The organism is Azorhizobium oxalatiphilum, from assembly GCF_014635325.1.
GTDB classification, from domain to species: domain Bacteria; phylum Pseudomonadota; class Alphaproteobacteria; order Rhizobiales; family Xanthobacteraceae; genus Azorhizobium; species Azorhizobium oxalatiphilum.
In genome coordinates this window covers 168,576-544,658 of record NZ_BMCT01000003.1, presented here as the reverse complement: position 1 = coordinate 544,658, position 376,083 = coordinate 168,576, and the positions used below count along the sequence as shown (strand labels likewise).

Here is a 376,083-nt window from a genome sequence, read left to right as displayed (position 1 = left end):
GACGGCCTATGAATCACGCAAAACCCGTCTTGGGAATCCTTCTCAAACGCCCTCTAAGCTTGAGCCTTATGTGTCGGCGTGGATTGGGCTGCGGCCCAAGCATAGGTCATCGCGTTCTCTTAACGCAGTGAGTCGATTAGATCCCGATAAAGGGCCTTGTGCCTCGCAAATATGTCGATTAGTCTCGACATATGGAATCAGAACAAGCCATTCTCGCCTTCGCGGCGCTCGCTCAATCGACCCGGCTCGACGTCTTCCGGCTGTTAATCGAGCACGAGCCGGAGGGCCTGCCGGCTGGCGATATCGCACGTCACATGGCCGTGCCCCACAATACCATGTCGACGCATCTCGCCGTCCTGACGCGCGCCGGACTGATTGAAGCCGAGCGGCACAGTCGCTCGATCATCTACCGGGCGAAGCTCGACGCCGTGCGGGAGTTGGCCGGCTACCTCGTGAAAGATTGCTGCGGCGGGCGGCCTGAGATTTGCGCGCCCTTGATCGCCGACCTGACGCCCTGCTGCACCCCCCGAAATGGAGCCATCAAGGAGGCCGCCCATGACTGACCGCGTTTACAACGTTCTCTTCCTTTGCACCGGCAATTCGGCACGCTCGATCCTCGCCGAGAGCATTCTCAATAAGGAAGGTGGCGGTCGTTTCCGTGCTTTCTCAGCCGGCAGCCAGCCGAAGGGGACCGTCAATCCCTTCGCGCTGAAGGTGCTGGAGAGCTTCGACTATCCGGCCAAAGGCTTTCGCTCGAAGGCTTGGGACGAGTTCGCAACCGCTGACGCGCCGGTGATGGATTTCGTGTTCACCGTTTGCGACAACGCCGCAGGTGAAGCATGCCCCGTGTGGCCGGGCCAGCCGATGACCGCCCATTGGGGAATCGAGGACCCCGCCGCCGTCGAAGGCACGGATATCCAGAAGCAGGCCGCCTTTGTCGCTGCTCTGCGTTATCTCAGGAATCGGATTTCGGTTTTCGCGGCCTTGCCGGTAGCCAGCCTCGACAAGACCTCGCTCAGGGCAAAGCTCACCGAAATCGGCCAATCCGAAGGGGCAACCTCGCCCCGCCACAGTGCGGCGTGAGGTCGATCATGGATGTCATCATCTATCACAACCCCGACTGCGGCACCTCGCGCAACACGCTCGCGCTGATCCGCAATGCCGGCGTCGAGCCGCACGTCATCGAATATCTCAAGACACCGCCGTCGCGCACGATGCTGGTCCAGCTCATCACGCGGATGGGGATTTCCACGCGCGACCTACTGCGGGAAAAGGGCTCCCCGTATGCCGAACTCGGTCTTGGCGATCTCGGCTTGACGGATGACGAGCTTCTCGACGCGATGCTGGCGCATCCGATCTTGATCAATCGTCCGATCGTCGTGACGCCGAAGAGCGTGAAGCTCTGCCGGCCGTCCGAAGAAGTGCTCGACTTACTGCCAGCGCAACGGGGCGAATTCATCAAGGAAGACGGCGAGCGCGTTATCGACGAGCACGGCCGCCGCGTCGCGACGGCGTGAGGAAGAACCATGTCCACATTTGAACGCTATCTGACCCTCTGGGTCGCCCTCTGCATCGTCGTCGGCATAGCGCTCGGGCACATCATGCCCGGCGCGTTTCAGGTGATCGGGGCTGCTGAGATCGCCAAGGTCAATCTGCCCGTCGCCGTGCTGATCTGGCTGATGGTTATCCCGATGCTGCTGAAGATCGATTTCGCCGCACTCGGCGAAGTCGGCCGGCATTGGCGCGGCATCGGCGTCACCCTGTTCATCAATTGGGCGATCAAGCCGTTCTCGATGGCGCTGCTTGGCTGGCTGTTCATCGGCTACCTGTTCCGGCCGCACCTGCCGGCCGACCAGATCGATAGCTACATCGCCGGCCTCATAATCCTTGCCGCCGCGCCCTGCACCGCAATGGTGTTCGTCTGGTCGAACCTGACCAAGGGCGAACCGCATTTCACGCTGAGCCAGGTGGCCCTTAACGACGCCATCATGGTCGTGGCCTTTGCGCCGATCGTCGGCTTGCTGCTCGGGCTCTCCGCAATCACCGTGCCATGGGGCACGCTCGTCCTGTCGGTCGTGCTGTATATCGTCATTCCGGTGATCATTGCGCAGCTTCTCCGGCGCCGACTGTTGGCGACCGGCGGACAAGTCGCGCTCGACCGGCTGCTGGGCAAGCTCGGCCCGGTCTCACTTGTCGCGCTGCTGGCGACGCTGGTCCTGCTGTTCGGTTTCCAGGGCGAACAGATCATCGCACAGCCGCTGGTGATCGCGCTTCTCGCGGTGCCGATCCTGATCCAGGTCTATTTCAACGCTGGGCTGGCCTATATCCTCAATCGCGTTGCCGGTGAGCAGCATTGTGTCGCCGGGCCATCGGCGCTGATCGGCGCGTCGAATTTCTTCGAGCTGGCGGTTGCCGCCGCCATCAGCCTGTTCGGCTTCCACTCAGGAGCTGCGCTCGCGACCGTCGTCGGCGTGCTGATTGAAGTCCCGGTGATGCTCACCGTCGTCTGGATCGTGAACAGATCCAAGGGCTGGTACGAGCGCGGCGACAAGGTCGCGGCGATTGCCGAGGCCCACCGTTGATGCCGAACGATCTTGCCAATGTTGTTGTCGATAGCCTCGACGCGCCGACCATCGACCGGCTGCGCGCGACGCCCTCGACGCATCCAGCGCGCATCCTGCTGCTCTATGGATCGCTGCGCGAACGCTCCTATAGCCGGTTCCTGACGCTGGAGGCCGAACGTCTGCTCAAGCACTTCGGCGCGGAAACCCGCATCTTTGATCCGCATGGGCTGCCGCTGCCCGATGGAGCCGCGACCGACCATCCGAAGGTGCAAGAACTGCGTGAACTGTCCTTGTGGTCCGAGGGACAGGTCTGGACCAGCCCGGAACGGCATGGCGCCATGAGCGGCGTGATGAAGGCGCAGATCGACTGGATACCGCTCTCGGTCGGCGCGGTGCGGCCGACTCAGGGCCGGACACTGGCCGTCATGCAGGTCTCCGGCGGCTCGCAGAGCTTCAACGCGGTCAACCAGCTTCGGGTGCTCGGCCGCTGGATGCGTATGGTGACGATCCCTAACCAGTCTTCCGTCGCGAAGGCCTACGAGGAGTTCGATGAGGCGGGGCGGATGAGGCCGTCCTCCTATTACGATCGCGTGGTCGACGTGATGGAGGAACTGGTCAAGTTCACGCTGCTGACCCGCGACGTCTCGCATTATCTCACCGACCGCTATAGCGAGCGCAAGGAAGCCGCCGAGAAGCTGTCCGAGCGGGTGAAGCTCTCTGCGATCTGACACAAAGGCTATTTCAACGATCGTCGAAATAGCCTTTGACCTTTCGCCTGCAAGGCGATAGCTTATTTCCATGAACATCGAACAAGCAGCAAAACAGCTAGAAGCCCTCGGCAATCCGACGCGGCTTCAGGTTTATCGAACGCTCGTGCGGGCCGGCGATAGCGGGTTGCCCGTGGGCAGCCTGCAGGAGAAGCTTGGGATCGCCGCCTCGACGCTCTCGCATCACCTGCACCGATTGATCCTGACCGGCTTGGTGACGCAGGAGCGTCAGGCGACCACGTTGATCTGCCGCGCCAACTATCCGGCCATGGACAGCCTTGTCGGCTTCCTCGTGGACGAATGCTGTGTCGATGCACCTTGTGCCGTGGGCGAAGGAGAGGCTGCCGCCTGATTTGTATTTTTTGCCCTTTTATTTCGATAATCCCGGAAGGATGGAATATGACAAAGCAAGCTCTGGAATCCCTCCCGATAGCCGTGATAGGCGGCGGACCGGTCGGTCTGGCCGCCGCAGCGCACCTCGTCGCGCGGGGCATGCCGATCAAAGTCTATGAAGCCGGGGATGTCGTCGGTGCCAATCTGCGCGACTGGGGCCATGTTCGCGTCTTCACGCCCTGGCGCTACTGCGTCGATCCCGCAGCGACGAAGCTGCTCGAACGCCAAGGGTGGCACCTGCCGGAACCTGATATCTTCCCAACCGGCGGCGAGATCGTAACCAACTACCTGGAACCACTCGCCTCGACGCCCGAACTTTTGGGCGTGATCGAAACCGGCGCTCGCGTCGTTGCGATCTCCCGGCTCGGTCTCGACAAGGTCGTCAGCCGCGGACGCGAGGAAAAGCCTTTCGTCCTGTCGATAAAGACGGCGACGGGATCTCGTCGCGACCTCGCCCGCGCCGTCATCGACGCCTCCGGCACATGGACGAACCCCAACCCGCTTGGCGCCAGCGGTTTGTCGGCCAACGGAGAGGCTGAGTTCGGCGACCGGATCGCGTACGGTATTCCCGATGTCGTCGGGCGGCATCGAAATATTTATGCAGGACGCACCACGCTGGTGGTCGGCGCGGGTCACTCTGCTGCCAACGCCCTACTTGATCTCACGCGCCTCGCGGAGACCGAACTCACGACAAAGGCCATATGGGCAACCCGCAGCACCAATCTCATCCGGATCTATGGCGGAGGCGACGCCGATCAGTTGCCGGCGCGCGGCGAGCTTGGCGCCGAAACGAGGGAACTGGTTGAAAGCGGTCGCGTGCCGCTCGTTTCGGGTTTCGCGATCCTTGGCCTGCGCGAGGAAGGCGGTCGGATCATCGTCGAAGGTGAGACGGCCGAGGGGCCGAAGACGATTGGACCCGTCGACCGGATCATCGCGGCAACCGGCCAGCGGCCGGACCTTTCGATGACACGCGAACTGCGGCTCGATCTCGATCCGTGGCTTGAAAGCACCAAAGCGCTCGGGCCGCTGATCGACCCGAACGAACATTCCTGCGGTTCGGTGCCGCCGCACGGACATCGCGAACTCGCGCATGTTGAGCAGGGCTTCTACACCGTCGGCATCAAAAGCTATGGCCGCGCACCTACCTTCCTCCTGTTGACGGGCTATGAGCAGGTCCGCTCGATCGCTGCCGCCCTCGCAGGCGATTTGGCGGCGGCCGACAATGTTGAGCTTGTGCTCCCGGAGACGGGTGTCTGCACCACGACATTCTCCGTGGAAGGCAGCGAGACCGCGGGTTGCTGCGGCGGTCCGGCACCAAGCAGCGTCGATGCCTGTTGCGTGGCGGATGCCGTCGCCAAGGACGAAGGGAAATCGGGTTGCGGCTGTGGGGTCGCGGCGTGAGCGCTTTGGCCACTGAAGCACTTTCATCGAATGACGGGGCACCTGCTCTGCGCACCATCATTCCCGTCCTCGGCGTAACGCAGATCCTCGCTTGGGGCTCGTCCTATTATCTGCTCGCGGTGCTCGCGACGCCGATCGCCGGCGATACGGGCTGGCCTCTGGCATGGGTTGTCGGCGGACTGTCGCTCGGCCTGCTGGTCGCCGGCGTCATCTCGCCCCGTGTTGGGGACAGCATCCAACGCCTCGGTGGTCGTCTTGTCCTGGCGACAAGCGCTGTCTTCCTCGCCCTTGGACTGATCGGCCTAGCGCTTTCGCCAAATCTGCCGCTTTACATCGCCTCTTGGCTTGTGCTCGGCGTCGGGATGGGCGCCGGCCTATACGATGCTGCATTCGCCACGCTTGGTCGGCTCTATGGCCAGCGTGCCCGCACAGCCATCACGACACTGACCCTGTTCGGCGGTTTCGCCAGCACGATTTGCTGGCCGCTCTCCGCGTACTTCGTTTCCGAATTCGGCTGGCGGATCACCTGCCTGATCTATGCTGGCATCCATCTAGCAGTTCTGTTGCCGCTCTATGTCTTCGCGCTTCCAAGGGAGCCGAGAAAGAACATAGCACCCGTGATAGACGAGGATCGCGAAACCAGCATCGATCTGCCGGTGCCTCCAGGATCGAAGTTGCTGTTCGCATTGATTGCGCTCGTCATCATGATCAGCTCAATGATTTCCGCGCTGCTCTCCGTCCATCTGCTGACTATCTTGCAGGCGCGTGACATCGCACTCGCCGCGGCGGTGGCGCTCGGCGCAATCGTCGGGCCGGCGCAAGTCGGAGCACGAACGATTGAAATGCTGATCAGCCGGTTCCACCATCCGATCTGGACCAAGTTCGCCTCCACGGTCTGCGTCGCGATCGGCGTCGGGCTACTCTGGCTGGGACTGCCGATCGTGGCGGCGGCGCTCATATTCTACGGCGCCGGCATCGGCATCGAGTCGATCGCCCGCGGCACGCTGCCGCTCGCGGTATTCGGGGAGCGGCACTATCCCGCGATCATGGGTCGGATCGCCATGCCGAGCCTCATTGGGCAGGCCGCTTCGCCGTCGGTGGGAGCCATGCTGATTGATGGACTCGGAGCGAACGGAATGCTTGCCACGCTCTTCGCCGTCTCACTTGTCAATGTGGTGCTGGTAATCATTCTTTTCGGAGTAATACAGCACCGAACGTCTGCAGAGCACCTTTGAAGGCTGTCCAGTGTTCGCAGTCCGAATACCCCATCTATAATAGTCGTTCTTGGTAGCGTATTCCAGTCGGAAGTGCTTATTTGCCCTCTGTCAGGCCGCCGACATCGCAACTGATTCGGTCGCAGCAAAGCCGAGGCCCCGGCCTTCCGGTCGGGGCCTCGCGCGGGGCCTCAGTCGCCCCGGCGCCCGTTGGGACGGGACCAGATGAGCGAGAGGGTCTCGCCTTCCTCGTCGTCGAAGAGGTTAGCGTAGATCGGGGCGTTGAAGCTGGGGTCGTCGAGCTTCAGGCCCAGATAGGCGCGCCCTTCGTTGGAGGTCTTGGACCAGGCGGCGCCGATCTCGGCGCGGCCGACGAACACGCGGTGGCTGGGGGCGTTCTCGCCGGTGGCGCGAGCCTCGGGGACGATGCGGACATTCTTGGTCTGGACGCTGAGGGTGACGATTTCGCCGGTGAACTCGTTGTTGCCGGTCTTCTTGAAGGTGCCGATGGTCGCCATGGTAGTTCTCCTTGAACGCTGTTCCGAGCCGCACCATTGCGGCCTCGATGGCGATCGAGAGGCCGGAGGCGATTGACGGCGCACCCCGCAGGGGCCTGACAGCAAAGGAGAGGCTTTCTTGCCTCGCGAGGAATGACGGCGCAGCCGGCAGGGGAAGAAAGTTTCGACGCCGCTGTTGCGGCATAGGCGATCGAGGCGCAGCCGACCTTCGGCCAGATCAGCCCATTGAAGAGGCCGTTTTGGAGCGGTCGACATGACAGAGACGCATCACAGGAGAACGTGGCGACCATACCGAACCGATGGACCCGTAGCGACGCCTGGTACCGCGGGGAAACCCAGCTCCGCCAGACGCTACGTTCCGCCGATTCCTGCCCGTCGCCTACGAGATCGCCCCCTCCCGGCACTCGCACCGTCTGCGCGCTGTCACGGCATTGCCCCCGGCACCGTCACCGGTGGCATGGCACGTCAGTTGGGTTAGCCGTCGATCCGGTCAGCGCGATTGCAAACGAGCCTGGCGACGTGGAAGGCGCGACCGCTAAGACATCAATTGACCATCCCGCCGCCGCCTGCACCGATGTCAGGTTTGCACGAAGGTCTGCCCGGTTGGCCCGGGTGTGGCCGTGGCTGTCACCCGGATCAGCGCCGTGACGCCCACGGCGATTGCGCCGATGACTGAGAAGATGAGCTGCCAGATGTCGGAGGGCATGGTGTGTTTCACGATGCCATGCGTCGCGTGGTAGCCGGCGAGCGCCGCGGGCGCGACGAAGGCGAGTGCGATCGCGAGCCGTATCCAGAGCGGACGGATGAAGGCGAGCAGGAACTGGCCGAGGCCGAGCGTCACTGCGGCGGCGGCGAGGCCGACGAGGATCGCTCCGAGCCAACCAGCGCCGCTGCTATAGGCCCAAGTCCCGGCGCTGACGCCCGCGAAGAACGGCAGCGCGAAGACAGCTAGTGTGAATAGAAGCCAGCACAGGACGCCGATCGCCGCGATGCCGGAGAGGATGCCGATGAAGACCATAGTGGTGTTCTCCGTGAGATAAAGGTCTGACGGTCGCGCCACCACCACCACCACGGCGCATTGATAGTATAGCCGAAGAGAAGGCAGGGCGGGAGCGGAAATCCCGTGGGACTTCCGCTTGCGGCCCTGTCGCCTTGCCCGCGATTAGCGGGCGAAGGGGTCGATCTCGTGAACGATGGCGGCGGCTTCGCCGTCATATTCGCCAGCGGGCATGACGCCCATGGTGCCGTCCCCGGCCTGGAAGATGACGATCGAGACCATGAGGGTGGCGGCGAGGCTGAAGGCGAAGGCGTGAGCTTGATTGAGGGACATATGACCGGCTCCTGTCTTGGAGGCGGGAGACCATCTCCCGCGCGACAGGCGCCCGATGTGTCCGGCCGATGGCCGCAATCACCGCGAAGGCGAAGCTGGAGCGGCGGCACGCTTTGCGTAGTCCGACCCTTTACGGGTTGATGGAGACAGGCCAGCGGCTGGACCAAGGATTAGCGCAATGGAAGCGGGGGATGGTTTCTCGCTTCGACCGAGTGCTAGGATCGCCCCACAGCAATTCACTGCGTTGGATTCGAGCCGTGTCCTGGTCGTCCGCGTCGGAAGGCAGGAGGGCGCAAGCAAACGATGGCAGCCGGATTTCACATACCAGACGGCAACGACGCCCTTCGAGATGATCTTCCGGCAGTGGTCGAACTGATCGAGCGTACGGCCCGGTGGGTGAATCCGGAGACTTTCCGGCGTCTGCCGGTATGGGCGCCGCATACGGCTCGCGGCCGGCCTCTCTATGACGCTGCGTGGTCGCGCCGGTACACGAACACGAAAAAGGCGACCAAGATCACCGCTGAGAAGTTCGAGGGCAATGTCGCCGCGCTCAATGCACTCGTGGCGGCTCTGGGCGTCGCGGCGCCGAAGCCGAAGAACTGGACCGTGTGTCACATCTGGGGATACGACGATCCCTCGTTCGCTCAGCAAAGCAGCGTCGTCCAGGATCTGCGCTACTTCTCCTGCGTCGCCAATATGGTGTGGCTGCCGACCCCGCTCAAAGGCTTCACGGACACGATGCCTGAAATCAAGGCGATGCTGCGAGTGTGCGCTTTCCACCTTTACGGCTGGGCTTGCGAGCATCCGTCGGTTGCCGAGCAATATGAGAAGGTCAAGAACGGCTGGATTCCCGAAGGCTATCCGAAGAGTTGGCCTTGTCCGGAGCGCCCTGGACTGCTTCCGCCGGGTACAGCGCCGTTCGGGGAGCGGATCGAGCGCGAGATTGCCAAGCGGAAGGGCAAGCTGAAGGCTGACCTCACGAATGCGGCCTTTCTCCATTATCCGAAGGAGGAAGTGCTCGCGGTGCTGGAGTTCTGGGGCGTCGACCTGGGGTGACGGCGCTCACGCGCCGCCTCCCTTCGGGCGAAAGTCGAAGACCGGGACGCCGAGCTTTCTGGCCTTGTCGGCAAGGTTGTCCTGGATGCCGGTGCCGGGGAAGACGATGACCCCGATCGGCAGGACGTCGAGCATCTGATCGTTGCGCTTGAACGGCGCGGCCTTGGCATGTTTCGTCCAGTCGGGGGCGAAACCTACCTGTGGCACCTTGCGGGCGTCGGCCCATTTGGCCGCGATCTTCTCGGCGCCCTTCGGCGACTTGCCGTGCAACAGCACCATGTCTGGGTGCTTGGCGTGAACCTGATCGAGCTTGGCCCAGATCAGGCGGTGATCGTCGAAGTCGAGCCCGCCGGTGAAGGCGATCTTTGGACCGGCGGGGAGCAGCACCTCGTTGTCGGCCCGCTTCCTGGCGGCGAGAAAGTCCCGGCTGTCGATCATCGCCGAGGTCAGGTTGCGGTGATTGACCATCGATCCGGAGCGCGGTCGCCAGTTCGACCCGGTGTGGCGCTCATAGTGCTCGGCGGCCTGGTCGCGCATCAGCTCGAAGGCGTTGCGGCGTTCGATCATGGTCTGGCCCTCGGCCGTCAGGCGTTCCAGTTCGACGGCCTTCACTTCGCTGCCGTCCTGTTCGCGCTGGCCGCGGCGCTGCGCCTGTTCATTGTCGTCCAACTCGCGCTCGATCCGTTCGTTGGCCCGGTGGAAGAGGTTGACGGTCGACCAGAGGAGATCGTCGAGGTCGGGCTCTAGGCGGGTGTCCTCCAGGGTGGCGATCAGGGCGTCGAAGATGTCGGCGATGGCGCCTGCGACATGGTCGCCCTCCGGAAGTGGTCGGGGATCGGGTTCATCCGTGAAGGGACGGTAGCCGTAAAGCTGGAGTTCGCTGAGGACATGGTCCGTGGGAGAAGAGGCGTGGTGCGGTTCGTAGTCATCGTGCTCGCTCATGGGATGCTCCGTCGGTTCGACCGCGACCCTCGCGGCCTTCATGGCGACGAAAGCCGGCGGGCGGGCCGGACCTGCATCCGCAGTGAAGCGGAGGGCCGGAGCACAGCGGAGGATGACGAAGGCGGGCTATTTTGCCTCGCGATGGAAAGCGGCTCTCGGCCGCGCCGGAAAATAGTCCGCCGCAGGCATTGCGGGTCCGGGCCGTTTGCTGGCCGATCGCCCTCTCGAAGGCCGGGGCGCGGTTCTCCCCGACCTGGGGATCATCCGCGCGATGCCGACGACGGCGCTACCCGCCGCCTACACCTCATCTCGGCCTATGCCACCAGTGCCATGAAGCGTGCGACGTCCTGCGGCGCGATCTGCACCCGTGCCGCTGCCCGGAGGCTATCCAGACCTGCCAGGCGGAGATCCTCGTTGAAGTCGCCCAGTATTGGAGACACCGCGACCGCCTCGATCCCGGCCGCGTTCGCCCTTTCGATTAATGTCGCCATCGCGCCGTCGCCGGCCGGATCATTGTCGCGGGCGATGTAGAGCCGGCGTAGCGTGTCGGGGAAGAGGATAGCCGAGAGATGTGCCGCCGAGAGCGCCGCCGCCATCGGCATGGTGGGCAGCGCCATCCTGAGCGACAGCATCGTCTCGATGCCTTCGCCCGCCGCCATCACTTCGCCCGCCACACCGAAGCGAACGGCATGCCCGAGAAGGTCGCCTATCGCCCGTCTCGGCGTGTCGATCGGGGCCTTGTCCGAGCCGTCAGGTGCGAGCCAGGTGCGATGCGCGCCGGTCTGATGCCCGTCGAGATCGGTGACCGATGCGATCATCGCTGGCCAGGTCTCGGTCGGGGAGTGCTCGTCGGGCCGGTAGTAGCAGCGGGGGTGGAAACGCAGGCTTCCGGTTCCGTGTAAATCCGTAATGCCGCGTGTGCGGAGATACGTCTTTACGAGCGTGCCCAAAATCGGCTGCGCCATGCCAAACAGCCGACGTGCCGCTTCCGGTGATCCGGTCGGCGCCGGTGACGTGCGTTCGCCACCATGCGGACGGTCCGGTTCGGGATGCGGCATGGACAGGAAGGTGCGGGCCTCATCGGCGACGTCCTTGAAGTCGATCAAGCCGCAGGTCTCGCGGATGACGTCGAGCAGGTCGCCATGCTCGCCGGTGGCGGCGTCGGTCCATTTACCGGCCGCGCCCTTGCCGGTTTCGCCGCCCTTCAGCCGCACGAACATCGAGCGGCCGGGCGTGTTGTGCACATCGCCGACCAGCCAATAGCGGCCCTCCCGATGACCGGCAGAGAGGTAGTGGCGGCACACCGCCTCGGCCTGCCGGCCGAGACGGATCGCCAATTCGGAGGCATCGTGCCGTGCCATCACGCCGCCTCCCGCTCGCCAACGCGCTCGATCGGATAGCGCTCCAGCACCTTGGTCAGGATCGCAGCGCCGGTCGTATCGGTCGGCACGAACATCCGCAGCTTCCACGAGATGATCTCGTGAAACAGCCCATAGGCGCGCAGGCAATCACGCATGGCGTCGGTAAAACCCGACAGCTCGATGCGGTTGGCGCCCATGACCCGGACGCGGCGAAATTGAAGACCCTCGGTCAGTTCGAGGATGGTCTTGCCATCCATCAGCGCCATGAAGGCGTCGTCCGCTGTCAGGGTCGATGTGCCGGTGGCGAGCGCGCCGGCTACCCATGCAGGGGAGACACGGCGGCCAACGATGCGCTCGCCGTCGTCGGTCTGGAGTCGATAGACCCGTGTCGACTCGTTCGGCAGCCGCTTCCAGATCGGCAGCAATAGGCCGCTGACGACATGGATGGTGCTTTCGGCATACTCCGGCACCTCGGCTACCTCGGCGTTCCATGCCGCGGTGAAGCCCGCCCGGTCCGCGTCGACCCAATGGGTCTCATCCATCATCTTGATGGGGATGTTGTGCGCCTCCATCGGTCGGATCAACCGCACGCGCCGTTCGATCTCGCCATCGTCCAGCATGATGCTGGTGGTCGGGATCTGCACGGCGGCGCGGCCCGAACGCTCGTTGACCAGCAGCTTCGCGCCCGGATCATCGAGATGGTCGAGCGCCTCGGCCAGCGTCACGGGACGGTTGCGCCTGCGCTGGGTGATGGTCAGCAGCCTGGCTTCGGCCCCGGTGCCCGGATGGACATGGATGGTTCGGCGGTCGGTGACGATGAAGCTCTCGGCCTGCAATGTCTCTAGCCCGACGTCATAGCTACCCGAGGCGATGGCGCCTTCGATCTTGGCGTTCAACAGCCGCTCGAACGCGGTGAACAGGACACCCTGAAGGTCGATGGTCAGTGCCAACAGCCTGTTCAGGAAGGTGGTGATCGGCGGCAGTTCGTCCTTGATGCCGGTGGAATCCATCAGCGAGAGGCCGGTGGCGTCCTCGAACATCTGGAGCGAGCAGCCGTCGACCTTGCCGCGCACCAGCAGCAGGTAGAGCTGCCGCAGGGCGTCGCGGGCGTAGTGCGATTCCAGATTATCCTCGGGCCGGAACAGGCCCTGGCCGCCAGTCTGGCGCTGGCCGCGCGTGATTGCGCCGAGTGTGTCGAGGCGGCGGGCGATGGTCGACAGGAAGCGCTTTTCGGCCTTCACATCGGTCGAGATCGGCCGGAACAGCGGCGGCTGCGCCTGGTTGGTCCGGTTGGTGCGGCCCAGGCCCTGAATGGCGGCGTCGGCTTTCCACCCCGGCTCCAGCAGATAGTGGACGCGCAGCCGCTGGTTCCGCGCCGACAGATCGGCGTGGTAGCTGCGCCCGGTGCCGCCGGCGTCGGAGAAGATCAGGATACGCTTCTGATCATCCATGAACGCTTGAGTCTCGGCGAGATTGGCCGGTCCGGCGCGGTTCTCCACGGCAAGGCGGTCGATGCCGCCGGGGCTGGTCTTGCGGACGATGCGGCGCGAGCGTCCGGTTACCTCCGCCACGATATCGGTCCCGAAGCGCTGGATGATCTGGTCGAGCGCGCCGGGGACCGGCGGCAGCGAGGCGAGCCTCTCGATCAGACGGTCGCGGCGGGCGACGGCGTCGCGGCTCTCGACGGGTTGACCGTCGCGAAACACGGGACGCGACGACAGATTGCCCTCGCTGTCGGTGAAGGGCTCATAGAGCTGCACCGGGAAGGAATGAGCGAGATAATCCAGAACGTATTCGCGAGGGGTGATATCCACCCGGACGTCGTTCCATTCCTCGGTCGGGATCTCCGCGAGGCGGCGCTCCATCAGGGCTTCGCCGGTCGACACGATCTGGATCACGGCGGCATGGCCGTCGACCAGGTCCTGCTCGATCGAGCGGATCAGGGTCGGCGTCTTCATGCTGGTGAGGAGATGACCGAAGAAGCGCTGTTTGGCGGATTCGAAGGCCGAGCGGGCGGCGGACTTGGCCTGCCGGTTCAGCGTGCCCCCGCTGCCATCAGGGCCGCCGGTGATGTTGGCGGCCTGCATTGCGGCGTCGAGATTGTTATGGATGACGGCGAATGCCCCGGCATAGGCGTCATAGATGCGCGCCTGCTCAGGGGTTAGCTGGTGCTCGACCAGTTCGTATTCGACGCCGTCATAGGAGAGCGACCGGGCCGTGTAGAGGCCAAGGGAGCGGAGGTCGCGGGCCAGAACCTCCATCGCCGCGACGCCGCCGTCCTCGATCGCCTCGACGAATTCGGCGCGGGTCGAGAAGGGGAAGTCCTCGCCGCCCCAGAGACCGAGCCGTTGGGCATAGGCAAGATTGTGGACGGTGGTCGCGCCGGTCGCCGAGACATAGACGATGCGCGCGTTGGGCAGGGCATGCTGGAGCCGGAGGCCCGCACGGCCCTGCTGCGAGGCGGCGACGTCGCCGCGTTCTCCCTTGCCGCCTGCGGCGTTCTGCATGGCGTGGCTCTCGTCGAAAATGATCACTCCATCGAAGTCGGAGCCCAACCATTCGACGATCTGCTTGACGCGGGAAAGCTTCCCGCCCCGGTCGTCGGACCGTAGCGTGGCATAGGTGGTGAATAGGACGGCTTCCGAGAGCGTGATGTCCTTGCCCTGCGGAAAGCGCGACAGCGGCGTGACCAGCAGGCGCTCCATGCCGAGGGCCGACCAGTCGCGCTGGGCGTCCTCCAGCAGTTTGTCGGATTTGGAGATCCACACCGCCTTGCGGCGGCCCTGCATCCAGTTGTCGAGGATGATGCCAGCCGACTGGCGACCCTTGCCCGCGCCAGTGCCGTCGCCAAGCATGAAGCCCCGGCGGAAGCGCACGGCGTTCGGCGCATCGTCGCTCGCGGCCGAGACGACGTCGAAGGTTTCGTCGAGGGTCCACGACCCGGCGAGGAAGTCGGCATGCGCCTCGCCGGCGTAGATGACGGTTTCCAGCTGGGCGTCAGAGAGCAGGCCATCCGGGACGATGTTTGCAGGCAGCCAGGGCCGGTAGCTCGGCCTGGGTGGCGCGACCGACGCCATCGCGACGGATTGCACAAGCTTGGTCGGATGGGCCTGCGCCCCGGGAATACGGATCGCCTGCAATCCATATTCTTCATAGATCGCGTCGGTGATCCGGCCGTCTTCGGCGGGTGTCCATTCCATGGTTTCATAGGCGAGTTCGACGCCTTCCGGCTCGATGGACGCGGGCGTGGCGGGCGCGGCAGTGGTACGGGCGCGGTATCCGCGAATGGTGCGGGGCGACGCGGCGGACGCCGAGGTTTTCACTGGCGGCAGGGTTGAAGTCGGACGCGGCGGAACCTGTGTCTCGATCCAGCCGAGCAGCGTGGAGACGTCGGGTGCGATACCTGGCGAAGGGGGAAATGCCGAACGATCGTCGGCCGACAGCTTGTCGATGACCGTCAGCCGCGTGTCGATGGTCGTGCCGTGCTTGGCATAGACCGAGCCGTCCACGGCGGCGGTGAAGACGACGCGGCCACGCTCCTGAAGCCGGACGAAGGCCGCTGCCCAAGCCGGGTGGTCGGGGCTGAAGTTGGCGCCGGTGATCGCCACCAGCCGCCCGCCATCGGCGAGCCGGGCGAGTGCTGAAGCGACATGGCGATAGGCGGCGTCGACCATGCGACCGGAGACGTTCGCCATGACGGAGAATGGCGGGTTCATCAGCACGACTGTGGGGGTGGCGTCCGGCGCGAGGTGATCGTCGATCTGGGCCGCGTCGAAGCGCGTGACGGCAACGTCCGGAAACAGCGCAGCGAGCAGATCGGCGCGGGTTTTGGCCAGCTCGTTAAGGAGGAGCGTTCCGCCTGATATCTCGGACAGGATGGCGAGCAGGCCGGTGCCAGCCGACGGCTCCAGCACGATGTCGCCAGCAGCAATGGAGGCGGCCGCCACAGCGGCAAGTCCGAGTGGCACCGGCGTCGAGAACTGCTGGAGCGCCTGCGATTCCTCCGAGCGCCGGGTATGCGTCGGCAGGAGCCCGGCGATCTTTGAAAGAGCGGAGAAACGTGCAGCCGGAGATGCGGCTTTGCGGAAAAGCGCCTTTCCGTATTTACGTAGGAAGAGGACTGTCGCGGCCTCGCAGGCCTCATAGGCCGCCTTCCAGTCCCAGGCGCCGCTGGTGTCGGATGCGCCGAAGGCTGTTTCCATCGCTGCACGAAGGATCGCGGCATCGACGCGCTGGCCGCGTTCGAGATGATCGAGAAGCTGTAGCGCGACCGCGAGGATCGGAGACGCACGGGTGACAGGCGCAGCCGGAAGGGCCGCGGGAGACAGAATGTTCATGGGAGGAACCTCGGGAGAGCAGAAGGGACAAGCCCGGCGGCGCTCTCTCTCGACCGCCCGGACTCGACCCGTCCCGACCGTCCTCTTCCTCTCGTCCGCCGACATAAAAAACGCCCGACCGTGAGGCCGGGCGCGCGCATGGTCGGGAATCATCGCACAGCTCCCTCAGCTAGCCACCGGCCGGTGCTGATCCACTCGATCGTGCGGCCGGTGGAGAGATCGAGCAGATGGGCACCGCCGGAAAAACCGTCAACGACAGGGTCCGAGGCAATGCCGGCCCATTGAAAGCCCCAGGTGCCGGAGAGCGCGAACGCCTCGGCGCAGCGGGTGACGAAGGTGACCAGCAATTGCGGATCGGCGGTTCCGGGGTCGCGAAGCCAGAGGCGTGTCGCGCCATGCTCGGGCGTGAGCGAGAGCAGGAAGGGTTCGGCGGACGGGTCCTCGCGACCGTTCTCGGCCATCAGCGCGGTGTAGATGTCGAACGCCTGCACGACATTTGCGACCGAGCCGACGTCGAGCAGGCAGGAGAAGCGGGTGAGATATTCGGCCATATCAGGCTCCTGAAACGAAAAGAGCCCGGCGCTGGCCCGGGCTCTGAGTGGATGGGATGGAAGGTGCGGAGCGGCCGAAGCCGCCCCGCGAGCCGTTCATTCGGCAGCGATGAGGTGACGCTCGTCGTCTTCGCCATCGGCCCGCGATTCCAAGTCATCGTCGGCGCTGAGGAAGTCAGGTAGTTCGGCCCCGTCGGCTTCTCCGCCGCCGTCCACTTCCGATGCTGGATCGCCGTCGACACCGGCAATTCGAAGCGGCTCGGGTAGCCAGCCGCTATCGGCCAGGAGACGCTCGGCCTCCTTGGCCATGTCGCCCTTTTTCAGATGACCGATAAGCTCGGCCGCCCGTTCGCCGGCGCCTTCGCGGACGGCTTCGAGGATGCGCGGCTTGGTGACACGGTTGAGGTAGTTGCCGAAGGTCGGGCGCCAGCCGGCCTCCACCATGTCGAGCCCGGTCGCCCGCGTCAGCCGGTCGGCCTGCGCGAGCCTCATATCGAGCGTATGCTGCGACACGCCGCCCGCGCTGTGCGGGTTCGGCCGCTCACAGAGCGCGTTGACCCCATAGCTGACGCAATGCGCCAGTAGCGCCATGCGGCTGGCATCGTCGAGACCAGCGAGCCAGTCCCAGAGGGCGGCGTCGTCCTTCGGGATGTCGGCGGCCCAGGCGTCGTGACGCTCCTGCACAGCCCGCGCGGAGGGGCTGTCCTTCAGCGTCTCGTCCTGAACGGGGAAGAAGATATGCTTCACCCCCGCTTCCATGGCGCCCGTGTACATGCGGGTCATGAAGTTGTCCGAGACCAGCTTGTGGAGAAGCGCCGTCATGGCGATGTGCGGATTCTCCGCCACCGCGTTGCGCAGCGCGAGGGTGCGGTAGGCGGTCAGCTCGACGATGAGGCGTTCGGGCAACGGCTTGATGCTGTCGTCCTCATCGTCCTCTTCCGGTTCCACAGACCGGCCGCCGATAGTGATGACGGCGCGCTGCACCGAGGGGCTCGCGGTGCCATCGGATTTGATGTCCGTCTCCGAGCCTTCCTCACCATCGGTCCGGACTTGAGGCACATCCTCGGGCCGGACGAAGCCGCGATCGACCGAAAGCGATCCGTCGGCGTCGATGCTGACGAAGACGCCGGCGATGGCGATGTCGGCCGGGTCGAAGTGCTCCGGGCGATCGTCGAACGCGGCCAGAGCCGTCTCGATCTCGCCCATACGCTCGTCGACCTCATCGGGCAGCTCGTCGGCGTCCTGATATTCCGCTTCGAGCTTGGCCTGCTCGGCGGTGAGCGCATCAATGGTCGCCTGTTCCTCGGCCGACAGATCGATCGGCGCGCCGGAGACCTCGTGCAGGCCGCGTACCGCGTCGTAGGGGAAGCTGACCGCGACCTCGATCCACTTCCAGCCTTCGGCGGCGATCGCCTCGGCCTCGGCCTTCAGTTTCTCGGCGACGAGGCGATCGAGAAGCCCCACGTCCTGCAGCCAGCCGCCATCGTCGGCCTGGAACAGGTCGCGCATGATCACGCCGCCAGCGGCCTCATAGGTGTCGATTCCAAGGAAGACGGCGCGCTTGTCTGAGGCGCGCACCGTGGTCTCGGTCAGCATGCGCCGGATCTGATAGGGCTCCTTCGACCAGGCGTCCTTGATCGCGTCCCAGACCTGGGTCTGACGCTCGTGGTCGCCGGACACGGTGAAGGCCATGAGCTGCTCCAGCGTCATGCCATCGTCGGCATAGACGTCGTGCAGCGCGGGCGACACGGTTGCGAGGCGCAGCCGCTGTTTGACCACGTTGACGGACACGAAGAACGCTGCGGCGATCTCCTCCTCGGTCATGCCCTTGGTCAGCATGTCGTGGAAGGCGCGAAACTGATCGAGCGGATGGAGCGGCGCGCGCTCGATGTTCTCGGCGAGCGACACCTCCTCGGGGAGGATGGCGCCGTCGCGATCGCGGACCACGCAGGGGACGGGCGCGACCTTGGCGAGACGCTTCTGCTTCACCAGCAGTTCGAGCGCCTGGAAGCGGCGACCGCCGGCGGGCACCTCAAACATGCCGGTCTCCATGCCCTCGGCGTCAACGACGGGAAAGACGCTGAGACTCTGGATCAGACCGCGACGAGCGATCGAGGCCGCGAGGTCCTCGATCGAGACGCCGGCCTTCACGCGCCGGACGTTGGACTGGCTGAGCACCAGCTTGTTGAAGGGGATGTCGCGCGAGGACGACAGGATGATCTTATGAACGGCAGTAGCCATCGGGATTTACTCCGCGACGGGCGGCCGAGAAACTCTCTCTCAACCTCCAACCCGTCACGAAGCGAAGCGCCGCCCTCTTCCTCTATAGGGGGCAGCGCCACGGACCGGCAAACCAGAAAGGCACGGAAGCGCAAAGCCGGAGACACGGAAAACCGCATCCCCGGCTTCGCGGAAATCAGGCAGCTCGATCGAGCAGCTTCTTGGCCTTGCCCTCCATGTCGAGGCGGGCGTCCTGATGCGGCTTGTCGCGTGCGACGGCAGTGATGCCCTGCACGAAGTCGAAGATGGACTCCGGCGGGCGGCCTTCCTCGGCCAGAACCCTGTCGATGATCTTGCCGGTCTCGGCCTTGGAGAACCCGCGTCGGCGCAGGAAGTCGGTGCGGTCTTCGTCGGTTCTGGCGACGATCCGCTCGCGCGCCGCCTTGATGCCGTTGACGAACGGCAGGGGCGAGGAGTTTGCGAAGTTCAGCAGCGCCGGGGCCGCCTCGTGCGCGAAGCGATTGGCGGCATATTTGCTGTGGCGGATGGTGATTTCCTCGAAAGCCTCCACCCCCCACAAATTGCGATTCTGGCAGACCGCGCGCAGATAGAAGCTCGCCATGCCGAGCGTCTTGGCGCCGACCTCGGAATTCCAGCAATAGAAGCCCCGGAAATAGAGATCGGGCGCGCCGTCCGGCAGTCGGCCGGCCTCGATCGGATTCAGGTCGTCGACCAGGAACAGGAAGACGTCCCGGTCGGAGGCATAGAGCGTGGTCGTATCCTTGGTGATGTCGACGCGCGGATTGTAGATCCCGGTCGACCAGTCGAGCACGCCCGGGACCTTCCAGCGTGTGTCGCCTGTGCCGTTGCCGGCGATGCGCTGCACCGCCTCTACCAGTTCGTGATCGTAGATGCGGCCATAGTCCGGGCCAGTGACGGCGCGCAGTTCGACACGGCCAGTATCGGTTTCGAGCGTCTTGATCTGCTCGGCCCGATTGGAGGTCAGGCCATATTGCAGGTTGATGCCAGCGAGGGCGGCCGGGAGCTGGCGCAGATAGGCTGCGGGCGCTCCGACCAGGCTGGCGAGTTGTCCGAAGGACCAGTGCGTCGGCGCGACTGGCGTGTCCGTGCCCGGCAGGATGAGGGCCAGCCGCTCCGGGTCGTTGCGGTTCGCCTCGACATGGATGAGCGCACTCTCCACCACCCGCGTCCGGCTGCGTTCGGTGCGGTCGCGGGCAGTGCGGGCCAACTCGGACAGAGACAGGTAGCGCTCGTCGGCCGGACGTGAGAACCACTCTGACGAGACGCGGCCGACCCGCTCGCCACGGCCGACATCGACCTTGTAACCGCCGCTGGTGTCACGGCGCGCATCGAGGACCTGCATATTCATGGGACCAATCTCCATGACGGGCGCCGGAGACCTCTTCTCCAACCTTCAACCCGTCACGGGAAACAAGTCCACTCTCTCACTCTCAGCGGGGCGTTGCGGGGCAGCCGCCCTGCAGAAGGGGTGGGTCGAGACCAGCGGGCTCGGGCGCAGGGGAAGGCTTTCCCCTCCCGGTGCGGATGTACAAGGTGACCTGTTGAGCAGTCGTCGCTGTTGGCTCAGGGGTCCGTTTGAGGCGAACGCGTTTCGTAGAGCGGCAGCCTCTTCTACCTGGCACCTTTCTTCATCCACGCAGAATGATACAATTCCTCGGATAAGAGTTCCTTTGCTCCGAGTTTTCGTATCGTGCCATCATCCATGTCCCAACGCCAGATTGCCTATACCGTGCTGACCGCGCGCGGAATGTCGCGCCTGGCAGAGCTGCGCGAGGCGGGCGTAACAGCCGCCACCATGAGCCGCATGGAACGTGACGGCGAGGTGCTTCGACTCGCGCGCGGGCTCTATCAGCTTTCCGACGCGCCCCTCGACATCCACCACAGTCTTGCAGAGGTCGCCAAGCGAGCCCCCAAGGGCGTGGTTTGCCTCGTTTCGGCCCTGGCGTTCCACGGGCTGACCGATCAACTGCCGAGGCAGGTTTGGCTCGCCGTGGGGCAGAAGGACTGGACCCCGAGACCCGAAGGCACGCCCATTCGGCTGGTGCGTTTCACAGATCGTCTCCTGACGGAGGGGGTTGAGACCCACCCCGTCGAGAGGGTGCCCGTGAAGGTTTTCGGTGTCGCAAAGACGATTGCCGATTGCTTCCGATATCGGAACAAGATCGGCCTGTCCGTGGCGATCGAAGGCCTGCAGGAAGCGCTGCGTCAGCGCAAGACGACGCCAAGCGAGATTGCCAGCCAGGCCGAGCGAGGATCGGTCGCCACGGTCATTCCGCCCTATCTCGAGGCACTGACCGCCAATGGCTAAGGAAATCGAGAATATCGGCGCCTCAGATCACGCGCGCCTGTCGCAGGTCGCCGAAACGAGGCGACGGCGACCCGGCGGTCACGGACTGGAACTGGTGTGTTTGGATTTAATTGGTCATATATGATTAGTTATCTCGCATATTGTGTCATATATGGATGATTGAGATGGGTTCCCCCAAGGCAAAACCAGCACTGGAACGGCTAGGCCAGGATATCCGCAACGCGCGTCTGCGGCGTGGCATCACAGTGGCGGATCTCGCCGCGCGGGCGGGGTCCTCACCGAGTTCCATCGCTCGCCTTGAACGGGGTGATCCGGGTGTCGCGATCGGAACGCTTGCCGACGTTCTCGTTGTGCTGGGCCTTCTGGAGCGTCTCGCCGACATGATTGATATCCGCAAGGACGATCTGGGGCTGGCGCTGGCAGCGGAGCACAGACCGCGCCGGGGCCGCTCCTTCGCGGCAAGGCTGAGAAAGCAGAAGGCTCAGACGGAGGAAAAGCATGATCGGCAGGACGTTGTGGACCCTGACGGGGTTTCCTTCTGATGGCCGATTTCATCGCCCAAGTCGCGCTTGTGTCAGACGTTACGCTAACCCCGACACTTCCCTCCCACTTTACGCAAATTGTGTAGTGCGGTCGGTACAAACAACATCGAGACATACGATTATGGATGAGCACAATCGAAAGGCGGCCGCTGCTTCCTTGTTAAAAGACATGGAGGCTACAGCAGCGCGGATGCGCGAGCTAATCGTCGCCATGCCCCCACATGATCTGCTCGGCTACGTTTACGCTCAGCACATAATGAAGGCGATGGTAGACCAAAGCGCCACCGAGGGGCGACGCGAAGCGGACGGCCCAAATGACCTTATTAACGAAAACCAGTTCCTGCTGGAGTACGTGCACGCGGTGCTCGCATCAGACGCTGCACCTGCTGACGTGACATTCGATGAAGGCCGATGCGCCGAGCTATTTGAACTTGGCCGCAAGCTGCGAGAGCAGGCGATGTTTTTCGCCATGGCCACGTCCGCCGATACCAAGGACGGTGTCTTTGGCCCGGATACGGCCGACATTGAATTCCGCGCGAAATCCACTTGGGTCATGCTACGCGGGAACCGCTACCAAGTTTTGGAAGGCGAGTTCTACCGCTATGTTTTGATGCCTCACGATGATGTTTTGAAAGAAGTGTACGGCGTCGGTGCCGCCGATATCGCGGACGGCTTCCAGGCCATGGCGGACGCCACGCGTTCTGGACATGCCGACGCTGTCACGGAGATGATAAAGCAGTTTGAGGCGGCTCAGGCCTTTGCTGCGGCGCAGGATAAGCCTCTGGAAGACGTTATGGAGGCATGGGTTGCGGCCAATGCAGAACAATCGAAAGCCGCCGGGCGGGCGATGGATGACATGTTTCGGGGCGGTATCGCCAATGTTAGCCGTCACACGACACTACCCTCGACACTGTTGGCGGATTTGGCGTACCGGCGCGGAGAAGAAACTGAGTTCTTCGCAGCGGGCGATTTTTCGGGAACACCATACCGAACCCTGCCTGCCAGGAAGAAGCCCTTAGTACAGCTGGGATCAGACTACTACGCCGTCGACCCGTGTTTCACCCGCGACGCGGGGTATCGTGCGCTTCTCTACCACCTCCTGCAGCGAAAGCCAGACTACAAGAAAACCTTTGAGGATCGGCAAAAGAAGATGAGCGAAGCTGCCTTCGCGGACATTGTGGCCGCCCAGCTTCCAGGTGCCACGGTTTTTCAAGAGGTCTATTATAAGGACCCTGCCAGCAAGCAGTGGTCCGAAAACGACACCCTCATCCTAATCGATGACGTGCTGTTCCTGATTGAAGCCAAGGCCGGAGCGGCCGCTACGATCGCATCGCCGGCGCTTGATTTCGGCCGCCACGCCCAGTCCGTGCAGGACTTGGTACTCAAAGCGTACAAGCAATGTGAGCGCTTCTTCAATTATCTGAATTCGGAGGATGAAGTGCCGCTCTACCACTTGGCGGACGGCAAATACGAAGAGTGCGGCCGTGTTCGCCGCTCCGACTACCGCGTGATGGTGCCGATCGGGCTGACGGTCGAATCGTTCTCGCCTTTTTCCACATACTGCAAAGAGCTGCCGCAGGTTGAGCCGTTACTTGGAAGGCATGCCTTCGTTTCATTGTCCATCGACGACCTATTCGTGCTCAAGCGTCTTCTGCCCACACCGGGCGAGTTCGTCCACTACATGGAGGTGCGGCAGGCCGTGGCAGGAATGCGCCGGGCTCATCTCTTTGACGAGTTCGACCATCTCGGCGCGTACCTGAAGAAGAACCGGTTCGATCAGGACATTGCCGAGCAGCTAAAAGGCGGCAAGGTGAGCATGCTTATCTGGGACGGCATGAGCGACATCGTCGACAGGAGCTTCGAGGGTGAAGACTGGGAAAGCAGACCGTTTCCGACGCAGGACTTCCCGGAGGAGGTGCTGAAGCTACTTGAGGCGCTCGATGCTACCCGAGCATGCGGGTGGCTTTCGGCGGAGAGCCATATCCGTGACTTTGGAGAGGAAGGCCGGAGTAATCTGGCCAAGATGCTGTCCGACTTGCGTCAAACCCTGAACCAGCATCCCGCTCGCTACTTTATTTTGGCCGGGGACGATGAGCCGCTCTTCGTTTGGCTTCAAAAACACGACCACCAAATTGACTGGACCAGGGTGAATGACAAGGCCAGTGCGGCTGCGTTGGCCGTCAAGGCTTCTAGCGTCATCGGCGTCGTCGCAGAGGTTAGTGCCGACGGAACCTACCACCGGGCGCAGTCTTTCGCGGTCCACGTACCAACAGAGCCAACGGCAGAAAACGCCCACATTTAGGAGGACGCCACGCGAATGGCCCAACCCGCGCGGGCAGTAAACCTCAGCCAGCCGAGAGGTGTCGCCCCACCTGTGAAGACTAAAAAACTTGGGCGGAATGATCCGTGTCCATGCGGTAGTGGCGCAAAGTACAAGAAATGTCATGGCCGCTAGAAGCAGTCCTAACAATAGAAATTGGTAGATTTCCGAGGAAAGGCGGCTTTTTAGAAGCGTGAATATTTTGAGAGTCGTGGAGGCCTATAGCGTAGACGTCGTTCTCTGTTTCGTCGGATTCGGCCCGCAAGGACCGCCGATTGCCCTCCACAGCACGACATGGCCGCAGCTCACCGCATCGTCGCCAAGCGGCATGGCATACCGGCGATTCCACGCTATTACCCGATACTTCGTCTGTCTGAAGTGGGGAGCCGCCCGCGTCATTCCGACTGCGGATCGGCGCTGCTATCGGTGACAGCATCAATCAGCGTCTCGTAAGATGATGGGCCCCGGATCGTAAGCCCGTGTGCTCGATCGAATGTGCCAAGCGTCTTGCTCCAGTATTTAGCGGCGAGCGTCAGATAGTGAACGTCCGGGCCAAGTGCCTCGCTGGTCGGACGACGATGATGCCGGTGCAGTGGATTGCCACACTCCCTGAGATCGTAACGTGCAACATGGTGCCACATCGAATGCGCGCAGGCGCTGAACGGAGTGTAAACATAGTTGTAAAAATCAACGCAGTTGGCCTCTTCAGCCATTTGACGAACCGACAGGCTCGACCATTTTCCTAGGTCAACATCGAGCAACCAGCCGATCCGCTGATTGTCGATCCACCTCTCGCCGGCTTCCAGCATGGCCGCCTCTTGCGGCGTCGGCTCGCGAGTTCCGATCTGCGCGCGGCGATGCTCGAGTTCGAGTTTAGCCTGACCTAATCCAAAGAGAACGAACTTCCGGCAGCGCTCGACTGGATCTAGCAACAGCCACGCGATGTTGATGTAAGCGTCGGCCATGGCGCGTAGCAGGATCGGCGCGCTATGCCCGGTCCATAGTGCGGGCGCGCGCGCAACGTCCTTGGAGAGCGTCGCCTGTCGTGCGAGCATGCCGCCGATCACTTCGTGGACGTGGATCTGAGAAAAGTTCGGAGGCCATGCCTCTAGGCGCGCCGTGAGTTCGTAATCGACGTCCGTACAATAGCTCTCTATGAGCGGCCAAATTTCTAGGCCTTCTTCATCCTCGCCATCAGCCTCCTGCTGAGCCATCTCAATCCTCGCACTGTTCGAGTTCCAAACCACGGTTCCAGAAAGCGGTCGGCCAATCGGTCCCCGACGCCATCATGTCGGCGTCACCGAACATCTGATTGAGGGTCGCGCGGATCGACGCGGCGATCCGCTGTGACTGCTCGGTTTCGGGGTAGTCTTCGATCCGGGGAAAGTCAGCGAGCGCGAGGCCCGCCGAGACTTTGAGCCGTTCAGCATCGAATGCGAGCCAAGTTGCGGTCGCCTGAACCATGATAGCGCACGTCGATGATCGATCGAATAACACGCCAACCAGTGCTTTGAGCACGCCGAGATCCTGTAACCAGCGTTCTTCCGTAGCCGCTTGCGTCAGTTCGCGCATGGGGTGGTCGGGATAGTGGGCGTGGAGCGGCGCGAGCGGTCCGCACAGGTCGTCCCGGTAAGACCGGCCTTCCACGATGCTCGAAAGTACGCCTCCTGGTAAAGAGGCGAACTTGCCGGCTGCTGCCCAAATCGTGCGGTCACGCGTTGGATCGCCTGCACGCAAATCGCGCGTAAAGGCGGTTATGATCTCAACGCCGCGACGAGGACCCCAGGCTTCCTGCACGAGGGCAATCCACAGGAGTTCTGGAATCATCATGTTGATCCAAGACACTTCTTGCATTGGTCCGAATGCGTTGTTGAACGGACTCACTAGTTTCGATTTGATGCGCCTGTGATCGTCAAGCACTGGAGTCCGTTTATTCTCGCTCATAAGTTCCCCTGTGCGCCGTTAATCCCCGCCGTTTCTACGCGATAGCCCGACGTTTTAGCGTATGCGACGGTGAAATATCTAGATGGATTGCTCGTGATCGACTGTGTTGTCGGTATCGGACCATTCGGCGAACGCCGCCGGCAGGGTTCCGGCCACTGAAAGCGGAAGAATACTGTCTCGGACCCGCTGCGTGTACCCGCCCATGGTGACACCGCCCCTTATTTAAGAGCGCTTACCTTAGCTCATTTCCTATTTAAGCCAATGGCCTATTGCTTAAATAAGGCTGCGACATCATACTCAGCTCATGTCCGAACCCGCGCCCAATCTCCGGCTAGGCCGCTTTGTCGAAACGCCCGCTGCGGGCGAGATGGTGCGCGCCTTCGTGCCGCCGCCGTTGCCGCCAGAGCCGTCGATCGACGTGCTGGCCCTGCTGGAACGGCTGAGCCTGGCGGAGCGAGCGTTGGGCCGTCTGGACGGCATTACCATGCTGCTCCCGCGTCAGGAACTGTTCCTCTACATGTATGTGAGGAAGGAAGCGGTCCTCTCGTCCCAGATCGAGGGCACACAATCGACCCTTTCGGACCTGCTTCGCTTCGAGACTGAGGCGCAAGCCGGTCAGCCGATCGACGATATCCGCGAAGTCTCGAACTACGTCGACGCTATGATGTACGGGCTGGAGCGGCTGGAAGACCTGCCGCTGTCGCTGCGCCTGATCCGTGAGATGCACGCGCGCCTGCTGCAAAGCGGACGCGGCGGCACGAAAAGCCCCGGCGAGTTCCGGCGTTCGCAGAACTGGATCGGTGGGACACGCCCCGGCAATGCGCTCTTCGTGCCGCCGCCGCCGACGGAGATGGATGCCTGTCTCGATGCCCTGGAGCGCTTCATGCACGAGGAAGGCTCGCGACTGCCCGCTCTGATCAAGGCAGGCCTGCTGCACGTCCAGTTCGAGACCATCCACCCGTTCCTCGACGGCAACGGCAGGATCGGCCGATTGCTGGTCACGCTGTATCTCTGCGTCAACGGCGTGCTGCGCAAGCCGCTGCTCTATCTGAGCCTCTATCTCAAAACCCATCGCGCCGACTATTACCGCCTGCTTCAGGAGGTGCGCGAACATGGCGCGTGGGAAGCCTGGCTCGACTTCTTTCTCACGGGCGTCGCGGATACCGCCAATCAGGCGTTCGATGCGGCCAGCCGGATCGTCGAATTGTTTAAGGAAGATCGCGAGTGCATCACGGTGGAGAGCGACCGGGCCGGCTCGGCGTTGCGCATCCACGATCTGTTTCAGCAGAATCCTTATCTGACGGCCAACCAGCTCGTTCAGCAGACAGGCCTCTCGGCCCCCACGGTCAATGCGGCGCTCGCCGATCTGGAGCGGTTTGGCATCGTCGAGGAAGTCACGGGCCGCAAGCGCGGGCGCGTTTTCAGTTACCGGGGGTATCTCGCTATTCTGAGCGAGGGCACCGACCCGCTTCCTGCTGCGGACTGACGGCAACGCGAGATATTTTGAAAGAGCAAACGTGACAGAAAAACTCGAAGTCTATCAAGACATGGCCATCCATGGCCCCATCGCGAAGCTGCCCGAATTGCGCGACGCGCTCATCACGGCGGCTGTCGATCCCTGGCGAGTGGATCTGGAACGGTCGGCGGAGGTGGCGCGTAACGCTGTAACCTCGGAGGACGTCGTCCTTTTTCGTCGAGATGCTGGCCAAGACCATCCGGCCGCCGGCCTGACCCTGTGGGGGACCGAGGACGGATATTATGTCCCGAACATCGTCCCCTTGGAGATGGGGAGCCTCACCTTCGCCCAATACAATGCCGTGCTCACGGATTTTATTGCGCGCATCGCTGCGCCGGTTACGGCTCAATTCGGCTTCACCATCTCGACGACGGAACCTCGACAAACACTCGATGACTGGTTGTCTCCGGACGCTGCACTAAAACTCAAGCGTTTCTCCGGCGCGGCCAATAAGTCGACGGGAGCGAGCCATCCTTCGGATGAACGTCGCTGGTTCGATTTTCTTGTCGCTGTGCATCGCAGCGGCGACAAGCCCGGCGCTGATCGATTGGCGCGTTGGCTACATGAAGTGGACGGTTGGGACGAGAACTCCGCTCACAATCTAGCAGGTGATTTTGAGACCGCCATCGCTCTTCTTGCCTACTACGACGAGCACTGAGCCGGATGGACGCACACGCGAGTGCATCAGCGGGCGTTCCGGTGCTGTGCATCGACACATGCTCCATTCTGGACGTCATGCGTGATCCGACACGCGAGACGGCGAAACCGCACGATCGGCAGGCATCCATCGATCTCGTGGCGGCGGCGGAATCGGGTCGTCTTATATGCCTTATGGCGGAACAGGTAGCGATCGAGTTTTCCGTTCACGACGAGCCTGTCCAGGATGAGGCTGAGCGCAATCTCAGGAGGGTTCGGGAGCAAGTCGAGCGCATCAACAAGCTATCCGCCGTCTTCGGCGCTCCAGGCAACGTCAACCTTACGCATCTTGACGATCATGTCGGGCGTGCAAGGGCGGTTGTCGGGCGTTGGCTCGCCAAGCTCGGCAATGTCACGCCCAGCCCTGTTGTCCCCGCCAAAGCATTTGCTCGGGTCAACGCGGGCATCGCTCCCGCGAGACGCGGCAAGGAGTCCTCCAAAGATTGCCTGGTGTATGAAACTTATCTTGAGGCCGTATCAGCTTTGCGGGGCGCTGGGGTGACTACGCCGATCGTCTTTCTGTCGTCGAATACCAATGAGTATTTGACCGAAAGCAAGGTTTTGAAGCCCGACATCGCGGCGGAATTTGGCACGATCAACCTTGGCTATGCGCCCAATATGAGTGCGGCCAAATACGCGCTCGGTCTGTAAGGACATCGGCTTGAGCGTATCAGCATCGAAACATAATCTTGTACTCGAACTTTTCGTCCGCACGGCTGACGAAAACTATGTCACCGCGCGCTGGTGTGCGATCAATCAACTCAACACAGACTTTCTTTGGCTTTCGGTTCATGCGCTTGAGAAATACCTCAAAGCCGTGCTTCTGCTCAACGGCGGCTCGTCCAGGCGAAGCGCTTCCGACCAGAAGCCCTACAGCCACGACATCGTTCGGCTGTACGCGGATGTGAAAACTCTGGCGGGCGCGTTGCTGCCAGACAATCTCGTCAAGCCCGCCGATCTCGACATCTATCACTGGTCCGACCGAACGCCCGAGCAGTTCATGGAACACCTGCTCCGTAATGGGAACGCCGACAATCGCTACCTGATCTATGGCTACGTCACCCGCAGTCAGGATCTGCACATGCTGGACACGATGGTGTTTGCCATTCGGCGTCTTATCTGCCCGCTGGACGAACGTTGGCTGCCGAGCCGGGAGCCGGAAGCACCGACATTTACGAATCGCGAACTGCTCGTCCGTCAGCCACAATACTACGGGCGACTTTTCATGCCGCTGGACGATCTGATCGGCGCTCGTGAGGAATCGCCGAAACGCGCTGCGGCGTTAAATCTCAACATGGCGTTCGCGCCAGATGACTATCAACACGAACCGCTCCGGTCTGGCAGTTCGTCACGCAATCCCGTCATCATACGCCGCATTCTCGATCCATTGGAGAGCGAAGATCCCCGGTGGGCAGCGGAAGGCGTCGAGATTGCCCGCTGGTTCCTCGCCAACGTACAGGTGCCGAAAGGGAAGCCGGGCGATCCCGGCGTCACGGAACAGATTTTGGCCGCCATAGAGGCGGCCCGGGCTAAACACGGCATCCCTTGACTGTTGTTTGATGGTCCTGCTCAGGCAAGCGGGCGCAGGCGGCGGCGAACCTCGTCCGCATGGGGCGCAAGTTGCTCGATGCAAAGCCGGTAGATAAACCAGCAGGCGTAGATCGCATCCCGTCCGCCAAATACCCACTGATGCAGCAGCCCGTGCGCCATTCTATGGCGAAGCGTCGGCCCAGCCTGATGGTCGAACATGTTTTCGATCTCGAACACGACAGCATCGCCAATGAGGTCTTCAAGCGGTTTGCGCCATTCACCCGACGGATCGAGCAGCGTGGAAAGCGTTGCGCTCGATTGCGTCAGATCGGATTTCAGACGCGTCGTGTCCACATCCGCCGCGTTCAGCACATAGCGCAGCGAATTTTCGAGTTGCGGCACAAGAAGATGTGCCGCCTCGATAAAATCACCGTTGAAGAAGTGGGCGAAGCCACGGCCAAAGAATGCTTCGTGGTGCGGCGGCACGAACGGGCTCATCGCCGCAAGCGTCGTCAGCACCCGCTCATCCGGGGCATGATCGAAAACGATCTGATAGCGGCCCGGCTCGATCTGTCCTGCCACAACCAGTCCACGCCTCATCTGCTCATGCTGGATGATCTGGACCCGAATGTTCGCCTCGTTGGGGGGACTCGCGAACCCGCCGGCAGGTGGCGTTCGCGAGGCGGGCTTGAAGGTCTCATCGTAGATCACCGAGGCGAATAGGCTGCCAAAGGGAGATCGTCCGATGGATTTTTCTGCCTCCCGGCGAAGATCCGCGACGGCGGGTGAGCGGCTTTGTACGGCGTAGATGAGAAGAGCATCCGCCAATTCCTTGCCGCCCAATTGCGCCTTGGTCCCCTCGATAATCTCAGAAATGTCGGTCGACGACGAAATCGGCGCCATAAAATCAGCGATGTCACCCTGCTTGCGCACCAAACGTGCTTGCAGGTCAGCGCGTCTGGCATTCGTGCCTCGAACTCGTCGCAACGTCGCAATCGCCTGCTCAAGCCAATGGGTCTCATGCATGGGACTCTTGGTCATCCGGTCGGCTGTTTCGACGAGACGCTCTGCAACTTGAACCAGTGCCCGATCGGCATCGTTTTTTCGGTCCGCACGCACATAGGCGCGAGCGGTCAGACGCCAAAGTTGTTCGGGACCGTCTGCGTCGCCCGCAGCGGCCCTGGAGACGGCAAACGCTTCCGCCGCTTTCGCAAGGCTTGCGGCCCTCGTCGTCTTGAAGTCCAGTTCCAGATCGCTCGCCCGCACGAAAACGAACACGTCTTCCCGCTTCAACGCCCGTTGCCGGACCTTCTTGGCGAGTGAGATGAGATCATCTGTTCGCCCGCCACCCCAGCCGATCTGCCGTTGCAGGACGCAAGCACGGCGCAGCAGGTCGAGCGCGCGAGGGTCGCTTGCCTCATTTCGGCGGCTTCGCATCTCGGCCTTGCCAGCCAAGATGCGGCTGACGCACTCAATGTAACCGTCAATCGCCAATCGGGCGGCATCGTGTTGTTTGGCGTTTACCCATGCAAGATCGGCCAGCCGTGCCTTGAGGGCCGGGTGACCGACTTGGGCCGCCAGCTCGCCGAATACCAGCGACTACTTGCCTCGATATGTGAGGGGCGTTGGAGTTGATCCCGCAGCCCACGCCATCAGCGGGGTGAACGGCTTCAAGGGCTCGCCCGCCTGTAGACCCATCGTACAAACACCGCCCAGAAGATTGTAGACGGCTGCCATCTCTCCATCGCCAGCCAACTCGGCCGCGTCACGCGCCGTGGAATAGTGTCGCCACAGTACAGAGCAGTCGACCGAACGCTCGCCAGAGATCGGCATCTCCGGGTCGGCCGATAGAATGTCCGCGAGCACGATCAGGGAGGGTTCTGGTTTCTGTTGGGTCTGGGACGCGTCGGCCATTGATGTAAAACTCGATTGAAGTTTCAGTTATCCTTGCATGGTCGAGACCTGTGACGCGATGGTTCTGGCTCGGCGTGCGTATCATTGCGGCATTAGAGGGCTATAGACGTCGTGCTCATAATCGTTGGGCACGGACCGCCAGCCCGCCGGTTGCCCGCTATAGCCCGACACTTCGCCGTCGCACCTGAATCTGACCAAAACCATCCGGTCAACCGAGCAACACCTCAATTTCCTTCGCATCAACCAATGTCGTGATTTCCGAATAGAGATCTACCTGCTGGCCAGGTGCGGAAATCGAGATGACCAGCGCGTAACGCGCCTTATCGGCTACGCGCTTCTGCCCAACATGCGACTTCCACCAACCGCCGACGGGGTAAACGGCAATAGCATCGTGCCCGGCGAGGTCGATCGCTCGTCCGCGCCAGAGATCGCAATGGAGGGAGCCCGCCTGGATCGCCTTTGGACCGAGCAGCCAGCAGCTCGTCTCGCCGTCGGCTTCCGTGCCATCCTTCGCCTGGCTCGCGGAAATTCGGCTGCGGAATCGGGCGCTCGTCTCGGTGCGCTTCTTCATATCGAAGCGCAGACCAAAGGAACGATAGGTGTCCGGGCGGGTGGCGGCTTTTCCGGTTAGGTTGGGCTCGATGAAATAGGACAATGTCACCTTCATCGTGACGATCTCGTTCTCGAGCTGCTCCAGAGCCGTCTTGGGCCAAGGGAGATCATAGAAATGCATCTCATTGAATACGCCGGTTCGGCCGTCCGCGCCTATCGCAAAAGGCTGAAGCTCTGCCTGCGCAACAAGCGTAGCATCGTTGCGCGCTGAGAGGACCGCGCGGCCGATTTCCGGCACGCCATATCCAAACTCGCGAAGCATCGCCTGCTTCTTCGCTTTGGTGGCAGCCTTGCCCGTTTTCCAGTGCGCGCCTGTGCCGATGAACTTCTTTCGGATCGGCTCGGGCCAGCGCGCTGAGTCGACGATGAGCGCGCGATGCGTTTCCGGCCAGAGGTCGGGCCGAGCCGCCTGCAGCCGACCGACGAAATTACCCGCCATGCCCGCGGCGGCGCTGGTCGCCCAGAACGGGACCAAAGGCTCGCCCGCCACATCTGACCCCGCAGATAGAAGGGACACGGACGGGTCCCAGCCGCAGAAGCCCGCGGCGTCAGACATCATGTTGCCCGCCTCGAACAGCACCTCCGGCTTGATCGGGGTCAGGTCGTCGGGAAGCGACTGAGAGCCACGGCTGAACGGGCTGCGATGATTGGCGGGGACCGCCGCCTGCAACACGGGAGGCGGCGCCGGCGGCTGCTCCTTGCGCGTGAAGCCACCGATGGTGAGTGCGTTCCAGCTTTGCGACGGATCTTCCAACGGTTGAGAGGGCAGAACGTCCACAGCCATCCCGCCGGAGACGTTTCCGGTGGCGACGACCATCAGGCGCTTCGGTCGTTCGAATGCCGCAACTTTGTCATCAGCCTCGCCAGGCATCGCCCCGGCGATGATCTGATCCAGCGCACCGCTCCAAGTCGACGGTCGGCTGGGCGGGAAGTCTGTCGCGGAGGTCGCGATGCAGAAACTGCGCAGTGCGTCCGGCCGCTCGATCTCGACCGCACTGACCGCGCCTTGCGTGACGACCCCATAGCTGGGTGGCTTGGTCGGCGGGAATCCGTGCGGTGGCAACAGTTTCATGGATTCCGCACCGTGTGTCAGCGTGACCGGACGCGCGTCGTTCATCAAGGATTCGAGATCGCCATATAGGACGAGGCCTGCCAGCGGCGTGCCGTGACCGCCGTTCGGCTGATGGTCGTCGGCGCCCCAAGCCGCATCATAGGCCCACGCGCCACGCAGGCCGGGAGCGATCAGGGGATGGGCGGCGGCGACGCCCGTGTCGAGCATGCAAACCACTGGGGCATCGTTCGCGGGCGCCGAGACCCTCTGCGACAATTCGACAACCCAATCGTGCTGACCCAGCCCCGTCTCTCCACGATCGAGAAACGGTTCGATCGTTCCTGTCGCGCGCCTGATTTCAGTGATGGCGCCCGGTACGCGCGTCGCGAAGAGTGCAACCGTTGCGGCAGTGCCGTGCAGAAACAGGACGGTCGTGTCGGGGAAGATCAGGCGGTCGTCATGAACCTCAATATTCACATTGCGCGCCGCGTTGACGAGGCGATCTGCCAAGGCCACAGGCTGGCGAACCCACAGCTCCCACCAAACGATGTCCGGCGTGGCCAGGTCCACCGCGCCCGTGAACAATGACCCGGTGTCGATCGCCCGGACCTCCTCGACGACCTCGAAGCGCTCGACATCAGGCCGTCGTTGATTACCCGGATCGCGGCCATATTCACTGATACGGCCTTGCAGAAAGGCTCGCGCATCATCCGGCACAAACAGCAATGCGCTCTCCGTGCGGTCGTCGTTCCGTTCGGAACGGAGCACCACAACGTCCTGCGTAGGAAACTCAAGCGCTGTTGGAACCTTGACCGCCTTGGTCCGGGAGTCCTCGGCTGGCGGCAGCGTCGTGATCTCGACGATCGTGCCGGATTTCAGGCCCTGAACGGCGAGACGCGGGTCGTCGGCCGGCAGTGGAACATCGCCGAGCGCAGTGGCGAGTTGATCCAGCAGAAGTGCGGCGTGCGCAGCATAGTTGCCGCGAAGCGGTTTTCGTTCCTGATTGCGTGATGGGAAAGTGTAAGCTGCCGTCTCACGGAAAACGTCGATCGGTATGTGCTGACGGTTTCTCGTGTCGAAATTATCTGGCTCCGCCATAAGTCCTTGCTCGTTTGTTCGATTTCCAGTCTATCCGTTGGCGGAGCCTGCCTAACGGCTGGATGGACGACGGAACTTACCTTTTAATGTTTGTCGGTTCTCCAAAGCGCGTTGTAGCGCTTCAGGCGAGGCCTTCGACGCCCCTTCAAGGATAGCGTCCTTCACGACGGCATCTGCGGCACGAACCAATTCGCCCTGGCTGAGCCCCTCCAGTGCCGTTTCGAGTGCAGGCCACGCCTTTGCGGCGAATTTGAATTTGCCAAGGCGGCGCTCAACGATCGCGCGGGCGGCCGCGACGTCCGGCAGCGTGTATTCGATCACCTCATCGAAGCGCCGCGCCAGCGCTTCATCCAGGATCTCGACGTGGTTCGTCGCCGCCAGCACGAGGCTGTCGGTCGAGTTTGGCTCTTCCATAAAGGCCAGGACCGAGTTCAACACCCGGCGGATCTCGCCGACATCGTTCGGGTCGCCTCGGCGAGCGCCGATCGCGTCGAACTCGTCGAGTAGATAGACACCGCGTGTTTGCGCGATTTGATCAAACAGCAGTCGCATCTTGCCGGCTGTCTCGCCGAAAAAGCGGCTGAACAAGGCTTCGAGACGCACAGTGAAGAGCGGCAGGCGCAATTCCCCGGCAAGCGCCGAGGCGGTCATGGTCTTACCTGTGCCGGGCAGACCGACGAGCAGCATGTGTGTCGCCGGCGTCTGGCCGTGTTCGCGCAAGGTTGCGCGTTCCTGTTGCTGGCGAACGATCCGCCCAAGCCGTGCGGCGATGTCGTCCGACAGCACCATGCTTGACAGCGTGACCTTGGGATAGGCGCTCTCGACGAGACCTTGCAATTCGCCCCGTGGCCGAGCCAGCGGAATCGGCGTCTGCCCGCCAGCGGGCTTTCCGACATGGCGCTGGTCTCTAGCCTTCTGGACGAGGCGCTTCAGCTTTTCGGCATCATCGGCCCGACCTTGACGGGCTTCCTGTGCGGCGATCTGCAAGGCGATCGACAGAAGCTGATCTTCATCTCCGTCGATATGCGAGTTGAGGAGCGCGAGAATTTGCTTGGTAGACATGCTCGCCTCCTTTCTTCGATTCGGCCTCGCTATACTTTTATATGCTTTAGATGCCACGGGCGATCATCGGCTCGAGATGACGGTATCTCAGAAGTCTCCCAAAAGCCACCGTTTCCTGTGGTTCTCCGGCGCTCAGGATCGTCAGGGACACTGCTGGGTTTGTCCGATACACGCCTATCAGACGTATGGCGATCGGCACCAGCCACACTGATTGCTCGATATAGCCACCGATACCTACCCGATTGCCGCCAATGCGATGCAGTTTGAGAGTTTCCGACCACCAACGAAAAGGCGATGGCCGAAAAGCGTCCGGAGCGAGATAATCGCCTGCTGCTAGCTCAACTGCCCACGCGGGCGGCATAGACCCGGCGTGCCGGCTGTTCGAGCCGGCCCAAGCCGACATATTTGGTGCGTAGCGAGGTACAGTAGTCGCGCGCAGAGAACCACGCGGAATCAACGAGCACGCCTTCCGGGAGGAGGCGCTCAAGCTGCTTTAGCTTTCCCACGCTTTGCTCGCTCATGGTGGCGCCAGTTTGAAAATTTATCGGTTAGCGTCACATCGGTTAGCAAATGTGGCATTTGGCAAACCCGCGGTCTTCGCCTTGATACAAATCCTCGGAGTCTGATGGCTGAAGACTGCGGTTTAGTATCAGCAGCCAGAGAGGTCTAGTCCGTCTCGGCCCCCTTAGTCGGCAAGGCCAACCCGCCGTCGCAGCGATATAGGATCGAGGTGGGTGTATTGATTTCGCCGATTTTGACGGTACTTTACGGGAGCAAAAGATTCGAGGTCTGAGGTCTACGCCTCACCGCGAAACGGTCGATAGATACCGATAGTTCACAGAATTTTTTCTGCGCTAAAATTGCCTAAAAAACCCGCAAAATCAAAAGGATAGATTTTTGACGGCCTGCGCCTCGGCGCTGGCGGCCAAAGAAAATATTTTCTACAATAAAATCAATCGCTTATTGTCGAAAAAATATTAGAGTGGGAGTGACGGGTCGTAGATACGGCGGCATTCGGCGGGGAACGGCGAGGTGCGCGAGAAGGGCCAGGCGATAGATGCTGATAGTCGCTAACGACGCAGATCGCCATAGTGGATGCCAATAGCAGGTCAGGCTCGAAGCCTCGCCGCGTCCTTTGACGGTGGGCGGCCGAACTGCCGGGCGTATTCCCGGCTGAACTGCGTCGGACTCTCGTAACCCACCCCGAACGCGACTGATGTGGCGTTGCCTTCTCCGGCAATGAGGAGGGAGCGCGCATGCAGCAACCGCACGTGCTTCTGATACTGGAGCGGACTGAGAGCGGTCACAGCCTTGAAGTGCCGGTGGAATGCAGAGACACTGAGTGCTGCCATCTCCGCCAGAGCCTCGACGCGTAGCGGCCTGGCGAAGTTTTCCCTGATCCATTGAATGGTGACGCCGATCCGGGAGAGAGCAGTATCGGGCGTCGCGATGTCGCGCAGCATCCAGCCGAGCGGCCCTTGCAGAACCCGGAAGAGGATTTCGCGCTCATAGGCTGGAGCAAGAGCGGCGACCTCGTCCGGGCGTTCCATCAGGCGCAGCATGCGAAGCCAGGCATCGAGCAGTTCCGGTGTCACAGGCGCGACCGAGAAGCCGGGGCTATAGAGTTCGCCTCCGGCAGGTTTGGGCAGATCCGCCAGCAGGTTCGCCACGATCGCCTGCTCCAGCGTCAGGCTGATGGCGAGATAGGGATCTCCATCACCGGAAGCGTGCACTGAACCAACCGCCGGCAGATCGACCGACATGACGAAGTATGTCGCGGGATCATAGCGAAAAGTCCGGTCGCCGACCGTCATGGTCTTCCAGCCTGTCAGGATCAGATTGACCATGGGATCGTAGACGGCGGCAAGCTGATGTTCGGGAATGTCGCCCTGCACCATGGCGACGCGCGGAATACCCGTCTCCGTGCGGCGGTTCTCCGCCCGTGACGCCAATTGCCTGAGTTCTTGAAGCTGTGTGTCCATGAAGTTGTTGTTTCACACCGACGGCGCGGATTCAACGGAAAAGCAGAAATAGGCAAGACTCGAAGAGGATCGTGAGAGCGACCCCCGGGCACCCCGGCTATCACTTGGTCATCCAATCGAAAGGAGCACCAAATGAGCATCGTCATCATTACCGGCGGAAGCCGCGGCCTCGGCGCCAGCATCGCAGTTCAGTGTGCCAGGCGCGGCATGGGCGTCATCCTCACCTACAACAATAACAGCCAAGCCGCCAAGCAGGTCGTCGCTACAATCGAAGCTGACGGCGGCAAGGCTGTCGCCCTTGAGCTTGATGTCAGCAACAGTGCGAGTTTTCTGGCGTTTCGCGACGCCGTCACTGAAGCTCTGGCAAAGACCTGGGGCGCCCAGACCTTCGATTTCCTCGTCAACAATGCCGGTTATGGGCTCTACAGCCCGATCGCAACCGTAACAGAAGACGAGTTCGATGGCCTGTTCCGTGTTCATCTCAAAGGTCCGTTCTTCCTCACGCAGGCACTGCTTCGCCTGATGGCCGACGGCGGCCACATCGTGAACGTGACAAGCGCGACCAGCCGCGTGGCAACCGCAGGCGTTGCACCCTATGCCTCCTTCAAGGGCGGGCTAGAAGTGCTGACCCGGTACATGGCCAAGGAGTTCGGCGAACGTCGCATCCGGGCTAACTCGATCGCTCCGGGGCCGATCCGCACCGAACTCGGCGGAGGCCTTACCGAAGAATTCGAGGCCATGCTCGCCGGTCAGACCGCGCTCGGTCGCGTCGGCGAACCGGACGATGTCGGCTGCATGGTCGCCAGCCTGCTGTCAGACGACAACCGCTGGCTCAACGCCCAGAACATCGAAGTTGCTGGCGGTTACATCATCTGAGGAGGTTTACATGCTCGATCATATCTTTCTGACGGTGAGCGATACTGCTCGCTCGATCGCTTTTTACGAGAGAGTGCTCCCGATCCTTGGAATTACAGCCCGTCATGACTATGACGGCAGCCAGGGCCCGGCAGGGCATCCCGACCTCAAGGGTTTTGGCGCCAACGGCCGGATGTTCTTCTGGCTGAGGCAGGGCACGGCTGCACCCCGCGCCGTGCATGTCGGCTTTGTCGCGGATTCCGAGACAATCGTGAACGTTGCCCATGCCGAGGCGCTGGCGGCCGGAGCGAGCGAGATCCACGCGCCGGGGCCACAGCTTCACTACGATCCCCGCTATTATGCGGCGCAGGTCAGGGACCCGGATGGCTACAGCCTCGAATTCGTTTTCAAGAGCTGGCAGCACGGGGAATTGATGCGATGACAGCCAGAACACTGCGTGAAACGGCAGACGTGCTGATCGCCACCACCAATGCCTTCGATGCCGATACGGCCTTGACCCTGTTCACGCCCGATGCGGTAATCGACGACCCATCGACGGGTCACCGTTTCGACGGTAATGCCGGTATCCGCGATTACATCGAGCGGTACTTCGTCGGCTATCAGACGGTGACCCGCTTCCTCTCGATCGCAACGATCAGCGAGAGCCGCGCCCGGGTCCGCGTCGATTTCACCGGAGATTTCGGACACGAAATCGGTCTTCTCGACATCTCCGTTGACGCCGACGGGCTAATCACGCGCATCGACGCCGATCTCGAATAATCACAGAAATAGAAGAACCCCATGAATACTCTCATGATCTATGGAGCCACCGGCTACACCGGTGGAATGGCAGCGGAACATGCCGCGTCTGCCGGACTGAACCTCGTTCTTGCAGGCCGCGAGCAAAACCGGGCGAGGCTTGAAGCGCTGGCCGGCCGTCTCGGAGCGACCGTCAGGATTATTCCGCTGGACGATCCCGATGCCGTCGTTGCCAACCTCGCAGGCGTCTGCGTTATGCTCAACGCCGCAGGTCCCTTCGCAAACACGGCCGAGCCGCTGATGTCCGCCGCGATCCGTGCCGGGGTCCACTATCTCGACTTCTCGGCCGAACTCGACACATACCGCGAAGCTTTGGCCCTCGACGCCCGAGCCCGTGCGGCCGGAGTCATGCTTCTCCCGGGAAGCGGTGGCAGCGTGGCGATGCTGGGAAGTCTCGCCGGACATGCCGTTGCGCGCATCAGGAATGCACGCAAGATCAGTATTGCGCTTCACGTGGCAGGAGCGATGTCGAGGGGGTCTGCCACCAGCGCGAGCCAGAATATCGCTTCGGCGACACTTCACCTCGTTGACGGTGAACTCGTGACGCGCAGCCCGCAACAGGTGCGCGACTTCGATTTTGGCTTCGGGCCGCGATCGTCCTTTCCCGTGACGCTGCCCGACCTCGTGACGATCCATCAGGCGACTGGCGTTGCCGACATCGAAACCTTCGTCCACGTCACCGCAGGCGCATTTCCGACAGAGCATCTCAAGGATCTGCCGGCCGGCCCCAGCGTCGAAGAGCGTGAAGCGAGCCGCTATCATGCGGTCGTCGAAGTCACCGGCGCGGACGGGACGGTCGTGCGCTCGATGCTCGACACGGTGAACGGATACACCTTCACCGCCATGGCCGCCGTAGAAGCGGCCCGACGCGTTCTCGGCGGTGAAGTTCAGCCCGGCTTCCAGACGCCTGCGAGTTTGTTCGGCAATGGCTTTGCCGAAACCATTGCCGATACGCGGATCATCGATCTTTAGCCGAGATCGCAGAGATTTTGGTCTGTTTGGCGAAGCTTCAAGCCCTCTGGCAGACGGCTTCGATATTGTTGCCATCGGGATCCAGGACATAGGCCGCGTAGTAGTTTTCATGATAGCGCTCCCGGATTCCGGGAGCGCCATTGTCGGTTCCGCCACTGGCGAGTGCTGCGGCATGAAACGCATCGACCGTTGCCCTGTCATCAGCGGTAAAGGCGATATGGATCGGAAGCTTTGCTCCATTCTCCTGGTGAATCCATAGGCTCGGATAACCATTCTTCCCGAAGCCGTGTCGCGCGCCGCCATGGGCCGTGCGGGACGGATCGATGCTGATGACCAGCGATAAACCGAGCGGTGCCAGCACCGCATCGTAAAATTGCCGCGACCACTCCGCGTCCCCGACGGGGAACTCGATATGATTGATGATATCCGTAGGCATGATCATCGCTCCTCTCAGGCTTGTGACGCGCCGCCATCGGCGAACAGTTCGACGCCGTTGACGTAACTGGCGGCATCGCTGGCCAGGAAAGCGGCGACCTCCGCGATTTCCTCAGGCTCGCCGATGCGACCGATCGGACTCTTGTTCTTGAGGAAGGCCATGCCTTCTTCCGCATGCTCGCCAAAAGCATCCCGCAGCGCTTGCGTGTTCGTCGGCCCCGGACTGACGATATTGATACGGATGCCGGTGCCCTTGAGGTCGCTGACCCAACTGCGGACGAGATTGCGCACCGCCGCCTTGGTGGCCCCATAGATGCTCATCGTCGGGCCGGGATCGATGGAGGCCGTGGAGCCGACAATGACAATGGATGAACCCGGCTGCATGAGCGGCAATGCGCCCTGCACAGTGAAGACGATGCCCTTGACGTTCGTGTCGAACTGCTGGTCATAGGCCGCCTCGGTGATCTTCCCCAATGGGGCGTGAACACCACCGCCGGCATTGGCGACGAGGGTGTGGATCGAGCCGAACTTCGACCGGATCTCGGTGAACAGCCCCTCCAGTCCGGCAGTGCTGGAAACATCGGCAACGATGCCGACAGCGTCGCCGCCGAGTTCTTCGACTGCGCGATCCAGCGCATCACGTCGGCGCCCGGTAATGATGACCCGCATGCCCTGCGCCGCCATCTTTTGCGCGATGGCAAAGCCGATCCCGCTGCTGCCGCCAGTTACAACGGAAACTTTGCTTTTATCCAAGGTGTTCACTGTATTGCTCCTTTTATAGCTCGACGCTTCACCACGGCTGGCGGCCTTGGCTCCCGAAGAAGCCGCCGGTCGGACCGTCCTTGTCGACCAGGGCCATCCTGATCGCTGTTTCGGCGCCTTCATCGGGAGTCAAAGATCCCGTGTTGCCATTGAGATCGGTCCGCACATTACCGGGCTCGACCGCATTGATCTTGATCCCGAACGGCTCAAACTCCTTGGCGAAGGAGACCGTCACGGCGTTGAGCGCGACCTTCGATGACGTATAGGCGAGAAGGTTGACGGACGAGAATAGCGAGGTCGGATCGGTGATGAGGGTTAGCGAACCCAGACCACTGCTCATGTTCACTATCCTTGCGTCGTCCGCCTCTTTTAGAAGAGGGGCGAAGGCCTGCGTCACCCGGATGGGACCGAAGAGGTTCACCTCGTAAGTGGCCTTTACGTCATCCAGGCTCATCGCGCTCGGCGGGGTCTGAAGGTCGAGTACGATCCCCGCGTTATTCACGAGGACGTCGAGTGCGTCGATCTCCTGTCCGACACTTTCGGCCGCGCGACAAACGCTCGCGTCGTCGGCCACGTCGATTTGGACAAACCGAACGTCGAACCCTTCACCTCGTAGAGTTTGCACCGCGTCTTCGCCTCGGGAACGGTCGCGTGCGCCCATCCAGACCGATAGCCCCGCCGAGGCGAGCCCTTTGGCGATGGCAAGTCCGAGGCCCTTGTTCGCGCCGGTCACCAGCGCTTGTCGCTTTCGGATCATCGCCGCCTCACTCCGCCGGGGTTTCGGCCGCGGCAGCGACGTGCTTGCTAAGGTCGCCGAACAGGCGAGGTTCGATTTCGCGCGATGCGAAGCGCCATGCCCCGTCGTGAAGCTCGAAGGCATCGATGTACCGGCCGGTCACGATCGGTTGCAACGGCAGGCCCGGCAATTCCTGATGCACGGTGAAGTAGCATATCGAACGGGCGGCCGTGGTGGATTCGATGTCGATGAGGACGTTTGAGACCGAGTGCCAGGTTCGTGGCGTGTCATCGACATGGTACTGGAGGTTGGTCCGCAGAAACTCCGCGATGCTGTCACGTCCTTCCACTATCGTACCGGCGATGTTGAACTTGGCGGCCGCCAGAAGCTCGGCATTTGCATCGACCTTCCCGTAGTCGAGGTTGTGGGCATATACTGAAAGCAGGCGGCGAACCTCACTTTCGATGACGAGTTTGTCGATGGCGCTCGAGGGGGTGGCATTGGTGGACATGGGTCTTCCTTTCTTGATGATTTCGATATGAAGCTCACAGTCGCTGAGATGCCATCGGTGCCGCCGGCCGGGGGGGGGTAGGCCGACGGCACGCCAGGCTATGATCGCGAGGGGCGAGCGCGATTACGGCAGCCCGGTTGATTGCGACAGGCGAGGATGGCCGATCAGACCTGCGAAGCGCCCCCGTCGGCGAACAGTTCGATGCCATTGATGTAGCTGGCAGCATCGCTGCCGAGGAACGCGACCGCACGTGCAATCTCTTCGGGACGACCGATACGGCCGATCGTGCTCCGATCGGCTAGGTAGGCCAGCGCCTCATCGGCCTGATCGCCGAGAAAGGAACGCAGAGAAGCGGTGTCCACTGGGCCTGGGCTTACGATGTTGATGCGAACCCCCGATCCCTTGATCTCCGTCACCCAGCCACGCACCATCGCGCGCAGCGCCGCTTTGGTGCCACCGTAGACGCTGAGGCCCGGACCGGGTTGGATTGAAGACGTCGATCCAATGATGACGATCGCCCCGCCTTCGCTCATTAGAGACAGCGCCTTCTGGACGGAAAAGGTCACGCCCTTGACGTTGCCGTCAAACGCCCGATCGAAATGTTCTTCGGTGATCGAGGCGAGCGGGACGATTTCCCCGGCGCCCGCACTGGCGACCAACAGATCAAGGCGACCATGCGTGTCCTTCACATGAGCGTAGAGCCGATCGAGGTCGGCAAGGTTGGATATCTCCGCCTGGACGCCCTCGGCATTGCTGCCCAGCGTCTCCACCGCGGCGCTGAGCTTTTCCACGTTGCGGCCGGTGATGACGACCTTCGCACCCTGTGATGCGAGTTCCTGCGCGATGGCGAGGCCGATCCCGGATGTCCCGCCCGTAACGACGGCGACCTTTTGTGAAAATGACATGATGGCTCCTGAGCGGCGATTGTATATAGTGGTCACTATAAACCATCGCTCCACCATCTGGCAAGGACTATATATCGACCGCTACAAACGCGACGCGTGTCAGGCTTGAGGTTTGATATAGGAATCGCTATATCGGAGGCATGAAAAGCAGCACCGTTCCACCTCCTGCCCCTCGACAGAGACGACCGGCTTTCGACCGCGAGAAGGGGGTCGAAATTGCCAAGGCGTTGTTCCACGCGCGCGGCTACGATGCGGTGAGTATTGCCGATCTGACGCAGGCGCTGGAAATCAACCCGCCGAGCCTCTATGCGGCGTATGGCAGCAAGCTCGCGTTATTCGAGCGCACACTGCGGTCGTACCGGTCGACGGATTTCCTGCAAATCGAGAAAATCCTGCGAGCCGGCAGGCCCCCAGCAGAGGCGCTGACGGACCTTATGATGGCTGCCGCTCGTCATTACACAAGGAATCGCGACAAGCGCGGATGCATGATTACCGAGGCCGTACAGGCCGACGACGAGCAGGCGTGCGCGCTGGCCGGAGAATTGGCGAGGGAGCCTAGGGAACAGATCCGAAACTATATCGCCGCCCACGCGCCGAAGTCCGAGGTCGATCGCATCACCGACTATCTATTGCTGAACTTACGCGGCCTGTCGGCCTATGCCCGTCTTGGCTACAGCCAAAAGAAGCTGATCGATTGTTCGCGAACCGCTGGACGCGCCCTTGAGGGGGAATTTGGCGAAGAAGGATAGTTCCGAAGAGGTCTCTGATGGCAGTTGACGGTACTTTTTGGTCGCGTTTGTGATCTGCACATCGGAGCTGGAATGGTCCGCAAATGGCCGATAGGAGGCGATAGTTCACAGAATTTTTTTCTTCCGAACGCTCAAAAAAACATTAAACAACTCAATAGCTTAACATTTTGACGGGTCCGCTTGCGGTACTGAAAGTAAAAAAAGAGATTTCCTCGAATAAAATCAATCACTTATGACGGAAAAAATATTAGAGTGGGAATGATCCCCCTCGGTCAGTGACCGTCTAGAGCGGCGTACCCAGAAAGTCCTCCTCCTCGCCGCCGCAGGCGCGGTGGAGGGCGAGGGCGTTGGACCATTTCGCCAGCTCCCCCGGGTCTGCCGGGCGGTGGGTGATCGTCCCCTCCCCCGCCTCGGCCAGCAGATAGCCGCGCCCGTTGCGCAGGAAGCGTTGCAGGGCCTTCATGTCGGTGGGACGCACCACGCAGCGCGGTGCCTCGTCGATCAGGATGGTCGTGGGCAGCATGGCGTCTCTCCGGGATGCGGTTCGCGAGAAGACGCGCCGGGCCAGCCCGCCGCATCCAGCTCTTTAGGCGAGACCGTTTTGCCATCCGGATCGCGATGCAATCCAGACCGAACGGGCTCGCGCCGCCGAATGGCGGACAATCTGTTCTCCCCGGCTCAGGCGGGCGGTCCCGCCTCCTCCTTGGCCGCGCCGCCCTTGCGGCGCTCGGTCTTTGCCTGCGCATAGGCGCCCGCATTCTTCAGCACCGCCGGGGAAACGCCCTCCACATATTGCGCGATGAAGGTCTGCGTGCGGGCAAACGCCTGCTCGCGTGCGCCAACGTGCAAGGTGGCCCGGTCACGGCTGGTGAAGCCGTGGGTGGCACCCGCATAGGAAAAGGCGCTCACATCCGGCCGCAGATCGCGGAAGGGCTGCACCAGCGTCGCGGGCAGCAGCGGATCGCTGGCGCCGAAATGCAGCAGGGTCGGCACCCGGCGCTTCTCGGCGCCGGACTGAAGGACGCCCAGCGGGCAGAAGCCCACCACGCAAGCCGCCCCGCGCAGGCGATTGGCCGCCTCATAGGCGAGCCCCCCGCCCCATGAGAAGCCGATCACGGCCACCTTGCCGGCGGGGCTCGCCGCTTCCACCGCGGCCTGGATGTCATTGAGCGCCGGCTCACGGCCGATCTGCTCGATGAGGGCGAGGCCACGGGCAAAGCCCTCCTCGTCATAGGAGAGGACCGTACCGGGCGCGGCGCGATCGAACAGCGCGGGCGCGAGCGTGAGATATCCCTGTGCCGCCAGATCGTCGGCGGTCCGGATCATATCCGGCGTGAGGCCGAACATGTCATGCACGATGACGACGGCTCCCTTCGGGGCCTCGGCCGGTTCGGCCTGATAGGCGGAAAGCGTGTGACCATCAGCTGCGGTGAGGTTCATCATGGCACTCTCGCGCGGGACGCCGGCCTGCGGGCGGCAGGCCTGGGGTGAAGCGGTCCCACAGTCCTGCGATGCAGATAGAGTGCCAGACGGCCGCACTGGAACCTGATCGCTGAATCAGCCTTCCGAAACCTGTTCCAATATTGAGTATCCGCTCAGAGCAGGCCCAATTCCAGCTTCACGTCCTCGGTCATCTTCGATGAATCCCACGGCGGATCGAACACCAGCCGGACGGTGGCGACGTCGATCTGCGGCACCGTCAGCACTGCCCGCTGCACCATGCTCACCAGTTCGCCCGCCACCGGGCATCCCGGCGCGGTCAGCGTCATGTCGAGCTCGACCCCGAAGGGCGGCAGCAGGTTGATGCGGTAGATCAGGCCAAGATCATAGATATTCACGGGAATTTCGGGGTCGTGCACGGTGCGCAGGGCCTCGATGATCTCGGCCGTCACCGCCGCCTCATCCCAGGGCGCCGGCACGGTATCGCCCGCGTCCGCTTCCTCCTCCAGATCTTCCTCGATGATGCCGGACAGGTCGTCCTCCAGCAGGGCCCCGCCCTCGTCCGCCATATGCGCGCCCCCGACGTACGGCTCCGCATCCATCCCGCGCGCTGCATCGTTCACGGCCATGCCTCGCCTCCTCTGGCTGGCGCCCCCGCGCGCAATCCGGACACGGCGCGGGACGCCCGGCAGACCATGCAAACCCGACGCCACACGGACATTTCCGCTGGAATTCCCGCGACAACGTCGGATGAACCCCATCCCGATACCTAAACCTCTGTCGCATGTGCGACACCCGACAGAACCGCCCGCAGCCAAACCGACGCCGCCCCTGCCCGCACAAGGGCCGCGCGGGCTCAAGCCGGCTGGTTCGCCGCTTGCAAGGAGCATGCGGAACAGCGGGAGCAACCCCCATGGCCATGGACGGTACGGAAATCGAGCGCCTCATCCGGGAAGCCTTTCCCGGCGGGCATGTGGTGATCGTGGATCTGGCCGGTGACGGCGATCATTTCGCCGCCCGCATCACCGCAGAGCAGTTTCGCGGCCTCAGCCGCGTGCGCCAGCACCAGATGGTCTACGACGCCCTGAAGGGCCGCATGGGCGGGGAGTTGCACGCGCTCGCCCTCGAAACCCTGGTTCCGCCTGCCCCACTCCCCGCCTGATATCACGACCCGAGAAGGAAGACCCCATGTCCACCGCAGAGCGCATCACCAGCCTCATTACCCAGAACGACGTCATGCTCTTCATGAAGGGCACCCCGGCCATGCCGCGCTGCGGCTTTTCCGGCGCGGTGGTGCAGACCTTCAATGCCCTTGGCGTGCCCTACGCCAGCCTCGACGTGCTGGAGGATCCCTTCATCCGCGAAGGCATCAAGGAATTCAGCAACTGGCCGACCATCCCGCAGGTGTTCGTGAAAGGCGAATTCATCGGCGGCTGCGACATCGTGCGGGAGATGGCGCAGAGCGGCGAGCTTTCCGCCTTGCTGGCCGAGAAGGGCATCGCCCTCAAGGCTGCCTGAAACGCGCCTTCAAAGTGTGGGAGCCGATCCGGCTCCGGCGCGCCACGCCTCGAAGCCGCCGTCCAGGCTGTAGACCTCCAGAAAGCCGAAGTCGGAGAAGATCTGCGCATAATCCTGGCTCGCATTGCCATGATAGCAATAGATCAGCACCGGCCGGTCCTTGGGGGTCTCGGCCACGGCGGCGGAGAGCGTGCCGGTGGACAGGCGCGCCGCGCCCGCCAGATGACCAGCCGCATAAGCGCCCATGTCCCGCGTGTCGAAGACGGCGAGTTCGCCCCGCTCCAGCAGATCCTGCGCCTCAGGCACCCCGATGCGCCGGAAGGGAAAGCGCACTCTCATGACGTCACCTCCCCGGCCAGCACGGCAGCGGGGGCCGGGCACGGCGCATGCCGGTGGCTGCAGCCCTGCGGCAGCTCGGCCGTCTGGCCGGTGAGGCTGTGACCAACAAGCCCCTGCACCAGCGGCCCGTCGAAGCCGGCGCAGCGCGCGCCTTCCACCTCGATCAGCGGCCGGCGGATGAAGAGCGGCTCCTCCACCATGAGCGCCAGCGCCTGCGGCCCGCTGAACGTCCTGGGATCAACAGCGCCCGACTTGATGCCGGGCGCTGCCGGATTGAACCAGGACGGCACCGGCAGGCCCCGGAAGAACGCTTCCAGCCGCTCCACCGTCCACGGCTCGGTCAGCAGGCTGCGCGCCTCGACCGCGTGGCCAGCCGCCTCAAGCAGGCGCTTCTGGCGGGCGTTGGTGCCACACCCCGGCTTCTCATAGAACACCACCTTGGCCATGGCGTTCAGCCCAGCATGCCGAGCTGGATCAGCGGGGCTGCGCCACCGCGACCGAGGATGGTGTCCACCTTCTTGCGCACCGCCTCCAGGGTCAGCGGCTTCACCACCGCGCCATGGGCTCCGGCCTTGAGCCCCTCCACCGCGATCGCTTCCTCCGCCTTGCTGCACACGATGAGGATGCGCACGCCCGGAAAGGCGGCGTTGATCTCGGCCACGATCCCCGGCCCGCGCGCGGCGATGAAGGAGACGCCCAGCATCAGCACATCCGGCTTCAGCCAGTCGCCGCCCTTCTCGAAGGCTTCTTCGAGGGTCGCCAGTTCGTGCGCCTCGATCTCGTCATGCAGCATGAACTGCAGGGCAGCGCGGGTGATCTCATCCTCGTCCACCACGAATACGCGCCGCTGGTCCACGGCCTTCGACGTCTCGACACCAATCTGCATGGCGGCCTCGCTGGGATGGGGCAGCCCGGACCAGTCCGGGGTTCCCCATTGAGCCGCTGCAAAATCCGTTCCGCCCGCGCGCATGAGGCCCGCGAGCGCCCGCAGAAAGGCGCGCAGCGGGCAGCCGCGCACGCCGCAGCATGTTTCCTTTCATACAGGCTGCGACTGTCTGTCAGGTTCGAGACACCCGATGAAGGGTCCGGCCGCCTGCAAAAACCGGCTGCATTTTCAAACCATTACAAGAAATAATCCGGCTGGCACGCTCGTTGCTGAGGTTATTCAGCACGGCGAGTGAGGGCTGGGCGCACGCAGACGCGACGACGAGCGATGTGCTCCTTCCCGTAACCGGCGAGCCTGTTCGAAGCGAAGATGCCAGGCCCCCCAGCCTGGCGGTCATTGGCAACGGTTCGAAGGAATTTCCAAATGTCGTCACTGAGACAGATCGCGTTTTATGGCAAGGGGGGTATCGGCAAGTCCACCACCTCCCAGAACACCCTGGCGGCTCTGGCCGAGATGGGTCATCGCATCCTCATCGTGGGCTGCGATCCCAAGGCCGACTCCACCCGTCTGATCCTTCACGCCAAGGCCCAGGACACCATCCTCTCGCTCGCCGCGTCCGCCGGCAGCGTCGAGGACCTGGAGCTGGAAGAGGTGATGAAGATCGGCTACCGCGATATCCGCTGCGTGGAGTCCGGTGGTCCTGAGCCGGGCGTCGGCTGCGCCGGCCGCGGCGTCATCACCTCCATCAACTTCCTGGAGGAGAACGGCGCCTACGAAGACATCGACTATGTGTCCTACGACGTGCTCGGCGACGTGGTGTGCGGCGGTTTCGCCATGCCCATCCGCGAGAACAAGGCGCAGGAAATCTACATCGTCATGTCCGGCGAGATGATGGCCATGTATGCGGCCAACAACATCTCCAAGGGCATTCTCAAGTACGCCAATTCCGGCGGCGTGCGCCTGGGCGGGCTGGTCTGCAACGAGCGCCAGACCGACAAGGAGCTCGAGCTGGCGGAAGCGCTGGCCAAGAAGCTCGGCACCCAGCTCATCTACTTCGTGCCGCGCGACAACATCGTGCAGCATGCCGAGCTGCGCCGCATGACCGTGATCGAGTATGCGCCGGAAAGCCAGCAGGCTGCCCACTATCGCAACCTCGCCCAGAAGGTGCATGCCAACCGTGGCAACGGCATCATCCCGACGCCCATCACCATGGACGAGCTGGAAGACATGCTGATGGAGCACGGCATCATGAAGGCCGTGGACGAGACCCAGGTCGGCAAGACCGCCGCCGAACTCGCCACCGCCTGATCGGCCGCTCAACGAACGCGCCGGGCCACAACGGCCCGGCGCACCTCCCGGCCCTCCCGGCCGGGCAACAGCGCACAGCCGGACGCGCACAGAACCGGCCATCAGGGAGCGGCCCAGACAAGCGAGGAGCATCTGCCACGGTTTCGGCGGGCGGATCGCGCGCGGCGCGGACATTCCCCCGGACAGCAGTTGGAGACTGGCGTGAGCATCCCTGGCGTGTTTCCCCTTTTCCTCCAGCCGAACGGCCCCCTGCCGGCGGCACGCGCAACGCGCGGGGAAACGGACGCCGCCGCCATCTATCGCCGTCTCACCGGCTGCGATCCCATCACCGCCCTCATCGGCGACGACACCCAATTCGACCGCCACGTGCTCGCCTCCATCCTGGCGCTCGCCGCCTCCGAGGGCGGCAGCGTGGCGCGCCATGCCGGCCTTTCAGTCCCGGCGCTGGCCGCTCTCCTGCACCGCCATTTTCCTCTGGCGGGCAACCTCGGCCCCCGCTGGCACACGGCCGCCGGGCCGGAGGATGACGAGGCCGCCATGGTGCGGGATCTCCTCCTCTCGCGCCGCGCGCCCACCGGCGAGACCGGCGTCTGGCTGGCCGGCATGGTGGCCCGGCGGGCCATGGAGCCGAACCATCTGTGGGAGGATCTCGGCCTCAGGCAACGCGCCGAGCTGACCCGCCTGATGGGCCGTCATTTCACGCCGCTGGCCAAGACCAACATCAACAACATGCGCTGGAAGCGCTTCCTCTACCGGGCGCTGTGCGAGGACGACGGCTTCGTCATGTGCTCCACGCCGGTCTGCACCCAATGCGCGGATTTCGATCTCTGCTTCGGCGACGAGAGCGGCGAAAGCCGCATGGCCGAGCGGCGCCGCGCGCTGGAGCGCGCGACCCCATCCCTTTCCCCTTCCTGATCTGCGGCGGATGACACCATGCACGCTCCCCTTTCTCCCGAACAGGCCGGCCTCGACATGGAGCAGGAGCTGCGCCTCGTGTGGCGGCGGCTGAAACAGGACGACACGCCCTGGCTGGACTGCTGCGCCATGCTGCGCCGGCACCGGCTGCGCCCCACCCGCCAGCGGGTGGTGCTGGCGCGCCTCCTGTTCGCCAAGGGGCACCGGCATGTGACCGCCGCCTCGCTGCATGACGAGGCCATGCAGGCCCGCATCCCCATGTCGCTGGCCACCGTTTACAACACGCTCAACAACTTCACCGAGGCCGGTCTGCTGCGGCGGATCACCATTACCTCGACCATCTCCTTCTTCGACACCAACACCAGCCACCACCATCACTTCTTCATCGAGAGCGAGCAGGCGCTGCACGACATCGCGCCCGATGATGTGCATATCGCGCAGCTGCCGCAGATCCCCGACGACGCAAGCGTGGAAGGCGTGGACGTGGTGGTGCGGCTGCGCCGGACGCCGACCGGGCGCGTGCGCCGCTGATCGGATCGCAGGACAGCAACCAACCGACCGGAGGCCATGATGAGCACCCCTTCCTCCCCCGGCATCCTCGCGGAGCTCAGCCGCGCGGACAGCGCCGAGACCTTCTTCACATTGCTTGGCGTCGATTATGATCCCAAAGTGGTCAATGTCATGCGCCTGCACATCCTGCGGCGCATGGGCCAGTATCTGGCCAGCGAGGACTTTTCCGGCCAGCCGGAAGAGGCCGTCAGGCAACGCTGCAGCAGCGTGCTGGCGCAGGCCTATGCGGATTTCCTCGCCTCCTCGCCGCTGGAGGAGCGGGTGTTCAAGGTGCTGAAGGACGCGGTCGCGCCGCCCAAGCCGCGCACGCTCATCTCCCTTACCCCGCTGGAGTGAGGCAGGCAGTCTCTCCACGAAGGGCGGCGCGGCACATGAGGCCCCGCCGCCTTTTTCATGTGTGCGACATGCCATCCCCACCGTCGGGCAACACGCATTCCGCACATTCGCGTCCGGTCTCACCAAGGCCCTGTCGCATTCCCGACGCCCTATCCCGACGCGGCTGTCGCGCTGGCCGGAACAGATCGGCACGAACCTTGATAATATATTGAAGTAACACGTAATTTTATGAATGATCGCAGTTGGTACGGCGCTTGCTGTTTCTCCCTCAGGACCCGTCACGACTTTCGGGCACGGACTTTCGGGAGTGAACGCAATGCATATCGTCGTCTGCATCAAGCAGGTGCCGGACTCGGCGCAGATCCGCGTCCATCCCGTGACCAACACCATCATGCGCCAGGGCGTGCCCACGATCATCAATCCGTATGATCTGTTCGCGCTGGAAGCCGCGCTGGCCCTGCGCGACCAGCACGGCGGCGAAGTGACGGTGCTGACCATGGGCCCGCCCTCGGCGGCGGACAGCCTGCGCAAGGCGCTGACCTTCGGCGCCGACCGCGCCGTGCTGCTCACCGACCGCTTCTTCGCCGGCGCCGACACGCTGGCCACCAGCTATGCGCTGGCCACCGCCATCCGCCAGATCGGCGAGACCTTCGGCGCGCCGGACGTCGTCTTCACCGGCAAGCAGACCATCGACGGCGACACCGCGCAGGTCGGCCCCGGCATCGCCAAGCGGCTGAACCTGCTGCAACTCACCTATGTGGCGAAGATCTCCGGGATCGACCTCACTGGCCGCACCATCACCGCCGAGCGGCGCTCGGAGGGCGGGGTGCAGATCCTCCAGACCCGCCTGCCCTGCCTCGTGACCATGCTGGAAGGCACCAACGAGATCCGCCGTGGCGGCATGGCCGATGCCCTGCGCGCGGCGCGCGCCGAGATCGTCACCTGGAGTGCGAAGGACGCCGGCGTGGAGGACATCTCCAAATGCGGCCTGCGCGGCTCGCCCACCATCGTGAAGCGCGTGTTCGCGCCCTCGGCGCGGGCCGAGAAAGCGGTGCTGGTGGACTTTTCCGAGCGCGCGCCCGCCGACGCGCTGATCGCCGACCTTTTCAAGCGCCAGCCCAAGCTCGAGGACGAGCTGTCCACGCTGGCGCGCGGCTACTGACGGACAGACGAGGGAGCACGTCATGAGCGAACCCACAAAAGCACCCGCAGCGTCTGGCGGCAGCCGGGCTTCCACCAAGAAGGAGCTGCCGGAGCACTTCAAGTCCTACAAGCACGTCTGGGTGTTCATCGAGCAGGAGCGCGGCCAGGTCCACCCCGTGTCGTGGGAGCTGATGGGCGCCGGCCGCAAGCTCGCCGACAAGCTGAAGGTGGAGCTTGCCGCCGTGGTCATCGGCCCCGAGGGCGAGGCCACCCAGCATGCCGCCACTGAGGCCTTCTGCTATGGTGCCGACCTTGCCTATGTGGTGGCTGATCCGCTGCTCACGGACTATCGCAACGAGGCCTACACCAAGGCGCTCACCGATGTGGTGAACACCTATCAGCCGGAGATCCTGCTGCTGGGCGCCACCACGCTCGGCCGCGATCTGGCCGGCTCGGTGGCGACCACGCTGCTCACCGGCCTCACCGCCGACTGCACGGAGCTGGATGTGGACGCGGACGGCTCGCTGGCCGCCACCCGCCCCACCTTCGGCGGCTCCCTGCTCTGCACCATCTACACGCTGAACTTCCGGCCGCAGATGGCCACCGTCCGCCCGCGCGTGATGCCCATGCCGGACCGGGTGGAAAAGATCGCCGGCCGCATCATCACCCATCCGCTGGGCATGATCGAGGACGATATCGTCACCAAGGTGCTGTCCTTCCTGCCGGATCGCGACAGCAACAAGTCCAACCTCGCCTATGCGGACGTGGTGGTGGCCGGCGGCCTCGGCCTCGGCTCGCCGGAGAATTTCCAGCTGGTGCGCCAGCTCGCCAGCGTCATCGGCGCCGAGTTCGGCTGCTCCCGCCCGCTGGTGCAGAAGGGCTGGGTCTCCTCCGACCGCCAGATCGGCCAGACCGGCAAGACCATCCGCCCCAAGCTCTATATCGCCGCCGGCATTTCGGGGGCCATCCAGCATCGCGTGGGCGTGGAGGGGGCGGACCTGATCGTCGCCATCAACACCGACAAGAACGCTCCCATTTTCGACTTCGCGCACATGGGCATCGTCACCGACGCCATCCGGCTGCTGCCGGCTTTGACGGAGGCGTTCCGCGCCCGCCTGTCGCCCCACTCGCGCGACCGCATCGCCAGCTGAGGACCGAGCCATGATCGAGGAAAAATTCGACGCCATCGTCGTCGGTGCGGGCATGGCCGGCAATGCCGCCGCCCTCACTCTGGCCCAGCGCGGCCTCAACGTGCTGCAACTGGAGCGCGGGGAATATTCCGGCTCCAAGAACGTGCAGGGCGCCATTCTCTATGCCGATATGCTGGAGAAGCTGATCCCCGATTTCCGCGACGAGGCGCCCCTTGAGCGCCACCTCGTGGAACAGCGTTTCTGGATGATGGACGACAATTCCCATGTGGGCCTGCACTATCGCTCGGAGGCCTTCAACGAGGAGCGGGCCAACCGCTACACCATCATCCGCGCCCAGTTCGACAAGTGGTTCTCCTCCAAGGTGAAGGAGGCCGGTGCCACCGTGCTGTGCGAGACCACGGCGACGGAGCTGGTGCAGAACGACAAGGGCAAGGTGATCGGCGTGCGCACCGACCGCACCGGTGGCCTGATCCATGCCGACGTGGTGGTGCTGGCCGAGGGCGTCAACGGCCTGCTCGGCACCCGCGCCGAACTGCGCACCCGGCCCAAGCCGGAGAATGTGGCGCTGGCGGTGAAGGAAATGCACTTCCTGCCGCGCGAGGCTATTGAGTCCCGCTTCAATCTGAAGGGTGACGAGGGCGTGGTCATCGAGGCCGCCGGCACCATCTCGCGCGGCATGACCGGCATGGGCTTCATCTATGCCAACAAGGAATGCGTCTCGCTGGGCATCGGCTGTCTGGTGTCGGACTTCCAGAAGACCGGCGAGACGCCCTATGGCCTGCTGGAGCGCTTCAAGAGCCATCCTTCCGTCGCGCCGCTGATCGAGGACTCGGAAGTGAAGGAATATGCGGCGCACCTCATTCCCGAGGGCGGCTACAAGGCGATCCCGAAGCTTTATGGCGACGGCTGGGTGGTGGTGGGTGATGCGGCGCAGCTCAACAACACCATCCATCGCGAGGGCTCCAACCTCGCCATGACCTCGGGCCGCATCGCCGCCGAGGCCATCTTCCAGGTGAAATCCCGCAAGGACGAGATGAGCGCGAAGAACCTCTCGCTCTACAAGACCATGCTGGACGAGAGCTTCGTCATGAAGGACCTGAAGAAGTACAAGGACATGCCCGGCCTCATGCATGTCAACTCGCAGAACTTCTTCCTCACCTATCCGCAGCTGGTGTCCAAGGCCATGCAGAGCTTCGTGCGCGTGGACGGCACACCGAAGGCGGAGAAGGAGAGGAAGTCCATGCGCGCCTTCGTGGAGGCCCGGTCCTGGGTCGGCCTGTTCGGCGATGCCTTCCGGCTCGCCCGCGCCTGGCGCTGACACTGTCCCTGTTGCGTACCCCACCCGCCGCGTGATGCGGCAACCGGAATGCCAACGCCGGCCCCGCGCCGGCCTCAGGTCAGGAGAAGGACAATGAGCGACCCCTCGGTCCGCGTCGAAGACAAGCTCTTCTACAATCGCTATCTGGTGGATGCCGGCCGCGCCCACATCAAGGTGAAGCCGCACACCACGCCGCCCGCCGCGCTGCTGAACATGCTGACGCTGTGCCCCGCCCGCTGCTACGAGCTGAACGAGGCAGGCCAGGTGGAAGTCACGGTGGACGGCTGCGTGGAATGCGGCACCTGCCGCATCGTGGCCGAGCCGAGCGGCGCCATCGAATGGACCTATCCGCGCGGCGGCTACGGCGTGCTGTTCAAGTTCGGCTGAGCCCGCACGGCCGAGCGCAGGATCGGGTCAGGATGAATCCATCCGGCCCGTGGAGCCCAATCCGAGAAAGCTGGAGACCGCCCGTGTCCGACATCGAGACCCTGAAGGCCGAGATCAAGAAGCTGTCGTCCAAGTCGGTCGGCGCGAAGATGAACCTGCACGATCTGTCCGAGGATCTGCCCATCAACTGGCAGAGCATCCTCGAGGTGGCGCAGGAGACCTACGACACGTTCAAGGCGCTGGAAGAGGCGCGCGGCAAGCTGAAGGCGCTGGAAGCCGCCACCGCCTGAGAGCCGATGCCGGGCGGCTGCCCCACCGCTCCCCGGCTTCGGTCCCGGGCGCGCCCGCACTGGCAGTGCCACGCGGTTTCCGCCGCTCCGGCGTTCCGGATGGCACGCCGGCGGCGCGCGGACCCGCGCCTGGAGCATGTCCGGCTTTGATTGCTCCGCAATCCAAGCCGCAAGACATTCTCTATCAAAGACATTCTCTATCAAAGACCTGGAGCGTTCGATGACAGCCGGTAGGTGAAGCTCAGCGGCAGGTTGTCGTCCAGCCATTGCAGCAGGCGGTTGCGCTCCTGGGCTGCGAAGGGGCTCGGGGTCAGAACCTCCAGCAGGAAGGGCGTCTGCGTCCGGTTGACCTGTACGCGCGGGCAGACCGAGCGCAGCAGATCCCGCAATTCCGACAAGGTGCCCGGCTGGACGGACGAGAAGGGATCCAGCGTCGCGCCCTGATGCTCCCAGACCCTGCGCTCCAGCGCCGCCCTGCCAGTCATGGAGGTGACGACGCGCTGCGTTCCGTCACGCACGGGGCCAGTCTCGATCAGCCCGCCCAGCCTCAGGCGCGAGACGCGCCGCGCCTCGGGCGCGCCGATGCGCACGTCCACGAACGTTCCCGGCTGGGCGACTTCCAGAAGCTGGAAATCCTCATCATCCAGTTGCAAAACCATGGCTCCCCCTCCGGCGGGGCAACACCGGGCCGCAGGAAAAAGCGCGCGGCCCAAGACAAGAAAACGAACGGGAAAACCCGCGACACATCAGGAAAAGCCGTCATCCGCAAATGTCCGGAGGACGGCTGTGCCGGGCAGGCACTGATCCCATTATAACCTTTGCCGTATGCGTCAACTACAACCGCTGTTTGTCTTCGCATATTATGCAGAAGCTACCGATACGAAGCTCATTGCAGGTATTTTGATAACGGCACAGTGCCAGCGACCGGATATTATTCCAGATAGCTTGCTAACCTCAGGTCGAGGCGGAGCCGAACCGCGGCCCGGCTACCTCCGCATCGGGACGGATGGGGATTGCTCATGCGCGAAGCCCTGCGGCCCGCTGTCGATTCGACGACACGCCCGCAGTTCAGGCTGCGATGGTTCAGGTCTGGGCCGCGAGGCCCTCTCCATCACCGCGCGGGAGCCGGACCGGCTCGGACCGATTCAATCCGAACCGGCCGCCTCCGAGGCGCCGAGCAGCTTTCACCCGCATAAAAATTCGCGTGACCGACCAAAGTCGGATGCCGGCGATCGGCATCATGGTGCGACGCAGCATTCTCGATTCATGGCCTGCGATCAAACACCGCCCAGATAGAGATCCCCGATCAAAACGCCCATGGGCGCGGCCTTCCCAAGGGGGACGCATCTACCGTCGCGCGAAAGAAACCCTTTTGCGGAGCCGAAAACGGCCGCCGTTCAACGGTCGCTACAATAGAAATGTTCTATCGCAACATCCCACAGCTCGCTTGATCAGCGTTTTTTGTATGCCAGATTGATTGGAACGATCACAAGGAACCCGCTTCAAGCGGGACTAGGGAAGGACCGCCGATGGCCGGCTACGAACCTTGGAGCGAAATCCGCGCTCAGGAGATCATCACCGCGCACCGGCATATGGATGGCGCCACCATGCCCATCCTCCACGCCGTGCAGGAGGCCTTCGGTTTTGTGCCGGATCTGGTCGTGCCCCTGATCGCGGAAAACCTGAACCTGTCGCGCGCCGAGGTTCATGGCGTCGTCACCTTCTACCATGACTTCCGCCGCGAGCCCGCCGGCCGCCACGTCATCAAGCTGTGCGCCGCCGAGGCCTGCCAGTCCATGGGCGCGGACAAGCTCACCCGCTATGCCGAGGAGCGCCTCGGCATCGAGATGGGCGAGACCTCGGCCGACGGCCGGGTGACGCTGGAGCCCATCTACTGCCTCGGCCTGTGCGCCTGCGCCCCCTCGGCCATGATCGACGGCCGCCTCGTCGGCCGCCTCGACGAAGAGACCATCGACGAACTGGTGGCGGAGACCAACCGATGAGCACCCGCCTCTACGTTCCCAACGACGCCACCGCCATCGCCTGCGGCGCCGACCGCGTGGCGCGCAAGCTGAACGACGCCCTCGCCGCGCGCGGCCAGAGCATGGACATCGTGCGCAACGGCTCGCGCGGCCTGTTCTGGCTGGAGCCGCTGGTGGAAATCGACACCCCCGCCGGCCGTGTCGGCTACGGCCCGGTGAAACCCTCCGACGTGGACAGCCTCGTCGAAGCGGGCCTGTTCGAGGGCAAGACCGACCACCCGCTCTGCGTGGGGCTGGTGGAGGAAATCCCCTACCTCAAGAAGCAGACCCGCCTGACGTTCGCACGTTGCGGCATCATCGATCCCCTGTCCTTGATCGAGTACAAAAATCTCGGCGGATATCGCGGCCTTGCCAAGGCCATCGAGATCGGCCCCTCCGCCACCGTGGAGCAGGTGTTCGAGAGCGGCCTGCGCGGTCGCGGCGGCGCCGGCTTCCCCACCGGCATCAAGTGGCGCACGGTCGCCGCCGCCCCCGCCGACCAGCGCTACATCGTCTGCAACGCGGATGAGGGCGACAGCGGCACCTTCGCCGACCGCCTGATCATGGAGGCGGACCCCTTCTGCCTCATCGAGGGCATGACCATTGCCGGCCTCGCGGTGGGCGCCACCAAGGGCTTCGTCTACTGCCGCTCGGAATATCCCCTCTCGCTGGAGGTGATGAACAAGGCCATCGAGATCGCCCGCGCCAACGGCCTGCTGGGCAAGAATGTCCTTGGCTCGCAGTATGACTTCGACATGGAAATGCGCATGGGCGCGGGCGCCTATGTGTGCGGCGAGGAAACCGCGCTGCTGGACAGCCTGGAAGGCAAGCGCGGCGTGGTGCGCGCCAAGCCGCCGCTGCCCGCGCACAAGGGTCTGTTCGGCCAGCCCACCGTCATCAACAATCTGATCTCGCTGGCCACCGTGCCGGTGATCCTCGACAAGGGCGGCGCCTTTTATCGCGACTTCGGCATGGGGCGTTCGCGCGGCACCATGCCGATCCAGATCGCCGGCAACGTGAAGTATGGCGGCATCTTCGAGACCGCCTTCGGCATCTCGCTCGGTGAGCTGGTGAACGACATCGGCGGCGGCACCGCCTCCGGCCGTCCGGTACGCGCGGTGCAGGCGGGCGGCCCGCTCGGCGCCTACCTGCCGGTGCACCAGTTCGACACGCCGTTCGATTACGAGGCCTTCGCGGCCAAGGACGCACTCATCGGCCACGGCGGCATCGTGGTGTTCGACGACACGGTGGACATGGCCCACATGGCCCGCTTCGCCATGGAGTTCTGTTCGCACGAGAGCTGCGGCAAGTGCACCCCGTGCCGCATCGGCTCCACCCGTGGTGTCGAGACCCTGGACAAGATCATCGCCGGCACCAAGCGGGACGCGAACCTCGCGATCCTGACCGACCTTTGCCAGACCATGAAGCTGGGCTCGCTCTGCGCTCTGGGCGGCTTCACGCCCTATCCCGTGCTCAGCGCCCTCACCCATTTCCCGGAAGACTTCGGCGCCACGCCGAAGCTGCCCGTAGCCGCAGAATAAGGAGAGACACCATGTCCCTCGTGCATGAGATCGACTACGGCACGCCGGCTTCCAAATCCGAGAAGCTGGTCACGCTCACCATCGACGGCATGAAGGTGCAGGTGCCGGAAGGCACCTCCATCATGCGTGCGGCGATGGAAGTGGGGAACCAGATCCCCAAGCTGTGCGCCACCGACATGCTGGACGCCTTCGGCTCCTGCCGGCTCTGCCTGATCGAGATCGAAGGCCGCAACGGCACCCCCGCCTCCTGCACTACGCCGGTGGCGGAAGGCATCGTGGTGAAGACCCAGACCGAGCGGCTGAAGCAGATCCGCCGTGGCGTCATGGAGCTCTACATCTCCGACCATCCGCTGGACTGCCTGACCTGCTCCGCCAACGGCGACTGCGAGTTGCAGGACATGGCCGGCGTCGTGGGCCTGCGCGAAGTGCGCTACGGCTACGAGGGCGAGAACCACATCAAGATGGGGAAGGACGAGTCCAACCCCTACTTCACCTATGAAAAGTCGAAGTGCATCGTCTGCAACCGCTGCGTCCGCGCCTGCGAGGAAGTGCAGGGCACGTTCGCGCTGACCATCTCCGGCCGCGGCTTCGGCTCGCGCGTCTCGCCGGGCATGGACGAGGAGTTCCTCTCCTCCGAGTGCGTCTCCTGCGGCGCCTGCGTGCAGGCCTGCCCGACCGCGACGCTCAACGAAAAGGCCATGTACGACATCGGCACGCCCGAGCATTCGCTGGTGACGACCTGCGCCTATTGCGGCGTGGGCTGCACCTTCAAGGCGGAAATGCGCGGCGACGAGCTGGTGCGCATGGTGCCCTACAAGGACGGCAAGGCGAACCGTGGCCATAGCTGCGTGAAGGGCCGCTTCGCCTATGGCTATGCGACCCACAAGGACCGCATCCTGAAGCCCATGATCCGCTCCTCCATCCACGAGCCGTGGAAGGAAGTGAGCTATGAGGAGGCGATCGCCTACGCCGCCTCCGAGTTCAAGCGCATCCAGGAGAAGTACGGCCGCCGCGCGGTGGGTGGCATCACCTCCTCGCGCTGCACGAACGAGGAAACCTACCTCGTCCAGAAGCTGATCCGTGGCGCCTTCGGCAACAACAATGTCGATACCTGCGCCCGTGTCTGCCACTCGCCCACCGGCTACGGTCTCTCGCAGACCTACGGCACCTCGGCGGGCACGCAGGACTTCGACTCGGTCGAAGAGAGCGACGTCATCCTCGTCATCGGCGCCAACCCGACGGACGGCCACCCGGTGTTCGGCTCGCGCATGAAGAAGCGCCTGCGCGAGGGTGCCAAGCTCATCGTCATCGACCCGCGCAAGATCGACCTCGTGCGCACCCCGCACGTGCAGGCGGACTACCACCTGCCGCTGCGCCCCGGCACCAACGTCGCCATGGTCACGGCGATCGCCCATGTGATCGTCACCGAGGGCCTCGTGCACGAGGACTTCGTGCGCGACTATTGCGACTGGGACGAGTTCCAGGAGTGGGCCGAGTTCGTGGCCGAGGAGCGCCACAGCCCCGAGGCCATCCAGCAGTATACCGGCGTTGATCCGGCGCTGGTGCGCGGCGCGGCCCGGCTCTATGCCAAGGGCGGCAACGGCGCCATCTATTACGGCCTCGGCGTCACCGAGCATTCGCAGGGCTCCACCACCGTCATCGGCATCGCCAACCTCGCCATGGCCACCGGCAACATCGGCCGCAACGGCGTGGGCGTGAACCCGCTGCGCGGCCAGAACAACGTGCAGGGCTCGTGCGACATGGGCTCGTTCCCGCACGAACTGCCGGGCTATCGCCATGTGGCGGAAGATGACACCCGCGTGCTGTTCGAGCGTGACTGGGGGGTGAAGCTGGACGACGAGCCCGGCCTGCGCATCCCCAACATGTTCGACGCGGCCGTCGATGGCACCTTCAAGGGCATGTATGTGCAGGGCGAGGACATCCTCCAGTCCGACCCCGACACCCGCCATGTCTCCGCCGGCCTCGGCGCGCTGGAATGCCTCGTGGTGCAGGACCTGTTCCTGAACGAGACCGCCAACTACGCCCACGTCTTCCTGCCGGGCTGCTCCTTCCTGGAGAAGGACGGCACCTTCACCAATGCCGAGCGCCGCATCCAGCGCGTGCGCAAGCTGATGGCCCCGAAGAACGGCTATGCTGACTGGGAAGTCACCATCATGCTGGCCGAAGCCCTCGGCTATAAGATGGACTACCAGCACCCGAGCGAGATCATGGACGAGATCGCCCGGTTGACCCCCACCTTCACGGGCGTCTCCTACGCCAAGCTGGAGGAGGCCGGCTCCGTGCAGTGGCCCTGCAACGAGAAGGCGCCGGAAGGCACGCCGGTCATGCATATCGGCGGCTTCGTGCGCGGCAAGGGCAAGTTCATGCTCACCGAGTATGTGCCCACCGACGAACGCACCGGCCCGCGTTTCCCGCTGCTGCTCACCACGGGCCGCATCCTCAGCCAGTACAATGTGGGCGCCCAGACCCGGCGCACCGAGAACGTGGCCTGGCATCCCGAGGACGTGCTGGAGATCCACCCGCACGATGCGGAGACGCGCGGCATCCGCGATGGCGACTATGTGCGCCTCGACAGCCGCGCCGGCTCCACCTCGCTGAAGGCGGTGATCTCCGAGCGCATGCCCACCGGCGTGGTCTACACCACGTTCCACCACCCGGTGACGCAGGCCAACGTGATCACCACCGATTATTCGGACTGGGCCACCAACTGCCCCGAATACAAGGTGACGGCGGTTCAGATCTCGCCCTCCAACGGGCCGAGCCCGTGGCAGGAGAATTACGAGGCCTTCTCCCGCCAGAGCCGCCGCATCGCCGAAGCCGCCGAGTAAGATGGCCGCCGGGTTCCCTTCCCGCGCAACGCACCCCCTCTCCCGCTTGCGGGGGAGGGTTGGGGAGGGGGCATGGCGCGCGGTTCCGGTTTCCCGACCGGATGCCGGCAGAGAGGGCATTACCCCCCTCCCTACCCTCCCCCGCACGGGGCGAGGGTTCTCCCGTCCAATGGCCACCCCGCGCTTGCACTCCGGCGTCATCGGCCCAATCTGTGGGGCTCCCCCTTCTGCCGGGATGCCGCCCCATGCCTGACACCGCTCCCCTCCCCAAGATCCCGGACATGCCGGAGCCCGTCCGCCGCGTGACCCGCGACGTGTGGCGCGAAGGCGAAGTGACGTCCGGTGAACGGGCGGTTCCGGAAGAGACGCCCGTCGCCCTCACCTATAACGGCACCACCCATGCGGTGATGATGGCGAGCCCTCTCGACATCGAGGCTTTCGCACTGGGCTTCTCGCTCTCGGAAGGCATCATCCGCTCCGCCGCCGACATCCTGTCCCTCGACGTGATCGCGGTGGAGGACGGCATCGAGGCGCGCATGTGGATCGCCGAGGAGCGCATGGCCATGCTCGGCGCCCGGCGGCGCTATCTCGCCGGCCCCACCGGCTGCGGCCTGTGCGGCGTGGAGAGCCTCGCCGAAGCCATCAAGCCCGCCGCGCAGGTGGAAGGCCAGCTCACCGTGGAGGCCACCGCGCTGCTGGACGCCATGTCGGCTCTGGCCCCTGCGCAGACGCTCAACCACGCCACCCGCGCGGTGCATGCGGCCGGCTATTTCGAGCCCGGCCGGGGCATACTGGCGGTGGCCGAGGATGTGGGCCGCCACAACGCCCTCGACAAGCTCATCGGCAAGGTGGCGCAGCTCAAGGCGGAGCCGGCCAAGGGTCTGTTGCTGCTCACCAGCCGCGTCTCCATCGAGATGGTGCAGAAGGCCGCCGTGCTCGGCGTGCCGGTGATCGCCGCCGTCTCCGCCCCGACCTCGCTCGCCATCCGCACGGCAGAGCGCGCGGGCATCACCCTTGCCGCCATCGTCCGCAGCGATGGCTTCGAAGTCTTTACCCATGAAGGCCGCATCGACCTCGGCCCCAAAAAACCGCGAGAGAAACGCCAAGCCCATGTCGCATAGCCAGACCCACGGGGAAGCCCACGACGCCGCCCACGGCGACGACGCGCACTCCCACACCAGCACCGACGACCGGCTGGTCTATATGGCCAACCAGATCGCCACCTTCTTCGGCTCGCAGAAGCATGATGCCGCCGTGGCCGGCACCCGCGATCACATCGCCAAATTCTGGGATCCGCGCATGCGCGCGCGCATCGCCGAACTGCTCGTCTCCGGCGGCGAAGGCCTGAAGCCCATTGCCCGCGAGGCGCTGGAAGGGCTCGCCCGCAAGCAGTGAAGCCGACAGCTCATGCACTCCGGCGTCCTTGCGCCGGACGGCGTGGCGCTCCACTCTCCCGCCGGCTGCGGCGGGAGATGTTTTATGACCACGATCAGGCTCGATCCGGCGATCCCGGTTCTGCGCATCTATGACATCGCGAAAGCCAGGGAATTCTATCTGGATTTCCTCGGCTTCACGCTGGACTGGGAACACCGCTACGCGCCCGACCTGCCGCTTTACATGCAGGTCTCCCGCGATGGCGTGAAGCTGCATCTCAGCGAGCATTATGGCGACGGCACGCCGGGCTCCGTGGTCTATATCCGGGGCACCGGCATCGCCGCACTCGCGGCCGAGCTGAATGCGAAGCAGGCCCGCTTCGCCCGCCCCTCCCCCACCGACACAGCCCCCAAGATCACTGATCCTTTCGGCAACGTGCTGCGCTTCGACGACGCCTCCAATCACGCCTAGCTGACCCACGCTGCGCGCTTGCCCGCACGCCGCCGTCGTGTAGCGTGCGGACGCCGTTCGAGGAGCGAAATGCCGATGCCGACGCAGTTCAAGGGCCTGTCCGCTTTCCCCATCACGCCTGCCGATCCCAAAGGCCGCGTGGACACAGCCGCCGTGGAAAAGCTGGTCGGGCGCCTCGCGGCGGCAAAAGTGGATTCCATCGGCCTGCTCGGCAGCACCGGCACCTATGCCTATCTCTCCCGCGCCGAGCGCCGCCGGGCGCTGGATGCAGCGCTTCCGGTTGCCGGTGACGTGCCCGTTCTCGTGGGCGTCGGCGCGCTGCGCACGGACGAAGCCGTGAAGCTGGCGCAGGACGCCAAGGCGGCAGGCGCCGCCGCCGGGCTGCTGGCCGCCGTCTCCTACACGCCGCTCACCGAGGACGAGGTGTATGAGCACTTCGTGACCGTGCAGCGGGAAAGCGGCCTGCCGCTCTGCATCTATGACAATCCCGGCACCACCCATTTCCGCTTCACACCCGAACTGGTCCGCCGTCTCAGCCGCCATGAGGGTATCGTGGGCGTCAAAAGCCCGAGCCCCGAGGCGCCGGGTGGCACCGCGCATCTGGCCGCCCTGCGGGCCGTGGTGCCGGAGGGCTTCCCGCTCGGCTACAGCGGCGACTGGAACGTCACCGAGGTGCTGATCGCCGGCGGCGATGCGTGGTTCAGCGTGATGGGCGGCCTGTTCCCCCACACCGCCCTTGCGCTCACCCGCGCCGCCCAAGGCGGCGATGCCACAGAGGCGCGGGCGCTGAATGCCCGGCTGGAGCCGCTGTGGGCGCTGTTCCGAGAGCTTTCCAGCCTGCGCGTGATGTATGCGGCGGCGGGCATCCTCGGCCTCACGCAAGCCGAACCGCCCCGCCCCATCCTGCCGCTCGGCGAGAGCGCCCGTGCGCGCGTGGCCGAGACGCTGAAGGCGCTGAATCTCTCCTGAGATTGCCTCAGGCGGTGAGGTGCTCGATCAGGATCGCGAGGCCGAGCCCGAACAGGGCAACGCCCGCGACACCTTCCGCCCAGCGCCCGAAGCGCGTGCCGATGAGCCGGCCCACCAGCATGCCGCCCGACGACATGAGGAAGGTGGCAAGGCCAATGGCCAACGCGATGACGATGATGTTCACGTTCAGGAATGCCAGCGACACGCCGATCGCCATGGCATCGAGGCTGGTACCCACGGCGGTGGCGATCAGCACGGTGAAGGAGCGGCCGGTCTCGGCCTCCTCGTCATCCGCCTTCCAAAGCGCCTGATAGAGCATGTGCAGGCCGACGCCGCCGAGCAGTGCGAAAGCGATCCAGTGATCAACAGCCTCGACGAAGCCCGAGGCCGCCACACCCAGCGCCCAGCCGATGAGCGGCGTGATGGCCTCCACGATGCCGAAGACGGCACCCGTGCGTAGCGCCTCCGTCATGCGCGGGCGGCCGAGCGCGGCGCCGCGTCCCACGGAGACGGCGAAGGCATCCACGGACATGCTGACGGCGAGCACGGCGATGGCGAAAGGCGACATGACTGAAATCCGAACGGAGAGGACACCGGGCGCACGACGCCCGTCCGCACGGATCGCCTGCCACCACGGTCTTGCCGGGCCGGATCCTGTCCGGCTGACCGCGCCACGCGCGAGCCGGATAACCAGCCTGAGCGCGAGCCTGTTGACACGGTCCCGCTTGCGCGGTGGCTACTCCCCGATGCGCTTCGGGTACAGGCGCCTAGAACGAATGTCAAATCATATCAATGACTTGAATGAGTATGACAATCATTAGCAACTAGTGTGGACAACCCCTGTCGTCAGCCGTCACCTGTTCACACCACATCAGCCGGTGCCAGCACGCAGGGCATGGTGCCGGCCTCGATCTGGATGGCCGCATGGCCGATGCCGAACCGCTCCTTCAGGGCGAGGCAGGTGGCATTCAGGAAGGCATCATCCAGCCCCTGCCCCGGCCGCACCAGATGCACGGTGAGCGCCACCTCGGTGGTGGAAAGGCCCCAGATGTGCAGGTCATGCACGCCGCTCACGCCGTCGAGACCGGCCAGATAGGCCTCCACCTTGTCGCGGTCCACGTTGCGCGGCACGGCATCGAGCACGAGATCCACGCTGTCGCGGAACAGGCCCCAGGTGCCGACGACGATGGCGACCGAGATCAGCAAACTCACCGCCGGGTCCAGCCACAGCCAGCCGGTGAGCGCGATCACGCCGGCCGCGATCACCACGCCCAGCGAGATGGCGGCATCGGCGATGAGATGCACGAAGGCACCGCGCACGTTCAGGTCTTCCTTGCGGCCGGCCATGAACAGCAGGGCAGTGCCGAAGTTCACGCCGATGCCGATCAGCGCCACCACCATCACCACGCCGGTCTGCACCGGCGCGGGATCATCGAAGCGCGAGATGGCTTCCACCACGATGCCGCCGGTGCCCACCAGCAGGATGATGGCATTGGCCAGCGCGGCAAGGATGGAGGTGCGGCCATAGCCGAAGGTGCGTCGTGCCGTCGGCGTGCGCCGGGCGAGCCAGGCGGCGGCACCCGCCAGCAGCAGACCGAGCACGTCGGAGAGATTGTGGCCGGCATCCGCCATCAGGGCGAGCGAGCCGGAGAACCAGCCGAAGGCCGCCTCCACCACCACGAAGGCGAAGTTCACCGAGGCGCCGATGGCGAAGGCCCGGAGCGAGGCCGGCATGGCGTGGCTGTGGCCCGCATGGCCGCCATGGTCATGTCCGTGGCCATGTTCGTGGTCATGTCCGTGACCATCACCCGCAGGAACATGCCCGGAATGGTCGTGTCCAGCGTGACCATCCGCGTTCACGGCGTGATCATGGCCTGCATGTCCGTGCGTGCCGTCCGAACTTCCCCGCTCGCCGCTCATGTCGCCGCTCTCCCGCTTGCCGTCGGCAAGGATACCGGAAATCGAGGTAGCGTGGTCCGATGGCAGGTGCGTGACGGGATCAGCGCAGGAAATCGAGCACCGCTGCGGAAAACGTCTCCGGCTGCTCCACCACCGAGAGATGGCCGCCGGGCAGGCGCACCAGCTTTGCCCCGGGAATGCCCGCCGCCACCGCCTCGCCCCAGACCGGCGGGGTGGAGCGGTCGTCGTCGGAGACGATCACCAGCGTCGGCGTGGTGATGCGGGCAAGGTCGGCCCGGAAATCCATATCCCGCATGGCGCAGCTCGTAGCGGCATAGCCAACCGCAGGGGTCGCCACGATCTGCGCGCGGATCTTCGCCACCTCGTCCGGCATGCGGGCGCGCACGTCGGCGGAGAACCAGCTCTCGATCACCGCATCGGCCACCGGCTCGGTGCCGGTGCGGCGCACGGCCTTGATGCGCGCCTCCCAGATGCGCGGCGGGCCGGCATAGGCGGTGGTGTTGGAGAGCACGAGGCGCTTCAGGCGGCGCGGGGCATGGATCGCCATCCACTGCCCCACCATGCCGCCCAGCGACAGGCCGCAGAAGTCCACGGCGCCGAGCTTCAGCCCGTCCAGAAGATTGATGAGGTCGCGGCCGAGATCGCCCATGCCGTGCACGGCATCGGGGGCGGTGGAGCCGCCATGGCCCCGGAAATCGAAGCGGATGACGCGGAAGCGCTGCGAGAGCGCGGGCACCACCCGGTCGAACAGCTCCAGCGTGGTGCCGAGCGAATGGCCGAGCACCAGCGGCGGTGCGCTGTCGGGGCCATCAATGCGGAAGTGGAAGCGCTCGCCGGCGATTTCGAGGACGGACACGGCACAAGCCTCGGGTGGATAATGTATGCCACACCCATGTATCCCCTCGTCCCGGCGGAGGGAAGGCCCATTCAGCCAACAGGCCGGGCCTCATGGCGCCCCGGAGGTGCCCCAGAACGCAAACGGCCCCACCGGATTGGCGGGGCCGCACATTGCTCAGTCCAGATCGGTGTCCAGAATGGCCATCTGGAAGTTGTAGGAGAGCTCGTCGTCTTCCTCGTCCTTGAACAGGACGCCGATGAACTCGTCGCCGAGATACACCTCAGCGGAATCCTTCTTCTTCGGGCGACCGGTCACTTTGATCTGCGGGTTGCCGAACAGCGTGCGGAGATAGCGCTGGACGCGTTCGAGCTCGGTTTTTTCCAATGGTCATCCTCCAGATGGCACGGCGCGCCGCGCGGGCAGCCGCAAGTAACGTCCGCGCGCAGCGGTCGGTTCAGGGGTGTGGCGGGAGATCAGATATCCGCGCCGGCGAAAATGGTGCTGTCGAACATCTGGTCCATGGCCCGGCTGGGCTCGGCACAGCCGGCGGTGCCCACCACCTTGGCTGGCACGCCCGCAACCGTTGTGGCCGGCGGCACCGGATGCAGAACGACGGAGCCGGCGGCGATACGCGCGCAATGGCCCACTTCGATATTGCCCAGAACCTTGGCACCGGCGCCGATCAGCACGCCGCGCCGGATCTTGGGATGGCGGTCGCCCCGCTCCTTGCCGGTGCCGCCGAGGGTGACGCCCTGAAGGATGGAGACGTCATCCTCGATCACGGCGGTAGCGCCGACCACGAGGCCGGTGGCGTGGTCGAGGAAGATGCCGCGCCCCATGGGTACGGCGGGATGGATATCCACGGTCAGCACGGAGGACACGCGGCTCTGGAGATAGAGCGCAGCGTCACGCTGGCCGTTCTCCCACAGCCAGTGCGAGAGCCGATGCGACTGAAGGGCATGGAAACCCTTGAAATAGAGCACCGGCTCCATGGTGCGCGTGGTCGCGGGATCGCGGTCCACCACGGCCATGATGTCGGCGCGCAGGGCCTCGGCGATCCGGGGGTCGGCCTCCACCGCCTCGTGATAGGCAGCGCGGATCACGCCTGCCGGCAAATCGGGATGGTCGAGCCGCGCAGCAATGCGCTCGGCGATCACCGCCTCGAGGCTCAGTTGGCCGAGGATGGCGCCCTTGAAGAAGCCCGCGAGCATGGGCTCGCGCGCGGCGGCTTCTTCCGCTTCCTTGCGCAGGCGCGCCCACACCGGATCCACCAGCTCGGGCCGCCTGTCATTCGCAGGCTTCGCCTGAAGGTTGTGCTGCAGCATCGCTGCCTCCCAGAACGTCGTTCGCCCTTGTTCTAACACACTGCGGCTCCGGAGGTCAGGCCACGGCTCATGCCCTGCGCTCATGCCCCCTCGGCGAAGAAATCGAGCACGCCCTGCTTGAACACCTTGTCGCCTACCGCCGGGTTGTGGTCGCGGTTGGGAATGTCCAGCGCGCGCCCGTTCGGCAGCAGGGCCGCCAGCGCATGGGCATCGCCCGCAATGAGGTCGCGCGTGCCCACGGCCACCAGCACCGGCTGCCGGATGGTCGCGACATCTTCGCGCGCAAGGCTCTGGCGCGAACCGCGGATGCAGGCGGCCAGCGCCTTGCGATCCGCCCCGTTCTTGTCGGCGAAGTCACGGAACATGCGGCCCATGGGGTCGGTCACATCCTCCAGCGACGGCGCTTCCAGTGCATCGGCGATGCTCTGCGGCAGACCGACGCCATCCACCAGATGGATGCCGAGCCCACCCAGCACGGCCTTGCGCACCACGTCCGGATGACTGAGCGCCAGCTGGGACGTGACCCGCGCGCCCATGGAATAGCCGATCACATCCGCCTGCGGGATGCCCAGCGTCTGGAGCAGGGTGAACGCGTCCTCGGCCATCAGCCTGGTGTGATACTCGGCCGGGTCATAAAGCTTGGCCGAGGCACCGTGGCCGCGATGATCGAAGGCGATCACCCGCCGCCCGGCGTCCGTCAGGGTCTTGAACCAGCCGGGATAGACCCAGTTGATCTCCTTGGTGGAGGCAAAGCCGTGGATGAGCAGGACAGGCGCGCCCTGCCCCTCGTCCAGATAGGCAAGCTCCAGACCATCGGAGATGAAGGTGGGCATAAGGGAAATCCTCGGCGGGCGGCGCGAATGAGCGGCGAACCTAGTGCCGGAGACCGCGCGAGGGAAGCGGGTGCCTGAAGATACCCTCAGCCGCTGTGGACTGCGGTGAGCCGCCCCACCGCCACCCGCCGCCGACGCTTGCGCCGCCACAAGGGCCGCAGAAGCGCCACCACCAGCGCGTTGAAGGTCCAGATGGCGCCCAGCAGCCAGAGTGTCGCCCCCATGCCCCACCAGATGAGGGAGAGGAATGCTCCCGTTATGGCGAAGGCGCCCCGCCCGAAGCTCTTCAGCAGCGCCAGCGTCTGCGGCCCCTTGGCCTCGGCAAGACGGGCCATGCGCCCCATGTCTGCCGAACCGTCGGCAATGCGCAGGCCCTCCATGGTGGCCTTGGTACCGGCCTTGGCCTCGATGGTGCCGGCGTCGGCCAGCAGCCGGCCGAGATCGCGCACCTTGTCGGTGCGCACCACGCTTTTCAGAGCGGCACCATCCAGAGCGGCGATCCGATCCGGTACGCGGCGCAAGGCGGCGAAGTCCACGCTCTCGCGCACGGCGCGGGTGAGCGTCGCGCCCATGGCAGCGGACAGACGGCCGCCACGCCGTGCTGCCTTCACCAGCGAGACGCCTGCCTTCACCGGCGCCCCGCCGCCCACCGTGGCATAGGTGCCGGCAGTGAGCGCGAGGCCGACCGTGGACAGGCCAAGGATGAGTTCGTCCGCCTCCTCGCCCCGGGCCAGATTCCAGCCCTCGCGGGAGGCATCGCGGATGTCGCCCCACACCATGAAGTCGCCCAGCGCCGCCCCGGCAAAGCCCGGCAGGTCTTCCGGCTGGCCGGTCAGGAAGCCGGCGCCGAAGCTGCGCATCTGGGCGTAGGTGGAATGGGCGGCGGCTTCCGCCGCGCGGACACGCGTGGTGAGGTCGTCCGGCAAGAGGATGCGCCGGGCTTCAGCCACGGCCAGCCAGGAGGCGGCGAGATCCGCATCCTTCGCTGCCAGCGCGGCCTCGGTCTCCCGTTGCACGACGACAGGGTCGAGCTGGTCCAACGCCAGATCGGCGAGTGCGGGGGATTATCGCGCGCCGTCACCAGCCGCACGCCTGTCTTGGCCGCAGGCACCACCCACGGCAGGGCGCCCACGAACGTGGCAAGCAGACCGAACAACGCGATGATGCGGACCATGGTGGCGCAACACTCCAGGCCCCCCAAGCCTGTCGCCCGACCTTGCCCGGCCATTGCGGCGACCTTGGGATAAACGAAACGGGGCGGCACATGGTGCCGCCCCGTTCCTTCAAGCCTGCGGGAGGCCGGACCGTCAGTGTCCGGCGCTGCCCTTCTTCTTCTGGGCGCGGCGGGTCATCATGTTGAGACCCTCCACCGCCGCCGAGAAGGCCATGGCGGCATAGACATAGCCCTTGGGCACATGCGCCCCGAAGCCTTCCGCGATCAGCACCATGCCGATCATGATGAGGAAGCCCAGCGCCAGCATGACCACGGTCGGGTTGGCCTCGATGAACTTCGCCAGCGGATCGGCGGCCAGCAGCATGGTGAGCACGGCCACGATGACGGCGATCACCATGATCGGGATGTGCTCGGTCATGCCCACGGCGGTGATGATGCTGTCGATGGAGAACACGAGGTCCAGCAGCAGGATCTGCACGATGGCCGACGAGAAGGTCAGGCCCACCGTGGTGGCGCCCTTGTCCAGCAGATCATCATCCGAATGCGTGGTGTCCACGCTGTGATGGATCTCCTTCGTCGCCTTCCAGACCAGGAAGAGGCCGCCGGCGATCAGGATCATGTCGCGCCACGAGAACGGGTGGCCGAAGGCGGAAAACACCGGCTCGGTGAGCTGAACGATGATCGCCACCGTGGACAGCAGGCCGAGGCGCAGGATCAGCGCGAGGCCGATACCGATGCGGCGGCCGCGCGAGCGCTGATGCTCGGGCAGCTTGTTGGTGAGGATGGAGATGAAGATGAGGTTGTCGATGCCAAGGACCACTTCCATGGCAATCAGGGTGATGAGGGCGATCCACACGGCGGGATCGGAGGCCAGTTGAACCAGATAGTCCATCGGTCTCTCATGTCGGGGACGCAACGGGCGGGAGCGTCCCGAGAGGGGGATACGTGCGGAGCGCACGCAAGCGGAGACACACGCACAGATTGCCGTTCAGTCGCACACCCTAACGGGCACGCGTCTGTTGCAACAAGCCAGCGATGTCGGGGAAAACGCCGCGATTGCGGCTCGAACGGCGCTCCGGCGCACCGAAGCCGCCCGTGCTGGGCACGGGCGGCGTAAGGGTCTTACTTGGGCGCGATCACTGGATCGCGGAGAGCTTCCACGGCTGGCCGCGCAGGCGGATGAAGGTCCACACCTCGGTGCTTTCGCCGAGTTCGTCCGTGGAGCCGTCAGCCAGCGCGCCGGTCTGGCGGTCGCGCATGGTGTCGCGGGCCTGGTAGCGGATCGCCACCGTGGCATATTCGAACTGGCCTTCGCGCCAGGCTTCCGCGAGGTCGCCCTGCAGCAGCTTCACGTCGTTGACCTGGTTGCGCACGCCACGCTCCGCATTGTCGCGGAACTCCTGCTCGAAGTAGCCGAGCATCTCGGGCGTCACCAGTTCGCCGAGGCGGTTGCGGTCCTCACGGCTATAGGCAGCCTGCACCTCGGACAGAGTGCGCTCGAAGGCCTCGAAATCGGCCGGCTTGATGCCGATATCGTCCTTGCGCTCTGCCGGCTGCTGCGGGGCGCTCTGCGCACCGCCGAGGCCGGCCATGCCGCCGCCGAGGGCGCTGCCGCCGCTCTGGGCGTCACGGGCATAGGTGTTGCCACCCATGGGATTGCCGCCCATGGGATTGCCACCCATACCGTTGCGGTTCATGGGGTTGCCGCCGAAGCCAGCACCCGCACCCGCCGGCTGCTGACGCCGGCTGGCGAAGAAGCGCATGGCCAGATAGATGGCGCCGCCGATGAGGGCCACCTGCAGCAGCAGGCCGAGCATGCCCGACAAGCCGCCGAGGCCGCCGCCGAACAGCATGCCTACGAGGCCACCGATCAGCAGACCGCGCATGAGCGCGCCGCCGAAGCCGGAGCCGAACATGCCGGAGCGCGCGCCCTGCGCGGCAGCGGCGGACGGCGCCGTCTGGTTATAAGGTGTGGCCGACCGCTGGATCGGCTGGGAGGCGGTGGGCGAGGTGGGGGTGGCGGCCGGCGCCTGATAGGTGCGCGAACCGCGGCTGCCCATGCTGCCGCCCTTGCGCGCGTCAGCGTAGTCCACTGCCGGCAACGTCATGGCGACACCCAGTGCCACGATGGCGGCGATCCGTGACAGACGCTTGAAAACGCTCATCTTTCCCCTCTTCCGCGCGGAAACGCGCACCGCATGCCCTAACGGCATGCGCACGGGATATAAGAACGGATGCCTGCGTTTGTCAGGGGGTGCGACACGCTTTCAGTCGCTTTTTCGTGATCACGACGTTGTTAGGTGCAGTGCGACATGGCCGACCGCACCGGCGCGCCTCCAGTAGAGCACTCCCTTGGTAAGGGAGAGGTCGTGCGTTCACACCGGATCCGCCCCCAGTGCGTCGATGGCGGCGCGGGCCACCTCCATGTCCTGCGCGCCCGTGCCGGACCCGACACCCACGCCACCCACGCACAGCCCGCCGAACAGGATCGGCATGCCGCCTTCCAGATTGGTGAGCCGGCCACCGCTGGCGATGGCAAGCTTCACTTCCAGTTCCGGCTGCAGGCGGGAGGTGGGCTGGCTGTGCGAGGCGGCGCTGATGGCCTTGGACAGCGCGGTCTCCCGCGACAGCAGCTTGGCGCCATCCATGCGCAGGAAGGCGAGCAGATTGCCGCTCTCATCCACGATGGCGATGTTCTGCGGCACGCCGAGCGCCTCGGCCTTGGCCACCGCCGCATTGAGCGCCACCAGCGCACCCGCATGGGTCAACTTCGGCGCGGATCGGGTGAAGAAGGCCATGATCTGATCTCCATGCCACTACATGCACGCGGAACGATAAACACCGCATGCATTATTACATACATATGTTTGATTTTAAATATGAATTTACTTGCAATCGCAGAAACCATAAAAGATCATACGCTCAGTAAAATCCGAATACGAGGACAAGACGTGACCTATTCCATCGCGGCCCGCTGTTCGAGAACCGGTGCTTTCGGCATCGCCATCACCTCGTCCAGCATCTGCGTTGCCAGCCGCTGCGCCTGGGTGGGGCCGCTCGGCCTCGTGACCACGCAGAATGTCACCGATCCCGCGCTCGGCCCAGCCGGCCTCGCGCTGCTGCGGCAGGGCCTCGGCGCCCGCGCGGTGCTCGATGCCATCCTTCCCGGCACAGCCGACCCTGCCTATCGGCAGGCCAGCGTCATCGATCGCTACGGGCAGGTGGCGTGGCATTCGGGAGCTCAGGCGCTGCCGCTGGCGGCGGAGGCCATCGGCCCGTCCTGCCTCGCGCTCGGCAACCTGCTCGCCGATGAAGGCGTGCCGCAAGCCATGCTGGATGCCTTCCTCGGCTGCCCCGACGAGCCTCTGGCCGAGCGCCTCATGCGCGGCCTGGAAGCCGGGCTCGCGGCGGGCGGGGAGACGGGCGACGAGCATGCGGCGGGCCTCCATGTGGCGCAGGTCTATGACTGGCCGGTGGTGGATCTCAGGGTGGACTGGCACGAGGATCCCATCGGCGAACTGCGCAAGGTGTGGGATCTCTACGCCCCGCAGCAGGCAGCCTATGAAAGTCGCGCCCGCACCCCGGCCGAGGCGCCGGCCTTCTGAGGCCCTCGGGCCGGAGGCGCTCAGGCGGCCTCCGGCGGAAAGGCGACCGCATCGCCCGTGGGCGTGACGCCGACCGCCTGCCCCACAGGCCAGCGGTGCGGCGCCTGCGTGCCCGGCACGCGTACCAGCAGGCGACCACCGGTCGTCGCCGGGCTGTCCACCAGCACATCCACATGCGAGCCCTGATAGACATGGGCGGCGATGGTGCCGGGAAACCCGCTGCCCTTCTCGCCGATGGCAAGCGCATCGGGGCGCACGAACAGGTCGACGGCAGCGCCCGGGGCAAGCCCATCCACGGTGCCGGCCGGCACCTCCACCCGCACCGCGCCCACCATGACGCTCGCCCGATCATCCAGCCGCCGCTCAAGCTTCGCCGGCAACACGTTCACGTCGCCCACGAAGGAGGCGACGAAGCGATCGGTCGGGCGGCGGTAGATCTCGTCCGGCGTACCCACCTGCCGGATGCGGCCCGCCGACATGACGGCGATGCGATCCGACATGGACAGGGCCTCGCTCTGGTCGTGGGTTACGAAGATGGTGGTGACGCCCAATGAGCGCTGGATCTCCTTGATCTCCACCTGCATGGCGCCGCGTAGATTCTTGTCGAGCGCGGAGAACGGCTCATCCAGCAACAGGAGCTTGGGCCGGATGACGAGGGCGCGGGCAAGCGCCACGCGCTGCTGCTGGCCGCCGGACAGTTCCTTCGGCTTGCGATGGCCAAAATCGGAGAGCTTCACCAGCGCCAGCATGTCGGCCACGCGGCTCGCAATCTCGCGCTTGGGCACGCCGCGCGCGGCAAGGCCATAGCCCACGTTCTTCTCCACGCTCATGTGCGGGAAGAGCGCGTAATTCTGGAACACCACGCCGATCTCGCGCGCATAAGGCGGCGTCTCGGTCATGAGCTGGCCGTCCACGAAGATCTCGCCGCCATTGGCCTCAAGGAAGCCGGCCAGAAGGTTCAGCAGCGTGGTCTTGCCACAGCCGGAGGGGCCGAGCAGGGTCATGAAGCTGCCCTGCTCTATCTTGAGCCACGCCTCATGAAGCGCGGTAAAGGCGCCGAATTTCTTCGTCACCCCGTCGATCTGCACGCCGACGCGGGCGGATGTGGCGGCGGGGGCTTCAGTCCCCGTATGGAGGCGTTCAGCGGCCATGCTCAACGTTCAGCACCTTTCCGAGCCCCAGGAAGCGATTGGCGATGGTGAGGAGAAGCGCCGTCACGACGATGTAGACCACGGACAGCGCGGCCAGCGTCGGATCGGCATATTCGCGGACGTAATTGTACATGGCCACCGGCAGGGTCTGGGTGGCCTGCGCGGTCACGAACAGCGAGGCGGTGAACTCGTTGAAGGAGAGGATGGCCGCGAACAGCCAGCCGGAGACAAGGCCGGGCAACAGCAGCGGCAGCGTGATCGTGAACAGTGTTCGGCCGGGCCTTGCACCAAGGCTCGCCGCCGCCAGCTCCAGCCGGGCATCGAGATTGCGCAGCGAGACATAGACCGAGCGCATCACGAAGGGCAGCACCAGCACAACGTGCGTGACCACCACCACGGCAAATCCGCGCGCCGCATGGATCTGCGCCGCAAGGATCAGGAAGCCGAGGCCGATGGTGAAATGGGGGATCACGAGCGGCGAGGTAAGGATGGCCTCCATCGCCTTCTTGCCCCGGAACTCGTAGCGGTCGAGCACGAAGGCGAAGCCCGTGCCCACCACCAGCGCGATTGTGGACGCAAAAGCGGTGACGATGAGCCCGTTGCGAAAACCGCTGGAGAAATCCGAATAGCTGAAGGCGCGCGCGAACCAGCGGGTGGAGAAGCCGGTCGGCGGAAAATTCATGATCGCCTTGTCATTGAAGGCGGACATCGTGACCACCACCGCCGGCAGCAGGATGAAGGCCACCACGAGGCCGACGGCGATCTTGCCGGCAAGGCCCAGCAGGCGATGGGAGAGCGGCCTGCGCATCAGTGAGCCCCCATCCTTTCCAGCGGCGACAACGCCGCCTTGGCGAGCGCCAGTACCGCGAAGGTGAGCGCAAGACCAGTGACGGACAGCGCCGCCGCGAAGGGGAAATTGAAGGAGGCGAAGCCCAGCTGATAGATGAGCGTGGAGACCATGGGCACCCGTCCGCCGCCGATCATCTGCGGGGTGGCGAAGGCGGAGAAGGTCCAGGCAAACGCCGTCGTCACGCCCGCCACGATGCCCGGCATGGAAAGCGGCAGCGTCACGGTCAGGAAAACGCGTACCGGCCCGGCGCCGAGGCTGGTGGCGGCCTTCTCATAGGCCGCGTCGATATGGGAGAGGGCGGCCGCCAGCATGATGGTCATGATCGGCAGCGTCACATGCACCAAGGCGATCACCACGCCGGTGGTGGTGAACATGAGCTGGATCGGCCGTTCGATGAGACCGAGGCCGCGCAGCACGGAATTGATGAAGCCGGAATTGCCCAGCACGATGATCCACGAATAGGTGCGCACCACCTCGCCCAGGAACATGGGGGTGAGCGCCGTGATCAGCAGGAAGGATTTCAGCGTCACGGAGCGCGAGCGCACGATGGCATAGGCCAGCGGATAGGCCACCACCAGCGTCACCAGCGCCGTGATGAGGCAGATCCACACCGTCTGGAGGAAGACGCCGGCATAGAGCGGGCGCAGCAGCGCCTCGAAATTGGCGAGCGTCAGCCCGCCCGGTTCCATGGAGCCCGGCACGAAGGCGCGGAAAGCATATTGCAGGATGGCCGCCAGCGCCCCCACCAGCGCCAGCGCGGCGAGCGCGGCCGGGGAGACGAACAGGGCAAGGAAGGGCCGTGTCTTCATTCGCTGGGGGCGCCTGAGAGAAGGAAGCATCGGAAGCGGAAGACCGGCGCCGTGTCCGGGCGGGACGGCGGCGCCGGTGATGATCACCTGAACGCTTATGCGTTCATGCGCGGATCACTTGCCCATCATGTTCTCGGCGAACCACTTGCGCCATTCGGCGGTCTTCTCGGCGCGCAGCTTGGGGTCGATGAGGATCTGCTTGCCCCACTGGTCGGCGGTGGTCAGCACACCGGGCAGCTTGGCGGTCTCGGCATCCACCTTGGCATTGGTGACGGTGGGCGAGCCCTTCTTCAGCTTGGCCACCTCGCCCTGCACGGCGGGATCGAGCGCCATGTTGATGAACTTGTAGGCCAGCTCCTGCTTCTTGGAGCCGGACATGATGCCGACCGTATCCACGCCCAGCACGCCGCCCTCCTTCGGGGTGGCCACCGTGATCGGAACGCCCTGCCCGATCATGTAATAGGCGTTCATGGACAGCATCACCTGCACCGGGGTCTCGCCGGTGGCGATGAGCTGCTGGGAGTTGGCGTCGTTGGTGTAATAGGCCTTGAAATTGGGCTTCAGCTCGAGAAGCTTCTTCTCGCCCTTCTGCCAGTCCGCCGCCGAACCGCCCGACAGCAGCGCCGCCACCGTGATGATGTGGCTGGGATCGAAATCCGGAGCCGCGAGAGAATCCTTCAGCTTCGGATTCCAAAGGTCCGCCCAGCTGTCGAACTTGATGTCCTTGGGGGTGAGATCGGCGCGGTAGCCGATGGTGTAGACATAGCCCCAGGTGCCCAGATGATAGGGGCTGACCTTGGCCTCCTTCACCAGATTGGCGGCATTGGGGATCTTGGCCTCGTCCAGCTTCTCGAACAGATTGTCGGCCACATAGAGGAAGCCGACGTGCGAGGTGGTGAAGGTGATGTCGCTCTCGGGCGAGCCCTTGGCGAGCTTGGCCTTGTTCAGGCGATCAATCGTACCGCCGGTGATGTATTCCACCTCGACACCGGTCTCGGCGGTGAATTTCTTGCCCACAGTATCGGCGATGAGGTCGCGGAAGCTGCCACCCCAGGTGCTCACCACCAGCTTCTCGGCGGCGCTGGCCGGGGACGACAGCAGGGCCGCCACCACCGCACCCACGGCAATCAACGAGGTCTTCATGTCCCGTTCTCCTCTGGAGCCGCCTTGCTGGCGAACTTTAATGACGTAGAGATAAGCAGAACGTCACCTTGCAGTGCAAGATGAATGTCGCATCAGGTGAAGACATTTTAATTCTTATTCTTGTTACAACGCAGAATTTGCCCCGGAGCACGCGCTCCGAGGCGAATAAACACAAGACGGAGACAGGCGCGTTTCAGGCGCGCTCGGCGGGGATTTCCGCGATGATGTCGATCTCCATCAGATATTCCGGCTTGGCGAGCCCTTGCACGATGATGCCGGTGGACACCGGATAGACGCCCTTCAGCCACTTGCCGACCACCCGATACACCGGCTCGCGATAGGCGCGGTCGGTGATGTAGATGACGATCTTCACCACGTCCTCAAGCTTCGCGCCCGCTTCCTCCAGCAGGATTTTCGCGCAGCTCATGGCATTCTCGCTCTGCGCGGCGGCATCCCCGATGCCGACGATGGAACCGTCCAGCGCCATGGCCGTCTGGCCACGCACATAGACGGTGTTGCCGGCGCGCACCGCCATGCACACGTCATTGTCGAGATTCTGCTCGGGGTAGGCTTCCTTGGTGTTGAACGGGCGAATGCGGGTATGGGTCGGCACGGGTCTTCCCCTCGAAGAATGAACGAACAAAGCTCAGGCGACATGAAGGCGCCGGTAGGCGCGATTGGCATAGATCAGCGGCTCAGCAATGGCGCCTTCGGCAGAGGCGATGGCCACCACCTCGCCGGCGATGATGCGATGGGTGCCGAAATCGAAGGTCGCCGCCACACGGCAGTCGAAGGTCATCAGCGCACCACGCAACGCCGGAGCGCCGGTGACGAGCGCATCCCATTCGGCACAGCCGAACTTATCCGCCCTGAAGGCCGGCACCTGCCCGGCGAAGGCATCCGACACCCCGTGCTGGCCATGGGCGAGCACATTGGCGGCGAAAACCCCGTTCTCCAGCAGCGCCGGCAGCGCGCTGGAGGCGCCATGGACGCAGAACACCACCGAAGGCGGCTCCATGGACAAGGAGGAGAGCGAGGACACGGTGAGCCCCGCCAGGCCCGCCGGGCCATCGGTGGCGATGACCGCCACGCTGGAGGCCATGTTGCGCATGGCCTCCTTGAACAAGGCGGGGTCGAGCGGGCTCATTTCGGCGCACCCGTCACGGCGTCGGAGAGGCCGGCGGTCTTGCGCACAAAGTCGAGCGGGCCGGAAAAGTCGAAGCTCTTGTAGACCGCCGCGAGATGGTTGAAGTGCGGCGCCTGCGCGAACTGCACGAAGGCGAGGCGATGGCCCGCATAGTCCGACGACACCAGATCGCGGGCGAAGGCCAGCAGCTTGCGGCGGTCTTCCGACTGCCAGTTGTCGTTCAGCGTGTAGAACTTCTTCAGCCAGTCGCCGGTGCCCTCGGAAGCGAAGGACGCCGCGCTCGGGGTCACGCAGATCTGGCCGCCGATCAGCTCGCGGGTGGCGTGCATCATGGCGGGGAGCTGCGAGCAGGCCAGCACGCGACCGGCATAGAGCAGCGACTGGTTCGGCATCAGCAGGCCCGCCGGGCTCTTCTCGGCCAGCGCGATGGAAGCGGTGAGGTGGGCGTTGATGCCCTCGCGATAGACCGCAAGGTCCGCCAGCTTCTCCTGCACCGACTGCAGCTTGTCGAGGCCGGTCTGCCTGGCGTTCCAGAGCGCCGCGCCGATCATCATGTCGGCGTTGTAGAGCAGGCGCAGCACATAAGGGAACGCCGAGTAGCGGTGCAGTGTGCCGCGCACGAACTGGGCCGCGCGGGTGTAGCGATAGAAGAAGACGTCCTCCCAGGGGATGAGCACGTCGTCGAACACCACCAGCGTATCCACCTCGTCATAGGCATTGGCGAGGGGATAGTCGCGCGGGTCCGTGCGGCCGGCAAAGCCTGCACGGCAGATGTGCTTCACGCCCGGCGCGCCCATCTTCACGATGCAGCCCAGCGCGTAGTCGCTTTCCTTCTCGTCCGTCCAGGCGCCCACGGTCGGCTTCAGATAGGCCTGATCGGCATAGGCGGCGGCGGTCTCGTATTTGGCGCCGCGGATGATGATGCCCGCGTCCGTCTCCTTGGTGACGTGGACCATCATGTCCGGGTCACGTTCGGAGATGTGCCGGGAGCGGTCGCCCTTCGGGTCGGTGTTGGCGGAGACGTGGAAGGGGTCTTCCTCCACCACGCGCTTGATGTGGTTGTCGATGTTGGAGGCGAAGCGCGGGTCGATCTCGGCCAGCATGTCGCGGCCGTCCTGCAACGACCACATCTCGCCGATGGTCTCGTCTCCCACGCGGGTGACGACGCCGCCCACATCCTTCAGCAGGATGTCCACGCCCTTCCACTTGTCGTGCCAGTCCTGCTGGGTGGTGGGCGGACGATGGAAGACGGAATGGACCGCATTGTCCTCCACATAGGTCAGCGCCTCCTTGTGCGCTTCCTCATGATGGAGGTCGTACATGCGCGCCTTGATGTCGACGATCGGCTTGAAGGCGGGATGGGTGGTGACATCGGTGACGCGCTCGCCATCGAGCCAGATTTCACGCCCGTCTCGAATACCGTCCTTGTAGGCGGCGCCGGTCCTGATCATCTCGCGCATGCTCCCAAACTGGTCATGCTCAATCTTGTGGCAGGCGGATAAATCGGTAAAATATTTAAAACCAGGGGACAAGATCGGATTTGTTGATGCAGGTCAAAGCGCACCGCCCAGCGCCCGCCAGAATGTTTGGTTCATCAGAGATTTTGGCCTGCGGCTTCGCCTTCCTCCGCGCGGGAGGCCGGTCGTGAATCTGTCGTTCCGCGCCCTGCGCTACGTGGTGGCCACCGCAGACAGCGGCAATGTCACCGAGGCCGCTCGTCGCCTCAACGTCTCCCAACCCTCGGTTTCCGCCGCCATCGCCCAGAGCGAGGCGGAGGTGGGCACGCCTTTGTTCGTGCGCCACCACGCCCGTGGCATGACGCTGACCGCCGCCGGCCAGCGCTATGTGAACGAGGCCCGCCATCTGCTCGCCCATGCCCGCGACTTCTCCCAGAGCGCCAAGGCTCTGGGCGAAAGCCTGAAGGGCGAGATCTCGCTCGGCTGCTTCCTCACCCTCGCCCCCCGCTTCATGCCGGCCTTGCTCGCCGCTTTCGCGGAAGCCCAGCCCGGCATCACCGTGCGGCTGGAGGAAGGCGACCAGCAGGAGATCATCGAGGGCGTCCTGTCAGGCCGCATCGAGCTTGCGGTGTCCTATGGCTATGCGGTGCCGGAAGAAGTGGTGGGCGAGCGGCTCATCGACCTGCCGCCTCTGCTGGTGGTGAGCGCGGACCACCCGCTCGCCGGCCGCGACGCGGTCTCGCTGGCGGAGGTGGCCGACGAGCCTTTCCTGCTCTACGACCTGCCGCATTCGCGCGACTATTTCTTCTCGCTGTTCGCCGCCTGCTCCCTTGAGCCGCGCATCGCCTTCCGCTCTCGCTCCTATGAGCTGATCCGGGGCCTCGTGGGCCAGAAGCGCGGCTACACCATCCATAATGCGGCCCCGCGCACCACGGTGGCCTATGACGGCTCGCAGGTGGCCGTCATCCCCTTCTCGGATGCGCTGCCGCCCACGCGCGTGATGCGGCTCAGTCTCCGCCGCCAGGCGCTGCGCCCGGCGGTGGAGGTGTTCGCGGCGTTCCTCACCGAAGCCTTTTCGGAGGCCGGCCTGTTCGCGCCCGGCTCAATAGCCCCGGCCGGGATCCACGCGGTTCAGCACCGGTTCGCCTGAGCGGATGCGGCGGATGTTCTCCGCGATCTGCGCCGCCGCCGACTTCGGCAAGGCGATGGAGGCGAGATGCGGCGTGATGAGCACGTTATCCATCGCCCACAGCGGACTATCCTCGGACAAGGGCTCCACCTCGAACACATCGAGCGAGGCTTCCGAGATGTGGCCGGACTGAAGGGCGGCGATCAGCGCCTGCTCGTCCACGATGGGGCCGCGCGCCACGTTCACGAACTTGGCGCCCTTGGGCAGCATGGCGAGGCGCTCGGCATTGATGATGTGCCTGGTTTCCGGTGTCAGCGGCAGCATCACCACCAGAATGTCGGTGGTGGCGAGGAAGCCGGGCAGTGCGTCCATGCCGTGATGGCAGTCGATGCCGGGCAGCGACTTCGGCGTGCGCGACCAGCCCTGCACCGGATAGCCGAAGCGCGAAATCTCATGCGCCGCCGTGGCGCCCAGCTCGCCGAGGCCGAGCACGCCCACGCGGATATGCTCCGGCGTGGTGGGGTGGATGTAGCGCCAGCGGCCTTCCTTCTGGATGCGCTCGAAGGGGACGATGTCCCGCGCATGGCGCAGCACGCACATGAGCACGAAGCCCGCCATCATCTTCGACATTTCGGGGTCGGAGAGGCGGGTGATGGGCACGTCGGGCAGATCGGTGCGCGAGACCAGTGCATCCACGCCGGCGCCGAGATTGACCACCAGCTTGAGGTTCACGAACGGCTTGAAGAAGTCCTGCGGCGGCTTCCACACCACGGCGTACTGCACATCCTCCGGCGGGCACGGCGCGCCTTCCTTGGAAGCGATATGCATGTCGAGGCCAGGCAGCTTCTCACCAATAGCGGCCACCCAGTCCTCGGCCACATCGGCGGGGCTGTAGAAAACGAGAGACTCTTTCAACGCATCACCCTCTGCTTCGTTCGTCTGCCAGCTTCTTGGCGGCAGTGATGGCCAGTTCATAGCCGAGCGCGCCCAGGCCCGCCACGATTCCGCTGGCCGCCTTGGACACATACGAATGATGACGGAAGGGCTCGCGCTTGTAGATGTTGCTCATGTGGGTCTCGATGATCGGCCCCTCATAGGCGAGCAGCGCATCGAGGATGGCGATGGAGGTGTAGGTGAGCCCAGCCGCATTGATGACGATGGCATCCGCCTTGCCCCGCGCCTCCTGGATCCAGTCCACGATCACGCCTTCATGGTTGGACTGGCGGAAATCCAGATCGACGCCGAGCGTCCCGGCATGCGCCTCGCAGCGGGCCTGAAGCTGCGGAAAGCTCTCGCGGCCGTAGGTGCCGGAGGGGTCGAGGCCATAGAGATTGGCGTTGGGGCCGTTGATGAAGAAGATGGTGGCCAATGGGCTCTCCGTAAGGGCGGATCGGGAGGAACGCGCCAGAATGGGGTGCCCCCTCCCTCGAAGCCAATCGGAAACGGCAATGGACAGGATCGGCTTTTCCGATCCCCCGCCCCACCCCGCCGCTGCACAAGCTTCGGACAAGTGAGACCTGCGAAGGCTGTGGACTGAAATAGTCCGCGCGGGATTTTGCGCGCAGCCCGGACGTGCCGAGGGGGGAGCCATGAGCAAGCATCAATCTGCGGCGGCCTTTCGGGGCAAGCCCGGCGGCACCCCGTCGAAGGGCGCCGCCGATGCCCAGCGCGCTTTGGCCCTGCATCAGGCCGGCGATTTCGCCGCTGCCGCGCCACTCTATGCCGCCGCGCTCAACCGCGACCCGTCCAACGGGGCCGTGCACTATCTGCACGCCCTGTGCCTCAAGCAGCTCTCCCGCCTGCCCGAGGCCCGCGAGGCCATCCAGAAAGCGGCCAAGCTCCGCCCCTCGGATGCGAACATCCTGGCCGATCTCGGCACCATCCTCGCCCAGACGGGCGATAGCGAGGCCGCCCGCGCAGCCTTCGGGCGCGCGCTGAAGCTCCAGCCGGATCACAAGGCCGCCCAGCTCGGACTCGGCCGTCTGGCCGCCAGCAATGGCGATCTCGACGACCTGCGCCGCTTGCTGGCCGAGCAGCCGCAGAATGGCGAGGCTGCACTGGCGCTCGGCTGCGCCCTGCTCGCCGCTGGCGAAGAGCCGGACGTGGCAGCGCGGGAGTGGGTGCAGGCCTTCCAGCGCGGGACGCTGACCGCCGAGGCCATGGGCATAGCCGGCGTGCGCGCCTTCGAAGGCGGCCGCGACCGCGAGGCCATGGCGCTCCTGAAGATCGCCGCCACCCTCAAGCCCGACGTGCCGGCCCTGCACGCCAATCTCGGCCTGCTGCTGCTGGACAAGCGCCGCCACCGGGACGCCATAGACGCCCTCAACCGGGCCCTGAAGCTGGACCCCAACCATACCGGCGCGCTGATCAATCTCGGCGGCGTCCATCTGGACGCCAAGAAATATGCCGAGGCCATCCCCTGTTTCCGCCGCGCCATCGCGGTGGAGCCGGACAATGTGGTGGCACGCCTCGGCCTCGCCAACGCCAGCCGCCAGATCTGCCAGTGGCGCGACACCGAAGCGGAGGAGGCCGAGCTGGGCCACGCCCTCGCCCGCACGGGCGCACGCACCGGCCCCTTCCTGCTGCTCTCCATGCACCTGACCGCGCAGGACAATCTGCGCGCCGCCCGCGTGTGGGCCAAGGGCGTGCGCATGGAAGACAAGGACAAGCTGCCGCCCGCGCCGCCCGCCGAGCCCGGCCGGCGCATCCGCGTGGGCTATCTCTCCAGCGACTTCTATGCCCACGCCACGGCCTTCCTCGCCGTGGAGATGCTGGAGCGGCATGACCGCGCCACCTTCGAGATCTTCGGCTATTCCCATGGCCCCGACGACAAGTCGGCCATGCGCCAGCGCGTCATCGACGCCTTCGACCATTTCGTGGAAGTGGGCGACATGACGAGCCCCGAAGCCGCCCGGCGCATCCGCGAAGACGGCATCGACATCCTCGTAGACCTGAAGGGCTTCACCCAGGGCAGCCGCACCGAGATCATGGCGCTGCGTCCGGCACCCGTGCAGGTGAACTTCCTCGGCTATCCCGGCTCCATGGGTGCCGACTTCATCGACTACATCATCGGCGACAAAGTGGTGACGCCGCTCGCCGCCGCCGCCGATTACGACGAGAAGATCGTCCAGCTGCCGGGCGCCTACCAGCCCAACGACGGCCGCCGCGCCATCTCGGCCCACATCCCCTCACGGGCCGAATGCGGCCTGCCGGAAGAGGGGTTCGTCTTCTGCTGCTTCAACAATACCTACAAGATCACCCCCGCCGTCTTCGACGTGTGGATGCGTCTTCTCGACGCCGTGCCCGGCTCGGTCCTGTGGCTGTTCGAGGCCAATCCAGCGGCGCGTGACAACCTCACGTATCATGCGGCGAGCCTTGGCCTTGATCCCGAGCGCATCATCTTCGCGCCCAAAATGGAGCTGGCCGACCACCTCGCCCGCCATGCCCATGCGGACCTGTTCCTCGACACCCTGCCCTACAATGCCCACACCACGGCGAGCGATGCCCTTTGGGCCGGCGTGCCGGTGGTGACATGCGCGGGCGAAACGTTCGCCAGCCGGGTGGCCGCCAGCCTGCTCACCGCCGTGGGTCTACCGGAGTTGGTGACGGATAACCTTGCCGATTACGAGGCCCTCGCCCTCGCGCTCGCCGGCGATCCCGAGCGCCTCGCGCTTCTCAAGGCGAAGCTGATCGCTGCCCGCGCCACCGCCCCGCTGTTCGATGCGGCGCATTTCACCGCAGGCATCGAGGCCGCCTATCGGCGCATGCATGAACTGCGCAGCACCGGACGGGCGCCCGAGCCCATCGTGGTCTGAAGACGTCATGCCGGCCCCATCAGGGCCGGCATCTTACGAGAAGATCACCTTTCGGAAGCGGGCCAGCGCGAAGGCGAAATAGGCCGCGCCGATGATCGCGATCTTGCCGATCTCCGGCCAGACGATGCCAAGACCCGCCCCGCGATAAAGCACGCCCTGCGAGAAGGCGACGAAGTGCGGTGTCGGGCTGAAGATCTGCATGATCCATTGCAGCCAGACCGGCATGCTCTCCATGGGCGTCGTCGCACCCGACAGCAGCTGCGTGACCACGAACACGGGGATGGCCAGAAGCCCGAACTGACCCATGGTGGTCGCCAGCGTGCCGAGCAGGATGCCGAGCGCGGCGACGGAGAAGGCATAAATCGCCGTACCCATCACGAACAGCAGCAGCGAACCGGCGACCGGCACCCCAAGCAGCCATTCCACGACGAGCACCAGCGACGCCACCGCCGCGACCAGAATGACCAGCGCGTTCGCTGTCATCTTGGCGAGCATGATCTCGACGGGGGTCACGGGCATCACCAGCAGATGCTCCACCGTGCCCTGCTCGCGCTCGCGGATAAGTGCCGCGCCGGTGAGGATGATGGTCAGCAGCGTGACGCTGTTAAGGATCTGCATCACCGAGCTGAACCAGCCGGACTCCAGATTGGGATTGAACTGCGCCCGTACCACCAGATTGATCGGCAGGGCGGAGGTCGTCTCCCGCCCCGCCTGCCGGTTGGCGATCTCCTGAGCGATGATCTGCTGGATGTAGACGGAGCCGTTGCCGGCCTGCGTCATGGCCGTGGCATCCACGTTGAGCTGGAGGGACGTCGGCCGTCCCGCCAGCAGATCGGCCTGGAATTGCGGCGGGATCTCCAGCACGAAGACCAGACGGCCCGCATCCATCTCCGCATCGATCTCATTGGCGGCGATGGGCCGCGAGACCTTGAACAGCGGCGGGCCGAAGGCATCGCGTAGCGCCCGGGAAAATTCCGAGTGGTCCTCGTCCACGATGCCGATGGTGAGGTCGCGCGCTTCCAGCTTCACGCCCGTCGCAACCGTGTAGACGGTAAAGGAGAAAGTGTAGAAAACCAGCACCAGCATGATCGGATCGGCGCGCAGGCTCCGCAGCTCCTTCACCACGAGGCGCGCGATGTTCTGCAGGTGCGTGACGAGCGCTGTCATCTCAGGCCTCCTGCTTGCGCAAGGCGAACTGCGCCAGAACGAGGAACAGCAGGAAGAAGACCGCCAGCATCACCAGATTGGGCCACAGCGCGTCGAACCCCAGCCCCTTGGTGAAGACCCCGACGCTGACCGGCTGATACCAGGCCGGCGGCAGGCTCATGCCGAGGATGCGGCCGCCGCCCGAGAGCGACGCCACCGGCACCATGAGGCCGGAGAAATTGATGGCCGGGATGATGGACAGGATGGCGGTGGCGAACACCGCCGCCACCTGCGTCCGCGTGAAGCTGGAGACGAGTTGGCCGAAGCCGGTGGTGGCCGAGACATAGAGCAGCGTCGCCACCACCAGCACGAAGGCCGAGCCCTTGATCGGCACCTGGAAGATGAACAGCGCCATCAGCACCAGCATCACGAAGCTGGCCATGGCGATGGCGATATAGGGCAATTGCTTGCCGAACAGGAATTCGAAGCGGCTGATCGGTGTCGAGCGGAAATTGGCGATGGAGCCGGTTTCCTTCTCGCGCACCACGCCTATGGCCGACATGATTGCGGGGATCAGGATGAGCATCAGCATGATGACGCTCGGCACCATGGCATTGGCGCTCTTGAAGTCCTGATTGTAGCGGAAGCGGGTTTCGATGGTGACTGCATCTGCCGCATGGCTGGAGGCGGCACGGGAGGCAGCGAACTCCTGCGCATATTGCGTCGCCAGCCCCGTGACGTAGCCGCGCGTGGTCTCGGCCCGGAACGGCATGGCGCCATCCAGCCAGATCGACAGCTCGGGTACGCGCCCGCTCATCAGGTCGCGGCCGAACGAGGGCGGGATCTCGATGGCGAGCTGAAGCTCGCCGCTCCGCAGGCGCTCATCCAGCTCGGCAGGCGAACGAATGGGCGCGCGCTCATCGAAATAGCGCGAGCTTGAAAAAGCTTCGACCAGTTGCCGGCTCTCAGCCGTATTGTCCTGATCGTAGACGGCGAACGTCAGGTTTTCCACGTCGAAGGAGACGCCGAAGCCGAAGGCCAGCATCAGCAGCAGGGGCCCGAAAAAGGCGAAGCTGAGCCGGATCGGATCGCGCAGCAGCTCCATGGTCTCGCGCCGGGTGCAGGCCCACAGCCGCCGCGGATCGAAACGGCGGGCGGGCGGCGCGGGCCGCACCGGCTCGGCAACCACCGCCGCGGGCGCCTCGGGCGCATCCGTGATACCGGAAGCCTCCTTCAGATAGGCGACGAAAGCCTCCTCCAGCGTGCCGGCGCCACGCGCCTCCACCAGTTCCTGCGGCGTGCCCACCGCCAGCACCTTGCCCGCATGCATGAAGGAGATGCGGTCGCAGCGCTCCGCCTCGTTCATGAAGTGCGTGGACAGGAAGATGGTGACGCCGTCGTCGCGCGAGAGGTCGATCAGGGTGCGCCAGAAGGCATCGCGCGCGATGGGATCCACACCCGAGGTCGGCTCGTCCAGGATCAGCATGGCCGGCCGATGCAGGACCGCGACGGCAAGCTGGAGCCGCTGCCGGATGCCCAGCGGCAGGCTGTCCGGCCGCTCGTCGGCCACATCCTTCAGATCGAACCGTGCCAGCAGTTCCGCGATCCGGTCCGGGATTTCGGCCGCCGGCAGATGGTAAAGCTCGGCATGCAGCACGAGGTTCTGGCGCACCGTCAGCTCGCTATAGAGCGAGAAGGCCTGCGACATGTAGCCGACGTTGCGGCGCGTCTCCATGTCGTCGGCAGCCAGCGTCTGGCCGAACAGTTTCGCGGTGCCCTCGCTCGCCGGCAGCAGGCCGGTCAGCATCTTCATGGTGGTGGACTTGCCGCAGCCGTTCGACCCCAGGAAGCCGAAGATCTCGCCACGGCCGATGCGGAAGCTGACATGATCGACAGCAACGAATTTGCCGAAGCGGCGGGTGAGGCCCTCGGCCTCGATGGCCGGGGTCGCATCGGCGCTTTCGGTCCGGGGCCGGAGCACCACCTCGCGATGCTGGGCGCGCTTGGCCTCGGGCAGGAGCGCGACGAAGGCGGCTTCCAGCGTGTCCTGTCCGGCGCGGGCGCGCAGCTCGGCGGGCGTGCCGGTGGCGATGGCCTTGCCGTCATCCATGGCCACCAGCCAGTCGAAGCGCTCCGCCTCCTCCATGTAAGCGGTCGCCACGATGACGCTCATGCCGGGGCGACGGGCACGGATGGTGTCGATCAGATCCCAGAACTGCCCGCGCGACAAAGGATCGACGCCGGTGGTCGGCTCGTCGAGGATCAGCAGGTCGGGATCATGGATCAGCGCGCAGCACAAACTGAGCTTCTGCTTCATACCGCCTGACAATTTGGCGGCGGGGCGGTCCTCGAACGGGCAGAGCCCCGTGGCGCCGAGCAGTTCGTCGATGCGGCTGCGCCGCTCGGCGGCGTCCTGCCCGAACAGGCGGCCGTGGAAGTCGATGTTCTCGAACACCGAGAGCGTCGGATAGAGATTGCGGCCGAGCCCTTGCGGCATATAGGCGATGCGCCCGCGCCGCGCCTCCCGCTCCGATGCGATGCCGAGATCGCCGCCGAGCGCGAAGACACGCCCCTGCTGGATCATCCGCACACCTGCGATCAGGGCCAGCAGAGTGGACTTGCCGACGCCGTCCGGGCCGATCACGCCGATCATGCGGCCGGCCGGAATGTCGAGCGTCAGGTCGTCGAGGGCGGCCACGCGGCCATAGCGGTGGGTGACGCCCTCGACGCGCGCCGCGCGTTCGAGGCGCGCGTCAGACGCGTCCTGCGTCATGGCAGCTTCACGTCGAGCGTTGCGGGCCATTTGGCGGTGGAGGACGTGCGCACGAAACCGAGGCCGCGGACGCCCGTCTTCACCCGCCGGTGGTATTTGGCGAGCACGTCGCGATCGACCTGAAGCTTGACGCGGAACACCAGCTTCTCGCGCTCGTCGGCGGTCTCGACGGTCTTGGGCGTGAACTGCGCATCGGCGGCCACGAAGCTGACGGTGGCCGGGATGACATATTGCGGCACCGGATCGAGAATGATCCGCGCCTCATCACCCAGCGCCAGCAGGCCCGCCTGCGCCGCCGGCAGGTAGATCGTCATATAGACATCGGACAGATCGAGAATGGTGATGACGCGGGTGCCCGCCGAGACCACCTCGCCAGCACGTGCGAGCTGATATTGCACGCGCCCGCTGCGCGGCGCGACCAGCACCAGATCCACCAGGATCGCCCTGACCTGCTCGGCGTCCGCCTCCGAGGCATGAATGGCGAACTGGGCCTGCGCGCGCTGGGCCTCGGCCGCCTTCAAAGCGGCATCGGCGGCATCCGCCTTGGCGGTGCGCTGGTCATCGATCTGCTTGCTGATATAGCCCTTCGCCACCAGTTCCTTGCCGCGATCGGCATCGGTGCGGGCAAGGAGCTGATCGCTCTTGCGCTGGGCGATCAGCGCCTCGGCTTCCGCCAGCGCCTGACGGGCTTTGAGCACCTGCGCCTGCGCGGCGCGCAACTGAGCCTCGTATTCCGGCGAGGAGATGCGGGCGACCACTTGCCCCGCGGTGACTTCATCCCCCTCCTTGACCGTGACCTCGGACAGCCGTCCGGCATACTTCGAAGAGACATCCACCTGCGTGGCTTCGATGCGGCCGTTGGTCTTGATGATGCCCTCGGGCATCGTATCGCCACGCAGGCGCTCGATCAGCACCTTCAGGCGGGATTGCGCGTGCGCCGGGACCCCTGTCATCAGCAGGGCCATGGACAATGCGGCAACAACCAACCGAAACAATCGCATGAAGCATCTCCAACGACGGCGACAGCCCTGAGCCTGCGTCACCGGGCTCGATCTGTCGAATGCCTGTGAAGGCTCGAAAGCACTGATCAGATGATGGGTGCTTTGTCTTTGTCATGCCTCATGTTTCATGACGATGCGGGTTTCTACCTCCCCCGGATGCGATCAGCGCCTCGCGGCTGTTGCGGGCCTCCCGCGCAATTGCCTGCGCACCGCCCGCTCGGGCGTAACCGCAGGAAGGCGCGATCGGCGCGCGAGAGCCCGCTCCAGCTTGCAGGGTTGCTCTAATCCGTGGCCGGCGGCATGCCGATGCGGCCCAGAGCCGGTAGCTTGAGGGCCGGGCGGCGCAGGTCGAGGCCCGCCACGGCGCCCAATATGTTCACCTCGATGCCCTCGAGCCAGCCTAGCGTCAGGCCGGCATAGCCCCCCAGGGTCATGCGAAGCCCGGTGCCCGAGGGCGTAAGCCCGACCCATCGCCCGTCCACGGGAAAATCCTTGCCGATGGCCGTGGGTGGCAGCACCGCCCGCGATTCAGGCAGCGCCGCCATGACACTGGCAACGAAACTGTTGGAGTTCGGGCCCGGCCATGCCGCGTAATCGCCGGAGCGGCGCGGCCCATACGCCCGGATGGCCGTCCGCAGCTGCGGGATGAGACGGGCGGCCTCGTCCCCATCGACGGCGAACACCAGTTCCGGCGCCTGCCCGAACCAGCGCCCGTCCGCCTCAAAGCCATTGACCCGGATCGGATTACCCCACGCGGTGTAGTCGTAGCGCTCGTAGCTCGTGGCACCGGCATCCTTGAGCACGATCCAGCTATGGACCGCAAAGATGCCGCGCCACCGGACGGTACGGGCGGCGAAAACGCGGATCGTGGCCGGCTGATGCTGTGCTGCGGCCGGCAGCAGGCCGGCGCTGCTCCGGTCGGCCGCGCGCCAGTTTTCCGGAGCATCTCCGCCCAGCCACAAGGCCACAGCCAAAGCGATGGGCATCAGATAGAGGACGACAAAGCCGACAAAGGCGATTTTCAGCGCGCGCTTCAAACAGATCCCTGCGAGGAATGCCAACCGGGCCAAGAGACGGTGGCACTGAAAATAGCGGCAGCGGGGCCGGCAGGGGGATCACAGTTCGGAGATGGGAGCGATGTCCAGGATCGCGCTTAGTCACTTTGCGGCAAGTCACTGAAGCGACTGGCGCACCCGGCACGATTCGAACGTGCGACCTTTGCCTTCGGAGGGCTTGGCTGAAAGTTTCACCGCGTTTCCGCGAGTTCCCATATAACATTGAAATTATATGATTTTTCTCCAGAAGCGTGATGCTCAGCGCCGTGCGAGATACCGCTGGTTTCCCCACTTTTTCGCCTTCGGTGGCGACTCGGTGGCGACTCTGGATTAAGGTGCAGCGATGCCGACCATGAAGATCACCCGCCGCTCGATCACCGCGATCAAGCCCGCTGAAAAAACCATCACCTACTACGACGACGCCCTGCCCGGCTTCGGGCTGAAGGTGCTGCCATCGGGCGTGCAGTCATGGATCTGCGAGTACAGGCCTGGAGCGGGTGGACGCGGTGTCGCGAAGCGCCGGGTTGTTCTCGGTAGCGTGTCGGTCTTGTCGCCCGAGCAGGCGCGCGACGCAGCACAGACCCTCCTCGCACGGGTCCGTCTGGGCGACGACCCATCCGCCGACAGGGCAGCCGAGCGTGCTGACATCACCGTTGCCGATCTCTGCGACCGATACCTCGCTGAAGGTTGCGACTTGAAGAAGGTAAGCACGATCACCACCGACCGCAGCCGAATTGAGCGGCATATAAAGCCCTTGCTCGGTCATCGGAGGGTTCGAGAGGTGCAGCGCCTTGACATAGAGCGGTTCATGCGAGACGTGGCGGCGGGAAAGACGGCGCGTGACGTGAAGACCGGCAAGCAGGGACGTTCGATCGTCACCGGCGGCAAGGGCGCAGCCACCCGCACCGTTCGCCTTCTAGGCGGCATTTTCACGTGGGCTATCGCGCAGAAACTCCGGCCGGACAACCCCACCGTCGGCGTTCAAAAATTCCCCGACGCCAGTGGTGAGCGGTATCTCACCAGCGAGGAGTTTGGCCGACTCGGTGAGGCGATCGAGGAGGCCGAGACTTCCGGCATCCCGTTCCGGCAGTCTAGCTCCAAGCACGCAGCGAAGTCAGGTGTATCGCGGATCGACGCTCACGCGGCATCGGCCATCAGGCTGCTAGTGTTCACCGGCTGCCGTGTGTCGGAAATCCTCAACTTGCGCTGGGCAGAGTGCGACCTCGAGCGCGGCCTGTTGTTCCTTCCGGACTCGAAGACCGGCCGCAAGACGATCGTCTTGTCCGATGCAGCGAGCGCGGTGCTCGCAGAAGTGCCCAAGCTGGGTGTCTATGTGATCGCTGGCGAGACGGCCGGCCTGCCTGATGAGCGGCCTCGGCGCGACCTGAAACGACCCTGGGCCCTCCTCTGCCGCCGAGCTGGTCTCGAGGGTGTCCGCTTGCACGACCTGCGCCATAGCCATGCCAGCATCGGCGCTGGCGCCGGGATGGGCCTTCCGATCATCGGAAAGCTGCTCGGGCATGCCGACCCGGCAACGACGGCAAAGTATGCCCACCTCGATGCCGATCCCGTCCGTCGAGCGGCGAATGAGATCGGTAGCCGCATCGCCGCCGCGATGAAGCGCGCCTGAAGAAACACGTGCATGGCTCGTGCTGGATGGCAACGCCAAGTCGTGCCTTTTTGCTTCTTGTCGCGGATTGTCTCTTTGAGCCGCGGTGGTCGCGGTCATGGAGGAACGCATGAACATCCGAGTTGCCGACGCCGCCAAGCACCTTGGCATGTCTGTTTCGACCCTTAACAAGCTCAGGTGCTATGGCGGTGGGCCTGCCTTCTTCAAGCTGGGGCGCACCGTCGTGTATTCCCCCGCGGACCTCGATGCTTGGCTCGCGGAGCGGAAGCGCACCAGCACGTGGGGGGCGGCCAACGATAATACGGTAGGCGTGCGGGAGGCCGCGTGATGGTCAGCGCATTGACCGATGACGAGCTCATCGCGCGGTGGGTGTCGTACGATACCTCAGGATGGACAATTGAAGAGCATGACCTCCGCCGGGCCGCAGTAAAACGACGCGAAGAAACTGCGCTGGGCCACTATAGGCTCGCCACGGATGGCAAAGGCGCGCCCGGTCGCGTGTCACGCCTCGATATCCATGAGATCTACATCAGTCCCCAACGTCGTCCGATAGATGAGGCGCGTGTATCGGACCTCATGCGGTCGATTGAGCGAGTGGAGTTGCTTCACCTGCCGGTTGTGGTGTTGCGCGACGGTGTCTTGTTTGATGACGAGGAAGTTGATGGCGCTCCGGTCCTCGTGGCCGGCCGCCATCGGCTTGAGGCTTGGCGCCGGTTAGGCCACCTTCGGATCAATGCGGTGACGGTGACCGCAGACAACATCGAAGCCGAGCTCATCGAGATCAGCGAGAACCTCCACCGCGCCGAGCTGACCGCGCTTCAGCGCGACGAGCAGATTGCCCGCTGGATCGAACTGACCGCAGCGAAGCCGGAGGCTGACGAGGTTCCGCGTCAGCTTGACGCAAAACCGAAGGGAGGTCGTCCCGAGGGCGGCACCCGCGCTGCCGCACGTGAGCTAGGGTTGTCTGAAGCGGACGCCCGCCGCGCCACGAAGGTCGCCTCCCTCTCCGACGAGGCGAAGGCTACGGCGCGTGAGGTCGGCCTGGATGACAACAGGACCGCCCTTCTTGCAGCTGCCAAGGAGGCAGAGCCGGAGCGACAGGTGGTCAAGATCAAGGAGTGGAATGCTGCTCGTGAGCTAGCCGCTGCGAAGGCTGCGGTTGCGAAGAAGCAAGAGAAGGCAGCGGACGCCGTGACAGAGGAGATCGCAATCGCCGACTTCTACTTCGCCTGGTCCTCAATCCCTCTACATCGTCGAGAAGGGGTGCTGGCTGAGATCGGCGCCCGCCTCGTCGCATCGCAGGGTGCGGCGTGAACAATTCTGGTGAGGGCCGAATACGCCCTCCACGCCACGCCTCGGATCCGTGGTTGGCCCTAGAACAGCTTCCGAAAGCGGTGCGAACTGCGTTGGCGAACGCAGATTACAATTGGCATCCGGGATGGATCGCTGGGGCCGCTCCAGCTGCCGCTATCGCAGAGATTCGGCGCGCCGACCTTGATGAACACAGGTTCGTGGCTCGTCGCGAGCGGCGAGCGGTCCATTACCGCGGCGGCATCGCCCGTCCGTAGCACCGGCGCCGCGCGCTCCGGCCTTCCCTTCCACTTCTAGGAGGTCCCATGCGGATCATCGCTGCACGTCCGTGCTTCACGGACGAACGGACGGTTGCGACCGTCGACGTGGCATTTGACGACCATCTCAAACTCTACGGCATCACCATCCGTCGGGCTCCGGACGGCAGCCTGCGTGCCTGGCCGCCGAAGACCGGCAGCAACGCCGCCGCCAGCATCTCGGCAGATCTCGCGCGTTCGATCATCAAGGCGGCAATGCCGCTGGTGGGCGGTGCCAATGAGCGTCACTGAACGTGCGTCCGATCCGCTTTCGGATCTGCGCCACCACCTCATCGACAACGGCTACACGCCGATTCCCGTTCGCGGGAAGCGCCCCGTCATCTCAGGCTGGTCCAGCATGCAGCCTGACCACCAGCAGGTGGAGCATCTCGTGCGTGCCAACCCCGACCACACCAACACCGGCGTGCTGACCGGCGAGGTAGTGGCGATCGACGTCGACGTTCTGGACGAAGACACTGCAACCCAGATTGAGGCGCTGGTGCTGGGGCTGCCTGGAGGCGACCGTGCGCTTCGCCGTGTGGGCCGTGCACCGAAGGCGCTGTTCCTCTTCCGGGCGACGGAGCCGCGCGAGAAGCGTGTCACGGAGAAGTACCACGTAGCAGGCGAAGTGGCGCAGGTCGAAGTCCTGGGTACCGGCCAGCAGTTTGTGGCGTACGGCATCCATCCCGAGACGGGCGCGCCGTATAGCTGGACCACGGCCAGCCCGCTTGATGTGGCGCTCGCCGACCTTCCCCCGATCTCCCCGGAGGACGTAGACCATTTGATTCTGCAGGCGACCGAACTGCTGGCCGAGGTGGGCACGCCGCTCAAGTCACCGCCGGAGCGCCGGGAGCGCGCCGAAGCCGGAGCCTCTTCGTTCTGGCGCGAGGTGAACTGCGCGGCGCTTGAGCGTCCCGAACAGTGGGTGCTGGACCTGTTCCCCGCAGCACGGCACGAGTCTGCCACAGGCGCGTGGCGCGTCAGCTCCTCACAGCTTGGGCGGGGCCTGGAGGAGGACATTTCCATCCACTCCAGCGGCATCCGCGACTTCGGCGTCGAGCGGCCCCGCACGGCCATCGACCTGGTGTCGGAATGGGGAGGCGCTCCCACGCCTGCCGAAGCCGCTCTGTGGCTTTGCGATAGGCTGGCACTGGATCCCGAGACTTTGGGATGGCGGACCCGCACTGTGCCGTCGATCAGCTACACCACGGCAGCACCTCCGGTCGCTGCCAACGACAACCACCCCACGGGTCCGGAGCTGGTCTCCTCCGGCGATTTCGTGCGGGGATTCGTGCCACCGGACTATGCTGTGGACGGCATCATCCAGACGGGCTTCCTGTATTCCCTGACGGGGCAGACCGGCTCCGGCAAGACCGCTGCCGCTCTGCTGCTGGCGGCATGCATTGCACTAGGCCGCGACTTCGCCGGCAGGGAGACAAAGCAGGCGCGTGTGTTCTACTTCGCCGGTGAGAACCCCGACGACGTGACCATGAGGTGGATCGGCCTGTGCCACGCGCTCGGGCTCGATGCCGACGACCTGGATGTCCACTTCATCCGGGGCGTGTTCTCTGTGACCAACTTCCTGGATCACATCCGCACCGAGGCCGAGCGGCTCGGAGGCGTGGGGCTTATCATCATCGACACCACCGCCGCCTACTTCACCGGCACCGATGAGAACAACAACGTCGAGATGGGCGCCTACGCGCGCCAGTTGCGGGAGCTCGCCAAGCTGCGCTGGAGGCCGGCGGTCCTCGCAGCCAGCCATCCGGTGAAGAACGCCGCAGCCGACAACCTCCAGCCGCGCGGTGGCGGCGCCTTCCTGAACGAGGTGGACGGCAACCTCACGCTGGCCAAGCGTGGGGAGACGTCCGCGATGCACTGGCAGGGGAAGCACCGGGGGCCAGACTTCGCGCCGCTGACGTTCGACATGCGCGCCATCGAGGCGCCGACCCTGGTGGACAGCCGGGGACGGCCTATTCCCACCGTCATGGCAGTTCCGGTGGGGGACGACGAGGTGACCCAGCGTGCAGATGCAGCCAGTCAGGATGATGAGCGCATGCTGATCGCTATCCGGCAGGATGGGAGCCGTTCGCTGCGGGAGCAGGCCGAGTTCCTCGGCTGGACCACGGCCGACGGTGAAGGCAACAAGAAGCGCGCACAGTCCTCCACGGACCGCCTCAAGCGGATGAACTTCGTGGTCCACGAGCTGCAGCAGTGGCGGCTGACCAAGAGGGGAGAGGAAGCCGCGACCGAAGCCGCAGGGCGTATCGCTGAGCGTGAAAGGAGCGCCAAGTGCGCCGAGACCCTGATAGCGGGCACGCACCGGCGGCGTGGTCGTACCGGGCGTCGTACCGAGCCCCATACTACGGTCACAGGCGATGAAATTACGTAGATATTACATGCGTTTGAAATGCGTACCGGGCTTGAAGCGTACAAGTTAAAAACCAAAGTACTTGGCCGAGAGGGGGACCTCGTCCCTCTCCGGCCAATGGTCGAGAAAATATCGTACCGTACCTCCCCTCTCTCTAGGGGGGTGAATTTCGGTACGGGAAAGCTTTTTGTCAATACATGACAACGACTTGGGCCCGCACCGAAGTCCAAGAGCGGCTGGTACGGTGCAGGCCCGAAGGGAACGCCCAACAGCTGGACCGCGGCGCCCAACCAATATCAATTGATTTATCGCTCATCAAACGCTGCAGCATGCCGCTGCGGCCGCATTGGAGGAAGATCGATGTCAGCAGAGCTTATCGTTGAATGCCTGCGGCGGTATCGCACCCACCGCGCAGCCAAGACCACTGGGGCATTCAGGGTCATAGCCGTCCACGAACTCGCCTCAGCCACCGTCGCGGGCAATGTCGACCACCTTCTCAAGGATCCCGTTCGCTCTGCGCTGATGGGGGAGGTCAGAGACGTGGGCTGGAGATATTCGCGAAACACGGGACGGAGGGCATGAGCACGGTCGCGCAAGAGGTCGAGAAGCTGATGTCGGAGGCGCCTGCCTTTGCCGGCTCCACGCTCGACAAGTGGTGGTACGACATCGGAAACGGTAAGGACGACTGGATTGCCTGACGAGGATTCACTCCACATATGGTGGATGCGTCCCGCGGAAGGTCAGGGATAGGCCGCCTTTATGGCGGCCATCCGCTCCTTGATGCCCGCGAGGACCTTCAGACACATACCTTGCAGCAACCTAATGTCTTCATGACCCATCTCATGCGTCGGATTCTGGTAGATGTCAGAGTGAGCACTCGATCTCCAGGGCCGGACCTTGTAGCTTTCCCCGTCTGAATGAGCGTATATCTTGTTCCGAAGCCACTTCATTCGGCCATGAATTGCCATTTCGGCCTCATTGAATTCACGCAAAAGCTCTTCCGGAAAGTGCATCATCTTACCATGCATCCGGCTTTTGATCACGGCGCGCCCATAGGACGCAACCATTGCGGCAACAAACGCCGACTGCTGAAGGTAAATGCTTCCCCGGCTCCAGGGTTTTGCCTTCCAACCCTTCTTAAGTATGAAGGCACCGAACTCGTAACAAGAATCCAAGTCCTGCAGCGATGCATTGAGCTTTTGGTATAGCGAGTTGTCAGACGGGCTTAGGATTATCTCTCGACTCTCGTCCATCGCCCGCCCCGTCTCCACCATCATCGCCGCCAGGTTGGCAGCAGCAAGATCGTAACGGGATGCCGCAGCCTGCGCTATGGGCGGGGGGCCTCAAAGTCCAGAGCCTCCTGCCCGAAGACCGGCGGGAGATCTTCCTAAACGCACGTGCACGCGAGGGCTGGGGATGACGGGGACAGCGAAGGAAACGACCCAAGACACTACTGAAAACGATTATGATAGGAAAGAATGAGCGGGTGGATCCGAAATGAAACTCCTTCAAGATATTATCGATCAGGCCGTGGATGGGAATGCACCAATTGGAGAGATCCTAAGGCGCTGCTTGGTTCTCGAGCGCAAGATAAATAACGAAAAGTTCAAGCAGTGGATTAATTGGGAGCTCGATGGCTACCCTGCCGAAGAGGAACCGCCTTCATATCGAAAATTTAATTGCGTGAATAAGGGGCTTTTCGTCGGCATGACGGTCAAAATGGCCAATCAGCCGATTCCGATGCACATTTTGAGTGCCGCTGACCGGAAAGAACTGCAGACGGTAGAGCTGCGCCAACCTGTGGCATCATATGCTTCATTTCCGCGCGACAACGGCGACGCACAGATCCTGTGGGCACAATCTCTAGTAGCGAAATATCAAGATAAATTCTTCCAGGGCGGGGATCCTGTCTTGAATCGCGCTTGGCAGGAGATTCCCGGCTCCGTTCTTGTGGGGCTGGTTGAGCAAGTTCGTACGCGTGTTCTGAGATTTGCGCTCGATATTAATTCTGAGGTGGGCGCAGATAGCGACATCGGTGCAGTGACGCGGCCGACGATTGAGCGTTCGGTAGTCAATAACTTCTATGGTGGGAACAACATAGTCGCAGAGCACGCGGAAAACTTCGCGGTCATCAACGCGACTCAGGTGAATGAAGGAAATCTTGAGCAGCTAGAGAACGCTTTGGCCAAACTGGGGCTTGAGCGAGCCGCGATCGAAGACATGAAGACAGCGATGTCGGAGGATGCCGTTGATGGCAAACCTACACTTGGTCAGAGAACGCTTAAGTGGGCCACAGATGGGGCAACCTATGTAGCCAAAGAAGGTTTGAAGGTGGGGGTGGAAGTGGCCAAGGCTGAGGTCAAGCGATGGCTGCTTCAATACACGGGATGGGGCGCCTAGTACCACCGCCGGCTCCGCGGTTGTGCATCAGTGGAAAGCACCGCAATCTCACGGCTGGACACCCTCGCCGCAACACCCACATGGCGCCTTCATCACCTCTGTAGACAGCAGCCCGTGCCTGCCCCCAACCGCCCCGACCATGAGGGCGGCGCTCCACCTATTGTTGCGTGAGGCCCTCCATGCCTATTTCCCAGCCTACCCAGGTTCCCAGCACCGCGCCCGCTGCCATCCTGGCAAACGACAACACCCCTTGGACTGCCGAGCTGCGTGCTGCGAGCGCCGCTGTGGCCGCGCCGATCCGGAAGCGCATTGCCGCTGCCCAGACCGCAGAGAAGCAGCGCGTGGCCGCCTCTGCCAGACGCGTTCACTCTCCCGCCAATGACAACGACCCGGTGGGGCGCCATGAGTGGTCCTGCCGCGATCGCCTGGCGGCTCGCAAGCTCATGAGGCACCCTGAGGACAAAGACGCCGCACTTCGCGCCCTGTGCCGCCTCCAGGGAGATTTGGACGCCATGTCCACAGGCTCCAGTGACTGGGCGGTGGCCGCCACCCTGCCGTCTTGACCGGGGGGAGGGGTCGCCGCTCGGCCTGCGCGGACGGGACCGAAGGACGCCCGACGCTCGTGCGCGTGCCGAATTGAAGCAATCAGATTCCTGACTGCGGCCCTCACCGGCGAGGGGCCTCCGAAATCTGAATTGGGGTGAATTGCGAGCTGGGGGGCACGGGTTGTACCCAGCCGCGAGCCGAAGTCGCCCCCCGGCCTCGACCGTCAACCGGCCCGGCCGAATGTCTGAGTGCCTTTCTCGAAGCGTCCCGGTTGGCAGCACGGCCCGGTCTTCCAACCGGAGCCGGGTGCTTCCAACCGGCACGGGGTATAAGGGGTTGGAAGCGGTTGGAAGCCTGTCGGAAGCTCAGTCGGAAGGGTCGATCTGCTCAGCCGTGATGACGAGCCTCTGCCGCTCCTTCGACGGCGGGCCCTCCATCACAACCTTGATGTCGTCCTTCCGATTTAGGCGACTGGACGCACGTCACAAAATTACATTACAAAACACTCCCCCTAAGGGTGGAGGTGTTTTCTGTAATTCTGTAACGTTGTGGCGCCCTACCCCGTTTGGGAATTACAGTTACGGAATTACATTTTTGGAATCTGTAACTGTAATTGGCGACTTTCCGCGATCGAGAGGCCGGCCGAGGAGAGATCCTGGGGCGCCCCTCTCGTAGGGTGGGGTGGGTCAAAAGTCTGGAGCTCTGGGAGCGACGCACCGGCGGGGGACCACCGCGCACGCATCCGCAATTGAAAAGTTGAGTCTGCCCTACACCCCATCCGCCTTGCGCGTTTGCGCCGCTGGCTGCTCAGCGAGCTGTCCAGGGGCTCCAGCGGCGCCTACATCGGGCCGGGGGCAAGTACCAGCCCGGGAAGTGGTCCGGCGCCGAACAGAGACGACACCATTCGACAGAAACAAGGCCAACAATGCCGTCGGTCGCGAGATCTGCGGTTGGCGGCCGCAGGCGTCCCGGTGATGGGCGAGTTCATCACGCTGCAGCATGTGATGTTCGTCATCACCGTGTTCGGCGCAGTGTAGCATCCATACCGCACTACCCGAGTTGGCCCTTCTGAACGTCTCCAACGAGTCAATCTTGGATAGTCGGCAACGGCTGCATTGCGCCGGAAACGGATCTTGCCAAGCGCGTGTCTAAACTCCGGTATGGAGCGCGAAGGAGACGTAGCGACGGCGGCCGACGGGAGACGGCTATTCCACCCTAATCGGAGGTCCGCCGTTTATGGGTTCACGACCGAGTTGCGCCTCATCTGAGCGGCCCGACATTAAAAATCTGAACTCGGCGATTGATGGGGTTTTCGGAGTTCTTGCTGTCCAGCAGCGCCTCTTCGCCGAGGCCCACTGCCTCCAGACGCGCCGGATTGACATTGAATGTGGTGGTCAGCGCCTCCATCACGGCATCCGCCCGCTCCTGGCTGAGCTTCAGATTGGTCTGGCGCGTACCAGTGGTGTCGGTGTTTCCCGTGATGATGAACTTGTAGCCCAGGAGCACCGGATTATGCAGGGCATCAGCGACGGAGCCGATGGTGGCATAACTTTCAGGAAGGATGATCGCAGAGTTCAACTTGAACTGAATCTGTACGTTGATCTGAGCCAGCTTATCCAGCTGGATCGCCAAAGGCGGGCGCTGCGAGGCAGGCCCGGAATGCATGGTCGCGCGATCCAGGGCCGCCTGTCGCAGGCTGGCGGCGGTCACCGCAGGAGCGTCCTGGGTCAGATTCTGAAGTCCTTGGACGATCTGTGCATTGGACAGATCCGTCTGCGCGCTGGCGCCGCCGCCGATCGCCGTCAGGCACAGGACGAGTGCCGCGAGAGAGGCGCCACGGACTGCAAACCACGTCATCGGAATGATCCTTCCTGTTCGGGTTCGGCGGCTCAACGCCAACCAGCATCGGTTATGGTCTGATTGCACGGCTTGCTCACCGCCTTGGAGGCTTCCACAAGACAGGAGATGAGATTGCCGTCACCGGGCACGATGCCCTGGCAAAAGCGTGCTGCATCCGCATTGCACAGCTTGAAGATGGCTTGCTGCGCCATCGCTCGCTTGGCGAGAGATGCCTTTACAGCCACGAAGTCGGTCTTGCACTTGGCGGCCACCTTGCCGGCATTGGTATCGAGACAACCGATGAGCTTTCCGCTGCCGAGATTGACGGTCCCGCAGTATTTCCTGATGTCGGGACCACAGCTTTTTGCCAGGAGCGCACCGGCTTCCCGGTAGCTCATGGTCTGGGCCTGTGCGCTCGTGCTGGCGAGAGCCAGGGCCCCCGCTACCGCAATCCAACTGTGCATCTTCATCCGACCCTCCGGTTTGCTCGCTACGGATTTCATCGTGAGACCCACATCATCGCCACCAGCACCGGCCCCCAGGCCGTAAGCAGGATGTTTCCCACCGCATAGGGCACCGTGTAGCCCAGCGCCGGGTAGCTGCTTTGAGCCTTGTCCTGAACAGCGCGAAGGGCCGCAGTGATCGTTCCTGCGCCCGCGCAGGTGCCCAGCACGATCAGGGGGTTCATGCGCAGCACGTAACGACCGAACAGAATGCCGACGGTGTGGGGCAGCAGCGCCGATGTGAGGCCCACCAGTATCAAGCTCGGTCCGGTCTTCTCCAGGCCCGCCATGAAACCGGGACCTGCCCCGATGCCCACGATGCTGATGAACATGCACAGGCCGAGAGTATCGAAGATCCAGACCGCAGCTTCCGGTATGCGGCCGAAGACGGGATAGACACTGCGAAGCCAGCCGAAAACCAACCCCATCACGAGCGCCCCTCCGCTCACGGTGAGCGTGATGGGTACGCCTGCGACGACCACCGAGAGCAGGCCCAGAAGGCCCCCGAGGAAGATGCCCACGCCGACGAAGATCATGTCGGTCGCCGCAGTCGGCCGGTCCGCATAGCCTATGGCTTGTGCCGCGCGCTCGACGTCTGGTACCGCGCCGATCAGAGTCATGACGTCGCCCCGGTCCAGGCGGGTCTGCCGCGCAACCGGTATTTCCAGGCCCGCGCGACGCAGCTTTGCAAGGAAGACGCCGCGGGCGAAATCCCTTCCGGCGAGGTCCTCGATTGTCCGTCCGGCGACTTCCGTCTTCGTGACGATGACGTCCAGCGTTGCCACGGGCAGATCCAGCAGCCCCGGATCGCTGACTTCCGGCCCCATGGCATCGGCGCGTGCCGTATGAGACTCGTGCCTTCCGATGAGTGCGATGACGTCTCCTTCTCTCAGCACCACACCGGGAGCCGCGTCCATGATCTCGTCGCCTCGGCGTAGCCGCATGACATAAACCCTGGCGGGAGATGCCATGGCCTCCACCTCGGCAATGGTCCTTCCGAACACGCGCGCGTCGGTCAGGCGATAGGCCCGTACGTCGAAAGGACGGGCAGCGGAGAGAAGACCGTCGGGAACCCGCTCCTTCTCCGCCCCTGATTGCCGGACCCGTGCGGCCTCGACCAACAGGTCCGCGCCCATCAGCCTGGGACCGATTGTCGGGATGAACCAGACCAGCGCGGCTGTCCCGATCAGATACGTCACGGCATAGGCAACGGGGATGTTGTTGAGCAGACGTGTGCGCTCCTCAAGCGGGAGATCGAGACGACCGATTGCATCGCCGGCCGTACCGATCACCGTGGATTCCGAGAATGCGCCTGCGAGCAGTCCGGCGGCGGTGCCGATGTCGTAGCCGAGCAGCTTTGCGGCGATGAACGAGGTCAGGAGACAGGAGACGCAGATGACCACGGTGAGGACCAGTTGCGGCATCGCATCGCCCTTCAGCCCTCGGAAGAACTGAGGGCCAACCTTATAGCCGGTCGTGAACAGGAAGAGGTTGAAGAAGACGCCCTTCACCACGCCCGGGACGCGGATGTCCAGTTGGCCGATGACGACGCCGGCCAGCAGCGACCCGACCACGATACCGAGGCTGAAGCTCCCGAAACGGATGCGGCCGATCAGGAAGCCAAGCGCGACGGCCAGAAAGATCGCGAGTTCCGGGTTCTCGCGTAATGCCCAGGTGACATAGTCCATGGTTCCGCCCCCTCCTGCGACGGGTTGGCCCGCCGCAGGACTTGTTGGCTGTCCGTGGTGTTATTGCGCGAGGACCATCGCGAAGTAGCCGAAGATGGTCAGCAGGACGCCCGAGACGGCGTAAGCCACCGGGAAGCCGATCCAGGGCACGTTGCTCTGTATCTCCACCGCCGCCTCGCGGCAGGGGCCGGAATGGCTGCGCGCGCCGGCGACACCGCCCATGAGCACCGCCGGGTTCATCTTGAACACGTGATAGCCGATCGCCCACACGATCACAGGCGGGATGGAGCAGGCGATGAAGCCCACGATGAAGATCTTGAGCGCAATGACGCCGGTGAGCTGCGCCAGCAGTGAGTTGCCCGCATTGATGCCAACGATGGCAACGAACACCACCAGCCCCAGGTCCTCGAGGATGTTCCGCGCCGCGTTCGGCGTGTTGCCGAAGAAGCGAAGGCGGGATGCCAGTGAGGAGATGATGACGCCCGAGACCAGCAGCCCGCCGGCATTGCCCAGGCCCACGGAGGCGCCGAAGGCCGGGAACTGGATGGCACCGATCAGGAAGCCCAGGATCATGCCCACGGAGAGCGTGAACAGGTCTGTTGCGGTGCTGGGGCGCACCACGCGGCCGAACAGCGCCCCCACATGGCTGACCGCGCTCTTCAGGCCGACCAGCGTGACGATGTCCATGCGTTGGAGCTTGGTGTTGGTGCCGATCGGAATGGGCACGCCGGCCCGCTCCAACTTCACCACCTGCACCTGATTGACGTCGGGAAGGCGGCGCATCTCCTGCTGCGTGAGCTTGAGCACCTCCTTGTTGGTGACCAGCACTTCTGCCTGATCCAGCGGAACATCCAGCGCGAGCCTGTCGGACACTTCCGGACCGATAAGCCCCATCTTCTCCGTCATGGTCTCGCGACGACCGCCGAGGGCGATGATATCGCCGCTACGCAAGACGAGATCGTCTGACAGTTCCTCTCGGTGACCGCCCCTCACCACGTTCACCACCCGATACTCGGGATTGCTCGAGAGCAGCGAGCCCACGGTCTTTCCGGACCATTCGGGGTTTTCCAGCCGGTAGGCACGGACTGCTCCGGGCATCCAGGCGGACAGGGTCGGCGCATCGCCGCTGGCGACGCCGTGCTCCGTCTCATACTGCTGCGCCGCCTTGCGCGCATCCACACCCCACCAGCCAGGCAGATATTTAGTGATGAGGATGATGCCCACGGTGCCCCAGATGTAGGTGATGCCGTAGGACAGCGCGATCATGGAGGAGACCTGCTGGGGCGAGGAGCCCGGCGGCAGCGCGATGACGCCCGAGTTCACCGCCTCCTCCGCTGAACCGATGGCCGCCGACATGGTCTGCGATCCCGCGAGCATGCCGCCCGCCGCGCCGGCCGGCAGGTCGAACAGCTTGGCCCCCACAACCACCAGCACGAGGCCGATTACGCAGCTCACCACCGCGAGGCCGGTGAACTTCAGGCCATCGCCACCGAGGCTGTTGACGAAGGACGGGCCGACACGCAACCCGACGCCATACATGAACAGGTAATAGAACATGGATTTTGTGAAGTTGTTGAGCTCCAGCTTAGCCCCGTAGCTCGACGCCCAGACCGACAGGCCGCAGCCGATGATGATGGCGGACGCCACCATGCCGAGGCCGTATCCGCCGATGCTCTGGCGGCCCAGCCAGACCGCGAAGCCGACGGTGAAGAACAGCAGGATGTAGGGGTTCGCGGCTAGGAAGTGGAAGAATGCGGACATCGCGTCGCCCCTCTCAGTTAACCGGATTGCCGAGGACGTCGGCCCGCAGCAGCTTCAGCCCGCGCGCCGCCTCGTAGCCGTGGATCTCCTTCACATCGAGCTTGCGCATGAAGTCGATGGTCTCACGCGTGAGCACCTGCCCGGGGACCATGATCGGGAAGCCCGGCGGGTAGGGAATGACGAAGTTGGCGGACACGAGGTCCGGGCCGCTCTCCAGCCGGGAGTCGATCTCCGGGCTCGCCAGCCGCACATATTCACAGCCGGCCTCGTCATAGGCGCCGTAGAAGGCGGTGCGCATATCGCCCTCGCCTGTCATCTCGCCGGCATTGCCGCGGAAGGCGTCGTGGAAGCGGCTGAAGTTGGGCAGGTCAGGCACGTCCTCCATGAGCGACTTCACCCGGGCGTCGAACGCCTCCCGCACGCCGCCCCCGCCGCTGCGCAGCCGCGCGTCGATCTCGGACGCGATCTCCACCAGCACGCGTACCAGATGGGCGATGTCGCTGCGGGTGTTGTTGATGTTCGACTGGAACAGTACGGAGTTGCGCGAGGTCTTGTTGACCTGGATGTTGTAGCGATTGGCGAGGATGCCCTTGAACTGCGTGCCGTCGAAGCCGGCGGTGCCGCACACCAGCGTCATGCGGGTGGGATCGAGGTAGAATTCATCCTCACGCATGGCCTTGGCGATGTTGCCCCAGGTCACGCCGGGCGACAGGAAATCGGTGAAGCCGGACGGCCGGAACTCGGCCGGAATAAGCTCGTCGGCCCCCAGGATCCGGAAGTAGCGGGAAATGAGGGGATGCCTGTTGACCGCAGTGCGGATCTTCAGGGCGATGGAGATGGCATTCATCACCAGCCCGTAGCCTTCCAGCTCCATCTGCCGCCGGGCCACGTCGAGGCTGGCGATCAGCTGCTGGTTGGGGCTGGTGGAGGCGTGGGTGAAGACCGCCTCGTGGAACTGGCTTTCCACATGCGCGAAGTCCACGTCGTGGACGAGCACCATGGACCCCTGCCGGATCGCCGACATGGACTTGTGGGTAGAGTTGGTCTGGTACACCCGCAGCCGGATCTTGCGCGGATCGGGCACCAGCCGGGTTTCCAGCAGAAGATCGGTGGACGGCGCCTCGCCCAGCTCCGCCTGTTGCTGCTCATAGGCCGCAACCGCCTCGTCGGAGGCCATCCACTCCTCGATGGCGGCCGCCGCGCCCATGGCCGTGCGCGGGCGTAGGAACGGCGACCAGTGGGCGAATCCGGACCATGCCTCGTCCCACAGGAAGATGAGGTCCGGCTTGATGGCCAGGCATTCCTCCATCACCCGCCGGGTGTTGTACATGTGCCCGTCGAAAGTGCAGTTGGTCAGGTCCAGCAGGCGCAGCCTGTCCAGACGTCCCTCGTCCCGCAGCGCCAGCATGGCGCGCTTGATCTCGGCCAGCGGCACCGCGCCGTACATCGAATAGCGGGTCAGCGGAAACGCCTCGACATAGAGCGGCTGCCCGCCGCTGAGCACCATGCCGTAATGGTGCGACTTGTGGCAGTTGCGATCCACGATGGCGATGTCGCCCGGCTTGATCAGGGCTTGCACCACCATCTTGTTGCTGGTGGAAGTGCCATTGGTGACGAAGAAGACGTGATCTGCACCAAAGGCCCTGGCCGCATATTCCTGCGCCTTCTTGATGTTGCCGGTGGGCTCCAGCAGGCTGTCCAGCCCGCCGGTGGTGGCGCTGCTCTCCGCCAGGAACAGGTTGATGCCGTAGAACTCTCCCATGTCGCTGATCCAGTCGGACGCGAACACCGACTTGCCGCGCGCGATGGGCAGCGCATGGAAGGTGCCCACCGGCCTCTGGGCATAACGCTTCAGATTGTCGAAGAAGGGCGTCTCGTAGCGCGCGGCGATGCCTTCGAGAATGGCCAGATGCAGCTCCAGCGGCTCCTCCACCGCATAGAAGATGCGGCGGGCGTAGTTGCCGCCTTCCTGCCCCGCCAGTGCCTCGATGTTCCGGTCCGACAGCACATAGAGGTCCAGCTCCGGACGGATAGTCTTGAGCACCCGTGACAGGTCGATGCCGGAGGCCAGGCCGCCGGCATATTTCAGGATCGGATCGAGCAGCGAGCGCAGCACCGGCGCATCGTGGCGCGAGCGATAAGCCATGTCGTCGGTGGTCACCACCGCCGCGATGCGCGGATTGACGATGGCCGCGCACACCGCATCCTCGAAGGAGCCGACGAACACGGCGTCGTATTCGAACAGGTCCTCGCGTCGGCGGAGCTGCCGGATCTCCTCGCTCATGGCGCCCCACCGGGAGGGCGGCTGGGCGGTGACGAACAGGGTCTCGAACGACGGGCGCCGGCGCGCCCCGCCGACCAGCGAAACGGGCAGCAGGTCCTCGAACGCTTCGGAGTCGGTGCCACTAGTCCCCATGCTGTCAGCATGTTCGTGGCGGGTAACGATGGCCTCGGAAATCCGCCGGATCAGGTTCGCCGTGGCCCGCGCATCCCCGGAAGCGATGGTCTGGTCCAGCCGCGCCATGACCGCTGTACCGGGAAAGGCATGGAATTCCTCGATGATCTTCACTTCGGCCAGGGATGCCTGCACATCCGCCGCGCCGGATTCTCCGCGATGCCAGCTCTCGGCTGCGTTCAGCGCACCGCGCCAATGGTCGGCTCGGGCCGAATGCAGAATGAAAAAGGCGTCGATCTGCACGGGTGCCGTTTCCGTCATAATCGTCTCCGGAAGCAGGAACTGACGGGCGCAGTGTCCCGCGCATCCAGTGAGGCCTGGACTACGCGCACGAAACGCCAAAGGCGCGGCCTGAGACGGCACGCCATGGAATGATCACAGGATCACAATTGGCTTTGCCGCCGGCCGTAGGCAAGGATGGCCTTGGGCCAAGCTGTCTGCTTGATCTTTCGCGACAATCCAGACTTAATTTGCTGATCCAGTGATTTGTCGCATATTGCAAAGCGCACGGCAGAAATGAGGGGCCTAATCGTCCTTCCGGTTCGTCCGGGCTTTTGCCATCCGTCTCATGGATGCCTTCTTACATCTTCCGGACAAGCGCATGGCAGCGGCCATTGTCGGTTTACAGCTCGCACTGCGCGTCGCGATATCTGCGGCGATTACGCTGCCGATCGCCAAGGCGCTCCATTTCGAGCAGCCGGTCTATGCTTTCGTGGCAGCGGTGATCGTCACCGACCTGTCCCCGAAGATCTCACGCCATCTCGGTTTGATACGGATTGCGGCGACCCTCGTCGGGGCGGCCATTGGCATGGCGCTCAGCCTAGCCTTCGGAGCAGGGCTTTATACCGTGGGCGTGGGCGTGTTCGCTTCCATGGTGATGTGTCAGCTATTGAACGTAGCGGACGGTGCCAAGGTGGCAGGCTATATCGCCGGCCTTATCCTGTTTGACCATTTGGGCGATGCGTGGACCTACGCCATGGACCGGATCTTGGAGACGCTGCTCGGTGTTTTCGTCGCCTGGGGGGTGAGCCTCGTGCCCAAACTCGTCAATTACGATCGCGTCGATCCCGCGCCCTGATGTCTGCTCTAACGCGCGCCCGCGCACTGCGGCATCGACGCGTCGAGCTGCGTCTCGGATGCGCGGTCATGCGCGGAGCGGCGCCCGGCGCGCCAGCTCGAAGGGGATACGCCGGCCCACCTCGTGAAGGCGCGGGTGAGAACCGAGATGTCCGCATAGCCCAGCGTCAGGGCCAATTGGGTCAGCTCCATATCCGTGTCCTGTAACAGGCGCTTGGCCGTGCCGAAGCGCACTCCATCGGCTATGGTCCGAAAACTCACTTGCGACAACTCGAGCTGGCGCTGCATGGTACGGCTGCACATGCCGAGCTTTTGCGCGACGCGCTCTGCCGAGCCGTCTTCGCCATGGAAAAGGCACAGCGCTAGCTCCTCGCCCACGCGGCGGGTGAGTAGGGTCCCCTCACGTCTTGCGGAAGCAACCGCGCAGGCGGATCTCCATTCGCCGAAGCCGGCATCGAAATGAATGGTGGCGAAGGCCGCATTGAAGCTGAGGGCACAATCGAAGGCCCGCCTGTAGGGTCGGCAGTCGCGTGGCGGGCGCCGCGGCAGTTCCACCAGCTCCGGACGCCAGTTCGGCCCGCCCAATGCCTTGAGCAGGCGGGCCATGAGCACCAACTCCCAGTCGGCGATCACGGCGGCGCTCTCCATCCCCTGATCCATGGCCACATATCCGGCCTTGGGCGTGGTGCTCCCCGCCGACGAGAACATCGCTCCATGAGAGGAAAGGTTGACCTGCTCGCGAAAGTCATTCCGGCTTGCCGCGAGATCGGCGGCCCAGGTGGTGAAGCGGTCCGCACGCGTCGGCAGGCTCCAAGCCTGTGCAAGCAGCAATCCGAGGTGATCGCACCCCGCAAACGCGGCCGCAGCAGAAACCAGGGTTGGAAGGCTTACGTATCGCTCTTGAACAGCCCGGAGATTGATCGCCCCACCGTCCGCGTGCAGCGAGCCGACGAAGCTCGGCACCGCGATCCGCAACTGGCCAAGGACAGTGGCGAGACCTTCAAGCGAAATCGGCGAGCTCCAATCCTCGCCTCTCGATGCCCCTGTGGTGCAAGTGGTCATGCGCCCCTCCCGTTTGGAGCATGTCCGGCCTCAACCCTCGTCCCCCCATTTCGGGTCGAGGGCGCAGCGCTATCGTCCTCTATTCACGCCATAAAGCGGCGTTATCCTGTTTCAATGGACCTTCGGCTGGGATGGGGCAGATCCCGTGCCGGAAGCCATCTCCTCCGGTTGCTTGGGGCGAGAGCCCGGCCTCAATCGCTCCCGCAGGCTCTGGAACAGCACATACAGCGGCGGGATAACGAAGATGCCGAGGAAGGAGGCGAGGATCATGCCTCCGAAAACCGGCGTTCCCACATTCTGCCGAGCGATCTGCGAGGCACCCGTCGCCACCACCAGCGGATAGAGGCCGAGGATGAAGGCCAGCGAGGTCATCATCACCGGCCGGAAGCGCAAGCGCGATCCTTCGGTCGCCGCGGTGAGCAACGGTACCCCACGCTCCCGCTGCTCCTTGGCGAACTCCACGATCAGGATGCCGTTCTTGGCGGCGAGGCCGATCAGAACGATCATGCCGATCTGCCCGTAGAGATCGAGCGTGAGGCCCGCCACGAGGATGGCCGCGTATGAGCCAAGCATGCCCACCGTGACCGACAGCAGCACGGGAATGGGGATCGACCAGCTTTCGTACAGCGCCACGAGGAACAGGAAGGCGAACAGCACGGCGAAGGCGAGGATGATGCTGGTCTTGCCCTCCGCGCGCTTCTCCTGGAAGGACGTATCGGTCCACGCCCCCGCATAGCCGGCGGGAAGGGTCGCTTGCGCCACCGCATCCATGGCCGCGAGCGCCTGCCCGGAGGACACACCCGGCGCCGGGGAGCCTTGCACGGTCACCGCCCGCTTGTTGTTGTAGCGGATCAGCGCCGGCGGCCCCACGTCCACCTTCACCTCCAGAATGGACCGCAGGGGGATCATCTTGCCTTCGGCGTTGCGGACATTGATGCGGTAGATGTCGTCGATGCTCTTGCGGTCGTCCGCCTCGGCCTGCACCTGCACCTGCCAGGTGCGGCCGAACAGGTTCATATCGTTGACATAGAGCCCGCCCAGCGACGCCTGGAGCGCCTGGAAGACGTCGCTCAGCGACACGCCGAGCACCTGCACCTTCTCGCGGTCGATATCGAGAATGATGGAAGGATTGGTGGCCGTGTAAGTGCTGAACACACGCGCCAGGCTGGCATCCTGATTGGCGGCGACGAGCAGACCGCGCAGCACCTGCGCCATCGCTTTGGGATCACCGCTGCTCAGGTCCTGAAGCACGAAGGCGAAGCCGCCGCCGGTGCCGAGGCCGACGATGGGCGGGGGCGCGATGGGAACCACCGTTCCGCCGGGGATCTGCCGCATCCGCTCGCCCAGCCGAGCGATCACGGAGGATGCGCCGAGGGCGCCGTCCTTGCGCTCCGCGAACGGCTTCAGAGTGACCACGATGAAGGCGGCATTCGACTGGGAGTAATTGTCGATGAAGTTCAGGCCGATCACCGAGGTGTAGTCGGCCACGGCCGCCTCGTCCCGCAGCATGCCTTCCGCGCGCTTGATCACCTCGCTGGTGCGGGCCACCGACGAGCCGCCGGGAAGCTGAACCACCACGAAGAAGGCGCCCTGGTCATCCTCCGGCAGGAAGCCGGTGGGGGTGGCCTTGGCGAGCGCATAGATGCCGCCGCTGGCCACCGCGACCGCCACCAGGCTAAGCACGGAAAAGCGCACGAGCCGCGCCACCGCCGCGCCATAGCTGTCGCGCACATGGTCGATGCCGCGCATGACGTAGCCGATGGGGCCTTTCTTCGGGCCGTGGGCACCCCGTTTCAGCAGCACACCGCACAGCGCGGGCGAGAGGGTCAGGGCGTTGATGGCGGACAGGAACATGCCCACCGCCACCGTGACCGCGAACTGGCGGAACAGCTCGCCCGAGATGCCCGGGATGAAGGCCACCGGGACGAACACCGACAGCAGCACCAGCGTGATGGCGATGATGGGCGCGGTGATCTCGGCCATCGCCTTCTTGGTCGCCTCGGCGGGCGTCAGATCGGGATGCTCCTCCATCACTCGCTCGACATTCTCCACCACGACGATGGCATCATCGACGACGATGCCGATGGACAGCACCAGCGCGAGCAGGGAGACGGTGTTGGCGGAATAGCCTATGGCGTTGAGGACGATGAATGTGCCGATGAGGCTGACCGGGACGGCCAGCGTGGGAATGAGCGTCGCCCGGAAGCTGCCGAGGAAGAGATAGACGACGATCACCACGAGGATGAACGCCTCCACCAGCGTCTTGCGGACCTCATGGATGGTCTCGGTCACGAAGACGGTGGGGTCGTAGGTGACCTTCCAGGCCAGATCATCGGGGAAGGCCTTCGCCAGCGCATCCATGCGCGCCCGCACGGCGTTGATGGTGGTGATGGCGTTGGCGCCCGGCGCCTGATAGAGCGCCAGCACGGCCGCTGGTCCGCCGTTGAATGCCGTCTCCCGGTCGAGATTGGCCGCCCCCAGCTCAAGCCGTGCCACGTCGCCGAGGCGCAGCACCGAGCCGTCAGGATTGGTCCGCAGGACGATCTTCTCGAATTCCTCGATAGAAGTTAGGCGTCCCTTGGTCCGCAGGTTGAGCTGGAGCTGCTGGTCGTCCGAGATCGGCCGCGCGCCGACACGCCCCACCGCCGCCTGCACGTTCTGGGCCCGGATCGCCGCTGCGATGTCGCCCGTGGTCAGGCCGAGGCCGGTCAGGCGATCGGTGTGGATCCAGGCGCGGACGGCATAGTCCTGCGGCCCCCACAGGGAGGCATCGCCGACGCCGGGTATGCTCTTGATGTCATCGAGAATGTTGATGGTGACATAATTGGAGATGAACAGGGGATCGAGGGTCGCCTTGGGCGAATAGATCGCCAGCACGCCGAGCAAAGCCGAGGACTTCTTCTTAACGGTGACGCCCTGCCGCTGGACATCCTCCGGTAGCTTGGACAGCGCCACCTGGACGCGGTTGTTCATGTTGACGGTGTTGATGTCTGGATCAGTGCCCAGCTCGAAGGAGCCAACCAGCGTGTAGCTGCCGTCGTCGCCGCTGACGCTCTTCATGTACATCAGCTTGTCCACGCCCACGACCTGCGCCTCGATGGGCTGGGCAATGGTGGCATCCACCACGTCGGCAGAGGCGCCGGGATAGGTGGTGGTCACCGATACCTGGGGCGGGATGATGTCCGGGTACTGGGCGAGCGGAATGGCGAACAGCGACAGGGCGCCGGCGATCACAGTCACCACCGCGATGACCACCGCGAGGCGCGGACGGTCCACAAAGAGGGCCGAGAACATGGCTCAGCCTCCGTTGATCAGGCCGGCCGCACGCGGGCTCGCCTGCACGGCGGCGCCCGGACGCAGGCTCTGGAAGCCGTCCACGACGACTTGCTCCCCGGCCTTCAGGCCACTGGCGACTACCACGAGACTGCCTTGCGCCCCACCCGTCTTCACCCGGCGGACCACGGCCTTACCGTCCTCCACCACGAAGACATAGAGACCTGCCTGATCGGCGATGAGGGACGCCTGAGGAATGAGGATGCGCTCCTCCGGCTTGGCTGTCTGCAAGGTGACGCGCACCAGTTGGCCGTCGGTCAGGATGCCCTTCGGGTTCGGGATGTCCGCACGCAGGATCAGGGTGTCCGTGGTCTTGTCCACGCTGACGTCCACGAAGCTGATGCGTCCAACCAGGTCGTAGGTGGAGCCATCGCTGAACCTCACGCCGACTTCGAGATTTTTCAGATCGCCGGTACGCCCGTCCTTCTGGGCTTGCAGATAGTCCCGCTGGCTGACCGGGAAGGTCACATACATGGGGTCCTGGCTGACGATGACCGTGAGGACACCGCTCTCCGGCCCGACGATGTGGCCCTTGGTTACGGCGGAACGGCCGATGCGGCCCGAGATTGGGGCAGTGATGTCGGTGTAACCGAGGTTGATCCTGGCGGTCTCGACATCCGCCTCACCGGAAAGGACGGCGCCGGTGGACTGGGCCTCAGCTGCGATCGCCTGGTCCTTGGCGACCGCAGTGCCCGCGTTCCGGGCCAGGAGTTCCTCGGCGCGCTCGCGCTGGATCTTGGCCAGCGTCAGAGCAGCCTTGCTGCGCTCGAGCTCGCCTTCTGCCTGCTGCACGGCAGCACCGAACAGCGGCTTCTCGATCTGATAAAGCGGGGCGCCCGCCCGCACCGTCTCGCCGTCGCGAAACAATACGGCCTCCAGCATGCCTTTCACCCGCGCACGGATCTCGACACGCTCGGGCGCCTCCACCCGTCCGACGAATTCGAGACTGGGGGTCACTGGCCGCAGCTCCGCGGCCATCACCGTCACAGGCACGGATGGCACCTCCGCAACGACGGCTGTTCCGGAGGTCAATAAATAGCCGCCGACAACCATCGCCGCGCACGCAAACGGAAATTTACGCATGCTTCGGAATCCCATCTGCACAGGTCAGAATGCCGATCGGTCTCGAAAAAGGAAGGACGCGGGCCTGCGGCCATGTCCGCCGCTGGACGCAACCCAAAGCCCCCCGCGGCACGCGCCATCCGGAAAGGCGCCTACCTGGACGGCCACCAACCAAGACCACCCGAACTTAATACAAACCGTCAGGAAACAGCGCGAATACAATACATATTGCATTCCATAGCATGATATACATAGCCGACACTGCGGCCACGCCCTTCTGGATCACACATACGCTAGCTACATGCCGCTACGCAATCAAGTGCCTAAGGTGAAGCTCAAGCCGCATGTGAAGTCACTCCGCCGCAAGCACACGTGATCGGATGCTCAGGTATTGATTTTAAAATTATTATTTATTATCAATTATATGAACCATCTGCCATGGCGATGGCCTGACGCTGCACTCGCATTGAAAAAGTGGCCCGCGCTTGGGAAATGTGGCCAATTTTTTCTCAGCCTCGTCGCCGTCCCCCCCGGCACCGGCGGCTGAGGCCCATACGCCTTATTGCAGTAATGGCAATTTTTTGACTCCTATTTACTTCGATCTCGATGTGTCCATCATGGGCATGGGAGGCTGGCATTGAACGCCCCTCCGGCAAGGATGGGCGGAAGAAGAACTCCGACATGCGAGAACATTCGTTTCTTCACGTGGCGCGGTGCCTCATGTGTGTCGTAGGCCTGCTCATCCCGTTCGCGTCGGCACGGGCGCAAGCGCCGCAACAAGCCCAACAGCAGGCGCCGCAGCCAGCCCCGCAGAATGCCAGAAAGCCGGAGGTGAGCCCCTCCTCGACATTCAGTCGCGAGGAACTGCGAAAGCTGCTCGCCCCCTATGCCCTCTACCCGGACGAACTGCTGGCACAGCTACTCCCGGCGACTGCCTATCCCATCGAGATCGTGCAGGTCTCGCGCTGGCTGGAGAAGAACCGCGCGGCAGCCGCCGCCGGAAACTTTTCGGCGCTGGATGCGCAGGGCTGGGACCCCGCCGTCAAGGCCCTCGCCCGCTTCCCGGACGTGATCGCAAAGCTCAATGCCGATCTGGACGCCACCAGCGACATCGGCGACGCATTCGTTAACCAGCCGAAGGATGTGGCGGACACGATCCAGAGCCTGCGCGCTCAGGCGAAGGGTTCCGGTGCCCTGCAAACAACGCCGCAGCAGACGGTGATCGTCGAGAAGCAGGGCGACACCGACTATATCGTCATCGAGTCCGCTGAGCCGGGCGTGATCTATGTTCCCACCTACGACCCCACCGTCGTCTATGCCCCGCCGGTTGCGGGCTGGGGCTCGAACTTTCTCGCCTTCGGCGCCGGCGTCATCGTCGGCGGCATCCTCGACAATGCCTGGGACTGGAATCGTGGCTGGGTCTATCCGCCCCGCTGGCCGGGCTATCCTGGCTATCGGCCCGGCGGTGGCAACATCAACATCGGCAACGACATCAATATCGGCAACGGCAACCGGCCATGGCGCCCCGACCCAGGCCGCTACCGGCCGGGACAAGGCACCAAACCGGGTCTTGTGGGCCCCGGCGGTCCGGGCCGCGGCAACGGCCTTCCACCCTCCGCCCAGCAACGTCCGGCAGCAGGCGGAGACAGGCCGGGTGCCGGTGCCGGCCGTGGCCCCGACCGGGGACAGGCGGGACGTCCGACACAGCCCTCGCGCCCACCCGGCCAGGGCGAAGCGCGCCGGCCCAGCAAGCCCGCCGGCAACGTCCAGCGGCCAGCCCGACCGGCCCAGCCCCATCCGACCGCTTTCAGCGGTGCGCGATCCGGCCCCTCAGCCGCACACTATTCGAACCGGGGCCATATGAGCAGGCAATCAATCTCGCGGCCATCAGCAGGCATGGGGCGCGGAGGCGGTGGCGGCGGACGCCGGCGATAGCGGAGAGCGACATGAACACGAGATGGGTGTCCGGCATATCCGCTGTCTTGTTGTCCCTCCTATCAGGGGCAACGGCTCTGGCCCAGCAGACCTTCCCCAGCCCGGATGCGGCGGCGACGGCATTGGTCGAGGCTGCGCGTCATCCCGGCGAGGACCGCCTCGACAAGATCTTCGGGCCAGGCGCCCGCGATCTGGTGCTGTCCGGCGACGCCGCGGTGGATACGAAGCGACTGGACGATTTCCTTGCACTGGCCGCCAAGGGGACCACTGTGCTCGACGGCCCGAACGCCACCCGCGTCCTCGCTTTCGGGCCGCAAAACTGGCCGTTTCCGGTTCCGCTCAAGCAGGCATCCGGGCAATGGACGTTCGATCTGGCAGCGGGCCGCGACGAGATCATCGCCCGCGCCATCGGACGCAACGAGACCATCGCCATCGGCGCATGCGGCGATTTCGTAGCAGCACAGAGGGAGTATTTCAGCTCCACCCATGATGGAGATCCGATCCCGCAATATGCCCGCCGCTTCATCAGCACGCCGGGCATGCAGGACGGGCTTTACTGGCAACCCGTCTCGTCCGCCGATCGAAGCCCGCTCGGCGACCGCATCGCCGATGCCGGCATCGACGCGTCTGCTCCATCCGAGCGTCCACGACCCTATAATGGCTACGTCTACCGCATTCTCACGCGGCAGGGGCCGGCCGCGCCGGGGGGCGCCATCGACTACATGGTCGGCGACAGGCTGCTCGCGGGCTTCGCCATGCTGGCCTATCCGGCGCGCTGGCAGGAGACGGGCGTCATGACCTTCCTGTGCAGCCAGAACGGCAGCGTCTACGAGGCCAATCTCGGGCCGAAGACGGAGAAGCTGGCATCGCAGATCCGGAGCTTCAATCCCAAAGGCTGGCGACGCGTGGGAGAGGATTTTTAAGGCACGAAACGTGCTCTTTTCCCCGCGAATATCCACGAGGCCACTGAGGCATGCTGAGCCAAGCCTCAGTGGCAGGTCCAATACAGGAGGCGCATGATGTCTGCCGCTGTGGCCCCTTCCGAAGCGCATGAAGCCCTTGATGACGAGGCCTTCATGTCCGCCGAAGACCTCCAGAAATATATGGACCAGATCAGCCTGGCAAAGGCATCCCGGCGCTCAGATGCGCTCGATGGTGTGGAGGCGGCGCGCCAGGAACTGGTCAAGACGCTGTCCGAGCCGGTGGACCTGACACCGGATCGGATCGCCGAGTTGAAGCGAACGCTGGCCCACAAGATGAGGAGCGCGGCGGAGCGTGGACAAAACGAAATCATGGTCATGCGCTTCCCCAATGCGCTCTGCACCGATCATGGCAGGACAATCAACAATTCCGCCGAGAACTGGCCGGAGAGCCTGACAGGCCGCCCCTGCCAGGCCTACGAATTCTGGCGCGAGCATTTGCAACCCGCCGGTTTCAGGCTGAAGGCCATGATCATCGAATGGCCCAACGGAATGCCGGGAGACGTCGGCTTCTTCCTCAGTTGGTCCTGATGGGGGCGACCATGTCGAAACATGCCAAGTCAGAGCGAGCGAATGCGCCCGAATCCAGCAAGCGGATGAAGCGGCGTGCTTATGAAGCGAAACTGCGCGAACTGCATGGCGAGCTGGTTAAGGTGCAGGAATGGGCTAAAGAACAAGGCGCCAAGATCTGCATCGTGTTCGAAGGACGGGACGGTGCCGGAAAGGGCGGGGTCATCAAGTCGATAACGGAGCGGGTCAGTCCGCGGGTATTCCGCGTCATGGCGCTTCCGCCACCGACGGAGCGCGAGAAATCGCAGATGATCCTCCAGCGTTACGTCACGCACCTTCCGGCGGCCGGAGAAATCGTGATCTTCGACCGCAGCTGGTACAACAGGGCCGGGGTTGAGCGGGTGATGGGACTGTGTACCGACGAGCAGGCCAGTCGCTTTCTTGCCACGGTGCCGGGCGTGGAGCAGGCGATCATCGACTCCGGCGTGATCCTTCTCAAATACTGGCTGGAAGTAAGCCCGGAGGAGCAGACCAGACGTATTGAGCAGCCGATCGAGGACCCGCGAAAGATCTGGAAGCTGTCGCCGATGGATCTGGAATCCTATTCGCGCTGGTACGATTATTCCCGCGCGCGCGATGCGATGTTTGCCGCCACCGATAGCGACGTCGCGCCATGGTACGTAGCCTATTCAGACGACAAGCGCCGGACGCGCCTCGCCATCATCAGTCACATCCTCTCGCAGATTCCGTACAAGGAAATCGAGCGGAAGAAGGTGACGTTGCCCAAGCGGCAGAACGCGGACGGCTACGTCGAGCCCCCGTATGCCAGGCATCTCGTTCCAGGCCTTTCCGCTTCAGCGACGGCTTGAGAAGGGTCGCACTTCCAGATGAGTGGCCGCCAGGTTTGATCTGCGTTCCAGTAGAGTCATGAAGGAGAGGAAACCATGGGCGGCAGGTGGGGTCTGTGCCAGGGCTTTGTCGGCTTCCGCCTCGAATGGTTGCGCAGCGACGCCATGGCCGGCCTTGCCGTGGCAGCGGTTTCCATACCCAGCGCCATCGCCTATCCGGCCATAGCGGGGCTGCCTCCCGAGGTCGGCATTTACGCCAGCATGGCCGCTCTCGTCGGCTATGCCGTTTTCGGGCCGTCCCGGCAGCTCATGATGGGGCCGGATGCCGCCACCATGACGGTGGTGGCAGCCGTCCTCGCCACGCTGCCGCTGGCGACCACGGGGGACCGGGTCATGGCGGCCGCGCTGCTGGCTGTGGGCGTCGGGATTCTCTGTATTCTCGCGAGCGTGCTGCGGCTCGGTATTCTGGCAGCCTTTCTCTCGCGTCCCATTCTTGTCGGCTTCATCAGCGGCGTTGCCCTCTCCATCCTCATCGGCCAGATCAACCGCTTCACCGGCCTTTCGGTGGATACCGGAAGCCTGACATCAGCCCTTGTCGGACTTGCCCGCAACATGGGAGCTGTCCACTGGCCGTCCGTCATCCTCGGCGTGGCCATGTTCGTGCTGCTTCAGGTCCTGTCGGCATGGCGCTCGCCTGTGCCGGGGCCGGTGGTCGTTGTCGTCGCGGCGACACTGCTTTCGGCGTTGCTGGACTTCAGGGGCCTGGGCATCAAGGTGGTGGGCGAGATCCCCACGGGGCTGCCGCATATCTCGCTTCCGATACCCGATGGCCTGCCGCTCCTGGAACTGGCCCAAGGGGTCGCAGCCATCTGGCTGGTGAGTTTCGGCGCAGGCATCGTCACCGCCCGCAGCTTCGGCACCCTCGGCGGCTTCAGGGTGGATATGAACAAGGAGCTGATCGGCTTCGGGGCGTCGAACATCGCCGCGGGATGCTTCGGCGGCTTCCCGGTGTCCGTTTCGGATTCCCGCACCGCCATCAACATGTCGGTCGAAGGCCGCTCCCAGGCCAGCGGCCTTTTCGCCGCCGCAGCGCTGGGGGCGACGCTGATCTATCTCAACGATGCGGTTCGCCTGCTGCCGGCCCCGGCTCTGGGCGCGATCCTGGCTGCGGCGGCCGTCTCCCTGATCGATCTCAAGGGGCTGCGCGAGATATGGCGGATCAATCGGGTGGAGTTCGCCTTTGCCTTAATTGGTCTTTGGGGCGCCGTCAGTCTCGGCGTCCTGAGAGGCGTCGTCATCGCCGTCTTCGCAACCTTGGCCTATGTGCTGTTGCAGGAGATGCGGCCCCGCGATGCCATACTTGGACGCATCCCTGGCCGCGCAGGCTTCTTCAAGCTGCACAGGCGACCGGACGCGAAGGCCATACCTGAACTCGCAGTGCATATCGTGCAGGGCAACCTGCTCTTCTTCAACGTCGAATACGTGCAGGAGCGGCTGGAGGCTGCGGCGTGCAGCCTGCCCCCCTCCACGAGCTGGTTCATTCTCGATGCCAGCGCCATCACCCAGATCGACTCCACCGCAGCCGCCATGCTCAAGGACGTTTGCCTGTTGTTCGCGGCACGCGGCATGGCGCTCGGTATTGCCGAGCTTCATCACGAGCCAATGATGATTTTGAAACGGGCCGGGGTCGTCACGCTCATCGGCGATGACATGCTGTTCGATGACCTTGAGGACGTTATTCCGGCGTTCGAAGAGCGCGTACTCGGCGCTGACGGCCGCCTCTAACAGCAACGCGGTGACGCGTTCAACGTCCACTCCGAAATCCGTACCGGCCGTTCAGGCACGCAGTTGGTAAAGTCTGATTCTGGCGCATCCCCGCCCCAAACCGGTAATTCGCCGTCACCGCAGAAAACTACTGCTTCTGGCGCATCTGAACCCTGTCCTCCAGAGCACTAGTGGGCATTGGCTCGGCACGCCCGCCGCCCCCCGTTGGTTTCACAGGCGGGACGACAAACACGAGACCCGGCCTCTGCTGCCTACATGGAATGCCTCGATCGGCCCGACCGCGAGGTGATATTGGCCTAAGCCCCGCAACAGCCAAATACGCATGTGGAACACCCGTCAGAACTTCCAGCTGAAGCTGCGTTGGACAATGTTGTTGGTGTCTCGGTCGCAGAGCTGGCCCGTACGAGGCCCCCGCCGAGCGCCCAGCAGTGTATTGGGGCACACAAGCTAGCGCACCACATGCGCAGCCTCCCGGTCTTCTTGCGTGCCTCCGGGCAGTCTCGAAGGCCCGCGCCGTCAGGCAAGGAAGAGCGAGTCACCACGCGCTACCGCCCAGAGGTACCGATTCCAGCCGGCCACCCAACGGCCACTCCCCATTGCCGGCCTGCTGGCTGGAGTGCCCTCGCCTGCCCCGCCGGCGGGCGAGGGTTCGAATCTCTGAGTGTCCTGCCGATGCCGAATGTTTCCACACAGGGTGGCGACTCGGTGGCGACTCAGAGCTTTCGCCTGAGCCATCAACTTCAGCTAAGTGTTTGATTTAACTGGCGCACCCGGCACGATTCGAACGTGCGACCTTTGCCTTCGGAGGGCAACGCTCTATCCAGCTGAGCTACGGGTGCAGCGGGCATGGCCGAAGCCAAGCCAAGCTGTTCATAAGGCATGTCGGGCCGGGCGGCAACCGGCAGACAACAGACGCGGAACTGTCCACAGGCAGACGCCTCACAGGCCGATCACCCGCATCCGTCCGCGCGGTCGGGAGATTGCCGGGCGGCTTGGCCCGGCAATCGAGGGATCAAAGACCGCTGGGTGCCCGAGACGCCAGGATCTCGCGCTTGCCGGCATGGTTGGCCGGGCCGACGATGCCTTCCTGCTCCATGCGCTCCATCAGGCTGGCCGCCTTGTTGTAGCCGATCTGGAGACGGCGCTGGATGTAGGAGGTGGACGCCTTGCGGTCACGCAGCACCACCGCGATGGCCTGCTCATAGTGATCGCCACCGCCCTCCTCGGCCATGGCGGACTTGTCGAACACCGCGCCGGCATCCTCCTCGGCCGCGACCTCATCTTCCTCATCGGACGTCACGGCGTCGAGATATTCGGGGCGGCCCTGCGTCTTCAGATGGGCCACCACCTTCTCCACCTCGTGGTCGGAGACGAAGGGGCCATGCACGCGGGTGATGCGTCCGCCGCCGGCCATATAGAGCATGTCGCCCTGGCCCAGCAGTTGCTCGGCGCCCATTTCGCCGAGGATGGTGCGGCTGTCGATCTTCGAAGTCACCTGGAAGGAGATACGGGTGGGGAAATTGGCCTTGATGGTGCCGGTGATCACGTCCACCGACGGGCGCTGGGTGGCCATCACCAGATGGATGCCGGCGGCGCGGGCCATCTGGGCGAGGCGCTGGATGGCGCCCTCGATCTCCTTGCCGGCCACCATCATCAGGTCGGCCATCTCGTCGACGATGATGACGATGTAAGGCAGCGGGGTGAGGTCCATGACCTCCTCCTCGCTCACCATCTCGCCGGTCTCCTTGTCGAAGCCGCGCTCGACGATGCGGGTGATCACCTCGCCATTGGCGGCGGCTTCAGTCACGCGGGCGTTGAAGCCGTCGATGTTGCGCACAGCGAGGCGGCTCATCTTGCGGTAGCGGTCCTCCATCTCGCGCACCGCCCACTTCAGGGCCGTGATCGCCTTCTTGGGGTCCGTCACCACCGGGGTGAGCAGGTGCGGAATACCCTCATACACGGAGAGTTCCAGCATCTTCGGGTCGATCATGATCAGCCGGCAGGCTTCCGGCGCATGCCGGTAGAGCAGCGACAGGATCATGGTGTTGATGGCCACCGACTTGCCGGAGCCCGTGGTGCCCGCCACCAGCAGATGCGGCATGCGGGCGAGATCCGCGATCACCGGCTCACCGCCGATGGTCTTGCCAAGGCAGAGGCCGAGCTTGGCTCGCGCCTCGCCGAAGCCGTGGTCGGCCAGCAGTTCGCGCAGCCACACCGTCTCACGCACCCGGTTGGGCAGCTCGATGCCGATGACGTTGCGACCCTCCACCACCGCCACGCGAGCCGAGATGGCGCTCATGGAGCGGGCGATATCGGCGGACAGGCCGATGACGCGGGACGACTTGGTACCGGGAGCCGGCTCCAGCTCATAGAGCGTCACCACCGGTCCGGGATTGGCATCGATGATCTCACCGCGCACGCCGAAGTCGCGCAGGGTCTGCTGCAGGGTCTGGCTATTCTGCTCGAGGAATTCTTCCGACAGATCGAACGGCGGCTCCACCACGGGCGGCTCGGCCAGCAGTTCCAGCGACGGCAGTTCGTAGCCCTCCGATGCGAACATCACCTGCGCCGCCTCGGGCCGCTCCTCGACGACGGGTGCGGGCGCATCTTCCTCGACCGGGTCCTGTTCCGCGACGGAGACGACGTCGCCGAGGATATCAGCCTCGGGCTCCTGCGCCGGCTCCTGCTCCTGCTCTTCCACGCCCGCCTCGGCCGGGGGCTGCGGCGCGGCGGGAGCGGTGGCGCCGATGGTCACGCTCTGCTGGTAGAGCGGCCAGCCGAAACCGGAAATGGTGAAGATGCCCTGCGAAGACAATGCGGACGAACCAGCCGGCTCTTCATCCTTCTGGAGGATGGGCTCGGGATTGGCGTCCTCGGCTGCCGCCGGTTCCTCGACCACGGGTTCGGGCTCGGGCGGGAGAAGATCCTGCTCAATTGCGGGCTCGGGAAGGGCGATCCTGCCGATGACCACCAGCCGCGCCAGCGCATGCAGGCGCGGCGGAACGTCGGCGAGAAGATCGGCATCCGCTATCGGGACGTCCTGCGTGGAGGGGGCAGCTTCCGCGCTCATGAGCTCGGGCTGAGCATCCGTCTCCACCGGCACGTCATCGGCCGATTGCGATACATCATTCATCCGGATCTCGGCGGAGGGGACATCCGAAGATGCAGCCACCTGCGCGGTCGCAGCCTCCTCCATCGCCACATCCGCCACTGCCATATCCTCGCTCGTCATCTCTTCCATCGCGCCGGCCTGCGGCATCATTTCCGGGACGGCAAGCCCTGCCTCCGTCTCGACCTGTTCATCCTGCTCCTGCGGATAGACGGCCGCCTGATCGACGGTCTCGTCCTCCACCGGCATGAACGACCAGTGGCGGCTGGCGAAGGCGAAATCATCGCTGCCCTCGGCCTCCGCAGTCACCGGATCGTGTTCGATCGCCGCCTCGTCCACATCGTGTGCACGATCATCGGCTTCGGCATCCACCGCCCCATCCTCCTCGGGATGATGGCGCCGCAGCAGGTGATCCGGCGTGCGGGTGAAACGGGTGTTCTCGTCGATGGTGAACGGCACCAGCCAGCTGGGGACGAGCTCGCTGGCGATCCATGGCGTCACCGTCAACGCTGCCCCGCCCGTCGGCTGCACATGAAGGCGGTGCGGCGCGGGATAGGACAGACCACGGTCGTCGCTGGCCAGCGGACCTGTGGAAAAGCGGGGATAGGTCGGCTTCGGGGGCGTATTCGAAGAAGGCATGTGCATCCGGAACCCAGCAGGCCGTTCGCGGGAACGGCTGGTTCTGCAAGGTTTAGCGCGCGTGCGTTAAAAGGAGGTTTGGACCGTGAGGATGACGTATCGGAAGATGCGTCCCCTCCCCCGCATGCCCCCGCCTCGCCGGAACTGCGGGGTCGCCCCGGCCATCAGCCCAGGTCGTGGCGACGCGCCTCCGGCCCCTCCCTCCCCGCCGCGCGAACCGGATAGCCCGATCGCCGCGGCCGGCAAACAGATCCGTCCTGCGGCATGCCGAGCGTCTGCTCATTCCCTGCGGCGAAGTCGAAAATGGATGGCATGCAAAGCGCAATCCGCGATCCTGTTTCCGACCGCCGGGAGACAGCCGTGCGGATGAGAACAAACTGCTAACTTCGGGCTCATTACACCGGGACATATTGACCGTGTTGTCACTACGCAGGTTTGGAGGTAAAATTAAGTCAAGCTGGCTTCAAGTAGAGGTCGGCAATCAAGAGGACCAGCCCTTGGCCACACGTAAATCTTCCCCCTCCCGCTCCGCAGCACGCGCCGCTGCTCCCGCGAAGAAGGCCGCTGCCCCCAAGGCTGCCGCCTCCAAGGCCTCCAAGGCCAAAGGTGCGGCTGCTCAGGAAGCCGCACGCAGCCGTCTGGCGCCGCAGGTGCGCCACCGCATGATCCTGGATGCCGCCGTGCAGTTCTTCGCCGAGAAGGGCTTCGAGGCGCAGACCCGCGACCTCGCCTCCCGCCTCGGCATTTCGCAGGGGCTCATCTTCCGCTACTTCGCCACCAAGCAGGCGCTGGTGGAAGCGGTCTATGAGGACGTCTTCGTCCAGCGCTGGTCGAAGGACTGGGAAGCCCGCCTCAAGGATCGCGCCATCCCGCTGAAGGAGCGCCTCGAGGGCTTCTACAACGCCTATCTGAAGGCGGCGGACGAAAGCCACTGGATCCGCGTCGCGCTCTATGCCGGCCTCGCCGGCACCGACGTCGCCATCCGCTACATGGACACCCATGCCAACCGCCTGCTCAAGATCCTGCAGAAGGAACTGCGCGCGGAACGCGGCCTGCCGGATCGCGCCGCCGTGGATCCCATTGATCGCGAGCTCGCCTGGCATCTGCACTCCACCTTCCTCTACATGCTGGTGCGCAAGCACATCCACCGCCTGCCGGTGATGGATGAGACCCCGGCGTTCGTGGCGCTGGTGGTCGGCTCCGTGCTCGCGGGCCTCGATGCCGCCGCCAAGGCCGCCGCCGCCGCGCCGGTCGTCGCCCCCGTCGTCGCCGAACTGGCCGCGCCCGCAGCCGCCGAGCCGGTGGAAGCCGTGAAGCCGCAGCCGCGTGCTGCCAAGACCAAGGTCGCCCCCAAGGCTGCCCCCGCTCCGGCCGCCAAGACCAAGGCTGCCGCGAAGGGCGCCGCCGCGTCCACCGCCGTCAGCACGAAGCCGAAGGCCGCTGCCAAGGCGCCGGCCGCCAAGGCTGCCCCTGCGGTGAAGGCGCCGGCCAAGGCCGCGAAGGCGGCAGCAAAGCCGGCAGCGGCTCCCGCCGCCAAGGCCGCGCCCGCCAAGAGCCCCGCCAAGCCGGCGAAGGCCCCTGCCAAGAGCGCCGCGGCCAAGCCCGTGGCCGCAAAGGCTGCGACCGCCAAGACGGCAACCGCCAAGAGCGCTGCCCCCGCCAAGGTCGCGGAGCCCGCGCCTGCGAAGGCTCCGGCCAAGGCCAAGGCAACCGCCAAGCCGGCCGCGAAGCCTGCTACGCCCGCAAAGGGCAAGGCCAAGCCGGCTGCTGCTCCCGCCGCCGCGCTGCCGCCTGCACGCGGCCGCCGCAAGCGTTGAAGCCTGCACACATACAGGCCATCATCTGACATGCCGGGCGCCGCAAGCGCCCGGCATGTTCGTTTTCAGCGGATGATCAGGAGAACAGGCTTGTCGCTCACGCTCTACGAACTCGCCGGCGCCGATGCCGAGCTGCGTTTCAGTCCACACTGCTGGAAGACGCGCATGGCGCTGGCGCACAAGGGCCTCGCAGCCGAGCGCCTGCCGTGGCGCTTCTCGGAAAAGGCGAACATCGCCTTCTCCGGCCAGGGGTTCGTGCCCGTGCTGGTGGATGACGAAACCGTCCTCTCGGACTCCTGGCGCATCGCGACCTATCTGGAAGATCGATACCCCGATCGGCCTTCCCTGTTCGGCAGTGCGCAGGGGCGCAGCTTCGCCCGCTTCTGCAACAGCTGGGCGGACAGCACGCAGGTGCTGCCGCTGCGCATGATCCTCACCTACGACATTTTCACTCTGGTGCACGAGAACGACCGGGCCTATTTCCGCACCTCGCGCGAAACCCGCTTCAATCGCAAACTGGAAGAGTTCGGCACCGAGACGGAAAAGCACGTTACCGATTTCCGGGCCGGCCTGGCGCCCGCGCGCGCCGTGCTGAGCGAGCAGCCCTTCCTGTGCGGCGAAGCCCCCACCTATGCCGACTATTGCCTGTTCGGCATGTTCATGTGGGCCCGCTGCATCAAGAAGATCGAGCTGCTGGAAACCGATGATCCGGTCCATGCGTGGCGTGAGCGCCTGCTCGATCTGTTCGACGGGCTGGCTCGCAAGGCACCCGCCATGGGCGCGGACGCCGCTTCCTGATCTTCATGCGGACACTGATGATGCTGCTCAGGGCGGCGTCGTCAGTTCCTGCGCCTCCGCCTGTCCCGACGCCTTGCCATACAGACAGGCGAAGGTCGCCTTCTGGTTCTTCATGTGCGGCTGCGGCCAACGGCCGGACACCAGCACGAGAACACGATCGGAAAAATCCGTGGGCGCGCCAAGTGCCCGTGCCTCCTTCAGGCCGCTGGCCTTCAGGCAAGCCGCCTTCGCCTTGCCGAACAGCTCCGCCCAGGCATCCGGGCTGGAAGCGGACGCCGGAAAGGCTGCGAGACACAGGCCCGCGGCCCGCAGAAGGGCCGTTGAGCGCGAGCTTTTGCGTGACCCATACGTCATCATGCGCGGGCATCCTCCAGGATCATGCGGGCCCCCTTCTCGCCGATCATGATGGTCGGCGAATTGGTGTTGCCCGAGGTTATGGTCGGCATGACGGACGCGTCCACCACCCGCAGCCCCTCGATGCCGTAGACTTTCAGCCGGCCATCGACCACCGCCAGCGGATCGGTCGCAAGGCCCATCTTCGCCGTGCCGACGGGATGGAAGATGGTGGTGCCCACATCGCCTGCCGCCCTGGCGAGCGCGGCCTCATCATCATTCGATATGGTCGGGCCGGGCAGCAGTTCTTCGGGGTGGTATGGGCTGAGCGCCGGCTGAGCGGCGAGGCGTCGGGCGACGCGGATGGAATCCGCCGCCACCTGCCGGTCCTCCTCCGTGGTGAGATAGTGGGGGCGGATTTCCGGCGGCGCCAGCGGATCGGCGCTCTTCAGCCGGATGGTGCCGCGTGAGGTCGGGCGCAGGTTGCACACGCTCATGGTGAAGGCCGGAAAGCGATGCAGCGGATCCCCAAACTTGTCGAGCGAGAGCGGCTGGACATGGAACTCGATGTTCGCCCTCTCCTGCCCCGGATCGGAGCGCGTGAAGATGCCAAGCTGCGAGGGCGCCATGGTGAGCGGTCCGCGCCGGAACAGCGCATATTCCAGCCCCATGCCGATCCGGCCCGGCAGAGAGTGATAGCGCTGGTTCAGCGTGCCGATGCCCTGCACCTTGTAGACGAGCCGCAATTGCAGATGGTCCTGCAGGTTCGCGCCCACGCCCGGCTTGTCCAGAACCACATCGATGCCCTTGGCCTTCAGATGCTCCGCCGGGCCGATACCGGACAGCATGAGCAGCTGGGGCGAGCCGAGCGCGCCTGCCGCCAGCACCACCTCGCGGCGTGCCCGCAGCGTACGCTGGCCCTCGTTGCCGCGCAGCACGATGCCGGTGGCGCGGCCCGCCTCCACCATCACCCGCTCCACATGGCCCGTGGTCACGAGATCGAGGTTGGGTCTGTTGAGCACGGGCTTCAGAAAGCCGCGCGCCGCGCTCCAGCGCAGGCCACGTTTCTGGTTCACGTGGAAATAGCAGGCTCCCTCATTGTCGCCCGTGTTGAAGTCGTCGATGGAAGCGATGCCCGCCTGTCCCGCCGCCGCGCGCACCACATCCAGCAGTGGCCAGGTGATGCGGGGAAACTCCACATGCCATTCGCCGCCCTTGCCGTGATGGGCGTTGGGGCCAAGGAAATGATCCTCGTGGCTCTTGAACAGCGGCTCCACCTCATCCCAGCCCCAGCCGGCGAGCCCCAATTGCCGCCAGTGATCATAATCCGCCGCCTGCCCGCGCATGTAGATCATGGCGTTGATGGCCGAGGAGCCGCCGATGGCCTTGCCGCGCGGATAGGAGAGCGCCCGGCCGTTCAGTCCGGCTTCGGGCTCGGTCTTGAAGCACCAGTCCGCGCGCGGATTGCCGATGGCGAACAGATAACCGACAGGAATGTGGAACCAGATCCAGTCGTCCTTGCCGCCGGCCTCCACCACCGCCACCCGCACATTCGGGTCGGCGGACAGCCGATTGGCGAGCACGCAGCCGGCGGATCCCGCGCCGACGATCACATAGTCATAGGTCTCACCTGCAGCGGTGGCCTGAGGCATACCGTTTCCTCCTTGAACCGACCTATCCGGACTTGACGCCCGCGTTGCCGCGACTTTGGCCGCAGTGCCCCGCCGGGGCAAGGCCACACTGTCGCGCGGTCATGCGCACCACAGCGCATGTATCGGGCAACGGGCTCAGGGCGCCGGGAGATGACGGACGGATTGATGAAAGCGGCACATGAGAGCAATCGGTCGCAAAGGATTGCCCAAGCCGACGCTTGGGCGTATTGAGTGAGTCAATCCGGTTCGGGCAGGGACTGGGCAAACTAAGGCCCACGACTTTGCATACCTGCTCCCCCGAAGCTTTCGCTCCCCCACAAGCCCGCTTTCGCGAATCGCATTCACAGCCATAGGCGCGAGCTGAATATTGCGGGACGTTGATCAGGCGCTCTGTTGGCCGCCCTTGCGAGGCCGCCTGCGCTGCGACCATCCGCTCCGTAATTTTGATCGAAATTGCGCATCGCGATCAAAAGCAAGAGCAATCAATCAAGGTGACACTTGTACATCAATCCACAGGCACCCACCAAACATGACAACCAGACGACATTAACTCGTAAAATTCTGCGACATTTACTACACGCCATTAGCCATGAGATGATTGTAATCACACGAAATGGCACTCACACGATCTCGTTACTTGCGACGCATGATGCGAGTCCATATCTCGAAAACGCGCAGGCAGCATGCTGACCTGCCGAAGTCGATCCAGCCGATCCGGTGGCCGGGCACAGTCGCCTGCGCAGCACCGCCGCAGGCACCCGCACCGCATGTGGTGTGTGAGCAAGACCCGGCGCGGACGCTGACCTGCCCCCCGCGTCCGCGCCGGGCTCTTCACGTGAAGCCCTGCAACCGCAGAAGCACCGCACAACCAAAATATAAATTGCAGAATCAGTAGTCGGACAAAGACTTGTCGTTCGTCGCACTGCCATGGCGATGGAAAGTTACTGAGCATCGCAGCGCAGACTGTGGCACAAAAGTCGCACACACTCTTGATTGGACTTACCATCAATTGACACCCGGAAAGCGATCCATCTATGGTCCGCCGCGTCAAGTGAACAATAGTGTTTTCTTGGCTGGTGAAGCGAGGGGGGCACCCCAGTCACTTGACGTTGCGTTGGCCCATTCGGGCCAGAGCGATGGGGCTGGGGTCGGGATCAGGCGATGGTGGGGCAGGCACCTTCGCTGCGAGCAGGCTCCCTCCGAAGACCATTTGGAGGTCACTTTGAACATCGTAAAGAGTGCTCTGCTCGGCAGTGTTGCGGGGCTCACCGCCATTGCCGGCGCCCATGCTGCCGACCTGCCCGTGAAGGCCAAGGCCGTTGAATATGTGCGGGTTTGCTCCGCCTACGGCGCGGGCTTCTACTACATCCCCGGCACCGACACCTGCCTGAAGATCGACGGCTTCGCCCGCTTCGACACCTATCTGAACTCCACCGGCACCTTCAATCCGGCCATCTCGTCCGGCACTGGCGCCGGCTTCAACGGCCCGGGCGCCGGCAGCGCCGCCTTCCCCTATCGCGACGATGACGATGCGTCCTACCTGACGCGCGTTCGCGCCGTCATGGGCATGGATGCGCGCACGCAGACCGACTACGGCACCCTGCGCTCCTACATCCGCTTCGGCATGAACTGGGAATCCCAGACGGGCGCCGGTTCGGGCTCCGGCATCGGCATGTATTTCGAGCGCGCCTTCATCCAGTTCGCGGGCTTCACCTTCGGCTACAGCCAGTCGTTCTTCGACACCGGCATCAGCTATGCCTACACCACGCTGTATGCCGGCTCGAACCAGCTGACCTCGGCCCTCGCCTACACCGCGCAGTTCGGCAACGGCTTCTCGGCGACTATCGCCCTCGAAGACGCTGCCAACCGCATCACCGGCGTGCAGGCGACGTCCGCCGGCGTGTTCAGCACCACCGGTGGCCTTGGCTACAGCAACTACCAGTCCGGCCAGGAAATCCCGGACATCGTCGGCAACATCCGCATCGATCAGGCCTGGGGCTCGGCGCAGTTCTCCGCGGCTGCGCATCAGGTGGGCGCGCTCACCCCGATCGGCACCGCCACCGGCACCTCGTTCCTCGGCCAGAACTCGGACGACACCTGGGGCTGGGCTCTGGGCGGCGCAGTCGAGATCAAGCTGCCGATGATCGCCAAGGGCGACAGCCTGTACATCCAGGCCAACTATGCTGACGGCGCCCTGAGCTATGTCGGCCTGTCGGGCACCAACCAGGGCCGCGCCACCGGCCTCGGCCGCGTCGACCTCGGCTCCTCGCTCCTGACCTCCGGCGGCGCCTATTACCCGCTGTCGGACGCCACGTGGAACGCCAACACGCTGTCCTACAGCACCACCACCGCCTGGGCGATCCAGGCTCAGTATCGTCACTTCTGGACCCCCGGCGTCCGCTCGTCGGTGTTCGGTGGTTACGTGGACGTCAGCGTGTCGGACAACACCGTCGGCGCCGAGGACGTGAGCCTGTGGCAGGTCGGCGCCAACACCATCTGGTCGCCGGTGAAGAACCTCGACCTCGGCCTCGAAGTCCTCTACTCGAAGGTCGATGGTGACGTGCCGCTCAACAACTACGCCACCAACGGCACGGGCAGCGCGACCGCTCTGGTCGGCGGTTCCACCGACGTGTGGTCGGGCGGTTTCCGCGCCCAGCGCAGCTTCTGATCCTTTCGGGATCACAGGTTCGGAGAACCCCGGCGGGCAACCGCCGGGGTTTTTCTTTGCCCGCACGCCCCCCTGCCCTCTCCACCGGTTCAGGCGGCTACCCCCCCCTGAACCGAACGCGCGGAAGAGGGCGGCGCAGCCGGATCAGGCCTGCCCAGCTCAGGTCTTTCGTTCGTTTTTGCAATTCATTCGCAATTGCATTGACAGACATTGCGCCTTTATCCATTCTCATTCCAAGCTTCCACGTGGATGAGTGCAGAATGCTGGATCAGTTGAGGAAACCGTCCGATGGCTGGCGTCGCCCGCGTGGCGAGCCGGCGCTTTCGGATGTCCACGGAAGCATCAAGGTCAGCCATCGCAGCCGCATCGGCCGCCTGTTCGCGTTCCTTGGTCCCGGCTATCTCGTCGCCACCGGCTACATGGACCCCGGCAACTGGGCGACCTCGCTCGCCGGCGGCTCCCGCTTCGGCTACGCGCTGCTGTTCGTGGCGCTGCTCTCCAATGTCATCGCCATTCTGCTCCAGGCACTATGCTCGCGCCTCGGCGTCGCGAGCGGGCGCGATCTGGCGCAGGCCTGCCGCGACAGCTTCCCCAAGCCTGTCGCCTTCGTGCTCTGGATCCTCGCGGAGCTGGCCATCTGCGCCACCGATCTGGCGGAGGTGATCGGCACCGCCATCGGCCTCAACCTGCTGTTCGGCATCCCGCTGGAACTCGGCGTGATCATCACCGCGCTGGATGTGTTCCTTATTCTCGGCCTGCAGAAGCTGGGCTTCCGTTTCGTGGAAGCGCTCATCATGGCCCTGCTGGCGGTGATCGCGGCCTGCTTCTTCGTGCAGATCGCGATGGCTGATCCGGACTGGGGCGCGGTGATCCGCGGCTTTGCCCCCACGACGGAGATCGTGACCAATCCCGACATGCTCTATCTCGCGCTCGGCATCCTCGGCGCGACGGTCATGCCGCATAATCTCTATCTGCACTCCGCCATCGTGCAGACGCGCAGGCACGACCCCTCGGAGGAAGGCGTGCGCGAGGCTATCCGCTTCGCCACCTGGGACTCCACCTTCGCGCTGATGTTCGCGCTCACCATCAACGCCTCCATCCTCATCCTCGCCGCCGCCGCCTTCCACGGCACCGGCTCGGGCGAGGTGGCGGAGCTGGGCAAGGCGCACGAACTGCTCAATCCGCTGCTGGGCTCCTCGCTGGCGCCCACCCTGTTCGCCATCGCGCTGCTGTGCTGCGGCCTGAACTCCACCGTCACCGCCACCATTGCCGGACAGGCGGTGATGGAGGGGTTCATCGAGTTGAGGATCCAGCCCTGGCTGCGGCGGCTGCTGACCCGCGCCATCGCCATCGTCCCGGCGGCGATCGTCACCATCGCCTATGGCGAGTCGGGGGCCTCCACGCTGCTGATCCTCAGTCAGGTGGTGCTATCGCTGCAACTGCCCTTCGCCATCGTGCCGCTCGTCATGTTCACGGCGGACAGGCGCAAGATGGGCGTGCATGTGGCCCCACGCTGGCAGACGGTGCTGGCTGCCGCCGCAGGCCTGCTCATCATCGCGCTCAACATGAAGCTGCTGGTGGACTTCGCCCTCGGCTGACCCAGACCTTCGGCAGAGGCGGTCAGCCCACCCGGGCAACCGCCTCTGCTTCGTCCTGCAAAGCGGTGATCAGGTTCAGGAACCGCTCGCCCTGCACCAGCACATGCGCCCTGAGGCGCTCGGCGGCGAGATCCCCATCGCCCTTCAGCAAGGCGTCCAGAATGGCCTCGTGCTCGGCGAAGGAGGCGTCCATCCGCCGGGGCACACGGAGCTGCAGGCGCCGATAGGGCTGGAGCAGGCGCTGGTGGCGCTGGGCTTCGCCGGCCAGCACGCGATTGCCCGTCGCCGCATAGATGGCGGCATGGAAGCGGGCATTTTCCGCATAATAGGTCTCGCGGTCCTCCGCCGCGACAGCGGCGGCGCAGCCCGCATGGCTCTGCTCGATGGCGGCTCGATCTTCCGGCGTCATGCGCCGGGCGGCGAGGCGGCCGCAGGCGGCCTCGATCTCCGCCATCAACTCGAAGCTCTCGATGAGCGCGCGCGGGCCGAGCAAAGCCACGAAGGCACCCCGGCGCGGGCGGATCTCCACCATTCCCGAGGCGGCCAGCTGGATCAAAGCCTCGCGGATCGGCGTTCTCGATACGTCAAAGCGCTCGGCAAGGCTCACCTCGTCGAGCCGCTGACCGGGCTTGAGCCGGCCAGAGACGATATCGTCCTCAAGGGCTTCCCGCAGCCGGGGAGTGGCCTCGCCGCGCACCGAACGCCTCCAAATGCAATTCCTATAATCTTGCATACATGATGATTGACAACGGATGCAAGTCGTCGCCTCATAGGAGGCAGCAGGCTGGGCGGGCGGCGTGCTAGACTGGATGCGAGGCCAAAGGGACTGCGTGACGGGCTCCTTGCTGCCCGTCCTTGCGTCCCGGCTCCCGGCCCGCAACCGAGAGGACAGGCGTACATGACGTCCAACAGTTCCTTTTTCGGCGATCTTCTTGCGACCATCGCGGACCGCGGCCGTGCCCTGCTGGACCGATCCGGCCGCACCAATGGCGCCACCCGTGCCGCCACGCTGGTGGACCGTTGCCAGGAACTGCTCTCAGGCCGGGGCGAGGCCTCCGGGGTCGCGCTCGCCGCTGAAATCCTCTCCCGCTATGCCCAGATGAAGACCGGCGAGCGCATCGCCTTCTTTGAAAGCCTGCTGGCCACCTTCGGGCCCGACACGACCCGGCTGGAAAAGGCCATGGCCGCCTATGCGGCCAAGCCGAGCGACGCCTCCATTGCCGAAATCCACGCCGCCAGCGAGCCGCGCCGGCAGCAATTGTTCCGCCGGCTCAACATGGCACCCGGTGCCACCGCCGATCTCGTCCACATGCGCGAGCATCTCATGGACGCCATGGAGCGCCGCAAGGAGCTGGCGCCGGTGGACAATGACTTCAGCCACCTGTTCTCCTCCTGGTTCAACCGGGGCTTTCTGGTGCTGCGCCGGATCGACTGGTCCACGCCCGCCAACGTGCTGGAGAAGATCATCCGCTACGAGGCGGTGCACGCCATCCGCGACTGGAACGATCTGCGCGCCCGCGTGGACAGCCCGGACCGGCATTGCTACGCCTTCTTCCACCCCGCGCTGGTGGATGAGCCGCTGATCTTCGTGGAAGTGGCCCTCATGCGCGAGACGCCCGGCGCCATCGCCCCCATCCTCGACCAGACGCGCGATCCCATCGTGCCCGGCACCGCCACCACGGCGGTCTTCTATTCCATCTCCAACTGCCAGCGTGGGCTTGCCGGCGTGAGCTTCGGCCACTTCCTCATCAAGCAGGTGGTGGAGGAGATTTCCCGCGAAATCCCCTCGCTCACCACCTTCGTGACGCTCTCGCCCGTGCCCGCCTTCCGCAAATGGCTGGATGCCGAGCGCAAGTCGGAGAATTCCGCCGTGCTCACCTCCGCCGACCGCGAGCTGCTGGCCCTGCTCGATGCTCCCGACTGGGTGGAGCAGGATGCGGTGCGGGCGGAACTGGCAACGCTCATGAACAGCCTCGCCGCCCATTATTTCCTGATCGCCAGGACATCGAAGGGCAAGCCCATCGACCCCGTGGCCCGCTTCCATCTCGGCAATGGCGCCCGGCTGGAGCGGCTCAACCCCATGGGCGACCTCTCCCCCAAGGGCATCGCCCAGGCCTATGGGACGATGGTCAATTATCGCTATGTGATCGCCGATATCGAGAAGAACCACGAGACCTTCGCCGTGAAGGGCGAGGTGGTGGCGAGCCCGGCGGTGAAGAAACTCCTGCGCGGCGAATCCGCCCCGCGTGCTCTGGTGCCCACATCATGACGACCACAAACCATTTCTTCGCCGCCATCCGCGCAGCCATGCCGGACCTCGGCAAGCCGCTCGCGATCCATCCCAATGGCGAGGTGGCGACCTATGCCGATGCCCTCGCCCTGTCCGCCCGCCTCGCCAATGTGCTGGTGGCCCGCGGCGTGAAGCCGGGCGACCGGGTGGCCGTGCAGGTGGAGAAATCCTGGACCGCCTTCGTGCTCTATATGGCGGCGCTGCGGGCGGGTGCTGTCTATCTGCCGCTCAATACGGCCTATACGCTCTCCGAGCTGGAATATTTCCTCTCTGACGCCGAGCCCACCGTGGTGGTGGTGCGCCCCGAAGTGGCGAACGATGTGCGCACGCTCGCCGCAAAGCTCGGCGTGCCGCACGTGGAGACGCTGGGTAGCGACGGCAGGGGCTCGATCACGGAAGCGGCGGAAAGCGCCGGCGAGACCTTCGAGGACGTGCCGCGCGCGGCGGATGATCTGGCCGGGATCCTCTACACCTCCGGCACCACGGGCCGCGCCAAGGGCGCCATGCTCACCCACGACAACCTGCTCTCGAACGCGGTGACGTTGCGCGATTACTGGCGCTTCACCGCGGACGACGTGCTGATCCACGCGCTGCCGATCTTCCATACCCATGGTCTGTTCGTGGCCGGCGACATCATCCTGATGTCGGGCGCCAGCATGATCTTCTGCCCGAAGTTCGATGCCGCCGAAGTGCTGCGCCTGATGCCGAAGGCCAGCACGCTCATGGGCGTGCCCACCTTCTACACCCGCCTCATCGACATGCCCGGCCTCACCCGCGAGGCCACCGCGCACATGCGCCTGTTCGTCTCCGGCTCCGCGCCGCTGCTGGCCGAGACCCATCGCGCCTTCGAGGAGAAGACCGGCAAGGCCATTCTTGAGCGCTACGGCATGACCGAAACCGGCATGAACACCTCCAACCCCTATGACGGCGACCGCATCGCCGGCACCGTGGGCTTCCCGCTGCCGGACGTGAGCGTGCGCATCGCAGATCCGGCCACCGGAGCGGTGCTGGGCGCGGACGAGATCGGCTCCATCGAGGTGAAGGGGCCGAACGTCTTCAAAGGCTACTGGAAGCTGCCGGAAAAGACCGCCTCCGAATTCCACGACGGCTATTTCATCACCGGCGACCTCGGCAAGATCGATGCGCGCGGCTATGTCCATATCGTCGGGCGCGGCAAGGATCTGGTGATCACCGGCGGTTTCAACGTCTATCCGAAGGAAGTGGAAGGCGAGATCGACGCCATCCCCGGCGTGCTGGAAAGCGCCGTCATCGGCCTGCAGCACAAGGATTTCGGCGAGGGCGTCACGGCGGTGATCGTCCGCACGCCCGGCTCCACCCTCACCGAGGCGCAGGTGCATGCGGCCCTCGACGGTAAGCTCGCCAAGTTCAAGCTGCCGAAGAAGGTCTATTTCGTGGACGAGCTGCCGCGCAACACCATGGGCAAGGTGCAGAAGAATATCTTGCGCGACACCTACAAGGACACCTACCGCTCCGTGGCCTGAGGACATTTTGCGCCCAATGGGCGAAAAGCGCCCGAACAACAGTTGATCTGTTGACCAATAATGACGTTAAGTCATTTGAATCAGACCTTGTAAGACCTGCGTTCGAGTGAACACGCTCCGGCCACAGACCCCTTAAAAATCGGGGCGGTCGGGAGGAAACGCCAAGCATCCCGGCCCGCTTTGCGCGCGGCCGCAAGGAGGACATATCCATGCTTATTTCCCGTCGCCATGTGCTCGCCGGAGCCATCGCCGCCCCCGCCGTGATCTCGTTCTCGCGGCTGGCCAACGCGGCCACCACGCTCAAGATCTCGCACCAGTTCCCCTCCTCCAGCGGCGATGAAGGCGACTTCCGCGACCGTCTGGTGCGCAAGTTCGCCGCCGAGGTGGAAAAGCGCTCCAACGGTGAACTGAAATTCGAGATCTATCCCGGCTCATCGCTGATGAAGACCAATGCGCAGTTCTCCGCCATGCGGAAGGGCGCGCTGGATATGTCGCTTTATCCCATCTCCTATGCCGGCGGCGAGGCGCCGGAGTGCAACATCGGCCTCATGCCCTGCCTCGTCTCCTCCTATGCGCAGGGCCTCGCCTGGAAGACCAAACCGGTGGGCGAGGAATTCGCCACCTATCTCGACGGCAAGGGCATCAAGATCATCACCTGGGTCTGGCAGGCGGGTGGCGCGGCGAGCCGCGAGCGGCCGCTAGTCACGCCCGCCGACGCCAAGGGCATGAAGATCCGCGGCGGCTCGCGCGAGATGGACCTGATGTTGCAGGCCGCCGGCGCCGCCGTGCTCAACCTGCCGTCCAACGAGCTTTATGTGGCCATGCAGACCGGCGCCTGCGATGCCGGCATCACCTCCTCCACCAGCCTCATCTCCTTCCGGCTGGAGGAACTATCCAAGAATCTCGCCACCGGCAAGGGCAAGTCCTACTGGTTCATGCTTGAGCCGCTGCTCATGTCGAAGACCATCTTCGACAAGCTGCCCAAGGCGCAGCAGGACCTCATCACCACGGTGGGCGCCGAAATGGAGCCCTTCGGCCTCAAGGGCGCGCAGGAGGACGACGTGAAGGTGGCGGAGGTCTTCTCCAAGGCCGGTGCCAAGGTCTCGGATCTCGATGATGCCGTGATCGAGCAGTGGCGGACCATCGCCCGCGACACCGCCTGGAAGGACTATGCCGGCAAGACTGCCCTCTCCGCCAAGCTGCTGAAGCTGGCCGAAGAGGTCCAGGCATGAGCGCCCATGGCTTTGAAATGCCGGGCGCCGCCACCGCGTCGCCGGAGGCGCGCGCCGTCTCCGCCGCGCAGGCGGTGCATCCGGTGCTCGGGGCGCTGCAGATGGCGCTTGCCGGGGTCAACAAGGCGATCGTGATCCTCGCCTCGCTGGCCCTCATCGCGGCGAGCGTGATCCTGTCCTACAGCGTGGTGGTACGCTTCGTGTTCCACGCCCCCACCTACTGGCAGGACGAGGCCGCCGTCTTCCTGCTGGTGGGCGCCACCTTCATGACCGCCGCCTGGGTGCAGGGGCGGCGCGGGCATGTGGCCATCGAGGCGCTGACCGCCTTGTTGTCGCCCCGGGTCAATGCCGCGCGGCTGATCCTGGTGGATTTCGCCAGTTTCCTCTTCTGTGCCTTCTTCTCCTGGAAGTCCTTCACGCTGCTGCACGAAGCATGGGAGGACGGGCACATCTCCTCCTCCACCTGGGGCCCGCCCATGTGGATTCCCTATTCCCTGATGAGCATCGGAATGACGCTGCTCACGGTGCAGATCGCGTTGCAGCTCGCCTGCGCGTTGGCCGGAGGGCGCAAGTCATGAGCACGCTGGTCCTCGGCCTGATGTATGGCGGGGCAACTCTCGCCACCATGTTCATCGGCATCCCCATCGCCTTCGCGCTGGGCGCCGTCGCCGTGCTGTTCATGTTCGGCTTCATGCCCAGCGCCTCTCTCGATACGGTGACGCAGAACGTCTATGAGGAGATGGCTTCCATCACCCTCCTCTCCATTCCGCTCTTCATCCTGAAGGGCGCCGCCATCGGCAAGTCGAAGGCGGGACAGGACCTCTATTCGGCCCTGCATGCCTGGATGCACCGCATCCCTGGCGGCCTTGGCATCGCCAACGTGTTCGCCTGCGCCCTGTTCGCGGCCATGGCCGGCTCCTCGCCCGCCACCTGCTCGGCCATCGGCTCTGCGGGCATTCCGGAGATGCGCAAGCGCGGCTATTCCGGCGCGTTTGCGGCCGGCATCATCGCCGCCGGCGGCACGCTCGGCATCCTGCTGCCGCCGTCCATCACCATGATCCTCTATGCGGTGGCTGCCGAGCAGTCGCTGGGACGCCTGTTCCTCGCCGGCCTCGGGCCGGGCCTGCTGCTGGTCATCCTGTTCGCAGGCTATGCCATGGTGCGCTTCCGGCAGGAATACCGCACCGCCAAGGCCGCCTACGAGCGCACGGGCGTGCACTCGCAGATCCTGCACGAGGATAACCTCACCATGCGGGACCGTTTCGCGGCTTTGCCCCGCGTGCTGCCCTTCGTGGTGCTGCTCACGGGCGTCATGGTAGCGCTCTATGGCGGCTATGCCACGCCCTCGGAGACGGCGGGTCTCGGCGGCATTCTTGCGCTGCTGCTCATCGCGCTGATCTATGGCGTGTGGAAGCCCACGGACCTCGCACCCATCCTCACCTCCACTTTGCGCGAATCCACCATGCTGATGCTCATCATCGGCATGTCCCTGCTCTATTCCTACGTGATGAGCTATCTGCACATCAGCCAGGCGGCGGCGCAGGCCATCGTGGGCCTCCAGCTGTCCAAATGGCTGCTGTTGGCCACCATCCTCGGCCTCGTGATTGTGCTCGGCTTCTTCCTGCCGCCGGTCTCCATCATCCTGATGACCGCGCCCATCATCCTGCCGCCACTGCGCGCGGCGGGCTTCGACCTGATCTGGTTCGGCGTGGTGATGACCATCGTCATGGAGATGGGGCTGATCCATCCGCCAGTGGGATTGAACATCTTCGTCATCAAGAACATCGCCCCCGACATCCCACTGAAGGATGTGATCTGGGGAACGGTGCCCTTCGTGCTGCTGATGTTCCTGGCCGTGATCCTGCTCTGCCTGTTCCCGCAGATCGCCACCGGCCTGCCCGATCTCGTCATGGGCAAGGGGCGCTAGAGCATGTCCGGCTTTGATTGCTCCGCAATCCAAGCCGAAAGACATCCTCTATCAAAGAGTTGGAGCGTTTCAGTGTTTCCATGAAACACTGAAACGCTCTAAGGCAAGAGGCGCTTAGCTTGAGGAGAGCACCGGTCTCTCAGGAGGCCGGCGCTTCCGCTTGCGAGCGCTCCACCGGGATCACATCCACGCCGACGGCGAGGATCTGCGTGCCCGAGGACACCACCACGCCATCCACCGGCGACACGTCCGCATAGTCGCGTCCGATCGCGAGGATCACATGGTCCTCGCCGGCCGGGATCGCATTGGTGGGGTCGAGACCGATCCAGCCCGCGCTATCTCCGCACCACACTTCCACCCAGGCATGGGTGGCGTCCGCGCCTTCGAGCCGGGGCGTGCCTTCCGGCGGTACGGTGCGCAGATAGCCGGACACGTAGCGCACGGGCACGCCCACGCCCCGCAGCCCGGCGATCATCACATGGGCAAAGTCCTGGCACACGCCGCTGCGCGCCGCGAAAGCCTCGGCCGGCAGCGTGGTGACGGTGGTGGCGCCGGGCTTGTAGGTGAATTCGTCATGGATGCGGTGCATCACCTCGAGCGCCGCCGCCAGGATGGGCCGATCCTCCGCGCAGGAGGCCTCGGCCCATTCGGTCACGGCAAGGTCCAGCGGCACGCTGCGGCTGGCGAACATCCCGTGCACCGGGGAGGCCGGTCCTAGTTCTGTGCTGGCGAGCGCCACCGCGCGGACCTCTGCGATCGTCGGGGTGAGCATGGGCTCAGGCAGCGGCCCCACGATCACCTCCACTCGGCTGCGGGTGGAAATCTCCAGCCGGTCGTGCGCGGCGTCGATCACCATCCAGGCTACGCCATTGCCGAAGAAGTCCCGTCCCCGCTCGATCTCGCTCGGACGCGGCGAGATGTCGAGCATGTGGGCGATGACATGCTGATGCCCCTTGCGATCCACCGGCGAGAGCCGCAGCACCTGCCGATTGGCCCGCACGGGGGCGGCATAGGTGTAGCTGGTGGTCTGGCGAATGTCGTAGAGCATCGCGCCGCCTTCAGAGCCATTCCCGCACAAGCGCGCAGCGCCTTGGCGAAAAGAGTTGCGAAAAAATCATTCAGGTGGCCGCAGGCCAGGAGACGTTCTCCTCCGGCCCCTGGATGAAATAGTGCTGACCGATCTCGTCCGACAGTTTCAGCAGGTCAGCCTCCAGCACGTCGAAATGCACAAGTTCGAATGTCTCGGCGGTGCGGGCGATGAGATCGGACTGGATGCGCGCCACGAGGCGTTCCGCCAGCGAGGGCGGAGCATCCGGATCCCGGCCGGGCAGGACACGCAGATGATCCACGATGCGCTGGACCTGGAACATCAGCGAGCGCGGATTGTCCGGATCCAGCAGCACGAGGTCCAGCACCGGACCGCGCGCCTCCATGATCATATAGCGGGTGCGGTAGGTGATCTGGCTGTCGGTCAGCTGTAGCAGCACGTTGAGCGCACCGCGCGGCGCATCCGGCTCGGCAAAGGCACGGGCGAAGCGCAGGATGGCGATGGAGCGCTCGATGCGGCGGCCGATCTCCAGAAAGCGCCAGCCCGCCAGCCGGTTCATGTTCTCGCTAGCAAGGCCCGAGAAGGCGGCGATGATGCGCAGCGCCGCATCGGCCCGTTCGTAGACATCGGCCTCGGAGGCGGCATTGGGCACCGGCGCCGTCAGGCACCCCTCCAGATCCAGCAGCGCCCGCCAGCCGTCCGGCGAAAAGCGGTCGCGGATGACGGAGGCGGAGGCCCGCGCGCTACGCACGAGTTGCGGCAGGGCACCGGGCAGGTCCATGCGGGTCAGCGCCGCGATGGCATAACGGGTGGGGTTGGCACGGGCGAGATCGCGCGGGATCGCCCCCCATGTGGAGAGCATGCCGAGCACGCGGGCGACGAGTGGCGCGGAGGAGGATGGCTCCACCTCGGAGAGGCGTCCGACCAGTGCCCGCACAACGCGCAAGGTGGCCTCCGAGCGCTCCAGATAGCGCCCCAGCCAGAACAGATTGTCCGCTGCACGGCTCGGCAGCGTGCCGGAGGAGCGGCGGATACGCACGCTCTCCGGGCTGGGCATCAGGGTAGCGGAGGACACCGCACCATCGGAGAGCACCCACACGTCGGCCGAGCGATCGCCGCGCTGCATGGAAAAGGCGCGGGCGTCGAGGCTCTCCGAGATGCGGCAGAAGCCGCCGGGCATCACCTCCCAGCCATCCTCCGTGGCGGCGAGGAAGACGCGCAGGGTGAAGGGGCGCGGCACAAGACGATCACCGTTCCACACCGGCATGGTGGAGACGCAGGCGATATCCTGCGCCACCAGATCCTCGCCGCGCCGGGCAATCAGCGCCATGACCCGCTTGCGCTGCGCGGGCGAAAGGTCGGCGCCCACCGCCGAAAAGCGGCGCGGCAGACCGGGAATGAGCGTGCCGAAAGCCGAGGTGAGCACGAGATCGTCGAGATGGGCCAGCACATCGGCCCGCTCCGCCTCCTGCCCACACCACCACGTGCCCACGTGCGGCAGGGCCAACGGATGACCAAGCAGGCTTTCGGCGAGACGCGGCAGAAAGGCCATCAGGGCCGGCGATTCAACGAGGCCGGCACCGAGCGCATTGGCCAGCGCCACGCTGCCCTGGCGCACCGCCTCCACGAGGCCCGGCACGCCAAGGCGGGAATGGGCGTTCAGCTCCAGCGGATCGCCGAAATCCGCATCAAGGCGGCGCAGCAGAACGTCGAGCCGCTTCAGCCCGGCCACGGTGCGCACGTGCACCGCATCGCCGCGCACGGTCAGGTCCTCGCCCTCCACCAGCAGGAAGCCGAGATAGCGGGCGAGCAGGGCATGCTCGAAATAGGTCTCGTTCAGTGAGCCGGGGGTGAGCAGGCCCACCCTGCCCTCGCCCGTGGAATCGAGCTTCAGAAGCGAGGCACGGAACGTCTGGAAGAAGGACGCGAGCCGCTCCATGCGCAGCGTCTGGGAGACGTCCGGCAGGGCGCGGGTCACGGCAAGGCGGTTCTCCAATGCATAGCCGACGCCGGATGGCGCCTGCGTGCGGTCGGCAAGGACCCACCAGCGCCCATCGGGGCCGCGCCCCACGTCCGCCGCATAGAAGCGCAGGAACCGTCCGCCCCGCGGCGTCACCCCCACCAGCGGCCGCAGGAACTCCGGGCTTCCGGCCACGGCGGCGGCCGGCAGGGCGCCGTTGGTGACGAGTGTGCCCGGCCCGTAGAGATCGGCGAGCAACGCTTCCAGAAGCTCGGCCCTCTCCACCAGCCCGGCGGCGAGTTCGGCAAAGTCGGATTTTTCCAGCAGCAGCGGCACATGGCTGAGCGACCACGGCCGCTCGCCACCACCCACGTCGTCATAGACCCGGTAGAAGACGCCGGATTCGCGCAGGTAACGATCCGCGGACGAGAAGCGGCGGCGCAGTTCCTCCGGGCCAAGCTGGGCGAGTTCGGACAGGAAGGGCACCCAATGGGCGCGCGGAAGCCCGTCGGCATCCATCATCTCGTCGCGGACGCCCGGCAAGGTCTCGTAACCGCCGAGAACGCTCTCGACGGCGGCCTGCTCAAACTCGATGCTTCGGGTCTCCGCGCCGGACACCGCCCCTCCTCACATTCGCTCCGCCCATCCCGCCAGTCGCTCAGGCAGGGATCAGGCCTATTGGACGACAGGCCGCTTGCCTGAGGCTGCGGAGATCACCGCCATGCCGATCCCCCCGGACCGGCACGGCCAATCTGTAAACCTCCACCACAGCGCACAGCTGCAGCACATCACGGCAGAGCTTCCTACGATGCGGCGGCGGCAAAGGATCATGCCATGCGGGCCCGCGCAAGGGCAGCCGCCCGAAAGGCGGTCCGCCGGGCATGCCCCGGCGGCCGGGTTGCCGCACCTACACGCCGATGGGCCGCCGCAGGTCGAGCGTCGTCGGGAACTCGTCGGGCGCTGTCTCCGCCGCCACATGGACGGCGCCGGGCGTATGGCCGTGATCCTGGAAGCGGGCGAGGCGGCGGGCTTCCGCCTCGTAGGAATTGACAGGGAAGGTCTCGTAATTGCGACCCGCCGGATGCGCCACATGGTAGACGCAGCCACCGCGCGAGCGGCCATTCCACGTATCCACCAGATCGAACACCAGCGGCGTGTGCACGGGGATGGTGGGGTGCAGGCCCTCCGGCGGCTGCCACGCCTTGTAGCGCACGCCCGCCACGAAGGTGCCGTTGCGCCCGGTGGGGGTGAGCGGCACCGGGCGGCCGTTGCAGGTGAGCACGAAGCGGCCGGGCACGAAGCCCTCCACCTTCACCTGCACGCGTTCCACGGAGGAATCCACGTAACGGACGGTGCCACCGATGGCCCCTTCCTCGCCCAGCACGTGCCAGGGCTCCAGCGCCTGGCGCACCTCGATGTCCACGCCCGCCCGCTGCACCTTTCCGAACGCGGGGAAACGGAACTCGAACTGCGCGCGGAACCACAGTGGGTCGAAGTCGTAACCGGCGTCCTTCAGATCGGCCAGCACGTCCTCGAAATCCGCCCAGCAATAATGTGGCAGCATGTAGCGGTCGTTCAGCGCGGTACCGAAGCGCACGCAGCCGCCCTGAAGCGGCTTGCGCCAGAACATGGCGATGAGCGCGCGCAGCAGCAGTTGCTGGGCCAGGCTCATGCGCCAGTCCGGCGGCATCTCGAAACAGCGGAACTCCACCAGCCCGAGGCGACCGGTGGGGCCGTCCGGCGAATAGAGCTTGTCGATGGAGATTTCCGTGCGGTGGGTGTTGCCCGTCACGTCCATCAGCATGTTGCGCAGCAGGCGGTCCACCAGCCACGGCGGCGGTGCATCGCCACCCGGCAGCGGGAACTTGGAGAGCGCGATCTCCAGTTCGTAGAGGCTGTCGTGGCGAGCCTCGTCGATGCGCGGATGCTGCGAGGTGGGGCCGATGAACAGGCCGGAGAACAGATAGGACAGCGAGGGATGCCGCTGCCAGAACAAGATCAGGCTCTTGAGCAGGTCCGGTCGGCGCAGGAACGGGCTGTCCGCAGGTGTGGAGCCGCCCACCACCACATGGTTGCCACCGCCGGTGCCGGAATGGCGGCCGTCGATCATGAACTTCTCGGTGCCGAGGCGGGCGAGACGCGCTTCCTCATAGACCGCGCGGGTCACATCCACGCAGCCCGCCCACGTGGCGGAGGGGTGGATGTTCACCTCGATCACGCCCGGATCGGGCGCGACGCGGATCACGTCCAGCCGGGGGTCGAACGGCGGCGGATAGCCTTCCAGATGCACCGGCGTCTTCAGCTCGGCCGCCACGGCTTCGATGGCCGCGACCAGTTCCAGATAAGCTTCCAGCTCCTCCAGCGGAGGCAGGAACACGCACAGCCGCCCGTCGCGCGCCTCGACCGCCAGCGCGGTCCGCACATGGAAGGGGCCGATGCCGGGAATGGAGGCCAGATAGCTCTTGGCGGTGCGGCGGGCGCGCTCGGCGGCGGGAATGACACCGCCCTGGCCCTGGCGCCGATAGCCCTGAGCCATCTCGTCCGGATCCGGCAGCGGATCGCGGATTTCCAGCGGGTCGGCCGGCAGGGTGTGCGGGTACACGGTGGGGGGAAGGAAGGCCAGCGAACTGAGCGGGATACGGAAGCCCACCGGGCTGTCGCCGGGCACGAGGAACAGGTGGTCGCGCCGGAAATTCCATCGCTCGCTCAGCCAGCCGCTGCCGCCGTCCGGCCCCCGCACATGGGAGAGCGGCAGCACATGGCCGGTGGCAATCCCCAGCCCCTTCGCGAAGGCGCGGGCCATGGCGTTGCGGGCGACGGGATCCTCGATGCGCGGATCACCCGGTTCGAGATTTTCCGGAAGGTTAGCTTCCTTCAGGATGAATTGCGCCACGTCCTCATAGGCTGGCAGCACGAAGTCCGTCGGCAGGCCCAGCCGCTCGGCCAGCGCGCGGCTGAAGCGCTCGCCATCGGCGGCGCCAGCGCCATAGTCCACGGCTTCCTCGGCGATCAGGCCGATGTTGTTCCAGATCGGCTTGCCGTCCTTGCGCCAGAACAGGCCGAAGGACCAGCGCGGCAGGCTCTCGCCCGGATACCACTTGCCCTGCGCATAATGCAGCAGGCCGCCGGGGGCGAAACGCGCATGCAGCCGCCGGATCAGATCGTCGGAACGCACCCGCTTCATCGGCCCCATGGCGGCCGTGTTCCACTCGGCGTCCTGATAGTCGTCGATGGAGACGAAGGTCGGCTCGCCGCCCATGGTGAGGCGGACATCATTGGCGAGCAGGTCCGCGTCCACCTTCGCGCCCAGCTCATTGAGGGCGGCCCAGCTCTCGTCGGAAAACGGCAGGGTGACGCGCGGCGCCTCCGCGATGCGCGTCACCCGCATGTCGAAGTCGAACTCAACCTCCGCCGGCTCGACGAGGCCGGTGATGGGCGCGGCCGAGCGATAATGCGGCGTGCAGGCGAGCGGGATATGCCCCTCGCCACACAACAGGCCGGAGGTGGCATCAAGGCCGATCCAGCCGGCGCCGGGCAGATAGACTTCCGCCCAGGCGTGCAGATCGGTGAAGTCCACTTCCGTGCCGGAGGGGCCGTCCAGCGACTTCACGTCGGGGCGGAGCTGGATCAGGTAGCCGGAGACGAAACGGGCGGCGAGACCTAGGCGGCGCAGCACCTGCACCAGCAGCCAGCCGGAATCGCGGCAGGAGCCGAGCGCGCTGGACAGCGTCTCGTCCGGCGTCTGCACGCCGGGCTCCATGCGGATGACGTAGCCCACGTCGCTCTGCACCTGCTGGTTCAGCTCCACGAGGAAATCGACGGTCCGCCGCTTCTCCCGCGAAATGCCGGCCACAAAGGCATCCAGCAGCGGGCCGGAATCGTCCAGCTCCAGATAGGGCGTCAGTTCGGCCTTCACCTCGGGCGTATAGGTGAAGGGGAAGTGCTCGGCTTCCTCCTCGATGAAGAAATCGAACGGATTGACGATGGCGAGGTCCGCCAGCAGATCGACCTCGATCTTGAACTGCGTGGTTCGCTCCGGGAAGACAAGGCGCGCCTGCCAGTTGCCGAACGGATCCTGCTGCCAGTTGATGAAATGCTCGGCCGGCGAGACCTTCAGTGCATAAGCGGGAATGATGGTGCGGGTATGCGGCGCCGGGCGCAGGCGAATGATCTGCGGCCCAAGGGCCACCGGCTTGTCGTAATTGTAACTGGTAACATGATGCAATTTCGCAAGAATGGCCATCAGCAATCACCAAGGTCGGGCGGGCAGCGTCCGCCCGAGGTTAAACAAGGGGTTGCAACCGAGAAAGCTCGACTTTGTGGCGGCGGATGCCACTTTGGAATGCAGAGCGACGGGCCACCGGCCCGTCGCGAGACCAATTCAGGCCGAGGCGGGAGCCTCGCCGGACGGCGCCGGCCCCTTGTCGCCACCGGGCGGCGGCGCGCCATGGCCTGACGCACCATGGGCCGGCGGCGCCTTCTTGAAGAAGCGTTCCTCGAAGCGCTGGAGCACCGTGTAGAAGGACGGCACGAACAGCACCGCAAGGCAGGTGGAGGCCAGCATGCCCGAGACCACGGCGATGCCGATGGACTTGCGCGAGTTGGCGCCAGCCCCCGTCGCGAACACCAGCGGCAGCACGCCGAGGATGAAGGCGAAGGACGTCATCAGGATGGGACGGAAGCGCAGGCGTGCCGCCTCCACCGCCGCCGCGCTGATATCCATGCCTTCCGCCCGCTTCTCGCGAGCATATTCCACGATCAGGATGGCGTTCTTGGAGGCCAGCGCGATCAGCAGCACGAGGCCGATCTGGGTATAGAGGTTGTTCGCCACCCCCAGCCCCAATAGCGCGCCCACCGTGCCCAGCAGCGCCAGCGGCACCGCGAGGATGACGGAGAGCGGCTGGATCCAGCTCTCATACTGGCCGGCGAGCACCATGTAGACGAGCAGAATGGCCAGCGCAAAGACGTAGTACATCTGCGAGCCCACCTGCTTCTCCTGATAGGACATGGCCGTCCAGGAGAAGCCCATGCCCGGCGGCAGGGTGGCCTTGGCGATCTGCTCCATCAGATCCAGCGCCTGACCGGAGGAGAAGCCCGGCGCATTGCCGCCGACGATGGTGGCAGTCGGGTAGACGTTATAGAGCGAGATCAGCGGCGCGCCCGGAACCACCTTCACATCGATGAGGGTGCCGATCGGAACCATGGTTCCGTTGCCGGCCTTCACCTTCAGGTTGCTCAGGTCTTCCGGACGCACGCGATACTGCGGCTCGGCCTGCGCATAGACCTGGAACACATTGCCGAACTTGTTGATCTGCGTGATGTAGGTGGAGCCCACATAAGCGGAGATGGTGTCGAACACCTGCCCCACCGTGATGCCCAGCGTCTCCGCCTTGATGCGGTTGACCTCCACGTTCAGCTGCGGCGAGCTGGTGCGGAACGAGGTGCCCAGATGCGACAGGCCGGACTGGGCCTGTCCGCGCTCAATCATGGTCTGCGTCACCTTCTGCAGCAGCTCATAGTCGAAGTTACCGTCGCGGATCTGCGGCTGCATGGTGAAGCCGGAGGCATTGCCGATGCCCTGGATGGCGGGCGGCACCAGCACGAGGATGCTCGCCTCCTCCACCTTGCCCATGTCGGCATTGAAGCGGTTGTAGAGCGACAGGAGATCCTGTCCCTTCTCCTTGGTGCGAACGTCCCATGGGGTGAGCGTCACATAGAGCACGCCGGCGCTCGACAGCGAGGCATTGTTGTCCAGCGCCGAGATGCCGGTGATGCCGATGACCGAGGCCACGCCCGGGATCTTCTTGGTGATCTCGCTCACCCTCGAAACGACCGCCGTCGTCCGCTCCGTCGAGGCGCCGTCCGGCAGCTGAACCGCCAGCACGAAATAGCCCTGATCCTCGATGGGCAGGAAGGACGTCGGAATGCGGGTCAGGCCATAGCCGGCGACACCGATCAGGATCAGCGCCACCACGGCCATCAGGCCCGAGCGATGCACCATGCGGTTCATGAGGCCCGCGTACCAGTGCTCCGCCCGGTCATAGACGGCATTGAAGCCGCGATAGAAGACGTTGCGCTTCTCCGGCGGGGTCGGCGGGCGCAGCCAGAGCGCGCACTGGGTCGGCTTCAGGGTCGCGGCATTGATGGCCGAGATCAGCGCCGTGGCGGCGATCACCAGCGCGAACTGCTTGAACATCTCGCCGGTGAGGCCCGGAATGAAGGAGGCCGGCAGGAACACGGACATCAGCACCAGCGTGATGCCGATAACCGGACCGAACAGCTCGTCCATGGCCTTCTCGGCCGCCTCGCGGCCGGGCATCCCCTCCTCGATATGTCGCGCCACGCCCTCCACGATGACGATGGCATCGTCCACCACGATGCCGATGGCGAGGATCAGGGCGAACAGGGTCGACAGATTGATGGTGAAACCCATGGCCGCCATGGCGGCGAAGGCGCCGATGATGGTCACGGGCACCGTGGTCGCCGGCACCAGTGTGGCCCGCCAGTCCTGCAGGAAGACGATGATCACCACCAGCACGAGGAGGCCGGCCTCGATCAGCGTCTTGTAGACCTCGTCGATGGAGGCCGTGACGAAATCGGTGGTGTTGAAGGGAATCTCATAGGAGACGCCCTGGGGGAAACTGCCCTTCAGCTCCTCCATCTTGTCCTTGACGCTCGCAGCCACCTGAAGCGCGTTGGCGCTCGGCAGCTGGAAGATGGCGATGCCGGCCGCCGGCTTGCCATCCAGCGAGAAGGACTTGCTGTAGCTCTGTGCGCCCAGCTCCACCCGGCCCACGTCGCGCACCCGCAGGATGCGCCCGCCGTCCTCGTTGTTCACCTTGACGATGATGTTCTCATAGTCGGGCACGTCGTTGAGGCGGCCCTGGATGTTCACCGTATATTGGAAGCTGGTGTTGGCAGGAGCCGGCGGCATGCCGGTCTGGCCGGCCGTCACTTCCTGGCTCTGGGCCTTGATGGCGTTGATGACATCATTCGGGGTCAGGCCGAACGTCTGCAGCTTGTCCGGATCGAGCCAGACGCGCATGGCGTACTCACCGGCACCGAACACCAGCACGTTGCCGATGCCCGGCAGTCGGGCCAGCTCGTTCTGGATGTTGATGATGGCGTAGTTGGACAGATAGAGGCCGTCGTACTTGCCGTCGGGCGAGGTCAGCGCCACGAATTCGAGGATCGACGTGCCCTTCTGCAGCACCGTCACGCCCTGCTGCTGCACCGAGGACGGCAGCGAGGCCAGCGCGATGGAGACGCGGTTCTGCACCAGCACCTGCGCCATGTTCGGATCGGTGCCAATGGCGAAAGTGACCACCAGCGTGTAGGTGCCGTCGCTGGCGGACCAGGACTGCATGTAGATCATGCCCTCGACGCCGTTCACCTGCTGCTCGATGGGCAGGGCGACCGTGTCCACCAGCGTCTTCGCGCTGGCGCCGGGATAGTTGACGCTCACCGTCACAGTGGGCGGCACGATGTTGGGATATTGGGCCACCGGCAGGCGCAGCAGACACACCAGGCCGATGAGGACGAAGAACAGCGCCAGCACGTTCGCCAGAACCGGCCGCTCGATGAAAAAGCGCGAAATCATGATCGCCGCCTGTGTATGAGGGGCCGGATGCTCAGTTCTTGGGCGCCAGCGCCGCAGGCGCCTCGGCTTTCTTCTGGTCCGCCGCCATGGCGCCCTGCTGCACCGTCACCTTGGAGCCGGGAATGGCACGCTGCATGCCATTGATGACGACCTGATCGCCCTTGGCGAGGCCGCCGGTCAGGGCCCTGAGGCCCTGCCCCTGAACCTGTCCCAGCGTCACGTTCTGCTGCTTGACCACGTTGTCGGCCCCGACCACCAGCACATAGCTGCCGCTCTGGTTCGTGCCGATGGCTGCATCCTGCACCAACACGGTATCAGCCGCCGGGCCGAGCGGCAGGCGGATGCGAGCAAACAGGCCGGGAATGAGAGCGAGGTTGTCGTTGTTGAAGATGCCACGCACGGACAGCGTGCCGGTATTGGCGTCCACCTGCGGCGCCACGTAATCGAGGTGGCCCTTGTGCGGATAGCCCTCTTCATCCTGAAGGCCGACCTCGACGGGAATGTTGGCGAGGTCCGCCTGCACGGAGCGCAGGGTCTTGCCCTGCTTGGCAAGGCCTTCCTTGATGCGCAGAACCTGCGTCTCGGAGACCGAGAACCACACATAGATGGGGTTCACCTCGACGATGGTGGCGAGCTTGGTGGGGCTGCCGTAGCCCACCAGCGCACCCACGTCCTGGAGATGCGCCGTCACCACGCCGTTGAAGGGCGCCCGCACCTCGGTATAGCCGAGGTTGATCTTGGCGAGCTCGACGCTGGCCTGCGCGTTCTGCACGTCCGCCACCGCACCGTCGCGCTTGGCGCGCGCCTGATCGAGGGTGGCCTGCGATGAGAAGTCCTGCTTGGCAAGCTGGCTCTGGCGATTGTACTCGGCCTCGGCCTGCACCTGCGCCGCCTGCTTGGCCGCCAGCGTCGCCTGCGCCTGATCGAGATCGGCCTTGTACTGATCCTGCTCAATGACGAAGAGCAGGTCGCCCTTCTTCACCGGCGCACCATCCTTGTAGTTGATGCTGGTGAGGAAGCCCTGAACGCGGGCGTTCAGGTCCACGGTGTTGATGGAGGCGGTGTTGCCGGTGAGCTCAAGGTAGCGCGTCACCGGCTGGAAGAGAGCGGGTGCGACCGTCACGGTGGGCGGCGGGGGCGCGACATATTCGTTCTTCTCGCTGCAGGCAGCGACAGCAAGAACGGCCAAAACGGCACATCCCGCACGCAATCCGCGCACGGCCCGCCCCTTGCCCTGCCGGCCCTCGAACCGCACGAACTCCATCATCACCCATCCCCCGGCATGCAACCATGCGGATACTAAGCAGTGGGCGCCGCGCCTGTCCATGCAAGGCCAACCGAACCCATTCACATGAAAAGGGCTTTCCGTAACGGTGAGATGTCGCCTGTCCCGAGGCGGCAAAAAGTTACCAGACCCCGCTCCGCCCAACGGAAAGCGCGCCGATGGGCATTTCCCACCCCTCCTTGCATTGACAAGCCGGCAACCCGTTCATAAGTCTCCCCTCGACGTGTCAGGCGGCTCGTCGCGGTGTTTTTTGGGCTCAGTGTGGCCTAATCGCCGCAGCCGCTGCCGGGACTATCCAGCGGACTTGCTGACGCTTTCTTGCGTCGATGAGGGCGCCCCATACCCGGAGGGTCCGGCGGCCGTCTCCGCCCTCCGCTGCACGAAGACGGCACGGAATGAGACGCGACACATGCTTGGTGGACTCGCCCGCAAGATTTTCGGCTCCGCGAACGATCGCCGGGTGCGCGGTTATCGGCCCACCGTGGACGCGATCAACAAGCTGGAACCCGAGCTTGAAAAGCTCACGGACCAGCAGCTGCGTGAACGCACCCTGACGTTCCGTCAGCAGATCGCCGAAGGCAAGAGCCTTGACGACCTGCTTGTGCCCGCCTTCGCCACGGTGCGCGAGGCGGCCAAGCGCGTCATGGGCATGCGCCACTTCGACGTGCAGCTCATCGGCGGCATGGTGCTGCATGATGCCGGCATCGCCGAGATGCGCACCGGCGAAGGCAAGACCCTTGTGGCCACGCTCGCCGTCTATCTCAACGCGCTCGCCGGCAAGGGCGTGCACGTGGTGACGGTGAACGACTATCTCGCCAAGCGCGACGCCGAATGGATGGCCCGCATCTACGGCTTCCTCGGCCTGACCACGGGCATCATCGTCCATGGCCTCGACGACGACCAGCGCCGGGCGGCCTACGAGAGCGACGTTACCTACGCCACCAACAACGAGCTGGGCTTCGACTATCTGCGCGACAACATGAAGTATGAGCGCGCCCAGATGGTGCAGCGCCCGCACTTCTTCGCCATCGTCGACGAGGTGGACTCGATCCTTGTGGACGAGGCCCGCACGCCGCTCATCATCTCCGGCCCGCTCGACGACCGCTCGGATTTCTACAACACCATCGACACCTTCATCCCGCACCTGAACAAGGGCGACTATGAGGTGGACGAGAAGCAGCGCACCGTCGCCATGACCGAAGCCGGCATGGAGAAGATGGAGCAGACGCTGCGGGATGCCGGCCTGCTGAAGGCCGAGTCCCTCTACGACATCGAGAACGTCTCGGTGGTCCACCACGTCAATCAGGCGCTGCGCGCGCACACCCTGTTCCAGCGGGACAAGGACTACATCGTGCGCAACGACGAAGTGGTGATCATTGACGAGTTCACCGGCCGCATGATGCCGGGCCGCCGTTATTCGGAAGGCCTGCATCAGGCGCTGGAGGCCAAGGAACACGTCACCGTCCAGCCCGAGAATCAGACGCTGGCGTCCATCACCTTCCAGAACTATTTCCGCCTCTACGAGCGGCTGGGCGGCATGACCGGCACCGCCGCCACCGAGGCGGCCGAGTTCGCCGACATCTACAAGCTGGACGTGGTGGAAGTGCCCACCAACCGCAAGGTCCAGCGCATCGATGACGATGACGAGGTCTACCGGACCAACCACGAGAAGTTCGACGCCATCGTCAAGCTGATCGAGGAATGCGCGGCGCGCCAGCAGCCCGTGCTGGTGGGCACCACCTCCATCGAGAAGTCCGAGCTTCTGGCCGAGCGCCTGAAGCAGGCGGGCATGAAGCAGAAGGACTTCTCCGACCGCGAGGCCTTCACCGCCGGTTCGGACGGCCGCAGCTTCGCAGTGCTGAACGCCCGCTACCACGAGCAGGAAGCCTTCATCGTGGCGCAGGCCGGCGTGCCGGGCGCGGTGACGATCGCCACCAACATGGCCGGCCGCGGCACCGACATCCAGCTCGGCGGCAATGCCGAGATGCGCTTCGCCGAGGAACTGGGCGACATGCCCGCCGGGCCCGAGCGGGAAGCCGCCGAACACAGGATCCGCGAGGAAATCTCGGCTCTGAAGCAGAAGGCGCTGGATGCCGGCGGCCTCTATGTGCTCGGCACCGAGCGCCACGAAAGCCGCCGCATCGACAACCAGCTGCGCGGCCGCTCCGGCCGTCAGGGCGACCCCGGCCATTCCAAGTTCTTCCTGTCGCTGGAAGACGACCTCATGCGCATCTTCGGGTCCGATCGGCTCGAAGGCATGCTGAAGCGCCTCGGCCTGAAGGAAGGCGAGGCGATCATCCATCCCTGGATCAACCGGGCTCTGGAGAAGGCGCAGCAGAAGGTCGAGGCGCGCAACTACGACATGCGCAAGAACGTCCTCAAGTATGACGACGTGCTCAACGACCAGCGCAAGGTGGTGTTCGAGCAGCGCGTCGAGCTGATGAATGACGAAGACGTGGCCGAGACCGTCGCGGACATGCGCCACGACGTGATCACCGATCTTGTGGCCAAGTACATTCCCGTCAATGCCTATCCCGAGCAGTGGGACGTGAAGGGGCTTGATGCCGCCGTGCGCGAGGTGCTGACCCTCGACCTGCCCGTCGAAGACTGGGCGAAGGAAGAAGGCATCGCCGGGCCGGAAGTCACCGAGCGCATCATCCAGAAGGCCGACGAGTGGATGGCCGCCAAGAGCGCCCAGTACGGCCCCGAGCTGATGCGCTATGTGGAGAAGTCGGTCCTGCTGCAGACGCTGGATCACCTGTGGCGCGAGCACATCGCGCTCCTGGATCACCTGCGTCAGGTCATCGGCCTGCGCGGCTACGGCCAGCGTGATCCGTTGAACGAGTACAAGTCCGAAGCCTTCCAGCTGTTCGCATCCATGCTGGGCCGCCTGCGCGAGATCGTCACCTCGCAGCTGATGCGGGTGGAGATCGTCTCTACGCCGCAGCCCGCCGAGTTGCCGCCCATGGAGGCCCATCACCTGGACCCCAGCACCGGCGAGGACGAGTTCTCGACCAGCGGCGCAGCTATCGGCGGCCGTCCGGAGATGACGCTGGCGAGCGACGTGACCGTTGCAGCGGCTGATCGCGACCCGAACGATCCCTCCACCTGGGGCAAGGTCGGCCGCAACGAGCTGTGCCCCTGCGGCACCGGCAAGAAGTTCAAGCACTGCCACGGCCGCTTCGCCTGAGGCGACGGCAGGCTCGGAAATCGAAAGGCCCCGGACGGTGACGTCCGGGGCCTTTCTCATTTGGAAGCGCCTTATGCGCCGTCCATGATGAACTCCAGCGACTGGCGCTCATGCAGGCGGCGATAGATGCCGCCGTCCAGCCGCAGCAACTCATCGGGCGTGCCCTGTTCCGCGATCCGCCCATGGTCGAACACCAGCAGGCGATCAAGCGTGCGCACCGTGGACAGGCGATGGGCGATCACCAATGTGGTGCGCCCCTCCATGAGCCGCTCCATGGCCTCCTGGATCTGGGCCTCCGACTCCGAATCGAGGCTTGAGGTGGCCTCGTCCAGAATCAGGATCGGCGCATCGGCCAGGAAGGCACGGGCGATGGCGACCCGCTGACGCTCGCCGCCCGAGAGCTTCACGCCCCGCTCGCCCACCAGCGTGCCGTAGCCGCGCGGCAGGCGGGCGATGAAGCCTTCCGCATTGGCGAGCCGGGCCGCGCGCTCGATCTCCGCGCGGCTGGCTTCGGGCCGGGCATAGGCGATGTTCTCCGCCAGCGTGCGATGGAACAGGATCGGCTCCTGCTGCACCACCGCGATCTGCCGGCGCAGGCTGGCCTGCGTCACGTCGCGCACATCCTGCCCATCCACCGTCACACGGCCATCGGTCACGTCGTACAGCCGCTGGATCAGCTTCACGAACGTCGTCTTGCCCGAGCCGGACGGCCCCACGAGGCCCACCCGCTGGCCTGCCGGAATGGTCACGGAGAGATCGTCATAGAGCGCCGTCGCATGGCCGGCATAATGGAAGCGCACCTGATCGAACGTGATCCGGCCCGCCTCCACTTGAGCCGTCACGGCCGAGGGACGGTCGGCAATGGCAATCTCCGTGTCATGGATCTCCGCCAGTTCCTGCATGTCGTTGACCGAACGCTGCATGTTGTGGACGTGGAACCCCACATCGCGCAGATAGCCGTGCACCACGAAATAGGTGGTGAGCATATAGGCCACCTCGCCCGGCGTTGCCCGTCCCTGCCACCACAGCAGCAGGCCCGTGCCGATGATGGCCGTGCGCAGCAGCAGCAAGGCGAACAACTGTGCCGTGCCGCTCCATGTGGCCGCCATCCAGGTGCGCCGTGTCCGGGTGTTCCACTTGCGGAGCACGCCGGCGAGGCGGGTTTCCTCGCGCGTCTCCGCACCAAACCCCTTCACCACCGCATTGCAGCCGATGGCATCCGCCAGCGTGCCACCGACGCGCGTATCCCACGCATTCGAGAGGCGCGCGGCCGGCGCCACATAGGACACCGACAGCGCAACGGTCATGCCGACGAAGGCGACCGCGCCCACGCCGACCACGAGGCCCAGCACCGGCCAGTTCAACGACAGCATCACCGCCGAGCCGACGAGCACGGTCAGCGATGGCAGCAGCGCCACCAGCAGCGTGTCGTTGAGCAGGTCGAGCGACCACATGCCGCGCGAGATCTTCCGCACGGTGGAGCCAGCAAAGGAATTGGCGTGCCAGTCGGACGAGAAGCGCTGCACGCGGGCGAACGCCTCCTGCGCGATGGCCGACATCATGGTGAGCGTCAGCCGCACGATGCCGACGAAGGCCAGATGGCGCAGCACCACCATGCCGACGCCCAGCAGGAGGATGGCGACAAAGGCTTCCACCGCCACGCCCCGGGCGGCAAGGCGTGCGGCCTCCCCCGCCCCTTCCGCGCCGGTGAGCGCGTCCACGAGACGGCCGACGAACAGAGGCACCAGCACCTCGCACAGCGTCGAGAGGCTGATGGTGGAAACGATGGCAAGAACCACGCCCGGCTGCAGACGCCAGTGCCCCCACAGGAAGCGGAAGACCAGACGGAAGACGCCGGAACGCTTTTTGTCACGCAGAAGCGACATGATGATGCCCGGCGGCGCACGCGCGCACCGGCCCTGAAAAGACGGAATGAGGATCAGCAGCCGCTGGGCTGCCCGGAATGCGCTGAAGCTGATGCAGCGATCCGCCCGAGGTGCGCCGGTTCAGCGCGATGGACGGATTGAGGCCGGCGTCGGACGTGCGACCCGGCTAATTCCCCCGCGGGGGCGTGACAGAAACCATCGGCCCCTCCTTGGCGGGTTGTTGGGGGCGTTCTCCTAGACCCGCGCTCGCCTCAAGGTCAAGCATGGTCTTGCGATCGACCAGCCAGCGACAGGCATGCCTTGCCACCGGGCAGGTCAGCGCATTCGGCCTCAACCCGCTGACTGGAAACGCAAAAGCCCGGCGTGCAGGACACGCCGGGCTGGCAGATCACGTTTGCGCTGTGCGACAACCGGGCTATTGCCCGAAGCCACCCGGCGAGACGATGGGCGCCGCGCCCATGAGGATCGAAGCCTCGCTGGCGCCGGTATCGGCCGAAGCCGCTCCGGATGCGCCGACCGATTGTGCCGGTCGCAAGCCACCAGCCGCCGGACGGGAGGTGGGAGCAAGCGGCGCAGACTGCGCACCGCCCATGCCGACCATCCGCCCGTAGGACGGGGTACCGCTTTCCACCGTCGCCACCCGGGTATCCGTTGCGGGCGCCGCCACCGGCGTGCCGGCTGCGGCTTCGGGCGCGCCCGGACGGGCGGCCAGCGTGGTGGGACGGGGCGCCGCCGGAACCGGCAGGCCAGCAGCCGCCAGTTCCTCGTCGGAACGGGGCGGACGCACATTGGCCGGGTTGAAATTGGGCACGGAGCCGCCGCCATAGGCCATGCGCGGGCCGGTGCTTTCCTCGCCCTTCAGCTTGGCGAGGAAGATCGGGTTCATGCCGCCGTCGCGATTGGTGCGGATCGGCGCCACCGGCGTATGCGGGGCAAGGGCAGCCATGCGCGCATCGTCTGCACGCGTCTTGGCGCTCACCGCGCCGGCGATGGACTGCGGCACGCTATAGCTCGGGCAGGCCGCCGAGGGATTGAAGGACTGGCCCAGCGCGGGCTGGGCGTCGAACACATATTGCCGGCCGCAGACATCCACCTTGGGCTCCTGCCGCGTCACCTCGAAGTGGTCATAGCCCTGCTTCAGGTTGCGCCAGAACGGCATGTTCGGATTGTTGCGATGGCGGGCCATGTTTTCCGCCGTCATGTGGAACGGCATGGCCTGGATCTGGAACGAGCGCTGGCCGCCAGAGAAGGACTCACGCGCCAGCGCATAGATTTCCGCGATCTGTTCGTCGGTCATGGCGTAGCAGCCGGCCGACGAGCAATCGCCGTGGATCATCAGGAACTCGCCGGTGCGGCCATACGACTTGTCGAAGGCGTTCGGGAAGCCCGTATTGATCGAGAGATAATAGCTGGAGTTCGGGTTCATCAGGCCGGGGGTGATCTGATAGAAGCCCTCGGGCGCCTGACGGTCGCCGATCTTCACCTTGGGGCCGAGCTCACCCGACCAGCGGCAGATGGGATAGGTCTTCAGCAGCGCGTAGCTGCCGTCGGTCTTGGTCTTCCAGACCTCCAGCTCCGCCTCTTCCTTGAACACGCGGATCAGGATCGGGCTCTTCGGCGCCATCTCCTTCTCGGAGATGAGCGACACCATCTGCGGCGACAGCGGCTGGTTGGCCTTGGCGTTCACGTCCGGCCCCGAGCCATTGCAGGCGGCCAGAGCGAGCGAGGCCGACACCGCCAGAGCGGCCAGACCGGCGCGGGAGAAGATCTGAAGCGGACGGCTCAACACGGAACTCCTGGGTCCGATCCGGGCGCGGTGAGCGAGAAGCTAGGCGGTTCTTGACCTCTGCCTCTACCCCTGCCGCGGCCTTACCGCAAGACGGCAAAAGCGCGTAGCCTTTGCCCCTGACACGACAGGTGCCATGGGGCCGGGCAATTAAGGCCAAGATGGGTACGAACCCTTGCGCCGGGCTGTCCGGAGGCGGTTTTGACACCGCCTTCTCAAGTTATGGTTTACAGAGTGCGACCAATGGCGATGAACTTCGCCCGCCGCGCCTTGCGCACGCCGTTGGCATCCAGACCCGCCAGCGAGGCCAGAGATTCGGCGATGGCATTGCCGGCCGCCTCGATGGCCGCCTTGGGATCGCGATGGGCGCCGCCCACCGGCTCGCGCACGATGCTGTCCACAACGCCGAACTTCACCAGATCCTGCGCGGTGATCTTCATATTGGTGGCCGCCTCCTGCGCCTTGGCGGTATCCCGCCACAGGATAGAGGCCGCGCCTTCCGGCGAAATCACGCTGTAGATGGCATGCTCCATCATCAGCACCTTGTTGGCGGCGGCGATGGCGATGGCGCCACCGGAGCCGCCCTCGCCGATCACCAGCGCCACATTGGGCACGCCCATGGCAAGGCACGCGTCGGTGGAACGGGCGATGGCCTCGGCCTGTCCGCGCTCCTCGGCACCGATGCCGGGATAGGCGCCGGCGGTATCCACCAGCGAGATCAGGGGCAGGCCGAAGCGGTCGGCCAGTTCCATGATGCGCACGGCCTTGCGGTAGCCCTCGGGGCGCGCCATGCCGAAATTGTGACGGATGCGGGTCTCCGTGGTGGAGCCCTTCTCCTGCCCGAGCACGCAGACCGCTTCACCGCGGAATCGCGCGAAACCGCCGATGAGCGCTTCATCCTCGCCATACTTGCGGTCGCCCGCCAGCGGCGTGAAATCAGTGAACAGGCCCTTGGCGAAGTCGCCGAAATGCGGCCGCGCGGGATGGCGCGCCACCAGCGTCTTCTGCCAGGGCGTCAAGGCGGAATAGAGCTGAGTCAGAGCCTCGGCGGCCTTGGCTTCGAGGCGCTGCACGTCGTCGGCGATGCTCACGCCGTCGTCCGAAGACGAAAGAGCGCGCAGTTCTTCCACCTTCGCCTCGAGCTCGGCCACCGGCTTCTCGAAGTCCAAATAGCTACGCATGCACGCCCATCGGTTCTGAAGTGACATCCTGCGCCCCGGCCTTCGGGGCGCGCGGAAACTCCCTCCTGCGGAGCGCGGAGTCAAGCCGCGCCACCCTTCCCATAGGAGAGAGCGCAACTCTCATGTGGGGTGCGGCGTTGTCAGAATTGAGACCAAGGGAGAGATCCATCATGTCGCAGAACGCGAAAACCGCCCCCCGGAAGGCCCCCGAGGACAAAGACCCGGCGCACAAGCCCGGCAAACCGCCGGCGGCAGGCCCCCATGCCAAGCCGGAGCTGACCGACAGCTCCAAGACTCCCGGCAGCGGCACCCTACCCGATCCAGAGCGCCCGCACGACGGAGATGCGACCTCCGGCTGAGCCCCGGGCGGCGGGATTCGCGGTTCGCGGGACGGCGCGGGGATCACGATGAGGCAAGCGTGCGGGGTCATTGCCGCAATCCACCTTGTTCCCGCCCCCCCTCCCCGGCTATTGCTGCACAGCGATACATGCTTCGCTGTGTCCACTGCCGGATATGCGGCGGGTGGCCAACGGCGATCCCACACGAGGTTCCCTGCCCCCATGCGCGCCCTTCTCGATGTCATCCTGATCGTGCTGCAGCTCTATGTGTGGGTTCTCATCATCAACGCGGTGCTGTCGTGGCTGATCGCGTTCAATGTGGTGAACCCGTACAATCAGGTCGTCCGCAGCATTTCGGAGATCGTCTACCGGCTGACCGAGCCTCTGCTCGCCCCCATTCGCCGGTTCCTGCCCTCCTTCGGCGGCCTCGACCTCTCGCCCATGGTCCTGATTCTGCTGATCATCTTCCTTCAGCAGTTCATCGGCTACTACATCTACCCCAACGTCTTCTGAGCCGGTGGCGTTCTGGCGCGCGGCCCCGGATGGCCTTGAGGTCAGCGTGCGCGCGACCCCCAAGGGCGGGCGCGACGCGCTGGATGGCTGCGTGACCCTGTCCGACGGACGGGAAGTGCTGAAGATCCGGGTCCGGGTCGCCCCCGAGGACGGGGCGGCCACCGCTGCCGTTGGCAAGGTGCTGGCCGCTTCGGCCGGCCTTCCGCCCTCTGCCGTGCGCCTTCTCTCGGGCGCCACCGCGCGGCTGAAGGTGTTTCACCTCAAGGGCGACACGGAACACCTGAAAGCCTTACTCGAAGAAGCCGCCCGCCGGTCCTGACCGTTCCTGGCCGAAACACCCCAGCCGAAACGCAAGCGGCCCGCCGAAGCGGGCCGCGGGAAAGGGGCGCCTGACCGCCCCGTTCCAATAGCAGGCCCTCAGGCCACCTTGCGTTCGGGCGTCTGCTCGCCAAGGCTCCACGGCGCGGGCGTGTGGCGGGTGTCCACCATCTTGTTGTCCACGCCGTTCTCGTCGAGGAAGGTCTTCTGTTCGCGATAGGTCATCGCCCAGGCGCGATTGAACTTGTTGAACAGGCCCTGGTCCCAATAATCCTCAAGCTGGAACTCCTTCTTGGAGAACACGTCATAGCTGGGGATCTGGTAGGTCTCGGCGAACTCCACCGTGCGGCTGTCGTAGGTGAAGTAGATGGACGGCGTGCCGTTGGAGAGGGCCATCAGATTGCCGTGCAGGCGATAGCCCAGCACGAGATCCTTCTGCTGCACCAGCGACTCATAATCCGCCACCACGTCCGAATAGAACAGACGCTCACGGTGGAGCTTCTCGATCTCATCGTCCCAGTACCATTCGGAGACCCACTTGTTCGCCTTGAGGGCGGTGATGGCCTCCTCGCGCTGCTCGGCGGTGCCGAACACGATCTTCTTCTCCTCGACCTCGCCCTGCGCCATCAGGACCACGTCCCAACGGTTGGCGCATTCCTTCACCAGATCGCGGTGGAAGGTCAGATAGCGCTTGATGTCTTGCGCATAGGCCGGGGACACCTCGCGGCGGCAGGTGATGCCCACCTGCTTCACGCTCTCCAGCGGGGGAAGCTGGATGTTGAGGTTCGGGTCGTTGCGGCGGAACGCCGTCGGGCAGCCGACGATGCGGATGTTGCGGATGCCGATGTCCCACAGCACCTGCGCCGAATGGGCGCCACGCACGCCGATGGAGGCAGACGAGTCCGCCATCATGTGCAGGACGGTCTTGGTCTCCTCGGAGAGCTCCATCTCGCCCTTCACCGGGGCCTGCGCGCCGATGCCATAGGCGATCACCGGCAGCTTGAGGCGCTTCAGCACCTCGATGGTGTTCTGCCACTTCATGTGGTTGTGGACATAGTTCGAGCCGCGCAGGAACACGTAGTCGTATTCCTCACGGAGGCGATCGATGTCCTCCATCTTCGGATTGGCGATGGGCAGCACGCCCAGCTTGTCGAAGTTCATCAGCTTCAGCGATGAATCGAAGACGAAGGCGTCGCCGATGTTGTGATAGTGGTCGATGCTCCGCTGAACATCCTTGTAATTGTACCAGCGGACGCAATCGTGGTCGTAGACTTCTCCCGACGGGATCATAACGAGTACGCGGGCCATTCGTGCCTCCCTCTGGGTACTGAAGCTCAGCTTCAGGCGGTGCGCGCGACGGCCGCCGGGGCCGCAACGCTGGGAACGTTCGGGCGCGACTGCGAGCGCAGGCGCCGGTAAAGATCGACATGCGTGCGGGCGAAATCGGTGTAGCTATCCGGCTTGCGGATGCCGCCCCGCAGTTTCTCCCACAAGGTGTTGTCGGTGAGCGCCTCGGTAAGGCGGTCGGCGAGGTCTTCCGCGCTCCCGGCGCGGAAGTGCAGGCCATCGACGCCATCGCGGATCTTCTCCGCCATGCCGCCGATGTTCGAGGAGATGATCGGGCGGCCGTGATAGAAGGCCTCCTGGATCACCACCGGCGAATTCTCCCACCACACGGACGGCATGATCATCCAGTCAACGGAGCGCATCAGGCGCGGCATCTCGATGTTCTGGTAGGAGCCGTAGAAGCGCACGCGATCACCGGCCTTCTCGACCAGCGCGGCGATCTTGTTCTGATAGGCCTGCGGCTGACGCTCCAGATTGCCGCCGAAGATCATCATGCGGGCGTCCTCGCCCCACACGCTCTCCGGCACGCGGCCCACCGCATCCAGCAGCACGTCCGCTCCCTTGTAGGGCGTCATCTGGCCGAAATAGGCGAAGCTGCCACGGCGTTTGGATACGCCTTTCAGCAGCCGGGGCGGTGCGGCTTCCGCAATATCGAGGCCGTTCTCGATCACCGACATCTTGTCGCCGTCCAGCCCCCAGTCGATGAAGCGCTTGGCGAGGAAGTGGCTCGGCGAGACGTAGTGGTCTGCCAGCTCCAGCATGGCCTGCACGAACCGCTCGCGCTGCAGGAAGCGCGCGGGCGAGATGTCCGGAAAGCAGCCGTGGCAATCGGTGGGCGATGAGCGCTGGCACAGTTTCATGCCGGCCGTCTTCACCATCTGGCCGTGGTGGTGGCAGATGGACAGGAATTCGTGGAACGTCACCACGATGCGCGTGTCCGGCAGCGCATCGCGCACCGCGAACAGCATCTCCAGTCCGAGGCCCAGGATGTGGTGGAAGTGCACCACATCCGGCTTCACGTCGGAGACGTAGCGCAGGAAATCGCGCCGGATGTCGTCCGTGTTGCGGTTCGACAGCAGGAAGTGGTCGTAATCATCCGCGTGATAGAGGATCTCGTCATCTCTCTGGCGCAGGCTCATGAGCGCGGAGGCGCCATGGCGCGGAACGGGATGGCCCACCCGTGCCAGATAGCGCGAATTGACGCCCGAAATTGCGTTCAGCCCCTTGTGCAGATTGTGCGAGGCGACTTCCGCGCCCCCCAGCGAATAGCTCGGGTGGGCGTGGGAGACCACCAGCACCTTCAGATCGTCGGCGCCGCCCCCGGTCGCCACCGGCGTGCCGGATACAGGCTGGGACGGATTGGGCTGTGCATTCATGGTCATCAGCTCCGCATGTTCGCGACTGCGAGGGACCAGCGCCGGTCGAACGCCCAGCGATCGACGCGGCGGACCAGGCCGTGCCAGGTGGCCGCTGCCGCACCGGGCGGCCCCCCGCTGGTCTCGTCGGCGCACACCATTTCCACCTCCGGCACCCACACGGACGGCGTGCCGCCCAGCCGGAGCTTGAGCGCCAGATCAAGACGTTTCTCGGCAATGCCCAGATAGCCTCGCGTGAACCCCTCCACGCTTTCGAAGGCAGCGCGCGGCAGCATGCAGCATTCCGCCGTGCCGGCCGTAACCTCCATGGGCTCGGCCCCGTTCACCGCCGAACGCGGATAGCCCACGAGGCGGTCGTTGAGCCCGCGCGCGGTCCCTTCGCCGTCGAGCATGGTGCCCGCCCAGCGGATGGAATCGTCCTCGAACAGCAGGGTCGGCGACACCAGGCACTTGCCGCCCCGCGCCCGATAGGCGCGCTCCAGACGCGGCAGCCATCCGGTGCCGCGCGGCAGCACATGGGCGCAGAGCAGGACCAGATGTTCCGCCGTGGTGGCCTTCACGCCCGCTTCCAGCGCATCGCAGACATCCTCGGCGCCCTCGGCCCGCACGAGGCGCAGCTTGAGGCCGTAGAAGTCGCCCAGCCGCCGCACTTCGCCGGCCACATCGTCGAAGCCATCCTCGCGCACCGCCACCACGATCGGCATGGCACGGGTGGCGGGTTCAAGGGCCAGCAGCGCGAGCAGAACGCCCACCTGGGCCGCGCCGTCATCCACGCCGACGATGAGGGCGGTGGATTCCGAGCCGTCGAACACCGGATCATCGCCCATCACGCGGCCGGCGGCCGGGCGGCGCTCCATGGATTGCAGCATGGGGCCCAGCTGGCGCTCCACCACATGGGCGGCCACCGCCGAGCGGGCCTCCACCGCACCGGAAAGTCGCGCGAGAACCTGACGCGGGGTGGCGCGGGTCAGCGGCAGGGGCCGATAGGCCGGACCACTATCGAGCTGAAGCTCAAGATAGGCCGCATCGCGCACCTGAGTAGCAACGCGCGGCAGGAAGGCCAGGAAGCCGTGGCTGTGCCGGTTGGGATCCAGCGCGCCGAACAGCGGGTCGGACAGGAAGGCATTGGTGACGTCGGGGCGTGGCTGGCGCGTCCAGCCCTCGTCGATGCGGCCGCCGGTGCGGCCCACCTTCAGCGAGACGCCGCGCACATGGTCCTCGCAATCCACGAGCCAGCCGGACACCAGCACGCCGCCGCCATCCACCATCAGCGCGAAGTCGATGCCGAGACGCACCGGCAGGCGCAGATCGCTCACCGTATCCCGGCCGTCGAAGCGGTTGGCGGCATCCTTCAGCTTGGCGAGCACATCGGTGGGCGCGGTGAGGCGCGGCAGCACGGCGCGTACATGGGCCGGCACGTCGCGCGGCTCCAGCAGGACGCGGCGCTCATAGACCGCCACCGCCCGCCAGCCATCGCGAGACCGGAACAGGATCTTCTGCAGCTTGGACGTATCGGGCCTGTCCGGCCCGCACATGATGCCGGCGAAGCCGCGGCTGCGGCCGGCCAGATCCTCACGGGGGAAGGAAGCGCTGTCCAGCTCCGCCAGCACTGGCTCGGCGCCGATAGCGAGCACGCGGGCGCGGCCGGGCACGAGATCGGCGGTCCAGCCCTGAAGGAACAGATCACCATCCTCGTCCGAACCCATCACCTCGACGAAGCCGTCGGGCCGGGCCACGGCCTGCGCCATGGCGGCCACCGCCCTGAGGCGGCGCGCGGTGGTCTTGCCCACCAGAAGCGCTTCCACGATGCCGTCCACCACGATGGAGGCGGAGGGGCCCGCATCCTCCGCCACCGCCTGCAAGGCAGCTTCCAGCGACACCGGCCGGCGGGCGAAGGCATAGCGCTTGGGATGACCGGGACTACGGAACACGATGGAGGACAGCCGGCCACGGCCCAGAGCCGCGAGGGACACGAGCGCGCAGAAGCCCGAACGCAGCTCCGGGGGTGCATCGGGCCGCCGCCAGCTCACAGCAGCGGCCTGCGTCGCCGCGCTGGGATCGCCATTCAGCAGGGCCTGGACGCTGCCCGGCAGCTCTCCCATGCCCGCGATCAGCGCGAGCCCTTCGTCCACCACGGCGACGATGGCGGTCTCGCCGTCAAGCGGCAGGCCAAGAGTCTCGGCGGCACGGTCGGTCGGGGGGCGGTGGGGCGTGTGGCTGTCAGGCATGCGCGTCCTCAGATCTTCAGGCCGAGCGCAAGGGCGAGGCCGATGCCGGTGCCGATCAGAACCGCCAGGGCAAAGAATTGCGGCTTGATCTCGTTGCGCCCCTGCGCCGCGAGCGTCTCCAGCCGCTTGTCAAAACCGGCCAGTGCCGTGTCGAAGCGGGTGAGGAAGATTTCCATCTGATCGAGCCGCTGGTTGAGATCGCCCTGTCCGCCGCGCACGGTGTCGAGGGCTTCCTCCAGCGCGGTCTCCTTGTCGGAGAGCGCATCGAGGCGGGTCGCGGCCTCCTTCAGCAGCACGCCCGTATCCCGCTGCCCGAGCTGCAACTGGCGCTGGGCGGCAACGAGCAGATCCAGCCGGTCGAGCACCTTCGCCATGGGGGCGGCGACGGCGGCCTCGGCGGCCTTCTCATCTGCGGAGGGGCGGCGCAGCACCAGCTCGGCCGCCGGGTTCACCGACACCGCGATGACGGTGAGGCGCTCCGGCGATTGGAGGGCCTGCTGCGGCAGGTCGATGGCGAAGGCGTGATGGCCGTCACCAATGCCGTTGCGGCGCAGATCGACACGCGGCTTGTCGGCGATGCCCGACGCCACTTCCACGGCGTCCAGCAGGATGCGCACCAGCAGACGCGAGTCCGGCCTGTTGCGATCCCAGACCCAGCCGAACAGTTGACCATTGTCCACCGCATCCATGCGGCCTGCGAGCGCGGCCTCTGCCGGAACCGGCGGAGCGGCGGGCGCAGCAACCGGAGCCGGCTTCACCGCCGGCTTGGCGGCTGCGGCCGGGGCGCCGGCAGCAGGCTTGCGCGCGGCGGGTGCCGAGGACGCATCATTGGCGGGGATGGGGCGTGTCGTGACTTCGGCGAGCGGCATGCGGCCTCCTTCACGCTGCGACGGTGGACGGGGCAACGCCTGTCGAGGTGGAAGACAGCGTTGATCCCGTATTCATCAGGTTCAGATAGCGGCCGGCGACCGCGTCGATGGATGGCGGCGGCGCGGTGGCGGCGGACAGGCGGCGCCACAGGCCGGGATCCTCCGCACAGCGGCGCATGACGCCAGCCAGATCCGCCGCATCGCCGGGCAGGACGTGCAGGCCATCCACGCCATCGCGCACGGCTTCGCCCATGCCGCCGATGCCGCTGGTGATGACCGGGCGTCGGTGCATCTGCGCCTCCTGGATCACCAGCGGGGCGTTCTCCCACCAGATGGAGGGCATCACCACCCAGTCCACGGCGGCCATCAGGCGTCCCACATCCTCGCGCTCATAGGCCCCCATGCGCAGCACATGGGAATCCGTCTCGGCGAACATCTGGTCGATCTCGGCCGTGAAGGCGTCGCTCTGGTAGAGCGCCGCGCCATGGACGCGCAGCTCGAAGTCGAGCCCGCTGCCGATCAGCCGGCGGGAGGCATCCAGCAGCACCTTCATTCCCTTCCAGGGATTGATGTTGCCGAAATAGCCGAAGGACGAGCGCCTGCCCTCGTGCGGCGTGCGGAAGGGCGCCGGGGTCGCCAGCGGGCGGCCGTTCTGGATCACCTCGATCTTCGCCGGATCGATGCCCCACTTGATGTAACGCTCCATGAGGAAGCGGCTCGGGGCCACGAACTTGTCGACGTAGGCGAAGTGCGTCTTGAGGTGATGCTCGCGCAGCAGGAAGCGGTCCACCGGAATGTCCGGGAAGCAGCGATGGCAGGCATCGGGGCTGGACGACATGCAGCGCTGGCCGCTGCCGGTCTGTGCCATCAGGCCGTCATGGGCGCAGATGGAATAATAATCGTGCAGCGTCATCACGATGCGGCACTTGGGCAGGATGCGCTTCACCAGCGCCGGGAACTCCGCCCCGATCAGCAGCAGATGATGCAGATGCACCACATCCGGCCGGAAGTCCTGCAACAGCGCGGTGAGATCCGGCACCACGCCATAAAGGTCGATCTGGCTCATGCTGAAACGGTCGAAATGACCGGACCACAGGAGCACCTCGTCGCTCGCCGTGCCGATGGTCTGGAACGACGTGCCCGGATGGGCGTCGCGATGCAGACGGTTCACGGCGCCGAGGAACATCGCCTTGTTGCCGGCCCGCTGATAGGCCTTGAACAGATCGTGGGCGAAAATCTCGGTCCCGCCGGGATGCAGGTCGGGATGATTATGGGCGACGACGAGGATGCGTTCACTCATGCCTTGCCTCCGCGCTTCATGGCGACGAACACGTCCTGATAGTGATCGGCCTCCACGCCGCGCCAATGGCCGAGACTCTTCAGCGCAATGTCGAAGCCGGCCGAGCGCAGCAGATGATCGATGAAGCCGTCGTCGAAGCCCACCGCCGCCAGCGGCGCATCCTGATTGGCGAACCAGCACGGGCCGTTGCCGGACCGCTTGAAGCCGAGGCGGGTATCGCGCTTCTCCGCCTTGATGGCGGTCTCATCCAGCACGAAGGCCGTGAGGAACAGCCGGCCGCTCGGCGCCAGAACGCGGGAGATCTCGCGGATATAGGTCTCAAGCTCGTCCGCCGGCAGATGGGTGGCGACCGACACCATGAGCGAGAAGTCGAAGGCGCCGTCCGGGAACGGCATCTGCAACTCGGCGCCCGGCACCACGCCGCCGGGATTATAGAGCGCGTGCGCAACATCCAGCCGCTGGAAGCGGAAGCGCGGATAGGCCGGGGTAATGGTCGTGGTGCACCACATCACGCCTTCCAGCACCGGGTCGAAGCCCTCGTAGCTGCCCCGCTCCGGGTGCAGGAACTGGGTGAGCGGCACCGCCATGCGGCCGATGCCGCTGCCCACGTCCAGCACCCGATGGCTGCGGCGCAGCCCGCCGAGCGTCACGAAATGGCGCAGGAATTCCGAGCCGATGGCGCGATAGTCGCCATCGCCCACGAAGATGCTGTCCGCCGGCGGCTGCGGCAGGAAACGGTTCTGGGAGATGTGCTCCAGCAGCCATTCCGTCTGCGCCGGCAGGCGGGGGGAAATTTCGGCTTCAAGCTGCTTCAAGGCGTGCATGTTCATGCTGCGCTCCCGGTCTGCGAGGCGGCAGCCATCAGCGCGCCCATGGTGTCACCCCAGCGCTGGCCGTGGAGCCAGGCGTTATAAGCGGAAGCCGTGCCGCGCCCGTGGTCCGGGCTCACCTTCATGGAGCGCCGCTCCAGATGATAAAGCTCGGCCTGGGGCACGTAGCGCACGTCCAGATCCTTCGCCCGCACCTTCAGGCACAGGTCGCTGTCCTCGTAATCGCCGATCACATAGTCCTCGGTGAAGCCGCCGACGTCCTCATAGACGGAGCGGCGCATCAGCAGGCAGGCGCCGGTGACAGCCGGCACCGAGCGGGCGACGCCAGCAGCGGGATAATCGCGCGGCATGCCCTTGTGAAAGTGGTGGTTGAGCCACTGTCCGCGCATGCCCTTCATGAAATACATGCCCGCATGCTGCAGCGAGCCGTCGCCGAACAGCAGCTTGGGGCCCACCGCGCCGACACCGTCCTCTTCCAGCGCGGCGCACAGCGGCGCCAGCCAGCCGGGCGCGATGGGGATGACATCGGAATTGACCTGCGCCACCACCTCGCCGCGCGCCTCGCGGGCGCCGGCATTGCTGGCGGCGGCAAAGCCGGCGTTGCGCGCCATCACCACAAGCACCAGCGGCAGATCGTAGAGAAGGTGAAGCCCGCGCAGGAGGTGTTCCACGCCGTCCGCCTGCTCGGGCGAATCCAGCACATAGATCACTTCCGCATGCGCCCTGAGCGCACGATCGGCGGCAAAGGCGCCGATCTGGAAGCGCAGGAAATCCAGCACCCGATAGAGCGGCACCACGATGGAGACATCGGGTTCCTTCACCCGCTCACCGATGGTGATCACGCGCGGCGCATCGAGCTCGGCCAGAAGATCTTTCTGGATCGCCGCGAGCGCGGGCGCTAGGCAGCCGGAGAGAACCTCCGGGGTCAGGAACTGAGGCGGCACCGCCTTGAGCGCGCGGGAGCGCTTTTCAGAGAGATCCACCGGCTGGGGCGGCGGAATGAGGATCTGTCGCTCGCCCGACTTCAGATTAAGCGCGAAGCGCGGCTGGAGCAGCGGCAGGGAACCTTCGGTCAGCGCAACGAAGCCCTTGACCGGCACGGCCTCCTCACCCTGCCCGACGACACCGGGAAAGTCATGGCGGATGCCGTGCAACGGGATGGCCGTTTCGCCGTCCATGAGATCGATGCCCTCGATCATGGACAAGGGGTCGCGCACCCAGCCGCCCGCCAGCAGGCCGGCGGAGGTGGAGAGCGCGAGATCAAGCTCGGCGGAGGGCAGATGCGAACCGCCCGACAGGGCACGCGGCTGCAACGGCGCCTGGAGCTGAAGTTCCAGCGCGGCGGCGCGGGCCGCCGGAGACCCCTTTGCGGCCAGGCCCAGCGCATATTCCCGGAGCACCGGATCGGGCTTGCCCTGCGCCCGCCACCAGCGGGCCAGAGACCCAAGGCCGGCCGGCCATTCCAGGCGACGCACGGCCATCCATTTCGGGCCGGTCAGCAGGATCAGCGTCTCGCCCATGTCGTCGGCGCCTTCCAGCGCCAGATAGAAGCGCCGCTGCCCCCGCGCATCGGCCGAACCGATTCTGGGCGCGGAGGTGATGCGCGAGAAGCGCTCGGGCGAAATCAGATGCAACGCGGTGGGCGCGGCCGAGCCGGGCGGCAGGCCGCCCTCCACCAGAGCCGTTTTGCCGTCAAGCCGCGCCACGGCACGCACCACGGCGGCCTTGCCGGCGCAGACGCGGGTGATGTTGTAGACGAAGCGATTGAAGGAGCGGCTCGACCGCAGCCGGAAGATGCTCGCCCAGGTCTCCATGACGGTCGTCACCAGCGACACACGCGCCGCCGGGGTAAGGCCATTGAGCAACTGCTCCGCCTGGGCGACAGGCATGTCCTCCGCCGGATCGACGGTGACATCCACGCTCTGGCCGACCACGCCGGCGAACAGCGAGAGCGACTGGGCTTCGGCCGGCTTGCGGAACGCGAACAGCAGGCGCGTGCCGCCATCCTCGCGCTGCAGGCGCAACGCGCCGAGCGGTGCAAGGGCAGGACCGGACGCCGGCTCCAGCCGGGCAGAACTCCACACCCGCGAACTGGCATCCCACATGAGGAGAAGCACACCGCCGGACAGCGCGAAGACCTGGGGCCCATCAGCCACTGCGGGCGCGGGACCGATCACAACAGGTGTAAAGACTTCGCGGGCAGGCTCGAGCATGGGCCGTCACCTCAATGAAATATCGGAGCAACGCACGCGACATCGGTCGCACGCGGGGGGAAGAACCGGCCGGCCGGGAGGGGGAGGCCGGCCGATTCCTCGCATTGGCGCAGGGCGCGAGCCCTGCGCGCTTCAGCACGCGTGATCAGTGCACGGTGAAGAAGGACGTCGGATTGTCCTGAACGTCGTCCACGCTCACGCCGTGAAGCGTGATGGTGTCGCCATTGCCGAGGTCGATAACCGTGTTACCGCCCACGTCAGTGGCACGGGACGCGACATCTTCCGCGGAGGTGATGTCGGTGCCGTTGATGCCCTTGGCGATGTCCAGCATGTCGGTGCCGGCCTGGAAGTCCAGGATCACATCGCTGCCGCCGCCGCCGTTGAAGACGAAGACGTCGTGACCGGCGCCGCCGAGCATCAGATCATCGCCGGCACCGCCTTCGATGAGATCATCGCCTGCGCCGCCGGAGAGGAAGTCATTGCCGGCACCGCCGAGCAGGACGTCATCGCCGTCACCGCCGAGCAGATTGTCGTCACCGACACCGCCATCGAGATAGTCATTGCCGGCGCCACCGGACAGCGTGTCGCTGCCCTCACCGCCGAACAGCTGGTCGTCACCTGCACCGCCGAACAGGGTGTCATCACCCGCTTCGCCGAACAGGCTGTCAGATCCGTCTTCACCGAAGACCAAGTCGTGCCCTTCACCGGCGAACACGGTGTCGTCGCCGCCATGGGCGAAGATCGCGTCGTGGAACCGGCTTCCGAGAAGCGCATCGTCGTAGGCGCTTCCTTCAATGGTCGCCATGGCTGTCTCCGTCGTTCCGGAACGGCTCCACCACACCCATCCCCCGGGGAAGAGGACATGAGGGCCATGATGGCGTTCCGGCATAGGTTTCAGAGACGGTTTACGCAGGATCGGCGCACTTGCCCGATCTGGTTCCGCCCCCATGGGGAACGCGTTGTTCGCGTTCGAGGATGACGCAACTGCAAAACGAAATACCAACAGTTCCGACGCAACGCATCATACGCAACGAGAGGTCAGCCCGGAAGGGGAAAACAAGATTTCTTTGAGGTTTATTATAGTCTTAGACTGCGCCAATTCAGACTAACAAGGAACATATTGAATCATGAGTCGGATCAAAATGATTCAATATTCAAATTACTTTCCCGAATAAAAGGCCAGGGCGGCAAATATTACCGCCCCGGCCATTGCAGTGCATCAATTCTCGCGGAAGGCGCGATTGAAGCTCTCTGTGACCGGCTCGAACAGATAGTCGATGGCCCGGCGGGGCTTCTTCAGCACCAGCAATTCCGCCGGCATGCCGGGATAGAGCGCCACCTTGGGATGATTGGCCAGCTGTGCCTGATCGATCTCCGCGCGGATCACGTAATAGGTGTTCTGCGTCTGGGGATCGATGGTCTGATCCGCCGCCACGTAAGTGAGCTTTCCTTCAAGAGGGGCGAGCACGCGGTGATCGTAGGCCGTCAGGCGAACCTGCGTTTTGCCGCCCACGCGCACGGAAGCGATCTCGCGCGTGCCGAGCTTCCCCTCCACCACCATGGGCTCCTTCTCGGGCACCACGTCCATGATTGCCTGTCCGGCGGGTATGGCGCCGCCGGGCGTGCGCATCTGAATGTTCACCACCGCGCCATCCTGGGGCGAGCGCACGGTGAGGCGGTCCATAATATCCTTGGCCGAGGTGATCTGGCTCTCCACCTCGTTGAGCATGAGCTGCGCCTCCTGCAGCTGCGTGGCGACATCGCTCTGCCAGTCCAGGTCGATGCTGGCCAGCGTTGCTTCCGCGCTGGCCTTGGCCTGCTCGGATTTCGCTGTCTGGGCCTGATAATTGCCCGCCTGCCCGACCAGTTCGGACATGCGCGCCTCCTGCTCCAGCAGCTGCGCCTTGCCGACGAAACCCTTCTGCGCCAGCTCCTTCATGCCGGCGAGACGCTGGCCGATGAACTCGCGCTGCTTCTGGCTGGCGTCGATGAGCGCGGTGAGAGACTGCTGCTCGGCCACGCGCTGCTCGATCTCCTTGCGCTGGATCGTCACCTTGCCGAGATAGGCATCCCTGCGCCGCTGGAAGAGGCGCTGTTCCGCCGCAAGCACATCGACGGCGATGGGATTCTTGGGATCGAGCACGAGCGTCGGATAATCGACCTTCTCGGCCCCGCTCTGCTCGGCCCGCAGGCGCGCCAGCTTCGCCATGAGCCCCACACGCTTGCCCAGGAACTGCTCGAGATCCGAGCGGGCGCGCGTGTCGTCCAGCTGCGCCACGGGCTGGCCCTCTTTTACGAGGTCGCCTTCCTGCACGAGCAGGCGCTTGAGGATGCCACCTTCAAGGTGGCTCACGGTCTTCTTCTTCGAATCCACGACCACCGTGCCAGTGACCACCGAGGCGGAGTCGAGATCGGCCGAAAAAGCCCAGCCGAGAAAGCCGCCGAAGCCCAGCACCACGGCCAGCGTGCCGGCGATCACCGGTTTGCGCAGGCTGGCGGCGGTGTCGATCTGCTCACGCTCCAGCACCTGGTACCAGGCTTCGCCACCGGAGGTGTTCTCGGGCGGCAGGATCTCCGCACGCCGGGCCGCCGCGCGGCTCAGCTTCTCGCGCTTCTCAGGCGAGGTGGGGCGGATCAGTTCGCCGGTCTCGGTCATGCGGCATCTCCTGTTCCGGCGCGTTTACGCGGTGGCGCGAGGGTCGCGACGATGGAGGTCCGGTCGCCGAACTGGGCGATGCGGCCGTCCTGCAGCACCAGCAGCTTGTCAGCGCATTCCATGATCGCCGGGCGATGGGCGATGACGACCACGATGGTGCCATCGTCCCGCAAGGCACGCATGGCCCGCATCAGGGCCGCCTCGCCCTCGGCATCGAGATTGGCGTTGGGCTCATCCAGCACCAGCAGGCGCGGGCGGCCATAGACGGCACGCGCCAGCGCGATGCGCTGCTTCTGCCCGCCGGACAGCGTGAAGCGCCCATCTCCCACCGGCGTATCATAGCCGAGCGGCAGGCGGCCGATCATCTCATGGACGCCGGCAAGACGCGCCGCCTCGATGACGAGGCGCGGATCCGCCTCGCGCATGCGGGCGATGTTCTCGCGGATGGTGCCGTCCAGCAGCGAAACCGACTGCGGCAGATAGCCGGTCATGTGGCCGAAGGAACCGCGCTCCCACAGATAGACATTGTGGCCGTCCAGATAGATGCCGCCCGCCGTGGGCTTGGCGGCCCCCACCATCAGGCGGGCCAAGGTGGACTTGCCGGCCGCCGAGGGGCCGACCACGCCGAGGATCGTGCCCGGCTCCACCGTGAAGCCGATGCCCTTGATGACCGGCAGGTCGCGGCCGGGGGGCACATAGATCAGCCCGTCCACTTCCAGCGGCCCCTCGCACGGCGGGGTGGGGATGGAGTCGCGGCTCGACTGGTGGCTTTCCAGAAGCTCGCGGATACGGTTCCAGGCAGAGGAAGCGGCGATCCACGATTTCCAGTTGTCGGTCAGGCTGTCGAACGGCGCCAGCAGGCGGCTCATGACGATGGTGGCGCCGATCATGGAGCCCGGCGACGCGGTGCCGTCGATCACCAGCGAGGCGCCCAGCGACAGGGCCGCGATCTGCATGAACAGGCGCAGCACGCGCGTGGTCGTGTGCATGCCGCGGCCACGGGCATTGGCGAGGTTGGAGAGGTCCGCCGCATGCACCTGGTCGGAGCGCCAGCGCCGTGCGAGGGCCGGCAGCATGCCCATCGCCTCGATGGCTTCCGAATGGCGCAGCGTACCGCTGATGCGCGAGATGTTCTCGATATGCGCCTGATTGGCCTCCTTGGTCATCTGGCGGGTGAACATGTCCGACAGCAGACCGAGCGCCACGAGAATGCCGGCGGAGACCACCGCCAGGATTCCGTAATAGGGATGCAGGGCGAACAGCACCACCAGATAGATCGGGCACCACATCCCCTCCAATGGCGCCACGACGGCGCTTGAGGTGAGGAAGGTGCGCAGGTCCGCCAGATCGCGCAGCACCTGCGAGGCCTTCACCGCCCCGCCGGCCACGGAAGCGGACAGCGCAGCCTCCAGCGTGGGCAGGTTCAGCCGCCGCACCAGCGTCCCGGCCATGGCCTGGAAGGTCAGCGCGCGGATAAACTCGAGGATGCCGTAGAGTAGTAGTCCTCCGCCAGCAAGAATCGCCAGCATCGCCAGCGTGTCGTAACTGCGTGAATTAATCACGCGATCATGCACCTGAAGCATGAACAGGGGGACAGTCAGCTGAAGCAGCGTGATGAAGCCGCTCAAGGCAGCGGCATAGGTCAGGCCCGCGACGAACGTGCGCCGGCCATCCTTGATCAATGTCTGCATGTCGGACTGCTGAACAGCCATGCGCAACCCACCTTCCTACCGGCGGCCTGAAGATTATTGGCCAAAACTAGAAACATCTTCAAATCTGCGATGATTTTCCCTATCATCGCCTCATTACGTCGTACCTTCGAGACGTTACCGTCACTCTTCATAGCATAATGGAGAGATGATGGCATGAACGATAAATGAACGACATATGAACCATCAATGAATAGCCAACGGTAACGTTGGAACATCGATCGGAACGGGAGGTTAGTTCGAAATTCAGGATAAATTCGAACGAGAGGCGACCTGATGACTCAGAAGATTGAGCAGACCTTGGTTGAGGATACGCGGACAGAGTTCGCAGTGCGTTGGAGCGAGCTGATCCCCGCGAGCTTCCCGGAGCCCGTATCAGGTGAGCAGTCAGAGCCCGAGGTGGCGGAGGTACAGATACCCACCCCCTCAGAAACCATTACCCATCTTGAACTCGTTCGCGTCATCGAGCGGGTTCATCGGCGTTATTGCGATCTCCTGCGGGTGGAACTCACCCGGCTGGGCATCGACGACATCAGTCCCGCGCAGGTCATGCTTCTGCTGACCATCGGCGACGAGGAACTGTCCGTCCGGGATCTGCTGGAACGTGGGCACTATCTGGGGTCCAACGCGTCCTACAACCTGAAACAGCTCCTCGAAGCAAACTACATCCTGCGCACGGCATCCGCCCGTGACCGCCGCTCCGCCCGGCTCCGGCTGGACGCAAAGGGGCGGCATCTGTGCGAGATGATCCGCGGGGTGGACGAAAATTATCACCGCCAGGTGGCCCGCGATGCCGATGAGGAGCGGGAGCTGTGCATCGCCTATGCGATGCTGCGCCGGATGGAGTTCGTCTGGACCAACGCCCTGCGTTACGGCACCGCCGCCTGAGCCCGGGCCCGCCCCGTCATGGGCGGGCCCCGCATGATTCCCCAAATCCCAAGCATGCGGCTCATCTGAAGGATCGAATGCGCATCGTCTTCATTCATCGTCGCGGACCCGGACAGTTCGTGCATCTGGCACCCGCCCTCGCCCATGAGGGCTGGGAGGTGACGCTCATCTGCGAAACCACCGATCAGGCCCTGCCGGGCGTGCGCACCGTGCGCCACCGTGCCGAGCTCGCCCCCCATGGCCGGCTGGACGCCACCCCACACCTTGCAACACCGGAACAGCATGTCCGCATCGGATACCGCGTGGCCGACACGCTGGCGGCACTGACGCGCCTCGATGGCCCGCCGGACATCGTCTATGGCCATATGGGCTGGGGCGGTCTCATCTTCGCTAAGGACGTGCTGCCCTCGACGCCACTCATCGGCTATTGCGAATATTACCATCGCGCGGAAGGCGGCGATGCCGGTTTCGACCCGGACCTCCCCGTGCCCCCGGATGACCGCCAGCGCCTGCGGCTGCGGAACAGCGCGCAGTTGCTCACGCTGGATGCGCTGGACGGCGGCGTCAGCCCGACGCAATGGCAGAAGAGCCGGTACCCCGGCGCCTATCAGTCCCGCATCGCCACCTGCCATGACGGCATCGACGTGCGCACCTTCCGGCCCGAGCCCCGCGCCCGCTTTCGCCTACCGGACGGCACCATCCTCGCGCCCGGCGATCCGGTCATCACCTATGCCGCGCGGGATCTGGAACCCTATCGGGGCTTCCCCCAATTCATGCGCGCCGCGGCGCGGGTCGCGCGGCTGCGCCCGGACGTCCGCTTCGTGGTGGCGGGCAGCGACGGCATCAGCTACGGACGCCCGCCGGCGGAAGGCGGGCGCTGGCGCGATGTGATGATGGCGGAGACCGGCATGGATCCCGCCCGCATCTCCTTCGTCGGCAAGCTGCCGCACGCCTCGCTCATGCGGCTGTTCCAGGTCTCGGCCGCGCACGTCTATCTGTCCTATCCCTTCGTGCTGTCCTGGTCGGTTCTGGAAGCCATGGCCTGCGGCGCGCTCGTCATCGGCTCGGCCACCGCGCCGGTGGAGGAGGTGGTGCGCGACGGCGTCAACGGCCTGCTCACGCCCTTTTTCGACACCGACGCCCTCACCGGGCGGATGATGGAAGCGCTGGACGGCGGACCCGGGCTCGCCGCTCTGCGCCAGAACGCGCGGCGCACCATTGTCGAGCGCTATGCGCTGGACCGTTGCCTCAACCGCCAGCAGGCCCTCATCGGCAGCCTGCTGGGACGCCGGATGACACAGGCGCCCCTGCGCACGGCGGGGGCGGCCTGATCGGCCGCCTCCCAATCGCGACGATATTGGCACGAATTCCAAAGTAATTTTTTAATATTGCGCAACGCAATACTCCGGCACATGATGCCGTTGCTGCGATTATCGCGCGCCGAATTCTAGTTTTCGGCACCGCACTGCCATCATTATTACCCAATCCATGCGCGATCCTGCGCGCAATGCGACCTTGCGAACGCGATGTGCCCCTGACACGCGAGAAGGAGACTTCCATGCCCGCACCCACGTCCCACACCCCGGCCCGCCGTCCCCGCATCGGCGTCCTCATGCCCGCCGGCAAGGTGATGGACCATGACCGGGTGGTCACGCACACCTATGGCGACCCCGAGAAGGCCACCAAGCTGTTCACCAACATCGGTGACTGCTTCGTGTTTGAATCCTCCCTGCGCATCCTCGATTACGCCGATGTCCAGCCCATCTATGCGGGCGAGAACACCGTGCCGACGGACGCCTATGTGGAGAAGCTGAACCAGCTGGATTTCCTGTTCCTGCGCGGTTCCAACTACATCAATACCAACGGCAAGTGGGACAACATCACGGCGCTGCTGGAGCGCACCAAGGTGCCGGTCATGGCCTTCGGCATCGGCGTGCAGACGCCCGACAATTCCGAGGACTATGTGAACGAATCCACCAAGCGCTTCCTGCAGCTGGTGGCCGACCGTTCCACCTCCATCGCCATTCGCGGCCAGCTGTCGCAGAAGGCGCTGAAGTCCATCGGCATCAGCAAGACCCGCATCATCGGCTGCCCCACGGTGTTCCGTCACCGCAAGCCGACCATCAGCATCAACCGCGTGGAAAGCGGCGCCATCCAGGATCTGGGCTTCACGCTCCGCCGCAAGACCCACGGCAGCCAGACCTTGCAGCGCTACATGCTCCGCACGCTGGCCGAGCAGTACAAGACCCGCATCTTCTGCGCCGGTGAGCTGGAAGAGAAGCAGATCTACTACGCCAATCGCGGCGCGCTGGAGAATTCCGCCGACGTTCTCGATACCGCCATCAAGGGCCTGACCGCCGAGAACTGGTTCTATGGTCCCACCGACCCGCTCATCAACATGTACAAGTCCAGCCTCGCCGTCTTCGAGGCGGTACAGGACTTCGAAGCGGGCCTGAAGGAGATGGATGCCGTCACCGGCTTCCGCCTGCACGGCAACCTGCTGGCGCTCGCCAACAGCGTGCCGGCGCTCTACGTCACCTACGACACCCGCACCCGCGAGTTCGTGCAGACGCTGGGCATTCCCTCCATCGATATCCGCCAGATGGACCGCTTCTCCTTCCAGCGCGCCTGGGACAATGCGGACTTCGGCACGTTCGAGAAGGCCTACGCCTTGCGCTTCAAGGAGCTGAAAGCCTTCCTCGACGAGAACGGCATGAGCCATCGCCTGGAGCGCCCGGCGCCGAAGCTTGTGGCGGCGGAATGAGGGCGCGCGCCGCGTGACGGTTTTCACCCCGACTGAAGCCCGCTTCGGCTGGCGGCCCCGTGCCGCCAGCTGCAAGCGGGCGCTCGCCCTTTCTCTTGCCCTGCTGCTGGCACCGGTCGCGGCTTCGGCGATCGAGCTTCAGGTGGCGGGACGGGAGAGCATCCTGTTCGACCAGCGCACGCAGGCGTGCGACGCCAACGATCTGCCCGACGCACCCGCCCGCGCCTTCCGGAATGCGGAAGGGCAGATGGTGCTGTTCGCGCCCAATTTCCGCAATCGCGCCCTCGTCGGCCCGGACATCCGGCATCTGGCCCGCGACTGCGCCGTGCGCTTCGCCGCCAAGGGGGCGAGCGATCCCAATCTGCTGGATGACCGCACCTGGCTGCACGGCTTCTATACGAAGGACGGCACCAATGTGTTCGCCTTCGCCAGCGCCAGCTTCATCCCCTACCGCCACAAGGAGCGCTGCAACGCCGGCTCCGAACGCACCGCCTGCTGGCGCAACGGCGTCGCGGCGCTCGTGTCGCATGACGGCGGCAAGACCTTCACCGACAGCGCGCCGCCGCCGGCCCATGTGCTGATGCCGCCGGTGCCCTACAGCCCCGACCAGAAAAACCCTGCCGGCTTCATCTCCGCCACCAACATCGTCACCTACAAGGGCGATCTCTATTCCATCGTCTGGCGGCGCGATGCGGAGGCGCGGCGCTCGCGCAACTGTCTCGTGCGCGCCAAAGACGGAAATGTGGACCGCTGGGAGGTGTGGATCGGCGACAGCTTTGCGCCGCTGGCGGAACGCACGCCGCAGGGCTGGAAGGTGGAGCGGACCGACTGCGCCGCCGTGGGTCAGGGCCTGCCATCCATCCGCGGGCTGGTGTTCCACCCCGCCAGCGGCACCTTCATCGCCGTGTTCCAGATGCAGCCGCGCGGCAAGCAGCAGGGCGAGTCGGGCTTCTACACCGCCACCTCGAAGGACATGGTGCAATGGTCCGAGCCCAAACTGCTCAGCGCCCAGCCCTTGCGCGATGGGCTTGAGGATGCGGGCACCTTCAACGGCTATCCCGCCCTCATCGACGGCCAGAGCCCGGACCGCAACTTCGGCAGCGTGGGCGATACGGCGGACCTCGTGTTCGTGCGCCTGCTCCCCGATCCGAAGACCAAGCGCACCCGCCAGCTCATCGCCTTGCCGCTCAGGATCACGCCCTGAGCGGCGGGCGCCCGCTTGGGCCTATTGCACGAACTCCTGCCGCATGGGCGTGAAGACGTCGATCAGCACGCCCGGCTCGATGCAGATGGCCCCGTGGTGAATGCCGGACGGCACATAGAAACTGTCCCCGGCCTTCAGGCGCGAGGTCTTGCCGTCGATGGTGATGTCGAACACACCGCTCTCGACGCTCGTCACCTGCACATGCGGATGGCTGTGCGGCACGCCGCCGGGGCCGGGCTGCTTGAAGATGACCCGCACCATCATGATCTCGTCATTGTAGGTGAGGATCTGGCGGCTCACGATCTCGTCGATCACCTCCAGCTCGGTCTTGTCGACGAATGCGAACACGTCGCCCTTCTGGGCCATGGCGTCTCTCCCTGATCGCGGCGCCGGGCCCCCTCCCCTCCCGACGCCGCAGCTGTTGGTTCATGCTCTTCTAGCGAGCGAGCCAGCCGCCATCCACGGGCAGGACGATGCCGTGCACATAGTCGGAGGCCGGCGCGGCGAGGAACACCGCCGCCCCGCCCAGCTCCGACGGCTGGCCCCAGTGCCCCGCCGGGATACGGCCGAGGATCGCCGCCGACCGTTCCGGATCAGCGCGCAGGGCCGAAGTGTTGTTGGTGACGAAATAGCCGGGCGCGATGGCATTCACATTGATGCCCTTGGACGCCCATTCGCAGGCCAGCAGCTTGGTCAGCCCCGCCAGCCCGCTCTTGCTGGCGGTGTAGGACGGAATGCGGATGCCGCCCTGGAAAGACAGCAGCGAGGCGATGTTGATCACCTTGCCGCCCTTGCCGTCGGGGAGCATCTGCCGCGCCACCGCCTGCGTGAGGAAGAAGGTGTTCTTCAAATTCACGTCCATCACCGCATCCCAGTCGGCTTCGGTGAAGTCGATGGCGTCGGCGCGGCGGATGATGCCGGCATTGTTGACGAGGATGTCGATACGCCCGCCGGCGCCCGCCTCCTCCATGACGCGGGCGATGGGCTCAAGCGTCGCGAGATCGGCCCGCACCTCGGTGAAGGTGGCGCCCGCCTTGCGCACGAGGTCGCCGGTCTCGTCCATGGCCGAGCGGCCGACCGCAATGATGCCCGCGCCGGCCTGCGCCAGCGAGACGGCGATGGCCTGACCGAGGCCGGTGTTGGCGCCAGTGACGAGGGCGCGCTTGCCGGAAAGATCGAAGGGATTGGCCATCACGCTCACCGCAGCTGGTCCATGGCCACCATGTCCATGTCCGTATAGTCGATATTGTCGCCGCCCATGCCCCAGATGAAGGTATAGGCTCGCGTGCCGACGCCGGAATGGATGGACCACGGCGGAGAGAGAATGGCCTGTCCGTCCGCCACCACGAGGTGACGCGTCTGGTCCGGCTCGCCCATCAGGTGGATCACACGGGCATCCGCCGCCAGATCGAAGTAGAGATAGACCTCCGAGCGCCGGTCATGGACGTGGCACGGCATGGTGTTCCACATGTTGCCGGCGTCGAGCTGCGTCATGCCCATCACCAGCTGGCAGGACTGCACCACGTCGGGGTGGATCATCTGGTAGATGCTGCGCTTGTTGGCGGTGGCCTGATCGCCCAGATCCATCTTCTTGGCCTCGGCGATCCGCACCACCTTGGTCTCGTAGCGGTGATGGGCCGGGGTGGAGAGCAGATAGAATTTCGCCGGATGGTCCGGGCTGTCGGACGAGAAGTGCACGTCCTTAGAGCCCTGCGCCACATAGAGCGCATCGCGATGGCCGAGCACATAGGTGGTGCCGTCCACCTCCACCTTGCCGGGGCCGCCGATGTTGAACACGCCCAGCTCACGCCGGTCGAGGAAGTTCGGCGAGCCGATGGTGGCCTTGTCGCTCTCCAGCTTCAGCGGCACGCTCTGGGGCGTGGCGCCGCCGATCACGAAACGCTCGATATGGCTGTAGGTGAGCAGCACCTTGCCGGGCTCGAACAGGCGCTCGATGAGGAAATGACGGCGCAGTTCCTCGGTGTCATAGCGGCGCACCGCCTCGGGATGGCTCACCTGGCGCACGTCGATCATCATGATGGAAACCTCACGGAACACGCGATGAAGTCCGGCTTTGCGGACATCGGGGCCGGGAGGCGGCCCCATGAAGGAAGATAAAGCCGCGCCGACACAAGGCCGGCGCGGCTTCGCCTCTGATCAGTCTAGCGGAACAGGGACGGAAGCCAGAGCGAGACCGCAGGTACATAGCTGACCAGCAGCAGCACCGCGATACTCGCCCCGAAGAAGGGCCAGATGGTCTTCATGGCCTCGCCGATGGAGATCTTGCCCACCGCGCAGCCCACGAACAGCACCGAACCCACCGGCGGCGTGTTGAGGCCGATGCCGGCGTTCAGGATCAGGATGATGCCGAACTGGATCGGGTCGATGCCGAAGGCCTTGATCAGCGGCAGGAAGATGGGCGTGCAGATGATGATCATGGGCGCCATGTCCATGAACGTGCCCAGCACCAGCAGCAGGATGTTGATCAGCAGCAGGATCACATACTTGTTCGACGAGATGGCCTGCATCAGCTCGATGGTGGCCGCCGGCACCTGCAGGAAGGCCATCAGCCAGCCGAAGGCACCCGCCGTGCCGATGACCAGCAGCACCATGGCGGTGGTGCGCACCGCCCCCAGCACGGCGTGGACGAACGCATTCCAGTCCAGCCCGCGATAGACCAGCAGGGTGATGAGCAGGGAATAGATCACCGCGATGCAGGAGCTTTCCGTCGCCGTGAACACGCCCGAGCGCACGCCGCCGAAGATGATGGCGATGAGCACGATGCCCGGCGACGCAGACACGATCGACCGCAGCACCGCATACCAGCCGGGGAAGACGCCGGACGGATAGCCGCGACGGCGGGCCACCACATAAGCGGTGATCATGAGCGCGACGGCCAGCAGCAGGCCGGGCACGATGCCGGCGGTGAACAGATCGGCGATGGAGATGGTCCCGCCCGCCGCCAGCGAATAGATGATCATGTTGTGCGAGGGTGGCACCAGCAGCGCGATGATGGCCGCGTTCACGGTCACATTCACCGCGAAGTCCCGCGAATAGCCGTGCTTGGCCATCTGGGGGATCATGATGCCGCCGATGGCCGAGGCATCCGCCACCGCCGAGCCGGACACGCCGCCGAACAGGAAGGAGGCCACCACGTTCACCTGTCCGAGACCGCCGCGCAGGTGGCCGAACAGGGACGCCGCCATGCCGATGAGCCGGTCGGCGATGCCGCCGCGCATCATCAGATCGCCGGCGAAGATGAAGAACGGGATCGCCAGCATGGCGAAGGCGTTCATGTTGGAATTGATCTGCTGGAACACCACCATGGGCGGCAGGTCCAGATAGAGCACGGTCGCCACCGACGCGATGCCGAGGCAGAAGGCGACGGGCGTGCCCAGCAGCAGCAGGCCGCAGAAGACGCCGAAGAGAATGGTCATGGCCATGGCGAGGTTTCCGGCGTTCAGTCGGTGGAATGCTCGGCGCCGAGCGGCACGGGCGCGGGCAGCGGCTTGACGATGTCCTGAAGCAGCTTCTCGAACGAGAACAACGCGATGAGCGCGCCACCGCCGGCCAGCGGCAGGTAGTCCACGCCCTGCGGCAGGTCGATGCCCGCCATCTTGGCGGACCACGTCTCCATGGCGAGATCCCAGCCGTAATAGGCCATGGCGGCGCCGAAGGCCGTCACCAGCACATGGGTGAGCAGCTCCATGCCCCGCCGCACCGGCGGGGAGGCGTAGTGCAGGCCAATCTCGAAACCGAGATGGTCGCCCTCGCGCACGCCCACCGCCGCGCCGAGCAGGATGAACCAGCTCATGAGCAGCAGGGAGAACGGCTCGGTCCAGCTCGGGGAGTCGTTCAGCACATAGCGCCCGACCACCTGCCAGAACACGGCACCGGTCATGACGACGAGCCCGATGCCCGAGATGATGAGGGCCGTGCGGGAAAGCCACCGCACCACATGGTGAAGGGCAAGCAAAGCGGGCATCGCTCCCATGGCGGCGGGCCTTTGCGACGGATGGTCGGATGTATGAGCGGTCATGCGGGCAGCCTTGGGCGCAGTGTGGCGCGGGATACGCAACGCAGGGACTGGCCGGGTTTCTCACCCGGCCCTGAAGCTCCGGTGGAGCAAGGCAGGCCCGCGCGGGATGGCGCGCGGGCCGCGCGCCTCAGGCGTTGGTCGCCTTGATGCGGGACACGAGGTCCTTCATCTTCTCGGTGGTGACGAACTTGTCGTAGACCGGCTTCATCGCGTCGATGAAGGGCTGCTTGTCCACCTCGTTGATCAGGGCACCGCCCTTGATCACCTTCTCCTTGGCGTCCGTGTCGCGCTTGGCCCACAGCTCGCGCATCTTGATGGTGGCGGCCTTGCCGGCCTCGCGGAACAGCGCCTGATCATCCTTGGAGAGCTTGTCCCAGGAGCGCTTGGACATGCAGAACACTTCCGGCGCCATGGAATGCTCGGTGAGCGAGAAATACTTCGCCACCTCGTAATGCTTCACGGACTCATAGGACGGATAATTGTTCTCCGCCCCATCCACGAGGCCGGTCTGCAGGCCCGAATAGAGTTCGCCGAAGGGCATCGGCGTCGCATTGGCGCCCAGCGCATTGATGAGGGCGATGAACAGATCCGACTGCTGCACGCGGATCTTCATGCCCTTCATGTCGGCCAGGGTCTTGATGGGGCGCTTGGAATTGTACATGGAGCGCGCGCCGCTATCGAAGAAGCCGAGCACGATCAAACCGTGCGGCTCGAACGCCTTGGCGATCTCCTCGCCGATGGGGCCGTCCACCACGCCATACATGTGCTGCACGGAGCGGAACAGGAAGGGCAGGCCCAGCACCGCCGTCTCGGGGATGAGATTGTTGAACGGCGCGGTGTTGACGCGGTTGAGATCGATCACCCCGAAGCGGGTCTGCTCGATGGTGTCCTTCTCCTGGCCGAGCTGGCCGGAATTGAACACCTGCACCTTGATGCGGTTATTGGTCTTCTCGCCAAGAACCTGTCCGAAATACTTCACCGCCTCGACGGTGGGATAGCCATCCGGATGGATGTCGGCGGAACGGAGCGTCACGCTCTGGGCATAGGCCCGGGTGAGCGGAGCAGCGGCGAGCGCGGCGGTCAGCGCGAGCGCATGACGGCGAGTCAGCATGGGCGTTCTCCCGGAATGATCTGTTTGATCTGTTTTGGGCCCGACATGTCGGCCAAAGGCAGGGTTCGTCCGTACCAAGGCCGAGAAACAAGCAGACTGTCGTCTTGTATGGTAGTATGGTTCTGCTGGCAACTAGGAGAATAGTCGTGGACGCCATCACATCGCCGCCGTCTGGTTCGGCGGCGCAGCGCATCGAGGCGGAGTTGCGGCGCGCCATCATTTCCATGGCGCACCCGCCCGGCTCGCGCCTGTCGGAGCAGGACATCGCCGCCACGTACGGCGTCTCCCGCCAGCCGGTGCGCGAGGCGCTGATCGGCCTTGCCCGCACGCGGCTGGTGGAAATCCTGCCCCAGCGCGGCACGGTGGTGGTGAAGATCTCCACCCGGAAGATGATGGAAGGCCGCTTCGTGCGCGAAGCCATCGAGACCGCCGTGGCGCGGCGGGCGGCGGAAAGCTTCGACCCGGCGGCGCGGGTGCGCATCGACGACCTTCTCGACCTCCAGCAGAAGGTGGCCCAGCGCAACGACCACACCGCCTTCCAGCGCTATGACGAGTTGTTCCACATCGCGCTGGCCGAGGGCGCGGGCTGCGCCATGGCGTGGCAGGCGGTGAGCGACATCAAGGCCCATATGGACCGCGCCTGCCACCTCACCCTCACCAATGCCGAGACCATGCTGGAACTGGTGGAGCAGCACCGCGCCATCATGGCTGCGGTGGACGCCTGCAATCCGGCGGCGGCGGCGGAGGCCATGCATTGCCACCTGCGGGAAATCCTGCGCGCGCTGCCAAAGGTGGAAGCCGAGCATCCGGACCTGTTCGAGTGAGGCCATGTCTGCCGGGCTGCCCATGATGCCTCACATCACCGCGCCGATTTGCCAGGGCACGAACTCGGCATCGCCATAGCCCAGCGCCTCGGACTTGGTGGGGGCGCCCGACGCGGTATTGAGGATGGTGTCGAAGATCTCCTGCCCCTTGACCTCCAGCGACACGCCGTCGAGGACATCGCCGCAATTGATGTCCATGTCCTCTTCCATCCGGCGATAGATGTCGGAATTGGTGGCGAGCTTGAGGGAGGGCGTGGGTTTGCAGCCGAAGGCGGAGCCGCGTCCGGTGGTGAAGCAGATGATGTTGGCCCCGCCCGCCACCTGCCCGGTGGCCGCCACGGGGTCGTAGCCGGGCGTATCCATGTAGACGAAGCCATGCTCCGTCACCGGCTCGGCATATTCATAGACCGCACGCAATGTGGACTGCCCGCCCTTGGCGGCAGCGCCCAACGACTTCTCCAGAATGGTGGTGAGGCCGCCCGCCTTGTTACCCGGAGAGGGATTGTTGTTCATCTCCCCCGCATTGCGGGCGGTGTAGTCCTCCCACCATCTGATGCGGTCCACCAGCTTCTCGCCCACGGCCCGGTTGGCGGCGCGGCGGGTCAGCAGATGTTCGGCGCCGAAGATTTCGGGCGTCTCGGAGAGAATGGAGGTGCCGCCATTCCTCACCAGCAGGTCCGACGCTACGCCCAGCGCCGGATTGGCGGTGAGCGCGCTGTAGCCGTCCGAACCGCCGCATTGCAGGGCCAGCACCAGCTCGGAGGCGGGCCGCGTCTCGCGCTCAAGCGCAGCGGCGGCGGGCAGCATGTCCTTCAGAACACTGGTGATGTGCTCCACCGTCCGGCGCGTGCCGCCCTCCTCCTGAATGGTGAGGGTGCGGAAACTGTCCGTCTCGTCCACGCCATAGTCGGACTTGAAACGGGCAATCTGGAACATCTCGCAGCCCAGCCCCACCATCACCACGGCAGCGAAATTGGGATGGGTGGCATAGCCCCACAGGGTGCGGCTGAGGATGTCATAACCCTCGCCCTTGCCCGCCATGCCGCAGCCGGTGCCGTGGATGATGGGCACGATGCCATCGATGCCCGGAAACTGCTCCAGCAGTCCCGAGCGCTCCACGGCCTGCGCCGCGAAGCGGGCTACGGAGGCGGAGCAGTTCACGCTGGTGAGAATGCCCAGATAGTTGCGCGTGCCCGTGCGACCGTTGGACCGGCGATAGCCCTGGAAGGTGGCGCGCTCGGCCTCCGGCAAGAGGCCATCGTCCCGCGCATCCACGGCGAAGGCATAATCGCGGGCAAAATCGTGCAGCACCACATTGTGCTCATGCACATGCGCGCCGGGGGCGATGGGACCGGCGGCAAAACCGATGATCTGGCCGAACTTCAGGATCGGCGCGCCCTCAAGGATGGGCGCCAGCGCGAACTTGTGGCCACGCGGGATGCGTTCCGCAAGGACAACACCACCGGCCCGAACGCCGGGGCTGAGCGCATCCAGCGCCACCGCCACATTGTCCGCTGCCGAGAGGTGCAGCACGCGCGGCGCCACGCCGGACGGCGCTTCCGCTTTCGTGCCCTCGCGCACCGGAACATTCATTGGCGAAACCTCCCGCGCCGGATCCCGTCGCCGGTCCGTCGCGCCTTGCGGCTGCAACGGCCAGCGCTCCTGCCGGCTGCGCCATCGTTGACGCTCTTGATATGCTAATATATTAGCATTCCAGTGACTGGCAACTGGTTTTGCTTGGCACAGGAGTTCGGAGGACAGGTGACGCTGGAGCGCAATAACGGACGCTGGGGGATGGGCACCGAAAGCTTCGGGCTGCCCCAGAAGGTGCGCGCCATTCCGGCCTCCGCCCGCATCCACGCGCTGCTGCGCGAGCAGATCATCGGCATGGAGATCGCCCCCGGCACCGCCTTGCAGGAGAAGCAGATCGCGCTCTCCTGCGGGGTCAGCCGCACCCCGGTGCGCGAGGCCATCCTGAAGCTGGCCGACGAGCGGCTGGTGGACATCTTCCCCCAGCACGGCACCTTCGTCTCGCGCATCTCCGTGCCCGCCATGCGCGATGCCATGGTGATCCGGCAGGCGCTGGAAGGGGCTGCCGTGCGCGGGGCGGCAGCCATTGCCGATGAGGCCGGAATCGTGCGCCTGCAACGGCTTCTGGCCGAACAGAAGGCCACCCACGATGCCGGCCACCTCGCCGCCTTCCATGCCACTGACGAAGCCTTCCATCAGGCCATCGCCGAGATTGCCGGCCATCCCAATCTGTGGCGCGTGGTGCGGCAGGAGAAGGCGCAGGTGGACCGCTGCCGCATCCTCTCACTGCCGGCCGCCGACCGCCGCCTGCTGGTGATCGCCGACCATGCGGCCATTGTGGAGGGCATCGCCGCCCACGATCCCGATGCGGCGGAGGCGGCCATGCGCCACCATCTGGGCGCGGTGATGCCGGTGGTCTCGCTCATGGTGGAGCGCCACCCCGGCTATTTCGAGGGGCTGGAGGCAGCGCCCGAAATCAAGGCGGCCCCGCCCGCCAACGGCGCGAAAAGCGCCGCGAAAACAACGACAAAGACAAAGACGTCCCGGGAAAGGAAACGCTAGCGCCATGGCGAGCAACGCCCTCATCCACCCCGACCGCCTGTTCCCCGCCGACCCCAGCGTGCGCGCGGTGGCGCGTCGGCTGTATGAGGCGGTGGCCGGCCTGCCCATCGTCTCGCCCCATGGCCATACCGACCCGCGCTGGTATGCGGAAAACGAACCCTTCCCCGATCCCGCGCGGCTGTTCGTGGTGCCGGACCACTACATTTTCCGCATGCTCTACAGCCAGGGCATCCCGTTGGAAAAGCTTGGTGTTCCGCGCCGGGACGGCGGCGCCACGGAGCAGGACGGGCGGGCCATCTGGCGGCTGTTCGCGGCCAATTATCACCTCTTCCGGGGCACCCCGACCCGCTCATGGATGGACCATGCCTTCGCCACCCTGTTCGGCCTTGAGGAGCGTCTTTCCGCCGCCAATGCGGATGCCATTTACGACCTGATCTCGGACCGGCTGAAGACCGAGGAATTCAGGCCCCGTGCGCTGTTCGAGCGTTTCAACATCGAGGTCATCGCCACCACCGAGAGCCCGCTGGACGAGCTCAAATGGCACGGCATGATCCGCGACAGCGGCTGGACCGGGCGTGTGGTCACGGCCTATCGGCCCGACCCGGTGGTGGACCCGGATTTCGAAGGGTTCCGCGGCAATCTGGAGCGCTTCGGCGAACTGACCGGCGAGGACACTTTTTCATGGACCGGCTATCTCGCCGCCCATCGCAAAAGACGCCAGTTTTTCAAGAGCTTCGGCGCCACCTCCACGGATCACGGCCACCCCAGTGCCAGCACCATGGACCTATCCTTTGCCGAAGCCGAAGCGCTGTTCGCGCGGGTGGCGGGGGGCAATCAGGTGTCGGCGGAGGATGCCGAACTCTTCCGCGCCCAGATGCTCACCGAGATGGCGGCCATGTCGGTGGAGGACGGGCTGGTGATGCAAATCCACCCCGGCTCGGTGCGCAACCACAATGGCGGCATCCTCAAACGCCATGGGCGCGACATGGGCGCGGACATCCCGTCCCGCACCGATTATGTCCATGCGCTCAAGCCCTTGCTGGATCGCTTCGGCAATGCGCCGGGGCTCACCATCGTGCTCTTCACGCTGGATGAGACCAGCTATTCCCGCGAACTGGCCCCCCTTGCCGGCCACTATCCGGTGCTGCGGCTCGGCCCCGCCTGGTGGTTCTTCGACAGCCCGGAAGGCATGAAGCGCTATCGCGAGCTGACCACCGAAACGGCGGGCTTTTACAACACCGTAGGCTTCAACGACGACACCCGCGCCTTCCCCTCCATCCCCGCCCGGCACGACGTGGCGCGGCGTGTGGATTGCGCCTATCTGGCGGAACTCGTGACCAGCCATCGGATCGAGGAGGAGGAGGCGCACGAACTGGCGCACGACCTCGCCTACAGCCTCGCCAAGAAAGCCTACAAGCTCTGAGGGGAGGCCCGTCATGCGTCTCTCGCTCAGTAGCCTGAACGGGCTGCCTGCCGATGTCCGGCGGCCCGCGTACGATGTGGCCAATGCCGAAATTGGCGTGGTGCATCTTGGGGTTGGCGCGTTCCATCGTGCCCATCAGGCGGTCTATCTGGACGACTGCCTCGGCCTCGGTGCGACCGGCTGGGCGGTGTGCGGGGCGAGCCTGCGCTCGCCCGACACGTCGCAGGCCCTCGACCCGCAGGACGGGCTCTATACGCTGGCGACCCGCTCGGGGAGCGGTGATGAGCTGCGGATCATCGGATCGCTGCGCCGCCTTCTGGTCGCGCCCAGCAACCCCAAGGCTTTGCTCGATGCGATGAGCGATCCGGGGGTGCGCATCGTCACCCTCACCGTGACCGAGAAGGGCTATTGCCACGACCCGGCCACGGGCACGCTGGACGAGGCCCATCCGGACATCGTCGCGGACCTTGCAAACCCTTCTGCCCCAAGGACTGCGCCCGGCTATCTGGTGGAAGCGCTGGCCCGCCGCAAAGCGGCCGGGACGCCGCCATTCACCGTGCTCTGCTGCGACAATCTTCCCTCCAATGGCGCCACCGTGGCGCGGGTGGTGGGCCACCTCGCCAGCCTGCGCGACCCCGATCTCGGGCGCTGGGTGGAGGGGGAAGTCGCCTTCCCCAGCACCATGGTGGACCGCATTGTCCCCGCCACCACGGACGCCGACAAGGCCATGGTTTCCAGCAGGTTGGGCGTGGATGACCACTGGCCGGTGATGACCGAGCCGTTCAGCCAGTGGGTGATCGAGGACCGCTTTCCCACCGGCCGGCCACCGCTGGAGGACGTGGGGGCAGAGCTGGTCAAGGATGTGCGGCCCTATGAGGACATGAAGCTGCGCCTGCTCAACGGCAGCCACTCCACGCTGGCCTATCTCGGCTATCTCGCGGGGCATGAGACCATCGCCGGCACCATGGCCGAGAGCGCCTTCCAGCTTCTGGTTGAACGCCTGCAGGATCAGGAGGTTACGCCCACCGTCCCGGCCCCGCCGGGGGCGGATCTTGCCGCCTACAAGCGCGCTCTGCGGGCGCGTTTCGCCAATCCGGCGCTGCGCCACCGGACATGGCAGATCGCCATGGATGGGTCGCAGAAGCTGCCCCAGCGCCTGCTCGCGCCCATCCGCGACCGGCTGGCCGCGGGGGCGCCCATTGCGCTCCTCAGCCTCGGGGTCGCGGGCTGGATGCGCTATGTGTCCGGCACCGATGAACACGGCCAAGCCATTGATGTGCGGGATCCTTTGGCGGAACGCTTCCGGCAGGTGGCACACACGGCCGGCCCCGATGCGGAGCGGCTGGCGGACGGGCTCCTGGCCATCCGCGAGGTGTTCGGCACCGACCTTCCGGCCGATCCCCGTTTCACCGGGGCGGTGAAGGCGGCGCTTGCCGGGCTCTACCGGGAGGGGGCGGCGGCTACCGTCCGGCGGGCGGTAGCGGGCTGAGCTGCGCCTCATCAGGGGCCGCGCCACACTGTCGCCTCATGGCACACGGGATGGTCAGGGATAGAACATCATGGCCACGGATGGCCACGGTTTGTCCCTTGCGGGCGGCAGTTGGCCGAAGGGCCTCGCCGCCCGTTCCGAACACTGGCGTACGGACCTCCCCGCACAAAGCCCTTGAGACGTGACAGCGCCACATGGCACAGGAATGGAACGGAACATGGCACATGCCATGGTCCAGATCGCCCCCGCCCCGCCTGTGTCGCAGGACAATCGTGAGCTATTGATAAGCAGTGGACATTGTCCATAGCGGACCATGATCATCGCAGATCCGCTTCGCGCGGATCGCTGTCGATTGCAGGCCATAGACCAGTTCGCCGCCCCTCCCGGGGCACCGTTCCCGCCTCAAGGAGAAAACGCCATGACCACGCCCGTCCCCGCGACCACCCTCCCCGTCTTCCCCGATCTCAAGGGCAAGGCGGTGCTGATCACCGGCGCTTCCACCGGCATCGGGGCGGCAGCGGCGGAAGGCTTCGCCCGCTCGGGCGCGCGCGTGGCGGTGCATTACAACGCCAGCCGCGAGAAGGCCGAGGCGGTGGCGGCCCGCATCACCGCTGCCGGCGGCGAGGCGGTGCTGGTGGCGGGCGACGTCACCGAGCCCGACGCCCCCGCCCGCATCATCGCCGAGACGGTGCAGGCTTTCGGCCGGCTGGATGTGCTGATCAACAATGCCGGCGGCCTTGTTGAGCGCGTGCCCATCACCGACTATTCGGAGGCCTTCGTCGCCCGCGTGCTGGAACTGAACGTGACGCAGGTCATCGCCTTCATGCGCGAGGGCGTGAAGCAGATGAAGGCGCAGGGTACCGGCGAGATCGGCAGCGGGCTCACCGGCACCGGCAGCGTCGGCACGGCGGGCGCCATCATCAACGTCTCCTCCATCGCCGCGCGCAATGGCGGCGGCGGCGGTGCCGTGCTCTATGCGGCGGCGAAGGGCTTCATCTCCACCGCCACCAAGGGCTGGGCCAAGGAACTCGCGGCAAGCGGCATCCGCGTCAATGCGGTGTCGCCCGGCGTCATCGCCACGCCCTTCCACGAGCGCTATTCCACGGCTCAACAGATGGCCGCCATGCAGGCCACCATCCCCATGGACCGCATCGGCACGCCGCAGGACTGCGTGGGCGCCTTCCTCTTCCTCGCCTCCGAGGCGGCCGGCGGCTATGTCACCGGACAGATCCTCGAGGTGAACGGCGGGCAGTACATGCCTTAAGGCTTCGCCCGGAACGTCCGCGTTTTCCTGCCCCTCCCCCGCCAGCGGGAGAGGGCGCAGGCTGCGCGAGCGCGGGATGCCACGCGCCAGATCCGGACGGGCAAGCCCGTTCGCTGCCCGGCGTGCAAAAGGTTGCACCGCAAGAACCCCGCTGCACCGCCCGCCACACAACGACCGTCACAAAACACCCGCTCCCCTTGCCTGCCAAACTGGATGCAACCTCCGGGCAAGATCGCCCCGGCAGGCTGCGTCCGGCCCGGATTATTGTTCCGGCCGGCACGTCGCCTTTTGGGCGCTCTGCCGGCGGGCGAATGTAATGCCGGCACCCGGATCGTCCCGATCCGGGTGTGAAGGCGTCGTCGCCAGGCGAGGGAAAGGGAGAGCCCTCATGTGGGGATTGCGGGAGCGTAAGGATCGTTCATCTGACAAGACCGGCACCAAGGCCGGCACCACCGCCGAGACGACGACAGCTACAGCGGCCAGCCACGACGCCCCGCTGAACGGCAGCGCGCTCAACGGCACGCCCCTGAACGGCCTCGGCCTGCCGGCCGGGCACCAGCAGGACGAGGGCGAGCTGATCCAGCTGCTGGAAGCCGACATCCGCCGCGCCGAAGGCAAGCTGGCCCATGCTGGCGCCTCCATGCGCGCGGCCGCAGCCGCCGGCGTGCGCGACGTGGACCGCATCCGCAGGGATAGCGAGGACATGACCGCCGAGACCGCCTCGGCCAAGGAAAATGCCGCCGGCCTTGCTCGCGCCATCGGCGCCTTCGCCGAGACCGCCACCGAGATCGGCCGTCAGGCCCAGGCTTCCGGCCGCCTTGCCGGCGAGGCCGAGACCGCCAACCGCGACGTCACCAGCGCCACGAAGGATCTGCAGGTGGCCATCGGCCAGATCCAGGCAGTGGTGGCGCTCATCGCCGACATTGCCGGCCAGACCAATCTGCTCGCGCTGAACGCCTCCATCGAGGCCGCCCGCGCCGGCACCGCCGGGGCCGGCTTCGCCGTGGTGGCGAGCGAGGTGAAGGCGCTGGCGAGCGAAACCCAGAAGGCGACCAAGGAAATTTCCAGCAAGATCGAACGGCTGGATGCGGCCGCAAAAGCCTCCAGCGCCGCTGTTGCGCGGGTGAGCAGCACCATCGCCGAGATCAGCCCCGTGGCGGCGCGCGTCGCCGATGCTGTGGCCGGGCAAGTGGCCGCCATGAACGGCATCGGCCGCAATGCGGCGGATGTGGAGCGCTTCGCCCAGCACGTGGCGGATCGCGCCCAGTCCATCCAGTCGGCCAGCGATGCCGCGGCCCAGACCGGGGCCGAGATCGAGCGCTCCACCGGGGCGGTGGCCAGCGGCGTGGAGGAGATGGCCCGCCATCTGCTCAGCGTGCTGCGCCAGACCTCCATGGGCGACCGTCGCCGCTTCGAGCGCTGGCCGGTGGAACTGTCCGGCACCGTGCGCTACGGCGGCCGGCACGTGCCGGTGAAGACGCTGGACCTCTCCATGGGCGGCGCCCTGCTGGCGGCCACCGATCCGGTGCTGTCCGCCGGCACGCGGCTCGATCTGGATCTGCCCGGCATCGGCCCGGTGCCCGGCCGCGTGGCGGCGGTCAGCACGCTCGGCTGCCATGTGGCCTTCATGCAGGCCGACCATGCGGGCGTCAAAGCGCGGCTGACCTCCATCGCCGCCGAGGCGAGCGAGGCCATCACCCGCGCCATGACAGGCGCCGAGGCGGTGCGCAGGACACTGGAGGCGGCCATTGCCGCCGGCCGCATCGCCACCGACCAGTTGTTCGACACCGTCTATCGCCCGCTGCCCGAGACCTCGCCGGAGCAGGTGGAGAACCGCGCCTTGCCGTTCCTGGAGCATGCCCTGCCGCCGGTGCAGGAGCCGATGCTGGCCGAGGACCGGCGACTGGTGTTCTGCGTGGCGGTGGACATCAACGGCTATCTGCCGGTGCACAACGCCCAATATGCCAAGCCGCAGCGGAAGGGCGACCCGGCGTGGAACAATGCCAACAGCCGCAACCGCCGGATCTTCGACGACCGCGCGGGGCTTCTGGCGGCGCGCAACACCAAGCCCTATCTGGTTCAGGTCTATGCCCGGCAGATGGGCGACAGCGTGGTGATGATGCGCGAAGTGGACGCCCCCATCTTCGTCAACGGCCGCCACTGGGGCGCGTTCCGGACGTGTTACCGGATGTGAGGCGTGCTGCCCCGCGACGACCGCGCAGCCTTGTGCGGGAAGGCGCGGGCGCCTATTGTAGTTCCCTGTAGTCACGCCGCGTGCGCGCATTGCGCGGCGGACGGCATCGCCTGCCGGCAGGCGATGCCGTACGGCCGGGAAACTGCGGGAGGAAACCATGGACGAGATGCAGCTCCGGGCCGCCAAGGCCCAGCTCTCCCACGTCATCGACCGGGCGGTTGCCGGCGAGGCCGTTGCCATTACCCGCAACGGCAGGCGCGAGGCCGTCGTCCTGTCATGGGAGGCCTATGACCGGCTGGCCAAGGCCGTCCCCTCCTTCGGCTGGCTGCTCACGCACCCGCCCGCAAGCATCGACCTCTACGAGCGAGATACGTCACCCGCGCGCGACATCGAGCTTTGAATGACCGGGCACGAGCCTCAGGGCTATCTGCTCGACACTGACGTCATCTCCCATTTCACGCCCGGCCGCGCCCTGCCCGCCGGCACGCCTGCGGACCTGCCCGGCTGGTTCGCGCACCAGTCCGAGCGGCTCTGGCTTTCCGGCATATCGCTGGCGGAGATCCGGGCGGGCATCGAACGCGCACGGCATACGGGACAGCCGGCCAAGGCCGCCATGCTGGATGGCTGGATCGCCTCCCTCATTCTCGCCTATGGCGCCCGCATTCTGGCGCTGGATATCGCAGCAGCCCATCACACGGGCCTGCTGATCGACCGCGCAAGACGCGGCGGCCTCCCGGCCGGCTTTGCCGATCTCGCCATTGCCGGAACGGCGGCGGCTCATGGCCTCACGGTGCTGACCCGCAATGTGCGCCATTATGCGCCGCTCGGGGTGGCGTTTCACAACCCGTTCGAGAGCCTCCCGACCTAAGGACGGCGCGTTCGGAACCGCGTTGAGCACCTGCTCGCCGGGGACATCGTCCGGCCGGGCTCTCGACACGGCCTCCCTCTTCCCCGATCCTGAGCTGAGGCTTGAGCGATCGGGAGACAGGCGCGTGCGTATCACAAGGCTCGACGGCGCGGCGGCGGTGGCCGCCATTCCCGCTCTGAGCGACATTCTGCTGGATTGCGTGGCAGGCGGGGCCTCGGTGAGCTTCATGCAGGACATGACGCGGGCCGAGGCGGAGGCCTTCTGGCGCCGCATCGCGGACGATGTGGCGCAGGGTGGCCGGGCGCTGCTGGTGGCCGAGCAGGACGGACGTGCGCTGGGCACGGTGCAGGTCATCCTCGACACGCCGCCCAACCAGCCGCACCGGGGCGAGATCGCCAAGATGCTGGTGCACCGCGACGGGCGGCAGCAGGGGATGGGCGCAGCCCTCATGCGCGCCGCCGAGGACACCGCGCGGCAGGAGGGGCGCACGCTGTTGACCCTCGACACAGTACCGGACGAGGCCGGCTTCCGGCTCTACGCCCGGTTGGGCTGGAGCAGCGCCGGCGTGGTGCCCGGCTATGCGCTGTGGCCGGACGGGCGGCCGTGCGACACGCTCTACATGTGGAAGCAGTTGTCTTAAGCGTTCCGCCCGCTCCCCCCTTGCGGATCGCTGAACGCGCCCCATCTATCTCCCAACAGCCACGTGTGGCAGCCGCCCCGGGGACACGCGCACCGCAACGTTCGCGTCTTGTAAAATGTCCCCTCGCAAGGTCCGCGCAATGCTGGGCCTTTAGGTCTGATGACAGGGCGGTTGGCGGAATTCGGACGGATGTACTCCGGTTCCGCCACGCTTTCGGATGGCGTCCCGACCCATCGAGCCGCGTGCAGCCTGAGCGCTGCCGGTTCGGTCCTCCGCCTCTCCCCATCGGGAAGACGCGGAAGCGGGATTGCCGCCCGTTCACACGATCGGCGCGGCGGGAGACGGACGGATGTAATCCGATCCCGCCCGCGCCCTCGGCTGCCCCTTTTCCTTTTTGCCTGAGCCGCCGATTGGCTGAGCCGCCAATCCCGCGGCCCGTCGTCGTTGCCGGGGCCTCTCATCCCCGTGCGCAGGCATCCGCGACCTCGCGCCGCACCTGACACCGCCCAGTTCCTGCTGACGCTCTCGTGATCGCGCGCGAATGGCGCAGGCCCGCCATTTTGCCGGCGCGGGATCGACGGGCGAGGCCGCACAGCCGGATTATTTCGCCCCGCACGCCTCCAAAAAACCAAACCGCCTCCCCATCTTGTCCGAACGGCAGCGGGGATGTCTCCGCACGCCGCCAATTTGGAGAAGGAGACGATGAACCGCCTGATGACCATTTTCCGCGCCGTGGCTGCCCTTGTGGTCGCCGCCGTGGTGGCCGTACTGGTGTTCACCGTGCTTGGCAGCCTGCTGATGGCCGCCGGCATCGTCATTGCCGTCATGGTTGTGGGCGGCGGGCTGTATCTCCTGGTCTTCGGCCCCAAGGCCAACGTGCGCCGCTCCGGCCGCTACGAGGTCATCGACCTCACCGCCACCGACATCACCCCGCCGCGCAACCGCCGCGAGCCCTGATTTCGCAAGGGCCGGGGATCGCAGGCACGGGAGCTGCCGGGCATCACTGCCCGGCTAGCCAAGCGTAAGCTCAGCCATAAAGTTGGGCCACCAAGACTTGCCCCCCGCCGCCCGGCCTTGCTAGAAAGGCCCGGTGCAAAGGAGCCCGGCCGTGCCGGGGCAACAGGTTTCATGCCGGACGACGACGACAGTAGCAGCGACAGTCCCCGCCACCGAGCCGGGCTGGCACCTGCCTTGCCGTGCCAGCGAACCTCCCCCCTTCCGCATCATCGCAGTCTTTCGTGCCGGCGTCTTCGCCCGCGCCTGCGCGCTTGCGCGCGCCGGCTCCGGAGCGTGCGCATCGACGCGCCGGCACGCCTGACGCGTTCCCGTTTCCGTTCCCGTTCCCCTTCCCCTACCCCTTCCCCACGCCGCAGCCTCCTCATGACCCGCCCCGCCACCCGGCCGGGGCGCGCCCGAGAGCACGTCCGGACTGGATTGCAACGCAATCCCGGCCGGGAAACGGGCTCTCGTCATGCTCTAGCGCGCCCGACCGCCTGACAGGACAGCACCAATGGAATTCCTCGCGGATCCGAATATCTGGATCGGCCTCGTCACCCTCATCGTGCTCGAGGTGGTGCTGGGCATCGACAACCTCGTGTTCATCGCCATCCTGGTGGACAAGCTGCCGCCCCACCAGCGCAACCGGGCCCGCATCATCGGCCTGTCGCTGGCGCTGGGCATGCGCGTGCTGCTGCTGTTCTCGGTGTCCTGGCTGGTGCAGCTCACCAAGCCCCTGTTCAGCCTCGGCGGATGGGACTTCTCCGGTCGCGACCTGATCCTCATCGTCGGCGGCGCCTTCCTACTGGCCAAGGGCACAATGGAGCTGCACGAGCGGCTGGAAGGCGAGCACAAAACCGAAGAGAAGAACCCCGTCCATGCGGTGTTCTGGCAGGTGATCGCGCAGATCATCGTGCTCGATGCCGTGTTCTCGCTCGATAGCGTGATCACCGCGGTGGGCATGGTCAGCCAGCTGTGGGTGATGATCACCGCCGTCTGCGTGGCCATGGCGCTGATGATGCTGGCGTCGAAGCCGCTCATGGCCTTCGTGTCGCGCCACCCCACCGTGGTCATTCTCTGCCTCGGCTTCCTGCTGATGATCGGCTTCAGCCTGGTGGTGGAGGGCCTCGGCTATCACATCCCCAAGGGCTATCTGTACGCGGCCATCGCCTTCTCCATCCTCATCGAGGCGGCCAATCAGGTGGGCCGCCACAATCGCGAGAAGAGCTTCACCACCAACGATCTGCGCGCCCGCACCTCGGAAGCGGTGCTGCGCCTGCTCGGCGGACGGCGCGGCGAGGACAGCCTCGGCGACACCGTGGACGTGATCGGCGACCAGGTGGCGCAGGGCGCCGTGTTCGATCCGCAGGAGAAGGAGATGATCCGCGGCGTTCTCGATCTCGGCGAGCGCCCGGTGTCCTCCATCATGTCGCCGCGCAACGAGGTGGAATGGCTCGATCTCGACGACGATCCCGAAACCCTGCGCGCGGAAATCCGCAAGCTCAGCCACGGCCGCGTGGTGCTGGCGCGCGGACGGGTGGACGATTTCGTCGCCGTGGCGGTGGTGAAGGAACTGCTCAACGCCCTCATCGCGGGCAAGGACATCGACTGGGCCAAGGTCTCGCGCCAGCCGGTGATCGTGCATGAGAACACCAACGTGCTCAAGGTGATGGAACTGCTGCGCTCCTCCCCCGTGCAGATGGCCATGATCGTGGACGAACACGGCTCGCTGGAGGGCGTGGCCACCCCCACCGACATACTGGAAGCCATCGCCGGCGAGTTCCCCGATCTCGACGAGGAAGCCGCCGCCTTGCTGCGGCAGGAGGACGGCTCCTGGCTGGTGGACGGCTTCATCGACATCCGCCAGCTCTCCGGCGCCATCGACCGCGATCTGGTGGACGAGGCCCACCGCTTCTCCACGCTGGGCGGCTACATCCTCACCGAGCTGGGCCACCTGCCGGTGGCGGGCGAGGCGTTCGAGGCCGACGGGCTGAAGTTCGAGGTGCTGTCGCTGGACAAGCGCAGCGTCGGCAAGGTGCGCATCGCCCCGCTGGCCAGCGCGGCCTGAGCCCCCTTCGCAGCATCACCGAAGACGGTATAGTCGCGCCGCCGCGAGGAGCGGTGGCGCGACTTTAAGGGGACGCCTTCTCAAGAAGCATGGCGCGTCGGCGCCAGCACGAGGGGGACTGCGTTGCCCGATCTGACGTCCGTGGTCGAAGACATCGCCGCCGACCTGTCCACCCGCGTGGAGCGCGGACAGGTGGCCAGCTACATTCCCATGCTGGCGCAGGTACCCATCGGCCAGTTCGGCATCGCCGTCACCACCGCCGAGGGCGAGACCATCACCGCCGGCGATGCGGCAGTGCCCTTCTCCATCCAGAGCATCTCCAAGGTCTTCACGCTGACGCTGGCGCTGGGCAAGATCGGCGATGAACTCTGGGCGCGGGTGGGCAAGGAGCCCTCCGGCAACGCCTTCAATTCCATCGTTCAGCTGGAAGCCGAGCGTGGCATTCCGCGCAATCCCTTCATCAATGCGGGGGCCATCGTGGTGGCCGACGCCATGCTGGCCGGCGCGCAGCCGCGCGAGGCGCTGGGCGCCATCCTGCGCTTCCTGCGCTTCGTGGCCGATGACGAGACCATCACCATCGACGAGGCGGTGGCGCGCTCGGAGAAGGAAACCGGTTTCCGCAACACCGCGCTCGCCAATTACATGCGGGCGTTCGGCGTGATCCAGCACAATGTTGAACATGCGCTGGGCGTCTATTTTCACCAGTGCGCCATCGCCATGACCTGTCGCCAGTTGGCCATGGCGGGGCGCTACCTGGCCTTCTCCGGCCGCCTCTCGCCCTCGGGGCCGCGGGTGGTGGCGGCGGAGCGGGCGCGGCGGATTGCCGCGCTCATGCTTACGTGTGGTCACTATGATGGGTCTGGCGATTTCGCGTTCCGGGTCGGTCTGCCCGGCAAGAGCGGGGTGGGCGGCGGCATCCTGGCCATCGCGCCGGGCAAGGCGTCCGTCTCCGTCTGGTCTCCGGGGCTCGACCGGCACGGCAATTCGGTGCTCGGTTCCCTGGCCCTGGAGCGGCTCGCCAAGGCCATGCGCTGGTCGGTATTCGCCGGCTGAACCATGCCGGGAGCGGCCCACCGGCTACAACCCGGAACGCAAGGTCCGGACAAGCCAATTGCCCCACTTTCTGAAAACTTACCTCCGCAGTGGCGTCCGGCCTCGGCCGGCGTCATCCGTCACGGTTGACCAGGGCCGGATCGGGCCGGGTTTCTTCCCCCCGATCCTTCACTCCGCCTTCACGGCGGACGCCCCCTCTGGCAGCCGCGCCGGACAACGAAAGGGGACGACAGGGGAGACGCGAGCGCCATGACAGGACGGCGGAGGACAGATTGAAGCGCGCGATCAGGGTTTCCAGACGCCTCGGATTGCTGGTGGCATTGGCCGCCATAGCGATTCTGGGCGCGGTCGGAATCACTCTGTACCAATCCTATGAGGACGCCAGCGCCGCCGCCTCGCGCATGGCGCACAACACGCTCCTGTTCATGGAGCGTGAAGTGCTCGACATGTTCGGCGACATCGACGCCGAGCTGCGCGGACTGGACGACGCCTTCGCGCAGCCCGCCATCCGTGCATTGCCGCCCGCCGATCTCGAACGCCTGTTCCGCCAGCGCTCCACCGGCGGGCTCGCCCTCGCCGACGCCGAGGGCGCGGTGGAATTCTCCGCCTCCAACGATTTCCCCCGCGCCGCCAATGTTGCGGGCCGCGCCCTCTTCACCAGCCAGCGCGCCGCACCGGGCAAGGGCCTCTATGTGACGCGTCCCTTCGCCGGTGCAGACGGCAAGGTGGCGGTCGCGGTCAGCCGCGCGCGCCTCGACGCCGACGGCGGCTTCGTCGGCATCTCCATTGGCGTGCTGCCGCTGTCCGCGCTGCATGAGATCATGGCCGCGGCCCAGCTCGGCAGCGACGGCAAGATCAGCCTCTATCGCAACGACGGCATCCTGCTGGCCCGCACCGCCTTTCCTGGCACCACCGGCGCCGATCTGATCATGCCGGTCAGCGGCCCCAACGGCATGCCGCCCACTCCCGATCCGCTCGCCCGCCACTTCCGTCAGGCCTCCGGCAGCTTCGATGCCATCGGACCGGTGGACGGCCTCGACCGCAGATATGTCTATACCGAGGTACCCAACCTGCCCTTGGTGGTGTCGGTGTCCCTCAGCATGCGAGAGATCTACGAAAGCTGGAGCGCGCGGGCAGCCTATCTCGCGGTGGTGACGGGCCTGTCCTGCGTGGCGATCGTGACGCTGACCCTGCTGTTCCGCCGGGAACTGCTCCGCCGGGCGCGCGCGGAAGGCCAGCTGGCCGAGCTGGCCACCGTGGACAGCCTGACCGGCATCGCCAACCGGCGCCGGTTCGACGAGCGCCTGTCGCAGGAATGGCGCCGCTCCGGCCGCACCGGCCATCCCATCGGCCTCGTCATGATCGACGTGGACAACTTCAAGGCGTTCAACGACAAGCACGGCCACTGGCTGGGCGACGATCTGCTGATCCATATCGCCGGCGCCATTTCCGGCGCCCTTCGTCGCCCCGGCGACATGGTGGCCCGCTATGGCGGCGAGGAATTCGCCATCATCCTGCCGGAGACGCCGCAGGAAGGCGTGCAGCGCATCGCCGAGCATGTGCGCAAGGCGGTGGCCGCCACCGGCATCGAGGACGCCACCGGCCGCGTGGTCGGCACCACCGCCAGCCTCGGCGCCACCTCCATGAAGCCCCCGCCGGGGGCCGATCTCGCCCAACTGGTGCAGCTGGCCGACGCCGCGCTCTACCGGGCCAAGAAGGGCGGCCGCAACACCGTGATCATGGCGCCCACCGCCGATGATCAAAGACCCGTGGCGGAGGCATCCTGAGCATGCCGACGAACACGCAGGCACAGACGCGCAGACGGGATAGCCGGGCGAACAGCTCGGCTCCCCTCGTCACGCCCATTTCTGTCCTGCTGACGTTGCTCGCCACGCTGCTGATCATGGGCATCACCTCCACCTCCTGGGAGTTCATCTTCCAGGAGAAGCTGCTGCCCAGCTTCGGCTTCTCCCTCGGCGGCGGCGCGTCCGACGCCATGGGCCGCTGGCGCTTCATCTTCACCGCCGTCATCTTCGCCACCCTCAGCCAGATCGGCCCGGCGCTGCTGCTGTTCCGCCTCATGCGGCGGCTCGACAAGGCGCGGGTGCAGGTGATCAAGGCCCGCGAGGAGGCCGAGGCGCTGGCCCGGCACGACCCGCTGACCGGCCTCGCCAACCGCCGCATCATGCGCGAGACCCTGCGCAAGCGCCTGAACGCCGCCGGCGCCTCGGGCCAGCAGACCGCGCTGCTGATGATCGACATCGACCGCTTCCGCGCGGTCTCGAACCTGCACGGCCATCAGGTGTCCGATCTGGTGCTGGTGGAGGTGGCCCAGCGCATCAAGGCCAGTTTGCCGACGGACACGGTGATCGCGCGCCTGGGCGGCGAGGAATTCGTGGCCGTGCTGTCCCGCCCGGCCACCACCGAGGCGCTGGGCAAGATGGCCCATCAGGTCATCCTCAAGCTCTCCGCGCCCTACCAGATGAACGGGCTCGACGCCCGGCTCGGCGCCACCATCGGCATCGCCGTCTCGCCCGACAACGGCACCGACGAGCATGAGCTGATGCGCTCGGCCGAAGCCGCGCTCTATCGCGCCAAGGCCAATCCGGGCACCTACCGCTTCTTCGAGCACGCCATGGACCGCGAGCTGAAGCAGACGCTGCGCCTCCAGCGCGACCTGCATGCGGCCATCGCCTCCGGCGCCATCGTGCCCTTCTACCAGCCCCTCGTGCGCCTCTCCGACGGGCAGGTGGCGGGCTTCGAGGTGCTGGCGCGCTGGAACCACCCGATCCGCGGCCACATCGCGCCCGACGCCTTCATTCCGGTGGCCGAGGAAGCCGGCCTCATCGGCCAGCTCACCACGCTGATCCTGCGGCAGGCGTGCCTCGACGCCTCGAAGTGGCCGCAGCACCTGAAGCTGTCGGTGAACCTCTCGCCGGTGCAACTGAAGGACACGTCCCTGCCCGACCAGATCTTCCGCACCCTGCGCTCGGCGGGCTTCCCGACCCAGCGGCTGGAGGTGGAGATCACCGAGAGCGGCCTCGTCAACGACGTGAACACCGCCAAGACCATCCTCTCCACCTTCCGCACCTCGGGCATCGACGTGGCGCTGGACGATTTCGGCACTGGCTATTCCAGCCTGCAGAACCTGCGCAGCTTCCCCGTGACCAAGCTGAAGATCGACAAGTCCTTCGTGCGGGCCATGAAGACCGATCCGCAGTCCAAGAGCCTCGTGGTGGGCATCCTCGCCATGAGCCGCTCGCTGGGCATCCTGACCACGGCGGAAGGCATCGAGGAGGCGTCCGAGGGCGTGTGGCTGCAATCCATCGGCTGCGACTACGGCCAGGGCTATTGCTACGCCAAGCCCATGCGCGGCGACGAGGTTCCGGCCTATCTGGGCGGCGCCAAGGCTGCGTGAGTGTCCGTCCCGAGCGGGCCGGTACCGGCAACGCCCTTGCCGGAGCGGGTTCACCGTCCTTCAGGATAAGAGAGCGATCCCGGAGCCTGTCCGCCCTCGGAGCGCGGGCGCGAAGGGCACCTCGCAGCGGCGGCCATCCCGCGTGATGCCCAACGGCGCCGGGCAGCACCAGCCCGCTGCCGAAGCTCAGAATGACAAGACAGGTTCCCGCCGCGACCTGTATCCATGGCCAGCGCCAGCCCGCCTCCGGATTGGCAAGCCCGTGCCCCGCGAGGCCCGTCATGCGCTTCAGGCACGCACGGCCTGAGCAGGCACTCATGTGGACTGCCGGACGGCTGCGGCCTTCAGGAGGTGGGCCCCGACATCCGGCGCCCTTCCCGTTTCACGGCATCCGCCGCACTGCTCGCTTCACGGCATCCGCCGCATGGCGCGGCGCTGGCCCTCGGCCGGGCCGCAATCCTCGAAGCCGAGGCGCTGGTAGAAGGGAATGGCGCGCGAGCCCACCAGAACCACCAGCGTAACCGGGCGCCGCCCCGCCGCCGCAATGACACCGCGCAGCAGGGCGCTGCCGATGCCGCGATCCTGCAGGCGATCGCGCACGGCGATGTCGATCACATGCGCCCGTTCCGCCTCGAAGCTGACCGCGAGCCGGCCCGCCGGCTTGCCGTTGCGCTCCAGAATGAGGAAATCCGCCTGCGGGAACACCCGCGCATAATGGGCGAACTGCAAGCGGAACTGGTCATCGAGGAAAGCGTCTTTCAGCGCCTCGGGCCAGGGCGTGCGCATCATCTCTTCCCACCGCCCCTCACCGAACAGCACGCGCAGGAAGGGCTTGTCCTCCAGCTCCTGCGGCCGCAGGGCGAAGCCGTCCGGCAGGCTCGCCGCCACGGCCATGCCGTCCGGCGACAGGACATTGGTGGGGCAACAGGCGTTCATGTCGTCATGTGCCTTGCCGTGTCCGGCGGGCGCGGCGCGCGGGCATGCACGCCTCACTCCCGGCCATACCATACGCCCTTATGGCAAATGCAGGCATTGAGGATTTGATAGGGCTGTATGTTGTCATGGGGCAAGACGCCTCCGTTGGCGGCGCCCCCCGCCACGCTGACCGCCGATGGATGAAGGCTGATGTCCGGCGTACCGTCGTGGCTGAAGGCCGGCAGGACGTCATTGTTCGAAAACGCGATGGAGCCCGGCACGCTGAGGGCGCTCGGCGCGCTGCTCTTCTGGTTGAAATTCTTCGTGCCTCCCGGCCGGATCATCTGGTGGGTATGCGATGGCGGGTGGGTGGCGTCGAGCGTCGCCGTTGGGGCGCCGGAAATGCCACCCAGCCGCCCCATGGTAGCGCTGCCGGGGCTAAACCCCACCGCGGCGTAGCCGCGCAGGTCCGGAACCGCGAAGTTCGACGTGCCATCGCCGCCGTATCTGAAACCGATGACCGAGTAGAGCAGCGTATAATCGCGAACGGACAGCAACCGCCCGTCGCAGGGGACCCAGTAGATGTCGGCATAGCCAAAAGCGAACCAGCGGACCTCCCCGATGATGAGGCTGTTCCCCACATCGGTCGTGTCAATACCGTCATCCTCGTTCACAGCCATTCCATGCTCCTGCCTGCTGCGCGCACCGGGATCGCCTCGCCCGTCAGGTGGCTTGCGGCATGAGGCCGCCCGAGATGCAGATGATGTAGTTCAGCGCCATCGCCGGCATGAGATTGTCATGGCCGGGCCCCTGCGCCGCGCTGCCGATGGACAGGGTCGAGAACTCGGCATCGCCGACGCCCTCGTCCATGGTGTTGTAGACATGGGCCTCCGACACCGTGCTGCCCAGCATCACATTGTCTTCGGTGGGGGTGGCCAGACTGGCCGGCGTGGTGGTCGCCGCGAGCCGATGGGTGTGGGCGGGCAGATGCGTCGCCTCCAGGATGACGGTCTCCGCGCCACCGCTCTGGCCGAGCGCATAAGCCTCGGTGCCCGGCCGCTGCCCTCTGCCGATGGGCAGCCTGCCCCGCATGTCCGGCAAGGCGAACGTGGTCCTGCCGTCGCCGCCATAATAGGAGCCGACCAGACCATAGAGCGCTTCATTGCCTTTTGTGGGAAGCACCTGCCCGTTGCAGAGGGCCCAGCCCTTGGGGGCGTAATCGCCGGCGGTGAGGCGGATTTCGCCCAGATATGGATTCATTCACAAACTCCTTCCTCTAGAGAATGTCCGGCTTTGATTGCTTCGCAATCCAAGACGAAAGACATTCTCTATCCATGAGTTGGAGTGTTTCTGTGTGTCCATGAAACACGGAAACGCTCCAGCCTCCCGCGGCGGCCGAAGCCGGAAGGCCCGGCACCATCCCACGCCCGGTTTTCAGGGCCGCACGGGAAAGACGCCGCCAAAAGCGATAAGGTAGTTCAGCACCACATAGGGCTGCATATTGGTGTGCCCCGTGCCGTCGCCGGTGGACCTCAGGCAGCCCTCGTAGATGGGCACGATCCCGGCGGGCGTGGCGGGCGCGGCATAGAGCGGGACGTTGGGCGTGTTCGCCGGCGCCGGCGGGCTCGTGGTCGCCGGGGGCGCCGCATAGAAATTTCCCCCCACGCCGCCCTCGGTCGCCACCTTGCTGGAGACCAGCCAGGGATGGGTGTGGGACGGGATCTGATCCAGGGCGAGGGCCACCGTCTCGGTGCCGCCCGATTTGCTGAGTTCGGTCACGTCGCGCATGTTCACCGGCGTCCGTCCGCGCAGATCCGGCAGGCCGAACGTCTTGTCGCCGTCACCGCCGTACATGGACCCCAGCAAGGAGAACAGCGCCTTGTAATCAGCGACCGCCACGATCCGCCCATCGCAGGGCAGCCAGCCGGCCGGTATGATCGGGAACACCGCCAGCCGGATTTCACCCACATAGCAATTCATGACCTCTCCCTCGCCCGCCTTTCCCCGCAACCACCGGACATTCCCCCGGCAGCGCAAACGCCCTACGGCCGGACGGGAAAGACGCCGCTGGTGCAGATGAAGGCGTTGAGGACCTGGAAGGGCTGCATGTTGTCATGCGCGGCGCCGCCGCCCACCATGCTGACCGCCTCGAAATGCAGCGAGGTGTTTGGCGCGCCGGACTTGTCGAGGGCCGGAATAGTGCTGTTGTTCGAAATCGCCATGGAGCCCGGCGAGGAGGTGGAGGTCGGGCCGCTGAACTTCTGATTGAAATTCTTGCTGCCGCCCGGCCGGACCATCTGGTGGGTGTGGTTGGGCATGGTGCCGTAGGTCAGCGTCGTGTTCTCGGAGCCGATCTGCTTGCCCTGCGGCATGGGATAGATGCCGCTCCGCATATCCGCGCCGGGAATGGCCAGGCCTTTGAGGCTCGGCAGCTTGAAGGTGACATTGGTCTTGCCGCCATAGGTGTTGCCGATGACCGCATAAAGGGCCTGATTGGCGACAACCTGCACTTCCCTGCCGTCGCACGGCATCCAGTCGATGATCTCGAAATTGAAAGCGAACCAGCGGATCTCGCCGACGAAAGCGTCCATCTTCCTCTCCTCCGCCCGTCAGGCATGTGTCTTGCGTTGCAGAAAATGATCCCGTGCTCGTCTTGCGCGTCTGCTCACCCGAAATCCGGGTAAATGCCCCCCAGGCAGATAATGTAGGTCATGGGCATGCAGGGCATGATGTTCTCATGAGCCGCACCCGCCCCGGCCCCATCGATCGACAGCGGGGAGAAGGCGGCATCGCCCGTTCCCGGCTTGGTGAGGTCGTTATAGGTGTGAATGGTGGCATTGGTCGTCGCCAGCATCGCCGACGGCCCCGGCACGGTGGAAATGGCCGGCTCGGTGGTGGCCGAGATCGCATGGGTGTGCGGCGGCAGGTGCTTGGTTTGGAGCGCCACGAGGGAATTGCCGCCGCTGGTGGCGTGGGCATAGGCGGGGTTATTGGGCCGCTGCCCCATGTCAACGGGCAGGCGGCCCCGCAGATCCGGCAAAGCGAACGTGGATACACCGTTTCCGCCGAAGGCGGTGCCGATCAGCGAGTACAGCACCTGATAGGTGCCGATCGACAGCAGACTTCCGTCGCAGATGTGCCAGCCCTCGGGCGCGAAGGTAAACGAGGTGGGGCGGATTTCACCGCAGTAGGCATTCGACATGGACGGCTCCTGATTTCGGTCGGATGACAGCCAGGCGATCCGGTCGGCAAACGGCTTGCGATCCCGATATCTTTAGCTGACCATCTGATCAGCCTGCTTCAATCCGACCCGGCCCAGTCTTGCAACGATGGAGAACGCTCTCAGGCCTGGATCGCAGCGCAATCGAAGCCGGACATGTTCTAGGGACGCGGGGGGTAGTAACCCACGGTGCAGATGATGTATTGCAGCACCAGATAGGGCTGCATGTTGTCATGCGCCTCCCCGGAACCTGTGGGCTTGAGGCACTGGTCGGACATGACCGTCTTGCCACCTCCCGGCGGGGCATAGAGATTGCTCTGCGGCGCCGCCGTCGGCGCGGCATACCAGGCATCGGCGACCCCGCCCGTGGTGGCGGGCGAGGTGGAGACCAGCCAGGAATGGGTGTGGGCCGGGATCTGGCTCTCCTTGAGCACCACCGTGTCGGACCCGCCCGTGGTGCCGAGGGCATGGGTTCCCGACGGGGCGATGGGCACGCGGCCGCGCAGGTCCGGCAGGGCGAAGTCGGTGGTGCCGTTGCCGCCATAGGTGGTGCTGAGCAGCGCGAAGAGCGCCGAATACTGGGTGATCTTCAGCAGCCGCCCGTCGCACGGCATCCACTCCTTGGGCGTCCGCGCGAAGGCCACCAGACGGACTTCTCCGAGATATGCTTCCATCCGCTCCCCCTGCCTGTCTATGTGTTACCGGCACCTGAGCGTTAGCGGCACCTGCATGTCGTCGGTACAAGTGTCCCGGCGACACAAGTGCCCCATCCACACAAGCGCCCCGTCCACACAAGCACCCCGGCGATGCCCACGCCCCGCCCGCTCTGCCGGCCGCACGCAACGCACGACGGAGCAGCCGGGCACGGCACAGATGATCATGTGATCATCCGACGGGCGCGACACAGGGCATCCACGGCGCACCCGCGCGCGGTATCGTTCCGGCCATCCGGCATCGAACCGCTTGCGCAGGCGCGGCGGACGCGCCTCTCCCGGCACCGGCGACGTGTGGCCACCGGCTTCCGGAAGCATCAACAATCAAGACAACCCGGGATCTGTCCCGAGGGGTGAGCATGCAGAACGTGCAGAACCCGTTCAAAGAAGTGTTCGGCTTCGCCCGGCGAAGCACCAGATTCGCAATGTTGCTGAACGCTATCGCCCTACCTCATCTTGCGCAAGAGCATCAGCGCAGGATTTGTTCAGCCCTACATTTGAGCTTCGATGAACAGCTGATCGACAAAGGCAAAGGCCACGCTTCGGGCGCACGGCCGGGCCGCGCCGGCCCCCTGTTCGGCGGGCCATGCCCCTCTTCGGGTCGTGTTCAGGTGCTCGCCCGGATCGGGGGCGCGCCCATGCATTCCTGTCCGCGCCCACGTACCGACTGTTACTCTATGCTGATTCCATGATCACTTTTTGACACGCCCGCTCCCCACCCGCGCAAGACGGCTTCCCAGCGCGGCGGGAGTATGCTTGATCATCAGTCCCACTGGCGAAAGTGCACGCCGCCAGATATGGGTTGTATATTTTTATATATCATATTCATGGTTGCATCTATCTCAACAGGCCGCCACACGTTTCCGGCGGCGCAGCCCACGGGCGCGAACGCGCTCCTGACGGGCGGAGGGGGGTCTCATGAGCGATCCGCAATGGATCTTCGAGAACCAGTTCTATCTGGATAACGGCCAATGGCTGTCGATCCGCGAGCGCATGCTGCAGGTGGGCGTGCCCGCCGTCAGCGTCGCCTATGTGGGCGACAACCAGACACTCTGGCGCGCCGCCTATTTCCTGCCCGAGCCGGGCATGGGGCAAGCCATCTATCCCGATACGCCCTTCCAGGCCGCCTCCCTCAGCAAGCCGCACGCCGCCATCGGCGTGCAGGTGCTGTTCGCGCAGGACGGGCTCGATCTCTCGAGCCCCGTCATCGCGCACACCAGCTGGACGCCGCCCTGCCGCAGCTGCGCCACCCTCGACTGGTCAGCGGACGTGACCGTGCTGGAAACCCTCCAGCACAAGGGCGGCTTCATCGGCCGGGGCAACACCTATCCGCTGGATGCCTGCGCCAACTTCACCCCCGATGGCGGCGGCTTCGCCGGCTATGAGAATACGCCCGGCGTCCAGCTGCCCACGCTGGCCGAAATTCTGGCCGGCGCCCCGCCGGCCAATTCCCCGCCCATCGAGCTGACCGTCCCGCCCGGCACCTTCCATTATTCCGGCATGGGCTATGTGGTGATGATGCGCATGATGGAGGACATGACCGACACGCCGTTCGATGACTGGATGCGCGAGAACGTGCTGCTGCCCATGGGCATGTCCGGCTCCACCTACGCGCTGGGGCCGCCCGACTGGCTGCCCGCCGCCGCCGATGGGCAGGTCTCGCTGATGCAGTCCATTCCGGGCCTGCGCAATCTCTATCCGGAATCCGCCGCCGCCGGCCTCTACACCACCGCCGGCGATCTCTGCCAGACCGTCATCATGCTCAACAGCAAGGGCACGGTGGGCGGCCGGCAGATCCTCAGCACGGCGCAGGCCACCGCCATGCTGGAACAGCAGATCGGCATCTTCACCGCCGGCAATCCGGACGACAAGGGCTATATCTTCGATCACCTGGGCGAGAATTACGGCTTCACCGCCTACATGTGCGGCTATCCGAACCAGCAGGCCGGCTGGGCGGCGATGGTGAACCTGAACAATGCGGGCGACTTCTGCACCGAGGTGAGCAACGCGCTGATCCGCGCCTATTCCATCGACACCACACGCAGCTGAGGCTTGTGCACCCCCGCTTTACCTCTCGACTCCAGGCGTGAGCTTTGCAAGATTTCGCCTGGGGGATGGGGGAAAGCATGAGTCTCAGCGTACAGCAGCAAATCCTGATCGAGCAGCGCGTCACCAATGAAGCCAAGTCCACGGGCGTGGCCTATCTGCTCTGGTTCTTCCTCGGCGGGCTCGGCGCGCACCGCTTCTATCTCGGCCGCACCGGCAGCGCCGTCGCGCAGCTGGTGCTGTGCCTCATCGGCTGGATCACGGTAGCGATCGCCGTCGGCTTCTTCATCCTCGCCGGGCTCTATATCTGGGTGCTGGTGGATGCCTTCCTGATCCCCGGCATGATCCAGGGCCAGAAGGACGGCGTGCGCCAGCGCCTGACCATGGAAGCCATGCTGGCCAGCGGCGCCGCGCAGTCCGAGCGCCAGATCGCCGCGCCGCCACCGCTGATCAACTGATCACCCGGACATCCTGATACCCGCGGATGCCGCAGGCCGGTGCTCCGGCTGGCCTGCCGCCGGGCGCAGGTGAGTGCTGATCGCAGGCTCAGGACAGGCAGGGCGCCTCTTCGGGCAGGCCCGAGGTCACGCGCAGCAGCGTCTCCGCGGAGCTGAGCCCGGCCTCGGCGAATTCCCGCTGGTGCGGCTCCGTATGGCTCAGGGCGAGGATGGCCTCGCACTCCGTCTTCAGTTCGCCGGCCAGCGCGCGGATGGAGTGCAGCAGCTCCACCGTATCCGCGCCCGATCCCTCGAGGATGCGTGCCAGCGGCAGGCGGCTGAGCTTTGCGAAGTTCACGGCGATGACGTCGGCCGACATGAATGCCCCTTTCCTGCAGGCCACGCATGGAGCGTGATCGGCCCGGATGCCATCTCATCCGCACCGCAGCCCCCCTGCCGGGCCGTGCTGGAGAATGCCTTGCGGCTCTGCATGCGGAGTACCGCGCGCCGGACAAGCTCTACCGAAGGACGGGAGCGACGGCGTTGATCGACATCAGCTTTCTGCCACGGGTCCATCGGACGCCCAGCCGCGCCCGGAAGGGCACCGGTGCCGGACGGGGCGCGATTTCCTGTCCGGCTCCGGAGCGCTGCCGTGCTGCATGGACACACGAAAGCGCTGAGCCCCCTGATAGGGAACATCTCCGGTTTGGGTCCCCGGGCCATCCAGACCGGGCGATCCCGCACCCCATTGGAAAGGATGCCATCTACGCGGATGCAGGCCTTCGGGATCTGACGGGACTGCATGTTGTCATGGGCCTCATTGCCGCCCACGGCGCTCACCGCATCCAGATGTGGCGGCCGGTTCGGCGCGCCGGCCCGCAGCAGGCCGTCCCGTTCGGAATTGTCCTACAGCGCGATGGCGCCCGTGCCCGCCGGAGGCGACACGCTGCGCGCCTGTCAGGCGAGATCGTTCTCGCCCACCGGCGAAGGGGCATCGCCAATGCCGCCGCCCTGCCGCTCCTTCGGCTCCGCCGCCGTGCGGCGCTCCGTCCGCCGCCAGCCGGCGACGGGGGCCTCCGATGCGCCGCGCTTCAGCTTGCCCGGCCCATCCCGCGCCGGCAGGCGATCCGGTGGCGGCGTGCGGTCCGGTTCGATCTTCCTGGATGCGTCGGTCTTGCGTGCGTGGGGCATGGCGTCTCTCCTCTGGAGGCCTGCCTGTTGTGGGGCCTTGCGAAGGAAACGACCGCCGCAGGAGAATGTTGCATGTGCGCGCCGCGCCCACGGACTGGCAGCTTCGCGGGCATGCGCGCCAGACGCACGGCCGGCTGTCCGCAATCGCGCGACATCTCATGACTGGTGCGGGTCGATGTGCGATGGGCCGATGTTTCACCATCGGCCCGGCGGCCGACCTTGCCGGCAACGCATGGAAAAACCCCGCGCCGCCGCCGGAACGATGAGAGTGCCGGCATGGCATCGGGAGGAATGACAGCCGGACCGCGCGCTGCTGACGAGGTCAGTTCGTGCGCGCAGCGGCCCGGCCGGGGCCAGCAGAGGGGATGCGGGCCCGAGGCTTAAACGCACCAGCGCCGGAAATCGGCTCAGCTGACGGAGAGCGTCGCGGCACAGGCCTGTTTCAGGGCGGGATCAGTGCGTGGCACGCGCCCCGGCCAAGGCTCTGGAAGAGGGGAGATACGCGGCCGGCGCAATCCGTGACCTCGCCCGTTGATCACCGTGTCCGCTCGATTGCAACCTCGCGCCCCGGTAGCTGGAGTGAGATGATGACCCTAGAATTAGAGCGTTCGAGGAAGGCAGAAATTGCACGCCTGAAGGCTGACTTGAATATGGATCCGGCATTGAGGACCCGGTTCAGCGGGGCCACTCTCAGCAGCGCCGAAGAGGCTGTCAGCTTCCTTCAATCCTCAGGGTACCAGATCAGCGCATCCGATCTGACCGCAGATGTGCCGGCGAGGCCTGTGCCTCTGGACGACAAGGCGCTCGACGCCGTCGCGGGCGGCTTTTTCGGCTACCCGGCCGGCTTAATAGGGCAGCTGGTACGCTGATCGGCATCAGCAGCCCTGCTCTCCCGAGAGCGTGGCTGGAGTGTTGATGGAGAATGGTGTTCGGCTTGGATTGCGGAACAATCAAAGCCGAGCATGCTGTAGGCGATGGCGCGCCACTATCCAGCGGACGCGTCTCCCACGACGCGTCCAGGCGACGGCTCGCCGGGAACGGCATGCGAACACGCGATGCGAAGTCCGGAGCGCGAACGTCATCTGCAAACCGGATGACAAATCCGGCAGACCGTTCCGTCTTCTTTTATCGGGAAACACCAGCTAACCCATTGGAGGGAAAGTGGTGGGCGCACTAGGGCTCGAACCTAGGACCCGCTGATTAAGAGTCAGCTGCTCTACCAACTGAGCTATGCGCCCGCCGGGGAACGTTGTGTGTTCCCGTCTGGGAGCGCCCATGTAGCAAACACCCCCACGCGTGTCCAGCACCCCCCTCAGGAAAATGCGAAAGGCCGCGATTGGCTGTGGACAAGATGGCCGGCAAAGCAGTCGCCGCCCCCGCAGCACCGGCGGAAAAGCCCCGCCCGCAAACGAAAATCCCACGTTCCCAAACGAAAAATCCCTCCCCCCAAAAGAAAAACCGCCGGCGGGAGGCCCCGCCGGCGGCTGGAAACGTCGGGTGTCCCGAAAGGACGGCCTATTCCTTGAAGGCCTCCTCGCGACCTTTCTGCACCGAGGGCAGCAGCACCACCACCAGCGCGATGGCCGCCAGCAGCAGCAGGATGGCCGAGATCGGCCGGGTCACGAACACCATGGGATCGCCACGCGAGATCAGCATGGCCCGGCGCAGATATTCCTCCAGCATCGGGCCGATGACGAAGCCCAGCAGGAGCGGCGCCGGCTCGCAGTCCAGCTTCACCAGCGCGTAGCCGAGGATGCCGAACAGGGCCATGGTGTAGACGTCGAACGTGTTGTTGTTCACGCTGTACACGCCGATGCAGCAGAAGGCGATGATCGCCGGATACATGACGTGGTAGGGCACCGTGAGGAGCCGCACCCACAGCCCGATCAGCGGCAGGTTCAGCAGCACCAGCATGAAGTTGCCGACCCACATGGAGGCAATGACGCCCCAGAACAGGTCGGGCTTGTCCGTGACCACGTTCGGCCCCGGCGTGATGCCCTGGATGATGAGGGCGCCGATCATCAGCGCCATCACCGGGTTGGAGGGAATGCCCAGCGTGAGCATGGGAATGAAGGAGGTCTGCGCGCCGGCATTGTTGGCGCTCTCCGGCCCCGCCACGCCCTCGATGGCGCCCTTGCCGAAGCGGCGGGGCGTCTTCGAGATCTTCTTCTCGACGGAATAGGCGGCGAAGGACGACAGCATGGCGCCGCCGCCCGGCAGGATGCCGAGGAAGGAGCCGAGGACGGTGCCACGCACCACCGGACCGATGATGGCCTTGAAGTCCTCCTTGGAGAGCATCAGCCCCTTCACCTTGGCGGCCACCAGCGTGCGGTTGTGCTCATCCTCCAGGTTACGGATGATCTCCGAGAGGCCGAACATGCCCATGGCCAGCGCCACGAAGTCGAAGCCGTCAGCCAGTTCGTCCACGTTGAAGGTGAGGCGCGGCACGCCGGTGTAGATGTCCTGCCCCGAGAGGCCGAGCAGCAGGCCCAGCACGATCATGGCCAGCGCTTTGACCACCGAGCCCGAGGCCAAAGTCACCGAGGCGACGAGGCCGAGCACCATCAGGGCGAAATATTCCGGCGGACCGAACTTCAGCGCCAGCTCCGCCAGCGGCGGGGCGAACAGGGCCAGCAGGAAGGTGGCCACCGTGCCGGCGAAGAAGGAGCCGAGCGCGGCGGTGGCCAGCGCCGTGCCCGCCTTGCCCTGCTTGGCCATCTGGTGGCCGTCGATGGCTGTCACCACCGATGAGGATTCACCCGGCAGGTTGATGAGGATGGCGGTGGTGGAGCCGCCATATTGTGCGCCGTAATAGATGCCCGCCAGCATGATGAGGGCGGAGACCGGCGGCAGCCCGAAGGTGATGGGCAGCAGCATGGCGATGGTGGCGATGGGACCGAGGCCCGGCAGCACGCCGATCAGCGTGCCGAGCAGCGCCCCGGCGAAGCAATAGAACAGGTTCTGGAACGAGAGGGCGACGGAGAAGCCGAGGCCGAGATTGTCGAGAAGTTCCATCAATCCCTCCTCAGTAGCCGCCGAGCCACGGGCCGAGCAGCGGCAGCGGCAGGCCCAGGCCGAGAATGAACACGCCCCAGCAGAACACGACCATGACGGCGGTGATGGCGAGGGCGGTGAGCGGGCGGAACAGCGTGCTCGCCAGCGTCGAGGCGAAGACGGTGATGGCGAGCGTGGGCAGGAAGCCCAGCGGCCGCATGGCAAAGCCGAAGAACAGGGTCGCGCCGACGAGGATCACGAGCGCCCGCCACGCAAAGCCGGAGGGCGCCTCGCCGGGATAGCGCAGGCCGTTGATCAGCACGATCAGGCCGAGCAGGCCCATGACGACGGAGAGCACGAGCGGGAAATAGCCCGGCCCCATGCGCATGGCGCTGCCGATGGTGAGTTCCCGGGACTGCCACGCGAACAGCAGCGCTATGGCGATGAACAGCAGGCCCGAAATGACGTCCTTAGGATTGCGTACGAAACCCATGTCTACCCGTTCCCCGTTTCTCGGTTCTCGTTCTCGTTTTCGTGCTCGTTCTCGTGCCCGTTTTCAGGAGCTGCCGCAGCGAAACCTGCCGCAACAAGCCTTTACGCAAGACGCCGTGCCCCGCGCCGCGCTTGAGGCGCGGGGCGAGGCACGGTCGGTTCGAGAATGGATGGAGGCTCAGTCGGCGTAGACGCCGGCGGCCTCGATCACTGGCTTCCACTTGGCCACTTCGTCCGTGAGGAACTGCTTGTGGAACTCGGGGCTGCGGCGGTTCTTCGCCTCAGGCTCGGTGCCGAGATCGGCGAAGCGGGAGGCCACCTTGGGGTCATCCAGAGCCACGCCGAGCGCCTGATTGAGCTTGGCGACCACGTCCGCCGGGGTGCCCTTCGGCGCATAGAGGCCGTGCCAGATCGTGACCTCGAAATCCTTCAGCCCGCTCGCCTGCAGGGTGGGCAGGTCGGGCAGCGAGGGCACCTTGTCCTTGGTGGTGACTGCATAGGCCTTCACCTTGCCGCCCTTGATCTGGCCGGTGGTGTTGGTGGTCTGGTCGCACATCAGGTCGATCTGGCCGCCCACGAGGTCGTTCATGGCCGGGCCCGTGCCCTGATAGGGAACGGTGGTGAGCGGGGTGCCGGTCGCGGCCATGAACAGCATGCCGCACAGATGCGAGGCCGAGCCCACGCCGGCATTGCCGTACGTGACCTTCTCCTTGTTCGCCTTCACATAGGTGATGACGTCGGCGATGGTCTTGGGCTCGAAGCCGGGCTTGGCGATCAGCGTCATCGGCACCGGCGTGATGAGGCCGGCGGTCTCGAAGTCCGTCACCTTGTAGGGCAGCTTGCGATAGAGGCTGGGCGCGGTGGCCTGGCCGATATGGTGCAGCAGCAGGGTGTAGCCATCGGGCGTGGCCTTGGCCACCTGCCCGGCGCCGCGCGTGCCGCCGGCCCCGCCCACATTCTCGACGATGACCTGCTGGCCGAGCGTCTTGGTCATGGATTCAGCAACGAGGCGCGCCACCGTATCCGTGGGTCCACCAGCGGCGAACGGCACGATCACCGTAATGGGCCGGCTGGGAAAGGTCTGCGCATGAGCCCCGGCAGATGCCAGCGCGATCCCGACAACGACGACCGGGACGGCGGCAATGCCGCGGAACACGGCGCAGGCCGCACGGGTGGCTTTGGCGAACATCGTTTCCTCCTCTGTTCCCCTGTCGGGGAGATTCGTTGGCTCCCTTGGCGGGGAGAGGCCTCATTTCCCCAGCGGCAGGAAAACCTTCCGCAGGATGGGCCGGGTGGCGATTGGTTACGCCTTACTGACTGTTGAAAGGCGCGGCGAAGATTCCGTCAAGTCCTCCTTTCGTTAGGGCAGACCTTGCGGCACTGCGGCATAGCCATTCCAGCACCCGCGCGGGGTTGCGGGCGGCTGCCCCGCAATTGCCACGCAACCGCCGCGCGTATGGCATCAATGCCTTGTGCTGCCTTGATTTTTCCCGCATCGCGTCACGGAACCGGGGCTTGATCCAGACCGTTTCTGCAACCGGAATGGAGGCGATGCTCAATGACGGTGAAAAGCGAACTCAAAAGACCGGCAAAACTGCTGGTCGCGGGGATGGCCGCGAGCTTCCTGATCGGCGGCATGCTCGCTCCCGCGCAGGCCCAGCCGGCCCAGCGCCCGCCCGGCCAAAACGCCGGCGCGCAGCAGCGCGTGGACATCAATGTCTTCTACCAGCCGCTGGCCGAGCACGGCACGTGGGTGTCCCATCCCACCTACCAGTATGTGTGGGTGCCGGCGGGGCTCGATGCCTCCTGGCGGCCCTATCAGGATGGCCGCTGGATCTGGACCGAGGACGGCTGGTACTGGGATTCGGCCGAGCCCTTCGCCTGGGCCACCTATCATTACGGCCGCTGGGGTTATGATCCCGATCTCGGCTGGTTCTGGGTGCCCGGCGATACCTGGGCGCCGGCCTGGGTGGAATGGCGGCGCGGCGGCGGCCGCACCGGCTGGGCGCCGGTGGCCCCGGATGCGCCGGGCTATGCCTATGGCGCGCCCAAGCGCTACGGCGTCTCGGTGGCGGAAAGCTGGGTCTATGTGGAGGACGAGTATCTGGCCGCGCCGGATCTCGCCACCCGCGTGCTGCCCATCGCCGGGCTCGCCGCGTGGCTCGGCAGCAATCCCCGCCCCTATCAGCCGGTCTATGGCAATGGCCGCGTGGTGACGCGCTTCGTGCCGCCGAACGATTTCGGCGGGCCGGTGGCGCGCGAGGTGACGACCCGCCGCCTCGTCTATGTGGACGGCTATGCTCAGGAGTTCGACGACCGCGACGGCGCCCGCCTCGGTATCTACCGGCCGTATATCGGCCGGCCGAACAAGATTCCGCCGCCGCCCCGTTATGCCCGCGACGTGCCGCCCGACCGGCGCGTGGTCATCCGGCAATATGTGGGGCCGGAGGCCGTGGGCATCCTCGCCCCCTCGGCGGCGCTCCTCGGCGTGCTCAATCCGGACCAGCGCCGCGCCTTGCGCGATGCCCGCTTCCGGGGCGACGAGGGCGTCTATCGCCGCGATCTCGACCGCTATCGCAACGACCGCCAGCAGCAGTTGCAGCAGCAATGGCAGCAGTCCGAGCGCGACCGCGACGCCTATGAGCGCGGACGCCTCGATGCCGCCCGCCAGAATGAGCGGCAGCAGCGGCAGATCATGGACCAGCGCCAGCAGCGGGCGCAGGACGTGATGCAGCAGATCGAGCGTCAGCGGCCCAATGCCCTGCCCCCGGCCCTGCCGCAGGCGCCCAATGCCCCCGGCGGTCGCCAGTTGCCGGGCGCGGCGCCGGTCGGTGCTCCTGGCATGCCGCCGGGCATGCAGCCCGTTGCGCCCGCGCCGGGTGCCGCGCCGGGTGCGCCGCCCGCAGGTGCGCCCGGCCAGCCGCCGCTGGCGCCCAACGCGCCGCGTCCGCCCGCCGGTGCCCCGCCGGCCGCAGCCCCGGCCGCACCGCCTCCGGCTGCCGCACCGAACGCCCCGCCTCCGGCCCCCAACGCGCCACGTCCGGCGCCGGATGCCCCACGCCCGCCGGCCACGCCGCCCGCTGCGGCTCCGAGTACGCCGCCGGCCGCAGCGCCTGCCCCGGCGCCGAGCGCACCGCGTCCGGCTCCCGATGCGCCGCGTCCGCAGTCGGCACCGCCGCCGAGCGCACCTCCGGCTGCCGCGCCCACCGCCCCGGCACAGCGCCAGTCCGCGCCGGAAGCGCCGGCCGCCCGTCCGGCACCTGCGCCGAGCGCACCGGCCACGCCGCCGCCCGCGCAACGCCAGCCGGCCCCGGAGGCTCCCGCCGCTCGCCCGGCGCCCGCCCCCAGCGCACCGCCGCCCAGCGCTGCGCCGCCGGCCCAGCGCGAGGCACCCGCCGCCCGGCCTCCGGCTGCGGCGCCGGAGCGTCCGCCGCAGGCAGCCCCGCCCGCCGCACGTCCCTCCGGCCCGCCGCCCGGCGCGGGTGGCCCGCAGGGCGGACCTCCCGGCGGCGGCCGCCCCGAGGGTGCCCGTCCCGAAGGTGCCCGTCCGCAGGGCGGACAGGGTGGCCCCGGCGGGCGTGGTGGACCCGGCCAGCCGGACCAGCCCGGCCAGCAGTGATCACCTGCTCAGGAATGGAAGGGGCCGGCATGATGCCGGCCCCTTCTGTCTTTGGTCCACATTCAGGCGGCGGGCGCCGGAACCAGCCCGTGGCGCAGCATGATGGCCTTCATCCGGGCGGGATCGGGCGCACCGGCCGCCAATAGGGCCGCCAGTTCACGAAAATAGCCGGGGCCGAGCACGCCGGGCGTCAACACGCACAGGCACGAAGTGGCCGCCTGCGTATCGTTGCGAAAGGCGTGGACCACGCCGCGCGGGATGAACACGCTGTCCCCCGGCCCGATGTCGATGTCGCGCCCGCCGACCACGAAGGTCGTCACGCCCGCGAGACCATAAATGGTCTCCTCCCAGCTCTCGTGATGGTGCGCCACCGGCATGCGCGCATTGGGCTGCACTGTCATCTCGAACATGTCGAGACAGCCGCCGGTCTGGTCGCCGCTCTGGAGAAAACGCAGCTCCAGCCCGCCGAGCGTGATGATCTCAACCATGTGTCCGTCCCCCTCTTCGCACGCCGGCGCGCGCAGCGGACCCGCCCGGCCGTGCAGGGCGGGAAGCCTCCCACGGCCACGCATGGTTCGCCAGTGGCGTGCCGCCGGGAGGGATGCCGGCCGCACGACAGGCAGCCCGGCCTTGGCGGCAGGACTGCCGCATGCAGCGATCCATTGCCCGCCAACGGCTTCTCTGCCACACTCGGTGCCGCCCGTCGGGGTCGCTCATCCCGAAGGTCCAGCCCTACCGTCCTTTCATCCAGCCACGCCCCCGGCCTCCGTTTTCCGGACCCCGGCCGCGTTTCTGGTTTTCGCTTGATCGCCAGGCCGCCCATGTCCGTCCACGCCACCCCGCGCCAGCGGGCCTATCTCGTCTGCGCTATCCTGATGTCCACCTTCATGGTGGCGGTGGAATCCACCATCGTGGCGACCGCCATGCCCAGCATCGTCGGCCGTTTCGGCGGGTTCGATCATTACAGCTGGGTGTTCTCCTCCTTCCTGCTGGCGCAGACCTCCACCACCGTCATCTACGGCAAGCTCGCCGACATCTTCGGCCGCAAGCCGGTGCTGATCGCCGGCATCGCGCTGTTCCTCGTCGGCTCGCTGCTCTGCGGCCTCGCATGGTCCATGACCGCGCTGGTGGCCTTCCGCCTGCTGCAGGGCATCGGCGCGGGCGCGATCCAGCCCATCACCATCACGCTGGTGGGCGATCTCTACCGGCTGGAGGAGCGCGGCAAGGTGCAGGGCCTCGTCGCCACCGTCTGGGCCGCCTCCGCCGTGGTGGGGCCGCTGGTGGGCGGGGTGCTGGTGGACTATGTGTCGTGGGTCTGGGTGTTCTGGATGAACCTGCCCATCGGCCTCTTCGCCATGGCCGGCTTCTGGCTGTTCCTGCGCGAGCAGGTGGAGCCCCGGCAAAGCCCCATCGACTATCTCGGCGCCGCTCTGCTCTCCGTCGCCATCGGCGCGCTGCTGATCCTGATCAGCGAGACCGACGGTTCGGCCGGACAGATCGGACTTGCCGGCGCCGTGTTCCTGTTGAGCAGCCTTGCCTTCGTCTGGCAGGAGCGGCGGGCGCGCGAGCCCATCGTCTCCTTCGCTTTGTGGCGCCGCAAGCTGCTGGCCGCCTGCAACCTCACCGCCTTGCTTGCGGGCGTGCTGCTGATCGGCCTCACCGCCTTGCTGCCGCTGCACGTGCAGGGCGTGCTCGGCCGCTCGCCCATCGTGGCCGGACTGGCGCTGACCATGCTGACGCTGGGCTGGCCGCTGGCGGTGGCGCTCTCCCCGCGCCTGTTCCGCGCCTTCGGCGTGCGCAACGCCTTGCGCTACGTGAGCCTCATGCTGCCCATCGGTGCCGGCCTGATGCTGCTGCTGGGGCCGGGCGCCTCCCCGGTGCTGGCGGGGTTCGCCTCGTTTCTGGTGGGCATCGGCATGGGCATCGCCAGCTTCACCTGCATCGTGCTCATTCAGGAGAGCGTGGAATGGTCCATGCGCGGCAGCGCGACGGCCTCCAACATCTTCGCCCGCAGCCTCGGCTGCGTGCTGGGCGCGACCGTCGCGGGCGCCATCCTGAACATCGGCCTTGCCCGCTATGCCGCGCCCGACGTGGCCGAGCGCCTGCACGCGGTGCTGAACCAGCCGGCGGGCCTTGCCGGCCTTGCCGCCGATCCCGCCGCCGTTCTGGTGTTCGATCAGGCGCTGCATCTGGCCTTCACCGGCCTGTTCGTGGTGGCGCTGATCACGGCGGCTGCCACCTGGTTCATCCCGGCGGATCTGTCCGCACGGGGCCGGCCGGCCGAGGCGTCACCGGCGCTGGGGGAATAGGCCGACCGAGATGCCGCAGCCCCTTTCCCCTGCAAACGCAGGGGAAGCTCATAGGAAGGCTGGACAGGCGCTCTCCCTTCCACGGAACGTGCCCTCTCCCCCCCTTGCGGGGGAGAGTTGGAGAGGGGGGTAACGCGGCTGCGTCTGGCAGCGACCTTCTGACGGGCGTGTTCACTTGCCTGATCTCACTCTTGCGGAGAAGGCACTACCCCCTCCCCACCCCTCCCCCGCAAGGGGGGAAGGAGCGTGTCGCGCCCACCGTTGCGGCACGCCGGACATCCAGCGGAGGAAGCCTTCCTCGCGCTCCACGAAAAAGGCCCGTGGCGGGAGCGCCACGGGCCTTTCGTGTTTCAGGACGTGAGGCTGCGGATCAGCCCGCAGCAGCCTGCGCATTCAGCGAGGTGCGCTTCAGGCTCAGCTTGTTGAGCGCGCCCACATAAGCGCGGGCCGAGGCCACCAGCGTGTCGGGATCGGCCGAGCGGGCCGTGACCGCCTTGCCGTCCTCTTCCAGACGCACGGAGACTTCCGCCTGCGCATCCGTGCCCTCGGTCACGGCATGCACCTGATAGAGCTCCAGCTTGGCGGTGTGCGGCACCAGCGCCTTGATGGCGTTGAAGGTGGCGTCCACCGGGCCGTTGCCCTCGGCTTCCTCGGTGCGGATCACGCCGTCCACTTCCATGCGCATGGTGGCGCGCTGCGGGCCGCGGGTGCCGGCGATGACGGACAGCGAGATCAGCTTCATGCGCTCATGCGCGGAAGCGATCCCCTGATCAACGAGCGCCTCGATGTCTTCGTCGTAGATCACCTTCTTGCGGTCGGCCAGATCCTTGAAGCGGGTGAAGGCGTCGTTGAGCGCATTCTCACCCAGCTCGTAGCCCAGCGCCTTCAGCTTGTCGCGGAAGGCGGCGCGGCCGGAGTGCTTGCCCATCACCAGCGAGGTCTTGTTCACGCCCACGCTCTCGGGGGTCATGATCTCGTAGGTGGTGTTGTTCTTCAGCATGCCGTCCTGATGGATGCCGCTCTCATGGGCGAAGGCGTTCCGGCCCACGATGGCCTTGTTGTACTGCACCGGGAAGGACGTCACCGCCGACACCAGCTTGGAGGCGCGCGTCAGCATGCGGCTCTCGATATTGGTCTGGTAGGGCAGCGCGTCGCGGCGCACGATCAGCGCCATGGCCACCTCTTCCAGCGCCGCATTGCCGGCGCGCTCGCCGATGCCGTTGATGGTGCACTCGATCTGGCGGGCGCCGCCTTCCACGCCGGCCAGCGAGTTGGCGACCGCCAGGCCCAGGTCGTTATGGCAGTGCACGGAGAAGATCGCCTTGTCGGCGTTCGGTACCTTCTCCCGCATGGTGCGGAACATGTGCCGGTATTCGTCCGGCGTGGCATAGCCCACGGTGTCGGGCAGGTTGATGGTGGTGGCGCCGGCCTTGATGGCGGCTTCCACGCAGCGGGCCAGATAATCCAGCGGCGTGCGCGTGGCGTCCATGCCGGACCATTCCACGTCTTCCACCAGATTGCGGGCCTGCGTCACCGTGGCGGTGATGATCTCCAGCACCTCTTCCTGCGTCTTGCGCATCTGGTGCTCCAGATGGATCGGCGAGGTGGAGACGAAGGTGTGGATGCGGCCGCGCTTGGCATGGCGCACCGCCTCGCCGGCGCGGGCGATGTCGGCGGGGATGGCGCGGGCGAGGCCGGCCACCGTGGCGCGCTGCATGCGCCGCGCGATCTCGGCCACGGACTCGAAATCGCCGATGGAGGCGATGGGGAAGCCGGCCTCGATGACGTCCACGCCCATTTCATCCAGCAGGGTGGCGACTTCCAGCTTCTCTTCCAGCGTCATGGAGGCGCCGGGGCACTGCTCGCCGTCACGCAGGGTGGTGTCGAAGATGATGACGCGGTCGGAAGCGTTATTGGCGTTGGCAGCGTTGGTCATTGGCTCGTTTCCTTAAGAGGTCCGGGCCGTCTCGATCCATCATTTGGGAGAGCGGGCCTCGGGATGTTGCTCTCGGCGTTCGAAGCATCCCCTGAGTGCCCAGGCGCGTGCGCCCGTCCGGCCCTCAGGGGCGGCTAAGGAGAAGAAGCGCGCGCAGAACAAGAGCGTTGCCCGGATTGATCGCAATCCGGGGGGCGGTACCAGCATGGATCGTCGAATGGGACGACACGGGTTGCGGCTCGCTCACCAATTAGGCTCTTGGACCTCGCTCATAGCCGTAAATGTGGTCAGCGCGCAAGCATGACATTGCCCCCGCCTTATCGGAAGCCATCGGAGCACCCTGCCACCTCCACTCGCAAGGGCTTGAAAACAGGCCCTCTTTTCCGTGATGATGCGGCCGTTGCGCCCGCCCCTTCCTTGTCCGGTCAGGAGCCGCCCCGCCTTGGATTTTCTCAAACGCTTCGCCACAGGCTTTCTCGGCGAGACGCTGATGACGCTGGGCATTCTGGCCTTCCTGCTCTCGGGGGCCATCGGCCGCGATCCGTGGGATGCCAATACGTTCATCCGCCTCGCCATCGCGCTCGCCTTGTTCATCGGCGGCGGCCTGCTCAGCGGCCGCGCCCTTGCCCGGCGCAGGCGCGCGCCGAAGCGCACACCGGGGCGCTGACCGGCATGAGCCTTCTGCGCGGTGCGCTGAACACCTTCCTCGACATTGCCGGCGGCATGCTCGGCCACGCGCTGGTGCTGCTGGCGCTGTTGGTGCTGGGCGGGGTGCTGTTCTTCGGATGGGAGGACTGGACGCTGGTCAACCTCTCCATCATCGCCGCCACGCTCGGCGTGCTGGCACTGGGCTGCGCGCTGGTCTGGCGCAGCATGCGCTAGAGCCGGACGTGCTCTGAGCAGGCCGGCTTATTCGACCTCGATATCCTTGTTCGACGTGACGAGCCGCACGCCCGCGCCGCTCACCTGATCCAGCGCCTGATCGGACAAGGACTGCGCGCCCGCCGCATCCAGCAGCGCCCTGAAGGCCGGAAGCAGCTCCTCCGCCTCGGCAAGGGTGACGGAGTGGTCCCGCGCATCGGCATAGGCCGTCAGCGCCGCGCCATCCACCAGGGCCGCGCGCAATTCGGCAGCCCGCACGGGGTCAGTGGCAATGCCTTCCACATAAGCGGTCAGGGATCCGGCGCTCATGAACGCTACCTCCATACCTTGATAAGGGGAGCGTAGCGTTTCGGGGGCCTGCTGCCAATCCGTGGCGGCTCGGGTCCCCCGCCCGCCCCGTCCCGCGACGATCCTGCCATGGGGGAGGTGTTCAAGCGGCGCGGAACATGCTCTAAGCTGCGGCGAAATTTGGACCCGCGAAGAGAGTGGCCATGGCGGATACAGGCATTCCCCACTTCAGCAACGATCTCGGCCTCAGCGTCATTGAAGTGGGCGCGCATGAGTTCATGTGCATCGGCGCCAAGCCGCCGTTCGACCATCCGCACATTTTCATCGATCTCGGCTCCGATCCCGAGGCGGTGTGCTCCTATTGCTCCACGCTCTATCGCTTCAACCCGGCCCTCAAGCACGGCACCGCGAAGCCGGAAGAGGCCCTGTGGGTGGAAAAGCCGGCGGCCTGACAGTGTCTGATCCTGCTTCTCAAGCCGCCGCCGCCTCAGGCGCGGCGCGTGATCCCGCCAGTTCCAGCGCGCTGATCGTCGGTGCCGGCATCGGCGGCCTCGCCGCAGGCATCACCCTGCGCCGTCTCGGGCTGAAGGTGAGCATCTGGGAACAGGCCGAGGCGCTGGCCGAGGTCGGTGCCGGCCTCCAGCTCAGCCCCAACGCCACCCGCTACCTGCGCGATCTCGGCCTGCTGGACGCCATCGAGAAGGTGGCGGTGGTCCCGCGCGCGCTCGACGTCCGCGACGGCCGCACCTTCGACAGCCTCGCGCATTGCGAATACGGCCCCGAGGCCGCCCGGCACGGCGCGCCCTTCCTCGTCATCCACCGCGCCGACCTGCTGGACGTGCTGGCGGCGGCGGCAAGGGACGCGGGCTGCGACATCCGCCTCAACACCCGCCTCCAAAGCCTTGAGCCGCACGGCACCGGCATGCGCGCCGTGGCGGCGGAAGGCGACAGCCTGATCGCCCAGGAAGCCGACGTGGTGATCGGCGCCGACGGCGTGCGCTCCGTGGTGCGCGAGCATCTGGGGCTCGGCGTGCGGCCGGTGTTCGCCCGCCGCGTGGCCTATCGCGCCACCATTCCGCTGCGTTCGGACACCTCGCCCGACGTGCGCCTGTTCCTCGGTCCCGACGCCCATCTCGTCACCTATCCGGTGAAGGCGGGCACGGCGGTGAACGTGGTGGCCATCGTGCGGCAGGACAAGCCGGTGTCGCGCTGGAGCGAGCCGGGCGACGCGTCCAAGGTGCACAAGGCCTTCGCCGGCTGGGCTCCCGAGGTGCGTGCGCTGCTGGAGGATGCCCCCGCCTTCCTGTGCTGGGGCCTTTACGATCTCGACCCGCTGCCGCGCTGGAGCCAGGGGCGGGTGACGCTGCTGGGCGATGCCGCCCACGCCATGCTGCCCTTCCTGGCGCAGGGCGCGGCGCAGGCCATCGAGGATGCCGCCGTGCTGGCGCAGGTACTGGGGCGCGAGGGCATCTCGCCGGACGCGCTCAGCCAGTACGAGGCGATCCGCCGGCCGCGCACCGCCCGCATCCAGCTGGGCGCGCGGCGCAATGCCGGCATCTATCACATGAAGGGGCTGGGCCGTTTCGCCCGCAACATGGTGATCAAGGCCACCGGCCCCAGCCTGCTGTCGCGACACGACTGGATCTACGGCGGCTGAGGCGGCACCGGGCCTTGTGCCCGGCCGCCTCTTCTAGAGCGTTTCATTGTTTCATGGAAACACTGAAACACTCCAACTTATTGATAGAGAATGTTTTTCGGCTTGGATTGCGGAGCAATCCAAGCCGAACATGCTCTAGACGGCTCTTCTGTGCAGGGCCGGCCGCTCGGCCTCCGCGATGAGGCTTTCGGCGAAAGCGTACAGCTCCATGTCGTAGCGATTGTGCGCGGCCACGGCCGCGCGCAGCTCCGGCGAGATCTCGCGCGCGGCGGGCCGGCCGGGGGTGACGTTCAGCGTGCCCAGCCTCACCCCCGCCATCTGCGGAAACACCTGCCCGAGACGCACACTGTCCGCATCGAGCCTTTCCTGACGGCCGATCCACACGCAGCGCGCCAGAACCTCCTTGGCCCGCGCCAGCGCCGCGTCCATGTCCACATCCGTGTTCAGCACGTGATCACCCAGCTGGCGCACCTGACGGTTGAAGATGTTGCGGAACGTGACGGCGCGATCGGCCGCGAAGAAGTCTTCCACGCCGAGGGCATGGGCGGCGGCCACATCGGCATGGTCCGTGTTGGGGAAGACCCGCGCGTAATAATACCAGGACAGGCAGCGGTCCACGGGATCGCGCAGAACGGTGAAGAGACGCGCATCGGGAAAGAAGCGCTCGACGTCGGTGATGCTGATGTGACCGGCCACCACAGCCCGTGGCGCCATCGCCGCCGCCATCTCCGGCGTCATCACGCTCGCGTCGAACGAATCCGTCACCTGATCTTCGCCAAAGCCCGCCCGCAGAGCCGCACGAAAGCTTGTCCCCGCCGTTTTCGGCAGGTGAAGGAAGACCGTCGCAACCAAAATGCAACCCACATGGAACGCTATTCACGTTGACCATGCGGACCGGCTGCATCTAAGTCAATAGCCAGCAATATAAGCTTAAGCTTTGGCGTAAAAAGAAAATTCCCTTTGGGAAGGTCTTTTCAGCCCTCCGGAGGCTGCTCCAGCCGTGGCAGCACCGCCCGCAGCGCGGCGCGATCGAACGGGCGGCCGGTCCAGCCCAGATAGCCATCGGGCCGCACCAGAAAGGCCGAGCCCGGCGCGGCGCGATAGGCCTCGGCGAAGCCGCCCGCCGCATCATGCACCAGCGTCAGCCCCAGCGGCTGGGGCAGCTGGGGCGTGGCGAGGTGCCCCAGCAGCGGCACATGCTCCAGCGCGCCCTGCGTCGTCACCGCCACCACCCTCAGCGGCAGGCCCACCGTGCTGAGCACCCGCGCATCGGCCTCCAGCGTCGCCAGAACGCCGGGGTCCGGCGCGATCATGACGATCAGCACATGGGCAGTGCCGCGCGTGAGATCGAACAGGCGCAGCGGAAAGCCGAGGCCGTGGCGCGTGAGCCCCTGCACATCGGGGGCCCGATCCCCCGCCACCGGCGCCCCGGCCGGCGGAGCGCCGCCGATATCGTTGACATCGGCGTGCAGGAACCCCGCCGTGCCGCGATAGCTCAGCAGGATCTGCGTATCGGCGAGGCGGTTCGGCGGCGTGCGGCGGCGGCCGAGATTGATGCTCTCCTCCGTGGTGCGGGCGATCACGTCGCGCGCCACCGGCCGCCGCTCGGCCTCATAGCTGTCCAGCAGCGCGGGCGCCGCCCCGTGGCGCAGCACGAGGCCGAGCTTCCAGGCGAGGTTGTAGGCATCCTGAATGCCGGTATTCATGCCCTGCCCACCGGTGGGCGGATGGATATGGGCCGCATCCCCGGCCAGAAAGGCACGGCCCACCCGATAATTGGCGGCCAGCCGCATGGAGATGCGGAAGCGCGAGGACCAGCGCAGGTCCGAAAGCTTCGGCGGCTTGGCCATCACGCGATCCGCCACCGTCTGCAACGCCGCCAGCGAAACGCCGGGCTGCTCGGCCTGAATGCCGTGACTGACGCCGTCCGCGCTGCCTGCCGCATCCTCCGGCAGCGGCTCGGCCAGCATGGAGACGCGATAGCGGCCACGCTCCGGCAGCGGAATGGCGATGAACATGTCCGGCGGGGCGTCGTCATGCAGCTCCATGGCGCGCAAAGCGAAGCCGCGCGGCAGGTCGGCCTCCGGCGGCCATTCGGCATGCACGTCGCCCAGCGTGAAGGGATAGGGGAAGGCCTCGCCCTCGAAGGCGACGTTCAGCGCCCGGCGCACCGCGCTATGGGCGCCGTCGCAGCCCACCACATAAGCGAAACGGCCGGTGCGCGTGGTGCCGTCCGGCCCGGCGAGGTTCACGTCCACCGCCTCCCGGCCCATGGTGAGGGAGGTGAAGGCGACGCCGCGCTCCACGTTCACCCCGAGCGAGGCCAGATGGGCGCCGAGGATGCGTTCGGTCTCCGGCTGCGGGAGGCCGAGGCCGGCATAGGGCAGATCGGAGAGTTCCACGCGGTGGACGCGGCTCACCGCGTCCTTCACCTCCACCCGCAGCCCATCCAGCCACAGGCCGGCGTCGATCATGGGGCGGGCGATCCCCATGTCCTCATAGACTTCCAGCGTGCGCGGGGTGATGCCGATGGCCCGGCAGTAAGGAAACGGTGCGGCCGCCTTGTCGATGATCCGCACCCGCGCCCCGTGGCGGACCAGTTCCGCCGCCATGACGAGCCCCACCGGCCCGGCCCCGACCACCAGCACGTCGGCATCCAGCTGCGCCATGGCCCCCTCCGCTCCCGTTACCGTACCGCCCGGGGGCCAGTCTGGACGCGAAGGCAGGCGCAGGGCAACACGCGGCGCAACAGGGGCGACGTATCACTAAGGAGAAGGGGCGGCCTCTCAGCCCCAGGCGGCGAGCAGTCCGCGTGCTTCGGCGGCGGGATCGGCGGCGCGCATCACCCCGCCCATGACCGCCACGCCGGACACGCCGCTCTTGTGACAGATGCGCATGGCCTCCGCGTCGATACCGCCCAGAGCGAGCACCGGCAGCAAGGTGGAGCGGGCAAAGCGGGCGAGGCCGTCATGGCCGAGCGCCGGCCCGTAGCCGGGCTTGGAGGCGGTCGCGAAGGCCGGAGCGGCGATGAGGTAATTGGCCTCGGGCGGGGCCGCCCGCACCTCGGCCTCGGAATGGATGGACAGGCCTACCAGCGCCCCCGGCCCCAGCAGCGCGCGGGCCTCGCGGGCATCCGAGCCGCTGGCCAGATGCACGCCATCCACCCCCGCCTCGGCCGCCAGAGCGGGCGTGCCGTGCAGGGTGAGGCGCGCGCCATGGGTGCGGGCGATGGGCAGGAGACGGCGCACCAGCGCCAGTTGCTCGGCCTCGGGCAGATCCTTCTCCCGCACGCTCGCCCAGCGCAGACCCGCACCGAAGGCGGCATCGAGAATGGACGCAAGGTCGCCGCGCGCCTGGGCGCGGTCGGTGATGAGCAGGATGGGCGGAGAAGGCAGCATAAGCGGACTTTGCGGGCAGAGGTGGACGAAATGCGGGTGCATGCCCCGTAACTCCCCCGAAAGTGGTGATAGATCGCTAGCAACATACCTACAAGCCAAGATGCTACCAAGATGGAAGCTCCCGCGCGCCCTGCATTCGCGGCGCCCGACATGGAAGTCTTCCAGGCTTCGCACGGCCGCTGATTCACCGATCAGCGAAACGGGTGCCGAAAGGTCATTGCGCGTGACGCGTGTGGCGATGCGCGCGCGTCCGCGCCTCGCCCGCTTGCCGCCTATGCCAAGCATGGAAGGTATCCATGCACACACGGGAAGGTAATGATCCACCAAAATCACATGTCATGGCGAGATGAACAGCATTTCGGCTTGCCATTGCAGACGTCCGCTACCTTCCTTGCCCAGCTTAGGCGCGCGCCGGATCGCCCAATCCGATACGTACCGGCTCGAACATCTTGACGGAGCACCCGCTTTACAGGCCACCCGGCCATCTTCGGGCCGCCCCTGCGAAGGAGACCTGCCTCATGCCCGTGCCCGAGTGGCTCGACACGCTCTGGGATCGCGTCGTGAACTTCCGCACCGACCGCGAGATCGACCGCGAGAACCAGCGGCTCATGCGCAAGTACAATTTCGGCATCCTGCCCATTTCCGAGGAACTGGGCGCCCATGCCGAGGTGGCCGGGCGGGTGAGCGCTCTGGGCGATGCCGGCCACATCTATGAGATCGAGCCGCTCTATGAGGAGGCCCGCCGCGCCGACATCGTTCTGCCCGGCGCATTCCTGCTGCACGAGATGCTGCTGCAGCGCCTGATGCCCGCGAACCTTCAGGACCGCAACAGCGTCGCCGGCAAGCTCGCCCCCTTCCGCGCCGCGTGGGAGGGGCACCCCACGCCGTTCACCGCCGCCCTCTATGCCCTGACCCTGCATGAGGCCGCCTATGCGGCGCGCGGCACCGACCTGCCCGACACCGTCAGCGACCAGCAGTGGGCGGACATGCAGCGCCACCTGACCATGGCCCGGCAGGTGCTGGACGCAACGCCCGACACCACCGGCACCTGCCAGCTCTGGCACCGGGCCAATTACGACCTTGCCCTCGAAGAGGGACTGGATTTCAACGCCTATCAGGCGCGCTTCGAGGCCGCCTGGGCGCTCGACCGCTTCAACCTGCAACTGTGCGAGAACCACGCCATCCGCGTGATGCCGCGCTGGATGGGGCGCGATGCCCATGACGTGGAGAGCTTCGCCCGCCGCGCCATGGCGATGACGGAAACGCGCTACGGCGCCGGCGCCTATGCCATGATCTATCACGGCCAGTGCGAGATGGGCCATCACGAGCTGGAGGACAGCCTGTGCGAGCCCGCGCTGGCGCAGCAGGGGTTCGAGGACCTGATCGCCCGCTACGGCGGCCAGAGCCTCTACAACCGCCATGCGGGCTTCTCCGACTGGGTGGGCGACCATGCCACCGTGAACCGCCTGTTCTCGGGCCCGCTCAGGACCATCGTGCCGCAGATCTGGTCCGGCGCGGACGACGACGAACGGGTGACGGACGCCCTCGACACCTTCTCGCTGGCCCGCGACATGCTGGATCTGGACGAGGACGAAGAGGTGCCGCGCCGCGCGGCGGGATGAGCGCGGGATCAGTTTTCTGAGGGTGAGAAGCCCCGGCGGAAGCCGGGGCTTTTTTGTTGCGCCCGAGGGGAGCTCTGGCGCGGGAAAGCGACGGAGGGTGGGGAAAAATTGCGGCGGGGTGGAGCTTTTGAAGCGGCGGGTGCCGCGCGTCGATCTTCTACCGAACGAAATATCGCCGGCTCAAGTTCTCGCACCCGAACTGCCGATCGCCGAACAAAACGCCCCCTGCAACAAGAGAGCCAGCTCGATCTTGACGGGTGGCAATAACCACCATATACAATCACTGATTGGTTTTTATTTTATTGTTCACAGCCGGCTTGACCTTTGCGTCTCGGAGATTGGGATGATGCGTCGCTCAATCGGCGTTGTATTTTCCGTTCTGGCGACGTGCCCTGTATTGGCAATCGGTCTTTTACTTTCGACATATCCATCGACGGCGCAGCCTGCGGGGATGAGCGATCGTTGCACCAGCCTCTATCTGAAATATCAAGGCAACCCTGCGCCCAAGGCCTTCGCCAAGGGCCGAACGCGCGGTTGCGGCTGGGATAAAGGGACAACGCTTGAGGATGCGCGCAAGCGCGCGCTCGGCTTCTGCAACGCATACGGCGGCGACGACTGCCGCATCGTCGAATTCGTAAAGTAGAACAAAATGCATGCGCCCAAGCGGGAAGATATTCATGGCAAAGACAGCTTTGAAAGCAGCCGCCCTGATGTCGGCGGTCCTGATGTCGGAGGGTCAGGCGGCAGGCGCCTTTTCGGCCTCCTTCAGCTGGAACGGCATTCCAGCGTGCAGCGGCACATCGCCAGCTTTCACCATACGTGGCGCGCCCAACGGCACTGCGCGTCTCCGCTTCGCCATGCGCGACTATGACGCCCCCAACTACAACCACGGCGGGGCGACCGTCGCCTATGACGGCAAGGGCAAGGTCGCGCAAGGCGCGATCGGCTATACCGGCCCCTGCCCGCCGCCGGGGAGCGTGCATCGTTACATCTGGTCCATCGAGGCGCTCGATGCCTCCGGCCAGGTGCTCGCCAGGACCGAAACGGAAGGCCGCTTCCCCCTGCGCTGAACGCCCCCTCCAGCTGAATGCTTGATCATCTGCGCATATGAGCAGCGGGAAGGAGACGATGCCTGCAAGGGCGAAAGTCCAAGGAGCATACAGTCATCGGGGACGGTGCATCGCTGGACGCACATTCAGCTCGGACAGCTTCCCGGAAGCGGACATGAAAGCCCAGCGGAAACTCAGCCAACTGCCGACCGACCAGCTCGTCGCCCTCTTCGTCGAACTCTCCTTGGAGATGAAGCGAGCAGACGACTGGATGGAGAACGGCGCATATAACCGCGCGCACAAGAAGCTACGCGACGTGAGGGCGGAATTGAAGACGCGGCCGGGCGACGGACGCCATGCACTCCTGCCGCTGCTGGCACACCCGAACATACAGGTCCGGCTCGATGCGGCGCTCGCGACGCTGGCGCTCTCTCCGGAGGCGGAAGCCGCGCTGCGTGGGATCGCACCGCTCGGCACGGCCTCTCAACCCTTCACTGCACGAGACATATTGAAGGCGCTGGACGACGGCTCCTACAAGCCGACATGAGGCCTGCGTCCCTGATCCCGTCGTTCGCCCGCTCCGCCCAACGAAAAAAGCCCCGGCGGATGCCGGGGCTTTTTTGCGTCTCGCAAGAGTCTCTCACCGTCCCCGCCGGGATGAGCGCAGGATCATGAAGGTCGCAGCCCGCAGGTTGCGTCCTTCCCCCTCCCCAGCCCTCTCTCGCAGCTAAGAGAGGGAGCCTGTTGCGTCAGCCGCTGAGGATCGCCCGCCATCCGTTCCGCGGCACGCACCCTCTCCCCCCTTGCGGGGGAGAGTTGGAGAGGGGGGTAACGCGGCTGCGTCTGTCGGGCGCCCGGAGCCTCGATGGCGCGGGATCGGAAAGGGCATTACCCCCCTCCCCAGCCCTCCCCCGTAAGGGGGGAGGGGGCTGCCCCGCCCATCATAGATGACACGCCCACCGTCTTAAGCAAGCGCTCAGAAGAACGCCTGGATGCCGGTGATCGCGCGGCCCATGATCAGCGCATGGATGTCGTGCGTGCCCTCGTAGGTGTTCACCGTCTCAAGGTTCGCCGCATGGCGGATGACGTGGAACTCGGCCGAGATGCCGTTGCCGCCGTGCATGTCGCGGGCAATGCGGGCGATGTCCAGCGCCTTCCCGCAATTGTTGCGCTTGATGTAGGAGATGGTCTCCGGCGCCAGCTGGCCCTCGTCGAACAGCCGCCCTGCGCGCAGGCACGCCTGCAGGCCGAAGGCGATGTCGGTGGACATGTCCGCCAGCTTCTTCTGCACCAGCTGGGTGGCGGCCAGAGGCCGGCCGAACTGCTGGCGATCCAGCGTGTACTGGCGAGCGGCGTGGAAGCAGGCTTCCGCCGCACCCAGCACGCCCCAGCCGATGCCGTAGCGGGCGCGGTTGAGGCAGCCGAACGGGCCCTTCAGCCCCGCCACGTTGGGCAGCAGGTTCTCTTCCGGGATCTCCGCATTGTCGAGCACGATCTCGCCGGTGATGGAGGCGCGCAGCGACAGCTTCTTCTCGATCTTGGGGGTGGAGAAACCCTTGGTCCCGCGCTCAACAAGGAAGCCGCGGATGGCGTCCCCATGGGCGGCGGACTTGGCCCACACCACCGCCACGTCGGCGATGGGCGAGTTGGTGATCCACATCTTGGCGCCGTTCAGGCGATAGCCGCCGTCGATCTTCTCGGCGCGGGTGCGCATGCCGGCGGGGTCGGAGCCGGCGTCCGGCTCGGTCAGGCCGAAGCAGCCCACCCACTCGCCGGTGGCGAGCTTGGGCAGGAATTTCTTGCGCTGGCTCTCGTCGCCATAGGCATAGATGGGATGCATGACGAGGGAGGACTGCACGCTCATGGCCGAGCGGTAGCCGCTGTCCACGCGCTCCACCTCGCGGGCGGCGAGCCCATAGGCCACGTAGCCGAGGCCGGCGCCGCCATATTCCTCGGGGATGGTGGAGCCGAGCAGGCCCAGCGCGCCCATCTCGCTCATGATCTCGCGGTCGAAGCGCTCATCCAGATAGGCCGAGGTCACGCGCGGCAGGAGCTTCTCCTGCGCATAGTCGCGCGCGGTGTCGCGCACCATCCGCTCGTCCTCGGTGAGCTGGTCCTCGAAGCGGAAGGGATCGTCCCAGTTGAACTCCGCCTTCGGCGCGCCGGCGGCGCCGGCCTTGGCTGCTTCACCCATCATCATCTCCCTCTCTGGCCCGGTCTGCGCGACCTTCGGGCTTGTCCTTGCAGCACCCATCCCGGCGGGGCTGGTGTCTCCCCAGGGGCGGCGATGCGGGATCATGGCATTTTGTTTGTCTACCAACAATCTCCCGGAACATCCCCGTTCACCGCTTCCGCGATGCGGCGGCGGGTGGCGGGGGTGGTGTCGGCCGGCAGCGCATGAAGCGGGCAGGCGGCGACTTCGGCGATCTCATAGGTCGGCCCCGGCAGGGGGTTCAGCTGCACGTCGCCGGCCCGGTAACAGGCCACATAGTCCCGCCCGCCCACGGCGGCGTTGAAGAAGAAGCCGTGCAGGGTCAAGGGGCCGGTGATCTCGGCGCGGGTTTCCTCGCGCAGTTCGCGGCGGGCAGCTTCCTCGGCGCTCTCGCCAATGTCCACGCCGCCGCCGGGCAGATGCCAGCCGGGCGCATAGGTATGGCGCACCAGCAGCACACGGTCTTCGCTGTCGATGGCGATCACACGCACCCCCAGCGTCATGCCATGGCGCACGCGGCGCACGAGGGGGGCGAGGGGCATCAAGGGTCGAAGCAGCCACATGGCCGCCATTTGGGCTGTGCCGGGCGTCCGGCGCAAGGGGGCGCGCTCGCCCCCTGCCCTCACACCCCCTGCCCTCACGCCGCCGGCCCTTACGCCACCTTCGGCGCGTACTCGGCCTCGATCTCCAGCGCCCGCAGCAGGGCCGGGCGGGTGGCGCAGCGCGCGACATAAGCGGTGAAGGCCGGGCGCGGCTCCAGCACCTTGAAGACGTCGATGAACAGGCGCAGGTCCGTGGCCAGCAGCGTGTCGGCGGCGGTGAAGCGCTCGCCCGCGATGTAGGGATGCGCGGTGAGGCGCGCCTCCAGCACCGAGAGCACCGTCTCCGTGCTGCCCCAGCCGGCCTGCATGGGGGACAGTTCGATGCCCTTCATCTTCTGCAGCAGCGCCGGCTCGATGCAGGTGGCGGCGAAGAACAGCCAGTGCAGGAAGGTCGCCCGGTCATGATCGCCCACGGCGGGCGCAAGCCCGGCCTCGGGGAAGCGATCGGCCACATAGAGGGCGATGGCGCCGCTCTCGGCCATGGGCACGCCCCGGTCTTCCAGCGCCGGCACCTTGCCCATGGGATTGACCGCGCGCAGCGCCGAACCCTCCGGTGCCCCTTCGGCCAGATCCACCTGCACGAGATCGTAGGGCGCGCCGGTCTCCTCCACCAGCCAGAGGGAGCGGAACGCACGGCTGTGGGGAGCCCAGAAGAGTTTCACGGCGGCTTTCCTCCTTGAAGGCGGAACCATGGGGGCAGGATGGAGCCGGACGCGCAGACGCCCGACCCGCGGCGGGATCCGGTGAAAACCGCCGTCCTAATGCCACCGGAGGCTGGAGCGTGGCTGGCACCGGCCGGCCCTGCCCCACTCAGTCCGTCAGGAGAAGAACATGAGCGGGACGTCCTCGCAAACCGCGGTGTCGGAGGGGCACGCCTCCTCCGGCCCCGCTTTGCGGCACAGGCAGAAGGGCGGAACCGCATCGTCGGCGGTGTCGCGGGCGGGGGTTTCGGGATCGGAGGGAAGCGGCCGCAGGCCGTCCCGGAGCGGGGGACGCGAAGGCATGGGCAATTCTCCAGACCGGAGAAGCCGAGGGCGGGAAAGCCTGCGGACAGGACCGGCCGAACAAGGGACGCTGCGCGGCAGCGAGTACGTTCCAAATTAATTGCACACAAGACGATTACGCGCAATGCCGGAAATCCGCGCCGGCCGGCATCCCGCCCCCGCTGCCGAGCCCCCCGGATGCGTCAGCACTCCTGCCCCATCCTATAAGTAACGCTATATCATATCAATCAACAATTACAAATAGTTCATTAGCATTCAGCTTTGGCTGGGCGTATCCATTTTCTCGCGGGGCAAATAAAGCCTCAGACAAAATTAGACGATATATCATATCGGAGGCAGAAAATGGCTATCTACATCAACTATGATGGCATCCAGGGCGAAGCCACCCAGCAGGACCACAAGAAGTGGATCGATGTGTTGTCCATGTCCTGGGGCGTCGGGCGCGGCATTTCCACCACGTCCGGCTCGACCAACAACCGGGAAGCCTCCGAGCCGAGCATCAGCGAGGTGTCCATCGTCAAGATGTTCGACGCCTCCTCGCCCAAGCTGTTCACCGAGAGCTGCACCGGCAATGCCGGCAAGACGGTGAAGATCGACCTCGTCACCACCGGCAGCCCCGGCGTCACCTATTGCACCTATACGCTGACCAATGCGCTGATCTCGTCCTATTCGGTGTCGAGCGGCGGCGACCGGCCCACGGAATCGATCTCGATCAGCTTCACCAAGCTCGAGTTCAAATTCACGCCCTACGACGACAAGAACAAGGCCGGCACGCCGGTCACGGTCTCCTACGACCTCGCCACCACCAAGAGCTCGTGATCTTCCGTCGGGGCGCACCCGCCTCCGGACGACCTTTGGGAAGATAAACCGGCGGCTCCGCTTCAGCGGGCCGCCGGTCCCGCCTCAGGCCCCGTCCGGCATTTACGCGCTGTGCAATCCACCCCGATCGTGTTTAAAGCCTTACCTCCCTCCGCATCCTGCCCGGCGTCTTCCCATGCCGGGCGGCGGGATATTTTGTCCCGTCCGGGGTGCCCTCGCCCGCGTGCCGCTCCGGCGCGCGGCATGTCCACGCCGCCACCATGTCCACGCCGCCACACGCGGCGCCCCGCCTTCCGCGTAAGTGTCCCAGCAGGTGCTCTCATGAACATCAAGGAATTCTCGGACCTCATCGAGGAGACCGTCCGCAAGGCCGGCGGCGCGCAGACGCTGTCCACCTGCATCTCGAAGCCCTCCACCGGGCTGATGCAGCAGTTCGGCCCGCTCACCGACAAGGTGATGAAGGACAAGGCCGCCCAGAAGGCGCGCGCGCTCTATCTGCAGTTCAAGGACGAGCAGCAGTTCGCCGACGCGCTCGCCACGCTCGCCACCGTCGTGGACAACATGCCGAGCAAGGTCAGCAACGGCGCCATCGAGGCCATGAGCGCCCTGCACTATCAGAAGGACAAGTTCGCCAGCAATCTGGACACCGTCCTGAGGGGGGTGAAGGAGCCCTCCGGCGGCATGCGCGGGGTCATCCTGGCCGCCATGGACACCGCCGTCACCATGGGCCTCGCCTTCGTGCCGGTGGCCGGCCCCTTCCTGGTGCCGCTGAGCCAGGGGCTGGCCAATGCGCTGGCCTATGGCTGCTCGACCGCGATCCAGAAGGGCACGGGCAACGACAATCTGCTGGTCTATCTGAGCGATCCGAGCGTGGACAAGGAGAGCGCGCTGGGCCAGCTCGCCTCGCAGAAGGGCCTCGTCAGCCTGCTGGTCACGGCGGTGGAACTGGCCATCAAGCGCAACGAGCGCATCCTGCTGTCGAGCCCCGACGCGCTCAACGGCCGCTCCTTCGCCAATCTGCTGTTCGGCCGCGTGCAGACCCAGAACCAGAACGTCAGCTTCAACATCAACACGCTGGAGCAGAACGGCCTGCGCCTGCCCGACGTGCTGAACACCGGCGACGACCGGACAAAATACTATCTGGATGAAAAGAAGACGCTGGAGCAGTTCAAGGACAAGACCAGCGAGATGTTCGTCGCCTTCGAGCAGCTGATCCTGCAGGTGATGTCGGCGGGCATCAAGAAGTCGTTCGAGCCGGCCACCCGGCCGCTGGCGGATCTCAACCTCACCGAAGGGCGCAAGATCGCTTTGCTGCTGCTCGGCTATTACTACGCGAAGAACTGGGGTTACGACAAAGCCGGCGACATCCAGCAGACCAAGACCTCGCTGCAGCAGGCGCAGAACAAAGACCAGCAGTTGCAGACCGAGCTTCGCGATCTGCAGGAGGCCTCGCCTCAGGCGCCACAGGGCGTGGAGGGGATCGAGCGCGACCAGTATTATATCCGGTACCAGCAGGCGCTGCTGGAACTGCCCAACACGCGGGGCAAGATCCAGAGCAATGCGCAGACCATCTCGAACCTGCAGCAGAAGCTGCAGCAGCTGAACGCGCCGGGCAAACTCGCACCGCTGAAGACCTACTGGTCCCAGCAGCAGTCGAACGGCTCCACCAATGCGCAGGACCCCTATCAGCTCAGCAGTCACGCCACCTATGAGAAGGCGACCGGCAGCCTGAAGAAGTCCACCTTCATGGGTAGTGCCTTCTCCAACACCGACATGTCGCTGGACAAGCTGCCGCAGATCCGGATGCAGGCCGGCGAATATCTGGAAGCGCTGAAGGACGCGCTGACCTCCGACATCGCCACCACCATGAACAAGGGCAACAGCGGCCGGCTGGACGACAAGGAGATGCAGGAGATGTGGAAGGTCTACATCGCCTGCAGCCTGATCCTCAACGAGGTGATGCGCGAGGCCAAGGTGCAGGAGAACAGCACCTTCCCGCGGTTCACATCGCCCAAGAGCGCCGTCAACATCGACGACCGCTACATCAAGATGCTGGAGGAGACCGGCTTCATCGAGCGCTACACCGGCACGTTCGGCCGGGTGTCGAAGGAGAAGAAGCAGCAGCTCGCCGCCACCAACCGGCTGCGCTGGAGCTGGAGCGCCAGCAACACGGAGCGGGCCATGGTGGTGGCCTTCGCCACCGTGGTGGTGTTCTCCATGGACATCGGCAAGATTTCCATGGGCTTTACCAGCTGGAAGGCCACCAAGACCGCGCTGGGCGAGGTCTGCAACAAGATCTCGCTGGCCGCCATTAGTTGATAGCCGCAGGAGAGTTGCGGTCGGACCGGCCTTCAGCTCGGGTCACGAATGCAGCAAAGGAACCGTCATCCCCGGGCTTGACCCGGGGATCCACGTGGAGCCGCTAAGTGGATGGTGGACTTTCTTGCAAACGGCGGGGGCAGACCCCGGGCTTGGTGCCGGCCTCTGTCGGCCCGACGTGGATGCCCGGGTCAAGCCCGGGCATGACGATCTACTGCTTCAGCGCCGTTGAGCGCGGAATGTCGTCGGCCCTAAAACAGTGAGGCATCAAAGCTTGTCATACCCCCGCCTGTTCCGGAGTTGGATGCTTCCAACTTCGGGCCGGGCGCGGGGCCAATTGTCGTCCGCGATGAATTGCCAGATTTCGATGGCATCGCGCAGGAAAGCGCCGGAGCGCCTGATTTCAAGCGCCACGGGAGCCGGCTTTTAAGGCGGCCTTCCGGCGCCGGGCCTCCGCTTTCACGTCCGCCACATCCCACGGCTCAAACGGTCCTTCGAGCCCGGCGTCGATATCCTTGCGCAGCCCTTCCAGCCTGGCCTGCTGGACGGCCTCCCGCTGCTCGAGCAGCCGCAGACCGTCACGCACCACCTCACTGGCGTTGGCATAGCGTCCGCTGTCCAGCAGTCGCTTCACGAGGCCCTCGAAATGCGGCCCCAGACTGTAGCTCGATGCCATGATCGGGTGCTCCTCGTATCAACTATTATCATCCAGTGATACTTTTCACCATCTGTTCCGCTTATCAAAGAGCGCACGCCCGGGGGCGCAGTTCGCACCTGCAAAAACAGTTGGGTGCAATTTAATTGCGGCGGGTGTATAAGGCCCTGGCGTACTCAGTACGACGGCAGGCGTGGCCGCTTCGCGCCGAGGTTGGTACCCATGTCCGCCCGCTCGCATTCCGCCACTTCAGGTTCCGCCAGTTCGCCCTCCGGCCCCGCCGGCTCCGGCTTCTGCCTGGACGATCTGCTCTGCTTCGCGGTCTATTCCGCCGAGCACGCCTTCACCCGCGCCTATCGTCCGCTGCTCAAGGCGCTGGACGTGACCTATCCGCAATATCTCATCCTCGTGCTGCTGTGGCGCAAGGACGGGCAGAGCGTGAAGGCGCTGGGCGAGCAGCTGCATCTGGATTCCGGCACCCTCACCCCGCTGCTGAAGCGCCTCGAAGTCGCGGGCATTGTGCGCCGGGCGCGCAATCCCGCCGACGAGCGGGTGGTGAACATCTTCCTCACCGACGCCGGCCGGGCGCTGGAGGCCAATGCGCAGGAGGTGCTGCGCGCCATGGGCAGCGCCATCGGCCTGTGCGAGGCGGACGCGGTAGAACTGCGCGAGAAGATGATCGCTTTGCGCGACCGGCTCAACGCCGCCGTGGAGTGAAGCGCGGGCGCGCACTGCGGCAGAAGGAACCGCGACGCGCACGCCACATTGCCCGCCCCGGCGAAACGTGGCACAGCCGGGACCGCGCCGATGGATGCCTTGCGGTTTGGATGCCCTGCGGTTTTGAAGCCCTGCGGTTTTTCTTGCCGTTCCGCCCACCGGGCGCAATAATCGGTCCTTGACGGCCTGGGGTGCCGCGCGTCACGCGCGGCTGAGATCATACCCATCGAACCTGTCTGGGTCATGCCAGCGTAGGGAGAAGCCGATGAGCGAGAGCTTGTCGTCACACGTTTCCAGTAGTTCCACCAAGAGCGCTCGTCCGCACGTCGCCATCGTCGGCGCGGGCGTGATGGGCCTGTCCATCGGTTGGCGGCTCGCCGCCGCCGGCTGCGCGGTGGACATTTTCGAGCAGGGCACCTCCGGCCTTGGCGCCAGCCATGCGGCGGCGGGCATGCTCGCCGCCTGCGCCGAGGCCGAGCCCGGCGAGGACGGCCTGCTGGTGCTCAATCGCGAGAGCCAGCGCCTGTGGCCCTCCTTCGCGGCGGAGCTTGAAGCCGCCTCCGGCATGGCGGTGGATCTGCGCACCGAAGGCACCATCGTGCTGGCGCTGAACGCCGACGATGGCGCGCGCCTGCGCCATCTGCTCGCCCTCCAGCAGGCATTCGGCCTGCCGGTGGAATGGCTCAACGGCGCCGAAGTACGCCGCCGCGAGCCGCATCTCACCTCCAAGCTCGCGGGCGCCGTGTCCTGCCCCGAGGACCATCAGGTGGACAACCGCAAGGTGGCCGCCGCGCTGAAGATCGCGGCGCTGGCCGCCGGTGCCCGCCTGCACGAGGACGCACCCGTGGAGCGGGTGGAGGTCAGCGACGGCCGCGCCCGCGCGGTGATCGTGAAGGGTGAGCGGCACGGTGCGGACCTCGTGGTGCTGGCGGCGGGCGCGTGGTCGCGCGGCGTCGACATCACCCCGGCCGCCCCGCTGCCGGTGCGGCCCATCAAGGGCCAGATGCTCTCCGTGGCCATGGACCCGGCCGCGCCCATCCTCAACCACGTGATCTGGGCGCCGGGCACCTATCTCGTGCCGCGCAGGGATGGCCGCCTCATCGTGGGCGCCACCGTGGAGGAGCGCGGCTTCAACACCGACCTCACCGCCGGCGGCCAGCTGGCGCTGCTCACCCATGCGTGGCGGGCGCTGCCCACCATCGAGGAACTGCCGATCCTGGAGCAATGGGTCGGCTTCCGTCCCGGCAGCCGCGACGATGCGCCCATTCTCGGGCCGAGCGCGGAGGTGGACGGCCTGATCTTCGCCACCGGCCACCACCGCAACGGCATATTGCTGCTGCCGGTGACGGCGGACGCCATCTCCCGCCTGATCCTTGAAGGCGAGACGGCGGATGTGATCGCCCCCTTCACCGCCGGCCGCTTCGCGCGGCGCGCGGCGGCGGAATAGAAGCCGAACATAAAGGACGTGCCGGCGTTGACCTGATGAACGCCGGCACGCAAATAACAACGACGGATGTGGGAAGGAACGGACAGGTGAGCCAGTCTGCCGCGGCAGAGGTCGCGATGAAGGAACTGAAGGTCAACGGCAAGGACGAGCGCTTCGCGGTTGCGACCGTGGCGGAGCTGCTGGGTGCCGTGGGCCTCGACGCGACCCAGAAGGGGATCGCGGTGGCGGTCAACGGCGCCGTCGTATCGCGCCGCGCGTGGGACGGCGCGCAGATCGCCTCCGGCGACGCGGTGGAGATCATCCACGCCAAGCAGGGCGGCTAGCCCTGCGGCGGAGATGCAGTAGCAGGTCGTCATGCCCGGACTTGATCCGGGGATCCACGTCCCTCCGCCGGGTGGCCGACGACTTTCCGGCGAAGGGGAGCCGCATTCTTGTGCTGCGCTCCGTCCACTATCGGCCCGACGTGGATCCCCGGAAGTCGGATGTTTCCGACTTCCGCACTTTGGAGCCGAAGTCGGAAACATCCGACTTCGGGATCAAGTCCGGGGATGACGAACTGAGAGGACAACGGGCGTAAACCGCCCGAGAGACCAGACATACAAGCGCCGGCAGGACCGGCCGGGAAGTGACCGACATGAACGTCAACGTGACCCCCGCCAGCACCACCAACCCCGATCCACTGGTGATCGCCGGGCGCAGCTTCTCCTCGCGCCTGTTCCTCGGCACGGCGGGCTATCCCAACCAGAAGGTGTTCCTCGACGCGCTGGAAGCGTCCGGCTCGGAAATGGCCACCGCCTCCATCCGCCGCATGAGCCTGTCCGGCTATGAGGAAAGCCTCGCCGACATCCTCGCCGGCCGCGTCCACATCCTGCCCAATACCGCCGGCTGCCAGACCGCCAAGGACGCCATCCTCACCGCCGAACTCGCCCGCGAGGCGCTGGAGACGGACTGGGTGAAGCTGGAAGTCATCGGCGACCGCGAACTGCTCTATCCGAACGTGGAAGAGCTGCTGAAAGCCACCGAGGAACTGGTGAACCGCGGCTTCGTGGTGCTGCCTTATTGCAATGACGATCCCGTCACCTGCCAGAAGCTGGCGGACCTTGGCGCCGCCACCGTGATGCCGCTGGGCTCCATGATCGGCACCGGGCTCGGCATCGCCAATCCGCACATGATCGAGCTGATCTGCGCCCGCTCGCCGGTGCCGGTGGTGCTGGACGCGGGCCTCGGCACCGCTTCCGACGCGGCGCTGGCCATGGAGCTGGGCTGCTCGGCGGTGCTGCTCAATACGGCGGTGTCCAAGGCCCATGATCCGGTGCGCATGGCCCGCGCCTTCCGCTATGCGGTTGATGGCGGCCGCCTTGCCCGCAGCGCCGGCCGCATCCCGAAGAAGCTGCATGCGGAAGCCTCCAGCCCCGAATTCGGGCTGGTGGGGAGCTGATCGCTCAGCTCTCTCCTCCCTGTGCCATGATCCGGGCGATCTCCGCGCCCGGCAGCGCCTCGGCGGCATAGGTGAAGGTGCCGCTCGTCCGCATCTCCTGCGCGGCGCGCATCAGGGCGCCGAGCGCCGCCCGCGCCAGCGAGCCGCCCACGCTCACCCGCTTGACGCCCGCCGCCGACAGCTCGGCCAGCGAATAGGTCGGCCCCTTCAGGCCCATGACCACGTTCACCGGCCTGTCCACCGCCGCGCAGACGGTGCGGATGGCCTCGATATCCGGCAGGCCGGGCGCATAGAGCACATCCGCCCCCGCCACTGAAAAGGCTTGCAGGCGGCGGATGGTGTCGTCGAGATCAGGCCGGCCGCACAGGAAGTTTTCCGCCCGCGCCGTCAGCAGGACGCCGTTCTCCCGCGCCGCCTCGGCCGCCGCCTGCACGCGCTCCACGGCCAGCGCGAAATCATGCACCGGCGCGGCGGGATCGCCCGTGGCATCCTCGATGGAGCCGCCCACGAGGCCGACCGCACCGGCAAGCCGGATGGTTTCGGCGCAGGCCTCCGGCGTGGAGCCGAAACCGTCCTGCAGATCGGCGGACACGGGCAGATCGGTGGCGGCGACGATCTCGGCGGCATTCGCCAGAATTTCGTCGCGCGTCAGCCCGGCGATGGAATCGAGCCGCCCTTTCGCGAAGGCATAGCCGGCGCTGGTGGTGGCCAGCGCCTCGAAGCCGAGACTGGCCAGCAGGCGAGCCGAGCCGGCATCCCACGGATTGGGGATGACAAAGGCCTCGCTGCCCATGTGCAGCGCCTTCAGCCGCGCGAATTTCGCCTTCCGGTCCACCATGGCGTTTCCTTCCCGATCCTGTCTTTCCCGCACTAGAGCCGGATTCGGCGCTTGAGGCAGCAGTGTCGCCCACCCTTGGCCCGCCCCGCCCGGCACCTGTAAGCTGCGCGCACCGGGCACGGCGATTGCATGCCCGGCGAGGACGCCGGACACGCGAGGAGGCCATCATGACCTATGTCCATCAGGTGGGGAGCCGCAGATATGCCTTTGCGGACCTGAAGGATCTCATGGCCAAGGCCACGCCGCCCCGCTCCGGCGACATGCTGGCCGGCATCGCCGCCGCCACGGCGGAAGAGAATGTCGCCGCCAAGATGGCGCTGGCCGAGGTGCCGCTGAAGACCTTCCTCACGCAGGTGCTCGTGCCCTACGAGACCGACGAGGTGACGCGCCTCATCATCGACGGCCACGACCAGGCCGCCTTCGCCCCCGTATCTGCCTTCACCGTAGGCGATTTCCGCGACTGGCTGCTCTCGGATGCGGCGGATGGCCCGGCGCTCGCCCGCCTCGCCCCCGGCCTGACGCCGGAGATGGTCGCCGCCGTCTCGAAACTCATGCGCAATCAGGACCTTATTCTGGTAGCGAAGAAGTGCCGGGTGGTGACGCGCTTCCGCAACACCATCGGCCTGCCGGGCACGCTGGCGGTGCGCCTCCAGCCCAACCACCCCACGGACGATCCCGCCGGCATCTCCGCCGCCATGCTGGACGGCCTGCTCTATGGCTGCGGCGATGCGGTGATCGGCATCAACCCGGCCTCCGACAGCCTCCCCGTGCTGGACAAGCTGATCAAGCTCACCGCCGAGGTGATCGAGCGCTTCGAGATCCCCACCCAGAGCTGCATCCTCACCCACGTCACCTCCTCCATAGAGCTGATGAACCGGGGCGCGCCGGTGGATCTGGTGTTCCAGTCCATCGCCGGTACCGAGGGCGCCAACCGCTCCTTCGGCATCGACCTTGCCGTGCTGAAGGAAGGCACGGACGCCGCCCGCTCGCTGAAGCGCGGCACGGTGGGCCAGAACGCCATGTATTTCGAGACCGGACAGGGCTCCGCGCTTTCCGCCGATGCCCATCACGGCGTGGACCAGCAGACGCTGGAAGCCCGCGCCTATGGGGTGGCGCGGGTGTTTGAGCCGCTGCTCGTCAACACCGTGGTCGGCTTCATCGGGCCGGAATATCTCTATGACGGCAAGCAGATCATCCGCGCCGGTCTGGAGGACCATTTCTGCGGCAAGTTGCTCGGCGTGCCGCTGGGCGTGGACGTCTGCTACACCAACCATGCCGAGGCCGATCAGGACGACATGGACACCCTGCTCACCTTGCTGGCGGCGGCGGGCGTGACCTACATCATGGGCATTCCCGGCGCCGATGACGTGATGCTCAATTACCAGTCCACCTCCTTCCATGATGCGCTCTATGTGCGCGAGGTGTTCGGGGCGAAGCGCGCGCCGGAATTCGAGGCGTGGCTGGAGCGCATGGCCATCACCGGCGCCGACGGACGCCTGCTGCCCTCCTCCGGTGCGCATCCGCTGCTGGGCTTCGCCAAGGAGCGTGCAGCGTGAGCGCCCATCCGCCCCGCGACCCGTGGTCGGGCCTCGCCCGCCACACCCCCGCCCGCATCGCGCTGGGCCGCACCGGCGCCAGCCTGCCCACGGAAGAGGTGCTGAAGTTCGCTTTGGCCCATGCGCAGGCGCGCGATGCCGTGCACACGCCCTTCGACGCTGCGGCGACCGCCGAACAGGTGCGCGGGCTCGGCTTCGAAACGCTGGAGGTGGCGAGCGCGGCGCCTGCCCGCGACACCTATCTGCGCCGCCCCGATCTCGGCCGGAAGCTCGGCGAGGAGAGCCGCGCTTTGCTCGGGGCCCGGAGCGCGCCTGCGGTGGATCTCGCGCTGGTGGTGGCCGATGGCCTCTCCTCGGCGGCGGTGCATGCGCAGGCGGTGCCCTTCCTCGCCGCGCTGAAACCGTGGATCGCGCAGGAAGGCTGGACCACCCCGCCGGTGGTGATCGCCCGCGAGGCGCGCGTGGCGCTGGGCGACGAGGCCGGCGCCCTGCTCAACGCCCGCGCGGTGCTGGTGATGATCGGCGAGCGGCCCGGCCTCTCCTCGCCGGACAGTCTCGGGCTGTACCTGACGCTCGGGCCTCGGGTGGGCCTCTCCGATGCGGTGCGCAACTGCATTTCCAACGTGCGCGCGGAAGGGCTCTCCCACGCCGCCGCCGCCTTCAAGCTGGCCTGGCTGCTGAAGGAAGCGTTTCGGCGCGGACTGACCGGCGTGGATCTGAAGGACGAGAGCGACGACTTTTTGGTGGAGGGGAAGCCGCCGCTGCGGCTGGGGTGAGGGCGGAAAGCCCTCTCCCGCTTGGAGGGGAGGGTTGGGAGGGGGCGCCGCCGCAGGCGGCGGGACGCGCTCCGCTGGCGGTCGGTCCGCGAACCCATGTCCCGCCCCCCGCGCTTCGCGCGGCCCCCTCCCTAGCCCTCCCCCGCAAGCGGGAGAGGGGATCCGTTGTGCTGGCGGGGCGGCCGTGCTTGCAGTTCCCCCCGCAGCTAAGAGAGGGGCCAGTTGCTCGCTCGCAGACGCCCCACCTCAAGCTCTGCGCCCCGCATCCCCCTCGCCACACCTGACGCAACGGCATATCCTGCCTGCCCCAGCGGCGGCACAGAACTTGCCTGATGCAACCGGGGATATTCCCGCCGTTTGGGCGGGGTGCCCGCGCCACGCGGAGGTCTCGTCATGAGCGACAGCACGGCAAACCGGTCATCCACCGGCGTCAGCTACACCACCGTCGACACAGCCTATTTCGAGCAGCGCAAATTGAAGCGGCACGCCCGCGTCTGGTCCCTCTGGGCGCTGGGCGTCGGCGCCGTCATCTCCGGCCATTTCTCCGGCTGGAACCTCGGCATCGCCTCGGGCGGATGGGGCGGCATGTTCATCGCCGCCATCATCATCGCCATCATGTATCTCGGCCTCACCTTCTCGATTGCCGAAATGTCCCCCGCCCTGCCCCACACGGGTGCCGCCTATTCCTTCGCCCGCACCACCATGGGGCCATGGGGCGGCTTCGTCACCGGCCTGTGCGAGAATGTGGAGTATGTGATCACCCCCGCCGTCGTGGTGTCCTTCATCGGCTCCTACATGGGCTCCATCTTCGGCACGCCACCCGCCTTCCAGCCGGTCTACTGGATCTTCGGCTACATCATCTTCGTGGGCCTGAACGTCGTCGGTGTTGAGCTGTCGTTCAAGGTCACGCTGGTGGTCACGCTGGCCGCGCTGGCCTGTCTCGTGGCCTTCTGGGTCTCGGCCATTCCGGTCATGAACTTCTCCCGCTGGGCGCTCAATATGGGCGTCGGCCCGGATGGCGCGGCGGTGGAACTGCCCAACGGCGGCGGCCCCTTCCTGCCCTTCGGCATCGGCGGCGCGCTGGCGGCCTTGCCCTTCGCGGTCTGGCTGTTCCTTGCCATCGAACAACTGCCGCTGGCGGCGGAAGAGTCGGTGGATCCCGCCACCGACATGCCCAAGGGCATCATCGCCGGCATCTCCACCCTCATCGTCTCCGCCTTCATGATCCTGTGGCTGAATGCGTCCGTCGCCAACGGCGCCTTCGGCCTCTCCACCTCGCTGGAACCGCTGCTGGACGGCTTCAAGGCCATCTACGGCACCGGCATCGCCAGCCTGCTGGCGCTGGTGGCGGTGATCGGGCTCATCGCCTCCTTCCACACCATCATCTATGCGCAGGGGCGGCAGATCTATTCGCTCTCCCGCGCCGGCTACTTCCCGCGCGGCCTCTCCATCACCCACGGCTCGCGCAAGACGCCGCATGTCGCCATGGCGGCGGGCGCCATCGTCGGCCTCGTGATCATGCTGGCGATCTGGTTCTCGCTGGGCGCGGAAGCGGGGGCTGCCGCCATTGGTGGCACGCTGCTCAACATGGCGGTGTTCGGCGCCATGCTGTCCTATGTGATGCAGGCCATTTCCTTCATCCTGATGCGGCGGAACATGCCCCACATCTCCCGCCCCTACAAAAGCCCGTTCGGCATTCCCGGCGCAGTGGCCACCATCGTGATCGCGCTGGTGACGATCTACTTCCAGCTCTCCGACCCCATCTACCGGGCGGGCGTGATCGGGGTGGCGATCTGGTTTGCCATCGGCATTGCCTATTTCGCCCTCATCGGCCGCCACAAGCTGGTGCTCTCCCCCGAGGAGGAGTTCGCCATGTCCGGCGGCACGGCGGAATACAAGAGCCACTGAGCGACCGCGATTTATTGAGCGAAGGCTCTCCCCGCGTCCGGCGATCCGCCGGGCGCGGATTTTCGCCGCATGCCCGCAAACCACACCTTTACCTCCAGGCGGGAAGAACCCTATCGTTCTCTCCTTTGACAGTTGCATTGCTGACTGTATTTCTGGAGATCATTGACGATGGATGTTGCATTCCTGGAGAAGAATATATTGCTCGTAGACCCCAAGCTCCAAAATCCAAAAAAGGAAAAGCTGAACAAGGACAGAACTGTTTATGTGGAGCTGGCATGGACGAACCTGTCGTATACAAGCCTCGTCCGGATCAAGAACGTTAAAAGCAAGTCATTCTGTTGCTTCACGTCAGCGCCTTCGCAGAAATCAGTACCGGCGAAACTCGTGATTGTCCGGCCGAGCACGCAGAAGAGCGAGGGGGCCTTCAAGGCCTATATCTGCCCCTACTCGAACGATTTCGTGCACGCCATCGTGCTGGAACGCGCAGCCGACGTCATGTTCACCGCCAATATGGACGGCTGCACGTTCGGCATCGGCCAGCCTTCGCCGCAGGGCGTCGTCCGGGTTGCACATGCAAACGCGCAAGGAATCGAGTCGAAGAGCGACACGCCTGACCCTCAACGCCGCGAACAGGTCCGGATGCTGAAGCAGGAGGGGACGGATCAACATATCGTCGACCCCTATGCTTATGTGGACAGAGCTCCGTTCGGCCACGGCCACACGGCCGTCACCGTCGGCTTGCGCGATCCGAAGAGCAACCGATGGAGCTTCTATTATCAGCATCACCTGCACGATCACCCGGCGATGCGCACGCTGCTGAAGCTGGTGCAGGTGAACTGACGGAACCTGACGTCCAATCGTCTCCCCGGCCGCACAGCCGGAGCGCGCTCCGAGACCGGATCGGAGCGCCACCCCTGCGCATGCTCACACCGGCTCCACCGACACCACGCGGAAGGTGTGGAACTCCTCATCCTCGCGGATGGAGACATACTCGCCCACCTGGAAGCGCTCGTCGTTGAAGCGGTAGCCGGCCTCGTCGTCCTCATCGCCGGAAATATCATAGCGGAAGGCCCAGCTGCCGCCGGGGCGGCGCACCAGATGGCCCTTGTCGTCCGCCTCCTTCGGGCGGAAGCGCACCACGCGGCAGGCGTCGCGATGGGCGGCCCACAGCTCGGGCTCGATCTGGCCGTTCTCGTCCAGCGGCGCCACGAACATATAGCCGAAATTGCGCGCCCCTTGCGGGTGGTCCTTCTCGCGCGCCAGCTCAAGGCGCACTTCCCTGAAGGCATGGGGCAGCTTCAGGGCTCTGGACATCTCGCTCATGACATCTCTCCCTCGGCTCCGGGCGGCCGTTCGCGCCGACCTGTCTCAGGATATGGTGACGCCCGGCAGGCCCACCATGATTCCGCGCAAGTCTTCAGCCGCCGGTTGTGCTAGATTGCCCCCTCTCCACATGGAGGACCGGCCATGACCGACGCTTCCACTTCAGCATCCTCGGTGCAAGACAGCGTGCGCTCCATGCAGGACCAATGGGCTGCGCACTGGGCCAAATTCCAGTCGGGCGCATATCAGCCCGGCGCCTTCCCTACCCCGCCGCTGCCCGGCAGCTGGCCCATCTCCGGGGTTCAGGCCTTCTGGCTGGAGACCCCCATGGCGGTGACGAGCCACCTGCAGAAATTCGTCGCCGGGCAGGTTCAGGAACAGATGAACGTCTTCACCGCGCTCGCCCGCGAAGATGGGCCGGCCAATCTGGCGGGGCGGCAATCCGCCTTCCTCCAGCAATCGGCCATGGCCTGGGCCACCGAATGGCTGGAACTGGCGAGCCTCGTCCAGACCCGCGCCTTCGCCGCCCTGCAGAAGCCCGCCGACGCGCCGCCCGACGCCTCGGCCTATCCGCGCGCCGCCTGAGCGGCGGATACGGAAGCGCTCTAGCGCCGGCGCGCGAAAGCGAGCCCTGCGAGATCCAGCGCCAGCGCCAGCACGATGGCCAGCGCCCCGAGCAAGAACAGCACGTCGTAGCCCACGCCGCGCGCGAACAGTGCTGACATGCCATAGCCGCCCGCCGCCGTGCTGAGCGCCAGCATGGCGGTGCATGCGGTCCAGCCGCGTGCCTGCCTGCGAGGATCGCCGGGCAGCGCATCGCGCACCCGCCCCAGAACCAGCGGCACGATGCCGGGCACGAACACGCCGATCACCGCCGCGCCAACCAGGGTCAGCCAGAACGGCACCGGCGCCACCACCAGCGCCGCCGCTCCCGCCTGCAAGGCGAAGGCGAGCGGCAGCGCGATATCGATGCCCATCTTGTCGGCGAACCAGCCGCACACCATCGGCCCGGCCAGCGCGGCAAGGCCGAACACCACCCAGCACAAAGCGCCGGCATCGATGCCGAAGCCGCGCCCGCGGGCGATCATGTCCACCAGGAACAGCATGAAGGGCACGAAGCCGAGACCGTTCAGCCCGTAGCAGACGATCACGATCCAGAGGCGCGGATTGCGCCCCGGGCGGGTGCCCTCCACCGCCGCCACCGGCGCGCGGCGCACCTCCGGCCAGCCGTTCCAGGCCGCCAGAACGCCGATGACGCAGATGAAGCCGAGGCCGAGCCAGGTCTCCGACAGGCCGAAGCGCATGAGCAGGGGCACCAGCGTGCCCGAGGCGACGATGCCGAGCCCCACGCCGCCGAACAATATGCCGCCCACCGCCCCCTGCCGGTGGAAGGGAATGCGCGACAGCACCGCCGCCGGCGCCAGCACGGTGAGGATGCCGCCGGACACGCCCGTCACCACCCGCCACAGCACGAACCAGCCGAACGGCGCGTGCCACGCGCAGGCCAGCATGCCGATGGCGGAGGCGATCATGGAGGCGCGCAGCACCAGCGGCAGGGGCAGGCGGCGGGCGAGCGGATCGGCCAGCAGCGCACCGGCGAGATAGCCCAGCAGATTGAAGGCGCCGAGATAGGCCGCCTGTCCGGCCTCGAACCAGTGCTGGGAAATCAGCAGCGGGATGAGCGGCGTATAGCCGAAGCGGGCGATACCCACGCCCACCAGCGCGGCGCAGAAGCCGGCCAGCGTGGCCCGCGCGGCGGAGGGTCCGGGCGGCGTGTGAGGCACGGGATCGGCGGCGCGTGTCATGAAGGGAAGGTCCGGGACGGGCGGGAGCCCCTCCGTGCCGCCGGCACGCGGCCGACACGAATGGCATGCCATTCGTCCTTGGACTGTCCGCCGGGCGATTGCAACTGCGAAGCAGACGCTCAATAGCACGCGGCTGCACAAAGGATCGGCAATGGCGTCCGGCTACCATAACGCCCTACCCCGGCGACACGCGCAAGGCTCGCGGTGGTGCGGACGGCGGGACTCGAACCCGCATGACCAGAGGCCGAGGCATTTTAAGTGCCTTGCGTCTACCGATTTCGCCACGTCCGCACGCGCCCGCACCATAAGGGCGTTCGCGCGGCGAGGGAACGGGCCGAAGGGCGCCGGGACGGTGGAAAACCGGCCCGGCCCCGCTCAAGTTGACGCAATGTGACGCTTCAGCCCTCAGACCGTGCGCAGCGGTGCCCGCAGGCGGGCGCGGGCGGGGGCCTCGCGATGGCACAGGATGGCCGCCATCATCAGCGCGCCGATGACCGTGATGTGCTCGCACACGAAGTGGAACTCGATGATCGCCTGTAGGCCCTGCATGGTCCAGAACGGATGGGCGATCGGGATGGTCAGCAGGGTGAAGGCAGCGAGGATGCCGCAGCCGAGCCAGGCGAAGCGGTTCACGATCACCAGCACCGCGCCCACCAGCAGCGTGACGATGACCAGCGGCGCCCATACGGCGGGCGGGTTAAGGCCGAAATGGGCCATCTCGGCGAGCGCGCCGGGATAGTCGGCGATCTTGCCCAGCGCCGCGCCCCAGAAGACGAAGGTGAGCACAATACGGGCGAAGACGAAGAAAATCCGCGATTCCAGGATCGCGGCAATGAAGGACGGCGTCATGTCAGGCTCCCCCGAGCCGGATCGGAGCAGATCAACCTGATCCGGGAGTCCGGCTCTATCTCTGAATGAGAGAACGTTTTTCCGGCTTTGATTACGATGCAAGCAAAGCCGGACGTGCCCTCAAGAAAAGCGAGCCGCCTTGTGACGAGGAATGACGCGTTCGTCATCCATCATTTGATGGACAGGCATGCTCCTGCGTGATCATCCGCGCGCGGGAGCATTTTCGCAATCATGGATTGCGGATTACAACTTTCAGATGGAAGAAGAACCTGCCGGACGGGCCGGAAATCAGCCCACAAAAGCCTCTTCACTGGCCGGCGTGATGGCGACCGATTCGCCGCAGCCGCAGGCCGAGGTCTCGTTGGGATTGCGGAAGACGAACTGGGCCGAGAGCTTGTCGGTCTTGTAATCCATCTCGGTGCCGAGCAGGAACAGCACCGCCTTGGGGTCCACGATCACCTTCACGCCCTTGTCCTCCACCACCTCGTCGGTGGGGCGGATCTCGGAGGCGTATTCCATGGTGTAGGACATGCCGGCGCAGCCGCCATTCTTCACCCCCACCCGCAGCGCCAGCGGCGGCGGCTCGGTGCGGGACATGATCTGCTGCACGCGCGTGGCGGCAGCTTCCGTGATGCGCATGACGGGGGGACGGGGACGCGGGGCCATGAATTCTCTCCGAACCGCGCCGGTTCAAGGCCGGCGGATACGTTGCCTGTCTAAAATGGGCATGGAAGACGGCAAGGGCAAGACGGATTGCCGCATGGCGCTTCGGCTCGTGACGCAGATTGCCCGCCCCTGCTGGCGCCGGGCTTGAATCTCAGTAGTTCGCCCAGAGGCCGGGGCTCACCAGCTCCACCAGATGACCGTCGGGATCGCGGAAATAAAGGCTGGTGGCGCCTTTGGGCCATTGCGTCTCGCCCTCGATGGCGATCCCGTGGGCGGCCAGATGCGCCCGCCATGCCGGGATGTCGGCTTCCGCCACCGCGAGGGCGAAATGCAGCGGGCCGGAGCCGTCGTGGGGCGGAATGGTACCGCCGGGCAAATGGATGGTCTCCAGCGCCGTGCCGCGCAGGAACAGCAGCAGCACGGTGTCGCCCAGCGGATAGGCGCGGAAGCGGGCGTCCGCGAGCATGGGCGCGAGGCCCAGAACGCCCTCGTAGAAGGCGCTCGCGCGGGCGAGATCGTCCACATAGAGGCCCGTCTCCACCACCCGCGTCACGGGCGGCGGACGGGACGGCCCGCTCATCGCCTCACCAGAGGTTGAGGGTGGCGCGGGCTTCCTCGGACATGCGGCCCTGATCCCACGGCGGGTCGAAGGTGATCTCCACCTTCACGTCGGCAACGCCGCCCACCATGGCGACTGCGCTCTCCACCATGCTCGGCAGCTCGGCGGCGGCGGGGCAGTTGGGGGTGGTGAGCGTCATCTCGACGGCAACCGTGCGGTCGTCGCCGATGTCCACCTTGTAGATGAGGCCCAGCTCGTAGATGTCGACCGGGATTTCCGGGTCATAGACGGTCTTCAGCGCGCCGACGATGTCGTCGGTCATGCGCGTCAGCTCGGCTTCCGGGATGCTGGAGGCCGTCACCTCGGGGGCGTTGGGGGTGTCGTTGGCCACGGTATCGGTCATGAGAACAAATCCTGCGCCTTGACGAGCGCCGCCGCAAGGCGGTCCACGTCGGCGCGCGTGTTGTAGAGCGCGAAGGACGCGCGGCACGTCGCTGTGGTGCCATATCGGGCCAAAAGCGGCTGAGCGCAATGGGTACCCGCCCGCACGGCCACGCCGTAGCGATCGATGATGGTCGCCACGTCGTGGGGATGAGCGCCCTTCACCTCGAACGAGACGATGGCGCCCTTGCCCGGCGCGGTACCGATGATGCGCAGGCTGTTCATGCCGCCCAGCACCTCATGGGCATAGACCGAAAGCTCGTGCTCATGGGCCGCGATGGCGTCACGGCCCAGCAGGTCCATATAGTCCAGCGCCGCGCCGAGGCCGATGGCCTGCACGATGGGCGGGGTGCCGGCCTCGAAGCGGTGCGGCGGGGCGGCATAGGTAATGCGCTCCTCGCTCACTTCGCCGATCATCTCGCCGCCGCCCTCGTAGGGAGGCATCTCAGCCAGCAATTCGCGCTTGCCATAGAGCAGGCCGATACCGGTGGGGCCGTAGAGCTTGTGGCCGGTGACGGCGTAGAAATCGACGTCCAGCTCGCGCACATCCACCGGCATGTGGACGCTGGCCTGACAGCCATCCACCACCACCTTCGCGCCCACCCGATGGGCGGCGGCGGCGATCTGCTTGATGGGCGTCACCGTGCCGAGCACGTTGGACATGTGGGTGATGGAGACGATCTTGGTGCGCGGCGTGAGCAACTGCTCGAACGCCTCGAAATCGAACGAGCCATCCTCGCGCACCGGCGCCCACTTGATCACGGCGCCCTTGCGCTCGCGCAGGAAGTGCCAGGGCACGATGTTGGAATGGTGCTCCATGATGGAGAGCACGATCTCGTCGCCCGCCTCGATGGACTGGCCGAGCGAGTTGGCCACCAGATTGATGGAGCCGGTGCCGGAGCGGGTGAAGATGATTTCGTCCAGCGAGGCGGCGTTGAGGAAGCGCCGGGCGCTCTCGCGGGCGGCCTCGAAGCCTTCGGTCATCTCGTTGGCGAGATAGTGCAGGCCGCGATGGACGTTGGAATATTCGCGCTCATAGGCGCGGCGCATGCGGTCCAGCACCTGCACGGGCTTCTGCGCGGAGGCGGCATTGTCGAGATAGGTGAGCGGATGGCCATGGACCTCCAGCGCCAGCGCGGGGAAATCCGCGCGCACCTTCTCCACGTCATAACCGTGCACGGCCGGGTGCTCCTTGGTCATCGCAATTGCCTTTCCGGGCGGGCGCGCCGAGCGTTCTCTCTCAGCCCTTCAGAGGCGGATTCACGGTTCGGATTGATCAATCCGGACCGATCCGGCTCTAAGCAATTCCGGCGGACCTGTATATGGGGTCTGCGTCCGGAATTGCGATGAAACAACAGGTTGGAATGCTTCTCGGGACCGTCCGCAGGAGCGGTCCTGTCCACCTTCGGGCGGTGAAACAACTGCCTCCAAGGATCAAGTTGCTCAGAGCGCCCACACTCCATGCGGGCCGTCATGCCCGGGCTTGTCCCGGGTATCCACGCCCAGCGGCCAGGAACAGCCTTCAGAGGCTTGCGCCGTCGGCCCGACGTGGATGCCCGGGACAAGCCCGGGCATGACGGTCTTCTGTTACAGCGGCGTTGCCCCCTCCCCCCATAAGGGAAGAGAAGGCCCTGCCCTTCCCGCTCAACCCGCCCGGCGGACCAGCCAGGCGGCCGCACGCGCGATCAGGAACTCACGCAGGGTCTCGTTCTCCAGCAGCTCCAGCGCCTCGCCGACGAAAGCCTGCACGAGGAGCGCCTCGGCCTCCTTCTGCGGGATGCCGCGGGCCTTGAGGTAGAACAGCAGGGTCTCGTCGAGATCGCCCACGGTCGCGCCATGGCCGCACTGCACGTCGTCGGCGAAGATCTCAAGCTCGGGCTTGTTGTCCATCTCCGCCGTCTCGCCCAGCAGAAGCGCGCGGCTCATCATGCGGCCGTCGGTCTTCTGGGCGTCGGGATGCACCACGATCTTGCCCTGGAACACGCCATGGCTCTCATCCGCCAGCACGGACTTGAACAGTTCGCGGCTCTCGCAATGGGGCACGGCATGGTCGAGCAGCAGGGTCACGTCCGCATGCTGCTTGTTCTTGAGCAGGTTCACGCCATTCAGGCCCGCCTGCGAATGCTGGCCGCCGAACCGCCCGTAGAGGCTGATGCGGGAAGCCTTGGCACCGCTGGTGAAGCTGAAGGTGTGGAGCTGGGCGTTGCGGCCGATCTCCGTCATCAGGGTGGCCAGATGGAGCGCGGCATCGCCCTCCTCCTGCACGCGGATGTAATCCGCATGGGCCTCGTCGCCCACGAACAGCTCCAGCGCCGAATTGGTCTGGTAGGCGACGCCATCCGGACCCTGGAAGCTCTCCACCAGCGTCACCTCCGCGCCTTCCTCCACCACCAGGACCACGCGGCCATAGGTGGAGGCGGCAGCGCCGGTGAAGACGTTGGCGATGTGCAGCGGGGTTTCGATCTTGGCGCCGGCCGCAACCCGCACCACGAGGCCGGAGCCGAGGAAGACGGTGTTGAGGGCCAGCGGCCCGTCATAGCGCTGCGGGGCGAGCGCGCCGACGCGATCGGCCAGCGGGCCGCGCAGCGCCGCGTCCAGCGGCTCCACCGTGATGCCCGCGCCCAGCGCGAGATCGGAGGCCGAGCCCACCAGCGTGCCGTTGACGAACAGGATGCGCGGGGCACCCTCAATGCTCATCACGTCCGCCGAGGCCGCAGCCACGGCAGCGGCGTCCGGGGTGCCGGCGAGCGGAGCCGCCTCGCGCTGAAGGGCGCGCAGGTCGGTGTACTTCCACTCCTCCACCCGGCGGTGGGGCAGGCCGTTGGCGGCAAAGGCGGTGGCGGCGGCGCGGCGCAGTTCGCCGATCCGGCCCGCCTCGGCAGCGGCGGTGCGCTGCTCGACGGCGATGCCGAGCGCCTGCTCGGCCGCCGTGCGGATCTGGGTCACGACATTCATGTCCGTCCCCTCACGCCGCGTCCTGGCCATAGGCGGCATAGCCCGAGGCCTCCAGTTCCAGCGCCAGTTCCTTGCCGCCGGAGCGTACGATGCGACCCTTGTGCATCACATGCACGAAGTCCGGCACGATATGGTCCAGCAGGCGCTGGTAGTGGGTGATCACCACCATGGCGCGGTCCTTGGAGCGCAGCGAGTTCACGCCTTCGGAGACGATCTTGAGCGCGTCGATGTCGAGGCCGGAATCGGTCTCGTCGAGGATCGCCACCTTCGGCTCCAGCAGGGCCATCTGGAGGATCTCGTTGCGCTTCTTTTCGCCGCCGGAGAAGCCGACGTTCACGCCACGGCGCAGCATGTCCTGCGAGATGCCGAGATGGGCGGCCTTCTCCTTGACGATGCGCAGGAAGTCCGGCGTGGACAGCTCGTCCTCGCCGCGGGCGCGGCGCTGGGCGTTCAGCGCGGTGCGCAGGAAGGTCATGGTGGCGACGCCGGGCACTTCCACCGGATACTGGAAGGCCAGGAACAGGCCGGCGGCGGCGCGCGCGTCGGCTTCCAGCTCCAGCAGGTCCACGCCGTCGAGCGTGGCGGTGCCTTCGGTCACTTCATAGTCCGGCTTGCCGGAGAGGACGTAGGACAGGGTCGACTTGCCGGAGCCGTTCGGCCCCATGATCGCATGCACCTCGCCAGCATTCACCGAGAGGCTGAGACCCTTCAGGATCTCCTTGTCCTCGATGGAAGCATGCAGGTTGTTGATTTCGAGCAAGGCCATTGGCGTCTTTCCATTTCTAATCTGCCGGCTGGAGGGGTGCGCCGTTCGCGTGACGCGCACCGGCCGTCCTGCCTGCGAAAAAGGGCTTCCGCACCTTGGCGCGGAAAAGGTTCAGGCGATCAGCCGACCGAGCCTTCCAGGCTCACGGAGATCAGCTTCTGGGCTTCCACCGCGAACTCCATGGGGAGCTGCTGCAGCACGTCCTTGACGAAGCCGTTGACGATCAGCGCCACCGCTTCCTCGGGCGAGAGGCCGCGCTGGAGGCAGTAGAACAGCTGGTCTTCGGAGATCTTGGACGTGGTGGCTTCGTGCTCGAACACCGCCGACGAATTCTTCGCCTCGATGTAGGGCACGGTGTGGGCGCCGCACTTGTCGCCGATCAGCAGCGAGTCGCAGTTGGTGAAGTTGCGCGAGTTGGTGGCCCGGCGATGGGCCGTCACCTGCCCGCGATAGGTGTTCTCCGAACGCCCGGCCGCGATGCCCTTGGAGATGATCCGGCTCGACGTGTTCTTGCCGAGGTGGATCATCTTGGTGCCGCTGTCCACCTGCTGGAAGCCGTTGGAAATGGCGATGGAGTAGAACTCGCCCTGGCTGTTGTCGCCGCGCAGGATGCAGGACGGATACTTCCAGGTGATGGCCGAGCCGGTTTCCACCTGCGTCCAGCTGATCTTGGAATTGTCGCCCCGGCAGTCGCCGCGCTTGGTGACGAAATTGTAGATGCCGCCCTTGCCGTCCTTGTCGCCGGGATACCAGTTCTGGACGGTGGAATACTTGATCTCGGCATCCTTCAGCGCCACCAGCTCGACGACAGCGGCATGGAGCTGGTTCTCGTCGCGCTGCGGGGCGGTGCAGCCTTCCAGATAGCTCACATAGGCGCCTTCATCGGCGATGATCAGGGTGCGCTCGAACTGGCCCGTGTTCCGCTCGTTGATGCGGAAATAGGTGCTCAGCTCCATGGGGCAGCGCACGCCCTTGGGGATGTAGACGAACGAGCCGTCGGAGAAGACCGCCGTATTCAGCGTGGCGTAGAAATTGTCCGACACCGGCACGACCGAGCCGAGATACTGCTTCACCAGCTCGGGATGCTCGCGGATGGCTTCCGAGATGGAGCAGAAGATCACACCCTGCTTGGCCAGTTCGGCCTTGAAGGTGGTGGCCACCGACACCGAATCGAACACCGCATCCACCGCGATGGGGCGGGAGGGGTTCTCGATGCCGAGCAGGGCTTCACGCTCGCGCAGCGGAATGCCGAGCTTGTCGTAGGTGGCGAGGATCTCGGGATCGATCTCGTCCAGCGACTGCGGCCGCTTCTTGGGCTGCGCGTAGTAGTAATAGTCCTGGAAATCGATCTTCGGATAGCTGACGCGGGCCCAGGTGGGCTCTTCCATGGTCAGCCAGCGGCGATAGGCATCGAGCCGCCACTCCAGCATCCATTCCGGCTCGTTCTTCTTGGCCGAGATGTAGCGTACCGTATCCTCGCTGAGGCCCTTCGGGGCCTTCTCGCTCTCGATATCGGTGACGAAGCCGTACTTGTACTGATCGACGTCGAGGGATCGAACCTGGTCGACCGTCTCCTGGACTGCTGGCATCTTTCCTCTCCTCTCCCGCGCGGGGTCAAGGCCCGCGGGTCAAGTTCCTCCGAGCGGGAAACCGCTCAATTCACGTTGCCCTGAGCGGTAAACCGCTCAATTCGAATTAGGCCGCCCTCAGGGAGCGGCTTCTGACCTGCGGAACCACGCGGCGCAAGGCCGCGATCGTCCGGTCCACATCCTGTTCGGTGCTCGACCAGCCCAGCGACAGGCGGATCGCCCCGCCGGCGCGTGCATCGTCCAGCCCCATGGCGGACAGCACATGCGAGGGGCCCACCTTCCCTGAGGAACAGGCCGAGCCGGCACTGACCGCTATGTGGGAAAGGTCGAGCGCGATAACCAGTGTCTCCGCCTTCAGCCCACCGAAGGCGAGGCAGGACGTGTTGGCCACGCGCGCGGCCCCGGAACCGACAACCTCCGTTTCGGGAAGCGCGGCGACAATCTCCGTTTCCAGCCGGTCGCGCAAGTGCGCCAGACGCAAGGCTTCCTTGTCCAAAACGTCCTGCGCCGCTTTCGCTGCCGCGCCGAAGCCGGCCGCGCCCGGCACATTCTCGGTGCCGCCCCGGCGGCTGCGCTCCTGTCCGCCGCCCCGCAGCAGGGGAACCAGCGGGCGGGTATCCTCATGGGCCGCCACCAGAGCGCCAGCCCCCTGCGGCCCGCCCAGCTTGTGGGCGGAGAGCGAGAGGAGGTCGAGCCCGAGCGTGCCCATATGGATGGGCAGGCGGCCCGCCCCCTGCACGGCGTCGCAATGCATGATGCCGCCCTGCGCATGGACGAGGGCGGCGGCCTCGGCCACGGGCTGGATCACGCCGGTTTCGTTGTTCGCCAGCATCAGGCTCACCATGGCCTTGCGCCCTGCGCCGGCATGGACAGCGATACGCGCCGACAGGGCGTCCAGATCAAGCCTTCCCGTGGCATCCACGGGCAGCACTTCGACGTTCTCGTCCGCGAAGCGATGGCCGCGCAGCACCGCCGGATGCTCCACGGCGCTGGTCAGCAGCACGTCGCATGTCACCGGCCGGCCGGCGATCTCCCAGGCCGGATGCAGCGCCAGCGCATTGGCCTCGGTGGCGCCGGAGGTGAACATCACGCCGCGCATCTGCGCGCCGACGAGCCCCGCCACCTGCTTGCGCGCCGTCTCCAGACGCCCGCGCGCCGCGCGTCCGCCCGTGTGCACGGAAGAGGCATTGCCCCCCTCCTCCAGCGCGGCGATCAGCGCGTCACGGGCTTCGGGGCGCAGGGGTGACGTTGCGTTATGATCCAGATGAACGCGCGCCTCGGCCATCACCGGCACCCCTCGGGCGCCGAACGGCAGAACCCAAGACAGAGGCCCGCGCCGCAATGCCTTCCGGCACTCACGGTCAAGACGCGAGGCTTGCAATTGCACCCGTTCTCGTCCATATGATCCACTTCACCCGTCTCAGTCACGCAGCGCTTTCCGTGCGCAGCTGGCCGGGATAAATTAGAATTATTCTAAATAGATAGGGCGGCGTCCAGGCCGAGTCAAGACATCGCCAGCCAACCGTGAGACTTTGGGTGTCCCCGGAGATTTCGGGTGCCCTCAAATCGGGTGAGCGTGCTGGCAGATGTGCTCCGAGGGGCGTCGCTGTGGGGTGCCACACCCGACAGACGCTTCCCTGACTTCGCGGATGCGCCCCTAGAGGTCTTGCACGTCCCATGCCCGAAGTCATCTTCACTGGCGAAAAAGGGCGGCTCGAGGGTCGCTATCAGCCCGCCAAGACCCGCAATTCCCCCATCGCCATCATTCTTCATCCCCACCCGCAGTTCGGCGGGACGATGAACAATCCGGTGACGTACAATCTGTACTACCAGTTCGTGAACCGTGGCTTCTCGGTGCTGCGCTTCAACTTCCGTGGCGTGGGTCGCAGCCAGGGCTCGTTCGACCACGGCACCGGCGAGCTGGCCGATGCCGCCGCGGCGCTCGACTGGGCGCAGTCGGTGAACCCGGATGCGCGCGCCTGCTGGATCGCTGGCGTCTCCTTCGGCGCCTGGATCGGCATGCAGCTGCTGATGCGCCGCCCGGAGGTGGAGGGCTTCATCTCCATCGCCGCCCCGGCCAGCCTCTATGACTTCTCCTTCCTGGCGCCCTGCCCGTCCTCGGGCCTGTTCGTCCATGGCGACAAGGACGCGGTGGTGCCCACCGCCGCCGTCGGCACGCTGGTGGAGAAGCTGAAGACGCAGAAGGGCATCGTGATCGAGCAGCAGATCATCCCCGGCGCCAACCACTTCTTCGACGGCAAGACCGAAGAGCTGATGGGCATCGTCGGCGGCTATCTCGACAAGCGCCTGCCCGGCACCCGCAAGGACAGCGCCGCCTGAGCGGCTGTCCTTTCCGGACGCGAAATAAGAAAAGCGCCGCGCGAGAGATCGCGCGGCGCTTTTTCGTGTGGGGGGTCGGAGGCCCTTCCCGGCGCCACGTCGATCGTGGTGCGCGCCAAAGCTCCCACAAAGGATCGTCATCCCCGGACTTGATCCGGGGATCCACGTCAGGCCGACAGAGGCCGCACCGGAAGCAGGCGCGGCCCCGGCCGCTCACTGTTTCAAATCAACCGCTTCCCAGCCGCACCACGTGGATGGCCGGATCAAGTCCGGCCATGACGCGTGGAGGGTGACGCGAGGACGGCGGATGGGACCGCGCGGGTGGAGACGCCAATCCCCCCGCCCGCCCCTCACTGACCGGCAGGCACAGGTGCCGCGCCGGTGACGGGATGGCCGGTTTCCTCGGTCAGGTGCTCCCGCGCCTCTTCAAGACGGGCGGCGAACTTGTCCGGCGGCAGGCGCGAGCCGATGGCCCAGAAGAAGATGCGCAGCGCGAACAGCGCCACCGCCACCATGTCCCAGCCGAACGGCAGCAGGCCGATGCCGCCGAACGTGCCGAGATACGACAACAGCGCCGTGCCGAGGCAATAGGGCACCAGCCACAGGGCCTCGCGCGTGTCCGGCGCCTCGCGCATGCGCGGGCGGGCGTAGACGAGGAACAGCGCCAGCCCGACGCCGAGGCACACGCCCAGCCGCCACACGGTGGACCAGCCGCTCCAATAGACCACCAGCGTCGAGATGATGAAGGCGGCGGCCGCGATCACATTGACCGCCGGCAGGCGCAGGGGCCTTTTCGCCCCCGGCAGCAGCGCACGCAGCGCCACCACCGCGATCGGCCCCACGATGAAGCTGAGCACGATGGCGGAGGAGTTGAGCTGCACCAGCTCGCCGAACGGCAGCAGCACGAAGGACACGGACGACAGCACGCAATTGAAGACCAGCGCCGCCAGCGGCACGCCGAGGTTGGACAGGCGGACCATCAGGCGCGGGAACAGGCCGTTCTCCGCCAGCGCATAGGCAAGGCGGGCATTGGAGCCCACCGCCACCAGCGCACCGCCGAACGGGCCGACCACCGCGCCCACATTCAGCAGGCTCACCAGCCACAGGAGGCCGAGCACGGAAGCCAGCGCCCCCAGCGGACCGAGCTGCCCCGGCAGGGCGAGCGCCGGCCATCCGTTGGCGAGGTCTGACGGCGAGAGCGCGCCGATGAAAGCGAACTGCAAGCCGCCATAGATGACGAAGCAGATGACGACGGAAAACAGCAGCGCCGCCGGCACGGTAAAGCCGGGGTTCTTCGCCTCGCCCGCCATGTCCACCGCATGGCGGAAGCCGATGTAGGAGAAGATGATGCCGCCGGACGAGATGGCGCCGAGTATGCCGGCCAGCCCCGTGGGCGCGAACCCGCCGCCGGCGGTGAAATTGCCGGTCTCGAAGCGCGAGACCAGCAGCATGCCCGTCACCAGCAGCGGAATGGCGATCTTGGCCCAGGTGATGGCCGAGTTCACATAAGCGAAGAATTTGACCCCGAAGGCATTGATGAGGGTGAACAGCGCCATCAGCCCGATGGCGACCGCCATGCCCGATGCCGACAGCGTGCCGCCGCCCGGCGTGGTGTGCAGCCACGGCATGTGCGGGGCCAGATAGCGCAGCATGGCCTCCACCTCGATGGGGGCGGTGGTGTTGTAGCCCACCCAGGCGCTCCACCCCATGGCCATGGCGACGAGGTTGCCATGGCTGAACAGCGGCACGCGGGCGATGCCCCCCGGCACCGGCAGCATGGCCGAGATTTCGGCGAAGGTGAGCGCCAGCAGCAGCATGGCGATGCCGCCGATGACCCAGGCGATGAGGGAGGCCGGCCCCGCATGCTGGGCGGCCATGAGCGGCGCGAACAGCCAGCCCGACCCGATGATGCCGGAGACGGCCACGAAAGTGAGACCGACGACGCCGATCTCCCGCTGCATCTTGTGAGACATGACACCCCCCTTGGAGCCGGCCGCGCCGTCTCCAAGCCATTGCGCGAGCACGCATTCCCGGTGGATCGTCGCGAATCCGGGCCTGCGTCCTCAAGTCACCCCTCGTTACCTTACCGGGGTGACGGATATGTGCATCACATTTCCCGCAACCGGGGAGAGAACCGCACACCACCCGTCAACGGCGCGGCGATGCCCGTGGTGGTGGGGAAGGTGAGCGGCAGGCCCCGGAGCGACCGCACCGCGAGGAAGCCGAAGGCATGGGCTTCCAGCGCATCCGCCGACCAGCCCACCGCCTCGGCCGGGCGCACGGGGCGGCCGAGGATCGCTTCCAGCATGGTGAGCAGCGTCGGATTGCGCGCGCCGCCGCCGGCCACGATCCAGCTTTGCGGGGCGCGCGGCAGCAGCGGAACCAAAGCGGCGATGGTGCGAGCGGTGACGGCGGTGAGCGTCGCCGCGCCGTCCTCCGTGGAGAGGCCGGAGAGGTTCAGGCGCTCGGCCACGAAGGCCTTGAATTCGTTGCGGTCCAGCGACTTCGGCGGGGGAGCTGTGAAGAAGGGATGGGCGAGCACGGCCTTGACCGGCTCCTCGTCCACTCGGCCCGCCGCCGCCGCGCGGCCGCTCTCGTCATAGGGGCGGCCGGTGCGCTCGGCCATGAAGTCGTCGATCAGCGCATTGCCCGGTCCGGTGTCGCAGGCGATGGGATCGGCGTCCTTTTCCAGCACGGTGACGTTCGCCACCCCGCCAATGTTCAGCACCGCCACCGGCGCTGGCAGCTCCAGCGCGCGCACCAGCGCCTGATGGAACACCGGCACAAGCGGGGCCCCCTGCCCGCCCACCGCCACGTCGGCGGCGCGGAAGTCGGCCACCACGGGAATGGAGAGGTCATCCGCCAGCGCCTGCCCGAGGCCGATCTGCACGGTGAGGCGGGCGTCGGGGCGGTGGATGACGGTCTGGCCGTGGAAGCCCACCACGTCGATGTCGGAGGGGGTGAGGCGCAGCGTCTCCATGAGCGCGCGTACGGCCTCGCCATGCAGCGTGGTGATGCGGCTTTCCGCCTCCGCCAGCCGGCCGGGCCGGTCATCGCGGGCATTCACGCCGCGCGCATCCGCCATGGCCCCTTCCAGCAAGGCGCGGGTGGCGGCGTCGTAAGGCAGCGTCAGGCCCGAGCCGAGCCAGGAGACGGTCTCGCCATCGGTCTCGATGAGGGCGGCATCGATGCCGTCCATGGAGGTTCCGCTCATCAGCCCGATCGCGCGCATCGCCGTCCGCATGGCACTCTTCCCGCTCCCGCCGGTGCATTCCCGGCGAAGACCTGTTACATCACCGCACCTTTCCGTCATCCGAACAGATCAGCATGACCACCTTCCGCTCCGATTTCCTGCGCGTGCTGAACGAGCGCGGCTACATCCACCAGTGCTCGGATCTCGAGCGCCTCGACGCCAAGGCGAGCGAAGGGCCGATCACCGCCTATATCGGCTTCGACGCGACCGCCTCCTCGCTGCATGCGGGCCATCTGCTCTCGATCATGATGCTGCGCACGCTCCAGCGCACGGGCCACAAGCCCATCGCGCTCATGGGCGGCGGCACCACCAAGATCGGCGACCCGTCCGGCAAGGACGAGGCCCGCAAGATGCTCACCGACGCGCAGATCAACGAGAACATCGCCTCGATCCGCAAAGTGTTCGCGCAGTTCCTCGATTTTGGCGCCGGCGCCATCATGGAGAACAATGCGGCGTGGCTCGATGAGCTGAAATACATCCCCCTCCTGCGCGAGGTGGGGCCGCACTTCACCATCAACCGCATGCTGACGTTCGATTCGGTGAAGCTGCGCCTTGAGCGCGAGCAGCCCCTCACCTTCCTCGAATTCAACTACATGATCCTGCAGGCCTACGACTTCGTGGAGCTGAACAAGCGCCACGGCTGCGTGCTGCAGATGGGCGGCTCCGACCAGTGGGGCAACATCGTCAACGGCATGGAGCTGGGCCGCCGCATGCACGGCGCGGACCTGTTCGCGCTGACGACGCCGCTGCTCACCACCTCCTCCGGCGCCAAGATGGGCAAGACGGCGGGCGGCGCGGTGTGGCTCGATGCGGCGCTGCTGTCGCCTTACGAATACTGGCAGTACTGGCGCAATTCGGGCGATGCCGACGTGGAGCGCTTCCTGAAGCTCTTCACCGAACTGCCGCTGGACGAGATCGCGCGCCTTGCCGCCTTGCAGGGGCAGGAGATCAACCTCGCCAAGGAGGTGCTCGCCACCGAGGCGACCGCGCTTCTGCACGGCCGCGCGGCGGCGGAAGAGGCCAAGGCCACCGCCCGCACCACCTTCGAGGAAGGTGCGCTCTCCACCAACCTGCCCACCATCGAGATCGCCGGGGCCGAGCTGAAGGCCGGCCTTGCCGCCAACAGCGCCTTCGTGAGCGCGGGCCTCGTGCCCTCCACCAGCGAGGCGCGCCGGCAGATCAAGGGCGGCGGGCTGAAGGTGAATGACGCCACCGTCACCGACGAGAAGCTGGTGCTGACCGAAAGCGACTTGACCTCGGAAGGCGTGATCAAGCTCTCCATGGGCAAGAAGAAGCACGTCCTCCTGCGCCCGGTCTGAGACGGGGAGACACGCTGAACGCAACAACGGCGGGCCTTGGCCCGCCGTTCGCGTTTCCGGATGGTCGGCGCGTCCCTGCATCACTGCGGGGTGAGCATTTCCGCGCTGATCTTGCTGTCGCCCTTGAAGGCCCAGATGCCCTTGTAGCTACCATCGGGCTGGACCACGTAGAGCGCCACGCCGGACGAGCCGTTGCCCGTGAAGGTCACGGCGAGGAGTTCCTCGTCGCCGATGGCATAGCCATCGAACTTGTCGCCGTCGATGGTGGAAACGACCCGCCACGAATCCTTGCCGGTCTTGGTGATGACGGCCGTGCCCGAGTACTTCGAATTGTCCTCGGAATTGACGCCCTCGACCTTGTACTTGCCCGGTCCCTTGGCGAGAGCCGGCGTCGCGCCGCCGGCCAGAGCGAGGCACATCCCCGCCACTACAGTCAAACGCATCACACGACCCCCTGTCTGTCCCCCCACGGACAGTTTAACGGAGGCACCATGCAACCGTCCATCGCGACTTTGTGAGCAGAAGCTTGCGTGAGGCTGACTTGTCGCACCCCGCAACGCAGCACGAAAAACATTGCTATCGCTTGATTTTGACGCCCTTGCCCCCTTTGAGATCCGGGTGGCGCGTCCGTCCCCTCCCACCCCTCGCCCGCAGGCAGGAGAGGGGCCTGTCGCCTTCACCGCTGCGGCAGGCCCGCAATTCAAGCGGGAGAGGGCTCGGAGGGGCAGGCGATGCCGGGCCGATCGCCCCCCGCCCGCAGGAAACGCCCTACGGATTGCCCGGCATTGTGACGGCGGGCAGCGTGTCGCTGGTGGCGCCGCGGAACTCGAACATCTTGCGCAGGAAGCCCGGCGCCACCGCCGAGAGCGGATTGATGCGCAGCGTCGGCCCGCTCATGGGCCCCGAGACCTCGAAGGTCACGCCCACCAGCCCCTCGTTCGGCCCGCCGCCCAGAAACGCGCCGAGGATGGGCAGCTTGGAGAACAGGTTGTTGAGGCCATAGGCCGGCACATAGGTGCCGCGCATGGCGAGGCGCTCGGCGGCGAAATCGATGGTGCCGTCGAAGGTGGCGCCCGCCACCGGCCCCCAGATCGCCCCGTCGCGGATCGCCACCTTGCCGGTGGTGCGGGTGAACTGGGCCTGCGCCTTCTCGAACACCGCCGTGCCCTGCTCCACCCGGCCGGAACTGTCGCGGGTGGCCTGGCTCAGGCTGTCGAGGCCGGGCTCGCCGCGGATGACGAAGTCGCGGATGTTGACGACGCCGTTCTGCGCCGCCCCGTCGCCGCGCGGCGGATCGACGATGATCCACATGGTGCCGCCCTGCACCTTGCCGTAGGTGTCGAGGAAGCGCAGCAGCGCACCGGCGTCCGAGGTGGTGACATAGAGGCCCTTGCGGGTGCTCTCGCCCCAGTTGCGGATCTCGCCCGCCACCGTGCCTTCGCGGCCCGCCTTGGCGGTGAGGGAGAAGCTGCGCAGCTCCACGCCCCGCCGGCCCACGGCCAGATCCACCTGTCGCAGCACCTCGCCATTGTTGCCGGTGAGGGCGCCGATCTTCGCCTCCACGTCCACGTCCTGCGTCTTCTCGTTCTTCTTCGGCGCAGAGCTGGAGGCGGGGGTGCCCACGAGGCTCTTCAGGATGCCGCGCGCGTCCATCACCTCGCCATTGATGCGCAGCTTCAGTACTTCGCCGGAACGGTCCGCGCGCAGGCTGGCCTTGTCGCCGTCGGAAAGCTGGAAGGTGGGGAAGTTGGCGGCGACGATATCGCCGCTGTCGGCCATCTCCAGCGCGCCCCGGATATTGGTGCCGGAGCCTTCCACGGTGAGGTCGGCGATCTTCAGGCTCTTGCCCGCATCGTCGGAATTGAACTTGGCCTTGAGCGGCTTGCCCGCCGGCTTCGACAGGCCGGGCACGAGGTCGGCGATGCGCGCCGCCGTCAGGTCCAGCTCGATGGCGGCCTTGGTCTGGGTATTGTTGGTGGTGCCTGTCAGCTTCACCGCGATGGGGCCGGACACGGCGGTGATCTCAAGCCCGAGCTTCTGCCGCGCGGCATCGTCCAGCGTGGCATTGACCTTCACGTCGGCGTCGGCCTTGTCCTTGCGCTTGCTGTAGTCGAAGGCGATGGGGGCGCCGGCGATCTTGCCCTCGCCGCGCAGCTGCACGCCGGCCGAGGATGCGAACGCATCCACGCTCGCCCCTTCCAGTCGATGGGTCTGGAACACGTGATCCACGCCGAAGTCGGTGAGCTTGGCTTCCAGCGAATAATCCACGTCCCCCGGCTGCGGCACCTTGCGGAACAGGATCTTCACCTGCAGCAGCGCCGAGAGTTTGCCGCGCGTGGTGGAGGGATCGAACGCCTGCCCCTCGGAGCCCTTCAGCGGCTCCATGCCCAGCACCTCGATGCCGGCATCCGCCGGGCCATCGAACTTCACCTTCACGAGGCCGTTCGGCTCGCGCGGGAAATAGTCGGGAATGAGGAACACCCCCTCGGACACGCTGAGCTTGCGGTTCTGGGGCGTGATGACGGTGGCCTCGGGAATGTTCACCCGCACCGAGCGGCCGGTGACGATGACGCCGAGCCTGGTGTTCACCAGCGGCGGCAGGCCTTTCACTGCCCGGAAGGTGATGCCGGAGCCCGCCATCTCCATGCGCACCGCATCGTCCGGCAGCGGCAGATCCTTCTGGCCGATCAGGTCGAGCGCGATCTTCGCGTTGAAGACGGTGCTGTCCACGGTGCCGCCGGAGATGTTCTCCAGCACATAGGTGCGGGCCGGCGGGGCGAGCGTCACCGGCCAGAAGCGCTTCACCGCGCCGGACGGCATGCGGGAGCCGATGGCCTTGATCTGCACATAGGGCGCGGGCACGCCGAAATCGAACATGCCGGTGAAGGAGAGATTGCCGCTGGCATTGCCCAGTTCGCCCCTCTCGATCAGCAGCCTGCGATCCCACGGGGTGAAGCGGCCGGCGATGACGAGCTGGTCGAGGACGAGGGGCGGCTCGGCCATCTCGGGGCCGGCCAGCGTCACATCCACGGGGCTGATGGTGTAGGGCCACGGCTGGCTGGTGAGGTCCGGAACGGTGATCAGGCCCTTGAGCGCCACCTTGTTCTGGTTCTTCGCCGCCACCAGCGGCAGCAGGGTGATGGAGCGCGTGGCCGGATCCAGCGTCAGGCGCGCCTGCGCATAGTCGATGTGGAAGCGCTCCTCCACTTCCTCGCCATTGCCGATGGCGCCGGCACCGAGCGAGAGCCCGCCTTCCGCCGCCAGCACCCGGCCGTCGGTGGCTAGGCGCGCGCGCAGCGTCGCGCCCAGCGGGGTGTCCATGTAGAAGCGCTTCAGATCCTGGCTGAAGGCCTGCACCAGATCGCGGGTGGAGACATCCTTGAGCTGCAGATCCACCAGCCGCTCGCCATTGCGGGCCGGGCCGATGTTGGCCACCAGCGTGGCGAGGCCGTGCGGCTGCTGCGAGGTGAAGGTCAGCTCCGCCCCGCCCTCCTGCGTGCGGCCGAGGCGGATGGAGATGTCGTCGAAGGTGATGGTGCGGCCGGTGGCCTCGTTCTGCACCACCAGACTGCCGTTCTTGAGCCCGATGTCGGACAGCGCGCTGCCGTCGAAGCCCGAATTCTCCAGCGCGTTCAGCCAGCCGGCGAAGGCTTTCAGCACCAGCGGATCGCTGCCGGCCTCAGCCGCCACTGCGGGGGCGGCGACGGGCGGCGGGGGCACCTGTGCCGTGGCGGCGGGCAGCGGCGCGCCCTGCGACACCGGGCCGGTGGGGGCGGCCGGCTGGCCGGCATTGGCCTGCGGGGCGGCGGCGGGCTGGGTCGCCCTGTCGGGCTCCGGCGGGGCGGCACCGGGCCGCAGCGGACGGGCGCCACGGCCGGCGGCCACCGCCACATCGCCCCGCGGGCCGATGCGCAGGGTCAGTTCCGCGCCGATGAGATCGAAACGCCGGGCGCGGATGGAAAGGGTCAGCAGGCTGCCTTCCAGCTCCACCTCGGCGCTGGGCGCGCTCGCCACCACGGTGCCGTCCGGCTCGGTGACGGAGATGTCGCGGGCGATCACCACGGTGGCGCCGCCGTGCATGGTCTCCACCAGGGTGGAGCCGATTCGCACGTCGTACTTGCCCTCCAGCCGGTCCTCGATGGCCCGCTCGATATAGGGCGTGGCGAGATTGGCGGTGACGATGCCGCCGGCGATGAGCAGATAGAGGCCGAGCGCCGACAGGCCGGCGAGGCCCATCAGGCCGACCAGCAGGCCCACGGCGATGCGGGCCGGGCGGGACCTCGGGATGAAGGCACCCGCCAGCCCGCGCAGATGGGATCGGCGCGGTTGACGCACCGCCGGCTTGGACGCCACCGGCCTGGATTGCGCCGGCTTGGACCGCGCCCGCTGTTCGCTCATGCCTTCAGCACCCTTCGGCCTCGCTACCCCTGCGCCCCCGCGCCCGGTGCCCACCAACTGGCAGAATGGACATTCCGCCCCTCGAGGCAAGGCCGGCAGCCCGCCTTGGGCAGCCCTCCCCTCACCTTGCAGCGATCCCAATCGGAAATCGCGCTCTAACACCCTGACGGCAAAACGCTTTACCGTCCGTATCGGACGGCCGCGTCCTGCGGCCGGAAGCATGATCCCACCGGCGGCAAGCGAAAGACCGCTTACCGCCCCCGTGAATCACGCTCCCATATGTTGGAAAGAGAGTTTCACTCCTGCCAGCCGCCGCACGATGGTGCCCGGCTGACATCGTTTCCGGCTCTAGGACGACGTGACGTCGAAAGGAAGGCAGATGGCAGATATTCCCCAGCCCGGCGCAAAGGCACCGGATTTCACGCTCCCCCGCGACGGCGGCGCGTCGGTGTCGCTGAAGGATTATGCCGGCAAGAAGCTGGTGATCTATTTCTACCCCAAGGCGAACACCCCCGGCTGCACCAAGGAGGCCATCGCCTTCAACGGCCTGCGCGCCCAGTTCTCCGCCGCTGACACCGCCATTCTCGGCGTCTCCGGCGATCCGGTGACGGCGCAGGACAAGTTCAAGGCCAAGTACGAGCTGGATTTCCCGCTCGGCTCCGACGAGACCCATGCCATGCTAGAAGCCTATGGCGTGTGGGGCGAGAAGAGCATGTACGGCAAGACCTTCATGGGCGTCTCCCGCGTCACCCTGCTGGTCGGCCGCGACGGCACGGTCGCGCAGGTGTGGCCCAAGGTGAAGGTGGACGGCCACGCCGAAGAAGTGCTGGAAGCGGCGAAGGCGCTGGGCTGAATTCGCCTGTTACGGCGTCTGGACAGGATCGGGCGCGCGCCCTCTCCCCGCGTGGCGGAGAGGGCGCGAAGGCCCCCGGCTTCAAGCCGGCAAGAGGCTCAAACGGATGGCCCGGGCACTCCTCCGAACGGAGACATGCCCTCTCCCTTTTTGCCGTATCGGCAGCATCATATGGATGATTGCGGCCACCCCTCCCTTGCGTAACCTCCCCTCGCAACCGGGAGGCTCCGATGAACCCGAACAAGGCACTGTGGGAGAAAGGTGATTTCGCGCGCATCGCCATCTCCATGCGCGAGAGCGGCGAAGCGCTGGTCGCGGCCCTCGGCGTCGGCCCGGGCATGACGGTGCTCGATCTCGGCTGCGGCGACGGCACCACCGCGCTGCCCGCCGCCAATCTCGGGGCGGACGTGCTGGGCGTCGATATCGCCGGCTATCTGGTGGAGGCCGGCAACCGGCGGGCGCAGGAGGCGGGCCTCGCCAACATCCGCTTCGAGGAGGGCGACGCCACCGAGCTTGCCGGACTTCCGGACAAGAACTTCGATCTGGTGCTGAGCGTGTTCGGCGCCATGTTCGCCCCCCGCCCCTTCGACGTGGCGCGCCAGATGGTACGCGTGACCCGTCCCGGCGGGCGGGTGGTGATGGGCAACTGGATTCCCGGCGACCCGACGCTTGTGGCGCAGATCCTGAAGATCAGCTCGGCCTATGCGCCGCCCCCGCCGGAAGGCTTCATCAGCCCCATGACATGGGGCCTCAAGCCGAACGTGATCGAGCGCTTCGGCAAGGCCGGCATCCCGGAAGGCGACATCACCTGCGAGGAAGCCACCTACAGGTTCGATTTCCCGCTGCCGCCGGCCGAAGTGGTGGAGACCTTCCGCCACTATTACGGGCCGACCATGAACGCCTTCGAGGCCGCCGCCCGCGATGGCCGGGAGGAGAGCCTGAAGGCGGAGCTGGATGAGCTGTTCATCCGCCAGAACACCAGCGGGAGCCCGGATCGCACTTCCATCCCCGCCACCTATCTCAAGGTGACGGCGAACGTTTACTGAAAGGGGTCGCGGATTACTCCACGTCCTCCACCTGCCCCGGCCCGCCGCCATAGGCGCGCTGGGCGAGGGCGGCTTCCATGAACGGGTCGAGATCGCCGTCCAGCACTTCCTGCGGGGTGCCGGAGGTGACGCCGGTGCGCAGGTCCTTCACCAGCTGATAGGGCTGGAGCACGTAGGAGCGGATCTGGTGGCCCCAGCCGATGTCGGTGCGGGCGGCCTGCTCGGCGGCGGCTTCCGCCTCGCGCTTCTTCAGCTCCATCTCATAGAGCTTGGCGCGCAGCATGTTCCACGCCGTGGCGCGGTTCTTGTGCTGCGAACGGTCGCCCTGCGAGACCACCGCGATGCCGGTGGGGATGTGGGTGAGGCGAACAGCCGATTCGGTCTTGTTCACGTGCTGGCCGCCGGCGCCGCCGGAGCGCATGGTGTCCACGCGCACGTCGCTCTCGTTGATCTCCACCACGATGCGGTCGTCGATCACCGGATAGACGTCCACCGAGGCGAACGAGGTCTGGCGGCGGGCGTTGGAATCGAAGGGCGAGATGCGCACGAGGCGGTGCACGCCGAATTCGGTCTTCAGCCAGCCATAGGCATTGTGGCCCTTCACCAGCAGGGTCGCGGACTTGATGCCCGCCGTTTCACCGTCCGATTCGTCCACCAGCTCGGTCTTGAAGCCGCGCTTCTCGCACCAGCGGGTGTACATGCGCAGCAGCATGAGCGCCCAGTCCTGGCTGTCGGTGCCGCCGGCACCCGCATGGACTTCCAGATAGGTGTCGTTGCTGTCAGCCTCGCCGGTGAACAGCGCGTCCAGCTCACGGCGGGCGAGTTCCGTCTTCAGGCCCTCGAGGGCGGTGGCGGCTTCCGAGATAATGCTCTCGTCGCCTTCCATCTCGCCGAGCTCGATCAGCTCGATATTGTCTGCCAGATCCTTGGTGATGCGGTCGATGGCGCCGAGCGCATCCTCAAGCGAGGTGCGCTCCTGCATGATCTTCTGCGCGCGCTCGGGCTCGTCCCAGAGCTTGGGATCCTCGGCGATGGCATTCAGTTCGGCGAGGCGCCGGCGCGAACGATCCACATTGAGGTGCTGACGCAGCAGATCAACGGAAGCATTGATCTCGTCGACTTTCGCGGCGAGTTCCGCACGCATGGCAAACATGTCTCCGAATAAGGCGGCGGAACCTAACGACACCGGGAGGCCATGTAAACGGCCGCCCCTCGTGCGCTGTCCGCAATGAGAAAGACCCGCGCCGAAGCGCGGGCCTTGAAGCGGATGATGAGACGGAAGGGCTAATACAGCCCGCCGGTGCCCGAGCGCACGGCGCGGTCGGCTTCCGGCGAGACGCCCACCGAGGCGTCGGCGCCGATCACCGAATAGCTGTCCGGCGGGGCGGTGCCCGGCTTGAAGCCTTCGAGAATGGAATTCTCGCCCGGCCCGGCGCGCAGGCCGGTCTTGGGATTGATGCGCACCAGCTTGATGCCCGGCGGCACCCGGAACGGGATCGCCGGCTTGCCCTCCAGCGCGGACTTGAAGAAGTCACGCACCATGGGGGCGGTGAGCGAGCCGCCGGTGCCGCCCTTGCCCATGGAGCGGGGGCGGTCGTAGCCGATGTACATGCCCACCACCATGTCGGGGGTGAAGGACATGAACCAGGCGTCCTTCTCGTCATTGGTGGTGCCGGACTTGCCGGCCACGGGACGGCCCAGTTCCTTCAGCGCCGTGCCGGTGCCGCGCTGGATCACGCCCTCCATCATGGCGGTGATCTGATAGGAGCTCATGGCATCCAGAACCACCGGACGGCGGTCGATCAGGGTCGGCTCGGGCTGGTTGTTCCAGGAGGTGGCGTCGCAGCCCAGACACTCGCGGTCGTCATGACGATAGATGGTGTGGCCATAACGATCCTGAACGCGGTCGATCAGCGAGGGCGTCACCTTGCGCCCGCCGTTGGCGATCATGGAATAGGCGCCCGCCATGCGCAGCAGCGTGGTCTCGCCCGCACCCAGCGCCATGGAGAGCACCGGCATCATCTCGTCATAGATGCCGAAGCGCTTGGCGTAATCGACGATGAGCGGCATGCCCACGTCCTGCGCGAGGCGCACGGTCATGACGTTACGCGACTGCTCCAGGCCGAAGCGCAGGGTCTGCGGGCCATAGAACTTCTTGGCGTAGTTTTCCGGCGCCCAGGCCGCCTGCCCCGGCCCCTGATCGATCTCGATGGGAGCGTCGAGCACCACGGTGGAAGGCGTGTAGCCATTGTCGATGGCGGTGGCATAGACGATGGGCTTGAAGGACGAACCCACCTGCCGCAGCGCCTGCGTGGCGCGGTTGAACTGGCTCTCGTCATAGGAGAAGCCACCGGCCAGCGCGAGCACGCGGCCCGTGCGCGGCTCCATGGCCACCAGCGCGCCTTCGATCTCGGGGATCTGGTGCAGGCGATACTGGCCGTCCTTGCCGGCCATGGGCTCCACATAGATGACGTCGCCGGGCTTGAGCACCTGCGCCACGGAGGAGACCGCCTTGCCGGCGTCCGGCCCCTTGGTCCAGCGCGCCCATTTGACGCCGTCGAGCGTGATGAGGCCCACCTCGCGCGCGGTGGAGATGCCGCCCGAACGGTCGCGCGGCGGCTGGAGGCCGATGCGCGCGGTGTCCTTGGACGAATCCAGCACCACGGCGAGCTGCCACGGAATGTCGCCGAAGGCGCGGATCTCGGCCAGCTTCGGGCCCCAGTCGCCGACAAGCTCGATCTTGTTGATGGGGCCGCGCCAGCCGCGCTGCTCGTCGAACTTCACGAGGCCGTCGCCCAGCGTCTTCTTGGCGATGGACTGGAGGCGCGGGTCGAGCGCGGTTCGCACCGAGAGGCCGCCCTCATAGAGCTTGGTCTCGCCGTAGCGCTCCAGAATGTTCCGGCGCACTTCCTCGGCATAATATTCGGCCGCGAAGATGTGGGCGCCGGTGGGACGCGGGGTCACGTCGAGGCCGCTCTTCTTCGCCGTCTCCGCCTGCGCGGTGGTGATGAAGCCGTTCTCGGCCATGCGGTCGATCACCCAGTTCCGGCGTTCGATGGCGCGGTCGGTGTTCCGATAGGGATTGTAGGACGACGGCGCCTTGGGCAAAGCGGCCAGATAGGCGGCCTGCTGGATGTTCAGGTCTTCCACCGACTTGTCGAAATAGGTCAGCGCGGCGGCGGCGATGCCGTAGGAGCCGGAACCGAGATAGATCTCGTTCAGGTACAGCTCCAGAATCCTGTCCTTGGAATAGGTGCGCTCGATGCGCAGGGCCAGCAGCGCTTCCTTGATCTTGCGATCGATGGAGACCTCATTGGTCAGGAGGAAGTTCTTGGCCACCTGCTGGGTAATGGTGGAGGCGCCCTGCGGGCGGCGGCTGGAGCCCAGATTCTGGAGATAGAACATGCCGGCGCGGAAGATGCCGGTGGGGTCGATGCCGCCATGCTCGTAGAAATTCTTGTCCTCGGCCGACAGGAAGGCTTCCACCACCATCTTGGGCACGGACTGGATGGGCATGTAGAGGCGGCGCTGGCGGGCATATTCGGCCACCAGCGAGCCGTCGCCCGCGTGCACGCGGGTCATCACCGGCGGCTCGTAATTCTGCAGCTGGGTGTAGTCGGGCAGATCCTGGGAATATTTCCACACGAAATAGGTCGCGCCCGCGGCGCCGACCAGCAGCACCACCGTTCCAAGCGCGAACAGGAAGCCGAAGAACCTCAACAGCAGCCGCATGTGGTCGGCTCCCTCCCCCGACGGTCCGGCACCTTCCGGCACCGGCGATCTCTGATTGATGCGGGACGCGCCACCGACGCCCGAACGTGCCTTATGACACGGACCCAGCCTTAACGCGAATTCATCGATCTAGGCTATGTTGGCGAACTGTGGCTGCTTCACGGCCGATGCTGGAGCTGCCGCTCACTTCCCCGCCAGCGCCATGAAAAGTTTCATGATCAAGCGGAAGCGGGAGTTTGGCCCTTATTTGGGCACCGCAGGCGCCGCGCCGCCGGTGGGCACGCCACCGGCCACGCGGGTGGCGAAGAAGTCGTTGATGGCGGTCTGCATGGACTCCGCCAGCTTGTCGCGCCACGCATCCGAGGTCATCTGCTTGAGATCCTGCGGGCTCGACATATAGCCCAGCTCCACCAGCACGGACGGCACGTCGTGCGCTTTCAGCACCCGGAAGCCCGCCGACTTGATGGGCGAGCGGTGCATGCGGGCGGTGTGCTTCATGGTGCCCACCAGCGTGCGGGCGAACAGGGCCGAAAAGCTCTTGGTCTCGCGCTGGACGAGATCGGCCAGAATGTCGGCCACCTGACTGTTTTCCTCGGCGGAATCGATGCCGGCGATGGCGTCCGACTTGTTCTCCTTTTCCGCCAGATGCGCCGCATCGGCGTCGGAGGCGGTGTCGGAGAGGGTATAGACGCTGGCGCCGCGCGCCTGCCCGTCACCGGCCGCCAGCGCATCCGCATGGATGGAGACGAAGAGCGCCGCCTGATTGCGGCGGGCGATGCGCACCCGCTCGCCCAAGGGCACGAACACGTCGGTGGAGCGGGTCATCACCACCCGGAAGCGGCCGCTCTTCTCCAGCTTGTCCCGGAGCGCGACGGCCACATCGAGGACGATGTTCTTCTCCGCATAGGAGGTGGCGCCCGTGGTGCCGGAATCCACGCCGCCATGGCCGGGGTCGAGCACCACCACCGGACGCTTGTCGTCCGGGCTGGCGGCTGCGTCCGCGGCCGGCGGCGGCGGGGCGGCCTCGGCGGCGGGCGCCTGCGTGGCGTTGAAGGTGGCGGCATCCGTCTTCACCAGATCCACCACGAGGCGGGCCGGCTGGTCGTCCTGCGCGGCGATGACGAAGGCCTTGTCGATCACCACCGGGTCGGAGGCGTCCAGCACCATGCGGGCCTTGCCGGGGGCGAACAGGCCGAAGCGATAGGCCGACACCAGCCCGCGCCGCATGTCCGGCGCATCGGCCTTGAAGCCGAAGGTGACATCCTTCAGGTCGATGATGACGCGGGTGGGATTGGCCAGGGTGAAGGCCCGGAACTCGGCCGCCCGGCTGAGATCGATGATGAGGCGGGTGCGCTGGCCATCACCCGCGATGCGGGCGGCCAGCGCCGTGGAGGGGCCGCCGGCCGGCTGCGCCTTGGCCGCGTCCTTGACCGGCGCGAGGTCCAGATCCCTGCCCGGCTCGGCGGTGGCGACCGCACTTTTCGCGGACACGGAGCCGACCACATCGTCCAGCGGGCCGAAGACATCGGGCGTCTCGGCATCGGGCTTGGCGGGCTCGGTTTTGGCGGGCTCGGACTTGGCCGTGTCCGTTTTGGTCGTGTCGGTTTTGGCAGCTTCTGCCGGTGCGGGCTTGTGGCCCGGCCCGGCCGCGCCCACAGGCGAGACCGCGATCAGCAGCAGCGCAAGGGCCGCCGCCAGCCGGCGCGCACGGGGGACGACGGACACACAAGGTGCTTGGATAAGGGCGAGGGAAGACGCGCCCGCCGTGACCGCCCGGCGCGAGGCACCGGCGGAGATCACAGAGGGAAGGAAACGCGCATGCGTCTGCAAATCGACCGTCCGGAAACCGCTGAAGACAAGTCCTACTCGATAGCGCTCGGGGCGTTAACTGCGGGTTGACGCCTCAGGCCTCTTGTCCCCCACGGTGTGCCCGCGCCGCCACAGCCGATCCTGCACCGGCAAACCATCGCGGGGCTGTCGTCGGACTCTGCCTAACAGACTGGCAGCCTAAGCGGCGTGCATGATCCTTGCCAAGACCGGAGCGGGACGGGTATGAAGGAGACGCATATGGTTGCGCGCCGGAATTCGCCTCAGGGCTGCCGGTAGCCGAAACCACCCGAGATGCAGCGTTTCCAAGTCCTTGAAGGATGTCCCGAGGGATGTCCCTGAGGGGTGGCGGAACCGGCGCTGCATCAGGCGTCGCGGCCTTCCCGGTTGGGTCAGGATCCTGCGACGGCGCGCATCAGCGCGTTTCGGGGCCGCCGCCGGAGGAGCGCTCTCGCGCTCTGCGTGTCACGCGCTCCAGCGATACGGCCCGGAAAGGGTGTTTCGGCTGCACGGGTCATGAGGCAGCTCTTCCATCCGGGAAGAGCAGGCAGCCGTATGTCCCCCTGGTCGGACATCTGGGTCCGGTCCAATGTTTCGCTGAGGGACGAGTAGCCGAAGGCATGGACGTTCAATCGCACGACCAGCACGCGCAGCGTGCTCCCGTGTGGCCCTATGCCAAGGGTGTCGCAATGACGCCTGCCTGCTGCCGATCCTCTGTTTTCTTCCGCCATCATGTCCGGTGTCTGAACGGGTCGCGGGCCTTGCCCCGGCGTCCGTCCACGAGCTTGCGCTCCGACGCCGTGAAGAGAGATTTCCATGGCAAACAAGATGCTTATCGACGCCACCCACCCGGAGGAAACCCGGGTGGTGGTCGTGCGCGGGAACCGGGTCGAAGAGTTCGACTATGAGTCCGCGTCCCGCAAGCAGCTGCGGGGCAACATCTATCTCGCGAAGGTCACGCGTGTAGAGCCCTCCCTGCAGGCGGCCTTCATCGAATATGGCGGCAACCGCCACGGCTTCCTCGCCTTCAGTGAGATCCATCCCGACTATTACCAGATCCCCGTCGCCGACCGTCAGGCGCTGATCGAGGAAGAGGAGCGCGCCGCCCGCGCCGCCGAGGACGAGGAAGAGCGCCGCGAGCGCCGCCGCGAGCGTTCGCGCGGCAAGCGCGCCGCCGCCGCCGACACCTCCTCCGACAGCGAGGACGATGAGGACAGCGACGTCGAGGAAGTCGAGGACGACGAAGTCATCGACACCATCGAGGACGGCAACATCTTCTCCTCCGGCCATGACGAGGACGAAGAGGACGAGGACGACGATCGCCGGCCGGAGCCGCTCGACCCCGAGACCCTGCCGCGCGAGACCGACGTCGCCCATATCGCCGCCGCCGAGGACCATGTGTCTCCGGACGAGGCGGAAAGCGTTGCGCCTGCCGCTCCCGTCGCGGCCGAGACCGCCGAAGTCCCGCCCGCCGAAGCCCTGCCCGCCCCCGCGGAGCAGGAGAGCGCGCCCGTGTCCGAGGCCGCCGCAGTGCAGGCCGAGGAAGCCGAACAGACCGCCAAGCCCATGCTCGCCTCCGGCGACGCGGTGGTGAGCGAGGCTGTCGAGCCCCCGCCGGCCGCCGAGACCGCCCCGGACGCGACTGACGCTCCGGCCACCGAGACCGTCGCGGTCGCGGCTGTGGAGACCACCGACGTCACCGAGGCCGCCGCTCCGTCCGACGAGACGCAGGACATCGCCGAAGTCGAGGCCGCCGAGGCCGAGACCGCTGAAGGCGAAGAGGCCGCCGAGGGCGAAGCCGCCCCGGTCCGCGCCCGCGAGGATCGCCGCCGGTCGCGCCGCTCGCGTCATCGCGGCCGCAAGCCCTCCGAGGAGCGTGACCGCGAGAGCGACAACGGCGAGGAGAGCGACGAGGAAGACGAGGGCGTGGAGCAGATGGGCTCCGACGACGCGCTGGAGGAGGTGCCCGAGCGCGCCCACCAGCGCCGCGCCCGCACCTACAAGATCCAGGAAGTCATCCGCCGCCGTCAGGTGATGCTGGTGCAGGTGGTCAAGGAAGAGCGCGGCAACAAGGGCGCTGCGCTGACCACCTACCTGTCGCTCGCCGGCCGCTATTCGGTGCTGATGCCCAACACCGCGCGCGGCGGCGGCATCTCCCGCAAGATCACCAATGCGGTGGACCGCAAGCGTCTGAAGGAAGTGGTGCAGGATCTGGAGGTGCCGGAAGGGATGGGCATCATCCTGCGCACCGCCGGCGCCAACCGCACCAAGGTCGAGATCAAGCGCGACTTCGAATATCTCCTGCGCCTGTGGGAGACGGTCCGCGAGCTGACCCTGACTTCGGCCGCCCCGAGCCTCGTCTATGAGGAAGGCTCGCTCATCAAGCGCGCCATCCGCGATCTCTACAGCAAGGAGATCGACGAAATTCACGTGGCCGGCGCCGAGGGCTTCCGCGAGGCCCGCGACTTCATGCGCATGCTCATGCCGAGCCATGCCAAGAACGTCATGCCCTACAGCGAACCCCAGCCGATCTTCGCCAAGTATGGCGTGGAGCATCAGCTGGACGCGATGTTCTCCCCCGTCGTGCAGTTGAAGAGCGGCGGCTACATCGTCATCAACCCCACCGAGGCCCTGGTCTCCATCGACGTGAACTCCGGCCGCGCCACGCGCGAGCATCACATCGAGGACACCGCGCTCAAGACGAACATGGAAGCGTCCGAGGAAATCGCCCGGCAGCTCCGCCTGCGCGATCTCGCCGGCCTGATCGTCATCGACTTCATCGACATGGAGGAGAAGCGCAACAACCGCTCGGTGGAGCGCAAGCTCAAGGACTGCCTGAAGAACGACCGCGCCCGCATCCAGGTGGGCCGGATCTCGCACTTCGGCCTCATGGAGATGTCCCGCCAGCGCATCCGCACCGGCGTGCTGGAAAGCTCCATCGAGGTGTGCCCCACCTGCGGCGGCACCGGCCACGTGCGCTCGGCGGCCTCGGTTTCGCTCCAGCTGCTGCGCGCGCTGGAAGAGCATCTGCTGCGCGCCACCACCCACAACCTCATCGGCCGTACCCGCGCCGAGGTGGCGCTCTATGTGCTGAACCACAAGCGCGCCCACCTGCGCGAGCTTGAGGACCGCTTCGGCGTCACCCTGATCGTGCAGGCCGACGACAGCGTCACCGGCCACCAGCCCTTCATAATCGAGAAGGGCGAGATCGCCGCGCCCCCCGCCCCCGCCCCGCGCGCCAGCGCCGTGGTGCAGCCCGATTCGATCATGCTCGATGAGGACTATGAGGACGAGGAAGAGGAGATCGAGGACACCGTCGAGGCGGATGGCGAAGCCGAGGGCGAGGCCGCTGTCGCCGATCGTGGCGATGAGCCCTCCCGCAAGCGCCGCCGCCGTCGCCGCCGTCGTGGCGGTGAGCGCGACGGCGAGGGCCGCGAGGCCCGCTCCGACGACGAAGGCGACGACGAGACCGCCTCCGAAGGCGATGCCGAGGGCGAGGACGACGAGGCCCGCGCCGAGGGCGAGGAGCGCTCCGACGACCGTGGCGAAGACAGCAACGACCGTCGCCGCCGCCGCCGTGGCCGCCGTGGCGGACGCCGCAATCGCCGTGACGGCGAAGAGGGCGCGACCGGCGGCGAGGATGACGCCAACGGCTCCGACGAGAACGGTTCCGACGAGGCCGATTCCGATGAGACCCGCTCCGAGGAAAGCCTCGCGTCCCGCACGCTGGGCTTCCCCGGCCAGGACACCTTCGCCGAGATCGAGGCCGTCTCCACCGAGACCGCCCCGGCTGAAGCACCTGTGACCGCCGAGGCCCCCGCGCCGGAGCCGGTCGCGGCTCCCGCACCGGTTCCCCCGGCTGCGGCCGAGGCCGAAGCGCCGGCCCCCAAGCCCCGCCGCCGCTCCACGGTGCGCGAGAAGGCGCCGGTGGCCAGCGCCCCCGCCGCCGAGGCGACGCCCGAGGCACCCGCCAGCGAAACGCCCGCCGCCGAGGCCCCCGTGGCCGAGAGCGCGCCGGTTGCAGCTGCCGAGCCGGAAGCCCCCGTCCCGGCCCCGGCCGAGCCGGCTGGCCCGCCGGCCAAGCCCCGCGCGGGCTGGTGGAATCGCAAGCTGTTCGGCGGCTGATCAGCAGCCTGCGCGACGCGTAAAACCCTTCAGAGCGGCGCCTTCGGGCGCCGCTTTTGTTTTGGGCATGCCCGAAGTTGCGGCGTCAGTGGTAACGCGAGGACGGATCGCGCGGGGAGGCCCGCAAAAGCCTTGCAGCAGCGGTGGACAAGCCCCCTCCCGCCTGATATGGAAGCGCTCCTTCGGATCAACCGGCGGGGTGTTTTTGGCACCGATCGCCTCTTGATACGGATACCTATTTCTATTGACGCTCGCTCGGCGCAACAGCTCGAAGAGGCAAACACGTGCAAGTTCTCGTCCGCGATAACAATGTCGATCAGGCCCTCAAGGCGCTCAAGAAGAAGATGCAGCGCGAGGGGATCTTCCGCGAGATGAAGCTCCGTGGCCATTACGAGAAGCCTTCCGAGAAGCGCGCCCGCGAAGAGGCCGAAGCCGTTCGCCGCGCCCGCAAGTTGGCCCGCAAGCGCGCCCAGCGCGAAGGCCTGCTGCCCTCCAAGCCCCGCACCGGCGGCCGCTGAGCATTTTCCGCCGGTTCGTCCGGCGGTTCTTTGAGTTGAGCCAGACATCCGCGTGGCCTCGGGCCGCGCGGATGTTTTGCGTTCCGGGGGCTGAAGGAACGGGGTCCGGTCGCGGCCCGCAGCCGTGACGCCGACGGCGCGAGGTCTTGGTGGCTTCCAGTCGGCCTTAGGCGATTCGAGAATCGCTGCCGCTCCGATGGATGCAAAGAGCTCCCTCTCCCGCCTTGGTGCGGAAAGCCCTCTCCCGCTTGCGGGGGAGGGTTGGGAGGGGGCGCCGCCACAGGCGGCGGGACGCGCTCCGCTGGCAGTCGGCCAACAAATGTCTCGCGACCCTCGCTTCGCTCGGCCCCCTCCCTATCCCTCCCCCGCAAGCGGGAGAGGGAACCTGTGGCGCTGGCGGTGAGGGTCCGCTTTCAGCCCGTCGATGCGCCGCCTTTCGCCCCTCCCCCTTGCGCCTGCCCGCTCGCCGCCTCATCTCCCCTCTTCCCACCGGCGGCATCCCCTGCCGCCCCACGGTCACGCCCGCGCTTTAACGTTGCCCCCGGATGGTCGCACCATCGACGCGATGGATTTGCTAGAAGGGGTCTGAACACGCACTGATGGCCGGCCCCGGAGGCTGGCCGGTGGAGGTGAAATGGTTGCTCGCGTCATCACCGTGGACCCGTTCGACATTGTGGTGTTCGGCGCCACCGGCGATCTGGCGAAGCGCAAGCTGCTGCCCGCGCTCTATGAACGGGACCTCGCCGGTCAGATTCCCCCCGAGGCGCGCATCATCGGCGTCTCGCGCCGCCCCATGACCCGCGCGGAATATCAGGAGCTGGCCCGCGACGCCGTGGAGGATCGCGACGGCATCGACACCATCGAGGCCCAGCGCCTCGCCCGCTTCCTCGACCGGGTGGACTATGTGGCGGTGGATGCCGTCTCCGACGAGGGCTGGTCCGAACTGAAAGCCCATCTCGCCGATGGCGAAGACCGGGTGCGCGTCTTCTACCTCGCGGTGGGGCCGGACCTGTTCGACGATATCTGCAGCCGCATCGGCCAGTATGGCCTCGTCACGCCCAAGACCCGCGTGGTGGTCGAGAAGCCCGTGGGCAAGAATCTCGAATCGGCCCGCAAGGTCAACGAAGCCGTGGGCAGGGTCTTCCCCGAGGAATCGGTGTTCCGCATCGATCATTATCTCGGCAAGGAGACGGTGCAGAACCTCATGGCGCTGCGCTTCGCCAATGCCCTGTTCGAGCCGGTGTGGAACAACGCCCATATCGACCATGTGCAGATCACGGTGGCCGAGAGCATCGGCACCGCCGGCCGCGCGGGCTATTACGATACGGCCGGCGCCCTGCGCGACATGGTGCAGAACCACATCCTCCAGTTGCTCTGCCTCGTGGCCATGGAGCCGCCCGTCTCCATGGACGCGGACGCGGTGCGTGACGAGAAGCTGAAGGTTCTGAAAGCCCTCGTGCCCATCGACGAAAAGAGCGCGCCGCATCTGACCGTACGCGGCCAGTATCGCGCCGGGGCGTCTGCGGGCGGCGCGGTGTCCGGCTATCTGGACGAACTGGGCTCGCCGGAGAGCAACACCGAGACCTTCGTGGCGCTGAAGGCGGAAATCGCCAACTGGCGCTGGGCGGGCGTGCCCTTCTATCTGCGCTCCGGCAAAAGGCTGGCCAGCCGGGTGTCGGAGATCGTGGTCGCCTTCAAGCCCATCCCGCACTCCGTGTTCGACGGCAGCGCCGGCCCGATCAGCGCCAATCACCTCGTCATCCGCCTCCAGCCGGACGAGGGCGTGCGGCTGTGGCTGATGATCAAGGATCCCGGCCCGGGCGGCATGCGCCTCCAGCACGTGCCGCTGGACATGAGCTTCGCCGAGGCCTTCGGGGTGCGGAACCCCGATGCCTATGAGCGCCTGCTCATGGACGTGGTGCGGGGCAACCAGACCCTGTTCATGCGCCGCGACGAAGTGGAAGCGGCCTGGACCTGGATCGACCCCATCCTCGACGCCTGGAAAGCCTCGAACGAAACACCCAAGCCCTACACCGCCGGCACATGGGGACCGTCGGCCTCCATCGCGCTCATCGAGCGCGACGGCCGCACCTGGCAGGACGACTGACCGGCAGGAGGACTGCCACGGGACCGATCCGGCACCGCGCCGCCGGTCCCGTGCGGCGGGAGCCCGCCTTGCCTGCGCCCCCGCGCACATGCTCCTGTGCTGTTCTCGCCTTGCGTTCCTCTTGCCTGCGTCCCCTTGCCCGCGTTCTCCGCGTCCGTGTTGCCTTGCGCGTTTCTCCGCCCCCTGCCCCGTGACGGCAGCGGGGGCCATCCGAAACGGAACCTGCCATGACCGAGACCTCGTCCGACGATGACGGCGATCTTTTACCCATCGCGCTGACCGCCCATCCGGACCCGGAGGCGCTGGCCCGTGCGCTCGCCGCCCATGTGGCCGAAGCCCTGCGCCGGCGCATCGCCAGCGACGGCGCCGCTTCCCTCGCCGTCTCCGGCGGCCGCACCCCCATCCGCTTTTTCGAGGCCCTCTCCGGCGCGCCGCTGGACTGGGACAAGATCACCGTGACGCTGGTGGACGAGCGCTGGGTGCCGGAAACCTCCGAGCGCTCCAATGCCGCTTTGGTGCGCCGCCATCTGCTGCAGGGCCCGGCGGCGGCCGCCCATTTCGTGCCGCTCTATACGGGCGATGCCACCCCCGAGGACGGGCTGGAGGACGCCCATGCGGCCATGGCCATGGTGCCCCGCCCGTTCGCGGCGGTGGTGCTGGGCATGGGCGACGATGCCCACACCGCCTCCTTCTTTCCCGGCGCGCCGACGCTTTACGCCGCCATCGACCCGCGCACCGATGCCGACCTCGTGGCCGTGCATGCGGCCACCGCTGGCGAGCCGCGCATCACCTTCACCATCCGGCCGCTGATCGGCGCCGACGCGCTGTTCCTGCACATCGAGGGCCCGCACAAGCGCATGGTGCTCGATGCGGCGCGGGAACCGGGCGATGCGCTGGAGCGTCCTATCCGCGCCATCCTACTGCACAGCCCACGCCCGCTCGACGTGCTGTGGTGCCCCTGACGGAGATCACCCCATGACCAAGACCCCGAAGGACAAGGCACCGGCGACCAATGCAGCGGCGGTGGCAGCGGCATGGGACAAGCTCGCCGCGCTGCGCGCCGAAACCCAGGGCACGCCACTGGCAAAGCTGTTCGAGACCGAGGGGCGCTTCGGCCGCTTCTCCGGCCGCCTCGGCGACCTGCTGCTGGATTTCTCCAAGACCTCGCTGACCGAGGAGGCGCTGGCCGCCACCTTCGCGCTCATGCGCGCGGCCGGCGTGGAAGAGCGGCGCGACGCCATGTTCGCGGGCGCGCACATCAATGTCACCGAGGACCGTGCGGTGCTGCACACGGCACTGCGCGACACCTCCAGCGCGCCCATTCTGGTGGATGGCGCCGACGCCAAGCCGGAGATCCGCGACACGCTGGCCCGCCTCGCCGCCTTCTCCGAGGGCGTGCGCTCCGGCATCATCTCCGGCGCGCGCGGGCAGGCCTTCACCGATGTGGTGAACATCGGCATCGGCGGCTCCGACCTCGGCCCGGCCATGGCGACGCTGGCGCTCGCCCCCTATCACGACGGCCCGCGCCTGCACTTCGTCTCCAATGTGGACGGCGCGCACATCCATGACGTGCTGAAGCCGCTGCATCCGGCCACCACGCTGATCATCGTCGCATCCAAGACCTTCACCACCATCGAGACCATGACCAATGCCCGCACCGCGCGGGCCTGGCTGGTGGCGTCGCAGGGCGAAGGCGCGGTGAGCGCGCATTTCGCCGCCGTCTCCACGGCGCTCGACAAGGTGGCGGCCTTCGGCATCGACACCGAGCGCGCCTTCGGCTTCTGGGACTGGGTGGGCGGGCGCTATTCCGTCTGGTCGGCGGTGGGCCTGTCGCTGATGATCGCCATCGGCCCGGCCCTGTTCGCCGACTTCCTCGCCGGGGGCGCGGCCATCGACGAGCATTTCCGCCATGCCCCGCTGGAGGAGAATCTCCCGGCGCTGCTGGCGGCGGTGGGCCTGTGGCACCGGAACGTGTGCGGCTACCCGACCCGCGCGGTCATCCCCTACGACCAGCGCCTCGCCCGCCTGCCCGCCTATCTCCAGCAGCTGGACATGGAGAGCAACGGCAAGAGCGTGACACTGGAGGGCGAGGCGGTGACGCGGCCCACGGGGCCGGTGGTGTGGGGCGAGCCCGGCACCAATTCGCAGCACGCCTTCTTCCAGCTGCTGCATCAGGGCACGGACGTGATCCCGGTGGAATTCCTCATTGCCGCTCAAGGGCATGAGCCCCATCTGCGCACCCACCATGAGTTGCTGATCGCCAATTGCCTCGCGCAATCGGAGGCCCTGCTGCGTGGCCGGACGCTGGAGGAGGCACAGGCCCAGCTCCGCGCCAAGGGCATGGATGAAGCCACGGTCGCCCGTGTTGCACCGCACCGCGTTTTCCCCGGCAGCCGGCCCTCTACAACCTTGTCCTACACCCTGCTCGATCCCTTCACCCTGGGGCGCATCATCGCACTCTATGAGCACCGCGTGTTCATAGAGGCCGCCACATGGGGCATAGACGCCTTCGATCAATGGGGCGTGGAGTTGGGTAAGGAACTGGCTACCGATTTCCTGCCCGCGGTGACGGGTGCTGCGGTGCCGAAGGGCACCACGGACTCAACCGCAGGAACGCTTTCGCACCTGCGAAGCCTCTCACCTTCCTAGACGTCATTGCTATGCAGCAATGCAGACCTCGATCTGCATTATTTTGTATACCACGGATCGCAGCTTTAAGTCAGTATGCCTTCACGAAACGAGGGGCGCCGCGGTGGCGCCCCCGGATCACCAGAGGCACGGCGAGGCCGTGCCCGGAGGCGAAAATGACGACCGCGACCGCTACCACCCTCTCGCGTCTGCTCGACACCCTCGGCGCGGTGCTGCGTGTGTCGGTTCCCGCTGCGACCCCGGCCTTTGCTGGCGCGCCCGCTGTGGCGCTGACCGAGACCCGCGCGCAGACCAAGTTCGGCGGCGACAAGCCGGCCGAAGAGTATGAGCCCGCCTGGGCGTCCTTCCCCCGCGCGCTCTGAGCCTCAGGCTCCCCTACCCTTCTTCCCGAGATCGCGCCGGCCGGCGTTGCGTATCGCGGCCGTGCGCACCCCTTAAAACGACAAATCCCCGGCTCGCGCCGGGGATCTGATCTTGAAGGTGCCGATCCCCGATGCACCGGGGATCGTCCCTATCCGCGAAGCGCGCCACTCAGTGGGCGATTTCGGCCCGGGTCTTGATCGCCTCTTCCGGCACCACTGCCGCCTGGGCGACGAAGCGGGCCCGCATGGGCTTCAGGACGAAGAGCGCCATCAATGCTGCGATGGCATTCACCGCTGCCGTGACCACGAACACCATGTCCCAGTTGCCGAACTGCGCCACCGCGATGCTGGCGAAGGGCACCACGAGGGACGCCGTGCCCTTGGCGGTGTAGAGCATGCCGGCATTGGTAGTGGCGAACTTCGAGCCGAAGGTGTCGCCGCAGGTCGCCGGGAACAGCGAGTAGATCTCGCCCCAGGCGAAGAAGACGAGACCGGTCAGCAGCACGAAGGCGATCGGGTTGGCACCGAACTTGGCCAGAGCCAGCACGCCCACCGCTTCCAGCGCGAAGGCGATGAACATGGTGTTCTCGCGGCCGATGTTATCCGACACCCAGCCGAAGAACGGACGGGTGAGGCCGTTCAGCACGCGGTCGATGGACAGCGCGAAGGTCAGCGCCGGCATGGTGATGCCGATCAGGCTCACCGGCACGTCGGCGATCTTGAAGTCCTTGGCGATGGAGCCGAGCTGGGCCGTCGCCATCAGGCCGCCCGCCGCCACCAGCACGAACATCAGATACATGACCCAGAACACCGGAGCCTTGGCCATCTCGCCGGGGCCGTAATTGCGGCGGGACTGCACCACGCCCCTGCTGACGACCTTGGGCACCTGGCCTTCCTTCGGGCTCTTCAGCAGCAGCGAGACGAGGAGCACCACGCCACCCTGAAGCAGGCCGAACACGAGGAAGGTCTGCTGGTAGCCGGCGCTCTCGATCATCGAGGCGATGGGGACGATGGTGAGGGCCGAACCCGCGCCGAAGCCGGCGGCGGTGAGGCCGGCGGCGAGACCGCGGCGATCCGGGAACCACTTCAGCGCCGCACCCACGCAAGTGCCGTACACCGCGCCGGCACCGATGCCGCCGATGGCCGCCGAGACATAGAGCATGGCGAGCGAGGAGGCGACCGAGTTCATCGCCCAGGCGGCGGCGCACAGGATGCCGCCGATGAAGACGACGATGCGCGGGCCGAACTTGTCGACGAACCAGCCCTCGATGGGCACCAGCCAGGTTTCGGTGAGAACGAAGATGGTGAAGGCCACCTGAATGGCGGGGCGACCCCAGCCGTACTTCTCATTGATGGGCTCGACGAAGAGCGTCCAGCCATATTGCAGATTGGCGATCATCGACATGCAGACGATGCCGATCACCAGTTGCAGCCAGCGTCCGCCGAACGGTCCCTGACTTGCGGTTTGACTTGCCGACATTTCCTACCCTTCCACGATTGGTGTCATCGAAATCCGGTTGACGGAGATCTGGTCGATGAACGGCCCGTGACGGTCGCCATTCTTGTTTGCCGGACCCAATTGGCGTTGGGGAACCGGCTTGCGTACCGTCACCTTCGTCCCATGGAAGAGGGGCACCAAACATGCAAATTACGGTTATGTAACCGCTACGTATCCTTGTTTATCAAGGACATGCGGGCCAAGGTGTGCGTTTTCGCTAAAAACGGAAACCACACCTGTTTGCGGATTTATTTCAATCAACGCTGAGGCACGTGGTTCATTTGGGCGGATTGATGAGATTGTTCTCAAATCATCACGCCGGGCACAGATAAACACCTTCCCGAAACGACGTCCAGAAGCGTTTTCAGGGCCGTACGGGCGCGCCGCGCGCCGCGAACAAAAAAAGGCCCCGGCAGAGCCGGGGCCATGAGGGGTCGTCCGAGGACGACAGAGGGCTCTTTGTCAGGCGCGGGCGGCAGCCTCGCGCGCTTGCGTTGCGTTGGCCGCGGCTTCGTTCAGGCGATGATGGCGCGCCAGCATCGGCTTGAGGACGAAAAGCGCAGCGAAAGCGGCGGTCAGATCCATGGCGGCGACGAGGTAAAGAACCGTCGACCAGCTGCCCGTTGCTTCCATGATGATGTTGGCGATCGGAACAAGCAGAGCCGCAAAACCCTTGGCGCAGTAGAGAACGCCGTAGATCTTACCCACATGCTTGGAGCCGAAGGTATCCGCCGCAGTCGCGGAGAACAGGGAGTAAACTTCACCCCAGGCAAGGAAGACGATGCCGGAGAGAATGATGAACGCCCACGGATTGTGACCGAACGTGCCGAGGGCGATGATGCCGATGCCTTCCATGGCGAAGGCGAAGAACATCGTCTTTTCACGGCCGATATGGTCCGAGATCCAGCCGAAGAACGGGCGGGAGAAGCCGTTCAGGATGCGGTCCAGCATCAGGGCGAACGGCAGGGCAGCCATGGCGAAGAAGTAGAGGTTCACTTCCACATGCTTCACGCCAAGGTCTTCGGCGATCACGCCCAGCTGAGCCACCGCCATCAGACCGCCGGTGACGGTGAAGATGAACATGGCGAGCATGACGTAGAACACCGGGGTGCGGAGTGCTTCACCCAGCGTATAGTCCCGGCGGGACTGCGCAACGCTGGAGGAATAGACCACTTCCCGGTTGCCGGGCGCCCGCAGGAAGCCAGCCGCCAGCAGGATGATCGCGCCCTGCAGCACACCGAAGAAGAAGAAGGTGGAGCTGTAGCCAGAGGTCTTGATCATGGCAGCGATAGGCATGATCGTGAAGACGGTGCCCGAGCCGTAGCCCGCCGCCATCAGGCCGACTGCGAGGCCGCGCTTGTCCGGGAACCACTTCAGCGCGCTGTTCACGCAGGTTGCGTAGACGCAGCCGACGCCGATGCCGCCGATCACCGCGCCCACATAGAAGCCGGTCAGGGAGGTGGCGTAGGAATTGATGATCCAGGACAGGCCGGTGAAGAAGCCGCCCACGAACACCACGGCGCGCGGGCCGTACTTGTCGATGAAATAGCCCTCGATGGGCGTCAGCCAGGTCTGCACCACCACGAAGATCGTGAAGGCCACCTGAATCGAAGCGCGGCTCCAGCCATTCGCACTCTGGATCTCGGGCACGAACAGCGTCCAGCTATACTGGATGTTCGCGGCCGCGACCATGCAGACGATACCCGCAATCAATTGCAGCCAGCGCGAGGATAGCACTGAACCGCTCCCTGCTTGAGCAACCATGTTTCCTACCCCTGATGAGATGATTTTTCTTTTTCTATGGAAGTAAAGCCGGCCTCACCCTCTTATTTTGGTCCCTCATGAGGCGGCCTTTGGCGAGAACTCATCCTTTCCTTCGGGGCGCTTCCTGTCCGGCCTTTGGCGCGGCCGCACCGGAAGCGTCCCGGTCCCTTGGAGCAAAAGCTCCGTAACGTTCGACCCAACGACGCTAGGGCATGTCCGGAAGACATTCCCTATCAAAGCTTTAGAGGCGGATTCACGGCTCAGATCGATCAAATCCGAACCGATCCGGCTCTATGCGGCCCCGGAGGCCCGCATGCTGGCGATGTCGTCGGGATCGAAGCCGATCCAGGCGAGCACTTCTTCCGTGTGCTCGCCGAGAAGAGGGGCGCGCTCCACCTCGACCGCGCTCTCGGAGAGCTGGATCGGGGAGCCCACGGTGACGTAATTGCCCCGCTCGGGATGGGGCACGTCCACGAGGAAGCCGCGCTCATAGAGGCTGCGGTCCTCGATGATGTCCTTGGTGGAGAGGATGGGGCCGCACGGCACGTCGATGGCCGAAAGCGCCTTCATCACCTCGTGCTTGGTCCGCTTGCGCGTCCAGGCCTCGATCACCTCGAAGCAGGCTTCCAGCCGCTCGGCCCGCGCCTCATGGGAGGCGAAGCGGGCGTCCTCGATCAGATCCTTGCGGCCGATCAGGCGCATCAGCGGCGCCCAGCCCTGCGGCTGGATGATGACGTAGCAGAAGTCGTTCTCTCCGCCGGGCGCGCAGCGCAGCGCAGCTCCCGGCTGACCGCCGCCGGAGGAATTGCCCGCGCGGGGCACGGCCTCGCCCTGGGGCGCGCCGGGATATTCGACAAGCGGGCCGGACGCGAGGCGCTGCTGGTCGCGCAGCTTCACCCGCAGCAGGTTCACCACGCAATCCTGCATGGCCACGTCCACCCGCTGGCCCTTGCCCGTCACCGTGCGCTGGAACAGCGCGGCGAGGATGCCGGCCACGCAATGGATGCCGGTGCCGGTGTCGCCCACCTGCATGCTGGAGGCAGTGGGCGGGCCGGACTGGAAGCCGGTGGTGCTCATGGCCCCGCCCATGGCCTGGGCGATGGTCTCATAGGCCTTCGCATCCTGCGTCTCGACGCCGGCGAAGCCCTTGATGGACGCATAGATGAGCCGGGGATTGATCTGGGCGATGCGCTCGTAGGAGAAGCCCTGCCGCTCCAGCACGCCGGGGCCGAAATTCTCCACCAGCACGTCGCAACGCTCGATGAGGCGCACGAGGGCATCCTGCCCCTGCGTGGACTTGATGTTGAGCGTGACGCTGCGCTTGTTGCCGTTCAGCATCGCGAAATACAGGCTGTCCACGTTCGAGCGGTCGCGCAGCTGGCTGCGCGTGATGTCGCCCCGACGCGGCATTTCGATCTTGATGACGTCCGCCCCCATCCACGCGAGCAATTGCGTCGCGGAGGGCCCCGACTGGACATGTGTCATGTCCAGGATGCGCACGCCTTCGAGTGCCTTGGCCATGCCTCTAACCCCTGGGTCCTGCCCTTTTGACTATTGTCGTGACCGGTCTGTGCCGGCCTTTTGAAACCACCCGCCCCAAGCTGCGGGAATAAGACTTCGTCTCTTTTTCCGCCGGCCAGCTTTTAGCTGGTCCGGGCTCTTTTCATTTGGCGCGTCTGGCGTCCGCACCTGACTTAACGTCTACAGTATCTCGTATACCAAGTACAAAGCGTACCATCCATACGCGACGGCTGCAAATGTTTTGCAGCCGTCTTCAAAGGTCATTTCTAGCGCAGTGCAGCAAGCGCGATGGCCACGCCGCCCTGGGCGGGATCGGCAAAAGGCGCCACTTCGGACTCGTGCAGATAGTGGCGCATGAGGTCGGTGGCGCTGATCACGCCCACCAGCGCATGCTCCTCCAGCACCGGCAGATGGCGCACCTGATGCTCGTCCATGAGCCGCAGCACGGTGACGACACTGTCGCGCAGCGTGCAGGAGATGACCTCGCGCTTCAGATAGGTCGCCACGCCCACGGAGGGCGCGTTCGCGCCGTGCTCCGCCAGCGCGCGGGTGACGTCGCGCTCGGAGAACACGCCAGCCACCGTATTTCCTTCCGTGCGGCACACGTCCTTGACCACCACGGAGGAGACGTTCTCCCGCCGCATGATCATGGCCGCGGTGGCCACCGTCTCGTTCATGCGCACCGTCACGATGCGGGTGTCGCGTTTCTCGCGAAGAATATCGTCGACCGTAATCATGGCATCCACCTCATCTGGCTTGACGCTGCGGGATGCTTCCCGCAGGCACTGCGCAGCGCCTGAGGCCGGCCGCGTTGGGATCCCTCGCTTGTTTGGAACCCCTCTGTGGAACCATGCTGGTATTCAGAATACGTAATGTCAATAAGCAGTGCCGCAGCCGAAAGCACCCTTTTACGTTGCAACGCAACCGGTTCTCTCGTCTTTGCTGGCCTAAACTGAGACAACACGCTTGCTTGCTCTCTCCGCCAAGAGGTGACACAGAGTATGTTGTATGCGGGGTGCCGAACCACCCAGGGGGAGTCGCGCGCGTTTTGTGCGCGGGTGGGCTGTGGCGCCTGAGCCCAACACTGACAATGTGAAACGGCCGTAACGGCCTGGATCAGGCAAGGGTCAGATGACGTACCAGGATATCAACGTGAAGCCGATCGAGACCGAATCGAGCTTCCGGATGAAGGCCTACAAGGCCCTCAAGGCTGCCATCATGGAGATGGACATCTACAGCCACGAGGAAGAAATCCGCCTTGAAGAGCGCCAGCTCTCGGAAAAGCTGGGGGTTTCCCGCACCCCGATCCGCGAGGCCATGACGCTTCTGGAGCAGGAAGGCTTCGTGCGCTCCGTGCCGCGGCGCGGCATCTTCGTGGTGCGCAAGAGCAAGCAGGAAGTGCTTGAGATGATCACGGTATGGGCCGCTCTGGAGAGCATGGCCGCCCGCCTCGCCTGCCAGGTGGCCTCCGACGCCGACATCAAGATGCTGCGCGAGAATGTCCGCGCCTTCGCCGATCGCGATCCGGAGAATTTCGTCTCCGAATACAGCGAGGCCAACCTCGCCTTCCACCGCCTCATCATCCGCATCTCGGGCTGCCAGCTGCTGGTGGAGACCACCGACAACCTGTTCCCCCACATGCGCGGCGTGCGCAAGGTGACGATCGGACAGGACCACCGCGCCCAGCGCTCCATCGTCGATCACACCAAGATCGTGGAAGCCATCGAGAAGCGCGATACGGACCTCGCCGAGCGCCTCGTGCGCGAGCACACGCTCGGCCTCGCCCGGCACGTGGAAGCCCACGGCGACTTCCTCGACTGAGCAGGGCGGCTTACGGCCTCCAAAAAGAAAAGCGCCCGGACCTTTCGGCCGGGCGCTTTTTTTTCTTGTCTCAGCAGTGGTGCGGCGAAAAAGACGGCTCAGGCCGCCTTCTTGTTCTTCGCCATCAGCTCCACAAAGCGCGCGAACAGATAGTGGCTGTCGCGCGGGCCGGGGCTGGCCTCGGGATGATACTGCACCGAGAACACCGGCTTGTCGGAGAGCGCGATGCCCGCGTTCGAGCCGTCGAACAGCGAGACATGGGTCTCCACCGCATTGGCCGGCAGGCTGTCGCGGTCCACGGCGAAACCGTGGTTCATGGAGGTGATCTCCACCTTGCCGGTGGTCATGTCCTTCACGGGATGGTTCGCGCCGTGATGGCCCTGATGCATCTTCATGGTGCGCCCGCCGACCGCGAGGCCGATCATCTGGTGGCCCAGGCAGATGCCGAAGGTCGGGATGTCCTTCGCGATCAGCTCGCGGATCACCGGCACGGAATATTCGCCCGTGGCCGCCGGATCGCCGGGACCGTTGGACAGGAACACGCCATCCGGCTGCAGCGCCATCACCTCTTCGGCGGAGGTGGTGGCGGGCACCACCGTCACCTTGCAGCCGGCCGTGGCCAGCAGGCGCAGGATGTTGCGCTTCACGCCATAGTCGATGGCGACCACATGATACTTGGGCGCGCCCTCCTGCCCGTAGCCCTTCGGCCACGTCCATTCGGTCTCGTCCCAGTTGAAGCGCTGGGCGGAGGTCACGCCGGGCACGAGGTCCATGCCGACAAGACCCGGCCATTCCCTGGCCTTGGCCTTGAGCGCCTCTATGTCGAACACGCCGTCCGGATTGTGGGCCAGCACCGCGTTGGGCATGCCGCCCTCGCGGATGAGGGCGGTCAGCGCGCGGGTGTCCACGCCGGAGATGGCGGGGATGTCGCGGGCTTTCAGCCAGGCATCCAGATGCCGGGTGGCGCGATAATTGGAAGGATCCGTCACCGCACCGCGCACCACCACGCCGCGCACGCCGGACACGGCGGCGGCGGACACCGTCTCGATGTCCTCCTCGTTCGTGCCCACGTTGCCGATGTGGGGGAAGGTGAAGGTGATGATCTGCCCGGCATAGGAGGGATCGGTGAGGATTTCCTCGTAGCCCGTGATGGCGGTGTTGAAGCACACCTCGCCCACGCCCTCGGTGGCCGCGCCGAAGCCGAAGCCTTCGAGCACGGTGCCATCAGCGAGAACCAGAAGGGCGGTCGGCTTCGGTTCGGTCCAGCCTCCGGCGGTGCCGGCGGCCTGTGCGTCTTGTTCCTGGGTCATGGATCGCCTAAATAAGGGGTCGCGCGCGGCGATGCCAGCCATGCGCGCGTGTTTTTGTGCGCTGATGCCCGGCTACCTGAGGATGCCGCTGGTGACAAGGGCCGCGCTCACCCCCCAGATCTGCGCCCGGAGCGGAGCCCAGCCCCGCTCCCCGGCGCATGCCACGGTTTGACCCGTTCGTTTTGAACAAGTTGAAAGAGGTTTTCCCTTGCTGCGTGACCAGATCGCCACCGCGCTTAAAGAGTCGGTGAAGGCCCAGGACAAGTGCCGGACCTCCACCCTGCGTCTCATCAGTGCCGCGCTGAAGGATCGCGACATCGACGCGCGTGGCCTCGGCAAGGATCCCATCTCCGAGGACGACCTGCGCGCCCTGCTGGCCAAGATGGTCAAGCAGCGCGAGGAAAGCGCCAAGATCTACGAGGAGAACAACCGCCCCGAGCTTGCCGCGCAGGAGCGCGAGGAAATCGTGGTGATCCAGGGTTTCCTGCCCAAGCAGCTCTCCGAGGCCGACACCCGCGCCGCCATCGCCAAGGTGGTCGCCGAGATCGACGCCAAGGGCATCAAGGACATGGGCAAGGTGATGACCGAGCTGAAGATGCGCCACGCCGGCGCCATCGACTTCAGCAAGGCCTCCCCCTGGGTGCGGGACGCCCTGACGGCGGTGTGAACCCATTGGCGGGGGCTTAACCCCGGCAGTGAATAATGGGGATAGCGGGTATCGGCGCCTTGGCCCTTCCGGCCGGGGCGCCTTTTGCGTTCTGCCCGCGCTAGATTTTCCGGCTGAGCTTTCCCGCAGCCGTTTGTGGACCTGAGACAGCCGGCATGCGCTTCCCGCCCTCCTTCCTCGAAGAAATCCGCACCCGGGTTCCGGTGTCGGACGTGGTCGGGCGGCGGGTGAAGCTCCGGAAGCAGGGCCGCGAATTCGCCGGCCTCTCGCCCTTCAATGCCGAGAAGACCCCCTCCTTCTTCGTCAATGACCAGAAGGGTTTTTATCACTGCTTCTCCTCCGGCAAGCATGGCGACGTCTTCGACTTCCTGATGGAGACCGAAGGCGTGCCGTTCGGCGAGGCGGTGGAGCGGCTCGCCTCCATGGCGGGCCTCCAGCTGCCGGACATCACCCCGGAAGTCGCCGCCAAGGAAGCCCGCAGGCGCGGCCTGCACGAGGTCATGGAGATGGCTGCCGCCTTCTTCGAGGACCAGCTTCAGGCCCGCGCCGGCGCCAAGGCGCGGGGCTATCTGTCCGACCGTGGCCTCGGGCCGGGCACACAGAAGCGGTTCCGTCTCGGCTATGCCCAGGGCGAGCGCTTCGCCCTGAAGGAGGCGCTCGGCAAGGCCGGCGTGCCCGTCTCCGACATGATCGAGACCGGGCTGCTCATCTCCGGCGACGACATCCCGGTACCATATGACCGCTTCCGGGATCGTGTGATGTTCCCCATCACCGACCTGAAGGGCCGGGTCGTCGCCTTCGGCGGCCGGGCGCTGGAGAAGGATGTCCCGGCGAAATATCTGAACTCGCCCGAGACCACGCTCTTTCACAAGGGCTCGCTGCTCTACAACGCCCACACCGCCCGCGCCGCCACCTCCAAGGGCGCGCCCCTCATCGCAGTGGAAGGCTATGTGGACGTGATCGCGCTGGTGGAAGCCGGGTTCGAGGGCGCCGTCGCCCCGCTCGGCACCGCGCTCACCGAGGAACAGCTTCAGTTGCTGTGGCGCATGGCCGACGAGCCGGTGCTGCTGTTCGACGGCGACAAGGCCGGCCGCCGCGCCGCCTTCCGCGCGATCGGCCTTGCCCTGCCCCACATCAAGCCTGGCAAGAGCCTCTCCTTCGGCACCCTGCCCGACGGCCAGGACCCGGACGATCTCATCCGCTCCAGCGGGCGGGAGGCCATGGAGGGCGTTCTGTCGCAGGCTCAGCCCCTGTCCGCCATGCTGTGGGCGCGGGAGACCGAAGGCGTCAATCTCGATACCCCCGAGCGCCGGGCGGCGCTGGAAGCGCGCATCGGCGAGGCGGTGGCCGCCATTCAGGACGAGAATGTCCGCCGCCATTACACGCAGGACCTGCGCGAGCGCCTGCGCCGGCTGCTCAACCCGCAGGCCGAGAACCGGCAGCGCCGATTCGAGGGCGGATCGGGCGGCGGAAGCTGGAGCGGCGGCGGCTGGGCGTCCTCCGGCGGCGGCCAACGTGGTGGCGGGCGCGGCAGGAATGACCGCTTCGGCCCCCGCGAGATGCCGCTGGTGACGGGCGGGGAACTGGCCCGCAGCGCCATCGTGCGCGGACCGCTCACCAGCATGCCGCGCAATGAGGCATTGCTGCTGTTCTGCCTCATCAACCATCCCTGGTTGCTGGAGGACTATGCGGAGGACGTCTCCGATCTGCCCTTGGCCAATAAGGATGCCGAACGGCTGCGGCGTGCCCTCGTGGAGGCGCATCTGGACGGCGTGCATGAAGCCGAGGCGCTGGAAAGCCATCTCTCGCGGGATGATCTGGACGCGCTGGCCCAGCGGGTACGCGGCCTCGCCAACCCCCGCATGGACTGGCCGGCATACCCGGATACCGGGCGAGAGGATGTGCGACTCTGGTGGCTGCAACGCTCGGCCTTGCATCGCAAGGCTCACGCGCTATCTAGGGAATTACGGGAAGCTGAAAGAACTCTGGGTGAGGAGCCGAGCGAAGCCAATTTCGCATGGCTGCGCGATGTGCGGGAACGCCTTTCCACGGTTGAAGGCATGGACGCCCTGGTGGAGGGGTTCGGTGCCTCGTCGGGACGCGGACCTGCACGTTAGGTTTCGGAAGGCGGATTCACGCATCAGGTGGTTTCCATCTGGGGCGATCCGGCTCTGAGTTCTGGCTGACCTGCGTTTTTTGAGGCGTTGGCTCGGCCCTTGCTGCCGTTTTGGGCTTGGAGCCGCCTTCAGGCTGGTTTAACGGGATCGCTCTAGGGTGGCCCGCGTTAGAGTTGGGAACAGGGGGGATGTGCCGGCAGGCACCCCGCCTTATTCGCCGCAGGGCGGCGATGTGCAGGAGATGTCCATGGCGAAGCAGGCCACCGAGACGACCGAAGCTCCGGAGAAGGAGACCGACGCCCCTGATGGGCCGTTGCTCGACCTTTCGGACGCGGCCGTCCGGAAGATGATCAAGTCTGCCAAGCGCCGCGGCTACGTGACCTATGAGCAGCTCAATGAAGTGATGCCCTCCGAGGAGGTGACCTCCGAGCAGATCGAGGACACCCTCGCCATGCTCAACGACATGGGCATCAACGTCATCGAGGCCGAGGAAGCCGAGGCCGAGGAAGCGTCCGAAGAGGGCGAATCAGCGGACGAGCCGGAAGAGGTCGAGGGCGGCGAGCTCACCGAGCAGGCGCCCCGCGCCGTCGTGCGCTCCGAGACCAAGTCCGAGCCCGGCGAACGCACCGACGACCCGGTGCGCATGTATCTGCGCGAGATGGGCAGCGTGGAGCTGCTCTCCCGCGAAGGCGAAATCGCCATCGCCAAGCGCATCGAGGCCGGCCGCGAGGCGATGATCGCCGGCCTGTGCGAGAGCCCGCTGACCTTCCAGGCCATCATCATCTGGCGCGATGAGCTGACCGAAGGCCGCGTGCTGCTGCGCGACATCATCGATCTGGAAGCCACCTATGCCGGCCCCGAGGGCAAGAACGCCCCGGTGATCGAGGGCGACCCCGCGCTCGCCCCCGAGCAGGGCGAAGACGGCATCCTGGGCGACGGCGCCTCCCCCAATGACGACGAAGACGACATGGAGAACTCCCTGTCGCTCGCCGCCATGGAGACCGAGATCAAGCCCAAGGTGGTGGAGACGTTCGACCGCATCGCCGACAGCTACAAGAAGCTGCGGCGCCTGCAGGACCAGAATGTCGAATCCAAGCTGAAGAACGAGACTCTCTCGCCCGCGCAGGAGCGCAAGGCGAAGAAGCTCAAGGAAGACCTCGTCCTCGACGTGAAGTCGCTTTCGCTCAATCAGGCGCGCATCGACGCACTGGTGGAGCAGCTCTACGAGATCAACAAGCGCCTCGTCGGCCTTGAGGGTCGCCTGCTGCGCCTGGCCGAGAGCTATGGCGTCGCCCGCGACGACTTCCTGCGCCAGTATCAGGGCTACGAGCTGGACCCGAAGTGGCTGCTGCGCGTCTCCAAGCTCGGCTCGCGCGGCTGGAAGAACTTCGTCGCCCACGAGAAGGACGGCATCCACACCCTGCGCGGCGACATCCACGCGCTCGCCACGGAGACGGCGCTGGAAATCGCCGAGTTCCGCAAGATCGTGCAGATGGTGCAGAAGGGCGAGAAGGAAGCCCGGCAGGCGAAGAAGGAAATGGTCGAGGCCAACCTGCGCCTCGTCATCTCCATCGCCAAGAAGTACACGAACCGCGGCCTGCAGTTCCTGGATCTGATCCAGGAGGGCAACATCGGCCTCATGAAGGCGGTCGACAAGTTCGAGTACCGGCGCGGCTACAAGTTCTCGACCTATGCCACGTGGTGGATCCGTCAGGCCATCACCCGCTCGATCGCCGACCAGGCGCGGACCATCCGCATCCCGGTCCACATGATCGAGACCATCAACAAGATCGTGCGCACCTCGCGCCAGATGCTCCACGAGATCGGCCGCGAGCCGACCCCGGAAGAGCTGGCCGAGAAGCTGGGCATGCCGCTGGAGAAGGTCCGCAAGGTCCTGAAGATCGCCAAGGAGCCGATCTCCCTCGAAACGCCCATCGGCGACGAGGAGGATTCGCATCTCGGTGACTTCATCGAGGACAAGAACGCGATCCTGCCCATCGACGCCGCGATCCAGAGCAATCTGCGCGAGACGACGACGCGTGTTCTCGCGTCGCTGACGCCGCGCGAGGAACGCGTGCTGCGCATGCGCTTCGGCATCGGCATGAACACGGACCACACCCTTGAGGAAGTGGGCCAGCAGTTCTCCGTGACCCGCGAGCGTATCCGCCAGATCGAGGCCAAGGCCCTGCGCAAGCTCAAGCACCCCTCGCGGTCGCGCAAGCTGCGCAGCTTCCTCGACAACTAGGGCATCGCAGCAAGTTCCAGGGCAACCAAGCGAAGTCGTTGGCAAGCGGCAACGACTTCGTTCACCACGTCCAATTGCTCGGAGAGCGGTTGCCCCCACGAGGCCGTTTTCACGGGGATGCCGAGCATCCCCGTGCTCGCCTTTGAACGATCGACCAGCCCCACTTTGTCTTTAAGGGTCCCTATCCGGCTACGATGATCTCCCATCATCTCAAGATCGACCAGATCCTGACTCACCTTCCAAAATATTGAGAAGCCAGTCGGCCTATTTACCCATTTAACAGACAGGCCATAGGCATCTCCCGTTGGATCATGACTAAATTCAGGGGCATTACTCCTTAGGAAGTTTGAAAATTCTTCGGAGAAATTCTTAACCTCTATCTTGGGCGCAGACATTATTTTACTCACATTCTCCAAGCATGACTGAAGAGCGGATGCACGCCAGTTGGCGTGAGATCCATTTTTCTGCGCGAACCATGAGGCAATGTCATCAATCGCAAGCTGGCAATGCCAAGTATCGCTCTTGGGAACACTTGAGAGGTATGTATCAGGTGCGATCAGGACAAGCTTGTATTCCACAGCCAATCCCTCACCCAGAAGCTCATTCGCTCGCTCGTGATACCTGTCACACTGAGCATCGGCAAAACGTGCGCTGATCTTGTCTTCGATCAGCACCGCAATCCGCGCTCCGGCCTTATCGAAATAGGCAAGAACGTCGGTCTCACCCCACTTTGCGTTTGCCTTTGCGGACACGGAATGAGCCGCGTCGGAGAAAGTCGCCCCTTCAATTCCGATCCGAGCGGCCAACCAGTCCGCAAACCCACTGTCGGCGTGCAACTCTTCGAGAATGAAAAGATCTACATCCCGCTCCTGCATTTTGAAGGGAGCCATGAATTCAATCTCCAGCCGTTTCCCAGCGCATATCTGCAACAGTGTGCGCGATTCGCCACGCTCCGCGTCATGATTTGCAACCTCGGCAATTCCCCCACCTAGAGCTCCAGAAACAGGAAAGGCCCGGCGCCAAGCGCCGGGCCTTTCCTTTTCAGCCTCTACCATCGGGAGCGGCGGGTTCAGATCGCGCACCCGCCCAAGCCAAATGCGGGCCTCGGCTGCGATCTGCGCCCCGGGATGGAGCGGCAGCGCATGGGAGCCGGCATGCAAGCGGCCCCACCGGCGCTTTCGGGATCACCACCTCCGGGGTCATGCGACCCCGCCCCGCACGGGGGACCGGACGGCGATCCGGATGGAAACGTCATCGCGGCTTTCGGGTATGGACGTCGCCCCAGGCCAGCGCGGCAGCAAAGCACACGAACACCGCCAGAGCGGCGGTGATGAACATGGCAGCCTCTGTTGTCATTCCTGTCCCCTCCCCGGGATGCCCCCAGCCGGCTTGTCGCCTGCCGCAAGGCGTGGCCGAGGCTAGGCTCATGCCGTGAGCCGGCTTTGATCCGCATCAATTCCCGGCTGCAGGATCGCCGCACCTCGCCCGCCATGGGGACGCACCGCAAGGCATGGGACTTGCTTGGGGCTCCCCGCGCGCCATCCGCAGCGGATGGGCGGAGTGGGGAGAAGAGCCATGTCGCTGGCGGACAAGCCGGATTGCCTTTCGATGAACCGCCGCACCCTGATGAAGGGCACGGGCACGCTCGGCCTCGCCATGCTGCTCGGCGGCGGGCAGGCAATGGCGCAGAACCGCAACGAAACCCTGCTGGTGGTGCAGGAGCTGGGGCCGAACAGCCTCGACATGCATGGCGTCGGCTCCAACCAGACCGTGAACGGCCTGTCGTGGAACACCTATGACCGCCTGCTCTCCTATGGCGAGGTGAAGCTGCCCGACGGCACGCTCTCCTATGACCGTGCCACCCTGACGCCGGAGCTGGCGGAGAAGTGGGAAGAGGCGGCGGACGGCATGTCCTGCACCTTCCATCTGCGCAAGGACGCCACCTTCCACGACGGCACGCCGGTGACGGCCAAGGACGTGAAATGGTCCTTCGACCGCGCGGTGAGCGTGGGCGGCTTCCCCACCTTCCAGATGTCCGCCGGCTCGCTGGAGAAGAAGGAGCAGTTCGTGGTCGTGGACGACCACACCTTCCGCATCGACTATCTGCGCAAGGACAAGCTGCTGCTGTTCAACGTGGCCGTGGTGGTGCCCTTCATCATCAACTCCACCCTGGCCCAGAAAAACGCCACGGCGGACGATCCTTGGGCAATGGCCTGGCTGAAGGCCAACACCGCTGGCGGCGGCGCCTACAAGGTGGAGAGCTGGAAGCCGGGCACGGAGACCATCCTCACCCGCTTCGATGGCTGGAAGAACGGCAAGCTGCCGTCCATCCGCCGCATCATCATCCGCGACGTGCCTTCCGCCGGCACCCGCCGCGCCATGCTGGAGCGTGGCGACGCCGACCTCTCCGCCGGCTTCCCGCCCAAGGATTTCGAGCAGCTCATCAAGGAGGCCAAGGTGAAGGTGGTCGGCGTGCCGATCCCCAACTGCCTCTGGTACATCGCGCTGAACACGTCGAAGCCGCCGTTCGACAATGTGAAGCTGCGGCAGGCCGTGGCTTACGCCCTGCCCTACCAGCAGATTCAGGACAACGCCTTCTTCGGGCGCGCCAAGCCCATGTATGGGGCAGCAAGCGCGACGCCGTCCGAGCCGGTGTGGCCGCAGCCCTTCCCCTATGCGACCAACCTTGAGAAGGCCAAGGCGCTGATGGCGGAGGCCGGCTTCCCGAACGGGCTGGAGACGACCCTCTCCATCGACGTGGGCACCGCCACCGTGGGCGAGCCCACCGCGCTGCTCATTCAGGAGAATCTGGCCAAGATCGGCATCAAGGCGAGCGTGGAGAAGATCCCCGGCGCCAACTGGCGCACCACACTGAACAAGAAGGAGCTGCCCATGGCGCTCAATCGGTTCAGCGGCTGGCTGGATTATCCGGAGTATTATTTCTACTGGAACCTGCACGGCAACAATTCGATCTTCAACATCTCCGCCTACAAGAGCCCGGAGATGGACAAGCTGATCGACAAGGCGCGCTTCGCCACCGACAAGGCCGAATATGCCGAGGCGGTGAAGGCCTTCATCGCTCTGTGCATGAGCGACGTGCCCATCGTGCCGCTGAACCAGCCCATGCATGACGTGGCCATGCAGAAGGCGGTCAATGGTTACGAATTCTGGTTCCACCGCGAGCCGGATTACCGGCAGTTCACCAAGGGCTGAACTGCCGCTTAACTGGCGGCTAACGGGAGCGGCGGGCCCGGCGGATATCGCCCGCCGTGCCCCCTCCCAGCCCTCCCCCGCGCCGAAGTCGGATGTTTCCGACTTCGGCATCTCGTTGCCGAAACCGGCGTCTGCCGGTTTCGGGCGGGAGAGGGCTTTTCCGCTTCACTCCCGAAGTGACCGCTCGCGGCGAGCGCCACAGGTCCCCTCTCCCGCTTGCGGGGGAGGGTTAGGGAGGGGGCAAAGGCGCGACGGTGCTGTTTCTCCCGCCCCTCAGAAGCGCCAGTTGAAGCTGCCCTTCACCGCGCTTTCGGTGAAGCCGGAGGCGAGCTGGCCGCTATAGGCAACGCTCACATCCACCGTATCCGAAAGCTTCGCCCCGAGCCCGGCCCCGAGCAGCAGCGCGTCAGTGGCGAGCGGCGCGCCCGTCACCGTGAACGGCACCGAGCCGGCGGCGAAGGCAAAGGTGGTGGACGGCGTCACGTCGCCATAGGCATGCTGCCAGCCGATGGTGCCGGACACCGTGAACGGCAGCGCCGTGCCCGCCCCGATCACCGTCTGCGCCTTCACGCCGAGCGTCGAATACAGCGTATCGAAGCTCGCGCTCTGGGCGATCAGCGTCGCCGTGCCCGCCGTCTCGGAAAAACCGTCGGTGGAGAGCGAGGACCACGCAAGGCCCGCGAACGGCTCCAGCGTCAGCGGCACACCCACATTCGCCAGCGCGAAGGCATAGCCCAGCTCGCCGAACACCTGCGCGGTGCCGGCCGAATAGCCCGACGTGTAGAGCGCCTGCTGCCCCGGCACCGTCACCGAGCGCGAGACGGACAGGTCATGCCAGCCATAGGCCGCGCCGAGGCGCAGGTTGAAGGCGCCGTTGGCGTCGGCCGCGAAGCGGCGGGCGGCATAGAGCGCCACATCGTAATTGTCGCTGCCGCCCGAACCCGGCACGCCATCGACCGAGAAGTCCGATTGGCCGAAGCCACCGGCCAGACCCACCCGCCAGCCGGACACATCGCCATCGAGGCCGATGAGGAAGCCGCCGATGGAACGCGGCGACGTCTCGGCATTGAAGGTGCCGCGGGTCTCGCCCCAGCCGCCATAGGCCTGCGCCCACAAAGTGGTGCCCTTCGCGTCCAGAACGTGCGTTTCCGCCGTGCCCGGCGCACCGCTGAGCGCCTGATCAAGCCGGCCGATCACCGCGCCGCGCACATAGGCCGACTGCACCTGCAGCGTGCTCTGGGCGGTGGCGTGGATCTCGCCGGACAGGCTCATGAGCGCGGCGGGCGCCTCATAGGCATTCATAACCGCCATGCTGCGAGCGAGCGGCGAGGTCAGCGGCAGGCTGTCCGCGCCGCGGCCGACCGCCACGGCATTGGGAGCGGGTGCCAGCGCCGCATAGGACACGCCGCTGCGCGAGAGCGTCAGCAGGCCGGTATTGTCCAGCGTCGGCGCCAGATAGGGATAGAGCGTGCCCAGCGCGCCGAAATAGGGGCTGGAGACGGTGAAGTTGGAGGCGATGCTGCCGGCAGTGATCACCTGATAGGTGGCGCCCAGCAGCGGCACGAAGCCGGTGTAGGGCACAGGTATCAGCGTGGCGCCGGCGGCGGTGAGCGTGCCGCCCACGATGAGCTGGTCCGAAGTGCCCGGCGCGCCCAGCTCGGCGAGAAGCACGGAGCCCGGCTCGAAGGTGGCGTTGCCGGTGAGCGTGTGCACACCGATGGAATTGCCCGGCGCCACCACCGCGCCGGAGCGCACCAGCATGGAGCCGAAAGTGCCGTTGCCGTTCAGCGTGCCGGTGTTCTCGAACGTGCCGGAAATGGTGCCGTTATTGGTGAAGGTGCCGCTGTTGGTGACGTTGGCAGAGAACGTGCCGCTATTCAGCGTGACGCCGGTGTTCAGGAAGTCAGCGGCCACGGTGCCGGTGTTCACAGTGATGCCGGCATTGGTCAGCGTCACGCCGGAGGGCGCGGCGAAGGTGCCGGCATTGCTGAGCGTCTGGCCAGCGGCGACGTTGTAGCCGCCATTGGCGTCGACGAAGGTAGCGCCCTGCGAGACGCTCAGCGAGCCGATCAGCGTGCCCGTGAGCACGGTGATGCCCTGTGCCGCCACCGTGCCGCCGGAATGGCTCAGCGTGCCGGCGAGGTAGATGGTCCCGCCCTGCAGCGTGAGGCTGCCCGAGCCGGTGAAATCACCATTGAACACCGCATTGGAGCTGGTGGAGATGGTGCTGTCCGCCATCAGCAGAACCGGCAGGTCGGTGGAGAAATCGGCCGTCAGCGCCAGCGTTCCGCGCGCCGCGATCATCGGCGTGATCTGCGTGGAAGCGCCAGCATAGCTATTGAGCGAAAGGCCGACAAAGCCCCCGTCCGCATCATAGAGCACGTTGTATCCGGCATAGGTGTGCACGCTCGAATTCACGAACGAGCTGCTGTCCGGCTGGTGATAGATGTCCACCTTGGTCGGAGCCTGGGGATTGGACGTGTCACCGAGCGTGAAGCTGTAGGTGGCGATGCCGCCCTCAATGCTCAGCGTCACCACCGTGCCGTCGCTGGAGACGATGGTGCTGCCCTTGGGCAGTCCGATGAACCCGTCCGAGACGCCCGTATCCATCAGCAGCGCGCCGGTGCCCGAGGTCTTGCCCACGGTCACGGTCGCCTGCGCCATCTGCCAGGTGGTGCCGGTCTGGGACGGGCCGAGCACCAGCTGCCCATAGCTGTAGGCAGCGGAGGTGTTGGCTGCCGTCAGTCCCAGATGGATGCCCGTGGGGGTGACGATATAGCCGTTGCGATAGGTGGATGAACTGGTGCCGTCGATGTTGAGCAGCGGATTGTAGGACTGCGGCGTGTCGGCCATGGCCTTCAGAAGGGCCGCCGTGTTCGCCGTATTGGACGTATCCACGTCCACCGCGCCGGAGCCCATGGTGTTGCGGCCGAAGCCGATGCCGATCATCTGCGTGGTGGTGGCCTCGGACAGATGGCAGCTGCCGCTGTTGCCGCCGCCGCCGAGACACTGGGCCTTTGTCACCACCAGTACCGGCACCTGGGACGTCACCGTCACCGGATTGCCATGGGCATCGGTCGCCAGGGTGAAGGTGATGGTATCGTTGATGAAATAGCCCGTCAGCAGCAGGCCGGAGCTGTCGTAGAAGACCCAGCCCGGCGAGTCTGTGGTAAAGGTGTTCGGGTCAAGGCCGAGATAATGGGCGGAGATGGCCATGCCGGTGGAGCCGGTGTCCACCGTCGGGTTGAGCGCATGGCCGCGCAGGTTCACGCCGAGGTTCAGCGCCCGGCTGCTCCCCTGAAGCACATCGCTGAGGGCATTTCCGCTGCTGAAGCCGAGAAAATAGGACTGCGTATAGCTGTCATACATGCTCCAGCTCTTGGACGTCACCGGCTCGGCCTGCGCCACCCCTGCATGCAGCAGGGCACCTGCCGCCAGCACCCCAAAAACACGCCGCCGCGTCGCCATCATCCATGCCGGCCGTTGGCCAGCAGCCCATACGCTCTTACCCATGTGCCCCACCGCATCATGTCACAACGCACCTCACCCTACGGAGGTACGGATGCGGGAGATCAACAGAGGAAGCCTGCGCAGGGCTGACTATTCTTAAACCTAACAAATGTTATCCGGCGACCTGGATCCGGAAGTGCCGCTCTCTGTTTGGCTCGCGCCTCTCCGGCCATGAAAACGACAGATGACGGGATCGGGCCGGGCAATCACGTCATGATGTTGCGGCCAAGCTTATCCATGGCGACGGGCCGGTGCCGGCCGGATCTTCTTGACCTTGATCGGCGGGGCCATCGGCCTATTCAGAGATAGGTGTCGTATTCCAGAGGAAGGATGGCGCGTTCGAAGGCGGCCAGTTCCTCGCGCTTCATCACCCCATAGATGCGCTGGTATTCTTCCCCGAAGGTACGGACGATGAAATCGGAGCCGAGGAAGCCCGCCACCGCTTCCCCCATGAAGGGCGACAGGCGCTCGGTCTCCACCTGGAAGGCATCCCCCGTGAGCGGCGGCGGCGGCTCGATCGCGCGCTCGATGCCCTCCAGCATGCCGGCAAGGATGCCGGCCATTACCAGATGCGGATGCGCCTCCGCTCCGGCGATGCGATGCTCCAGCCGTCGCGCGGCGGGCGGGCCGTTGGGCACGCGCACCGCCACCGAGCGGTTGTCGAAGCCCCATGAGATGCCGGTGGGCGCGTAGCTCGCCGGCACGAGGCGGCGGTAGCCGTTATAGCTCGGCACATAGAAGAGCAGCGTGTCCTTCATCGTGGCCAGCAGCCCGCCGGCCGCATGGCGCAGCAGGCGCTCGCCCTCCCCCTCCGGCCGCGCGAAGGCGTTGCCACCGGCTCCATCGCCGAGGCTGATGTGCACATGCATGCCGTTGCCGGCGAACTCGGTGAAGGGTTTCGCCATGAAGGTGGCGCGCATGCCGTGCTTGCGGGCCACGCCGTCGATCAGGCGGCGCAGCAGGATGGCCTCGTCGGCCGCCGCCAGTGCATCGGGGCGATGGTAGAGGTTGATCTCGAACTGGCCGGGAGCGGCTTCCGAGATCACCGTGTCGGCGGGCAGGCCCTGCGCTTCCGCCGCCGCCCGCATCTCGTGCAGCACGGGTGCGCAGGCATCGAGGTCGGACATGGAATACATGTTCTGCCGCGCCTCCCCCGTGTGCGGGAAGATCGGCACCGGCACTTCGCCCGGCGCCCACGGCTTCAGCAGATAGAATTCGAGTTCGAAAGCCACCGTGGGCACGAAGCCGAGCGCGGCGGCACGCGCGACCTGCCGCTTGAGCTGATGACGCGGATCCAGCATCCAGGGGCTGCCGTCGTCCTGATGCATGGTCAGCAGCACCTGCGCGGCCGGGCGCGGCGACCATGGCACCGGCCTCAGCGTGCCGGGAATGGGGCGACAGAGGCCGTCCTTGTCGCCGGTCTCGATATGGATGCCGGTGGCGTTCACCTCGCGGCCCCAGATGTCGAGGCCGAACAGCGAGCGCGGCATGGGCACGCCGTCGCGCCAGATCTTGGCCATGCCGGTGCCCGGCACCCATTTGCCGCGCAGCACGCCCGATGTGTCGGGCAGCAGCACCTCCACCACATCGGGCACGCCGTGGCGGCCGATATAGCTGGCTGCTTCCTCGCCGGCGGCCCGCTCCGGGGCGCCCGATCCGTCCTGTGCAGGGCCTTGCATGGTGCTCCGGGGAAAAATCTGTGCTTTCCTGCACATCCAAGCGCTTCGGAAGGGAACCTACAAGCTTCAGCGGAGCTTGTCCCACCGTGGCCGGGCAAAACGCCAGGGATGCCGTGCGCACGGTCCCATGGCCGCAATCTGGGGGCGAGCGTCTTGGGTAGGGTGAGGGGCCGGGGTTCAGTGTTTTCAGGCGTAAGGTCCGAGCGGCACCCGCGGCATGGCGTCGCTTGCGCGGCCGGGCTGTCGGCTGGCCACATCCTCCCCGCGTACCGGGCGCCGTCGCCGTGACCGTCTCCACCGAAGATGCCGTGGCACCGACCCCGTCCCGTCCGCGCCGCCCCCTCAATCAGGCCGTAGTGCTGGGAGCCGGCTTCGGCATCCTGATCCTGATCAGCGTGATCTCGGTGTTTCTGGTGAACCGCGCGCGCGAAGATGCGGCGCAGGTGGCCCAGACGCTGCTGCTGGAAAACACCATCTCCAACCTGCAGGCCTTCCTGCTGCGCGGCGAAACCTCCCAGCGCGGCTTCCTGCTGACCGGCGACAGCCGCTATCTGGCCGATTTCGACACCACCATGGCCGATCTCGACCGGACCATACAGCAGGTGCAGTCGAGCACGGTGGGCGCCAGCGAGCGGCGCCGGGCACTGGCGGACCGGCTGGCCGTGCTGCTCCAGACCAAGCAGGACGAACTGCGCCACACCATTTCGCTCCGCCGCAGCGGCGACACCATGGGCGCGCTGGCGGTGGTGCGCACCGACCGCGGCGAGGAGCTCTCCCGCGAGATCGGCAGCATCATCAACCAGATGCATGTGGGCGAGCAGAACCAGTTGGGCGAGCGCATCTCCGCATCGCGCAGTTCCAACCTCTGGCTGATGCTGGTCAATCTGGCCGGCGCGGTGGCCATCGTCGGCATTGCCGCCCTGGCGTTGCGCATCACCCGCCGCAACACCGAAGACCTGCGCACCGCCCATCACAATGTGGAGGAAGCCAATCTGGTTCTTGAGCAGCGGGTCGCCGAACGCACGGCGGACCTGCAGGAAGCCAATAACGAGATCCAGAGCTTCGCTTATATCGTCAGCCACGATCTGCGCTCGCCGCTGGTCAACATCATGGGCTTCACCAGCGAGCTGGAAGCCCTGCGCACCGATCTGTTCGACCGCATCGCCACCCTGCGCGCGCAGGCCGGCGACACCAATGGCGCGGCGGATATCGCGCTCGACAAGGATTTCGAGGAGGCGTTCGGCTTCATCAAGAAGTCCATCACCAAGATGGACCGGCTGATCAACGCCATCCTCGACCTGTCGCGGCAGGGCCGTAAGGAGTTCGCGCCGACCTCCGTCAGCATGACCGAGATGGTCGAGACCATCGCGGCCACCATGGCGCATCAGCTTATGGAGCGGAACGCCAGGCTCACGGTGCACCCCATCCCCGCCATCGTCAGCGACCGGATGGCACTGGAGCAGATCTTCACCAACCTGATCGACAACGCTGTCAAATACCTGCGCCCCGACGTACAGGGGCTGATCGAGGTTTCCGCCCGGGAGACGCCGGGCTACGTCACCTATCTGGTGCGGGACAACGGACGCGGCATCGACCCGAACGACCGGGTCCGCGTGTTCGAGCTGTTCCGCCGATCCGGGCCGCAGGACCGGCCCGGCGAGGGCATCGGCCTCGCGCATGTGCGCGCGCTGGTCCGGCGCCTTGGCGGGGGCATCACGCTGGAATCGGAACTGGGGCTGGGCACCGTGTTCAAGGTCACGCTGCCCCGCAGACTTGTTGTCGAAGGCAATGGGGGAAAACATGCCTGAGCACGTCACCATCATCATGATCGAGGACGATCCGGGCCACGCGCGCCTGATCGAGAAGAACATCCGCCGGGCCGGCGTGCTCAACGAGATCGTGCCCTTCGGCGACGGCAACAGCGCGCTGGCCTACCTGTTCGGTCCGGACGGCACCGGCGCGATCAATGCCGGCAAGGCGCTGCTGGTGCTGCTCGATCTCAACCTGCCCGATACGAGCGGGGTCAACATCCTCAGGCGCATCAAGGAGAACGAGCATCTCAAGCGCTCGCCCGTGGTGGTGCTGACGACCACCGACGACAAGGTGGAGATCCAGCGCTGCTATGATCTCGGCGCCAATGTCTATGTGACCAAGCCGGTCAATTATGAGAACTTCTCGAACGCCGTGCGACAGCTCGGCCTGTTCTTCTCCGTGATCCAGGTGCCAGAGGCGAGCTGATGGGCGAGGCCGCGCGCATGGAGGCCCAGGGCAGCGCCGTGGCAACCACGGCGAGCGCGGGCGTGCGGCTGCTCTATATCGACGACGATCCGGGGTTGGGGCGGCTGGTGCAGCGCCAGCTCGGCCGCCGTGGCTATCTGGTCGAACTGGCCACCTGCGGCGAGGACGGCCTCGCCCGCATCGCTGCCGGTGGCATCGACGTGGTGGCGCTCGATCATTACATGCCCGGCCAGGATGGCCTCGAGACGCTGGCCGCCATCCGCCTGCTCGCCAGCCCGCCGCCGGTGGTCTACGTCACCGGCACGCAGGAGAGCCGTGTCGCTGTCGCGGCGCTCAAGGCCGGCGCCGCCGATTACGTGGTAAAGGACGTTCAGGGCGATTTCATCGAGCTGCTCGATTCGGCCATGGCCGCCGCGCTCCAGCAGGTGAAGATGCACCGCGCCCACGAGGCCGCCGAAGCCGAGATCCGCGCCGCCCGCGACCGTTTCGAGGCGCTGGCCGCCGAGCGCGCCCTGCTGCTGCGGGAGATGAACCACCGGGTGGGCAACTCGCTCCAGATCATCATGTCGCTGCTGCATCTGCAGGCGGGGGCCACCGACAATGCGGAAGTGCAGACCGCGCTCAGCAACGCGCGCGGCCGCGTGGCGGCGGTGGCGCAGGTGCACCGGCGGCTCTACACCTCGGATCAGGTGACGACGGTGGCCGTGGACCAGTATCTCGGGCCGCTGCTGGCGGACCTTGAGATGTCCGCCCAGCACGGCGAGGTAGGCATCAGCCTCGCCACCGACATCGACCCCATCGAGATCGACCCGGATCGCGCCGTCGCGCTCGGCGTCATCGTGACCGAGCTGGTCATCAATGCCTCGAAATACGCCTATCCCGGCGGCAAGGGGCCGGTGCGCGTGCACCTGTTCTCGCTCGAAGGCAATATCGAGCTGACGGTGGAGGACGAGGGCGTCGGCATACCCGACAGCGGAACGCCCGTCAGCTCCACCGGCCTCGGCGACCGCATCGTGCGCGCCATGGCGTCCAAGCTCGGCGCCGTCATGGAATTTCCGGCCCGCAGCAAGGGTGCGGCCGTGCGCCTCACCTTCCCGCTGCGGCCCACCCTGAACGGCTGACCGGAGGCTGAGCCGATGGCTCAGCCCTGCTCGGTCGGGTAGCCGGCGTCCTTCCACGCCAGGATGCCGCCCTGCATGTGCTCCTCGTAATCGAGCCCGGACGCCTGCGCGAGCGCGAGCGCCTTCTGCGAGCGCTGGCCCGAGCGGCAGGAGAAGATCAGGCGCTTGCCGGCCGGATCGGGCAGGGAAGCCGGATCGAAGCTCTGCAACGGCGCATCCACGGCGCCCGGAATGCGTTCGGCGGCGGTCTCGTTGGGTTCGCGCACGTCCACCAGCAGGATGCTGCCATCCTCCAGGCCTGCCTTCACCTCGGCGGGGGTCACATGCACCACGCGGCCGCCGAAGGGATTGATCTCACTCATGGGTACATCTCCATTCCGCCGCACCCTGCCCCAGCCGCCCGCCTCCATGCAAGCGGCGACCATACGCCCATCGGCCAGACGGCAACATCCGTTGCGTGCAAAAGAAAAGCGGTACACGCGGGCGAACAAGATGGTTTGCACTCAAACGGAATATATGCCTTCGCGGCGTGTAAATACTACCATCCATGCTGTAGAAACATGGCTACGCTCATCTGCCGTTCATGTTGGCCTTGCTAGGAGTTTGGAACGGAACAAATGCCGTCGTCAGGCGGCATGTGGAGGGGTTGATGCGCACGCGGAAGATCGCTGTGCGGGCTGTTGCGGCGGCGTTGTGCACCATGATTGCGGCCAGTGCCGCACAGGCGCAGAACAATGCGGTGCCCGGCGCGGTTCTCGGCGGCATCACCGGTGCAGTGATCGGCGGCGCGGTAACTGGCAGGGCCGGTGGCGCAGCGGCCGGTGCGGTGATCGGTGGCGCGACCGGCGCGGTCATCGGATCGCAGACCGGACAACGTCCTCCTGCCTATTATTTTTGGAGTGGGGGACGGTGTCACTACCGTTATCCCAACGGGCAGGTGGTGCGGGTGTCCCGCTCCTACTGCCAGTGATCTTTTGAAGTGAGCTATTGATCGGTTTCGTTCCCCCGCACGGTTCCGGTCAGTGGAAAAGGCGTCGGCGCAAGCCGACGCCTTTTTTATTGGGCGCATAGGCTCCCGGCCCACCCGAATTGCGATGCAATCGGATCGGCGCATGCTCTCATCATGCGTCAGAGGCGGATTGGCGGATCAGCCGATTCCCTCCGGTCAGATCCCTCTCTAGACTGCGCGCCACCATGCCCCCGCCTCTCCCCTCCCTCGCGGACCTTCACACCGGCGGCAAGCGCGCCGTGGCCGCCGCTCTGGCTGCGGTCGAGACCGCCCGCGGCACCCCCGCCCTCGCCGCCTTGCTGGACGAGGCCGCCGCCGCCGCCCGCGCGCAGGTGCTCGGCCTCACCGGACCGCCGGGGGTGGGCAAATCCACCCTCACCAACGTGCTGGTGCGCCAGGCCCGCGCCGCCGGCCGCACGGTGGCGGTGCTGGCAGTGGACCCCTCCTCCCGCCGCACCGGCGGGGCCCTGCTGGGCGATCGCGCGCGGCTGAAGACCGATCCGGAGGATCGCGGCATCTTCATCCGCTCCATGGCCGCCCGCGACCGGCTCGGCGGCCTCTCCGACCATGCGGTGGGCGCAGCCGTGCTGCTGCGCGCGGTGTTCGATCTGGTCATCGTGGAGACCGTGGGGGTGGGCCAGTCGGAGGCCGACATCGACCTCATCGCCGACACCGTGGTGCTATGCATCCAGCCCGCCTCGGGCGACAGCCTGCAGTTCATGAAGGCCGGCGTCATGGAACTGCCGGACGTGATCGCCGTCACCAAGGCCGACATGACCGAAAGCTCCCGCCGCGCCGCCGCCGACGTCAGCGGCGCATTGGCGCTGGCGGGGGGAGCGTCGGAGTGGCGCGTGCCGGTGGTCCGCCTCTCCGCCACCACCGGCGAGGGGCTGGAGGATTTTGCCGCAGCGGTGGCGAACCATGCCGCCTATCTGGCGGGGCAGGACCGCCGCGCCGGCCGCCGCGCGGCGCAGGAGCGCCGCTGGGTGGAAGAAGCGATCAAGGTGCGCTTCGGCACCGAGGGGCTGAAGCGCGCCCGGCTTCTCGCCCCGCCGGAGGGCGGCCCGTTCAGCCGGGAAGCATTTATCGCATCATGCTTAACCGGGGGGTAAGGTTGATAAAACATGCTTCCCCCGTGGCTGGCGCCGTGCCGGCCACGCGGGTGCGTATCTCCCGCCCTCCGGCCTGACCGGAGCGGCCGAGGCCCCGCGTTACCGGGGCCGGATCGGATCAGATTGCATCAATCTGATCCGTGAATCCGTCCCCGACACCAGACGTTTTTTGGCGGGGCGGACAAATGGCGGAACGGCGGAGCGAGACCGGGCGGCACGGGCTGCGGCAAAGCGCACGCCTGCGGGCTGCCGGTATCGGCAGTCTCGGCGCGACGCTCAGCTTCGCCGCCTGCCTCTCCGGCCTGATGCCGGCGCCGCTCGCCGCGCAATCCCTGCCCTCCGACGCCATGCTGACGCGCACCTTCGCGGAGCGCGGGTCCGATTTCCTGAGCGCGCCGCTGAAGGCGCTGAAGGTGGCCACCCTCGATCTGCCGCCAGCCCTCGGCAACGGGCTCGGCTTCACCCTGCCCGAGACCTCCGTGCTGCCCGTCGCCCCCGTGGTGCCGCCGCCGGGCGAGGACAGCTACGCCTATCCCCCGCCGCTCGTGCTGGGCGCGCCCACGCAGACCGCCGCCGCCACGCCCCCCGAGAGCGATGCCGCCGAGAAGGCGCAGATTGAGGTCGAGGCGGACACGCCCGCCATCTTCGGCCCCAGGCCGGAGGCGGCGCGCAACGTCTATCTGGAACTCGCCCTCGACAGCCTGCTGTCGCTGCCGAACATCGATGACGAGGTGGTGGCGGACGAGGACATCGGCACCCAGTTCGGCCCCGACATCACCGGCGCAGACATCCCCGAGCCCGCCCCGCCCAACCGCATGGCGGATGCGGGCGGCATCGGCAGCGATGCCCTGTTTCCCGTCCAGCCCGACGACCAGGGCTGGGCCGACCTCGGCGCGGACGCGCCGGCGAGCGGCACGGACGGGCCGATCTATCGCGATCCCACCGTGGTGTTCGGCGCCGATCCCGACATCTTCCCCGCCCAGCCGTTCGAACACGCCACCTTGAGCATTCCGGGCAGCCTCGTGCCGCTGCCGGTCTCGGCGCCCGCAAGCCGCGCGGGCGACAATCCGCTGCTGGGCGGCAAGGGCGAACTGGCCGGCGGCCTTGCCGGCCCCACCTTCGCCGAGCGCCTCGGCCTCGAAGGCCCGGCCCGCGCACGGGCGGAGAAGTGCCTGGCGGAAGCGATCTACTTCGAGAGCCGGGGCGAAGCCAAGCGCGGCCAGATCGCCGTGGCGCAGGTGGTCATGAACCGCGTGTTCTCCGGCTATTATCCCAATGACGTGTGCAAGACCGTCTACCAGAACGCCCACCGGCATCTGGCCTGCCAGTTCACCTTCGCCTGCGATGACGTGAAGGACGTGGTGCGCGAGCCCGACATGTGGGTGCAGGCCAAGCAGATTTCCGCCGACATGCTGGACGGAAAGCTGTGGCTCGACAGCGTCGGACGCGCGACCCATTACCACGCCTACTGGGTCCACCCCTCCTGGGTGCGGGAAATGCGCAAGCTGGATCGCATCGGCGTCCATACCTTCTACCGGCCCAAGCGCTGGAACGGCTGATGCTGCGCGCAAAGCGGCAAAGTGCCGCCTGTCCTGAGTTGTCGCACTCGCAAAGTCTTACTCTAGGTCAGCGGAACCTTACGCAAGGTCATGACGTGAGAGAATGTGGCGGACGTAAGGCTATGCGCCTTTAGCCGTGTTTTCAGGTTCACTACGAGCGTATAAGACGCAGGCAGCTCACGCACGGAGCTGGCTTCAGGCTTTTACGCGATCACTCGTCTGTAAAATTCGGAGCACCCCATCATGGGATTCTGAAAACAGGATCGGAGTGCCAAGTGGACGACAAATCCAAAATTACGCCAAATAAAAACAATGTCCCGCTCGACCGCATCCATCGCATTAAAGCGATTTTGATCGGATCGGCCGGAAACCTGGTTGAATGGTACGACTTCTACGCATACTCGGCCTTTGCTCTCTATTTTTCGAAGGCATTCTTCCCCAATCAAGACCCGGTTGCGGAGCTTCTCTCCACCGCAGGCATTTTCGCCCTCGGCTTCTTCATGCGCCCCATCGGCGGCTGGCTGTTCGGGCATATCGGTGACAATTTCGGCCGCCGCCGCGCGCTGATGCTCTCCGTCCTCCTGATGTGCTTCGGCTCGCTCATCATCGCGATGACGCCCACCTACGCCACCATCGGCGTGTTCGCCCCCATCCTTCTTCTGGTGGCCCGCCTGCTGCAGGGGCTCAGCCTCGGCGGCGAATATGGCTCCAGCGCCACCTATCTCTCCGAGATGGCCACCTCCAAGGAGCGCGGCTTCTACTCCTCCTTCCAGTATGTCACCCTCATCGGCGGCCAGCTGACCGCCCTCGTGGTGCTGCTGGTGCTGCAAAACATCCTGCTCACCGCGGACGAACTGCGGGCGTGGGGCTGGCGCATTCCCTTCTTCATCGGCGCGGGCCTTGCCCTGTTCACGCTGGTCATGCGGCGCGACCTGCAGGAGACGGACGCGTTCCAGAAGGAGCAGAAGAAGGCCAAGGCCAAGCGCGGCACGCTGCGCGGCCTGATGGAGCATCCGCGCGAGGTTGCCCTCGTGTTCGGCCTCACCGCCGGCGGCACGCTCGCCTTCTATGTCTACACCACCTACATGCAGAAGTTCCTGAAGCTGTCGGCGGGCCTCACCGACGCCCAGACCACCTGGGTCAGCGCCGGCTCGCTCATCTTCGCCATGTGCCTGCAGCCCATCTATGGCGCGCTGTCGGACCGCATCGGCCGCCGGCCGCTGCTGATCAGCTTCGGTGTCCTCGGCACGCTGCTGACCGTGCCGCTGCTCACCGCCATCCAGCATGCCAGCGGCCCGTGGACCGCCTTCCTGCTGATCGCGGGGGCGTGGCTCATCGTGTCCGGCTACACCTCCATCAATGCGGTGGTGAAGGCCGAGCTGTTCCCGGCGGCCATCCGCGCCTCCGGCGTCGGCCTGCCCTATGCGGTGGCGGTGTCGCTGTTCGGCGGCACGGCGGAATATATCGCGCTGTGGTTCAAGAACATCGGCCACGAGAGCTGGTTCTACTGGTACGCCACCTGCGTGATCGGCTGCTCGCTGCTGGTCTATCTGTTCATGCCGGATACGAAGAAGACCTCGCGGATCGACAGCGAGGCGCAGTCGCACTGACGCTTCCTCGCATAACAAATGTTAGTAAGACGGCCCGGAGCCTATACGCTCCGGGCCGTCTTTATTTCTGCCTCGCGCAAACAGGCGCGGGTGTTGCAGAAAAGCCAAAATCCAGCACCCGCAACACCTGTTGCATCTTCGGGTCATGTGCGACCTGACACCGCATTACCGTCTGGCTGTCGCGAAGCTGTCCTTCCCTCACGCCGCCATCTTTGCACTCTGGAACGGTACTCATATAACTCCATTGCGTAAAATGCTTCGTGGTGGGGGCTTGGCTGCATACGTATAGCGTGAGAACCGTTCTGCCTGTGCGCAGAACATCTCAGGCTTAGACACAGCCTTATTCGACCCTCCAAACCTTGATTTTGGGCGCGCTTCTGGCTTTTCGGCGGGAGCGCGAACCCTTGTGCTTTGGAGTATTGTCATGCGTTCCGTGTTCGCAGCGCTGTCCCTGGCGCTCCTGTCCTCGACCGCCTTCGCACAGACGGCCGCGCCGACCTACACCTCGCTGTGGAGCCTGGGCGACAGCCTGTCCGACGTGGGGCGCACCTATGCCCGCACCAATGTCTGGTACCTGCCGACATTCCCCAAGGGCCCGCTGTATTACAACGGCCACTTCTCGAACGGACAGGTCTGGGTCGAGTATCTCTCGGCGATCAACAACCTGCCCTACAATGCCGACCGCAACCTGGCCTGGGGCGGCGCGGTCACTGGCCCCGCCTATGCCACCACCGTCAGCCTGCTGATCCAGCACCTTGAGCAGCAGGTCGGGCAGTTCACCGACAAGGTGACGGGCACCTCCGGCTTCCTCGGCATCGGCGGCACCGCCCAGCTCTCCGCCTCCAACTACGGCAACAAGCCTCTCATCACCTTCTGGATCGGCGGCAACAATTTCCGGCAGTCGGTCGAGGACACCAGCGGCTGGTCCACCCTGTTCAACAACGCGACCAAGCTCGCTGCCCTGTTCCCCGCCCACGACACCATCATCACCAACGTCCCGGCGGACCTGCGCAAGATCAACAGCGCCATCAACGGCCGCTCCGACATCGCGCAGAACGGCGCGACCTATTATGTGCCAACCGTCGCCGACGTGAGCACCACGCCGAAATTCTCCACCCTGCCCAGCGACCAGCGGGCGGTGCTCAGCACCAATGTGAAGCAGACCAACCGCGACCTGAAGGTCGCCCTCTACAATCTTCAGGACGAATTCTCGGCGGCCAATCCCAACACCCGCATCGTCGTCATCGACGCCGCCGCGCTGCTGGCCGAGGTTCAGGCCAACCCCACCGCCTATGGCTTCACCGATGCGGTCCATAACTGCGTGGACGGGGAAAGCGGCGAGTACACCAACGGCTGCTCGGCGGCGACCGTGGGCAACTTCCTGTTCTGGGACGAATTCCACCCCACCACCAAAGCCCACGAGATGATCGCGCAATACGCGACCAACACCGACTGGCTGGAGCTGGGCGCGGCGGTCTCGCTGACCAATCCCTATGTGGCGAACATCGAGATCCGCGACCGCACCTTCGCCGGCACCATCGGCGGCTCGGGATCCATGATCAAGCAGGGTGAGCGCGTGCTCACCATCAGCGGGCAGAACACCTATACCGGCGGCACCCGCATCGACGCCGGCACCGTGCGCATCTCCTCCGACGCCAATCTCGGCGCGGTGTCGGGCCTGCTGACGCTGAACGGCGGCGCCATCTCCGCCAGCAGCAGCTTCGCCATGCAGCGCAACGTGCAGGTGAACGCCACCGGCGGCACGTTCGATGCCCAGCAGGGCGCCGTGTTCACGCTCACCGGCAACACCATCAGCGGCGACGGCAACATCACCAAGACCGGCACCGGCACGGTGGACTTCCGCTCCACCATGGACACCACCGCCAACACGCTCGGCCTGACGGAGGCCATCTCCACGACTGGCCGCCAGCTCACCACGGTCAGCGCCGGCACGCTGAAGATCAACACCACCAACGCCTACATCACCTACCGCATGGACGTGGCCGCAGGCGCCATCCTCGGCGGCTCCGGCACCATCCTCACCTCCGCCCCCGGCGCGGTGAGCACGGACGGGCGCGCGGGCGGCATCTTCATCGCCGGCACGCTGGCCCCCGGCAACTCCATCGGCACGCTGACCATCGACGGCAACGTCACTTTCACGGACGCGGGCGTCTATCAGCTGGAAGTGGACAACGACAAGGCCGACCACCTCGTCGTCACCGGCACCATGAATCTCGACGGTCACGTGCAGATCGTCACCGATCCCACCGACAAGATCACCAACCAGAGCTTCACCTTCGCCACCTCGGACGGTGCCCTCTCCGGTGCCTATGACGGCGTGGTGGACGCCAGCCCCTTCCTCGCGGAGTGGCTGACCTACAGCGGCAACACCGCCACCGTGCACTTCGCCCGCAACTTCGCGGCGCCTGCGCGCACCGCCAACCAGCTGGCCGTCGCCCAGCACCTGAACGCCGCCTATCGCACCACCGCGCAGGGCGACCTCGACAACGTGTTCTATGGCCTCGACACCACGGTGACGGATGCGGCCGGCGCCAATGCGCTCGACCAGCTTTCCGGCGCCGCGCTCGGCAGCCTGACCACGGCGGACGCCATCCAGCGCGGCCAGTTCACCCGCGCGCTGGAGGACCGCATGTCGGCCCGCCGCTCCGGCCGCACCGGTGCCGGTGGCGATGCCACGCCGCTGTCCTTCGGCCCGGACAATTCCGGCATCGGCGGCCTGTTCCAGGATGCCTCCTCGGCGCTCGCCCGCATGCAGCCGGCTCCGGCCGGCACGACGGGTGAGACCGGCGTCTCGGCCTGGACTCGCGTCATGGGCGGCCCGGCCAATATCGGCGGCCAGGGCGCCACCGACATGCAGGGCCTCGGCGTGCTGCTCGGCATGGACAAGAGCTTCGGCAACGGTCTGGCCGGCTTCAGCTTCGGCTATGGCATGTTCGAGACCGATCCGGGCCTCGGCGGCCGCAGCAGCGCGGACAGCTACCAGGCTTCGCTCTACGGCTCGCTCCAGCACGGCAACCTGTTCCTCGATGGCACGCTGGCCTATGCCTACACGGACTATTCCAGCAGCCGCACGCTCGCCTTCGGCGCCCTCAGCCGCACCGCCACCGCCTCGCCGGACGGCAATGACGTGACCGCCTCGCTGAAGGCCGGCGGCGTCTATGACATGGGCAAGGTCTCGTTCGAGCCCAGCGTCGGCTTCGACTGGTACCACCTGACCCACAGCGGCTTCACCGAAAGCGGCGCCGGTTCCGCCGGCCTCGTGGTGGGGTCGCAGACCATGGATCTGATGATGCCGTCCATCGGCCTGCGCCTCGCCAGCGTGCTCGATGCCGGCACCTTCAGCCTGACGCCGGAATTCAGCGCCCGCTATTATTACAACTTCGGCGACACCAGCGTTTCGACCACCGCCGGCCTGATCGGCGCCCCGGCGGCGCCCTTCACGGTGGAGAGCACGGGCTTCGGCCGCAACATCGGCGTGCTGTCGGCGGGCCTCTCGGCCCAGCAGGACGCCAACCTGAAGGTCGGCACCCGCTACGAGCTCCAGCTCTCGGACAATGTCGCCGCCCAGCTGTTCTCGCTGGACCTGAAGTATACGTGGTGATCCGGAACGGCCGGGCCATGCCCGGCTGTCTCGCCCGCCCCAAAGACAAAAGGCCCGCCGGAAGGCGGGCCTTTTTTGTACGACGGAAGATCGCATCGCTTCCACTCGAAGCCATCCGCACCCTTACCCTCAGCGACTTCGTCGTCACTGATACGGCGCTTATTTAATAATACGTGCAGGGCGCCTTCGCTAGGTGGGATTGAAATGGCTTTACGTATGCAACGTCACTTCAATCCGCTCACCGAAAGGTCCATGGTATATAGCCACACCGCCACCATCATGATTCCAATAAATATCCCCAGTCACCTTATCTTTTACGGAAAAAACACCAAACCCATATGTTCCGTCTTCATTTTTATTTATAATTTCGCCTTCAATGACATATAAATCACTAATGTTACTTAATTCATACTCCATAAGACCTGGATAAACCTCAACAATAGGTTCAAATTTATCCATAAACAAATTCATATCCTCAGATATTCTGCGCAATGCCTGCAGATCATCCGGATCCGTCACGGTTTCCAGTTCATGATTAAGTGCGCCTTCACTTTTGGCTACACCCTCAACAAACGACAACGCTATATTATATGTAAGTACGCTATGAATGAGCGAGTCCACACCTCTAATATTCGCAATGTGCAATTCCGCCGCCCTGGCCACGATATCCGGCACCGCAGAATTCTGCGGCTTATCATAGCTGGCGATCATACGCTCAAGACGCCGATCAAAGTCGATCGCCGTGCTTGCCCTCGCAGGACCACCAAGCGTCGAAAAATTCTCGATGACCGTTTGCATGAAGACACGAGAAGCCTTCAAGCGTGCGAGGCTATCGCTTAGTATCAGTTGCGCTCGTTCCCGCCCCTCGGCGAAGAACTGCTCTCTTTCCTCTTTGCTCATCGGCTTGGGTTGCGGAACCGCCGCCGCGCCCTCGCTCCCGGTCGCGCCGCTGCTCTCGGTGCGTTGAACCACCAATGTTTTGATGAGCGTCGATTTAATATAGTCGACCATATGCCCCTCCTCGAGGGAGGGCAGGCGCCGCACATCATATGGGCGCAGACCCGGAAAGGGACACCGACATCATGTCGGCGGGAGGTAGGAACACATTCAAGAACAAATGAATATAAAACAGTCGCATTACATAGTAAGAAATACTTACGACTTGGATTAAAAGTATCAAACTGGAAAAGAATGGGTAAGCCGGTAAGCCCATCTGTCGCAGGCGTCTGCCGCCCGGTTCCTGCACCGCCCCACCGCCGCCGTCATGCCATCACCAAGGCCGCGCGCCCCTGAGCCCCCTATCCTCAGGACCGCCCTTTCCCGGTACCCCCTCGCCCCTTAACCCACGGCATCCGCGCAAAGAAAAAGGCCCGGCATCGCTGCCGGGCCTTTCGCTGATCCAGAACCGGACGGCGCCAGAGCGCGCCGCCGGATCAGAGCTCGCTCTGCGCCTCCACCACGGCCACGGCGGTCATGTTGACGATGCCGCGGGCGGTGACGGTCGGGCCGAGGATATGGGCCGGCCGCGCCGTGCCCATGAGGATCGGGCCCACGGGCAAAGCATCGCCCAGCACCTTGATCATGTTGTAGGCGATGTCCGCCGCATCCAGATCCGGCATCACCAGCACGTTGGCCACGCCTGACAGGCGCGAATGCGGGTAGATGCGCTCGCGGATGTCCGGCAGCAGGGCGGCTTCCGCCTGCATCTCGCCGTCCACTTCCAGCTCTGGCGCGCGCTCGGCCAGAAGCTCGTACGCCCCCCGCATGCGACGGGCGCAGGCGGTGTCGTTGCTGCCGAAGTTGGAATGCGACAGCAGCGCCACCTTCGGCTCGATGCCGAAACGGCGGACATGGGCAGCGGCAAGGATGGTCATCTCGGCCAGATCGGACGCCGTGGGCTCGGTCTGCACCTGCGTGTCGCAGATGAAGAAATTGCCCTTCGGCGTGATCAGCAGCGAGAGCGCCGCCAGCTCGCGCACGCCCGGCGCGAGGCCGATGATGTCGCGCACATGGCGCAGGTGGCGGGAGAAGCGCCCCTCGATGCCGCATAGCATGGCGTCCGCCTCACCCTTCTTCACGGCGAGCGCCGAGATGACGGTGGAGGAGGTGCGCACCAGCGTGCGGGCGGCATCCGGCGTCACGCCGCGACGGCCGGCGATCTCGATGTACGAGCGCACGAAGTCGCGATAGCGCGGATCATCTTCCGGATTGACGACGTCGAAGTCCTGGCCCGGCCGGATGGACAGGCCGAAGCGCTGGAGACGGGTTTCCAGCACGCTCGGGCGGGCAACGAGGATGGGACGGGCGATGCCCTCTTCCACCACCGCCTGCGCCGCGCGCAGCACGCGCTCGTCCTCGCCCTCGGCATAGATCACGCGCTTCTTGTCCTGCTTCGCGCGGGCGAACAGGGGGCGCATGATGAAGCCGGACCGGAACACGAAGTGGTCGAGCTTGTCGAGATAGGCGTCGAAATCGGCGATGGGCCGGGTGGCGACGCCGGTATCCATGGCCGCCTTGGCCACCGCCGGCGCGATGCGCAGGATGAGGCGCGGATCGAACGGCGAGGGAATGATGCTGTCCGGGCCAAACGAGCGGGTCTCGCCGCCATAGGCGCGGGCCACCACGTCGGAGGGGGTCTCGCGGGCGAGCGCCGCGATGGCCTCCACCGCCGCCATCTTCATCTCGGCATTGATGTCGGTCGCGCCGACATCAAGGGCGCCGCGGAAGATGTAGGGGAAGCACAGGACGTTGTTGACCTGGTTCGGGAAGTCCGAGCGGCCGGTGCAGATCATGGCGTCGGGCCGCACGGCGCGGGCCTCTTCCGGCATGATTTCCGGGGTCGGGTTGGCGAGCGCGAGGATGAGCGGACGATCCGCCATGCGCGCCACCATGTCCGGCTTCAGCACACCGCCGGCGGATACGCCGAGGAAGATGTGCGCGCCGTCGATGACCTCGCCCAGGGTGCGGGCATCGGTCTTCTGGGCGTAGACGGCCTTGTAGGGGTCCATCAGGGTCTCGCGGCCCTCATAGACCACGCCCTCGATGTCGCAGACCCAGATGTTCTCGCGCCTGGCGCCGAGCGTCACCAGCAGGTTGAGGCACGCCATGGCCGCCGCGCCCGCGCCGGAGGCGACGATCTTCAGGTCCTCGATCTTGCGGTTGCCGATCTCCAGCGCGTTGCGCACGGCGGCGCCGACGATGATGGCGGTGCCATGCTGGTCGTCGTGGAAGACCGGGATCTTCATGCGCTCGCGCAGGCGCTTCTCCACCTCGAAGCACTCGGGGGCCTTGATGTCCTCAAGGTTGATGCCGCCGAAGGTGGGCTCCAGCGCGGCCACCGTCTCCACCAGATGGTCGATCTCGGTGGCGGCCAGCTCGATGTCGAACACATCGATGCCGGCGAATTTCTTGAACAGGACGGCCTTGCCTTCCATCACCGGCTTGGAGGCCAGCGGGCCGATGTTGCCGAGGCCCAGCACGGCGGTGCCGTTGGACACCACGGCCACGAGATTCGCGCGGGTGGTCAGCTCGGCGGCCTGGAGCGGATCGGCGACGATCGCTTCACAGGCGGCGGCGACGCCGGGAGAATAGGCCAGCGCGAGGTCTCGCTGGTTGCCAAGAGGCTTGGTCGCCTGGATTTCGAGTTTCCCAGGCCGGGGCATGCGATGATAGACAAGCGCTCCGGATTTCAGATCCTCGGATATGTTCGACATGTTTGACGCCATGTCCGTCCCCAAGCCTCTCTTTATCTGCCACGGTCCCACCGTTCGGGGCGGCAACCTATCCCCCACGAAACGGGATGTCACGAGTTGGGATGGCGTTTTCGAGGCGTAACAGGACTGGCTTAATGAATTCCCAGAAGATGATTCGGTGGAGGTAGCACGCATGAAGAAGGTCGCAATTGGTGTCGTCGTGCTGGCGGTACTGGGGATCGGGGGATACTTCGGCTTCAATTATTACGTGCAGTATCGCGCCAAGAGCGACGTCGAGGCCCTGTTCGCCACGCTGCGCCAGCAGGGCGCCACGGCGACCTACAAGGACGTAGGCTTCACGCTCGCAGGCCGCGTGCTGACGGTGAAAGGCATCGACATCACGTCCGGCGGCAACGCCATCAAGGCGGACCAGTTCACGGCGCAGGGCGTCACCTCGCCGTCGGGGGGTACCGTCCAGGCGGGCGCCATCGAGTTCAGCGGCCTGTCCGTGACCGCCACAGGCATCGTGGGCACGGATACGGTGCTGACCTACTCCATGCCGCAGGTGCGCATCGAGAACTACCAGGGTCCCGACCGCCTGCAGCCCGTCCCGGCCGGCAACGGCAGCCAGCCGGCGATGCGCGAGGCGCTGGTCCGCTTCGCCGGCATCCGCGCCGACAGCTTCACCGTGCCGCAGTTCACCGCCCATCTGGAAGCCAAGGCCGGCACCCCCGCCGACAAGGCTGTCCAGCCCATGGACGTGACCTATAGCGGCCTCAAGGCTTCCGGCATCGCGGAAGGCCGTGTCGCCGAAATCGCCATCGACAAGGTCGCCTACACCACCAAGGTGAAGGACGGCGACAAGACCAACACGCTCAATGGCGAGATGGTCAACCTGCGCAGCTCCGGCGTCGATACCGGCCCGATCCGCGCGCTGACCGACGCCACGCCGCCCACCACCGGCCCGCAGCCGGTCTATGCCCGCATTACCACCGGCGCCTACACGCTGAAGCAGGAGAACGGCACGCTGTCCAACTTCGGCAGCATGTCGCTGGAGCGGATTGCGGTGGACCCGGCCAAGCTGTCCTTCGCCCGCCTGGACGAACTGACCGCGCTGGCCCAGAAGGGCGTCGATCATGACCCGCAGCAGAGCGCCAAGCTGCTCGCGGTGATGGCCGACATGCTGAACGGCATCGCCATCGGTGACATCACGGTCAAGGACGTGTCCCTGACCGAGAAGAACGACGCCTCCAAGATCGAGTCCATGTCGCTGAAGGGTTTCAGCAACGGCCGCCTCGACGTGATGGAGCTGAACGGCGTCACTGGCTCCACCAGCGACAAGAAGCCGGTGGTGTTCAAGCGCCTCGCCCTGCTGGGCCTGTCCATGGGCGACCTGCTTCAGACCTCGGCCGCCACCCTGCTGCAGGGTGACAAGCCGGACGTGGCCACCAGCCTCGGCATGTTCAAGGCCATGGCCGGCTTCGAGATCGAGGGTCTCGTGGCTCCGCACGAGGAGACCGGCGGCCAGATCAAGATCGAGAAGACCAGCGTGACCTGGGGCGATTTCGTCGGCCTCGTCCCGAGCCGCGTGTCGATCAAGCTGGACAAGATCACCGGCCCGATCTCGGCCGAGGACGGCGAGCCCTTCTCCTATCTCGCCGCCACCGGCATGAAGGAGGGCACCATCTCGGCCCAGCTCGACATGCGCTATGCCGACGGCACGCTCACCTTCGCACCGTTTGCGTTCGAGCTGGAGAAGGCCTTCGCCACCCGTATCGCCGCCAGCGTGACGGAACTGCCGAAGAGTGCGCTGGAGAAGCCCGAAACGCTTCAGGAGACGTTCCTGTCCTCGAAGATCGGCCCGATCTCCGTTGCCGTGACCAATCTCGGCATCGGCGAACTGATGCTGAAGCAGCAGGCGGAGCTCATGGGCGTGGCCCCCGAGGAGCTGCGCACGGAGGTGATCGCCACCATCACCGAGACGACCGACGAGATCGCCAACGCCATGCCCGACGCCAAGGCGGTGGGCGAAGCGGTGGCGGCGTTCGTGAAGGCGCCCGGCACGCTCACCATCACGCTGACCCCCAACAAGCCCATGACCTGGGTCGATCTGATGGGTGGCTTCCTGGGCAGCGACGATCCGGTCGAGGCGCTCTCGGCCTTCACCATCAAGGCCAGCGCCGCGCCCTGAGGCCGGCCACGGGCAAGAACAGGCGGGAGGCGTTGCGATGCCTCCCGCAGGCGACAAGGCCGGCGGTTCCACCGCCGGCCTTTTTCTTTGCCGGTGCGCGCAGGCGGTTGCACGGGCGGCCGAAGTCTTTACGAGAAGCTGCATCTTCGACCGACGACGGACCGCCCCGCCCGACCGGACCAACCGGACACGCACGGCACCATCGCCAGATCAGGTGGGACATGCGCTTCGGCGTCCGGCAGGCTGACCTCGTTTCCAGATCCAGCGTCTCCGCGCCCCTCGCGCCCGGTCCTCTCGCGCCCGGTCCCCTCGCGCCTATGCCCTACGAGCCGGCGCTCGACGGCATCCGCGCCCTCGCGATCACCGCCATCGCCATCTATCACGCCTCCCCTGCCCTGCTGCCCGGCGGCTGGGCGGGGGTGGACGTGTTCTTCGTGCTGAGCGGCTACCTCATCACGCGCCTGCTGGCGGACGAGATGACTGCCACGGGGCGCATCGCCTTCGGCCGCTTCTATGCCCGGCGCGCCCTGCGCCTGCTGCCCGCCTTCGCGCTGCTGCTGGCCTTCATGCTGGTGCGGGCGGCCATGGCGCCGAGCTTCGCCCATGCCACGCCCATCCTCCAGTCCACGGGGATCGCGGCCACCTATCTGATGAACTGGAACCGCGCCTTCAACTGGCTGCCGCAGGATCTGCTCGGCCACACATGGTCGCTGTCCATGGAGGAGCAGTTCTATCTGCTCTGGCCGGTGTGCTTCCTGTTCCTGCGCGGGCGGCGGCCGCTGGCGTGGCTCTGCGGCGTGGTGGTGCTGGTGGTGGCGTGGCGCTCGTATCTGGCGCTGACCGGCGCGGATGCCGAGCGCACCTATAACGGCTTCGACACCCATGCGGATGCGCTCGCCATCGGCTGCATCTTCGCCCTCGTGCCGCTCGGCGCCCGCCTGCGGCGCCTGCTGGCCGTGACCGCTCCGCTCGCCCTGCTGGCTCTGGCCGCCCTTCTGCTGCTGATGCCCCACCGCGCGCTCGCCACCCAGACGCTGGGCCTCACCGCTGCGGCGCTCGCCAGCGCGTGGCTGGTGGTGGCGGCACGTGAGGAGGGCTGGCTGAAGCGGCTGCTGTCGCTCAGGCCCGTGGCCTATACCGGGCGCATCTCCTACGGCTGGTACCTCTGGCACTATCCGTTTCTGGTGCTCGGCATCTGGGCGGACCCGGACATCTCGACCGCCCACCGGCTGGCGCTGGTGTTCGCGGCCTATCCGGTGGCCATGGCCTCCTACCATTTCGTGGAGAGGCCCTGCCTGCGGCTACGGGGTTATTTCCGCCCCATCGTGCCAGCACCCGCCATCCTCGCACCCGCGCAATGAAAAGGGGCGGTGCCCCTGCGGCACCGCCCCTCTCAAATCCGTCGAACTGCGAGGCCCCGCCTCACTTCACCGGCAGCGAGGGCCGGATGTGCAGTTCCTTGAGCTGCTTCGGGGTGGCTTCCGCCGGCGCGCTCATGAGCAGGTCGAGGGCCTGCTGGTTCATGGGGAAGAGCGAGATCTCGCGCAGGTTCGAGACGCCGCACAGCAGCATCACGATGCGGTCGATGCCCGCCGCCATGCCGCCATGGGGCGGGGCGCCGTACTGGAACGCGCGGTACATGCCGCCGAACCGCTCCTGAACGGTCGCCTCGTCATAGCCGGCCAGCTCGAACGCCTTCACCATCGCCTCTGGGCGGTGGTTGCGGATGCCGCCGGAGGCGATCTCGTAGCCGTTGCAGGCGATGTCGTACTGGAACGCCTTGATGGTGAGCGGGTCCTGCCCGTTCAGCGCCTCGAGGCCGCCCTGCGGCATGGAGAAGGGGTTGTGGGAGAAGTCGATCTTCTTCTCCTCCTCCGACCACTCGTAGAAGGGGAAGTCCACGATCCAGGCCAGTTCGAAGCGCTCGGTGTCGATGACCTTCAGCTCCTCACCCACCTTGGTGCGGGCCAGACCGGCGAACTTGTAGAACTTGGACGGATCACCCGCCACGAAGAAGGCGGCATCGCCGTCCTTGAGACCCAGCTGCTCGCGGATGGCGGCGGTGCGCTCGGCGCCGATGTTGTTGGCGAGCGGGCCTGCGCCCTCCCCGCCTTCACGCCACATGATGTAGCCGAGGCCCGGCTGGCCCTCACCCTGCGCCCACGAATTCATGCGGTCGCAGAAGGCGCGCGAGCCGCCGGTGGGACCGGGGATCGCCCACACCTCGTTCTTCGGGTCTTCGAGCATGCGCGCGAACACCTTGAAGTTCGAGCCGCGGAAATGCTCGGAGACGTTCTGCATGATCAGCGGGTTGCGCAGGTCCGGCTTGTCGGAGCCGTACTTGCGCAGGGCTTCCGCATAAGGAATGCGCGGCCAGTTCTGGGTCACGGGCTTGCCGTTGCCGAACTCCTCGAACACGCCCCGGATCACCGGCTCCACCGCCGCGAACACGTCTTCCTGCTCGACGAAGCTCATTTCCAGATCGAGCTGGTAGAACTCGCCCGGCAGGCGGTCGGCGCGCGGGTCCTCGTCACGGAAGCAGGGGGCGATCTGATAATAGCGGTCGAAGCCGCTCATCATGATCAGCTGCTTGTACTGCTGGGGGGCCTGCGGCAGCGCGTAGAACTTGCCGGGATGGATGCGCGAGGGCACCAGGAAGTCACGCGCGCCTTCCGGCGAGGAGGCGGTCAGGATCGGGGTCTGGAACTCGAAGAAGCCTTCGCCCTTCATGCGGGTGCGCAGGCTGTCGATGATCCGGCCGCGGGTCATGATGTTGTTGTGGATGCGCTCGCGGCGCAGGTCCAGGAAGCGGTAACGAAGGCGCACGTCTTCCGGATAGTCCTGATCGCCGAACACCGGCAGCGGCAGCTCGGCGGAGGGGCCGAGCACTTCCAGATCCACCGCATAGATCTCCACCTTGCCGGTGGGCAGATCGGCATTCTCGGTGCCCTCGGGGCGCAGGCGCACGCGGCCATCGACGCGGATCACCCACTCGGCGCGCACCTTCTCGGCGGCGGCGAAGGCGGCGCTGTCGGGGTCGAACACCACCTGGGTCAGGCCGTAATGGTCGCGCAGATCCACGAACAGCACGCCGCCATGGTCACGGATGCGGTGGCACCAGCCGGAGAGGCGAACGGTTTCGCCCACCTGGGCATCAGTGAGCGCGCCGCAGGTATGGGAGCGATAGCGGTGCATGGCGGACGGCCTTTCGGACAACTTCGGGGTAACGGGGAACGCACGGAATGGCCGTAAAGGCTTGTGCCGGGCCGCCGGGGAAGGTGCATGTGCTCCTGCCCTTGTCAAGGGATGGAACCTGTTGGACACCGCAGGGCTATATACTTGGCGGCGCATACCAGCCGTGTATCTTGCGGGTGAAGACTCATGTTCGGGGGCCGCGGGATGGATGCTCGCTCCGTCACAAGGACGGAAATGCCCGAAGTCCCGATGGATCGGCCCCAGCCGAGAAACGGTATCCTGTTAACCCTGATCGGCACCACTCTGGCGCTGGTCGTCATCATGGGTGCCATTCTCCTGGCCGTGAGCCTGCGCTCGCAGGCCATCACCGAGCGTCGCCGGGAACTTCAGAATCTCGCCCTCGCGCTGGCCGAGCAGAGCGACCGTGCCTTCCAGTCGCTCCAGCAGGTGCAGACCAGCGTCATCGAGCGCATATCGGCGGCCAGCATCGACACGCCCGCCGCGCTGGAAAGCCTCGCGGGCACGTTCGACATGCACCAGCTGCTACGGGAGAAGATCAGCGGCCTGCCCTATGTGGACGCGCTCACCATCATCGATGAGAGCGGGAGGCTGCTGAATTTCTCGCGCTACTGGCCGGTGCCGGCCGTGAATGTCGCCGACCGCGACTATTTCCAATCCCTGCGGGCCAACGGCGCCAAGACCATCTTCGTCAGCGTGCCCGTGCCCAATCGCGGCACCGGCACCATGACCATCTATCTCGCCAAGCGCTTCAACACGCCGGCCGGCGGCTTCTTCGGCCTCGTGCTGGGGGCCATGGAGCAGAGCTATTTCGAGCAGTTCTATGCCACCATCAAGCTCGGCCGCTCCGGCAACATCACGCTCTATCGCGATGATGGCGCGACACTGGCCGGCTTTCCGCACCATCCCGGCGACGGCGCCCTCGTGCCGGCCGTGGCCGGTCGCGTCGCCCGCGACCTGATCGCGCGCCAGCCGGAGAACGGCATTGCGCCGGCCGGCCTCATCGATGGCCAGCGGCGCCTCGTGGCCGTGCAGCAGCTGGCCAACTATCCGCTCGTCATCGCCGTCAGCGACACCATGGCCGCCGTGGAAGGCCGGCTACGGCTGCAGATCATCCCGATCGCCATCGGCGCGGCGCTCATCTGCATCGCCATCGCGGTGGCCGTGGCACTCGCCATCCGCCAGTTGCGCGAGCAGGCCCGCTTCGCCGCCGCCGCCCATCACGCAGCCCGGCACGACGACCTCACTGGCCTGCCCAACCGCGTGCTGTTCGGCGAACGCCTCAGCGCGCTGCTCGGCGGCGAGGGGCAGGTACCCAGCTTCTGCGTGCTGTTCCTCGATCTCGATTACTTCAAGACCGTCAACGACACGCTGGGCCATGCCATCGGCGACCGCCTGCTGCGCGCGGTGGCCGAGCGGATCGCGGAGGAGGCCCAGCCCAGCGCCGTGGTGGCGCGGCTCGGCGGCGACGAGTTCGCCATCATCAATACCGAGGCCGACCAGCCGGAAGCGGCGCTGGCGCTGGCGGAACGCATCATCGCCCGCATCAACCGGCCGATCAGCGTGGCCGACCATCGCGTCATCGCCGGCGGCACCATCGGCATCGCCATGGCCCCCGCCGACGGCACCTCCGTGGACGAGCTGCTGCGCAAGGCCGATCTCGCCCTCTACCGCGCCAAGGCGGAGGGGCGCGGGCATGCCCGCCTGTTCCAGCCGGAGATGCAGGCCACCGCCCATGCCCGCCGGGCGCTGGAGCTGGACCTGCGGGAGGCGTGGGAGAACGGCCAGTTCTTCCTCGTCTTCCAGCCTTTCTTCCATGTGGACAGCCGGCGCCTTGCCGGCTTCGAGGCGCTGCTGCGCTGGCGCCATCCCACGCGGGGCATCGTGCTGCCCTCCGATTTCATCGCCTGCGCGGAGGAGACCGGCCTGATCCTGCCGCTGGGCGCCTGGGTGCTCACGGAAGCCTGCCGCGCCGCCGCCGAATGGCCGGCGGACGTGCATCTGGCGGTCAACCTGTCCTCGCTGCAGTTCCGCTCCGGCCACATGGCCGACCAGTTGCGCGACGCGCTGCGCGCCTCCGGCCTGCCGCCCCAGCGGCTGGAGCTGGAACTGACCGAATCAGCCCTGCTGGTGGAGGGCACCAGCGTGCACAGCAATCTGGCGCAGTTCCGCGCACAGGGTATCGCCATCGCATTGGACGACTTCGGCACCGGCTATTCGTCGCTGAGCTATCTGCGCACGCTGCCCATCGACCGAATCAAGGTGGACCGTACCTTCGTCGCCCGCATGGCGCAGGACCGGCAGCACCGGGCCATCGTGCACTCGGTGATCCAGCTCTCCACGGCATTGGGCATCGCCACCACGGCGGAAGGGATCGAGACCGAGGAACAGATCGAAATCCTGCGGGCAGAAGGCTGCGGCTACATGCAGGGCTTCCTGCTGGGCCGTCCCATGCGCGCCACCGACGCCCGCGACCTCGCCCAGCGCGAAACAAGGTGAGCGGGCACATCATTCTGGCCCTTTCGCGGCGCGCCGCGCATCGTTTATGTTCATGTTCATGGATCCGATCACAACGACTGAGGCTCTCGCCGCCGCGTGCGAGCGTCTCGCCAAGAACGACTTCGTCACCGTCGATACCGAGTTCCTGCGCGAGACGACCTTCTGGCCGAAGCTCTGCGTGGTTCAGGTCGCCAGTCCGGATGAAGCCATCATCATCGACGCCCTCGCCGAGGGCCTCGACCTCGCGCCCTTCTTCGCGCTCATGGCCGATGAGAAGGTGAAGAAGGTGTTCCATGCCGGCCGGCAGGACATCGAGATCGTGTGGCATCTGGCCAAGATCATCCCGCACCCGGTGTTCGACACCCAGGTGGCGGCCATGGTGCTCGGCTATGGCGACAGCATCTCCTACGACCAGCTCGTGCAGCGCGTGACCGGCCATTCGCTGGACAAGTCCTCGCGCTTCACCGACTGGTCGCGCCGCCCACTCTCGCAGGCCCAGCTCACCTATGCGGTGGCCGACGTCACCCATCTGCGCGATGTCTATCGCAAGCTGATGTCCGATCTGGAGACGCGCGGGCGCGTGGACTGGATGGGCGAGGAGATGAACGTCCTCACCTCGCCGGCCACCTACCGGCAGGATCCCGAGAGCGCCTATGAGCGGCTGAAATCCCGCGTGCGCAAGCCGCGCGAGCTGGCGGTGCTGGCGGAAGTGGCGGCCTGGCGCGAGCGCGAGGCGCAGACCCGCGACCTGCCGCGCGGCCGCATCATCAAGGACGAAGTGATCGGCGAGCTGGCCATCCAGCAGCCGCAGACCCACGAAAAGCTGGCCGAGCTGCGCTCCCTGCCCAAGGGATTCGAGCGCTCGCGCTATGGCGAGGCCGTGTTGGACGCCGTGAAGAAGGGCCTCGCCCGCGATCCCAAGACCCTGCCGCGCATCGAGCGCGACAAGCCGCTGCCCAACGGGGCCTCCGCCACGGTGGAGCTGCTGAAGGTGCTGCTGCGCATGACCGCCGAGCAGAATGCGGTGGCCGCCAAGGTGATCGCCACCACGGACGATCTGGAGCGCATCGCGGTCAGCGACGACGCTCCCGTGGCCGCGCTGTCCGGCTGGCGCCGCGAGCTGTTCGGCGAGCGCGCACTGGCGCTCAAGGCCGGCCGGCTGGCGCTCGCCGTGGAGCAGGGCAAGGTCATCGCCGTCGAGCGCTGAGGCATCTGCCTCAGTCGCTGATGATCATCACCTCCGGGAAGGCATCCGGATCGTCGATGTCGAGCCCGTCTTCCTCGGCGAGATTCACGTCCACGAGGCAGATGTCGCCGTCGTCGATCACCAGCTTCACCGGGGTGAGCGCCTGTCCCTGACAGGGGCCGATGAAGCAGTGCCCGGTGTCGAGATCGAACCGGGCGTGATGCACGCCGCAGCTGAGGAAGTTGCCCTCCTCATCCAGAAACTCCCCCGGCACGGTGTCGAGGCGCACGCCCTTGTGCGGGCAGGCATTCTCGAAGCCATAGAAGGCATTCGAGCGGCGGGTGACGAGGATGGGCCAAGGCCGTGAGGCCCCGCTCTCGTCGAGCCGCGCCAGCACGAAGCCGCGCGCATCCCCGTCGTCGATCTCGTAGGTGGAGCAGATGGCGAAGAGGTCGCTCATGATCGCCTCCCCCTAGCGTCGGGCAATCGAGCGCAGGAAACCCTCGTATTCCTCGGTCAGCTCCATATCCACCGCCGGAGCCGCCTTCAGCAGCAGGTTGGCAATGAAGGCCTGATCGTTGCGGGGATCGCCCAGCGCCTCGCGCAGGATCGGCAGATTGTCCTCGATATGGTGCAGGAAGGCCGGCTCCTTCTCCACGATCACGCCCCAGCGCTCCCGCGTCCAGCGCGCCAGCGGATAGAGCACCTCATTGTTGAAGTTGGATTTGCGCGCCTTCTCGAAGAAGCGCAGGCCCGCGCTCCAGTCCTCCTTGGCCCGGAGCGGCGGCGGCGGCTTGTCGCCTTCCAGCCATTTGCGCCCCGCCTGTCCGACAAAATCCTCCAGCAGGATGGGATTGTCGTTCGCCGCCCGGAAATAGGTGATGGCCAGCACGCCGGGATATTCGGTGCCGAAGCGGGCGATGAGCCCGGCCTCCACCGCATCCACCGCCGCCACGTCGGCTTTCAGCGCCGCCGTCATGCAGAAGGCGAACAGCGCGTCGTTCGCCACCGCCTGCACGCCGGACGAAGCCAGATCAGCCGCCGAAAGGGCGGGCGTGACGCCGTCGATGGGCACCACGGCGTTCCCCGTCCGCTGGGCGGTGATGTAGGCGGTGATCTCCAGCCAGCCCATGAAGCTGGCGAGGAAGGCGTCCGGCTCCACATGCACGATCGCCAGATTGATCGGCATCTTGCGCTTCTGCAGTTCCGCCATGTCCGTCATGCCGATGCTCCCTGAGCCATTCCCGCAGAAGCGCCTGCGCTTCGGCGAAAGGAATTGCGATGAACGCTTTCGTGCCGGGACCGGGTGTGTGCCCAATCCGACAATCGGAACAGACGTTGCAAAGGGTGTGCCGGTCGGCCTTCAGGTCGCCGCGCGCAGCCGCCGCCACGCCCAGCGCACGATGAGCCCGGCCCACATCAGGGCCGTGATCAGCATGAAGGGCGCGGTGAGGAGCATCAGCCAGCCCAGCACGAACAAGGTGTAGAGCAGGTCGCCGATGTCCATGCCGAGGACAAGGCAGGGGTAGGTGCCGCCCTCGTTGAGACGGCAGCCCAGCGCTGAAGCGGCTTCGGTGGAGATGAGCACGCCCAGCAGCGGCGTCCACACCAGCAGGGTAACGAGCGCCAGCCCCACATAGAGCCAGCCGGAGACACCCGGCCAGGCGGCCGGCGGCAGCGGTGGCGGCCGTTGCGACTGTGGCTCAGGCGCCACCTGGCGCCTCAGCCCACTTCAACCGAAGGCGTGCAGCCGATGAGGCGGGCCAGCTGGCGCACCCGGCTGTGCACGCGGTCATTCACAAGGCTGGCGAGATCAGCGGGCACCGAGAGCCGCAGCACGCCCTCCTCCACCCGCAGCGGCACGCGCGGCAGGATGCCGGGCATGGCGGCGGACAGGATATAGGCCACCCGCATGGCGGCCCCCAGAATGCGGGCGCGATCCCGCAGGCCCGAGGACACCAGCTCCAGCAGGCGCGGCGCATACTCATCCTCGCCGAGGCCCATGTGGCGGTAATAGACCGACAGGGCGAGGAAGGCGCGGCCGGGATGGTCGATGCCCACCAGCGCCGCATGGGCGATGACGTTGAGGCTCTGCTCGGCGCGATAGTCCGGATGGGCGCGCCAGGCATTGTCGGACAGGAGGCAAGCGGCCTCGCGCAGGCGCGCGTCCTGCACCTCTTCCTCCAGCGCCGGGGCCGAGCGGAAGAAGGCCCCGCTCCAGGTCGCCAGTTCCTCGCAATGGCGCGGCGAGCGCGAGCGCAGGATGTTGAACTCCTGCGCCGCGAAGATAAGCGGGTCTTCGGCGCGCTGCGCGTCGTTGAGGAGGCTGTAGAGCAGCCCCTCGCGCACGCCGAGCGCGGAGATGACCACGTCCGCCGGCTTGCCGGCCTTCACCACGTTTTCAAGCACCAACGCGCCATAGGCGAGCAGCGGCCGGCGAGCATTCGACACCGCCTCGATATGGGCCAGCGCCTCGCTGTCCGCGCGGTGGACGATGCGGGTGAAGTCGGCCACTTCCCGGGCCGGAATCCGATAGCCGTGCATCACATGCAGCGGGTAGCCCCGCTGGAACATGTGCAGGCGCGCCAGCGCACGCCACGTGCCGCCCACTGCATAGAAGGTGCGACCTTCCATTTCCGACACGACCTGTGTCTCGCGCACGGTGTCGCGGACGATCTTGTCCGCCTTGTTCAGCGAGCGTGACGCACGGTCCTGCAGAGCGAGGATGCCCACGGGCATTGTGATGCCCGCGCCGGCCTCGGTGCCACGCACGTCCACCAGCTCCAGCGAGCCGCCGCCGAGATCGCCCACCACGCCTTCCGGCTTGTGGAAGCCGGAGATGACGCCAAAGGCTGCCAGTTCCGCCTCGCGGCGGCCGGACAGGATTTCGATGGACGTGCGACAGATGGATTCGCATTCGGCGATGAAGGCCGGGCCGTTCTCCGCATCGCGGGCGGCGGCGGTGGCCAGCGCGAAGAGCTGCCCGACGCCCATGGCATCGCACAGCCCCCGGAAGCGCTTCAGCGCGGAGAAGGCGCGCTCCACCGCATCCTCGGCCAGACGGCCGGTGGACACGACTTCGCGGCCAAGCCCGCACAGGGCCTTCTCGTTGAACAACGGAACGGGTGCGCGGGTGATCGCCTCATAGACTACCAGACGAACCGAGTTCGAACCGATGTCGATGACCGCGACCGGCGCCTCGCCGGCCATCAGGGTCGACAATCCTCTGGGATCATCCTCCCGACCGGCGGACGAGGAGGCTGCGCGGTGAAGAATCCTTGAGAGACTTTCCACGTCCAGACAAGCTCGGGTTGGTCATGAAGTACCGATGGGCGTTGAATGGCTCCGCGCCCGGCGGCGGGACTATGCGTTCCGAGGAGCCATCCGGCAACACCCGCCAGCTCTGTTCGTTGTCGATAAGATTGGCGACCATGATCTGGTCGAGCACCTGCTCGTGCACCGTCGGGGTGGTGATGGGGCACAAGGTCTCCACCCGGCGGTCGAGATTGCGCGTCATCAGGTCGGCCGAGGAGATGTAGACGATGGCCTTGGGGTGCGGCAGGCCGTGGCCGGCGCCGAAGCAATAGATGCGGCTGTGCTCCAGGAAGCGCCCGACGATGGACTTCACCCGGATGTTTTCGGACAGGCCCGGCAGGCCCGGCCGCAGGCAGCAGATGCCGCGCACCACGCAATCCACCTGCACGCCCGCCGCGCTGGCGGCATAGAGCGCGTCGATGACCATGGGATCGACCAGCGAGTTGCACTTCAGCCAGATCGCCGCAGGACGGCCGGCGCGGGCGTGCTCGATCTCTTCGGCGATGTGCTTGAGGATGCGCTGCTTCAGCGTGCCCGGCGACACCGCCATGGCATCCAGCTCGCCCGGCTGGGCATAGCCGGTGATGAAGTTGAAGATGCGGGCCACGTCCTGCGCGATCACCGGATCGGCGGTGAAGAAGCTCAGGTCGGTGTAGATGCGGGCCGTGATGGGGTGATAATTGCCCGTGCCCACATGGCAGTAGCTGGCCAGCGTCCCGCCCTCGCGGCGCACCACCATGGACAGCTTCCCGTGGGTCTTCAGGTCGATGAAGCCGAACACCACCTGCACGCCCGCGCGCTCCAGATCGCGCGCCCAGCGGATGTTGGCTTCCTCGTCGAAGCGGGCCTTCAGTTCCACCAGCGCCGTCACCGACTTGCCGGCCTCAGCCGCCTCGGCCAGCGCCTTCACGATCGGGCTGTCGGAGGAGGTGCGGTAGAGGGTCTGCTTGATGGCGACGACGTTAGGATCTCGAGCAGCCTGACGGAGAAACTGAACCACCACATCAAAGGATTCATAAGGGTGGTGGACGATGATGTCCTTCTCGCGGATGGCGAGGAAGCAGTCGCCGCCATGGTCGCGGATGCGCTCGGGAAATCGGGCGTTGTAGGCCTGAAACTTCAGGTCCGGCCGATCCACGGACACCAGCTGCGAGAATTCGTTCAGCGCCAGCACGCCGTCCACGACGAAGATTTCGTCGTCATGCACATCCAGCTCGCGGGCGACGAAGGTGCGCAGTTCGTCCGGCATGCCGGCGTCCGCTTCCATGCGGATCACCTCGCCATAACGGCGCTGCTTCAGCGCGGTCTCGAACAGACGGACCAGATCCTCCGCCTCTTCCTCGATGTCGAGGTCGCTGTCGCGGATGACGCGGAACACGCCCTGCCCCTTCACCGCATAGCCGGGGAACAGGCGGCCGATGAACAGGCCGGTCATCTGCTCCAGCGTGATGAAGCGCATGACGCCCGGCTCGCGCTCGGGCAGGCGGATGAAGCGCTCCACCTTGGCCGGAATGCGGATGAGCGCGTTCATGCCGCGCCCATCCTGCTGGCGCACCAGCTGAAGGGCCAGCGAGAAGCCGAGGTTGGGGATGAAGGGGAAGGGATGGGCCGGATCGATGGCGAGCGGGGTCAGGACCGGGAACACATGGTGCAGGAAATGGGCTTCCAGCGCCTCGAGGTCGGTGGCGCTCACGTCCGCGCCGTCCACCAGCGCGATGCCGGCGGTGGCCAGTTCCTTGCGCAGCTCACGCCAGCGGGCCTGCTGATCGAAGATCAGCGAGCTGGCCTCGGCCAGCGCCTTCACCAGCTGCTCGCCGGGCAGGAGACCGTCGGGGCTGGTGACGGTGAGCCCCTCGCGAATCTGCTCCTTCAGACCGGCGATGCGGACCATGAAGAATTCATCGAGATTGTTGGCGGAGATGGAGAGGAAGCGCAGCTGTTCCAGCAGCGGGTGATTGCGGTTGGAGGCTTCCTCCATCACGCGCCGGTTGAAGTGCAGCCAGGAAATCTCGCGATTGATGAAGCGCTGCGGCGAGGTGGCGAGGTCGATGGCGGTTTCCTCGGCCACGGCTTCCGCATTCATCGCCACTGCCACTGCTTCCGTCGCATTCATGGATAAATCCCCTTGTTTGGGGCGGACCATGGCCGCCTTGCGTGACCACTCTATGACGGCGGGTGATGCGCCTGCGCGCCGATCCACGGCTGTATCATGCGCCCGCCCCCGCAGAGCGGGAAGCTGCGGACACCCACAACCTTTGCCGGCTGCGGACCCGTGACCTCAGGCCAGCGCCCCGGCGATACGTGCCACCAGACGGCGCGCCACCTCGGCCTTGCTGGCGGAGGGCCAGTCCTCCACACCTTCTGCGCTGACGAGGTGCACGGTGTTGGCATCCCCGCCCATGATGCCGGTGGCCGGCGACACGTCATTGGCGACGATCCAGTCGCAGCCTTTGCGGATGCGCTTGTCCTTCGCGTTCGGCACCACATTCTCGGTCTCGGCGGCAAATCCCACCACGAGGCGGGGCCGGAGCATCTTGTGCCGGGAGATGGTGGCGAGAATGTCCGGATTCTCCACCAGCGACAGGCCCGGCGTGCCGGACGGCCCCTTCTTGATCTTCTGCTCGGCCTCGCCGGCCACCCGCCAGTCCGCCACGGCGGCCGCGAACACCGCAACATCGGTGGGCAGATGCTCCTCCACCGCCGCCAGCATGTCGCGCGCCCGCTCCACATGGATGACGGTGACGCCGCGCGGATCGGGCACCTGCACCGGGCCGGACACCAAAATCACCTCCGCGCCCGCCGCCGCCGCCGCCGCCGCGATGGCGTGGCCCTGCTTGCCGGAGGAACGGTTGGCGATGTAGCGCACCGGGTCGATGGGCTCGACGGTCGGGCCGGACGTCACCAGCACCCGGCGGCCCTTGAGCAACTGGGGATGCTCCTCGAAGCGGGCCTCGATGGCGGCGAGGATCTCCATGGGCTCGGCCATGCGGCCCTCGCCGAATTCGCCGCGCTCGGCCATGGCGCCGGAATTGGGACCGACGATGAGGGCGCCGTCTTCCTTCAGCAGCGCCAGATTCCGCCGGGTGGCCGGATGGCTCCACATACGCGGATTCATGGCAGGGGCGAACAGCACCGGCTTGTCGGTGGCGAGCAGCGCCGTGGAGGCCAGATCGTCCGCGAAGCCGTTGGCGGCCTTGGCCATCAGGTCGGCGGTGGCCGGGGCGACCACGATCAGGTCCGCCTCCCGCGACAGGCGGATATGGCCGATGTCGTGCTCGGCGGTCAGGTCGAACAGGTCGGTGAACACCCGCTCGCCAGTGAGGGCACCCACGGAGAGCGGCGTGACGAAATTCTGCGCCGCCGTGGTGAGCACCGCGCGGACGCTGGCGCCGCGCTCTTTCAGGCGACGGATCAGGTCCAGGCACTTATAGGCGGCAATGCCGCCGCCGATGATGAGAAGGATGCGGCGCTCGTGCAGCATGGCGGTCTCCCCTCGCCTGTCCCGGCGGCCGGCCGACGCCGACTGTCCAAGCGTGAGGTGTAGCGGAATTTCGGCGCGATTTCACCAGCTTGGCGGTCGCAGGCACGGATTTCCCCGATGCTGCGTCCCGCCGCCTCAGGCCACGCCGGCCTTCACCACCAGATCCTTCACCCGGCGGGCGAACACATCCATCTGGAACGGCTTGGTGATGACGTGCATGCCCGGCTCCAGATGGCCGTGGTTCAGCACGGCATTCTCCGCATAGCCGGTGATGAACAGCACCTCCAGACCGGGCCGCGACACCCGCGCCGCATCGGCCAGCTGGCGGCCGTTCATGCCGCCGGGCAGGCCCACATCGGTGATCAGCAGGCTGATGGGGTTCGCCGAATTCAGGATTTTCAGCGCGGAGGGGCCGTCCTCGGCCTCGATGACCGCATAGCCCAGTTCCGCCAGTTGCTCGGCGGCCAGCATGCGGATCAGCGGCTCGTCATCCACCAGCAGGATGGTCTCGCTGCCCTCCGCGCGCGGGGTGTCGGCCACCACCGCAAGCTCCTCTTCCTCAGCCGCCTCACCCGTCTGCCGGGGCAGATAGATGCAGATCATCGTGCCCCGACCCACTTCCGAATAGATGCGGGCCGCACCGCCCGACTGGCCGGCGAAGCCATAGACCATGGAGAGGCCGAGGCCGGTGCCCTGCCCGATGGGCTTGGTGGTGAAGAAGGGATCAAACGCCCGCGCCACCACCTCCGGGGTCATGCCGGTGCCGGTGTCGGAGACGCAGAGCGACACATATTGCCCCGGCTCCAGCCCGCGCACGCGGGCGGTGCGCTCGTCCATCCAGCGGTTCGAGGTCTCGATGGTGAGCTTGCCGCCGTCCGGCATGGCATCGCGGGCGTTGATGCACAGATTGAGCAGCGCATTCTCCAGCTGGCCGGCATCCGCATGCACGGTCCAGAGCCCGGCGGCGCCCGCCGTCTCCACCTCGATCTGCGGGCCGACGCTGCGCACGATCAGGTCCGCCATGCCGTTGACCAGCGTGTTCACATTGATGGGGCGGGGATCGAGCGTCTGCCGGCGCGAAAAGGCGAGCAGGCGCTGGGTCAGGCCGGCGGCCCTGCGGGCAGCGCCCATGGAGCCGGTGATGTAGCGTTCCAGATCGGCGATGCGCCCCTGCGCCAGCCGGGTGGACATCATCTCAAGGCTGCCGATGATGCCGGTGAGCAGATTGTTGAAATCGTGCGCGATGCCGCCGGTGAGCTGGCCCACCGCTTCCATCTTCTGGCTCTGGCGCAGGGCTTCGCCGGTCGCCACCAGCTCGGCGGTGCGCTCCTGCACCTGATGTTCGAGCGTGGCGTTGAGTTCCGCCAGCGCCAGCTCCGCCTGCCGCCGGGCGGTGATGTCCTGGAACAGCACCGCCACCTGCCGGCGGCTCGGCGGCTCGATGCGGATGGCGGCCAGTTCCAGATAGCGGCCGGTGGCCACCAGTTCCTGCTGGAAGCGGATCGGCTCACCGGTGCGCAGCACGGCCCCATAGCGCGCCACCCAGGCATCGGCCTCCGCCGGCACCATCTCGCGCAGCTTCTGGCCCACCACATTGGGAATGCCGGCGTGACGGGCATAAGCGGCATTGGCCGAGACGTGGACATAGTCGCTGTCCGGCCCGTGCGGGCCGTCGAAGAACTCGATGACGCAGAAGCCCTCGTCGATGGCGTCGAACAGGCCCTTGTAGAGCGCCTCGCTCTCCCGCCGCTCCTGCTCGGCCCGCCTGCGCTCGGTGACATCAGCGCCTTCCACGAAGATGCCGTTCACCACGCCGTCCGGCCCCCGGAGCGGCTGGAAGACGAAATCCAGATAGTGTTCGTCCACCGGGCCGCCGGGCTCGGCCTGCATGGCGAACAGGGCGCCGGTGGCGTTGTAGGTCTCACCCGTGCGGTAGACCTCGTCGAGAATGGCAAGGAAGCCCTGCTCCACCGCATCCGGCAGCGCCTCGGCCACGGTGCGGCCGATCACGTCGCGATTGCCGATGAGGCGCAGATAGCTGGGGTTCGCCAGCTCGTAGCGATGCTCCGGCCCGCGCAGCAGCGCCATGAAGGTGGGCGCCTGCTCGAACATCTGCGTCAGGATCGACGCGATTTCCCTTGCTTCGCCTTGCACGCCTCACCCTCGCCGGTCCGCCGCAATGCTTGGAGCAACGTTCGTTGTCCGATCCGGTTTCACATCGCATGCGCTGGAGTGCTGCGCCAGCGCAACCACACGCTGCACGCAACGCCGGCGGGGGCCAATAAAAAAGCCGGCCCCGAGGGGCCGGCTTCCGAACTTGTGAAGCTGAAAAGACTCAGCCGACGATGGCGGAAACGCCGTCGCGCTCGTCCAGCAGTTCCTTCAGGGTGATGTTCAGCATGGACTGGGCGTACTCGCTGATTTCGAGGCCCTTCACCACTTCATAGCTGCCGTTGCTGCACACCGCCGGGAAACCGAAGACGATGCCTTCCGGAATGCCGTAGGAACCGTCCGAGGCGATGCCCATGGAGACCCAGCCGCCATTGGTGCCGTGGATCCAGTCGCGCATGTGGTCGACGGCCGCGTTGGCAGCGGAAGCCGCCGACGACAGGCCGCGGGCCTCGATGATCGCCGCACCGCGCTTGCCGACGGTGGGGATCAGCGTGCCGCGATACCACTCCTCATCATTGACGAGCTTGGGCAGCGGCTCACCCTTCACGGTGGCGAAGCGGTAGTCGGCGAACATGGTCGGGGAGTGGTTGCCCCACACGGCCAGCTTCTCGATGTCGGCGCTGTTGGCGCCGATCTTGGCCGCGAACTGCGAGAGCGCGCGGTTGTGGTCGAGGCGCAGCATGGCGGTGATGTTGCCGGCCGGCAGGTCCGGAGCGGACTTGGCGGTGATGTAGGCATTGGTGTTGGCCGGATTGCCGACCACCAGCACCTTCACGTCGCGCTTGGCGACCGCGTTCAGCGCCGCGCCCTGGACCTTGAAGATCTCGGCGTTGGCGAGCAGCAGGTCGGCGCGCTCCATGCCCTTCGAGCGCGGGCGGGCGCCCACGAGGAAGGCCGCGTCCACGTCCTTGAAGGCCACCTTCGGATCGTCGGTGATCACCACGCCGGCCAGCAGCGGGAAGGCGCAATCCTCGAGCTCCATGACGACGCCCTTCACGGCGTTCTGCGCCTGGGGCAGGTCGAGGAGCTGGAGGATGACCGGCTGGTCCTTGCCGTACACGTCGCCATTGGCGATGCGGAACAGCAGCGAGTAGCAGATTTGACCGGCGGCGCCGGTTACGGCAACGCGGACGGCGGGCTTCGTCATGATGAATCCTTCCCCGAAAAGTCCAACGGGTTACGCGCGCCCTCTATAGGCCCCACGGAGGGAAATGGAAGCGCGCGATACGCGAATCAGCCTCTAAACTGGGCTTCCACACCCGCCGCGATGGCGAACAAACGCGCATCCATGCCGCCTGCCGCCGCCAGCATCAGGCCCACGGGCGCGCCATCTTCCGTGGGGATCGGCAGGGAAATGGCGCAGCCGTCAATCATGTTGATAAGCGTCGGGTTGCGCAGCGCCCGCAGATTCGCGGTGGCGAAGGCGGCGTCGTCCGTCTCCAGCGGCGCGATGGCCGGGGGCAGGCCGGCGGTGGTGGGCATCAGCAGCGCGTCGTAAGGCGCGATGCGGGCCGCCGCGCGGGCGATCAGCGAGCGGCGGGCGGCGAGCGCGTCGAGATAATCCGCCGCCTCCTGCTCGTGGCCACGCTTGATGCGCACGGAGACGCGCGGGTCATAGCCCGCCTCCTTCTCCGCCAGCAGCTTGCGGTGCCAGGCATAGCTCTCCGACGCGGTGAAGCCGCCCTTCGCATTGATGACCGCGATCTCGGCGAACTCGGGCACCGGGCCGATCGTCACCTGCGCACCGGCCGCCTCCAGCGTCTTCACCGCCGAAGCGAAAGCCGCCTGCACCTCGGGATCAAGACCATCCATGGCCACCGTGGTGGGCACCAGGAAGCGCAGGCCGGCGACGTCAGCCGGGACCAGCGGCGAGACCGGCTCTGCGGCGAGAATGGCGTCCACGATGGCGCAGCATTCCACCGAATTGGCCAGCGGGCCGATGGAATCGAGGCTCTGGGACAGGGGCACGCAGCCGTCCTGCGGCACGCGGCGGGCGGTGGGCTTGTAGCCGGTGATGCCGCAGAAGGCCGCCGGGATGCGACAGGAACCGCCGGTGTCGGTGCCGAGCGCCACATGGGCCATGCCATCGGCCACCGCCACCGCGCCGCCCGAGGTGGAGCCGCCGGGCACATGGCCCTCCTCGCGCTTCCACGGGCTCTTCGGCGTGCCGTAATGCGGGTTGAGGCCGAGGCCGGAATAAGCGAACTCCACCATGTTGGAGCGGCCGATGATGACGAAGCCGGCCGCCTTCAGGCGCGCCACGGCGGTGCCATCGGCCGTGGCGGCGGGCTGGTCCGCCAGCACCTTCGAACCGGCGGTGGTCACTTCGCCGGAGATGTCGAACAGATCCTTGATGGCCACCGGAATGCCGGCATAGGGCGAGGGGGCGGCGCCCGCCTTGCGCAGGGCATCCTGTGCATCCGCCGCCAGCAGCGCCTTTTCACGGTTGACCGACACGAAGGCGCGCTTGCCCTCACCGGCCGGGTCCTCGATGCGGGCGAGACAAGCTTCCACGAGCGCGCGCGAGGTGGTGCGGCCGGCGGCAAGATCGGCGGCGAGGCTGGCGAGGGTCGGAGCGGTCATGAGCGGATGTCCGGGAGCAGGAAGCGGATAAGGGTCTGGCGGGGTGTCTATCGCGAAAGCGCGCGAGTCGAAACGGCGGGATGGCAGGAGAAACCTGCCTCCAGATACGAAGACCCCTCCCACGCGGGGGGCGAGGGAGGGGGGAAATCGGCCGTTACGCGGTACAAGCCCGGCCGATGCGACGGGTCATCGGCGATCAGGCCGGATCGAAATAGTGGATTTCCATCAGGATGCAGCCCTTCTCCGACTTGAAGGGGCCGTGGAACGCGCCCGGGGGACGGCAGGCATAGGTGAAGGGCGGGAAGGCTTCGCCGCCTTCGCCGTTCACGTCATTGCCGACGGTCAGGTCGCCGGTGACGAGGAACACCTCTTCCCAGTACTCGTGCACGAACGGGGCGGTGGTGAACACGCCGGGATCGAAGCGCAGCAGACGGGTGCGAGAACCGCGCTTGTTCTTTTCGTCGAGCGCGCCGGAGATGATCTTCTGCTGGATGCCCTGCGGGTAGCCCGGGGGGACTTCCCAACCGCTGTTCAGATCCAGCGTATAAAACTCGTCATGCGCTTTGTTGATGGCCATGGAAGGGACCTTCTTGTGGGCGGATAAAGGCGTAAGGGGGCCGGCGCGGAGCCCGCGCAAGCCAAAAGGCCCGCGTGCATAACACGCGGGCCATAAACGTCACTCGGCGGCGCGGGCCGGGGCCAGTTCGTCGGCGAGGCTGTAGGAGTCCAGCATCTTGTCGAGGATGCCCTTGGCGGCGTCCCAGTCATAGGTGCGGAAGGCATGGCCCTTCACCACGAAGGACGCGCCCGAATAGAACATCTCGTACTGGGCGTGGCGCGAGGCGAACTCGGAGCCCACCGCGTCCCAGGCCAGCTTGTAGAACTTCACCTTCTCTTCCGCATTGGCGGCCGGCGACTGCTGGGTCTTGCCGATGAGCTTGGCGACTTCCGGGTTGTTATAGTCCTGCACCGACGAGGGCAGCATGATCATGCCGCCGCCGGCCAGCTCGCGCAGGGTGTTGAGCACCCGGCCGTAGAGCTGCTGGGAGAGGGTCTGCGCCGCATAGAGCATGTTGCGGTCGGGCACGAAATACGGCCCGCGCTGGGTGCCCTTGGCTTCCATGGCGTTGACGAAGGCTTCCACCGACGCCACCTCCGCCGAGAGCTGGCCCAGCGTCTCACGCACCTGCGGGAAGCCGGTGGTGCCGTTGATCTCGGTGGTGCGGCGGGCAATCGCCAGCAGGAACTTGAGCTTCACCGAGAGACGGATCTGCGCCTGATAGTTCTGGTAGACGTGCGCCGGAGTGGCGTGGAACTGCTTGGCCACCATGTCGATGCTGTCGACCGCGAACACGCGATCCCACGGCACCTTCACGTCGTCGAAGAACAGGACGGCGTCGTTCTCGTCGAAGCGGCTGGAGAGCGGGTTGTCGAACACGGACGGGTTCGCCGCCTCGTAAGACTTGCGCGAGAGGATCTTCAGACCCTTGGTGTTCATGGGGATGGCGAACGAGAGCGCATACTTCTCATCGCCCGGCTGGAGCGGCTGGATGCAGGTGACGAACACCTCATTGGCCATGATGCCGCCGGTGGCCAGCATCTTGGCGCCACGCACCGTGATGCCTCCCGCGTCGCGATCCACGATGCCGGCGGACAGGTACGGATCCTGCTGCTGGGCGGCGCTCTTGGAGCGGTCGGCCTGCGGGTTGATGATCACGTAGGTGAGGTAGAGGTCGTTGTCGCGGGCGTAGCGGTAATAGTCCGCAAGCGCCTTGGCGCGGGCCGGGTCATAGGCCTCGAACACTTCGAGCCCCATGTACATGCCGGCGATGCAGGAGGCGACATGGTCCGGCGCGCGGCCGAGGAAGCCCGCGTGCAGCTCGGTCCAGGCCTCGAGGCCGGCGCGACGGGCCTTCAGTTCCTCATAGCTCTTGGGCAGCTGCCAGATCTTGTTGGCGCGCGTACCGGTCTCGGTCTCGAACGTCATCAGCTCGCGGTTTTCCGGCGCGCTCTGGAAGTCGAACATCCGCGCCACCGACGCAACGGCGCCGCGATAGGCCGGATGGGTGGTGACATCCGACACCAGTGCACCGTCGAGGAAGATCTGGCGCCCGTCGCGCAGGCTCTCCGTGTGCTGTTGGCCGGTCTTGATCATAACTTAAGTCTCTCTGGTGAAGGCAGGTTTTATCGGGCGGATCGGGAGATCAGGCGGACGGCAGGTCAGTCGCGAGGCCGCGGTAGCGGCCACGGAAGAAGACGAGCGGATCGCCCTCTTCGTCGTTGGAGAAGCGCACCACGCGGGCCAGGAAGATCACATGGTCTCCGCCGTCGTGATGGGCGTAGGGCGCGCACTCAAAATGGGCGATGGCCCCAGCCAGAAGAGGGGCGTCCTCATGGCCATTTACATGGTCGACATCGGACCACTTGTCCCCCATCGCCTTGGAAAAGCGATTGGACAGATCCTCCTGATCACGCCCGAGGACGTTGACGCCATAGCCGCGCGCCGCCAGCATAGCGGGAAGGCTGAGCGCGCTGCGCGCGACGCTGAACAGGACGAGCGGGGGATCGAGCGAAACCGAATTGAACGAACTCATGGTCATGCCCACCACCTCGCCATTCTCGGCGCGCGCGGTCACAACCGCGACGCCGGTGGCAAAGTGCCCGAGTGCCCGGCGGAACGCCCGGAAGTCGAACGCATCGGACGTCGCAGCAACGCTGATGGAGGCTTCGCTCATGGTCTGGCCCAACTGGAGTTCGAGGAGCCAAAGGCGGGAAGCCGGGGCTCCATTTATCTTTGAACCAAAGCTAATATAATTATCGAACTGACGTCAAGGCGGATTTCGTGGACCCATCCGGCAAACCCACCCGTGGCAAGGCCTCTCGCGGCGGCGCACCCCGCGAGAAAGCCCCCCGCGACAAGTTACCCGGCGGCAAGCCGTCTCGGGTCATGGAGCAGCATGGTGCTGTAAACACCGGCAGCGGCGCCCCGGCCATGGCGGCTCAGGGCGTCCGGCCCGGCAGCCCGGACATGCCGCAACGTCAGATGACCGTCTCGAAACCGGAGTTGGTAATGGAAGGATCGGATCGCGCGTTTCGTCAGCTGGTGCACGACACGCTGGCGTTCGCCGCACGCATCCAGGAGGTCCGCAGCCGGCTCGGCGCGCTCATCGGCCTGTCGGGTGCGCAATACACCATCCTCGTCGCCATCGCCCATCTGCAGGATCGGGAGGCGGGCGTGGGCGTGAACCTTCTGGCCGAGCACCTGCACCTGTCCGGCGCCTTCGTGACCATCGAGGTGAACAAGCTGGTGGCCGCCGATCTGGTGAGCAAGGAGGTCAATCCCGAAGACCGCCGCCGCGTGCTGCTGACCATCACGCCCAAGGCCAACCAGCTTCTGGACGACCTCACTGCCGTGCAGCGTCCGGCCAACGACACGCTGTTCGACTGCCTGTCGGGCGAGGAATTCCATTCCCTGCGCTCCATCGTGTCCCGCCTCGTCACCACCGGCGACCGGACACTGAAGCTGCTCGACTATCTGGCCCCAGACGGCACCCTCGCCAATCCGGTCGTACCGGCGCGGGAGTGAGTTCGGCGCCCCCTCAGGACAGCGCGGGAGGCCCTTCGCCTTGCCCGCGCCGGGCGAGGAACTGGTCCACCTCCCGCAGATAGCGCTGTGACACCGGCGCGGTGAGCCCGTTGCTGAGCCGGACCTGTCCGGTGCGGCCCACGCGCTCGAAAGAGGCGACGGCCGCGTCCGCCACCCACCAGGAGCGGTGCACCTGTCGGCCGGGCGTCGGGGCCGCCTCGGCCATGGCATCGCCGAGCCGCATCAGGATCAGGCCCGACCCGCGATCGGTGTGCACGCGGGCGTAATGATCTTCCATCTCCAGCGCGATCATGCGACCGCGCAGATGCGGCGGCAGCCGGCCCATCAGCCCGTTGGCGAAGGCCTGCGGTACGGCCACCGGCCGGGCCTGCTCCAGCTCGCTCGGATCCAAACCGTTGAGCGCGCCATCAAGACGAATGCCCGACGGACACGGCGCGGGAGTGGCCGAGACCGCGAACCGTTGCCCCAGCGCCGCGCGCGCGATCAACGACACCCCGCCACCAATGACGGCGATCTGGAAATAGAGCGTCACGACCTTATGGGCATAGGGCTGCCAGCCCTCCAAAGCATAGATCGCCGGCCCGACGATCAGCATCATGGGAAAGGCGGCGGCACCGACCATGGCCGCCCAGCGCAGGGCCGCATCGCGCCCGCGCAGCAGGCCCCGTGCCTCGAACAGCCGCTCCGTGATCGCCAGGGCGAGGAACCAGCAGGCCAGAATGCCCAGCCAGAAGCCCATGCGGATCACGAACGCCTGCTCATCGACACCGAATGGCCGCATCCAGGCGAATATCGGGCTGAGCGCGAGCGCAAGGCAGCACTCCGCAGCGCGCTGACGCATCCAGGGATCGGCCTGCACATTGGCGAAATCACGCATTCCGAAAGCCCCACCTTCAGCTCCAGCGCCACCTTAGCGAACAGTTTGGCGCAATTGCGAAGGCGTGCTCGTGGCGGGCCGGCGGCCTCTCTAGACGGAAACCATCCCCCGGGATGTCCACCGAACAAGAGCCGCCCATGCCATTGCCCGTTTCCCGTTCCGCGTCCCCTCTCCGCTCCCGCCTGCCAGGGGATCAGCGGCGCATCCTGCCTCTCACCGCCGTCGCGACCCTGCTCCTGATCTCCGGCCGGGCCTCCGCCGCCGATCTCGCGGCGAGTACGAGCGCGACCACTGCCAGCCGCCCGGCGGCCTCTGCCAGCGGCACGGATTTCGGCCAGTTCGCCTTCGTCACCGACAAGCTCGCCGAGTGGAAGGTGGTGCTCGGCGGCGGGGCGATGATCGCACCGAAATACGAGGGCTCGGACGAATACGAGGTCTCCCCGGTGCCCTTCGTGTCCGCCAGCTTCGGCGACCTCGTGAAGCTCGATCCGCGTGGGCTCTCCGTGAACCTCTACAAGGCGGATGGTTTCACCTTCAGCGGCCGGCTCGGCTATGACGGCGGCCGCCAGCAGGACGATTCGGACCATCTGCGCGGCCTCGGCGACATCGACGCCGGTGCCGTGGTGGGCGCGAAGGTGGCTTATGCCATCGGACAGGTGGAACTCTATGCCGCCCTCAACCGCACCATCGGCGGCAGCGACGGGCTGGAAGCCAAATTCGGTGTCGATGCCTCGTTCCGCTACGAGCGCATGCTGTTCACCGCCGGCATGTCCGGAACCTGGTCCGACGACAATTACATGCAGGCCTATTTCGGCGTGACGCCGACCCAGTCCGCCCTCTCAGGCCTGCCCGTCTACACCATCGGCGCCGGGCTGAAGCGTGTCGATTTCAACGTCTCGGCCACCTACATGCTGACCGATCACTGGCTGATCCGGGGACAGGCCGGGCTCGGCTATCTCATCGGAGATGCCGCCGACAGCCCCATCGTCGAGAGCAAGACGCAGCCCTCCGGCATCCTCGCCATCGGCTACAAATTCTAGAGCCGGATCGATTCAGGCCTTGAGCAGCCGGGCATAGACAGCGGACAACTCGCGGGCGAAGCGGGAGCGGCCGAAGCGCTCCTCCACCCGGCGCCGCCCCGCCTGCCCCATGGCCGCACGCAACGGCGTGTCCTCCGCCAGCCGCAACATGGCGGAGGCCAGTGCCGGGGCATCCTCGTGTGGCACGAGGATGCCCGTTTCTCCATCCGCCACCGCCTCGGGAATGCCGCCCACGTTGGTGGCGACCACCGGCAGGTCGAGGCTCATGGCCTCCAGCAGCACCAGCGGAAAGCCCTCCGTATGGGTGGAGAGCACCAGGCCGTCGATGGCGGCATAGAAGCGGCCCATCTCGCCCTCGAAGCCGGGGAAATGCACGTGGCTGCCGGTGCCGGTTTCCGCCAGCAGGGCCGTCAGCACGGCGAACTGCTCACGGTGGGCGGCGTCCGCATCGGTGTCGCCCACCACCAGCACATGCACATCGGGCCGGGCGCGCATCACCTGCGCGGTGGCGCGGATCAGGGTGGCATGGTCCTTCTGCCAGCTCACGCGGGCGGGCATGCCGAACACGATGGCGTCGTCCGGCAATCCGTAATGAGCACGGGCAGCCGCGCGCGGCACCGGTGCGGGCGGCGGCGGGGCGGCGTCATACAGCACCTCCCCCTGCCCCGGCCGCACGGGAAAATCCTGATGCCGGGCGGCGCTGGCGGAAACGTAGAGATAGTGCTCCACGGGGCGCAGCAGCAGGCGATCGATATCCGTGCACTGGGGATGATCGGCGCGCACGTGGGAAATCACCCGCGCCCCGGCGAGGCGACCGGCCAGCGCGGTGAAATAGGCCCCCATCACCTCGCCATTGTGCACCAGCCGCACGCCCCGGCGGCGGAAGTCGCGCATGAGCGCGAGCGTGTTGGCCAGATACGGCCAGGGCCGGCGCAGGCTGACCTGCGGCATGCGGAAACGGGCGGTGGGAAAGCCCCGGCTCACATAGAGCGCATCGAGGGTGGCGGCGTCCGGCGTGTCCGGCAGATAGAGCACATTGTCATAGCCCATCTCCCGTGCCGCCTCGGCGAGCCGCAGGGTGGCAAGCTCCGTGCCGGCGAGGTTCGTCCAGGGGATGATGTGGGCGATGAGCGGGGCAGTCATGCCGGCGACTGTAGCCGAGCCGGCTTGCCTCGGGCCATGCGGAAATAGACCGGGGCGCAAGGGGGCGGGACAGTTGAACCGTCCCGCCCCCTTGCGCCCCGGGATCGAGGCCCTGCCCGCCTCAATCCTGCTTCCTCAATCCTGCTTCGGCAGCATGGATGTCAGCGTCTCGTCCTTGTCGATGAAGTGGTGCTTCAGCGCGAAGACGGCGTGACCGACGACCACCAGCAGCAGCGCCCAGGACAAATAGAAGTGCGCCTCCACGAGATAGGGCGTCAGGGCCGGATTCTTGGGGCCCAGCTGCGGGATGGTGAAGAGCCCGAGGACGGGGATCTTGTAGCCCGCCGAGGAGCTGTTGGCCCAGCCGGACAGCGGAACCGCAATCATCAGGAGATAGAGGCTCCAGTGGCCGAGATGGGTGGCCAGCTTCATGATCGCCGGCATGTCGGTGAGTTCCGGCGGGCGATGGTAGGCGCGCCAGATGATGCGCGCGACGATGAGGAAGAGCGTGGTCGTGGCGATCGACTTGTGCAGGTTGATCGCCCAGATCTTCTGGGCCGTCTCCGCGTCGCTGACGCCATAGTGCAGCATGCCGCCGCCGTAATAGCCGATGCCCCAGGCAACCAGGATGATCACGGCCATCAGCCAGTGAAAGGCCTTGGAGACAGGGTTGAAACTCCGTGCCCCGGAGTGGGTCAGCTTTCCGATATGTGTCGTTTGCGCCATTTCGTTCACCCGAGATACGCCGAACCTAAGTAAAAATACGGATCGCACGGCCAGATATCATGACAAACGCACAACACATCACCGCACAACCCAAAGCAAACTGCTGACGATAACCACCTCCGAAAGATTATCCTCCTTACTTTTGAAATGAAACAACGCTGAATTATCGACGCCAATGACACAGAAGGTCGCGGATGACGCTGCGTCGCAGCCTTCACGGGCAACGGCAGGCGCGGCGTCTGCGGCTGAAGTCACAAGAGCGTTGCAGGGACTGGCATTTGGCATCCGCCCCAACCGCTCGCCCGATGCAGGCTTGCGCGCACCAGCGTCGCTCTGCCTCACCCTGGGGCACGCGTCCGGTGGCCGAGGGATGATCCGGCGATCATGCGGTGATGAGCGGTGAGCCGCACCTGCGGGCGGCGCCTGCGGTGGCTTGGTCCGGCCCGGCGCAGCCAGCATGTGGGCAACCCCTGCCCCGCTGTGCGGGTCGCCCGGCGGGGGTCTGGAGTTCGGCCCGCGCGTGCCCTATAGGATGCAGGACTGCCCCGGTGCTTACCCGCACCGGCGCCTCGCGGGCGTGGCGGAATTGGTAGACGCAGCGGACTCAAAATCCGCCGTCCTCACGGATATGTCGGTTCGAGTCCGACCGCCCGCACCATCCCCCCTACAAGAAGCCGATCCACCGTCCGGCCAGCAGCGTGCCGAGCCAGAGGGCTGACGAAAGCCCCGCCATCACGCGCGTTGCGGCGGGCACGCCCTCTCCTGCCACCACCCGCCGCCAGCCGCCGAGACCGTGCTGGAGGCCGACATTGGCGAGCGCGAGCGCCAGTAGCCCCATCTTCCAGAGGAAGGCTTCGTTCTCCAGATATTCGCGCGGCCGCACCGCCCAGAGCAGCAGCCCCGTCGCCAGCGCCAATACCACGCCCACCGCCGCCGCCCGCGACAGGAAGGGTCCGATGACCGCCAGCGGCGCGCCGCGCACGAGGCCCAGCAACGCAAGATCGAGCGGCAGGATCGCGCCGAGGATCAGTCCGACGCCGAGGATATGGGCCGCATTGACGAACAGGTAGAGCGTGCCCGAGCCGCGCAACGCGCCAGCGACCTGCCAGCTTTCCACCGCGGCCAGCAGGCCCTGCGCGAAGTCCATGCCGATGCCGCCTCAGTTGGTGCGGATGCGCTCGGGATACATGTCGTAATTCACGCCCTTGATGGTGATGCGCACGGCCTTCATGTGCATCTCCTTGGGATCCTTGTGGCGATTGCCGAGGACGATGATCCCGTCGCCCACCTTGGCGGTGTCACCGGTGAAGCCGGAGCGGGCGGTCTGGCCGGGATTGCCCAGATCCACCTGCCAGACCACGCCCTTGGCATCCTTCACCTTGAGCATGGGATGGGGCGGCGCCATGGAGATGCTCTCGATGCTGCCCTTCAGCTCCATCTGCTCCCCTTCCGCCCAGGACCAGCCATGGTGCGCGAAGGCGGCTCCGGCGAGGGCAATGGTGGCGAACGGCGCGAGGGCGAGGCCCAGCGCCAGAACAGCGGGGCCCACGCGCCGGGTGCGCGAGGAACCGGGTTTCTGCGTGCGGCCGAGACCGCATGTCGGCTGGAAGATCATCTGCTGCCTCCCCGTGTCGGGCATCGACGGACGGCGGCCGTTTGGCTTCTGCCACCGCCCAGCCGCCATACCCTAACGTCACGGCATCGCCATATGGCCCGCCCCGTCGCTCATTTTCCGGTGAGCGTCATTCGGCGTCCGTCACCGGCCGGCGCGGATCAGTCGTCCCCCTCCTCCTCATCGTCCTCCTCCACCGGCTGGAAGATGCCATCCTCGTCGCGGGCGAAGTGGCTGCCCTCCTCGGCATCGAGAAAGGGCACGATGTCGGGGTCGTAATTGGCGATGGTGTTGACGTCATAGACCTCGTGCTTGGTCTCGTCCGCCATGTAGGCCTCGTCCTCGTCCCCGGCGAGGAAACACCAGCCGCTGTCCTCCGGCCGGAACGGCGCGTCGCGATACATATAACCCACCGGCGCGCCATCGACCGTGATCCGATCGCTCGCGATACAGCCACCATAACCGGGGACAAACGACACGATCTCGTCCGCACTCAGCTTGAAAATCTTCTTTGCCACGGCTTACCTCGCATTCTTCCCTGCCGGCCTGTCCTGCATCAGGCGCCGGCCTGTTCACAAGAGCGACCTGCCCCAGCGCGCGAAACGGCGCGATGGGGTGCCCCTCGCCCGAGGGTTCCACACCGTGCGCGGGACATTCGGTGCCATGGGCGAACCACGCCCTTCAATACATGGAAGCCAGACGCCATGAGGATCGAGATTCTGCTCACCGTCGTCGCCTTCCTCGGCGTCGCGATCATCTGGGGCATCATCTATCTCAGCCTGCGCAACCGCCTTGCCCGCGCCAAGGGGAACCTGCTCGTACAGCGGGGAGACACCGTCTACGTGCCTCTGGTCGCCGCCTTCTCCGGCTGGAAGGGCCTGCCCTGGCTGTCCTGGTCCCACAGCAACATCGGCCCCCGGCTGGCCCTCCACCCCGAGCATGTGGAATGCAAGGTGGTCTGGCGGCGGCGCAAGCCCTATTCCCGCATCGCGCTGGTGGATTACCGCCGAACCATCGGCACCGAGAATGTGGTGCTGACGTTCACCGACTCGATCAGCAGCTTCACGGGCAATACGGCCAATCGGTTCGTGGCCCGCGAGGCCATCCGCAGCCTGAGAGACCATGGCTGCACGCTTTCCGATCGCGCCGCCAAGCTGCTGGCAGAGGCGGACGACGCCGGCCGCGCCTGACCCCACCCGCGCGCCACAGGAGCGGCAAATCGCAAATACCCCCATTTTTGAGATTTGAAACGGGCGCCCCCCGCGACTAACACTTTGCCAATCGATCCCGCCGGGCACGCGGCACACGCAATCCCCGGACGGGTCGGCACCTCGACATTACAGAGTACCGCCATCGTTCTGCCATCCGGCGGGACAAACACTTCTTTGCGCCGTAAGATGTGCGTGCGGTTCCGTCATTCCGGCGGTTTCCGCCCGTTCGAGCTTGCGTTCCAGCCCCCCGTTCCGCCGCCAGTCGCAGGGCACAATGCTCAGCTTCACCACCGACGATCTTCGGCCCCAGGACCGCTTCGACCATTGGTGCGAAGTGCGCGGAAAGACCCTGTTCGGTGTCACCATCGAACTGGAGCGGCCGCAGCGTTCGGATTTTTACGGTCGATTCTCCGCCCGCGGAGTGGGCGGCGCGATCGTCTCCGACATGCAGGCCTCATCCTATCGCATCGGCCGGACCAATGCCGACATCGCCCGGATGTCCGGCAACAGCCTGTGCATCGGCCTGCAGGTGCGCGGCCCCGGCATGCTGGAGACCGGACGCGGATCGCGCCAGTATGTGCAGGCGGGCAGCCTCACCATCAGCCATTCCGACCTGCCCTTCCAGGCCACGCCGGAGCGCAGTGACGGCTTCGAATATCGCATGCTGAAGATCCCCCTGAGCGCGGACCTGCTGGTGGGCGCACGGGGACACGACCTGTTTGCCGCCGGCCTGCCGCACACCGCGCCCCAGGCACGGCCGCTGGAAGCCCTGTTCATGGCGCTGACCCGCGCCGACGTCCCGCCGACCGACGCCGAAAGCGACGTGGTCCATGCGGCGCGACTGGCGCTCATCATCCGTGGCCGTCTGGCCGCCGGCAGCGTGGAAGGGCGGGCGGCGCTGCGCGCCGGCTATCTGCATGCCGCACGCCAGATCCTTGCCCGCGACCTGCGCCGGCCAGACCTTTCTCCCGAGCGGGTGGCGGCGGAACTCGGCATTTCACTGCGGCAGGTCCATGTGCTGTTCGAGCCCACGGGCCAGTCCTTCTCGCGCACCCTGACCACATTGCGCGTGCGCGAGGCCGCGCAATTGCTGCGCGCAAGGCCCTCCCGCCCCGTGGCGGACGTGGCCTTCCACTGCGGCTTCGAGAGCCTCTCGGCCTTTTATCGCGCCTTCCAGGGCGTTTATGGCATGACGCCGCGCGACCTGCGCCAGGCCGAAAGCGAGCCCCGGCGCACCCGGCCGCAGCCCGAAGCAGCCATGGCCTGAGCCGCCAGCCTGCGCCCCAAACCCGCCGCTTCAGTCGAGTTCGAACGCCGTTTCGTAATTGAGCTTCAGCGCCGGGTTCTGGGCTTCCTTGCGCAGCAGGCAATTGCCCACCGCCAGCACCTCGATCTCCGTGCCCATGAGGCAGCGGAAGGCATCCTCCGGCGTGCAGACGATGGGTTCGCCGCGCACGTTGAACGAGGTGTTCACCACCAGCGGGCAGCCGGTGATCTCCGCGAAGCGGGTGATCAGCGCGTGATAGCGCGGGGCGGTGTCGGCAGTGACCGTCTGCAGGCGGGCCGAATAGTCCACATGGGTCACGGCGGGGATGTCGGAGCGCGGCACGTTCAGCTTCTCGATGCCGAACAGCGCCTCCTCTTCCGCCGTCATGGCGCGGCGGCGCGCCTCGGCCACCGGGGCGACCATGAGCATGTAGGGGCTGTCGGCGTCGAAATCGAAATAGTCCGCCACCCGCTCGCGCAGCACCGAAGGCGCAAAGGGCCGGAAGCTCTCGCGATACTTCACCTTCAGATTGAGCGTCTTCTGCATGGAGGGCGAGCGCGGATCGCCGAGGATGGAGCGACCGCCCAGCGCGCGCGGGCCGAACTCCATGCGCCCCTGGAACCAGCCCACCGCCTTGCCGTCCGCCAGCGCCTGCGCCGTGGCATCGGTGAGATCGTCCTCTTCCATCACCTCGAACACCGCGCCGACGGCGGTGAGCCGCTGCTCGATGTCGTCCTGCGCGAAGGCGGGGCCGAGATAGGCGCCCTGCATCTTGTCGCGGCCGGAGACGCGCGGCAGGTTCGCCTCCATATGCGTGCCCGCCAGCGCCGCGCCGAGCGCGCCGCCCGCATCGCCGGAGGCCGGCTGCACATAGATGTTCTCGAACAGACCGAGCCGGTGCAGCACGCCATTGGCGACGCAGTTCAGCGCCACGCCGCCGGCCATGCAGAGGTTCTTCTGGCCAGTCTCGCGCTGGAGCGCCGAGGCCATGCGCGTCACCGCGATCTCCGTGACCTGCTGCACCGAGGCGGCCAGATCCATGTGGAAGGGGGTGAGCGGCTCGCTGCTCTTGCGGGCCGGGGCACCGAACAGCGCGTCGAAGCGCGCGTTGGTCATGGTGAGCCCGGTGCAATAGTCGAAATAGTCCTGGTTCAGCCGGTAGCTACCATCGTCCTTCAGATCGATCAGGTGATCGAGGATCTTCTGCGTGAAGCGCGGCTCGCCATAGGGGGCAAGGCCCATCACCTTGTACTCGCCCGAATTCACCTTGAAGCCGGTGTAATAAGTGAAGGCGGAATAGAGCAGGCCCAGCGAATGGGGGAAGTGGATCTCCTTGAATATCTCAAGGCTGTTGCCCCGTCCGATGGCGGCCGAAGTCGTGGCCCACTCGCCCACGCCGTCCAGCGTCAGCACCAGGGCCTCCTCGAACGGCGAGGGGAAGAAGGCGCTCGCCGCATGGCTGAGGTGATGCTCGGTGAACAGCAGGCGCGAAAGTTCGAAGCCCGGCTCGATGGCCTTCAGTTCCTTGAACAGCAGATCTTTCAGGAACAGCTTTTCCCGCAGCCACAGCGGCAGCGCGCGGCGGAAGGAGGCGAAGCCACGCGGCGCGAAGGCCACATAGGTTTCCAGCAGCCGCTCGAACTTGAGGAACGGCTTGTCGTAGAACACCACCTGATCGATGTCGGCGAGCGAGGTCCGCCCCGCTTCCAGGCAATAGCCGATGGCGTTCACCGGGAAGGAGGCGTCGTGCTTCACCCGTGTGAAGCGCTCTTCCTGCGCGGCCGCGACGATCTCGCCGTCCACCACCAGGGCTGCGGCGCTGTCATGATAGAGCGCCGAGATGCCGAGACTGCGCATAAGGCTTCTCAGAACAGCGTGTAGATGAAGGGGGCGACGGCGGAGCCCTTCACAAGGATCAGCAGCCCGCCCAGCAGCGCCATGAGCACGAGCATGGGCAGCAGCCAGAACTTCTTGCGGACCTTCATGAACTCCCACATCTCGAGGGCGAACGTCATCTCATAACTCCCGAAAATCAGAACTGGCGCTTGAGGCTGTCGCGGGCCGGCCCCGGCGGATCGCGCACCACCCAGTAGCTCTGCGCCGTGCGGTCGATGGCCAGATTGAGCGGCCGCTTGCCAAGCGCGCGCATGACAAGGGCGGTGGGAACCACCGCGCCCATGAAGATCACCGCCATCACCACCGGATTGACGATTTTGTGCAGGAACAGGCCGAGCCTGAACCACTGCCGGTTCAACCCATGCAGCAGGGACGGCTTCAGCCATGTGGCCAGCGCGAACACGAGCGCGATGCCGGCGAGGATGCCGGCGATGCGCGGGCGCTCATGCCAGAACTGGAAGCCGGCGATGATGGCGAACACCACCGCCATCACCTTGCCGAAGCCCCGGTCGGACGTCTTCAGCTCGTCCGGCGGGCGGTCGTAGCTCTCGATGGCGCCACTCTTGCTGCTGCTCATGTGCAAACCTTCAGGATGCGCCGGACGCCGGCTGGCCGGCGGGCGGCTGGCACAAGGCGGGATGGGCGGCGAAATAGTCGAACAGGGCCTCGGCCGCCCAGGCATGGCCCTTGGGCGTCCAGTGGCCGTCATGGGCGAAGGTCGCCTCGCCTTCCGGATAACCGCGCTTCTCCATGAAGGCGGTCATGTCCACCAGCGGGATCTGGCGCTCCGCTGCCAGCGCCTGAAGCCGCCTGAAGCGCAACTGGCCGGGATCGAAGGCGCGCATGTTGTCGGTGGAGAGGATGACCAACTGCGCACCGTCGCGCTCGGCGCGCGCTTTGAACTGATCGAGCGCATAGCCCGAGAAGGCCATGGCTTCGCGGAACACCGGCGGCATTTTCTCCCAGGAGAAAGGCACGTCCATGCTCTGGAGGGTGGGATTGGTGCCGGTGGTGCGGGCCGGATCCCAGCCCTCCATCACGTCCCGATAGGCAGGGCGCGCGGCGATCAGCTCGGCACGATCCTCCAGCACCGCGTTGCGGTCGCTGCCGGCCAGGAAGACGGCGGCGCCGGGCGACACCATGGCCAGCTTGGTGAAGGCCCAGGCGTAGAAATAGGAATGGGTCTGCAGCCACATGTTGGCGCGCGGGATGAAGCGGCCCTCGCGGGTGGGCACCTTCAGCATGTGGTCGCGCCAGCCCTTGTCGTCCACCGGCAAAGGCACGATGGCGCCCTCCGCATTCCGGCGGGCGAACATGCGGTGCGGATGGTCCGGGTCAATTCCTGAGCGGATGCTCTCCAGAACCGCGGAATTGTTGGCGAAGTCGTTCGCCACATAGACCAGCACCACCACGCGCGGTGCAAAGGCACGGGCATAGCGGTCATAGAAGGGCAGCTGGTTGAGCTGTCCGGTGCCGCCATAGCCATAGGCGCCCACCGCCAGCGGCAGCTTTTCCTTCTCACCCAGCGCGATGAGGCGGGCGCCGATCTTCTCGCCGATGGGGATCTGCACCGCCTGCACGAAGCTGTCGCCGATCAGCGCCACGCGGCAGGCACCCGGCGTCTCCTGCGGCAGATCGGCGAGGAAGCCCTGCGCATTGGCTGTCTGCTGCGACCAGTAGTCGATATTGTTGGTGTCGCGGATGGTGCCGCCGGGCGTGATGAGGAAGCCCACCCCGTCCACGAAGGTCAGCGGCCACTGGGTCGCGAGGAAAGGCCGCGTGGCGCGGAAATAGACTTCTCCGGCGGCGCAGAACACGGCGATGCAGATCAGCGTCGTGACAAGGCTGATCAGCGTGTCCCGCAGCACGGATGCGGGCCGCGCGCTGCCGGCCGCCTGCAGGGAGGTCTCAGCCATGGGCCCTCTCCCACGGCCATGCGGCCGCGCTGTCGTACATCCCGGCGCGGGTGGCGGAGCGGAGCGTAAGGAGTTGCGCAGGAAGCGTGGCCACACGGCGAACGTCCGCAACCTCCATCACAGAGGCGCGAAACACCATGGACAGCCAACGGCGCGCGGGGAACGCCATGACTATATTACCTACATCAAGGTAGCAGAGAGCCTCTTTAATGGCGTGCTACGCAAAACACAATTGTCTACCGCCTAAATAGCTCGCGATGCTTGCATGGAGCCGCCCCTTTCTGGCGCACGCAGCCGCGCGCCTTGGGATGACGCGCCGTCGAACATCGACAGGGCACCGCGAAACAATTATCTATAAAATATGCCCTCTCCCAAGGAAGACACACTCGCCATCCGCATCAGTCGCGCTCTGGCGGAACGGATCATAGCCGGCGAGATCGAGCCCGGTGCGCGGCTGCGGCAGGATCATATCGCCGCAGAGTTCGGCGCCAGCCACGTTCCGGTGCGCGAGGCCTTCCGCCGGCTGGAGGCCCAGGGACTGGCCGTGAGCGAGCCCCGGCGCGGGGTCCGGGTCGCTTCCTTCGACCTGTCCGAGGTGCGCGAAGTGGCGGAAATGCGGGCGGCGCTGGAAGTGCTGGCGCTTCGCCATGCCGCACCCAACCTCACGTCCGCCATCCTGCAGGCGGCCGAGGAAGCCACCAAGGCGGGCGACAATTCCCGCGACGTGCGCTCATGGGAGGAAGCGAACCGGCGCTTCCACCGGCTGATCATCACCCCCTGCGCCATGCCGCGCCTCATCGCCAGCATCGACGACCTGCATGCCGCCGGTGCCCGCTTCCTCTTCGCCGCCTGGCGTTCGGACTGGGAGGCGCGCACGGACCATGACCACCGCGCCATCCTCGCCGCCCTGCGCCGGGGGCAGGTGGAGGCGGCCTGCACCATCCTCGCCAATCACGTGCAATGGATCGGCCGCCGCCCGGTCAAATCCCGCTCCGGCACCACCCATGAGGCTTTCGCCATGGTGGGGTGAGCGCCCCGCTCTTCAGTGAGCGGAATAGCGCATGCCGCCATCCACCGGGATCACGGCGCCGGTGATGTAGCGGGCGAGCGGCGAGGAGAGGAAGGCCACGAGGTGGCCGATATCCTCCGGCTCGCCGAAATAGCCGATGGGAATATTCTTCTGAATGAAGGCTGCACGCGCCTCCTCCGTGGGGTGCAGCCGGGTCAGGATCTGCTCGCTGTTGATGCGGCCGGGCGGGATGGTATTCACCGTCACGCCATCGGCGGCCACATCGGCCGAGAGCCCCTTGGCCCAGAGGTGCAGGGCCGCCTTGGCGGCCATGGCGGCATTCATGGCGCGCGGCTCCATGGAACCGCTGATGTTGACGATGCGGCCAAAGCCCCGCGCCCGCATCTGCGGCAGCACCGCTTCCGTCAGCCGTCGAGCAGCGGTGAAGTTGAGCGCGAAAGCCTCGTCCCACACCGCATCCGCCGCATCCACCGGAATGGGGCGCGAGCCGCCGGCGCTGTTCACCAGAATGTCCACCGGGCCAAGCGCCACCGAGGTTTCTGCGGCGATGCGGGCCACGTCGGCAGCGCTCGTCACATCACCGGCCACCACCAGCGGCCGCTCCGCACCCTGGGCGGCGATCTCATCCGCCAGCGTCTCCAGCTTTTCGGCGCGACGCGCGGTGATGGCGACGCGCGCCCCCTCGCGGGCCAGAACGCGTGCGACGCCCGCGCCAATGCCCGAGCTGGCACCGGAAACCAGAGCCACGCGTCCTTTCAGCTGCAGATCCATGGACTTTCCTCGCATCAGGGGCCGCAGGCCGCGGCCATCGGACTGAGCCTCCGGTCTAGCATCGGGACACGCCGTCGAGCAGCCACGCAGAATTCATAGCCAGCAGTCCAGCCCCCGTACGGCTGCACGACACGGGGGCGCCCCGACAGGCTTCGATGCATTGGCAATGCAGGAAAGCCGGGCCGCCCGCAGCCCGCCCTGTCCCCAGGGCGGATGGCAGGAGCTTGCGCAATTCGTCCGCCCGTGGATTCCTATAGATATAGATTCACAATTATCTATAATTTACGGAGTGCCGCATGTCTGACCGCCCGTCCTTCACCGCGCCAACCACCCGCGCCCGCTTTGCCATGCCGCAATCGGCCGCCGCCCAGCTGATGCTCGTGCTGGCGGGCGCCGCGCTGCTGACGCTCAGCGCCAAGGTGCAGATCCCCTTCTGGCCGGTGCCCATGACGCTGCAGACGCTGGCCGTGATGACGATCGCCCTCTCCGTGCCGCCCCGCCTCGCGGTGGGTGCGATGCTGGCCTATCTCGCCGCTGGCGCCTTCGGCCTGCCGGTCTTCGCCGGTTCGCCGGAGCGCGGCATCGGCCTCGCCTATATGGCCGGTCCCACGGGCGGCTATCTCGCCGGCTATCTGGCCGCCATGGCGCTCACCTCCACTCTGGCGCAGGGGCGCGGGCCGCTGGCGAAGACCGGCGCCATGCTGCTCGGCCTCACCCTCGTCTATGCTGCCGGCCTCGCCTGGCTGTCCGCCTTCATCCCCGTCCGCACGCTGCTGGCGCAGGGCTTCCTCCCCTTCATCCTCGGCGACCTCGTGAAGATCGCGCTGGTGGCCGCCGCCGTGCCGTTGGCCGCCCGCCTCACGGGCAAGGGCGCATGAGCATGGATCTGACCTTCGCCCCAGAGGCCGGCCACGCCGCCCCCATCGCCCCGGAGACGCAAGCCACCCCGCCGCGCTGGACGCTCGCACAGGCAGAGGCGCTCTATGCCCTGCCGTTGCCGAAACTGATGTTCCGGGCCCAGACCGTCCATCGCGCCCATTTCGATCCGTGCGAGATCGAGACCGCGCAGCTCCTGTCCATCAAGACCGGCGGCTGCCCGGAGGATTGCGGCTATTGCTCCCAGAGCTCCCATCACAAGACCGGTGTGCCGGCCAGCAAGCTGATGGATGTGGAAGCCGTGCTCGTCGAGGCGCGCCGCGCCAAGGCGGGCGGGGCCGCCCGCTTCTGCATGGGTGCCGCATGGCGCAACCCGAAGGCACGCGACATGGACAAGGTCTGCGCCATGATCGCGGGCGTCAAAGCGCTGGGGCTGGAAACCTGCGTGACGCTGGGCATGCTGACCCCCGAACAGGTGGGCCAGCTCGCCGAGGCCGGTCTCGATTACTACAACCACAATGTGGACACCTCGCCCGCCTTCTACCCCTCCATCATCACCACCCGAACCATGGACGACCGGCTGGAGACGCTGGCACACGTGCGTGCCGGCGGGGTGAAGGTGTGCTGCGGCGGCATCGTCGGCATGGGCGAGAGCGTGGAAGACCGGCTCGCCATGCTGGTGCTGCTCGCCAATCTGGAGACGCCGCCGGAAAGCGTGCCGCTCAACATGTGGAACGCCATCGAAGGCACGCCGGTGATGGCCACGCAGCAGAAGGTGGACCCCATCGCCTTCGTCCGGCTGGTGGCGGTGGCGCGCCTGCTGATGCCGGCAAGCGTGGTGCGCCTGTCGGCGGGCCGCGACGGGCTCAGCGACGAGGCGCAGGCGCTCTGCTTCCTTGCGGGTGCCAATTCCATCTTCGTGGGTGATCGCCTGCTCACCACTGGCAATCCCGGCCCCACGCGGGATGCCCTGCTGCTGGAGCGGCTGGGGATGACCACGGCTGCGCCGCAGCCCTCCTGACGCGCCGCCCCGGACCTCAGCGTCCGGCGTGCGACCGCTCCCCGCCCGCCTTGCGGGCGGGGAAGGACACGGTGACGACCGCGCCGTTCTCGCCATCCACATCTTCCACCGTGCCGCCCAGCTGGCTGGCGAAGCCATGGGCGAGATCCGCCTTGCCCAGCCGGCCGTCCGAGGGCTCGGACGAGGTGAGCGTGAGGATGAAGGTGCCGCCCTCGATGGCGCCATCCAGCGTCAGGCGGGCCGGCGACGTCGCATCGTGGCGGGCGAGCGTCATGATGATCTCCGTCACCATCAGCGCCAGCGGCACGGCAAAATCGGTGGGCAAAGTGAGCGCGTCGTCAGCTTCCACCACCACGGTCACATTGCGGTCGGCGGCACCTTCCAGCAGCACCGCCATCTCGCGCAGCAGTTCGCGCACGCGCACTTCGGAGCCTTCGCTGGCCTCGTAGAAGATGCGATGCACCACGGCCAGCGTGTTCACCCGCACGCGCAACTGCTCGAACCGGCGGCGATCCTCGCCCTGCGGCACGCTGGAGCCATAGAGGCTGAGCAGCGACACCACCACCTGGAGACTGTTCTTGATGCGGTGATGGATCTCGCGCACCAGCCCGGTCTTCTCGGCCAGACTCTCGCGCAGCTTGCCGTCGCGCTCGCGCACGGCCAGCGCCATGTCCTCGATGGCATGGCCGAGCACGCGGAACTCGCTCGGCGCCTGATGCATGCGGGTGGGGCGGAAGCCGTAATGCCCCTGCGCATAGACCGCCGTGACCCGGCGCATGTAGAGCAGCCATTGCAGCACAATGCGGTCGGTGGCGAGCCAGATCGCCACCAGCGTGAAGATGACCATCACCACCGGCAGCACGAAGCTGATCATCACGTGCAGCGTGGTCCAGCGGAACAGCTCGTCCTTCGGCCGGGCGATGGCGACCATGAGGCCATGCCGCTCCAGCGGCGCCACGGCGAAGGACCACACGGTGCCCTTGTCGTCGGCGGCTTCACCCAGATGGTCGGTGTAGCTGGAGAGGTCGCGGCCCGCGAACATGCGCCGGCTGGCCACGCTGGCATTGGAGGCGATCTCGCGTCCGGTGGCATCCAGCAGGGAAATGATGCCGGCGGTGGGCGCCATCTCGCGCTTGAGCAGATTGTCCAGCCACAGGCCGTTGATGCCGATGGACAAGGCACCATCGAAAGCGCCGGAGGCGGAGAACAGCGGCAGCGTGCCGATGAGGATCTCGTTGCGGGTGATCGGGCTCACCATGCGCGAGCTGAGGGTGAAGTCCTTGGCCTGCACGGACTCCCGCCACCACGACCGGTCGCTCACCACATTGTCGTTGGGGGTCAGCGCCGAGCAGCGCAGCACGCCATCGGAACCGAACAGCGAGATATTGGTGGAAAACAGCACGCTGAGATTGGCGCCGGAAAGCGTCGCCTGACAGTCGGCATCGGCATTGCGCACGTCATTTGCGTTCTTCAGCGCCTGAAGCACGTTCTCGGCGGCGGCGAAGACATTCTGCACACTGCCGGCAGCGGCGATGGCGGACTGCACGAGGCGCGCCTGCGTCTCCTCGGAGGTGCGCCGCAGTTGCAGCACGCCCTGCAACATGCAGGCCGAGGCAATGGGCATGATGGCGATGAGGATGACGAGGATCAGCCGGCGGCGGACGCTGTCCAGCAGATTGCGCGGATGCCCAAGGGCGGATGCGAAGATGGTGGCGCGCTCTTTCCGCCACGCCTCCACCACGTCCCGTTGCCGCATCGACATTAAGCCCCCAATTGGCACTGCCCGCAGCAGCCCGCACCCGACATCAACCGCTTCCGCACCGGCCGATGCCGGTGACGGAATCCCCCTGCCTTATCATCGCCCCACGACCCAACACCATATGGTCCAACTTCGGCTATACAGGATGTGTCGAGGGTGCCTGCGGGTCTATAATGGCGTAAAGGCCCTTCCTGTTCCGTCGGCAGGGAACTTTCTCCCACACGGCGCGTTATAGGCGACTTGTCGAGGCGAAGTCACAGCATGCCACAGCAACAGCTTATCAAGCAGCTTCCGTATCTGCGTCGTTACGCGCGCGCCCTTCTGGGCTCGCAGAAAGCCGGTGATGCGCTGGTGCGTGACACGCTTCAGGCCGCCATCGATGGCAAAGTGACCATCGACACCGGCGTTTCGCCCCGCGTGGCTCTCTATCGCGCCTTCCATCAGGTCTGGGGCCTGAGCCCGGCCGGCGATGGCGGCCCGAGCCTGCATGCCGACCAGCGCCTCCAGCAGCTGGACGCCCGTTCCCGCGTGGCGCTGTTGCTCACCGCCATGGAAGGCTTTTCCTTCGCCGAGACCGCCTCGATCCTGTGCATCGGCCTTGATGAGGTGGAAGCCCAGGTGGTCGCCGCCCAGGCCGAGATCGACAAGCAGCTCGCCACCCGCGTCCTCATCATCGAGGATGAGTGGGTGATCGCGCTGGATCTCAAGACGCTGGTGTCCGAGCTCGGCCACGAGATCGTCGGCGTGGCCCCCACCCACACCAAGGCGCTGGAACTGGCCCGTCACGGCGACTTCGGCCTCGTGCTGGCGGACATCCAGCTCGCCGACGGCTCCTCCGGCATCGATGCCGTCACCGACATCCTGCAGACGTTCGATGTGCCGGTGATCTTCATCACCGCCTTCCCCGATCGCCTGCTCACCGGCGAGCGGCCGGAGCCGACCTATCTCATCACCAAGCCGTTCCTGAGCGAAACGGTGAAGGCGACCATCGCGCAGGCGCTGTTCTTCCATCAGACCAAGTCGGAAGCAGCCGCTCCCTCGCAGCGGATCGCTTGACCCGGCCAAGCTGGAACTTTACCGCTCTGGGTGGCGTTTGAGTGGCATGCCCCAACCGTGGGCATGCCCTCACACACAGCGGAGTGATGAAGATGGTCGACAAGCCGGATACCGTGGCGACCGAGCCCAGCCTTGCTGACGTGCGAGCCGATCTCGAACAGCTTCGCGCGGATTTCTCCAAGCTCGTGGAAACCCTGAGCGCCACCGCCAAGCACGGCGTCGAAGGCGCTGCCTATGACGCCGAAGCCGCCGTCGGCGAAGCCCAGGTGTGGGCCGAGGAGCAGGCCGATACCCTGCGCGCCTCCATTCAGGAGAAGCCCTTCACCGCCATTGCCATCGCGGCGGGCGTGGGCGCCCTGCTCGGCCACCTCCTGCTGCGGCGCTGATCGAGATGGCCGTCCGCGCGCTGCTCCTGTTTCTCGCCGCAGGGTTCGTCTGGATCACCCAGGCATTCCTGGCCATTAGCCTGTATGGCCTGCTGGAACGGCACATGGACGCGCCGCTGGCGGCCCTTCTCACCGCGCTCGCCGCACTCGCCCTGACCGGCCTGCTGGCGATGATCGCGCTCTGGCGCCGCAAGCGCCCGCCGTCCGTCTTCGAGAGCGGATCGGCACTGGGGATCGGCGCTTTGTCCGCCGTCAACCGTTTCGCCGAGCGCCACCCCATCGCTACCGTGGCGCTGGCGGCGGGTGCCGGCGTGCTTCAGGCGGTTCTCATGGGGCGTCGGCGCTGACCGGCCGCCCCCATTCTGCCCGGCGCAAAAGCCGGGCTCAGTCCTCGATCACGAAACCCAGCTCTTCCAGAGCCCGGCGCAGCATGGCCACGTCATAGGGCTTGGGCAGGAGCGCCATGCGCTCGTTGCGGCCGAACAGGCTTTGCAGCTCCGCCTTGCCATGGCCGCTGGCGATCATGATCGGCAGGTCGGCGCGCAGGCTCAGGAGCCGCTGCACCAGTTCGTTGCCCGACATGTCCGGCAGGCCGAGATCCACCACCGCCATGGCCAGCGCATGGCCGTCCCGGTCCATATAGGACAAGGCGCCGCCGCCGGTGCTCGCCACCTCAACTTCGAAACCTTCGTCCTCGAGGATCTGCCGCGCCACCATGGCGACAAAGGGCTCATCCTCCACCAGCAGGGCCGTTCCACGCTGCTCTGTCTGCTCTGGCACGTACTCGCCCTCTCCTGTGGTCGCAGATCCGGCCTGTGGCCTTCCCGCATCAAGCCGCGCCTTCTGGACGATAGCGTGGCGGATATGGATTGCTTGGCATCAAACTACCTCCTTCCGTCCGTTTGGCTATTCAAAAAGCAGAGACCCCGGCCTGCTTGCGCAGGTCGGGGCCTTCAACTCCTGCAATATGAAGAACTTAAGTCCGCACGTTTAGCGGGTGGTGGCGGGCGGCGTGGTGGCCGGGCTGGTGGTGGAGGGCTTGGACACCGTTCCCGTCACGGTCGGATCGGCCGCAGGCGCACGGTAGGCCTGGAAGGTGGGGGCCGCCTTCAGGTCGTCCTTGGAATGACGCAGCATGAGGCGGTCGCCATCGCTGGCGCGGGACATCTCGATGGCGCTGAAGGGAACGGCAACGCTCTTCTCGCCAACGCCGAGGAAGCCGCCGACGCCGATCACCACCGCCGAGACGGAGCCGTTGGCATCCATCACCACGTCGTTGATCTCACCCAGCGATTCATCCTGGCCGCCGCGCACCTTGGTGCCGATCAGCTTGGAGGCCAGCCACTGGTCCTGCCGCTGGCTGTCGATGAAGGTCCCGCTGGAATTGGATGCGGACGCCGCGGGGGCGGGCGCGGCAGCGGGCGGTGTGGCGGTCTGGGCCAGCACCGGGGTGGCGGTCAGAGCGGCAACGGCAGCCGCAGCGATCATCACATTTCGCATTGCATGCTCCTTTATTTGGACAGTGCGCAAGAAACGAGCGATTACATCCCCTCAACTCATCCATAAGACGGACTGTTCCGACAAATTTGGGCATGCTCCGAAATTCAATAGCTTCTTCTTTCCTTACCTCCCTTTACGGAATATAGCGTCGTTTGGGCACGTCCACGCATTATTAACATTTTCCCGCCACCATTTCCTTGAGGCGGACGAGCGAAAACTTGACCGTAAGCTGTCCTCGAAACCAAGGGCTGGCCCGTGTTGCCGCCCTAACGGACGCCACCAACGCGAAATATGTCAAAGGACCGGGAACTCCGGTGCTGCGGCAGCGTTGGGCGGTCAAGATTTTGCCACCAAAACGCCGAGAAGCGGAAATCCCGATGTTCGTCTTGAAGGAAGGATCCCTCGCTCTGCTGACCGCGATGCTCGCCATCACGGCCGGCCTTGGCATCAGCCGTCTGGTGGATGGCCCCCAGCGTTGGTCCGAGGGCGAGGTGGTCATCCATCCCGTCGATGCGGCGCCGACGCCGGAAATGCCGGTGCGCATGGTGGTTCGCCCCGCCCGCCAGCCCGCGACCATGCCCGGCCTGGAGCCCTGACCTCCCCCCTGCTCGCTTGCGCATCCCCCGCGCAAGGCCCATTTCAGGCAGGAACGAGCAGGACAATCATCGTGACCCAAGCTGCCAGACCTTCTCTCGCGCGTGCCGCCATCCTTCTCGCCACTGGCGTGATGCTGGCCGGCACAGGTGCCGCGACGGCGCAGACCGTGCCGCCGCCTGCGCTGCGCCAGCCCAATTACGTGCCGCCCATTCCCGGCCAGAACCTTTCCCCGCCCGCGCCGCGCCAGAACATGGTGCCCACCCCGCCGCCGCCCACACGGCCCGGCGAAGGCGATTCCTCGCAGCGTATCCAGGGCGGCAGCACCCGTCGCCTGCCGCTTCCTCAAACCGGGCAATAGCCCGCAGCCGTTGCGGAAAGGACCGCTGATCGGTCATGGCCGTGGGAATGCGGTCACAGTCGCGCAGAATTCATCGCTTGTTGTTGCCAAGCAATTCATTCCGGTAGCGCCTGTGCTTGCCGCCCGCCGGCCTTCATGGCACCAAATCAGACGTATCCTTCGACCCGAGAGGCATCATGTTCCGCGCGCTCTCCGATTTCATTGCCGATATCTCAGGCGGACGGCGCGAAGCCGGTGCGTTCGAGGACAATGATTATCGCCTCTCCGCCGCCGTCCTGCTGGTGCACGTCATGGCCATTGACGGCGCGGTGACGGAGGAGGAGCGCGAGGTTCTCAAGACCATCCTCGCCAGCCGCTTTGATCTTTCGGCCGCCCATACCGACCAGTTGGTGGAGCTGGCCATTGCCCGCGATGCGGAGGCAGTGGATCTCTACGCCTTCACCAGCGTGCTCAACCGTGCCCTCGACGAGGAAGGCCGGCTGCGTGTGGTGGAGATGATGTTCGAGGTGGCCTATGCCGATGGCGCGCTCACCGAATTCGAGGACAACCTCGTGTGGCGGGCGGCCGAACTGCTGAACATCGGTTCGCGCGATCGCGTGCGGATTCGCCGTGAAGTGCGCAGGGAAGTGGAAGGGGACGGTGCACACGAGAGTTGAACATCCGCGCCCGGCCGAACCATCGGAGAGCCTCGGGCGCATCCTCACCATTCTGCATCAGGCGCACTCGACGCCGGGCCGGATCGGCCGCCTGCTGGAAGCGCGCGGCTATACGCTCGATCCGCGACGCCCGGCCCTCGGCGACGCCTTGCCGGAGCACCTCGACGACCATGCGGGCGTGGTGATCTTCGGCGGCCCCATGAGCGTCAACGATCCCCTGCCCTGGCTGAAGACCGAACTGGATTTCGTCGGCAAGGTCATCGAACAGGACGCCCCGCTGCTGGGCGTGTGCCTCGGCGCGCAGCTGATGGCCAAGCAGCTCGGCGCCAAGGTCAGCCGGCATACCGAGGGTCTGTCCGAGATCGGCTATTATCCGCTCTCTCCCACCGAGCTGGGCGCCGACCTGCTGCCGTGGCCGAGCCACGTGTATCACTGGCATTCCGAAGGCTTCGAACTGCCCGAGGGAGCCGATCTGCTCGCCACCGGCGAGGTCTTCCCCAATCAGGCGTTCCGTTATGGCCGCCACGGCTTCGCCGTGCAGTTCCACCCCGAGGTGACGCACGAGATGATGTGCCGCTGGACCACCAAGGCGGCCGACAAGCTGAAGCAGCCCGGCGCCCAGCCCGGCCCGGCGCATCTGGACGGCTGGTACCGGCACGACCCGGCGGTCTGCCACTGGCTGGAGCGCTTCCTGGACGGCTGGCTGGATCTGACGGTGGAAGATCCGGTCTGACGGCCGCCCGAGGCGCCAAATTTACCTCGCATTTCAGGGTTGCGGCCCCACAATGGGTGCCCGCGCCTTCATCGGCGCATCGTTGCCTCGCCGGTGTGCCATGATGGTGTGTCTTACCCTGCTCCCGTCGCCGCAGTTCGCCCCCCTGCCGCATGCGCCGGGAGGCCGTCGATGCCGCTGAGCGTCCTCGCCTCCCGACAGGCCGACCGGCGGCGCTACCGGCGCGGCATCAAGGGCGTGATCATCATCGCGGCGCTGGCCGCCGTGGCCTCCATCGCCATCGTGCTGGCGGTGGGCTATGCCTCGTTCCGCGAGTTCGCCACCAGCCAGCATGCGCGCGAGGATCTGATCTATTCCTCCACCATCCGCGCTGATCTGCAGAACGTCTATGAGCAGATTCTGGCCGCCGAGAGCACCACGCGCGGTTTCATCATCACCGGCGAGCCCGAATTCCTGCCCGACCTTACCGCCGACCGGGAAGAGATCCTACGCCTGCTGGAGCATGTGACCGAATTCGCGGTGGAGCGTCCCGAGCATGCCGCCCGCCTCGCCCGGCTGGAGCGGCTGGTGGATTCCGAGCTGAAGCTGCTGCAGCAGATGATCGAGGCCCGCCAGCACGACGACCACAATCCCGCGCAACTGATGATCCAGGTGCGTCAGGGCAAGGCGATCATGGACCACATCGCCGATGTGGTGGAGGACATCGCCGACGCCGAGATCGCCGCCATCGAGGCGCGCACCCGCGAGGTGCGCCTCGGCGGCCAGCGCACCAAGCAGACGCTGACCATCCTGCTCGCCGCCGCCATCGCCGTGGTGTGCGGCTCCACCCTCATCATGATGGCCCATCTCATGGGCCGGCGCAGGGCCGAGCGCGCGCTGGGCGACACCCTGTCCCGCCACCGCGCCATCCTCTCCAGCGCCATGGATTCCATCCTGACCGTGGATGCCGCCGGCCAGATCGAGAGCGCCAATCCGGCCACCACGCGCCTGCTCGGCTGGGAGCCGAAGGAACTGACCGGCCAGCACCTCTCCATCCTGTTCCGCATGCCCGAGGGCAAGAGCGGCGAGGACTTCTTCGCGGAATTGAGCGAGGCCGCCTCGGAAGGCGGCGGTGTGCGTGAACTGCTCGGCCTGCGCAAGGATGGCTCCACGGTCTCAATGGATGTCGCCATCGGCGAGATGCGGGCCTCCGGCGGGCGCAGCCTGGTGGCGGTGCTGCACGACATCACCGAGCGCAAGCGCGCGGAAGTGATGAAGAACGAGTTCGTCTCCACCGTCAGCCACGAGCTGCGCACGCCGCTCACCTCCATTGCCGGCTCGCTGGGCCTGCTGGCGGGCGGGGCCACCGGCCCGCTGCCCGAGCGCGCCCAACGCCTCGTGACCATCGCCGCGCAGAACTGCCAGCGGCTGGTGCGGCTGATCAACGACATCCTCGACATCGAAAAGATGCAGTCCGCCTCTATCACCTTCGCCCGCCAGCGCGTGCTGGTGGCTGATGTGGCCAAGCGCGCCGTCGAGCAGAACAGCGGGTTCGCGCTGGAGCACAATGTGAGCCTGTCGCTCAATGTCGGCCCCGGCGACACGGCGGTGGTCGGCGACAGCGACCGGCTGATCCAGGTGCTCACCAACCTCATTTCCAATGCGGTGAAATTCTCTCCCAAGGGCGCCACCGTGGACGTTGAGGTGGCACGCATCGACGGCATCGTGCGCGCCAGCGTGCGCGACCACGGCACCGGCATTCCGGAGACCTTCCGCCCCTCCATCTTCACCCGCTTCGCGCAGGCGGACAGCTCCGACACCCGACAGCGCGGCGGCACCGGCCTCGGACTTGCCATCGCCAAGGAGATCGTGGACCGGCACGAGGGCACGTTGGCCTTCGAGACCGAGATGGGGGTGGGCACCTGCTTCCACATGGACCTGCCGGCGGAAAACCCCGCCGAGACCGGCATTCCGGAGATCATCGACCCCACCGTCCCGCCGAAGCCCCGGGCAGTGGCCCCCGAGGAGGTGGCGGACCTGCCGGCCGGCGACGTGCTGCTGGTGGAGGACACCGCCGACAGCGCCGAAGTGATCTGCGCCATGCTGGCCGGCAGCGGCATCCAGGCGGATGTGGCCTCGA

320 protein-coding genes, 4 tRNA genes, 1 pseudogene and 1 riboswitch (1 of these 326 cut by a window edge) are annotated in these 376,083 nt (G+C 65.9%); of the genes and pseudogenes, 153 read left to right on the top strand and 172 right to left on the bottom strand.

Going from position 1 to position 376,083, the window contains the following annotated elements; all coding sequences use genetic code 11:
• Positions 1 to 191: 191 nt before the first annotated feature.
• The 8 genes from IEW24_RS14435 (at position 192) to IEW24_RS14400 (ending at position 6,360) form a co-directional block, all read left to right on the top strand.
• On the top strand, positions 192 to 563 hold the full coding sequence (locus IEW24_RS14435) for an ArsR/SmtB family transcription factor (RefSeq protein WP_188579674.1): 372 nt from the start codon (positions 192 to 194) through the stop codon (positions 561 to 563).
• Positions 556 to 1,083, top strand: a complete 528-nt coding sequence (locus IEW24_RS14430; protein WP_188579672.1) for an arsenate reductase ArsC — start codon at positions 556 to 558, stop codon at positions 1,081 to 1,083. Before IEW24_RS14435 ends, IEW24_RS14430 begins: the two co-directional genes overlap by 8 nt.
• 8 nt (positions 1,084 to 1,091) lie before the next feature.
• A complete protein-coding gene (arsC, locus tag IEW24_RS14425) occupies positions 1,092 to 1,517 on the top strand; it encodes an arsenate reductase (glutaredoxin) (RefSeq protein ID WP_188579671.1) in 426 nt (141 codons plus the stop codon).
• 9 nt (positions 1,518 to 1,526) lie between these two features.
• Complete coding sequence (gene arsB / locus IEW24_RS14420; protein ID WP_188579669.1) at positions 1,527 to 2,582, top strand: ACR3 family arsenite efflux transporter; 1,056 nt, start codon at positions 1,527 to 1,529, stop codon at positions 2,580 to 2,582.
• On the top strand, positions 2,582 to 3,292 hold the full coding sequence (gene arsH / locus IEW24_RS14415; protein WP_188579667.1) for an arsenical resistance protein ArsH: 711 nt from the start codon (positions 2,582 to 2,584) through the stop codon (positions 3,290 to 3,292). The genes arsB and arsH overlap by 1 nt, the downstream gene beginning before the upstream one ends.
• 70 nt (positions 3,293 to 3,362) lie before the next feature.
• A complete protein-coding gene (locus tag IEW24_RS14410; protein ID WP_188579665.1) occupies positions 3,363 to 3,683 on the top strand; it encodes an ArsR/SmtB family transcription factor in 321 nt (106 codons plus the stop codon).
• Between the two features lie 47 nt (positions 3,684 to 3,730).
• On the top strand, positions 3,731 to 5,125 hold the full coding sequence (locus IEW24_RS14405) for an NAD(P)-binding protein (RefSeq protein WP_188579662.1): 1,395 nt from the start codon (positions 3,731 to 3,733) through the stop codon (positions 5,123 to 5,125).
• A complete protein-coding gene (locus IEW24_RS14400; protein ID WP_244644406.1) occupies positions 5,122 to 6,360 on the top strand; it encodes an MFS transporter in 1,239 nt (412 codons plus the stop codon). The genes IEW24_RS14405 and IEW24_RS14400 overlap by 4 nt, the downstream gene beginning before the upstream one ends.
• Before the next feature lie 170 nt (positions 6,361 to 6,530).
• Here IEW24_RS14400 and IEW24_RS14395 read toward each other — a convergent pair whose 3' ends face one another.
• From IEW24_RS14395 to IEW24_RS14385, 3 genes are all read right to left on the bottom strand, one after another.
• Positions 6,531 to 6,857 (bottom strand): DUF736 domain-containing protein, encoded by a 327-nt coding sequence (locus tag IEW24_RS14395; RefSeq protein WP_031310163.1) that lies wholly within the window; start codon positions 6,855 to 6,857, stop codon positions 6,531 to 6,533.
• Between the two features lie 577 nt (positions 6,858 to 7,434).
• Positions 7,435 to 7,875, bottom strand: coding sequence for a hypothetical protein (locus IEW24_RS14390; RefSeq protein WP_188579660.1), 441 nt, complete (start codon positions 7,873 to 7,875; stop codon positions 7,435 to 7,437).
• Positions 7,876 to 8,019: 144 nt separating this feature from the next.
• Positions 8,020 to 8,187, bottom strand: coding sequence for a hypothetical protein (locus IEW24_RS14385; RefSeq protein WP_162833680.1), 168 nt, complete (start codon positions 8,185 to 8,187; stop codon positions 8,020 to 8,022).
• A gap of 363 nt (positions 8,188 to 8,550) precedes the next feature.
• Between IEW24_RS14385 and IEW24_RS14380 the strand changes: the two genes are divergently transcribed.
• Entirely contained in the window at positions 8,551 to 9,243 is a 693-nt protein-coding gene (locus tag IEW24_RS14380) for a hypothetical protein (protein WP_244644405.1), read from the top strand.
• A gap of 6 nt (positions 9,244 to 9,249) precedes the next feature.
• On the opposite strand, the gene IEW24_RS14375 is transcribed toward IEW24_RS14380, so the two are convergent.
• From IEW24_RS14375 to IEW24_RS14350, 6 genes are all read right to left on the bottom strand, one after another.
• Positions 9,250 to 10,185 (bottom strand): DUF2493 domain-containing protein, encoded by a 936-nt coding sequence (locus tag IEW24_RS14375; RefSeq protein ID WP_188579656.1) that lies wholly within the window; start codon positions 10,183 to 10,185, stop codon positions 9,250 to 9,252.
• 314 nt (positions 10,186 to 10,499) lie between these two features.
• Complete coding sequence (locus tag IEW24_RS14370) at positions 10,500 to 11,546, bottom strand: DUF7146 domain-containing protein (RefSeq protein WP_188579653.1); 1,047 nt, start codon at positions 11,544 to 11,546, stop codon at positions 10,500 to 10,502.
• Positions 11,546 to 15,883: a strawberry notch family protein gene (locus IEW24_RS14365; protein WP_188579651.1), complete on the bottom strand. Its 4,338-nt coding sequence runs from the start codon at positions 15,881 to 15,883 to the stop codon at positions 11,546 to 11,548. Before IEW24_RS14365 ends, IEW24_RS14370 begins: the two co-directional genes overlap by 1 nt.
• 149 nt (positions 15,884 to 16,032) lie before the next feature.
• Positions 16,033 to 16,434, bottom strand: a complete 402-nt coding sequence (locus tag IEW24_RS14360; protein WP_188579649.1) for a hypothetical protein — start codon at positions 16,432 to 16,434, stop codon at positions 16,033 to 16,035.
• A 96-nt stretch (positions 16,435 to 16,530) separates the two neighbouring features.
• Positions 16,531 to 18,675 (bottom strand): ParB/RepB/Spo0J family partition protein, encoded by a 2,145-nt coding sequence (locus IEW24_RS14355; protein ID WP_188579647.1) that lies wholly within the window; start codon positions 18,673 to 18,675, stop codon positions 16,531 to 16,533.
• A 175-nt stretch (positions 18,676 to 18,850) separates the two neighbouring features.
• Entirely contained in the window at positions 18,851 to 20,044 is a 1,194-nt protein-coding gene (locus tag IEW24_RS14350; RefSeq protein ID WP_188579646.1) for a DUF932 domain-containing protein, read from the bottom strand.
• 354 nt (positions 20,045 to 20,398) lie between these two features.
• Here IEW24_RS14350 and IEW24_RS14345 point away from each other — a divergent pair, with 354 nt between their 5' ends.
• The 4 genes from IEW24_RS14345 to IEW24_RS29105 all read left to right on the top strand — a co-directional run bounded on the left by IEW24_RS14345 (position 20,399) and on the right by IEW24_RS29105 (position 24,001).
• Positions 20,399 to 21,004 carry a type IV toxin-antitoxin system AbiEi family antitoxin domain-containing protein gene (locus IEW24_RS14345; RefSeq protein WP_244644403.1) on the top strand — a complete coding sequence of 202 codons (606 nt, stop codon included), beginning with the start codon at positions 20,399 to 20,401 and terminating at the stop codon, positions 21,002 to 21,004.
• Between the two features lie 164 nt (positions 21,005 to 21,168).
• The gene (locus tag IEW24_RS14340; RefSeq protein WP_188579642.1) at positions 21,169 to 21,546 is read left to right on the top strand and encodes a helix-turn-helix domain-containing protein; all 378 of its coding nucleotides are present in this window, start codon (positions 21,169 to 21,171) and stop codon (positions 21,544 to 21,546) included.
• A 121-nt stretch (positions 21,547 to 21,667) separates the two neighbouring features.
• Positions 21,668 to 23,848: a hypothetical protein gene (locus IEW24_RS14335; protein WP_210324209.1), complete on the top strand. Its 2,181-nt coding sequence runs from the start codon at positions 21,668 to 21,670 to the stop codon at positions 23,846 to 23,848.
• 15 nt (positions 23,849 to 23,863) lie between these two features.
• The gene (locus IEW24_RS29105) at positions 23,864 to 24,001 is read left to right on the top strand and encodes an SEC-C metal-binding domain-containing protein (RefSeq protein ID WP_210324208.1); all 138 of its coding nucleotides are present in this window, start codon (positions 23,864 to 23,866) and stop codon (positions 23,999 to 24,001) included.
• A gap of 260 nt (positions 24,002 to 24,261) precedes the next feature.
• Here the strand turns inward: IEW24_RS29105 and IEW24_RS14330 are convergent, their stop codons facing one another.
• Positions 24,262 to 25,080, bottom strand: coding sequence for a DUF5677 domain-containing protein (locus IEW24_RS14330; RefSeq protein ID WP_188579640.1), 819 nt, complete (start codon positions 25,078 to 25,080; stop codon positions 24,262 to 24,264).
• 1 nt (position 25,081) lies between these two features.
• Positions 25,082 to 25,810: a hypothetical protein gene (locus tag IEW24_RS14325; RefSeq protein ID WP_188579638.1), complete on the bottom strand. Its 729-nt coding sequence runs from the start codon at positions 25,808 to 25,810 to the stop codon at positions 25,082 to 25,084.
• A 304-nt stretch (positions 25,811 to 26,114) separates the two neighbouring features.
• Between IEW24_RS14325 and IEW24_RS14320 the strand changes: the two genes are divergently transcribed.
• The 4 genes from IEW24_RS14320 to IEW24_RS14305 are packed head-to-tail and all read left to right on the top strand — an operon-like array spanning position 26,115 to position 29,571.
• Positions 26,115 to 27,296, top strand: a complete 1,182-nt coding sequence (locus IEW24_RS14320) for a Fic family protein (protein WP_188579636.1) — start codon at positions 26,115 to 26,117, stop codon at positions 27,294 to 27,296.
• Positions 27,297 to 27,327: 31 nt separating this feature from the next.
• Positions 27,328 to 27,984: a hypothetical protein gene (locus IEW24_RS14315; protein ID WP_188579634.1), complete on the top strand. Its 657-nt coding sequence runs from the start codon at positions 27,328 to 27,330 to the stop codon at positions 27,982 to 27,984.
• Between the two features lie 5 nt (positions 27,985 to 27,989).
• Positions 27,990 to 28,673, top strand: a complete 684-nt coding sequence (locus IEW24_RS14310; RefSeq protein ID WP_188579632.1) for a PIN domain-containing protein — start codon at positions 27,990 to 27,992, stop codon at positions 28,671 to 28,673.
• Positions 28,674 to 28,683: 10 nt separating this feature from the next.
• Positions 28,684 to 29,571 (top strand): HEPN domain-containing protein, encoded by an 888-nt coding sequence (locus IEW24_RS14305; RefSeq protein ID WP_188579630.1) that lies wholly within the window; start codon positions 28,684 to 28,686, stop codon positions 29,569 to 29,571.
• Between the two features lie 20 nt (positions 29,572 to 29,591).
• On the opposite strand, the pseudogene IEW24_RS14300 reads toward IEW24_RS14305, so the two are convergent.
• From IEW24_RS14300 to IEW24_RS14275, 5 genes and pseudogenes are all read right to left on the bottom strand, one after another.
• Positions 29,592 to 31,466 (bottom strand): annotated as a pseudogene (locus IEW24_RS14300) (DUF7380 domain-containing protein).
• A 208-nt stretch (positions 31,467 to 31,674) separates the two neighbouring features.
• On the bottom strand, positions 31,675 to 34,227 hold the full coding sequence (locus tag IEW24_RS14290) for a S8 family peptidase (RefSeq protein WP_188579627.1): 2,553 nt from the start codon (positions 34,225 to 34,227) through the stop codon (positions 31,675 to 31,677).
• Between the two features lie 51 nt (positions 34,228 to 34,278).
• Positions 34,279 to 35,289: an AAA family ATPase gene (locus tag IEW24_RS14285; RefSeq protein WP_188579625.1), complete on the bottom strand. Its 1,011-nt coding sequence runs from the start codon at positions 35,287 to 35,289 to the stop codon at positions 34,279 to 34,281.
• A gap of 338 nt (positions 35,290 to 35,627) precedes the next feature.
• On the bottom strand, positions 35,628 to 35,810 hold the full coding sequence (locus IEW24_RS28760; RefSeq protein ID WP_244644400.1) for a hypothetical protein: 183 nt from the start codon (positions 35,808 to 35,810) through the stop codon (positions 35,628 to 35,630).
• Between the two features lie 588 nt (positions 35,811 to 36,398).
• Positions 36,399 to 37,271, bottom strand: a complete 873-nt coding sequence (locus IEW24_RS14275; RefSeq protein WP_188579623.1) for an AraC family transcriptional regulator — start codon at positions 37,269 to 37,271, stop codon at positions 36,399 to 36,401.
• Positions 37,272 to 37,403: 132 nt separating this feature from the next.
• On the opposite strand from IEW24_RS14275, the gene IEW24_RS14270 reads away from it, so the two are divergent.
• From IEW24_RS14270 to IEW24_RS14255, 4 genes are read left to right on the top strand one after another with little or no spacing between them, the layout of a single operon-like run.
• Positions 37,404 to 38,147, top strand: a complete 744-nt coding sequence (locus tag IEW24_RS14270; RefSeq protein ID WP_188579621.1) for an SDR family NAD(P)-dependent oxidoreductase — start codon at positions 37,404 to 37,406, stop codon at positions 38,145 to 38,147.
• A 10-nt stretch (positions 38,148 to 38,157) separates the two neighbouring features.
• Positions 38,158 to 38,568 carry a VOC family protein gene (locus tag IEW24_RS14265; RefSeq protein WP_188579619.1) on the top strand — a complete coding sequence of 137 codons (411 nt, stop codon included), beginning with the start codon at positions 38,158 to 38,160 and terminating at the stop codon, positions 38,566 to 38,568.
• Positions 38,565 to 38,906 carry a nuclear transport factor 2 family protein gene (locus IEW24_RS14260; RefSeq protein WP_188579617.1) on the top strand — a complete coding sequence of 114 codons (342 nt, stop codon included), beginning with the start codon at positions 38,565 to 38,567 and terminating at the stop codon, positions 38,904 to 38,906. Before IEW24_RS14265 ends, IEW24_RS14260 begins: the two co-directional genes overlap by 4 nt.
• A 21-nt stretch (positions 38,907 to 38,927) precedes the next feature.
• Positions 38,928 to 39,917: a saccharopine dehydrogenase family protein gene (locus IEW24_RS14255; protein ID WP_188579615.1), complete on the top strand. Its 990-nt coding sequence runs from the start codon at positions 38,928 to 38,930 to the stop codon at positions 39,915 to 39,917.
• Between the two features lie 37 nt (positions 39,918 to 39,954).
• On the opposite strand, the gene IEW24_RS14250 is transcribed toward IEW24_RS14255, so the two are convergent.
• The 5 genes from IEW24_RS14250 to IEW24_RS14230 all read right to left on the bottom strand — a co-directional run bounded on the left by IEW24_RS14250 (position 39,955) and on the right by IEW24_RS14230 (position 43,266).
• Entirely contained in the window at positions 39,955 to 40,341 is a 387-nt protein-coding gene (locus IEW24_RS14250) for a VOC family protein (protein ID WP_210324219.1), read from the bottom strand.
• Positions 40,342 to 40,367: 26 nt separating this feature from the next.
• Positions 40,368 to 41,114, bottom strand: coding sequence for an SDR family NAD(P)-dependent oxidoreductase (locus tag IEW24_RS14245; RefSeq protein WP_188579611.1), 747 nt, complete (start codon positions 41,112 to 41,114; stop codon positions 40,368 to 40,370).
• A gap of 28 nt (positions 41,115 to 41,142) precedes the next feature.
• Positions 41,143 to 41,871: an SDR family oxidoreductase gene (locus IEW24_RS14240; protein ID WP_188579609.1), complete on the bottom strand. Its 729-nt coding sequence runs from the start codon at positions 41,869 to 41,871 to the stop codon at positions 41,143 to 41,145.
• 7 nt (positions 41,872 to 41,878) lie between these two features.
• Entirely contained in the window at positions 41,879 to 42,361 is a 483-nt protein-coding gene (locus tag IEW24_RS14235) for a nuclear transport factor 2 family protein (RefSeq protein WP_188579607.1), read from the bottom strand.
• Positions 42,362 to 42,525: 164 nt separating this feature from the next.
• Positions 42,526 to 43,266, bottom strand: coding sequence for an SDR family NAD(P)-dependent oxidoreductase (locus IEW24_RS14230; protein WP_188579604.1), 741 nt, complete (start codon positions 43,264 to 43,266; stop codon positions 42,526 to 42,528).
• A gap of 140 nt (positions 43,267 to 43,406) precedes the next feature.
• Here IEW24_RS14230 and IEW24_RS14225 point away from each other — a divergent pair, with 140 nt between their 5' ends.
• A complete protein-coding gene (locus tag IEW24_RS14225) occupies positions 43,407 to 44,015 on the top strand; it encodes a TetR/AcrR family transcriptional regulator (RefSeq protein ID WP_188579603.1) in 609 nt (202 codons plus the stop codon).
• Positions 44,016 to 44,298: 283 nt separating this feature from the next.
• Here IEW24_RS14225 and IEW24_RS14220 read toward each other — a convergent pair whose 3' ends face one another.
• From IEW24_RS14220 to IEW24_RS14210, 3 genes are all read right to left on the bottom strand, one after another.
• Positions 44,299 to 44,538, bottom strand: a complete 240-nt coding sequence (locus tag IEW24_RS14220; protein WP_188579600.1) for a hypothetical protein — start codon at positions 44,536 to 44,538, stop codon at positions 44,299 to 44,301.
• A gap of 155 nt (positions 44,539 to 44,693) precedes the next feature.
• Positions 44,694 to 45,458 (bottom strand): dienelactone hydrolase family protein, encoded by a 765-nt coding sequence (locus IEW24_RS14215; RefSeq protein ID WP_188579598.1) that lies wholly within the window; start codon positions 45,456 to 45,458, stop codon positions 44,694 to 44,696.
• A 152-nt stretch (positions 45,459 to 45,610) separates the two neighbouring features.
• Positions 45,611 to 46,084, bottom strand: a complete 474-nt coding sequence (locus tag IEW24_RS14210; RefSeq protein WP_373870067.1) for an iron-sulfur cluster assembly protein — start codon at positions 46,082 to 46,084, stop codon at positions 45,611 to 45,613.
• A 284-nt stretch (positions 46,085 to 46,368) separates the two neighbouring features.
• Here IEW24_RS14210 and IEW24_RS14205 point away from each other — a divergent pair, with 284 nt between their 5' ends.
• On the top strand, positions 46,369 to 46,617 hold the full coding sequence (locus IEW24_RS14205; protein WP_188579596.1) for a BolA/IbaG family iron-sulfur metabolism protein: 249 nt from the start codon (positions 46,369 to 46,371) through the stop codon (positions 46,615 to 46,617).
• Positions 46,618 to 46,643: 26 nt separating this feature from the next.
• Positions 46,644 to 46,973, top strand: a complete 330-nt coding sequence (gene grxD / locus IEW24_RS14200) for a Grx4 family monothiol glutaredoxin (protein ID WP_188579594.1) — start codon at positions 46,644 to 46,646, stop codon at positions 46,971 to 46,973.
• A 9-nt stretch (positions 46,974 to 46,982) separates the two neighbouring features.
• On the opposite strand, the gene IEW24_RS14195 is transcribed toward grxD, so the two are convergent.
• From IEW24_RS14195 to IEW24_RS14185, 3 genes are read right to left on the bottom strand one after another with little or no spacing between them, the layout of a single operon-like run.
• On the bottom strand, positions 46,983 to 47,312 hold the full coding sequence (locus tag IEW24_RS14195; RefSeq protein ID WP_188579592.1) for a thiosulfate sulfurtransferase GlpE: 330 nt from the start codon (positions 47,310 to 47,312) through the stop codon (positions 46,983 to 46,985).
• On the bottom strand, positions 47,309 to 47,758 hold the full coding sequence (locus IEW24_RS14190; protein ID WP_188579590.1) for a thioredoxin domain-containing protein: 450 nt from the start codon (positions 47,756 to 47,758) through the stop codon (positions 47,309 to 47,311). The genes IEW24_RS14195 and IEW24_RS14190 overlap by 4 nt, the downstream gene beginning before the upstream one ends.
• A 5-nt stretch (positions 47,759 to 47,763) precedes the next feature.
• A complete protein-coding gene (locus tag IEW24_RS14185) occupies positions 47,764 to 48,198 on the bottom strand; it encodes a response regulator (protein ID WP_188579795.1) in 435 nt (144 codons plus the stop codon).
• A gap of 423 nt (positions 48,199 to 48,621) precedes the next feature.
• Here IEW24_RS14185 and nifH point away from each other — a divergent pair, with 423 nt between their 5' ends.
• The 9 genes from nifH (at position 48,622) to IEW24_RS14140 (ending at position 55,616) form a co-directional block, all read left to right on the top strand.
• Positions 48,622 to 49,506 (top strand): nitrogenase iron protein, encoded by an 885-nt coding sequence (nifH, locus tag IEW24_RS14180; RefSeq protein ID WP_188579588.1) that lies wholly within the window; start codon positions 48,622 to 48,624, stop codon positions 49,504 to 49,506.
• A 249-nt stretch (positions 49,507 to 49,755) separates the two neighbouring features.
• Positions 49,756 to 50,421 (top strand): nitrogen fixation protein NifQ, encoded by a 666-nt coding sequence (locus IEW24_RS14175; RefSeq protein ID WP_244644415.1) that lies wholly within the window; start codon positions 49,756 to 49,758, stop codon positions 50,419 to 50,421.
• Positions 50,422 to 50,439: 18 nt separating this feature from the next.
• On the top strand, positions 50,440 to 50,952 hold the full coding sequence (gene irr, locus IEW24_RS14170; RefSeq protein ID WP_244644399.1) for a Fur family transcriptional regulator Irr: 513 nt from the start codon (positions 50,440 to 50,442) through the stop codon (positions 50,950 to 50,952).
• 36 nt (positions 50,953 to 50,988) lie between these two features.
• Complete coding sequence (nifW, locus tag IEW24_RS14165; RefSeq protein ID WP_188579584.1) at positions 50,989 to 51,327, top strand: nitrogenase stabilizing/protective protein NifW; 339 nt, start codon at positions 50,989 to 50,991, stop codon at positions 51,325 to 51,327.
• 316 nt (positions 51,328 to 51,643) lie between these two features.
• On the top strand, positions 51,644 to 52,489 hold the full coding sequence (locus IEW24_RS14160; RefSeq protein ID WP_188579582.1) for an electron transfer flavoprotein subunit beta/FixA family protein: 846 nt from the start codon (positions 51,644 to 51,646) through the stop codon (positions 52,487 to 52,489).
• A gap of 22 nt (positions 52,490 to 52,511) precedes the next feature.
• Positions 52,512 to 53,621 (top strand): electron transfer flavoprotein subunit alpha/FixB family protein, encoded by a 1,110-nt coding sequence (locus IEW24_RS14155; RefSeq protein WP_188579580.1) that lies wholly within the window; start codon positions 52,512 to 52,514, stop codon positions 53,619 to 53,621.
• Positions 53,622 to 53,631: 10 nt separating this feature from the next.
• Complete coding sequence (locus tag IEW24_RS14150) at positions 53,632 to 54,939, top strand: FAD-dependent oxidoreductase (RefSeq protein WP_188579578.1); 1,308 nt, start codon at positions 53,632 to 53,634, stop codon at positions 54,937 to 54,939.
• 93 nt (positions 54,940 to 55,032) lie between these two features.
• Positions 55,033 to 55,326 (top strand): ferredoxin family protein, encoded by a 294-nt coding sequence (locus IEW24_RS14145; RefSeq protein ID WP_188579576.1) that lies wholly within the window; start codon positions 55,033 to 55,035, stop codon positions 55,324 to 55,326.
• A gap of 83 nt (positions 55,327 to 55,409) precedes the next feature.
• Positions 55,410 to 55,616, top strand: coding sequence for a CCE_0567 family metalloprotein (locus IEW24_RS14140; RefSeq protein WP_188579574.1), 207 nt, complete (start codon positions 55,410 to 55,412; stop codon positions 55,614 to 55,616).
• 200 nt (positions 55,617 to 55,816) lie between these two features.
• On the opposite strand, the gene IEW24_RS14135 is transcribed toward IEW24_RS14140, so the two are convergent.
• Positions 55,817 to 56,275, bottom strand: coding sequence for a hypothetical protein (locus IEW24_RS14135; protein WP_188579572.1), 459 nt, complete (start codon positions 56,273 to 56,275; stop codon positions 55,817 to 55,819).
• Between the two features lie 870 nt (positions 56,276 to 57,145).
• Here IEW24_RS14135 and IEW24_RS14130 point away from each other — a divergent pair.
• The 7 genes from IEW24_RS14130 (at position 57,146) to IEW24_RS14100 (ending at position 64,841) form a co-directional block, all read left to right on the top strand.
• On the top strand, positions 57,146 to 57,619 hold the full coding sequence (locus IEW24_RS14130) for a formate dehydrogenase subunit gamma (protein ID WP_188579570.1): 474 nt from the start codon (positions 57,146 to 57,148) through the stop codon (positions 57,617 to 57,619).
• Positions 57,616 to 59,178, top strand: coding sequence for a formate dehydrogenase beta subunit (locus IEW24_RS14125; protein ID WP_188579568.1), 1,563 nt, complete (start codon positions 57,616 to 57,618; stop codon positions 59,176 to 59,178). Before IEW24_RS14130 ends, IEW24_RS14125 begins: the two co-directional genes overlap by 4 nt.
• An 11-nt stretch (positions 59,179 to 59,189) precedes the next feature.
• Positions 59,190 to 62,027 (top strand): formate dehydrogenase subunit alpha, encoded by a 2,838-nt coding sequence (gene fdhF / locus IEW24_RS14120; protein WP_188579566.1) that lies wholly within the window; start codon positions 59,190 to 59,192, stop codon positions 62,025 to 62,027.
• Between the two features lie 281 nt (positions 62,028 to 62,308).
• Positions 62,309 to 63,148, top strand: a complete 840-nt coding sequence (gene fdhD, locus IEW24_RS14115) for a formate dehydrogenase accessory sulfurtransferase FdhD (protein WP_188579791.1) — start codon at positions 62,309 to 62,311, stop codon at positions 63,146 to 63,148.
• An 82-nt stretch (positions 63,149 to 63,230) separates the two neighbouring features.
• Positions 63,231 to 63,422, top strand: a complete 192-nt coding sequence (locus IEW24_RS14110; protein WP_244644414.1) for a formate dehydrogenase subunit delta — start codon at positions 63,231 to 63,233, stop codon at positions 63,420 to 63,422.
• 84 nt (positions 63,423 to 63,506) lie between these two features.
• On the top strand, positions 63,507 to 63,872 hold the full coding sequence (locus IEW24_RS14105) for a glyoxalase superfamily protein (protein ID WP_210324207.1): 366 nt from the start codon (positions 63,507 to 63,509) through the stop codon (positions 63,870 to 63,872).
• A 69-nt stretch (positions 63,873 to 63,941) separates the two neighbouring features.
• Positions 63,942 to 64,841, top strand: a complete 900-nt coding sequence (locus IEW24_RS14100) for a dihydrodipicolinate synthase family protein (RefSeq protein ID WP_373870066.1) — start codon at positions 63,942 to 63,944, stop codon at positions 64,839 to 64,841.
• 7 nt (positions 64,842 to 64,848) lie between these two features.
• Here the strand turns inward: IEW24_RS14100 and IEW24_RS14095 are convergent, their stop codons facing one another.
• The 10 genes from IEW24_RS14095 to IEW24_RS14050 form a co-directional block, all read right to left on the bottom strand.
• Entirely contained in the window at positions 64,849 to 65,409 is a 561-nt protein-coding gene (locus IEW24_RS14095) for a manganese efflux pump MntP (protein ID WP_188579560.1), read from the bottom strand.
• Between the two features lie 293 nt (positions 65,410 to 65,702).
• The gene (locus IEW24_RS14090) at positions 65,703 to 66,575 is read right to left on the bottom strand and encodes a cation diffusion facilitator family transporter (RefSeq protein WP_244644398.1); all 873 of its coding nucleotides are present in this window, start codon (positions 66,573 to 66,575) and stop codon (positions 65,703 to 65,705) included.
• Positions 66,576 to 66,840: 265 nt separating this feature from the next.
• Positions 66,841 to 67,617 carry a 3-oxoadipate enol-lactonase gene (gene pcaD, locus IEW24_RS14085; RefSeq protein WP_188579556.1) on the bottom strand — a complete coding sequence of 259 codons (777 nt, stop codon included), beginning with the start codon at positions 67,615 to 67,617 and terminating at the stop codon, positions 66,841 to 66,843.
• Positions 67,618 to 67,773: 156 nt separating this feature from the next.
• Positions 67,774 to 67,983: a DUF3126 family protein gene (locus IEW24_RS14080; RefSeq protein ID WP_029006180.1), complete on the bottom strand. Its 210-nt coding sequence runs from the start codon at positions 67,981 to 67,983 to the stop codon at positions 67,774 to 67,776.
• 89 nt (positions 67,984 to 68,072) lie between these two features.
• Positions 68,073 to 68,924: a serine O-acetyltransferase gene (gene cysE, locus IEW24_RS14075; protein WP_188579554.1), complete on the bottom strand. Its 852-nt coding sequence runs from the start codon at positions 68,922 to 68,924 to the stop codon at positions 68,073 to 68,075.
• An 80-nt stretch (positions 68,925 to 69,004) separates the two neighbouring features.
• Positions 69,005 to 69,757, bottom strand: coding sequence for an alpha/beta fold hydrolase (locus IEW24_RS14070; protein ID WP_188579552.1), 753 nt, complete (start codon positions 69,755 to 69,757; stop codon positions 69,005 to 69,007).
• An 86-nt stretch (positions 69,758 to 69,843) separates the two neighbouring features.
• Complete coding sequence (locus IEW24_RS14065) at positions 69,844 to 70,797, bottom strand: hypothetical protein (protein ID WP_188579550.1); 954 nt, start codon at positions 70,795 to 70,797, stop codon at positions 69,844 to 69,846.
• A gap of 267 nt (positions 70,798 to 71,064) precedes the next feature.
• A complete protein-coding gene (locus IEW24_RS14060; RefSeq protein WP_188579548.1) occupies positions 71,065 to 71,823 on the bottom strand; it encodes a TerC family protein in 759 nt (252 codons plus the stop codon).
• Between the two features lie 244 nt (positions 71,824 to 72,067).
• On the bottom strand, positions 72,068 to 73,096 hold the full coding sequence (locus tag IEW24_RS14055; protein ID WP_188579546.1) for a Tim44 domain-containing protein: 1,029 nt from the start codon (positions 73,094 to 73,096) through the stop codon (positions 72,068 to 72,070).
• A gap of 210 nt (positions 73,097 to 73,306) precedes the next feature.
• Entirely contained in the window at positions 73,307 to 73,729 is a 423-nt protein-coding gene (locus IEW24_RS14050) for a GlcG/HbpS family heme-binding protein (protein ID WP_188579544.1), read from the bottom strand.
• Positions 73,730 to 73,882: 153 nt separating this feature from the next.
• Here IEW24_RS14050 and IEW24_RS14045 point away from each other — a divergent pair, with 153 nt between their 5' ends.
• On the top strand, positions 73,883 to 74,536 hold the full coding sequence (locus IEW24_RS14045; RefSeq protein WP_188579542.1) for a DUF1028 domain-containing protein: 654 nt from the start codon (positions 73,883 to 73,885) through the stop codon (positions 74,534 to 74,536).
• Between the two features lie 20 nt (positions 74,537 to 74,556).
• Here the strand turns inward: IEW24_RS14045 and IEW24_RS14040 are convergent, their stop codons facing one another.
• The 7 genes from IEW24_RS14040 to IEW24_RS14010 all read right to left on the bottom strand — a co-directional run bounded on the left by IEW24_RS14040 (position 74,557) and on the right by IEW24_RS14010 (position 81,087).
• Entirely contained in the window at positions 74,557 to 75,687 is a 1,131-nt protein-coding gene (locus IEW24_RS14040) for an ABC transporter ATP-binding protein (RefSeq protein WP_188579540.1), read from the bottom strand.
• Positions 75,677 to 76,495, bottom strand: a complete 819-nt coding sequence (locus IEW24_RS14035; protein WP_188579538.1) for an ABC transporter permease — start codon at positions 76,493 to 76,495, stop codon at positions 75,677 to 75,679. The genes IEW24_RS14040 and IEW24_RS14035 overlap by 11 nt, the downstream gene beginning before the upstream one ends.
• Positions 76,495 to 77,346 (bottom strand): ABC transporter permease, encoded by an 852-nt coding sequence (locus IEW24_RS14030; RefSeq protein ID WP_188579536.1) that lies wholly within the window; start codon positions 77,344 to 77,346, stop codon positions 76,495 to 76,497. The genes IEW24_RS14035 and IEW24_RS14030 overlap by 1 nt, the downstream gene beginning before the upstream one ends.
• Before the next feature lie 114 nt (positions 77,347 to 77,460).
• Positions 77,461 to 78,489 (bottom strand): ABC transporter substrate-binding protein, encoded by a 1,029-nt coding sequence (locus IEW24_RS14025; protein WP_188579534.1) that lies wholly within the window; start codon positions 78,487 to 78,489, stop codon positions 77,461 to 77,463.
• A gap of 193 nt (positions 78,490 to 78,682) precedes the next feature.
• Positions 78,683 to 79,102 carry a RidA family protein gene (locus IEW24_RS14020; protein ID WP_188579532.1) on the bottom strand — a complete coding sequence of 140 codons (420 nt, stop codon included), beginning with the start codon at positions 79,100 to 79,102 and terminating at the stop codon, positions 78,683 to 78,685.
• Between the two features lie 33 nt (positions 79,103 to 79,135).
• Complete coding sequence (locus IEW24_RS14015) at positions 79,136 to 79,636, bottom strand: flavin reductase family protein (RefSeq protein ID WP_188579530.1); 501 nt, start codon at positions 79,634 to 79,636, stop codon at positions 79,136 to 79,138.
• The gene (locus IEW24_RS14010; RefSeq protein WP_188579528.1) at positions 79,633 to 81,087 is read right to left on the bottom strand and encodes a 4-hydroxyphenylacetate 3-hydroxylase family protein; all 1,455 of its coding nucleotides are present in this window, start codon (positions 81,085 to 81,087) and stop codon (positions 79,633 to 79,635) included. Before IEW24_RS14010 ends, IEW24_RS14015 begins: the two co-directional genes overlap by 4 nt.
• A 193-nt stretch (positions 81,088 to 81,280) precedes the next feature.
• On the opposite strand from IEW24_RS14010, the gene IEW24_RS14005 reads away from it, so the two are divergent.
• Complete coding sequence (locus IEW24_RS14005) at positions 81,281 to 82,243, top strand: LysR substrate-binding domain-containing protein (protein ID WP_188579526.1); 963 nt, start codon at positions 81,281 to 81,283, stop codon at positions 82,241 to 82,243.
• Here the strand turns inward: IEW24_RS14005 and IEW24_RS14000 are convergent.
• Both IEW24_RS14000 and IEW24_RS13995 read right to left on the bottom strand, forming a co-directional pair.
• Positions 82,196 to 83,137: a 2-hydroxyacid dehydrogenase gene (locus tag IEW24_RS14000; protein ID WP_244644397.1), complete on the bottom strand. Its 942-nt coding sequence runs from the start codon at positions 83,135 to 83,137 to the stop codon at positions 82,196 to 82,198. The two genes, IEW24_RS14005 and IEW24_RS14000, sit on opposite strands and share 48 nt — an antisense overlap.
• Positions 83,138 to 83,141: 4 nt before the next feature.
• Entirely contained in the window at positions 83,142 to 83,591 is a 450-nt protein-coding gene (locus tag IEW24_RS13995) for a type II 3-dehydroquinate dehydratase (protein WP_188579522.1), read from the bottom strand.
• A 220-nt stretch (positions 83,592 to 83,811) separates the two neighbouring features.
• Here IEW24_RS13995 and IEW24_RS13990 point away from each other — a divergent pair, with 220 nt between their 5' ends.
• Positions 83,812 to 86,037, top strand: coding sequence for an O-linked N-acetylglucosamine transferase, SPINDLY family protein (locus tag IEW24_RS13990; RefSeq protein WP_188579521.1), 2,226 nt, complete (start codon positions 83,812 to 83,814; stop codon positions 86,035 to 86,037).
• A 33-nt stretch (positions 86,038 to 86,070) separates the two neighbouring features.
• Here IEW24_RS13990 and IEW24_RS13985 read toward each other — a convergent pair whose 3' ends face one another.
• The 4 genes from IEW24_RS13985 to IEW24_RS13970 all read right to left on the bottom strand — a co-directional run bounded on the left by IEW24_RS13985 (position 86,071) and on the right by IEW24_RS13970 (position 91,976).
• Positions 86,071 to 87,204 carry an ABC transporter permease gene (locus IEW24_RS13985; protein WP_188579518.1) on the bottom strand — a complete coding sequence of 378 codons (1,134 nt, stop codon included), beginning with the start codon at positions 87,202 to 87,204 and terminating at the stop codon, positions 86,071 to 86,073.
• Between the two features lies 1 nt (position 87,205).
• Entirely contained in the window at positions 87,206 to 89,956 is a 2,751-nt protein-coding gene (gene rbbA / locus IEW24_RS13980; protein WP_188579516.1) for a ribosome-associated ATPase/putative transporter RbbA, read from the bottom strand.
• Positions 89,953 to 90,957 (bottom strand): HlyD family secretion protein, encoded by a 1,005-nt coding sequence (locus tag IEW24_RS13975; protein ID WP_188579514.1) that lies wholly within the window; start codon positions 90,955 to 90,957, stop codon positions 89,953 to 89,955. The genes rbbA and IEW24_RS13975 overlap by 4 nt, the downstream gene beginning before the upstream one ends.
• 281 nt (positions 90,958 to 91,238) lie before the next feature.
• Positions 91,239 to 91,976 carry a DUF3750 domain-containing protein gene (locus IEW24_RS13970; protein ID WP_373870071.1) on the bottom strand — a complete coding sequence of 246 codons (738 nt, stop codon included), beginning with the start codon at positions 91,974 to 91,976 and terminating at the stop codon, positions 91,239 to 91,241.
• Between the two features lie 388 nt (positions 91,977 to 92,364).
• Here IEW24_RS13970 and IEW24_RS13965 point away from each other — a divergent pair, with 388 nt between their 5' ends.
• The 5 genes from IEW24_RS13965 to IEW24_RS13945 all read left to right on the top strand — a co-directional run bounded on the left by IEW24_RS13965 (position 92,365) and on the right by IEW24_RS13945 (position 97,641).
• Positions 92,365 to 93,642, top strand: coding sequence for a tyrosine-type recombinase/integrase (locus IEW24_RS13965; RefSeq protein ID WP_244644396.1), 1,278 nt, complete (start codon positions 92,365 to 92,367; stop codon positions 93,640 to 93,642).
• A gap of 109 nt (positions 93,643 to 93,751) precedes the next feature.
• On the top strand, positions 93,752 to 93,970 hold the full coding sequence (locus IEW24_RS13960; RefSeq protein WP_244644395.1) for a helix-turn-helix transcriptional regulator: 219 nt from the start codon (positions 93,752 to 93,754) through the stop codon (positions 93,968 to 93,970).
• Positions 93,970 to 94,956 carry a ParB/RepB/Spo0J family partition protein gene (locus tag IEW24_RS13955; RefSeq protein ID WP_188579507.1) on the top strand — a complete coding sequence of 329 codons (987 nt, stop codon included), beginning with the start codon at positions 93,970 to 93,972 and terminating at the stop codon, positions 94,954 to 94,956. The genes IEW24_RS13960 and IEW24_RS13955 overlap by 1 nt, the downstream gene beginning before the upstream one ends.
• A gap of 302 nt (positions 94,957 to 95,258) precedes the next feature.
• Positions 95,259 to 95,501, top strand: a complete 243-nt coding sequence (locus IEW24_RS13950; RefSeq protein WP_188579505.1) for a hypothetical protein — start codon at positions 95,259 to 95,261, stop codon at positions 95,499 to 95,501.
• On the top strand, positions 95,488 to 97,641 hold the full coding sequence (locus IEW24_RS13945) for an AAA family ATPase (RefSeq protein WP_188579503.1): 2,154 nt from the start codon (positions 95,488 to 95,490) through the stop codon (positions 97,639 to 97,641). Before IEW24_RS13950 ends, IEW24_RS13945 begins: the two co-directional genes overlap by 14 nt.
• 719 nt (positions 97,642 to 98,360) lie before the next feature.
• Here IEW24_RS13945 and IEW24_RS13940 read toward each other — a convergent pair.
• On the bottom strand, positions 98,361 to 98,873 hold the full coding sequence (locus tag IEW24_RS13940; protein WP_188579501.1) for a hypothetical protein: 513 nt from the start codon (positions 98,871 to 98,873) through the stop codon (positions 98,361 to 98,363).
• Positions 98,874 to 99,117: 244 nt separating this feature from the next.
• Here IEW24_RS13940 and IEW24_RS13935 point away from each other — a divergent pair, with 244 nt between their 5' ends.
• Positions 99,118 to 100,020 carry an AbiTii domain-containing protein gene (locus IEW24_RS13935; protein ID WP_188579500.1) on the top strand — a complete coding sequence of 301 codons (903 nt, stop codon included), beginning with the start codon at positions 99,118 to 99,120 and terminating at the stop codon, positions 100,018 to 100,020.
• 1,806 nt (positions 100,021 to 101,826) lie between these two features.
• On the opposite strand, the gene IEW24_RS13930 is transcribed toward IEW24_RS13935, so the two are convergent.
• Genes IEW24_RS13930 through IEW24_RS13910 form a run of 5 tightly spaced genes read right to left on the bottom strand, consistent with a single transcriptional unit; the run spans position 101,827 to position 109,073 of the window.
• The gene (locus IEW24_RS13930) at positions 101,827 to 102,423 is read right to left on the bottom strand and encodes an OmpA family protein (protein ID WP_188579497.1); all 597 of its coding nucleotides are present in this window, start codon (positions 102,421 to 102,423) and stop codon (positions 101,827 to 101,829) included.
• 32 nt (positions 102,424 to 102,455) lie between these two features.
• Positions 102,456 to 102,875, bottom strand: a complete 420-nt coding sequence (locus tag IEW24_RS13925; RefSeq protein ID WP_244644393.1) for a cysteine rich repeat-containing protein — start codon at positions 102,873 to 102,875, stop codon at positions 102,456 to 102,458.
• Positions 102,876 to 102,904: 29 nt separating this feature from the next.
• A complete protein-coding gene (aspT, locus tag IEW24_RS13920) occupies positions 102,905 to 104,596 on the bottom strand; it encodes an aspartate-alanine antiporter (RefSeq protein WP_188579496.1) in 1,692 nt (563 codons plus the stop codon).
• A gap of 60 nt (positions 104,597 to 104,656) precedes the next feature.
• Positions 104,657 to 106,357: an aspartate:alanine exchanger family transporter gene (locus IEW24_RS13915; RefSeq protein WP_188579494.1), complete on the bottom strand. Its 1,701-nt coding sequence runs from the start codon at positions 106,355 to 106,357 to the stop codon at positions 104,657 to 104,659.
• Positions 106,358 to 106,370: 13 nt separating this feature from the next.
• Positions 106,371 to 109,073 (bottom strand): aminotransferase class I/II-fold pyridoxal phosphate-dependent enzyme, encoded by a 2,703-nt coding sequence (locus tag IEW24_RS13910; RefSeq protein ID WP_188579492.1) that lies wholly within the window; start codon positions 109,071 to 109,073, stop codon positions 106,371 to 106,373.
• Positions 109,074 to 109,413: 340 nt separating this feature from the next.
• Between IEW24_RS13910 and IEW24_RS13905 the strand changes: the two genes are divergently transcribed.
• Complete coding sequence (locus tag IEW24_RS13905; RefSeq protein WP_188579490.1) at positions 109,414 to 109,890, top strand: FUSC family protein; 477 nt, start codon at positions 109,414 to 109,416, stop codon at positions 109,888 to 109,890.
• Between the two features lie 8 nt (positions 109,891 to 109,898).
• Here the strand turns inward: IEW24_RS13905 and IEW24_RS13900 are convergent, their stop codons facing one another.
• The 3 genes from IEW24_RS13900 to IEW24_RS13890 form a co-directional block, all read right to left on the bottom strand.
• Positions 109,899 to 110,951: a helix-turn-helix domain-containing protein gene (locus IEW24_RS13900; protein ID WP_188579488.1), complete on the bottom strand. Its 1,053-nt coding sequence runs from the start codon at positions 110,949 to 110,951 to the stop codon at positions 109,899 to 109,901.
• A gap of 111 nt (positions 110,952 to 111,062) precedes the next feature.
• A complete protein-coding gene (locus IEW24_RS13895) occupies positions 111,063 to 114,245 on the bottom strand; it encodes an efflux RND transporter permease subunit (RefSeq protein WP_188579487.1) in 3,183 nt (1,060 codons plus the stop codon).
• Positions 114,246 to 114,248: 3 nt separating this feature from the next.
• The gene (locus IEW24_RS13890) at positions 114,249 to 115,367 is read right to left on the bottom strand and encodes an efflux RND transporter periplasmic adaptor subunit (RefSeq protein ID WP_244644391.1); all 1,119 of its coding nucleotides are present in this window, start codon (positions 115,365 to 115,367) and stop codon (positions 114,249 to 114,251) included.
• Between the two features lie 810 nt (positions 115,368 to 116,177).
• Between IEW24_RS13890 and IEW24_RS13885 the strand changes: the two genes are divergently transcribed.
• From IEW24_RS13885 to IEW24_RS13865, 5 genes are all read left to right on the top strand, one after another.
• A complete protein-coding gene (locus IEW24_RS13885) occupies positions 116,178 to 117,281 on the top strand; it encodes a DUF3300 domain-containing protein (RefSeq protein ID WP_244644390.1) in 1,104 nt (367 codons plus the stop codon).
• Between the two features lie 11 nt (positions 117,282 to 117,292).
• Positions 117,293 to 118,204, top strand: coding sequence for a DUF2950 domain-containing protein (locus tag IEW24_RS13880; protein WP_188579485.1), 912 nt, complete (start codon positions 117,293 to 117,295; stop codon positions 118,202 to 118,204).
• Between the two features lie 96 nt (positions 118,205 to 118,300).
• Positions 118,301 to 118,792 (top strand): hypothetical protein, encoded by a 492-nt coding sequence (locus IEW24_RS13875; protein WP_188579781.1) that lies wholly within the window; start codon positions 118,301 to 118,303, stop codon positions 118,790 to 118,792.
• 11 nt (positions 118,793 to 118,803) lie between these two features.
• Positions 118,804 to 119,640, top strand: a complete 837-nt coding sequence (gene ppk2, locus IEW24_RS13870) for a polyphosphate kinase 2 (protein ID WP_188579484.1) — start codon at positions 118,804 to 118,806, stop codon at positions 119,638 to 119,640.
• 75 nt (positions 119,641 to 119,715) lie between these two features.
• Complete coding sequence (locus tag IEW24_RS13865) at positions 119,716 to 121,404, top strand: SulP family inorganic anion transporter (RefSeq protein WP_188579483.1); 1,689 nt, start codon at positions 119,716 to 119,718, stop codon at positions 121,402 to 121,404.
• Positions 121,405 to 122,166: 762 nt separating this feature from the next.
• Here the strand turns inward: IEW24_RS13865 and IEW24_RS13860 are convergent.
• Positions 122,167 to 122,243 (bottom strand) — tRNA-Arg (locus IEW24_RS13860).
• A gap of 173 nt (positions 122,244 to 122,416) precedes the next feature.
• Positions 122,417 to 125,152: a DNA translocase FtsK gene (locus IEW24_RS13855; protein ID WP_188579480.1), complete on the bottom strand. Its 2,736-nt coding sequence runs from the start codon at positions 125,150 to 125,152 to the stop codon at positions 122,417 to 122,419.
• 497 nt (positions 125,153 to 125,649) lie between these two features.
• Between IEW24_RS13855 and IEW24_RS13850 the strand changes: the two genes are divergently transcribed.
• Positions 125,650 to 126,969, top strand: coding sequence for a TetR/AcrR family transcriptional regulator (locus IEW24_RS13850; protein WP_188579478.1), 1,320 nt, complete (start codon positions 125,650 to 125,652; stop codon positions 126,967 to 126,969).
• 90 nt (positions 126,970 to 127,059) lie between these two features.
• A complete protein-coding gene (locus IEW24_RS13845; protein ID WP_244644387.1) occupies positions 127,060 to 127,767 on the top strand; it encodes a glutathione S-transferase N-terminal domain-containing protein in 708 nt (235 codons plus the stop codon).
• A 27-nt stretch (positions 127,768 to 127,794) separates the two neighbouring features.
• On the opposite strand, the gene IEW24_RS13840 is transcribed toward IEW24_RS13845, so the two are convergent.
• Positions 127,795 to 128,124 (bottom strand): hypothetical protein, encoded by a 330-nt coding sequence (locus tag IEW24_RS13840; RefSeq protein ID WP_210324206.1) that lies wholly within the window; start codon positions 128,122 to 128,124, stop codon positions 127,795 to 127,797.
• Positions 128,121 to 129,752, bottom strand: coding sequence for a GMC family oxidoreductase (locus IEW24_RS13835; RefSeq protein ID WP_188579474.1), 1,632 nt, complete (start codon positions 129,750 to 129,752; stop codon positions 128,121 to 128,123). The genes IEW24_RS13840 and IEW24_RS13835 overlap by 4 nt, the downstream gene beginning before the upstream one ends.
• Before the next feature lie 1,222 nt (positions 129,753 to 130,974).
• Here IEW24_RS13835 and IEW24_RS13830 point away from each other — a divergent pair.
• On the top strand, positions 130,975 to 132,420 hold the full coding sequence (locus tag IEW24_RS13830; protein ID WP_188579472.1) for a porin: 1,446 nt from the start codon (positions 130,975 to 130,977) through the stop codon (positions 132,418 to 132,420).
• Between the two features lie 260 nt (positions 132,421 to 132,680).
• On the top strand, positions 132,681 to 134,018 hold the full coding sequence (locus IEW24_RS13825) for an Nramp family divalent metal transporter (RefSeq protein WP_188579470.1): 1,338 nt from the start codon (positions 132,681 to 132,683) through the stop codon (positions 134,016 to 134,018).
• 22 nt (positions 134,019 to 134,040) lie between these two features.
• Here the strand turns inward: IEW24_RS13825 and IEW24_RS13820 are convergent, their stop codons facing one another.
• A complete protein-coding gene (locus IEW24_RS13820; RefSeq protein ID WP_188579468.1) occupies positions 134,041 to 134,715 on the bottom strand; it encodes a GntR family transcriptional regulator in 675 nt (224 codons plus the stop codon).
• A 201-nt stretch (positions 134,716 to 134,916) separates the two neighbouring features.
• On the opposite strand from IEW24_RS13820, the gene IEW24_RS13815 reads away from it, so the two are divergent.
• From IEW24_RS13815 to IEW24_RS13795, 5 genes are all read left to right on the top strand, one after another.
• Positions 134,917 to 136,287 carry a malonyl-CoA decarboxylase gene (locus IEW24_RS13815; protein WP_188579466.1) on the top strand — a complete coding sequence of 457 codons (1,371 nt, stop codon included), beginning with the start codon at positions 134,917 to 134,919 and terminating at the stop codon, positions 136,285 to 136,287.
• Positions 136,284 to 137,810, top strand: a complete 1,527-nt coding sequence (locus IEW24_RS13810) for a malonate--CoA ligase (protein WP_188579465.1) — start codon at positions 136,284 to 136,286, stop codon at positions 137,808 to 137,810. Before IEW24_RS13815 ends, IEW24_RS13810 begins: the two co-directional genes overlap by 4 nt.
• Before the next feature lie 209 nt (positions 137,811 to 138,019).
• Positions 138,020 to 139,042, top strand: a complete 1,023-nt coding sequence (gene dctP, locus IEW24_RS13805; protein ID WP_188579463.1) for a TRAP transporter substrate-binding protein DctP — start codon at positions 138,020 to 138,022, stop codon at positions 139,040 to 139,042.
• The gene (locus IEW24_RS13800; protein ID WP_188579462.1) at positions 139,039 to 139,620 is read left to right on the top strand and encodes a TRAP transporter small permease; all 582 of its coding nucleotides are present in this window, start codon (positions 139,039 to 139,041) and stop codon (positions 139,618 to 139,620) included. Before dctP ends, IEW24_RS13800 begins: the two co-directional genes overlap by 4 nt.
• Entirely contained in the window at positions 139,617 to 140,969 is a 1,353-nt protein-coding gene (locus IEW24_RS13795; protein ID WP_188579460.1) for a TRAP transporter large permease, read from the top strand. Before IEW24_RS13800 ends, IEW24_RS13795 begins: the two co-directional genes overlap by 4 nt.
• 139 nt (positions 140,970 to 141,108) lie before the next feature.
• Here the strand turns inward: IEW24_RS13795 and IEW24_RS13790 are convergent, their stop codons facing one another.
• The 5 genes from IEW24_RS13790 to IEW24_RS13770 all read right to left on the bottom strand — a co-directional run bounded on the left by IEW24_RS13790 (position 141,109) and on the right by IEW24_RS13770 (position 152,844).
• Positions 141,109 to 142,017: a transglutaminase family protein gene (locus tag IEW24_RS13790; protein ID WP_188579458.1), complete on the bottom strand. Its 909-nt coding sequence runs from the start codon at positions 142,015 to 142,017 to the stop codon at positions 141,109 to 141,111.
• 70 nt (positions 142,018 to 142,087) lie between these two features.
• Complete coding sequence (locus tag IEW24_RS13785) at positions 142,088 to 144,595, bottom strand: circularly permuted type 2 ATP-grasp protein (protein WP_244644386.1); 2,508 nt, start codon at positions 144,593 to 144,595, stop codon at positions 142,088 to 142,090.
• A 289-nt stretch (positions 144,596 to 144,884) separates the two neighbouring features.
• Positions 144,885 to 148,220, bottom strand: a complete 3,336-nt coding sequence (locus IEW24_RS13780) for a transglutaminase family protein (protein ID WP_188579457.1) — start codon at positions 148,218 to 148,220, stop codon at positions 144,885 to 144,887.
• A gap of 138 nt (positions 148,221 to 148,358) precedes the next feature.
• Positions 148,359 to 151,577, bottom strand: a complete 3,219-nt coding sequence (locus IEW24_RS13775) for an efflux RND transporter permease subunit (protein WP_188579455.1) — start codon at positions 151,575 to 151,577, stop codon at positions 148,359 to 148,361.
• Positions 151,578 to 151,608: 31 nt separating this feature from the next.
• The gene (locus IEW24_RS13770; protein WP_244644385.1) at positions 151,609 to 152,844 is read right to left on the bottom strand and encodes an efflux RND transporter periplasmic adaptor subunit; all 1,236 of its coding nucleotides are present in this window, start codon (positions 152,842 to 152,844) and stop codon (positions 151,609 to 151,611) included.
• Positions 152,845 to 153,271: 427 nt separating this feature from the next.
• On the opposite strand from IEW24_RS13770, the gene secA reads away from it, so the two are divergent.
• Complete coding sequence (secA, locus tag IEW24_RS13765) at positions 153,272 to 156,052, top strand: preprotein translocase subunit SecA (protein ID WP_188579452.1); 2,781 nt, start codon at positions 153,272 to 153,274, stop codon at positions 156,050 to 156,052.
• A gap of 71 nt (positions 156,053 to 156,123) precedes the next feature.
• Here the strand turns inward: secA and IEW24_RS13760 are convergent, their stop codons facing one another.
• The 3 genes from IEW24_RS13760 to IEW24_RS13750 form a co-directional block, all read right to left on the bottom strand.
• Positions 156,124 to 157,938, bottom strand: a complete 1,815-nt coding sequence (locus IEW24_RS13760; RefSeq protein WP_188579450.1) for an ABC transporter ATP-binding protein — start codon at positions 157,936 to 157,938, stop codon at positions 156,124 to 156,126.
• A gap of 415 nt (positions 157,939 to 158,353) precedes the next feature.
• Entirely contained in the window at positions 158,354 to 159,724 is a 1,371-nt protein-coding gene (locus tag IEW24_RS13755) for a L,D-transpeptidase family protein (protein ID WP_244644384.1), read from the bottom strand.
• A 227-nt stretch (positions 159,725 to 159,951) separates the two neighbouring features.
• A complete protein-coding gene (locus IEW24_RS13750; protein ID WP_188579446.1) occupies positions 159,952 to 160,905 on the bottom strand; it encodes an acetyl-CoA carboxylase carboxyltransferase subunit alpha in 954 nt (317 codons plus the stop codon).
• A 170-nt stretch (positions 160,906 to 161,075) separates the two neighbouring features.
• On the opposite strand from IEW24_RS13750, the gene IEW24_RS13745 reads away from it, so the two are divergent.
• From IEW24_RS13745 to IEW24_RS13735, 3 genes are all read left to right on the top strand, one after another.
• Positions 161,076 to 161,264, top strand: coding sequence for a hypothetical protein (locus IEW24_RS13745; RefSeq protein ID WP_188579444.1), 189 nt, complete (start codon positions 161,076 to 161,078; stop codon positions 161,262 to 161,264).
• Between the two features lie 201 nt (positions 161,265 to 161,465).
• Positions 161,466 to 161,756 carry a YggT family protein gene (locus tag IEW24_RS13740; RefSeq protein ID WP_188579442.1) on the top strand — a complete coding sequence of 97 codons (291 nt, stop codon included), beginning with the start codon at positions 161,466 to 161,468 and terminating at the stop codon, positions 161,754 to 161,756.
• Between the two features lie 4 nt (positions 161,757 to 161,760).
• Positions 161,761 to 162,075, top strand: coding sequence for a DUF167 family protein (locus IEW24_RS13735; protein WP_188579440.1), 315 nt, complete (start codon positions 161,761 to 161,763; stop codon positions 162,073 to 162,075).
• Positions 162,076 to 162,173: 98 nt separating this feature from the next.
• On the opposite strand, the gene IEW24_RS13730 is transcribed toward IEW24_RS13735, so the two are convergent.
• From IEW24_RS13730 to IEW24_RS13685, 10 genes are all read right to left on the bottom strand, one after another.
• A complete protein-coding gene (locus IEW24_RS13730) occupies positions 162,174 to 163,382 on the bottom strand; it encodes a polysaccharide pyruvyl transferase family protein (protein ID WP_188579439.1) in 1,209 nt (402 codons plus the stop codon).
• 32 nt (positions 163,383 to 163,414) lie between these two features.
• On the bottom strand, positions 163,415 to 164,797 hold the full coding sequence (locus IEW24_RS13725; RefSeq protein ID WP_188579774.1) for a glycosyltransferase family 4 protein: 1,383 nt from the start codon (positions 164,795 to 164,797) through the stop codon (positions 163,415 to 163,417).
• A 5-nt stretch (positions 164,798 to 164,802) separates the two neighbouring features.
• Entirely contained in the window at positions 164,803 to 167,025 is a 2,223-nt protein-coding gene (locus IEW24_RS13720) for a hypothetical protein (RefSeq protein WP_188579437.1), read from the bottom strand.
• Positions 167,026 to 167,033: 8 nt separating this feature from the next.
• Positions 167,034 to 167,894: a hypothetical protein gene (locus IEW24_RS13715; RefSeq protein ID WP_188579435.1), complete on the bottom strand. Its 861-nt coding sequence runs from the start codon at positions 167,892 to 167,894 to the stop codon at positions 167,034 to 167,036.
• 10 nt (positions 167,895 to 167,904) lie between these two features.
• Entirely contained in the window at positions 167,905 to 169,194 is a 1,290-nt protein-coding gene (locus IEW24_RS13710) for a glycosyltransferase family 4 protein (protein WP_188579433.1), read from the bottom strand.
• Complete coding sequence (locus IEW24_RS13705) at positions 169,191 to 170,024, bottom strand: class I SAM-dependent methyltransferase (RefSeq protein WP_188579430.1); 834 nt, start codon at positions 170,022 to 170,024, stop codon at positions 169,191 to 169,193. Before IEW24_RS13705 ends, IEW24_RS13710 begins: the two co-directional genes overlap by 4 nt.
• Positions 170,021 to 172,237: a glycosyltransferase gene (locus IEW24_RS13700; protein WP_188579428.1), complete on the bottom strand. Its 2,217-nt coding sequence runs from the start codon at positions 172,235 to 172,237 to the stop codon at positions 170,021 to 170,023. Before IEW24_RS13700 ends, IEW24_RS13705 begins: the two co-directional genes overlap by 4 nt.
• Positions 172,238 to 172,382: 145 nt before the next feature.
• Positions 172,383 to 173,042 (bottom strand): calcium-binding protein, encoded by a 660-nt coding sequence (locus IEW24_RS13695; RefSeq protein ID WP_188579426.1) that lies wholly within the window; start codon positions 173,040 to 173,042, stop codon positions 172,383 to 172,385.
• 414 nt (positions 173,043 to 173,456) lie between these two features.
• On the bottom strand, positions 173,457 to 174,893 hold the full coding sequence (locus tag IEW24_RS13690; protein ID WP_188579424.1) for an HlyD family type I secretion periplasmic adaptor subunit: 1,437 nt from the start codon (positions 174,891 to 174,893) through the stop codon (positions 173,457 to 173,459).
• Positions 174,890 to 176,605 carry a type I secretion system permease/ATPase gene (locus IEW24_RS13685; protein ID WP_188579422.1) on the bottom strand — a complete coding sequence of 572 codons (1,716 nt, stop codon included), beginning with the start codon at positions 176,603 to 176,605 and terminating at the stop codon, positions 174,890 to 174,892. The genes IEW24_RS13690 and IEW24_RS13685 overlap by 4 nt, the downstream gene beginning before the upstream one ends.
• 273 nt (positions 176,606 to 176,878) lie before the next feature.
• On the opposite strand from IEW24_RS13685, the gene IEW24_RS13680 reads away from it, so the two are divergent.
• From IEW24_RS13680 to IEW24_RS13665, 4 genes are all read left to right on the top strand, one after another.
• Positions 176,879 to 177,490, top strand: a complete 612-nt coding sequence (locus IEW24_RS13680; RefSeq protein ID WP_188579420.1) for a MarR family transcriptional regulator — start codon at positions 176,879 to 176,881, stop codon at positions 177,488 to 177,490.
• A gap of 77 nt (positions 177,491 to 177,567) precedes the next feature.
• Complete coding sequence (locus IEW24_RS13675; RefSeq protein WP_188579418.1) at positions 177,568 to 178,821, top strand: glycosyltransferase family 4 protein; 1,254 nt, start codon at positions 177,568 to 177,570, stop codon at positions 178,819 to 178,821.
• 227 nt (positions 178,822 to 179,048) lie between these two features.
• Positions 179,049 to 180,254: a polysaccharide pyruvyl transferase family protein gene (locus tag IEW24_RS13670; protein ID WP_210324204.1), complete on the top strand. Its 1,206-nt coding sequence runs from the start codon at positions 179,049 to 179,051 to the stop codon at positions 180,252 to 180,254.
• A gap of 13 nt (positions 180,255 to 180,267) precedes the next feature.
• Positions 180,268 to 181,458, top strand: coding sequence for a hypothetical protein (locus tag IEW24_RS13665; RefSeq protein ID WP_188579416.1), 1,191 nt, complete (start codon positions 180,268 to 180,270; stop codon positions 181,456 to 181,458).
• 21 nt (positions 181,459 to 181,479) lie between these two features.
• Here IEW24_RS13665 and IEW24_RS13660 read toward each other — a convergent pair whose 3' ends face one another.
• The 6 genes from IEW24_RS13660 to IEW24_RS13635 form a co-directional block, all read right to left on the bottom strand.
• The gene (locus IEW24_RS13660; protein WP_188579414.1) at positions 181,480 to 181,824 is read right to left on the bottom strand and encodes a cupin domain-containing protein; all 345 of its coding nucleotides are present in this window, start codon (positions 181,822 to 181,824) and stop codon (positions 181,480 to 181,482) included.
• Between the two features lie 70 nt (positions 181,825 to 181,894).
• Entirely contained in the window at positions 181,895 to 182,650 is a 756-nt protein-coding gene (kduD, locus tag IEW24_RS13655) for a 2-dehydro-3-deoxy-D-gluconate 5-dehydrogenase KduD (RefSeq protein ID WP_188579412.1), read from the bottom strand.
• A 5-nt stretch (positions 182,651 to 182,655) separates the two neighbouring features.
• Entirely contained in the window at positions 182,656 to 183,495 is an 840-nt protein-coding gene (gene kduI / locus IEW24_RS13650) for a 5-dehydro-4-deoxy-D-glucuronate isomerase (protein WP_188579770.1), read from the bottom strand.
• Between the two features lie 125 nt (positions 183,496 to 183,620).
• Positions 183,621 to 184,901, bottom strand: a complete 1,281-nt coding sequence (locus IEW24_RS13645) for a TRAP transporter large permease (RefSeq protein WP_188579409.1) — start codon at positions 184,899 to 184,901, stop codon at positions 183,621 to 183,623.
• 17 nt (positions 184,902 to 184,918) lie between these two features.
• Positions 184,919 to 185,497 (bottom strand): TRAP transporter small permease, encoded by a 579-nt coding sequence (locus IEW24_RS13640; RefSeq protein ID WP_244644382.1) that lies wholly within the window; start codon positions 185,495 to 185,497, stop codon positions 184,919 to 184,921.
• Between the two features lie 127 nt (positions 185,498 to 185,624).
• On the bottom strand, positions 185,625 to 186,608 hold the full coding sequence (locus IEW24_RS13635; RefSeq protein WP_188579407.1) for a TRAP transporter substrate-binding protein: 984 nt from the start codon (positions 186,606 to 186,608) through the stop codon (positions 185,625 to 185,627).
• Between the two features lie 122 nt (positions 186,609 to 186,730).
• On the opposite strand from IEW24_RS13635, the gene IEW24_RS13630 reads away from it, so the two are divergent.
• Positions 186,731 to 187,432, top strand: coding sequence for a GntR family transcriptional regulator (locus IEW24_RS13630; RefSeq protein ID WP_373870070.1), 702 nt, complete (start codon positions 186,731 to 186,733; stop codon positions 187,430 to 187,432).
• A 30-nt stretch (positions 187,433 to 187,462) separates the two neighbouring features.
• Here IEW24_RS13630 and IEW24_RS13625 read toward each other — a convergent pair whose 3' ends face one another.
• Positions 187,463 to 189,025, bottom strand: a complete 1,563-nt coding sequence (locus IEW24_RS13625) for a UxaA family hydrolase (RefSeq protein ID WP_188579405.1) — start codon at positions 189,023 to 189,025, stop codon at positions 187,463 to 187,465.
• Positions 189,026 to 189,193: 168 nt separating this feature from the next.
• On the opposite strand from IEW24_RS13625, the gene IEW24_RS13620 reads away from it, so the two are divergent.
• The 13 genes from IEW24_RS13620 (at position 189,194) to IEW24_RS13560 (ending at position 205,437) form a co-directional block, all read left to right on the top strand.
• The gene (locus IEW24_RS13620; RefSeq protein ID WP_244644379.1) at positions 189,194 to 190,024 is read left to right on the top strand and encodes a GntR family transcriptional regulator; all 831 of its coding nucleotides are present in this window, start codon (positions 189,194 to 189,196) and stop codon (positions 190,022 to 190,024) included.
• Positions 190,025 to 190,028: 4 nt separating this feature from the next.
• Positions 190,029 to 191,447: a glucuronate isomerase gene (gene uxaC, locus IEW24_RS13615; protein WP_188579403.1), complete on the top strand. Its 1,419-nt coding sequence runs from the start codon at positions 190,029 to 190,031 to the stop codon at positions 191,445 to 191,447.
• A gap of 13 nt (positions 191,448 to 191,460) precedes the next feature.
• Positions 191,461 to 192,936, top strand: coding sequence for a mannitol dehydrogenase family protein (locus IEW24_RS13610; protein WP_188579401.1), 1,476 nt, complete (start codon positions 191,461 to 191,463; stop codon positions 192,934 to 192,936).
• Positions 192,937 to 193,354: 418 nt separating this feature from the next.
• Entirely contained in the window at positions 193,355 to 194,200 is an 846-nt protein-coding gene (locus tag IEW24_RS13605; RefSeq protein WP_188579399.1) for an SDR family NAD(P)-dependent oxidoreductase, read from the top strand.
• 388 nt (positions 194,201 to 194,588) lie between these two features.
• Positions 194,589 to 196,394, top strand: a complete 1,806-nt coding sequence (locus tag IEW24_RS13600; RefSeq protein WP_188579398.1) for a methyl-accepting chemotaxis protein — start codon at positions 194,589 to 194,591, stop codon at positions 196,392 to 196,394.
• Between the two features lie 157 nt (positions 196,395 to 196,551).
• Entirely contained in the window at positions 196,552 to 196,794 is a 243-nt protein-coding gene (locus IEW24_RS13595) for a type II toxin-antitoxin system Phd/YefM family antitoxin (RefSeq protein ID WP_188579396.1), read from the top strand.
• Positions 196,795 to 197,262: a type II toxin-antitoxin system VapC family toxin gene (locus IEW24_RS13590; protein ID WP_188579394.1), complete on the top strand. Its 468-nt coding sequence runs from the start codon at positions 196,795 to 196,797 to the stop codon at positions 197,260 to 197,262.
• Between the two features lie 124 nt (positions 197,263 to 197,386).
• The gene (locus IEW24_RS28640) at positions 197,387 to 197,902 is read left to right on the top strand and encodes a GNAT family N-acetyltransferase (RefSeq protein ID WP_244644377.1); all 516 of its coding nucleotides are present in this window, start codon (positions 197,387 to 197,389) and stop codon (positions 197,900 to 197,902) included.
• Positions 197,903 to 198,616: 714 nt separating this feature from the next.
• Positions 198,617 to 198,859, top strand: coding sequence for a hypothetical protein (locus IEW24_RS13580; RefSeq protein ID WP_188579390.1), 243 nt, complete (start codon positions 198,617 to 198,619; stop codon positions 198,857 to 198,859).
• A 553-nt stretch (positions 198,860 to 199,412) separates the two neighbouring features.
• Positions 199,413 to 200,966, top strand: a complete 1,554-nt coding sequence (locus IEW24_RS13575) for a TerC family protein (RefSeq protein WP_188579388.1) — start codon at positions 199,413 to 199,415, stop codon at positions 200,964 to 200,966.
• A gap of 123 nt (positions 200,967 to 201,089) precedes the next feature.
• Complete coding sequence (locus IEW24_RS13570) at positions 201,090 to 202,019, top strand: glutaminase (RefSeq protein ID WP_188579386.1); 930 nt, start codon at positions 201,090 to 201,092, stop codon at positions 202,017 to 202,019.
• 272 nt (positions 202,020 to 202,291) lie between these two features.
• Positions 202,292 to 203,806, top strand: coding sequence for a GGDEF domain-containing protein (locus tag IEW24_RS13565; protein ID WP_188579384.1), 1,515 nt, complete (start codon positions 202,292 to 202,294; stop codon positions 203,804 to 203,806).
• A gap of 2 nt (positions 203,807 to 203,808) precedes the next feature.
• Positions 203,809 to 205,437 carry a putative bifunctional diguanylate cyclase/phosphodiesterase gene (locus IEW24_RS13560; RefSeq protein WP_188579382.1) on the top strand — a complete coding sequence of 543 codons (1,629 nt, stop codon included), beginning with the start codon at positions 203,809 to 203,811 and terminating at the stop codon, positions 205,435 to 205,437.
• A gap of 408 nt (positions 205,438 to 205,845) precedes the next feature.
• Here the strand turns inward: IEW24_RS13560 and IEW24_RS13555 are convergent, their stop codons facing one another.
• The 7 genes from IEW24_RS13555 to IEW24_RS13525 form a co-directional block, all read right to left on the bottom strand.
• Complete coding sequence (locus tag IEW24_RS13555) at positions 205,846 to 206,373, bottom strand: GNAT family N-acetyltransferase (protein WP_188579380.1); 528 nt, start codon at positions 206,371 to 206,373, stop codon at positions 205,846 to 205,848.
• 53 nt (positions 206,374 to 206,426) lie between these two features.
• A complete protein-coding gene (locus IEW24_RS13550; protein WP_188579378.1) occupies positions 206,427 to 207,032 on the bottom strand; it encodes a phage tail protein in 606 nt (201 codons plus the stop codon).
• Between the two features lie 43 nt (positions 207,033 to 207,075).
• Complete coding sequence (locus tag IEW24_RS13545) at positions 207,076 to 207,612, bottom strand: phage tail protein (protein WP_188579376.1); 537 nt, start codon at positions 207,610 to 207,612, stop codon at positions 207,076 to 207,078.
• A 174-nt stretch (positions 207,613 to 207,786) separates the two neighbouring features.
• Entirely contained in the window at positions 207,787 to 208,332 is a 546-nt protein-coding gene (locus IEW24_RS13540; RefSeq protein WP_188579374.1) for a phage tail protein, read from the bottom strand.
• Positions 208,333 to 208,394: 62 nt separating this feature from the next.
• A complete protein-coding gene (locus IEW24_RS13535) occupies positions 208,395 to 208,943 on the bottom strand; it encodes a phage tail protein (RefSeq protein ID WP_188579372.1) in 549 nt (182 codons plus the stop codon).
• A gap of 74 nt (positions 208,944 to 209,017) precedes the next feature.
• Complete coding sequence (locus tag IEW24_RS13530; protein ID WP_188579369.1) at positions 209,018 to 209,554, bottom strand: phage tail protein; 537 nt, start codon at positions 209,552 to 209,554, stop codon at positions 209,018 to 209,020.
• Between the two features lie 179 nt (positions 209,555 to 209,733).
• Complete coding sequence (locus IEW24_RS13525) at positions 209,734 to 210,246, bottom strand: phage tail protein (RefSeq protein WP_188579367.1); 513 nt, start codon at positions 210,244 to 210,246, stop codon at positions 209,734 to 209,736.
• A gap of 957 nt (positions 210,247 to 211,203) precedes the next feature.
• Between IEW24_RS13525 and IEW24_RS13520 the strand changes: the two genes are divergently transcribed.
• Positions 211,204 to 212,334 carry a serine hydrolase domain-containing protein gene (locus tag IEW24_RS13520; RefSeq protein WP_188579365.1) on the top strand — a complete coding sequence of 377 codons (1,131 nt, stop codon included), beginning with the start codon at positions 211,204 to 211,206 and terminating at the stop codon, positions 212,332 to 212,334.
• 77 nt (positions 212,335 to 212,411) lie between these two features.
• Entirely contained in the window at positions 212,412 to 212,789 is a 378-nt protein-coding gene (locus IEW24_RS13515) for a TM2 domain-containing protein (protein ID WP_188579364.1), read from the top strand.
• Between the two features lie 88 nt (positions 212,790 to 212,877).
• Here the strand turns inward: IEW24_RS13515 and IEW24_RS13510 are convergent, their stop codons facing one another.
• Positions 212,878 to 213,147 (bottom strand): hypothetical protein, encoded by a 270-nt coding sequence (locus IEW24_RS13510; protein WP_188579363.1) that lies wholly within the window; start codon positions 213,145 to 213,147, stop codon positions 212,878 to 212,880.
• A 578-nt stretch (positions 213,148 to 213,725) separates the two neighbouring features.
• Positions 213,726 to 213,959: a hypothetical protein gene (locus IEW24_RS13505; protein WP_188579360.1), complete on the bottom strand. Its 234-nt coding sequence runs from the start codon at positions 213,957 to 213,959 to the stop codon at positions 213,726 to 213,728.
• A 584-nt stretch (positions 213,960 to 214,543) separates the two neighbouring features.
• Between IEW24_RS13505 and IEW24_RS13500 the strand changes: the two genes are divergently transcribed.
• Complete coding sequence (locus IEW24_RS13500; RefSeq protein WP_188579358.1) at positions 214,544 to 214,828, top strand: Nif11 family protein; 285 nt, start codon at positions 214,544 to 214,546, stop codon at positions 214,826 to 214,828.
• 293 nt (positions 214,829 to 215,121) lie between these two features.
• On the opposite strand, the gene IEW24_RS13495 is transcribed toward IEW24_RS13500, so the two are convergent.
• The 4 genes from IEW24_RS13495 to IEW24_RS13480 form a co-directional block, all read right to left on the bottom strand.
• A tRNA-Lys gene (locus tag IEW24_RS13495) sits at positions 215,122 to 215,197 on the bottom strand.
• Between the two features lie 277 nt (positions 215,198 to 215,474).
• Positions 215,475 to 216,974, bottom strand: a complete 1,500-nt coding sequence (locus IEW24_RS13490; protein WP_188579356.1) for a tripartite tricarboxylate transporter permease — start codon at positions 216,972 to 216,974, stop codon at positions 215,475 to 215,477.
• 10 nt (positions 216,975 to 216,984) lie between these two features.
• The gene (locus tag IEW24_RS13485) at positions 216,985 to 217,446 is read right to left on the bottom strand and encodes a tripartite tricarboxylate transporter TctB family protein (protein ID WP_188579354.1); all 462 of its coding nucleotides are present in this window, start codon (positions 217,444 to 217,446) and stop codon (positions 216,985 to 216,987) included.
• A gap of 177 nt (positions 217,447 to 217,623) precedes the next feature.
• Positions 217,624 to 218,634, bottom strand: coding sequence for a tripartite tricarboxylate transporter substrate-binding protein (locus IEW24_RS13480; RefSeq protein WP_188579353.1), 1,011 nt, complete (start codon positions 218,632 to 218,634; stop codon positions 217,624 to 217,626).
• 369 nt (positions 218,635 to 219,003) lie between these two features.
• Between IEW24_RS13480 and IEW24_RS13475 the strand changes: the two genes are divergently transcribed.
• Complete coding sequence (locus IEW24_RS13475; protein WP_188579351.1) at positions 219,004 to 221,064, top strand: DUF6600 domain-containing protein; 2,061 nt, start codon at positions 219,004 to 219,006, stop codon at positions 221,062 to 221,064.
• A gap of 62 nt (positions 221,065 to 221,126) precedes the next feature.
• Here the strand turns inward: IEW24_RS13475 and IEW24_RS13470 are convergent, their stop codons facing one another.
• The gene (locus IEW24_RS13470; RefSeq protein WP_188579349.1) at positions 221,127 to 221,552 is read right to left on the bottom strand and encodes a cupin domain-containing protein; all 426 of its coding nucleotides are present in this window, start codon (positions 221,550 to 221,552) and stop codon (positions 221,127 to 221,129) included.
• Between the two features lie 333 nt (positions 221,553 to 221,885).
• Here IEW24_RS13470 and IEW24_RS13465 point away from each other — a divergent pair, with 333 nt between their 5' ends.
• A complete protein-coding gene (locus IEW24_RS13465) occupies positions 221,886 to 223,373 on the top strand; it encodes an MDR family MFS transporter (RefSeq protein ID WP_244644376.1) in 1,488 nt (495 codons plus the stop codon).
• A 370-nt stretch (positions 223,374 to 223,743) separates the two neighbouring features.
• Here IEW24_RS13465 and IEW24_RS13460 read toward each other — a convergent pair whose 3' ends face one another.
• On the bottom strand, positions 223,744 to 225,309 hold the full coding sequence (locus tag IEW24_RS13460) for a 2-isopropylmalate synthase (RefSeq protein WP_188579347.1): 1,566 nt from the start codon (positions 225,307 to 225,309) through the stop codon (positions 223,744 to 223,746).
• 442 nt (positions 225,310 to 225,751) lie between these two features.
• Between IEW24_RS13460 and IEW24_RS13455 the strand changes: the two genes are divergently transcribed.
• Positions 225,752 to 225,976: a hypothetical protein gene (locus IEW24_RS13455; protein WP_188579346.1), complete on the top strand. Its 225-nt coding sequence runs from the start codon at positions 225,752 to 225,754 to the stop codon at positions 225,974 to 225,976.
• 5 nt (positions 225,977 to 225,981) lie between these two features.
• Positions 225,982 to 226,191 (top strand): hypothetical protein, encoded by a 210-nt coding sequence (locus tag IEW24_RS13450; protein ID WP_188579344.1) that lies wholly within the window; start codon positions 225,982 to 225,984, stop codon positions 226,189 to 226,191.
• Between the two features lie 27 nt (positions 226,192 to 226,218).
• On the opposite strand, the gene IEW24_RS13445 is transcribed toward IEW24_RS13450, so the two are convergent.
• On the bottom strand, positions 226,219 to 226,500 hold the full coding sequence (locus tag IEW24_RS13445; RefSeq protein ID WP_188579342.1) for a hypothetical protein: 282 nt from the start codon (positions 226,498 to 226,500) through the stop codon (positions 226,219 to 226,221).
• Positions 226,501 to 226,682: 182 nt separating this feature from the next.
• Between IEW24_RS13445 and IEW24_RS13440 the strand changes: the two genes are divergently transcribed.
• Both IEW24_RS13440 and IEW24_RS13435 read left to right on the top strand, forming a co-directional pair.
• Complete coding sequence (locus IEW24_RS13440; protein ID WP_188579340.1) at positions 226,683 to 226,931, top strand: zinc-finger domain-containing protein; 249 nt, start codon at positions 226,683 to 226,685, stop codon at positions 226,929 to 226,931.
• A gap of 2 nt (positions 226,932 to 226,933) precedes the next feature.
• Entirely contained in the window at positions 226,934 to 228,136 is a 1,203-nt protein-coding gene (locus tag IEW24_RS13435; RefSeq protein ID WP_188579338.1) for an FAD-dependent monooxygenase, read from the top strand.
• 135 nt (positions 228,137 to 228,271) lie between these two features.
• On the opposite strand, the gene IEW24_RS13430 is transcribed toward IEW24_RS13435, so the two are convergent.
• From IEW24_RS13430 to IEW24_RS13420, 3 genes are all read right to left on the bottom strand, one after another.
• Positions 228,272 to 229,000: a sulfotransferase family 2 domain-containing protein gene (locus tag IEW24_RS13430; protein ID WP_244644375.1), complete on the bottom strand. Its 729-nt coding sequence runs from the start codon at positions 228,998 to 229,000 to the stop codon at positions 228,272 to 228,274.
• Between the two features lie 110 nt (positions 229,001 to 229,110).
• Entirely contained in the window at positions 229,111 to 230,805 is a 1,695-nt protein-coding gene (locus tag IEW24_RS13425) for an FAD-dependent monooxygenase (RefSeq protein WP_188579335.1), read from the bottom strand.
• A gap of 117 nt (positions 230,806 to 230,922) precedes the next feature.
• Positions 230,923 to 231,534: a thiamine phosphate synthase gene (locus IEW24_RS13420; RefSeq protein WP_210324202.1), complete on the bottom strand. Its 612-nt coding sequence runs from the start codon at positions 231,532 to 231,534 to the stop codon at positions 230,923 to 230,925.
• A gap of 518 nt (positions 231,535 to 232,052) precedes the next feature.
• Here IEW24_RS13420 and IEW24_RS13415 point away from each other — a divergent pair.
• The 4 genes from IEW24_RS13415 to IEW24_RS13400 all read left to right on the top strand — a co-directional run bounded on the left by IEW24_RS13415 (position 232,053) and on the right by IEW24_RS13400 (position 234,752).
• Positions 232,053 to 233,156 (top strand): hypothetical protein, encoded by a 1,104-nt coding sequence (locus IEW24_RS13415; RefSeq protein WP_188579331.1) that lies wholly within the window; start codon positions 232,053 to 232,055, stop codon positions 233,154 to 233,156.
• A gap of 139 nt (positions 233,157 to 233,295) precedes the next feature.
• On the top strand, positions 233,296 to 233,799 hold the full coding sequence (locus IEW24_RS13410) for a hypothetical protein (RefSeq protein ID WP_188579329.1): 504 nt from the start codon (positions 233,296 to 233,298) through the stop codon (positions 233,797 to 233,799).
• A 34-nt stretch (positions 233,800 to 233,833) separates the two neighbouring features.
• Positions 233,834 to 234,226 carry a YbhB/YbcL family Raf kinase inhibitor-like protein gene (locus IEW24_RS13405; RefSeq protein WP_244644374.1) on the top strand — a complete coding sequence of 131 codons (393 nt, stop codon included), beginning with the start codon at positions 233,834 to 233,836 and terminating at the stop codon, positions 234,224 to 234,226.
• A 154-nt stretch (positions 234,227 to 234,380) separates the two neighbouring features.
• Positions 234,381 to 234,752 carry a DUF2019 domain-containing protein gene (locus IEW24_RS13400; protein ID WP_188579327.1) on the top strand — a complete coding sequence of 124 codons (372 nt, stop codon included), beginning with the start codon at positions 234,381 to 234,383 and terminating at the stop codon, positions 234,750 to 234,752.
• 429 nt (positions 234,753 to 235,181) lie between these two features.
• Here IEW24_RS13400 and IEW24_RS13395 read toward each other — a convergent pair whose 3' ends face one another.
• The 4 genes from IEW24_RS13395 to IEW24_RS13380 form a co-directional block, all read right to left on the bottom strand.
• On the bottom strand, positions 235,182 to 236,405 hold the full coding sequence (locus IEW24_RS13395; protein ID WP_373870058.1) for an acyl-CoA dehydrogenase: 1,224 nt from the start codon (positions 236,403 to 236,405) through the stop codon (positions 235,182 to 235,184).
• Between the two features lie 113 nt (positions 236,406 to 236,518).
• The gene (locus tag IEW24_RS13390) at positions 236,519 to 236,959 is read right to left on the bottom strand and encodes an NUDIX domain-containing protein (RefSeq protein ID WP_244644373.1); all 441 of its coding nucleotides are present in this window, start codon (positions 236,957 to 236,959) and stop codon (positions 236,519 to 236,521) included.
• Between the two features lie 110 nt (positions 236,960 to 237,069).
• Positions 237,070 to 237,681 carry a glutathione S-transferase family protein gene (locus IEW24_RS13385; RefSeq protein ID WP_244644372.1) on the bottom strand — a complete coding sequence of 204 codons (612 nt, stop codon included), beginning with the start codon at positions 237,679 to 237,681 and terminating at the stop codon, positions 237,070 to 237,072.
• 156 nt (positions 237,682 to 237,837) lie between these two features.
• Positions 237,838 to 238,023, bottom strand: coding sequence for a hypothetical protein (locus IEW24_RS13380; RefSeq protein ID WP_188579320.1), 186 nt, complete (start codon positions 238,021 to 238,023; stop codon positions 237,838 to 237,840).
• Positions 238,024 to 238,365: 342 nt separating this feature from the next.
• Here IEW24_RS13380 and IEW24_RS13375 point away from each other — a divergent pair, with 342 nt between their 5' ends.
• Positions 238,366 to 238,842 carry an Hcp family type VI secretion system effector gene (locus IEW24_RS13375; protein ID WP_188579318.1) on the top strand — a complete coding sequence of 159 codons (477 nt, stop codon included), beginning with the start codon at positions 238,366 to 238,368 and terminating at the stop codon, positions 238,840 to 238,842.
• Positions 238,843 to 239,163: 321 nt separating this feature from the next.
• Positions 239,164 to 241,161, top strand: a complete 1,998-nt coding sequence (locus tag IEW24_RS13370) for a hypothetical protein (protein ID WP_188579317.1) — start codon at positions 239,164 to 239,166, stop codon at positions 241,159 to 241,161.
• Between the two features lie 403 nt (positions 241,162 to 241,564).
• Here IEW24_RS13370 and IEW24_RS13365 read toward each other — a convergent pair whose 3' ends face one another.
• Positions 241,565 to 241,837: a type II toxin-antitoxin system ParD family antitoxin gene (locus IEW24_RS13365; protein ID WP_188579315.1), complete on the bottom strand. Its 273-nt coding sequence runs from the start codon at positions 241,835 to 241,837 to the stop codon at positions 241,565 to 241,567.
• Positions 241,838 to 242,038: 201 nt separating this feature from the next.
• Here IEW24_RS13365 and IEW24_RS13360 point away from each other — a divergent pair, with 201 nt between their 5' ends.
• From IEW24_RS13360 to IEW24_RS13345, 4 genes are all read left to right on the top strand, one after another.
• On the top strand, positions 242,039 to 242,533 hold the full coding sequence (locus tag IEW24_RS13360) for a MarR family winged helix-turn-helix transcriptional regulator (protein ID WP_188579313.1): 495 nt from the start codon (positions 242,039 to 242,041) through the stop codon (positions 242,531 to 242,533).
• A gap of 177 nt (positions 242,534 to 242,710) precedes the next feature.
• A riboswitch (TPP riboswitch) is annotated at positions 242,711 to 242,810 on the top strand.
• The gene (gene thiO / locus IEW24_RS13355; RefSeq protein ID WP_188579311.1) at positions 242,799 to 243,980 is read left to right on the top strand and encodes a glycine oxidase ThiO; all 1,182 of its coding nucleotides are present in this window, start codon (positions 242,799 to 242,801) and stop codon (positions 243,978 to 243,980) included. It overlaps the preceding riboswitch by 12 nt.
• Before the next feature lie 86 nt (positions 243,981 to 244,066).
• Positions 244,067 to 244,303 (top strand): sulfur carrier protein ThiS, encoded by a 237-nt coding sequence (gene thiS, locus IEW24_RS13350; RefSeq protein ID WP_244644371.1) that lies wholly within the window; start codon positions 244,067 to 244,069, stop codon positions 244,301 to 244,303.
• A 311-nt stretch (positions 244,304 to 244,614) separates the two neighbouring features.
• Positions 244,615 to 245,418 (top strand): thiazole synthase, encoded by an 804-nt coding sequence (locus IEW24_RS13345; protein WP_188579309.1) that lies wholly within the window; start codon positions 244,615 to 244,617, stop codon positions 245,416 to 245,418.
• Between the two features lie 4 nt (positions 245,419 to 245,422).
• Here IEW24_RS13345 and IEW24_RS13340 read toward each other — a convergent pair whose 3' ends face one another.
• Entirely contained in the window at positions 245,423 to 246,256 is an 834-nt protein-coding gene (locus IEW24_RS13340; RefSeq protein ID WP_188579307.1) for an isocitrate lyase/PEP mutase family protein, read from the bottom strand.
• 167 nt (positions 246,257 to 246,423) lie between these two features.
• Between IEW24_RS13340 and IEW24_RS13335 the strand changes: the two genes are divergently transcribed.
• The 4 genes from IEW24_RS13335 to IEW24_RS13320 all read left to right on the top strand — a co-directional run bounded on the left by IEW24_RS13335 (position 246,424) and on the right by IEW24_RS13320 (position 251,336).
• The gene (locus tag IEW24_RS13335; protein ID WP_188579305.1) at positions 246,424 to 247,812 is read left to right on the top strand and encodes an ethanolamine ammonia-lyase subunit EutB; all 1,389 of its coding nucleotides are present in this window, start codon (positions 246,424 to 246,426) and stop codon (positions 247,810 to 247,812) included.
• Positions 247,809 to 248,588: an ethanolamine ammonia-lyase subunit EutC gene (eutC, locus tag IEW24_RS13330; protein ID WP_188579303.1), complete on the top strand. Its 780-nt coding sequence runs from the start codon at positions 247,809 to 247,811 to the stop codon at positions 248,586 to 248,588. The genes IEW24_RS13335 and eutC overlap by 4 nt, the downstream gene beginning before the upstream one ends.
• Positions 248,589 to 248,981: 393 nt before the next feature.
• Positions 248,982 to 250,496: an amino acid permease gene (locus IEW24_RS13325; protein ID WP_188579300.1), complete on the top strand. Its 1,515-nt coding sequence runs from the start codon at positions 248,982 to 248,984 to the stop codon at positions 250,494 to 250,496.
• Positions 250,497 to 250,664: 168 nt separating this feature from the next.
• Positions 250,665 to 251,336, top strand: coding sequence for a hypothetical protein (locus tag IEW24_RS13320; RefSeq protein WP_188579297.1), 672 nt, complete (start codon positions 250,665 to 250,667; stop codon positions 251,334 to 251,336).
• 84 nt (positions 251,337 to 251,420) lie between these two features.
• On the opposite strand, the gene IEW24_RS13315 is transcribed toward IEW24_RS13320, so the two are convergent.
• Positions 251,421 to 251,819, bottom strand: a complete 399-nt coding sequence (locus tag IEW24_RS13315; RefSeq protein ID WP_188579296.1) for a hypothetical protein — start codon at positions 251,817 to 251,819, stop codon at positions 251,421 to 251,423.
• A 144-nt stretch (positions 251,820 to 251,963) separates the two neighbouring features.
• On the opposite strand from IEW24_RS13315, the gene IEW24_RS13310 reads away from it, so the two are divergent.
• Positions 251,964 to 252,404, top strand: coding sequence for a hypothetical protein (locus tag IEW24_RS13310; protein WP_188579294.1), 441 nt, complete (start codon positions 251,964 to 251,966; stop codon positions 252,402 to 252,404).
• 20 nt (positions 252,405 to 252,424) lie between these two features.
• Here the strand turns inward: IEW24_RS13310 and IEW24_RS13305 are convergent, their stop codons facing one another.
• From IEW24_RS13305 to IEW24_RS13255, 11 genes are all read right to left on the bottom strand, one after another.
• Complete coding sequence (locus tag IEW24_RS13305) at positions 252,425 to 253,624, bottom strand: YbfB/YjiJ family MFS transporter (RefSeq protein WP_188579292.1); 1,200 nt, start codon at positions 253,622 to 253,624, stop codon at positions 252,425 to 252,427.
• A 205-nt stretch (positions 253,625 to 253,829) separates the two neighbouring features.
• Positions 253,830 to 253,915: transfer RNA gene (locus IEW24_RS13300), tRNA-Leu, on the bottom strand.
• 114 nt (positions 253,916 to 254,029) lie between these two features.
• On the bottom strand, positions 254,030 to 254,473 hold the full coding sequence (locus IEW24_RS13295; protein ID WP_188579290.1) for a DoxX family protein: 444 nt from the start codon (positions 254,471 to 254,473) through the stop codon (positions 254,030 to 254,032).
• A 288-nt stretch (positions 254,474 to 254,761) separates the two neighbouring features.
• The gene (locus IEW24_RS13290) at positions 254,762 to 255,139 is read right to left on the bottom strand and encodes a HesB/IscA family protein (RefSeq protein WP_188579288.1); all 378 of its coding nucleotides are present in this window, start codon (positions 255,137 to 255,139) and stop codon (positions 254,762 to 254,764) included.
• A 151-nt stretch (positions 255,140 to 255,290) separates the two neighbouring features.
• Positions 255,291 to 255,719 carry a VOC family protein gene (locus IEW24_RS13285; RefSeq protein ID WP_188579286.1) on the bottom strand — a complete coding sequence of 143 codons (429 nt, stop codon included), beginning with the start codon at positions 255,717 to 255,719 and terminating at the stop codon, positions 255,291 to 255,293.
• A gap of 4 nt (positions 255,720 to 255,723) precedes the next feature.
• Entirely contained in the window at positions 255,724 to 256,101 is a 378-nt protein-coding gene (locus IEW24_RS13280; protein ID WP_188579284.1) for an SUF system Fe-S cluster assembly protein, read from the bottom strand.
• Positions 256,098 to 257,339: a cysteine desulfurase gene (locus tag IEW24_RS13275; RefSeq protein WP_188579282.1), complete on the bottom strand. Its 1,242-nt coding sequence runs from the start codon at positions 257,337 to 257,339 to the stop codon at positions 256,098 to 256,100. Before IEW24_RS13275 ends, IEW24_RS13280 begins: the two co-directional genes overlap by 4 nt.
• Before the next feature lie 444 nt (positions 257,340 to 257,783).
• Entirely contained in the window at positions 257,784 to 259,094 is a 1,311-nt protein-coding gene (sufD, locus tag IEW24_RS13270; RefSeq protein ID WP_188579280.1) for a Fe-S cluster assembly protein SufD, read from the bottom strand.
• A 10-nt stretch (positions 259,095 to 259,104) separates the two neighbouring features.
• Positions 259,105 to 259,860 (bottom strand): Fe-S cluster assembly ATPase SufC, encoded by a 756-nt coding sequence (sufC, locus tag IEW24_RS13265; RefSeq protein ID WP_188579278.1) that lies wholly within the window; start codon positions 259,858 to 259,860, stop codon positions 259,105 to 259,107.
• Between the two features lie 119 nt (positions 259,861 to 259,979).
• The gene (gene sufB, locus IEW24_RS13260; protein ID WP_188579276.1) at positions 259,980 to 261,449 is read right to left on the bottom strand and encodes a Fe-S cluster assembly protein SufB; all 1,470 of its coding nucleotides are present in this window, start codon (positions 261,447 to 261,449) and stop codon (positions 259,980 to 259,982) included.
• Positions 261,450 to 261,555: 106 nt separating this feature from the next.
• Entirely contained in the window at positions 261,556 to 262,734 is a 1,179-nt protein-coding gene (locus IEW24_RS13255; protein ID WP_188579274.1) for a cysteine desulfurase family protein, read from the bottom strand.
• Positions 262,735 to 263,126: 392 nt separating this feature from the next.
• On the opposite strand from IEW24_RS13255, the gene IEW24_RS13250 reads away from it, so the two are divergent.
• Positions 263,127 to 263,789 (top strand): alpha/beta hydrolase, encoded by a 663-nt coding sequence (locus IEW24_RS13250; RefSeq protein ID WP_188579271.1) that lies wholly within the window; start codon positions 263,127 to 263,129, stop codon positions 263,787 to 263,789.
• Positions 263,790 to 264,139: 350 nt separating this feature from the next.
• Here the strand turns inward: IEW24_RS13250 and IEW24_RS13245 are convergent, their stop codons facing one another.
• On the bottom strand, positions 264,140 to 265,762 hold the full coding sequence (locus IEW24_RS13245; protein WP_244644370.1) for an APC family permease: 1,623 nt from the start codon (positions 265,760 to 265,762) through the stop codon (positions 264,140 to 264,142).
• Between the two features lie 134 nt (positions 265,763 to 265,896).
• Positions 265,897 to 267,021, bottom strand: coding sequence for an anhydro-N-acetylmuramic acid kinase (locus IEW24_RS13240; RefSeq protein WP_188579750.1), 1,125 nt, complete (start codon positions 267,019 to 267,021; stop codon positions 265,897 to 265,899).
• Positions 267,022 to 267,116: 95 nt separating this feature from the next.
• On the opposite strand from IEW24_RS13240, the gene tyrS reads away from it, so the two are divergent.
• Positions 267,117 to 268,361: a tyrosine--tRNA ligase gene (gene tyrS / locus IEW24_RS13235; protein ID WP_188579270.1), complete on the top strand. Its 1,245-nt coding sequence runs from the start codon at positions 267,117 to 267,119 to the stop codon at positions 268,359 to 268,361.
• An 80-nt stretch (positions 268,362 to 268,441) separates the two neighbouring features.
• Here tyrS and IEW24_RS13230 read toward each other — a convergent pair whose 3' ends face one another.
• Together IEW24_RS13230 and IEW24_RS13225 are read right to left on the bottom strand one after the other, a co-directional pair.
• Complete coding sequence (locus IEW24_RS13230; RefSeq protein ID WP_188579268.1) at positions 268,442 to 268,804, bottom strand: hypothetical protein; 363 nt, start codon at positions 268,802 to 268,804, stop codon at positions 268,442 to 268,444.
• 325 nt (positions 268,805 to 269,129) lie between these two features.
• The gene (locus IEW24_RS13225) at positions 269,130 to 272,759 is read right to left on the bottom strand and encodes a YhdP family protein (protein ID WP_188579266.1); all 3,630 of its coding nucleotides are present in this window, start codon (positions 272,757 to 272,759) and stop codon (positions 269,130 to 269,132) included.
• Between the two features lie 379 nt (positions 272,760 to 273,138).
• On the opposite strand from IEW24_RS13225, the gene bcp reads away from it, so the two are divergent.
• Entirely contained in the window at positions 273,139 to 273,612 is a 474-nt protein-coding gene (gene bcp / locus IEW24_RS13220) for a thioredoxin-dependent thiol peroxidase (protein ID WP_188579264.1), read from the top strand.
• Between the two features lie 230 nt (positions 273,613 to 273,842).
• Positions 273,843 to 274,658, top strand: a complete 816-nt coding sequence (locus tag IEW24_RS13215; protein WP_188579262.1) for a class I SAM-dependent methyltransferase — start codon at positions 273,843 to 273,845, stop codon at positions 274,656 to 274,658.
• 13 nt (positions 274,659 to 274,671) lie between these two features.
• Here the strand turns inward: IEW24_RS13215 and prfB are convergent, their stop codons facing one another.
• The 3 genes from prfB to IEW24_RS13200 form a co-directional block, all read right to left on the bottom strand.
• Entirely contained in the window at positions 274,672 to 275,802 is a 1,131-nt protein-coding gene (gene prfB / locus IEW24_RS13210) for a peptide chain release factor 2 (RefSeq protein WP_188579260.1), read from the bottom strand.
• Between the two features lie 140 nt (positions 275,803 to 275,942).
• Positions 275,943 to 278,390: a penicillin-binding protein 1A gene (locus tag IEW24_RS13205; RefSeq protein ID WP_188579258.1), complete on the bottom strand. Its 2,448-nt coding sequence runs from the start codon at positions 278,388 to 278,390 to the stop codon at positions 275,943 to 275,945.
• 243 nt (positions 278,391 to 278,633) lie between these two features.
• Positions 278,634 to 280,115 (bottom strand): N-acetylmuramoyl-L-alanine amidase, encoded by a 1,482-nt coding sequence (locus tag IEW24_RS13200; protein WP_244644368.1) that lies wholly within the window; start codon positions 280,113 to 280,115, stop codon positions 278,634 to 278,636.
• Positions 280,116 to 281,033: 918 nt separating this feature from the next.
• On the opposite strand from IEW24_RS13200, the gene IEW24_RS13195 reads away from it, so the two are divergent.
• From IEW24_RS13195 to IEW24_RS13170, 6 genes are all read left to right on the top strand, one after another.
• On the top strand, positions 281,034 to 284,342 hold the full coding sequence (locus IEW24_RS13195; RefSeq protein WP_188579257.1) for an Rne/Rng family ribonuclease: 3,309 nt from the start codon (positions 281,034 to 281,036) through the stop codon (positions 284,340 to 284,342).
• Between the two features lie 284 nt (positions 284,343 to 284,626).
• Positions 284,627 to 284,860 (top strand): 30S ribosomal protein S21, encoded by a 234-nt coding sequence (gene rpsU, locus IEW24_RS13190; RefSeq protein WP_029004937.1) that lies wholly within the window; start codon positions 284,627 to 284,629, stop codon positions 284,858 to 284,860.
• A gap of 634 nt (positions 284,861 to 285,494) precedes the next feature.
• Positions 285,495 to 286,967: a glucose-6-phosphate dehydrogenase gene (gene zwf / locus IEW24_RS13185; protein ID WP_188579255.1), complete on the top strand. Its 1,473-nt coding sequence runs from the start codon at positions 285,495 to 285,497 to the stop codon at positions 286,965 to 286,967.
• 227 nt (positions 286,968 to 287,194) lie between these two features.
• A complete protein-coding gene (gene pgl / locus IEW24_RS13180; RefSeq protein WP_188579253.1) occupies positions 287,195 to 287,929 on the top strand; it encodes a 6-phosphogluconolactonase in 735 nt (244 codons plus the stop codon).
• Positions 287,930 to 287,942: 13 nt separating this feature from the next.
• Positions 287,943 to 289,616 carry a glucose-6-phosphate isomerase gene (gene pgi, locus IEW24_RS13175; protein WP_188579251.1) on the top strand — a complete coding sequence of 558 codons (1,674 nt, stop codon included), beginning with the start codon at positions 287,943 to 287,945 and terminating at the stop codon, positions 289,614 to 289,616.
• 155 nt (positions 289,617 to 289,771) lie between these two features.
• Complete coding sequence (locus tag IEW24_RS13170) at positions 289,772 to 289,978, top strand: hypothetical protein (protein ID WP_188579249.1); 207 nt, start codon at positions 289,772 to 289,774, stop codon at positions 289,976 to 289,978.
• Positions 289,979 to 290,147: 169 nt separating this feature from the next.
• On the opposite strand, the gene oxlT (IEW24_RS13165) is transcribed toward IEW24_RS13170, so the two are convergent.
• The 4 genes from oxlT (IEW24_RS13165) to IEW24_RS13150 form a co-directional block, all read right to left on the bottom strand.
• The gene (gene oxlT, locus IEW24_RS13165; protein ID WP_188579246.1) at positions 290,148 to 291,458 is read right to left on the bottom strand and encodes an oxalate/formate MFS antiporter; all 1,311 of its coding nucleotides are present in this window, start codon (positions 291,456 to 291,458) and stop codon (positions 290,148 to 290,150) included.
• 480 nt (positions 291,459 to 291,938) lie between these two features.
• Positions 291,939 to 293,240 (bottom strand): oxalate/formate MFS antiporter, encoded by a 1,302-nt coding sequence (gene oxlT / locus IEW24_RS13160; RefSeq protein ID WP_188579244.1) that lies wholly within the window; start codon positions 293,238 to 293,240, stop codon positions 291,939 to 291,941.
• 291 nt (positions 293,241 to 293,531) lie between these two features.
• Positions 293,532 to 294,761 carry a formyl-CoA transferase gene (gene frc / locus IEW24_RS13155; RefSeq protein WP_188579242.1) on the bottom strand — a complete coding sequence of 410 codons (1,230 nt, stop codon included), beginning with the start codon at positions 294,759 to 294,761 and terminating at the stop codon, positions 293,532 to 293,534.
• Between the two features lie 266 nt (positions 294,762 to 295,027).
• Positions 295,028 to 295,498: a CBS domain-containing protein gene (locus IEW24_RS13150; RefSeq protein ID WP_188579240.1), complete on the bottom strand. Its 471-nt coding sequence runs from the start codon at positions 295,496 to 295,498 to the stop codon at positions 295,028 to 295,030.
• A 394-nt stretch (positions 295,499 to 295,892) separates the two neighbouring features.
• Between IEW24_RS13150 and IEW24_RS13145 the strand changes: the two genes are divergently transcribed.
• Positions 295,893 to 296,582, top strand: coding sequence for a GntR family transcriptional regulator (locus tag IEW24_RS13145; RefSeq protein ID WP_188579238.1), 690 nt, complete (start codon positions 295,893 to 295,895; stop codon positions 296,580 to 296,582).
• Between the two features lie 98 nt (positions 296,583 to 296,680).
• On the opposite strand, the gene carA is transcribed toward IEW24_RS13145, so the two are convergent.
• Complete coding sequence (carA, locus tag IEW24_RS13140; protein ID WP_188579235.1) at positions 296,681 to 297,892, bottom strand: glutamine-hydrolyzing carbamoyl-phosphate synthase small subunit; 1,212 nt, start codon at positions 297,890 to 297,892, stop codon at positions 296,681 to 296,683.
• Positions 297,893 to 298,100: 208 nt separating this feature from the next.
• On the opposite strand from carA, the gene IEW24_RS13135 reads away from it, so the two are divergent.
• From IEW24_RS13135 to rpoD, 3 genes are all read left to right on the top strand, one after another.
• Entirely contained in the window at positions 298,101 to 298,559 is a 459-nt protein-coding gene (locus tag IEW24_RS13135) for a GatB/YqeY domain-containing protein (protein WP_188579233.1), read from the top strand.
• A 155-nt stretch (positions 298,560 to 298,714) separates the two neighbouring features.
• Positions 298,715 to 300,676, top strand: coding sequence for a DNA primase (dnaG, locus tag IEW24_RS13130; protein ID WP_188579231.1), 1,962 nt, complete (start codon positions 298,715 to 298,717; stop codon positions 300,674 to 300,676).
• Positions 300,677 to 300,923: 247 nt separating this feature from the next.
• Entirely contained in the window at positions 300,924 to 302,921 is a 1,998-nt protein-coding gene (gene rpoD / locus IEW24_RS13125; protein ID WP_188579229.1) for an RNA polymerase sigma factor RpoD, read from the top strand.
• On the opposite strand, the gene IEW24_RS13120 is transcribed toward rpoD, so the two are convergent.
• The gene (locus IEW24_RS13120) at positions 302,918 to 304,081 is read right to left on the bottom strand and encodes a PDDEXK-like family protein (RefSeq protein WP_188579227.1); all 1,164 of its coding nucleotides are present in this window, start codon (positions 304,079 to 304,081) and stop codon (positions 302,918 to 302,920) included. The genes rpoD and IEW24_RS13120 overlap by 4 nt on opposite strands.
• A gap of 466 nt (positions 304,082 to 304,547) precedes the next feature.
• On the opposite strand from IEW24_RS13120, the gene IEW24_RS13115 reads away from it, so the two are divergent.
• Entirely contained in the window at positions 304,548 to 306,134 is a 1,587-nt protein-coding gene (locus IEW24_RS13115) for an ABC transporter substrate-binding protein (RefSeq protein WP_373870069.1), read from the top strand.
• 273 nt (positions 306,135 to 306,407) lie between these two features.
• On the opposite strand, the gene IEW24_RS13110 is transcribed toward IEW24_RS13115, so the two are convergent.
• Entirely contained in the window at positions 306,408 to 309,647 is a 3,240-nt protein-coding gene (locus IEW24_RS13110) for an autotransporter outer membrane beta-barrel domain-containing protein (RefSeq protein ID WP_188579225.1), read from the bottom strand.
• A 296-nt stretch (positions 309,648 to 309,943) separates the two neighbouring features.
• On the bottom strand, positions 309,944 to 311,323 hold the full coding sequence (locus IEW24_RS13105; protein WP_188579223.1) for a glutamine synthetase family protein: 1,380 nt from the start codon (positions 311,321 to 311,323) through the stop codon (positions 309,944 to 309,946).
• 284 nt (positions 311,324 to 311,607) lie between these two features.
• On the opposite strand from IEW24_RS13105, the gene IEW24_RS13100 reads away from it, so the two are divergent.
• From IEW24_RS13100 to IEW24_RS13090, 3 genes are read left to right on the top strand one after another with little or no spacing between them, the layout of a single operon-like run.
• Positions 311,608 to 313,131, top strand: a complete 1,524-nt coding sequence (locus IEW24_RS13100; protein ID WP_188579221.1) for a sensor histidine kinase — start codon at positions 311,608 to 311,610, stop codon at positions 313,129 to 313,131.
• Positions 313,124 to 313,561 (top strand): response regulator, encoded by a 438-nt coding sequence (locus IEW24_RS13095; RefSeq protein WP_188579219.1) that lies wholly within the window; start codon positions 313,124 to 313,126, stop codon positions 313,559 to 313,561. The genes IEW24_RS13100 and IEW24_RS13095 overlap by 8 nt, the downstream gene beginning before the upstream one ends.
• Positions 313,561 to 314,682 carry a histidine kinase dimerization/phosphoacceptor domain -containing protein gene (locus IEW24_RS13090; RefSeq protein ID WP_280514979.1) on the top strand — a complete coding sequence of 374 codons (1,122 nt, stop codon included), beginning with the start codon at positions 313,561 to 313,563 and terminating at the stop codon, positions 314,680 to 314,682. Before IEW24_RS13095 ends, IEW24_RS13090 begins: the two co-directional genes overlap by 1 nt.
• A gap of 20 nt (positions 314,683 to 314,702) precedes the next feature.
• Here IEW24_RS13090 and IEW24_RS13085 read toward each other — a convergent pair whose 3' ends face one another.
• Positions 314,703 to 315,044, bottom strand: a complete 342-nt coding sequence (locus tag IEW24_RS13085) for a rhodanese-like domain-containing protein (protein ID WP_188579217.1) — start codon at positions 315,042 to 315,044, stop codon at positions 314,703 to 314,705.
• 287 nt (positions 315,045 to 315,331) lie between these two features.
• Here IEW24_RS13085 and IEW24_RS13080 point away from each other — a divergent pair, with 287 nt between their 5' ends.
• From IEW24_RS13080 to IEW24_RS13060, 5 genes are all read left to right on the top strand, one after another.
• Positions 315,332 to 315,652, top strand: coding sequence for a YMGG-like glycine zipper-containing protein (locus IEW24_RS13080; RefSeq protein ID WP_244644364.1), 321 nt, complete (start codon positions 315,332 to 315,334; stop codon positions 315,650 to 315,652).
• Between the two features lie 224 nt (positions 315,653 to 315,876).
• The gene (locus IEW24_RS13075) at positions 315,877 to 316,803 is read left to right on the top strand and encodes an ArgK/MeaB family GTPase (protein ID WP_188579213.1); all 927 of its coding nucleotides are present in this window, start codon (positions 315,877 to 315,879) and stop codon (positions 316,801 to 316,803) included.
• A gap of 185 nt (positions 316,804 to 316,988) precedes the next feature.
• Positions 316,989 to 318,362, top strand: coding sequence for a cell wall hydrolase (locus tag IEW24_RS13070; protein ID WP_244644362.1), 1,374 nt, complete (start codon positions 316,989 to 316,991; stop codon positions 318,360 to 318,362).
• 275 nt (positions 318,363 to 318,637) lie between these two features.
• Positions 318,638 to 319,972, top strand: coding sequence for an MFS transporter (locus IEW24_RS13065; protein ID WP_373870056.1), 1,335 nt, complete (start codon positions 318,638 to 318,640; stop codon positions 319,970 to 319,972).
• A 424-nt stretch (positions 319,973 to 320,396) separates the two neighbouring features.
• Entirely contained in the window at positions 320,397 to 323,594 is a 3,198-nt protein-coding gene (locus IEW24_RS13060) for an autotransporter domain-containing protein (protein ID WP_188579210.1), read from the top strand.
• Between the two features lie 210 nt (positions 323,595 to 323,804).
• Here the strand turns inward: IEW24_RS13060 and IEW24_RS13055 are convergent, their stop codons facing one another.
• Together IEW24_RS13055 and IEW24_RS13050 are read right to left on the bottom strand one after the other, a co-directional pair.
• Positions 323,805 to 324,605 carry a hypothetical protein gene (locus IEW24_RS13055; RefSeq protein ID WP_188579208.1) on the bottom strand — a complete coding sequence of 267 codons (801 nt, stop codon included), beginning with the start codon at positions 324,603 to 324,605 and terminating at the stop codon, positions 323,805 to 323,807.
• Positions 324,606 to 325,027: 422 nt separating this feature from the next.
• Entirely contained in the window at positions 325,028 to 327,307 is a 2,280-nt protein-coding gene (locus IEW24_RS13050) for an NADP-dependent malic enzyme (RefSeq protein ID WP_280514978.1), read from the bottom strand.
• 172 nt (positions 327,308 to 327,479) lie between these two features.
• Here IEW24_RS13050 and IEW24_RS13045 point away from each other — a divergent pair, with 172 nt between their 5' ends.
• Positions 327,480 to 329,477, top strand: coding sequence for an aq_1923 C-terminal domain (locus tag IEW24_RS13045; RefSeq protein ID WP_188579206.1), 1,998 nt, complete (start codon positions 327,480 to 327,482; stop codon positions 329,475 to 329,477).
• 317 nt (positions 329,478 to 329,794) lie between these two features.
• Positions 329,795 to 330,838: an acyltransferase family protein gene (locus IEW24_RS13040; RefSeq protein WP_188579203.1), complete on the top strand. Its 1,044-nt coding sequence runs from the start codon at positions 329,795 to 329,797 to the stop codon at positions 330,836 to 330,838.
• A 61-nt stretch (positions 330,839 to 330,899) separates the two neighbouring features.
• Here the strand turns inward: IEW24_RS13040 and aspS are convergent, their stop codons facing one another.
• Positions 330,900 to 332,672 (bottom strand): aspartate--tRNA ligase, encoded by a 1,773-nt coding sequence (gene aspS, locus IEW24_RS13035; protein ID WP_188579201.1) that lies wholly within the window; start codon positions 332,670 to 332,672, stop codon positions 330,900 to 330,902.
• A gap of 249 nt (positions 332,673 to 332,921) precedes the next feature.
• On the opposite strand from aspS, the gene IEW24_RS13030 reads away from it, so the two are divergent.
• Together IEW24_RS13030 and rnd are read left to right on the top strand one after the other, a co-directional pair.
• Positions 332,922 to 335,189, top strand: a complete 2,268-nt coding sequence (locus IEW24_RS13030) for a putative bifunctional diguanylate cyclase/phosphodiesterase (protein ID WP_188579199.1) — start codon at positions 332,922 to 332,924, stop codon at positions 335,187 to 335,189.
• Between the two features lie 58 nt (positions 335,190 to 335,247).
• The gene (gene rnd / locus IEW24_RS13025; protein WP_188579196.1) at positions 335,248 to 336,396 is read left to right on the top strand and encodes a ribonuclease D; all 1,149 of its coding nucleotides are present in this window, start codon (positions 335,248 to 335,250) and stop codon (positions 336,394 to 336,396) included.
• A 10-nt stretch (positions 336,397 to 336,406) separates the two neighbouring features.
• Here rnd and IEW24_RS13020 read toward each other — a convergent pair whose 3' ends face one another.
• From IEW24_RS13020 to IEW24_RS12965, 12 genes are all read right to left on the bottom strand, one after another.
• A complete protein-coding gene (locus IEW24_RS13020) occupies positions 336,407 to 336,835 on the bottom strand; it encodes a Rieske (2Fe-2S) protein (protein ID WP_188579194.1) in 429 nt (142 codons plus the stop codon).
• Positions 336,836 to 336,847: 12 nt separating this feature from the next.
• Complete coding sequence (locus IEW24_RS13015) at positions 336,848 to 337,597, bottom strand: hypothetical protein (protein ID WP_188579192.1); 750 nt, start codon at positions 337,595 to 337,597, stop codon at positions 336,848 to 336,850.
• A gap of 141 nt (positions 337,598 to 337,738) precedes the next feature.
• On the bottom strand, positions 337,739 to 338,089 hold the full coding sequence (locus IEW24_RS13010; protein WP_244644361.1) for a hypothetical protein: 351 nt from the start codon (positions 338,087 to 338,089) through the stop codon (positions 337,739 to 337,741).
• A gap of 8 nt (positions 338,090 to 338,097) precedes the next feature.
• Positions 338,098 to 339,585, bottom strand: coding sequence for an exopolyphosphatase (gene ppx, locus IEW24_RS13005; protein ID WP_188579715.1), 1,488 nt, complete (start codon positions 339,583 to 339,585; stop codon positions 338,098 to 338,100).
• A gap of 22 nt (positions 339,586 to 339,607) precedes the next feature.
• Positions 339,608 to 341,773, bottom strand: a complete 2,166-nt coding sequence (locus tag IEW24_RS13000; RefSeq protein ID WP_244644411.1) for an RNA degradosome polyphosphate kinase — start codon at positions 341,771 to 341,773, stop codon at positions 339,608 to 339,610.
• 195 nt (positions 341,774 to 341,968) lie between these two features.
• Positions 341,969 to 343,171, bottom strand: a complete 1,203-nt coding sequence (coaBC, locus tag IEW24_RS12995; protein ID WP_188579189.1) for a bifunctional phosphopantothenoylcysteine decarboxylase/phosphopantothenate--cysteine ligase CoaBC — start codon at positions 343,169 to 343,171, stop codon at positions 341,969 to 341,971.
• A gap of 135 nt (positions 343,172 to 343,306) precedes the next feature.
• Complete coding sequence (locus IEW24_RS12990; RefSeq protein ID WP_373870055.1) at positions 343,307 to 345,325, bottom strand: PAS domain-containing protein; 2,019 nt, start codon at positions 345,323 to 345,325, stop codon at positions 343,307 to 343,309.
• 181 nt (positions 345,326 to 345,506) lie between these two features.
• On the bottom strand, positions 345,507 to 346,490 hold the full coding sequence (locus IEW24_RS12985) for a malate dehydrogenase (RefSeq protein WP_188579187.1): 984 nt from the start codon (positions 346,488 to 346,490) through the stop codon (positions 345,507 to 345,509).
• Positions 346,491 to 346,576: 86 nt separating this feature from the next.
• Complete coding sequence (locus IEW24_RS12980; protein WP_188579185.1) at positions 346,577 to 347,926, bottom strand: amidase; 1,350 nt, start codon at positions 347,924 to 347,926, stop codon at positions 346,577 to 346,579.
• Positions 347,927 to 348,122: 196 nt separating this feature from the next.
• Positions 348,123 to 348,503 (bottom strand): cupin domain-containing protein, encoded by a 381-nt coding sequence (locus IEW24_RS12975; protein WP_188579183.1) that lies wholly within the window; start codon positions 348,501 to 348,503, stop codon positions 348,123 to 348,125.
• Between the two features lie 99 nt (positions 348,504 to 348,602).
• Positions 348,603 to 350,081: a 4-hydroxyphenylacetate 3-hydroxylase family protein gene (locus IEW24_RS12970; RefSeq protein ID WP_188579181.1), complete on the bottom strand. Its 1,479-nt coding sequence runs from the start codon at positions 350,079 to 350,081 to the stop codon at positions 348,603 to 348,605.
• A 49-nt stretch (positions 350,082 to 350,130) separates the two neighbouring features.
• Positions 350,131 to 350,661 (bottom strand): flavin reductase family protein, encoded by a 531-nt coding sequence (locus IEW24_RS12965; protein WP_188579179.1) that lies wholly within the window; start codon positions 350,659 to 350,661, stop codon positions 350,131 to 350,133.
• 335 nt (positions 350,662 to 350,996) lie between these two features.
• Between IEW24_RS12965 and IEW24_RS12960 the strand changes: the two genes are divergently transcribed.
• Complete coding sequence (locus tag IEW24_RS12960) at positions 350,997 to 351,512, top strand: MarR family winged helix-turn-helix transcriptional regulator (protein WP_244644360.1); 516 nt, start codon at positions 350,997 to 350,999, stop codon at positions 351,510 to 351,512.
• 13 nt (positions 351,513 to 351,525) lie between these two features.
• Here IEW24_RS12960 and IEW24_RS12955 read toward each other — a convergent pair whose 3' ends face one another.
• Positions 351,526 to 352,410 carry a LytTR family DNA-binding domain-containing protein gene (locus tag IEW24_RS12955; RefSeq protein WP_210324201.1) on the bottom strand — a complete coding sequence of 295 codons (885 nt, stop codon included), beginning with the start codon at positions 352,408 to 352,410 and terminating at the stop codon, positions 351,526 to 351,528.
• Positions 352,411 to 352,547: 137 nt separating this feature from the next.
• Here IEW24_RS12955 and IEW24_RS12950 point away from each other — a divergent pair, with 137 nt between their 5' ends.
• Entirely contained in the window at positions 352,548 to 353,450 is a 903-nt protein-coding gene (locus tag IEW24_RS12950) for a MipA/OmpV family protein (protein WP_188579175.1), read from the top strand.
• A 12-nt stretch (positions 353,451 to 353,462) separates the two neighbouring features.
• On the opposite strand, the gene IEW24_RS12945 is transcribed toward IEW24_RS12950, so the two are convergent.
• Complete coding sequence (locus tag IEW24_RS12945; protein WP_188579174.1) at positions 353,463 to 354,593, bottom strand: glycosyltransferase; 1,131 nt, start codon at positions 354,591 to 354,593, stop codon at positions 353,463 to 353,465.
• A 135-nt stretch (positions 354,594 to 354,728) separates the two neighbouring features.
• Positions 354,729 to 355,319 (bottom strand): cytochrome b, encoded by a 591-nt coding sequence (locus IEW24_RS12940; RefSeq protein WP_188579172.1) that lies wholly within the window; start codon positions 355,317 to 355,319, stop codon positions 354,729 to 354,731.
• A gap of 571 nt (positions 355,320 to 355,890) precedes the next feature.
• On the opposite strand from IEW24_RS12940, the gene IEW24_RS12935 reads away from it, so the two are divergent.
• A tRNA-Leu gene (locus tag IEW24_RS12935) sits at positions 355,891 to 355,977 on the top strand.
• Between the two features lie 6 nt (positions 355,978 to 355,983).
• Here the strand turns inward: IEW24_RS12935 and IEW24_RS12930 are convergent.
• The 3 genes from IEW24_RS12930 to IEW24_RS12920 form a co-directional block, all read right to left on the bottom strand.
• Complete coding sequence (locus IEW24_RS12930) at positions 355,984 to 356,466, bottom strand: DUF2214 domain-containing protein (RefSeq protein ID WP_188579170.1); 483 nt, start codon at positions 356,464 to 356,466, stop codon at positions 355,984 to 355,986.
• A gap of 12 nt (positions 356,467 to 356,478) precedes the next feature.
• Positions 356,479 to 356,853 (bottom strand): DUF6152 family protein, encoded by a 375-nt coding sequence (locus IEW24_RS12925; RefSeq protein WP_188579710.1) that lies wholly within the window; start codon positions 356,851 to 356,853, stop codon positions 356,479 to 356,481.
• A gap of 239 nt (positions 356,854 to 357,092) precedes the next feature.
• Positions 357,093 to 357,449: a DUF2185 domain-containing protein gene (locus tag IEW24_RS12920; RefSeq protein WP_188579168.1), complete on the bottom strand. Its 357-nt coding sequence runs from the start codon at positions 357,447 to 357,449 to the stop codon at positions 357,093 to 357,095.
• 186 nt (positions 357,450 to 357,635) lie between these two features.
• Here IEW24_RS12920 and IEW24_RS12915 point away from each other — a divergent pair, with 186 nt between their 5' ends.
• Together IEW24_RS12915 and IEW24_RS12910 are read left to right on the top strand one after the other, a co-directional pair.
• The gene (locus tag IEW24_RS12915) at positions 357,636 to 358,121 is read left to right on the top strand and encodes a hypothetical protein (protein ID WP_210324200.1); all 486 of its coding nucleotides are present in this window, start codon (positions 357,636 to 357,638) and stop codon (positions 358,119 to 358,121) included.
• 295 nt (positions 358,122 to 358,416) lie between these two features.
• Entirely contained in the window at positions 358,417 to 359,409 is a 993-nt protein-coding gene (locus IEW24_RS12910) for an AraC family transcriptional regulator (RefSeq protein WP_188579166.1), read from the top strand.
• A gap of 30 nt (positions 359,410 to 359,439) precedes the next feature.
• On the opposite strand, the gene IEW24_RS12905 is transcribed toward IEW24_RS12910, so the two are convergent.
• Genes IEW24_RS12905 through IEW24_RS12890 form a run of 4 tightly spaced genes read right to left on the bottom strand, consistent with a single transcriptional unit; the run spans position 359,440 to position 363,221 of the window.
• Positions 359,440 to 361,266, bottom strand: a complete 1,827-nt coding sequence (locus tag IEW24_RS12905; RefSeq protein WP_188579164.1) for a carbamoyltransferase family protein — start codon at positions 361,264 to 361,266, stop codon at positions 359,440 to 359,442.
• 8 nt (positions 361,267 to 361,274) lie between these two features.
• On the bottom strand, positions 361,275 to 361,424 hold the full coding sequence (locus IEW24_RS12900; protein ID WP_188579162.1) for a DUF5989 family protein: 150 nt from the start codon (positions 361,422 to 361,424) through the stop codon (positions 361,275 to 361,277).
• A gap of 17 nt (positions 361,425 to 361,441) precedes the next feature.
• Positions 361,442 to 361,882: a hypothetical protein gene (locus IEW24_RS12895; protein ID WP_210324199.1), complete on the bottom strand. Its 441-nt coding sequence runs from the start codon at positions 361,880 to 361,882 to the stop codon at positions 361,442 to 361,444.
• Between the two features lie 10 nt (positions 361,883 to 361,892).
• Complete coding sequence (locus IEW24_RS12890; RefSeq protein WP_188579160.1) at positions 361,893 to 363,221, bottom strand: SGNH/GDSL hydrolase family protein; 1,329 nt, start codon at positions 363,219 to 363,221, stop codon at positions 361,893 to 361,895.
• Between the two features lie 361 nt (positions 363,222 to 363,582).
• On the opposite strand from IEW24_RS12890, the gene IEW24_RS12885 reads away from it, so the two are divergent.
• On the top strand, positions 363,583 to 364,251 hold the full coding sequence (locus IEW24_RS12885) for a GntR family transcriptional regulator (protein WP_188579158.1): 669 nt from the start codon (positions 363,583 to 363,585) through the stop codon (positions 364,249 to 364,251).
• A 12-nt stretch (positions 364,252 to 364,263) separates the two neighbouring features.
• Here IEW24_RS12885 and IEW24_RS12880 read toward each other — a convergent pair whose 3' ends face one another.
• Positions 364,264 to 365,022: an SDR family NAD(P)-dependent oxidoreductase gene (locus IEW24_RS12880; protein ID WP_188579156.1), complete on the bottom strand. Its 759-nt coding sequence runs from the start codon at positions 365,020 to 365,022 to the stop codon at positions 364,264 to 364,266.
• A gap of 296 nt (positions 365,023 to 365,318) precedes the next feature.
• Between IEW24_RS12880 and IEW24_RS12875 the strand changes: the two genes are divergently transcribed.
• The gene (locus IEW24_RS12875; RefSeq protein ID WP_373870054.1) at positions 365,319 to 365,900 is read left to right on the top strand and encodes a biotin transporter BioY; all 582 of its coding nucleotides are present in this window, start codon (positions 365,319 to 365,321) and stop codon (positions 365,898 to 365,900) included.
• 2 nt (positions 365,901 to 365,902) lie between these two features.
• Positions 365,903 to 366,919, top strand: coding sequence for a biotin synthase BioB (gene bioB, locus IEW24_RS12870; protein WP_188579701.1), 1,017 nt, complete (start codon positions 365,903 to 365,905; stop codon positions 366,917 to 366,919).
• Positions 366,920 to 366,935: 16 nt separating this feature from the next.
• On the opposite strand, the gene IEW24_RS12865 is transcribed toward bioB, so the two are convergent.
• Complete coding sequence (locus tag IEW24_RS12865) at positions 366,936 to 368,681, bottom strand: sensor histidine kinase (RefSeq protein WP_188579154.1); 1,746 nt, start codon at positions 368,679 to 368,681, stop codon at positions 366,936 to 366,938.
• 258 nt (positions 368,682 to 368,939) lie between these two features.
• On the opposite strand from IEW24_RS12865, the gene IEW24_RS12860 reads away from it, so the two are divergent.
• From IEW24_RS12860 to IEW24_RS12850, 3 genes are all read left to right on the top strand, one after another.
• Positions 368,940 to 369,734, top strand: a complete 795-nt coding sequence (locus tag IEW24_RS12860; RefSeq protein ID WP_188579152.1) for a response regulator — start codon at positions 368,940 to 368,942, stop codon at positions 369,732 to 369,734.
• A 92-nt stretch (positions 369,735 to 369,826) separates the two neighbouring features.
• The gene (locus IEW24_RS12855) at positions 369,827 to 370,120 is read left to right on the top strand and encodes a glycine zipper domain-containing protein (RefSeq protein WP_188579150.1); all 294 of its coding nucleotides are present in this window, start codon (positions 369,827 to 369,829) and stop codon (positions 370,118 to 370,120) included.
• A 5-nt stretch (positions 370,121 to 370,125) separates the two neighbouring features.
• Positions 370,126 to 370,467, top strand: coding sequence for a hypothetical protein (locus tag IEW24_RS12850; protein ID WP_188579148.1), 342 nt, complete (start codon positions 370,126 to 370,128; stop codon positions 370,465 to 370,467).
• 37 nt (positions 370,468 to 370,504) lie between these two features.
• Here IEW24_RS12850 and IEW24_RS12845 read toward each other — a convergent pair whose 3' ends face one another.
• Positions 370,505 to 370,900, bottom strand: coding sequence for a response regulator (locus tag IEW24_RS12845; protein ID WP_188579146.1), 396 nt, complete (start codon positions 370,898 to 370,900; stop codon positions 370,505 to 370,507).
• Between the two features lie 210 nt (positions 370,901 to 371,110).
• The gene (locus IEW24_RS12840) at positions 371,111 to 371,620 is read right to left on the bottom strand and encodes a PRC-barrel domain-containing protein (RefSeq protein WP_188579144.1); all 510 of its coding nucleotides are present in this window, start codon (positions 371,618 to 371,620) and stop codon (positions 371,111 to 371,113) included.
• Between the two features lie 377 nt (positions 371,621 to 371,997).
• Here IEW24_RS12840 and IEW24_RS12835 point away from each other — a divergent pair, with 377 nt between their 5' ends.
• The 5 genes from IEW24_RS12835 to IEW24_RS12815 all read left to right on the top strand — a co-directional run.
• Positions 371,998 to 372,216 carry a hypothetical protein gene (locus tag IEW24_RS12835; RefSeq protein WP_188579142.1) on the top strand — a complete coding sequence of 73 codons (219 nt, stop codon included), beginning with the start codon at positions 371,998 to 372,000 and terminating at the stop codon, positions 372,214 to 372,216.
• Positions 372,217 to 372,287: 71 nt separating this feature from the next.
• Positions 372,288 to 372,575, top strand: a complete 288-nt coding sequence (locus IEW24_RS12830) for a hypothetical protein (RefSeq protein ID WP_188579140.1) — start codon at positions 372,288 to 372,290, stop codon at positions 372,573 to 372,575.
• 176 nt (positions 372,576 to 372,751) lie between these two features.
• Positions 372,752 to 373,231: a tellurite resistance TerB family protein gene (locus IEW24_RS12825; RefSeq protein WP_188579138.1), complete on the top strand. Its 480-nt coding sequence runs from the start codon at positions 372,752 to 372,754 to the stop codon at positions 373,229 to 373,231.
• Positions 373,215 to 373,964 carry a glutamine amidotransferase gene (locus IEW24_RS12820; protein ID WP_188579136.1) on the top strand — a complete coding sequence of 250 codons (750 nt, stop codon included), beginning with the start codon at positions 373,215 to 373,217 and terminating at the stop codon, positions 373,962 to 373,964. Before IEW24_RS12825 ends, IEW24_RS12820 begins: the two co-directional genes overlap by 17 nt.
• Before the next feature lie 171 nt (positions 373,965 to 374,135).
• A protein-coding gene (locus IEW24_RS12815) for a response regulator (protein WP_188579133.1) crosses the window boundary here: on the top strand, positions 374,136 to 376,083 show its 5' portion. Its footprint extends 659 nt past the window's final position; 1,948 of the gene's 2,607 nt are visible here — the first part of the coding sequence; the start codon lies at positions 374,136 to 374,138; its stop codon lies beyond the right edge, outside the window.

Bases quoted from the DNA above. Each gene is read 5' to 3' on its own strand.
- IEW24_RS14435 (WP_188579674.1), top strand. From the start codon at position 192: ATGGAATCAGAACAAGCCATTCTCGCCTTCGCGGCGCTCGCTCAATCG.
- IEW24_RS14430 (WP_188579672.1), top strand. From the start codon at position 556: ATGACTGACCGCGTTTACAACGTTCTCTTCCTTTGCACCGGCAATTCG.
- arsC (WP_188579671.1), top strand. From the start codon at position 1,092: ATGGATGTCATCATCTATCACAACCCCGACTGCGGCACCTCGCGCAAC.
- arsB (WP_188579669.1), top strand. From the start codon at position 1,527: ATGTCCACATTTGAACGCTATCTGACCCTCTGGGTCGCCCTCTGCATC.
- arsH (WP_188579667.1), top strand. From the start codon at position 2,582: ATGCCGAACGATCTTGCCAATGTTGTTGTCGATAGCCTCGACGCGCCG.
- IEW24_RS14410 (WP_188579665.1), top strand. From the start codon at position 3,363: ATGAACATCGAACAAGCAGCAAAACAGCTAGAAGCCCTCGGCAATCCG.
- IEW24_RS14405 (WP_188579662.1), top strand. From the start codon at position 3,731: ATGACAAAGCAAGCTCTGGAATCCCTCCCGATAGCCGTGATAGGCGGC.
- IEW24_RS14395 (WP_031310163.1), bottom strand. From the start codon at position 6,857: ATGGCGACCATCGGCACCTTCAAGAAGACCGGCAACAACGAGTTCACC.
- IEW24_RS14390 (WP_188579660.1), bottom strand. From the start codon at position 7,875: ATGGTCTTCATCGGCATCCTCTCCGGCATCGCGGCGATCGGCGTCCTG.
- IEW24_RS14385 (WP_162833680.1), bottom strand. From the start codon at position 8,187: ATGTCCCTCAATCAAGCTCACGCCTTCGCCTTCAGCCTCGCCGCCACC.
- IEW24_RS14375 (WP_188579656.1), bottom strand. From the start codon at position 10,185: ATGAGCGAGCACGATGACTACGAACCGCACCACGCCTCTTCTCCCACG.
- IEW24_RS14370 (WP_188579653.1), bottom strand. From the start codon at position 11,546: ATGGCACGGCACGATGCCTCCGAATTGGCGATCCGTCTCGGCCGGCAG.
- IEW24_RS14365 (WP_188579651.1), bottom strand. From the start codon at position 15,883: ATGAACATTCTGTCTCCCGCGGCCCTTCCGGCTGCGCCTGTCACCCGT.
- IEW24_RS14360 (WP_188579649.1), bottom strand. From the start codon at position 16,434: ATGGCCGAATATCTCACCCGCTTCTCCTGCCTGCTCGACGTCGGCTCG.
- IEW24_RS14355 (WP_188579647.1), bottom strand. From the start codon at position 18,675: ATGGCTACTGCCGTTCATAAGATCATCCTGTCGTCCTCGCGCGACATC.
- IEW24_RS14350 (WP_188579646.1), bottom strand. From the start codon at position 20,044: ATGAATATGCAGGTCCTCGATGCGCGCCGTGACACCAGCGGCGGTTAC.
- IEW24_RS14345 (WP_244644403.1), top strand. From the start codon at position 20,399: ATGTCCCAACGCCAGATTGCCTATACCGTGCTGACCGCGCGCGGAATG.
- IEW24_RS14340 (WP_188579642.1), top strand. From the start codon at position 21,169: ATGGGTTCCCCCAAGGCAAAACCAGCACTGGAACGGCTAGGCCAGGAT.
- IEW24_RS14335 (WP_210324209.1), top strand. From the start codon at position 21,668: ATGGATGAGCACAATCGAAAGGCGGCCGCTGCTTCCTTGTTAAAAGAC.
- IEW24_RS29105 (WP_210324208.1), top strand. From the start codon at position 23,864: ATGGCCCAACCCGCGCGGGCAGTAAACCTCAGCCAGCCGAGAGGTGTC.
- IEW24_RS14330 (WP_188579640.1), bottom strand. From the start codon at position 25,080: ATGGCTCAGCAGGAGGCTGATGGCGAGGATGAAGAAGGCCTAGAAATT.
- IEW24_RS14325 (WP_188579638.1), bottom strand. From the start codon at position 25,810: ATGAGCGAGAATAAACGGACTCCAGTGCTTGACGATCACAGGCGCATC.
- IEW24_RS14320 (WP_188579636.1), top strand. From the start codon at position 26,115: ATGTCCGAACCCGCGCCCAATCTCCGGCTAGGCCGCTTTGTCGAAACG.
- IEW24_RS14310 (WP_188579632.1), top strand. From the start codon at position 27,990: ATGGACGCACACGCGAGTGCATCAGCGGGCGTTCCGGTGCTGTGCATC.
- IEW24_RS14290 (WP_188579627.1), bottom strand. From the start codon at position 34,227: ATGGCGGAGCCAGATAATTTCGACACGAGAAACCGTCAGCACATACCG.
- IEW24_RS14285 (WP_188579625.1), bottom strand. From the start codon at position 35,289: ATGTCTACCAAGCAAATTCTCGCGCTCCTCAACTCGCATATCGACGGA.
- IEW24_RS28760 (WP_244644400.1), bottom strand. From the start codon at position 35,810: ATGAGCGAGCAAAGCGTGGGAAAGCTAAAGCAGCTTGAGCGCCTCCTC.
- IEW24_RS14275 (WP_188579623.1), bottom strand. From the start codon at position 37,271: ATGGACACACAGCTTCAAGAACTCAGGCAATTGGCGTCACGGGCGGAG.
- IEW24_RS14270 (WP_188579621.1), top strand. From the start codon at position 37,404: ATGAGCATCGTCATCATTACCGGCGGAAGCCGCGGCCTCGGCGCCAGC.
- IEW24_RS14265 (WP_188579619.1), top strand. From the start codon at position 38,158: ATGCTCGATCATATCTTTCTGACGGTGAGCGATACTGCTCGCTCGATC.
- IEW24_RS14260 (WP_188579617.1), top strand. From the start codon at position 38,565: ATGACAGCCAGAACACTGCGTGAAACGGCAGACGTGCTGATCGCCACC.
- IEW24_RS14255 (WP_188579615.1), top strand. From the start codon at position 38,928: ATGAATACTCTCATGATCTATGGAGCCACCGGCTACACCGGTGGAATG.
- IEW24_RS14240 (WP_188579609.1), bottom strand. From the start codon at position 41,871: ATGATCCGAAAGCGACAAGCGCTGGTGACCGGCGCGAACAAGGGCCTC.
- IEW24_RS14235 (WP_188579607.1), bottom strand. From the start codon at position 42,361: ATGTCCACCAATGCCACCCCCTCGAGCGCCATCGACAAACTCGTCATC.
- IEW24_RS14230 (WP_188579604.1), bottom strand. From the start codon at position 43,266: ATGTCATTTTCACAAAAGGTCGCCGTCGTTACGGGCGGGACATCCGGG.
- IEW24_RS14225 (WP_188579603.1), top strand. From the start codon at position 43,407: ATGAAAAGCAGCACCGTTCCACCTCCTGCCCCTCGACAGAGACGACCG.
- IEW24_RS14220 (WP_188579600.1), bottom strand. From the start codon at position 44,538: ATGCTGCCCACGACCATCCTGATCGACGAGGCACCGCGCTGCGTGGTG.
- IEW24_RS14215 (WP_188579598.1), bottom strand. From the start codon at position 45,458: ATGATGAACCTCACCGCAGCTGATGGTCACACGCTTTCCGCCTATCAG.
- IEW24_RS14210 (WP_373870067.1), bottom strand. From the start codon at position 46,084: ATGGCCGTGAACGATGCAGCGCGCGGGATGGATGCGGAGCCGTACGTC.
- IEW24_RS14205 (WP_188579596.1), top strand. From the start codon at position 46,369: ATGGCCATGGACGGTACGGAAATCGAGCGCCTCATCCGGGAAGCCTTT.
- grxD (WP_188579594.1), top strand. From the start codon at position 46,644: ATGTCCACCGCAGAGCGCATCACCAGCCTCATTACCCAGAACGACGTC.
- IEW24_RS14195 (WP_188579592.1), bottom strand. From the start codon at position 47,312: ATGAGAGTGCGCTTTCCCTTCCGGCGCATCGGGGTGCCTGAGGCGCAG.
- IEW24_RS14190 (WP_188579590.1), bottom strand. From the start codon at position 47,758: ATGGCCAAGGTGGTGTTCTATGAGAAGCCGGGGTGTGGCACCAACGCC.
- IEW24_RS14185 (WP_188579795.1), bottom strand. From the start codon at position 48,198: ATGCAGATTGGTGTCGAGACGTCGAAGGCCGTGGACCAGCGGCGCGTA.
- nifH (WP_188579588.1), top strand. From the start codon at position 48,622: ATGTCGTCACTGAGACAGATCGCGTTTTATGGCAAGGGGGGTATCGGC.
- irr (WP_244644399.1), top strand. From the start codon at position 50,440: ATGCACGCTCCCCTTTCTCCCGAACAGGCCGGCCTCGACATGGAGCAG.
- nifW (WP_188579584.1), top strand. From the start codon at position 50,989: ATGATGAGCACCCCTTCCTCCCCCGGCATCCTCGCGGAGCTCAGCCGC.
- IEW24_RS14160 (WP_188579582.1), top strand. From the start codon at position 51,644: ATGCATATCGTCGTCTGCATCAAGCAGGTGCCGGACTCGGCGCAGATC.
- IEW24_RS14155 (WP_188579580.1), top strand. From the start codon at position 52,512: ATGAGCGAACCCACAAAAGCACCCGCAGCGTCTGGCGGCAGCCGGGCT.
- IEW24_RS14150 (WP_188579578.1), top strand. From the start codon at position 53,632: ATGATCGAGGAAAAATTCGACGCCATCGTCGTCGGTGCGGGCATGGCC.
- IEW24_RS14145 (WP_188579576.1), top strand. From the start codon at position 55,033: ATGAGCGACCCCTCGGTCCGCGTCGAAGACAAGCTCTTCTACAATCGC.
- IEW24_RS14135 (WP_188579572.1), bottom strand. From the start codon at position 56,275: ATGGTTTTGCAACTGGATGATGAGGATTTCCAGCTTCTGGAAGTCGCC.
- IEW24_RS14130 (WP_188579570.1), top strand. From the start codon at position 57,146: ATGGCCGGCTACGAACCTTGGAGCGAAATCCGCGCTCAGGAGATCATC.
- IEW24_RS14125 (WP_188579568.1), top strand. From the start codon at position 57,616: ATGAGCACCCGCCTCTACGTTCCCAACGACGCCACCGCCATCGCCTGC.
- fdhF (WP_188579566.1), top strand. From the start codon at position 59,190: ATGTCCCTCGTGCATGAGATCGACTACGGCACGCCGGCTTCCAAATCC.
- fdhD (WP_188579791.1), top strand. From the start codon at position 62,309: ATGCCGGAGCCCGTCCGCCGCGTGACCCGCGACGTGTGGCGCGAAGGC.
- IEW24_RS14110 (WP_244644414.1), top strand. From the start codon at position 63,231: ATGGCCAACCAGATCGCCACCTTCTTCGGCTCGCAGAAGCATGATGCC.
- IEW24_RS14105 (WP_210324207.1), top strand. From the start codon at position 63,507: ATGACCACGATCAGGCTCGATCCGGCGATCCCGGTTCTGCGCATCTAT.
- IEW24_RS14100 (WP_373870066.1), top strand. From the start codon at position 63,942: ATGCCGATGCCGACGCAGTTCAAGGGCCTGTCCGCTTTCCCCATCACG.
- IEW24_RS14095 (WP_188579560.1), bottom strand. From the start codon at position 65,409: ATGTCGCCTTTCGCCATCGCCGTGCTCGCCGTCAGCATGTCCGTGGAT.
- IEW24_RS14090 (WP_244644398.1), bottom strand. From the start codon at position 66,575: ATGCCGGCCTCGCTCCGGGCCTTCGCCATCGGCGCCTCGGTGAACTTC.
- cysE (WP_188579554.1), bottom strand. From the start codon at position 68,924: ATGCTGCAGCACAACCTTCAGGCGAAGCCTGCGAATGACAGGCGGCCC.
- IEW24_RS14070 (WP_188579552.1), bottom strand. From the start codon at position 69,757: ATGCCCACCTTCATCTCCGATGGTCTGGAGCTTGCCTATCTGGACGAG.
- IEW24_RS14060 (WP_188579548.1), bottom strand. From the start codon at position 71,823: ATGGACTATCTGGTTCAACTGGCCTCCGATCCCGCCGTGTGGATCGCC.
- IEW24_RS14055 (WP_188579546.1), bottom strand. From the start codon at position 73,096: ATGAGCGTTTTCAAGCGTCTGTCACGGATCGCCGCCATCGTGGCACTG.
- IEW24_RS14050 (WP_188579544.1), bottom strand. From the start codon at position 73,729: ATGGCCTTCTTCACCCGATCCGCGCCGAAGTTGACCCATGCGGGTGCG.
- IEW24_RS14040 (WP_188579540.1), bottom strand. From the start codon at position 75,687: ATGGCCGCTGAACGCCTCCATACGGGGACTGAAGCCCCCGCCGCCACA.
- IEW24_RS14035 (WP_188579538.1), bottom strand. From the start codon at position 76,495: ATGCGCAGGCCGCTCTCCCATCGCCTGCTGGGCCTTGCCGGCAAGATC.
- IEW24_RS14030 (WP_188579536.1), bottom strand. From the start codon at position 77,346: ATGAAGACACGGCCCTTCCTTGCCCTGTTCGTCTCCCCGGCCGCGCTC.
- IEW24_RS14025 (WP_188579534.1), bottom strand. From the start codon at position 78,489: ATGAAGACCTCGTTGATTGCCGTGGGTGCGGTGGTGGCGGCCCTGCTG.
- IEW24_RS14015 (WP_188579530.1), bottom strand. From the start codon at position 79,636: ATGAGCCCGCTCGACCCCGCCTTGTTCAAGGAGGCCATGCGCAACATG.
- IEW24_RS14010 (WP_188579528.1), bottom strand. From the start codon at position 81,087: ATGATCAGGACCGGCGCCGCCTACAAGGACGGTATTCGAGACGGGCGT.
- IEW24_RS13990 (WP_188579521.1), top strand. From the start codon at position 83,812: ATGAGCAAGCATCAATCTGCGGCGGCCTTTCGGGGCAAGCCCGGCGGC.
- IEW24_RS13985 (WP_188579518.1), bottom strand. From the start codon at position 87,204: ATGACAGCGCTCGTCACGCACCTGCAGAACATCGCGCGCCTCGTGGTG.
- rbbA (WP_188579516.1), bottom strand. From the start codon at position 89,956: ATGACGCAGGACGCGTCTGACGCGCGCCTCGAACGCGCGGCGCGCGTC.
- IEW24_RS13975 (WP_188579514.1), bottom strand. From the start codon at position 90,957: ATGCGATTGTTTCGGTTGGTTGTTGCCGCATTGTCCATGGCCCTGCTG.
- IEW24_RS13965 (WP_244644396.1), top strand. From the start codon at position 92,365: ATGAAGATCACCCGCCGCTCGATCACCGCGATCAAGCCCGCTGAAAAA.
- IEW24_RS13960 (WP_244644395.1), top strand. From the start codon at position 93,752: ATGAACATCCGAGTTGCCGACGCCGCCAAGCACCTTGGCATGTCTGTT.
- IEW24_RS13955 (WP_188579507.1), top strand. From the start codon at position 93,970: ATGGTCAGCGCATTGACCGATGACGAGCTCATCGCGCGGTGGGTGTCG.
- IEW24_RS13950 (WP_188579505.1), top strand. From the start codon at position 95,259: ATGCGGATCATCGCTGCACGTCCGTGCTTCACGGACGAACGGACGGTT.
- IEW24_RS13945 (WP_188579503.1), top strand. From the start codon at position 95,488: ATGAGCGTCACTGAACGTGCGTCCGATCCGCTTTCGGATCTGCGCCAC.
- IEW24_RS13940 (WP_188579501.1), bottom strand. From the start codon at position 98,873: ATGGACGAGAGTCGAGAGATAATCCTAAGCCCGTCTGACAACTCGCTA.
- IEW24_RS13935 (WP_188579500.1), top strand. From the start codon at position 99,118: ATGAAACTCCTTCAAGATATTATCGATCAGGCCGTGGATGGGAATGCA.
- IEW24_RS13930 (WP_188579497.1), bottom strand. From the start codon at position 102,423: ATGACGTGGTTTGCAGTCCGTGGCGCCTCTCTCGCGGCACTCGTCCTG.
- IEW24_RS13925 (WP_244644393.1), bottom strand. From the start codon at position 102,875: ATGAAGATGCACAGTTGGATTGCGGTAGCGGGGGCCCTGGCTCTCGCC.
- aspT (WP_188579496.1), bottom strand. From the start codon at position 104,596: ATGGACTATGTCACCTGGGCATTACGCGAGAACCCGGAACTCGCGATC.
- IEW24_RS13915 (WP_188579494.1), bottom strand. From the start codon at position 106,357: ATGTCCGCATTCTTCCACTTCCTAGCCGCGAACCCCTACATCCTGCTG.
- IEW24_RS13910 (WP_188579492.1), bottom strand. From the start codon at position 109,073: ATGACGGAAACGGCACCCGTGCAGATCGACGCCTTTTTCATTCTGCAT.
- IEW24_RS13905 (WP_188579490.1), top strand. From the start codon at position 109,414: ATGGCAGCGGCCATTGTCGGTTTACAGCTCGCACTGCGCGTCGCGATA.
- IEW24_RS13900 (WP_188579488.1), bottom strand. From the start codon at position 110,951: ATGACCACTTGCACCACAGGGGCATCGAGAGGCGAGGATTGGAGCTCG.
- IEW24_RS13895 (WP_188579487.1), bottom strand. From the start codon at position 114,245: ATGTTCTCGGCCCTCTTTGTGGACCGTCCGCGCCTCGCGGTGGTCATC.
- IEW24_RS13890 (WP_244644391.1), bottom strand. From the start codon at position 115,367: ATGCGTAAATTTCCGTTTGCGTGCGCGGCGATGGTTGTCGGCGGCTAT.
- IEW24_RS13880 (WP_188579485.1), top strand. From the start codon at position 117,293: ATGAACACGAGATGGGTGTCCGGCATATCCGCTGTCTTGTTGTCCCTC.
- IEW24_RS13875 (WP_188579781.1), top strand. From the start codon at position 118,301: ATGTCTGCCGCTGTGGCCCCTTCCGAAGCGCATGAAGCCCTTGATGAC.
- ppk2 (WP_188579484.1), top strand. From the start codon at position 118,804: ATGTCGAAACATGCCAAGTCAGAGCGAGCGAATGCGCCCGAATCCAGC.
- IEW24_RS13865 (WP_188579483.1), top strand. From the start codon at position 119,716: ATGGGCGGCAGGTGGGGTCTGTGCCAGGGCTTTGTCGGCTTCCGCCTC.
- IEW24_RS13855 (WP_188579480.1), bottom strand. From the start codon at position 125,152: ATGCCTTCTTCGAATACGCCCCCGAAGCCGACCTATCCCCGCTTTTCC.
- IEW24_RS13840 (WP_210324206.1), bottom strand. From the start codon at position 128,124: ATGATGACGTATGGGTCACGCAAAAGCTCGCGCTCAACGGCCCTTCTG.
- IEW24_RS13835 (WP_188579474.1), bottom strand. From the start codon at position 129,752: ATGCCTCAGGCCACCGCTGCAGGTGAGACCTATGACTATGTGATCGTC.
- IEW24_RS13825 (WP_188579470.1), top strand. From the start codon at position 132,681: ATGCTGGATCAGTTGAGGAAACCGTCCGATGGCTGGCGTCGCCCGCGT.
- IEW24_RS13815 (WP_188579466.1), top strand. From the start codon at position 134,917: ATGACGTCCAACAGTTCCTTTTTCGGCGATCTTCTTGCGACCATCGCG.
- IEW24_RS13810 (WP_188579465.1), top strand. From the start codon at position 136,284: ATGACGACCACAAACCATTTCTTCGCCGCCATCCGCGCAGCCATGCCG.
- dctP (WP_188579463.1), top strand. From the start codon at position 138,020: ATGCTTATTTCCCGTCGCCATGTGCTCGCCGGAGCCATCGCCGCCCCC.
- IEW24_RS13800 (WP_188579462.1), top strand. From the start codon at position 139,039: ATGAGCGCCCATGGCTTTGAAATGCCGGGCGCCGCCACCGCGTCGCCG.
- IEW24_RS13795 (WP_188579460.1), top strand. From the start codon at position 139,617: ATGAGCACGCTGGTCCTCGGCCTGATGTATGGCGGGGCAACTCTCGCC.
- IEW24_RS13790 (WP_188579458.1), bottom strand. From the start codon at position 142,017: ATGCTCTACGACATTCGCCAGACCACCAGCTACACCTATGCCGCCCCC.
- IEW24_RS13780 (WP_188579457.1), bottom strand. From the start codon at position 148,220: ATGGCCATTCTTGCGAAATTGCATCATGTTACCAGTTACAATTACGAC.
- IEW24_RS13775 (WP_188579455.1), bottom strand. From the start codon at position 151,577: ATGATTTCGCGCTTTTTCATCGAGCGGCCGGTTCTGGCGAACGTGCTG.
- IEW24_RS13770 (WP_244644385.1), bottom strand. From the start codon at position 152,844: ATGATGGAGTTCGTGCGGTTCGAGGGCCGGCAGGGCAAGGGGCGGGCC.
- secA (WP_188579452.1), top strand. From the start codon at position 153,272: ATGCTTGGTGGACTCGCCCGCAAGATTTTCGGCTCCGCGAACGATCGC.
- IEW24_RS13760 (WP_188579450.1), bottom strand. From the start codon at position 157,938: ATGTCGCTTCTGCGTGACAAAAAGCGTTCCGGCGTCTTCCGTCTGGTC.
- IEW24_RS13750 (WP_188579446.1), bottom strand. From the start codon at position 160,905: ATGCGTAGCTATTTGGACTTCGAGAAGCCGGTGGCCGAGCTCGAGGCG.
- IEW24_RS13745 (WP_188579444.1), top strand. From the start codon at position 161,076: ATGTCGCAGAACGCGAAAACCGCCCCCCGGAAGGCCCCCGAGGACAAA.
- IEW24_RS13740 (WP_188579442.1), top strand. From the start codon at position 161,466: ATGCGCGCCCTTCTCGATGTCATCCTGATCGTGCTGCAGCTCTATGTG.
- IEW24_RS13730 (WP_188579439.1), bottom strand. From the start codon at position 163,382: ATGGCCCGCGTACTCGTTATGATCCCGTCGGGAGAAGTCTACGACCAC.
- IEW24_RS13725 (WP_188579774.1), bottom strand. From the start codon at position 164,797: ATGAATGCACAGCCCAATCCGTCCCAGCCTGTATCCGGCACGCCGGTG.
- IEW24_RS13720 (WP_188579437.1), bottom strand. From the start codon at position 167,025: ATGCCTGACAGCCACACGCCCCACCGCCCCCCGACCGACCGTGCCGCC.
- IEW24_RS13715 (WP_188579435.1), bottom strand. From the start codon at position 167,894: ATGCCGCTCGCCGAAGTCACGACACGCCCCATCCCCGCCAATGATGCG.
- IEW24_RS13710 (WP_188579433.1), bottom strand. From the start codon at position 169,194: ATGAGTGAACGCATCCTCGTCGTCGCCCATAATCATCCCGACCTGCAT.
- IEW24_RS13705 (WP_188579430.1), bottom strand. From the start codon at position 170,024: ATGAACATGCACGCCTTGAAGCAGCTTGAAGCCGAAATTTCCCCCCGC.
- IEW24_RS13700 (WP_188579428.1), bottom strand. From the start codon at position 172,237: ATGCTCGAGCCTGCCCGCGAAGTCTTTACACCTGTTGTGATCGGTCCC.
- IEW24_RS13695 (WP_188579426.1), bottom strand. From the start codon at position 173,042: ATGGCGACCATTGAAGGAAGCGCCTACGACGATGCGCTTCTCGGAAGC.
- IEW24_RS13690 (WP_188579424.1), bottom strand. From the start codon at position 174,893: ATGACCGAGACCGGCGAACTGATCCGCCCCACCTCGCCTGAGAAGCGC.
- IEW24_RS13685 (WP_188579422.1), bottom strand. From the start codon at position 176,605: ATGGCTGTTCAGCAGTCCGACATGCAGACATTGATCAAGGATGGCCGG.
- IEW24_RS13680 (WP_188579420.1), top strand. From the start codon at position 176,879: ATGACTCAGAAGATTGAGCAGACCTTGGTTGAGGATACGCGGACAGAG.
- IEW24_RS13675 (WP_188579418.1), top strand. From the start codon at position 177,568: ATGCGCATCGTCTTCATTCATCGTCGCGGACCCGGACAGTTCGTGCAT.
- IEW24_RS13670 (WP_210324204.1), top strand. From the start codon at position 179,049: ATGCCCGCACCCACGTCCCACACCCCGGCCCGCCGTCCCCGCATCGGC.
- IEW24_RS13660 (WP_188579414.1), bottom strand. From the start codon at position 181,824: ATGGCCCAGAAGGGCGACGTGTTCGCATTCGTCGACAAGACCGAGCTG.
- kduD (WP_188579412.1), bottom strand. From the start codon at position 182,650: ATGGCCAATCCCTTCGATCTTTCCGGCAAGCGCGCCCTCGTCACTGGC.
- kduI (WP_188579770.1), bottom strand. From the start codon at position 183,495: ATGATGATCGACGTGCGCCAGGTGAGCCATCCCGAGGCGGTGCGCCGC.
- IEW24_RS13645 (WP_188579409.1), bottom strand. From the start codon at position 184,901: ATGGCCATGACCATTCTCTTCGGCGTCTTCTGCGGCCTGCTGCTGCTG.
- IEW24_RS13640 (WP_244644382.1), bottom strand. From the start codon at position 185,497: ATGACCGCTCATACATCCGACCATCCGTCGCAAAGGCCCGCCGCCATG.
- IEW24_RS13635 (WP_188579407.1), bottom strand. From the start codon at position 186,608: ATGCTGACTCGCCGTCATGCGCTCGCGCTGACCGCCGCGCTCGCCGCT.
- IEW24_RS13625 (WP_188579405.1), bottom strand. From the start codon at position 189,025: ATGAATGTTCCGGTGCGCGAGGGCACGAAAGCGGAAGCGCCGTCCGGC.
- uxaC (WP_188579403.1), top strand. From the start codon at position 190,029: ATGGCGAGCAACGCCCTCATCCACCCCGACCGCCTGTTCCCCGCCGAC.
- IEW24_RS13610 (WP_188579401.1), top strand. From the start codon at position 191,461: ATGCGTCTCTCGCTCAGTAGCCTGAACGGGCTGCCTGCCGATGTCCGG.
- IEW24_RS13605 (WP_188579399.1), top strand. From the start codon at position 193,355: ATGACCACGCCCGTCCCCGCGACCACCCTCCCCGTCTTCCCCGATCTC.
- IEW24_RS13600 (WP_188579398.1), top strand. From the start codon at position 194,589: ATGTGGGGATTGCGGGAGCGTAAGGATCGTTCATCTGACAAGACCGGC.
- IEW24_RS13595 (WP_188579396.1), top strand. From the start codon at position 196,552: ATGGACGAGATGCAGCTCCGGGCCGCCAAGGCCCAGCTCTCCCACGTC.
- IEW24_RS13590 (WP_188579394.1), top strand. From the start codon at position 196,795: ATGACCGGGCACGAGCCTCAGGGCTATCTGCTCGACACTGACGTCATC.
- IEW24_RS13580 (WP_188579390.1), top strand. From the start codon at position 198,617: ATGACCATTTTCCGCGCCGTGGCTGCCCTTGTGGTCGCCGCCGTGGTG.
- IEW24_RS13575 (WP_188579388.1), top strand. From the start codon at position 199,413: ATGGAATTCCTCGCGGATCCGAATATCTGGATCGGCCTCGTCACCCTC.
- IEW24_RS13560 (WP_188579382.1), top strand. From the start codon at position 203,809: ATGCCGACGAACACGCAGGCACAGACGCGCAGACGGGATAGCCGGGCG.
- IEW24_RS13555 (WP_188579380.1), bottom strand. From the start codon at position 206,373: ATGAACGCCTGTTGCCCCACCAATGTCCTGTCGCCGGACGGCATGGCC.
- IEW24_RS13550 (WP_188579378.1), bottom strand. From the start codon at position 207,032: ATGGCTGTGAACGAGGATGACGGTATTGACACGACCGATGTGGGGAAC.
- IEW24_RS13545 (WP_188579376.1), bottom strand. From the start codon at position 207,612: ATGAATCCATATCTGGGCGAAATCCGCCTCACCGCCGGCGATTACGCC.
- IEW24_RS13540 (WP_188579374.1), bottom strand. From the start codon at position 208,332: ATGAATTGCTATGTGGGTGAAATCCGGCTGGCGGTGTTCCCGATCATA.
- IEW24_RS13535 (WP_188579372.1), bottom strand. From the start codon at position 208,943: ATGGACGCTTTCGTCGGCGAGATCCGCTGGTTCGCTTTCAATTTCGAG.
- IEW24_RS13530 (WP_188579369.1), bottom strand. From the start codon at position 209,554: ATGTCGAATGCCTACTGCGGTGAAATCCGCCCCACCTCGTTTACCTTC.
- IEW24_RS13525 (WP_188579367.1), bottom strand. From the start codon at position 210,246: ATGGAAGCATATCTCGGAGAAGTCCGTCTGGTGGCCTTCGCGCGGACG.
- IEW24_RS13520 (WP_188579365.1), top strand. From the start codon at position 211,204: ATGAGCGATCCGCAATGGATCTTCGAGAACCAGTTCTATCTGGATAAC.
- IEW24_RS13515 (WP_188579364.1), top strand. From the start codon at position 212,412: ATGAGTCTCAGCGTACAGCAGCAAATCCTGATCGAGCAGCGCGTCACC.
- IEW24_RS13510 (WP_188579363.1), bottom strand. From the start codon at position 213,147: ATGTCGGCCGACGTCATCGCCGTGAACTTCGCAAAGCTCAGCCGCCTG.
- IEW24_RS13505 (WP_188579360.1), bottom strand. From the start codon at position 213,959: ATGCCCCACGCACGCAAGACCGACGCATCCAGGAAGATCGAACCGGAC.
- IEW24_RS13500 (WP_188579358.1), top strand. From the start codon at position 214,544: ATGATGACCCTAGAATTAGAGCGTTCGAGGAAGGCAGAAATTGCACGC.
- IEW24_RS13490 (WP_188579356.1), bottom strand. From the start codon at position 216,974: ATGGAACTTCTCGACAATCTCGGCCTCGGCTTCTCCGTCGCCCTCTCG.
- IEW24_RS13485 (WP_188579354.1), bottom strand. From the start codon at position 217,446: ATGGGTTTCGTACGCAATCCTAAGGACGTCATTTCGGGCCTGCTGTTC.
- IEW24_RS13480 (WP_188579353.1), bottom strand. From the start codon at position 218,634: ATGTTCGCCAAAGCCACCCGTGCGGCCTGCGCCGTGTTCCGCGGCATT.
- IEW24_RS13475 (WP_188579351.1), top strand. From the start codon at position 219,004: ATGACGGTGAAAAGCGAACTCAAAAGACCGGCAAAACTGCTGGTCGCG.
- IEW24_RS13470 (WP_188579349.1), bottom strand. From the start codon at position 221,552: ATGGTTGAGATCATCACGCTCGGCGGGCTGGAGCTGCGTTTTCTCCAG.
- IEW24_RS13465 (WP_244644376.1), top strand. From the start codon at position 221,886: ATGTCCGTCCACGCCACCCCGCGCCAGCGGGCCTATCTCGTCTGCGCT.
- IEW24_RS13460 (WP_188579347.1), bottom strand. From the start codon at position 225,309: ATGACCAACGCTGCCAACGCCAATAACGCTTCCGACCGCGTCATCATC.
- IEW24_RS13450 (WP_188579344.1), top strand. From the start codon at position 225,982: ATGAGCCTTCTGCGCGGTGCGCTGAACACCTTCCTCGACATTGCCGGC.
- IEW24_RS13445 (WP_188579342.1), bottom strand. From the start codon at position 226,500: ATGAGCGCCGGATCCCTGACCGCTTATGTGGAAGGCATTGCCACTGAC.
- IEW24_RS13440 (WP_188579340.1), top strand. From the start codon at position 226,683: ATGGCGGATACAGGCATTCCCCACTTCAGCAACGATCTCGGCCTCAGC.
- IEW24_RS13425 (WP_188579335.1), bottom strand. From the start codon at position 230,805: ATGGCGCAGCTGGATGCCGACGTGCTGGTGGTCGGGGCCGGGCCGGTG.
- IEW24_RS13420 (WP_210324202.1), bottom strand. From the start codon at position 231,534: ATGCTGCCTTCTCCGCCCATCCTGCTCATCACCGACCGCGCCCAGGCG.
- IEW24_RS13415 (WP_188579331.1), top strand. From the start codon at position 232,053: ATGCCCGTGCCCGAGTGGCTCGACACGCTCTGGGATCGCGTCGTGAAC.
- IEW24_RS13405 (WP_244644374.1), top strand. From the start codon at position 233,834: ATGGCAAAGACAGCTTTGAAAGCAGCCGCCCTGATGTCGGCGGTCCTG.
- IEW24_RS13400 (WP_188579327.1), top strand. From the start codon at position 234,381: ATGAAAGCCCAGCGGAAACTCAGCCAACTGCCGACCGACCAGCTCGTC.
- IEW24_RS13395 (WP_373870058.1), bottom strand. From the start codon at position 236,405: ATGATGATGGGTGAAGCAGCCAAGGCCGGCGCCGCCGGCGCGCCGAAG.
- IEW24_RS13390 (WP_244644373.1), bottom strand. From the start codon at position 236,959: ATGCCCCTCGCCCCCCTCGTGCGCCGCGTGCGCCATGGCATGACGCTG.
- IEW24_RS13380 (WP_188579320.1), bottom strand. From the start codon at position 238,023: ATGCCTTCGCGTCCCCCGCTCCGGGACGGCCTGCGGCCGCTTCCCTCC.
- IEW24_RS13375 (WP_188579318.1), top strand. From the start codon at position 238,366: ATGGCTATCTACATCAACTATGATGGCATCCAGGGCGAAGCCACCCAG.
- IEW24_RS13370 (WP_188579317.1), top strand. From the start codon at position 239,164: ATGAACATCAAGGAATTCTCGGACCTCATCGAGGAGACCGTCCGCAAG.
- IEW24_RS13365 (WP_188579315.1), bottom strand. From the start codon at position 241,837: ATGGCATCGAGCTACAGTCTGGGGCCGCATTTCGAGGGCCTCGTGAAG.
- IEW24_RS13360 (WP_188579313.1), top strand. From the start codon at position 242,039: ATGTCCGCCCGCTCGCATTCCGCCACTTCAGGTTCCGCCAGTTCGCCC.
- thiO (WP_188579311.1), top strand. From the start codon at position 242,799: ATGAGCGAGAGCTTGTCGTCACACGTTTCCAGTAGTTCCACCAAGAGC.
- IEW24_RS13345 (WP_188579309.1), top strand. From the start codon at position 244,615: ATGAACGTCAACGTGACCCCCGCCAGCACCACCAACCCCGATCCACTG.
- IEW24_RS13340 (WP_188579307.1), bottom strand. From the start codon at position 246,256: ATGGTGGACCGGAAGGCGAAATTCGCGCGGCTGAAGGCGCTGCACATG.
- IEW24_RS13335 (WP_188579305.1), top strand. From the start codon at position 246,424: ATGACCTATGTCCATCAGGTGGGGAGCCGCAGATATGCCTTTGCGGAC.
- IEW24_RS13325 (WP_188579300.1), top strand. From the start codon at position 248,982: ATGAGCGACAGCACGGCAAACCGGTCATCCACCGGCGTCAGCTACACC.
- IEW24_RS13320 (WP_188579297.1), top strand. From the start codon at position 250,665: ATGGATGTTGCATTCCTGGAGAAGAATATATTGCTCGTAGACCCCAAG.
- IEW24_RS13315 (WP_188579296.1), bottom strand. From the start codon at position 251,819: ATGAGCGAGATGTCCAGAGCCCTGAAGCTGCCCCATGCCTTCAGGGAA.
- IEW24_RS13310 (WP_188579294.1), top strand. From the start codon at position 251,964: ATGACCGACGCTTCCACTTCAGCATCCTCGGTGCAAGACAGCGTGCGC.
- IEW24_RS13305 (WP_188579292.1), bottom strand. From the start codon at position 253,624: ATGACACGCGCCGCCGATCCCGTGCCTCACACGCCGCCCGGACCCTCC.
- IEW24_RS13295 (WP_188579290.1), bottom strand. From the start codon at position 254,473: ATGACGCCGTCCTTCATTGCCGCGATCCTGGAATCGCGGATTTTCTTC.
- IEW24_RS13290 (WP_188579288.1), bottom strand. From the start codon at position 255,139: ATGGCCCCGCGTCCCCGTCCCCCCGTCATGCGCATCACGGAAGCTGCC.
- IEW24_RS13285 (WP_188579286.1), bottom strand. From the start codon at position 255,719: ATGAGCGGGCCGTCCCGTCCGCCGCCCGTGACGCGGGTGGTGGAGACG.
- IEW24_RS13280 (WP_188579284.1), bottom strand. From the start codon at position 256,101: ATGACCGATACCGTGGCCAACGACACCCCCAACGCCCCCGAGGTGACG.
- IEW24_RS13275 (WP_188579282.1), bottom strand. From the start codon at position 257,339: ATGACCAAGGAGCACCCGGCCGTGCACGGTTATGACGTGGAGAAGGTG.
- sufD (WP_188579280.1), bottom strand. From the start codon at position 259,094: ATGAATGTCGTGACCCAGATCCGCACGGCGGCCGAGCAGGCGCTCGGC.
- sufC (WP_188579278.1), bottom strand. From the start codon at position 259,860: ATGGCCTTGCTCGAAATCAACAACCTGCATGCTTCCATCGAGGACAAG.
- sufB (WP_188579276.1), bottom strand. From the start codon at position 261,449: ATGCCAGCAGTCCAGGAGACGGTCGACCAGGTTCGATCCCTCGACGTC.
- IEW24_RS13255 (WP_188579274.1), bottom strand. From the start codon at position 262,734: ATGGCCGAGGCGCGCGTTCATCTGGATCATAACGCAACGTCACCCCTG.
- IEW24_RS13250 (WP_188579271.1), top strand. From the start codon at position 263,127: ATGCCCGAAGTCATCTTCACTGGCGAAAAAGGGCGGCTCGAGGGTCGC.
- IEW24_RS13245 (WP_244644370.1), bottom strand. From the start codon at position 265,762: ATGTCTCACAAGATGCAGCGGGAGATCGGCGTCGTCGGTCTCACTTTC.
- IEW24_RS13240 (WP_188579750.1), bottom strand. From the start codon at position 267,021: ATGCGCGCGATCGGGCTGATGAGCGGAACCTCCATGGACGGCATCGAT.
- tyrS (WP_188579270.1), top strand. From the start codon at position 267,117: ATGACCACCTTCCGCTCCGATTTCCTGCGCGTGCTGAACGAGCGCGGC.
- IEW24_RS13230 (WP_188579268.1), bottom strand. From the start codon at position 268,804: ATGCGTTTGACTGTAGTGGCGGGGATGTGCCTCGCTCTGGCCGGCGGC.
- IEW24_RS13225 (WP_188579266.1), bottom strand. From the start codon at position 272,759: ATGAGCGAACAGCGGGCGCGGTCCAAGCCGGCGCAATCCAGGCCGGTG.
- bcp (WP_188579264.1), top strand. From the start codon at position 273,139: ATGGCAGATATTCCCCAGCCCGGCGCAAAGGCACCGGATTTCACGCTC.
- IEW24_RS13215 (WP_188579262.1), top strand. From the start codon at position 273,843: ATGAACCCGAACAAGGCACTGTGGGAGAAAGGTGATTTCGCGCGCATC.
- prfB (WP_188579260.1), bottom strand. From the start codon at position 275,802: ATGCGTGCGGAACTCGCCGCGAAAGTCGACGAGATCAATGCTTCCGTT.
- IEW24_RS13205 (WP_188579258.1), bottom strand. From the start codon at position 278,390: ATGCGGCTGCTGTTGAGGTTCTTCGGCTTCCTGTTCGCGCTTGGAACG.
- IEW24_RS13195 (WP_188579257.1), top strand. From the start codon at position 281,034: ATGGCAAACAAGATGCTTATCGACGCCACCCACCCGGAGGAAACCCGG.
- zwf (WP_188579255.1), top strand. From the start codon at position 285,495: ATGGTTGCTCGCGTCATCACCGTGGACCCGTTCGACATTGTGGTGTTC.
- pgl (WP_188579253.1), top strand. From the start codon at position 287,195: ATGACCGAGACCTCGTCCGACGATGACGGCGATCTTTTACCCATCGCG.
- pgi (WP_188579251.1), top strand. From the start codon at position 287,943: ATGACCAAGACCCCGAAGGACAAGGCACCGGCGACCAATGCAGCGGCG.
- IEW24_RS13170 (WP_188579249.1), top strand. From the start codon at position 289,772: ATGACGACCGCGACCGCTACCACCCTCTCGCGTCTGCTCGACACCCTC.
- oxlT (WP_188579246.1), bottom strand. From the start codon at position 291,458: ATGTCGGCAAGTCAAACCGCAAGTCAGGGACCGTTCGGCGGACGCTGG.
- oxlT (WP_188579244.1), bottom strand. From the start codon at position 293,240: ATGGTTGCTCAAGCAGGGAGCGGTTCAGTGCTATCCTCGCGCTGGCTG.
- frc (WP_188579242.1), bottom strand. From the start codon at position 294,761: ATGGCCAAGGCACTCGAAGGCGTGCGCATCCTGGACATGACACATGTC.
- IEW24_RS13150 (WP_188579240.1), bottom strand. From the start codon at position 295,498: ATGATTACGGTCGACGATATTCTTCGCGAGAAACGCGACACCCGCATC.
- IEW24_RS13145 (WP_188579238.1), top strand. From the start codon at position 295,893: ATGACGTACCAGGATATCAACGTGAAGCCGATCGAGACCGAATCGAGC.
- carA (WP_188579235.1), bottom strand. From the start codon at position 297,892: ATGACCCAGGAACAAGACGCACAGGCCGCCGGCACCGCCGGAGGCTGG.
- dnaG (WP_188579231.1), top strand. From the start codon at position 298,715: ATGCGCTTCCCGCCCTCCTTCCTCGAAGAAATCCGCACCCGGGTTCCG.
- rpoD (WP_188579229.1), top strand. From the start codon at position 300,924: ATGGCGAAGCAGGCCACCGAGACGACCGAAGCTCCGGAGAAGGAGACC.
- IEW24_RS13115 (WP_373870069.1), top strand. From the start codon at position 304,548: ATGAAGGGCACGGGCACGCTCGGCCTCGCCATGCTGCTCGGCGGCGGG.
- IEW24_RS13110 (WP_188579225.1), bottom strand. From the start codon at position 309,647: ATGGGTAAGAGCGTATGGGCTGCTGGCCAACGGCCGGCATGGATGATG.
- IEW24_RS13105 (WP_188579223.1), bottom strand. From the start codon at position 311,323: ATGCAAGGCCCTGCACAGGACGGATCGGGCGCCCCGGAGCGGGCCGCC.
- IEW24_RS13095 (WP_188579219.1), top strand. From the start codon at position 313,124: ATGCCTGAGCACGTCACCATCATCATGATCGAGGACGATCCGGGCCAC.
- IEW24_RS13090 (WP_280514979.1), top strand. From the start codon at position 313,561: ATGGGCGAGGCCGCGCGCATGGAGGCCCAGGGCAGCGCCGTGGCAACC.
- IEW24_RS13085 (WP_188579217.1), bottom strand. From the start codon at position 315,044: ATGAGTGAGATCAATCCCTTCGGCGGCCGCGTGGTGCATGTGACCCCC.
- IEW24_RS13080 (WP_244644364.1), top strand. From the start codon at position 315,332: ATGCGCACGCGGAAGATCGCTGTGCGGGCTGTTGCGGCGGCGTTGTGC.
- IEW24_RS13075 (WP_188579213.1), top strand. From the start codon at position 315,877: ATGCCCCCGCCTCTCCCCTCCCTCGCGGACCTTCACACCGGCGGCAAG.
- IEW24_RS13070 (WP_244644362.1), top strand. From the start codon at position 316,989: ATGGCGGAACGGCGGAGCGAGACCGGGCGGCACGGGCTGCGGCAAAGC.
- IEW24_RS13060 (WP_188579210.1), top strand. From the start codon at position 320,397: ATGCGTTCCGTGTTCGCAGCGCTGTCCCTGGCGCTCCTGTCCTCGACC.
- IEW24_RS13055 (WP_188579208.1), bottom strand. From the start codon at position 324,605: ATGGTCGACTATATTAAATCGACGCTCATCAAAACATTGGTGGTTCAA.
- IEW24_RS13050 (WP_280514978.1), bottom strand. From the start codon at position 327,307: ATGTCGAACATATCCGAGGATCTGAAATCCGGAGCGCTTGTCTATCAT.
- IEW24_RS13045 (WP_188579206.1), top strand. From the start codon at position 327,480: ATGAAGAAGGTCGCAATTGGTGTCGTCGTGCTGGCGGTACTGGGGATC.
- IEW24_RS13040 (WP_188579203.1), top strand. From the start codon at position 329,795: ATGCCCTACGAGCCGGCGCTCGACGGCATCCGCGCCCTCGCGATCACC.
- aspS (WP_188579201.1), bottom strand. From the start codon at position 332,672: ATGCACCGCTATCGCTCCCATACCTGCGGCGCGCTCACTGATGCCCAG.
- IEW24_RS13030 (WP_188579199.1), top strand. From the start codon at position 332,922: ATGGATCGGCCCCAGCCGAGAAACGGTATCCTGTTAACCCTGATCGGC.
- rnd (WP_188579196.1), top strand. From the start codon at position 335,248: ATGGATCCGATCACAACGACTGAGGCTCTCGCCGCCGCGTGCGAGCGT.
- IEW24_RS13020 (WP_188579194.1), bottom strand. From the start codon at position 336,835: ATGAGCGACCTCTTCGCCATCTGCTCCACCTACGAGATCGACGACGGG.
- IEW24_RS13015 (WP_188579192.1), bottom strand. From the start codon at position 337,597: ATGACGGACATGGCGGAACTGCAGAAGCGCAAGATGCCGATCAATCTG.
- ppx (WP_188579715.1), bottom strand. From the start codon at position 339,585: ATGGCCGGCGAGGCGCCGGTCGCGGTCATCGACATCGGTTCGAACTCG.
- IEW24_RS13000 (WP_244644411.1), bottom strand. From the start codon at position 341,773: ATGAATGCGGAAGCCGTGGCCGAGGAAACCGCCATCGACCTCGCCACC.
- coaBC (WP_188579189.1), bottom strand. From the start codon at position 343,171: ATGCTGCACGAGCGCCGCATCCTTCTCATCATCGGCGGCGGCATTGCC.
- IEW24_RS12985 (WP_188579187.1), bottom strand. From the start codon at position 346,490: ATGACGAAGCCCGCCGTCCGCGTTGCCGTAACCGGCGCCGCCGGTCAA.
- IEW24_RS12980 (WP_188579185.1), bottom strand. From the start codon at position 347,926: ATGACCGCTCCGACCCTCGCCAGCCTCGCCGCCGATCTTGCCGCCGGC.
- IEW24_RS12975 (WP_188579183.1), bottom strand. From the start codon at position 348,503: ATGGCCATCAACAAAGCGCATGACGAGTTTTATACGCTGGATCTGAAC.
- IEW24_RS12970 (WP_188579181.1), bottom strand. From the start codon at position 350,081: ATGATCAAGACCGGCCAACAGCACACGGAGAGCCTGCGCGACGGGCGC.
- IEW24_RS12965 (WP_188579179.1), bottom strand. From the start codon at position 350,661: ATGAGCGAAGCCTCCATCAGCGTTGCTGCGACGTCCGATGCGTTCGAC.
- IEW24_RS12960 (WP_244644360.1), top strand. From the start codon at position 350,997: ATGGAAGGATCGGATCGCGCGTTTCGTCAGCTGGTGCACGACACGCTG.
- IEW24_RS12955 (WP_210324201.1), bottom strand. From the start codon at position 352,410: ATGCGTGATTTCGCCAATGTGCAGGCCGATCCCTGGATGCGTCAGCGC.
- IEW24_RS12950 (WP_188579175.1), top strand. From the start codon at position 352,548: ATGCCATTGCCCGTTTCCCGTTCCGCGTCCCCTCTCCGCTCCCGCCTG.
- IEW24_RS12945 (WP_188579174.1), bottom strand. From the start codon at position 354,593: ATGACTGCCCCGCTCATCGCCCACATCATCCCCTGGACGAACCTCGCC.
- IEW24_RS12940 (WP_188579172.1), bottom strand. From the start codon at position 355,319: ATGGCGCAAACGACACATATCGGAAAGCTGACCCACTCCGGGGCACGG.
- IEW24_RS12930 (WP_188579170.1), bottom strand. From the start codon at position 356,466: ATGGACTTCGCGCAGGGCCTGCTGGCCGCGGTGGAAAGCTGGCAGGTC.
- IEW24_RS12915 (WP_210324200.1), top strand. From the start codon at position 357,636: ATGAGGATCGAGATTCTGCTCACCGTCGTCGCCTTCCTCGGCGTCGCG.
- IEW24_RS12910 (WP_188579166.1), top strand. From the start codon at position 358,417: ATGCTCAGCTTCACCACCGACGATCTTCGGCCCCAGGACCGCTTCGAC.
- IEW24_RS12905 (WP_188579164.1), bottom strand. From the start codon at position 361,266: ATGCGCAGTCTCGGCATCTCGGCGCTCTATCATGACAGCGCCGCAGCC.
- IEW24_RS12900 (WP_188579162.1), bottom strand. From the start codon at position 361,424: ATGACGTTCGCCCTCGAGATGTGGGAGTTCATGAAGGTCCGCAAGAAG.
- IEW24_RS12895 (WP_210324199.1), bottom strand. From the start codon at position 361,882: ATGAGCAGCAGCAAGAGTGGCGCCATCGAGAGCTACGACCGCCCGCCG.
- IEW24_RS12890 (WP_188579160.1), bottom strand. From the start codon at position 363,221: ATGGCTGAGACCTCCCTGCAGGCGGCCGGCAGCGCGCGGCCCGCATCC.
- IEW24_RS12885 (WP_188579158.1), top strand. From the start codon at position 363,583: ATGCCCTCTCCCAAGGAAGACACACTCGCCATCCGCATCAGTCGCGCT.
- IEW24_RS12880 (WP_188579156.1), bottom strand. From the start codon at position 365,022: ATGGATCTGCAGCTGAAAGGACGCGTGGCTCTGGTTTCCGGTGCCAGC.
- IEW24_RS12875 (WP_373870054.1), top strand. From the start codon at position 365,319: ATGTCTGACCGCCCGTCCTTCACCGCGCCAACCACCCGCGCCCGCTTT.
- bioB (WP_188579701.1), top strand. From the start codon at position 365,903: ATGGATCTGACCTTCGCCCCAGAGGCCGGCCACGCCGCCCCCATCGCC.
- IEW24_RS12865 (WP_188579154.1), bottom strand. From the start codon at position 368,681: ATGTCGATGCGGCAACGGGACGTGGTGGAGGCGTGGCGGAAAGAGCGC.
- IEW24_RS12860 (WP_188579152.1), top strand. From the start codon at position 368,940: ATGCCACAGCAACAGCTTATCAAGCAGCTTCCGTATCTGCGTCGTTAC.
- IEW24_RS12855 (WP_188579150.1), top strand. From the start codon at position 369,827: ATGGTCGACAAGCCGGATACCGTGGCGACCGAGCCCAGCCTTGCTGAC.
- IEW24_RS12850 (WP_188579148.1), top strand. From the start codon at position 370,126: ATGGCCGTCCGCGCGCTGCTCCTGTTTCTCGCCGCAGGGTTCGTCTGG.
- IEW24_RS12840 (WP_188579144.1), bottom strand. From the start codon at position 371,620: ATGCGAAATGTGATGATCGCTGCGGCTGCCGTTGCCGCTCTGACCGCC.
- IEW24_RS12835 (WP_188579142.1), top strand. From the start codon at position 371,998: ATGTTCGTCTTGAAGGAAGGATCCCTCGCTCTGCTGACCGCGATGCTC.
- IEW24_RS12825 (WP_188579138.1), top strand. From the start codon at position 372,752: ATGTTCCGCGCGCTCTCCGATTTCATTGCCGATATCTCAGGCGGACGG.